Origin of the sequence: Candidatus Poriferisodalis sp. (genome assembly GCF_965205175.1) — a bacterium.
Classification (GTDB): domain Bacteria; phylum Actinomycetota; class Acidimicrobiia; order Acidimicrobiales; family Poriferisodalaceae; genus Poriferisodalis.
Genome location: NZ_OZ242038.1, coordinates 1,263,290 through 1,724,662, shown reverse-complemented (window position 1 = coordinate 1,724,662; position 461,373 = coordinate 1,263,290). Strand labels below are relative to the sequence as shown.

The 461,373-nt window shown below is 67.0% G+C and carries 391 protein-coding genes, 8 tRNA genes, 2 pseudogenes and 1 CRISPR repeat array (2 of these 402 only partly in view); of the genes and pseudogenes, 161 read left to right on the top strand and 240 right to left on the bottom strand.

Annotated elements, in window-relative coordinates:
* Positions 1 to 784 carry the 3' portion of a glutamine synthetase family protein gene (locus ACOGI4_RS07590; RefSeq protein WP_419841076.1) on the top strand. The gene continues 500 nt to the left of window position 1, outside the view, so only the last 784 of its 1,284 coding nucleotides appear in the window; its start codon lies beyond the left edge, outside the window; its stop codon occupies positions 782 to 784.
* Between the two features lie 23 nt (positions 785 to 807).
* Here the strand turns inward: ACOGI4_RS07590 and ACOGI4_RS07585 are convergent, their stop codons facing one another.
* Entirely contained in the window at positions 808 to 2,187 is a 1,380-nt protein-coding gene (locus tag ACOGI4_RS07585; RefSeq protein WP_419841075.1) for a glutamine synthetase family protein, read from the bottom strand.
* A 179-nt stretch (positions 2,188 to 2,366) separates the two neighbouring features.
* Here ACOGI4_RS07585 and ACOGI4_RS07580 point away from each other — a divergent pair, with 179 nt between their 5' ends.
* The 3 genes from ACOGI4_RS07580 to ACOGI4_RS07570 are packed head-to-tail and all read left to right on the top strand — an operon-like array spanning position 2,367 to position 5,750.
* Complete coding sequence (locus tag ACOGI4_RS07580) at positions 2,367 to 3,758, top strand: cytochrome P450 (protein WP_419841074.1); 1,392 nt, start codon at positions 2,367 to 2,369, stop codon at positions 3,756 to 3,758.
* Positions 3,759 to 3,762: 4 nt separating this feature from the next.
* A complete protein-coding gene (locus tag ACOGI4_RS07575) occupies positions 3,763 to 5,055 on the top strand; it encodes a cytochrome P450 (RefSeq protein WP_419841073.1) in 1,293 nt (430 codons plus the stop codon).
* Positions 5,052 to 5,750 (top strand): type 1 glutamine amidotransferase, encoded by a 699-nt coding sequence (locus tag ACOGI4_RS07570; protein ID WP_419841072.1) that lies wholly within the window; start codon positions 5,052 to 5,054, stop codon positions 5,748 to 5,750. Before ACOGI4_RS07575 ends, ACOGI4_RS07570 begins: the two co-directional genes overlap by 4 nt.
* On the opposite strand, the gene ACOGI4_RS07565 is transcribed toward ACOGI4_RS07570, so the two are convergent.
* The gene (locus tag ACOGI4_RS07565) at positions 5,747 to 7,333 is read right to left on the bottom strand and encodes a hypothetical protein (protein ID WP_419841071.1); all 1,587 of its coding nucleotides are present in this window, start codon (positions 7,331 to 7,333) and stop codon (positions 5,747 to 5,749) included. The genes ACOGI4_RS07570 and ACOGI4_RS07565 overlap by 4 nt on opposite strands.
* Entirely contained in the window at positions 7,276 to 9,195 is a 1,920-nt protein-coding gene (locus ACOGI4_RS07560; RefSeq protein ID WP_419841070.1) for an HNH endonuclease, read from the bottom strand. The genes ACOGI4_RS07565 and ACOGI4_RS07560 overlap by 58 nt, the downstream gene beginning before the upstream one ends.
* Positions 9,196 to 9,581: 386 nt before the next feature.
* Between ACOGI4_RS07560 and ACOGI4_RS07555 the strand changes: the two genes are divergently transcribed.
* The 3 genes from ACOGI4_RS07555 (at position 9,582) to ACOGI4_RS07545 (ending at position 17,602) form a co-directional block, all read left to right on the top strand.
* Positions 9,582 to 13,484: an Eco57I restriction-modification methylase domain-containing protein gene (locus ACOGI4_RS07555; protein WP_419841069.1), complete on the top strand. Its 3,903-nt coding sequence runs from the start codon at positions 9,582 to 9,584 to the stop codon at positions 13,482 to 13,484.
* Positions 13,485 to 13,887: 403 nt separating this feature from the next.
* A complete protein-coding gene (locus tag ACOGI4_RS07550; RefSeq protein WP_419841068.1) occupies positions 13,888 to 14,229 on the top strand; it encodes a hypothetical protein in 342 nt (113 codons plus the stop codon).
* On the top strand, positions 14,216 to 17,602 hold the full coding sequence (locus tag ACOGI4_RS07545; RefSeq protein WP_419841067.1) for a helicase-related protein: 3,387 nt from the start codon (positions 14,216 to 14,218) through the stop codon (positions 17,600 to 17,602). Before ACOGI4_RS07550 ends, ACOGI4_RS07545 begins: the two co-directional genes overlap by 14 nt.
* Before the next feature lie 190 nt (positions 17,603 to 17,792).
* On the opposite strand, the gene ACOGI4_RS07540 is transcribed toward ACOGI4_RS07545, so the two are convergent.
* Both ACOGI4_RS07540 and fabZ read right to left on the bottom strand, forming a co-directional pair.
* Positions 17,793 to 19,094, bottom strand: coding sequence for a Fic family protein (locus ACOGI4_RS07540; protein ID WP_419841066.1), 1,302 nt, complete (start codon positions 19,092 to 19,094; stop codon positions 17,793 to 17,795).
* A gap of 367 nt (positions 19,095 to 19,461) precedes the next feature.
* Entirely contained in the window at positions 19,462 to 19,917 is a 456-nt protein-coding gene (gene fabZ / locus ACOGI4_RS07535; protein WP_419841065.1) for a 3-hydroxyacyl-ACP dehydratase FabZ, read from the bottom strand.
* A 531-nt stretch (positions 19,918 to 20,448) separates the two neighbouring features.
* Between fabZ and ACOGI4_RS07530 the strand changes: the two genes are divergently transcribed.
* Entirely contained in the window at positions 20,449 to 22,035 is a 1,587-nt protein-coding gene (locus ACOGI4_RS07530; RefSeq protein ID WP_419841064.1) for an HNH endonuclease, read from the top strand.
* A gap of 230 nt (positions 22,036 to 22,265) precedes the next feature.
* On the top strand, positions 22,266 to 22,619 hold the full coding sequence (locus ACOGI4_RS07525) for a hypothetical protein (RefSeq protein WP_419841063.1): 354 nt from the start codon (positions 22,266 to 22,268) through the stop codon (positions 22,617 to 22,619).
* A 134-nt stretch (positions 22,620 to 22,753) separates the two neighbouring features.
* On the opposite strand, the gene ACOGI4_RS07520 is transcribed toward ACOGI4_RS07525, so the two are convergent.
* Genes ACOGI4_RS07520 through trpA form a run of 3 tightly spaced genes read right to left on the bottom strand, consistent with a single transcriptional unit; the run spans position 22,754 to position 24,312 of the window.
* Positions 22,754 to 23,134, bottom strand: a complete 381-nt coding sequence (locus ACOGI4_RS07520; RefSeq protein WP_419841062.1) for a c-type cytochrome — start codon at positions 23,132 to 23,134, stop codon at positions 22,754 to 22,756.
* The gene (locus ACOGI4_RS07515; protein WP_419841061.1) at positions 23,131 to 23,481 is read right to left on the bottom strand and encodes a hypothetical protein; all 351 of its coding nucleotides are present in this window, start codon (positions 23,479 to 23,481) and stop codon (positions 23,131 to 23,133) included. The genes ACOGI4_RS07520 and ACOGI4_RS07515 overlap by 4 nt, the downstream gene beginning before the upstream one ends.
* Positions 23,482 to 23,538: 57 nt before the next feature.
* A complete protein-coding gene (gene trpA, locus ACOGI4_RS07510; protein ID WP_419841060.1) occupies positions 23,539 to 24,312 on the bottom strand; it encodes a tryptophan synthase subunit alpha in 774 nt (257 codons plus the stop codon).
* A 169-nt stretch (positions 24,313 to 24,481) separates the two neighbouring features.
* Between trpA and ACOGI4_RS07505 the strand changes: the two are divergent.
* A pseudogene (locus tag ACOGI4_RS07505) lies at positions 24,482 to 25,510 on the top strand (DEAD/DEAH box helicase); the annotation flags it as partial.
* Between the two features lie 147 nt (positions 25,511 to 25,657).
* Complete coding sequence (locus ACOGI4_RS07500; RefSeq protein WP_419843145.1) at positions 25,658 to 26,566, top strand: hypothetical protein; 909 nt, start codon at positions 25,658 to 25,660, stop codon at positions 26,564 to 26,566.
* 186 nt (positions 26,567 to 26,752) lie between these two features.
* On the opposite strand, the gene trpB is transcribed toward ACOGI4_RS07500, so the two are convergent.
* The 13 genes from trpB to hisD form a co-directional block, all read right to left on the bottom strand.
* Positions 26,753 to 27,928 (bottom strand): tryptophan synthase subunit beta, encoded by a 1,176-nt coding sequence (gene trpB, locus ACOGI4_RS07495; protein ID WP_419843107.1) that lies wholly within the window; start codon positions 27,926 to 27,928, stop codon positions 26,753 to 26,755.
* Between the two features lie 184 nt (positions 27,929 to 28,112).
* Positions 28,113 to 28,802: a phosphoribosylanthranilate isomerase gene (locus ACOGI4_RS07490; RefSeq protein WP_419841059.1), complete on the bottom strand. Its 690-nt coding sequence runs from the start codon at positions 28,800 to 28,802 to the stop codon at positions 28,113 to 28,115.
* 22 nt (positions 28,803 to 28,824) lie between these two features.
* The gene (locus tag ACOGI4_RS07485; RefSeq protein WP_419841058.1) at positions 28,825 to 29,139 is read right to left on the bottom strand and encodes a putative quinol monooxygenase; all 315 of its coding nucleotides are present in this window, start codon (positions 29,137 to 29,139) and stop codon (positions 28,825 to 28,827) included.
* Between the two features lie 208 nt (positions 29,140 to 29,347).
* Positions 29,348 to 30,538 (bottom strand): YgfZ/GcvT domain-containing protein, encoded by a 1,191-nt coding sequence (locus ACOGI4_RS07480; protein WP_419841057.1) that lies wholly within the window; start codon positions 30,536 to 30,538, stop codon positions 29,348 to 29,350.
* Entirely contained in the window at positions 30,535 to 32,721 is a 2,187-nt protein-coding gene (locus ACOGI4_RS07475) for an anthranilate synthase component I (protein ID WP_419841056.1), read from the bottom strand. Before ACOGI4_RS07475 ends, ACOGI4_RS07480 begins: the two co-directional genes overlap by 4 nt.
* Positions 32,722 to 32,856: 135 nt before the next feature.
* Positions 32,857 to 33,153, bottom strand: a complete 297-nt coding sequence (locus ACOGI4_RS07470) for a GroES family chaperonin (RefSeq protein ID WP_419843106.1) — start codon at positions 33,151 to 33,153, stop codon at positions 32,857 to 32,859.
* A gap of 291 nt (positions 33,154 to 33,444) precedes the next feature.
* The gene (locus ACOGI4_RS07465) at positions 33,445 to 35,064 is read right to left on the bottom strand and encodes an AMP-binding protein (RefSeq protein ID WP_419841055.1); all 1,620 of its coding nucleotides are present in this window, start codon (positions 35,062 to 35,064) and stop codon (positions 33,445 to 33,447) included.
* A 111-nt stretch (positions 35,065 to 35,175) separates the two neighbouring features.
* Entirely contained in the window at positions 35,176 to 36,063 is an 888-nt protein-coding gene (gene hisF / locus ACOGI4_RS07460; protein ID WP_419841054.1) for an imidazole glycerol phosphate synthase subunit HisF, read from the bottom strand.
* Between the two features lie 66 nt (positions 36,064 to 36,129).
* The gene (locus ACOGI4_RS07455) at positions 36,130 to 36,906 is read right to left on the bottom strand and encodes a HisA/HisF-related TIM barrel protein (RefSeq protein ID WP_419841053.1); all 777 of its coding nucleotides are present in this window, start codon (positions 36,904 to 36,906) and stop codon (positions 36,130 to 36,132) included.
* Positions 36,903 to 37,541, bottom strand: a complete 639-nt coding sequence (gene hisH / locus ACOGI4_RS07450) for an imidazole glycerol phosphate synthase subunit HisH (RefSeq protein WP_419841052.1) — start codon at positions 37,539 to 37,541, stop codon at positions 36,903 to 36,905. Before hisH ends, ACOGI4_RS07455 begins: the two co-directional genes overlap by 4 nt.
* 46 nt (positions 37,542 to 37,587) lie before the next feature.
* Positions 37,588 to 38,232 carry an imidazoleglycerol-phosphate dehydratase HisB gene (gene hisB / locus ACOGI4_RS07445; protein WP_419841051.1) on the bottom strand — a complete coding sequence of 215 codons (645 nt, stop codon included), beginning with the start codon at positions 38,230 to 38,232 and terminating at the stop codon, positions 37,588 to 37,590.
* A gap of 128 nt (positions 38,233 to 38,360) precedes the next feature.
* The gene (gene hisC / locus ACOGI4_RS07440) at positions 38,361 to 39,509 is read right to left on the bottom strand and encodes a histidinol-phosphate transaminase (protein WP_419841050.1); all 1,149 of its coding nucleotides are present in this window, start codon (positions 39,507 to 39,509) and stop codon (positions 38,361 to 38,363) included.
* Positions 39,506 to 40,819 carry a histidinol dehydrogenase gene (hisD, locus tag ACOGI4_RS07435; RefSeq protein ID WP_419841049.1) on the bottom strand — a complete coding sequence of 438 codons (1,314 nt, stop codon included), beginning with the start codon at positions 40,817 to 40,819 and terminating at the stop codon, positions 39,506 to 39,508. The genes hisC and hisD overlap by 4 nt, the downstream gene beginning before the upstream one ends.
* Before the next feature lie 101 nt (positions 40,820 to 40,920).
* On the opposite strand from hisD, the gene ACOGI4_RS07430 reads away from it, so the two are divergent.
* Complete coding sequence (locus ACOGI4_RS07430; protein WP_419841048.1) at positions 40,921 to 41,109, top strand: hypothetical protein; 189 nt, start codon at positions 40,921 to 40,923, stop codon at positions 41,107 to 41,109.
* Between the two features lie 12 nt (positions 41,110 to 41,121).
* Here the strand turns inward: ACOGI4_RS07430 and nth are convergent, their stop codons facing one another.
* The 3 genes from nth to mshD are packed head-to-tail and all read right to left on the bottom strand — an operon-like array spanning position 41,122 to position 43,698.
* Positions 41,122 to 41,763 (bottom strand): endonuclease III, encoded by a 642-nt coding sequence (gene nth, locus ACOGI4_RS07425; protein ID WP_419841047.1) that lies wholly within the window; start codon positions 41,761 to 41,763, stop codon positions 41,122 to 41,124.
* Between the two features lie 9 nt (positions 41,764 to 41,772).
* Complete coding sequence (gene rlmN, locus ACOGI4_RS07420; protein WP_419841046.1) at positions 41,773 to 42,921, bottom strand: 23S rRNA (adenine(2503)-C(2))-methyltransferase RlmN; 1,149 nt, start codon at positions 42,919 to 42,921, stop codon at positions 41,773 to 41,775.
* Positions 42,922 to 42,939: 18 nt separating this feature from the next.
* A complete protein-coding gene (gene mshD / locus ACOGI4_RS07415; protein WP_419841045.1) occupies positions 42,940 to 43,698 on the bottom strand; it encodes a mycothiol synthase in 759 nt (252 codons plus the stop codon).
* An 85-nt stretch (positions 43,699 to 43,783) separates the two neighbouring features.
* Between mshD and ACOGI4_RS07410 the strand changes: the two genes are divergently transcribed.
* Both ACOGI4_RS07410 and ACOGI4_RS07405 read left to right on the top strand, forming a co-directional pair.
* On the top strand, positions 43,784 to 44,227 hold the full coding sequence (locus ACOGI4_RS07410; protein WP_419841044.1) for a hypothetical protein: 444 nt from the start codon (positions 43,784 to 43,786) through the stop codon (positions 44,225 to 44,227).
* Positions 44,224 to 44,937 (top strand): ubiquinone/menaquinone biosynthesis methyltransferase, encoded by a 714-nt coding sequence (locus ACOGI4_RS07405; RefSeq protein WP_419841043.1) that lies wholly within the window; start codon positions 44,224 to 44,226, stop codon positions 44,935 to 44,937. Before ACOGI4_RS07410 ends, ACOGI4_RS07405 begins: the two co-directional genes overlap by 4 nt.
* A gap of 4 nt (positions 44,938 to 44,941) precedes the next feature.
* Here the strand turns inward: ACOGI4_RS07405 and ACOGI4_RS07400 are convergent, their stop codons facing one another.
* The 3 genes from ACOGI4_RS07400 to ACOGI4_RS07390 form a co-directional block, all read right to left on the bottom strand.
* Complete coding sequence (locus ACOGI4_RS07400) at positions 44,942 to 45,820, bottom strand: 1,4-dihydroxy-2-naphthoate polyprenyltransferase (RefSeq protein WP_419841042.1); 879 nt, start codon at positions 45,818 to 45,820, stop codon at positions 44,942 to 44,944.
* A gap of 95 nt (positions 45,821 to 45,915) precedes the next feature.
* Entirely contained in the window at positions 45,916 to 46,221 is a 306-nt protein-coding gene (locus ACOGI4_RS07395) for a carboxymuconolactone decarboxylase family protein (protein ID WP_419841041.1), read from the bottom strand.
* A gap of 24 nt (positions 46,222 to 46,245) precedes the next feature.
* Entirely contained in the window at positions 46,246 to 46,512 is a 267-nt protein-coding gene (locus ACOGI4_RS07390) for a hypothetical protein (protein ID WP_419841040.1), read from the bottom strand.
* Between the two features lie 237 nt (positions 46,513 to 46,749).
* Here ACOGI4_RS07390 and ACOGI4_RS07385 point away from each other — a divergent pair, with 237 nt between their 5' ends.
* From ACOGI4_RS07385 to ACOGI4_RS07360, 6 genes are all read left to right on the top strand, one after another.
* The gene (locus tag ACOGI4_RS07385) at positions 46,750 to 47,841 is read left to right on the top strand and encodes a Zn-dependent alcohol dehydrogenase (RefSeq protein WP_419841039.1); all 1,092 of its coding nucleotides are present in this window, start codon (positions 46,750 to 46,752) and stop codon (positions 47,839 to 47,841) included.
* Between the two features lie 32 nt (positions 47,842 to 47,873).
* Positions 47,874 to 49,052: a DUF418 domain-containing protein gene (locus ACOGI4_RS07380; RefSeq protein WP_419841038.1), complete on the top strand. Its 1,179-nt coding sequence runs from the start codon at positions 47,874 to 47,876 to the stop codon at positions 49,050 to 49,052.
* Positions 49,053 to 49,108: 56 nt separating this feature from the next.
* A complete protein-coding gene (locus ACOGI4_RS07375; RefSeq protein WP_419841037.1) occupies positions 49,109 to 52,351 on the top strand; it encodes an AAA domain-containing protein in 3,243 nt (1,080 codons plus the stop codon).
* Between the two features lie 341 nt (positions 52,352 to 52,692).
* Positions 52,693 to 54,444 carry an HNH endonuclease gene (locus ACOGI4_RS07370; protein ID WP_419841036.1) on the top strand — a complete coding sequence of 584 codons (1,752 nt, stop codon included), beginning with the start codon at positions 52,693 to 52,695 and terminating at the stop codon, positions 54,442 to 54,444.
* A 115-nt stretch (positions 54,445 to 54,559) separates the two neighbouring features.
* Complete coding sequence (locus tag ACOGI4_RS07365) at positions 54,560 to 56,173, top strand: Swt1 family HEPN domain-containing protein (protein WP_419841035.1); 1,614 nt, start codon at positions 54,560 to 54,562, stop codon at positions 56,171 to 56,173.
* A 248-nt stretch (positions 56,174 to 56,421) separates the two neighbouring features.
* Complete coding sequence (locus ACOGI4_RS07360; RefSeq protein ID WP_419841034.1) at positions 56,422 to 56,823, top strand: hypothetical protein; 402 nt, start codon at positions 56,422 to 56,424, stop codon at positions 56,821 to 56,823.
* A gap of 48 nt (positions 56,824 to 56,871) precedes the next feature.
* Here ACOGI4_RS07360 and ACOGI4_RS07355 read toward each other — a convergent pair whose 3' ends face one another.
* Both ACOGI4_RS07355 and ACOGI4_RS07350 read right to left on the bottom strand, forming a co-directional pair.
* Positions 56,872 to 57,264: a hypothetical protein gene (locus ACOGI4_RS07355; RefSeq protein WP_419841033.1), complete on the bottom strand. Its 393-nt coding sequence runs from the start codon at positions 57,262 to 57,264 to the stop codon at positions 56,872 to 56,874.
* A 242-nt stretch (positions 57,265 to 57,506) separates the two neighbouring features.
* Positions 57,507 to 58,418, bottom strand: coding sequence for an MBL fold metallo-hydrolase (locus tag ACOGI4_RS07350; protein ID WP_419841032.1), 912 nt, complete (start codon positions 58,416 to 58,418; stop codon positions 57,507 to 57,509).
* Between the two features lie 324 nt (positions 58,419 to 58,742).
* Here ACOGI4_RS07350 and modA point away from each other — a divergent pair, with 324 nt between their 5' ends.
* From modA to ACOGI4_RS07330, 4 genes are all read left to right on the top strand, one after another.
* Positions 58,743 to 59,540 carry a molybdate ABC transporter substrate-binding protein gene (gene modA / locus ACOGI4_RS07345; RefSeq protein ID WP_419841031.1) on the top strand — a complete coding sequence of 266 codons (798 nt, stop codon included), beginning with the start codon at positions 58,743 to 58,745 and terminating at the stop codon, positions 59,538 to 59,540.
* A gap of 84 nt (positions 59,541 to 59,624) precedes the next feature.
* The gene (gene modB / locus ACOGI4_RS07340; protein ID WP_419841030.1) at positions 59,625 to 60,470 is read left to right on the top strand and encodes a molybdate ABC transporter permease subunit; all 846 of its coding nucleotides are present in this window, start codon (positions 59,625 to 59,627) and stop codon (positions 60,468 to 60,470) included.
* Positions 60,467 to 61,705 carry a sulfate/molybdate ABC transporter ATP-binding protein gene (locus tag ACOGI4_RS07335; protein ID WP_419841029.1) on the top strand — a complete coding sequence of 413 codons (1,239 nt, stop codon included), beginning with the start codon at positions 60,467 to 60,469 and terminating at the stop codon, positions 61,703 to 61,705. Before modB ends, ACOGI4_RS07335 begins: the two co-directional genes overlap by 4 nt.
* Before the next feature lie 162 nt (positions 61,706 to 61,867).
* Entirely contained in the window at positions 61,868 to 62,593 is a 726-nt protein-coding gene (locus ACOGI4_RS07330; RefSeq protein WP_419841028.1) for a hypothetical protein, read from the top strand.
* A 105-nt stretch (positions 62,594 to 62,698) separates the two neighbouring features.
* Here the strand turns inward: ACOGI4_RS07330 and ACOGI4_RS07325 are convergent, their stop codons facing one another.
* Entirely contained in the window at positions 62,699 to 65,026 is a 2,328-nt protein-coding gene (locus ACOGI4_RS07325) for a N,N-dimethylformamidase beta subunit family domain-containing protein (protein WP_419841027.1), read from the bottom strand.
* 45 nt (positions 65,027 to 65,071) lie between these two features.
* Positions 65,072 to 65,479, bottom strand: coding sequence for a rhodanese-like domain-containing protein (locus ACOGI4_RS07320; protein WP_419841026.1), 408 nt, complete (start codon positions 65,477 to 65,479; stop codon positions 65,072 to 65,074).
* A gap of 153 nt (positions 65,480 to 65,632) precedes the next feature.
* Here ACOGI4_RS07320 and ACOGI4_RS07315 point away from each other — a divergent pair, with 153 nt between their 5' ends.
* The gene (locus ACOGI4_RS07315; RefSeq protein WP_419841025.1) at positions 65,633 to 68,098 is read left to right on the top strand and encodes a hydantoinase/oxoprolinase N-terminal domain-containing protein; all 2,466 of its coding nucleotides are present in this window, start codon (positions 65,633 to 65,635) and stop codon (positions 68,096 to 68,098) included.
* Here ACOGI4_RS07315 and ACOGI4_RS07310 read toward each other — a convergent pair.
* Entirely contained in the window at positions 68,088 to 69,674 is a 1,587-nt protein-coding gene (locus ACOGI4_RS07310) for an amidase (RefSeq protein WP_419841024.1), read from the bottom strand. The genes ACOGI4_RS07315 and ACOGI4_RS07310 overlap by 11 nt on opposite strands.
* 98 nt (positions 69,675 to 69,772) lie before the next feature.
* Between ACOGI4_RS07310 and ACOGI4_RS07305 the strand changes: the two genes are divergently transcribed.
* From ACOGI4_RS07305 to ACOGI4_RS07285, 5 genes are read left to right on the top strand one after another with little or no spacing between them, the layout of a single operon-like run.
* A complete protein-coding gene (locus tag ACOGI4_RS07305; protein ID WP_419841023.1) occupies positions 69,773 to 71,377 on the top strand; it encodes an NAD(P)-binding domain-containing protein in 1,605 nt (534 codons plus the stop codon).
* 23 nt (positions 71,378 to 71,400) lie between these two features.
* Complete coding sequence (locus tag ACOGI4_RS07300; RefSeq protein ID WP_419841022.1) at positions 71,401 to 72,552, top strand: acyl-CoA dehydrogenase family protein; 1,152 nt, start codon at positions 71,401 to 71,403, stop codon at positions 72,550 to 72,552.
* On the top strand, positions 72,549 to 73,667 hold the full coding sequence (locus tag ACOGI4_RS07295) for an acyl-CoA dehydrogenase family protein (RefSeq protein WP_419841021.1): 1,119 nt from the start codon (positions 72,549 to 72,551) through the stop codon (positions 73,665 to 73,667). Before ACOGI4_RS07300 ends, ACOGI4_RS07295 begins: the two co-directional genes overlap by 4 nt.
* Position 73,668: 1 nt before the next feature.
* The gene (locus tag ACOGI4_RS07290; RefSeq protein ID WP_419841020.1) at positions 73,669 to 74,514 is read left to right on the top strand and encodes an enoyl-CoA hydratase/isomerase family protein; all 846 of its coding nucleotides are present in this window, start codon (positions 73,669 to 73,671) and stop codon (positions 74,512 to 74,514) included.
* Positions 74,514 to 75,335, top strand: coding sequence for an acyl-CoA thioesterase (locus tag ACOGI4_RS07285; RefSeq protein WP_419841019.1), 822 nt, complete (start codon positions 74,514 to 74,516; stop codon positions 75,333 to 75,335). The genes ACOGI4_RS07290 and ACOGI4_RS07285 overlap by 1 nt, the downstream gene beginning before the upstream one ends.
* A gap of 48 nt (positions 75,336 to 75,383) precedes the next feature.
* Here the strand turns inward: ACOGI4_RS07285 and ACOGI4_RS07280 are convergent, their stop codons facing one another.
* A complete protein-coding gene (locus tag ACOGI4_RS07280; RefSeq protein WP_419841018.1) occupies positions 75,384 to 75,857 on the bottom strand; it encodes an ArsI/CadI family heavy metal resistance metalloenzyme in 474 nt (157 codons plus the stop codon).
* Between the two features lie 116 nt (positions 75,858 to 75,973).
* Between ACOGI4_RS07280 and ACOGI4_RS07275 the strand changes: the two genes are divergently transcribed.
* The 3 genes from ACOGI4_RS07275 (at position 75,974) to ACOGI4_RS07265 (ending at position 79,242) form a co-directional block, all read left to right on the top strand.
* Positions 75,974 to 76,750 (top strand): 2-keto-4-pentenoate hydratase, encoded by a 777-nt coding sequence (locus ACOGI4_RS07275; protein WP_419841017.1) that lies wholly within the window; start codon positions 75,974 to 75,976, stop codon positions 76,748 to 76,750.
* Entirely contained in the window at positions 76,747 to 77,784 is a 1,038-nt protein-coding gene (locus ACOGI4_RS07270) for a D-2-hydroxyacid dehydrogenase (RefSeq protein WP_419841016.1), read from the top strand. The genes ACOGI4_RS07275 and ACOGI4_RS07270 overlap by 4 nt, the downstream gene beginning before the upstream one ends.
* Before the next feature lie 123 nt (positions 77,785 to 77,907).
* Positions 77,908 to 79,242, top strand: a complete 1,335-nt coding sequence (locus ACOGI4_RS07265; protein ID WP_419841015.1) for a bifunctional o-acetylhomoserine/o-acetylserine sulfhydrylase — start codon at positions 77,908 to 77,910, stop codon at positions 79,240 to 79,242.
* Between the two features lie 48 nt (positions 79,243 to 79,290).
* Here ACOGI4_RS07265 and ACOGI4_RS07260 read toward each other — a convergent pair whose 3' ends face one another.
* Genes ACOGI4_RS07260 through ACOGI4_RS07250 form a run of 3 tightly spaced genes read right to left on the bottom strand, consistent with a single transcriptional unit; the run spans position 79,291 to position 82,948 of the window.
* Complete coding sequence (locus tag ACOGI4_RS07260) at positions 79,291 to 80,496, bottom strand: CaiB/BaiF CoA transferase family protein (RefSeq protein WP_419841014.1); 1,206 nt, start codon at positions 80,494 to 80,496, stop codon at positions 79,291 to 79,293.
* Positions 80,493 to 81,545, bottom strand: coding sequence for a glycosyltransferase family 2 protein (locus ACOGI4_RS07255; protein ID WP_419841013.1), 1,053 nt, complete (start codon positions 81,543 to 81,545; stop codon positions 80,493 to 80,495). Before ACOGI4_RS07255 ends, ACOGI4_RS07260 begins: the two co-directional genes overlap by 4 nt.
* Positions 81,542 to 82,948, bottom strand: coding sequence for a sugar transferase (locus ACOGI4_RS07250; protein WP_419841012.1), 1,407 nt, complete (start codon positions 82,946 to 82,948; stop codon positions 81,542 to 81,544). The genes ACOGI4_RS07255 and ACOGI4_RS07250 overlap by 4 nt, the downstream gene beginning before the upstream one ends.
* A 106-nt stretch (positions 82,949 to 83,054) precedes the next feature.
* On the opposite strand from ACOGI4_RS07250, the gene ACOGI4_RS07245 reads away from it, so the two are divergent.
* Positions 83,055 to 84,677, top strand: coding sequence for a hypothetical protein (locus ACOGI4_RS07245; RefSeq protein WP_419841011.1), 1,623 nt, complete (start codon positions 83,055 to 83,057; stop codon positions 84,675 to 84,677).
* A 56-nt stretch (positions 84,678 to 84,733) separates the two neighbouring features.
* Here the strand turns inward: ACOGI4_RS07245 and galE are convergent, their stop codons facing one another.
* Entirely contained in the window at positions 84,734 to 85,759 is a 1,026-nt protein-coding gene (gene galE / locus ACOGI4_RS07240; protein ID WP_419841010.1) for a UDP-glucose 4-epimerase GalE, read from the bottom strand.
* Positions 85,760 to 85,872: 113 nt separating this feature from the next.
* Between galE and ACOGI4_RS07235 the strand changes: the two genes are divergently transcribed.
* Complete coding sequence (locus tag ACOGI4_RS07235; protein ID WP_419841009.1) at positions 85,873 to 87,012, top strand: DUF3048 domain-containing protein; 1,140 nt, start codon at positions 85,873 to 85,875, stop codon at positions 87,010 to 87,012.
* Positions 87,013 to 87,066: 54 nt separating this feature from the next.
* Here ACOGI4_RS07235 and rsfS read toward each other — a convergent pair whose 3' ends face one another.
* Both rsfS and ACOGI4_RS07225 read right to left on the bottom strand, forming a co-directional pair.
* Positions 87,067 to 87,477, bottom strand: a complete 411-nt coding sequence (rsfS, locus tag ACOGI4_RS07230; RefSeq protein ID WP_419841008.1) for a ribosome silencing factor — start codon at positions 87,475 to 87,477, stop codon at positions 87,067 to 87,069.
* Positions 87,474 to 88,073, bottom strand: coding sequence for a nicotinate-nicotinamide nucleotide adenylyltransferase (locus tag ACOGI4_RS07225; protein WP_419841007.1), 600 nt, complete (start codon positions 88,071 to 88,073; stop codon positions 87,474 to 87,476). The genes rsfS and ACOGI4_RS07225 overlap by 4 nt, the downstream gene beginning before the upstream one ends.
* Positions 88,074 to 88,487: 414 nt before the next feature.
* Here ACOGI4_RS07225 and ACOGI4_RS07220 point away from each other — a divergent pair, with 414 nt between their 5' ends.
* Together ACOGI4_RS07220 and ACOGI4_RS07215 are read left to right on the top strand one after the other, a co-directional pair.
* Positions 88,488 to 89,354, top strand: a complete 867-nt coding sequence (locus ACOGI4_RS07220) for a sigma-70 family RNA polymerase sigma factor (protein ID WP_419841006.1) — start codon at positions 88,488 to 88,490, stop codon at positions 89,352 to 89,354.
* The gene (locus ACOGI4_RS07215) at positions 89,332 to 90,777 is read left to right on the top strand and encodes a class II 3-deoxy-7-phosphoheptulonate synthase (protein ID WP_419841005.1); all 1,446 of its coding nucleotides are present in this window, start codon (positions 89,332 to 89,334) and stop codon (positions 90,775 to 90,777) included. Before ACOGI4_RS07220 ends, ACOGI4_RS07215 begins: the two co-directional genes overlap by 23 nt.
* On the opposite strand, the gene ACOGI4_RS07210 is transcribed toward ACOGI4_RS07215, so the two are convergent.
* From ACOGI4_RS07210 to clpX, 18 genes are all read right to left on the bottom strand, one after another.
* Positions 90,774 to 92,210, bottom strand: a complete 1,437-nt coding sequence (locus ACOGI4_RS07210; RefSeq protein ID WP_419841004.1) for a vWA domain-containing protein — start codon at positions 92,208 to 92,210, stop codon at positions 90,774 to 90,776. The genes ACOGI4_RS07215 and ACOGI4_RS07210 overlap by 4 nt on opposite strands.
* A gap of 69 nt (positions 92,211 to 92,279) precedes the next feature.
* Positions 92,280 to 93,161 (bottom strand): AAA family ATPase, encoded by an 882-nt coding sequence (locus ACOGI4_RS07205; protein ID WP_419841003.1) that lies wholly within the window; start codon positions 93,159 to 93,161, stop codon positions 92,280 to 92,282.
* Between the two features lie 136 nt (positions 93,162 to 93,297).
* Positions 93,298 to 94,530 (bottom strand): glutamate-5-semialdehyde dehydrogenase, encoded by a 1,233-nt coding sequence (locus ACOGI4_RS07200; protein WP_419843105.1) that lies wholly within the window; start codon positions 94,528 to 94,530, stop codon positions 93,298 to 93,300.
* 135 nt (positions 94,531 to 94,665) lie between these two features.
* Entirely contained in the window at positions 94,666 to 95,778 is a 1,113-nt protein-coding gene (gene proB / locus ACOGI4_RS07195) for a glutamate 5-kinase (protein WP_419841002.1), read from the bottom strand.
* On the bottom strand, positions 95,771 to 97,057 hold the full coding sequence (gene obgE, locus ACOGI4_RS07190; RefSeq protein WP_419841001.1) for a GTPase ObgE: 1,287 nt from the start codon (positions 97,055 to 97,057) through the stop codon (positions 95,771 to 95,773). Before obgE ends, proB begins: the two co-directional genes overlap by 8 nt.
* A gap of 108 nt (positions 97,058 to 97,165) precedes the next feature.
* Positions 97,166 to 97,417, bottom strand: a complete 252-nt coding sequence (gene rpmA / locus ACOGI4_RS07185; protein WP_419841000.1) for a 50S ribosomal protein L27 — start codon at positions 97,415 to 97,417, stop codon at positions 97,166 to 97,168.
* Between the two features lie 43 nt (positions 97,418 to 97,460).
* Positions 97,461 to 97,772, bottom strand: a complete 312-nt coding sequence (gene rplU, locus ACOGI4_RS07180) for a 50S ribosomal protein L21 (protein WP_419840999.1) — start codon at positions 97,770 to 97,772, stop codon at positions 97,461 to 97,463.
* Positions 97,773 to 97,865: 93 nt separating this feature from the next.
* Complete coding sequence (locus tag ACOGI4_RS07175) at positions 97,866 to 99,674, bottom strand: Rne/Rng family ribonuclease (RefSeq protein ID WP_419840998.1); 1,809 nt, start codon at positions 99,672 to 99,674, stop codon at positions 97,866 to 97,868.
* Positions 99,667 to 100,443, bottom strand: coding sequence for a TIGR03936 family radical SAM-associated protein (locus tag ACOGI4_RS07170; RefSeq protein WP_419840997.1), 777 nt, complete (start codon positions 100,441 to 100,443; stop codon positions 99,667 to 99,669). The genes ACOGI4_RS07175 and ACOGI4_RS07170 overlap by 8 nt, the downstream gene beginning before the upstream one ends.
* Before the next feature lie 67 nt (positions 100,444 to 100,510).
* Positions 100,511 to 102,529, bottom strand: a complete 2,019-nt coding sequence (locus tag ACOGI4_RS07165) for a TIGR03960 family B12-binding radical SAM protein (protein WP_419840996.1) — start codon at positions 102,527 to 102,529, stop codon at positions 100,511 to 100,513.
* A gap of 226 nt (positions 102,530 to 102,755) precedes the next feature.
* The gene (gene rodA / locus ACOGI4_RS07160) at positions 102,756 to 103,925 is read right to left on the bottom strand and encodes a rod shape-determining protein RodA (RefSeq protein ID WP_419840995.1); all 1,170 of its coding nucleotides are present in this window, start codon (positions 103,923 to 103,925) and stop codon (positions 102,756 to 102,758) included.
* The gene (gene mrdA, locus ACOGI4_RS07155; protein WP_419840994.1) at positions 103,922 to 106,072 is read right to left on the bottom strand and encodes a penicillin-binding protein 2; all 2,151 of its coding nucleotides are present in this window, start codon (positions 106,070 to 106,072) and stop codon (positions 103,922 to 103,924) included. Before mrdA ends, rodA begins: the two co-directional genes overlap by 4 nt.
* Entirely contained in the window at positions 106,065 to 106,601 is a 537-nt protein-coding gene (locus ACOGI4_RS07150) for a hypothetical protein (RefSeq protein ID WP_419840993.1), read from the bottom strand. Before ACOGI4_RS07150 ends, mrdA begins: the two co-directional genes overlap by 8 nt.
* Before the next feature lie 61 nt (positions 106,602 to 106,662).
* On the bottom strand, positions 106,663 to 107,586 hold the full coding sequence (mreC, locus tag ACOGI4_RS07145) for a rod shape-determining protein MreC (RefSeq protein ID WP_419840992.1): 924 nt from the start codon (positions 107,584 to 107,586) through the stop codon (positions 106,663 to 106,665).
* Between the two features lie 11 nt (positions 107,587 to 107,597).
* Positions 107,598 to 108,656 carry a rod shape-determining protein gene (locus tag ACOGI4_RS07140; RefSeq protein ID WP_419840991.1) on the bottom strand — a complete coding sequence of 353 codons (1,059 nt, stop codon included), beginning with the start codon at positions 108,654 to 108,656 and terminating at the stop codon, positions 107,598 to 107,600.
* Positions 108,656 to 109,090: a nucleoside-diphosphate kinase gene (ndk, locus tag ACOGI4_RS07135; protein ID WP_419840990.1), complete on the bottom strand. Its 435-nt coding sequence runs from the start codon at positions 109,088 to 109,090 to the stop codon at positions 108,656 to 108,658. The genes ACOGI4_RS07140 and ndk overlap by 1 nt, the downstream gene beginning before the upstream one ends.
* Before the next feature lie 66 nt (positions 109,091 to 109,156).
* Entirely contained in the window at positions 109,157 to 110,623 is a 1,467-nt protein-coding gene (locus ACOGI4_RS07130; RefSeq protein WP_419840989.1) for a bifunctional folylpolyglutamate synthase/dihydrofolate synthase, read from the bottom strand.
* 25 nt (positions 110,624 to 110,648) lie between these two features.
* Entirely contained in the window at positions 110,649 to 111,914 is a 1,266-nt protein-coding gene (gene clpX / locus ACOGI4_RS07125) for an ATP-dependent Clp protease ATP-binding subunit ClpX (protein ID WP_419840988.1), read from the bottom strand.
* 279 nt (positions 111,915 to 112,193) lie between these two features.
* Between clpX and tig the strand changes: the two genes are divergently transcribed.
* Entirely contained in the window at positions 112,194 to 113,729 is a 1,536-nt protein-coding gene (gene tig / locus ACOGI4_RS07120; RefSeq protein WP_419840987.1) for a trigger factor, read from the top strand.
* 95 nt (positions 113,730 to 113,824) lie between these two features.
* On the top strand, positions 113,825 to 114,448 hold the full coding sequence (locus ACOGI4_RS07115) for an ATP-dependent Clp protease proteolytic subunit (RefSeq protein WP_419843104.1): 624 nt from the start codon (positions 113,825 to 113,827) through the stop codon (positions 114,446 to 114,448).
* 50 nt (positions 114,449 to 114,498) lie between these two features.
* On the opposite strand, the gene ACOGI4_RS07110 is transcribed toward ACOGI4_RS07115, so the two are convergent.
* The 4 genes from ACOGI4_RS07110 to ACOGI4_RS07095 form a co-directional block, all read right to left on the bottom strand.
* Positions 114,499 to 114,570, bottom strand: a tRNA-Gly gene (locus ACOGI4_RS07110).
* Between the two features lie 58 nt (positions 114,571 to 114,628).
* Positions 114,629 to 115,765 carry a glycine cleavage T C-terminal barrel domain-containing protein gene (locus ACOGI4_RS07105; protein ID WP_419840986.1) on the bottom strand — a complete coding sequence of 379 codons (1,137 nt, stop codon included), beginning with the start codon at positions 115,763 to 115,765 and terminating at the stop codon, positions 114,629 to 114,631.
* 11 nt (positions 115,766 to 115,776) lie between these two features.
* Positions 115,777 to 116,721 (bottom strand): SDR family NAD(P)-dependent oxidoreductase, encoded by a 945-nt coding sequence (locus ACOGI4_RS07100; RefSeq protein WP_419843103.1) that lies wholly within the window; start codon positions 116,719 to 116,721, stop codon positions 115,777 to 115,779.
* A 22-nt stretch (positions 116,722 to 116,743) separates the two neighbouring features.
* Positions 116,744 to 117,256 (bottom strand): VOC family protein, encoded by a 513-nt coding sequence (locus ACOGI4_RS07095; protein WP_419840985.1) that lies wholly within the window; start codon positions 117,254 to 117,256, stop codon positions 116,744 to 116,746.
* A gap of 39 nt (positions 117,257 to 117,295) precedes the next feature.
* Here ACOGI4_RS07095 and ACOGI4_RS07090 point away from each other — a divergent pair, with 39 nt between their 5' ends.
* Complete coding sequence (locus ACOGI4_RS07090) at positions 117,296 to 118,798, top strand: CoA-acylating methylmalonate-semialdehyde dehydrogenase (protein ID WP_419840984.1); 1,503 nt, start codon at positions 117,296 to 117,298, stop codon at positions 118,796 to 118,798.
* Positions 118,799 to 118,824: 26 nt separating this feature from the next.
* Here ACOGI4_RS07090 and ACOGI4_RS07085 read toward each other — a convergent pair whose 3' ends face one another.
* The 4 genes from ACOGI4_RS07085 to ACOGI4_RS07070 all read right to left on the bottom strand — a co-directional run bounded on the left by ACOGI4_RS07085 (position 118,825) and on the right by ACOGI4_RS07070 (position 121,399).
* Positions 118,825 to 120,075 (bottom strand): ATP-binding protein, encoded by a 1,251-nt coding sequence (locus tag ACOGI4_RS07085; RefSeq protein ID WP_419840983.1) that lies wholly within the window; start codon positions 120,073 to 120,075, stop codon positions 118,825 to 118,827.
* Positions 120,076 to 120,433: 358 nt separating this feature from the next.
* Positions 120,434 to 120,507, bottom strand: a tRNA-Pro gene (locus tag ACOGI4_RS07080).
* Between the two features lie 255 nt (positions 120,508 to 120,762).
* Positions 120,763 to 120,954: a ferredoxin gene (locus ACOGI4_RS07075; RefSeq protein WP_419840982.1), complete on the bottom strand. Its 192-nt coding sequence runs from the start codon at positions 120,952 to 120,954 to the stop codon at positions 120,763 to 120,765.
* A gap of 154 nt (positions 120,955 to 121,108) precedes the next feature.
* Positions 121,109 to 121,399: a hypothetical protein gene (locus ACOGI4_RS07070; RefSeq protein WP_419840981.1), complete on the bottom strand. Its 291-nt coding sequence runs from the start codon at positions 121,397 to 121,399 to the stop codon at positions 121,109 to 121,111.
* Between the two features lie 87 nt (positions 121,400 to 121,486).
* Here ACOGI4_RS07070 and ACOGI4_RS07065 point away from each other — a divergent pair, with 87 nt between their 5' ends.
* Both ACOGI4_RS07065 and ACOGI4_RS07060 read left to right on the top strand, forming a co-directional pair.
* A complete protein-coding gene (locus tag ACOGI4_RS07065) occupies positions 121,487 to 122,770 on the top strand; it encodes an acyl-CoA dehydrogenase family protein (RefSeq protein WP_419840980.1) in 1,284 nt (427 codons plus the stop codon).
* 34 nt (positions 122,771 to 122,804) lie between these two features.
* Positions 122,805 to 123,815: a hypothetical protein gene (locus tag ACOGI4_RS07060; RefSeq protein WP_419840979.1), complete on the top strand. Its 1,011-nt coding sequence runs from the start codon at positions 122,805 to 122,807 to the stop codon at positions 123,813 to 123,815.
* Between the two features lie 154 nt (positions 123,816 to 123,969).
* Here ACOGI4_RS07060 and ACOGI4_RS07055 read toward each other — a convergent pair whose 3' ends face one another.
* The 5 genes from ACOGI4_RS07055 to ACOGI4_RS07035 form a co-directional block, all read right to left on the bottom strand.
* Complete coding sequence (locus tag ACOGI4_RS07055; RefSeq protein WP_419840978.1) at positions 123,970 to 124,617, bottom strand: hypothetical protein; 648 nt, start codon at positions 124,615 to 124,617, stop codon at positions 123,970 to 123,972.
* A gap of 167 nt (positions 124,618 to 124,784) precedes the next feature.
* Positions 124,785 to 125,921 (bottom strand): carboxylate-amine ligase, encoded by a 1,137-nt coding sequence (locus ACOGI4_RS07050; protein ID WP_419843102.1) that lies wholly within the window; start codon positions 125,919 to 125,921, stop codon positions 124,785 to 124,787.
* 40 nt (positions 125,922 to 125,961) lie between these two features.
* Positions 125,962 to 126,741: a ribonuclease HII gene (locus ACOGI4_RS07045; protein ID WP_419840977.1), complete on the bottom strand. Its 780-nt coding sequence runs from the start codon at positions 126,739 to 126,741 to the stop codon at positions 125,962 to 125,964.
* Positions 126,742 to 126,782: 41 nt separating this feature from the next.
* Positions 126,783 to 129,278 carry a hypothetical protein gene (locus ACOGI4_RS07040; RefSeq protein ID WP_419840976.1) on the bottom strand — a complete coding sequence of 832 codons (2,496 nt, stop codon included), beginning with the start codon at positions 129,276 to 129,278 and terminating at the stop codon, positions 126,783 to 126,785.
* Positions 129,279 to 129,839: 561 nt separating this feature from the next.
* Positions 129,840 to 131,312 carry a fibronectin type III domain-containing protein gene (locus ACOGI4_RS07035; RefSeq protein WP_419840975.1) on the bottom strand — a complete coding sequence of 491 codons (1,473 nt, stop codon included), beginning with the start codon at positions 131,310 to 131,312 and terminating at the stop codon, positions 129,840 to 129,842.
* Between the two features lie 548 nt (positions 131,313 to 131,860).
* On the opposite strand from ACOGI4_RS07035, the gene cofC reads away from it, so the two are divergent.
* Both cofC and ACOGI4_RS07025 read left to right on the top strand, forming a co-directional pair.
* Positions 131,861 to 132,484: a 2-phospho-L-lactate guanylyltransferase gene (gene cofC / locus ACOGI4_RS07030; RefSeq protein WP_419840974.1), complete on the top strand. Its 624-nt coding sequence runs from the start codon at positions 131,861 to 131,863 to the stop codon at positions 132,482 to 132,484.
* Complete coding sequence (locus ACOGI4_RS07025) at positions 132,432 to 133,262, top strand: PIG-L deacetylase family protein (protein ID WP_419840973.1); 831 nt, start codon at positions 132,432 to 132,434, stop codon at positions 133,260 to 133,262. Before cofC ends, ACOGI4_RS07025 begins: the two co-directional genes overlap by 53 nt.
* Positions 133,263 to 133,371: 109 nt before the next feature.
* Here the strand turns inward: ACOGI4_RS07025 and ACOGI4_RS07020 are convergent, their stop codons facing one another.
* Positions 133,372 to 134,103 (bottom strand): alanyl-tRNA editing protein, encoded by a 732-nt coding sequence (locus tag ACOGI4_RS07020; protein ID WP_419840972.1) that lies wholly within the window; start codon positions 134,101 to 134,103, stop codon positions 133,372 to 133,374.
* Between the two features lie 127 nt (positions 134,104 to 134,230).
* Between ACOGI4_RS07020 and ACOGI4_RS07015 the strand changes: the two genes are divergently transcribed.
* Positions 134,231 to 135,016 carry an endonuclease/exonuclease/phosphatase family protein gene (locus tag ACOGI4_RS07015; protein ID WP_419840971.1) on the top strand — a complete coding sequence of 262 codons (786 nt, stop codon included), beginning with the start codon at positions 134,231 to 134,233 and terminating at the stop codon, positions 135,014 to 135,016.
* On the opposite strand, the gene ACOGI4_RS07010 is transcribed toward ACOGI4_RS07015, so the two are convergent.
* The 6 genes from ACOGI4_RS07010 to ACOGI4_RS06985 form a co-directional block, all read right to left on the bottom strand.
* Positions 134,986 to 136,107, bottom strand: a complete 1,122-nt coding sequence (locus ACOGI4_RS07010) for a helix-turn-helix transcriptional regulator (RefSeq protein ID WP_419840970.1) — start codon at positions 136,105 to 136,107, stop codon at positions 134,986 to 134,988. The two genes, ACOGI4_RS07015 and ACOGI4_RS07010, sit on opposite strands and share 31 nt — an antisense overlap.
* Entirely contained in the window at positions 136,104 to 137,132 is a 1,029-nt protein-coding gene (locus ACOGI4_RS07005; protein ID WP_419840969.1) for a helix-turn-helix transcriptional regulator, read from the bottom strand. The genes ACOGI4_RS07010 and ACOGI4_RS07005 overlap by 4 nt, the downstream gene beginning before the upstream one ends.
* Before the next feature lie 78 nt (positions 137,133 to 137,210).
* Positions 137,211 to 138,869 (bottom strand): AMP-binding protein, encoded by a 1,659-nt coding sequence (locus ACOGI4_RS07000; protein WP_419840968.1) that lies wholly within the window; start codon positions 138,867 to 138,869, stop codon positions 137,211 to 137,213.
* Complete coding sequence (locus ACOGI4_RS06995; RefSeq protein WP_419840967.1) at positions 138,869 to 140,194, bottom strand: DUF4032 domain-containing protein; 1,326 nt, start codon at positions 140,192 to 140,194, stop codon at positions 138,869 to 138,871. The genes ACOGI4_RS07000 and ACOGI4_RS06995 overlap by 1 nt, the downstream gene beginning before the upstream one ends.
* Positions 140,195 to 140,220: 26 nt before the next feature.
* Positions 140,221 to 140,293: transfer RNA gene (locus ACOGI4_RS06990), tRNA-Glu, on the bottom strand.
* Positions 140,294 to 140,417: 124 nt separating this feature from the next.
* Entirely contained in the window at positions 140,418 to 142,013 is a 1,596-nt protein-coding gene (locus ACOGI4_RS06985) for a DUF3179 domain-containing (seleno)protein (RefSeq protein ID WP_419840966.1), read from the bottom strand.
* A gap of 67 nt (positions 142,014 to 142,080) precedes the next feature.
* Between ACOGI4_RS06985 and ACOGI4_RS06980 the strand changes: the two genes are divergently transcribed.
* The 3 genes from ACOGI4_RS06980 (at position 142,081) to ACOGI4_RS06970 (ending at position 147,131) form a co-directional block, all read left to right on the top strand.
* Positions 142,081 to 142,821 (top strand): dienelactone hydrolase family protein, encoded by a 741-nt coding sequence (locus tag ACOGI4_RS06980; protein ID WP_419840965.1) that lies wholly within the window; start codon positions 142,081 to 142,083, stop codon positions 142,819 to 142,821.
* Between the two features lie 115 nt (positions 142,822 to 142,936).
* Positions 142,937 to 143,671, top strand: coding sequence for an SCO6745 family protein (locus tag ACOGI4_RS06975; protein WP_419840964.1), 735 nt, complete (start codon positions 142,937 to 142,939; stop codon positions 143,669 to 143,671).
* 25 nt (positions 143,672 to 143,696) lie between these two features.
* Positions 143,697 to 147,131, top strand: a complete 3,435-nt coding sequence (locus ACOGI4_RS06970; protein WP_419840963.1) for a carboxyl transferase domain-containing protein — start codon at positions 143,697 to 143,699, stop codon at positions 147,129 to 147,131.
* Positions 147,132 to 147,153: 22 nt separating this feature from the next.
* On the opposite strand, the gene ACOGI4_RS06965 is transcribed toward ACOGI4_RS06970, so the two are convergent.
* Positions 147,154 to 149,685: a CaiB/BaiF CoA transferase family protein gene (locus ACOGI4_RS06965; protein WP_419840962.1), complete on the bottom strand. Its 2,532-nt coding sequence runs from the start codon at positions 149,683 to 149,685 to the stop codon at positions 147,154 to 147,156.
* A gap of 101 nt (positions 149,686 to 149,786) precedes the next feature.
* Between ACOGI4_RS06965 and ACOGI4_RS06960 the strand changes: the two genes are divergently transcribed.
* Positions 149,787 to 151,844, top strand: a complete 2,058-nt coding sequence (locus tag ACOGI4_RS06960) for a polysaccharide deacetylase family protein (RefSeq protein WP_419840961.1) — start codon at positions 149,787 to 149,789, stop codon at positions 151,842 to 151,844.
* 94 nt (positions 151,845 to 151,938) lie between these two features.
* Here ACOGI4_RS06960 and ACOGI4_RS06955 read toward each other — a convergent pair whose 3' ends face one another.
* On the bottom strand, positions 151,939 to 153,303 hold the full coding sequence (locus ACOGI4_RS06955) for an LLM class flavin-dependent oxidoreductase (RefSeq protein ID WP_419840960.1): 1,365 nt from the start codon (positions 153,301 to 153,303) through the stop codon (positions 151,939 to 151,941).
* Between the two features lie 70 nt (positions 153,304 to 153,373).
* Between ACOGI4_RS06955 and ACOGI4_RS06950 the strand changes: the two genes are divergently transcribed.
* The gene (locus ACOGI4_RS06950) at positions 153,374 to 154,159 is read left to right on the top strand and encodes an NUDIX hydrolase (RefSeq protein ID WP_419840959.1); all 786 of its coding nucleotides are present in this window, start codon (positions 153,374 to 153,376) and stop codon (positions 154,157 to 154,159) included.
* A 40-nt stretch (positions 154,160 to 154,199) separates the two neighbouring features.
* Here ACOGI4_RS06950 and ACOGI4_RS06945 read toward each other — a convergent pair whose 3' ends face one another.
* From ACOGI4_RS06945 to ACOGI4_RS06935, 3 genes are all read right to left on the bottom strand, one after another.
* Positions 154,200 to 154,691 carry a hypothetical protein gene (locus ACOGI4_RS06945; protein WP_419840958.1) on the bottom strand — a complete coding sequence of 164 codons (492 nt, stop codon included), beginning with the start codon at positions 154,689 to 154,691 and terminating at the stop codon, positions 154,200 to 154,202.
* Positions 154,692 to 154,855: 164 nt separating this feature from the next.
* Entirely contained in the window at positions 154,856 to 156,193 is a 1,338-nt protein-coding gene (locus ACOGI4_RS06940; protein ID WP_419840957.1) for an NAD(P)/FAD-dependent oxidoreductase, read from the bottom strand.
* A 68-nt stretch (positions 156,194 to 156,261) separates the two neighbouring features.
* The gene (locus tag ACOGI4_RS06935) at positions 156,262 to 157,560 is read right to left on the bottom strand and encodes an aminopeptidase P N-terminal domain-containing protein (protein WP_419840956.1); all 1,299 of its coding nucleotides are present in this window, start codon (positions 157,558 to 157,560) and stop codon (positions 156,262 to 156,264) included.
* 40 nt (positions 157,561 to 157,600) lie between these two features.
* On the opposite strand from ACOGI4_RS06935, the gene ACOGI4_RS06930 reads away from it, so the two are divergent.
* From ACOGI4_RS06930 to ACOGI4_RS06905, 6 genes are all read left to right on the top strand, one after another.
* Positions 157,601 to 159,133, top strand: coding sequence for an amidase (locus ACOGI4_RS06930; RefSeq protein ID WP_419840955.1), 1,533 nt, complete (start codon positions 157,601 to 157,603; stop codon positions 159,131 to 159,133).
* Positions 159,134 to 159,163: 30 nt separating this feature from the next.
* Positions 159,164 to 160,720 carry an amidase gene (locus tag ACOGI4_RS06925; protein WP_419840954.1) on the top strand — a complete coding sequence of 519 codons (1,557 nt, stop codon included), beginning with the start codon at positions 159,164 to 159,166 and terminating at the stop codon, positions 160,718 to 160,720.
* A complete protein-coding gene (locus tag ACOGI4_RS06920) occupies positions 160,717 to 161,226 on the top strand; it encodes a hypothetical protein (RefSeq protein ID WP_419840953.1) in 510 nt (169 codons plus the stop codon). Before ACOGI4_RS06925 ends, ACOGI4_RS06920 begins: the two co-directional genes overlap by 4 nt.
* Before the next feature lie 269 nt (positions 161,227 to 161,495).
* The gene (locus ACOGI4_RS06915; protein ID WP_419840952.1) at positions 161,496 to 162,788 is read left to right on the top strand and encodes a D-alanyl-D-alanine carboxypeptidase family protein; all 1,293 of its coding nucleotides are present in this window, start codon (positions 161,496 to 161,498) and stop codon (positions 162,786 to 162,788) included.
* Positions 162,789 to 162,931: 143 nt separating this feature from the next.
* Positions 162,932 to 163,774: an LLM class F420-dependent oxidoreductase gene (locus tag ACOGI4_RS06910; RefSeq protein WP_419840951.1), complete on the top strand. Its 843-nt coding sequence runs from the start codon at positions 162,932 to 162,934 to the stop codon at positions 163,772 to 163,774.
* A 37-nt stretch (positions 163,775 to 163,811) separates the two neighbouring features.
* The gene (locus tag ACOGI4_RS06905; RefSeq protein ID WP_419840950.1) at positions 163,812 to 164,468 is read left to right on the top strand and encodes an NUDIX hydrolase; all 657 of its coding nucleotides are present in this window, start codon (positions 163,812 to 163,814) and stop codon (positions 164,466 to 164,468) included.
* A 22-nt stretch (positions 164,469 to 164,490) separates the two neighbouring features.
* On the opposite strand, the gene ACOGI4_RS06900 is transcribed toward ACOGI4_RS06905, so the two are convergent.
* From ACOGI4_RS06900 to ACOGI4_RS06875, 6 genes are all read right to left on the bottom strand, one after another.
* Complete coding sequence (locus ACOGI4_RS06900) at positions 164,491 to 167,301, bottom strand: ATP-dependent helicase (RefSeq protein WP_419840949.1); 2,811 nt, start codon at positions 167,299 to 167,301, stop codon at positions 164,491 to 164,493.
* Between the two features lie 110 nt (positions 167,302 to 167,411).
* On the bottom strand, positions 167,412 to 168,122 hold the full coding sequence (folE, locus tag ACOGI4_RS06895) for a GTP cyclohydrolase I FolE (RefSeq protein WP_419840948.1): 711 nt from the start codon (positions 168,120 to 168,122) through the stop codon (positions 167,412 to 167,414).
* 95 nt (positions 168,123 to 168,217) lie between these two features.
* Positions 168,218 to 168,291: transfer RNA gene (locus ACOGI4_RS06890), tRNA-Arg, on the bottom strand.
* Positions 168,292 to 168,391: 100 nt separating this feature from the next.
* Positions 168,392 to 169,333, bottom strand: a complete 942-nt coding sequence (locus ACOGI4_RS06885) for an NUDIX hydrolase (protein ID WP_419840947.1) — start codon at positions 169,331 to 169,333, stop codon at positions 168,392 to 168,394.
* Between the two features lie 7 nt (positions 169,334 to 169,340).
* Positions 169,341 to 169,793 carry a hypothetical protein gene (locus ACOGI4_RS06880; RefSeq protein ID WP_419840946.1) on the bottom strand — a complete coding sequence of 151 codons (453 nt, stop codon included), beginning with the start codon at positions 169,791 to 169,793 and terminating at the stop codon, positions 169,341 to 169,343.
* Between the two features lie 69 nt (positions 169,794 to 169,862).
* Positions 169,863 to 170,381 (bottom strand): glycine/sarcosine/betaine reductase selenoprotein B family protein, encoded by a 519-nt coding sequence (locus ACOGI4_RS06875; RefSeq protein WP_419840945.1) that lies wholly within the window; start codon positions 170,379 to 170,381, stop codon positions 169,863 to 169,865.
* Positions 170,382 to 170,443: 62 nt separating this feature from the next.
* Between ACOGI4_RS06875 and ACOGI4_RS06870 the strand changes: the two genes are divergently transcribed.
* From ACOGI4_RS06870 to ACOGI4_RS06845, 6 genes are all read left to right on the top strand, one after another.
* Positions 170,444 to 170,519 (top strand) — tRNA-His (locus ACOGI4_RS06870).
* Between the two features lie 44 nt (positions 170,520 to 170,563).
* A tRNA-Lys gene (locus tag ACOGI4_RS06865) sits at positions 170,564 to 170,637 on the top strand.
* An 87-nt stretch (positions 170,638 to 170,724) separates the two neighbouring features.
* Positions 170,725 to 171,318, top strand: coding sequence for a beta-class carbonic anhydrase (locus ACOGI4_RS06860; protein ID WP_419840944.1), 594 nt, complete (start codon positions 170,725 to 170,727; stop codon positions 171,316 to 171,318).
* Between the two features lie 606 nt (positions 171,319 to 171,924).
* Entirely contained in the window at positions 171,925 to 174,981 is a 3,057-nt protein-coding gene (locus ACOGI4_RS06855) for a phospholipase A2 (protein WP_419840943.1), read from the top strand.
* Positions 174,982 to 175,293: 312 nt separating this feature from the next.
* Positions 175,294 to 175,590: a hypothetical protein gene (locus ACOGI4_RS06850; RefSeq protein WP_419840942.1), complete on the top strand. Its 297-nt coding sequence runs from the start codon at positions 175,294 to 175,296 to the stop codon at positions 175,588 to 175,590.
* Positions 175,591 to 175,593: 3 nt separating this feature from the next.
* Positions 175,594 to 175,809 (top strand): hypothetical protein, encoded by a 216-nt coding sequence (locus ACOGI4_RS06845; protein ID WP_419840941.1) that lies wholly within the window; start codon positions 175,594 to 175,596, stop codon positions 175,807 to 175,809.
* On the opposite strand, the gene ACOGI4_RS06840 is transcribed toward ACOGI4_RS06845, so the two are convergent.
* Positions 175,795 to 176,595 carry an RDD family protein gene (locus ACOGI4_RS06840; RefSeq protein ID WP_419840940.1) on the bottom strand — a complete coding sequence of 267 codons (801 nt, stop codon included), beginning with the start codon at positions 176,593 to 176,595 and terminating at the stop codon, positions 175,795 to 175,797. The genes ACOGI4_RS06845 and ACOGI4_RS06840 overlap by 15 nt on opposite strands.
* 303 nt (positions 176,596 to 176,898) lie before the next feature.
* Here ACOGI4_RS06840 and ACOGI4_RS06835 point away from each other — a divergent pair, with 303 nt between their 5' ends.
* Positions 176,899 to 178,548: a hypothetical protein gene (locus tag ACOGI4_RS06835; protein WP_419840939.1), complete on the top strand. Its 1,650-nt coding sequence runs from the start codon at positions 176,899 to 176,901 to the stop codon at positions 178,546 to 178,548.
* A 536-nt stretch (positions 178,549 to 179,084) separates the two neighbouring features.
* Positions 179,085 to 179,522, top strand: a complete 438-nt coding sequence (locus tag ACOGI4_RS06830) for a hypothetical protein (RefSeq protein ID WP_419840938.1) — start codon at positions 179,085 to 179,087, stop codon at positions 179,520 to 179,522.
* Positions 179,523 to 179,527: 5 nt separating this feature from the next.
* Here the strand turns inward: ACOGI4_RS06830 and ACOGI4_RS06825 are convergent, their stop codons facing one another.
* The 4 genes from ACOGI4_RS06825 to ACOGI4_RS06810 form a co-directional block, all read right to left on the bottom strand.
* Entirely contained in the window at positions 179,528 to 180,040 is a 513-nt protein-coding gene (locus tag ACOGI4_RS06825; RefSeq protein WP_419840937.1) for a hypothetical protein, read from the bottom strand.
* 152 nt (positions 180,041 to 180,192) lie between these two features.
* A complete protein-coding gene (locus tag ACOGI4_RS06820; RefSeq protein ID WP_419840936.1) occupies positions 180,193 to 180,678 on the bottom strand; it encodes a prepilin peptidase in 486 nt (161 codons plus the stop codon).
* On the bottom strand, positions 180,675 to 181,565 hold the full coding sequence (locus ACOGI4_RS06815; RefSeq protein ID WP_419840935.1) for a Calx-beta domain-containing protein: 891 nt from the start codon (positions 181,563 to 181,565) through the stop codon (positions 180,675 to 180,677). The genes ACOGI4_RS06820 and ACOGI4_RS06815 overlap by 4 nt, the downstream gene beginning before the upstream one ends.
* Before the next feature lie 116 nt (positions 181,566 to 181,681).
* Complete coding sequence (locus ACOGI4_RS06810; RefSeq protein ID WP_419840934.1) at positions 181,682 to 182,359, bottom strand: hypothetical protein; 678 nt, start codon at positions 182,357 to 182,359, stop codon at positions 181,682 to 181,684.
* Between the two features lie 264 nt (positions 182,360 to 182,623).
* On the opposite strand from ACOGI4_RS06810, the gene ACOGI4_RS06805 reads away from it, so the two are divergent.
* Entirely contained in the window at positions 182,624 to 183,175 is a 552-nt protein-coding gene (locus ACOGI4_RS06805) for a hypothetical protein (RefSeq protein WP_419840933.1), read from the top strand.
* Between the two features lie 55 nt (positions 183,176 to 183,230).
* Here the strand turns inward: ACOGI4_RS06805 and ACOGI4_RS06800 are convergent, their stop codons facing one another.
* The 6 genes from ACOGI4_RS06800 to ACOGI4_RS06775 all read right to left on the bottom strand — a co-directional run bounded on the left by ACOGI4_RS06800 (position 183,231) and on the right by ACOGI4_RS06775 (position 188,787).
* Complete coding sequence (locus ACOGI4_RS06800) at positions 183,231 to 183,767, bottom strand: hypothetical protein (protein WP_419840932.1); 537 nt, start codon at positions 183,765 to 183,767, stop codon at positions 183,231 to 183,233.
* Positions 183,768 to 183,780: 13 nt separating this feature from the next.
* Entirely contained in the window at positions 183,781 to 184,596 is an 816-nt protein-coding gene (locus tag ACOGI4_RS06795; RefSeq protein WP_419840931.1) for a hypothetical protein, read from the bottom strand.
* Positions 184,593 to 185,318 (bottom strand): type II secretion system F family protein, encoded by a 726-nt coding sequence (locus tag ACOGI4_RS06790; RefSeq protein WP_419840930.1) that lies wholly within the window; start codon positions 185,316 to 185,318, stop codon positions 184,593 to 184,595. Before ACOGI4_RS06790 ends, ACOGI4_RS06795 begins: the two co-directional genes overlap by 4 nt.
* A gap of 189 nt (positions 185,319 to 185,507) precedes the next feature.
* Positions 185,508 to 186,785 (bottom strand): CpaF family protein, encoded by a 1,278-nt coding sequence (locus tag ACOGI4_RS06785; RefSeq protein ID WP_419840929.1) that lies wholly within the window; start codon positions 186,783 to 186,785, stop codon positions 185,508 to 185,510.
* Positions 186,782 to 187,642: a hypothetical protein gene (locus tag ACOGI4_RS06780; RefSeq protein WP_419840928.1), complete on the bottom strand. Its 861-nt coding sequence runs from the start codon at positions 187,640 to 187,642 to the stop codon at positions 186,782 to 186,784. The genes ACOGI4_RS06785 and ACOGI4_RS06780 overlap by 4 nt, the downstream gene beginning before the upstream one ends.
* A gap of 8 nt (positions 187,643 to 187,650) precedes the next feature.
* Positions 187,651 to 188,787, bottom strand: coding sequence for a hypothetical protein (locus tag ACOGI4_RS06775; protein WP_419840927.1), 1,137 nt, complete (start codon positions 188,785 to 188,787; stop codon positions 187,651 to 187,653).
* 276 nt (positions 188,788 to 189,063) lie between these two features.
* On the opposite strand from ACOGI4_RS06775, the gene ACOGI4_RS06770 reads away from it, so the two are divergent.
* On the top strand, positions 189,064 to 189,825 hold the full coding sequence (locus ACOGI4_RS06770; protein ID WP_419840926.1) for an RDD family protein: 762 nt from the start codon (positions 189,064 to 189,066) through the stop codon (positions 189,823 to 189,825).
* A 130-nt stretch (positions 189,826 to 189,955) separates the two neighbouring features.
* Here the strand turns inward: ACOGI4_RS06770 and ACOGI4_RS06765 are convergent, their stop codons facing one another.
* From ACOGI4_RS06765 to ACOGI4_RS06730, 8 genes are all read right to left on the bottom strand, one after another.
* On the bottom strand, positions 189,956 to 190,741 hold the full coding sequence (locus tag ACOGI4_RS06765) for a HipA domain-containing protein (RefSeq protein ID WP_419840925.1): 786 nt from the start codon (positions 190,739 to 190,741) through the stop codon (positions 189,956 to 189,958).
* Entirely contained in the window at positions 190,725 to 190,982 is a 258-nt protein-coding gene (locus ACOGI4_RS06760; RefSeq protein ID WP_419843101.1) for a HipA N-terminal domain-containing protein, read from the bottom strand. The genes ACOGI4_RS06765 and ACOGI4_RS06760 overlap by 17 nt, the downstream gene beginning before the upstream one ends.
* Before the next feature lie 57 nt (positions 190,983 to 191,039).
* Positions 191,040 to 191,315, bottom strand: coding sequence for a helix-turn-helix domain-containing protein (locus ACOGI4_RS06755; protein WP_419840924.1), 276 nt, complete (start codon positions 191,313 to 191,315; stop codon positions 191,040 to 191,042).
* Positions 191,316 to 191,823: 508 nt separating this feature from the next.
* A complete protein-coding gene (locus tag ACOGI4_RS06750) occupies positions 191,824 to 193,353 on the bottom strand; it encodes a hypothetical protein (RefSeq protein ID WP_419840923.1) in 1,530 nt (509 codons plus the stop codon).
* Between the two features lie 121 nt (positions 193,354 to 193,474).
* Entirely contained in the window at positions 193,475 to 196,807 is a 3,333-nt protein-coding gene (locus ACOGI4_RS06745) for a hypothetical protein (RefSeq protein ID WP_419840922.1), read from the bottom strand.
* Positions 196,808 to 197,172: 365 nt separating this feature from the next.
* Positions 197,173 to 197,565, bottom strand: coding sequence for a type II toxin-antitoxin system VapC family toxin (locus ACOGI4_RS06740; RefSeq protein WP_419840921.1), 393 nt, complete (start codon positions 197,563 to 197,565; stop codon positions 197,173 to 197,175).
* The gene (locus ACOGI4_RS06735) at positions 197,556 to 197,810 is read right to left on the bottom strand and encodes a type II toxin-antitoxin system Phd/YefM family antitoxin (RefSeq protein WP_419840920.1); all 255 of its coding nucleotides are present in this window, start codon (positions 197,808 to 197,810) and stop codon (positions 197,556 to 197,558) included. Before ACOGI4_RS06735 ends, ACOGI4_RS06740 begins: the two co-directional genes overlap by 10 nt.
* Before the next feature lie 57 nt (positions 197,811 to 197,867).
* Complete coding sequence (locus ACOGI4_RS06730) at positions 197,868 to 198,434, bottom strand: carboxymuconolactone decarboxylase family protein (RefSeq protein WP_419840919.1); 567 nt, start codon at positions 198,432 to 198,434, stop codon at positions 197,868 to 197,870.
* 119 nt (positions 198,435 to 198,553) lie between these two features.
* Here ACOGI4_RS06730 and ACOGI4_RS06725 point away from each other — a divergent pair, with 119 nt between their 5' ends.
* The 7 genes from ACOGI4_RS06725 (at position 198,554) to ACOGI4_RS06695 (ending at position 204,136) form a co-directional block, all read left to right on the top strand.
* Positions 198,554 to 199,123 carry a peroxidase-related enzyme gene (locus ACOGI4_RS06725; protein WP_419840918.1) on the top strand — a complete coding sequence of 190 codons (570 nt, stop codon included), beginning with the start codon at positions 198,554 to 198,556 and terminating at the stop codon, positions 199,121 to 199,123.
* Between the two features lie 35 nt (positions 199,124 to 199,158).
* The gene (locus ACOGI4_RS06720; RefSeq protein WP_419840917.1) at positions 199,159 to 200,274 is read left to right on the top strand and encodes a 3-oxoacyl-ACP synthase III family protein; all 1,116 of its coding nucleotides are present in this window, start codon (positions 199,159 to 199,161) and stop codon (positions 200,272 to 200,274) included.
* Positions 200,271 to 201,056, top strand: coding sequence for a DUF1295 domain-containing protein (locus ACOGI4_RS06715; protein WP_419840916.1), 786 nt, complete (start codon positions 200,271 to 200,273; stop codon positions 201,054 to 201,056). Before ACOGI4_RS06720 ends, ACOGI4_RS06715 begins: the two co-directional genes overlap by 4 nt.
* The gene (locus ACOGI4_RS06710) at positions 201,053 to 202,570 is read left to right on the top strand and encodes a cryptochrome/photolyase family protein (RefSeq protein WP_419840915.1); all 1,518 of its coding nucleotides are present in this window, start codon (positions 201,053 to 201,055) and stop codon (positions 202,568 to 202,570) included. The genes ACOGI4_RS06715 and ACOGI4_RS06710 overlap by 4 nt, the downstream gene beginning before the upstream one ends.
* Before the next feature lie 120 nt (positions 202,571 to 202,690).
* Positions 202,691 to 203,122 (top strand): very short patch repair endonuclease, encoded by a 432-nt coding sequence (locus tag ACOGI4_RS06705; protein WP_419840914.1) that lies wholly within the window; start codon positions 202,691 to 202,693, stop codon positions 203,120 to 203,122.
* 158 nt (positions 203,123 to 203,280) lie between these two features.
* The gene (locus tag ACOGI4_RS06700) at positions 203,281 to 203,478 is read left to right on the top strand and encodes a hypothetical protein (RefSeq protein WP_419840913.1); all 198 of its coding nucleotides are present in this window, start codon (positions 203,281 to 203,283) and stop codon (positions 203,476 to 203,478) included.
* Between the two features lie 7 nt (positions 203,479 to 203,485).
* A complete protein-coding gene (locus ACOGI4_RS06695) occupies positions 203,486 to 204,136 on the top strand; it encodes a hypothetical protein (RefSeq protein ID WP_419840912.1) in 651 nt (216 codons plus the stop codon).
* A 299-nt stretch (positions 204,137 to 204,435) separates the two neighbouring features.
* Here ACOGI4_RS06695 and ACOGI4_RS06690 read toward each other — a convergent pair whose 3' ends face one another.
* From ACOGI4_RS06690 to ACOGI4_RS06680, 3 genes are all read right to left on the bottom strand, one after another.
* Positions 204,436 to 205,203, bottom strand: a complete 768-nt coding sequence (locus ACOGI4_RS06690; RefSeq protein WP_419840911.1) for an HNH endonuclease — start codon at positions 205,201 to 205,203, stop codon at positions 204,436 to 204,438.
* A 391-nt stretch (positions 205,204 to 205,594) separates the two neighbouring features.
* Entirely contained in the window at positions 205,595 to 206,707 is a 1,113-nt protein-coding gene (gene ald / locus ACOGI4_RS06685; protein WP_419840910.1) for an alanine dehydrogenase, read from the bottom strand.
* 111 nt (positions 206,708 to 206,818) lie between these two features.
* Positions 206,819 to 207,814, bottom strand: coding sequence for an NADPH:quinone oxidoreductase family protein (locus ACOGI4_RS06680; protein WP_419840909.1), 996 nt, complete (start codon positions 207,812 to 207,814; stop codon positions 206,819 to 206,821).
* A gap of 221 nt (positions 207,815 to 208,035) precedes the next feature.
* Between ACOGI4_RS06680 and ACOGI4_RS06675 the strand changes: the two genes are divergently transcribed.
* Positions 208,036 to 209,112 (top strand): isopenicillin N synthase family dioxygenase, encoded by a 1,077-nt coding sequence (locus ACOGI4_RS06675; protein ID WP_419840908.1) that lies wholly within the window; start codon positions 208,036 to 208,038, stop codon positions 209,110 to 209,112.
* Positions 209,113 to 209,174: 62 nt separating this feature from the next.
* Here the strand turns inward: ACOGI4_RS06675 and ACOGI4_RS06670 are convergent, their stop codons facing one another.
* Both ACOGI4_RS06670 and ACOGI4_RS06665 read right to left on the bottom strand, forming a co-directional pair.
* Entirely contained in the window at positions 209,175 to 211,634 is a 2,460-nt protein-coding gene (locus ACOGI4_RS06670; protein ID WP_419840907.1) for a CaiB/BaiF CoA transferase family protein, read from the bottom strand.
* Positions 211,635 to 211,774: 140 nt separating this feature from the next.
* On the bottom strand, positions 211,775 to 212,557 hold the full coding sequence (locus ACOGI4_RS06665; RefSeq protein ID WP_419840906.1) for a hypothetical protein: 783 nt from the start codon (positions 212,555 to 212,557) through the stop codon (positions 211,775 to 211,777).
* A 67-nt stretch (positions 212,558 to 212,624) separates the two neighbouring features.
* Between ACOGI4_RS06665 and ACOGI4_RS06660 the strand changes: the two genes are divergently transcribed.
* Positions 212,625 to 214,079 carry an amidase gene (locus ACOGI4_RS06660; RefSeq protein WP_419840905.1) on the top strand — a complete coding sequence of 485 codons (1,455 nt, stop codon included), beginning with the start codon at positions 212,625 to 212,627 and terminating at the stop codon, positions 214,077 to 214,079.
* A gap of 49 nt (positions 214,080 to 214,128) precedes the next feature.
* Positions 214,129 to 215,292, top strand: a complete 1,164-nt coding sequence (locus ACOGI4_RS06655; protein ID WP_419840904.1) for a CaiB/BaiF CoA transferase family protein — start codon at positions 214,129 to 214,131, stop codon at positions 215,290 to 215,292.
* A 70-nt stretch (positions 215,293 to 215,362) separates the two neighbouring features.
* On the opposite strand, the gene ACOGI4_RS06650 is transcribed toward ACOGI4_RS06655, so the two are convergent.
* The 3 genes from ACOGI4_RS06650 to ACOGI4_RS06640 all read right to left on the bottom strand — a co-directional run bounded on the left by ACOGI4_RS06650 (position 215,363) and on the right by ACOGI4_RS06640 (position 219,221).
* Positions 215,363 to 216,292, bottom strand: coding sequence for an acyl-CoA thioesterase (locus ACOGI4_RS06650; protein WP_419840903.1), 930 nt, complete (start codon positions 216,290 to 216,292; stop codon positions 215,363 to 215,365).
* Positions 216,293 to 216,354: 62 nt separating this feature from the next.
* Positions 216,355 to 217,854, bottom strand: a complete 1,500-nt coding sequence (locus ACOGI4_RS06645; protein ID WP_419840902.1) for an amidase — start codon at positions 217,852 to 217,854, stop codon at positions 216,355 to 216,357.
* A 32-nt stretch (positions 217,855 to 217,886) separates the two neighbouring features.
* Positions 217,887 to 219,221, bottom strand: coding sequence for an aspartate aminotransferase family protein (locus tag ACOGI4_RS06640; protein WP_419840901.1), 1,335 nt, complete (start codon positions 219,219 to 219,221; stop codon positions 217,887 to 217,889).
* Between the two features lie 180 nt (positions 219,222 to 219,401).
* Here ACOGI4_RS06640 and ACOGI4_RS06635 point away from each other — a divergent pair, with 180 nt between their 5' ends.
* The 5 genes from ACOGI4_RS06635 (at position 219,402) to ACOGI4_RS06615 (ending at position 228,883) form a co-directional block, all read left to right on the top strand.
* Positions 219,402 to 223,691: a hydantoinase B/oxoprolinase family protein gene (locus ACOGI4_RS06635; RefSeq protein ID WP_419840900.1), complete on the top strand. Its 4,290-nt coding sequence runs from the start codon at positions 219,402 to 219,404 to the stop codon at positions 223,689 to 223,691.
* A gap of 190 nt (positions 223,692 to 223,881) precedes the next feature.
* Positions 223,882 to 226,194, top strand: a complete 2,313-nt coding sequence (locus ACOGI4_RS06630) for a xanthine dehydrogenase family protein molybdopterin-binding subunit (RefSeq protein WP_419840899.1) — start codon at positions 223,882 to 223,884, stop codon at positions 226,192 to 226,194.
* A gap of 188 nt (positions 226,195 to 226,382) precedes the next feature.
* On the top strand, positions 226,383 to 227,612 hold the full coding sequence (locus ACOGI4_RS06625) for an acetyl-CoA C-acetyltransferase (protein WP_419840898.1): 1,230 nt from the start codon (positions 226,383 to 226,385) through the stop codon (positions 227,610 to 227,612).
* Between the two features lie 105 nt (positions 227,613 to 227,717).
* Positions 227,718 to 228,431: a ribulose-phosphate 3-epimerase gene (gene rpe / locus ACOGI4_RS06620; protein WP_419843100.1), complete on the top strand. Its 714-nt coding sequence runs from the start codon at positions 227,718 to 227,720 to the stop codon at positions 228,429 to 228,431.
* Positions 228,428 to 228,883 carry a hypothetical protein gene (locus ACOGI4_RS06615; RefSeq protein ID WP_419840897.1) on the top strand — a complete coding sequence of 152 codons (456 nt, stop codon included), beginning with the start codon at positions 228,428 to 228,430 and terminating at the stop codon, positions 228,881 to 228,883. Before rpe ends, ACOGI4_RS06615 begins: the two co-directional genes overlap by 4 nt.
* Before the next feature lie 118 nt (positions 228,884 to 229,001).
* Here the strand turns inward: ACOGI4_RS06615 and ACOGI4_RS06610 are convergent, their stop codons facing one another.
* The 6 genes from ACOGI4_RS06610 to ACOGI4_RS06585 all read right to left on the bottom strand — a co-directional run bounded on the left by ACOGI4_RS06610 (position 229,002) and on the right by ACOGI4_RS06585 (position 233,347).
* A complete protein-coding gene (locus ACOGI4_RS06610; protein WP_419840896.1) occupies positions 229,002 to 229,634 on the bottom strand; it encodes an ATP-dependent Clp protease proteolytic subunit in 633 nt (210 codons plus the stop codon).
* A 31-nt stretch (positions 229,635 to 229,665) separates the two neighbouring features.
* Complete coding sequence (gene rdgB, locus ACOGI4_RS06605; protein WP_419840895.1) at positions 229,666 to 230,328, bottom strand: RdgB/HAM1 family non-canonical purine NTP pyrophosphatase; 663 nt, start codon at positions 230,326 to 230,328, stop codon at positions 229,666 to 229,668.
* A gap of 55 nt (positions 230,329 to 230,383) precedes the next feature.
* Positions 230,384 to 231,115, bottom strand: coding sequence for a ribonuclease PH (rph, locus tag ACOGI4_RS06600; RefSeq protein ID WP_419840894.1), 732 nt, complete (start codon positions 231,113 to 231,115; stop codon positions 230,384 to 230,386).
* Between the two features lie 88 nt (positions 231,116 to 231,203).
* Positions 231,204 to 231,953 (bottom strand): MBL fold metallo-hydrolase, encoded by a 750-nt coding sequence (locus ACOGI4_RS06595; protein WP_419840893.1) that lies wholly within the window; start codon positions 231,951 to 231,953, stop codon positions 231,204 to 231,206.
* A gap of 127 nt (positions 231,954 to 232,080) precedes the next feature.
* Positions 232,081 to 233,028, bottom strand: a complete 948-nt coding sequence (locus ACOGI4_RS06590; RefSeq protein ID WP_419840892.1) for a PLP-dependent cysteine synthase family protein — start codon at positions 233,026 to 233,028, stop codon at positions 232,081 to 232,083.
* Positions 233,029 to 233,071: 43 nt separating this feature from the next.
* A complete protein-coding gene (locus ACOGI4_RS06585; protein ID WP_419840891.1) occupies positions 233,072 to 233,347 on the bottom strand; it encodes a ubiquitin-like small modifier protein 1 in 276 nt (91 codons plus the stop codon).
* Between the two features lie 237 nt (positions 233,348 to 233,584).
* On the opposite strand from ACOGI4_RS06585, the gene smpB reads away from it, so the two are divergent.
* Positions 233,585 to 234,049 (top strand): SsrA-binding protein SmpB, encoded by a 465-nt coding sequence (gene smpB / locus ACOGI4_RS06580; protein ID WP_419840890.1) that lies wholly within the window; start codon positions 233,585 to 233,587, stop codon positions 234,047 to 234,049.
* 17 nt (positions 234,050 to 234,066) lie between these two features.
* On the opposite strand, the gene ACOGI4_RS06575 is transcribed toward smpB, so the two are convergent.
* The 6 genes from ACOGI4_RS06575 to ACOGI4_RS06550 form a co-directional block, all read right to left on the bottom strand.
* Positions 234,067 to 234,894 carry an alpha/beta fold hydrolase gene (locus ACOGI4_RS06575; RefSeq protein WP_419840889.1) on the bottom strand — a complete coding sequence of 276 codons (828 nt, stop codon included), beginning with the start codon at positions 234,892 to 234,894 and terminating at the stop codon, positions 234,067 to 234,069.
* The gene (locus ACOGI4_RS06570) at positions 234,891 to 236,186 is read right to left on the bottom strand and encodes an LLM class flavin-dependent oxidoreductase (protein WP_419840888.1); all 1,296 of its coding nucleotides are present in this window, start codon (positions 236,184 to 236,186) and stop codon (positions 234,891 to 234,893) included. The genes ACOGI4_RS06575 and ACOGI4_RS06570 overlap by 4 nt, the downstream gene beginning before the upstream one ends.
* 40 nt (positions 236,187 to 236,226) lie before the next feature.
* Positions 236,227 to 237,807 (bottom strand): 4-hydroxyphenylacetate 3-hydroxylase N-terminal domain-containing protein, encoded by a 1,581-nt coding sequence (locus ACOGI4_RS06565; RefSeq protein ID WP_419840887.1) that lies wholly within the window; start codon positions 237,805 to 237,807, stop codon positions 236,227 to 236,229.
* Positions 237,808 to 237,894: 87 nt separating this feature from the next.
* Positions 237,895 to 238,863 (bottom strand): quinone oxidoreductase family protein, encoded by a 969-nt coding sequence (locus ACOGI4_RS06560; protein ID WP_419840886.1) that lies wholly within the window; start codon positions 238,861 to 238,863, stop codon positions 237,895 to 237,897.
* 85 nt (positions 238,864 to 238,948) lie between these two features.
* The gene (locus ACOGI4_RS06555) at positions 238,949 to 239,521 is read right to left on the bottom strand and encodes a VOC family protein (RefSeq protein WP_419840885.1); all 573 of its coding nucleotides are present in this window, start codon (positions 239,519 to 239,521) and stop codon (positions 238,949 to 238,951) included.
* A 226-nt stretch (positions 239,522 to 239,747) separates the two neighbouring features.
* Positions 239,748 to 240,698, bottom strand: coding sequence for an LLM class flavin-dependent oxidoreductase (locus tag ACOGI4_RS06550; protein WP_419840884.1), 951 nt, complete (start codon positions 240,696 to 240,698; stop codon positions 239,748 to 239,750).
* A 133-nt stretch (positions 240,699 to 240,831) separates the two neighbouring features.
* On the opposite strand from ACOGI4_RS06550, the gene ACOGI4_RS06545 reads away from it, so the two are divergent.
* Positions 240,832 to 241,323: a GlcG/HbpS family heme-binding protein gene (locus tag ACOGI4_RS06545; RefSeq protein ID WP_419840883.1), complete on the top strand. Its 492-nt coding sequence runs from the start codon at positions 240,832 to 240,834 to the stop codon at positions 241,321 to 241,323.
* 75 nt (positions 241,324 to 241,398) lie between these two features.
* On the opposite strand, the gene ACOGI4_RS06540 is transcribed toward ACOGI4_RS06545, so the two are convergent.
* A complete protein-coding gene (locus ACOGI4_RS06540) occupies positions 241,399 to 242,124 on the bottom strand; it encodes a hypothetical protein (protein WP_419840882.1) in 726 nt (241 codons plus the stop codon).
* A 328-nt stretch (positions 242,125 to 242,452) separates the two neighbouring features.
* On the opposite strand from ACOGI4_RS06540, the gene ACOGI4_RS06535 reads away from it, so the two are divergent.
* The 7 genes from ACOGI4_RS06535 (at position 242,453) to ACOGI4_RS06505 (ending at position 249,235) form a co-directional block, all read left to right on the top strand.
* Complete coding sequence (locus ACOGI4_RS06535; protein ID WP_419840881.1) at positions 242,453 to 243,886, top strand: ABC transporter substrate-binding protein; 1,434 nt, start codon at positions 242,453 to 242,455, stop codon at positions 243,884 to 243,886.
* 45 nt (positions 243,887 to 243,931) lie between these two features.
* Positions 243,932 to 244,858, top strand: a complete 927-nt coding sequence (locus ACOGI4_RS06530; RefSeq protein ID WP_419840880.1) for a branched-chain amino acid ABC transporter permease — start codon at positions 243,932 to 243,934, stop codon at positions 244,856 to 244,858.
* Positions 244,855 to 245,838 (top strand): branched-chain amino acid ABC transporter permease, encoded by a 984-nt coding sequence (locus tag ACOGI4_RS06525; RefSeq protein WP_419840879.1) that lies wholly within the window; start codon positions 244,855 to 244,857, stop codon positions 245,836 to 245,838. The genes ACOGI4_RS06530 and ACOGI4_RS06525 overlap by 4 nt, the downstream gene beginning before the upstream one ends.
* Entirely contained in the window at positions 245,835 to 246,551 is a 717-nt protein-coding gene (locus ACOGI4_RS06520; protein WP_419840878.1) for an ABC transporter ATP-binding protein, read from the top strand. The genes ACOGI4_RS06525 and ACOGI4_RS06520 overlap by 4 nt, the downstream gene beginning before the upstream one ends.
* 2 nt (positions 246,552 to 246,553) lie before the next feature.
* On the top strand, positions 246,554 to 247,339 hold the full coding sequence (locus tag ACOGI4_RS06515; protein ID WP_419843099.1) for an ABC transporter ATP-binding protein: 786 nt from the start codon (positions 246,554 to 246,556) through the stop codon (positions 247,337 to 247,339).
* Positions 247,340 to 247,346: 7 nt separating this feature from the next.
* Positions 247,347 to 248,237, top strand: a complete 891-nt coding sequence (locus ACOGI4_RS06510; protein WP_419840877.1) for a DMT family transporter — start codon at positions 247,347 to 247,349, stop codon at positions 248,235 to 248,237.
* An 86-nt stretch (positions 248,238 to 248,323) separates the two neighbouring features.
* Positions 248,324 to 249,235 carry a polysaccharide deacetylase family protein gene (locus ACOGI4_RS06505; protein WP_419840876.1) on the top strand — a complete coding sequence of 304 codons (912 nt, stop codon included), beginning with the start codon at positions 248,324 to 248,326 and terminating at the stop codon, positions 249,233 to 249,235.
* A 117-nt stretch (positions 249,236 to 249,352) separates the two neighbouring features.
* Here ACOGI4_RS06505 and ACOGI4_RS06500 read toward each other — a convergent pair whose 3' ends face one another.
* From ACOGI4_RS06500 to ACOGI4_RS06450, 11 genes are all read right to left on the bottom strand, one after another.
* Entirely contained in the window at positions 249,353 to 251,095 is a 1,743-nt protein-coding gene (locus tag ACOGI4_RS06500; RefSeq protein ID WP_419840875.1) for an ABC transporter substrate-binding protein, read from the bottom strand.
* A 558-nt stretch (positions 251,096 to 251,653) separates the two neighbouring features.
* Entirely contained in the window at positions 251,654 to 253,474 is a 1,821-nt protein-coding gene (locus ACOGI4_RS06495) for a branched-chain amino acid ABC transporter permease (protein ID WP_419840874.1), read from the bottom strand.
* A 27-nt stretch (positions 253,475 to 253,501) separates the two neighbouring features.
* Entirely contained in the window at positions 253,502 to 254,560 is a 1,059-nt protein-coding gene (locus ACOGI4_RS06490) for a branched-chain amino acid ABC transporter permease (RefSeq protein ID WP_419840873.1), read from the bottom strand.
* Between the two features lie 28 nt (positions 254,561 to 254,588).
* The gene (locus ACOGI4_RS06485) at positions 254,589 to 255,302 is read right to left on the bottom strand and encodes an ABC transporter ATP-binding protein (protein ID WP_419840872.1); all 714 of its coding nucleotides are present in this window, start codon (positions 255,300 to 255,302) and stop codon (positions 254,589 to 254,591) included.
* Positions 255,299 to 256,060, bottom strand: a complete 762-nt coding sequence (locus ACOGI4_RS06480; RefSeq protein WP_419840871.1) for an ABC transporter ATP-binding protein — start codon at positions 256,058 to 256,060, stop codon at positions 255,299 to 255,301. The genes ACOGI4_RS06485 and ACOGI4_RS06480 overlap by 4 nt, the downstream gene beginning before the upstream one ends.
* 161 nt (positions 256,061 to 256,221) lie before the next feature.
* Positions 256,222 to 256,296, bottom strand: a tRNA-Gln gene (locus tag ACOGI4_RS06475).
* A 13-nt stretch (positions 256,297 to 256,309) separates the two neighbouring features.
* Positions 256,310 to 257,650 (bottom strand): glutamate--tRNA ligase, encoded by a 1,341-nt coding sequence (locus ACOGI4_RS06470; RefSeq protein ID WP_419840870.1) that lies wholly within the window; start codon positions 257,648 to 257,650, stop codon positions 256,310 to 256,312.
* A 67-nt stretch (positions 257,651 to 257,717) separates the two neighbouring features.
* On the bottom strand, positions 257,718 to 258,374 hold the full coding sequence (locus ACOGI4_RS06465) for a hypothetical protein (protein WP_419840869.1): 657 nt from the start codon (positions 258,372 to 258,374) through the stop codon (positions 257,718 to 257,720).
* Positions 258,371 to 258,907 carry a hypothetical protein gene (locus ACOGI4_RS06460; protein WP_419840868.1) on the bottom strand — a complete coding sequence of 179 codons (537 nt, stop codon included), beginning with the start codon at positions 258,905 to 258,907 and terminating at the stop codon, positions 258,371 to 258,373. Before ACOGI4_RS06460 ends, ACOGI4_RS06465 begins: the two co-directional genes overlap by 4 nt.
* A 6-nt stretch (positions 258,908 to 258,913) precedes the next feature.
* On the bottom strand, positions 258,914 to 260,572 hold the full coding sequence (cimA, locus tag ACOGI4_RS06455) for a citramalate synthase (RefSeq protein WP_419840867.1): 1,659 nt from the start codon (positions 260,570 to 260,572) through the stop codon (positions 258,914 to 258,916).
* Entirely contained in the window at positions 260,569 to 261,582 is a 1,014-nt protein-coding gene (locus ACOGI4_RS06450; RefSeq protein ID WP_419840866.1) for a 3-isopropylmalate dehydrogenase, read from the bottom strand. Before ACOGI4_RS06450 ends, cimA begins: the two co-directional genes overlap by 4 nt.
* Positions 261,583 to 261,668: 86 nt before the next feature.
* Here ACOGI4_RS06450 and ACOGI4_RS06445 point away from each other — a divergent pair, with 86 nt between their 5' ends.
* From ACOGI4_RS06445 to leuD, 3 genes are all read left to right on the top strand, one after another.
* Positions 261,669 to 262,181: a GreA/GreB family elongation factor gene (locus ACOGI4_RS06445; protein WP_419840865.1), complete on the top strand. Its 513-nt coding sequence runs from the start codon at positions 261,669 to 261,671 to the stop codon at positions 262,179 to 262,181.
* Between the two features lie 118 nt (positions 262,182 to 262,299).
* Complete coding sequence (gene leuC / locus ACOGI4_RS06440; protein ID WP_419840864.1) at positions 262,300 to 263,745, top strand: 3-isopropylmalate dehydratase large subunit; 1,446 nt, start codon at positions 262,300 to 262,302, stop codon at positions 263,743 to 263,745.
* Positions 263,746 to 263,766: 21 nt separating this feature from the next.
* Positions 263,767 to 264,366: a 3-isopropylmalate dehydratase small subunit gene (gene leuD, locus ACOGI4_RS06435; protein ID WP_419840863.1), complete on the top strand. Its 600-nt coding sequence runs from the start codon at positions 263,767 to 263,769 to the stop codon at positions 264,364 to 264,366.
* Here the strand turns inward: leuD and ACOGI4_RS06430 are convergent.
* Complete coding sequence (locus ACOGI4_RS06430; protein ID WP_419840862.1) at positions 264,318 to 265,154, bottom strand: glutamine amidotransferase-related protein; 837 nt, start codon at positions 265,152 to 265,154, stop codon at positions 264,318 to 264,320. The genes leuD and ACOGI4_RS06430 overlap by 49 nt on opposite strands.
* A gap of 7 nt (positions 265,155 to 265,161) precedes the next feature.
* Entirely contained in the window at positions 265,162 to 266,274 is a 1,113-nt protein-coding gene (locus ACOGI4_RS06425; RefSeq protein WP_419840861.1) for an LLM class flavin-dependent oxidoreductase, read from the bottom strand.
* A 221-nt stretch (positions 266,275 to 266,495) separates the two neighbouring features.
* Here ACOGI4_RS06425 and ACOGI4_RS06420 point away from each other — a divergent pair, with 221 nt between their 5' ends.
* The 6 genes and pseudogenes from ACOGI4_RS06420 to ACOGI4_RS06395 all read left to right on the top strand — a co-directional run bounded on the left by ACOGI4_RS06420 (position 266,496) and on the right by ACOGI4_RS06395 (position 275,056).
* Positions 266,496 to 268,292 (top strand): ABC transporter substrate-binding protein, encoded by a 1,797-nt coding sequence (locus ACOGI4_RS06420; RefSeq protein WP_419840860.1) that lies wholly within the window; start codon positions 266,496 to 266,498, stop codon positions 268,290 to 268,292.
* A gap of 83 nt (positions 268,293 to 268,375) precedes the next feature.
* The gene (locus ACOGI4_RS06415) at positions 268,376 to 269,359 is read left to right on the top strand and encodes an ABC transporter permease (RefSeq protein ID WP_419840859.1); all 984 of its coding nucleotides are present in this window, start codon (positions 268,376 to 268,378) and stop codon (positions 269,357 to 269,359) included.
* Complete coding sequence (locus ACOGI4_RS06410; RefSeq protein ID WP_419840858.1) at positions 269,352 to 270,302, top strand: ABC transporter permease; 951 nt, start codon at positions 269,352 to 269,354, stop codon at positions 270,300 to 270,302. Before ACOGI4_RS06415 ends, ACOGI4_RS06410 begins: the two co-directional genes overlap by 8 nt.
* Positions 270,303 to 270,305: 3 nt before the next feature.
* A pseudogene (locus ACOGI4_RS06405) lies at positions 270,306 to 272,233 on the top strand (dipeptide ABC transporter ATP-binding protein).
* Between the two features lie 5 nt (positions 272,234 to 272,238).
* Positions 272,239 to 273,954: an amidohydrolase gene (locus ACOGI4_RS06400; protein WP_419840857.1), complete on the top strand. Its 1,716-nt coding sequence runs from the start codon at positions 272,239 to 272,241 to the stop codon at positions 273,952 to 273,954.
* Between the two features lie 67 nt (positions 273,955 to 274,021).
* The gene (locus tag ACOGI4_RS06395; protein ID WP_419840856.1) at positions 274,022 to 275,056 is read left to right on the top strand and encodes a CobW family GTP-binding protein; all 1,035 of its coding nucleotides are present in this window, start codon (positions 274,022 to 274,024) and stop codon (positions 275,054 to 275,056) included.
* A gap of 32 nt (positions 275,057 to 275,088) precedes the next feature.
* Here ACOGI4_RS06395 and ACOGI4_RS06390 read toward each other — a convergent pair whose 3' ends face one another.
* Positions 275,089 to 276,030: a hydroxyacid dehydrogenase gene (locus tag ACOGI4_RS06390; RefSeq protein WP_419840855.1), complete on the bottom strand. Its 942-nt coding sequence runs from the start codon at positions 276,028 to 276,030 to the stop codon at positions 275,089 to 275,091.
* A 1-nt stretch (position 276,031) separates the two neighbouring features.
* Positions 276,032 to 277,300: a pyridoxal phosphate-dependent aminotransferase gene (locus ACOGI4_RS06385; RefSeq protein WP_419840854.1), complete on the bottom strand. Its 1,269-nt coding sequence runs from the start codon at positions 277,298 to 277,300 to the stop codon at positions 276,032 to 276,034.
* A gap of 141 nt (positions 277,301 to 277,441) precedes the next feature.
* On the opposite strand from ACOGI4_RS06385, the gene serC reads away from it, so the two are divergent.
* Positions 277,442 to 278,590 carry a phosphoserine transaminase gene (gene serC, locus ACOGI4_RS06380; protein ID WP_419840853.1) on the top strand — a complete coding sequence of 383 codons (1,149 nt, stop codon included), beginning with the start codon at positions 277,442 to 277,444 and terminating at the stop codon, positions 278,588 to 278,590.
* Between the two features lie 32 nt (positions 278,591 to 278,622).
* On the opposite strand, the gene ACOGI4_RS06375 is transcribed toward serC, so the two are convergent.
* From ACOGI4_RS06375 to ACOGI4_RS06355, 5 genes are all read right to left on the bottom strand, one after another.
* The gene (locus tag ACOGI4_RS06375) at positions 278,623 to 279,225 is read right to left on the bottom strand and encodes an RDD family protein (RefSeq protein WP_419840852.1); all 603 of its coding nucleotides are present in this window, start codon (positions 279,223 to 279,225) and stop codon (positions 278,623 to 278,625) included.
* A 62-nt stretch (positions 279,226 to 279,287) separates the two neighbouring features.
* Positions 279,288 to 279,815 (bottom strand): RDD family protein, encoded by a 528-nt coding sequence (locus ACOGI4_RS06370; RefSeq protein WP_419840851.1) that lies wholly within the window; start codon positions 279,813 to 279,815, stop codon positions 279,288 to 279,290.
* Positions 279,816 to 279,868: 53 nt separating this feature from the next.
* Positions 279,869 to 280,906, bottom strand: a complete 1,038-nt coding sequence (gene ilvC, locus ACOGI4_RS06365; RefSeq protein ID WP_419840850.1) for a ketol-acid reductoisomerase — start codon at positions 280,904 to 280,906, stop codon at positions 279,869 to 279,871.
* 67 nt (positions 280,907 to 280,973) lie between these two features.
* Positions 280,974 to 281,543, bottom strand: a complete 570-nt coding sequence (gene ilvN / locus ACOGI4_RS06360) for an acetolactate synthase small subunit (protein ID WP_419840849.1) — start codon at positions 281,541 to 281,543, stop codon at positions 280,974 to 280,976.
* Complete coding sequence (locus tag ACOGI4_RS06355; RefSeq protein ID WP_419840848.1) at positions 281,540 to 283,294, bottom strand: acetolactate synthase large subunit; 1,755 nt, start codon at positions 283,292 to 283,294, stop codon at positions 281,540 to 281,542. The genes ilvN and ACOGI4_RS06355 overlap by 4 nt, the downstream gene beginning before the upstream one ends.
* Before the next feature lie 495 nt (positions 283,295 to 283,789).
* Between ACOGI4_RS06355 and ACOGI4_RS06350 the strand changes: the two genes are divergently transcribed.
* Both ACOGI4_RS06350 and ACOGI4_RS06345 read left to right on the top strand, forming a co-directional pair.
* On the top strand, positions 283,790 to 285,241 hold the full coding sequence (locus tag ACOGI4_RS06350) for a PQQ-dependent sugar dehydrogenase (protein WP_419840847.1): 1,452 nt from the start codon (positions 283,790 to 283,792) through the stop codon (positions 285,239 to 285,241).
* 34 nt (positions 285,242 to 285,275) lie between these two features.
* The gene (locus ACOGI4_RS06345) at positions 285,276 to 286,586 is read left to right on the top strand and encodes an MATE family efflux transporter (protein WP_419840846.1); all 1,311 of its coding nucleotides are present in this window, start codon (positions 285,276 to 285,278) and stop codon (positions 286,584 to 286,586) included.
* 84 nt (positions 286,587 to 286,670) lie between these two features.
* Here ACOGI4_RS06345 and gatB read toward each other — a convergent pair whose 3' ends face one another.
* The 6 genes from gatB to ACOGI4_RS06315 form a co-directional block, all read right to left on the bottom strand.
* A complete protein-coding gene (gene gatB / locus ACOGI4_RS06340; RefSeq protein WP_419840845.1) occupies positions 286,671 to 288,128 on the bottom strand; it encodes an Asp-tRNA(Asn)/Glu-tRNA(Gln) amidotransferase subunit GatB in 1,458 nt (485 codons plus the stop codon).
* Positions 288,118 to 289,647 carry an amidase family protein gene (locus ACOGI4_RS06335; protein WP_419840844.1) on the bottom strand — a complete coding sequence of 510 codons (1,530 nt, stop codon included), beginning with the start codon at positions 289,645 to 289,647 and terminating at the stop codon, positions 288,118 to 288,120. Before ACOGI4_RS06335 ends, gatB begins: the two co-directional genes overlap by 11 nt.
* An 18-nt stretch (positions 289,648 to 289,665) precedes the next feature.
* Positions 289,666 to 289,977: an Asp-tRNA(Asn)/Glu-tRNA(Gln) amidotransferase subunit GatC gene (gatC, locus tag ACOGI4_RS06330; RefSeq protein WP_419840843.1), complete on the bottom strand. Its 312-nt coding sequence runs from the start codon at positions 289,975 to 289,977 to the stop codon at positions 289,666 to 289,668.
* A 26-nt stretch (positions 289,978 to 290,003) separates the two neighbouring features.
* The gene (locus ACOGI4_RS06325) at positions 290,004 to 290,912 is read right to left on the bottom strand and encodes a hypothetical protein (protein WP_419840842.1); all 909 of its coding nucleotides are present in this window, start codon (positions 290,910 to 290,912) and stop codon (positions 290,004 to 290,006) included.
* A gap of 192 nt (positions 290,913 to 291,104) precedes the next feature.
* Positions 291,105 to 291,449, bottom strand: a complete 345-nt coding sequence (locus ACOGI4_RS06320) for a type II toxin-antitoxin system PemK/MazF family toxin (RefSeq protein ID WP_419840841.1) — start codon at positions 291,447 to 291,449, stop codon at positions 291,105 to 291,107.
* Positions 291,433 to 291,627, bottom strand: coding sequence for a hypothetical protein (locus ACOGI4_RS06315; protein ID WP_419840840.1), 195 nt, complete (start codon positions 291,625 to 291,627; stop codon positions 291,433 to 291,435). Before ACOGI4_RS06315 ends, ACOGI4_RS06320 begins: the two co-directional genes overlap by 17 nt.
* Positions 291,628 to 291,865: 238 nt before the next feature.
* Between ACOGI4_RS06315 and ACOGI4_RS06310 the strand changes: the two genes are divergently transcribed.
* The 3 genes from ACOGI4_RS06310 to ligA all read left to right on the top strand — a co-directional run bounded on the left by ACOGI4_RS06310 (position 291,866) and on the right by ligA (position 300,241).
* Positions 291,866 to 294,733, top strand: a complete 2,868-nt coding sequence (locus ACOGI4_RS06310) for a hypothetical protein (RefSeq protein WP_419840839.1) — start codon at positions 291,866 to 291,868, stop codon at positions 294,731 to 294,733.
* A 280-nt stretch (positions 294,734 to 295,013) separates the two neighbouring features.
* The gene (locus ACOGI4_RS06305; RefSeq protein ID WP_419840838.1) at positions 295,014 to 297,848 is read left to right on the top strand and encodes an RCC1 domain-containing protein; all 2,835 of its coding nucleotides are present in this window, start codon (positions 295,014 to 295,016) and stop codon (positions 297,846 to 297,848) included.
* Between the two features lie 53 nt (positions 297,849 to 297,901).
* Positions 297,902 to 300,241 (top strand): NAD-dependent DNA ligase LigA, encoded by a 2,340-nt coding sequence (ligA, locus tag ACOGI4_RS06300; RefSeq protein ID WP_419840837.1) that lies wholly within the window; start codon positions 297,902 to 297,904, stop codon positions 300,239 to 300,241.
* Between the two features lie 135 nt (positions 300,242 to 300,376).
* Here ligA and ACOGI4_RS06295 read toward each other — a convergent pair whose 3' ends face one another.
* The 5 genes from ACOGI4_RS06295 to ACOGI4_RS06275 form a co-directional block, all read right to left on the bottom strand.
* Positions 300,377 to 301,354, bottom strand: a complete 978-nt coding sequence (locus ACOGI4_RS06295) for a DUF4928 family protein (RefSeq protein ID WP_419840836.1) — start codon at positions 301,352 to 301,354, stop codon at positions 300,377 to 300,379.
* Positions 301,351 to 302,520, bottom strand: a complete 1,170-nt coding sequence (locus ACOGI4_RS06290) for a DNA cytosine methyltransferase (protein ID WP_419840835.1) — start codon at positions 302,518 to 302,520, stop codon at positions 301,351 to 301,353. Before ACOGI4_RS06290 ends, ACOGI4_RS06295 begins: the two co-directional genes overlap by 4 nt.
* Before the next feature lie 167 nt (positions 302,521 to 302,687).
* On the bottom strand, positions 302,688 to 303,146 hold the full coding sequence (locus ACOGI4_RS06285; protein ID WP_419840834.1) for a hypothetical protein: 459 nt from the start codon (positions 303,144 to 303,146) through the stop codon (positions 302,688 to 302,690).
* A 118-nt stretch (positions 303,147 to 303,264) separates the two neighbouring features.
* A complete protein-coding gene (gene mnmA / locus ACOGI4_RS06280) occupies positions 303,265 to 304,362 on the bottom strand; it encodes a tRNA 2-thiouridine(34) synthase MnmA (RefSeq protein ID WP_419840833.1) in 1,098 nt (365 codons plus the stop codon).
* A gap of 130 nt (positions 304,363 to 304,492) precedes the next feature.
* Positions 304,493 to 305,689, bottom strand: a complete 1,197-nt coding sequence (locus ACOGI4_RS06275; protein WP_419840832.1) for a cysteine desulfurase family protein — start codon at positions 305,687 to 305,689, stop codon at positions 304,493 to 304,495.
* Between the two features lie 220 nt (positions 305,690 to 305,909).
* Here ACOGI4_RS06275 and ACOGI4_RS06270 point away from each other — a divergent pair, with 220 nt between their 5' ends.
* Entirely contained in the window at positions 305,910 to 307,034 is a 1,125-nt protein-coding gene (locus ACOGI4_RS06270; protein ID WP_419840831.1) for an SRPBCC family protein, read from the top strand.
* Positions 307,035 to 307,088: 54 nt separating this feature from the next.
* Here ACOGI4_RS06270 and meaB read toward each other — a convergent pair whose 3' ends face one another.
* The gene (gene meaB, locus ACOGI4_RS06265) at positions 307,089 to 308,054 is read right to left on the bottom strand and encodes a methylmalonyl Co-A mutase-associated GTPase MeaB (RefSeq protein WP_419840830.1); all 966 of its coding nucleotides are present in this window, start codon (positions 308,052 to 308,054) and stop codon (positions 307,089 to 307,091) included.
* Between the two features lie 42 nt (positions 308,055 to 308,096).
* Positions 308,097 to 309,383, bottom strand: a complete 1,287-nt coding sequence (murA, locus tag ACOGI4_RS06260; protein WP_419840829.1) for a UDP-N-acetylglucosamine 1-carboxyvinyltransferase — start codon at positions 309,381 to 309,383, stop codon at positions 308,097 to 308,099.
* Between the two features lie 89 nt (positions 309,384 to 309,472).
* Here murA and ACOGI4_RS06255 point away from each other — a divergent pair, with 89 nt between their 5' ends.
* Together ACOGI4_RS06255 and ACOGI4_RS06250 are read left to right on the top strand one after the other, a co-directional pair.
* The gene (locus ACOGI4_RS06255) at positions 309,473 to 311,059 is read left to right on the top strand and encodes a hypothetical protein (RefSeq protein ID WP_419840828.1); all 1,587 of its coding nucleotides are present in this window, start codon (positions 309,473 to 309,475) and stop codon (positions 311,057 to 311,059) included.
* Entirely contained in the window at positions 311,052 to 311,681 is a 630-nt protein-coding gene (locus tag ACOGI4_RS06250; protein ID WP_419840827.1) for an alpha/beta family hydrolase, read from the top strand. The genes ACOGI4_RS06255 and ACOGI4_RS06250 overlap by 8 nt, the downstream gene beginning before the upstream one ends.
* A gap of 45 nt (positions 311,682 to 311,726) precedes the next feature.
* Here ACOGI4_RS06250 and lhgO read toward each other — a convergent pair whose 3' ends face one another.
* Positions 311,727 to 312,938 carry an L-2-hydroxyglutarate oxidase gene (lhgO, locus tag ACOGI4_RS06245; RefSeq protein ID WP_419840826.1) on the bottom strand — a complete coding sequence of 404 codons (1,212 nt, stop codon included), beginning with the start codon at positions 312,936 to 312,938 and terminating at the stop codon, positions 311,727 to 311,729.
* A gap of 107 nt (positions 312,939 to 313,045) precedes the next feature.
* Between lhgO and glpX the strand changes: the two genes are divergently transcribed.
* Together glpX and ACOGI4_RS06235 are read left to right on the top strand one after the other, a co-directional pair.
* Complete coding sequence (gene glpX / locus ACOGI4_RS06240) at positions 313,046 to 314,086, top strand: class II fructose-bisphosphatase (protein ID WP_419840825.1); 1,041 nt, start codon at positions 313,046 to 313,048, stop codon at positions 314,084 to 314,086.
* 75 nt (positions 314,087 to 314,161) lie between these two features.
* Complete coding sequence (locus ACOGI4_RS06235) at positions 314,162 to 314,572, top strand: phosphoribosyl-AMP cyclohydrolase (RefSeq protein ID WP_419840824.1); 411 nt, start codon at positions 314,162 to 314,164, stop codon at positions 314,570 to 314,572.
* Positions 314,573 to 314,659: 87 nt separating this feature from the next.
* Here ACOGI4_RS06235 and atpC read toward each other — a convergent pair whose 3' ends face one another.
* The 22 genes from atpC to argS all read right to left on the bottom strand — a co-directional run bounded on the left by atpC (position 314,660) and on the right by argS (position 336,994).
* The gene (atpC, locus tag ACOGI4_RS06230) at positions 314,660 to 315,043 is read right to left on the bottom strand and encodes an ATP synthase F1 subunit epsilon (protein ID WP_419840823.1); all 384 of its coding nucleotides are present in this window, start codon (positions 315,041 to 315,043) and stop codon (positions 314,660 to 314,662) included.
* A gap of 59 nt (positions 315,044 to 315,102) precedes the next feature.
* The gene (gene atpD / locus ACOGI4_RS06225) at positions 315,103 to 316,584 is read right to left on the bottom strand and encodes a F0F1 ATP synthase subunit beta (RefSeq protein ID WP_419840822.1); all 1,482 of its coding nucleotides are present in this window, start codon (positions 316,582 to 316,584) and stop codon (positions 315,103 to 315,105) included.
* Positions 316,585 to 316,623: 39 nt separating this feature from the next.
* Complete coding sequence (locus ACOGI4_RS06220; protein ID WP_419840821.1) at positions 316,624 to 317,598, bottom strand: F0F1 ATP synthase subunit gamma; 975 nt, start codon at positions 317,596 to 317,598, stop codon at positions 316,624 to 316,626.
* A 6-nt stretch (positions 317,599 to 317,604) separates the two neighbouring features.
* Entirely contained in the window at positions 317,605 to 319,173 is a 1,569-nt protein-coding gene (gene atpA, locus ACOGI4_RS06215) for a F0F1 ATP synthase subunit alpha (RefSeq protein ID WP_419840820.1), read from the bottom strand.
* Complete coding sequence (gene atpH, locus ACOGI4_RS06210; protein ID WP_419840819.1) at positions 319,170 to 319,697, bottom strand: ATP synthase F1 subunit delta; 528 nt, start codon at positions 319,695 to 319,697, stop codon at positions 319,170 to 319,172. The genes atpA and atpH overlap by 4 nt, the downstream gene beginning before the upstream one ends.
* 94 nt (positions 319,698 to 319,791) lie before the next feature.
* Positions 319,792 to 320,334: a F0F1 ATP synthase subunit B gene (gene atpF, locus ACOGI4_RS06205; RefSeq protein ID WP_419840818.1), complete on the bottom strand. Its 543-nt coding sequence runs from the start codon at positions 320,332 to 320,334 to the stop codon at positions 319,792 to 319,794.
* A 9-nt stretch (positions 320,335 to 320,343) separates the two neighbouring features.
* Positions 320,344 to 320,595 (bottom strand): ATP synthase F0 subunit C, encoded by a 252-nt coding sequence (atpE, locus tag ACOGI4_RS06200; RefSeq protein WP_419838197.1) that lies wholly within the window; start codon positions 320,593 to 320,595, stop codon positions 320,344 to 320,346.
* Positions 320,596 to 320,681: 86 nt separating this feature from the next.
* Positions 320,682 to 321,473, bottom strand: a complete 792-nt coding sequence (gene atpB, locus ACOGI4_RS06195; RefSeq protein WP_419840817.1) for a F0F1 ATP synthase subunit A — start codon at positions 321,471 to 321,473, stop codon at positions 320,682 to 320,684.
* Positions 321,470 to 321,958 (bottom strand): ATP synthase subunit I, encoded by a 489-nt coding sequence (locus ACOGI4_RS06190; RefSeq protein WP_419840816.1) that lies wholly within the window; start codon positions 321,956 to 321,958, stop codon positions 321,470 to 321,472. Before ACOGI4_RS06190 ends, atpB begins: the two co-directional genes overlap by 4 nt.
* Positions 321,959 to 321,968: 10 nt before the next feature.
* Positions 321,969 to 322,325: an AtpZ/AtpI family protein gene (locus ACOGI4_RS06185; protein WP_419840815.1), complete on the bottom strand. Its 357-nt coding sequence runs from the start codon at positions 322,323 to 322,325 to the stop codon at positions 321,969 to 321,971.
* Positions 322,326 to 322,343: 18 nt separating this feature from the next.
* Complete coding sequence (gene rpiB, locus ACOGI4_RS06180; protein WP_419843050.1) at positions 322,344 to 324,077, bottom strand: ribose 5-phosphate isomerase B; 1,734 nt, start codon at positions 324,075 to 324,077, stop codon at positions 322,344 to 322,346.
* Between the two features lie 53 nt (positions 324,078 to 324,130).
* Positions 324,131 to 325,741: a peptide chain release factor N(5)-glutamine methyltransferase gene (prmC, locus tag ACOGI4_RS06175; RefSeq protein WP_419843049.1), complete on the bottom strand. Its 1,611-nt coding sequence runs from the start codon at positions 325,739 to 325,741 to the stop codon at positions 324,131 to 324,133.
* 31 nt (positions 325,742 to 325,772) lie between these two features.
* Complete coding sequence (gene prfA, locus ACOGI4_RS06170; RefSeq protein WP_419843048.1) at positions 325,773 to 326,867, bottom strand: peptide chain release factor 1; 1,095 nt, start codon at positions 326,865 to 326,867, stop codon at positions 325,773 to 325,775.
* A gap of 9 nt (positions 326,868 to 326,876) precedes the next feature.
* Entirely contained in the window at positions 326,877 to 327,935 is a 1,059-nt protein-coding gene (locus ACOGI4_RS06165) for a hypothetical protein (RefSeq protein WP_419843047.1), read from the bottom strand.
* A gap of 183 nt (positions 327,936 to 328,118) precedes the next feature.
* On the bottom strand, positions 328,119 to 328,475 hold the full coding sequence (cutA, locus tag ACOGI4_RS06160) for a divalent-cation tolerance protein CutA (protein WP_419843046.1): 357 nt from the start codon (positions 328,473 to 328,475) through the stop codon (positions 328,119 to 328,121).
* A complete protein-coding gene (locus tag ACOGI4_RS06155; RefSeq protein WP_419843045.1) occupies positions 328,472 to 328,930 on the bottom strand; it encodes a hypothetical protein in 459 nt (152 codons plus the stop codon). The genes cutA and ACOGI4_RS06155 overlap by 4 nt, the downstream gene beginning before the upstream one ends.
* 61 nt (positions 328,931 to 328,991) lie before the next feature.
* Positions 328,992 to 329,249 carry a type B 50S ribosomal protein L31 gene (locus ACOGI4_RS06150; RefSeq protein ID WP_419843044.1) on the bottom strand — a complete coding sequence of 86 codons (258 nt, stop codon included), beginning with the start codon at positions 329,247 to 329,249 and terminating at the stop codon, positions 328,992 to 328,994.
* Positions 329,250 to 329,408: 159 nt separating this feature from the next.
* A complete protein-coding gene (locus ACOGI4_RS06145; protein ID WP_419843043.1) occupies positions 329,409 to 330,899 on the bottom strand; it encodes a hypothetical protein in 1,491 nt (496 codons plus the stop codon).
* A gap of 180 nt (positions 330,900 to 331,079) precedes the next feature.
* On the bottom strand, positions 331,080 to 332,483 hold the full coding sequence (thrC, locus tag ACOGI4_RS06140) for a threonine synthase (protein WP_419843042.1): 1,404 nt from the start codon (positions 332,481 to 332,483) through the stop codon (positions 331,080 to 331,082).
* A gap of 24 nt (positions 332,484 to 332,507) precedes the next feature.
* A complete protein-coding gene (locus ACOGI4_RS06135) occupies positions 332,508 to 333,863 on the bottom strand; it encodes a homoserine dehydrogenase (protein WP_419843041.1) in 1,356 nt (451 codons plus the stop codon).
* A gap of 62 nt (positions 333,864 to 333,925) precedes the next feature.
* Positions 333,926 to 335,323 carry a diaminopimelate decarboxylase gene (gene lysA, locus ACOGI4_RS06130; protein WP_419843040.1) on the bottom strand — a complete coding sequence of 466 codons (1,398 nt, stop codon included), beginning with the start codon at positions 335,321 to 335,323 and terminating at the stop codon, positions 333,926 to 333,928.
* Positions 335,324 to 335,344: 21 nt separating this feature from the next.
* Positions 335,345 to 336,994, bottom strand: a complete 1,650-nt coding sequence (gene argS / locus ACOGI4_RS06125) for an arginine--tRNA ligase (RefSeq protein WP_419843039.1) — start codon at positions 336,992 to 336,994, stop codon at positions 335,345 to 335,347.
* Between the two features lie 80 nt (positions 336,995 to 337,074).
* On the opposite strand from argS, the gene ACOGI4_RS06120 reads away from it, so the two are divergent.
* Positions 337,075 to 337,146, top strand: a tRNA-Arg gene (locus tag ACOGI4_RS06120).
* 67 nt (positions 337,147 to 337,213) lie between these two features.
* Here ACOGI4_RS06120 and ACOGI4_RS06115 read toward each other — a convergent pair.
* A complete protein-coding gene (locus ACOGI4_RS06115) occupies positions 337,214 to 337,630 on the bottom strand; it encodes a TIGR03668 family PPOX class F420-dependent oxidoreductase (RefSeq protein ID WP_419843038.1) in 417 nt (138 codons plus the stop codon).
* Between the two features lie 119 nt (positions 337,631 to 337,749).
* Between ACOGI4_RS06115 and ACOGI4_RS06110 the strand changes: the two genes are divergently transcribed.
* Together ACOGI4_RS06110 and ACOGI4_RS06105 are read left to right on the top strand one after the other, a co-directional pair.
* Positions 337,750 to 338,109 (top strand): hypothetical protein, encoded by a 360-nt coding sequence (locus tag ACOGI4_RS06110; protein ID WP_419843037.1) that lies wholly within the window; start codon positions 337,750 to 337,752, stop codon positions 338,107 to 338,109.
* A gap of 590 nt (positions 338,110 to 338,699) precedes the next feature.
* Positions 338,700 to 339,884 (top strand): Coenzyme F420 hydrogenase/dehydrogenase, beta subunit C-terminal domain, encoded by a 1,185-nt coding sequence (locus tag ACOGI4_RS06105; protein ID WP_419843036.1) that lies wholly within the window; start codon positions 338,700 to 338,702, stop codon positions 339,882 to 339,884.
* Between the two features lie 84 nt (positions 339,885 to 339,968).
* On the opposite strand, the gene ACOGI4_RS06100 is transcribed toward ACOGI4_RS06105, so the two are convergent.
* Positions 339,969 to 341,252: an ABC transporter substrate-binding protein gene (locus tag ACOGI4_RS06100; RefSeq protein WP_419843035.1), complete on the bottom strand. Its 1,284-nt coding sequence runs from the start codon at positions 341,250 to 341,252 to the stop codon at positions 339,969 to 339,971.
* Between the two features lie 229 nt (positions 341,253 to 341,481).
* On the opposite strand from ACOGI4_RS06100, the gene ACOGI4_RS06095 reads away from it, so the two are divergent.
* Both ACOGI4_RS06095 and ACOGI4_RS06090 read left to right on the top strand, forming a co-directional pair.
* Positions 341,482 to 341,712: a DUF3107 domain-containing protein gene (locus tag ACOGI4_RS06095; RefSeq protein ID WP_419843034.1), complete on the top strand. Its 231-nt coding sequence runs from the start codon at positions 341,482 to 341,484 to the stop codon at positions 341,710 to 341,712.
* Between the two features lie 7 nt (positions 341,713 to 341,719).
* Positions 341,720 to 343,363, top strand: coding sequence for a sensor histidine kinase (locus ACOGI4_RS06090; protein ID WP_419843033.1), 1,644 nt, complete (start codon positions 341,720 to 341,722; stop codon positions 343,361 to 343,363).
* Between the two features lie 105 nt (positions 343,364 to 343,468).
* Here the strand turns inward: ACOGI4_RS06090 and ACOGI4_RS06085 are convergent, their stop codons facing one another.
* A complete protein-coding gene (locus tag ACOGI4_RS06085) occupies positions 343,469 to 344,407 on the bottom strand; it encodes a diacylglycerol/lipid kinase family protein (RefSeq protein ID WP_419843032.1) in 939 nt (312 codons plus the stop codon).
* Positions 344,408 to 344,549: 142 nt separating this feature from the next.
* Here ACOGI4_RS06085 and ACOGI4_RS06080 point away from each other — a divergent pair, with 142 nt between their 5' ends.
* Positions 344,550 to 345,329, top strand: a complete 780-nt coding sequence (locus ACOGI4_RS06080; protein WP_419843031.1) for an electron transfer flavoprotein subunit beta/FixA family protein — start codon at positions 344,550 to 344,552, stop codon at positions 345,327 to 345,329.
* Between the two features lie 21 nt (positions 345,330 to 345,350).
* On the top strand, positions 345,351 to 346,313 hold the full coding sequence (locus tag ACOGI4_RS06075; RefSeq protein WP_419843030.1) for an electron transfer flavoprotein subunit alpha/FixB family protein: 963 nt from the start codon (positions 345,351 to 345,353) through the stop codon (positions 346,311 to 346,313).
* Between the two features lie 27 nt (positions 346,314 to 346,340).
* Here the strand turns inward: ACOGI4_RS06075 and ACOGI4_RS06070 are convergent, their stop codons facing one another.
* From ACOGI4_RS06070 to ACOGI4_RS06060, 3 genes are read right to left on the bottom strand one after another with little or no spacing between them, the layout of a single operon-like run.
* Positions 346,341 to 347,090: an SCO1664 family protein gene (locus tag ACOGI4_RS06070; RefSeq protein WP_419843029.1), complete on the bottom strand. Its 750-nt coding sequence runs from the start codon at positions 347,088 to 347,090 to the stop codon at positions 346,341 to 346,343.
* A 2-nt stretch (positions 347,091 to 347,092) separates the two neighbouring features.
* Positions 347,093 to 347,617, bottom strand: a complete 525-nt coding sequence (locus tag ACOGI4_RS06065; protein WP_419843028.1) for a DUF3090 family protein — start codon at positions 347,615 to 347,617, stop codon at positions 347,093 to 347,095.
* Positions 347,614 to 348,252, bottom strand: coding sequence for an MSMEG_4193 family putative phosphomutase (locus ACOGI4_RS06060; protein WP_419843027.1), 639 nt, complete (start codon positions 348,250 to 348,252; stop codon positions 347,614 to 347,616). Before ACOGI4_RS06060 ends, ACOGI4_RS06065 begins: the two co-directional genes overlap by 4 nt.
* 34 nt (positions 348,253 to 348,286) lie before the next feature.
* Here ACOGI4_RS06060 and ACOGI4_RS06055 point away from each other — a divergent pair, with 34 nt between their 5' ends.
* Positions 348,287 to 349,006 (top strand): uracil-DNA glycosylase, encoded by a 720-nt coding sequence (locus ACOGI4_RS06055; RefSeq protein WP_419843026.1) that lies wholly within the window; start codon positions 348,287 to 348,289, stop codon positions 349,004 to 349,006.
* Positions 348,972 to 349,595: a hypothetical protein gene (locus ACOGI4_RS06050; protein ID WP_419843148.1), complete on the top strand. Its 624-nt coding sequence runs from the start codon at positions 348,972 to 348,974 to the stop codon at positions 349,593 to 349,595. The genes ACOGI4_RS06055 and ACOGI4_RS06050 overlap by 35 nt, the downstream gene beginning before the upstream one ends.
* Here the strand turns inward: ACOGI4_RS06050 and ACOGI4_RS06045 are convergent.
* The 12 genes from ACOGI4_RS06045 to ccmA form a co-directional block, all read right to left on the bottom strand.
* Positions 349,592 to 349,918 (bottom strand): TM2 domain-containing protein, encoded by a 327-nt coding sequence (locus tag ACOGI4_RS06045; RefSeq protein ID WP_419843025.1) that lies wholly within the window; start codon positions 349,916 to 349,918, stop codon positions 349,592 to 349,594. The genes ACOGI4_RS06050 and ACOGI4_RS06045 overlap by 4 nt on opposite strands.
* Positions 349,919 to 349,957: 39 nt before the next feature.
* Entirely contained in the window at positions 349,958 to 351,577 is a 1,620-nt protein-coding gene (locus ACOGI4_RS06040) for a protein adenylyltransferase SelO (protein WP_419843024.1), read from the bottom strand.
* A complete protein-coding gene (locus ACOGI4_RS06035; protein WP_419843023.1) occupies positions 351,574 to 352,758 on the bottom strand; it encodes an Mrp/NBP35 family ATP-binding protein in 1,185 nt (394 codons plus the stop codon). The genes ACOGI4_RS06040 and ACOGI4_RS06035 overlap by 4 nt, the downstream gene beginning before the upstream one ends.
* 564 nt (positions 352,759 to 353,322) lie before the next feature.
* A complete protein-coding gene (locus ACOGI4_RS06030; RefSeq protein WP_419843022.1) occupies positions 353,323 to 355,563 on the bottom strand; it encodes a fibronectin type III domain-containing protein in 2,241 nt (746 codons plus the stop codon).
* Positions 355,564 to 355,826: 263 nt separating this feature from the next.
* Positions 355,827 to 357,086, bottom strand: a complete 1,260-nt coding sequence (locus ACOGI4_RS06025) for a cytochrome c-type biogenesis protein CcmH (RefSeq protein WP_419843021.1) — start codon at positions 357,084 to 357,086, stop codon at positions 355,827 to 355,829.
* A gap of 7 nt (positions 357,087 to 357,093) precedes the next feature.
* Positions 357,094 to 357,768: a TlpA family protein disulfide reductase gene (locus ACOGI4_RS06020; protein WP_419843020.1), complete on the bottom strand. Its 675-nt coding sequence runs from the start codon at positions 357,766 to 357,768 to the stop codon at positions 357,094 to 357,096.
* A 13-nt stretch (positions 357,769 to 357,781) separates the two neighbouring features.
* A complete protein-coding gene (locus tag ACOGI4_RS06015) occupies positions 357,782 to 359,839 on the bottom strand; it encodes a heme lyase CcmF/NrfE family subunit (protein ID WP_419843019.1) in 2,058 nt (685 codons plus the stop codon).
* Positions 359,836 to 360,399 carry a cytochrome c maturation protein CcmE gene (locus ACOGI4_RS06010; RefSeq protein ID WP_419843018.1) on the bottom strand — a complete coding sequence of 188 codons (564 nt, stop codon included), beginning with the start codon at positions 360,397 to 360,399 and terminating at the stop codon, positions 359,836 to 359,838. The genes ACOGI4_RS06015 and ACOGI4_RS06010 overlap by 4 nt, the downstream gene beginning before the upstream one ends.
* Positions 360,392 to 360,613, bottom strand: a complete 222-nt coding sequence (locus ACOGI4_RS06005) for a hypothetical protein (protein ID WP_419843017.1) — start codon at positions 360,611 to 360,613, stop codon at positions 360,392 to 360,394. Before ACOGI4_RS06005 ends, ACOGI4_RS06010 begins: the two co-directional genes overlap by 8 nt.
* Positions 360,610 to 361,377, bottom strand: a complete 768-nt coding sequence (ccsA, locus tag ACOGI4_RS06000) for a cytochrome c biogenesis protein CcsA (RefSeq protein WP_419843016.1) — start codon at positions 361,375 to 361,377, stop codon at positions 360,610 to 360,612. Before ccsA ends, ACOGI4_RS06005 begins: the two co-directional genes overlap by 4 nt.
* Positions 361,378 to 361,397: 20 nt before the next feature.
* Positions 361,398 to 362,066: a heme exporter protein CcmB gene (locus ACOGI4_RS05995; RefSeq protein ID WP_419843015.1), complete on the bottom strand. Its 669-nt coding sequence runs from the start codon at positions 362,064 to 362,066 to the stop codon at positions 361,398 to 361,400.
* On the bottom strand, positions 362,056 to 362,748 hold the full coding sequence (gene ccmA, locus ACOGI4_RS05990) for a heme ABC exporter ATP-binding protein CcmA (protein WP_419843014.1): 693 nt from the start codon (positions 362,746 to 362,748) through the stop codon (positions 362,056 to 362,058). The genes ACOGI4_RS05995 and ccmA overlap by 11 nt, the downstream gene beginning before the upstream one ends.
* A 71-nt stretch (positions 362,749 to 362,819) precedes the next feature.
* On the opposite strand from ccmA, the gene ACOGI4_RS05985 reads away from it, so the two are divergent.
* Genes ACOGI4_RS05985 through ACOGI4_RS05975 form a run of 3 tightly spaced genes read left to right on the top strand, consistent with a single transcriptional unit; the run spans position 362,820 to position 365,389 of the window.
* The gene (locus tag ACOGI4_RS05985) at positions 362,820 to 363,806 is read left to right on the top strand and encodes a DUF5317 family protein (RefSeq protein ID WP_419843013.1); all 987 of its coding nucleotides are present in this window, start codon (positions 362,820 to 362,822) and stop codon (positions 363,804 to 363,806) included.
* 21 nt (positions 363,807 to 363,827) lie between these two features.
* A complete protein-coding gene (locus tag ACOGI4_RS05980) occupies positions 363,828 to 364,166 on the top strand; it encodes a hypothetical protein (protein ID WP_419843012.1) in 339 nt (112 codons plus the stop codon).
* Positions 364,163 to 365,389, top strand: coding sequence for a CaiB/BaiF CoA transferase family protein (locus ACOGI4_RS05975; protein WP_419843011.1), 1,227 nt, complete (start codon positions 364,163 to 364,165; stop codon positions 365,387 to 365,389). Before ACOGI4_RS05980 ends, ACOGI4_RS05975 begins: the two co-directional genes overlap by 4 nt.
* Here the strand turns inward: ACOGI4_RS05975 and ACOGI4_RS05970 are convergent.
* Together ACOGI4_RS05970 and ACOGI4_RS05965 are read right to left on the bottom strand one after the other, a co-directional pair.
* Positions 365,329 to 366,240, bottom strand: a complete 912-nt coding sequence (locus ACOGI4_RS05970; protein ID WP_419843010.1) for a polyphosphate polymerase domain-containing protein — start codon at positions 366,238 to 366,240, stop codon at positions 365,329 to 365,331. The two genes, ACOGI4_RS05975 and ACOGI4_RS05970, sit on opposite strands and share 61 nt — an antisense overlap.
* Positions 366,237 to 366,857, bottom strand: a complete 621-nt coding sequence (locus ACOGI4_RS05965) for a DUF4956 domain-containing protein (protein WP_419843009.1) — start codon at positions 366,855 to 366,857, stop codon at positions 366,237 to 366,239. The genes ACOGI4_RS05970 and ACOGI4_RS05965 overlap by 4 nt, the downstream gene beginning before the upstream one ends.
* 207 nt (positions 366,858 to 367,064) lie before the next feature.
* Between ACOGI4_RS05965 and ACOGI4_RS05960 the strand changes: the two genes are divergently transcribed.
* On the top strand, positions 367,065 to 368,801 hold the full coding sequence (locus ACOGI4_RS05960; protein ID WP_419843008.1) for a CotH kinase family protein: 1,737 nt from the start codon (positions 367,065 to 367,067) through the stop codon (positions 368,799 to 368,801).
* Positions 368,802 to 368,844: 43 nt separating this feature from the next.
* On the top strand, positions 368,845 to 371,517 hold the full coding sequence (valS, locus tag ACOGI4_RS05955) for a valine--tRNA ligase (protein ID WP_419843007.1): 2,673 nt from the start codon (positions 368,845 to 368,847) through the stop codon (positions 371,515 to 371,517).
* Between the two features lie 38 nt (positions 371,518 to 371,555).
* Here the strand turns inward: valS and ACOGI4_RS05950 are convergent, their stop codons facing one another.
* The 3 genes from ACOGI4_RS05950 to ACOGI4_RS05940 form a co-directional block, all read right to left on the bottom strand.
* On the bottom strand, positions 371,556 to 372,746 hold the full coding sequence (locus ACOGI4_RS05950) for a mechanosensitive ion channel family protein (protein ID WP_419843006.1): 1,191 nt from the start codon (positions 372,744 to 372,746) through the stop codon (positions 371,556 to 371,558).
* Between the two features lie 91 nt (positions 372,747 to 372,837).
* Positions 372,838 to 374,235 carry a sensor histidine kinase gene (locus ACOGI4_RS05945; RefSeq protein ID WP_419843005.1) on the bottom strand — a complete coding sequence of 466 codons (1,398 nt, stop codon included), beginning with the start codon at positions 374,233 to 374,235 and terminating at the stop codon, positions 372,838 to 372,840.
* On the bottom strand, positions 374,232 to 374,924 hold the full coding sequence (locus ACOGI4_RS05940; RefSeq protein ID WP_419843004.1) for a response regulator transcription factor: 693 nt from the start codon (positions 374,922 to 374,924) through the stop codon (positions 374,232 to 374,234). Before ACOGI4_RS05940 ends, ACOGI4_RS05945 begins: the two co-directional genes overlap by 4 nt.
* 192 nt (positions 374,925 to 375,116) lie before the next feature.
* Between ACOGI4_RS05940 and ACOGI4_RS05935 the strand changes: the two genes are divergently transcribed.
* From ACOGI4_RS05935 to ACOGI4_RS05925, 3 genes are read left to right on the top strand one after another with little or no spacing between them, the layout of a single operon-like run.
* Entirely contained in the window at positions 375,117 to 375,386 is a 270-nt protein-coding gene (locus tag ACOGI4_RS05935) for a hypothetical protein (protein WP_419843003.1), read from the top strand.
* Between the two features lie 30 nt (positions 375,387 to 375,416).
* Positions 375,417 to 376,274 carry an enoyl-CoA hydratase/isomerase family protein gene (locus ACOGI4_RS05930; RefSeq protein ID WP_419843002.1) on the top strand — a complete coding sequence of 286 codons (858 nt, stop codon included), beginning with the start codon at positions 375,417 to 375,419 and terminating at the stop codon, positions 376,272 to 376,274.
* Positions 376,275 to 376,301: 27 nt separating this feature from the next.
* Positions 376,302 to 377,087: an enoyl-CoA hydratase gene (locus ACOGI4_RS05925; RefSeq protein ID WP_419843001.1), complete on the top strand. Its 786-nt coding sequence runs from the start codon at positions 376,302 to 376,304 to the stop codon at positions 377,085 to 377,087.
* A gap of 16 nt (positions 377,088 to 377,103) precedes the next feature.
* Here the strand turns inward: ACOGI4_RS05925 and rsgA are convergent, their stop codons facing one another.
* A complete protein-coding gene (gene rsgA, locus ACOGI4_RS05920) occupies positions 377,104 to 378,180 on the bottom strand; it encodes a ribosome small subunit-dependent GTPase A (RefSeq protein WP_419843000.1) in 1,077 nt (358 codons plus the stop codon).
* A 40-nt stretch (positions 378,181 to 378,220) separates the two neighbouring features.
* A complete protein-coding gene (locus ACOGI4_RS05915; RefSeq protein WP_419842999.1) occupies positions 378,221 to 380,014 on the bottom strand; it encodes an ABC transporter substrate-binding protein in 1,794 nt (597 codons plus the stop codon).
* 224 nt (positions 380,015 to 380,238) lie between these two features.
* Here ACOGI4_RS05915 and rmuC point away from each other — a divergent pair, with 224 nt between their 5' ends.
* Positions 380,239 to 381,627, top strand: coding sequence for a DNA recombination protein RmuC (gene rmuC, locus ACOGI4_RS05910; RefSeq protein ID WP_419842998.1), 1,389 nt, complete (start codon positions 380,239 to 380,241; stop codon positions 381,625 to 381,627).
* 38 nt (positions 381,628 to 381,665) lie between these two features.
* Here the strand turns inward: rmuC and ACOGI4_RS05905 are convergent, their stop codons facing one another.
* The 10 genes from ACOGI4_RS05905 to ACOGI4_RS05860 form a co-directional block, all read right to left on the bottom strand.
* On the bottom strand, positions 381,666 to 383,984 hold the full coding sequence (locus tag ACOGI4_RS05905; RefSeq protein WP_419842997.1) for a xanthine dehydrogenase family protein molybdopterin-binding subunit: 2,319 nt from the start codon (positions 383,982 to 383,984) through the stop codon (positions 381,666 to 381,668).
* 65 nt (positions 383,985 to 384,049) lie between these two features.
* A complete protein-coding gene (locus tag ACOGI4_RS05900; RefSeq protein WP_419842996.1) occupies positions 384,050 to 384,463 on the bottom strand; it encodes a hypothetical protein in 414 nt (137 codons plus the stop codon).
* Positions 384,464 to 384,477: 14 nt separating this feature from the next.
* Complete coding sequence (locus ACOGI4_RS05895) at positions 384,478 to 385,944, bottom strand: hypothetical protein (RefSeq protein WP_419842995.1); 1,467 nt, start codon at positions 385,942 to 385,944, stop codon at positions 384,478 to 384,480.
* The gene (locus ACOGI4_RS05890; RefSeq protein WP_419842994.1) at positions 385,941 to 386,282 is read right to left on the bottom strand and encodes a hypothetical protein; all 342 of its coding nucleotides are present in this window, start codon (positions 386,280 to 386,282) and stop codon (positions 385,941 to 385,943) included. Before ACOGI4_RS05890 ends, ACOGI4_RS05895 begins: the two co-directional genes overlap by 4 nt.
* Before the next feature lie 335 nt (positions 386,283 to 386,617).
* Entirely contained in the window at positions 386,618 to 387,454 is an 837-nt protein-coding gene (gene paaC, locus ACOGI4_RS05885) for a 1,2-phenylacetyl-CoA epoxidase subunit PaaC (protein ID WP_419842993.1), read from the bottom strand.
* A 10-nt stretch (positions 387,455 to 387,464) separates the two neighbouring features.
* A complete protein-coding gene (locus ACOGI4_RS05880; RefSeq protein WP_419842992.1) occupies positions 387,465 to 387,737 on the bottom strand; it encodes a 1,2-phenylacetyl-CoA epoxidase subunit B in 273 nt (90 codons plus the stop codon).
* Positions 387,734 to 388,345, bottom strand: a complete 612-nt coding sequence (locus ACOGI4_RS05875) for a metal-sulfur cluster assembly factor (RefSeq protein WP_419842991.1) — start codon at positions 388,343 to 388,345, stop codon at positions 387,734 to 387,736. The genes ACOGI4_RS05880 and ACOGI4_RS05875 overlap by 4 nt, the downstream gene beginning before the upstream one ends.
* Positions 388,342 to 389,262 (bottom strand): 1,2-phenylacetyl-CoA epoxidase subunit PaaA, encoded by a 921-nt coding sequence (gene paaA / locus ACOGI4_RS05870; RefSeq protein ID WP_419842990.1) that lies wholly within the window; start codon positions 389,260 to 389,262, stop codon positions 388,342 to 388,344. The genes ACOGI4_RS05875 and paaA overlap by 4 nt, the downstream gene beginning before the upstream one ends.
* Before the next feature lie 75 nt (positions 389,263 to 389,337).
* Entirely contained in the window at positions 389,338 to 390,159 is an 822-nt protein-coding gene (locus tag ACOGI4_RS05865; RefSeq protein ID WP_419842989.1) for an S-methyl-5'-thioinosine phosphorylase, read from the bottom strand.
* Positions 390,156 to 391,511 carry an amidohydrolase family protein gene (locus ACOGI4_RS05860; RefSeq protein ID WP_419842988.1) on the bottom strand — a complete coding sequence of 452 codons (1,356 nt, stop codon included), beginning with the start codon at positions 391,509 to 391,511 and terminating at the stop codon, positions 390,156 to 390,158. Before ACOGI4_RS05860 ends, ACOGI4_RS05865 begins: the two co-directional genes overlap by 4 nt.
* A gap of 60 nt (positions 391,512 to 391,571) precedes the next feature.
* On the opposite strand from ACOGI4_RS05860, the gene ACOGI4_RS05855 reads away from it, so the two are divergent.
* The 3 genes from ACOGI4_RS05855 to ACOGI4_RS05845 are packed head-to-tail and all read left to right on the top strand — an operon-like array spanning position 391,572 to position 394,290.
* Positions 391,572 to 392,516, top strand: a complete 945-nt coding sequence (locus tag ACOGI4_RS05855) for a branched-chain amino acid ABC transporter permease (protein WP_419842987.1) — start codon at positions 391,572 to 391,574, stop codon at positions 392,514 to 392,516.
* Complete coding sequence (locus tag ACOGI4_RS05850; RefSeq protein WP_419842986.1) at positions 392,513 to 393,706, top strand: branched-chain amino acid ABC transporter permease; 1,194 nt, start codon at positions 392,513 to 392,515, stop codon at positions 393,704 to 393,706. The genes ACOGI4_RS05855 and ACOGI4_RS05850 overlap by 4 nt, the downstream gene beginning before the upstream one ends.
* Positions 393,703 to 394,290 (top strand): class I SAM-dependent methyltransferase, encoded by a 588-nt coding sequence (locus ACOGI4_RS05845; RefSeq protein ID WP_419842985.1) that lies wholly within the window; start codon positions 393,703 to 393,705, stop codon positions 394,288 to 394,290. The genes ACOGI4_RS05850 and ACOGI4_RS05845 overlap by 4 nt, the downstream gene beginning before the upstream one ends.
* A 78-nt stretch (positions 394,291 to 394,368) precedes the next feature.
* Here ACOGI4_RS05845 and ACOGI4_RS05840 read toward each other — a convergent pair whose 3' ends face one another.
* Positions 394,369 to 395,205, bottom strand: coding sequence for an SDR family oxidoreductase (locus ACOGI4_RS05840; RefSeq protein WP_419842984.1), 837 nt, complete (start codon positions 395,203 to 395,205; stop codon positions 394,369 to 394,371).
* 164 nt (positions 395,206 to 395,369) lie between these two features.
* On the opposite strand from ACOGI4_RS05840, the gene ACOGI4_RS05835 reads away from it, so the two are divergent.
* Positions 395,370 to 396,581, top strand: coding sequence for a CaiB/BaiF CoA transferase family protein (locus ACOGI4_RS05835; RefSeq protein ID WP_419842983.1), 1,212 nt, complete (start codon positions 395,370 to 395,372; stop codon positions 396,579 to 396,581).
* 31 nt (positions 396,582 to 396,612) lie between these two features.
* Here the strand turns inward: ACOGI4_RS05835 and ACOGI4_RS05830 are convergent, their stop codons facing one another.
* The 3 genes from ACOGI4_RS05830 to ACOGI4_RS05820 all read right to left on the bottom strand — a co-directional run bounded on the left by ACOGI4_RS05830 (position 396,613) and on the right by ACOGI4_RS05820 (position 403,251).
* Positions 396,613 to 400,014: an SNF2-related protein gene (locus tag ACOGI4_RS05830; protein WP_419842982.1), complete on the bottom strand. Its 3,402-nt coding sequence runs from the start codon at positions 400,012 to 400,014 to the stop codon at positions 396,613 to 396,615.
* 5 nt (positions 400,015 to 400,019) lie between these two features.
* Positions 400,020 to 401,771, bottom strand: coding sequence for an Eco57I restriction-modification methylase domain-containing protein (locus ACOGI4_RS05825; protein ID WP_419842981.1), 1,752 nt, complete (start codon positions 401,769 to 401,771; stop codon positions 400,020 to 400,022).
* A gap of 103 nt (positions 401,772 to 401,874) precedes the next feature.
* Positions 401,875 to 403,251 (bottom strand): hypothetical protein, encoded by a 1,377-nt coding sequence (locus ACOGI4_RS05820; RefSeq protein WP_419842980.1) that lies wholly within the window; start codon positions 403,249 to 403,251, stop codon positions 401,875 to 401,877.
* Between the two features lie 225 nt (positions 403,252 to 403,476).
* Between ACOGI4_RS05820 and ACOGI4_RS05815 the strand changes: the two genes are divergently transcribed.
* The 11 genes from ACOGI4_RS05815 (at position 403,477) to ACOGI4_RS05765 (ending at position 421,608) form a co-directional block, all read left to right on the top strand.
* Entirely contained in the window at positions 403,477 to 403,752 is a 276-nt protein-coding gene (locus ACOGI4_RS05815) for a hypothetical protein (RefSeq protein WP_419842979.1), read from the top strand.
* Complete coding sequence (locus ACOGI4_RS05810; protein ID WP_419842978.1) at positions 403,743 to 405,029, top strand: HNH endonuclease signature motif containing protein; 1,287 nt, start codon at positions 403,743 to 403,745, stop codon at positions 405,027 to 405,029. The genes ACOGI4_RS05815 and ACOGI4_RS05810 overlap by 10 nt, the downstream gene beginning before the upstream one ends.
* A gap of 243 nt (positions 405,030 to 405,272) precedes the next feature.
* Positions 405,273 to 405,863, top strand: coding sequence for a GIY-YIG nuclease family protein (locus ACOGI4_RS05805; protein WP_419842977.1), 591 nt, complete (start codon positions 405,273 to 405,275; stop codon positions 405,861 to 405,863).
* Positions 405,864 to 406,222: 359 nt separating this feature from the next.
* A complete protein-coding gene (locus ACOGI4_RS05800; protein WP_419842976.1) occupies positions 406,223 to 407,824 on the top strand; it encodes an RCC1 domain-containing protein in 1,602 nt (533 codons plus the stop codon).
* A 133-nt stretch (positions 407,825 to 407,957) separates the two neighbouring features.
* Positions 407,958 to 408,785 carry a response regulator gene (locus ACOGI4_RS05795; protein ID WP_419842975.1) on the top strand — a complete coding sequence of 276 codons (828 nt, stop codon included), beginning with the start codon at positions 407,958 to 407,960 and terminating at the stop codon, positions 408,783 to 408,785.
* A 38-nt stretch (positions 408,786 to 408,823) separates the two neighbouring features.
* Complete coding sequence (locus ACOGI4_RS05790; RefSeq protein ID WP_419842974.1) at positions 408,824 to 409,675, top strand: TRAP transporter small permease subunit; 852 nt, start codon at positions 408,824 to 408,826, stop codon at positions 409,673 to 409,675.
* A 7-nt stretch (positions 409,676 to 409,682) separates the two neighbouring features.
* A complete protein-coding gene (locus ACOGI4_RS05785) occupies positions 409,683 to 411,251 on the top strand; it encodes a TRAP transporter large permease (protein ID WP_419842973.1) in 1,569 nt (522 codons plus the stop codon).
* Between the two features lie 225 nt (positions 411,252 to 411,476).
* Positions 411,477 to 412,730 (top strand): TRAP transporter substrate-binding protein, encoded by a 1,254-nt coding sequence (locus tag ACOGI4_RS05780; protein ID WP_419842972.1) that lies wholly within the window; start codon positions 411,477 to 411,479, stop codon positions 412,728 to 412,730.
* A 54-nt stretch (positions 412,731 to 412,784) separates the two neighbouring features.
* On the top strand, positions 412,785 to 413,714 hold the full coding sequence (locus ACOGI4_RS05775) for a TIGR03621 family F420-dependent LLM class oxidoreductase (RefSeq protein WP_419842971.1): 930 nt from the start codon (positions 412,785 to 412,787) through the stop codon (positions 413,712 to 413,714).
* 71 nt (positions 413,715 to 413,785) lie between these two features.
* A complete protein-coding gene (locus ACOGI4_RS05770) occupies positions 413,786 to 417,676 on the top strand; it encodes a PD-(D/E)XK nuclease family protein (RefSeq protein WP_419842970.1) in 3,891 nt (1,296 codons plus the stop codon).
* Entirely contained in the window at positions 417,676 to 421,608 is a 3,933-nt protein-coding gene (locus ACOGI4_RS05765; protein ID WP_419843098.1) for a UvrD-helicase domain-containing protein, read from the top strand. Before ACOGI4_RS05770 ends, ACOGI4_RS05765 begins: the two co-directional genes overlap by 1 nt.
* Here ACOGI4_RS05765 and ACOGI4_RS05760 read toward each other — a convergent pair.
* The 4 genes from ACOGI4_RS05760 to ACOGI4_RS05745 form a co-directional block, all read right to left on the bottom strand.
* The gene (locus tag ACOGI4_RS05760) at positions 421,586 to 423,154 is read right to left on the bottom strand and encodes a hypothetical protein (RefSeq protein WP_419842969.1); all 1,569 of its coding nucleotides are present in this window, start codon (positions 423,152 to 423,154) and stop codon (positions 421,586 to 421,588) included. The genes ACOGI4_RS05765 and ACOGI4_RS05760 overlap by 23 nt on opposite strands.
* Positions 423,151 to 423,945 carry a sigma-70 family RNA polymerase sigma factor gene (locus ACOGI4_RS05755; protein ID WP_419842968.1) on the bottom strand — a complete coding sequence of 265 codons (795 nt, stop codon included), beginning with the start codon at positions 423,943 to 423,945 and terminating at the stop codon, positions 423,151 to 423,153. The genes ACOGI4_RS05760 and ACOGI4_RS05755 overlap by 4 nt, the downstream gene beginning before the upstream one ends.
* Positions 423,946 to 424,049: 104 nt before the next feature.
* Positions 424,050 to 425,138 carry an LLM class flavin-dependent oxidoreductase gene (locus tag ACOGI4_RS05750; protein ID WP_419842967.1) on the bottom strand — a complete coding sequence of 363 codons (1,089 nt, stop codon included), beginning with the start codon at positions 425,136 to 425,138 and terminating at the stop codon, positions 424,050 to 424,052.
* The gene (locus tag ACOGI4_RS05745; RefSeq protein ID WP_419842966.1) at positions 425,135 to 426,541 is read right to left on the bottom strand and encodes an MFS transporter; all 1,407 of its coding nucleotides are present in this window, start codon (positions 426,539 to 426,541) and stop codon (positions 425,135 to 425,137) included. The genes ACOGI4_RS05750 and ACOGI4_RS05745 overlap by 4 nt, the downstream gene beginning before the upstream one ends.
* Positions 426,542 to 426,688: 147 nt before the next feature.
* Here ACOGI4_RS05745 and hydA point away from each other — a divergent pair, with 147 nt between their 5' ends.
* The 6 genes from hydA (at position 426,689) to ACOGI4_RS05715 (ending at position 431,952) form a co-directional block, all read left to right on the top strand.
* The gene (gene hydA, locus ACOGI4_RS05740; RefSeq protein ID WP_419843097.1) at positions 426,689 to 428,098 is read left to right on the top strand and encodes a dihydropyrimidinase; all 1,410 of its coding nucleotides are present in this window, start codon (positions 426,689 to 426,691) and stop codon (positions 428,096 to 428,098) included.
* A gap of 100 nt (positions 428,099 to 428,198) precedes the next feature.
* Positions 428,199 to 429,197 (top strand): TIGR03842 family LLM class F420-dependent oxidoreductase, encoded by a 999-nt coding sequence (locus tag ACOGI4_RS05735; RefSeq protein ID WP_419842965.1) that lies wholly within the window; start codon positions 428,199 to 428,201, stop codon positions 429,195 to 429,197.
* Positions 429,198 to 429,323: 126 nt separating this feature from the next.
* Entirely contained in the window at positions 429,324 to 430,484 is a 1,161-nt protein-coding gene (locus ACOGI4_RS05730; protein ID WP_419843096.1) for an ATP-binding protein, read from the top strand.
* 129 nt (positions 430,485 to 430,613) lie between these two features.
* Complete coding sequence (locus tag ACOGI4_RS05725) at positions 430,614 to 430,859, top strand: hypothetical protein (RefSeq protein ID WP_419842964.1); 246 nt, start codon at positions 430,614 to 430,616, stop codon at positions 430,857 to 430,859.
* A 157-nt stretch (positions 430,860 to 431,016) separates the two neighbouring features.
* Complete coding sequence (locus ACOGI4_RS05720) at positions 431,017 to 431,400, top strand: hypothetical protein (protein WP_419842963.1); 384 nt, start codon at positions 431,017 to 431,019, stop codon at positions 431,398 to 431,400.
* Positions 431,401 to 431,688: 288 nt separating this feature from the next.
* Positions 431,689 to 431,952 carry a helix-turn-helix domain-containing protein gene (locus ACOGI4_RS05715; protein ID WP_419842962.1) on the top strand — a complete coding sequence of 88 codons (264 nt, stop codon included), beginning with the start codon at positions 431,689 to 431,691 and terminating at the stop codon, positions 431,950 to 431,952.
* Between the two features lie 223 nt (positions 431,953 to 432,175).
* Here ACOGI4_RS05715 and ACOGI4_RS05710 read toward each other — a convergent pair whose 3' ends face one another.
* Together ACOGI4_RS05710 and ACOGI4_RS05705 are read right to left on the bottom strand one after the other, a co-directional pair.
* Entirely contained in the window at positions 432,176 to 432,619 is a 444-nt protein-coding gene (locus tag ACOGI4_RS05710) for a PIN domain-containing protein (RefSeq protein WP_419842961.1), read from the bottom strand.
* A gap of 5 nt (positions 432,620 to 432,624) precedes the next feature.
* Positions 432,625 to 432,867: a FitA-like ribbon-helix-helix domain-containing protein gene (locus ACOGI4_RS05705; protein WP_419842960.1), complete on the bottom strand. Its 243-nt coding sequence runs from the start codon at positions 432,865 to 432,867 to the stop codon at positions 432,625 to 432,627.
* A 19-nt stretch (positions 432,868 to 432,886) separates the two neighbouring features.
* Here ACOGI4_RS05705 and ACOGI4_RS05700 point away from each other — a divergent pair, with 19 nt between their 5' ends.
* On the top strand, positions 432,887 to 433,579 hold the full coding sequence (locus ACOGI4_RS05700; RefSeq protein WP_419842959.1) for an ATP-binding protein: 693 nt from the start codon (positions 432,887 to 432,889) through the stop codon (positions 433,577 to 433,579).
* Positions 433,580 to 433,749: 170 nt separating this feature from the next.
* Here ACOGI4_RS05700 and ACOGI4_RS05695 read toward each other — a convergent pair whose 3' ends face one another.
* Positions 433,750 to 434,091 (bottom strand): hypothetical protein, encoded by a 342-nt coding sequence (locus tag ACOGI4_RS05695; RefSeq protein ID WP_419842958.1) that lies wholly within the window; start codon positions 434,089 to 434,091, stop codon positions 433,750 to 433,752.
* A gap of 96 nt (positions 434,092 to 434,187) precedes the next feature.
* Here ACOGI4_RS05695 and ACOGI4_RS05690 point away from each other — a divergent pair, with 96 nt between their 5' ends.
* The 4 genes from ACOGI4_RS05690 to ACOGI4_RS05675 all read left to right on the top strand — a co-directional run bounded on the left by ACOGI4_RS05690 (position 434,188) and on the right by ACOGI4_RS05675 (position 438,303).
* Positions 434,188 to 434,313 (top strand): hypothetical protein, encoded by a 126-nt coding sequence (locus tag ACOGI4_RS05690; protein ID WP_419842957.1) that lies wholly within the window; start codon positions 434,188 to 434,190, stop codon positions 434,311 to 434,313.
* A 5-nt stretch (positions 434,314 to 434,318) separates the two neighbouring features.
* Positions 434,319 to 435,254: a crotonase/enoyl-CoA hydratase family protein gene (locus ACOGI4_RS05685; protein WP_419842956.1), complete on the top strand. Its 936-nt coding sequence runs from the start codon at positions 434,319 to 434,321 to the stop codon at positions 435,252 to 435,254.
* A 123-nt stretch (positions 435,255 to 435,377) separates the two neighbouring features.
* Complete coding sequence (locus ACOGI4_RS05680; RefSeq protein WP_419842955.1) at positions 435,378 to 436,508, top strand: Fic family protein; 1,131 nt, start codon at positions 435,378 to 435,380, stop codon at positions 436,506 to 436,508.
* Positions 436,509 to 436,731: 223 nt separating this feature from the next.
* The gene (locus tag ACOGI4_RS05675) at positions 436,732 to 438,303 is read left to right on the top strand and encodes a DUF222 domain-containing protein (protein ID WP_419842954.1); all 1,572 of its coding nucleotides are present in this window, start codon (positions 436,732 to 436,734) and stop codon (positions 438,301 to 438,303) included.
* A 1,127-nt stretch (positions 438,304 to 439,430) separates the two neighbouring features.
* Positions 439,431 to 439,863: a CRISPR direct-repeat array (repeat unit 37 nt; unit sequence CCTTGCGCGGCCGCGCGGCGGGACTGGCACTCAACCT).
* 230 nt (positions 439,864 to 440,093) lie between these two features.
* On the opposite strand, the gene ACOGI4_RS05670 is transcribed toward ACOGI4_RS05675, so the two are convergent.
* From ACOGI4_RS05670 to ACOGI4_RS05660, 3 genes are all read right to left on the bottom strand, one after another.
* On the bottom strand, positions 440,094 to 440,864 hold the full coding sequence (locus tag ACOGI4_RS05670) for an SDR family oxidoreductase (protein WP_419842953.1): 771 nt from the start codon (positions 440,862 to 440,864) through the stop codon (positions 440,094 to 440,096).
* Positions 440,865 to 440,968: 104 nt separating this feature from the next.
* The gene (locus ACOGI4_RS05665) at positions 440,969 to 442,219 is read right to left on the bottom strand and encodes an acyl-CoA dehydrogenase family protein (RefSeq protein WP_419842952.1); all 1,251 of its coding nucleotides are present in this window, start codon (positions 442,217 to 442,219) and stop codon (positions 440,969 to 440,971) included.
* An 84-nt stretch (positions 442,220 to 442,303) separates the two neighbouring features.
* Entirely contained in the window at positions 442,304 to 442,714 is a 411-nt protein-coding gene (locus ACOGI4_RS05660; RefSeq protein WP_419842951.1) for an acyl-CoA thioesterase, read from the bottom strand.
* A gap of 122 nt (positions 442,715 to 442,836) precedes the next feature.
* Between ACOGI4_RS05660 and ACOGI4_RS05655 the strand changes: the two genes are divergently transcribed.
* Positions 442,837 to 444,552, top strand: a complete 1,716-nt coding sequence (locus ACOGI4_RS05655; RefSeq protein WP_419842950.1) for a Ppx/GppA phosphatase family protein — start codon at positions 442,837 to 442,839, stop codon at positions 444,550 to 444,552.
* A gap of 94 nt (positions 444,553 to 444,646) precedes the next feature.
* Here the strand turns inward: ACOGI4_RS05655 and ACOGI4_RS05650 are convergent, their stop codons facing one another.
* The 4 genes from ACOGI4_RS05650 to ACOGI4_RS05635 all read right to left on the bottom strand — a co-directional run bounded on the left by ACOGI4_RS05650 (position 444,647) and on the right by ACOGI4_RS05635 (position 451,201).
* Positions 444,647 to 446,827, bottom strand: coding sequence for a LysM peptidoglycan-binding domain-containing protein (locus tag ACOGI4_RS05650; RefSeq protein WP_419842949.1), 2,181 nt, complete (start codon positions 446,825 to 446,827; stop codon positions 444,647 to 444,649).
* 119 nt (positions 446,828 to 446,946) lie between these two features.
* Positions 446,947 to 447,504 (bottom strand): YbaK/EbsC family protein, encoded by a 558-nt coding sequence (locus ACOGI4_RS05645; protein ID WP_419842948.1) that lies wholly within the window; start codon positions 447,502 to 447,504, stop codon positions 446,947 to 446,949.
* Positions 447,505 to 447,513: 9 nt separating this feature from the next.
* Positions 447,514 to 448,545 (bottom strand): LLM class F420-dependent oxidoreductase, encoded by a 1,032-nt coding sequence (locus ACOGI4_RS05640; RefSeq protein WP_419842947.1) that lies wholly within the window; start codon positions 448,543 to 448,545, stop codon positions 447,514 to 447,516.
* Positions 448,546 to 448,711: 166 nt separating this feature from the next.
* Positions 448,712 to 451,201: a hypothetical protein gene (locus ACOGI4_RS05635; protein ID WP_419842946.1), complete on the bottom strand. Its 2,490-nt coding sequence runs from the start codon at positions 451,199 to 451,201 to the stop codon at positions 448,712 to 448,714.
* Between the two features lie 137 nt (positions 451,202 to 451,338).
* On the opposite strand from ACOGI4_RS05635, the gene ACOGI4_RS05630 reads away from it, so the two are divergent.
* The 4 genes from ACOGI4_RS05630 to surE all read left to right on the top strand — a co-directional run bounded on the left by ACOGI4_RS05630 (position 451,339) and on the right by surE (position 456,946).
* A complete protein-coding gene (locus ACOGI4_RS05630) occupies positions 451,339 to 452,940 on the top strand; it encodes an FAD-binding oxidoreductase (protein ID WP_419842945.1) in 1,602 nt (533 codons plus the stop codon).
* 41 nt (positions 452,941 to 452,981) lie between these two features.
* On the top strand, positions 452,982 to 453,899 hold the full coding sequence (locus ACOGI4_RS05625; RefSeq protein WP_419842944.1) for an LLM class F420-dependent oxidoreductase: 918 nt from the start codon (positions 452,982 to 452,984) through the stop codon (positions 453,897 to 453,899).
* Positions 453,900 to 453,954: 55 nt separating this feature from the next.
* Entirely contained in the window at positions 453,955 to 455,976 is a 2,022-nt protein-coding gene (locus ACOGI4_RS05620) for an ABC-F family ATP-binding cassette domain-containing protein (RefSeq protein WP_419842943.1), read from the top strand.
* A 154-nt stretch (positions 455,977 to 456,130) separates the two neighbouring features.
* Positions 456,131 to 456,946 (top strand): 5'/3'-nucleotidase SurE, encoded by an 816-nt coding sequence (gene surE, locus ACOGI4_RS05615; RefSeq protein WP_419842942.1) that lies wholly within the window; start codon positions 456,131 to 456,133, stop codon positions 456,944 to 456,946.
* A 47-nt stretch (positions 456,947 to 456,993) separates the two neighbouring features.
* Here surE and ACOGI4_RS05610 read toward each other — a convergent pair whose 3' ends face one another.
* Entirely contained in the window at positions 456,994 to 458,283 is a 1,290-nt protein-coding gene (locus tag ACOGI4_RS05610) for an MFS transporter (protein ID WP_419842941.1), read from the bottom strand.
* 190 nt (positions 458,284 to 458,473) lie between these two features.
* On the opposite strand from ACOGI4_RS05610, the gene ACOGI4_RS05605 reads away from it, so the two are divergent.
* Positions 458,474 to 459,292 carry an SDR family oxidoreductase gene (locus ACOGI4_RS05605; RefSeq protein WP_419842940.1) on the top strand — a complete coding sequence of 273 codons (819 nt, stop codon included), beginning with the start codon at positions 458,474 to 458,476 and terminating at the stop codon, positions 459,290 to 459,292.
* A 51-nt stretch (positions 459,293 to 459,343) separates the two neighbouring features.
* Here ACOGI4_RS05605 and ACOGI4_RS05600 read toward each other — a convergent pair whose 3' ends face one another.
* The gene (locus ACOGI4_RS05600) at positions 459,344 to 460,339 is read right to left on the bottom strand and encodes a sterol desaturase family protein (protein WP_419842939.1); all 996 of its coding nucleotides are present in this window, start codon (positions 460,337 to 460,339) and stop codon (positions 459,344 to 459,346) included.
* An 88-nt stretch (positions 460,340 to 460,427) separates the two neighbouring features.
* On the opposite strand from ACOGI4_RS05600, the gene ACOGI4_RS05595 reads away from it, so the two are divergent.
* Positions 460,428 to 461,015 carry a 5-formyltetrahydrofolate cyclo-ligase gene (locus ACOGI4_RS05595; protein ID WP_419842938.1) on the top strand — a complete coding sequence of 196 codons (588 nt, stop codon included), beginning with the start codon at positions 460,428 to 460,430 and terminating at the stop codon, positions 461,013 to 461,015.
* A gap of 53 nt (positions 461,016 to 461,068) precedes the next feature.
* Here ACOGI4_RS05595 and ACOGI4_RS05590 read toward each other — a convergent pair whose 3' ends face one another.
* On the bottom strand, positions 461,069 to 461,373 hold the 3' portion of the coding sequence (locus ACOGI4_RS05590) for a carboxymuconolactone decarboxylase family protein (RefSeq protein WP_419842937.1). It continues 262 nt past the right edge of the window; 305 of the gene's 567 nt are visible here — the last part of the coding sequence; its start codon lies beyond the right edge, outside the window; the stop codon is at positions 461,069 to 461,071.

Genomic DNA, 461,373 nt, shown 5'->3' with positions numbered 1-461,373 from the left:
CAACGCCGAGTTCGACTCGGGCCAGTTCGAGCTGACGCTGCGCTATGGCGAAGCGCTGTGCGCCGCCGACGACGCCTTCTTGTTCCGCGTGCTGGCCCGCGAGTGCGCCATGCGCCACGACCGCCGGCTGACGTTCTTGGGCAAGCCGTATGCGCAACTGGAGGGCAACGGCGTCCACGTCAACTTCTCGCTGGTGAACTCCGACGGCGACAACGTGCTCCACGACCCCCTCGCAGCCGACGGCCTTTCGGCGCTGGCGAAGTCGTGCCTCGCCGGACTATGCGCGCACCACCAAGCGCTGACGCCGCTGTGCGCTCCGACGGTGAACGCCTACCGGCGCTTACAGCCGTTCACGTTCAGCGGCCGGCGGGCGAACTGGGGCTACGACCACCGCGTGGTGGGCACGCGGGTGCCCCCTGAGCGGGGCAGCCGCACCCGCATCGAGTCGCGGCTGGCCGACGGCGCCTGCAACGTGCATACCGCGGTCGCGGCCGTGCTCCAAGCCGCTCGCCTCGGCGTGGTGGGCGGGCTCGACTGCCCCGAACCCGAGACCAACGACGGCATGGAGGCCTGGAACACCGAGGTGACCTCGGCACCCGACCTGGCAGCGGCGCTGGATCATCTGCGCGCCGACGAAGACCTCGCGGCGGCGGTCAGCAGCGATCTGGTCGAGAATTTCCTGGCCATCAAGGATGCCGAGTGGGAGCGCTACGTGGCGGCGGTGGGCGAGCCCTCCGACGAGATCAGCGAGTGGGAGATCTCCGAGTACCTGCCGTACCACTGAGCCAGCGCGCTTACGGCGCTCCGTCAGGCGAATTCGAGGTAGCGGTCGCGCTCCCACTCGGCGATGTCGTCACCGAGCGGATCGCAGCCCGCTTCGGTGAACGTGTTCAGCTCGGCCTTGGCCATCAGCACGTAGTTGGTCGAGAACTCCTGCCCCAGCGCGTCGGCCAGCGCGCTGCTCTCGTAGGCGGCGATGCCGGCGGCGGCGTCCGCGGGCAAGCGCGGCGCGTCGGCGGGGTCGTCGTACTTGTCGCCGACGCTCATCGGACCCGGATCGGCGCTGCGCTCCAGCCCGTCGGCGCCGGCGGCCAGCAGGCCCGCGATCATCAGGTAGGGGTTGGCGTCGGCCCCCGGCGCCCGATACTCGACCCGGTTGGCGCCGCCCGCCCCCACCGTGCAGCGACACATCACCGACCTGTTGTCGAGCCCCCAGTGCGCGTGGGTGGGCGCGAAGGTGTACGGCCGCACCCGCTTGTAGCCGTTGGGCGTCGGGCTGCCCAGCAGCGACAGCGCGCCGGCGTGGCGAAGCAGGCCGCCGAGCCACTGCGACATGACCTCATTGGGCAGGTCCTGCGAGGGGCCGAACGCATTTCCGGCGCCGGCGGGCCCGACCGCGCTCAGGCTGGTGTGTACGTGCATGCCGCTGCCTGACGGATCCGTCCACGGCTTGGGCATGAACGTCGCCCGCAGCCCCGCTGACGCGGCGACCTCCTTCACGATGCTCTTGTAGAGCGCCGTGTTGTCGGCCGCTGTCATGGCATCGGCGTGGGCGACATTGATCTCGATCTGGCCTGGGCCGTACTCAGGGTTCGAGGACTCGACGGGGATGCCCGCGTCGACCATCGCCGTGCGCATCTCCCACAGGACGCACTCGAGATCGCCGCGGTCAGTGAGCGAGGAGTACTGGATGTGGCGCTGCACATGCGACCAGTCGTGCTCGCACAGGTAGAACTCCATCTCGGTGGCGACCACAGGGCTGTAGCCGAGCGCTTCGCACCGGTCGATCTGGCGCTGCAGCACTGTTCGCGGTGCGATCGGATGCGGCTGGTGGGACGGGTCGAGGCTGTCCGCGAACACCAGCGCGTAGCCCGGGCGGTGGCTGAAGGTCCGCAGCGTTTCGAGATCCGGCACCAGGTGCGTGTCCAGGAAGCCCTTGGCCATGTTGATGTACGGGCTGTCGACGAGGTCGTTGTGCAGGTCGAAGATGTAGATGGCGTCCGCGATGTGGCAGCCGCCGGTCGCGACCGAGCGCAGAAAGTGGTCCACCGGAAAGCGCTTGCCTCGCAGGTGCCCGTAGGTGTCGGCGATGGCCACCTCCACCGTGTGTACCTCTGCCCGCCGCAGCTTGCGCTCGAAAGCGTCGCTCTCGACATCGCTGCGCTTGAACTCGGGGCGAATCGTCATGGGTACCTTCCTGGGTCGCGTGTTGGCCGTTGACCTGACCGTGATTCCAGCTTGAACACCGTGCAACGGGTCGGGCAGCGGGGCCCAGACCTACCGTGCAGGCGTGCCGGCACGAGCCGATTATTCGATGCGCGGGCAGTCGGGCGCAACTGCCGGGCGCACAGACTTACTATGCAGGTGTGCCGTCGCGAGCCTCCCCCGCCCATCGGGCCATCGCAGCTGGCAGGCCGGCCTCCAGTGATGTGACCGCGAACGGGCCAAGGCCGGGCGAGGAGCGGCGGAGCGCCCGCAACATCGACGCAGACATCGACATCGCCGACGCCCGTCGCTATGGCAGCGGCATTCCGTGGGAGGACTTCCGCACACTGCGGCAGCGGCCGGGCCTGCATTGGAATCGCTACGAAGACCACGGCTTCTGGGCAGTCACCCGCCACTCGGACGTGTGCGAGGTGTCGCGCCACCCCGAGCGCTTCTCGTCTGCCATCGGGCACGTCAACCTGTGGGACCTCGAAGCCGACGCGCTCGAGGCGCGCCGTTCCATCCTGGAGCACGATCCGCCGGAGCACACTCGGCTGCGCCGGGTGGTGTCCAAGGCGTTCACGCCACGCGAGATGCGCCGGTACGCGCAGCGCACACGCCACATCGCCGACGAGCTGCTCGACGAGGTCGTTCGCCGTGGGGGCGGCGACTGGGTCGAGTTGGTGGCGGCGCCGCTGCCCATTCGGGTCATCATCGCCATCTTGGGCGTGCCGGAGGCCGACGCCGACTACATGGTGGAGCTGTCCAACCACTTGGTGGAGGGCACCACCGATGCCCAGTCGCTGCCGCCCGACGCCTACGGCAACACGACGCCGCTGCGTCTGCTCCCCTTCGGCAGTCCGGCTGCGTGGGGGCTGTACGAGTACGGGGCGAAGCTCGGCGACGAGCGTGCGGACCGTCCCGCTGACGACGTGGTCAGCCGGCTGGTGCATGCCGAAGTCGGCGGCGACCGCCTGAGCGCCACTGAGTTCCGCAACTTCTTCCAGGTGCTGGTGTTCGGCGGCAACGAGACGACGCGCACCGCCATCACGCACGGGACGATGGCGTTCGCGCAGCATCCCCACCAGTGGGAACGGCTGGCGGCCGACCGGCGTTTGGTGCCCAGCGCCGTCGAAGAGGTGATCCGCTGGGCCTCGCCGATCCTGCACATGCGCCGCACTGCCGCGACCGACACGGAGCTGGCAGGCACCCAGATCGCGGCCGGCGACAAGGTGGTCATGTGGTATCCGTCCGCCAACCGGGACGAAGCGGTGTTCGACCGGCCGGACGAATTCGACATCGGCCGCGCCGACAACGCGCAGATCGCCTTCGGCGGAGGCGGACCGCATTTCTGCCTCGGCGCCTACCTGGCACGGATGGAACTGAGCGCACTGCTCGAAGCCATGCTGGACCGAGGCATCCGGCCCGCAAGCGTCCGCGACCCGGTGCGGATTCCGTCGAACTTCGTCCACGGCGTCGCGTCCGTCGAAGTGTCCGTGGAAGTGTCAGCGCACCGCTCCGACGACCGCTCGGCAACGGCTGTGGGAGCCTGAAGCGGTGAATACCTGGGCCGAGCCCTACCTGGACGATCTGGGACCCGACGACGCCGACATCTCCGACCACGACGTCTGGGCGAACGGCGTGCCGCACGCCACGTTCGCCCGCCTGCGACGCGACGAGCCGGTGGCGTGGATCGACGAGACCGACGGGCGCGGCTACTGGGCGGTCACCAAGTACGACGACGCGTTCCGGATCAGCCGCGACACCCAGACGTTCACGTCGTCGCGGGGCATCCGCCTGGAGGACATGGCGCCAGACGAGCTCGAAGCCCGCAAGACGATGATGGAGATGGATCCGCCTGAGCACACGCGCTACCGGCGCTTGGTCAGCCGGGGGTTCACGCCGCGGGTGGTGAACACCTACGAGACCGCGATCCGCGGGCTGGCCTGCGAGGTGCTGGACCGCGCCCTGCCAATGGCCCGCTTCGACTTCGTGACCGAGGTGGCCCAGGAGCTGCCGATGCGGATGCTGGGCCGCATGCTGGGCACCAGCGACGCCGACGGCCACCAGCTCGTGGAGTGGGGCGATGCGCTGCTGGGCAACACCGACCCCGACTTCACCGACTACCCAGTCGGCCTAGTGGATACCGACGAGTTCCGCTTGATGCCGTTTCGGAGCCCTGCCACCGCCGAGATCTTCGAGTACGCGGCTCGCCAAGCGGCACAGCGGCGCGAGTGCCCCACCCACGACGTGATCAGTCAGCTGCTGGCGCCGACCACCGACGGCACGCCGCTCACCGATCGGGAGTTCAAGAACTTCTTCACGCTGCTGATCGCGGCCGGCAACGACACCACCCGCTACACCATGACGCACGGGCTCTGGGTGCTGATGGCGCATCCGCATCTGTTCGACACGTGGAGGACGGCGGTGTTAGCCGGCGACGAGGCGCTGACAGACGCTGCGGTGGAAGAGGTGCTGAGGGCCAGCTCGGTCACCACGCACTTCCGCCGCACGGCCACGCGCGACACCGAGATCCGCAACGTCCGCGTGCGAGCCGGCGACAAGGTGGTGCTCTACTACATCAGCGCCGACCACGACGAGGACCGTTTCGCCCGCCCGTTCCGGTTTGACTTGGCACGCGCCGACAACGAGCACATGGCCTTCGGCCGCAACGGCCCTCACCTGTGCTTGGGCGCCTGGCTGGCGCGCATGGAGATCAAGGTGGTCTTCGAGGAGCTGCTGCGGCGCGTGGTGCGCATCGAGCCCGACGGTCCGATCGAGCGGCTTCGCTCCAACTTCATCTCCGGCATCAAGCATCTGCCGGTGCGTGTCGTCGAGCTGGCCGCATGAGGGCGCTGGTCGTCACGCACGAGGAGACGTCGCGTCCGGGCTTGGTCGGAGAGCGCTTGGTTGAGCGGGGCGTCGAGCTGTGCGTCCACGTGATGGTGCCCGACCACACCCGGCCTGCCGACTTTCAGCCGCTGCCCGACGCGGAATGCGACCTGCTGGTGGTGACCGGTTCGTACTGGTCGGTGTACGAGGAGGCCATCAAGCCGTGGATCGACGCCGAGCTGGACCTCATCCGTCAAGCGCACGGGCGCGGCACCCCGGTGCTGGGCATCTGCTTCGGCGGTCAAGCGCTGGCTGCCGCGCTCGGCGGCTCGGTGGACCGATCGCCGGAGACCGAGATCGGCTGGTACCGCATCTCGCCGCCGCCGGGCGCAGCGCTGCCGATTTCCGACGGGCCGTGGATGGAATGGCATCACGATCGCTTCCACATGCCCGAAGGCGCCGAGCTGCTCGCCAGCACTGCGATCTGCCCGCAACTGTTCCGCATGGGCCGCAGCGTGGGCACGCAGTTTCATCCCGAGATCAACGTGGCACTGGCCACCGAGTGGCTCGATGCCGCCAGCGACGACTACCTCGACTCGGTCGGCGTCGTGCGCGAGGACATCCTCGCCGACATGGCGCGCAACGAGGCCGCCAACCGGCGCAACTGCTTCGATTTCGTGGACTGGTTCCTCGACGACGTCGCGGTCGCCTAAGGGCTGCCGCCGGCGAGGCGCGCTGGATCGCAGTAGGGAACGCCGTGGCGGTCGGCCGTGAGTCTGTCGAGTTCGGACCAGACGCCGGGGCCGCCGACCCACTGTTGCGGGCTCGGCAGTATCGCGCTGTAGTCCTCGATGAGCCGGCAGCGCCGTTCGTTGCCCGCCTCGGTCGGATCGAAGTGAACGACTGCGGTGGCTATCTCGCTGGTGACGGCTTGCAATGGAGTGACCCGGTCGGCCTGCGCAAGCCGAGCGTTGGCGAGCAGTGTGAGCGTCATGGTGCCGCCCAGCACCACGGCTGCTGTGACTGCCGCGGCTCGGACGGTCCGCCGCTTGCGACACAACCCGAAGGCGCACGCCAGCACGGCCGCGGCCATGAACGACCAGCCCACTTGCACCATGACCGTCTCTCGCCACGCCTCGCCGATACGCGGGCGCACCTCTTGCGTGCGCCCGGAGAGTCCGGCCATAAGCGCTGGCAGGAACGCCGCGACCGCACCGAGCGACGCCAAGCCGACTGCCGTGCGCTGCCAGTGGGCCGCCGACGCGTCGGTCGCTCGCCGAGCAGCGGCCACAGTGACGAACGCCGTCGCAATGAGCAGTACCGCGAGCAGCATGTTCGTCGCCAAGTCCGTCAGCCCGAAGCTGACTCCGGCGCCATCCGCGAGTCTCGCCGCATGACGCCATCCGGCCGGCGGTGCCCCGGTCAGCAATCGGTCGACGGTTCGCCCGAGTGCATCGGTTGTCAAGCTGGCCTGCGACGCTGCGTAGCACGTGGCCGTGGCGCATCGCCGCGCAATCTCTATGCGAACGGGTACGAACACCGCCAGGAATCCGGCGCTGAGCGACAGCCAGCGCCAGGTACACGCCAAGCGCAGCAGTCGAGAACCAAGGCCACCAACGCCCGCACGCACCAGCACGAACGCAGCGGCGAACGGCGGGGCCACGTACGCCAAGTCGTGCGTGCCGGCCAAGGCCGCGCCGAGCAGGATCATCGCTGCCGGTTCATGCCAGGCAAAGCGTCGCTGCGTCATGTCGCGGTCGCGTGCGACCCACAACGCCGTCGTTAACGTCAACACGACCGAACCCAGCAGGACGAGGTGGTAGCTGGTGATGGGGCTGTAGTGGTCGCCGGCGACGAGCACTGTGGCCAGCACCATCGGGTACAGCACCGCCAATGGGTGGCGGCCGGTGCGCTCCACGCCCGACGACCGCAGCATGGCTGCGAGCAGCCCATATGCACTGAACGCCAACAGGACGAGCAAGGCCATCCGCACCAAGCCGTTCACCGCATGCGGAGGCAGTCCGGTTGCCTCGGCAACGTCGAAGACGGCTGCTCGCTCGATGTTCTCGACGGCGCGGCCGAGCGGGCGGAAGTTGCCGTCGTCCAGGAACGTGTCGATCTTGTCCAACGAACGGCCTATGGCCCGCAGCAGATTACTGCCGACCTCGTGCGCGACCAAGTAGAGGCGGCGCCGATCGTCGCCCAGCAGCGACTGGCCGACCAGCGGAATCGCGACGATCAGCGACGGTGCCGCAACGGCAAGCTTCCGCCGGCGACAGGCTTCAGGACCTGCCATCGCAGCCCGAGCCTAGACGCGCCCGACGCGCCGAACTTGATCCGGTCCTTGGCCTTCCGAGCCGGCCGAAACTGCCGAGCCCTCCGAGCCTGCGACAGCCTGGCTGGCAGCACAGCCGCAACCATGCTGCGGCTAGCTGTGTTCAGGTGCTGTGTGCTGGGACTGCTGCAGTCGGCGGGCTGTGCTCTGGCCGACCGGAGTCGTCGGACTCGGGTGCGCTGGCTGGGGGTGGGCCATTCGGCGGCGCCCCCGAGAAGTCGGCTTGCTCGTGATCCGCTGGTGTGTGCTGGGACTGCCGCAGTCGGCGGGCTGTGCTCTGGCCGACCGGATTCGTCGGACTTCGGTGCGCTGGCTGGGGGTGGGCCATTCGGCGGCGCCCCCGAGAAGTCGGCTTGCTCGTGATCGGGTGGTGGGTGCGTTGACGGCCGGTTGTTGGGTGGTGGGTCGGTTTGTGGTGGTTGGAGTTGAGGTTTGCCGTTGGGTCCGATGGTGATGGTTCGATGGTGCTGGTGGAGGTGTCGGTGGCAGGGTTCGCACAGCAGGGCGAGGTTGTCGATTTCTGTGAGTCCGCCGTGTTCGTGGTGGCAGATGTGGTGGGCTTGAGTGTGCTCGCAGGTGAGCTGGCAGCCGATGCAGCCTTGATCGCGTGCGGCGAGCACTAGGCGCTGAGCGTCGCTGGCGTTGCGGCTGCGTCCCAGAGCAAGCTGTTTCCAGTCGGCGCTGAAGACCGCCGGCAGCACTTTCGCGTCCACAGCATGCTCGGCGAGCAGGCGTGCTGACAGCGGCGTGCCGTCGTCCAGACGCGGGCGGGCGAGCTTGCTGTCGACGAGGTCGTAGTCGGCGATGACCATCAACGTGGTGTTGGTTCGCCGTGTCGGCGACTCGCCCGCGATCAGGTTCGCGACGGCATCCGCAGTCAGCTGCGCACGCGTCAGAGCCGCGTCGTTGCCTCCGAGGCAGTCGCCGTCACCAGCCGTGCCTGCGTCGACGCGGTTGGTGTGCTGGCGGTTTCGTGCTGTGCGCACGGCGGCTTGGAGCGCGACCGACACGTGACGGCCGGTGATTGCGTCGAACTTTGCCCGTAGCACCCACATGCCGTCGTCGCCGCGATGCATCGACCCGCGGCGCTGCTCGCGCTGCAAAGCCATCTCCACATCCACTGGCGACAGCCCCTTGGCGGCAGCCTCGGCCGCAAGATCGTCCCACACTTGCTGACTCTGGTAGGCGAACGGATGTCGCGCCACCACATCCGACGGGTACGCCCGGCACAGCTCCAAGAAATCTGACTCGCTGCGACGATGAGGCTTTGGCGCCTCACGAGCGATCACACGGGCATGAGACACCGTCACGTCGCCGGTCTGCAACGCCTTGATCGTGTCTGTCAGGCCTTCGGCAGCGAGCGTCTCGCCCAACCGGGCCTCGCTGCGCGCCTGCGAACAGTTCAGCCGGGCTTGGTCTCGCAGCACATACGCCGCACTCTGCGCGCCATTGCGCGTCGCGAACTCACTCACCACCGCCAAGTAGCGGCCTTCCACCCGAGCACGCTCGGCTGCCAGCTGTACCATCAGCGCCTTCAGCGCACCGTCTGCGAGCGAAGACAGGTCTGCGCCCTCAGCACCGCGTGCGCCGACATCACAGCAGATGCGAGGCGGCGAACCGGCTGCGCCGCCGCTGGGAGCGGTCGCATCAGCAGTCCGACCGAACGGCCCGCCGCTCCATGTCGTCGACTCGCTCGGCCACGCCGGCTCAGCCACGGGCCACACCGGCGTCGTGCGGAATGCGCTGTGGCCGTCGGCGAACCCGTCTTCATCAATGGCCACGTCGGCGCCAGGAGCAGGCTCGCGGAGCAGTTCGCTGAACATGAGACCAGTATACATACGTTCATTTGCAAACACAAACATCTACGCAAACATCCAGTAGAGGAATGGCGAGGCAGTGGCACCGGACGTTCAACGACAACCGCAGACACGCCGCGTCCGACGAGATCTGGGCGCCGCGTCCGGCTAGATCTGCGCGGCGCGTCCGGCTAGATCTGCGCGGCGCGGCTGGCAGCGCCGAATCATCGCGCCGACCCCCCCCCCCCCCCCCTACCATCGCAGGCTCTCGATCCGGCAGCTGCTCGCCACAGCGTCTACGCCCCCCCCCCCCCGACGCGCTGACCCCCGCTACCATCGCAGGCGCCTTCGGTCTGGCTTGCAACTGGGCTGTGGGACTCAGCAGAGGGAGCACACCATGACGGCGCGGGCGCGTGGATGAGTTCCTGATCGATCGGGTGCCGCGGACATGGCAGACGCGGGCCAAGTTGCCGCAGTCGCTGGTGCCGGCGGACATGTTCGTGCAAGAAGTCCCCAACGGGCTGGAGGTGGTGCTCGCTCGTGCCCAGCGATTGCCGTCGAACGCGGACCTGCGGGCGGCGTGGTCCGCTCGCAAGGATGGGCGGCACCCCCCAGTGCTGCTCGTGGCGTCGTATCCGACGGCCGACGGGACTCGGGTGGCGCTGTGCGGTCCGACGGGCGACAAGCCAGTGGTGTACACCGACGTCGAGGTCTCTCAAGCGGAACGCCTTGCCGATGCTGCGCTGAGCGAGCCGAGCCACCACGCAGCGACTCGCCTGCTGATGGCCGCGCTGCCGGAGATGCACTCGCCGTTTCCCGGTCTGCGCAACACCGGCCTGCTGGCAAGCCAAGAACTCAAGTCCGGAGTGCCACTACGCCGAGATTGGGCAACAGCGTGCAAGCAGGCCGCGCCGCTGCTGGCATGTCGGGGTCGAGCGCTCGTCGAGGCACTCGGCTTCGAGGTCGAGACGCTGTCCATCAACGCTTCGGTGCTGACGGTTGCCGGCCGGCGTGAGGCCGTCGCCGTGTTCTGCGACGACAACGAGCCGTTCGAGGCACCTTCGGGCCGATTCGACAACACCTCGCCGGTGTCGCGAGCGCTGGCGCTGGCGGACCGCGAGCACCTGGACTGGGTGGTGCTCACTCGCGCATCGGAGATACGTCTGTACTCGGCACGCCCCGAAGTCGGCGTCGGACGCAAGGGTCGGGCCGAGACGTTCGTGGAACTGAACCTCGCGCTGACTCAGACCGACCAAGCGGGCTATCTCCAGCTGCTGTTCTCGGCGAAGGCGCTGGGCCCCGGCGGGTCGCTGCACGACGTCCTCAGTGACTCCGAGCGTTACGCAGCAGACCTCGCTGCTCGGCTGCGAGAGCGCATCTACCACCAGACCGTCCCCGCGCTGGCCCGGGCAGTGGCCGCCCGACTCACGAGCGGGCGCGGCGACAACACCGTCAGCGAGACAGACTTCGACCATGCGTACGAGCAAGTCATGGTCATCTTGTTCCGCCTGCTGTTCGTGGCCTACGCCGAAGATCGGGACCTGCTGCCCTTCCGAACGAATGACACCTACGCCAGCCATTCGCAGACACGCATCGCGCAGCGCCTCGCCAAACGATCACGCCGACGCACCAGCGTGGCGGTCGCCGGCGGCGCTGCCGGCATCGGCACTGTCAGAGGCGACTCAGGCATCGACAGCACGAGCACTGGCTGGTGGGACGAGGTCAAGCTGTTGTGGCGCGCCGTCAACCGCGGCAACCCCGACTGGAGCGTTCCCGCCTACAACGGTGGGCTGTTCTCCGACGATCAGTACATCAGCCCGGCGGGCGCAGCAATCGAACGGCTCGAGCTGACCAACGCCGAGTTCGAGCCAGCGCTCGCTGCAGCACTCGTCGACGAAGGCCCAGACGGCGTCATCGGCCCGATCGACTTCCGGTCGCTGTCGGTGCGCGAGTTCGGCACCATCTACGAAGGCTTGCTCGAATCGAAACTGTCGGTGGCGCCCGACGACTTGGTCGTGAAGCGCATCAAGGGCGCAGACCAGTACCTGCCTGCAACTGCCGCTGACCCCGACGAGGCCGTGGCGGTGCGCGCCGGGGAGGTGTACTTCCACAACCGTTCCGGCGTGCGCAAATCCACCGGCTCGTACTTCACGAAGCCGTTCGCTGTGGAGCATCTGCTGGATCACGCACTCGAACCGGCGCTGGACGCTCACCTCGACCGACTGGACCACCTGCGCGAAGCCGGCGACGATGCCGCTGTTGCCGAGACCTTCTTCGACTTCCGATGTGCCGATATCGCCATGGGTTCCGGGCACTTCCTGGTCGCGGCGCTCGACCGCATCGAATCGAAGCTGGCGGGCTGGCTCTCGCTGCATCCGGTGCCGGCGATCACCGCCGAGCTCGACAGGCTGAGCCGAACGGCGCTCGCTGCACTGAGCGAACCCGACCACAACCGCGGCGAACAAGCCGTCGCAGCGCGCGGCAGCAGCGACCCCGGCGCCAGCGTCGAGGCCAGCTCGCTGCTGCGGCGCCAGATCGCGCGGCACTGCATCTACGGCGTCGACAAGAACAAGGTCGCGGTGGAACTCACTCGGTGTGCCATCTGGATTCACACCTTCGTGGCCGGCTTGCCGTTGTCGTTCTTGGACCACAACTTGATCCACGGCGACAGCCTCACCGGCGTCGGCAGTCTCGACGATGCCGTTGCCGCATTGGAACCCAGCACCGACGCGCAAACGCCGAGCTTGTTCCGGGACCAGCTGACGGCGCTGCTCGGGTCTGCCGAGGACGCTCTGCGCCGACTGGCCCAGACGTCCGATGCCACCAAGCGAGAGATCAAGGATGCGCGAGACGCCCACGCCGACGCCCACCGCGCCGTGAGCGGTGCGAGGGCGGTGTTCGACGTGGTCACTGCGCACCGGGCCGGCACCGGCTCACTGCCAGAGAATCTCAATCCTGCAGTGTTCTCGCGGTTGGCCGAGAGCGCCGAGGTTCGAGAGCACATTGAGCGCCTACGGCCAGTGCATCTTCCCGCAGCGTTCCCCGAAGTCTTCCTGCGAGACAATCCCGGCTTCGACTGCCTCCTCGGCAACCCACCGTGGGAGAAAGTGGTCGTAGACCGCGAAGTCTGGTGGGGCATGCACTTGCCCGGAGTGCGGTCGCTGCCGGTAGCGCGCCGCCGTGCCCGCATTGACGCGCTCGAATCCCAACGGCCGGACTTGGCCGAGGAGTTCGAGCGAGAGCATCAACGTGCCGAGGCGCTCAAGCACATTCTCCGCTCCACCTTCTCCAGATTGGGTTCGGGCCAGACAGACCTCTACAAGGCGTTCGCGTGGGCGAACCTCGCGCTGTGCCGCTTGGGGGGGACCCTCGGCATTGTGCTGCCGCGATCTGCAGTCGCTGACGCCGGCATGGCGAATTGGCGGCGCGAAGTCGTCGGCGTAAACGGGGCATCAATTTTACAGGACAGGACAGGACAGGACAGGACAGGACAGGACAGGACAGGACAGGACAGGACAGGACAGGACAGGACAGGACAGGACAGGACAGGACAGGACAGGACAGGACAGGACAGGACAGCCGCCACTATCTCGACGGTCATCAATCACAAGGGCTGGGTGTTCGACGGAGTCCATCACTCCTACACGGTGGTGCTCGCAGTCGTCAGGCGAACCTCAGCGCGGCCAGCTGCCTCAACACCAAGCAGTGGGCGTTCGACGGTCTCGACGCCAGGTACACGGTCGCGCTGCTCGCCGTCCACAGGCCTGCACCGCAGTCCGAACCTTGGGGGTGGCTTTGACGACACATCCGGCATTGAAGGCGACGAACCGTTCGTAGCCATCTACCCGGGTCCGGCGCGATCGCTTGATCACTTCAGGGAACTCGTCGACGGCAAACCAGAACTCGTTCCGGTTGCCGAGCTAGAGCGCTGGTCTAACTCGGCCGCGTTCCCGCAAATCCCCAGTCGAGCGGCGTTTCGCGTGTGGCGGCGCATGAAGCGTCATCCGCGCTTCGACGGCGGCTCGCCGCCCGGCGTTTCTGCTGAGACCGCCCCCCCCCCCCCGCGCGATGGCGGTTCCGCCCGATTCAGGGCGACTACAACGCCACCACAGACCGGCACCGATTCATCAACGACGACGGACGCCGAGCTTCCGTCCGGTCGCAGAATTCCACGCAACGCACGACCGTCACCGATTCGTGAACGACGATGGAGCTTCCGCCCAGTACGCGAGTTCGATGCGACCAATGACCGGCACCTGTTCCTCCGAGATGACGGCGCAGCGGCAGCATGTTCCGAGATTGCCGGTGATGAGTGACATCTGGCCCGTCTACAAGGGGTCGTCATTCAATCTCTGGACGCCGGACACGGGTACCTACTACGACAGCGCTGACTCTGACGAGATGATCGAATATCTGCAGGAATGACGACTCGAACAGCGCTCGAAGCGCAAGTCAGCGTTCGCCGAGCAGAATCACTCTATCACGAATGAACTACAGACGCTGTCATGTCTGCATCCCCGTATCGCATTTCGCAACGTCACCCGGGCATCCGATACCCGTTCACTCATCGTCTCACTCATTCCCGGGAAATGTGTCATCACCAATCACGCGCCTTATTTGCTCAGAATCGCCGGCACACCTTCGGACGAAGCACTCGTGCTCGGCTTGCTGTCTTCCATGCCGTGTGATTGGCAAGTTCGACGCACTGTCGAATTGAACATGACGTTCGAGCAGCTGAATCTGCTCACGATTCCGGACCCGGGGGCGGGCGATCCTGTTCGAGACCGCGTGGCAGAGATTTCGGGGCGTCTTGCTGCGGTGGACGAGCGCTTTGCGGACTGGGCTGCTGAGGTCGGCGTGCCGGTGGGCTCGGCGAACGACGAGACGACCAAGCACGACCTCATCTGCGAGCTCGACGCCTGCGTGGCGCTGCTCTACGGCCTCGACGAAGACGACTTGGAGGTCATCTACACCACCTTCGACGAGAAGCGTCCGGACCGCTACCTCGACCGCCTCGCTGCGGTCCGAACACACTTTCGGCGGTGGCGTGACCACGCCTGAGAAACCGGAGATTGCGCTCAACCGGGGCGGCCAGACGGTCGCCGGGGCGCTCAACGCGTTCATCACCCACGCCGCTACCGACTTCGTCAGCGGCGCCGCAGTAGACATCGCGACGGCGTACTTCAACCTGGGCGGCTACTCCCTGCTGGCCGACGCGCTGGACCATGCCTCGGGCGTGCGGCTGCTGCTCGGCGCGGAGCCGCAGCCGCCGGAGCAGCGGCGCCGAGCGCTGCGCACCGAACCTCGCCAGGCTGATCGGGCCCGTCGAGCACGCATGCGCAGCGCGCTCGACGGCCAAGAGCAGCACCTGCGCTTCGACCGCGACAACCTCGGCTTCACGCTGGAGGCCGAGGCCACTGCACGCCGACTGGTCGCTTGGCTGGACGACCCCAGGGTGCAGGTGCGGCGCCTTGAGGGCCGGTTTCTGCACGGCAAGGCGTTTCTGGTCGGGCACCGTTCGCACGGCGTGGTTGCCGGATCGTCCAACTTCACCCACGCAGGGCTCGCCACCAACCTGGAGCTGAACCTCGGGAACTATGCGCCGACCGTGGTGGGCCAAGTGCAGGACTGGTTCGACGAGCTGTGGGCCGAGGCCGCCGACTACGACCTCGCCGCGCTGTTCCGCGCCGGCTTCGAGGAGCATTCGCCCTACCTCGTGTACCTGCGGATGCTGTGGGAGCGCTACGGCGCCGAGGTGTACGACGAAGCAGCGGCGGAAGACGCCACGGCCATCCATCTCACCGGGTTCCAGAACGACGGCCTGTGGCGGGCCCGACGCGTCCTCCAAGAACGGCATGGCGTGCTGATCGCGGATGAGGTCGGGCTCGGCAAGACGTTCCTCGCCGGCGCGCTGATTGAAGACGCGACCATGGGCCGTCGCCAACGGGTGCTGGTGGTCGCTCCGGCCACCTTGCGAGACGGGCCGTGGCGAGCGTTCATGCACGAGCACAACCTGCCCATGGAGCTGGTGTCGTTCGAGGACCTCACCGGCGACTCTCGACTCAACCCCGACCATGCCGCTGGCACGAAGCTCGCTGCGCGGGACATCAACGACTACGCCATGGTGGTGGTCGACGAGGCGCACAACCTGCGCAACCCGTCCACCCAGCGGGCGCAGGCACTGCGGCGGCTGCTGGCAGGCTCGCCGCCCAAGCAGCTGGTGATGCTGACGGCCACGCCGGTCAACAACAGCCTGTGGGACTTGTACCACCTGCTGGGCTACTTCCTGCGGAACGACGGTGCGTTCGCCGATGCCGGCATCCGATCCCTGCGGGACCACTTCGCTCACGCCGTGGCGATGAACCCCGACGACCTCACGCCTGAGCATCTCTTCGACGTGCTCGACGCGGTGGCGGTGCGCCGCACTCGCTCGTTCGTGAAGCGCTTCTATCCCAATGACACCATCCGCACGGGCGGCGCCGACACACCCATCGTGTTCCCGACGCCGCGGGTCCACAAGGTGGTCTACGACCTCGACGCCGTGCTGCGGGACTTCTTCGACCGCTTCGCTGCGGCGCTCGACACAGACAGCAGTTCTGCGCAGGCGGGTGTGCTGACCCTGGCCCGCTACACACCCTCGCGGTATCGGCTCGACGGCGACGTCGATGCGTACGAGACCCAGCTGGCCGGCTTGCTGCGCTCCATGCTGCTCAAGCGGTTCGAATCCTCGCCGCATGCGTTCGCCGAGAGCTGCCACCGCATGGCAGCGAGCCACGATGCGTTCTTGGGCCTGCTGGAGCGCGGGCGGGTCGGCACCGGCGAGGCGCTGGCGGACTGGATGGCCACCGACAGCGACGACATGGACAACAAGGACCATGACTCGTTCTCGGATCACCTCTTGGCGACGAGCCATGACGCTGCGGGCTACGACGTCGACCGCCTGCGAGCCGATGCAGCCCGCGATAGCGACCTCCTGCGAGGTTTCGAGGCTGAGGCCCGCACGGTCCGCCAGGCCGACGATCCGAACCTGGCGGCACTGGTGGATGAGCTGGCCGACATCGCAGCCGAAGCCGAAGCCGAGGGCATCGGTGCCGATGACACGCGGGACCGCCGCAAGGTGCTCATCTTCAGCTACTACGCCGACACGGTGGACTGGATCGTCGAACATCTCGAGAACGCCGTGCAGTCCGACGAGCGCCTGGCCGTCTACCGGGGACGGATCGAGTCGATCACCGGCAGCGGCGGTTCGGACGACAAGCGCTCGGTGCTGTGGGGCTTCGCTCCCCGCACGACCGACGCGCCCCACGGCGAAGACGCTGATCGGTACGACATCGTGGTGGCCACCGACGTGCTGGCCGAAGGGGTGAATCTCCAGCAGGCCCGTCACATCGTCAACTACGACCTGCCGTGGAATCCGATGCGGCTGGTGCAACGCCATGGGCGCATCGACCGCATCGGCTCGCCGCACCGCGAGGTGCATCTACGCTGCGTCTTCCCCGACAGCCGTCTCGACGACCTGCTCGGGCTGGAGGAACGCCTGCACCGCAGGATCGCCCAAGCAGCCGCCACCGTCGGCGTGGGCGACGTCCTGCCTGACCAAGGCGCCAGTTCGGACGTGAACTTCACCGAGTCTCGTGAAGAGATCGAACTACTGCGCAACGAGGATCCTGGCTTGTTCGAGCGGGGCGGCACCGAGCGAGGGACACTGTCTGGTGAGGAGTTCCGCCAAGAGCTGCGCCAGGCGATGGAGGACGGTGGCTTAGCCGGCCAGATCGAGTCGCTGCCGTGGAAGTCCGGCTCGGGGATGTCGGCGGCTGTCGGCGGCCGGCGCGGCTACGTGTTCTGCGCCCGCATCGGCGATCATCCTGCGCCACTGTTCCGCTTCGTGCCGCGGGGCGCGCTGGTTGCACGAGACGAGCCTGTTTCGGGGGACGGGCCTGGGGCTCAGGCTGCTGAAGCGCAGAAGGTGGTGGACGAGACGCTGGCGTGCCTGCACCTCGCCCGCCCGCCGAGCGGCTTCGAGACGCCGCGACGCCTCAGCGACGACGATGCACGGCGTGCCTTCGAGGCTTGGGAGGTCGCCCGTGCCGACATCGTCGAGAAGTGGAACTACCTGGCCGACGGTGCGAACCTGCAGCCGCGCGTGGCGCCCCGCTTGGCGCGTGTTGCCGCTGTGGTGCGCGAGCACCCGCCGCCCGGCATGACACAGGACGACGTGGACAAGGCCGTCGACACCATCTGCGCGCCCTACCCCGAGCGCACCATTCGCACGCTCGCGGCAGCTCTCGCCAGCTCCGATGACCCTGCCCGCCAAGCCGAACTCGTGTTGAGGGTGATTCGAGACCTCGGCTTGGCGCCGTTCGTGCCGCCCGACCCGCTCCCCGAGATCACCGGCGACGACGTCTACTGCGTCACGTGGCTCGCCTTGGTGTGATCGCGCGACGAGCCTGGCCGCGAACCGGGCCGCGTCAACTGGATTTCATGGCAAGAGCGTGGACAGCCGGGCTTGACTTCTTCGCCCTTGTTTCTTCACCGCCAGCGCGTCTTCATTGCCACCGGTGTGTCAACGGCCTTGTCGTGTCGACCTCGGCAGCCGCGTTGCGCACGGAGCCTGCGCGCAACGGCTACCGATCCGCATACGGGTCCGCGGCGTTCAGCGGGGGGCGGTTGCTGCGAATCTGCTGCCAGATGTCTGTGAGCTCGGCTGACGGTCGGTAGCGACGACCCCGCTTCTCGCCGGCTGGCATAAGCAGGCCCGCCTTGGTCATGGCCTGTAGATCGCGGGATGCCATGCCGGTGCTGATCGGCTCACCGTCGGCTGTTTCGGTTCGCACGAGATACAGCGCTCTTCGCACCATCCACCCGCGGGCGGCATCGCACAAGGTGCCGACTGCTCGCTCGGGCACGCTGCGCTGCTGGGCGAGCTGACTGCACGCGTCCCACAGGCTCTCGAAGTCTCGAATGCGCTGAAGCACGGTGCGGGCTTGGCGAAAGTGCGCCGTCAAGCAGAACTGAATCCATGAGCGCGCACTGTGCTGCGGTGACCAGCGGCCGCCGGTAACAGCGTTCAGGGCTGCGTAGTACTGCAGCGTGTTGCGTCCGAGGTATTCCTCGATGCTGAGGAACTCCGACGCCAGCGGGTCGCCGTTTCGGCTTGCTGCGGCGGCGAGGACGAGGGTTTGCACGCAGCGCGCCATCCGGCCGTTGCCGTCGCTGAACGGGTGGATCAGCACCAAGTTGAGGTGCGCCATCGCCGCGGCGACCATCGCGGGCACTTCGGCGTCGTTGGCGAGGCGGCTGCACTGCTCGAAGAAGTCGTCGAGCAGCGGTTCGAGGACGTGGCGATCGGGAGCGTCGTAGACGGACTCGCCGTCGGCATCGGCAACCCAGATCGCACCCGGTCGCAGCTGGCCAGGGTTGCGGGCGATGTCGTGCTTGATCATCATGAAGTGCAGCGACCTCAGGGTGGACAGGTCGAGCGGTGGTTGGAATGGCCTGGGTGCCGCTGGGTGCTGCGGCTCAAGTGGCGGGTCGGGCGCGGGGCGGATCCGAGGCTGGTTTGGCCCATGCTCGCCCGGGGCTCGGGCGACTGCGCCATGAGCGCGGTCGGGTGGCGACACCCCGGCAGCCAGTTGCAGCGCGTACGTCATCGCATCGCGGTAGCCGGAGATTGCGCGGATCGTGTCGCCCGGCAGGTCGGCCGACAGCTCACCTTGGTCGATGACCGCAGCAGCATCCTCGACGCTGGCGTGGTAGCCCTCGATGGAGTTCGAGCCCTGCACGGCGCGCGCGAACTGCGTTCGTCTGAGGGTGCCGTACCAGCGCCGTCGCATGCGCAAGTACGGCCGAAGCTGCTCGCGCAGCTGCTCTATCTCGCCGATGACCGCCGTGTCGGCGGCGGTGGTCGGTGGCGCTTCGTAGATCACACCATTCAAGCTATCAATCTTATCGTCATATTACGACAATTATTAATTGTCGTAATATGACGAGATAATCCCACCTAATGCGCGAACCCACGCTGCCTGCGGCGCGTCGACCCAGCCGCCTCGTAGACGTAGGCCGACACCAGCTCACAGCCAGCCTGCGAGTGCCGTTCTCGCGGTCAGCTCAGCAGGTGAAGGGCCGACCCCAGCTCCCAACCGGTCCGCTGGCATCGCTCGCGTGCTGTGCGCCGCAGGCGAATCAGCCGTTGGCGTGACCAGCGAAGGTTCGCTCGCCGTGTGGACAGCCGCCAAAGCCCAAGCAACGCTGAAGCGGGTGCGTCGCCCGGGTCACTACCAATAGCGAACAGGCTCAGGCTCGGGCCTCAGTGTCGGTCTCGGTGTCAGCGTCAGCGTCGGCGATGAGGAACATCATCGAGGCCTCACAGGCCACCTGGCCATCAACCGTGGCTGTACCGGCGGCTCGGCCTGCTCTGGTCGAGAGGCGGTCGATGGTGGACTCCAGGCGCAGCGTGTCGCCCGGGATGACTTGGCGGCGAAAGCGCGCCTTGTCGATGCCGCCGAACAGCGCCAGCTTGCCTTCGAGCGACGACGCCGAGGCCGCAGCGAGACCGGCCGTCTGCGCCAGCGCTTCGACCATCAACACGCCCGGCAGCGTCGGCCTGCCGGGGAAGTGGCCAGCGAAGAAATCCTCCTCGCCGCTCAGATGCCACAGCGCAACGCAGCGCTCGCCGGGGTCCAGCTCCGCGATCTCGTCGACCAGCAGAAACGGCGCCCGATGCGGCAACAACTCAGACGGCCGCGGCAACACAACTCCGCTCGGCCCTACGTCCACGGCACCCGTTCCTCGCAGACCGCCAGCAGCGTGGCGCGATCATGCAACACATCAACCGGCACAGGCGGCAGGCCTCCCTCCATGGCAGCCTCCGCTGCCGGCGGCCGTCACTGTAGGCACCGCCTGTAACGCGTGCGCGGACTGCGCCGCCCAGATGAGCTGTGCTGCTGCGGTCCGTGTGAGGCCGTGACGCGTGCGCGGACTGCGCCGCCACCAGCGCAGCTGCGTTCGAGGTGTTGGCCGCGCAGACCGAGCAACTTGGGCGAGACCGGGCTGCTGCGCGGACCAGCCGACGGCGACACGCCTGCGATCGTGTCACACCCCTTCCCTACCTTCGGGCTCATGGAGATCGACGACGTCCGCAGCGACGACCGCGCTGCCGGCATGCGAAGCGGGGGCCACGCTGCGCAACCGAATGAGCCGAGCCGCGCCGAACCTCTGGGCAGGCCAACCGAGGGCCATGCTCCGACGAACGTGTCACACCCCCTGCCTACGGTTGCTTCCATGGCTATCGGTGACGACGTCGGGGCCCGTGGCGGCAACAGGCACCCTGGCGGCGACCGCGCGGCAGGAGTTGTGGCATCCGATACGGCTGATGTGCTGCCGGATGCGTGGCTGGGTGTCGAGGTGTCTGGACTGTGTGATGCGGGGCTGCAGGCGCGGCTGGCGCAGGTCGGACGCGCCCGGTCGCAGCTTGCCGCGGTCGAGGCTGCTGCGCTGCGCGAGATCATCCGCCGCGACGGCGAGGCCGCTGCTGCGCACACTGCGGTGAACGTGCTGTCGGTGTCGGGCCGCGCAGCTCGCAGCGACGTCAAGACCGCAGTCGCGCTCGGCGGGCTGGCCACGACCCGTGACGCGCTGGTGTCGGGCGCAGTTCCGGCCGGGCACGCACGACTGATCGCTGACGCTGCGGGTGAGGTTCCGGTTAACGAGCAGTTCCTGGTGGAGCGTGCGAGGGTGCAGGGTCATGACGAGTTCCGTCGCACCGTGGCCCGCCATGTCGCTGTTCGCAGCGGCGACGACGGCGCGTCGCTGCTGGAGCGGCAGCGCAGTCAGCGTTGCGCGCGGGTGTTCACCAACCGCGAGACCGGCATGACGGTGGTCAACGGCCAGTTCGACCCGATTGTCGGCGCCCGCATCGCCGCAGCCGTCGACGCCGCGACCGGGCGCCTGTTCCGCAATGAGGATCCCCATGCGCGACGCACACCGGCGCAGCGCACCGCTGACGCTGTCGCCAAGCTGATCTGCGAACCGGACACGGCGCGGCCTGCGGGCACATCGCTGGTGCTCATCGCGGACTACGACACCCTCAACCAGCACATCGCGAATGCGCGTCTTGCGAACGGCACGCCCGTCCCGATCAGCGAGATCGCCAAGATCGCCGTCAACGCAGGGATCTTGCCCGCTATCTTCAGCACAGCCACCGGCGAGCTGCGCATGGGCAGACGCCGACGGGCCGCGACCGAACTGCAGCGCAGCGCCTTGGCAGTACGCGACCACGGCTGCGTCGGCTGCGGAGCAGCACCCGAGCTGTGCCGCGCGCATCACATCGTCGAATGGCAACACGGTGGCAACACCGACCTCGACAACCTCGTGTCAGTGTGCCACTACTGCCATCACAACAAGATTCATCACGATGGCTTCACCGTCGAACGCAGCCCCGACACCGGCCGCTACCGACTCCAGCCACCCGACAAGACGCGACCGGCAGCCACAGCACTACCGACCAACCGGGCATCACCAACATCACCCGACACCCAGCAGCCCGCAGCCGACCCGCAGCCGGCCCAGCGACTATCAACGAAACAGCCGCGAACCGACCCGCAGCCGGCCCAGCCATCCGAGCCGCCCGCAGCCGATGCCAGCCGCCGCCGGCGCCGACCAGCACCAACACCGACGACAGACCGAGAGCCCACAGCATCGCTGCCCCCAGCGACAAGCAAAGCAGCCCAACCACAGCGAAACAGCGCGCCGACTGGCGGGGCATCCCCAGCTGCGCGTCCGCCGCGCCAACCACCCGAACAACCCGAATGCCCCGCAGCAGATGCCAGCGCTGCCGCGGACACTGCGAACAGAGCGCCGCCCGAATGAACCGAAACGGCTGATGGACCAGCAAGGAAATGGACGAATTAGCTGAGTTGATGGTTGATTGGTTCGACGGCGAATGTTGGACACTTTGGCGTGCTCTAAACCTCACGTACGAGCACGCATGGTCGTGAGAGTCCAGCGAGCGATCAAGCTCAATGTTGAGCTAGATATGTCGGCCCGCACGCAGCGAAGCACGCTGCGAAGCATAGAAGACAGAAAGGGGCGCTGACATTATGGAAGGGAATGAGAGTGAGGATGAGCCGCTTGAAGCTCGGATCATTCGTGAGGATTTTGCAAGCGCATTAGATGCAATTCTGCTCTGCAAAGAGAACGAAGTTCTGTCTGAGGAGTGCATCACGAATGTCATCTACCAATCATTGTCGCCACTTATGGATACTCGGCACGGCATTGACACCATCTTTGATTTCTTTGCGGCAGTCACGGTACTCCTGATGAAGGGCAGTTTCACCGATCCTCTACTCAGAGAAGAGTATCAGTCGTCGATGATGACTATGATTGGCAACTACTGTGTGCAGTTTCATGGACCGCTGATGCCCCCAATTCACCAAACCGAAGAAGAAGTCTGACAGAAAAGGCTGGTGATAGCCCACATGTTGTCCGGCTTCCGTTGCCCTCAACTCGCTATGGCAACCGTAGTCGTGGGTCTATCGTACGGCACGAGATGCACGAGAGCGGAGCTGCGGCGGTCGGAACCCGAGGGTCAGTCACTACCGAAGGTGCTGCGCTGGTAGGCCACGACGCTGGCGATCTCGGCATCGGTGAGCAGGCCGCCGAACGGTGGCATCGTTCCTCGCCCGCTCCACACCACCGACAGATGATCGCTGACGCTCAACCGCTCGCTGACACCTTCGAGCGCTGCCCCCACACCACCGCTGCCGTCGCTGCCGTGACAGACCGAGCAGCTGTCGGCGAAAACCTCGCTGCCGAGTCCCACATCGGCTTGCGCATAGGCATCCTGCAAGCGCGCTAGATCGGCTTCAGACGCATCGCCGGCACCACAGCCTGCGACGCCGAATGCTGCGCCGAGCACCAGCGCAAGCGCAGCCCGAGCACGGCGCTTCACATCGGAGCATTGGCTCACGCGGTCACCCGCTCGGTACCGACGCCGGTGTAGCGGCTCGGCGGCTCGTGCCAGCGACGCGACACCCAGCCGGCATCGCGGTAGTGGGCGTGGAAGTGATCGGGTATCTGGCGCATGACCCGATCCACGGTTCCGCCTGCGGGTCCGAATCGCTGCTCGCCCGCCTCGACCAGCCGAGCCAGCATCGCAGCCGCCTCGTCGTGCGACGGCTGCGTGCCGTGCCGCTTCCAGACCACCATGGGCGTGGCGCAGATTTCGCAGTCGGCAACCCAGCACAGCTCGTCCTCGAAGTACCAGTGGGTGAAGCGCGCCGCCTCGCACAGCTCACAGTCCGGATCGAACCGCATCCGAGCAGTATCCGAGCGCGTCTGAGCTGCATGGCCAGGATCGACTGAACTCACCGGTCAGCCGCGATCCAGCGCCGTCCGGTACGCGGCCACGAGCTCGCCCACCGCTTCAGGCCCAGCGGACATCAAGGTCCGGACGACAGCGGAGCCGATGACCACGCCATCGGCTACTGCACACGCTTCCACAGCGTGCGACGGCGAACCGATGCCCACGCCCGTCAGCACCGGTCGGTCGGTGAGCGCCACGCAGCGCGCAGCCAGCTCCGTTGCCGTGCTGGCGAGCGACGAGCGCTCTCCGGTCACGCCGAGCAGCCCAATCGCATACACGAAGCCGCGCGACGCCTCACACAAAGACGCCAGCCGATGCTCTGGCGTGGTGGGAGCAGCCAACAGCACTGCCTCGACGCCTGCGGCAGCCGCCACCTCGAGCCACGGACCCGCCTCCACGAACGGCAGATCAGGCAGGATCGCACCCGAGACGCCGGCGTCCGCCAGTGCCGCAGCGAACCGCTCGTGGCCTTGGCGGTGACAGAGGTTGTAGTAGGTCATCACGGCGTGAGGCACGCCCGAATCGAGGCCTCGTGCTTGCTCCAGCACAGACGCCGGCGTCGCACCCTGCTCCAAAGCGGCAGTCGAAGCCCGCTGGATGACCGGCCCGTCCATCACGGGATCCGAGAACGGAATACCGATCTCGATGGCGTCCGCGCCAGCCGCCGCGGCCGCTTCCACGGCACGCTCCCAGCCCGCGTAGCCGCCGGTGACGTAGGGCACCAGCAGCTTCGCCCCAGCGCCACGCCGCTCGCGCAGCCGAGCTTCGAGCGCGCCGTTCACGGCTGCCCGCCACGTCGTGCCAGGTCGCCCTCAGCGGTCGTGCAGACATCCGCGCAGGTGTGCATGCCGGGCACGTTCATCATTCGGTCGCGTTCCTCGACGGCACGGCCCGAGGGTTCAGCAACGCGCAGTTGCGGCGCCCAATCACATCGTGCAAGCTACTTGCACGATGCGCGCACGGTACGAGCCATCAACACGATTCCAGCTACGCCCCTACCAAGCGCAGTTGCTCGCCGACGTGGAAGCCGCTTTCAACGCAGGCGCTCGACGAGTGATGATGCAACTGCCCACCGGTGCAGGCAAGACCGTCGTAGCCGGCGAGCTATTGGCCAACGCACAGCGAAACGACCCGTATGCGGCGCACATCTGGCTCACCCATCGTGACATCCTACGCCAGCAGACATCAGCATCACTACAGCGTAATGGCCTCAGAACCTTCGACGCATCGTTGCTCCCGACAGCCACCCGCCGATGCCAATCCGGCACAGTCACGATCTGCTCAACCGCTGCGAAGACACTGCCACCGATATCGCGAGGCACGCGGGCCGGTGTGATGATCGTCGACGAGGCACACCATTCTGTAGCCAAAACATGGAAGTCCAAGATTGAAGCGTGGCCTAGCCGAGTGCTCGGCATTACGGCGACGCCGTGGCGGATGAGTGATACAGAAGGATTCGATCACCTCTATCAAGCGTTGGTACAAGGGCCTGAAATCGCCGATCTGCAATGCGGTCACGAACCGGCCTTGGCGCGCGCAGAGGTGGTGTACCCGGCTGGAATCAGTTTTGACCGTAACCGGCTACAGGTTAGCCAACTCGGCGATTACACGGTATCTTCGGTCGCAGCGGAGCAGCGACGACTCTTGCGCCTGCATTCGGCCGCAGACTGGCACCGTGTCGCAGCCACGAGTGCTGGGCGAGATCCGAACCATACACGGACACTCTGGTACTGTGCTTCTGTAGCTGCCGCAGAGGATTTAGCGTCACGCCTGATGACAGCAGGCGAGCCAGCAACGGCTGTCACAGCGGACACACCAATACGGGAACGGCAGAAGGCCATCGGCATGCTGCAACACGGAAAGTTAAGGCATGTCGTATCGTGTGAGGTGTTCACGGAAGGTCTGGACGTTCCCAATGTGGATGTCGCCGTGATCTTGAGGCCGACAACGAGTCTCGTATTGCATCTGCAGATGATTGGAAGAACACTGAGGCCTCCCGGTCCAGTTCTGATACTAGACGCAGCTAGGAATACCAAGACGCACGGGTTGCCGTGTCAACCGCGTGCTTGGTCACTCCTTCCTCGTCGCAGACAAGAAAGACTAACGTCTACCGAAAAGGCTTGGCACGTGAACTGCATCAGCCTTTGTAGTGCACGGTTTCCAGTTGGCTGCAATCGCTGTCCAAAATGTAACCATTGGCAACGGAAGCAATGCAGGTCTTGTGGCAGGACACGCCGTCTGAATAAGTTTGCAAAATCGGATTCAATATTACGTAGACTTAGCGGGGATCATCGCAAGCGCCGCGAAGATGAATGCTTCGACTGCAAAATCGATGGGAAAAAGACATTTGTCGCGGTAACCTCAACGAATGCACGACAGCATGATCAACAATCTAGCGGTTCTTCGGTCCTGTCACCACAGAAGAAGCTGCGAAATCAACTGGCGGACTGGTTGAATAATGGTGAACGGGTAACGTATGTGAATGAAGACCACCAAGTTGCGCGATGGCACTTGTCAAAATCGGGAACTCCGACAGTACACATACGCACCGAGCAAGGCTGGGGAACGCTCGTGGTCACCAAGAAAGGGAATCAACTCCTGAAGGTACAGGGGACTCATGAGTGGCAAGACCTCGGCCCGCTGACACACAACGAGATGCGGACTACGCCAAAGCAAGCAGCGGCTTCGGCAGTTACCAGTTTTCGCATGCCAACATCAAGACCAACATCAAGGGAGCCGCAGGCCCGACGGACTCTTGATCCTGTTGTTCCTTCCGCTGGCGACAAATCTCGGTGGGAACTACGGGATCAACTGATCGAGCGCATCACAGGCGGTGAGCGGGTTATCGCCTACAGCGCTGGCGAGAAGATTGGCGTGTGGAAACTCTCACAGAAAGGCAACCCGCGGGTAAGCATCAACACAGCGAACGGCCCGGAGTATCTCGTCGTGACCCAGAACGGTGAGATCGTTCACAAACCGCCGCATTCCGATAAGTGGCTTCGACTTGGACCGCTGACCGAGCAGCACATGCGGTGAGCGGTCGCCGTCAGGCAAGGAAACTACCGTGGTGACCAAGCAGGGCAGACTCATTCGTCAGCGCCGAAGGTCGGGTGAATGGGTAACCGTAGGAACGCTGGCAGATTCCAACATTCGGTTTGAGAGCCTCAGAACCACGAACGCCGATAGCTCATCGGTCGGCTGAGCCGTTCGCGGCATACGCGCTCAGGCAACTGGGGCGGCGCCGGCATCGGCACCGAGCAGGCTCATCATCTGGTCGACGTCCTTGTCGCCGCGGCCGGAGAGATTCATCAGCACAATCTGACCCTGCAGGCTCGGTGCCTCGCGCACGATCCAAGCCAGCGCATGCGCACACTCCAACGCGGGGATGATGCCCTCGGCCCGACTCATCAGCGTGAACGCCGCAACCACCTCGTCGTCGGTCACGCTCGGGTACTCCGCACGGCCGATAGCTGCGAGGTAGGCGTGCTCCGGCCCCACGCCGGGATAGTCCAGCCCGGCAGAGATGGACTCGGCCTCAAGCACCTGGCCGACTTCGTCCTGCATCAGGTAGCTGACCATGCCGTGTACCACACCGTGCACACCCCGCCCGACCGCGGCGCCTCCCGCAGGCTCCACGCCCACCAGCCGAGCCTCGCCGTCGGCGAAGCCCGAGAAGATCCCAGCAGCGTTGCTGCCTCCGCCGACGCACGCCACCACCACATCCGGCGCACCGCCGGTCAGGTCCTTGCACTGCGCGGCAGCCTCGTCACCGAGGATGTGGTGGAACGTGCGCACCATCCACGGGTACGGATGCGGCCCCATCACCGAGCCCAAGCAGTAATGCGTGTCGCCAACCGTCGCCACCCAGTCGCGCAGCGCCTCGTTGACGGCGTCCTTCAGCGTGCGGCTGCCGGAAGTGACCGATTCCACCTCCGCACCGAGCAGCTGCATGCGAAACACGTTCAGCGCCTGCCGGTCCACGTCCACCGCGCCCATGTACACCTTGCAGTCCATCCCCAGCAGCGCTGCAGCGGTGGCCGTCGCCACACCGTGCTGGCCGGCACCCGTCTCGGCCACCAGCCGCCGCTTGCCCATGCGCTGGGCGAGCAGCGCCTGGCCGATGACGTTGTTGATCTTGTGCGAGCCGGTGTGGTTGAGGTCCTCACGCTTGACCAGCAGGCGCACACCGAGCCGGCGCGACAGGTTGCGGCACTCGGTCAGCGGCGAGGGTCGGCCCCCGTAGTCGCGTAGCGTGGTCTCGAACTCGGCAACGAATGCCGGGTCGGCCCACGCCTCCCGAAACGCTGCCTCCAGCTCCTCGCACGCCGCCACCAGCGTCTCAGGCACGAATCGGCCGCCGAAGTCACCGAAACGGCCATCGGGCGTCGGCTCGCCCATGACCGACCGAGGACGCTGCGAGTCGTCATGGCCAGAGTTCTCGCGGTCAGCGTTCTCGCGGCCAAAGTTCACGCGGTCAAAATTGTCGTTCAACGATGCTGCTGCCATCTCGCCCTTTGCTCGGTAGTCCTGCACAGTCGCTTGCTCAGTCGTCCTGCGCAATCGTCCTGCTCAATCGGCCAGCTCAGTCGTCGCGCCAGTCGTAGGGTGCCCCGGGCGCAGGTGCCGTCACCGTCGCTCCCCCGGACTGGCCCGTGCCCTCATACAGCGCCCCAGCCTCTTTCGCCGCCGCAATGAACTCGCGCAGCGCGAGCACGTCCTTGTGCCCAGGCTGAGACTCCACGCCCGTTGCCACATCGACACCCCACGGCCGCACCAACTCGATGGCCTGTGCCACGTTCGAAGCCCGCAGCCCACCCGCGAGCAGCAACCTCATGCCGCGATCCCTGCCGTCCAGCTGTCGCCAGTCGAAGACTCGACCGCCGCCAGGCGACGGGCCGTCCAGCAAGAGCACCGAGGCGCCGTAGTCGCGCACTCGCTCGACATGGGGATCGCCGGCCACGAATGCCTTGATGAGCCCAGGCACCCGCTCCGCGACCCAGCGGCAGTCCGCAGCCGGCTCGTTGCCGTGCAGCTGGGCGAGGCGCAACCCGGCACCGTCCATGATCTGCACCACCCGCTCAGGCAGTTCGTTGCGGAAGACACCCACCGTGACGATCCCGCCAGGCAGCCGTCGAACGATGTCGCGTGCCAGCCTCGGCGAGATCTGCCGCGGCGACCCGGACACGAAGTTGAAGCCCACAGCGTCAGCGCCCATGCCGACCGCGACAAGTGCGTCCTCTTCGTTCGTGACGCCACAGACCTTGACGAACATAGCTCTAGGTGAGGCGGTGCCCTCAGAAATCGAGGCCCTTTGCCACAGCGGGCTCCAGGAAGAACAGCTCGGGGCGAGTCGCCGTGAACTCACGGGTCGCCTTGCCGAACTCCTTCATCTGCTCGGAACCGCCGTGCGCCTCCAACGCTGCCTGGTCGCTGTATAGCTCGTAGAACCACACTACGTCGGCGTCGTTGCTGTCCTTGTGGGCGGCGTACACCTCGGTGCCCGGCTCGCCGGCCACATTGCGCATCCCGATGTCTGCGATCACGTCGAGCAGCTGATCGCGCATGCCTTCCTTGGCGGTCAGCTTGGCCAAGAGCGCTGTCTTTGCCATGTTGGTCTCCCTTGCGGTTCTGTGAACTCGTCAGTAACGGACTGGTCTCGAGCAGGCTGGTCTCGAACAGACTGATCTCGAACAGACTGATCTCGAACAGACTGATCTCGAACAGACTGGTGTCGGACTGGCCTTGAGTGGTGAGCGTAACTCCGGCGAGCAGCGCGACGGCCTCAACCCGCAAGGCACCGCACGCCCCCGGGCTCGCTCACCACAGATCGAACAGCGAGACCGCCGAACCGGATTCGGTCCACACTTCGCTGGCTGCGTCTCGCTGCACCTTGGCGAAACCGACGAATTCGTCGGCCAGCGTTCGAGCGCTCAACACCGTGCCGATGCTGGTGGCGCCGCCAGTGCTCCCGTCACTGCTGCCGCCGGTGCTGCCGTCACTGCTGCCGCCGGTGCTGCCGTCACGGCCAACCAGCCGGTCGCCGGGCGAGACGGCGCGTGAGGTCCGAAGTCGGCGAATGGTGCGGCGCCCGCCGGCGCGCGAATCGATGCGTTCCACCAGCTCCTGACCTCGGTAGCAGCCCTTCGTGAAAGATGCGGCGCGTTCTACGAGACCGGTCTCGTTCGGGATGTCGCCCGGCTGAATCTCGATACCCATGGCCGGCAGTCCGAAGGCCATGCGCAGCGCGTCGAACTCGTCCGCCGAGAGGCGCTCGGCCTCGGCCGGCACGCCGACAGCACCACTGTCAGAGCCACTGCCGGGGCGCACCAACACGTCATGGCCGCCTGCACCAGGCCAGTGCGCCGCGCGCACCAGGACTGCTCCAGCGTCGTTGTCTGAACCGTGTCCGGCGTGGTCACCCGCGCCACGACCCGCGCCGTGACCCAAACGGTCTGCCGCATCGTCGCCGGCAGCGTCTCCTGCCCCGTCACCGGCCTCGTCCCCACGCGCATCAGCCTCGGCGCTGAGCACTGTGCTTGTCGTCCCGCTTGTCATTGCGCTTGTCATCCCGCTTGTCATCCCGCTTGTCAGTACGCCAGCCGCCGCGCTGGGCATTGATGTGGCGCTCGAACCAAGGATCGAACCGGGCACCGAGGCCGCGCTCGGCATCGCTCCTCGCACGGCGTGCATCGTGCGCTGCTGCGGAGCGATCGCCACCTTCATCCTCAGCTTGAAACGCTCCAGCGAACTCGATATGGCCTCGCCGTAGCCGACATCGGTGTCGGCAAAGAATGTGTCGGCAGCGACACGGGTGATGGCAAAGGCGGCCTCGATGCGCCCACGAGGCGTCAGCAGGAACGACAGCGCGCTCTCGCCCTGCGCCAACGCGGCCACATCAGCGGAGACCTGTCCTTGCAGGTACGCCTCGGCGTCTGGCCCGCTGATCACGACGACGTCACGCGGACATGTCGCAGTGACCACCCGATCCAACGCAGTCACATCGCTCATCTGCTGCTCCTCGCTCTCCAGCCAGGCACCAGTCGCTCGACAGCGTTGTGCACCAGCGTCAATCCGACGCCGTCGTCGAGCGACATGATCGACTCCGGGTGGAACTGCACCGCAGCGACCGGCAGCACACGATGCTCGACGGCCATGACGATGTCGTCGTCGAGGCTGACTGCGGTCACTTCCAGCGAATCCGGCACCGCCGAGCGGCGGGCGTACAGCGAGTGGTAACGGCCTGCGCGGAACTCTCTGGGCAGTCCGTCCAGCAAACGCCCGCCCAGCACACGGATGGCTGACGGCTTGCCGTGCATCGGCGTTGCCAGCTGTCCCAGAGCGCCACCGAAGTGCTCCACGATGCCCTGCAGCCCCAAACAGACGCCGAACAGCGGCAGCCCAGCGGCCAGCGTGGCTTCCACGACGGCATCGATGCCGAAGTCTGCCGGTCGGCCCGGACCCGGAGAGAGCACGACGAGGTCGAACTCGCCGGCGTCGATCTCCTGGGCGGAGAAGCCGGCGCGGCGCGTCACCACCGTGGCGGCGGTCTGGCGCAGGTAGTTGGCCAGCGTGTGGACGAACGAGTCCAAGTGATCCACCAACAACACCCGCCGACGGCTGGATCGGACGGAGACCGCACCGGTGTCCGGCGCCGAGCGCGGTCGGCGGATGGCGTCGAGGAATGCAGATGCCTTCAGCTCCGTCTCGGCTTCTTCCTGCTCGGGGTCCGAATCCCACAGCAAGGTTGCGCCCACGCGGACCTCGGCATGCCCGTCGACGACACGGATGGTGCGCAGGGTGAGTCCGGTGTTCAGACTGCCGTCGAAGCCGACCTTGCCGACAGCGCCGCCGTACCACGCACGCGCCGTCCGCTCGTGCTGCTCCAGGAACATCATGGCCGCGGTCTTGGGCGCACCGGTCACCGTCACCGCCCAGGTATGGGACAAGAACGCATCGAGCGCGTCGAACCCCGGTCGCAGGCGGCCCTCGACATGGTCGACCGTGTGAATGAGCCGCGAGTACATCTCGATCTGGCGACGGCCGATCACCCTCACCGTGCCCGGAACGCAGATGCGGCTCTTGTCGTTGCGGTCCACGTCGGTACACATGGTCAGCTCGGACTCGTCCTTGGACGAATTGAGCAAGGCCAGGATCTGCGAGGCATCGTCGATGGGGTCCTGACCCCGAGCGATCGTGCCCGAGATCGGACACGTCTCGACCCGATCGCCCTCCACCCGCACGTACATCTCCGGCGACGCGCCGACCAGCCACTCCCCCGCGCCGAGATTGATGAGGAAGCCGTAGGGAGATGGATTCTGCTGCTTGAGGCGTCTGAACAGTTCCGAGGGCGGTTCAGCGCACGGCTCGCTGAACGTCTGGCTGGTCACCGCCTCGAACAGGTCTCCCCTGGCGAAGTACTCGTGCGCGGCCCGCACCCCCGCCGCATAGCCGCCGGGCTCATGGTCCCGACGTACTTCCCGTTCGAGGTCGGGTTCGAATGGCACGCGATCTCCGCCGCCGGACAAGCCGGCAGTGCTGCGCCCGTCCACTGCGAATTCGTAGCGGTGACGCTGTGCGATGCCGCTCTGATGATCCACGATCAGCAGGTCATCGGGGAGATAGAGCACCACATCGCGCTGATGAGCGGGGCGCGGCAGCGTCAGCCGGATCGGCTCGAACTGGAATGCGAGGTCGTACCCAAACGCCCCGTAGAGGCCCAGGTGCGGATCGTCGCAGGCGAACAGGTCGACGAGCGCCCGGACCACGGTGAACGTAGACGGCTGGCGGCTCCGCTCCTCCTCGGCGAAGCGTTGAGCGGGGCGCTCGATGGTGCAGGCCACCGAGCCGGCACCGTCGCCGGCCTCGTGGCGAAGGTCCGCGATACCTGCTTCGGCGCCCAGCGCGTCAAGCGCGTCATGCACCGGTTCAAGCAGGACGGCACCGCGCTCGTTCAGCGCCTGCACCCGCACCGCTTGGGCCCGGCTGGTGATGACCAACGGCGGGTCGGTGAAGCCCATGTCCCAGCGGGTGTAGCGGCCGGGATACTCATAGCTCGACGACAGCAACACGCCGCGCGCTGCGTCGAGCCGGTCGACGAGCGCGTCGATCTCGGCAGCGCCGTCCACCATGACGGCGGCGTGCGAGATGGTGACGCCCCCGTCGGATCGATGCTGCGGTGAGGTGACGGCCACGGTCGTCGTATCAGGGGGTCGTATCAGGGGTCTGGGTCAGGACTGCTGTGTCAACGGTCGGGCATCACTGGCAGGGCAGTTGCGGGCAACCCAAGCACCATCGGCACCGTCTCGGCCAACGCGGTCACCGGCGCATCACAGGTACAGGCCGGTGCTGCCGGGCTCGATGCGCGGCGCTGCGATGGCGTGTACGTCCCGTTCCCGCAGGATCAAGAAGTCATCGCCGTGAACCTCGACTTCGTGTCGGTCCTCGGGGCTGAACAGCACCCGATCGCCCTCTTGGGCGCTTCGGACGTTGGGGCCTGCACCGACGACGTGTCCCCACACAAGGCGCTTGCTCTGCTGCGCAGTGGCTGGGATCAGGATTCCGCCGCTCGAGCGCCGTTCCGAGCCGTCAGTCGGAAGCCGCACGAGCAGCCGGTCGTGCAACATCTTGATGGGCCGTCGCTCGCCGTCAGTGTCCGGCGGCGCGGCCGGCTTCGGCTCGACTGAGCTTGGCTCGGCTGGCCTTGGCTCGGATGACCTCGCCTGCGCCGGATCGTCGTAGCTGCGCACAGGCCGGCTTGCGGCAGGAGCCGCGGCATCTTCGGTCGCGGTAGCCGCAGCGTTGGCTGCGGCACGCACCGCGTGCCCGCGGTTCGTCTCAGGAGCGCTCACTGCCCGCACGGTACCGCTCGACACCACGGTTGGCGCGCCGATGCCGGTGACTGGCCCAATGCGCCTTCACACGATGCGAGACGGGCGGTCGCCCCAGTACTCGTCCCGCAGGATCCGCTTGTACAGCTTGCCGGTGGGAAGCCGAGGCAGCTCGTCGCGAAAGTCGATCGTGCGCGGCACCTTGTATCCGGCCAGATGCTCGCGGCAGTACCCCAACAGCTCGGTCGTCAGGGCATCGCCCGCTGCTACCCCCGCCACTGGCTGCACGACTGCCTTCACCTCTTCGCCGAAGTCCTCGTTGGGAACCCCGAACACGGCTGCGTCGGCCACCTTGGGATGCAGCACCAGGCAGTCCTCGATCTCTTGGGGATAGATGTTCACCCCGCCCGAGATGATCATGAATGCCTTGCGGTCCGTGAGGAAGAGGTAGCCACCGTCGTCGACCCGCCCGACATCGCCCAGCGTCGACCACAGCCCATGTGCTGCGTGGCGGGAATCGGCGGTCTTCGCCGGATCGTTGTGGTACTCGAAGGCGGGAACCTCGCGCTCGAAGTAGATCGTGCCCGCTTCTCCGACGGGCAGTTCGCGGCCCTCGTCATCGCAGATGTGGATGACGCCGATGAGCGGTTTGCCCACGGTGCCAGGCCGCTCGAGCCACTCTTGGGAGTTGACGTAGCAGAAGCCGTTGAGCTCGGTCCCGGCGTAGTACTCATGCAGGATCGGGCCCCACCACGAGATCATCTGGTGCTTCACCTCCACCGGGCACGGCGCCGCCGCATGCACGGCGACCTGATGGCTGGAGAGGTCGTGCCTGGTGCGCTCGGACTCGGGCAGTTTCAGCATTCGGCTGAACATCGTCGGCACCCATTGGCTGTGCGTAATGCGGTAGCGCTCGATGTACGACAGCGCCTCGGCGGCATCGAAGCGGTCCATGACCACCGCCGTGCCGCCGACCGACTGCGTCCCGGTCGAGAACGACAGCGGCGCAGAGTGATACAGCGGCGCCGGCGAGAGATAGCGGGTGCCTTCGCTGAAGCCGAAGACTCCTCCGAGCAGTCCGGAACCGATGAGATCCGGATCGGTGATGGAGGTGCCGTCCAACGGCCGCTTGATGCCCTTGGGCCGACCGGTGGTGCCGGAGCTGTAGAGCATGGCCGAGCCGCGAGGCTGCTCCGCCAGCGGCTCGGCGGGGTGGGCGGCGATCGCGTCCTCGAACGAATCGAACCCGTCGAAGGTCCCGCCGGTCCCGACCGAGGCACCGTCAGCGGATGTCCCGGCGCCAGCCAGCCCAGAGGACACCCCGTCGAGCATCAGCCGGATGCCGCAGTCGCCGATGAGCGGCAGCATCTCCGCAGCGACATCCGCTACTGCCGGCGACGCGAGCAGCACCTGTGCGCCGCAGTCGTTCACGATGTATGCCGCTTCCTCGGCCGTTAGGTAGCGGTTGACCGTGGTGAAGTAGAGCCCGCTGCGCATCGCTGCCCAGTAGGCGTCGAAGTAGCCGATGTTGTTGTCGGCGAAGATGGCCACGTGGTCGCCCGGTCGCAGGCCTGCCGCCCACATCAGCTGAGCGAACTGACAGCTGCGCTGCTCCAGTTCGCCGAACGTGCGAACGCTTCCGTCGCGGGCCATGATCACCGCGGGCCGATCAGGATCGCTCGTCGAGTACGCGCCGGGATAGGTCATGGGCCTGAAGCTACGGCGTGCATCCGCTTCGACGCGACTCGACCCGTTCTGGTGTCGCCTGACTCGCCCGACGCACTCCTCGGACCGCTGCCACCGTCGAGTGGCTGCCGTTCACACTGCGGGGGGCCGAACAGCGACGCCGGCTGCCATCAGCGCCCGTTTGGCGTCGGCAATCGTGTGTTCTCCGAAGTGGAAGATCGAGGCCGCCAGCACGGCGTCGGCACCGGCCACGACTGCTCCCTCAACCAAGTGCTCGAGCGTGCCCACTCCCCCGCTGGCGACCACCGGGATGTTGACCGCTTCGGTCACTGCCCGCGTGAGCTCCAAGTCGAAACCCGCTCTGGTGCCGTCCGCGTCCATGGAGGTCAGCAGAATCTCACCCGCACCCAGTTCGGCAACGTGACGCACCCAGTCGAGCGCATCGACGCCCGTGTCCTCTCGACCGCCCTTGACGTACACGCTCCAAGACCCGGGGCCGTCTGGATCACGCTCTCCGCCGCCGGACGACGCGCCCGCATGGTCGTCGCCGCCGCTCGACTCAGCGCAATTCGACCGTACACATGTCGACACACGTGTCGACACACCGGTCGATACACATGTCGACTTGGCATCGACCGCGACCACCGCGCACTGGCTGCCGAATTCCTGCGCGATCTCGCGGATGAGCTGGGGCCGCACCACTGCCGCAGAGTTCACTGCGATCTTGTCGGCGCCTGCGCGCAGCAGCGCCCGGGCGTCGCCGACGGAGCGGATGCCACCGCCGATGGTGAACGGAATGAAGACCTCTTCAGCCGCGTGACGAGCGAGCTCGACGATGGTGTCGCGGTCGTGCGCCGAAGCGGTGATGTCCAAGAACACGATCTCATCCGCGCCTTGACGGTCGTAGGCGGCGGCCAGCTCGACGGGGTCGCCGGCGTCGCGCAGGCCCACGAAGTTGACGCCTTTGACGACCCGTCCGGCGTCCACGTCCAAACACGGGATCACGCGCACGGTTTTCATGGGGTTGGCTTCATCGCACTGTGCTCATGGTGTTGGGCTCATGGTGTTGGGCTCATGGCGCTGGCGTCATGACTCGGCGCTGCCGCGCGCTACGACGACGGCCGCGGCGGGCGAGATCACGCCGTCATGGAGCGCCTTGCCCACGATGGCGCCAGCGAGCGAAGAACCGCGCTGCGAACGCAGGTCGCGCAGGTCGGCAATGTCTGCCAAGCACCCCACGCCGCCGCTGGCGATCACCGACATCGCCGGCGGGCGCTGGGGCGCGTCGAGCACACTGCGCAATCCGGCCAGATCGCTCCCGCCGCCCATCCCGTCGTGAGCGATCTGCGTCACGATCACGGCCTGCGCGCCGCTGCCGGCCAGCCGAGCCAGGGCATCGCCCAAGCTCACGCCGCTGCGGTGCTCCCAGCCGCGGGTGGCCACCTCGGTGCCGCGCACGTCGAGGCCGATCGCCACCTGATGCCCCGCCGAGGTGAGGTCGCCGACGAGATCCGGGCACTCGATAGCGGCGGTGCCCACCACGACGCGGGTGACACCTGCATCGAACAACGCCTTGGCGCTCTCGCTCGAACGCACTCCGCCCCCGCACTGCACCCGGACACCGGTGTCGCTGACAGCAGCCACCACCGACCGGATCACGCTCTGGTTGGCACGGTCGGCAATCCCCGTCCGCGCCGCATCCAGGTCGACCATGTGGATCCAGCGAGCGCCGGCCTCCGCGAAGTCATGCGCCACAGCCACCGGGTTGGCGTCGTAGCGCACCTCGCGACCGAAGTCGCCCTGCAGCAGACGCACGCATCGGCCCCCGCGCACATCGATTGCCGGAAACAGTTCGAAGCTCACCTGCGACACCGATCGGCCATCACCGCGGCGAGGAAATTCTGGGCGAGCCGCTTGCCTGCGTCACCGGACTTCTCCGGGTGAAACTGCGTGGCCCACAGCCGGCCCCGCTCGGTGACCGCGACCATCGGGGTCGGATAGTCGCAGGTCGCTGCCACCAGGCACTCATCGGTCTCGGGCGCATAGCTGTGGACGAAGTACATCCAGGCGCCGTCGGTCAGCCCCGCCAGCAGCGGACAGTCCGGCTGTCGGACATCGAGGCGGTTCCATTGCATCTGAGGTCGCACCACGCCATCAGGCAGGCGTCGCACCGTCCCTGGCATCACGCCCAGACCCGCCACGCCCGGCGCCTCCTCCGAAGCCTCGAACAGCATCTGCATGCCGACGCAAATGCCCAGGAACGGCCGCCCGCTGTCGATGGCCTCCAGCGTCGGCTGCTCCAAGCGTGTGGCGCACAGCTGCGCCATGCACGTCCCGAAATGACCCACGCCGGGCAGCACGACGCCGTCTGCTTCGCTGATGAGGCTCGGATCGGCAGTCAGGCGGGCATCCGCGCCCGCCCGTTCGAGCGCCTTTTGGGCAGATCGAAGATTGCCGATGCCGTAGTCGAGCACGGCAATCACCGCACGGTCAGTCACCGACCTGCAAGCTGGCGGTCAGGCGCCCCATCACCGGACGCCCTCGTCACAAGACACCCTTGGTGGATGGCAGCACATCGTCAGTGATGCGAACGGCATCGTGGAAGGCGCGTGCGGCACCCTTGAAGCTGGCTTCGATGATGTGATGGGTGTTGCGTCCGCGCAGCATCACGAAGTGCAGTGTGATGCCGGCCGACATCGCCAAGCCACGCCAGAATTCCTCGCACAGCTGAGGGTCGAACGGCGGATCGCCCAGGATCTTCTCGCCGGGCGGCTCGATGTCGTAGTGCAGGTACGGCCGACCCGACAGATCGAGCACCACCTCCACCGCCGCCTCGTCCAGCGGCACCACACACGAGGCGAACCGGCGCACGCCGGCCTTGTCGCCCCAAGCCTGGCGCATCGCTTCGCCCAGCGCGATGCCGGTGTCCTCCACGGCGTGGTGGGCATCGACCTCGAGGTCGCCGGCAGTGCGGAGCACGAGGTCGAAACGGGCGTGCTTGGAGAGCTGCGCGAGCATGTGGTCGAAGAACGGCAACCCGGTCGAAATGTCGTTGCGGCCGGTCCCGTCGAGATGCAGCGTCACGTCGATCTGCGTCTCAGCCGTGTTGCGCTGCACCTTCCCGACGCGCCACGCTCCAACGCTGGGGACGGCTTGCGGCGCTGTGTCGGCGCGGGCGGCATCAGTCATGGGGACCTCGCATCGCGAGTCTGGCGGGTCGGAACTGGTCGAATCAGACGGCGGGGATCCCGCAGGTCAATTCAAGCACGGACAACTCAAGCACGGACAACTCAAGCACGGACAACGCGGCGCGGATGTCACGAAATCGATGCGGACGGCGCGTCCATCACGCTGTCTGGCAGCGCATCCGGCAGCGCATCCGGCAGCGCATCCGACAAGGCATCCAAAAAGCGGTCGTTGTCCTGCGGCGTTCCTATCGTCACCCGCAGGCAGTCGGCCAGCCGCGGCCAGCTAGAACAGTTCCGGACCAGCACCGAGCGCTCCACCAGCGCCTGCCAGACCTCGTCGCCGGTCCGCCCGCACGGCGTCGTGCGGAACAGCACGAAGTTGGCCTGCGAGGGCCAGACGTCGAGGCCGCGCCCGCTCAGCGACTGCTCGATCCGCAGCCGTTCGGAGACAATTGCTGCGACGCGCTGTTCCATCTGGGCCGCGAACCGCAGCGCCACCCGGCCGGCGACCTGCTTGACGGCATCGAGGTGGTACGGCAGCACCACTTTGTCGAACTCTGCGACCATGCCGGCCGGCACCACGGCATAACCCAGACGCGCCCCGGCCATCGCCCACGTCTTGGAGAAGGTCCTGGTGATGACGAGATTCGCTGGGCCGCCGGCATCGTCGCACATGTCGATGGCACTCCAGTCGGCGAACTGTCCGTAGGCCTCGTCCACCACGACCAGACTTGGAGCGATCTCCAAGGCTCGCTCCAGCACCTCTGCCCGCTCCGGCGTCCCGGTGGGGTTGTTGGGCGAGCACAGGAACACGATCGACGGCCGGTACCGCTCGACCACCCGCTCCAGCTCGCCGAGGCTGACGCTGCCGTCGGCACTGCGCTCGCCCTCGGCGACCGCGCACTGGGTGCTGCGCGCAATCTGGCCGTACATCGCGTAGGTCGGCTCGAAGGTGGCGACGACACGGCCCGCGCCCGCGTAGGCCAAACACAAGGTCTGCAGGACTTCGTTGGAGCCGTTGGCAACGAAGATCCGCTCGGGGGCAGTGCCGTGCAGCGCCGCGATGTCCTGCCGCAACGCGTGGGCGCTGCGGTCGGGATAGCGATGCCACGCGACGCCCGCCAGCTCGGCCGCGACGGCCTCAGCGAACTCCGGCGGCGGCCCCACCGGCGCCTCGTTGGTGTTGAGCCGCACCTCCACGTCGAGCTGCGGGGAGTGGTAGCCCTCGAGCGCGCGCAGGTCGTCGCGCACCGCAGGTTTCGTTGCCTTGGGCTTCATGGCCGCACGCCCGAGGTGGACCACTCCTTGCGACGCGAGACCGAGGCCGCATGCGCCCACAGGCCCTCCGCCTGGGCCAGCTCGGCGACGGCTGGCGCAAGCAGATCAAAGCCGGATTCGCTGACGTCGATGACATGCATGCGCTTCGTGAAGTCGTCGGTGGTCAGAGCGCCGGCGAAGCGCGCCGTTCCCGCAGTGGGAAGCACGTGGGAGGGCCCTGCGACGTAATCGCCGAGAGAAGCCGGCGCCCATGGCCCCAGGAATACCGCGCCTGCGTGGCGGATTCGGCCCGCCAGCGCCTCGGCGCCGTCGCACATCAGCTGCAGGTGCTCGGGCGCGACCGCGTTGGCGACATCCGCTGCGACGGCGGGGTCGTCCACGAGACACACGAATCCGTCGGCCTCCAAGGTCGCGAGCGTCTCAGCCCGACGCGGCGAGAGGTCCACGATCTGCGAGATGGCCGAGCAGACGGCGTCGGCAACCTCGGCATCCCACGTGACCAGCCACGCCCGCCCGCCCGGGCCGTGCTCCGCTTGGAGCACCACATCGGTCGCGGCCGCCGCCGGGGGGCAGGTGCCGTCGGCGATCACGACGATCTCTGAGGGTCCGGCGAAGGCCGAGGCGACCCCCACGTCGGCGGCGACCAGCTGCTTGGCCGTTGCGACCCAGGCGTTCCCGGGCCCTGCCACCACGTCGACGCAACGTATCGTTTCGGTGCCGTACGCGAGCGCTGCGATGGCCTGCACCCCGCCCACCCGGTGTACTTCGGTGACGCCGCAGAGGTGTGCAGCGGCCAAGACCGGCGCAGCCAGGCCGCCGTATGCGTCCGGCGGAGAGCACAGCGCGATGTCGTCCACGCCGGCAGCGCGTGCAACCAGCGCCGTCATCAGCACCGTCGACGGGTAGGCGGCCAGCCCTCCGGGCACGTAGATGCCGGCCCGGTCCACCGGCTGGCTGACCGAGCGGATCGTGACGCCGTCGCGCGCATACGTGCTGCCTACGCCGGCTTCTCCCCGGTGAAACTCCAGAATGCGACGATGGGCCGTCTCCATGGCAGCACGCAGACCCGGCGCCAGGCCGTGCCAAGCCGCGGCCAACTCACGCTCCGGTACCCGTGCCTCGTAGATGTGGTCAAGGGGGACACCGTCGAATCGGGTTGTCAACTCCCGGACGGCCCTGTCGCCGCCCTGGCGGACCTGGTCGATGATCTGACGCACGGCGTCGCGGGGCACCGAAACAGCCTCGTTCGGCGGCGGCAGCAGATGCTCCAGGCCGATGCGTTTGCCGCGCAGGTCCAGCCGCTTCAGCACAGCGCCGAGGGTACTTGTGCCTGCGCGAGCACCCGCTTAGCGCCATGGCTTCACCGCTGCGGCACGACCGCTTCGCCCCGCGTCGGCCTAGCGTGCGACGCGTGATCACCGCCGCCGAGCTGTCGTCCATCGAGACTGCCGTGGGCGAGCTCGGGGCTCGCGTCGCGCGGGCCGGCGACGAACTGATGGGCACACGACACGAAGACGTCGGCGTGGAGCTCTACGAGGTCGAACGGTCGCTGCGGATGGCCCGCCGCCGATTGACCCAAGCCGCAGCTTCGCTGAGCTGAGCGGCGAGGCCCTCAGACAGCGAACGCGCTGGGACAGAAGTCGTTCAACACGCAGTCGTCGCAGGCAGGCCTGCGGGACGAGCAGACGCGCCTGCCGTGCAGGATCAGCCGCAGGCTGAAGTCGCCCCGCTCGTACTGGGGAATCATCGGGTTCAGCGCCAGCTCCACCTTCACCGGGTCCTCCTCGTCAGTGAGGCCCAGACGCCTCGCCAAGCGCCCGACGTGGGTGTCCACCGGCAGTCCGGGCAGTCCGAATGCCACCGAGCGGATGACGTTGGCGGTCTTGCGGCCCACGCCGGGCAGCTTCACCAGGTCCGCCAGCCCGGTCGGCACGTCGCCGTCATGGTCGGCCAGCAGTTGGCGCGCCATGCCTTGCAGGTTGCGCGCCTTGCTGCGGAAGAAGCCGGTGGGATGCACCAGCTCTTCGAGCTCGGACCGGTCGGCGCCGGCCAGCGCCTCAGCGTCGGGATACCTTGCGAACACTGCCGGAACGGTGGCGTTGACGCGGGCATCGGTGCACTGTGCCGACAGGATCGTTGCCACCAGCAGCTCGAACGGATTGCGGTGCTCCAGCTCGCAGACTGCTTCGTACTCGCCTTTGAGCAGACCGTGCGTTCGTTTGGCGCGTCCGGCGGGCGTGCGGGGTTTGGCCACGGCGGGTGCCTAACCGGCGGTCGGCGCGATGCCGCGCGCGCGTGCGCCACGACCAGCCTTGCCAGCACGATCAGCCCTACCAGTACGAGCAGTTCGGCGCATCGCGACCCGCTGGCCCGCGCGCAGCTGCCCGCAGGCGGCATCGATCGACATGCCGCGATTCTGCCGCACGGTGGCATGCACGCCACGGGCAGACAGCTCAGCAGCGAAGTCCGCTATGCGCTCGGGAGGCGATGGCCGGTGGCCGTATCCGGGTGTGGAGTTGAGCGGAATGAGGTTGACGTGTGCAGCCAGCGGATGCGCGTACGCGGCGAGCTCTGCCGCATCGTGTTCGCTGTCGTTGACGTCGTCGATCATCGCCCACTCCAAGCTGATCCGCCGGCGCTTGGCGCGGCGGTACTCCGCCAGCGCACGCGCCAAGTCGCGCAGCGGGTAGGTGCGGTTGAGGGGTGCCAGTCGGTTGCGCAAGCGGTCGTTGGCGGCATGCAAGGAGACAGCCAAGTTCACCGGCAGCGGGGCCGCTGCGAGGCGCACGATGCCCGGAATCACGCCGACGGTGGAGACCGTGAGGTGTCTGGCGCCGATGCCGATGTCGTCGTGCAGACGCTCGACCGCTGCCCACACCGGGTCGTAGTTGGCGAGCGGCTCGCCCATGCCCATGAACACCACGTTGACGGCGCCGCTGACGGCTGCGCCGTTCCGTTCGGCGGCCTGCTGCAGCGTGCCGAGCACTTGTTCGACGATCTCGCCCACGCTCAGGTTCCGGTCGAAGCCCACCTGGCCGGTGGCGCAGAAGCTGCAGGCCATCGCACAGCCCGCCTGGCTGCTGATGCACAGCGTGGTCCGATTACGGTAGCCCATGAGCACGGACTCCACGAGGTGCCCGTCACGCAGCGACCACAGGTGCTTGGTGGTCGCGCCGTGGTCGGCCGATTGCGTATGCACGAGCGTGAGCGCGGGCGGCAGCAGCTCGGCGATGGCACCGCGCAAGCTCTTGGGGACGTTGGTGATCTCGGCCAGCGGGCGGCGCTGGCGGTACAGGCCGTCCCACACTTGGTCCAGCCGGTACGCAGGCTCGCCGTCGAGCAGCTCTCCCAGTGAAGCCCGGCTCAGGTCGCTGAGCGACGGGTCCGCGGCATCAGCAGTCGAGTCGGTCACGGCGTCCGTCGCGGCTGCTCAGCGCCCGAGCGGACCGCGGCCGGTGAACAGCCGACGCACGACAGCCACTTCGAGCCCGAGACTACGGTACAGCGTGACAGCGGGGGTGTTGTCGGCGTCCACGTAGAGCATTGCCCGCGTGAGGCCCGCAGCGGCCAGATGCTCGTAGCCCGCCAGCGTCAGAGCCCTGCCCAAGCCGCGGCCATGGTACTGAGGGTCCACGGCGATCACGTACACCTCCCCGACGGGCGGGTCCTCGTCGGGATGCACTTTGGTCCAGCAGTAGGCGGCGATGGCGCCGTCGACGTCGTACACCCGGAAGCCGTCGGCGTCGAACCACGGCTCTGCCCGGCGGGCGGCGAGCTGAGCCGGCGTCCATCCGCCCTGCTCGCGGTGCGTGGCAAAGGCGCGGTTGTTGACGGCCAGCCACGCGTGGTCGTCTTGGCCTGCCACGAACGAACGCGTCTCGATGCCGCTGGGCTGATCCATCGGCAGCGCTCGCTCCATGCGATAGAGATCACGCTCGAAGGTCAGGCCCAGCTCGGCCAGCCCGCGTCCGAGCCCGGTCTCACTCGGCGAGCGATCGCCGCCAGGCGGCTCGCCGTGGTCGGGATGATCGATCCACACCGACACGGGTCCCGAGACGCCGGCGAGCTGCAGACGCAACGCACCGATCAGGGTGCCTGCAGGCCAGTGAGCGGCATTGGCCTCCACGACGGCGCCGTGCTGGTCGGCGCCGATCGAGATCACGGGATCGGCACTTGAGACAGCACTCACCGAGGGCAGGCTAACTTCAGGCCGCCACAGCGCTGCAGCAGGGTGCAAGCACGGCTCACGGTGCGGCAGGTGCCACACTTTGGCGGTGAACCAGAAGCGGTGGATCAACCGCAGCCAGCCCCAGACGCTCTTCAGCGCAGTGCTGCTCAGCTACTTCTCCGCAGGGCTGCTGCTGCTCGGCAACCGCATCGATGTGCAGCTAGGGAGAGACGTCTTCGAGCGCATCGTCTCGCTGTTCGCCGATGAGCGCACGGCATTCGATCTGAGCGGCCGCCTAGTGGTGCCCGCCGTCACCGTGTTGCTGTGCGGCGCATACATCGCAGGAGGCGCCGGGACTGCCAGAGAGCGACGCTGGGGCCACTGGCTGTGCTCCGCTGCGGCGATCTATGCGGCCGTGGCGACGCTGTGGTGGGGCGCCCGCACCAGCTACGAGCTGGGGGTGCTCATGCGCCTGATGTTCGACGCGCTGCTGCTGGTGCTGCTGTATCACCCGATGAGCCGCGACTACCGCCGCGTCTGGTTCCGGTGAAGCCGAGACTGCGCCACCGGTCGAGTTCTGCGCTGCCGAACCCGCAGGACAAGGCACGGGCCGTCGAGGAGATGTTCGACGCCATCTCGACCCGCTACGACCTGCTGAACCGCGTGTTGACATTCCGCCTCGACGTCCGCTGGCGTCGCCGCGCCGTCGCCGCGCTGGGACTGCAGCCGGGCGAGTCGGTGATCGACGTGGCCTGCGGCACCGGTGACCTGTGCAACGAACTCCAAGCGGCCGGTCTGCGGCCCCTGGGAGCGGATTTCTCCGCCGGCATGCTTGCCGCTGCCACCACCTGTGCCCCCCTCGTGCGCTCCGACGCGCTCTGTTTGGGGGTGAGCGATGCGTCGCTCGACGGAGCTATCTGCGGCTTCGCGCTGCGGAACTTCGCCGACCTCAAGGCGTTCTGGGCGGAGCTGGCCCGCGTGCTGCGGCCCGGCGCCCGAGTGGCGCTGCTGGAGGTTGCCGAGCCGCCCAATCGGTTGCTGCGCGCGGGCCACAAGGCGTACTTCGGCAAAGTGGTGCCGGCTGTGGGCAGCCTGCTCTCCAGCCGGTCCGCCTACAGGTACCTGCCTGCGTCGGTGGCGTACCTGCCCGAGGCGCCGACGCTGCTGGCCCAGCTGGACGATGCCGGATTCCGTGATGTGGACCGCACGTTGCTGAGCGGCGGCGTCGCACAGCTCATCACGGCGACACGCGACGGCTGAGGCTTCAGGTTCCCAGCGCCAGGCCCAGCGTCAACAGCGCGCCCACGGCGATCTGCAGACGACCTGTGGCGACCAGCACTCGTATTAAGTCCGACCCCGCAGCGCCGCGCAGCACCGCTCGCACTGGCGCGATTGCTGCCACGACAGCAACGAGCGCCAACAGCGCCCATGGTCGCAGCAACGACAGATACAGCGGCGAGACGACCATGACGAACACCACCACCAAGTACAGCGCCCGCGTGGGCCCGTCTCCCATGCGCACGGCCAACGTCCGCTTGCCGGCCTGCGCATCGGTTGGCAGATCCCGCAGATTGTTCGAGACGAGCAGCGCCACCGAGCCCAAGCCCACCGGCACCGATGCCGCGATCCCCAGCGTGCTCAAGCGGCCGTCTTGGACGAAGGCCGAGCCTGCAGTGGCCACCAGCCCGAAGAACACGAACACGAACAGCTCCCCGAAGCCTCGATAGCCATAGGGCCGTCGGCCGCCGGTGTAACACCAGGCTGCGAGCATCGATGCCGCCCCGACCGCTACCAGCCACCAGGAGACTGCGGCTGCCACCACGAGGCCGAACACCGCAGCAACACCGAACGCCGCGAATGCCGCTGAGCGCACGGCGGCCGGCGTCGCAGCGCCCGAAGCCACCAGTCGCTGCGGACCCACTCGGGTGCCGTCTGTGCCGCGCACGCCGTCGCTGTAGTCGTTGGCGTAGTTGACGGCAATCTGGAGGCTCAGCGACACGATCAGCGCACAGGCGGCGCGCCACCACACGACTGCGCCTTCGACTGCAGCATCCGACGCAGCCGTTCCGACAAATGGCGGCACGAGCGATGCCGGCCACGTGCGCGGTCGAGCGCCTGCCAGCCAAGTGCGCGCATCAGCCATCGGCTGGGCCTGCATCGACTGGGCCTGCATCGGGCGCGACAACCCACGGCTGTGTCACGGGCAACGGCAAACTGGCGAATCAGCCGGCAGCGGCATCAGCCGGCAGCGGCGGCCCAGGGAGCTGCCTCGCCGGTGGCGAAGTGATCAGGCCGGATGCCGAATGCCTCGATCATCCGATGCCAGCCGCTGGCCGTGGCGAGCAGCGCGCCGAGGCGCAGGATCTGCTGGGCGCTGAAGTGCTCGGTGAGGCGCTCGTAGAGCGAGGGGGGGATCACGCCCTTGTGCTCATCCCCGGAGAGCCGATCGCACAGTGCGAGAGCCGCCTTCCACGACTCCGGCAATTCTGACGCCTCGTAGTCGGCCAACTGGGCGATGACGTCGTCGGTCAGTCCGGTGCGCACCAACGATGCGCTGCGAACGAGGCTTCAGTGGAAGCACTCGTTGCGGTTGGCCATCCGAATGCGGCACAGCTCGATCATGTGCCGGTCGAGAGCGCCCGGATCCTGGTGGGGCTGACCGCCGTAGACCGCTGCGACCCAGCCCAAGAACAGATCCATGGTGGTCTCGTCCGCAGCCAGCGTTCGGAACAGGTTGTCGTCGGCGTAGGCCTTCTCGTACCACGTGTCCAGGCGACGTTGCTGCTTGGCGTCCAGCTCGGCCACCTTCGGCAGGTAGCCGTGATCGTTGGCCATGACTCCCCCTTTCGCGGCTGCGCAGTGCCAAGCGCGTGGTGGCGAACGAGACGCTATCGCAGGCTGCAGTCGGGCTGTGAGCGACGCAGCGGGCCTGCGCAGGCAGGTCGTGAGTCTCGCGTCTATTCTCGGCGGGTGTATCCGGCGATGTGCGATGGCCGTCGCGCATGGCGACGCGGCAATGCCACCACACGGCATTGTCACGTTGTATGGCCGCGAGAAGCGAGGGGGCATGACATGAAGGCTGCTGTGCTGAGCGAACAGCCCGGCGACTTGGCGATCGAAGACTTGCGCATTGATGCGCCAGGGCCGAACGAGGTGCTCATGGCGACCAAGGGCGCCGGCTTGTGCCACAGCGACCTGCACTTCATGGAAGGGTTGTTCCAGGCGCAGCTGCCGATGGTGATGGGACACGAGTCGGCGGGTGTCGTCGAGGCAGTCGGTTCTGAGGTGCGCTACGTCAAGCCCGGCGACCACGTGGTGGCGTGCCTGTCGATCTTCTGCGGCCAGTGCCACCGCTGCTTGTCGGGCAACCCGCATCGCTGCACCAACACCCGGGCCACGTCTCGTCCCAAGGACGCAGCCGCTCGGCTGAGCCGTGATGACGGCACGGCAGTCAATCAGATGGCGCGGCTCGGCGGATTCTCGGAGGAGATGCTCGTGCATCAGAACGCGGTGGTGAAGATCCGCCCGGACATGCCGCTCGACCGGGCCTGCCTGATCGGCTGCGGGGTTACCACCGGATTCGGAGCGGCGATCAACACCGCCGGCGTGCGGGTGGGCAGCGTGGTCTGCGTGATCGGCTGCGGCGGGATCGGGCTGTCGGCTGTGCAAGGTGCGCGGGTTGCGGGCGCCGGCCGCATCATCGCCGTGGACATGACCGACGACAAGCTCGAGACGGCACGACAACTGGGCGCAACCGACACCGTCAATGCCAGCGAGGTGGACGATGTGGTCACCGCTGTCAAGGACATGACCGGAGGCGGAGTGGAGTACAGCTTCGAGGCCATCGGCTTGGCGCAGACCGTGCAGCAGGCCTTCGGAATGCTCGACATCGGCGGCACAGCAACCGTGATCGGCATGGTCCCCTCGAAGACGAAAGTCGAGCTGCGAGGCATCGATTTCTTGTCGGAGAAGAAGCTGCAAGGCTCGATGATGGGCTCGAACCGATTCCGCAGCGACATCCCGATGATGGTGGAGATGTATCTCGACGGTCGGCTCATGCTCGACGAGATGATCTCAGGGCGCATCAGCCTCGAGCAGGTCAACGAGGGCTACTCCTGGATGAAGGCCGGCACCTCCAACCGCACGGTGATCACGTTCGACTGAAGCTGCGGCCTGCAGGCGACATCGGCAAAGCGATGTCGGCAATCGAACGCGTGACGCGGCGGGTCCGCCGCGGTTGGCTGGCTTCACCGCCGGCCTCACCGTTGGCCACATCTGCGGGCGAGCGAAACACGGCATTGGACGCGGTACGCGGCGTGGCGGTGCTCGGCATGTTGACCATGAACGCCGTGGCGTTCGGTCTGCCGGCAGCTGCGTACAACAACCTCAACGCAGCTGGCTCGCGCGCACCCGTGGACTGGATCATCGGCGCCGCTGGGGAGGTGTTCGCGGACCAGAAGTTCATGGGTCTGTTCTCGATACTGTTCGGCGCCGGTGTGGTGTTGTTCGCTGAGCGCGCCGCTGCGAAAGGGCGCCGCTGTGTGCTGCTGAGTCTGTGGCGCAATGCGCTGCTGGCAGCCATGGGCATCGCTCATGCGGCGGTGTGGGAGGGCAACGTGCTCCTGCTCTACGGACTGTGCTCGCCGGTGGTGCTCGCGCTGCGGCGGCTGCCTCCGAAACTGCTCTTGGCGCTCGGCGGTGCCTGCTTCGCTGCGGTGGCGGTGACGTCTTGGGCTGTTCAGTCGTCGCTGGACAGCTCGTCCAGCCTCCTCATTGAGTTCTGGCACCACGGGGCGATTTCCGGAATCACTGAGGTTTGGTTCTCGGTCGACGTCTTCGGACGAGCGCTCGGTGCGATGCTCATCGGCGCAGCGCTGTATCGAACCGGTGTCATCGGCGGCAGCCGAGCACCAGGCTTCTACCGTCGGCTGGCAGCATGGGGCCTCGGCATCGGGCTGCCGCTGTCTGCTGCCGGGCTCGCACTGGTGGCCGGCTCGGGCTTCGACGTCGATTGGGCCATCGCCGGCACTATCCCGAACACGTTGGCCACCGTGCCAGTGTGCCTCGGCTACATCGGTCTGGTGACCCTGTGGAACCGGGCTGCCGGCAGCGCCTTGCGGCGGCGCATCCGCGCGACCGGTCGCATGGCACTCACCAACTATCTGGCGCAAACAGCCTTCGGCATAGCGGTGCTCGAAAGCTTGTCAGGCAACTCCGAGCCGGGTCGCTCCGCCATCGCGCTCTTCGTCGTCGCAGTCTGGGCAGTGCAGCTGTGGTGGTCCAAAGCGTGGCTGGATCGATTCGCGTTCGGCCCAGTCGAATGGCTCTGGCGCTGCGCCACCTACCGCCGCTGGCAGCCGATCCGTCACCGCTAGCCTCACGAACCGCAAGAAAAACGTTCCGAAAACAGCACTCCGTCAAGGCAGCACTCATGCAACTCACTCCGGGCGAAATCATAGCTCTCCGCGGCACGATCCGAAAGCGGCGCACCATCAAGCCGAAATCAGGTACCGCGCCGCTCGCCAAGGCGGTCCTCGTACTCGAGAACGACGACGAGGTCCCATTGCTCTGGTGGGATGCAGCAAAGGCACCAGCCAACGGCATGGCGATAGAATTACAGGGTACCGTGAAGAACTTCGACGGAACCCTCGAAGTTCATGTCTCTTCGACCAAAATCCAAACGCACCGTGATAATCCAACAGCGCGCATCATCGAGTTCTACCGGGAATGCGTAGAAGCAGAGGCGATCGGCCAAGTTCAATTTCGCCTTCACGGTGACGGCCACCTCGAACTCGGCACCGGCACGAGCACTCTCTTTGGCGCCTGCCGGCTTCCGAGCACCGAGAAGATAGACCGATGGTGCCAACAGCACAGAATGACAGTCAGAGAATCCATCACCGCTGGATGGCCCTTGGTTGTCGCACAAAGCGCTCGTGGCTCAGGGCACACACCTCTTGTGTCTCCGCTGTTGACGAGCGAGGCGCGCATAGAACGACGAGACGACGCATGGTGGCTCATTCCTCAGAGTAGATACATTGAGTTCAACCCGTACGCGCTTGACCTTTTTGGTTTCGACCGCGACGATCGGGAGACGCTGACCCAGCTCATCCTGACATCCGCCACCGTCGATGCCGCGAAGACAGCCAAGGAGCAGGCAGAATCGATCCTTGAAGTGTTGACCGACAATGGAATCGTCGGCCTTGATCATCTTGACTCTGACAACCTCGTTCCGCCCAGCAACTCCCAGACGGTCTGCAACTCAGGTATCGTCTATGCCGGATCCGGCTCGACACAAATCAACCGCAAACTCCTGGAAGATCTGGAAGAACTCGCCAACCAGCCGGACATCGTGGAATCAGGCCCTGCAGCGGTGTTTTTCGGTCTGATGGAGGCACCAACCGCTCCGCTCCCGACACCCTATCCGACCATCACACCTTCTACTCTCGCTCAGGATCAAGCAGTCGCTTCGGCGATGGAGAACGTCTTCACGGTGGTTACTGGGCCGCCCGGCACCGGAAAATCACAGGTCCTCGTGAACGCCGTAGCGGCTGCTGTGGCGCAGGGCGAGACGGTTCTGTTCGCGTCCAAGAACAACAAGGCAGTCGATGTAGTCTTCGAACGGCTGAAGACCATCAGTCCGAATCCCTGCCTCGTCCGTGCCGGACCTACGAGCCTGAGGAGCACAATCTCAGGCGACATCAAGAAGATTCTCTCAACGCCGCCGCAGCGCTCAAGTCTTGCGTCAGCTCGCAGAGACTGGGACAACATCCGGGCTCGAGTTCAATCCATCCACGGTGTCGTCCACGAGCGCGCCCGACTAGAAGATGAAACCGAACGCCTCGAATCAGAATTCTCGTCCCTCATGGACCGGCTGCCGGATGGGGTGCAAGCCGATACGCTGGTGCTCGAGGTGGAACCCGGCGAACTTGAGGCAGCGCTGGCTTGCGTGGAGACTGCACTTGATGCGTTCACTGTTCGGCTCGGGTTGTTCAAGCGCTGGCCCAAGCACCAAGCTCGCCTGCAGCAGGCGCAGAAGTCTCTCTCGGCGCTTGGTCGGCTCGTCGGCCTTCCACTGACCGTCATCGAGCAACCGTTGACGTCCGTGCTGGACAAGCCAAGGAGATCACTGAAGCCACGAGCCGGCTTCAAGAGTCTACAGGCGAAGATAGATGCCATCGAGCCCGTTTGGAATAATCGGCGTGTACTTGACGCAGCCACCACAAAGCTCTCTAGTCTTCCCACGAAGCATGAACTCGACGACCAGCTTCACGCAGTACATGAGGCAAGGATAGATGCAGGTCGCAAGCTGCTCGAGGCGCGCTGGGAACAGGTGCGCAGAGGCGATACGGCAGCTCGAACGTCGGCGGACAAGCTCGCCGATCAGCTGCAGAATTTGGCAAACGGCAGCTACGACGTGGCTACAATGCTCTCGCTCGTCCCCAAAGCGCTGCCCGCGCTGCCTGTCTGGGGTGTCACGAACATGTCAGCCCGCACCAATTTGCCTCTCAAAGGGAGCATGTTTGATCTGGTAGTCATAGACGAGGCATCTCAATGCGACATTGCTTCGGCAGTCCCGCTGCTCGCGCGCGGTCGCCGCGCCCTGATTATTGGCGACCAAAAGCAGCTCATTCATATCTCCTCTCTGAGTCCAGCCAAGGAACATGCTGTCGGAGAGCGCTGTGGTTTGTCGAAGGATCAGCGAGAAGATTACAGCTACCGCAACCGAAGCTGCTTCGGACTAGCAGCATCGCGAGTTCGTCCATCGCCCATCTTCTTGGACCTGCATTTTCGGTCCCACCCGGGAATTATCGGATTTTCCAACCAGCACTTCTATGATGGCAGACTCGAGTTCTGCTACGAGACCGTGCGGCCGCAGGATTGGCCTTCTGTGAACTGGCTCAGAACGAGTGGCGACATCAGGCGGGACCCTCGCAATCGGAGTTATGTCAACAGACAAGAAGCCGATGCCCTCGTGGCAGCGCTTGCAGGCAATGTCCAAGCGTATCGTGGCCTCGGCCTCTCTGTGGGAGTGGTCACACCCTACCGCGCGCAGGCCGATCTCATCACCGAGAAGCTCGTCCAGGCCCTTGGCAGAACCCTCGCTGAAGAGCTGACGGTTGCCACTGCGCACAAATTCCAAGGTGACGAGCGGGACGTCATCTATTTCTCTCCGGTGGTCGGCCCATCGATGAGCCAACGGCAGTCGGGCTTTGCGGCGGGCCTCAATCTACTGAACGTGGCAGTGACGCGGGCACGTTCCAAACTCGTCATCTGCGACAATCTGGAAGCTTGCTTGCAACATGATAATCTGCTTGCTGAACTGGCGCGCTATGTGGTCCGTCTCGAGGCCGGAGGTTTCGACAGCCCGCTTGAGCTTCAACTGCACGAAGCACTGCTGGAGCAAGGTGTTGCTGCGGAGACCGGAGTGACGGTGGCGGGCTACCGATTGGATCTTGCTGTTCGGCAGGACGGCCTCCGTATCGACATCGAATGCGACGGCGCAGCCTTTCACCAGGACGGCGCGAGGGATCGGTTGCGTGATGAGGCTATCGAAACAGAAGGATGGCAGGTCCTCCGCTTCAGCGGGCGCCGCCTCAGCACCGACCTCGACGGTTGTGTCGACAGCATCATGGCCGCTGTCAATTCAGACGAGATCGCTGACAGCCGAAACTGACAATCCGCCGCCAAGTGTGTTGCGTCAATGGGCGGTTGACAGGTCATTGATCGGCTGAGGCTCGCTAGCGCGGTGTTGGTCTTGGATATCACGGCGACATGACGTGAGCTGGCTCACGCTCATGCCCCGTTGAGGCATGCGCGGTGGTGCCGGCATTGACGTTTTAGCACATTTTGGCCCATCACAACCTGACCCATCACGACCTGAACCGTCTCGCTGGAACGCGTTCGGCCCGTCGCGCTGCTCATCCACCGCTGCAACTCGTGAGGACTCCTAGAATGTCCGCTAGAATGTCCGCGCAAATGGTTGCTATTGAGACGGAGATGCTGTATACTCATTTCATGTTATTCGGCGACGTGGTGCGCGAGCTGGCCGCCAGCCCGGTCGATGCCGATGATGTGGGCAGCTCGGGCGACGGTGGTGGCGCCGGTTCGGTGTGGGCGACAGCTGGGTCGGCGTGGCCTAGTGAGGCGGCGGTGTGGTCCGGCGGACGGTTCGGCCGGTCTGGGAATGCTGTAGACGATGACGGCTCGGCTGGCACGTTCGCTTCGGTGACGGGTGTTGGCGCGGCTGGCTTGCTCGACGCGTCGGCTGGTCGTGACGTCGTCGAGTCAACGGTGACGGGCGGGCAGGAGGTATTGGATTCCGGCGGTGGTGTGCCGGTTTGGGGCTCGGACGATGATGAGGCTGCTGGCGGGGCGCTGGATGTCGGTCGCGGTGTGTCGCTGGAGTCCGGTGACAGGACGTCGTCGGGCGATGCGTTTGACGCGGCGGGTTTGGGGTCGTTGCGCGATGGCGAGCTGAGGGAGTTGATGGTGGAGTTGGCTGCTGAACGTGCTCGGGTGGAGGGCCGTTATATGGCGGTGGTGGGCGAGTTCGCTTCACGGAAGGGCGCGCAGTGTGCGGCGTATGTGCTTCGGGACCGGACGCGTGCGAATTGCTCGCAGGCACGCAGCGAAGCCCGACTGGGCGAAGCGCTGGTCAACCAAGGTATGACCGAGACGTTGGGGGCGTTGTGCGCCGGTGAGGTTTCGGTGGCTCATGCGCGGGTCATCGCCCGGGAGGCACCCAAGGCGCATCGGCGCAGCGAGGCCGAGTTCTTGGAGCTGTGCCGCACGTACCCGTCTGATGTGGTGGCGCGGCATCCGTTCGCGTACCAGAGCCAGCAGGTATGGGACGACTTGGCAGTCGAAGCCGCGGCGAAGGGTCTGTCGCCGGTGGACGCGGAGATCGCGTTGCAGCGGCATCAGCGCTGCGGGTCGATACGACGCGGCGACGACGGTATGTGGCTGCTGCGAGCCAAGCTTGACGCAATCACCGGGCGTCACGTGTCAACCGCGATCCAGGCAGCCGTGCGCACTGCACGCAACCGCACCAGTGACAACAGCGCGAGCGGCGGAGGTGACGGCGACTGCCTCGGCGAAGGTGCGGATCTGTCGCGTGGCCAGCTCACTGCGGACGCCATTGCGGACCTCATCGCCGGCAAGCAGCCGGCACGGCGAGCCGGCACCAGCTTGATGATCATCGCCGACTACGACCTCGTCAACGACAAGCTCACACATCCGCGTCTAGACGACGGCACTCCGCTGTCAGCACGTCTGCTCGCCGAACACGCCGTTGACGCCAAAGTGCTGCCAGCAGTGTTCAGCGCCGACTGGAAGCAACTCGCCTTGGGACAGAGCCGCAACGCGAACGACGCCCAACGGCTCGTGCTCGCCGCACGCGACCAAGGCTGCATCGGGTGCCACACCACCAGCGAGCACACGCAAGCCCACCACATCCGCCACTACGAGCACGGTGGACCCACCGACATCGACAACCTCACACTCCTGTGCGAGCCCTGCCACCACAACCTCCACGACCGCGGCGGCACCATCCACACCCCAGCCAACGGCAAACCCCAACTACAACCGCACCCGTACCAGCCACCACCGGCTCACTCAACCCGCCCGCCACCACGAGCACTCGGGCAAACCCCGGCTCCCCAGACGCAGCCAAACGACACTCTCCCTGCCGGCGTGCCCCAGACCAAGGGCTCTGGCCTGGTCGAGCACACCCCACCGACGGCTGCAGACTGCGCCCGCAGCCCCTGAGCGCTCCTCGTCGCCGCCCTGGCACGGAGCTGTCGGCGCATGGTGCTGCAAGCCGCAAGCAAAATGCGGCAGTAACCTCCAAGACGCAAGGGCACCTCTGGGGGGTAAGCGCGCCATGGACCTATCGAATGCCGAACGCATCTCACAAGCGCTGGACACCCTCGGTGCCGGATTGCGGCCTTCGTGTGAGAAGAAATGGCACCAGACCTACGGCGATGACTGGCTAACGCACGTGAGCAGCAAGCTTAGGACTTCTGCGAGCGCTCACGACATTTCGGGCACTACGTTCCTGCTGGGGGGCATGAAAGCCACTTGGGATGAGACATCTGCGCGAGCGCTTTCACCAGACGCACGGTCTCTGGTGTGCAAGGTGCACAGCACTCACACAGCATCGGCAAACAAGGAAGATTTCAGCGATGAGGACGCTATCCTAGCGTTGCATGGCATGGAACGCCTGTTGGATGAGTTTGACAGCCATGACGAGCAGCAGATCATCTACGGACTGCGCGACGATCTTATGCCGCGAACCATTTTCGGACGCATCTCTCTAGCACTGGATTTCCTAAGCCGAGGTCTGGAACCTGCGTGTGAGCAAAGGTGGCGTGACTTTTACGGAGAAGACTGGCTGACGCTCTTGGACAACAAGCTCAAGCGTTCTTGGAAAACTGGCAAAACGTCCGACCCCGCATTCCTGCTAAACGGCATGAAGGCAACTTGGAATGAGACATTTGCACCAGAGTTCTCACCAGACGTGCGGTCACTGGTGTTCGAGGTGCACAGGACCCGCAATGCATGGGCACACAAAGAGGATATCAGTCCTGATGACTCTATCCGCGCCTTGGATTCGATGGAACGTCTACTGGATGAGTTCAACTGCGGCGACGAGCAGCAGATCATCCGTGAACTGCGCTACGATCTCATGCGACAGATCATCGGTGCCAGCACGGTCGGTGAATCAACCATCGGCGCTCCTGTCCGCCAACCCCAACGTACTGAAGATCATGACTCAGAACATCAGACCACAGCAAATGCTGACTCACCGTCAGTTGGCGTTGAAACTGAGCCAAAAGCACGTCAGGGTGTTAGTAGTACAGCTGACGCGCCAAGGCATAGGTCAGCCGCAGAAACGGCAATAGCCAGTGTAGTTATGGCAAATGGACAGCATCAGCTGTACATAATGAAGCCCGTCAATCCCGCAGATCTCGGCGCTCTTATGCCAGACATAAAAGCTGCCCGACTCGAGGGTCTCCTGCACAAGACCGACACAGCCGCGAGGACGATGGCTGAGCAACCGAAACAGTTTAACTCTAGCTCTCATAATACGGCTTCTAGCTCTCATAATACGGCTTCGACGTCAGTCAGTGGCACTCGAGTCAACAACAGCCAGAGTTCCTTAGCATCTTTCAGACGGCTGTCGGAATTTGCTGTTTCAAAAGTGGGGCCAAGTCTTTCTCGAATTGTTGTCAATCCCTACAGATTCAACAACATTGACTATGACGATTTTGGCGAGTCGCTGGATCAAGCCTACGATATGTGGGGCGGAGTAACCAAAGAACCGCATTCGGAGCTAATGTCTGATGAGTATGTCTTGGCAAGATTTGAGGCGAAGACAACTTCGCGGAGATGGGATCAGATAGTCGTTCCTCTCTACGCAATGCCTGACGGGCGAGTAGTTGTACGCCAAGCTAACCTTGAAGAACTGAACGAACTCATCAGAGCAAGCGCCTAGGTGTGGCAGGTTCGAGAGATGGCTGACGCTCGGCTGACTAGGGCTAAGCCGACCCAGTCTGCGAGATGTGTTCATCGTCTGCCCCGGCGGCCGGGCGACGCCAGCGTCGCCGCGTCCATCATCGATTACAGACTTGTGCGCGGTACCGCAAAATGCTATGCTACAATATTGGATGCCAACATCGCTGCTTGCGAGATACCTGCATGCTGCTCTAGCAATCGTCCACGAACTGAGCGCGAGGATGCCCAATGAGCGACATTACCGAGAGCGACAGCGTCAACGGCAAGGCGGCGTTCCTTCAGCACGTCGGATTGCACGCCGAGGCCCGGCTCTGGATTGGTCCGCAACTGGACCTCGTCCAAGCCAGTCCAAAGGCTCTTGCGGACCCTGCTTGGCAGGCATACCCCGGCGACAAATGGGGTGCCGTAACCTCAGAGAGCGTTCCGGTAGGCACCCATGTTCTCGCGATGATTCGCACCAGCTCTGGAAAGACGTGGGATCAGATCATGGTATCAGTTGACGAAACCTGGACGGGCTCAACGCTGCGCAAGTTGACCGCCGATGAACTGAGAGCCATCTTTCCTGACGAACTCCGGCAGCTTGTGCAACGGCTATCCAAGTACATTCAGCGCTTCCAGCGATTTGCCTGATACGATTGCTCGCGAGGAGCAATGCAGCAGCGATTGCAGACTCGTAAGTCACAGGTATGTCGGACCTAGAGCTGCTTCAGCGGAATCGTCGACACTCGGTTCTACTCGAAGCTGATGGCCAGCTTTCCGATGACTGACAAAGTCATTCGGATCAAGTCCAGCTCCATCTAGTGCTTCTTCCCAACCGCTAAATCCGAATTGCTCAACCATCGCTTGCGCAATTTTCTTCCATTGAGGATTACGGCTGGACTTCGTCGCGCGTAACCTGATGCCACAGTCCTCAAAAGCATGGCCATCACAGGCCTGTATCAGCATCTGACGAAGCAAGTCATATTGGCGTGCCGCTGCGTCCTTGGCTGCTTTGGCGATACGTAAGGCCTCAAGAAGCTCTTCGGCACCGACGAACCTCTGCTGTAGCGTGACCAAATCGTATGGCTTCATGGCGGGTAACGTTCCTCCTCTTGCTCAGTCAACGAGGTTGCCGCAGGTTCAGTGCTACAATATGCTGCTTGACGCTATTCGACGGTGAACTTACGCTGGTCAGCTCCCGCGGCAAGCGTGTTCACCGTTCGCTAAGCGGCGCGCCCCAAGAGCGTCGCCGTTGCCGTGATTCGAAATGGGCGAGGCGGCAAACCGCCAGCGTCTACCGATGCCGGCTGCGGTTGCTTCATGGCAGGATCTCTTCATGGCAGAATCTTGGTGGACTCCAGGTAGCCGGGTTCTAGCAACTCGGCGTTGGGGGTCACGCGGGCTAGCTCGGCGGCGATGCTGGTGGTGTCGGTGGCGACGGAGAACCCGGGCAGCCAGTTGTCGTGATGTCCGAGGATGATCTTGCGCGGCTGCAGCATGTCGGCTTGGCGGCCGATGAACTGCGCTAGCGATCCTTGAATGGGCTCGCCGTCGATGTTGCCGCGGCCTGCGGCGGCGAGGATGGCTACGTCAGGACGCAAGTCCCCCATGACGCCCGACCAGTGCCCGGACGTATCCTGGAACAGCACGGAGCCCTCAGGCGCCTCGATCAAGTACAACAACGCTCCCCCGTCGCCCCGATCGCTGTGACCAGCAGCCGATACGGCAATGTGCGCACTGGTGGCGGGATCGACCTCGCTGGTCAAGTAACTCATCAGCTCGGCGAGACGCTGCTGCTGTTCCTGCCAGGTGACGCCCAAGTCGCCTAGGCAGACCTCGTCGGGCTGGTCCATCTGCGTGTGAGACCACACGCAGGAGTGCTGGCTCGGGTACACCGACACTCGCACGCCCCCGCCGCGCCCGCCACGGCTCAAGTCCACCGTCTCGCCCCCAGCCACACAGATCATGCGCTCTGCCGGCACACCAGCCTCAGCCATGAGGCGCACCGACTCATACGACGCGATCAACGTGGCGTCGGTGTTGGCGAGGATCCGCTCCGCACCGTAGAGGTGATCGAAGTGCGAATGGCCGACCAGCACCCAATCGGCCTCGTTCACATCGTCGGCGGACAAGCCCGGACCAGCGGCGTTCGACGCCCGGTCGATGTAGGCGTCCAGAAACACCGTCAAGCCGGCTGTGCGCAGACGGAAGGTCGCGCATCCGTACCAATCCAACGTCGTTGCCATGAACTGAACCCTATGTCTTGGCTCGACGGCCGCTCAGCCGTCGCACGAGCTGTCCGGCTCGCACGACCGATTGCATCAATACCTCGACCTGATGGCCACACGATGGCCGAACGACCAAAGCACTGTGCCGCTCCGAGAGATCGCACCGTGGCATGGCCTTCGCGAGACGTTTCGCCGGCATTGGCGAGTGTCCCCTGCCGCACGCTGGGGTAGCTGCGGCACACTGGCTCACCAATGGATGGCAGGGCCGCAGCTACCCAGCGTGCCCGTGTCTGGCGCCGTCGACGGTGCCGGAGACGCAGCGAGCCGCCGTCCGTTGGCGCGTTGGCGCTCACAGTCGTGTTGCTGTCGGCTGTCGGGGCCTCGGCCGTCGGGGTGTTGGCCGCCGGATGCGCACAGGTTCGCGCCAACAGCCAGACCAACCCCGCCAGCGGCGGTGCGCTCAGCGGCGAGTTGCATGTGCTGGTTGCCGCCTCGTTGCTGCCGGTGGCCGAAGTGCTCGCCGACGGATTCGAGACGGCGCACCCCGGCCTCAAGGTGCAGGTCGTTGCGGCCGGCAGCGCGGCGCTGCGCGAGCACGTGCTCGCCGGTGCTCCCGCCGACGTGTTCATCCCTGCCGACCCGATGCATCTCGAGACCGTTCAAGACCATGTCGGCTTGGCACACGGGCCAGTGATCGTGGCTCGCAATTCGCTGGTGCTCGCCGTGCCGGCCCGCAACGACGCCGGCGTCGCAGCGCTCGCCGACTTGGCACGGCGGGAACTGCTGATCGGACTGTGCGCGGCCGAGGTGCCCTGCGGCGCGCTGGCCCGACGGGGCCTGACGCAAGCCGGAATCCAGCCGGCACCCGATACTGAGGAACCAAACGTTCGAGCGCTGGTCACCAAGCTCGCAGCAGGCGAACTCGACGCAGCAGTCGTGTACGCGAGCGACGCACGGCCCGCCGACAATCGAGCCATCGTGAGCTTGGGATGGACCGCGGGGACGGCGCCCGAAGCGACTTACGCTGCCGGCGTGCCATCAGACGCTCCGCACCTCGCCGGCGCCGAAGCGTTCGTCGCGTACCTGCAGTCCGAGGCGGCACATCGGGCGTTCGCCGACTTCGGCTTCGCAGCGCCGTGATGCGCAGACCACGATGCTCAGCCGGCTGACGCACGACGCCCAGACTCGCCGCTGCATGTCTCGCAGGCCCAGGGCTCGCCGCCCGTGAACGCCGACGCTGCGGAATCTGGCATCCACCGGCGCGGCGGGCACGAGGCGCGCCGCACGCCTCGCGTGCTGCCGCCGTGGCCGGTAGCCGTGCTTGCCGCCGGCGGCGGAGTGCTGTTCGCCCTGCCCGTGGTGGGGCTTGCGGCACGGACGCCGTGGACCGGCCTGTGGTCGCATCTGTCAAGCAGGTTCGTGATCGATGCGGCAACGCTCTCGGTGGTGTCGTCGGTGGCAGCAGCAGTCGTCGCGGCCGCAGTCGGCGTACCGCTGGCATGGGTGCTCGCCCGCGCGCCATTTCGCGGACGCACAACACTGCGGGCCCTCGTCACACTGCCCATGGTGCTGCCGCCGGTGGTCGGCGGCGCAGCGCTGCTGTTCGCGCTCGGCAGGCGGGGCGTGGTCGGCGGACCGCTGCACGACGCCACCGGCCTGCTGCTGCCGTACTCGATCTGGGGCGTCATCTTGGCAAACGCCTTCGTGGCCACACCGATGGTGATCCTGACCGTCGAAGGTGCACTCCGGAACCTCGATCCGCGCTACGAGCACGCCGCCGCCACGCTGGGGGCGTCACGGCTGCGCGTGCTGTGGCGGGTCACGCTGCCGATGATCGGCCCCGCTGTAGCCGTCGCCGTGTTGCTGGCATGGGCTCGAGCCCTCGGTGAGTTCGGTGCGACAGTGACGTTCGCCGGCAACCTCGGAGGCCGCACCCAGACGCTGCCGCTCGCCGTGTTCGTGGCACTCGAATCTGATCGTGACGCAGCGGTCGCCATCAGCCTGGTGCTGGTGGCGCTGTCGCTGGGACTGCTCATCGCCCTGCGCGACCGCTGGTGGCCGAGCCGATGAGCGACGCCGGCACTGGCACAGCTCCGGGCGCGCTGGATGCACAGATTCGGCTGCGCCGCGGTGAGTTCGACCTAGACGTACACGTGCAGGTCGAAGCGGGCGAGACCGCGGCGCTGCTCGGTCCGAACGGGGCCGGCAAGTCGACCATTGTGGCTGCCGTGGCGGGGCTGCTGCCGCTCGACGACGGCATCGTTCGCCTAGGCGAACGCGTCCTCGACGACCCGTCGGCGGGAAATTTCGTACCGCCCGAACAACGCGGCATCGGCGTGGTGTTCCAAGAACTCGTTCTGTTCGAACATCTCAGCGCGCTCGACAACGTGGCATTCGGCTTGACGGCGCGCGGCGTGCGCCGAGCCGATGCTCGCGCTCGGGCCCAGCCCTGGCTCGACGCCATGGACCTTGGCGATCTCGGACGGCGCCGTCCTCGCGCCCTGTCGGGCGGGCAACGTCAACGGGTGGCGTTGGCACGTGCTCTGGCCTGCGAACCGCTGCTGCTGCTGGCTGACGAGCCGCTCGGCTCGCTGGATGTGTCAGCACGCAACCGTTTGCGGCGCAACTTGGCTGCGCATCTCACCGGCAATCGCAACGCCGCCGGCACCGGCCCGTCGTCGATGCCACTGCCTGCGACCGCCGATGTGCCGCTCAATATTCCGCGTCTGCTGATCACGCACGATCCCGCCGATGCGTTCGTTCTGGCAGACCGGGTACACATCGTCGAGCACGGTCGCCTCACCCAGTCAGGCACACCGACTCAGCTGCGGCGTGCGCCGGCAACGCCATACGCCGCCGAACTGTCCGGCATCAACCTCATGCGCGGCACCGCGAACAGCGGCGAGATCACGGTGAAGCCTGGCGATGCCTACAGTGACGGCGACCGCTCGGCGGCGACCGGCCCGCTCGCTCGCGGCAGCCGTCGCGGCGAAGGCCGCAGCCAGATGGTGCTGCACGCTGCCGATACGAGCGTGCGCGGACCCGTCCTGATCACGATTCACCCTCGGGCGATTGCGCTGCACCGCGAACGGCCCAGCGGCAGCCCGCGCAACGTCTGGCGCACCACGACCGAAGCCGTCGAGCCGCTCGGCGACATCACTCGGGTGCTGCTCGGACCGCCGTTGCCGCTCACCGCCGACATCACGCCCGGCGCTGCGCACGAGCTGCTGATTCGCCCCGGCACCAGCCTGTGGGCGTCCGTCAAGGCCACAGAACTCGAGCTCGCCCCCGACGTCGGTCGCTGAGCGGCCACGATGCCGGTTCGGAAGTGTCAAGTCCCTGTGACGCAGTGTGACGCAGTGCCCAGTCTCAGCGAACCAGTCTCAGCGAACCAGTCTCAGTGAAGCCGACACTCGTGGCCGGTACGCTCCCGCAACGATGAACGCACCGATCAGCGGAACCGGGCCATGAGCGAATATCGGCGCGGCACCCGAGTAGTGGCGACAGAGGACCTGCCCGGAATCCCCGAGGGCACGCCGGGCAAGTGCGGTCGAGGTCTCGGATTCGCGATCAAGCGCTACCGCGTGCGGTTCGACAACGGTGTCGAGGCCATCTCGGTGGCTCACAGCAAGCTCGTGCCCGAAGCCGAGTGGCCGCAATTCCTAGCCAAACGGGCGCGTGCAGAAGTCGAGGCAGCCCAAGAGCGAGCCCGCGTGGCCGAAGCCCGAGCGGCAGCGGCGGAATCCCGCGGGCTGCCGGCTGCGAGCCCAGCCGATACTGCCGAAGCAACCGCTGCAATGTCCCCTGCGGCGGCTGAGGCAGATGCCGCGCCGCCCACCAATGAGAACGCCGGCCCCAAGGGCACCGGCGACTCGAGTGCCAGCAGCGATAGCGCCGACGACCCACGGCTGGCGGCGCTGCTGAACCGCTCCAAGACTGCACGAGCGGCGACGGGGGTGCCAGCACCGACAGCCGCGCCGGCACCGGCTGTCTCGGCCCCTGCGGTCGACGACGCCACTAGCACGGATGCCGTCGGCGGCACTGACGAGCCGCCGGCTCGCACGGCACCGCCTGCCGGCCCCGAGCGGGCCGATATTCCGGAGTTCGTGCCTGGCCCAGAGGTGGATCCCGGCTACGCCCCAGCGGCCAACCGCGTCAGTGAGCTCCTAGAGCAGGTGCGCAGCCGGAGCTGAACGTTCGAGCCGGGCCTCGCTCGTGCCGGCACTCCCACGCACGCACGCTCACGCACTCAACTCACCGTCTCAACTGACGCTCCGCTGACTCACGGTGACTCAGGCTCACGGTGATTCCGGCGGCATCGGGAACGGCGCAGGGTCCGCAAAGCGTCGCACCACATTGGCCGTGATGCGTGCGACGTCGTTGTCGAATCCGTCGCGTGCCAATGCGCCGAACCACGAGATCGACCCGACCGAGAACACCGCTCCGCCGTTGGGCGTCTCATAGAACACGATGTCCGCTCGCACCATCGGATCGGGCGTGGGAACGTACACAGAGGCTTCGAATTCCTCTTTGGTGCGGAGCATGTCGGGTCCGAACGTCGTGGCCGAGGCCAGCACCACGGCGTGGCTCGGCGAGCCGAGCTGTGCGTCGTAGCGGTCGACTTCCTGGCCGGCGGCGCCACCCCCCAGCCCCGAGGTGCCGATGCGCTCCCCCGGCACCCCGTCCAGAATCCACGCGGCACGCGAAGCGTCGGTACCCGGATCACGGACGAACCACGTGGCTTGCTCGAACCCTTGCGCAGCGAAGCCGACGCCGCAGATCTCATTCGGCGCCCGACCTTGGCGGCGCCACAGTCCGCCGTACTCGCCGCCCCAGGCGTGGTAGCTCTCCCCCGGCCCGGTCTGCCAGTTCCGCACTCCGTCCTCTGCTCTGCGCAGCTCGACGGCGCCCGGCCACTCGTCGCTGAAGGCCACTCGCCAGTAGAAGCCGTTGCCGCCGAGATACATCAGACGACCGCCGGCGCGCTGCCAGTCGGCCAGCGCGTCCAGCATGGCCGTGGACCAGTACTCGGGATGGCTGCCGGTCACCAGCACTCGGTACGGGGCGATGGCTTCGAGGCCCTCTGCATGCAGATCTTCGTCGGTGACGATGTCGTGGCCGACCTCGAGATGCTCCAAGAAGGCATTGATGTCGGTGTCAGGTGTGAAGTTCCAGCCGTCGGCCCCCGGACGCAGGTTGAGCACCGGTCGGCGGCGAGAGCTGAACATCACCCCGCTGCCGTCGGGGTGCTTCTCGTAGTGGCTGCGGCCCAGCTCGGGATGATCCCGGATGTAGGCATGCTCGGGCCGCAGGCGAGTCTTGGTCGGAATGAAGTCAGCGCCTTCGAACAGCATCCGATGATTGGCATAGGCCAAGTAGGTGGCCGTCGGCATCAGCAGCGCCACATCGGCTGTGGGCGCGCTGGCAGCGGGGCGGACGAAGATGGGCACACGGTCCTGGCCGAACTCGCTGCGCACTCGGAAGGCGTAGATGCCGCTGGTCAGATCGTGCGGCAGGGTCGTCTCGACAGTGGTGTGCCAGCCCGCGTCGTACAGGTCGTCGTGATGGAAGTGTACGGCGTCGTAGTGCGAGAGGTTGTCGCTCCAGCGGTGTGCGGTGCCGTCCCAGGCGGGGCCGGTGATCGCCCGTGTCGGCAGTTGATGCAACACGACCGGCCCGCACTGGACCCTGCAGCCGGCAACCTCGGCGGGCACGGAACGTCCCGCCGGGTCGGCGGAGAAATCCCAGGAGACGCCGGCCTCGCCGCAACGCAGCATCGGCCGTGCCAGCCGGCCGTCGCATCGTTCGCCTCCGGGTCCGCCGGCCAGCCACAGCGACACGGGCGCCAGCACACCGCCGCCCGCCTGCGGCTCGAAGCCGGCAGTAGTGCCCACGCCGTGCCACCGCACACCTTCGTGCGTGTCGCCGCCCGGCTCGGCACCCAGTGACTGCGCCGCCAGGTCGCTCAGCCGGTCTCCCTCGGTCGCGTCGCGTCCAGGCGAGTCCGAGCGCGCAGTGGCGATGCCAGCGCACAACACGCCGGCCGCGAGGTCCAGTTCTGCGTCGAACAGGTACCAGCGATTGCGGGTCAGCGGCCGAGCGTCGATGACCGCCTCCAGCCCGCCGTCGACTGCGGCGCTCGACACGACAGCGCGCCCGTCGCGCAGCTCCAGGCGAAGCGCCTCCACCAGCAACCAGGCCTCGGCCTGCGTCTCAGCGGGCGTTGCAGAGGCGGGCGCAGCTGGGACTGGCGCTGCGGTGACAGGCGTTGCGGCGACTCGGGCGCACAGGGTCGCTATCCGCGCTGGGCGGTCCAGCAAGGTCGGCATCACCCACAACCGCAGGCCGAGGCGCCCAACGCTCGGCAGGCCGTCGAGTGCAGCGACGCCGTAGGAGCCGGGAGTGAGCGGCTGCTCGTCGAGGATCAACTGCCCGCTGCCGGCCTCAGGAACCGGTCGTTCGTCGAAGCCGGGGCCGTAGCGGGTCGGGTCGCCGCAGACGATCTGCGTGATGTCCACCTCGGCCGGTCCTCGCTGATGCGACGACGCCATGAGCCGGACCGACTCGCCGGCACGCACGGTCCACGGCTCGCAGTAGCCGGTGATCTGCTTGGGCGAGCCTGTCATGGCGCTACGCCGCAGCGGCGGAGCAGGAGCGATCGCACGCGTCGCTCAGCGCTGCGATCTGAACGTCTCGTAGTCGGTCACCGGCATGCCGTCTGCGTGCCAGCCGCCGAAACCGGTCACGACATGGCTGACCTTGGGCACGCCCATGTCCTGCATGGTGTCGGCAGACAAGGCTGAGCGGGCGCCGCCGGCGCAGCACAGGATGAACTCGCGGTCCTCAGCAAAGACCGCTTTGGCGTAGGGCGAGTCGGGCGAGACCCAGAACTCGAGCATGCCCCGGGGCGTGTGCATCGCACCAGGGATGGCGCCGTCTCGCTGGAGTTCGCGCACGTCTCGGATGTCCACGATCAGGGCGCCTTCCTCGGTGACGCGGCGGTGTGCCTCCGCCGGTGAGATGTTGTCGATGCGGGTCTTGGCCTCTGCGACCATCTCGTTGACTGATTTGACACCCATGGCTTCCTCCTCGCGCTCTCGATGAGCTGATGTCACTGGGTTGATGTCACTGGCTGCAGTCTCACCGATGCGAGCGCCGCCGTCCAGCCGCCCGAGCCGGCCCGACGCAGGGACCGCAGCTGTGACGCGAGGACGGCTGGCACACTGGAAGCGGTGACCACGCCGCGCCGGACGCCGTCGAGCCCCTGGTGCCTCGGCATCGACACCGGCGGCACCTTCACCGACGCAGTCGTGTACTGCTCCGACACGCGTCGGGTCCTTGCGTCGGCGAAGATCCCGACTCGGCACGAGGATCTTCGCGGCTGCGTCGTGGAGGCGATGCGCGACGTCTTGACGCGATGCGGCGAATCGGGCGATGCGACTGGGCGGCGCCCTGGCGTGGACCGCTCTGCCATGGACATAGGGGCGGCAGACCTTGCGGCCAACATTGGGGTCGTGGCCGTCTCCACGACGCTGGCCACCAATGCGGTCGTCGAAGGCACCGGGCGGCCTGCGGGGCTGGTGGCCATCGGCTTGGCGCCCGAAGCGCTGGCCCGCGTCGGTCTGTATGCGGACATGGCTGCATTCATGGATGGGCCGATCCTCAGCCCGTCCGAAGGTGCCCCCGCCGCCGACGCCAGCCCCCGAGGCTCAGCAGGCACAGGCAGCCGGCTTGCCGCAGCACCGGTGGTGCTCATCGACGGCGGACACAACGCCCACGGCGAGGAACTCGCACCGCTCGACCTCGACGAGCTCGTCGGCTGGCTCAGCCGCATCGACGGCTCGGTCGAGGCGTACGGCGTCGCAGCGCAGTTCAGCGTTCGCAACCCAGCCCACGAACGTCAGGCCCGGGACGCAATCCGCGAACGCTGCGGCAAGCCGGTGACGTGCAGCCACGAACTGACCCCGAAGCTCGACGGCCCTCGCCGCGCCGTCACGACGCTGCTCAACGCGCAGCTCATCCCGGTGACTGCTCGCTTCGCCGAAGCCATTCGTGCAGCGATGGACGCGCTGGAACTGGACGCTCCGCTGATGGTGGTGCGCGCAGACGGCACCTTGGCCGCAGCCGAGTTCGCGATCCGACGTCCGATCGAGATCGTGCATTCAGGGCCTGCGGCCAGCGTCATCGGCGCCCGTCACCTTGCGGCATCTGCACCAGCAAGCCGCGAAGCGCTTGACGAGGCCGGGCTGGTGGTGGACATCGGCGGCACCACCACCGACATCGCGGCAATCCGTGGCGGTGCCGTGGTGAGCACCCGCAGCCGCGACAGCGCCGAGACAGCGACGGTAGGCGGTCACGCCACGATGGTCGCAGCGATGCCGACGGTGACCGTAGGTCTGGGCGGCGACAGCGAGATCTGGATTCCGCCTCATGGACGCCGGGGGGAGCTGGCCGTGGGGCCTCGACGGGTGATGCCGTTGTGCGTCGCGGCCGTGCGGCATCCGCGGGTGGTGATGCCGATGCTGATGCGCCAGCTCGGCGTCGATCGACCGCTCGCCGAATGCGGGCAAGTGCTGCTGCGCGCGGGCGCCGCCGTCCCCGACACGGTGCATGCAGATCGCACCGGCCGCGGTGACATCGACGCCGAGGTCCTCCGCCTGCTCGACGAAGCCGGCGGCGCGCTTGCGCTTGACGAACTCCAGCGGTCTGCTCGCGGGCGCAGCGCACTGGAGCGACTCGAACGCGGCGGTCTCGTGCGGCGCGCAGCGCTGACGCCGACCGACGCCTGCGTCGTGCTCGGACTGATCGACGCAGCCGCCACGCGCGATGGCGACGCTGCAACGGCCGGCGCCGAGCTGTTCAGCCGCCGATGCGACCGCTACGGCGTGCGCATCGGCAGCGGGGCCGGCGACCTGTGCCGTCGTATCGTGCAGCAGTTGGTGCGCAGCGTCACCGAAGCGCTGCTCGCCGTAGCGCTCGGTGCCGACGGCGTCGCGCGGAGCGAGATCGACCAGCAGTTCGTGCAGGCAGCTCTGGACCGTCGCCGTCGCGCTTGGGGCCGAACCGCTGCCGGCGGCGTCGACGGCGCTGACGCCAGCCTTCGCGACGAGCCGCTGTGGGGCTTGCTCGGCGCCGACGACCCGCGCAGCGCCGCAATCGCAGACCAGGGCACGCGACGCAGCGCCGGCCGGCTCGTCAGCCAGGAGGTCCCGCGGCTGGCCGAGCCGCCTCGGCTGTCACGTATCGACATCGGCGCTCAGGTTCCTGTGATCGCCATCGGGGCCCCGGCGAGCACCTACGCCCCGCTCGCTGCGGCGCTGCTCGGCACCGAGGCCGTCGTCCCAGCACATGCCGAGGTCGCCAACGCCGTCGGCGCAGCTGTCGCCCAGGTGCGGATCACCAAGCGGATCACCGTGACTGCCCCGCGTCGCGGCAGTTACCGGGCCCACTTGGGAGACGACCCTCCGCTGTGGCACAGTCTCAACGCCGCACGCGCCTGGGCCACCGCGCAAGCAACTGACGCGGCGCTGTCCGATGCGGTCGCGGCCGGTGCCACGGATCCTGTCGTCACCGTCGACTGGGCGACGCGTACCGCCCCGAGCAACGGACGCGAACTCTTCGTGGAGGCCACGCTGCGGGTCACCGCCGCAGGCCCGCCCGCGTCACGCGCACACAGCGTGGAACGAACTAGCGGCTAACCGGCGGCACCGGCGCAGATGACGGAGCCGCGGCATGCACCAGGCGCCCCTCGCTGCGGCACGCCGTGCGCATGCTCGAGAGCCAAGCAGTGTCGGGAACTGGCCGCGCCGTCACCGGGTCGTCGGCGAAGGCGGCTTCGAGCGCTGCAGCAATGCCCAAGAGCCGTCGGTCGCTGTAGCTCGGGCCCACGAGTTGCAGGCCGAACGGCGTGCCTTGCGCGTCCCGACCGCACGGCAGCGCCGTCGTGGGCAGACCCACCACGGTGAGCGCAGCCGACAGCCCGAGCCACGCCATGTAGTTGCTCACTGCCCGGCCGTCGATCTCGGCGGGGTACAGCTGGTGCCAGTCGAAGGGCGGCACGCTGACGCCAGGACATATCAGCACGTCGAAGGTGTCGAACAACGCGTCGGCCGCTCGGTACAGGTCGATCTGGCGTCGTCGAGCCTTGGCGACGTCGAGCACGGTGGTGCTCAACGCCTCGTCGTAGGTGGCCCGGATGTTCGGATTGAAGCCGCCGTCAGCACCGCTCGCCGGAATGTGGACGTCGTCGTCGAACTGGTGGTCGACCTGCTGGTCGAACTGATGGATGCTGCGGTGGTAGTTGACCGCGAACACGTCGGACCGGAGCTGCCAGTCCACCTCCAGCGCGTCGCTGAGGTCGACGTCGGCCTGCTCCACCGAACCTGCCATCCCAGCCAGCCGTTCGACCCGGTCCCCGAAGACCTCTCGCACCGCATCGGACACCAGCAGTCCGCCCAAGTCGGCGCTGACACCCACCCGCAGCGCCGCCACGTCGACCTCAGGCACCGAGGCGAAGGCGGCAGCATCCAAGGGGAACGCCATCGGATCACGGCGGGACGAGCGATCACGTCCAGCTACCACCGACAGCAGCAACGCTGCGTCGCCGACCGTGCGGGCCATGGGTCCCTGCACGCTGTAGTTCGTTCTGGCGATCGTGCGCTCGTCATGCGCCACGGTGCCGGGCGTGGAGCGGTGGGCGACCACCCCGCAGTACGACGCAGGGATGCGCAGGCTGCCGCCGTGGTCCGACCCTGTGGCGAGCGGCGCCATCCCGCACGCCAGCGCCACTGCCGAACCTCCGGAGCTGCCGCCGCAGGTCAGCGACGGGTCGAACGGGTTGCCGGTGGCGCCGAAGAGCCGGTTGACGGTGTTGGCGCCGATGCTCAGCTCGGGAGTGTTGGTCTTGCCGATGACGACGGCACCGGCACCGCGCACGCGGGCCACGATGCCGTCGTCGGCATCGGGCACATGGCGGGCGAACGGCACCGCGCCGTAGGTCGTCATCAGACCGGCGGTTGCCTGGATGTCCTTGATCGCCACCGGCAGGCCGGCCAGCGGGCCGAGCGGCTCGCCCCGTACACGGACGCTGTCGATCCGACGGGCCGTCGCCCGCGCCGCGTCGTCATCGCGGCCGATCAGCGCGTTCACTGCCGGATCGACCGCCGCGACCCGCTCCAAGCAGGACTCCAGCAACTCCGTCGCGGACAGCTCCCCGGCACCCATCAGCTCCAGCGCACGTGTCGCCGACAGGTCGCACGGCTGAGTCTGAGTCATCACCACAGCGTTGCACATCGCCAGCCGACGTCGGCTGTTACCTGGCGCGATCACTTCGCCCGGGCCCATTCGGCAGCCCTTCGCTAGCCTGTGCGCCCGTGAGCAGCGAGGACGTGGCCGGTGTCCACGATGTCGTAGTGGTCGGCGCGGGATTCGCCGGCATGTTCATGCTCCACCGGCTGCGCGAGCTGGGCTTCGACGCTGTCGTGGTCGAGCGGGCGGGCGGGGTGGGCGGCACGTGGTACTGGAACCGGTACCCCGGCGCCCGCTGCGACGTCGAGTCGATGCAGTACTCCTACTCGTTCGATCCCCAACTCGAGCAGGAATGGGAATGGTCCGAGCGCTATTCGGGCCAGCCCGAGATCCTGCGCTACGCCAACCATGTCGCCGACCGCTACGACCTGCGCCGCGACATCCGCTTCGACACCACCGTGGAGCAAGCCGACTGGGACGACGAGGCACGCCAGTGGCTGCTGCTGACTGACCGCGGCGTCTATCGGGCGCGCTTCGTGGTGATGGCCACCGGTTGCTTGTCCACCACCAACGAGCCGGTGTTCGAAGGCGCGCAGACCTTCGCCGGCGCCACGTACCACACAGGCAGCTGGCCGCACGAGGGCGTGGACTTCGGCGGCCAGTCGGTGGCGGTGATCGGCACCGGGTCCTCGGCCATTCAGGCCATCCCGGTCATTGCGGAGGAGTGCGCGGCGCTGACGGTGTTCCAGCGCACGCCGAACTACTCGGTCCCGGCTCGCAACCAGCCGCTCGACCCGGCCGAGCAGGCCGACTGGAAGGCCAGCTACCGCGAGCGGCGGGCCGAGATGCTCGACCAGCGGGCAGCCATGTTGCAACGGCTGCCCGACAGCGAGGATCTTGCCAAGGAAGCGACCGAAGACGAGTTCGCCCGGCGTATGGAAGAGCGATGGGCGGTGGGCGGCTTCACGTTCTACCGCGGCTACGGCGACATCGTGTTCGACGCCGAGTCGAACGAACGCATCGCAGCGTTCGTGCGCGGCAAGATCGCCGACATCGTGGACGATCCCGAGGTCGCTGCCCTGCTCACGCCGCACAACACCATCGCCTGCAAGCGGCCGTGCCTCGACACCCGCTACTACGAGACGTTCAACCAGCCGCATGTGCGCTTGGTGGACGTGTCGCAGACGCCCATCGAGCGCATCTGTGCCGCCGGCGTGGTGGTCGACGGTCAGGAGTACCCAGCCGATGCCATCGTGTATGCGACTGGCTTCGACGCGATGACCGGCACGCTGCTGCGCATGAACATCACCGGACGCAGCGGCAGGCGGCTGGCTGACCACTGGGATGCAGGACCGCGTACGTACTTGGGACTGGGCATCGCCGGTTTTCCGAACCTGTTCACCGTCTCGGGTCCCGGCAGCCCGTCAGTGCTCACCAACATGATTCCGTCCATCGAGCAGCACGTCGAGTGGATTGGGCGCTGTCTCGTCGAGCTGCGCGAGCGCGGCGCCGCCACCATCGAGGCGGAACCCGATGCCGAGGCATCTTGGGTGGACCACGTCAATGCCGTCGCAGACCTCACGCTGTACCCGACCTGCAACTCGTGGTACCTGGGAGCGAACATTCCCGGCAAGACGCGGGTGTTCATGCCGCTGCCCGGCTTCCCGCCCTACGTGGAGGTGTGCGAGGACGTGGCGGCCGACAACTACCGCGGCTTCGCCGTCGCCTGACCCCGATTCTGCAGAGGCCGCTGATGAGATTCACACCCACCGAGCTGACCGGACCTGAACTGGAACTGCAAGCAGAGGTGCGCGAGTTCTTGGCCGCGGAGCTGCCGCCCGGCAGTCACGTCCCGTGCTTGGGCATGGCCGCGGATCACGACCGCGAATTCTCCGCCAAGATGGCCGCACGGGGTTGGGTGGGCATGGCGCTGCCGTCGCGCTGGGGCGGCGCGGATCGCACCGCGGTGCAGCGCTTCATCGTGGTCGAGGAGATGCTGCGCTGGGGGGCCCCGGTCGGACACCACTGGGTGGCAGACCGCCAGACCGGCGCGGTCATCTGGAAGTTCGGCACCGACGAGCAGCGCGAGCGGTTCCTGCCGGCGATCTGCCGGGGCGAGCTGGGCTTCTCCATCGGCATGAGCGAACCCGACAGCGGCTCGGATTTGGCATCGGTGTCGACGCGGGCTGAGCGGGCCGAAGACGGCTGGGTGGTCAACGGCACCAAGATCTGGACGTCGATGGCCCACGTGAACGACTGGTTCATCTGCTTGCTGCGCACGGCGCCCATGGAGGACGGCAACAAGCACGCCGGACTGTCGCAGTTCCTGATCGATCTGCGATCGCCGGGCCTCGACATCAGCCCGATCCCGTTTCTGGACGGCAGCCATCACTTCAACGAGGTGACGTTCCACGACGTGTTCGTGCCGGATGGCAATGTGGTGGGCCAGCCGGGCATGGGCTGGCACCAGAACACCACCGAGATGGCCTACGAGCGCGGCGGACCCGACCGCTGGCTGTCGCCGTTCTCGACCGTGGAGCAGCTGCTGCGCGAAGCGGCTGGCACGCCGCTCGGCGACGCAGCATCTGATCTGCTCGGCGAGCTGGCCGCCCGCTGGTGGGGCATCCGGAACCTGTCGCTTTCGGTGGCACGGCTGATCGACGAGGGCGAGGCGCCGTCGGTGGAATCCGCGTTGGTGAAGGAGATGGGCACCCGCTTCGAGCAGGAAGTCGTCGAGCAGTTGGTGCAGCTCGTCGACGAGGAGTACTCGCCGGAATCCGCATCGCTGTTCGAACGTCTGCTGGCGCAGTGCGTGGTGACGTTCCCAGGCAACACGATCCGGGGCGGCACCATCGAGATCCTGCGCTCGGTGGCCTCCAAGGGACTCCAAGGACTGCCCGCATGAAGGTACCTGCGCCGGCGCCGGTCGTGGTGGACGAGCTGGTCACCGAGACCGCTGATCGGCTGTTCGGCGAATGGTGTACGCACGAAGCGGCGCAGGCCGCCGAGGAAGCCGGCTGCGCACCCGACCTCTGGGAGGCGTTCTGCGCCACCGGATTCGACCTCATCGCGATCCCTGAGCGCGCCGGCGGATCGGGCGGCACGCTCGCAGAAGCCATGGAGGTGCTGCGCTTGGTCGGCTACCACGCGGCACCGATTCCGGCTGCCGAGCACGGCATGCTGGGCGGCTGGCTGCTGGCACAAGCGGGACTCGAGCGCCCGGACGGCTTGGTCACCGTCTTGCCGCCGCGGACGGCCGACGGCGGCTGGTCTGGCTGCGGGAGCTGCTCGGTGGAGATCGCCGACGACGGCATCGCGAGGCTGACCGGCGAGGCCCGCAGAGTGCCATGGGCGCGCATCTCCGAGGTCATCGCGTGCGTCTGCGAACACGACGGGCACACGTGGGTGGTCTGCGTACCCGCAGATCAGTGCGCGATCGCGCCGCTGCCCAACATGGCGGGCGAGCCCCGCGACACGGTCCGCTTCGATGGCGCCACAGGTCACGCGGCACCCGCGCCCGACGGAGTCGACGCCGCCGCGCTGGCGCAGCGCGGCGCGCTGTCGCGAGCAGCGCTGATGGCGGGCGCCATCGAGAAGATGTGCCAGCTGACGGTCAGCTACACGAATGAGCGAGTCCAGTTCGGCCGACCGGTGGCACGCTTCCAAGCCGTGCAGCAGCACCTCGTGTGGGCAGCGCAGGATGCCGCGCTGGTGCGCATGGCAGCCGAGGCAGCGGCACGTGAGGCAACCCGAGGGGACGCACGATTCGAGATTGCCGCCGCCAAGCTGGTAGCCAATCAGGCGGCGGCGCGGGCCACGAAGGCTTGCCACCAGGCTCACGGCGCGATGGGCATGACCCAGGAGTATCCGCTGCACCACTTCAGCCGTCGGTTGTGGAGCTGGCGCAAGGAGTACGGCTCGGACGCACACTGGGCGGGCGTGCTCGGACAGATGGCCACCGGCGTCGGCGCAGACGGCCTGTATCCGCTCATCACCGCAGGAACCGCAGGCCTGGGCTGACATGAACCGTTTGCCGGAAGCCGAGCCGACATTCGAGGCTGCCTTCGACGATTTCGGTCGGTACGGAGATGTCTCGGTCCAGCTCAGCGGGGACCATGTCGCGGTCGTGGAGATCGGTCGACCGCCTCACAACTTCTTCGACTTGGAGCTGATCGACAGCTTGGCGGCCGCATTCGGCGACCTTGACGCCGAGGACCGGTGCCGGGCCAGTGTCTTGTGCTCGGAGGGCAAGAACTTCTGCGCCGGGGCGCAGTTCGGCAGCGACGGCGAGCGTGGCGGCACCGTCGCTGCTGCGGACGGTAGCGGCGGTCGGCGTCATCTCTACGACGCAGCGTTCGAGCTGTTCTCCCAGCGCAAGCCGGTGGTGGCCGCGATTCAGGGAGCGGCAGTGGGAGGCGGGCTGGGCGTGGCCTGCTTCCCCGACTTCCGCATCGCTGCACCCGAAGCCCGGTTCAGCGCCAATTTCGCTCGGCTGGGCTTTCATCACGGCTTCGGTCTGACGGTGACACTGCCTCGCCTGGTGGGACATCAGCGGGCACTGGACCTGCTCTACAGCGGCCGACGCGTCAAGGGCGACGAGGCTGTCGAGATCGGTCTGGCCGACGAGCTGGTCCCGCTGGCGGAGCTGCGCCGAGCCGCGTACGGCTTCGCCCATCAGATCGCCGTGTCTGCGCCACTGGCCGTCGAGTCCATCCGCCACACCATGCGCGGCCACTTGGCCGACGCCGTCAAGGCGGCCACCGATCACGAGAAGGCCGAGCAGGACCGCCTGCGCTCCACCGACGACTGGCGCGAGGGCGTCAGCGCCGTCAACGAGCGCCGCACGCCCAACTTCACGCGCAGCTGATGAACACCGCCGCGCCGACGACCTACGGCGAGATGATGTTCCTCGAACAGCACGGGCCCGATACCTACGTGGGCGTCAGCCCCGAGTACCTGTGGGGCCGGATCTACGGCGGACAAGTCATCGCGCAGGGCCTGTGGGCGGCGTTCGGAACCGTCGACGAGGAATTCGCGCTGCACTCGGTACACGCCTACTTCATACGTGGCGGAACACTGGACGAGCCGGTTCGCTACGAGGTGGACCGGCTCCGCAACGGCCGCTCATTTTGCACCCGTGCGGTCGTGGCCCGCCAGAGCGGGGGCGCGATCTTGAACCTGTCGTGCTCGTTCCACGTGGCCGAGCAGGACGCCGAAGTCCAGACGGCACGCATGCCGCTCGCGCCGAGCCCGGACGACTGCCGTGACAGCGACGACGAGCGCTGGCCCTGGATCATGGAACGGCGCCGATTGCACAGCTATCCGGGGTCAGGCCAGTCGATGGGCTGGGTTCGCATCACCGACCCGATCGACGACGACGCGCGCCTGCACATCTGCGGGCTGGCATTCACCTCCGACGCCATTCAGTTCGACGCGGCGCGTTCGCTGCACCCCTTGCAGGTGCCCCCGGGGCAGTACCAAGCGTCGTTCATGGGCGCTTCGCTGGATCACGCGATGTGGTTCCACCGCCCGCTGCGGGCCGACGAGTGGCACCTGTACCAGTTCGACTGCCACGGCCTCACCAGTGCACGGGGCATGACGGTGGGCAATTTGTTCGCGACCGACGGCCGCCACATCGCGACGATCGCTCAAGAGGTGCTGCTGCGCGAACGCAAGCCCAAGGGCTGACAGCCACAACGTCGGGCACGTTCAGCCTCGTGTCCGCTGCGCTGACGGCTACGCGCAGCAGCGGTCTGCTGAGCGGCTCGATGATCCTTGGCCTGAAGGCCCTTGGCTCACACGTTCCAGGCCGTCGCCTCGGCGCGAGAGCACCACGTTGGCCATGACCTCGGCATCGCCCTGCTTGACGTACCACTCCCACTCGATGCCATGGGGATCAGTGGCCCACGTCTCCACTTTCTCGGCGTAGCAGCACATGGTCTCATCGATGGTGGAGGTGGTGAGACCGGCCTCGGCCATGCGGGCATGAGCGTGCTCCACCTCGCTCGCAGATTCGGTCTCGACGCCGAGATGGTTGATGGTGCCGCCTGCGCCGGCCGATTCGAACAGCACCAGCTTGAGCGGCGGCTCGTCGAGGGCGAAGTTCGCATACCCCGCTCGCCGCTTGGCCGGTTCGGCACCGAACAACCGCGAGTAGAAGTCGACCGCTTCGTCGATGTCGTCCACGTTGAGCGCCAGCTGCAACCTCACGACCCCACATTAGGGAGCGTGCGGCACACCGCGCGAGACGATGCCGGACACGCTCACTCACCAGCCGCGGCGACCTGTTACGTTCTCCAGCCTCTCAAGCTCTAAGGTGCCCCGCTGTGACCGCGCCGCTGATCAACGCCGCACAGCTCGCCGCAGCAGAGGCGCTAGCTGCCTACCTCGCCGGCGGGGGCGATGCACCGACCGAGATCTTTGCCAAGCTGAGCTTCGAGGACGGCCTCGCCATTCAGTGCGAGATGCAGCGGCGAGCCGTCGCTGCCGGGGCCATCCACGTGGGCTGGAAGGTCGGTCTCACCTCGGATCGAGCCCGCATCGCGGTCGGCGTCGACGAGCGGCCCTTCGGGCACCTCAACCGTGTGCTGGCATCGCCCGCAGTCATCCCGTCGAGCGAGATCCGTCACGCCAGCATCGAGCCCGAACTGTGCTTCGTCATCGGCGATCGCATCGCAGGCCACGACGTCGACCCGGCTGCGGTGCCCGCACGAATCGCCAAGGTGTGCGCGGGGTTCGAGATCAACGAGGCGCGGGTGACCGTCGGGGGCTGCATCGCCCTGCTCGTCGCCGACAACCTCACGAACTGGGCAGCGGTGCAAGGCTCGGGGGCACTGGTTCCGCCCGCGACCGAGCTCGACCGTTGCATCGTGACGGTGACCTGCGACGGCGAGGAGCGACTGGCCTGCACGGCAGGCGACGAGGTGGACAATCCCTACCTGTCCATTGCCTGTCTGGCGGCAACGCTGCACCGCTATGGCTTGGCGCTCGAACCTGGTCAACGCGTGATCACCGGCGCGTACGCCCGCTTCCGAGTCGAGGCGGGTCAGCGCTGGCAGGCTCGCTATGCGGGCATCGGCGACGTCGAGGCGGTCATCGCGTGAGCGCCGGCCTCTGTGGCCCGACGCTGCTCCCGACACAGCTAGAGCGGCCTGAGGCGCCGCTCAACGTGCTCGTGACCAAGACGCTCACGCTGCCCGACGTCACTTCGGCCGATGCGACCGCGATACGCGAGGCCGCCGGGCCGGGCGCCGTGGTGAACATCGTGGACCGGCCGCGAGACGGCGTGGCGGTGGCCGCGGACGCTCAGGTGATTCTGGGCATCGTGCCCGAATGGCTGTTCGACGCGGCGCCCCGTCTGCGCTGGGTCCACGCGACGGCATCGGGCGTGGACATGTTCATGTACCCGAAGTTCGTGGAGAGCGACGTCGTGCTCACCGGCGAGAAGGGTCTGGTGGGCAGCCACTTGGCAGACCACGCCTTCGGGCTGCTGCTGGCGCTGGTGCGGCGCATCGCCACCGCCGTCAAGCTCGGCCCCGAGGCGTGGGATCACGATGTCCGCGAGCACATGCGCAGGCGCGAGCTGGAACTCGAAGGACTGACGATGGGCATCCTGGGCTTCGGCGGCACGGGCCGCCATCTCGCCCGCCGCGCAGTGGCGTTCGGCATGCGGGTGCAGGCCATGGACCTATTCCCGGTGCCGCCGAGCGACGGCGTCGAATCGGTCGGCGGGCCCGACTCGCTGCGCGACATCGTGGCCACGAGCGATGTTCTGGCCCTAGGGCTGCCCCTCACCGACGCGACCAGGAACATGTTCGATGACGACATGTTCGCGACGATGCCCGACGGCGCCATCTTGTTGAACGTCACCCGCGGCGAGATCATCGACGGGCCATCGCTGGAGCGCGCCCTGGCTGCCGGCCGGATCGGCGGCGCCGCCCTCGATGTAGCGCCAGTGGAGCCGCTCGATGCCCGCAGCCCGCTGTGGGGCTTCGAACACTGCGTCATGACGCCCCACACCGCCGGCGCGAGCCAGCATCGGGCGCAGCGCAACCTGGAACGGTTCTGCCGCAACCTGCTCGCGCTGCGGCACGGTCGCCCGCTCGAGGGCGTCGTGGACAAGCTGTCGGGGTTCTAGACCGGGGAACATCGCAAAAGCTGACCTGTTGCGTCAGGTTTCGCCTGTACAGTGTTGCGCACTCGGCAAATCCGCCGAGTCAGGCATTGCCCGCCTTATGGGGCGTAAGAAATGGAGCTCGACATGAGCACAACACCCACAGACCCACTCGCAGAGCTGGGATTCGAAACACGAATGGTCCATGCGGGCCAAGCGCCGGACAGCGCCACCAACGCCCGCGCCGTGCCGATCTACCAGACCACGTCGTTCACTTTCGACAGCTCCGAGCATGCGCAGAACCTGTTCGGTCTGGCCGAGATCGGCAACATCTACACCCGCATCATGAACCCGACCCAGCACGTGCTCGAAGAGCGCATCAGCGCGCTCGAGGGCGGCGTGCGCACCGCAGTGGGACTTCCCGGCGCGCTGGCGCTGGCTTCGGGGCAGGCGGCGGAGACGTTGGCAGTGCTCAACTTGGCGGAGGCGGGCGATCACCTCGTCGCGAGCCCGTCCCTGTACGGGGGCACCTACAACCTGTTCCACTACACGCTGCCCAAGATGGGCATCGAGGTCACCTTCGTCCAGGATCCCGACGACATCGACTCGTGGCGAGACGCCGTGCAGGAGAATACGAAGGCCTTCTACGGCGAGTCCATCGGCAACCCCAAGAACGACATCTTGGACTTCGAGGCGGTCGCGGACGCCGCGCACCGTGCAGGTGTTCCGCTGATCGTGGACAACACGGTCCCCTCGCCGTACCTGTGTCGACCGCTGGCGCACGGGGCAGACATCGTGGTTCACTCCGCGACGAAGTTCATCGGCGGTCACGGCACGTCGATCGGCGGACTGATCGTCGACGGCGGCTCGTTCGACTTCGGCGCGTCAGGACGGCATCCGATGTTCACCGAGCCCGATCCCAGCTACCACGGGCTGGCCTACTGGCCTGCGCTGGGCGCCGGATCGTTCATCCTCAAGGCCAGGCTGCAGCTCTTGCGCGACATCGGTGCCGCAGTGTCGCCGATGAACGCGTTCTTGTTCCTGCAGGGCATCGAGACGCTGTCGCTGCGCATGGAGCGGCACGTGGCCAACGCTGTGGCGGTCGCTGAGTACCTCGAGGGCCATCCGCAGGTCGAATGGGTGCTCTACGCGGGTCTGGCGTCGAGTCCCTACCACGGCCTCGCGCGCAAGTACCTGCCCAACGGCGCAGGCTCGGTGCTCGCCTTCGGCATCGACGGCGGCCTCAAGGCCGGCCAGAAGTTCGTGGAGAGCCTGCGGCTGCACAGCCACGTCGCCAACATCGGCGACGTCCGCAGCCTGGCGATCCATCCGGCTAGCACGACGCACAGCCAGCTGAATCCGCAGGAGCAGTCCGACACGGGAGTCGAGCCGAATCTGGTGCGGCTGTCGGTCGGCATCGAGACCGTCGACGACATCATCGCGGATCTCGACAGCGGCTTCGAAGCCGCTGCTGCCCTCTGAGCTCAGCAGCTCGCTCGGGCCGGCACAGCTCGGGCCGGCACAGCACAGCTAGCTGACGGCACCCGCTTCGCGTAGGGCGGCAATCTCGTCGGGATCCAAGCCGAACTGGCGCAGGATCTCCTCGGTGTGCTCGCCCTGCGCGGGGCTGGGACGGCGGATGGCACCCGACACCCCGTCGATCTGCGTGGCATTGCGCACAACGCGGATATCGCCCAATGTCGGGTGATGCACCGGCGCGGCCATGCCGAGATGGCGGACCTGCGGATCCGCGAACGCTTCGGCGACGCTGTTGACGCGTCCGCACGGAACGCCGGCAGCATTGAGTCGTTCGACCCATTCGTCGCAGCTCGCCCCGCCGAGCCGCTCGCCGATGATGTCGTTCAGCTCGCTGCGGTTGGCCGAGCGCAGCTTCGCCGAGCAGAACCGTTCGTCGTCCGGCAGGTCCGGGCGGCCGATCTCGGAGCAGAATGCGCGCCACAGTCGTCCGCCGGGTGCCGCGATGTTGAGGTGCCCGTCGGCTGCCTGGTAGGTCCCCATGGGGATCATGGTGGGATGGTCGTTGCCGGCCTGGGGCGGATCCTCTCCCGCCACGGTCCAGCGCGCTGCCTGAAAGTCGAGCATGCCGATCATCGACTCCAGCAGCGAGGTGTGTACCCAGCGGCCTTCGCCGGTGCGCTGCCGCTCCACGAGCGCGACCAGCACGCCGATAGCGAGCTGCAATCCGGCGGTGACGTCGCTGATCGCCACCCCGGCACGCACCGGGCCGTGTCCGGGCACGCCCGTCACCGCCATCATGCCGCCGAGGCCCTGGGCGATCTGGTCCACACCTCCGCGCGTGGCATACGGGCCGTCCTGGCCGAAGCCCGAGATCGACCCCATCACGAGCCCAGGGTTCAGCCCATGGAGCGTGTTCCAGTCGAAACCCAGCCGATGCTTGACAGACGGCCGCAGATTCTCGATCAGCACGTCGGCGTGACGCACGAGCCGGTGAAGCAGCGCTCGGCCCGACGGATGTTTCAGATCGATGACCACCGAGCGCTTGTTGCGATGGATGTTGAGGTAGTCCGGCGACGCGGTGCGCCCCTCCTCGAATCCGTTCACGGGCGCATCCACGCGGATCACCTCAGCGCCCCAGTCCGCCAGCTGGCGCACGGCGGTGGGCCCTGCACGCGCGATGGTCAGATCGAGCACGGTGATGTCCGCGAGCGGCAGATCGTCGGCATGTGGCAATTGCTGCGACGACGGGAGGTTCACCGGCCCGCGCCCCGATGACGCCGAGACGCGCGCCCGGTGCGCTTGCGATGCCACCTGGGCCTGCCGCACAGCATGCCTGCACCCCACGCCAGGTGCATGACGGCGAAGGCCGCCGTCGCCCTCACGCGATCGGACCATGCCGGCAGCTTCGAGCGCAGCCGGGAGGCGGCCAGTGTGCATGCACCGAGGTAGACAACCGGCACGATGCCCCCACGGCGCCTGCCACGCGCCAGTTCGACAGCCGACAGCGCCAAGCCGATGGCGAGTGCGGGCGCGACAAGCTGACGCGGCCGCGTCGAGCGCGGGTGACGGCTGATCACCACGCGCTTTGCTGCGCCGTAGTCGAAGTACTGACGCGCCAGCCCCGCCCAGCTGGAACGAGGCTGGTAGTCGACGACCAAGCTCGGGTCGAGCCACACCAAGAGACCCTGCTCGCGCAGACGCCAGTTGAGCTCGTAGTCCTGATTTCGCTCCAGCGACTCGTCGAAGCCGCCCACGCACGCAAGCGCCGCTGCGTCGAACACGCCGAGGTAGACGGTGTCCACCGGCCCCTCAGTGCGCCCTCGCCTGAAGGCGGCGGGGCCTCCGCCGAAGGGCGACGCCAACGCCGCCGCGATGATCCGGCTCACCTTGCAACCACCGACCGGCCGCTGCACGCCGCCGACGTTGGCAGCGCCGGTGCGCTCCATGGCGGCCACCGCCCGCTCGACGTAGTCGGGCGGGAGTCTCGCTTGGGCGTCCACTCGCACGATGACCTCGCCGGTGGCAGCGCCGATCGCCAGGTTGAGACCCGACGACGTCGTGCCGGCGGGGTTCTCGACGACCTGCAACGGCCACGCACATCTGGCGTTGCGAGCGCACAGCGCAGTGTCATCAGAGCTGGGCGCGACCGCCACTAGCACGTCGAGCTTGCCTGTGTAGATCTGCGCGTTCACGGCCTCCAAGCACTCGCCGAGCTGGGCCGCACAGTCGCGCGCCGGAATCACCACGCTGACAGGCGGCCGGCGAGCGGCGACATGCAGCGCGACGCCCGTTGCCGGCGCGTTCACCGGGCGTTGCGTCGGGCCATGACGACGAGGCTCTTCGCCAGAATTTCCCAGTCCAGCACCGGCGACCAGTTGACGACGTACTGCAAGTCGTGGCCGAGCTTGTAACCGGGGTCGGTCTGGTAGTGGGCCTGCGTCTGTGCGAGGCCGGTGATGCCGGGCGGCACATCGTGCCTACGGGCGTAGCCGGCAATCTCGCCTTCGAGCCGTGCAACAATCTGCGGTCGCTCAGGCCGGGGGCCCACCAGCGACATGGTGCCGGTCAGCACGTTCCACAGCTGCGGCAGCTCGTCCAGGCGCGTGCGGCGCAGCCAGCTCATGCCGTTCGTCACCCGCGGATCGTTTGAGGCAGCCAGCACCGGACCGTCGGCCTCCGCGTCGCGCTCCATCGTGCGGAACTTCACGAGCACGAACGGCACTCCTGCTCGCCCCACACGCTCTTGTCGGTAAAGCACCCCGCGGCCGCCCACGACTCTGACATAGAGGGCTACGGCTGCAGCCAGTGGCAGCGCGATCGGCGCCAACAGCGCCAGGTATGCGAGGTCCAAGAGCCGCTTGAAGCGCAGGCGGGACGCCGGCAGCGCATGCTCTCGCAGCGCCACGAACGGCATCCCCCCGATCTGACGAGTGCGCTGGAGCCCCAGCAGCGTGTCCGCCGGCGCAATCAAGCGAAAGACGCCGACGTCTCGTCGTTCGAGTTCGCCGAGAGGCTCGGGATAGACGATCCCCAGCGCTTGGTCTGACACCAGCAGCAGCTCGGTTGCCCCGAGGCGATCGACTTCGGCCACGATCAACGCGGGATCGGTGACGCTGCCCGCGATCACCGCGTCGGTCTCGGCGTCGGCGAGGTGCTGCACAGCCGAAGCGATGTCGCCGGGCGAGCCGACCAGCAGCATGCGAGGTTTGCCGGCCCGCAGCAGGCGTACGCGCCGCGCGCCCCAGCGGTTGAACGAGATCAGCACAGCGCCCGCCACTGCGAGCACGACCAGATTTCCCCGGGGCATCAGGTACCGGCCCGTCAGCAGCGTGACCGTGGCGTCGCAGCCCACCGCCACCAACGTCAGCAGCAAGGCGCGCGGCAGCCATGGCCGATGCCCGATCCGCTGCTCGAATTCGTACAGCCCGCCGAAGTAATAGACGGTCATGTGCAACAAGGTCGCGATCGCGAAGCCGACGAAGTAGTGCGAGCGGGGGTACGTCGGCCAGTCAAACCCGAAGCGCGCCACCGTGATGGCCGCCATCGCCACGAACAGCGTCGCGGCATCGACCAAGTACAAGCAGCGGAATCCTCGCCGCTTGGCAGACGCCGCCGGCACGTTCACGCGGAGTTCATGGTTGCATGCTGTCGCGAGCGCTTCGCTGTCCGCGTCGACGTCCGGGCGTCCAAGACGCTCTTGGACCAACATCTGGCCGATACTACGCTGCGCCTCTTCGGACGATGAGTGCGGCCATCTGCATCGCAGCCACCACAGCAGCCGCTGGCATCAGGCGACCGGAAACGACGGGTCCTTCATGCTCAACAGCGCTCAGCTCAACAGCGCTCGCTTGGATCGCCTTCGCTCAGGTTGGACGGTCGTGTTCCTCATCTGCATCGGCGTGTTGCTGCTGTGGACACCCGATCTGAACTTGCCGCTGGGCAACAGCGACGACGGTCGCATCTTCGGTCGGGCCGGCATCCAAGCGCGCAACTTCTGGGAGCTCGGACCCGTCGAATCCCGCCTCGGCGCCAGAACTGATCCGTTCATCCGCGCCGAGTTCAACATCCCGCCGCGGACGATGCCGCCCCCGGAGGCGGTGACCTACGCGCATCATCCGCCGCTGAAGCAGTTCCTCACCATTGGCGCAGTAGGCGTGCTGGGCGACAGTCCGTCAGCGGTTCGCGTCGCGGACTTCCTGCTCGGCGCCGCTACCGCTGCGTTCCTCGCCGCGGTGTTGCGCGCCGTCGGGCTGGCGTGGGGTCCGACGCTGCTGGCCGTGCTGGCAATGGTGACCACGGGCTTCTTCTACGTGTACGGACGCATGGGCATCAGCACATCCATGCTGCTTGCACTCACTGCGGCGGTGGCGAAGCTGCGCCAAGTCGAACGGCCGTCGCGCTGGGCGCTGGCGGGTGCGGGTGCGCTCGCTGCTCTCACGGCCATGCACTCCTGGATTGCCGTTGCGTCGCTGGGCCTGCTGCTGCCGTGGCTGTTCGTCGGCACCCTGCGGCGGCGTCTGGACCTCGCTGACGGGCGCCGGGCGCACCAAGCGGGCGTCGCTGCGTGGCTGCGCCGGGGGTGGTCACCGGCGCTGACCGCTGTCGGCGCGGGCGCACTGCTGGGAGGTCTGCTGACCGCCGGCTGGCTGCTGAACGCGACCGACATCTCCGAGTTGAGCGAGCGGGTGGCCTTCCGAACTGGCAACGACGTCGCGACCGCAGCCGAGCAGGCTCAGTTCACCTTCGGCGAGTTTCTCCGGCGCCAGTGGAGCTTCGCCGGCCATGAGCTGCTGACATCGTGGTGGCTGCGGTTGTTGTTCGTTCCCGCGCTGATCGCGGGACTCGCGGATCGTCGCACGCGCGGACCGATGGTGGTGACGCTCGCCGTGGCCGCTTCTCTCACCTTCGCGCTGCAACAAGGCGCCTGGATCCATCGGCTGTGGAATGTGCCGTGGGTGGTGCCGACCTCCATCGGCATCGCTGCCCTTGCCGATGCCGTCCGTCGGCTGCTGAGGGGCCGGGCGGCGGCGCTGCGAACGCCGCTCGGAACGGCCGCGGCGGCCGTCACGCTGGTGACGTTGGCCTTCGTGGTGACGGGAGGAACCAGGGACTTCTACCTCGGGCGTCCAGCCGACGCCGGCGCCGTGCTGGAACAGGCCCGTGACGCGTCGCCGGCCGCCGACGCTGCGCTGGCCGACGCCGAGATCGTGTGGTTCACCTCAGGCATCTATACGCCGCGCTGGATCTCCTACTACTTGGACCTGCCGGCGCTGCTGCTCGACGAGTCCAGCCTCAGCCACGTCGCCGCAACCGACGTGATCCTGGTGCGCAACGACCGTGTGCCCGACCTTGACTTCTTGCCCGCGACGTCGATGGCTGCGCCACTGGCAGCCGGCGACGAGTACACGCTGATCTCAGCCGCGGCGCTGGCGCGGTGACCCGAGGCCGCTGACCGGGATGCCGGGCCTGCCGATGCGCCGCCCGGCTCAGCGGCTCACGCGCGGTCGTCGGCTCGGCCGTTCACGCAGCGCCGCACATAGCGCCACTGATCGGCCAGCATCTGGGGCAAATCTCGCTTCGCGCGCCATCCCAGCTCGTGAGCGGCACGGGTGCAGTCCGCCCACGATACGGCGATGTCGCCTTCCCGACGAGGCGCAAACTCGTACGGGATCGGCCGGCCAGTGACGGCCTCGGCAGCGGCGACCAGCTCGAGGACCGTGGTGCCCAGGCCGCTGCCGAGATTGAACACCCTGCTGGCGCCGCCGAGACCGGCGTCGAGTGCCGCCAAGTGTCCCTCTGCGAGGTCCATGACATGGACGAAGTCGCGCACAGCAGTGCCGTCGCGCGTGTCGTAGTCGTTGCCGCAGACTTCCAGGTGCCCGATCTCGCCCAGCGCCACCCCCATGACGGCACCCAGAAGATTCGGGGGCTGCCGGCCGTTCTTCGTCGTCGGCTCCCCGATGAGCCCCGAAGCGTGCGCACCGACGGGATTGAAGTAGCGCAAGATCGCCACCTGCATACCGGTCGCCGCTGCGACGTCGGTCAGCATCTGCTCGCACATCAGCTTGGACATCCCGTAGGGACTCTGCGGATCGGCACCTTTTTCCTCGGTGACCGGCATCTGCAACGAGGTGCCGTACACGACCGCAGACGAGCTGAACACGAATCTGCTCACGGCTCGATCTGCTGCAGTTTCGGCCAGCGTCAGCGTGGTGTCGAGATTGTTGCGGAAGTAGCGCAGTGGCTCGACAAAGGACTCGGGCACGCTCTTGAGCGCAGCGAAGTGGATGACCGCGTCGATGTCGTAGGTCCGAAACAGGCTCTCCACCATGATGGGATCGGCCGCATCGCCCTCGACCACCACCAAGCCGGCTGAGGTCAACGACCGCAGCGCGTCGATCACGTTGGGGTCGGCGTTCGAAAAGTCGTCCAGTACCAGCGCGCCACGGCCTACGGCATGCAGCGCCGCCACGGTGTGGCTGCCGATGTATCCAGCACCGCCGGCGACGAGAACCGTCATCGCCGCAGTGTGCCATCAGCAGTCTGCCATCACGGGTCGGCAGACAGCCGGTATCGTGACGCACCGGCCGATGGGCCACGGTGAGGAACCAGCGCATGTCAAGGAGCAGTTCATTGAAGCGCGTCTGCATGTGGCCGGCCGAGGCCGGCCGTCGTCTGGGACTTGCACTGCTCGGACCCCTCGTACTGTCGGCGTGCGCCTCCGCGACGGTGCCGGCGGCGACTGGCGGGCAAGCGGAGAGCAGCGCTCCCACAGACGCCGCGGCGGCGCCCGCCACGGCGGCACCGCCCGACAACGAGCCACCGACTGCGGTCACCGCGCCGGTCACTTCGGCCGCGGTCACCACCTCTGCTGCCACTGCAGCACCGCTGTTCACCGCTGCGTTCACCGGCCTGCCGACGCCGACCGAGATCACACGGCCCGCCGCGGTGGTCAAGATCGACAACCATCCGCGCGCACTGCCGCAGTGGGGCATCAACCAGGCGGACGTGGTCTATGAGGAACTCGTCGAAGCCCGCCTCACGCGATTCGCAGCGATCTTCCATTCCACCGACGCAGACGTGGTAGGCCCGGTTCGTTCGGCTCGCACCGGCGACTTCGCCCTGCTGTCGAATCTCAACCGGCCCATCTTTGTGACCTCCGGTGCCAACGCGTACACCGCACGCGCGCTGCGCAGCGTCGAGGCGGTCAAGATCATCGACGGCGCCCGGATCGCCAAGGACGTCTTCGAACGCTCGTCACGCAAGAGCGCTCCACACAACCTCATCACCGGCACCGCTCGCATCTATGCCGCCGGCGGCGACCAGGGAGGGACTCCCCCGACGTACTTCCGGTTCCGCAACGGGGACGCTTCGAGCCAGCCGGGCACACCGGTCAGCGGCGTGGACATCGACTTCGGGCAGATCAAGGCGTCCTACCGATGGGATGCCGCTGTCGGCGGCTGGGCTCGCACGCAGAACGGGAAGGACCACACCGACTTTGACGGCGTGCGCGTCGCGCCGGAGAACGTCATCGTGCAGTTCGTGCGGTATCGCCAGAGTCCAGCCAATGCCGCAACGCCCGAGCCGGTGCTGACCGGCAGCGGCGAAGCATGGATGCTCACCGACGGCACGTTCGTGCGAGGCACTTGGGAGCGTGCGTCGGAACTCGACGTGACGGTGTTTCGCTCAGACAATGCGCTCATCGTGCCGCTGACGCCTGGACGCACGTGGATTGCGCTCGCCAAGGCCGGCAGCGCACAGGTGGTGGCCTGAGCCGGACCAGTCCAGAAACAGGCCGGCCAACCGCGGTGTCAGTCGAACGCTGTGTCAGTCGAAAACATGGCGAGGCACGTCGGACCACAGCCGTTCGAGGTCGTAGTACTCACGGCTCGGCTCATGAAACACGTGCGCCACGAACTCGCCGAAATCCAGCAGCACCCACTGCGCCTCGTGGAGACCCTCTGTGCGGATCGGTGCGCCGCCGCCGGCCGCTTTCACTTTCGCTTCCATCAGCTCAGCGATGCGTCGTACCCGCCGCACATTGGGCGCGCTCGCAATGACGAACCAGTCGGTGATGGCGAGCACGTCGCCCACGTCGAGCGCCACGATGCGTTCTGCGGACATCTCGGCTGCACCGTCGGCTGCTGCTTGCACCAGCGGCGGAACACCGCTGCCGGTGCCGTTCGGGTCCGGCAGCCGGGCGCGCACACCCGGGGACGTCCGCTGGACCGATGTCACACTGACGGAGAATAGAGCCCGTGCTCGACGATGTAGCCCATCACCGGCGCCGTCACGTACTTGGCCGCTGCGCCAGCGTTCGCGCATCCTCCGCGCCCCGCCAGCGATTCGCGCACCCGCGAGGCGGACGCCTCGACCGGCGCCATGTACACCGTCTCGGTGCGCCAGCCTTCGATGCGGATGGGGTGCTCGCCTGGCGGCTGCACGACGGCGAGCGTCACGCAACCGGCCAGCTCGCCGGTGCGATGCCAGCTCGACACCCCAGCGGCCGCGTCAGGGCCGACCACCAGCACCGTCTCGGTATCGGGCCGTTCAAGCTCGGCGACGGTGTCGATGGTGTAGGTCGGACCGCCGCGCCGAATCTCCAAGTCGCTCACCACGATGCCGTCGAGTCCGCCGAAGGCCAGTCGTGCCATCGCCAGCCGATGGCTCGCAGGTGTCACCGATCGTTGTGCGGACTTCTGCCATGGATCGTTCGCCACGACAACGTGGAACGCCTCGGCCGCGAGATGTGCTTGCGCGCAGCGGACCACTGCGAGGTGACCGATGTGGGGCGGATCGAACGTGCCCCCGAAGATGACTTGCCGCGGCGGCACTGCGGCAGTGTACGGTGATGGTGTACACTGCCGCATTGTTTAGGCAGAGACAGCTGAGCGGACCGGGCTGGCCAGAACGGGGCTGGGCGGGATGGGCATCGCACCGGGCTGACACAGCCACGTTCGTCGAGTCGCGGCGGTAGTGTCTCGCCCAGAGGTTGCGCTGCACGCTATACTGAGCCTTGTCGGCTGGTCGCGCGAGCCGATGCTGCATGGGGTCGATGGCTCGAACATGCAATCGCGTGCGCGGCCACGGCAACTACTGACGTCGCACCGCGGTGTCGCGCCAATGTTCGGGCTGCCGAGTCCGGCGCTGGCTGAACATACCCGGTTCCCCCAGCCGGGCTGCGTGCTCTGGCAGCACGCAACGACTACGAGTATCCGGCTGTCCCCTGCCGGTTGGAGTGAAACATCATGGATTCCGTTGGCCAATACCTGAACGAGATCGGCGCGGTGGCCCTGCTCACCGCCGAGGACGAGCGGATGCTGTCCAAGGAGATCGAGGCAGGACGAGATGCACAAGCGCGTCTCGACAGTGACGATGAACTGACCACGGCCGAGCGGCGCAAGCTGCGCAAGGCCGTGCAGACTGCTGCGGGCGCCCGAGACCGTTTCATCAGGGCGAACCTTCGCCTCGTGGTCTCCATCGCGCGCCGTTACCCGCTGCCGCCGACGCTGGAACTGCTCGACCTGATCCAGGAGGGCAACCTCGGGCTGGAGCACGCGGTGGAGAAGTTCGACTGGCGACGTGGCTTCAAGTTCTCCACCTACGCCACGTTCTGGATCCGTCAGTCCATAGGGCGCGCCTTGGACCAGAAGGGCAGTCTCATCCGCCTGCCGTCGGATCGCTCGGCCTCGTTGCGGGCGGCGCTGCGGCACAACGGAGGCGACAGCGACGCGCTCGACGACGAGAATGCCTGGCTCCAGCGCATCAGCACGCCCACCTCGCTCGACAAGAATGTGGGCGATGACGGCGACAGCGCGCTCATCGACCTGATCGGCGACGATGCGCCCGGGCCTGACTTCTACGCCATCGAGTCGGCCCGCAAGGACATGGTGCATTCCATGCTCGGGTGCTTGGACGAGAGGGCCCAATACGCGGTCAAGCGTCGCAACGGACTCATCGACGGCGAGCAGCGCAGCTATCGCGAGATTGGCGAAGAGCTTGGCGTGACGGCCGAGGCGGCACGCCGATTGGTCAAACGAGCGGTCGACGAGCTGCAGGGCCTCGTGGGCGACGGCTTCTTCGTAGACATCGATGCCGACGCAGACGCTGTCTGACGAGGCCTCCTCGCCGTCTGATCCGTCCCGCTCCGCCCCACCCGTCGAGCACACCACAGCCAAGCAGGCTGCTGGCTGGCATCCCGGCTCGTGGGCAGACCGCCCGGCGGGCCAGCAACCCGACTGGCCCGACCGCGCGGCGCTGGCGGCATCGCTGGCCGAGCTGCGCCGTCGTCCGCCGCTGGTGTTCGCCGGTGAGGCGAGGCGGCTGACGGAGCATCTCGGGCGCGTCTGCGCCGGCAAGGCCTTCGTGCTGCAGGCGGGCGACTGCGCTGAATCGTTCGAGCTCTCGACGGCCGATCAGATCCGCGACCGGCTCAAGGTGATCTTGCAGATGGCCGTGGTGATGCAGTACTCCGCCGGGCTGCCCATCGTCAAGGTGGGGCGGATCGCCGGACAGTTCGCGAAGCCGCGCAGCTCCGCCACCGAGACCCGCAACGGTCAGACGCTGCCGGTCTTTCGCGGCCACATCGTGAACGACATCGCATTCGAGCCTGCGGCCCGCGCGCCCGATCCGTCTCGCCTGCTGCAGGCCTACGGCACAGCCGCAGCAACGCTCAACTTGCTGCGCGCGTTCACGCGAGGCGGCTACGCCGACCTGCGTCAGGTACACGACTGGAACCAAGCCTTCGTGGCGTCCAGCCCTGCCGGCCGACGCTATGAGCTGCTGGCCGGCGGCATTGATGCGGCGCTGCGGTTCATGACGGCCTGCGGGCTCGACACCGACGCCAGCATCATGCGCCAAGTCGAGCTGTACACCAGCCACGAAGCACTGCTGCTGGGTTACGAAGAAGCGCTGACCCGCACGGACAGCATCACCGGCGACTGGTACGACTGCTCAGCGCACATGCTGTGGGTCGGCGAGCGCACTCGTGAGCTCGACGGTGCCCACGTGGAGTTCCTGCGAGGCGTACACAATCCGATCGGGGCGAAGCTGGGTCCCACCGCCACTGCTGGCGAAGCGCTGGCACTGTGCGAAGCCCTGAACCCGAACCGAGTCCCGGGCCGGCTGACGCTGATCAGCCGCGTCGGCGCAGGCAAGGTCGCCGAGTGCTACGGACCGATCCTGCGAGCAGTCACCGACGCCGGTCACCCCGTGGTGTGGCAGTGCGACCCCATGCACGGCAATACCTACAGCACCGAGGAAGGACTCAAGACCCGCCACTTCGATGCCATCTTGGCCGAGATACGCGAGTACTTCGCCGCGCACGCTGCAGCGGGAACGTGGCCAGGGGGCATTCACCTCGAAATCACCGGCGATGCGGTCACCGAGTGCGTCGGAGGCGGCGACGAACTTGCTCAGGAGCGGCTCAGCGACCGATACGAGACCATGTGCGATCCTCGGCTGAACGCGCGGCAATCGCTGGACTTGGCCTTCCTGGCGTCCGAACTGCTCGCTTCGGCGCGCACTGGCAGCAGCTAGGCCAGCTTTTCGACGAATCCTTCGAGCTGGCGCAGGTTGCGGCATTCGAACACGCCATCGGTGTAGGTCGCGTACTCCGTGATGACGGAGTCGCCAGTGTCCCAGTAGGAGCGCGGCTCCGGGTTCAGCCAGTACACCGAGCGGGCGCGCTTCTGGCATTCTTTCAGCACCCACGCGTTGGTCGAGTGATAGTTGTTGCGGGCGTCGCCCAGGAACATCATGGTGGACTTGGCGTTGACGTCCTTGCCGAAGTTCTCCCAGAACACGCCGAATGCGTGACCGTAGTCGGAATGGCCGTCCACCCAGACCACGTCGGCTTCGGTGTTCACCCGATGAACCGCATTGGTGATGTCCTCTTCGTTCTGGAACATGTGGGTGACTTCGTCGATGCCGTCGATGAAGACGAACGAGCGTACCTTGGAGAATTGGTTCTGCAATGCGTACACCAGATGCAGCGTGAAGCGGGCGAAGGCCGCGACGGAGCCAGAAATGTCGGCTACCACGATGAGTTCGGGCTTGTTCGGTCGGGGGTGGCGAAAGCGCGGCTCGGCCGGCACGCCGCCGTAGCTGAGCGAGCGCCGCACCGTCGCCCGAAAGTCGAGCGGCCCGCGTCGGCGGTGCTTGCGCTTGCGCGCTAGACGAGCCGCCAGCTTGCGGGTGAGCGGCTGAATTGCCTTGCGGATGTTGGACATCTCCTCACGGCTGGCGTGCATGAAGTCCACATCCTCAGGCAACGGCTTGCGAAGGGTCTTGGCCATCGCCTCGACGCCCCGGTCGGCCACCAGGCGGCGCCGTATCTCCGCTTCGATCTCCCGCTTCAGCTGTTCGATGCGGTGCTCGAACTCTTCCCGTTCGAGCCGTTCGGCCAACGGCGTCATCTCGCCTTCGTAGCGCTGCGCCGATTCCTCGATCAGCCGGTCCAGCATCGCGTCCAAGTCGAGATTGCGCAGCGTCCGGTACAGGTAGTACGTGCCGCCCACAGGCCGGCCGGGCTCCATGCCGGCAAACTGAGTCACCGCTGCACGTGCCATGGCTGCCATCATCGCTTCGTCAGCGTGCAGCAGGGCCCGAAAGAGCATCTCGGCGATCTCCTCGGGGGACATGTCCTGACCGCCCCCGCGGCCGCCCATGCCCTGCATCTGCTGCGACAGCCATTGGTCGAGATTCTCGGGATCGAGCCCATCGCTGCCATCGGACTCGCCGACGTCGTATTCGGGTCCGCGCAAGGAGAAGTAGACCTCGAAGACCGTCTCGAACGCGCCCCAGTGCTGCTCGTTCTTCACCAGCGTCGCCGCCAGCGCGTACTTGAAGGCGTCACGGTCCTCGATGGGTATGTGCTTCACTGCTTCCATCGCGTCGAGGTTCTCCGTCAACGAGACCGGCAGTCCGGCGTTGCGCAGCTCTCCGACGAAGCCGCTGAGCAGATCCAACATGTGCGATCCCCGTTCGCGTGCGGTGGCCTGGAATCGACGTCCGGTCCGAGACTCGAAACGAGTCTCGACTCAGGCCTCGACCGTCAGTTCTTTGGCGGCCTTCTCGATGTCGGACTGGTACTTGAGCAGAATGTGCAGCGTCGCCTTGGCCTGCTCGACGTCGATGTTCTGGATGCCCAGCAGCACCAGCGTTCGAGCCCAGTCCAGCGTCTCTGACACCGACGGGGCCTTCTTGAGCTCCAGCTGGCGGACCGAGCGCACCACCCGCGCGATCTGCTCGGCGAGGTTCTCGCTGATGCCGGCCACTTTGGTGAGCACGATCTGCTTCTCGCGCTCAAGATCGGGGTAGTCGATGTGCAAAAACAGGCAGCGCCGCTTGAGCGCTTCGGAGAGCTCGCGGGTGTTGTTGGATGTCAGAAAGACCAGCGGGATCTGGCTGGCGGTGATCGTGCCGAGCTCGGGGATCGACACCTGATAGTCCGACAGGATCTCGAGCAGCAGCGCCTCGGTCTCGATCTCCACCCGGTCCACTTCGTCGATCAGCAGCACGACCTTGTCCGTAGCGCTGATCGCCTCGAGCAGCGGTCGGGTGAGCAGAAATTCGTCTCGGAAGATGTCGTCTTGCAGTTCCACCCAGTCCTCGTGCTCCGCATCGACGCCTCGGTCTGCCTGGATGCGCAGCAGCTGCTTCTTGTAGTTCCACTCATACAGTGCCTTGGCCTCGTCGAGTCCCTCGTAGCACTGCAGGCGAATGAGACGCGCTCCGCTCATGGCCGCGACCGACTTGGCAAGCTCGGTCTTGCCCGTGCCGGCCGGCCCTTCGACCAGCACCGGCTTGCCGAGCCGCTCAGCGAGGAACACCACGCTGGCGATGCCGTCGTCGGCCAGGTACTCGACATCGGCGAGGCCGCCGCGAACGCCCGAGAGATCTCCGAACATGGTGTCGCTCATCGTGTGTCGCCCATCGTGGTGTCTCCAATGTCGGTATGGGGCCGGCGCGGGCATCAAGCGCCCGGCGTCGGTGTGCCAGTCGGTCAGTCGCCGGTCAGTCCGACAGTGTGGCAGGCGTACACGCGCTTCGGCGTGTTCAGCCTCGCGTGTGACCCGCTCCGGTCACCACGAACTTGGTGGTCGTGAGCTGTTCGAGACCCATGGGTCCCCTGGCATGGAGCTTTTGCGTGCTGATGCCGATCTCCGCGCCGAAGCCGAACTCCGCGCCGTCCACGAAGCGCGTCGAGGCATTGACGAGCACCGCAGCAGCGTCCACCCGGCGAGTGAACTCCCGCGCCGCGGCGAGGTCGCCGGTGACGATGGCCTCACTGTGGCCGGTGCCGTGCCAATTGACGTGGTCGATGGCCGCGTCGAGGCTCTCGGCCACTGCCACGCTCATCTTGAGCGCCAGAAACTCGGTCGAGAAGTCTCCAACGCCGGCCGGGCCGATCTGCGGCGAGATCGCGCGCGAGGCCTCGTCGCCCACCAGCTCGACACCGTCGAGCCGGTCGACGATTCTCGGCAGGAACGATGCGGCCACGTCGCGGTGTACCACGAGCGATTCAGCGGCATTGCACACCGATGGCCGACTGAGCTTCGCGTTCGCGACGATGTCGGCCGCCATGTCCAAGTCCGCCGCCGCATCGACGTAGACATGACAATTGCCGTCGCCGTCGAGGACGTAGGGCACGGTTGCATTCGCGAGCACTGAGGCGATGAGTGCAGGGCCGCCCCGAGGGATGAGACAGTCGATGTACTCACGCAGCCGCATGAACTCCGCAGCGGCACCGTGGCTGGTATCGGTGACGAGCACCAGTGCGTCGGCCGGCAGTCCGACAGCCACGAGACCCGCCCGCAGCGCTTCGGCAATGGCCAGATTGGAGTTCAGCGCAGCGCTCGAACCCCGAAGGAAGGCTGTGTTGGCCGACTTCAAGCAGAGTCCGAATGCGTCGGAGGTGACGTTGGGTCGACTCTCGTAGATGATGGCCACCACCCCCAGCGGCACCCGGATCCGCTCGACTGCCAACCCGTTGGGTCGCACCCACCCGTCGACGACCTGACCGACCGGGTCGGCAAGTGCGGCAACCGTGCGCAGGCCTGCCGCCATCGCGCTCACGCGTCCGGCGTCGAGCCGCAGCCGATCTATGAGCGTCGCCGAGGTGCCGGCGGCTTCGGCACCGGCGACGTCCTCGCAGTTCGCCGCGAGCACACGGTCCGTTGCCGCTTCCAGCAGATTTGCCGCCGACGCCAGCGCATCGTCGCGAACAGCACCGGGTGCTTGCGCCAGCACCGTCGCTGCCGCCTTGGCACGCTCGCCCAGCGCCGCCATCGCGCCATCGCCGGCGGCGTGGCGGTGGTTCGACCCCGAGTCGGTCACCTGCGCCGTGTCGAGCACCAGCGCAGACTACTGCCGGCAGGCTCAGCGCAGCAGGCTCACGGCAGCCTTCCGGCGAGGCCGCTCGGCTCAGCAGCCGAGCCGGCCGTGGCCGAGGACGACCAGATCGTCACGGTGGACGACGAGGGAGTTCATACCCGCAGGCAACTGCTCGCTGCGCAAGCCTGCGGTGACGCTCAGCCCGTCGGCGTTGACGGCAGCGAGGCCCTTGGCGAATGTCTCCCCGCGCAGGTCGACGATGTCCACGGCATCGCCGACGGCGAAGGTACCGTCGTGGGCCACAACGCCCGCCGCCAGCAAGGACTTGCCGCCGCTCGACACTGCCCGGCGCGCGCCGTCGTCCACCGTGACCGATCCTGCCACCGCCACGGCGAAGCCGATCCACAGCTTGCGAGCGGGGACATGGACGGCCCGTGCCGGCACGGAGGTGCCGACGCCCGGTCGGCCGGCGGCGGCATCGGCGACCACGTCGGGGCGACGGGCCGAGGCGATCACCGTGCGCACGCCGCTCCACGACGCCATTCGAGCCGCCGCCAGCTTGGAGGCCATGCCGCCGCTGCCGACCGCACTCGCCGAGCCGGCCGCAGCCTGCAGCGACGGGCTCACCTCCAGGATCTCCGAGATCAGCGAGGCATCGGGATCGATGTTCGGATCTGCGGTCAGGATGCCGGGCATGTCCGTCAGCAAAATCAGCGCATCGGCGCGGACCAGGTTGGCGACGAGCGCGGCGATCCGGTCATTGTCGCCGTAGCGGATCGCATCGTCGGCAACGGCGTCGTTCTCGTTGACAATCGGCACCACGCCGAGGTCGAGCAGGTGGCGGAAGGTGGCTCGGGCGTGGAGGTACTGGTCGCGGTCGCGAAAGTCGTGCGGGGCGAGCAGCACTTGACCGACGACCATGCCCTCGGTTTCGAACAGCTCCCGGTACGAGGCCATGAGATCGATCTGGCCGACGGCCGACAACGCCTGCAGTCGCTCAGGTTCGGCCGGTCGCTCGACGTTCATCCGCTGCACGCCGGCGGTGATGGCACCCGAGGTCACCACGATCACCTCGTGACCGGCAGCGCGCACGGCCGCGACGTCGCGGGCCAGCTTCGCCACGGCGGCGAGGTCGACGCGCCCGTCGGGCGCAGTGATGGACGAGGTCCCGATCTTGGCGATGAGCAGCTGTGTCTCAGGCATCGGGCTCGTAGGTGAACTCGAAGTCTCCGATGCGAACCACATCGCCGGCGCCGGCGCCGGCCCGAGCCAATGCCTGCGACGCGCCCAGGCCCTCCAAGCGCCGCTGCGCCCAGGCGAGCGCGGCGGGATCGGACAGATCCGACAATGCCACCGCGCGACGAGCTTGGCGGCCCTCGATCTCGAAGACGCCGGCCGCCAGCCGCAGCACCGTGATGCCGACGGGCGCCGGGCGGTGCACCGCGTAGTGGACAGGCGCTTCGTCGGCTGCCCGCGCGTCGACCACCAGCTCGCGCAGCCGACCGAGCACCGGCGCCACGCCCTCTCCGGTGACAGCGCTGAGTCGGGGTCCGTCCCAGTCGAGGTGCGCAACATCGGCCTTGGTGCCCACGACGAAGCGCCGACGCTTCGCCAGCGCGGGATCGTGACGCTCAAGCTCCGCGAGCAGCACATCGACCTGTTCATGAGGATCACGATCGGTCGCCTCGGCCAAGTCCACCATGATCAACAGCACCCGGACGCGCTCTACGTGGCGCAGGAACTGATGCCCGAGTCCCCGACCCTGCGCGGCGCCGTCAATGAGGCCGGGCACATCGGCGATCACCATCTCGAAGCTGTCCGGACCCAAGCTGTCTGGGCCGAAGCTGTCTGGGCCGACGCCGGCACCGTCGTCGAGTCGAACCACGCCCAGGCTGGGCTGAAGTGTCGTGAACGGGTACGAAGCCACCTTTGGCCGGGCCGCCGACACTGCGCGGATGAAGGTGCTCTTGCCTGCGTTCGGGAAGCCCACCAGTGCCACATCGGCCATCAGCTTCAGTTCGAGACCGAGCCAGCGCTCCTCCCCCGGCTCGGCCTGCTCTGCGAAGTGCGGTGCGCGCAGCCGGTTGGAGGCAAAGCGAGTGTTTCCCTTCCCGCCGCGGCCGCCCTGCGCTGCCAGCCAGCGATCCCCGGCGTTCACCAGGTCGGCCAGCAACGCGCCGTCTCGATCCCGCACCGTCGTGCCCTCGGGCACATGGACGGCTTGGTCGGCGCCGCGGCGGCCATGTCGCCGTCGCCCCTGACCGTGGCCTCCGTTCGCAGCGCGTCGAAACGGAAAGTCCCGAAACGCCAGCAGTGACGCCACGTTGCGGTCCGCGACCAGCCACACATCGCCGCCGCGTCCGCCGTCGCCGCCGTCGGGGCCGCCGCGGGGCACGTGCGACTCGCGTCGGAACGAGACGCAGCCTGCTCCGCCGTCGCCGCCTCTCGCGTGCAGCTGACACTCATCGACGAACTCGCCCATCAGCGTTCGCGGGCATCGGCTGCGCCGCGGTCGGCTGCGGCCCGAGGGCGTCTCGCTGTTGCCCCGAAGCGCAGCGTTCCCAGAACGCAGGGCCGCGGCGCCCGAAAGCTACCGCGATACGACGTCAACGAGCCGGCGGCCGCGGCGATAGCCGTAGCGCACGATGCCCGGCGCCGTCGCGAACAGCGTGTCGTCTTTGGCTCGGCCCACATTGCGGCCCGGATGGAACTTGGTGCCTCGCTGACGCACGATGATTCCGCCGGCATCGATGGTCTGCCCCGAATAGACCTTGACACCGAGGCGCTTGGCCACCGAGTCGCGCCCGTTGCGGGTCGAGCCACCGCCCTTGGTCTTCGACATAGTGCTGTCCTTTGCTCTGGACGAGATGCCCGAGGCAGTTGCCCTAGGCCGTTGCGATGCCGGTGATCTCGACGGTGCTGTACCGCTGCCGGTGACCCCATCTGCGCCGGTTGGTGGTGGCGTTCTTGTAGGTGAAGCCGTCGATCTTGGGACCCTTGGTCTCGCCGATCACTCTGCCGGTGACCGAGGCGCCAGCGAGTTCGGAGGGCGTCGCCAAGACCGAACCGTCGTCCACCACGAGCACGGGCGTGAAGGTGACTTCCTCGCCAGGCGGCAGCGCGAGCAGCTCGACCGCGAGCCGCTGCCCGGTCTCGACGCGGCACTGCTTGCCGCCGGTGGCGATGACTGCGTACATCGGCAAGAGAGGATACCGATGCAGCCGCCGTATCGATACACCAGCACCGCAGCCCGAGGCCCACCATCAGACAGGCAGCCCCAGACCGACAGCTCAGGCGAACAGCGATTCCCGCAGCCGGATGCCGCGCCCCTCGCACGTCTCGCACGGATCCGACATCGACTCCAACAGCCCCTCGCCGGTGCGCTTGCGGGTCATCTGCACGATGCCCATGTCGGAGATCGGCTCGGTTGCGGTGCGGGTCTTGTCTCGAGCCAAGGCCTCGTTGAGCGTCGACATGAGCTGCTCTCGCTGATGCCGGTCGTCCATGTCCACGAAGTCCACGATGATGATCCCGCCGATGTCTCGCAACCGCAGCTGCTTCGCAATCTCCGTGGCGGCTTCCAGGTTGTTCTGGAACAGCGTCTCGTTCAGGCTGGACTTGCCGACGTTGCGCCCCGTGTTCACGTCGATCACCGTCAGCGCCTCAGTGTGCTCGATGATCAGCGACCCGCCCGACGGCAGCCAGACCTTGCGGTCGGTGGCCTTGCGCACTTGCTCCGACACGTGTACCCGCTCGAACAGCGGCAGGCGTTCGGCGACGGGGTCGTAGTACCTGATGCGGTCCAGAAGCGGCGCCGCCACCGCCTCTAGGTAGCCCTTGACCTGCGAGAACAGCTCAGCATCGTCGATCACCACCTCACGGAAATCGGCCGTGAACTGCTCACGGATGATGCGCACCGCCAACTCGGGCTCGCGGAACAGCAGCGCCGGCGCATCGGAGCGCTCTGCCAACGCGGAGACCTGCTTCCACTGCTGCGTCAGCCGCTCGATGTCCCGACGGATCTCCGCCGCAGTGACGTTCTCCGCGGCGGTGCGCAGGATCACGCCGAAGCCCTCGGGTGTCTCCTTGGTCAGCAGGCTGCGCAGGCGACGTCGCTCGCGGTTGGGCAGGCGACGGGAGATGCCCATCACGCTGCTGTTGGGAACGAGCACCACGAATCGGCCCGGCAGCGAGACCTCGGAGGTCAAGCGAGCGCCCTTGTGGCCGATGGGGTTCTTGATGATCTGGCACATGATCGACTGGCCGTTCTTGATCAGCTCGCTGATCGGCGGTCCCGACACCGAACGTCCTCGGCGCCCGCCGGCACGCCTTCGCTCAGCACCGCCCTGGTCGTCGTCCTGATCAGATGCAACCGTCAGGTCGCCGCGATAGAGCACTGCCTGCTTGGGCGTGCCGATGTCGACGAACGCCGCTTCCATGCCTGGAAGCACTCGCCGCACTCGGCCCAAGTAGACGTTGCCGTAGATCTCGGAGACGTCGTCGGACGGGCGGCTCACGTAGTACTCGATCAATGATCGGCCCTCGAGCACGGCGATGTGCGCTGCACCCGCCGCGACATGCACGCACATGCGGTAGCGGCCCAGCGGTTTGCCGTTGCGGTACTTGCCACGCCGCTCTGTGAGCTGCTCCTCATTCAGCTCGAGCGGCTGCTGGTCGGCCAAGATGGCCTCCACCGGCGCGTTGGCGTCGGCGGCATGCTCGGTGCTCTGTGCTGCGTTGGCAGCGTCGCCGGACCGGCCTCGTCCGCCGCGTCCCCGGCCGCCTCGTCGGCGACGGCGCCTGCCCGTGCTGCCCTCGCCCGAAGAAGCCTGCGGAGCTGCCTGCCCGGTCGCCTCTTCCCCAGCCGGCGGAGACGGCTGCGGAGTCGGTGCTGGACGGCTGTCGCCGATCTGAGGCTTGCGGGACGGTGGCGGCACCGAGGGTACCGGCGGCGCGGGCGGCTTCGTCGGCTCGGCGTTCGTCGCGTCGGTCGCGGGGGCAACGAGTCGCCGTTTGCGAACCGCAGGCTCTGGCTCGGTCGCCGTGGTGTCTGTTGTGCTGGTGGTGTCTGCTGTGTCGTTCAGTGTCGATTCATGCACTGATGAGTTCCTTGTGTCGGTTGGCGCACCTCGCGGGCACGGCCGGTTCGGCTCGGCCCGCGGCGCCAGTGGTCCATTGGTGTGTTCTTCGGGCAATGCCCATCTCATGTGTCGGCGCGAGCGCCGGCACCAACTCGCTCGGGCGCACCACCCGAGGAGCGGCTGACAGCTCGGCGCTCAGCACTGCTCCCCGATCCGAGCGTCCGACCAGCCGCAGCGTCCCGACGCCGGCTCGGACATTCGAACTCACGGTCTCGCCCTTGTGCACCCGTTCTGTCACGACGGTATCGGCAGCGAGGAAATCTGCCACCGCCTGCTGCGCCGGCTGCGCACCGAGTCCCACAATCTCGAACTGCCAGCCGCACCACTGAATCGCCGCCTGCAGCGACTGCCCGCCGTCGCTCAGCATCACCGCTGACGCGTCCATGCCGACGGGCAGTGCCTCGCTGAGCGCATCAGCGATGGTGCAGTAGCTCGGAGCGGTCTCGGGCAACTCCTGCTCGCAGGGCGAATATGTGCTGCGCCGGCCCACGATGACCGATCCTTCGCAGCCTCCTGGGGCCAGCGGCAGCTCCACGAACTCGGCGTCCGACTCGTAACCGGTCGGCAGCGCCAAGCCGAAGCTCAGCTTCATGCGAGGCGAGAATCCCTTGCTGTAGGCCACCGGCAGACCGATTCGGCGCACGGCACGCTCCATCACGCGGGCCACATCGCGGTGGCCGATGAACCGGATCTTGCCGACCTTGGAAAAGCGGACGCGCAGCCTCAACGACGTCTCCCACCCGCAAGGGTGGGATCGGCACTGCTGCTCGACGCCGGCAACACGGCCCAGCGCGTCATGCGCTGCTCCCCGTTGCTGCGGCTGCGCCCGCCAAGCTGCGCGGACGCGGCTCGACCGGCAACGCGCGTGGACGCAGCTCGACCGGCACCAGATGGCCGGTCGCGAGGTCCTGTCCCGTCCCCTGACTGCCGCCGTTGGGGGCAACAGGTGACGCAACAACGTGCTCGATCCCATATTCGGTACAGGCCCCGCAGTCGTAGCACGGGGTCCAGCGGCAGTCGGGCAAGCCGTGCCCGGCAAGGGCGTCCTGCCAGTCCTGCCAGAGGAAGTCGCGGTGCAGCCCGGCGCCGATGTGGTCCCACGGCAGCACTTCATGCTCGCTTCGATGCCGATACACCTGCTCGTCGAGGCTGAGCCCGCACGCTGCCATGGCCTCCTCCCACAGGGCCAAGTCGAAGCGCTCGCTCCATTCTTGGAAGGTGCCGCCTTTACGCCACACGTACTCGATGACGCGTCCGACGCGGCGGTCTCCCCGGCTGACAATGCCCTCCGCGGTGGTCGCGGCCGGGTCATGCCACTTCAACTGCACCCGCCGGTTGCGGCCCAGCGCCGAGCGCACCAGCTGCACCTTGCGCGCCAGCTCTTCGGGCGGATTCTGCCCGAACCACTGGAACGGCGTGTGCGGCTTGGGCACGAACCCGCCCAGCGACACCGTCACCGATGCACGCTTGGTGTACTCCTGCCCGATGCGAGTGCAGGCGTCGGCCAAGTGGGCGATGGCTTCGGTGTCTGGGTGCATCTCCGAAGGGAGCCCCGTCAGGAAGTACAGCTTCATGCGGTGCCAGCCCTTGCTGTACGCCGAGCGAACGGCACCGTACAGGTCTTCCTCAGTGATGAGCTTGTTGATGATCCGCCGCAGCCGCCACGACCCCGCCTCCGGCGCAAAGGTGAGACCGGTGCGGCGTGCACGCGAGACATGGTCTGCCATGTCCACGGTGAAGGCGTCGACACGCATGCTGGGCAGCGAGACGCTGATCCGATTGCCCTCAGCGTCGGCGGCCACACTGTCGCCGACAACGGTGTCGCGCACGAGATCGGCAATGCCGCTGTAATCGGCCGTGGACAGCGACATCAGGCTGACCTCGTCGTAACCGCTGCGCTCGAGGCCGGCGGCTACCATCTCGCGGACTTGGGCCGCCGGGCGTTCACGGACCGGTCGAGTGATCATCCCCGCTTGGCAGAAACGGCAGCCCCGAGTGCAGCCCCTGAACATCTCCACCGACAGCCGGTCATGGACCACTTCGGTGACTGGTACCAGCTGCCGACGCGGATAGGGCCACTCGCCGAGGTCGGCGACGGTGCGCTTGGAGACGAGCGCCGGAACATCGGGGTGCTTGGGCGTGACGGCGGCGAGCGCCGACCCGTCGTACACCGCTTCGTACAGAGCCGGCACGTAGACGCCTTCGATGCCTGCGAGGTCGCGCAGCACCGTGGCACGAGTGCCCGCCTGCTTGCCGCTGCGCTTCCAGGCACCGACGGCCTCGGTGATCTCCCCGACCGCCTCCTCGCCGTCGCCGATCACGAAGAAGTCCACGAAGTCCGCCAAGGGCTCCGGGTTGTACGCGCAATGACCGCCCGCACCGATGAGCGGATCCGCATCGCTGCGTTGCTGCGAGCGAACCGCCAGCCCAGCCAGATCGATGCAGTTGAGGACGTTGGTGTACACCAGCTCAGCCGACAGGTTGAAGGCGATGATGTCGAAGTCGCCGGCGGCCCGATGCGTGTCCACGGAGAACAGCGGCACGCCTGCGGCTCGCATCTCGGCTTCGAGGTCGATCCACGGCGCGTAGGTGCGCTCCGCGCTTGCGTCCGGACGCTCGTTCAGCAGCTCGTAGAGAATCTGCAGACCTTGGTTCGGGAGGCCGATCTCGTAGGTGTCGGGGTAGGCCAGCAGCCATGATGTGAGATGCGGGCCGACCGTGGGTCGTTGCATCCCGTCCTCGCAGCCGATGTACCGAGCCGGCTTGGAGACTCGTGGCAGCAAGGACTCAAGCCGTGGCCACAGCGTCGTCATCGCGGCACTCATGCTAACGGCCCGACTCGGGCGCGAAGCAGTCTGCGACGAACGAAGCTGCCGGCTGCGTCGTGTCGTGTCCGGGCGGAGCGTGGGCAGGGGCCTCCGTGCTCAAACAGTTGCGACGCATCTGCTGAACGCTGGGGGTGGGCAGCGTCGCAAGACTGCGCGCGTAGGCCCCTGCCCACGCTCCGCCCTCGCCGCGGAGATCACGCGCTGTGGGCAGCTAGTGCGAGTAACGGCGAGCGCCGACGCTGATGACGATGCCCACTGCAGCGAACGCGGTGATGGTTCCCGAGCCGCCATGACTCATGAACGGCAAGGGAATGCCGGTGATCGGCATGATACCCATGGTCATGCCGATGTTCTGAAACACCTGGAACAGCAGCATGGACAAGATGCCGACGGTGAGCAACCGTCCGAACGGGTCGCCGGCCACGCGGCCGATCCGCCACGTGCGCATGAGCATGTAGGCATAGAGCGCCAGCAGCAGCGTGCCGCCGACGAGGCCGAATTCCTCGGCCAGCGCAGTGAAGATGAAGTCGTTGTGCTGCTCGGGAACCAAGTCCAGGCTGGTCTGGGAGCCCTGCTTCCAGCCTTGGCCCCAGATGCCGCCCGCGCCGATCGCGATCTGGCTCTGACGCAGGTTGTAGGAGGCCTCCAATGGCTCGAAGTCCTGATCCAAGAATGCCGTCAAGCGACTTCGTTGCGTCTCGCTGAGCAGGCGGGGGCCTTGCAAGGCGTCGATGCTGAACACGAGCACGAGCGCCAAGACGCCTACCACCATGATGACGACGATGTGTCGCAGCTGCGCGCCGGCAACCAGCAGCATGCCCATGGCCACGGCCACGAAGACCAGCATCGTGCCGAGGTCCGGCTGCAGGTAGATCAGCGCCATCGGCACGACCAGCAACACGCCGGCGTTGAGCAGCGTGTCGAAGCGCAGGTAGCCCTCGTGGCTCGCGACGAACGCAGCCAGCGAGACGATCACGGCCAGCTTTGCGAACTCAGAGGGCTGCACTTGGAACCCGACAACCGGCAGCACGAACCAGGACCGCGCACTGCGAATCTCCGGCGCCCACACCAGCAGTGCTCCCAACGCTGCCAGCGCCGCCAGGTAGACAGGAGTCGCGTTGTGGCGGAGCACTCGGTAGTCCACGACGGCGGCGACGACCATCACCACGATGCCGACAGCCACGAAGAGCGCCTGACGGCGAGCCACGGCCCACGGATCGCCGCCGTCAAAGGTGAGACTGCGCCATGTCGAGGAGTAGTTCATCGCCACGCCGACCAGCGCCACCACCACCGTCGCCAGCGCTAAGGAGTAGTCGGCGAACCACGCCGGCGAGCGCAGCTCGCGTCGCGCGGACGCATGGCGAAACAGCTGTTCAATCACGGCGCCCCTGACACCGGGTCGTCTATCTGGTCCACATCGGGAATGCCATCGCCGTCTGCGTCCGACGGCGTGTTGGCGCGGGGCAGCTGCGTGCCCCACGGGCAGCCCTCTGGCACGTAGCCCAAGAATGCCGGATCGCCCCGCAGCGCCTCTGGCACTTCGGGGCACTCGGGCTGCGGCGGCGCGAACGCGATCGTGGGCGCCGGCCAGCGCTGCTCGTATGCCCGCACAGCTTCGAGAATCCGCCGGGCCACCGGCGCAGCGGCTTCGCCTCCGTAGCCGGCTTCTTCCATCACCACGGCGACGACGTAGCGGGGATCGTGGCTCGGCGCCCACGCGACGAACACCGCCGTGTCCTCCTTCTTGCGTCCCAGCACTGCGTTCAGGCCCTGCGCCTGAGCGGTGCCGGTCTTGCCTGTCACCGGATAGCCCGCGTGATCGTAGCCCTCGAACGCTTTGGCGGCTGTGCCGCGCAAACGGGAGTTCGTGACGTTGCTCAGGCCCTCTCGCACGACGGCGCTGCCGGCGGGGAAATCCACGATGTCGAGCACGCGCGGCTCGAAGGCAAGCACGGTGTCCCCGAACGAATCGTCGCGCCGCGAGACCACCGACTCGACGATGTTCGGCGAGAACAGCGTCCCGCCGTTGGCGATGGCGGCGTAGGCATTCGCGAGCTGTATGGGAGTCACTGCGACGAATCCCTGACCGATGCCGGTGTTGATGTTGTCGCCCGGGAACCATCGCGCCGGTTCGTCATACGGGTTGTAGGCCTCGGGGCTCGCTGCGAACAAGGCTGCCTTCACGTTCTCGTCGGGCACCCGGCCGGACTTCTCGAACGGCAACTGCACTCCCGTCGGCGAGCCGAAACCGAGCGCGCGGGCCATGTCCTGGATCGCCCACTGCTCCGGTCCGTCGATCCAGTACAGGTCATCGGACACCTTGTAGAAGTAGGCGTCGCTGGAGCGAGTCAGCGCCCCGGACAGATCCAGCGTTCCGAGCGGTGCGCGATCCGCGTTGAAGAACGTGCAGCGCCCGGTGCAGCCTCGTGACTCCGGGATCTGGTAGTAGCCGACGTCGTAGAAGGCCGCCCTCGGCGAAATGAGCCCGGCTTCGAGACCGGCGAGCGCCGTGACGGGCTTGAATACCGAGCCGGGCGAATAGGTGCCTTGCACCGCCAGGTTGTTGAGCGCCCCCGGGGTGTACGGATTCTCGAACACCGACCGATACTCCGCAAGCGACAGGCCTTGGACCATCCAGGTCGGGTCATAGGTCGGGTGGGACGCCATCGCCAGGACGTCACCGTTGCGCACGTCCATCACCACCGCAGCCCCGTTGAGCGCCGGGTAGAAGAAGCCGGAGTCGTCGCTCACGGACTTCCTGGCGGCGATGAGGCCCTGCCGCAGGTACGACTCGGTCGCTGCCTGCAACTCGACATCGATGGACAGCACGATGTCGTGGCCCGGCTCGGGCGGCACCTCGGTCAGGATTCGCTGCACACGCTCGCGCCGGTCCACCTCCAGCCTGGTCCGTCCGGGCTCACCGTGCAGCTCCGCCTCGAACAGTCCCTCGATGCCCGCCCGGCCGACCCGCTCATTAGGCAGGTAGCCATCCCCGATCAGCTCGCGGTGCTGACGTTCGGACATCGCGCCGACGTAGCCGACGATGTGCGCAGCGACTTCGTTGCGCGGGTACACGCGCACCCACTCCCACTTGGCCTCCACTCCCCCGATCGAGCGTTCCGCCACACGGAGCAGGCCGTTTTCGTCGAGCCCCGTGGCCACGACCTTCGGTGCGAGCCGATGAGACTGCTGGTCCGCTAGTCCCTCGCGCAGCTGCTCGACGGGCACATCGAGCAGGTCCGCCAGCGCCGACAGCGCCGCTTCGGTGTGATCCTCGCGATATCTGGACACGTCGTAGGTCACCACGCCGATGCGGGCGTTGTCGGCAAGCACCACCCCGTGTCGGTCGAGGATGCGGCCGCGAGTAGGGGGCGTGATGACCAGCCGGATCTGATTCGACTCCGCAGCAACAGCGAACTGCTCGGTCTCCAGCGCCTGCAAGTACCACAGCCGGGTGAACAGCGCCCCGAACACGCCGACCATCACGATGCCGATGAAGGCCATCCGGCGGCGGACCCGTTCATCCACCGCCGGGCCTCGCCACAGCATCCACGGCGATGTTCCGACGGACGGTCAGGGCCCAGCGAGCCGCTCGCTCCAGGAGCGGATAGGCCGCCAGCGACACGACGCTCGTCACGATCGCGATGCGGACCAGCGGCGCCTCAGTCACATAGGAGAGGTCCATCAACCAGCCGACGCCGGCAAACAGCAGTATGCCGCCCGCTGCAAGCAGCGAAGCGGCTGCGCTGCGCGCCAGTCTGCCGGCCGAGGGCATCTGCTCGGCCACCGCACCCGACAGATAACCCACCAAGGTCAGCACCAGCAAGGACATGCCGAACGGCGTATGCACGATGAGATCACAGGCCAATCCGCAGCCCCATCCGAACGACGCACCGGTGCCACGGCCGCCGACGATTCCCCCGGTGACGGCCAACAGCATCAGCGGATCGACGATCACTCCCGCCGGGGTGAGGTGTACCAGCAAGCCCACGTGAACCACCACGGCCGACGCAAGCACCAGCATCGAACGCGCCAGCGGTCCGGCGCCGGTCATCATCGGCCTGTGCCCCTGGTCGAGATCTCTCCGGTATCGACCTGACTCGTCCGGAACTGTGCGGTCACGATCCGCTGTCCGGTGCATCGACCTGCGGGTCGACCGGCGATTCTGCAGGCGGGTCGAGGCGATCCACGACCACGGGCTCAGGCACCTCGGGCACGTAGAGCAGCACCCGCACCCAGCGCAGCCGCTCGAGGTCTGCCGCAGGACGGACGGTGGCCCGCTGTGCGCCGCGTGCCGCATCCGGTACCACGTCGGTGACGGTGCCCACCAGCAGCCCGGCGGGAAACTCGCTGCCCGGGAATCCGCTGGTGACGACGGTTTCTCCCGGGATGACGACGGACTCCAGCTCGATGTAGCTCACCTCCAGGTCGCGGCCGGGTCCCCGTCCCGAGACCAAGCCGTCGTCCCCGGAGCGGACGATGCGCACACCTGCATCGAAATTCGGATCGCTCAGCAGCTCGACGCGTGAGCGGGTGGCGGAAGTGCCCACCACCCGTCCCACCAGTCCGGCACCGCTCTCCACCGGCATGTTCACACGAATGCCGTCACGGTGACCGCGGGCGAGTTCGATCGTGCGCTCGAAGTTGGACACCGAAGCACTGATGACTCTGGCCGTGATCCGTGGAATCGCGGCAGTCTCGTCGCTGGCGTCCAACAACGCGAGCAACGCTTGGCGGTCGCGTTCCAGTTCGCCGACACGCAGCACCGAGGCCCGCACCTCAGCCAGATCGCTTCGCAGCTGCGCGTTCTCGGCTTCCAGCTCATCGAAGCTGACCACCCCTCGCCAAGCGTTGCGGAACGGCCCGACCACCCAGTCGCCGAATGTCCGCACGGGGCCCAGCAGGTCCAGCGCAGCACCTCGAGCGGTGTCAAGCACGCCGCCGGACCCACGGGCGTCGAGCGTCAACAACGCGATGGCCGTCACGACGAGCAGTGCCAACCGGACCCAAGTGCGTCTGCGAATGTCGGCGCGGCGGGCCACGACCGGAGGCGTCAGCGCCCCTCGGTGGAGGAATACAGCACCCCGTGCAGCACGTCGAACTCTTCCAGCGTCTGACCTGAACCGCGCACCACAGCGAGCAACGGTTCCTCCGCGACATGGACGACAACGCCGGTCTCCGAGCGCAGTCGCTCCGGCAGTCCGCGCAGCATGGCACCTCCGCCCGCGAGCGTGATGCCGTAGTCCATGACGTCTGCGGCCAACTCCGGCGCCGTGTCGTCCAGCGTCGCCTTGACCGAATCCACGATGGCGCTGACGGGACCTGCGATCGCTTCGCGTATTTCCGAGCTGTCGACGCTGACCGATTCGGGCAGACCGGTGACCATGTCGCGCCCGCGGACTTCGGCGTAGATCTCTTGTTCCAGCGGCCACGCTGACCCGAGCGCGAGCTTGATCTCCTCTGCCGTGCGCTCCCCCACGACGAGACCGCGCTCCTTCTTGATGTGAGCGACGATCGAGGCATCGACCACGTTGCCGCCGACGCGGGCCGAGCGAGCAGTCACGATGCCGCCAAGGGAGATGACCGCAACCTCGGTCGTTCCGCCGCCGATGTCCACCACCATGCTGCCCTGGGCCGACTGCACCGGCAGCCCGGCACCGATGGCCGCCGCCATCGGCTCCTCGATGATGTACGCCCGACGAGCGCCTGCGTACTCGGCGGCTTCTTGCACGGCACGTTGCTCAACGCCGGTAATCCCAGACGGCACGCAGATCACCATGCGCGGCTTGGGCCAGCGCGTCTGACAGACCTCGTTGATGAAGTGCCGGAGCATCTTCTCGCAGATGTCGAAGTCGGCAATCACGCCGTCCTTGAGGGGGCTGATCGCAGTGATGTTGCTCGGCGTGCGGCCGATCATCCGCTTGGCTTCGAGGCCGACTGCCAACGAATTGCCGGTGACGGAGTCCACCGCAACCACCGACGGCTCGTTGAGCACGATGCCCCTGCCGCGAACGAACACGATGGTGTTCGCCGTGCCGAGATCGACGGCGATGTCCCTGCCGCCGAACGCCGGCCCGCGCCGACGGTTCCGAGCCGACCCGTTGGAGGACATCACTCGTCGGCCGCCGTCACTTGCGGGAAGAACAGTGCGATCTCACGACAGGCCGAAGCCTCGCTGTCTGAGCCGTGTACGAGATTCTCCGTGAGCGACAGCCCGAAGTCGCCTCGGATGGTGCCCGGCTGCGCGTCAGCAGGATTCGTGGCGCCCATGAGGGTTCGCACGACGGCATACACGTCAGCGGCTGCGTCGAGGGGACCCTCCAGGATCATGACCACCGAGGGCGAACGCGTGATGAAGTCCAGCAACGCTGCAACAAAGGGCTTGCCTGCATGCTCGGCGTAGTGGGCGGCGGCCGTGTCGCGTCCGATGATGCGATGCTCGAGGGCCGCGATCGTCAGCCCTTTGCGTTCGAACCGGGTCAGGATCTCGCCGACGAGGCCGCGTTCCACTGCATCGGGCTTGCAGATCACCAGCGTCTGCCGCATCCGGTACTCCCTCGGTCTGGCTCGGCTCGCCCGCGCCACCTGCCCTCGCCATCGCGCCACCGCAGGCTAATCGGCACCTGCCCCAAGTGCTGCGCGGGCCTCCCCAGCGAGGTAGAGCGAGCCGGTCACTACCACGACCCCCCGCGGAGCTGCCCGATCCTGCGCCGTGGCCACGGCCTCGGCAACACCTGCAGCAGTGACGACGTCCGGCAGCGGCCGCCGACCGTCCGACTCGCTCACCTGCCTAGCAGCCTGCGCAACCACCGACGGCGACAGCGCGCGGGGCCAGTTCGCGGCGGTGGCGACCACCGCGTCGAACGATTCGAGTCCGAGCGCCTCGCAGAACGCGGCTGGATCGTGCGGAGCGTTCATGCCGATAACCAGCACGCTCGCCGCATCGACGCCAAGGGCGCCATCGGCACGGCGCCGCTCAGATCCCTCGGACTCAGCAGCTGCCAGTCCAGTGCCGGCTGGCCCACGAGCGGGCGGAGCAGCCTCGGGGAGCAGTGTTTCCGCCAACGTCGCTCGCAGCGCGGCGGCCCCGGCGCGATTGTGCGCTCCGTCGATGACGACCGTCGGCTGGCGCGCCGTGATCTCAAAGCGCGCCGGCAGCGAGAGCGAGTCGAGCGCAGCCGCGATCACCTCGTCGTTGAGTCTCCGGGCGAGGAATGCCTCGACCGAGCTGATGGCCGCGGCCACGTTGAGCGCCTGATGCGCGCCATGCAGGGGCACGAAGTGGTCGGCGTGCTCCCCGAACGGGGTCAGCACGGTCAACAGCTGGCCGCCGACAGCGGGTCGGCGCTGCGCGACATCCCAGGCGACACCGCGCTGCCACACGTCCGCCTCGGCCGCGGCCGCCGCGGCGCTCACGATGTCGAACAGCTCCGGGTCGGTCTCGCCGCACACCACGGTTGCCCCGGCGGAGATGATCCCCGCTTTCTCGTGGGCCACATCCGCCAACGTGGGCCCGATGATCTCCAGATGGTCGGAACTGACGTTGGTGATGACCGCTACCGCCGCGTCCACCACGTTCGTGGCGTCCCAGCGCCCGCCCATGCCGACTTCCATCACGTTGACATGCGCCGCGGAGGCAAACCAGTTGTAGGCAGCAGCGGCCATCACTTCGAAGTAGTTGGGCCGCTCGCCGCAGCGCTCGGTGACCAACGGCTCGATGACGGCGATCTCGCTGATGGCCTGCGCAAACGACTCGTCGTCGAGCGGCTCATTGGCCACCGTGATCCGGTCGTTCACCCGGTCGATGTGCGGCGAGGTGTAGCCGCCGGCCACGAGCCCGCACGCGCCCAGCAGTGCTCCGGTCAGCTGCGCCGTGCTGCCTTTGCCATTTGTGCCGGTGATGTGGATGGCCGGGACGCTGTCCTGCGGGTCGCCGAGCACTCCCATGAGCGTCCACATGCGGTCCAGCGTGGGCGGCTTCGCGTCGGGGCTGCCCAAGAGGCGCTCAAGGTCGATGTGATCGCTCAGCCAGTCGAGTGCGGACTGGTAGTCGCGCAGCGGTCCATCGGCCGCCGCCATCGGGCTTGGGGTCAAGGCGTGGTGCTCACGACGCGCGGCGGGTCACGGTGGCGCGGGGCACCAACGTCGGATTCACCTTGTCCAACACCACGTGCCGGTCGACGATGCAGCGAGCGACGTCGTCGCGGCTCGGCAACTCGTACATCAGACCCAGCAGCACCTCTTCGAGGATGGCGCGAAGGCCGCGTGCGCCCGTGTTGCGCAGCATCGCCTGATCCACAATCGCGTCGAGTGCGTCGGCGGTGAACTCGAGCTCCACGTCGTCGTACTCGAACATCCGGCGGTACTGACGCACCAACGCGTTCTTCGGCTCGGTGAGGATGCGTCGCAGCGCGTCACGGCCGAGCGAGTCCACCACGCCCACGACCGGGAGCCGACCGATGAACTCTGGTATCAGACCGAAGTGCCGCAGATCCTCGGGAAGCACGTTCGGCAGCACGTCGAGCGCCGAAGCGTCTGCGGCGTTGCGCAGCGTCGCGCCAAAGCCGACGCCGCGCTCGCCGACGCGATCGGCGATCATCCGCTCGAGTCCGTCGAATGCGCCCCCGCAGATGAACAGCACATTGCTGGTGTCGATTTGCAGAAACTCCTGATGCGGGTGCTTGCGGCCGCCTTGCGGGGGTACCGACGCCACCGTGCCCTCGAGGATCTTCAGCAGCGCCTGCTGGACGCCCTCACCCGAGACGTCCCGGGTGATCGAGGCGTTCTCGGCCTTGCGCGCGATCTTGTCGATCTCGTCGATGTAGACGATCCCCGTCTCGGCCCGCTTGACGTCGAAGTCCGCGGCCTGCAACAGCTTCAGCAGAATGTTCTCCACGTCCTCGCCGACGTAGCCGGCCTCGGTCAGCGCTGTCGCGTCGGCGATGGCGAACGGCACGTTGAGCATGCGAGCCAGCGTCTGGGCCATCATCGTCTTGCCGCAGCCAGTAGGGCCGATCAGCAAGATGTTCGACTTGGCGATCTCGACGTCCTCGACGACGCCCGGTCCGGAGCGTTCGAGGGCCATGCGCTTGTAGTGGTTGTAGACCGCCACCGACAGAATGGTCTTGGCGCGGTCCTGGTCGACGATGTAGTCGTCGAGAAACGCGAAGATCTCCCGTGGCTTGGGCACCGCCTCGAAGGACGTCTCCGGCGACCTCTCGACCTCGTCGTCGATGATCTCGTTGCACAGGTCGATGCACTCGTCGCAGATGTAGACGCCCGGGCCGGCGATGAGCTTGCGCACCTGCTTCTGCGACTTGCCGCAGAACGAGCACTTGAGCAGTTCGCCGCCTTCGCCGAACTTGGCCACGCCGCATCTGCCTCCTGTTGAGCCTTCGCTGAGCGCCTGTCGCAGCGAGCCGCTGGAGGCTCGCACCACATTCGCACAACAGCTGCTCGATTGCGTCCCGCTCGAGTCCTTCGGGAACCGAGCCGTTCGGGAACCAAGGCCCAAGGATGGCACAGCATGCACCGATCGGCGTGATCCTTCGCACAGCGCCGCGAGTTGGCGCTGACTGCCCGGGCAGTTGGGATGCGGGCAGTTGGGATACGGGGTGCCGTGCGGACGCGCCGGTAGGATCTGCGCTTCGTGAAGACGACGCTGACGCCGCTGGATCCAGCGGATTTCATCGGGCCCGCGCCGGTTTCCGAGCCTGCGGCGCCGCCCGCAGACGGCACGGCGGCTGCCTCTGACGCCCTCGACGGGCCGTCCGACGACCGAGAAAGCGACCGCGTCGAGAACGGCGCAGCCGACCGAACAGCCGCGCAGGAGCGGTTCGTCGGACCGCGCGTCAAGCTGGCCGTGGAGGTGGACGCCGAGACCTTCGATGCCGACGTCGACGTCGCCTTCCGCAAGCTCGCGCGCGAGGTGCGCATCCCCGGGTTCAGGCCCGGCCGCGCACCGCGTCGCGTGATGGAATCGCACTTCGGGCCGGAGTACGGCCGGGCCCAAGCGCTCGAGGACGCTGTACCCCGCTACTACGCCGAGGCGGTGCGGGACCACGGTCTCGACGTGATCAACCAGCCCGAGCTGGATCTCACGCTCGACGGCAGCGAAGGCCCTGTGGCGTTCGACGCCATTGTCGAAGTCCGGCCGCTGGTGAGCATCTCGGGCTACGAGCACCTGCGAATCGAGCTTCCCAGTCCCGTCCCGACCGAGGACGAGATCGATGCTCGAATCGACCAGACGCGCCGCCAGTTCGCCGACATCACCGAAGTCGACCGTCCCGCCGCTCCGGGTGATCGCGTCACCATCGACATCGAAGGCGCCGTGGAGGGCACACCGCTTCCCGGGCTCTCGGCTCAGGCGTACCTCTACGAGCTCGGCAGCGGCGGCATCGTGCCCGAGGTCGACGAGCAGCTGACTGGCTGCGAGGCCGGTGCCGAGCTGTCCTTCAGCGCACCGCATCCGGCGCAGCCAGACAAGGAGATCGACTTCGAGGTGGCTGTCAGCACCGTGTCGGAGTTGGTGCTGCCAGAGCTCACCGACGACTGGGCAGACGAGCACACCGAACACGACAGCGTGGCCGAACTGCGCGAGGCGACCGCACGCGAGCTGAGCGTCGGCCACATCATGCGCGCCAACATGGCACTGCGCGACGAAGCGCAGCGGCAGCTGGCCGAGCTCGTGGAAGGACCGGTGCCAGATGCCATGGTCAGCGGCGCAATCGCTGAGCGCATGTCCGAGCTGAGCAACGGGCTGCAGCAGCGCAATATGACCGTCGAGCAGTGGCTGGAGGCAACCGGTCAGGCACCAGCGTCGTTCATCTCTGAGCTGCGGGACGAAGCCGAACGTGGTGTCCGATTGGACCTCGCCCTGCGTGCCGTCGCGGCCGCCGAAGACGTGCAAGCCGACGACGAGGACATCAGCGCCGAGCTGGACCGCATGGCAGCAGCCGACGGCCGCAGCGCCGAACACCTGCGCGAGGCCTTGGCAGCAGCCGACGGCTTGGCGCACTTGACATCGGCGATTCGCAAGACCAAGGCGCTCCGCTGGGCCATTGCCGCCGCGACGCTCGTCGGACCCGATGGCGATGCTCTCGAGCGCTCGGCGCTCGAACTTCCTGCAACCCAAGACGCGCAATCCGACGACGCTCGATCCGACGACATAGGGGACACACCGTGAACGTCGACTTCACTGCCATCTCGCACAACGCTCTCCGCAGCGGGGCTCAGCGCGCCGCGCCGCGCCGTGCCGACAGCTACTCGGCCCGCAACTCCTTGGCCCGCAGCTACCTGGTGCCGACGGTCGTTGAGCAGACCAACCGAGGCGAGCGCGCGTACGACCTCTACTCCCGGCTGCTCAAGGAGAACATCATCTTCTTGGGCACACCGATCGATGACGTCGTAGCCAACTTGGTGTGCGCGCAGCTGATCCACCTCGAATCGGAGAACCCCGACAAGGACATCAACATCTACATCAACTCGCCCGGCGGTGACATCAGCTCGCTGTTCGCCATCTACGACACCAGCCAGTACATCCGCAACGACATCACCACCATCTGTCTGGGGCAAGCGGCGTCGGCGGCAGCCGTGCTGCTCGCTGCGGGCACGCCCGGCAAGCGGATGGCGCTGCCCAATGCGCGAGTGCTGCTGCATCAGCCCTACGGACGAGCCATGGGTCAAGCGACCGACATCGAGCTGGCGGCCCGCGAAATCGACCGGATGCGTGAGCGGCTCGAGCGCATCATCGCGCAGCACACCGGCCAAGACCTGGAGCGCATCCATGCTGACACGGACCGCGACTTCATCATGGATGCCGAAGCCGCCAAGGACTACGGCATCATCGACGAAGTGATCGCCAACCGCCAAGCGCTTGAGGACGGACCGATTCGGGCGGCCTAGCCGAAGGGTGGCCCAAACAAAGGTTGGCCTAGGCGCAGGGTGGCCACGCGAGCGGACGACGGGAATCGAACCCGCATCATCAGCTTGGAAGGCTGAGGTTCTGGCCATTGAACTACGTCCGCGGCGAACGCCGAGCGTAATGGCGCACCAGCCCAGGCCCAGCGGCCCGGTCCGGACTGCTCAGGTCGAACGGCTCAGGTCGAACGGCAGCGAGGTGGTGGTTGCTGTGCGATCGGCGTCGTCGAGGTTCACGCGCAGCTCGATGCCGGGCTCGAACCACGGCGGTGACAGCAGCGCGAGGCCGAGGTTTGCGCCGAAGCGCGGTGATCGGGTCAGCGCCCGCAAGGTGCCGACCGGAGATCCGTCACGGCTTCGCACCGTCTGGGGCGATCTCAGCGGTGCCGGCGGTTCGCCGTCGACCACTAGCCCCACGAGGCGGCGCTGAGTACCCGAAGCTCGCCTCGCCAGCAAGGCCTCTTTGCCGATGAAGTCGTGACCCGGCACGTCGCCGTCGCAGTCTCCCAAGCTGACGAACCGCCCGATGCCCGCTTCGTCGGGGTCGGTCTCAGGATCGGTGTCACCGCCGAAGGAGAGCAGGAAGCTCTCGATGCGTTCCGGCTGCGTCGGCGCCCCGACCCGCAGACCGAACGGCTCGCCTGCCTCCCAGAGCAGGTCCCACAGCTGCTCGCCCTTCGTGCCGTCGGTCAAGAACAGCTCGAAGCCGCCTTGGCCGCTCCAGCCCGAGCGGCACACCACCAGGGGGATGCCGTCGTGAACGTGCCGCACAAACCTGAAGAAACCGATGCCTCGCACCCAGTCGCCCAGCGCTGCGGCGACCACGTCCTCGCCAAGTGGGCCTTGGATCGCCAGCGGCCAGACGTCGGGTTCGGTCACCTCTACGTCGAAGGCGCCTTCACCTGCGACGGCACGGGTCCACAGCAGCACATCGCTGTCGGCAATCGAGAGCCAGAACGTCGCCTCCTCAAGGCGCAGCGCCATCGGGTCGTTGATCAAGCGACCGTCGTGATCGCACATCGGCGCGTAGCGGGCCACCCCCACCGGCAGATCGCGCAGGTCACGAGCACACAGGTAGGTGATCAAGCGGTGCGCATCGGGACCTGCGATCTGCACCTGCCGCTCGCAGCCGACATCCCAGATCGCTGCCGCTTCGGTGAGGGCGCGGTACTCCGCTGCGGGATCGTCGGTGCCGATCGGCAGGACCGTGTGGTTGTACACCATTGCCTTGGTCATGCCCGCAGCCACCGCGCGTTCGGTGAACGGGGTGGTCTTGGTCCGCGGTCCGACGACGAGCTCCACCGGACGGCTGGCTAGCGCCCGAAAGCCGCCAGGTGCCCGGCCTGATGGATCGACTCGAAGAACTCCGGCCTGTAGGCCGCCTCGGGGTCGGCTCGCACCCGCTCGTCGATCAGGCAGGCGTCGTCGCCGACCAGAATGCGCCAGCTGCCCGCCAGCACCTCGGCGATGATGATCTCCGCTGCCTGCGCAGCCGACGTCGGCGCGTCGTCACGGAACCGTGTGTTGCGGTCTCGAATCAGCGCCTCGATCTCCTCATCGCTGAAGCTGTCGAGGTCAACGCCTCTCGCCTGCATGTTCTTGCGGATGAGCGGAATGTCGGTCCCGTGGGTAGACAAGCTGTTCAGCGCGATGGAGGTCCCGATGTGCCCGGGCATCACCACGTGCGCACTGACATGCGGTGCATGCAACGCCAAGTCCTGCATCAGCGCTTCGGTGAAGCCCTTGACGGCGAACTTCGCCGCGCAGTACGCGGTATGGGGAAAACCCGGGCCGACGGTCGCCCAGAAGCCGTTGATGCTGCTGGTGTTGACCATCGCACCGCCGTCGGAGCGCACGAGCATGTCCATGAAGGCCCGGGCGCAGTTGAGCACGCCGTTCCAGCACACCTCGAAGGTCGTGTCCCAAGCCTCGCGCTGATCGTCGACAACGAAGCTGCCGCCCCCGCCGATACCGGCATTGTTGAACAGCAGATTGATGTGATCAGTGTCGTGCTGTGCGGCAACCTGCGCCGCGAACGCTGACACGGCGGCCGCGTCGGCTACGTCGCAAGGGTGCGCAGTGACACGTGGGCCGCCGGTGCCGGTGCTAGCCGACGCAACCGTGTGTGCCAGTTCATCGGTGTTGAGATCGCACGCTGCAACATGGCAGCCGGCAGCGGCCAGCCGGCGCACCAGCTCACGTCCCATGCCGGTGCCGCCGCCGGTGACCACCGCGATGCGTCCCGCGAGTTCGTTCACTGCCATCGCGCTGCTCCCCCGCTCACGCCTGCGGTGGCCCTTCGGCAAACGCCTCGGCTGCTGCAGCGTCCATCTCCTCCGGCGAGACGTCTCGCACGTGCGTCGAGATGGACCACTTGTGCCCGAACGGGTCGCGGATGCTGCCGAACCGATCGCCCCAGAACGTGTCGTCCACCGGCATGAGCACTTGCGCGCCGAGCTCCACGGCTGCTGCGATGGTCGCGTCACAGTCTTCGACGTAGCGATGCAGCGTGACGGTCGAACCTCCGACAGCGGCCGGAGCAGAGTTCTCCCCCGACCACTCCGGGAAGTCGTCGGCCAAGAACAGCAAGCCGTCGCCGAACATCAGCTCCGCGTGCATCAGCTTGTCGCCCCCCGGCACTGCTTGGCGATACATCTCCTGAGCACCGAACGCTGCGGTGTACCACTCGATGGCGTCGGCTGCGCCGCCAGGCGAGCCGTCGGTGCGCTCGCCGATGGTCAGATACGGCACGACGTACGGCCGGTCACCCGGAATTGCTTGTACCTCAGACATCACGTGGACCCTAGCTGTAAGTTGGACCGGCAGGGAGGCATGGCCATGAGACAGATCGATCACTGGATCGGAGGCGAACAGCGGCGAGGATCCCCGCAGTCGATGTTCGAGGTGACCGACCCGGTCACCGGCGCCGTCATCGCCGAAGTCCCGATGGCCTCGCCGGGCGACGTGGACGCTGCGATCGGTACCGCTCGCTCGGCTTGGCCGCAGTGGCGTGAGGCCTCCCTGTCAACCCGCGCCGCGGTGATGTTCGCGTTCCGGGAGCTGCTCGAGCAGCACCGGCTGGAACTGGCCGAGACGATCAGCGCCGAGCACGGCAAGGTGCGTGCAGACGCGCTCGGCGAGCTGCGACGAGGCGTCGAAGTGGTGGAGTTCGCCTGCGGTGTCGGCCAGCTGCTCAAGGGCGAGCGCACCGACGACATCAGCTCGCAGCACGACGCGTACACGGTGCGCCAGCCGGTGGGTGTGGTGGCGGGCATAACGCCGTTCAACTTCCCGGCGATGGTGCCTATGTGGATGTTCCCGGTGGCGATCGCGTGCGGCAACAGCTTCGTGCTGAAGCCGTCGGAGAAGGACCCGTCGGTGTCGGTGCGCATCGGCCAGCTGTTCGCCGAAGCGGGGCTGCCGGACGGCGTGTTCAACGTGCTGCACGGCGACGCCGATGCCGTGAACGCCTTGTGCGAGCATCCCGGCATCGACGCCGTGAGCTTCGTGGGCTCGACGCCGATTGCTCGCCACGTGCATCGCACGGCGTCGTTGGCAGGCAAGCGCGTGCAGGCACTCGGCGGTGCCAAGAACCACATGATCGTGCTGCCCGACGCCGACATCGGCCAAGCAGCGGACGCGGCGGTGTCGGCCGGGTACGGATCGGCCGGCGAGCGCTGCATGGCGATCTCGGTCGTGGTGGCGGTGGGCGCCATCGGCGACGAGCTGTGCGAGGCGATCTGCCGGCGGATCGATGCGCTGCGCATCGGACCTGGACTCGGCACCGAACCGGTCGACATGGGCCCGCTGGTGACCGCCGAGCACCGCGACCGGGTGCTCAGCTACATCGACCTTGGCGAATCCGAGGGTGCCGCGCTGCGCAGGGACGGCCGCGGGTTCACCGTGGACGCTCACCCCGGCGGCTTCTGGGTCGGGCCGACGTTGCTCGACGACGTCACCGCCGACATGAAGGTCTACGAGGACGAGATCTTCGGCCCAGTGCTGTGCCTCGTGCGCGTGGACTCGTTCGACGAGGCAATGGAACTCGTCGAGAACAACCAGTTCGGCAATGGCGTGGCCCTGTTCACACGTGACGGCGGCGCTGCCCGGCGGTTCCGGCGGGAGGCACCCGTCGGGATGGTCGGCGTGAACGTGGCCATTCCGGTGCCGATGGCCTACCACTCCTTCGGAGGCTGGAAGGACTCGCTGTTCGGCGACCACCACATGCACGGCCCCGAGGGCGTCCGCTTCTGCACCCGGCTCAAGGCCGTCACCGAGCACTGGCCCGACCCCGCGGACCGCGGCGTCGACTTGGGCTTCCCCACCGCCCGCTGAACGCTCCTGCACCTGCCCGCATCACGTCACGGGCCGAGCGCGGTAATCGGCACGACGGCGATGCCGTCGGGGCGACGGTAGCCCGAGCCCACGGCGGTGAGCACCACCAAGTCTGCCGGCGTGCCGACAGACTGCTCCGAGACCTTCGCCGCCAACGCCAGCAGCGACTGAGCCGCTTGTTCGATGGCATCCTCCCCGCCGAGCTTGACCTCGGCCGCGAGCCATTCGCCGCTCGGCCGTTCGACGATGGCATCGACTTCGAGGCTGTCGCTGTCGCGGTAATGCGAGAGCCAGCCGCGGCTGCGTTGCGCGTAGACGCGTAGATCGCGCATGACGAGCGCCTCAAAGAGCAATCCGAAGGTCGGGAGATCTGCTCGCAGCCGCTGGGGTGTCGCGCCCAGCGCAGCGACTGCCAACGACGGATCGGCGAGGTGACGCTTGGGTGCCTGGCGCAGTCGCGCTCTCGAACAGAGCTGTGCCGACCACGCCGGAATGTCCTCCACCACGAAGACTCGTTCCAGCGCATCCAAGTACGCCCCGACCGTACGAGGGTCGAGCGGCGCTCCGGCACCCGCATCCTTGGCGAGCGTCAGCGCAGACGCCTCCGTCGAAACGTTGCGAGCCAGCGACCGCAGCAGCCGCGCCAAGCCGGCAGGGCTGCGCCGCGTGCCGAGTTGGGGAACATCGGCGCGGCATATCTCCCGGAGATACCCATCGGCGAAATCCAACGCCGCATCGAGATCGAAGTCGATGCTGGCGGGCCAGCCGCCTCGGCATGTGGCCTCAATGACCTCGCCGAGCTGTGGCGGCTGCGACTCGATGTAGCCGGTTGCTGCATCGAACAGATCGTCCAGGCTGATCTCGCCCGACGACAACCCCGTCTCGTACGACGACATCGTGCGCATCCGAACTCGCCGCACCCGACCTGCACCCGTGTGACGCGTCACGTCGTCTGCAGGACTCGCCGAACCAGTGAGGATGAAGCGCCCCGGACCATCGCCTTCGTCGGCTGCGGCCCTCATCTGGTTCCAAATCCCGGGTGCAAGCTGCCATTCGTCCAACAGCCGGGGCTCTGCGCCGCTGAGCACGCCGGCAGGGTCGATCTGCGCGCCGAGGCGCGCACCGGCATCACTGCCGAAGAGCACTTCGCTGCGTGCGTGCTCGCGGCCGGTCCGGGTCTTGCCGCAGCCCCGCGGCCCTTCGAGCACCACGGCCGGCATCGAACGCAGGGCCATGGCGATCTCAGCGTCGACCACGCGGGGCAGATACTCGTTCACCCTCGTCTACCTTCCCGCAGCACTCCCACCGCGCGGCCGAGTCAGGCGCGCTCCGCGTTCAATGCAACAAGTGCAGGAGCATCAATGTAGCAAAAGCAGCAATGGTGATGTATCAGATACAGGGCATCGAATGAACCGGATGCATCAGTCCTGATGCGCAGCTCCGGTGCTCCGCGCTGCCGCGGAGGTCTCAGACCGCGTGACGCTGCCGCCTCCCGCTGCCTCACCCCGCGGTTATCGCGGCCCGGGCGCGGTGACCTGGTACGACGGCGATGCCGTCGCGGGTCTCGAACGCCGGCCAAAAGTCTCCAAGTCCGTGAGCAGACCGTGAGGCGTGGCGCGGCAGGGGCGCCGGCGGTCGGGAAGGCGGGATTTGAACCCACGACCCCCTGCTCCCAAAGCAGGTGCGCTACCAAGCTGCGCCACTTCCCGGTTTTGATTTGGCCGATTGTGATGTGGCCGATTCTGATGTGGCCGATTCTGATGTCGTCTGGCCCGGCCCGACCTGGTCTGCTTGGGCCTGGCCGATGAGGTCTGACTGATGGGGTCTGGTCAATTGGGCCTGGCCGATTGGGTCTGGCTGGCAGCCGTCGCCTCAGACTCCTGCCGACGCGCGATCGTACCGATCGCAGCCCTTCAGGTCACCGATGCGCGTTCGCGCGCCTGCCGGCACCGCGAGCCGGCGGCTCAGTCGTCGACCGCGATGACCTGCGTGGGGCAGCTCGCCGCCGCTGTTCGCACAGCGCCGTGGTGCTCGGCGCCCGGACGGTCGTCAAGCAGATTCACGAGACCGTCGTCGCCCACCTCGAAGACGCCCGGCGCGATCATCTCGCACGAGCCGCTGCCGATGCACTTGTCGACGTCGATGGTGATCTTCACTTCGCCTCCCGTTCGCCCGACGGCCACATGGCCAGACCCGGACCCAGTGTCTATCTGAACCCAGCGCTGCTTTCGCGCCTCGTTCAGACCCGTCCAACTCGAACCCGGACGGAGACGCTCGTGCGCCCGAGTCCCACCGCAGCCGCGCCTGTCGCTACCGGTAGTGAGCAAACAGCTCTTCGATGAGCTCAGCGATGCCGTCGGAGGTGTGCCCCCGAGAGATGTCGATCGTGGCCACGTTGCCGTACACGTGTACGTGATCCACGCCGCCGCGCCGGAACAGGCGCCATGCCAGCAGGTCGGCCGGGTCCTCAGCGCTGGCGGCATCCTCTGCGCAGTTGTAGTACCGGTGGCCTGCGCCCGTCAGCGGGCGATTGGTCTCGAACTGCACCGTGCCCGCGCGGACGGTCGACGGTCGCTCTGCTACTCGAACGGGCTGCCCCATGTCCGATGAGCGTAGCCGGCTGAGCGGGTAGCTTGGAATCGGTCGCATCCGAAGACGAACCGCTCCCGCAACACACAGGAGACCGACATGGCCGCTGCCGACACTGCCGAGATCACCGAGCAGCAGTTCGCTGCTGAGGCGCTGGAGTTCTTGGAGGCCCATGCAACACGCAAGGCCGAGCGGCGCGAGTTCGTGTGGGGCGAGGGACCCGACAACGCGGCGCTGTTCGAGGAGATCGACCGCGAACGCGAACAACAGGAACTGGACGCGGCCAAGCAGTGGCGGGCCGAGAAGTACGACGCCGGCTACGGCTGGATCAGCGGTCCGACCGAGCTGGGCGGCAGCGGCTTGCCCCGCAAGTTCGAACGTGTCTGGGGTCAGCTCGAGAGCCAGTTCGACACGCCCGACGGCGGCTTCTTCGGCATCGGCTTGGGCATGGTGGCACCCACCATCCTGGCGCACGCCCGTCCGGAGGTGTCCGCAGAGGTGCTGCCCCAGATGTACCGGGCCGACATCGTGGGCTGCCAGCTGTTCTCCGAGCCAGGTGCCGGCTCGGACCTCGCCAGCCTGCAGATGCGAGCTGAGCGCGATGGCGAGGAGTGGATCCTCAACGGCCAGAAGGTGTGGACGTCGGGCGCGCACTACTCCGACATCGGCGAGGTGATCGCGCGTTCGGACTTCGATCTGCCCAAGCACCAAGGGCTGACGGGGTTCCTCGTGGACATGAAGGCCCCTGGCGTGGACGTGCGGCCGCTGCGGCAGATGACCGGCGGGGCCAACTTCAACGAGGTGTACTTCAACGATGTACGCGTGCCGGACTCGCACCGCCTGGGCGACGTGAACCAAGGCTGGGGCGTGGCGCTCACGACACTGATGAACGAGCGTGCCGCGATCGGCAGCGGCACCGGAGGCGGCACCGGCGGGGGCAGCTTCACCAAGCTGTCGGCCATGGCCGCTCACTACGGGGTTGCCGGCGACGCCTTGACTCGCCAGAAGCTCGCCGAGATCTACACCCACGGCAAAGTCCTGGCATGGTCCAACCAGCGCACGATGGACGCGCTGCGCTCCGGCAAGACCCCGGGTCCGGAGATGTCGCTGTCCAAGATGGGCCTGATACGCCAGATGAACGCCACCAGCGAGTTTGTTGCCGACACGATCGGCCCCAGACTGGTGGCGGACTCCGGCGAATGGGGGACATTCTCGTGGGCGGGCTACGTGCTGGGCTTCCCGGCCATGCGAATCGCAGGCGGCTCCGACGAGGTCATGCGCAACATCGTCGGCGAACGCGTGCTGGGGCTGCCCAAGGAGCCGGGCATCGACACCACCAGCCCGTTCCGCGAGCTGAAGGTCGGTACCCAGCGGGCCGCCTGACGCGGCCGAGGGCGGCACCGGCGCAAGCTTCGGCATGACCAACAGATTCCTGGCCGGTGTCGCGTTCTCGGCTCTGGTGATGTCGGTGTTGGCGCTCTTCGTGGCGTTGAGCGCAACCGATGACGACGCGAATCCGTCGGCCGTGACCGACGTCGCGACCACGAGCACCTCCGGAGTCGCTGCGAATGCCGGTGAGGCACGAGCAGCACCAGTGACCGGCGGCGGACCGGACCCGACGGCCGCGGCGTCGCAGCCGCGGGTCACAGCCGACGCTGCGCCCGTGTCCGCACCGATGCCGACGGCAGCTGCGCCGACCACGACCGCTGAGGCATTGCCGGGCGCGCCTGGCGCATTCGGTCCGTCAGCCGGCTCGCGACTCGGCGTGGTCGGCGTCCGCTACGACGACTGGCTCAATATGCGCGACGTGCCCAATGGCGAGGTCGTCGCGACACTGGCAATCCGCTTGGCACTCGGCGGCGCTGATCTGGGCATGAGCAGCATCGTCGTCGGCGACGCAGCCAACGAGCGAACGCTGGCAGAGCTCAGCATCGACGGAGTCATCGCGACAGGCCGCACACGCAATCTGGCCACGAGCACGTGGCACGAGATCCAAGCTGGCCCAGTCACCGGCTGGGCCAGCTCCAACTACTTGGCACCGCTGTCGCCCGAAACCCGCAACAGCATCACCGCACAGGTTGTCGCCGATCTCGACGGTTCGACGACCGCCGCGACACTGACCGAGCTGGTGGACCGGGTCGTCGCAACCATCGCCTCAAGCGAGCCGCGGTCGCGGGTCCGCGTCGTCTCGGCACCGGGTGCATTCGAGGGCGTCGCAGAAGTGGCTGTCGACGTTGTCGGGCAGCCCGACGATTCGGTGCGGGGCTACCGCTTGCTGATCGATGCCCAGACAGCCGGCGACTGGATGGACGCATCGCTCAACGGCGACATCGCCACCGACGCCGGCCCCTACACGCTGCAAAGCGTGCTGGCGACGCCGTTGTGCTACAGCCACCGCGGCCTCAGCGAGAACAACACCTGCAACTGAGCGCCACACCGCGCAGATGCAACTACTTGAAATCGAAGAAAAAGTCAGAATTGTGTTGTATCGCAAACTGCGATTCGAATCGCCCGAATGCCGTGCGCCCTATGGTCAACACTAGGTTGACAATAGGCTCGTGCCCGGCTCATCTGTTTGAAGATCAGGCGGGCTGAGGCTCAGCGGCGGGCTGCAAGTCAAGATGATCTTCAACGCGAACGAGACGCATCTCTACACCGCCGACTCGTACTGTCAGATCGGCTATTTCCCGAGTGAGATGGTCAATTCTCTCAGTCTGACGATCGATTCGTGCAGTCTGACGGCCAATATCCTGCTTGAGTGCACCCACATCCTGCTTGACTGCGGCGACATCCCGCTTGACTGCGGCGACATCCTGCTTGAGCACAGCGACATCCCGCTCAAGCACACCCACATCCTGCTTGAGCACACCCACATCCTGCTTGAGCACACCCACATCCTGCTTGAGCACACCCACATCCTGCTTGAGCACACCCACATCCTGCTTGAGCACACCCACATCCTGCATGACTGCAGCGATGTTCTCTTTCACTACGGCCATGTCACCCCTGACCTCATGTATCTGGCCGTGAAGATCCTTCTTGACCTCGCGTATCTCGCTGCGAAGGTCTCTCTTGACATCCGCAATTTCGATTCTGAGTTCCGCACGCAGCCCGTCAATCTTGTCGTTCAGCGCGTCGAATCGAGCGGCCGTACCGCGCCCCTGCCACAGCATGCCAAGCAGCGCCACCACAACTGCTACCGCCATGGTCATCAAGGCTGTATCCTGCACAAAACTCAATGTATCGCGGTGTCGCGTGCGGTGTCAACGAGATATTCGGCTCGCGCCGCTCGGGTGCTACCTGCTAGCAGACGAGCGCACCGGTGTGGCCGCGCTGTGCTGACCGGCGCCGCGCATCGCGCGGACAGCGAACCGGGCGCAGCGTCGTCGGGGCTGGGTCAGGCATCGGGTGGGGCGAGGGTGTGCTCGATGAGGTGCTGCACCACCTCCACGAGTGCCTCGTCGTGGCTTGCTCCTTGGTCCAGCGCTGCTTGGTACACCGTGCGCTGATGGCTCGCTGAGGTGCCGCGCTCTGCGATGGTGCGCAGGTGGCGGATCTCAGGCACACAGCCGAGCGCCTCGGCATCAGGGCTCACCAGCTCGACCAGCTCGTCCACCAAGTGCTCGCAGGACACCAGCGTGCCCTTGCCCAAGTCGATCAGCGAACCGCCGACGCCGTATCGCTCGGCACGCCACAGGTTCTCGCCGATCAGGAAGTTCGCGTAATCGCGCCAACGCTGGTTTGCTCGCCGCAGCCGCCACAGCATCCGCAACAAGCAGACGTATGCCGCCGCGATGGCCACCGTGTCCTCCATCCGAGTCGGCAGGTCGGTGACCCGCATCTCCAGCGTCGGGTAGCGCTCCGAGGGCCGGATGTCCCACCACACCTTGGAAGTGTCGTCAATGATGCCGGCGTTCACCAGCACGTCGACATGGCGCCGGAACTCCGCCCAGGAATCGAACTTCGGCGGCAGGCCGGTGCGCGGCAGCGTCTTGTACACCGCGGACCGGTAGCTGGCGAGTCCTGTGTCGCGGCCCATCCAGTACGGAGACGAGGCCGACAGCGCCAGCAGGTGAGGCAAGAAGTAGGTCACTTGGTTCATCAGGTCGATCCGCAGCTCAGGATCTTCAATGCCCACATGGACATGGAGCCCTGAAATGATGAACTGGCGTGTGACGTCTTGGAGGTCCTCAGCGATGGCCCGATAGCGGTCCTTGTCGGTGACCTCGAGTCCGTCGGGTCTGGCGAACGGATGGGAGGACGCCGCGATCGGCGCAAGCCCATGCTCTGCGGCTGCTTCGGTGACCGCGAGCCTCAGCAAGCCGATGTCGCCTCGCAGGTGCTTCATGTCACGGCAGATGCCGGTGCCGATCTCGATCTGCGCGCTGAAGAACTCTGGACTCACGAGACCATGACGCAGTTCCGCGACCCGCTCGATGAGCCCAGGCGGCTGCGCGAACACCAGCGCGCCGCTGTCACGTTCGACGAGGAGGTACTCCTCCTCGATGCCTATGGTCCAACTCGGTTCGTCGATCACGCTCGGTGATTGTGCCACAGCGGCCACTCGAAGCGCGTCAGAACAGCGTCGTGCCCGTTGGCGCACTGGCCTGCGCGTAGGTTGCCAGCGCCGCTTCGGAGTCGCCGTGTGCTGGGCTCGGGACTGGCTCGGCATCGGGCAGCGATTCGGCAAACGCCCAGCTGAGCCGGTGAATCGCACACGGTCCGTGGGTGGCCAGCGCTGCGCGGTGGACCGGTGCCGGGTAGCCCTTGTTGGACTCGAATCGGTAGGGAGGGAAATCGGCCGCCAGCACGGCCATGATGCGGTCCCGCACCACCTTGGCCATGATCGAAGCTGCCGCTATGGACAGGCAGCGTCGGTCTCCCTGCACGAGGGCCTTGCTGGGGCGCCAGTTCACGAAGTTGACGTTGCCGTCGAGCAGCACCCGATCCGGCGCCACCGGCAACAGGTCCAAGGCCCGCCGGGTGGCGAGGCGAAGCGCTTCGGTCATGCCGACCTGGTCACATTCCGCAGGGGTGGCGTGGCCCACCGACCAGGCTCGGGCCCACCGGTCGATGCGGCCGAAGAGCTGCTTGCGCACATGGGGGCGCAGTTGTTTGGAATCGCGGATGCCGTTCACGCGGCCGTGCGGCGCGACAACAGCCGCGCCGACCGTCAGCGGCCCGGCCCAAGCACCGCGTCCTACCTCGTCCACACCGACGACCGTCGTCTCGCCCGCTTCCCAGCAGCTCCGCTCAAATGAGAGGCTCGGCCGCGATGTCATCGGGCCGAAGCTAGCGCCCACCCCGAATGCGCTCTTGCAATTTGACTCGATGACGACCTCGGTGTTCGACATGGCCGCCGCGGTCTGCCGGCACGGTGCCGGCCTCGACAGCGCTAGGCGGGCAGTGGCGCCAGCAAGGTCTCGCCCTGCCAGCCGGTCGCGGTGAACGATCGGTCCAGTCCCGGCGCCGTGACTGCAAGCGCAACTGCGCCTGAGTCATCTCCGTCGGGGTCGTCTCGACGATGAGGCACCACCTCCCACAGCAGCGCTGGCCGCTCGCCGTGCCAGCGCACGGCCCACGACACTGAGCCGATGCGTGTCGGAACGTCATGCACCTCGACTGGCTGACCCAGCCATGCCGCCGGCCAATGCGCGGCCAGCCGCAGTTCGGCCGGGTTGTTCGTGGAATCGCTGTCGGCCACGCCGCGATCTGGCACATCGACCAGCAATCGCAACAGCGTCCGCACGAACAGTCCGCCCACGGTGAGGTCGTGGCCCGTCCCGTTGGTGCCTGTCCGCAGGCTTGGGTGCAGAAACGTAGGCCAGTTCAACGTCGGCGACGCCACCGAGACCATGGCCTCGAGTCGCCCGAAGGCACGAGCCGGTGCCGGTCGAACCTCCGCGAACGCCAGGAGCGCTGTGGCCACCATGTCGTTGCCGCGTGACACCTCAATGTCCGGCACGAAGTCGTCCGGCGTGCCTACAGCCGGCTCGGACCTCACGAAGGGCAACGGCGGCGCCCAGGGCACTGCTGCGCAGATCCACAGTCCGGTGTCGTGGCGTTCCCAATCCCATGGCTGAGTCGGACCCGAGATCCACGGTTGAGGCGGGCGTTCCCATGGCAGCTGGCCCCATCTGTCGCGGTACGCCGTCGAAGATCCCGGGGCAGCTCCGACATCGGTGCGCAGCAACTCCGGCAGCGACATCGCCGCGCGACCAAGCGCATGCGCCGCACGATCTGCGCCGAGCCGCAACAGCAGCCGGTAGCCGGCACGCAGGCCCTCGCGGATAGTCCACGGTTCTTCCCGCTCGGCTGCGCTTCGCTCAACGAGCCAACGTGCGGCCGACGCCACGAACTCCCCGAGGGCGTGCGCGAAGGCAGGATCGGGCTGCAGCGTCAGCAAATGTTCAACGAGCACGAGCGACGTGCCGGTCACCGAGACGCCCATAGCAGTGGTTTCGCCCCGAGGACTCTGCGCCTGAGCCTGACGCAACAGGAGGTCCCGAACCTGATCGGCCATGCCCGACTCCACAAGTGCGGACAGCTGCACGAGGTCGTCGCCGGGCTGCATGAGGTCCACATCCAACGCCGACGCGAGCATCGGTCCCGCGACGCCTGCGCCGTCGTCGAAGGGAGCGGTCGAGAGCAGCTGTGCGGCGCGGGCGCTGAGCGCTGCGGCAGCAAGCCGACCGCTGGGCAGCTCCAGCCTGCAGCCGGCGTTGACGCGCTTTCGCCAGCCGCTGGCCACACGGTCCAAGCCCGGAACGGCTGCCAGCACAGCACCGCCCAGCGCAGGGCTGGCGGAGTCATCCCAGTCGAACGCGGTGCCGCGCTCGACGACAGCGACGCGCAACGTCGCTCCAGACACCAAGGGAAATACCGCGGCAGCATTGGCCAAGTGCTGCGAACACTCGACCGAAACGGCCGCAGGCGCGGATGGCGACGCTTGCAGCGGATCGACGGACAGGTCTCCTGCCGCGGCGCCGGTGGGGCCCGAGCAGGTCCGCGCCGCGTGGGGGTGGGTCATTGCCGCACTGTCGGCAGCCGCGAGCATCGCAGCACAGTCGGCGCCTGCGTTGGCCATCACGATGTCGCCCGGCGCACGATCAAAGATGACCGTGACACGGCCAAGTGCATGACGAAAGCCGTCATCGAGCGTCATCACTTGGCCAGCTGCGGAGATCTGGTCAATCCCCCACACCGCCGACCATTCCCAGAAGTCGCCATGGACATGTTGCCAAGCACCGAAATTGAACGGCCGCGCAGCCAGCGCAACGGCCATGGGGGCTGCCGTGCGATTAGCGATCTCGATGATGAACACTTCCGGAACGGCGTTCGCTCGCGCGTCGGGTGCCACACGGTTCGGCTGCCGGGCCGTGCGACGGGGGGCGGACGGCGCGAGGCTGTGTCGCCGGCCCCACCATTTTGGCCCCGATTGCTGCACCGGCCGCTGTCTGACGTGGCGCACAGCGTCATCAAGCTGCACGGCAGTGCCTCGGGCCGCCGCAACCCGGTGCGTGACATCGCCGCCGCCGACCCGCACGACGGTCTCCACCACTGGCATCCCCTCGACCAAGCGCTGGCGGACCGTCGGCTCGCGCGAGGGGTAGATCCACTCCTCGCCCACCCGCAGCCACCAATCCAGTGACCACCTTCTCCACACCGTCAAACCCCGTGGGTCAACAGCAGCTCTGTCGAGCGTCTCAGGCCGTCCGACCGTCGTCCATGAGCGCCCGAGCGTGTTGGCAAGGATGGTGTCGCTGACCTGGTGCTCACCGCGCCAGTACTGCACCTCGCTCGGTGCAGGTGCGTAGGCCGCCGAAGCCGGGTCCAACTGGCGCTCAGCCCACCACGGCCGCACCCATTCGTCGAGTGGTTCGCTCAGCACCGTTTCGTCCTTGCCGAATTGGTCAGGGTATCTGTGTATCTGTCGAAGTCTGAGATGGGTCGAACTGCGCGTGGCCGTGACAATGTTGCGTCCGGGCGGAGTGTGGGCAGGGGCCTCCGTGCTCAAACAGCTGCGACGTCATTGCTGAACGCTGGAGGTTGCTGGCGTCGCTGTGGCTGGTGGCTGTGTTGTGTCCGGGCGGATTGCGGGCAGGAGCTGCTGGGTCGAACTGCGCATGGCCGTGTCAGCGTCAAGCCCGGGCGGAGCGTGGGCAGGGGCCTCCGTGCTCAAACAGCTGCGACGCATCTGTTGAACGCGCGGGGTGCGTGGCGTCGCAGAACTGCGCGCGGAGGCCCCTGCCCACACCCCGCCCTCGTTGTGGAGATCACTCACCGCACGCAACGGGCGATGCCCAGTACCCGCGGCCTGCCTGCCCGCGCTCCGCCCTGGTTGGCGAGATCATTCGCCGGCCGCTCGTCGGAGGCTCGCAGCGGTGGTGGCGGCGACCTGTCGAGCTTTGGGCTGCGGCTGCCGCGCGGCCGGCGCAGCCGACCACTGCGCCTACGGGGCTTTGGTCCACCAGAAGACGCGGCGTATCGCAGACCAGCGTTTGCAGGTCTCCGAATAGGCCACGACGCTTGCCCGCAGCCGATAGCCGGCACCCGCTGCGTGGCCGGTGAGACTCACGGTGCGAGCCAGCGTCGGGCCAGCGGACTCGAAGGTGCCCGCCCCGACGCGTTCACCGGTGGTCACATTGCGCACCTCATAGGCATAACGAACGGTCTTCACCCAATGCGGCACACCCGCACGGGTGTACGCGCAACGCACATCACGCTGCACATCCGGCGCGGCAGCGGGCTTGGCCCAGGTGACCGTCACCCGACCCGGCTTGCCGGTGTCCACTTTCAGTTCCTGCACCGGCATCGGGCTCATCAACGGACGCCTCGGCGGAACCGGCGGCCTGCCCGCCGCGGTCACAGCGAACGCGCGCGTCGCCGGCGGCGAGAAGCTCCAACACACAGCGCTGTACGCCAGCACCTCCGCTGTGTAGCTCACCCCGGGGGTGAGGCCGGTCACCAGCCAGCTCGTCACGCCTGAGAGCACCAGCGACTCCGCCACCACACGCCCCCCACCCGACCCGCCGCCACGAGACTGTTCGCGGACACGCACCAAGAACCCCGACGCCCCACAGGCACCGCCGCCCGGCACCGACCACGACACCAGCAGCACACCGCCGCCGGACTCGACGCGCACACCCGACGGCTGCCACGGCCTGCCCGACACCGCCACACCACCCGATCCAGAACCTCCCGAACCGCCGGAGCCGCCGCCTCCGCCTGAACCCCCACCGCCGCCCGAGCCTCCACCCGACGCAGGCCGCGGCGCCGCCGTCGTCGTGCTGGTCGTCGCAGCAGTCGTCGTAGTCGTAGTGGTCGTCGTGGTCGGCGATGTCGTAGTGGTTGTCGTAGTCGTAGTCGGCGGCGCCGTTGTCGTAGTGGTCGTCGTGGTCGGCGATGTCGTAGTGGTTGTCGTAGTCGATGTGGTTGTCGTAGTGGGTGCGTTGGTGCCGTCGTCGTCGATGATCTCTAGCATCGCCCCGCCCCTCACCACAAAACCACCGTCGTGCGGGTACAAGTACACCACCTCGTACTTGTTCTCCTGCGTGACGTCGCCCCGCACACGAAACACCAAAGAACCCTCCGTCTGGCCTTCAGGCACCGTGATCGTCCGCCCGTTCGGCCAACACACATCCGCGTCTGCCGCAGACGGCGCCGAACACGACGTCGCAGCGTAATTCGTGTTCTCCTTCGATGCCGTCGGCGCACCCGTGTTGCCCGCATGCACCGACACCGTCAACACCCGGTCCCCCGCCGGCGCCGCAGACGGCAGCGTCACCGACAACGTCACATCCGTGGTACCCGCATTGCCTTCAGCCACCGACGCAGGCGCCAACGACACCGCAATCAGATTGCTCGACGTCCTCGCCGTGCCGTAATACAACGACGACTGCGTACCGGGCCCATTCGCGTTCACCGCCCGCACCTTCACAATAACCCGCCCCGACGCTGGCACCGTGAACGACGTCGTGGACGCACTTGAACCAGCCACGTCCAGCCACGCTGTCGAATCCCGCACCGCCGCAAACGCATTGCTTCCGGAGTCGGGGCCGATCACGTACTGAAACTTCGTGATCGACGGATCCCCCTGATTCGGCACAAAGACTTGCAGACCACCCGAAGACGGCACCAACCACATATGCGTCAAGGTCGCAGGCACCGAACCCTGGGCGGACACACCCGACGGCATGACAACCACCACCGACACCGACACCACTACCCCAAGCAGCCCCCAAACCCAACCACGCCGACCACCCCGAGCCGCGAGACACGCAGCACGCCGCCGCTCAACTACCCAATGACCCCCCCCCCCCGCAGACGGCTCATCAGATTCGCGACACGAGCACAACCCGACATCAAGCACAGCTCCCAGCCAGCAGCAATCTCGGCCGAGACTACCCCTGTCACATCACCTCGGCTCATCAACGAGGCTTCTGACACTCACGAAGCGTACACTCGCCGCGGGTGACTGGATCGAACCTCACCGCTGTCACGCCTACGGTGCTCATTCCCGTGAAGGGCTTCAGCTACGCCAAAGGTCGGCTTGCAGACCGCCTCAGCGAACAGGCTCGCTCCGAGCTGGCCCGATCGATGGCAACCCGGGTAGTGCAGGCGGCCGGCTCGCTGCCGCTGCGGATCGTGTGCAACGACCGCGAAGTAGAAGCCTGGGCCCGCGCGCTCGGCGCAAAGGTGCTCCAGATTGCTGCCGACGGACTGAATCCGGCAGTCTCGGCTGCAGTGGCAGCGCTCGAAGCCGCTGCAGGCCCCGCCGACAGTCCCGGCCACGTGCTCATCGCGCACGCCGACTTGCCGCTTGCAGACACCTTGACCGGACTTGCCGAATCGGGCACCGTCACCATCGTCCCTGATCGGCACCTCGACGGCACCAACGTCTTGTCGCTGCCGCTCGGCACCGGCTTCCAGTTTCGCTACGGGCCGGGTTCGTTCACCGCCCACTGCGAAGAGGCCATGCGCTGCGGCTTGGACCTGCGCGTGCGCCGCATTGCCGCCCTCGCCGTTGACGTCGACACGCCAGATGACTTGGATGCTGCAGGCCTCTCCCTGCCCGTCGCTGCGGATGCTTCCTGAGGCCGAGTCGGTGCCACCGGACTCCGCGAGCACGCTCACACCCGCATACATGCGCACCGTGGACCTGCCCGCGCCGGCCTCGGCACTGGTCATCGCGGCCCACCCCGACGATGCGGAGTTCAACTGCGGAGCGACGCTGGCCAAGTGGGCCGCCACGGGTGCCGTCATCCACTACTTGATCTGCACCGACGGTGCCAAGGGCGCGTGGGACCCTGACTGCGATCAAGCCGAGTTGGTGCGAACACGCCAGATCGAGCAACGTGCCGCCGCTGGTGCCCTCGGCGCAAGGGGCGAAGTGTGCTTCGGCAATCACGTCGACGGGGAACTCGACAGTGACCTGAGGACTCGCGCCGAAGTCACACAAGTCATCCGACGGCTGCGGCCTGCTGTGGTGCTGGGCCACGATCCGTGGAAGCGGTATCGGCTCCATCCCGATCATCGGCACGCGGGACTCCTCGCCGTCGAAGGCGTGGTTGCCGCACGCGATCCGTTCTTCTTTCCGGAACAGGGCCTCGCGCCGCACCGCCCCGACGAGCTGCTGCTGTTCGAAGCGGACGAGCCCGACCACGCGGAAGATGTCGACGGCTGGACCGGCACCAAGACCGCTGCTCTGCTGTGTCACCGCAGCCAGTACGTCACCACGCACGGCATCTCCGACCCCAGCGATGCCGCCGGAGAGCAGCGTTTCGCCGACTGGGTGGAGGCGGTAGCCGCGGCAAGCGGCCAGCAGGCCGGACTGCTTTGCGCGGAGCTGTTCAAGCGCATCGACGGGGTGTGAGCGCCCCAGCTGGGCGGTCGCCGCTCGCAGGCCCAATCTGGCTGACTCGCACAGCCCGAGCAACGCCTCGCTGCGTTCCGAACGACAACGAGCACCGCGACGTGGCAGGTCAAGCGTCGTGAAGCACCATCCGCACCCGCTTGTTGCCTGTGCCCTTCGACTCGGTCTTGGTGATCTCGAAGCGCCCAACGGCGCCGGTCGATGCGACATGAGTGCCGCCGTCGGCCTGACGGTCGAGACCGACGATGTCGACCACTCGAATGCTGGTGACCGATTCCGGGATCAAGTTCACCTTGGTGCGGATCAGCTCAGGATCAGCCAGCGCGGCAGACCGGTCCAAGAAGCTCACTTCGATCGGCCGGTCAGCGGCGATCTCGGCGTTCACCAGCTCGGTGACGCGCGCCGCGAAATCGTCGGGCAACGGACCGAACTCGAAGTCCATCCGAGCCGACAGCGGTGCCATGTTTCCGCCGGTCACCGGCACGCCCCACTCGTTCCAGATCACGCCGCACAAGATGTGCAGCGCCGTATGGGTGCGCATGAGCTGCAGTCGCCGGTCCCAGTCGATGGTTCCGGTCACAGCCGTGCCCGGCTGCGGCGGCTCGGAGTCCACCCGATGCCAGATGAGGCTGCCTTCCTTGCGGACATCGCTCACCAGCCAACGGTTGCCGCTGGAGTCGGCGAGCTCGCCGACATCGTGGGGCTGCCCGCCGCCAGTGGCGTAGAAGACGGTGCTCTCGAGCGCCACAGCGTCAGCTCGCGCCGCGATCACCGTCGCATCGGCGCGGCGTCGGTAGGCGTCGCGCAGATAGATCTGATCGGTCGTGTAGTCCATCGACATGGCCGAAGACCATAGGTGCCCGCCACCTGTGGTGAGCTGCGCGTGTGCCGGCACAGCCAGAACCTTCACTGCCGCAACATGTTCGGCGGGACCGTTCGAGCCAACGTGAGGCCGTTACGGTGACGCCGTGCGCGTCGTGACGTGGAACCTGTGGTGGCGCTTCGGAGACAACTGGCAGGCACGACATGACGCCATCGTCGCCACGCTGAGCGAACTCGACGCCGACGTGGTGTGCTGCCAAGAGGTCTGGGCCGAGCGTGACGGCCCGGACCAAGCACAGCTGCTCGGCGAGACGCTCGGCATGAACGTCGCTCATCATCCCACCTTCGGACGGCGCGGTCTCTCGTTCTCCAACGCCATTCTCGCCCGCTGGCCGATCTCCGAATCGCGTTCGCACTCCCTCGCCGTGGGCGACCAGGCAGCACACCGAACGGCAGTGACTGCACGAATCGACGGTCCGAGCGGCCGCAGGACTGTCATCTGCACCCATCTCGAACACCGCTTCCATCTCAGCGAGGTACGCCAGCGCCAAGTCGCGATGCTCTGTGAGCTGGCGGCACCGCATCTCGATCCTGAGGGATACCCGCTGGTCATGGCCGGCGACTTCAACGCAGTCCCGGGTTCGGATGAGATCAGGCTGCTCACGGGCGAGCGGCCCCCGCCTGCACAAGGCCTGGTATGGAGCGACGCATGGGCCCAGGCAGGCGCAGGGCACGGCCACACCTGGGACGGTCAGAACCCCTACCTGTCAGAAGCCATGTGGCCGAACCGCCGCATCGACTACATCTTCGTGTCGGCCCCGCGCCCGGCGCCTCGCGGCAACATCGCATCAATTCGGCTCGTCGGCACCCAAGCGGTCGGCGGGGTGGTGCCGTCGGACCACTACGGCCTCGTGGCCGACCTCGTCGACTGAGCCGAAGCAATCGGGCCGAGCGCTGCGTTGCGAGCGTGAGATCGCGAGCTTGAGGCATTGGGGCGCTGAGGCTCGTAGAGCGCCAAGATCGCCGCGGCCGGCCGTCGCCCCTCCTCGGCAAACTCCCGCGGCAGTTCCGCCGCATTGACCACCTGTGTCTCAGCACCAAGGCGCAGCAGCATCTGCCCCAGCACTCGCGGGCTGCGAATGGCGTAGGTGACGATGCAACGCTCGCCGTCGTCCTGCACGTCGTGCGCCGGGTAGGACTCCACGCGCCACAGATCGCCACGCGGGACCGACAGCACCACGTCGGTGGTCTCGTCGGACTCCGCCGGCGGTGCTGCCGCTGCAGCGCGTGCCGCGAGTTGGCGGTCGTGGCGCTCTCCGGTGTCGCTGCACTCCTCGATGCGATCCACGCGGAACAATCGGATGTCTCGACGCAGATGGCACCAGCCCTGCAGGTACCAGTGGCCGTCCTGCAACGAAACGTCCAGCGGATCGACTCTGCGTTCGCTGATCGTGTCCGAATGCGGCGTGTAGTAGTGGATGCTGACGGTGCTTCTGGCACCCAGCGCGTTCTGCAGCACCGACAGGCAGCTCGGCGGCGCCAAGTCCACCGACACGTTCACGCGCTCTCCATACGCGGCGCGCAGCTTGTCGAGCGCAGTTGCCAGCGCTCCGGAGCGGTCGGCGCCGCGCAGGGCCAGCGCAGACTGGCCCGCTGTGAGGATGCCGAAGGCCTGGGGCACGGACAGGTTCAGCGGACGGTCCAGCATCGCCCCCGGCTCGACATGCACCCACGCAGTGCTGGTCTCGCGTGCGCTGGACTCGGCAAGGCTGCGTCGGTGAGGACTGGGCTGATCGGCACTGGGTCCGTCGTCGGTGCCGAACACCGCGATGCCCAGATTCTCATATGCCCCTGCGCCTACCACCTCGTAGCACATGGCGCCGAACAGCAAGTCGTACACGGCATCTGGCTGCAGTCCGAATCGCTCCGCGATGTCTCCCACGGTGGCACCGCCGCGCTCGGTGACCCACGGAATGATCGCCAGCAAGCGCTCAATCTTGACGGCGGTGCTGAGCTGGCTCACAGCTGTGACTCTGCGGCTGTGCAAGGCGCGGCCGCGGCATCAAAAACCCCGGCGTGCGCGGCAGGTGCGGTCAGCGCTCTCAGCCACGACGTGATGTCGTCGACCAGCTCGGGCGGAGACTCCACGACGGCGTGGCAGCCCATGTCGAGCAGCCACAGGCGAAATGCTGCGCGGTTGCGCACACGCGCCGTCACCGTCACCGAGCCGTCGTCGTGAGTTTCGACGACGCGCGCTCGCGCTGCGATGGGCTGACGCGCCATCGTCACGTCGATCCGCACCCGAGCCTCGAAATCGTCGCCGGCGTGGATCTCCATCGGCTCGGCGGGCAGCAAGGCTGCGATGTCGACATCTGGACGCACGAAGGCGCCCGGCGGGCCGACGCGCGCATCGCTCTCCATGCGATCCACCCGAAAAGTCTTCGGCACACCGCCTTCGGACGCGGCCAGATACCAGCAACCCGCCCGGCACAGCAGACCCAGCGGCTGAGTTGCCCGCATACGACCTCCGTACGCGAACCGAACCATGGCTCGCTCTCCGGAAGCAGCGGCCAGCTTCGGCAGCAGTGTCCGAGAGGTGTGATGCGCCGCCGCTGTCGTCAGCGCTACGGCCGCCGGGCGCTCATCGCTGGTCGCAGTATCGACGGTCGTGAGCTTGGCAACCGCTTCGAGGTCCCAAGTCTCGCCGATGTCGACACGAGCGGCCGCGAAGCGCAGTGCATGCTGTTCGTCTGGCGTCAGTCCGAGATCGGGGAGAAAGTAGTCCTCACGGCGGATCGTGTACGAGGTCGCGCCGTCGTGTTCCGTCGACTCGGTGATCCGTATGCCGAGATTGCGGATCAGCGACTTGTCACGTTCGAAGGAGGCACGCGCGCTCTGCAGTCGGCGCTCGTCAGTGGTGTCTTCGGACGCGTACAGGCCGGTCTCGCGCCAGATCTCCCCACGCGTCTTGGGCACTCCGCGCGACAGCAGGTACATGACGAGTTCCATGACGCGCTCGGTTGCGTCCGGGCGTGAGCGGCTCGCCACGCTCGCGAGTGTAGAACTGCCCCGTAGAGCGGTGCCAGTGCAGGTCTTCGCAGCGACAGGGCGGCAAACCTCAGACGCTCACAGCGACTCGGCGGGCGGGCTCAGCTCGTGGCGCTGCACCTTGCCGAGCGCGTTGCGGGGCAGCGCCGCAACGCGGTAGGTGCGCCGTGGACGCTTGTAGTAGGCAAGGCGCTCGCCGACGTAGTCCTTCAGCTCGTCATCGTCGAAGTCCCGCTCGGCCACGACGTAGATCACCACAGACTCGCCCCACTCAGGGTCGGGCTCGCCGGCCACCGCGCACTCCGCGACGTCAGGGTGAGCAGCGACGACTTCTTCGACCTCTCGCGGGTACACGTTGAAGCCGCCGCAGATGATGAGCTCCTTCGCACGGCCCACGATGCGCAGATAGCCGTCATCGACTCGGCCGAGATCGCCGGTGCGGAACCAGCCGTCGCGAAAGGCAGCCGCGTTCTCGGCGGGACGCTCCCAGTAGCCCGAGAACACGCTGGGTCCTCTCACCAAAATCTCCGCCGCGTCCGCGCCGACCGCGCTGCGGTCTGCCATGGCCCGGTCCAGCCGCACCTCCACCCCGGGCAACGGAAAGCCGACCGTGCCCGCTCGGCGCGCTTGGTCGTACGGGTTCGACACCAGCATCACCGTCTCGGTCATGCCGTAGCGCTCGATCACGCACTGACCGCAGGCCTCCCGCAGGGCGTGATGCAGCTCCGCAGACATGGGTGCCGAGCCCGACACGCAGAGTCGCAACGCCGTCAGCTCTGCGGCGCGGGGCGAGGCCACCAGCCGGGAGTACATCGTGGGGACGCCGAAGAACATCGTGGCACGACGACCGAGCGTCTCGTCGGCATCAGCGATGGCGTCGAAGACTGCATCGGGCTCGAACGTCGGCTGCAGTACGGCACTTGCGCCGACGGTGAGCGTGCCGTGCAGCCCCACGCCGAGGCCGTGCATGTGAAACAGCGGCAGCGCCAGTACCAGCACGTCGTCGGACGTCCAGCGCCACGCCAGCTCCAGCGCTCGAACCGATGCCAGCAGGTTCGCATGGCTCAGCACCGCGCCCTTGGGCCGACCGGTCGTGCCCGAGGTGTAGCCGATCAGGGCAGCGTCCTGGGGTTGGCGCTGGGCGGCCAGCGCTCGCAGATCGACGCGTCCTGCGCCGCACCGCCCGGCGCCGTGCCGCCCAGTGCCGCCGAGGAGTTCTGCGGCATCCAAGTCGCCTACCAGCACGTCCGGATCGATGTCGGCGATCCACTGCCGCCACTCGCCTAGCGAGTCGGCATCAGGCTGGTCGACGCCCGCGGCCAGCGCGGCAGCGGGACGGCAGTCCGCTACGACGGCGCGCACTTCGTCGGCTCGATAGGCGCCGTTCAGCGGCACCACCACAGCGCCCATCGCGAGCAGGGCTGCATGGGCAGCGACCAGACGCGAAGAACTCGGTCCGCTCAGCAGGACACGGTCGCCTGCGACGATGCCGGCCGTCGCCAAGCGTTCCACGACGCCGCGGGCGCGTCCGGCAAGCTGCGCACCGGTCACCCAGCCGCCCCGAGAGTCCCACACCACCTCGCGCTGCGGATCAGCGAGCCAACGGCCGAGCCAGACAGCAGGCAGCGTGCCGCCTGCGGACAGATCGGCACCGTCGCCAGTCAGACCCTCCGGGAGGTGCCGGCGCCAGTCCCACAGGCTGTGCGACGGCTGCTCGCCTGGCATCGCCGCAGCCACTAGCGCAGCTTCGGCGTGCTCGACGATGGGCCGTGCGCGCCGTGAGCGGCGCCAGCGGGCAGCAGTCGCTCATCGGGCAGGGTTTCGAGCACGTCAGCGACGAAGGTGACCAGCGCCTCCTCGTTGTCCACCTGACGGCCCGCTGCCTTCGAGCGCTCGTAGCGGTGCTGGATGAACTCGTAGATCATCTGGGCATCGTCGAGTCGGTCTCGGTAGCGCTCCGGAATCGCCTCGATGACTGGTTCGTAGCGTTCCGCCAGCCAACGGTAGGCCTTGACCGCCTCGGGCAACGGCCGTCCTGACTCACGCTCGAGCACCAGTCCGTACGCGTCGAGTGCATTCAGCAGCGTTCGAGCTTGGTTCTCCTGCACTTCGAGGCCCGTGAGCCGCCGCAGCCGCAAGTGCGCGTGTCCTTCTTCCACGACGACCGGCCGGATGCGCAGGCGGGTTCCGTCGGCGGATCGCACGATCTCCAGTTCCTCCACGTCGAAGCCCAGCTCGTTGAGACGCTCGATGCGTGCGTTGATGCGCCAGCGCTCGTCGGCCGACACGATCTCTTCGTGCGTCAGCTCGGCCCACAGCCGCCGATACCGATCGACGAGCTCGCGCCCGATCTCCAGCGGGTCGATCTGGTCGTCGAGCCAGCCGGCGCTCTGGGCATCGAGGAGGCCCGCTGCGATGTTCTCCGCTCCGAGCTCCACGTCGTGACTGCGCATCGCGTCGCTGAGCTGCGGGTGATGCTCCGTCGTCTCGGCATCGACGAGGTAGGCCATCAGCGCGCCTGCGTCGCGACGGAACAGCAAGTTCGCGAGCGACATGTCGCCCCAGTAGACCCCTTCGAGGTGCAGACGCGACAGCAGCACCACCGCAGCGTCCAGCAGGCGGTCGCACAGCCGGGGCGCCGAGACGGTGCGGAACACGTGCTGGTAGGGCAGCGAGAAATCCAGATAGCGAGTGATCAGCACGGAGTCCAGCTCAGTTCCGCCGCCGTCGTGCCGGCCGGTGACCACGCCGATCGGTCGCACTGCCGGCAGCCGCTCTTCTTCGAGGTGACGCAACAGCCGGTGCTCGTGCTGTGCGAGCCGTGGCCGGGTTTCCTTCAGCGCGTACACGCGTTCGCCGTAGCGGACCATGCGCACGATGTGTCGGCTGCGGCCGCGGCGAAGCTCTACCAAGCGCTCGGTGTGGTCGCCCCACTCGGCGAGCGGGCGGCCCCATGGCAGGTCCAAGAAGTCGGGGTGCCCTTGGCGCGTGACGACCGACAAGCCGGCCACACTCGATGCGGCTTCTGCGGGCGCCGCCGGTGCGGTCTGGGCGAGTGTCACAGTGCGGGTGATCCGTTGGGCCGGAGCACCCCCAACGGGATTCGAACCCGTGCCGCCACCTTGAGAGGGTGGTGTCCTTGGCCGCTAGACGATGGGGGCTCTGGCTGTGCAGCGGGCAGTCAGCATACCGACGGTCCCGTTGTCGGGTAAAGGCCAGCGGACGTGTTCGGGACCTAGCGCGCTCGCGAGCGGCCAGACGCAGCTCACGCCCAGCGCAGGACGGTCATTCGCTGTGGCGGGGCGGCCACGTCTCGGTGTCGGGATGCAGTCCGTACCAGGCAAACCAGAACGACTGCGACGACACGATGCGCGGCAGCCTGACGTCGATGCCGCGGCGTCCGCCGAGCCCCCGCAGGTGCAGTGCGTCATGGCGCACTCCGTCTGGGGCTGTCTGCACCTGGACGCCATGGCGCCACACGACGGCTGATTCCCCGTTGCTGCTCGCGGCGCTGTACACCCTGGCGCCGCCGGGATGGGGGACGATGACGAGAGGCTCAGTCCCCAGCACGTAGACGAACGGTTCCGTCTGCTCGAGCGCAGCCAGCTCCAGCGCCAACGCGACGCCGCTGCGTTCGACAGTGACCACTTCGGCCTTGAGCTCGAACACGTCGGGCGTCTGGTGAGTGGGGAACCACAGGTCCTCGCTGTCGTAGTACACGCTGTAGGCCGCACCCGGCGTGTAGTCGTAGCTGATCGGCGGACGCTCCGGCAAGCCCGGAAAGAACGTGGGCGGCGGCGTGTCGAGCGTGTACGTGTCCGGGTGGTCGTCTAGCCAGTCCCGCCAGCGCACGGTGGCCACCGGGTACTGCTCCAGCCGTGTGCCCGCCAGCGGTCCGGCGAACGCGGTGCCCGAGAGATGGTTCCACAGACTCTCGGTCTCATTGTCGATCATGATCTTGTTCGAGTCCATCAGCAGACCGGACGTCTGAAACGTGAGCACCTCGCCGTTCGGCAGCCGCCGGTCGAACATCAGCGCTGTGCGGCACAGGGTGCAATAGCCGAGCGCCACCGGAACGCCGCCCGCAAGGTCGTTCGCCAGCTCGTGGCGTGCCAAGAACCGAACAGGGTACGCCACAGCCTCGCCGCCGATGACGACGCCCAGCACCAGCTCGTCGTCGGTCATGAAGTCGGCGTCGGCAGGAGTCAGCCGCTCAGGCTCGTTCAGCTCGGGGATGCCGCCGCGGCGCACACCGCCCCACTGGATGGCCCCGAGCGTGACCCGGTCCGTGACTTGGGCCAAGAGATTCTCGTACTGGGCGTCGACGTGTCCGTACAGCTGTTGCTTCCAGCGTTCGTAGCCCTCGCCCGGGTCGATGCCGTGCGTGCGATGCCACGAGCCGTAGCCGACGTAATCGGTGCTGAAATCGCCTGAGCTCTCGACGCCGGTGAGCGTCTGGAGCGCTCCCATCGCTGCTGCGTTGACGTCGCCGGTGCCGCCGAGACGCATGATGTCGAGCAGCCACGGCACCCAGCGCCGCTCCCCGGTGAGTCCCATCTCGCCTGCAATGCTCCCGGCGAACGTCGTGTTCGGCTGACGCAGAAACTCCTCGATCTTCTCCAGCAGCGTCAGCTCCAGGAACGGACGGCCGTCGTCGGTACCCGGAAAGAATGGCTGAGTGGTCGGCGCGGGCTGTGTTGTCGGCAACGCGGCGCCCGCCGACGGCGTCGACGGCTGCAACGGCCTGGCTGCAGCATCGTCGGCCAAGGCCGCTGCTGATGCCTGCTGCGCTGCGGTCGTGCTTGCCGCTTGGGGCACCGTCGACGAGCACGCCGCAGTCAGCAGGATCGCGGTTGCCAGCCAGCCGATCCGTCGCCGCATGCCGCCGAAACCTTAGGGTGCCTCAGGGCCTAGGGTGCGTCGGGAGCGCGTGTCGGAGGAGACGGCAATGTTGGAGCACCATGTCGCGATCGACACTGGCGAGGGTCAGATGAGCACGTTCGTCGTGCATCCCGAAATCAGCGAGCGGCGACCGGGGCCGTTCCCTGCGGTGCTGTTCTTGATGGACGCGCCCGGCAAGCGCGAGGAGCTGCACGACATGGCGCGGCGCATCGCGACGGTCGGCTACTACGTCGTGCTGCCGAACCTGTACTACCGCGACGTGCCCGGCTTCATCGTGCAACGGGACGACCCGGCGAGCAAGCAGTTCATGTTCGAGCTGATGACGCACCTGTCCAACGCCATGGTGTCACGCGACGCGGCGGCGCTGCTGGGCCACGCTGCGGCCGATCCGGCCGCTGACATCCAACGGGTGGGCACCGTCGGCTACTGCATGACCGGCCCCATGGCGATCTGGCTGGCTGCTGACTACCCGGACTCGATCACCGCGGCTGCCTCCATCCACGGCGTGCGGCTGGCGGTGGATGCCCACGATTCGCCGCACCTGCGAGCACCCGACATCCGCGGCGAGGTGCTGGTGATGTCCGCCGAGCACGACGACTACGTCGACCGAGCGCACTACGACCGGCTGTGCAAGGCCTTCGCGGATGCGGGCACCGATGCGCAGACGTACTGGATGGACGGCACACATCACGGCTTCGTGTTCCCGCAGCGTCCGGTGTACGACCAACCGGCGGCGGAGCGCCACTGGGAGCTGCTGCTCGACATGTTCGCCCGTCGGCTGCACTGAGCGTCCAGCCGCGTTTGAGCGAGCGGTGGAGTCTCCAGCGGCTCGCGGGCGCACAGTGGACGCACAGTGGATCGGCAAGCGCGAACGCTGCGGTGCAGTGCCACACTGTCGCGTCATGGAGACACTCGAACTCGTCCGCACCGTTTCGCCGCCCATCGCCACGCTGGGTTCGAAGTTCTACTTCGACCCGGCGACGCTCGCGAGAGGCAAGGAAGCCGGCCTCGACGGATTCCGGCTGTACATGCTGGGACGCGGCGGCGTGCTCGGCGACGTGGAACCGGCCGTCGTCCACAGCGCCTTCGGCTACTTCAAGCCAGAGCTGATCGCGAAGATGTGGAATTCGGCCCGGGAGACGATGGCACCGCGCGAAGCCGGTCGCCTCTACATGGAGTGCGCAGGCGCCTTCGGTTCGTCCAAGCTCGGCGGCGTCGAGGGCCTCGACGAGTTCGCTGCCGCGGCCGACAAGGTCATCGACGCAGCGCTCGTTGACAGCGCCGCGCAGGCGCTGTTCGCAGGCATCGCATCGGAGCCTCGCAGCGACGAACCGGCGGCGCGCGCGTACCAGAGCGTCGTCGTCCTGCGTGAGCTGCGCGGCAGCTTGCATCTCGTGGCACTCGTCGCCTCAGGACTATCGACCGAGATGGCCCACCGAGTGCGCAGGCCGACCGAGCTGGAGCTGTTCGGCTGGACGAGCGAGGTGGAAGTCACCGACGCGCACCGCACGAAGTGGGAAGCTGCCGAGATGCTCACCGACGAGCTGACGGCGGCGGTCTACGACGTGCTCGACGATGCCGAGGCGCAGGCGTTTGCGCACGGCGTCGCAACCATCGAGGCCGCTCTCGCCGACTGACCTCGGCATCTGACGGGTCGGTCCGTTGAATCTCACGAAGCTGCTGATTGCGAATCGGGGCGAGATTGCCGTGCGCGTGGCACGGACCGCCCGAGAGCTCGGCATTGCCACCGTCGCGGTCGCCGGCGAGGACGACACCGACTCGCTTCACGGCCGAATCGCCGACGAGTGCGCGGTGCTCGAAGGCCGAGGCGTGACCCCGTACTTGGACGTTGAGCAGATCGTCGGCGCAGTCGAGCGAGCAGGCTGCGATGCCATCCACCCGGGCTACGGATTTCTGGCGGAGAATCCGGCGCTTGCGCTGGCCTGCGAAGAAGCCGGCATCGCTTTCGTCGGGCCGAGCGGCCGCCACCTGCAGCTCTTCGGCGACAAGCTCGCGGCGCGCGCTCTTGCAAGCCGGCACGGAGTTCCGCTGCTCTCCGCCACCTCCGAACCGACCTCGTTGGAGGCTGCGCGGTCGTTCTTGCACGAGCACGGGCCGATGATGATCAAAGCACTCGCCGGAGGCGGCGGGCGCGGCATGCGTGTCGTGCGAACCGAAGCCGAACTCGATACTGCGTACGAGCGCTGCGCGAGCGAGGCTGCGGCGGCGTTCGGCAACGGCGACCTCTATGTGGAACGGCTGATCGAGCACGCACGTCACATCGAGGTGCAGATCGTCGGCGACGGCGAGTCCGTCGCTCAGCTGGGCGAGCGGGAATGCACGCTGCAACGCCAGAACCAGAAGATCGTCGAAGTCGCGCCGTCGCCGACGCTTGCACCCGAGACCCGCCGGGCGGTGTGCGACGCCGCTGCGGAGATGGCCGCCGCTGTCGGCTATCGCAGCCTGGGCACGTGGGAGTTCCTGCTCGACGCGCAGGACCCGTCCACGTTCGTCTTCTGCGAGGTCAACGCCCGCATCCAAGTCGAGCACACGGTCACCGAGGAAGTCACCGGTGTCGATCTGGTGGCGGCGCAGCTGCGGATCGCCGGTGGCGCCCGCCTCGCCGATCTGAGTTTGACCCAGCCCGAGGTGCCCTCACCACGCGGCTACGCCATTCAGTGCCGCGTGAACACCGAGACGATGCGGCCCGACGGCACAGCCCACCCCAGCGGCGGAGTGCTGCACGCCTTCGAAACCCCCAGCGGTCCGCGGATCCGCATCGATACCTACGGCTACGCGGGCTACCGCACCAACCCCAGCTTCGATTCGCTGCTCGCCAAGGTGATCGCTCATCATCCCGGCCGCGACTATGCCGATGCAGTCCGTCGCGCACGCAGCGCCGTGACCGAGTTCCGCATCGAGGGCGTGGCCACGAACCTGGGCTTCCTCGCAGCACTGCTCGACCGGCCCGAAGTCGCCCGCAATGAGCTCACCACGAGCTTCACGGCCGATCACGCCGAATCACTGTGCGAAGTCGCTGCGCAGGCGACATCGCTGTGGGGGCCGCAGCCGAACCCCGCTTCGACTCAGGAGGCCGGACGCGCAGGCGCCGTGGTCGACGACGACCCGCTGGCAGTGCTGCGCCACGGCGACCTCGACGGCGCCCACGCCGCCCGGGCAGCGTCCGACGCGATGCGCGCACACGCGACGGCCACAGGCGCGTTGCGACATCGCGCGCCGATGTCGGTGAGCGCGGCTGGCGGACCTGACGGCTGCATCGCCGTCGCGGCACCGCTGCAAGGCACGATCGTCTCGCTTGCCGTCGCACCAGGCGATCCGGTTGCCGCGGGCCGCCAGGTCGCCGTGATGGAGGCGATGAAGATGGAGCACGTCGTGACCTCTGCGGTCACCGGAGTCGTGCGCATGCTGGGCGTGACCCCGGGCGACACCGTCTACGAGGGCCACGCGCTGGCGTTCGTCGAGGAAGCCGACGTCGCCGTAGATCTCGACGAGACCACCGCCGCAGTCGATCTCGACCACATCCGGCCAGATCTCGCGGAAGTGCATGAGCGCCGTGGTTTCGGCCTCGACGAGCACAGGCCCCAAGCAGTTGCCAAGCGGCACGGGCGAGGGCACCGGACCGCCCGCGAGAACATCGCGGACCTCGTCGATCCTGGCACGTTCGTGGAATACAGCCCGCTCATGGTGGCTGCTCAGCGCCGGCGCCGGTCGATGGAGGACCTCATCGCCAACACCCAAGGCGACGGCATGGTGGCGGGCGTGGCGGGCGTCAACGGCGATCTCTTCGGCGCCGAGCGCTCACAAGCCGTGGTCATGTCCTACGACTACATGGTGCTCGCCGGCACGCAAGGGGGGAACAACCACCGCAAGAAGGACCGAATGTTCGAGATCGCCGCGCACCATCGCCTGCCGGTGGTGCTGTTGGCCGAGGGCGGCGGTGGGCGGCCTGGCGACACCGACGGCATCGGCGGCTCGGGGCTGGACTGCTGGGCGTTCACCCTGTTTGCCCAGCTCAGCGGACTGGTGCCCCTCGTCGGCGTCACCAACGGACGCTGCTTTGCCGGAAACGCAGTGCTGCTGGGCTGTTGCGATGTGATCATCGCCACGGCGGGCTCGAACATCGGCGTCGGCGGCCCCGCCATGATCGAGGGCGGCGGCTTGGGCGTGTTCCGACCCGAGGAAGTCGGTCCGGTGGACGTGCAATGGCCCAACGGCGTCATCGACGTGCTGGTGGCCGACGAGGCCGAGGCGGTGACGGCCGCCAAGCGGTACCTGTCGTACTTCCAGGGGGCGCTCGACGAGTGGGAATGCCACGATCAGCGTGAACTGCGCCACCTCGTACCCGAGAATCGCCTGCGCGCCTACGACGTGCGCGCCGTCATCGAAGCGCTCTGCGACATCGGCTCGGTGATGGAGCTGCGCCGCGGCTGGGGGCCTGGGTGTGTGACGGCGCTGGCGCGCATCGAGGGACGTCCGATCGGCGTGGTGGCCAACAACAACCACCATCTCGGCGGCGCAGTCGACGCGGACACCGGCGACAAGGCGTCACGCTTCATCCAGCTGTGCGACGCGCACGACCTGCCGCTGCTGTTCCTGTGCGACACGCCCGGGATCATGGTGGGCCCCCAAGCCGAGTACGAGGCCACGGTGCGCCACGCTGCTCGCATGTTCGTGACGGCGGCCAACGTGGACGTGCCGTTCATGACCATCGTGCTGCGCAAGGGCTACGGACTGGGCGCGCAGGCCATGGCCGGCGGCAGCTTCAAGGCGCCGACGTTCACCGTGGCCTGGCCGACCGGCGAGTTCGGCGGCATGGGCTTGGAGGGCTTCGTGAAGCTCGGCTACCGGCGCGAACTCGAAGCGATCGAGGATCCTGACGAACGCCGACGAGACTACGAACAGCGGGTGGCGCGGCTGTACGAGCAGGGCAAGGCAGTGAACACCGCCACGTTCTTCGAGATCGACGACGTGATCGATCCCGCCGAGAGCCGCGACTGGATCCGCATGGCATTGCTCGCGGCGCCCAAGCCTCAGCGGCGTACCGGCAAGAAGCGCCCCATGGTGGACACCTGGTAGCCCAGGGACACGCTCGGGTGCGTTACTCCAGCAGCTCGGCCACGGCCAGCTCGGCGATGCGATCGCTGTCGTAGGCGAGCGTCTCGGAGAGCACGTCGAAGGTGTGCTCGCCGAGCGTCGGACCGCCGTAGCGGACACGGGCCGGCGTGCGCGACAGCACGAACCGAGTGTTCTCGACGGTGGTGGTGCCCTGCTTGCCATGGCCGACCTCGACGAGGTGCCGACGGTGGACGACCTGCGGATCGGCGGTGAACTCCGGCGAGTTCTGCACGATGTGCGCAGCGACGCCAGCAGACTGAAGTTCGGCCATCAGCTCGTTGCCGTCTCTGGGCCGAGTCCATGCCGAGATCAGCTCGTCCAGCTCGTCATGGCGTTCATGACGCTCGGCGTTGCTCAGCGATGCCAGATCAGCGCGTCCCATTGCGCTTGCGAGCGCGGCCCACTGGCTGTCGTCGACACAGGAGATCGCGATCCAGTGGTCGTCATCGCCGTGGTCGGCCGCTGCCGCAGTCCGATACGCGCCTTGGGGAGCGAACTCCAGATCGCGATTGCCGGCAGCCTCCCAGATGCGCCCGTTGACGGTGCGTTCGAGCAGCGCCGGCGCCATCAGGTGCAACGCCGCTTCGGCTTGGGACAGGTCCACATATTGGCCTGTGCCGGTGCGCCGCTTGTGCTCCAGCGCTCCCATGACTGCGGCGACCAGCCACCGAGGCGACGTGTAGTCGGTGTAGGCGGCAAACGGCCCAGCCGGTGCGCGGTCGGGCCAGCCGACCGGGTAGAAGAAGCCGGAGATCGCCGCAGCCATGGTGCCGAATCCCGCCAGCATGGCCAGCGGCCCCGTCTGGCCCATCAGACAGCTCGACGCCATCACCACATCTGGCCGTCGCGCTTTGACGTCGTCCCAGCCCATGCCCCAGCCGGCCATGGCCTTGGGCGAGAACGACTCCAGGATCACGTCCGCCCAGTCGATGAGGTCCCAGATGACCTCGAGCGCCTCGGGCTTGGACATGTCCAGCGCCAAGCCGCGCTTGCCGGCGTTCAAGTTGCTGAACAGACCCGAGCCGTCCGGATCGCCGACGTCGTCGTGGAACGGCTGGATGGATCGCACAGCGTCGAGCTTGTTTGCGGATTCGACCCGGATGACCTCGGCGCCGTAGTCAGCCAGCACCCGCGAGGCGGCCGGGCCGGCCATCGCCCACATGAAGTCGAGCACGCGGAGACCTTCGAGCGGCGGTGAGGTGTGGGCCCTCGGCGCCAGACCCGCGGGGACCGCAGGCGCACGTCGGGACGCTGCAAGCTCGGCCAGCACTTCGGCGGTGTACTCGCCGAGCTTCGGCGCACGTCCGAGTGCCCCAAGCGGTGTCTCTGTGAACTTCGCGAACGCGCCCGGGTAGCGCACCGCCTGCGGATCGAACGAAGCGTCCCCGGCATCGACCACGACCTCGCTGTGGTCGACGTCTTGCCAGTACTCCCGGAACGCCAGCTGGTGCGAATCGACGACCTCTGCGGTGGTCCACACCGGCGTGATGAGCACGCGTCGCGTCATGGCGGCGTCGAGCAGCTCCGCCTTGGACTTGGTGGCGAAGAACTCGGTCAGCACGCCCTTGATCCGCTCGTACTCCGAGACCGGCTCACGGCCGTCGAGCAGCATCATGGCGTACTCGGTCCAGTTCTTGTCCCTCGTGGACTCGTCGCAGAAGCCTTCCTCGAAGACCCAGTCCATGAGGTTCTGGGTGAAGGCCCGAAAGCCGGGTCCGAACAGGAACGTCACCGAAGCGTGTCCGTCCGCGCACGGCCACATGAGCTGAATGTCGATGCCCTGCAAGCTGGCGCCGCCGGCGATGCGCTGAGTCACCGTGGCATTCAGCGAGGTGTTGAGCGTCGACGACATGGAGGCTTGGCTCATCGACTGCTGGGCGGACATGTCGATGTGCTGGCCGAGTCCCGAGCGAGTCTGTCGATCCCACAGCGCAATGAGCGCAGCGCCCGCAGCCTCCGACGCGGCGTTGTGCATGGCTTGGGGCAGCGTGCCGCCGGCGCGCAGCGGCGCCCGATCCTTGTCGCCGGTCACCGCCATGTTCACCGCCGAGGCCTGCAGCGCCAGGTCCGACACCTTCCACTCTGCCTTGGGGCCGTCGCTGCCGAACGGGGTGATGGAGACATGGATGAGCGCAGGGTTCAGCTGGGCCAGATCGGCTCGGCCGAGACCCAGCGCCTCGGCTTCGCCGGGTGCGAACGACTCGAACACGACATCGGCGCCTGCGACGAGCGACTTGGCGTGCTCGATGCCCTCGACGGTGCGGAGGTCCAGCACCACGCTGCGCTTGCCGCGGTTGTACGGCCAATGCTGCAACGAGCGCTCCGGGTCCGCGATGTCGCCGGCGAAGGGCCGCAGCCGACGTGCAGGCGAACCCTGCGGCGGCTCCACGGCGATCACGTCGGCGCCCATCTGGGCCCAGATGGCACCGGCGAGGTGGCCGCGCTCGTCGGTCAGGTCGATCACGCGGTAGTCCCCCAGCATGGCGTTGGCATTCGTCCCCGAATCTGCAATCATGAGGTCATTTCATCATGCGCGCCGAGGCCGGCGCGCCAAGCCCGGTGCGCCGACGACATGCGAGCTTGGAGCTTGGCGTCGGGCCGCCCTAGCGTCGGCTCATGCATGAGCGGACCATTGCCGACGGCACTGACGGCTCGGTGGAACCGGCGCTCGGCCTGATCGCGCCGCTGCTGGACACCTTGCCTCCGCACCGCGTGCGGTACCTGCCCATCGTGGACCGGCCACAGATCCGGTGGCCGAACGACGCGCGTGTTGCGCTGTGGATCGCTCCGAACGTCGAGCACTACGAGTACCTGCCGCCGCGTGACCCGCAGCGCAACACCTGGACACGGTCGCCCCATCCAGATGTTCAGGGCTACGGCCACCGCGACTACGGCAACCGGGTGGGCTTCTGGCGCATGGCCGAGGTGCTGGACCGCTTCGGCGTGGCGGCCACTGCCTCGACCAATCTCGCCGTGTTCGACCACTACCCCGAGGTCGGCGCTGCCATGGTGGAACGCGGCTGGGAGATCATGTCCCACGGCATCTACAACACCCGCTACCTCTCCTCGATGGACGAGACCGCCGAGCGAGCGTTCTACATCGAGTGCATCCAGAGGCTGCGCAGCCACGCTGGGCTCGCGCTGCGAGGGATGCTCAGCCCAGCGGTCTCCAACACCTCGGCGACCCCTGACCTCATGGCCGAAGCCGGACTGATCTACCACGCCGACTGGTTTCACGACGACCAGCCGGTGCCGCTGGCGACCCGCGGCGGGCAGCGGCTGGTGTCGATTCCCTACTCGATGGAACTGAACGACGTGCCGGTGTTCGCCCAGCACTTCGGCGCCGCCGAATTCGTGGCCATAGCACGTGCCCAACTCGACGTGCTGCGCCGAGAAGCCGACGACGGCGCCGGGGGCCGGGTGATGTGCGTTGCGCTGCACCCCTACCTCATGGGCATGCCGCACCGGATCGACGCGCTCGCAGCCATGCTGGAGCACCTGATGAGCCACGACGACGTGTGGCAGGCCACTGCCGGTCAGATCGCTCAGCACTTCCTCGACCATCACTACGACGAGTTCGCCGCCCACCAGCCCGAGCCGGCAACGCTGCCGGATGCCACGCCGACTCGCGGCGGGAACCGGCCGCAGGCCGTCGTGCGCCAACCGGGTGTGCAACAGTCGAGACCCACAGGCACCGTGCCGCCTGCCGCCTACGAGTTCGGCCCGGCCCAGCACCAAGCCGGCATGGACCACCCCTACTACGACTGGTCACCGCTGCCGGGGCGGCGCCGCTTCGAGTGGCCCGGCGGCTGCCCGCTGGCCGTCGGCGCAGTGATCGTCCTCGACCATGTCGAGTGGGCGCCGCCGGAGGGCGCCTACTCCTTGCGCGGTCGAAGCGGTGGACTGACGCGCCTGCCCGCGCTCGACTACCCGCAGCTCACGATCCGCGAGTACGGCCACCGAGTCGGCGTCTTTCGCTTGCTCGAGGTGCTGGAACGGCATCGCGTCGCCGTCACCGTCGCAGTGGATGCGCTGACTGCCGAGCACTACCGCTGGCTGATCGCGCATCTGGTCGAGCGTGGCTGCGAGCTGGCAGGGCGAGGCGTAGCAGCCACCCAGGTCATCACGTCCAAGAACTCTCAGGCCCAAGAGCGGGAGGCCATTGCACGCTGCATCGACGCCATCGAGTTTGCCTGCGGCACGCCGCCGACGGCGTGGTTCTCTGCCGAAGGGGTGGAGTCGTTCCGCACTCCGGCACTGCTCGCCGAAGCCGGCATCGACACGCTGCTGGATTGGCCAAACGACGAGCAGCCGTTGCTGATGACGCCCGACGGCGTGCTGGCCGGGGTGCGCCGACCAGACGGGACCGCACAGATGGTGTCGCTGCCGCTGTTCCTCGAATCCGACGACGAATTTGCGCTCTGGCACCGGCGGGTGTCACTCGACGGCTGGCACGAGATCATCACCGGTGCAGCTGCTCGCATGCATCGCGAGGGCGCCGAGCAGGCTGCCGGAGGCCGGCTGCTGATGCTGACGCTGCGTCCGTGGCTGGCGGGCCAGCCGTTCCGGGCCCACGTGTTCGACGATGCGCTCGCGCGCGTGACCGCTCTGGGCAGCGTCCATACGGCCACAGCGTCGCAGCTCGCCCGACACGCCCGCACCCTGGTCGCCTGAGCAGCGCCGCGTACGCGCCGGCCCACCGCTGCACCGCCACGCCGGCCGCGGCCATGCCGGTCAAGACAGCCCGCCACGACGGCCAGTCACGACCTCAGCCGCTGCCCTCCAAGCGCCATGCGCCGGGTTCGGGCATGCGCAGGCCCAGATGTTGGCGCAGCGTGGCGCCCCGGTACTCCGTTCGGAACAGGCCACGGCGCTGCAGCTCTGGCAGAACGATCTCGACGAAGTCCTCGAAGGCTCCTGGCATGTGCGTGCCGGCAATCACGAATCCGTCCACCGCACGCGCGGTGAACCACTCCTCGAAGTAGTCGGCAAGCTCGACCGGACCGCCGACGACCGGGTGAGCCAGACGACCTCGCCCGGAGACCTGTATGAAATCGCGCACGGTGGGATTGGCTCGTCCGCTGACCTGCAGCACCTGGTTGCGAATGCCCTGAATGCCCGTCATGGCCTCAAGGTCGTCGTCAGACAGAGGCACGTCGAGGTCGCGGCCTGCGAAGTCGAAGTTCAGCCCCTCCGACAGCAACGACAGTTCGTCGACGAGTGTCGGCAGTTCGTCGTAGGCGGCGCGGCGGTCTTCGGCTTCGGCCATCGTGCGTCCGACGACCGGAAATGTCAGGTTGGCGATCTTGACCTGGTCCGGGTCGCGGCCGAGATCGCCGGCCTGCGACTTCACCGCTGCGTAGTGAGCGACCGCTGCATCGAGCCGCACCTGGCTCACGAACAGCAGCTCGCCCCAGCGGGCGGCGAACGCGGTGCCGGGACCGCTCTGCCCCGCCTGGATGATCACGGGGTGTCCTTGGGGCGTGCGCGGCACCGTGAACGGCCCCCGAGACGAGAACCAAGCTCCCCGATGGTCCAGCCGACGCACCCGGGCGCCGTGGGCGTACAGCCCGCTCGCTCGGTCGGCCGCAATCGCATCGGCGTCCCACGTGTCCCAGTGGCCGTGTACGACCCGCATGAACTCGTCTGCTCGTTCGTAGCGCTCGTCGTGGGCGAGAGCTCGGTCCAGACCCATGTTGCGCGCCTCGTTGTCATTCACCGAGGTGACCACATTCCACGCTGCTCGGCCCGCTGTCAGGTGGTCCAGCGTCGCGAACACGCGCGCCACATGGAACGGCTCGAAGTAGGTGGTCGAATAGGTGGCGCCCAAGCCGAGACGCTTGGTGGCCGTGCCCATCGCCGTCAGCACGGTGACCGGGTCGAGCTTCACGCAGCGGATGCCCGCCTCGACGGTGTGCCGGTGGTCGCCGCCGAACATGTCGGGCATCGCCAGCCGGTCGTCGAAGAAGCCGAGGTCGAAGCAACCCTGTTCGAGCACTCGGCCGATGTGGCGGTAGTAGTCGAAGCTGGTGACGTCGTGACGTGCGTCGGGGTGCCTCCAAGCCGCAGGGATCGTCGTGCAATTCTGCGCCTGGAGAAAGCCCACGAGCACGATGTGACGCTGCGCATCCACGCCCAGCGAGCGTAGGCAAGGGGCAGGTGCCGGCGCGCAGCCGCGTGCATCGCGGTGCAGCTTCCCCGCAATGACAGACTCGACCGGCATGCCGAAGGTGTCCTCTGGCCGCGAGATCGCGCACGACAGCACGCTGCGGACTCGGCTGGCAGACAACTTGGCCCGCCACACGGTGCGGCACCACGCTGACGAGGGTCGCAAGCGAGCCGCTGTCGCGGTGATCGTGCTCGACAGCGAAGCGGACCTGCACGGATCGGACCCTGGGGGCCAGGGGCTGAACGCGCAGCAGCGTCGCGAGCTGCTTGCGCAGATCCCCGACAGCGCCGGCGACCCGTCGCTCACGGGCAGCATCGACGGAACTGCCGGGGGCGCGGCGGTGCTGCTCACGCGCCGTGCCGGTCACCTGCGCGGCCATCGTGGTCAGTGGGCGCTGCCGGGCGGACGGGCCGACGACTACGAGACCGCGCTCGAGGCAGCCATCCGTGAGTGTGCCGAGGAGGTCGGCCTAGAGATGACCCCCGATGATGTGCTCGGCCGGCTCGACGACTACCCGACCCGGTCGGGCTACGTGATCAGCCCGATCGTCTTCTGGCTCGGCGACGAACAGGCGCCCGTCGCCAACCCGGCTGAAGTGGCCTCGATACACCGCGTCTCGCTGCGCGAGCTGACCCGGCCCGACTCGCCGCGACTCGTGAGCATTCCCGAGAGCGATCGCCCAGTCGTGCAGGTCCCAGTAGGGGGCGACTTGATTCACGCCCCGACCGGCGCCGTGCTCTACCAGTTCCGGGCCGTCGCCTACGAAGGCCGCGCTACTCGCGTCGACGAACTGGAGCAGCCCACGTTCGCGTGGTCGTGACCGCGCACATCAGCGGCACATCACCGAGCACCGCTGTGGATCAGGCAGACGCCTTCTTGGACGCATGCAGCGTCAGTCCGCTGACCAGCAAGGTGCCGATGAACAGGCCTTGAGTCATCACGTGGCCGCGTTCGCCGAACAGGATCGCGCCCGCAGTGAGCAGTGCGAAGAACAACACGCTGAGGCCGATGCAGGCGGTGCCGACCTCGAATCGGTGCGGCTTGCGAGTCGCGAACCCGATGAGCGAGACCAAGAAAAGCAGACCCAGCACCACCTCGATGACGCCGACGATGATCGCCAGCGGCCAAGCCAGCCCCGTGCTCAGCCCGAGCGCCGGCAACATCGCGCCTTCCAGCGCGTTCTTGAAGTTCACGCCGTAGAACGTGTCTGCGTTGAGGAACTTGTCGAAGCCGTTGAGCAGCCAGAACAAGAACCAGTACAGGCTCACGACGGCGCCGATGCTGGCCTTGTCGTGGATGCGCACCAGCAGGCCGGCGAGACCGGTCGGCTGGGCAGAAGCGTCACTGTTCATCGAAACAACCCCCGAGGTGATGATGTGATGGATGTCGTGGGCACCGCGGACGTGAGCCGGCACTCCCCCGTGACCGGAAGCGGCACCGCTTTGCCGAAGCGCCCGGACAGACTCTACTTCACTTCCCGACGCTGTTTCACTCCTCCGACTCAGCCATGCCCGACTCAGCCGTGTACCGACATCGACGAGCTGTGCCGTGGCCGCGTGCGCGAGAAGGTGCCCAAGTCGATCTCGAAGCCGGTGTGCTTGCCGGCCACCACCACGGGTTCGTCGTCGTGGTCGTGACCTGTCTCCACGGCGCCGATGAGCTCCGCCATGCAGTGACCCGCCACCGCGGCGTTCTTGAACTGGTTGCCGCTGGTGCCGATGGCCACGTAGTACCCGTCGAGCGAGGTGCGGTCGTAGATCGGGATCCAGTCGTCGGCCACGTCGTAGATGCCGACGATGCCCCTCGGCTGGTGCGGCAGCCCGAGCGCGGGCATGCGTCGGGCGAACCGCAGGACGTGGGTTTCCCACCGCTCTCGGCTGAGATCCTGTGAACAGCCGTCGATCTCAGCCGCGCTGAGCCATTCCAAGTCCGCCAAGTCCAACTCGAGCGAACCCAGCAACATGTTGTTGCCCACCTCGGGACGAACGTAGCAGCCGGTGTCGTCGTCGGCGATCGTCGCTCCTTCCTGCTCGAAGTCCACACCCGGCGGCGCAGGCACGTGGTACACCTCTTTGCGGAGCGGACGAGTGCTGATCGACATGTCGCCCAGCACGCCGGCCAGCGCATTGACGGCACTGCTGTGCGGACCAGCCGCATTGACCACGACCGGTGCCCGCACTGCAGTGCCGTCGCACAACGCGACCCCTTCGGTGCGACCGCCCTGTGCGGCAATGCCTGTCACTGTCGCACCGAAGCGAAACTCAGCACCTGCCGATTCTGCGGCGAGCCGAAGATTGTGAGCGGCGAGCTGCGGATCGCTGACGTACCCGGCTTCGGGCGTCCACAGCGCCCCTGCGAGCTGTGCAGTCGGCTCGGCCCAGAATTCCGGGTCGGCGGAGCGTCGGGGCGGACCGAACCTCGACAAGTCGAAGTGCCTGAGCCGGGCGACGGCGTCGTCGTGATCCCATATCTCATAGGGCACGCCGAGCGCCTCGAAGTGGGGCACAGGCAGCAGGTGGCGACCATCGCCGCTGAGCAGCGTCATCATCCCGCACTGCGTCAACGCGGCATGGCCGGCCTCGTCGACCTCGCCGACGTAGTCGGCCCAGCGCAGCCAGTACTGCAAGCCCTCGTAGGACATCGCCACCCCGGCTCGGGTGGAGTACGTGAATCGCACAATGGCCGAGGAGGCGCTCGTCGAGCCCAAACCGGCGCCTTGGTTGCGATCCACGCCCACGACCCGCCAACCGCGCAGCGCCAGCTCATAGGTGATCGCAGCGCCGATGACGCCGGCCCCGATGACGACAGCGTCGCAGTCGACGGTGTGCTTAGCTGGGCTGATTGATGGGCTCACCGGCTGACGCCTCGTCGGCGGCGGCGCAGAGGCTTCGGCTTCGCCGGCACGGACGAACAGCTCCCGCCTCAGCCGATGCGAATCGGCTTGGCGATTGCGGCGGTCAGGACGTCCGGCTCGCCGTCGGTCACCAGAATGTCGTCTTCGATCCTGATGCCGCCCAAACCCCGCAGCTCGTCGACGCGTTCCCACACCACGCAGTCCGCGAACTGCTCGCGCTTGGCAGGATCGCCGAGGAGCGCGTCGATGAAGTAGATGCCCGGCTCCACCGTGGTGACCATGCCGTCTTGGAGGACGCGGTCCGGACCCAGCCTCGACAGCACCGGATCGTCGCCGGCCGCCGGACCGTAGGGGACGCTCGTGAGGTCGTGGACGGACAGTCCCAGCAGATGTCCGAGCCCGTGAGGGAAGAACAGTGCCACCGCCCCTTCGCTGACCAGCTCAGCCGGAGTGCCGCGCAACAGCCCCAGCTCCACCAGTCCGGCACCCAAGGCAGTCGCTGCGGCAGCGTGTACCTCACGCCACACAGCGCCAGGACGGCACATGTCGATGGCCCGCTGCTGGACGCTGAGCACCAGCCTCCACAGAAACTCTTGGTGGTCGTCGGGCTCGGCGCCCACGACCATGGTGCGGGTGACATCGCTGGCGTAGCCCCCGAACTGCGCGCCGGCGTCGATCAGCAGCAGGTCGCCGGCGGTGATCGCGCGGCTTGCGGGTCGCAGCGGATCGTCGCCGGCATACACGTAGTGCAGGTACGCCCCGTGAGGGCCGGATGCCACGATGCTGTCGTAGGCCACGCGGGGCGCACCGGCGGCGAAGAACTCCGCCTCCATGCCAATCTGGATCTGTCGCTCGGACATGCCCACCGCGGCATGGGCGTACACCCACTCGAAGCCGGCCGCGCTGGCCGCAGCGGCCCGGCGAAGGTCGTCGATCTCGGCGCGGTCCTTGGTCATGCGCTCGAGCGCGATCGCAGCGCTCAGCGCCAGCGCCGCGCCCTCCGGCTGACCGCAGGCGCCGAGCTCGATGACCGCGCGGCCGTCCCGCTCGCTCAGCCAGTCCTCCAACTCCTCCAATGGCCGCCCGACGGGCGTGGGAGGCTGCTCCCACACCAGACGCTCGGGGCTGAATCGCGGTCCGAAGAACTCCCACTGGGCTGCGCCGGCGTCGTAGGCAAGCGTCGTGCCCGGCGAGCCCACGCCGGTCAGGTACACCGCGTCGGGATGGGGCATGAATCCGAAGTGCTGGTCGGTGCCCGGCCACGGAGCGGGCTCACCAGCACGCACGATGACGACCTCGTCGTCGAGTTCCCAGCGGCGAGCCACGCGCGCCCGACGCAGGGCCAAGACCTCGTCGTCGGGCTTCACGGCGCGCACCCTAACGGTGGGACAAGCTACGTTGCTGCCCGTGGACGACACCTCGAATCCAGACGACATCCACTCCGGTGCGCCCCACAGCGAGGCACCGCTGACTGGACCGACAGACAGCATCTGCGACGGGGTGGCCACCGCTGAGCTGTTTGCTTCAGGCCAAGCGTCGGCGGCCGAGCTGCTCGACGAGGCCATCGCCCGGGCGGACCGGCTGAACCCGCAGATCAACGCCGTCATCGTGCGGCTCGACGAGCAAGGCCGCGAGACCGCCGAGCGGCTCGACGCGCTGCGTGACCGCAACCGTGCGGACAGCACCGACGCCACGCTGCCGCCGCTGGCCGGTGTGCCTTTCCTCACCAAGGACCTCACCTGCGCCACCGAGGGTCACCCCTACCACGCGGGCAATGCAGCCTTGGCCCGGGCCGGTCACGTCTCGCAGGTCACGACCCATCTCGCCTCCATGTTCTCCGAACTGGGGCTGGTGAACTTCGGCCGGACGAACACCCCGGAGTTCGGCCTGACCATCACCACCGAGCCGCTGGCCTACGGCCCGACCGCCAATCCTTGGAGCACTGGTCACTCGACCGGCGGATCCAGCGGCGGATCCGCTGCCGCAGTGGCCGCCGGCATCGTGCCCGTCGCCCACGCCAACGATGGCGGCGGCTCGATCCGCGTGCCGGCTGCGAACTGTGGGCTCTTCGGGCTGAAGCCGAACCGAGGCCGAGTGTCGCTGGGTCCCGACGCCGGCGACGGCTGGGCCGGCTTCAGCGTCGACGGCGTCGTCAGCCGCAGCGTGCGCGACAGCGCCAGAGTGCTCGACGGCATCAGCCGACCGTGGCCCGGCGACCCGTACTTCGCGCCGCCGCCCTCAGCCACGTTCGAGTCCGCAGCGGCACGCGAGCCGGCACCGCTGCGAATCGGCTTGTGCGTGCATTCGGACTGGGGACCGACGGATCCCGAGTGCGCACGAGCGGTCCACAGCGCTGGGCAGCTGCTGGAGCGTCTCGGGCATCGGGTCGATGTCTCGGCACCCCCGGAGATGTTTCACGATGCGTTCTTCGAGCACTTCCGCACGATCGTGGCTGTGTGCAACGTGGTGGCCGTGACCGGATACGAGGCGGCGCTGGGCCGCCCGATGAGCCGGGCTGACACCGAAGGCGACACGTGGGCGCTGCTGGAGATGGGTCGCTCAGTGAGCGGCTGCGCGTACGTGTCAGCGCTTGAGTGGTGCCACGCGTGGACCCGGAGGCTGGCCGAATGGTGGGCCGACCATGACGTGCTCGTGTCGCCGGTGCTGACCGAGCCGCCGCCTCGCCTCGGCGAGCTTCGCAACCCGCAGACGGGCCGCGGTCGCCTCAACGACTTGCTGCACTACACACCGCAATGGAATGTGGCCGGTCAGCCGGCGATGTCGGTGCCGCTCCACTGGAGCGCGAACGGGCTGCCGGTGGGGGTGCAGTTCGTCGGCCCCCATGCCGGCGAGGAGATGCTGCTGTCGCTGGCGGGCCAGCTGGAGCGAGCGACACCGTGGACTGCGAGGACTCCCACCCTGTGGGCCGGCAACGGCTGACGCCGAGTCAGGATCGCAGGCTGCTCAAGCGTGTCCGCAGACCGACGTGACTGCGACGCAACGGCGTTGGCGCACGCGTTCGCGAGCGGAGAAACGAACCCCCTCGAAACGATGCAGGCAGCGCTCGAGCGGCTGGATCGGCTGAATCCGGCGTTGAACGCGGTGATCCATCCGCGTCCCGAACGAGCGCTGGCGGAGGCGGCCGAAGCTGCGGAGCGCTGGCAGAGGCGGCGGCACTCAGCGGCGCGACAGGCGGCCGCAGTCGGGCCGGACGTGGCGTTCGACGGTGTGCCGATGGCGATCAAGGATCTCGGCTGCGAGCAAGCCGGGGAACCTCACCACGCCGGTACACGATTCTTGGCGGAGATGCAGTGGCGAGGCTCGCTCGACAGTCATCTCTACGGTCTGCTGCGGGACACCGGGCTGATCTCGGTGGGCCGCACGAACACCCCCGAGTTCGGCACCACCATCACCACCGAACCAGCGGTGTACGGCCCGACGGCGAACCCGTGGGACCTCGTCCGCTCGCCTGGGGGTTCGAGCGGCGGTTCAGCAGCCGCCGTCGCGGCGGGCATCGTGCCAGTCGCCCACGGCAACGACGGCGGCGGCTCGATCCGCGTGCCGGCTGCTGCCTGCGGCCTCGTCGGGCTCAAGCCGAGCCGGGGACGGGTGTCTACTGCGCCTCGTCTGGGCGAGCACCGCGGCGGCTTCGCGGTGGACGGGATGCTGACCCGCACCGTGCGCGACGCGGCTCGATGCCTCGACGTCATCGCTGGCCCTGCGGCAGGCGACCCATACGTCGCTCCCCCGCCGATGCCCGGTGCTTCGTTCACCGACGCTCTGGCTGCCCCGCCGCCTCCCCTGCGCATCGCCGTCTCGACGGGCAGCCCCAGCGCGGCAAGCGCACCGGCGCGGCGTGCCGTCGAGCGCACAGCGAGCCTGCTGGCCGAGCTGGGACATCGCATCGAGCCTGATGCGGCACCCGACGGCTGGCACAGCGCGGACCTCATCGACCACACGATCGTGGTGCGCACGGTCGCCATGGCAGCTGAGCTGGCCGGCTGGTCACGGCAACTGGGGCGGCCAATCACCGCCGACGACGTCGAGCCCGCCAACTGGTGGTCCGCCGAGCTGGGACGCTCGCTGCCCGCGTCCGCGTACGTGCAGTCGCTCAGCGCGCTGGCGCGCTGGCGCCGGCGCGTGATGTCGTTCTGGAGCATGGGCTCGGGCTGGAGCGTTGGCAGGGCAACCGACGCCGCCGGCAGCGCTGGACCGCAGCGCCACGACGCCTTCGATCTGCTGGTCACGCCTGTGCTCGCCGACGTCACTCCGCCGCTCGGCTACCTGTCGGACCCGCTCGAAGGCGCACGGCGTGTCGCCGAGCTGGCGGCGTTCGTCAATCAGGCCAACGTGAGCGGGCAGCCGGCCATCTCGCTGCCCACCGCACTCGATGCCAACGGACTGCCGCTGGGAGTGCAGATGCATGCCGGCTACGGCGCGGAGTCGCTGCTGCTGGCGGTCGCCCAGCAACTCAACGATGCAGGCGGGCTGATGCCGCTCGGCGGGCTGCCCGCCGGACTGCCATGACACCGTCGCAGCGGGCACTGGAACGGGCGGTGGACCTGCTCGGCGACCACGCGCATGTGCGCAACGCCGTAGCGGTCACCGATGCAGCGTCGGCCAGCGCGCACCGGCGCATCATGTTCGCCCGGGTCGCGGCGTTCGCGCTCGGCGCCGGCATGGCGATCGCCTGGGGCCCCGGCTGGCTGCTGATCGTGGCCGCTGCGGTCGCCCACCAGCTGCTGTTCAGCGTGCAGCGGCTGCTGGCCGCGACCGATCAGGGTCTGCTGCTCGCTGACATCGGCTTTCGACGGGCCGTCATCGTCGCTCGCTGGCTCGGCGGCACCGATGCAACGATGGTGCTTCACACGAACAGCCCGCGGGTGGACGTCGCCCTCGAGCCGCCGGTGGACGACCGTGGCGTCGGCGAGCCATGGACGGGCCAAGTGAACGGCAACGACCTCGACGCCTTCGAAGCCACCATCCGAGCAGCGGGCGGTGAGCCGCTGCGCCGAACCGAACGCGACCGGTGACGAGCAGCGCGTGAATCGGGCGCTCGTCCGGCCCGTCTGGGGCTGCCCCGAGAACGCGACACCTGCCGGCGGCGGCTCATCGGTACCTTGGTCGGAAGGTCCCTGCCGCCGAACGCGGTGGTCATCGGCGGCCGCAGGCACACCCCGGCGCCATGCCGGCCGAAGCGAGGACGCGTTCGGTGCGAGTTACACAGCGGCGTTTGCCGCGCGACTCAGCAGCCCGCCGAGCGGTGCGGTGCGGCGCGGCGGCGATGACGTTCGCCCTTGCGATGAGCGTCTTGCCACTCAGCAGCACGGGCGCCCAGTCCGACGCAGAGCTGCGCGAGCAACAGAAGGAACTGGAGCAGGAGCGAGCGGAGCTGGAGGCTCAACGTGCTGAGGAACAACGCGTCCGTGACGAGGCTCAAGCGGAGCTGCTAGCGAAAATCGCGGAGGTGGATCTGCAACAGGCAGATGTCGACGAAGTGCTGAGCGCTCTGGACATCTCGATGTTGCTGGCAAACGAGCAGCACGAAGACTACGCAAAGGCCCAACTGGCGGTGGATCTCGCCACCGAAGCGGAGGACGCAGCGCTTTACCGCTTGAATTCACTGGTGGCCCGGCGGGCTGAACTGCAGCAGCGAGGGGTGGACCTCGTCGTGCAGACCTACATCGGCCACGATGCGCTCGTGGAGGGTTCCTACGGTTTGGCGCGCACCGGCGACATCTACGACGCTGCGCGTATCCGGGTACTGATCGGCGCGGCACTCGGCGACGTGCATGCAACCGCAGACGAAGTACGCGCCCTCAGCGTTGACATGGAGCTGGCAGCACGCGAACTCCAGTACGCCACAGAGCAAACGGAACGGCTCGCCGCCGAGTCCGGCAATGCCCTCCAAGAACGCTTAGACGTCGCGAAGCAGGACCAGCAAGTAGTCGATGAACTCGAAAGCAGGCTTGACCGACTGCTCATCGAGCAGGGAATCATGGAGGAGAACAACGATGCTGCTGCAGATCAAGTCGCCCAGACGACGAAGCGCATCGAAGCGTCGCTCGCCAAGCATGCCGAACTGCAGGCAGAACTCAAGCGCCGCGAGGACGCTCGCCTGCGGGCTGCGCGCGCTGAAGCCGAACGCCGCCGCCGTGAACGTGAGGGCACTGCTGGACAACCCACCGGTACCAATTTCAATCGCAGCGAGCTGACCTGGGTGGGCGGCATCCAAGTCCACGAATCGATCGCAAGCCAGGTGGAGGACCTGCTCGAACACGCAGCGCGTGACGGCATCAGGCTCACCGGAGGCGGCTACCGCAGCGCAGCGTCCCAGATTGCGCTGCGTCGTGCGCACTGCGGCACCAGCGAATGGGCCATCTGGCAAAAACCCTCCTGGCAGTGCCGGCCGCCCACGGCACGGCCCGGTCGCTCCATGCACGAGCGGGGCCTGGCCATCGATTTCCGGCACAACGGGCGCTCGATCACCAGCCGCAACTCGGTGGCATTCAGGTGGCTGGCCGCCAATGCGCGCACCTACGGGTTGAAGAACCTTCCCAGCGAGCCGTGGCACTGGTCCACCGACGGCAGTTGACCCAACGGCAACAGACACGGCGGCAGGGCACCGGAGCGCGGTGACGATTACGCTCGGCGTGGCCGCTACCAGACGTCCGGCTGCGGGCGCCATCGCCGTGGCTCTCGCGCAGCGCTGCCACCTACCCGTCTTGGAGGTCCACCGTGAAGATCGGCGTGATGATGTTCCCTACCGACAAGGCCATCGGGCCCGTCGAGCTGGCCAAGGCCGCTGAGGAGCGAGGCTTCGAGTCGCTGTGGTTTCCCGAGCACAGCCACATCCCCACCAGCCGCGAGACGCCGTGGGGCGGGAACGAGGGCGCACCACCGCTGCCCGAGGAGTACTGGCGCACCCACGACCAGTTCGTGTCGCTCGGCGCCGCCGCTGCCGTGACGAAGAACATCATGCTCGGCACCGGCATCACGCTGGTTGCGCAGCGCGATCCCATCTGGCTGGCCAAGGAGGCCGCAACGGTGGATCGCATCTCGGGCGGCCGCTTCATCCTGGGCATCGGCTACGGCTGGAACAAAGAAGAGCTGCGGCACCACGGCGTGAAGTACACCGACCGGCGCGCCATCACCCGCGAGACCATGCTGGCCGTACGCGAACTGTGGACCAATGACGAGGCCGAGTTCCACGGCGACTGGGTGAACTTCGACTCGTCGTGGGCGTGGCCGAAGCCAGTGCAGCCAGGCGGGCCTAAGGTCATCTTGGGCGGTGCCGCCGGCCCGAAGACCATCGCGGACATCGTCGAGTTCTGCGACGGCTGGATGCCAATCTCGGGCCGCTACGACTTCTCGGCACCCATCGGCCAGATACGCGAGGCTGCCGTCTCGGCCGGACGCGATCCCGCCGAGATCGAGTTCGGCCAGTTCGGCACTCCCGCCAAGCCGGAGATCCTCGAGAACCTCGCGGAGCTGGGCTGCTCTCGTGTGGTGCTCGGACTGCCGCCGGCACCCGCCGACGTAGTGCTGCCCATTCTCGACAAGTACGCGGCGCTGCTCTAGACGAAGCTCGACGGTATTCGTCGGCGCCGTTAGCGCCGTGACCGACAGCGCTCCCGGGGTCGAGCGGCTTGACGTCGTCGACGAACTCGGTCGGCACGTGCGCACAGCACCACGCCAGGAGGTGCATGAGCGCGGCGAATGGCATCGCGTCTTCCACTGCCTCATCGCGACGCTGCGCGGCGGCAAACCGATGATCGTGCTGCAAGGCCGGTCGAACGCCAAAGCAGCCTTCGGCGGGCTGCTCGACATCAGCGCAGCGGGGCACCTCGCCGCCGGCGAATCGCCGCTTGACGGCACTCGGGAACTGAACGAGGAGCTGGGCATCGCGCCCGACCCCGCAGACCTCGTGCCGCTCGGGGTCCGCAGGTTCGTGGACGACAGCGGCGAAGGCACGCTGAACTGCGAGCTGATCAGCGTGTACCTGCTGCGAGACGACCGACCCCTCGCGGAGTACGTCGTGGCTCGGGGCGAAGTGGACGCTGTCTATGAGGTGCCGATTGCGCCGTTCCTCGCCCTGCTGGGCGGCGGGCCGTCGATCGCCGTGCGCGGCGTCCGCATGGCTGGGCATCCCGATGCGCTCGAGGTCAACCTCCAGCTGACGCTCGACCGCATCGTGCCCGGCACGCAGTATTGGGCAGTGCTCGGGGTGATGGCCCAGCGGTTCCTCGCCGGCAAGCGTCCGCTGGCAATCTGACACGGCTTGCTGCAGGCGTGGTTCAGGCGTGCTCCGCGATCACGGCCAGCACCTCGGCACCGTAGGCGCTGAGCTTGGCTGGCCCGATGCCGGGCACCGCCAGCAGCTCTGCTTCGGTGCGAGGTCGCTGCGTCGCCAGCGCGATCAGCACTGCATCTGCAAAGACGACGAATGCCGGCACGGCGTCGGCTCGGCTTCGCTCCAGACGCCAAGAGCGCAACGCCTCGAACAACGCCGCATCGTGCGAATCTTCGGGCGGATGCTGCTTGGCTCGTCGCGTCGCCGCCGGCGCTTCGGTGAAGCAGCATTCGGCGGAGCACGGCTGGCGGAGTTCTGCGAGGAACGGCGAGGGGTTCTCCCCGCATACGAGCGTCACCGTTGCTGAGCAGCGCGTGAGCGCCACGTGGAACACGCGTCGCTCCTCCTCGATGCCAGCGGCCGTGCTGCTGAGGGCCAAGCGGTGCGGCATCAGGCCCTCGGAGGCGTCGTAGACCACGACGTGGCGCCATTCGAGTCCCTTGACCTTGTGAACGGTGGCCAAGCGCACACCGTGTTCGCTCGTGTCCCCGCCGGTGCCCGCCAGCTGGCGTCCCAGCCAGGCGGGGAAGCTCGTCGGGTCGGGGTGCATGTCGGCCACCGAGATGAGCGCTCGCAGGTCGTCGCCGTGCGCTGAGCGGTCCACCGACCGCCGCGAGGCGTCCAGCCGGGACTCCAGGCTGTGTCCCAGCCCGAGGTCGTTGCGGACGGCTTCGAGGATGGCCCGAGTCGGCAGCTGCTCGTCGGCAGTGCGCTGCCGCAGCATGTCGAGATCGTTCGCGAACGCCTCGATCTTGGCCGACGTCCGTTCATCGCTGACGCGGCCCGCCAGCCCTCGCAACGCGCCGACGCTGCGCTGCTCCCCTATCCACTCGATCACCCGCGGCGAGATGCCTCGCGGCGGACGGCGTGCCGCGTCGGACACAGCAGCACCCGGGAGCCTGCCCTCGGGTGCCACGGCCAGCCGGAGCCAAGCCAGCGCGCCCGCGACGCCGGTGCGCTCGATGAACCAGCGGCCCAGCGGAGCGTCAGCCGCCACGCCCATGTCTGCCAACACGATCTGCGGCACCAACAGGGTGCTGTTGACGCGTGCCAGCACGGCGATGTCCGACGGGCGCGCACCGTCGTCGAGGAGCTTCGTGACCGCTTGCCGAAACGCGGCAGCCGGCGCCGGCGCCGTCATCACCGTGATCGCTGCGGAGTCGGGGTCGTCGCCGGTCCTGCGGGGGCAGTCGCGTTCCGCGGCAGCAGCCGCGGACGCCGTCGCGGCCGCGGACGCCGGCGAGTCGTCCCCTCCCCCGCTGTCGGGCGCGACGATCTGCTTGTCGAGCCTGCGGCGATTGTGCGACAGCAGATTGCGTACGGCGCCGATCACAGGCGTCGGGCAGCGGTAGTTGACGTGGAGGTCGTGGCGATCTGCACCGGGGAAGAACGCGCGGTAGTCGATGAGCCACTGCGGCGATGCGCCTGCGTAGCCGTAGATCGTCTGGTCGTCGTCACCGACGGCGAACACGTCGGCTCGCGGTCCGGCCAGCAGCCGGATCATCAGCAGGTGCGCGGGTGTCAAGTCCTGGAATTCGTCGACGAGCAGCACGCCGCAGGTCCGGCGAGCCGCGGCACGCGCCGGCGGATCGGTCAGCAGGATCTCGATTGCCCGGATGACCTGCTGGTCGAAGTCGACCAATCCGTCGGCCGACAGGCTTTCCACGAAGCGGGGCGCGAGCTCGGCGAAATCGGGGACGTCGGGCTGGAAGTCGCGTTCGACCTCCGCTGGCGACCGCAGGCCCAGCCGCGACGCGCTGAGCGCCTCGAGCCACGGAGCGAACGGGTCGGTCATGGCGCGTCGGCGCCGCTTGATGAGGCCCGCGAGCCGATCGCGCACGCCTGTCTCGTCGATCACTTCGACGCGGCCGTGTCGAGGCGGCCGGGCAAACGGACCGCTGCCGTTGCAGATCGCCAGCGCCAAGCTGTTCAGCGTGCGAACCTCCAGGCCCGGCAGGTCCGCTGTGCGTTCTTGCATCTCGCGCCGAGCACGGACGTTGAAGGCCACCAGGCACACTGCGCTCGGAGCGACCCCGACATCGCGCACCAAGTAGCGGGCGCGCTCGGTGAGCACGCGGGTCTTGCCTGAGCCTGCAGGAGCAACGATGCAGGCCCCTCCCCCGAGGTGGCCGACTGCGGCGCGCTGATCCGGCGCCAGCTCGGCCTGCGGAACCGCACGCCGTGCTGCAGTCAAGCTGCCGACAGCCAAGTTCGGCGCCGGGAGCACCGGAATGGTCAGATCGCGGGCGCGAACGCCGCCTGCGGCAGTTTCGGGCGTGCCGACACTCGGCGCGTCGATCTCGAAGAGGTCCAGCGGGCCGCCGTCGCACCACAGCGGCTGGGCGCCGATCATCACGTCGCCTGCAGTGTCCTCTGGGCAGGGCGTCGCGCCGAGCTGGTGCGCCAGCGTGACAGGAGCAAAGCGCACCCGGCGAGCATCCCGCGCGTCCACGGCGTTCGCGCTGAGCAGATGCGCGAGCACCTCGGAGCGCAGTGTCAGCCCCGGCGTGAGCTCCCACCACGGGCGTTGCAGCACTGGTGCGGCATCTGGCAGGTCGCCGTCGAGCTCGATGACGAGTCGGGTGCGCGATCGCCAAGCGTCGCGTAGCCGGCGGCCTGTCTCGGCGCTGAACTCGCTCGGACGCACGATGACGCGCTCGCAGTCCCGCCACGCTGCGGGCACTGGGTCACCGGGGCGCACCAGCACGCTGCGCCCCAGCTCAGGCGGGCCAGCGAACGCCGCCGCCGTAGTCATGTCGAGTCCGAAGCGCTGGGCCGCTGCCTCGTGCTCTGCAAGCCGGCAGCTCGAACACCGTGGCGTGGGGTGGCGCCGAGCGTGGTCGCGGTCATGGGGCGACCGATGCGTCAGCGGCCGATGCCGATGAGCTGCATTGCCTCCGCTCGGGTCGCGGTGTCGCGGAACTGGCCGCGCACTGCCGAGGTGATGGTCAACGACCCGGGCTTTTGCACGCCCCGCATGGACATGCACTGGTGCTCTGCCTCGACCACCACCAAGGCGCCTCGGGGCTCGAGCACCGCCATCAGCTTGTCGGCGACTTGCGTGGTGAGGCGTTCTTGCACCTGCGGGCGACGGGCATAGGCCTCCACCAAACGCGCCAGCTTCGACAGTCCGGTGATCATGCCGCGGTCCCCGGGAATGTAGGCCACGTGCGCCAAGCCGACGAACGGCAAGAGGTGGTGCTCGCACATCGAATAGAACGGAATGTCGCGCACCATGACCATCTCGTCGTGCGCAGCCTCGAACTGCACCTGGAGATGATGCTCGGGATCCTCCCGCAGGCCGGCGAACACCTCGGCGTACATGCGGGCGACGCGCCTAGGCGTTTTGTGCAGGCCGTCGCGATCCGGATCCTCGCCGATAGCCGCCAGGATCTCGCGCACCGCCCGCTCGATCCGCTCGGTGTCCACCGGCTGGTCGGTTACTGCGCCGTTTGTCTCAGCACTCGACGCCTCCCCGCCGACGACTCCCGATGGGGGGCCCGATGCGGGGTCCGGGTCGGATATCGAGTCGGCAGAGGACGCTTCGGCAGCGGTGCTGGCTGAGCCGTTGGGCATCCGGCGAAGCTATCTTCGCTGACGGCAGGTGCCATCGCGCTTTCGCCGTTGGGGCTGCCTCCGCGCTGCGTCCACGTGCGCTGGGTCACGGTATGCGCCCCCGGCAGGACTCGAACCTGCAACCCGCGGGATAGAAGCCCGCTGCGCTGTCCAGTTGCGCCACGAGGGCAGTGGCTGCGACGACCGGCGCCATCTTGCCACGTAACCGTCCTGTCGCTACCCATGTTGCAGCCATATTGCCGCCGCCGCTCGCACGGTTGCCAGGCCGGCTAGCGCGACGGCCATCGCAGCATGCCGGTCTCGACTCGACCGTCTGCGTCGAGATAGTCCGGGTCGCCGGGGAACGCGATGCGGTGCGGCCCCTCGTCGTCGAAGCGGATCCGCACGCGCTCGTCATCGTCAGCGGTTCCGCTGCGGGCCGCCGCAACCGCATCGGCCGCCGTGTCGAAGCGGGCGAGGCGGTGCAGCATGCCGATGGTCGGCGTCATCATCACCATGCCACCCTCCTCGTTGCTCTTGATCGCATCGCCAGGGCGGACCCAGCGATGCTCGACCGCTTCGTCGTGGTCGGGCAGCGGCACCTGGCCGTCGGGCATCGCGGTCAAGAAGAAGCGCGTGTCGTAGCGGCGTGGCGATCCCAGCGGCGTCACCCAGCGCCCGACGTAGGAGACATTGTCGCCGTCGAGCAGCAAGCCTTCGCTGCGCACCGTCTCGATGAAGTCGCGCTCGCCGGCGTTGACTTCGTCCCGATAGCGCGAGAACCGCTGCGCCACGTCGGGCGGCGAAAGGTCGATGATGCCCGGCGGCAGGTCCCTCGGACCGGCTGCGTTGGCGGCGTGGCGGTGGTGGTGGGCGAGCAGGATGCCCGCTTCCTCGAACGTCTCGCGCAGCGCGGCGACCCAGAAGGCGATGCCGCCCCGCGCGATGCCGAGCCGAGCCGAGGCCTCGCCGTCGGTCAGGCCCGACACGGTCTCGTCCGCGATCCGGCTCGCGTCCTCGGTGTCCACTGCCCCGCCGGGGTACACCCACATGTCGCCCACGAAGACCGACCGGGCGTTGCGCTTCAGCATCAGCACATGAGGGTCGTCGTCGCCGGCGAGGATCAGCACCGTGGCCGCGTCGCGCACCGGCACCGCGGCTGGGTCGTAGTCGCCTCCCGTGCCCGGCGAGGTGGCGCCCACCGAGGCGCGACGCTCTGGCTGCTCGCTCACCGGCGCATCAGTAGTCGATGCCTGCGCACACCAGGCAGTCCTGGCCGTCGTGGCCGGCGCGGGACGCGGCCGCGTCCTCGTCTGTCTGGTACTGCGGGGTCAGGTGGCGTTCGATACGGTCGTCCTCGTAGACCGGTGCTGCGTGCTGCTTGCCGTTGTCGGCCATGGCAGCGGTCTCGCTGGCGCGGGCTGCGGGGACCGCGCACTCCGCCAGCGTCTCGGCGCCGGCAACGGGCGCGAACACGCTGTCCTTCCACCGGTCGTCGTCGGACCAGCGGTAGCGAAGGTGCGTCATCGATCCCGGTACGCGCAGGTTCTCGAATGCCGCAAGCGCGTCGCGCAGTATCTGCAGGTTGAGCCCAGGCTCGTGCGGGCGGCCGGCGGTACGACCCAGCGGATAGTCCAAGTAGGCACTGCGCGGCGGCCAAGCCGCCCGCGTGATGTCGCGTGCGCTCGACATCGACAGGGTCGAGATGCCCTCCGCCTCGATGGCCCTCGCGATCAGACCCCCGGTCTGGTGACAGACCGGTCAGACAGGCACCAGCAGCACCGCGTCCAGCTCGTCGGCCAAGCAGCGCTTCGCCAGTTCCGGAATCAGCTCCTCGCGGACGCGTCGGGTGCTGTAGATGCCGCCCATCAGCGTGTAGGCGTTGGGGCCTAGCTCGCCGATTTCGCCGCTGTCCCGCAAGGCTCGCAGCGCATCGATGGGGAACACGCAATTGATGTCGGCGCGGGCGTCGGTGAGGTCGTAGGCGAAGTGGGTGGCCCGCAGCTGGGCGGTGTCCACATCGGTCGGGATCGCGCGGTAAGTGGTGTCGTCGCGGTAGTGGAAGGCCGTCTGGCCGGCGGCGTAGACGCCTCCGGTGGCGATGAGGCCTAAGCGGCACTGCGACATCGGCTTGGCCAGCGGTGCCCACGGCGGCGGGATCTCGCTGTGAACCCAGCGGTACTCGCCGTAGCCGAGGCCGACGTACTGGGCGGTGATTCTCGGGATGTAGTCGACCGGCGGCTTGCGGGCCGCTACGGCAGTCGTCGCTGTTGCGCTCACGCACCCACCGTACGCGGTCGGTAGCGACGCTGCGTGGTCCGTGGCATCCTTGGTGGCCCCGCGCGGGTCGTAGCTCAGTCGGTTAGAGCGCCAGTTTGTGGCACTGGAGGCCGGGGGTTCGATTCCCCTCGATCCGCCTGCACCTGTGCTCGCAGGCAGTCGTTAGCCTTGCGGGCCACCATGCGCCTCTAGCTCAATATGGCAGAGCAACGGACTCTTAATCCGCAGGTTCTGGGTTCGAGTCCCAGGGGGCGTACTGCTGTGGCGCACATGACGCTGAGCGCCACACGGGTGCCGATGCCGGCTCGTTCTCGCAACGGCATGAGCGATGCGAGGACTTCGGATGGGCAACCTTCAGATGGACAACAAAGACGCAGCCAACCTGCGGGACGGCGCCGGCGCCGAAGCGTTGCCGCCTTGCGCCGACGAGCTGGTCGAGCGCAACCGGCGCTGTGCCGCCGACGTTCGAACGCCGGGCATGGCGGCTGCGCCGAGCCGGCGAGTCGCCGTCGTGACCTGCATGGATGCCCGCATCGACCCGATCGCAGCGCTCGGGCTCAGCATCGGCGAGGCACATGTCATCCGCAACGCCGGCGGCGTGGTCACCGACGACGTGATCCGTTCGCTGTGCATCTCCCAGCAGCTGCTCGGCACACGGGAGGTGCTGGTGATCCATCACACCGGCTGCGGCATGTGCGGCTTGGACGCAACCGCCTTCAGCGACGAACTGCATCAGCGCCTCGGCGCACGCCCCCCTTGGCCCATCGGCTCGTTCACCGATGCAGCCCAAGATGTGCGGTCATCGCTGGCGGCGCTCTGCGCGTCGCCCTTCATCGAGCACGACACCGCCATCCGCGGTTTCGTCTATGACGTCGAAACGGGCCTGCTCCACGAGGTCGCACCGGCCGCCCGGCAGGAGTCGACGGTGCAGCGGTGACTCATCTCGCGACTGCCGGGGCTGCTCGGATGCAGCGGGCAGGCACGATGGACTAGTCGCCGTCGGCATGTTCCTGTCGATATGCGTACGCCGCACAGCACCGACCTCGGCGTAGCCGCAGGCATCGGCCGCGCGGTCAGCGTGGCGGGCTGAGCCACGGGCAGGAAGGCGATCTCATAGCCGAGGACTCGCAAGACAGCGGTCAATGTTCCGATCAGGGTGGCTTGCGTTTGACGGGGGTTGTGGTGTGGGGCTAGCTTGCGCAGCTGTTTGGTCGTGGGGGTGCGGCTGCGGTTTGGGTTTGTGGGGGGTGGTGTTGTTGCGTGTGGGGTTGGGGTTGTTGGTGGTGTTGGGGTTTGTGGGGGTGTTGGTGGGGGTGCCGTCGGCTGCGGGGAGCAGCGAGTCGGGGTCTGGGTGGGTGGCGGCGTCGGCGGTGTGCGATGCGGGTTGGGTGCTGGGTGATGACGGCAGGTGTTCTCGGGTGGTGAGCGAGGCTGCGGGGCGTGCGTGTCCTGCGTCGGTTGGGGGTAGGTCGGTGGTGTTGTCGGGGACGGGGTGTGTGTCGGCGTCGCCGCATTCGGTGCTGCCGAGCTGGTGACTCGTCGGGTGACCGCGACGCGGGTGGTGACTGAGCGGGTGCGTTACACGGAGCAGTATCGGGTGAGGGTGGCGCCGTTCACGAGGCGGGTGCGGGTGGCGCCGTTCACCCGGACCTACATGGGGATGGAGACCTACACGTACACGGTGCGGGTGCGGGTTGCGCCGTTCACGGAGCGGGTGCGGGAGTCGCATCGGGTGCTCGAGCAGGTGCGGTATGTGTCGCGGGAGCGGGTGGCGCCGTTCACCAAGCGGGTGCGAGTGGCGCCGTTGACTAGGACGGTGCGCCGTGCTTATCGGGTGACGCAGCCGTATTGCGCGGTCTATGACGTGGAGTTCGGGGTGGGCTGTTTGAGCTGGAAAACGCGTACGGTGACGAAGTATCGTACGAGCACGGTGGCGGTGTACAACTATGTGACGCGGGCGGTGTTCAACTATCGGGATGTGGTGCGGTACCGGCCTGAGTGGGTGACGCGGTACCGGTATGTGACCCGGCAGGTGTACAACTATCGCAGCGAGCAGCGCACCGGCGTGCGCGAGACGCTGCACACCGAGCCGGTGTACAACTACAAGAACGTGGACGTGTTCAACTACGAGACCCGTGAGCGTGAGGTGTGCTGCAGGCTGCAGCGACGCACCGTCACCGAGACCACCACGGTCCGGGAGAGAGAGTCGGCGGTGCCGGACGCGTCGTGCATGTTGTCGGGCTACGCGTTGAGCAGCGGCGGCCGCTGCGTGCAGCCGGCGGGTGCGCGCCTCGCGGACGCCGGCTACGCGTGCAGGGCGGGCTGGACGCGGGCTGCGGGGGACTCTCGTTCGTGTGAGCGGACGCTGTACAGGGCGCCGCGGTGGGTGTGCCCTGCTGCGCCCAGCCACACCTTGGACACGTCGGGGACGGTGCCGGTGTGCCGTTTGGCGGCCGGGGTGTGCCCGCCGGCGCGGCTGGGAGCGTTGGCGTCAGGCAGCCGCACGCTGACGGGCACACTGAACAGGCAGTGCCGCTCGGAGCGGGTCGGCAGTGCTCAGTCGCCGCACTGGGCGCGAAGCTGGACGTTCACCCTCACCGCCCAAGCCACCCTCACCGCTGCGGTGTCGTCGACGCGAGGAGCGACGCTGCATCTGGTCGACACCGTCTCCGGCGCTGCGAAGAGCGTCGGCGGACGGCTGGCTGCGGGCAGCTACCTGATCGAGGTCGCCGCTGCGAGGCCGCGCACCGCTAGCAGGTTCACGCTGACGCTCACGATCGCCGGAACGCCCGCAGTGGTCATCTCCGGGCTCGCCGACGCCACCGCAGTCCCCAGGCTGGGCGCCACCACAGCCGCCGTGTCCACAGCGTTCGCTGTGGACCCCGCCGACGCAGCATGCACCGCCGCACCCACAGGCCCCACCGTGGTTCCCGTAAACGCACGGCAGAGCGCCTCGGCACTCTCGAAAGCCGCGCCGGCAGGCACCACGGTCGCTCCCGCAACCGGACGCAGCCGCACCGTCACCCACACCGTTCCCGAAGGCACCACCGTGACAGTCACCGTCACCTGCGCCAAAGCAGCCCACACCGCCACCGCGCGAGCCAAGCTCACCGCCACCAACGCTCCGGTGCAGATCAGCGGCCTCGACAACGCCGTCGCCGCATCCTGGGGCGCCCCAAGCGTCGCCGTCACCGACACCTTCGAGGTCACCCCCCACAACGCCACATGTGCTGCCAAGCCCGCAGCCGCCACTGTCGCCCCCACGTCAGGACGCGTCCGCACCGTCACCCTGCGAGTCGCAGCAGGCACAACCGCCACGGTCACCGTCACCTGCGCCAACGGCACCCAAACCCACACAGCGACAGCGCAGTTCACAGCGACCCCGTTCGGCCGATGCGACGCCACCCTGGGCAGCTTCGGAGCCGGCACCGCCACCGTGCACGGCAGCCTCAGCCCCGAAGGCAACTGCAGAACCCAGCACGGCCGCGGCGTCCGCTACGCACGCCGCCACACCCTCACCCTCGCCCACCCCGGCTGGGTCACCATCACCGCCACATCCACCCAGTTCGACACCTACCTGCGCATCCTGCGAGGCGCCACCCGCACAGGACGCGCCATCGCACAGCACAGCAGCAAAATCGACAGCAAGCTCCTGCCCGCCGGCGCCTACACCATCGAAGTCACCACCCGACAACGCCACAGCCGCACAAACCCCGACCGCACCACCGGCGCGTACACCCTCACCGTCACCGTCGACCACACCCCACGCACCAACCAGCCCGCCGCGCTCAACACCGCCGCCGGCACCAACACCACGACCGCCTGGGCCTACCAGCCCGCAACCGCCGAACTCGCCGTCACCGCATCCAGCGGCGTCACCGCCAACCTCACCGCCCGCAACGGCAAAGCCACACTCAACACCGCGCCCACACGCACCGGCGCCCACACCGTCACCGTCGCCTACGCCAACGGACCCCACAAACACACCCAGAAGACCGCCATCACCGCCCGATGCCCCGCAAACCACGTACCAACCCCCGAACGCACCTGCCTCTCGCCCCGCCAGCAGCACGCACAAGTACAACGCCTCGGCGCCACCAGCGGCCCCAACCAGATGACCCTCGCCCAATTCGTCGACACCCGTACACATCACCACGCCGACTACCCCCACCTCAGCTGGTCATCCGACGCTTGCAGCTGGTCGCCGGATAACATTCACGTGGATATATCCGGACGCGTGTATCCGGTAAAGATACCGTTGATTACGCGCACCATGTCACTCAAACATGCTTGCTGGCGGCACGATTTCAACTGGCAGAATCTCACTCTTATGGAACATACGCATCCGACAGTCAATAGCTGGACCAAGAAGGCAAAGCGACAAGCTGACGCGAGACTCCGGTCCGACATCCTGCAGCTATGTGGCGAGACATTCAGCGGAGTGTGGGCTCGGGCACAGGTCGCAGCTTGCGTTCACGTAGCCGATGTCTATTTCCTGGCGGTAAAGGCTGTGAGATGGAACTGCGGTAGCGGTAATCCGCTCAATCCCGCCTGCGTGGAGCCAACAACCGAGCCTAAGCCGCCAGAATCTGCGGAATGACGCGAACATAAGATCGGACGGATGGTATCTGTGGCGCCGCGGAGAAGAAACCGGCTGAACTGAGGAGCGCATATGCCCACTATTGTGGCGCACTGACGCAGGAGACTAGGAATGAGAACTAAGTGCGTCCGCAAGCAACAGATACAATCAAGCGCTGGGTGGGCAGCTGTGTTTCTGCTATTCGCTGTCGCTTGCTCAGATGATAGTTCACCTGTACGTAACGTCGGAATATCTGGTAACGATGACAGCGATGTAGCGATTTCGTTTGAGGAACAGCGGTATGGGACTCGCGGAACAGCGTCCCGCGTTGGCATGGATCCGGACGTGTTCACGCCGGCGCTGCGGTCTCAGTTGACACCGGCATTCGAACTCAGTTATCCGGCAGAGACTGAAGTTCCCGATGCGAGCGATCATCTTGCCAACAAGACGGACGTTCTGGATGTAGAGGAATTCGTATCTTCGTTCAAGCCGGTCATGAGGCATTGGCTTAAGCCCGTCGCGCCCGACCGGGCAGCGGAGAACTTGGAAGACATAGTTTCGAGTACCGCGCCAGAGCCTGACGAGGAATATGCCGTCGCATTCGAATCATTTCTGGTTAACCAGGTTTAAAGTATGAGTGCTGCCAGTGCCGAATACGGCATGGCGCTCATGTGGTCCCTACTGGCTACACCGCTCGCCTTCAAGGATGCACTGGCCATGAAGTTCGGACCGGATTGGCATGTGTGGCGGTTCGATGAAGTGTACGACGAATACTACGCAGACTTGGCGAGAGTGTGGCTCGACGTCAATTCGGCGAGCAGACCGAGAAACTTGTCAATCATGCGCTGAGCGTTTCGTAGCCGTATCGACCGACTGTGGCTGGGCCTGTTCGGGCAAAAGCACTGTCGGTGCTCTTGCCGGTCTTGGAAACCGGGACGACAACGGCATTTTTTCAGGATTCTGTCCGCAGCAACAGTTTGACCTTGTCGCCAGCTTGATGTCAATTACTAGCGACCGCGCTACCGTGTCGTGGACGCCTCGACCGAACAACGATAACAAAAAAAGTGCCACAAATGTGGCATACAGAAGCCCAAAAAATGCTATGCTAAAGGGTATCCATATCTCCCGCTCCCACGGGTCGGTTCGCACTTGCGAAGTGACGAATGCTGCCAAGAAGACTAGAAGATGCAGATTGCGGGCGAGTGCAGAAAGCGCGCTGAGCGGGCGGCCGTCTTTGCTCGACACCACACGCAGATCGCGGCACCATTTGCCAAGCGTGCAGCCGCGCAGCTGAAGGAGCACTATTTCGTAGACAAATGCAGTGACATACCATGTTATCTGGAGGGTCATGAATCTTCCCCATTTGCCTCCTATCGGTCCCGTGTACTGCTTTATTCCATGATGGCCGGTTTGCCAGCTTCCTGGCATGTGATACCACAGCTGGTCAGCAAGATTCCACGGCGGTCGCGCCCACATCACCCATACTGCAAAATACGCGGCCCAATATGCCACCGCCGTCACGATGCAGAGATCGATCGCACGCGCAGCGACGCGGCGCCTTCTAGGCGCTAGAGCTACCAACGAACCGTTGCGCAGCTGGGCGACACCGTCTGCGCGCAGTTCAAGCCCGCCCATCACGTACGGATCCTATCGTGCAGTGGATGCTGCGACCCGCTGGAACGCGAGCCAGAGCGCTGCGAGATGTCGCTCATTACGCACTCCTAGGCAGGAACCTGCCGGACCGATTGGCAGCTCCTCTGCGCCGCCGAACGGGCTTGTTGCCGAATGAACCCGCGCGCTACGGAGACCGGGTGTGGTATCAGCGGCTGCACGCTGGCGCTCGACAGAGCGACCGCTCCAGCACGCACTCGGAGCGCAGTGACCTCGTCCGACAGCGTCGCGGGCGACGACTCGCCGACCTGTAGCGCCACGGACTCGATGCCGACAGCGCCCAGACTGCACCGGAGTGCGCTGCGAGCGTTGGCCGGCGGAGCGCTGCTGGCTACTGCTGTGGCGGTCGCGCTGCTAGTTTGGCTGTGGACGCGAGGTGACGGCGAACCGACAGACGCTGCAGTGTCGGGTGTTGCCGCGGTGACATCCGACGACTTGCGAGCGGGTTCGGGCGGGGCGGGCGGCGGTTCTGGTTCAGAGGATGATTTGTGGGATGTTGCGTTGCCGGACGCGGCTGCGGTGTGGGAGCGTATCGCGGCGGACTACTCGCTGGATCCTGATCGGCGGTACAGCGACGAGGAACTGGGGCTGTACGCGATCGTCGACAAGATGATGTTCTACCGTTCATACTTCGCACGAGCCCGCACAGCCGAGGCGTATCACCACATGCAAGACGAGCGCTACGATCGTGCGTTCATCGCACCGTCGGGGCATGAGCGTGACCGTTTGAACTTCGAGCTTGATGCCGAGTCGCAGCTGCTGTTGGCGAGTCGGGACGCTGCCTTCGATTTGAGTGATGAGGGTCCGTTGTGGCAGGCGTACGTGGAGTGGATGCTGCTGTGCCTGTCGGATGCGGGGTTCCCCGCCGAGGCGGTGAATCCTGAGACCGGCGAGGAGATTCCGATCTACGAAGCCGAGGACGAACAGCTCGCAGGCCATGTGTCGTCGACGGGGTTCACCCGCGACCAGTCCTATGACCTGCGCTACGACTGCGCCCAGCGTGCGGTGACCTATCCGACGCTGGACCCGCAGACGCGTGACGGTCTGCTGGACCGTCTGCGAAGGCATTATCTGGAGTCGCTGCATTGCGTTCTCGACAACTGCTATCTGGCCGAGGTGCCCCTAGTCGAGCCCGCCGGGTGGACCACGCCGGTGCTGGAGAACTCCACGGGACGAGGATGCGACAAGGACCAGCCCGACCCCGCCACAGTCGACCTGGACACGCTCACCTACGACGATCTCCACGGGCCGGTGCCGGGCACAGCGCAGCGTCTGAGCGTCTACGCCCACTTCGAGGACGTAGGGGTGCTGGAGTTCGTGGAAGACTATATTGCCGGCTTCCCCAACCAGGCTTGGCGTGTCGCGTTGGACGAGTTGGCCATGGTCCAGATCGGGAACTACGTCGCGTTCGAAGCCAGTCTCGACGTCGACAGCCCTACCCACCAGGACCAGCAGCGGCTCCGCTTCGAGCGGGCGGTGATCGGCGTTGCAGGCACTGTCGTAGAAGAAGTCGCTTCGAAGCACGGCGACTACCAGATCCTGCTGGACGCATTCCATGACGCAGTGGACGACTGCGCACGCGACGCGCTGGGCGCGGACGCCGGCGAGTTCTCGGACCACATCCGCGACCTCGTCGTGCCAGGCAATTTCGCTGCTGCCATGAACCGGGTCGCGGAGGGCGGCTACCCGTCAGGGCTTGGCTACTATCATTATCTTGAGCTTCGCCACGAATGCCTGCGCGGCGCTGTCACCTACCCGTCGCTTTTCCCCGAGCAACGCGACGAGCTGCTCGCCGAACAGCGAGCACGCTTCGCCCGCGAACTCCTCGAACGGCTCGACAACGACAGACCCAACCTCGAAGTGCCGCCCGAGTACCAGAACCAGCTCAACCAACTACGCCGCCGCAGTGCATCATGACCGCCGCAACACGGGGCAGGGCAGCACCCGCACCACGCGTCGACCACCTTACGCGGCCACGCGCCTCGATGGCTGCAGTGCGTCGACAGTCACAAGCGAATCGGCCACGACATCATGCAGGTAACGTCGGAAAGGGGTCGACAAAAATGACGGAACAGACACGATGCCAATGAGCCGCAGAGGGCTGAAAATCAAGAAGATGTACATGTCTCCATTATGTGGATTCCTGGTTACCTTGGCGATAGCTAAGAGAGCTAGTAACAGCACTGGGGCTGACGATACCGACATCGACGAAACGTACTGCCAAGCGATGTTTCGCGGACGCCAACTTGACTGCGCTGCCAGCCAATAGACGAACTTCGTCACTGTCCACCAGTTCCATGCCTCGGGCAGTTTGTCGAGGATACATGCAAGCGACAGCCTAACTGCACCTTGCCGCACGAAGGCGGACGGCCAGCGGATGGGCTACAATGTCGTACGATAGGGTACTAGGTATGGCTTCGCCGAGGCGAGCGCGTTTGCAGAACCAGTCTGGCATGACGACACTCGAGTGGCTGCTGTTGACCAGCGCTGTCGCAGGGCTTGTCGCTATTGCAGTTGTGGTGGTCCAAGGGAGCATCAGGGACATCGGCATCGAGGTCAACCGGCACCGGGCGCTCTTTCGCACAGCCGAGATCGCTGCTGACGAGCTGAGCCGCGAGTGGCAAGCCCGCTCGCCGAGAAACCAATTCGAGGTGGATCAGGTCAATCGCCAGTATGTGCAGCGCTGCTCCCGTTTGTCGATCACTCATGCCGACAGCCAGGCGCGCTCCTACTGGCTCACGGGTGTGCTGGCACCCGAGGGCGGCTGGAAAAACCCGCCTCCGGCATGCTACCTGCGCGACGTCAGAGGCGAGCGGGAGCGCTTCGGCACCTACGAACCTGGCGGGTTCAGCGGTCCCAAGCCTGCTGCGACGAGCAGCAGCCAGCCGTGAAGCGATCAGGCGTCGGTGGTGCGGTCGCAGCTCGCCTGCGGTTTGTTGGCGGCCGGCGCTTCTTTGGTCGCCGCATTGAGTTCGCCAATTGATGTCGGATCCGTGTCTCGCTTGCCTGACGGACGCACAAAGCGGGGTGTGACACTGAGGTTCGTGTCGCTGTAGAGGATCTCCAGCCGCTCGCAGCGTGCGGTGAAGTAGAGTTCCCATTTCTGCCAAGTGTTGAAGCGCGCATCGCTGGGCTGCGCCGTCATGGATTCACGGACGACGGTGTCTGCCGCCACGTTCGCTGCCGTCTCGCGAGCGCTCGCGCCGCCGAGCTGTTCCGCAGTGTCGTCGACCACGTTCTGCACCAGCACCACGGCAAGGGCGGCGAGGCCGGCCACCGCCGCCACGATGAGCAACCACTCCAAGGTGGTGAGGCCGCGTTCGTCGGGGTGAGCGCGGCGCTCATGTCGTCGTGAATTCGGGCAGTTGCAGCGCGCGCAAAGCACGGCCGCGGTGGTGTCGGTAGCCATCTGGGCAATCCTGTGGTCGGGTGGGCCCGCAATGCTCTGGCTGGAGCAGCGTCGACCCGAATCGTGCAGCACTCCGAACAGTGTGCCCCATGAGATGCGCCCTGCGCATCAGTCGAATCGCTCCGCCGCTCCACCGCCGACGCCGTAGCGCCTTAGCCCAGCGGGCCCGCCGTCCATGCGAGCCATGCGATGATCAATGCGGTGCCGGCAGCAAGACCAGGGGCCCAGCGCACTCGGCCTTCTCGCCCATCGCGTTGAGAGGAGCGAACCGCGGCTGGCACTGCCACGACCGATCCGGCGAGCAGCGCCCACCAAGGCCACCCGGGTCCCCACCAAGCGAGGAGAAGACTGTTCACGACGATGAGGCGCACGTCGCCGTAGCCGATCTTGTCCGGCTGAGTGCGGTAGACGATCTCAAGGAGCAATGCCACCGCGCCGGCGCCTCCCAGAGTCCACGCCCATCTCAGCAGACCGGCACGCGACATCGCAGCGGCCAACAGCAGTGCTGCGATGGCCGAGCCGGCCGTCCAGCAGGCACGTCGGGAGATGGTGGCGCTGCGCAGGTCTGTGAAGCTGGCATGCAGGCCCAGCAGCGCCCAAGTGCCGATTGCTGCCCACACTGAGGCTTCGGCGATCAAGGCTCGCGATCTGCCGCGCAGTCCGCATCGTCGACGATCGTTGCCTCCGACGAAAACTGGAGCCGGTCGTCGTCGTTCACGGTCGGGACCGGGCCCGAGCCGCTCATGCTCACCATGAGCGCAAATGTCTCATCGCCTTCGCACACATCGTCGTCGAAGGTCGTCAAGCGAATCTCCGCCTCTGTCTCGCCCGCGTGGATGACAGCCAACCCGGGCGCGTCGGCAGGAATCGGAGCGTAGTCCGCATCGGCCGGCACTGCATCGTCGGGCACTGCATCGTCCGGCGCAGTGATCTCGTCCGCCGAGGTAGCGGTGCCGTCAGCGGTGAAGTACTCGAGGGCGATGTCCTCGTCCACGGGCTTACTCAACACCGCTGTGAAGACCATGTCTTCGCCCTCGTTAGCCCACGCCGGCGCGATAGTGAGGCGCGGCCCGTCAGCGAAGATCGTCACTTCCGAAGCTCGCCCTTCCAGCGTGATGGTCGGAAACAATCCGCGCAACGGCGCCACAGCGCCATCGGTCTCGCAACGAAGCTGTACCTCCAGCAGTCGCGCTCCACGCGCATGTCCGTCAGGATTCGAGGATGCCCAGAAATCGACACCGGTCTCGGTGACGAGCCGCCCGTCACTGTCCAGGGGCATCGGCCCGTTGATGCACAGATAGTCCAGCCCAGGCCGCGACGCGAGCACAGTCTCTGCCATGCGCTCACGCCGGTCGCTCGCGGACTCGTCGCCCATGTCGGAGAACCCAGTCGTCCCGTCGCAGCACAGCGACGCCGCCACCGCTGCCTCCTCCGCAGCGAGATCAACAATAAGACTGGCCCGAGCACTGCGGCCGGCCCACAGCACGAACAGCACCAGCAGCGCGAGCAGCGGAGTGACAGCCAAGAGCTCCAATGACGAAGTTGCGCCTGACTCATTGCCCGCCCTTCGCACCCGGGCCGGTGGCGCCGACTCGGTGGAATGCGCATCCGGGCGGCGAGCGGACGGTGCACGCGGCTGCATCATCTGGAGAATGCAGTCCGCAATGGGACGTCCTCGGAGAGGTCCCGACCGACGGAGGGATCGTCGCCCGCTGCAGGCGCGAGACGGCTCGGCACAAGGTCCAACCATTGCCCGCACGACGGGTAGGGCAAACGGATGTCGGTGCTGCCACCGCCGTAAGCGATGCGGCCGATCGCCTGCGAGCCCATGGGCGCGCCTTCGGGCATCGCTTGTTGGGCCGCCCAGCTACGGCCTGTCCAGCGAGCCACGAAGCCCACATGCGAAGCGTCTGCGATCACCGTGCCCCCACCCGCGGCGCACGGCCACGACAATTCGCCAGCAGCAGCGGCTGTCGTCGACAGTGCCGCGCTGTAGTAGCCGCGCATGGTGGCCAAGTCGAAGCCGTGATCCTCGAGATCGCTGAGCACGGCGTCGGTCACTGCTCGGCAGACGCGTTCCAGCTCGACGGCAAGTCCCGGACTGTCCCCCACATCGGGCTCGTCAGCCGAGTCGCAAGCGGGAAAATAGGCGTCGAGGCGTCCGTACTCGCGACCTTGCGCATCGCGCCACGCTGCCGCAAGCGCCGCGAGGTCCGAAGCAGCATCCTCTAGCGCGGACTCTGCCGAGAGTCGCTCAGGTACTGCCATCGCCACGACCGCAGCGAATACCGAGACCGGCACCATCAATATCACGATCAAGCTGACGGCACCTCCAGCTTGGCCGGCACTGCACGCGTCGCGCCGAGTTCTCGCAGGGAACCGCTGCGCCGTGCGCGCCACTATGGTTCGCAGGAATGCGCGCAACCTTGCCAGTTGGCGGCAGGTCATCGCGAGCCGTTTCGTCGAAATGGCGGGGTTCGGCATGATGAGATGACGAGCAGTCGCAGCTTGAGGACGGTGCGCCGGACTTCACGGTTGCAGCGGCCGTCGCGCTGGTGCGCCGTTGCCGATGCGCGGAGCGACATGCGCGGGGAAGTGCTTCCGTTCGTGATCTTGTGGCCGGCGCTCGTCGTGCTCATGGTGTTGCTGGTCGTGCAGGCGTTTCTCGTCACTGGGGCACGCGCCCAAGCCGAGGCTGCAGCGTCGGCTGGTCTGCGGGCTGCGTGGCATACCGTCGGAGTGTCCGGGCTGGCGCACGCCGACGACGGCAGCGAGTACACCGGTGCAGACCCGCAGCCGCTCACCCGAAAGATGGCAGCGGCCGCTGAGGACGCCGTCGCGCGCGTAGCAGCGGACGGTGACGGCTGGCGCTGGTGGACGCCGGGTGCGACAGAGGTCCGAAGCGACTGGTGCCACAGCGGCGCTTCGGCGCATCTGCGCCCCGTGCCGGGTGAGCACGGTTGGCTGCGCGTGGAAGTGTCCGGCGATGTGTTCGGCCCGTTCAGCGCGCTGTGGCCAGGCCGGCTCGACCGGATACACGCCGCCGCCGCAGGGCCAGCGGTGCTTGTTCCCCAGGCGGCGGACTCCGATGCAGGCCAAGCGCCAGCGGTGCCCGTAGAATTGCCGGCCTGCTGAGTGGACCCCGTGAGCAATGCCGCCAGCGAGACGGCTGCAGGCCGCTGCATCCTGCTCATCTGCTCGTGAGCTGACACACCCACAGCAGGCGCTGCGGCTCGGGTGTCGCGGTCGTCGCTGTGCCATCTGGCAGCGTGGCCTCTGACTCGGCATCCGGTTCATCGTTGAGGCCTGCGGGCGGCGTAGACGTCGTCGTCACTGCTGCAGTTGTCGGCGTCGGCTCATGCACATCGACCGGCACTTGCACCCACGCGGATTTGGCCACCGCATCCGCATACAGGCGGGCCAGCTCCTCGCAGCGCACGCGCAGCCCGGGGAATGACTGCGCGTCAGGTTGCGCGCCGCTGCGGTCGAGCATCGAGGCTGCCTCGCTGGAGATTTCGGCCGCGGCAATACCGGCCTCCAACCATCGCACGTCGGAGTCCACGCGGGTCTCTCGGGAATCTTCGAGGATCTGCTGGATGGCCACCCCCAAGACTGCCGCGAAACCGGCGACTGCCGCCGTGACGAGCAGCCATTCCAGCGATGCCAAGCCGCTGCTGGCCGGCTGGAGTCTGCGCAGCCGGCGTTTGACCAGTGAGTCTTCCAGCATCACGGCGCACGGTTCACGGTGTGCCCGCAATGATGCCCCCGGTCAAGGACACGAACGGCGGATACACCAAGATCGCAGCGAGCGCCAGAGCAACTCCTGTGGCAGGCAGCACGATGATCTGGTTGCGCCGCTCGGCAGCTTCTCGCTCGCGTTGCAGATTGTCGCGCCACAACGACTCGGCCGCCACCAAGACCGCATCGGAAATGCGGGTGCCGCGTTCTGCCGCTAGCCCGAACGCGGCCACCGCAGGCGCGTGATTGTGCAGTCCATAGCGCTCGACCAAGTCCACAAGGCCTTCCCAAGCAGGGCGCCGCTCGTTCTGAGCTGCGAGCAAGTGGCGGTGCAGCAGCCGCCAGCCGGAGCGAGTTCCGGCCTCGGATGCGCTGAGCATCGCAGTCGCCGGGTCGGCGCCTGCGCTCACCTGCTGGGCGACGAGCACGATCCACAGCCGGATGATGTCATCGAGTTCGGACCGGGCTTTGCGAGCGGTGTCTCGGGTGCCTTGGCGCGGCAGCTGCCAGCCGGCGTAAGCCAGAATCGCCGAAATCGCGAGAGTTGCAAGCAGATCATCGATCCACAACGCCGCGATGGCTGCCCCGAACACCACGCCGACCACCAGTCCGACCATCCGCTGGATCGCGTACTGCTGCCCGGTGATCCCGGCCAGGCGCAGGTCCGCAGCATCGGCCTCGCCCGTCCGCGCCAACAACACCGAAAAATGGCTCACGGCTCTCGGCTCGGCTCGGCGCAGCCGCTTCCCTGCAACGGCGACCGCTAGCAATGCGATGCCTGTGCAGAACAGCAGTCCGGCAGCAATGGCCGTGCTCACAGCGGTTCCTTGCCGCGCCGGCGGCGTGGCGGCGGCGAGAGAACCGACGGCTGTGCCCGCACCACCGAGTGGTACACCAAGAACACTGTGGAGCCGAGCAGCACCAATGCAATCAGCGTCAGCACCAGCTGGCCGGTCGGCGTCCTATAGGGCTCAAAATATGCTGGATTGTTGCGGTACATCAGCAGCACGACGCCTCCCGCAAGGCTCAACAGTGCGATGGTCTGCGTCCACAGCTGCACTACCGCCTCGGTGCGAGCGCGATGGAGGCTGACGACGTCGCCGATTCGGTTGCACAGCTCCAGCAGCGGCGGGGTCAGCGGGCCGCCCGACTGTGCCGCGATGCGCAGTCCGGCGGCGACCTCTGGTTCCCAGACGACGCCAGCGGCCGCGAGCTCGTCGAGCGCTTCGTCGATGCCGTGCAGCTCGGCCGTTGAGGCAACGCGCTTGACGGTGAAGGCGAGCTGTGCAGGCGCATGCGCGGTGCTGCTCTTGAGCGAGTCCGTCAAACCGGCGCCGGACCGGGTGAGCTCGGCGAGCTGGCGGGTCCACAGCTGCCATGCGAGGGCCTCACGCGTCTGCTGCCGACGTCGTCTCGGCGCAGCCACGAATGGCGGCAGCAACGCTCCCAATCCGCACAGCAGCACCGCCAAGCCCCACAGTCGCGTGGCCAGGAAACCGATCACGGCGCCCGCTCCTGCTGCGATGATCTGAACGAGCATCTGTGCATCCGCTGCGGGCGGCCGCCGCCGCGCCTGCTCCTTTCGCTCGGGCCGCGTACGCGCACGTTCGTGCCGGATGCTTCCTCGCGCTGCTGTGCGCCATGCCGACGCGCGCACTGCAGATGCCACAACCAGCGCTACGCCGACAGCGAACAGCGATCCGAACGCGACCGGCACGAGCATCAGCGGTCAGGTGCTAGCCGGCCAGTCGGCAACATCGAGGCCGCCCTCGGCCAGCCGCTCCAGCATGTCCGGGTTGCGCGGCCGATTCAGCAGCGTCAACGGCTGACTGCGCTGGCGTCGTCCGAATAGGTCGTGGACCTCGAACCGGTCGTCTTGGGAACCCACGACCTCGGAGATAGTGCGAACACCACGAAAACCGGTGCGCGGATCGCTGTGCATGTGTATTACGAGATGAATGACTTCGGCTGCTTCTTGAATGAGGGCGGACTGCGCGCCGGCGAGGCCTGAAGCCAAGCAGTATCGCACCAGACGGCTCAGCGCCTGCCGGGGCGACGAAGCGTGAATCGTGGCCATCGAACCGTCAGAGCCAGTGCCGCACGCCGACAAGAACGTGGCGGCCTCCGGGCCTCGCAGCTCGCCCACGATGACGCGGTCCGCCCCGGAGCGCAGGGACCGCTTGGCCAGCTCTTCCATGGTGATCTCGCCCTCGCCGTCGCTGTTGGCCTCACGCGTCTCGGCTGCGAACGTGTGCGGATGAGTCTCGTCCAGGAACAGCTCGAAGGTCTGTTCGAGCGTGCAGACAATCTCGTGCGTGCCGACCTCGGCGAGCAGCGCTCGTAGCAGGGTGGTCTTGCCCGAGCCGAGTGCGCCGCACACGAGCACGTTCGCCGGTGCCGGAGGCCGCACTGCGGCGCGCAGCAGTTCACCGGCTTGGCTGGTCAGCGAGCCGCTGGCAATGAGGTCCTCCATACGGATCAGACGATGACGGTGGCAGCGCACCGTCAAGTACGGCGTGCCGCACACCGCCATCGCGGCGAAGACACGCTCGCCGGTTCGCAGCCGCAAGTCCAGCAGCGGCGCCGAGTGATCGAATCTGCGACCCGTTTGGCCGTGCGTGGTTGCGAGATGTGAGACGTAACGAATCATCTCGTGTTCGTTTGCGAACAACGGCTCATCGATGTGCTCTTGACGGCCGCCGGTCAAACCCAGCACGGCGCGATGAGGACCGAAGACGTAGATGTTCTCCACATCTGGGCGCCGCAGATAGCTCTCGATCGGTCCGGCGCCCAGCAGTGCGTCGAGCTGCGCAGAGATCCAGTCCAAGTCTATGTCGGCAAGCGTCCGTCCCTGAGCGTCCAGTGCATCGGCCTCATGCCTGCGGGTGACTTGACGTGCGATCTGGTGGCATCGCTCCGCAACGATGCGCGGTTCGTCGGTGGCAGTCAGTCGGTAGTCCTGCACGCGAGGCAGCACTGCCTCCCAGATCTCTTCGCGCAGGCTCACTTCTCGTCCCGATCGCCGTTCGAGGCGAGCAGCGCGACGCGGGCGGCCATTTCGTCAACGAGCCGCGCAGGCTTGCGGCGCCGTCTTCGCAGCCCCTTGCGAAGCAGCAGTCGCTCACGGACGCCTTCGAGCCGGCCCACGACGCGCATGTCCAGTGCATCGCACGTGTCGTCGCTGCCGTCGACGGCCGAACCGTCGCTCACGAGGCACACGACATGGCGTTCCGTCCCGTTGTCCGGTGAAACTGCTCGCACCCGCATCGCCTCGGCTGACTGGCCTGCGCCCGCCGGGGCAATGAGCACGACTGCGCCCGCTGCTTGCATGAATGCTCCAGGAGCTTCCTCTCCGCGTATCGCAGCAGGCGACATGTCCACGATCATGCAGCGGTCCGAGCTTGCAGCGGAGAGGTCGTCCGCGTTCTGCGCCAGCCACTTGGCTGCAAGCTGTGCGCCGGTGGTGCTGGTGGGTCCGAGCAGCAGCCAGAGACTGCCGGTGCCCGGCACGTCAAGGTTCCAGCAGTGTTGGCGCAAGAGTTCCGCCGTGACTGGCTGGCGTGCAGCCATGAGCGACGGGAGACCGCGCTGCGCGGGCGACAGGACGGACTTGTTCGCCTCGCCCAACCGCCGTGCGAGCTTGGGCCCCGATGCATCTGCATCGACCAAGAGGACGTTGCGCCCATGCGCCGCCCAGCGACGAGCGATGGCGAATGCGACGGCACCGCTGTCGTGAGTTGCACCCTCGGCTGCTCCCACGGCGATCAAGCAATTTGTCATCGCGTCCGCCGCGTACATCTCTGCGATCTCGCGCCGATTCAGCCGGGCTGCCTTCGGTGCCGTGCGGCGGCGGCGCAGGCGCATGAGCCGACCTAACCCGCCCAATTCTGCGCAATGGCCTGTTCCCACTGCGACAGCCACTGCACATTGAGCCGATCAGTCACGTCCGGGACATAGGTGCCCTGCGCTACGCGCAGCACCATCGGCGAAGCGCCGAGGTTCTCGGGAAGGGCGTGCCACCACGCCCACTCCTCCGGCTCGGCCCAGATGCCGAGCACGCCCGGCTCGTAATGCTCGAGAGTCACTGCTCGCAGGACCGCGCGAGGCCGGCCGAGACTTGCCGCTGAGGGGGCAACACCCGGGTCCACCAGCAGCACTCGATCGCCTTCGGCGACGCCCGACGGCGCCAAGCTCTCGTCGATCGGCACCAGCACCTCGAGTTCTCCAGGTGCCGCTTCGTCCAGCCATCCTTCCCCGAATGGATGCAACGCCGCTGCCGCTCCTTCATGTGCTGTGGCCCACAAACTGTCCAGACGGCCGGCCAACTCGGCCGCATCGCCGCCGAGCGGTACCGGCAGCAGCATCGGCGTTGCTCCGAGCCTGGCTGAGAGCGATCTCCACCAGACCCACTCCTCGGGCGGCGCGAACATCCGCACGCTTGAGCCGTCGAAGTTGCGAAGCTGCAGTGCGCGCATGACCGAGCGCGGCCTGCCAGGCCCGTCGCCGGACGGCGCCGCGCCCGGGTCGATCAGCAGAACGAGGTCGCCGTCGGACATGGATGACGGCACCAAGCTGGTGTCCAGCGGCACCACCACTTCCAGTTCGTCGCCGATCGGCTCAGTTGCAGAAGCGACGAGCATGTGCGGCGCCACGAGTCCACCGGACGGGATGTCGTCGGTCAGGGCGAAACCCGCGAGCGCATCCTCAATGCCAGGCGTCCACGCGATATGGGGGATGGCTCCCAGCTGTGCCTGCGATCGCGTGAGATCGGTAGAGGCCAGCACGTGACCTTGCGACAGTGGCCGGGCGGCGACCACCACGCGAATGCGCTCGTCGAATGCGTCAGCGATGTAGTAGAAGCCGGCAACGCTTCCCCCCGAGATCGCGACGCCGAGCATGGCGAGCAGCACTCTGCGCATCCGAGGCGACAGCCTGCGCCGGGTGCGTTTCGGCTCGGCAACCCGCGCCGCCGTCGCCGCCGCAGACGCCGGTGCTTCGATGGCATCCATGTGTTGGGGTTCCCTCTGATTCGCGGGCATGTAGCAGCGCTCGGGCTGAGCCGGCGCAACAGATCGAATGTTGTTCAGCGCTACGAGACGCTAGCAAGCGCCGCCGGATCCCGGGAGCGTGCCTAGCGGCGCAGGCGGCAGCGACTACGGCTACGGCATCCCGTCACCGTAATGCGCCAATGCGCACGGCATCGGCGGAGGTCAGTTCGGCCTACGCGACGGTGATCGCAGTCGTGATCGCGCTCCAGCTCTGTTGTGTGGCAGCATGTCTGGGTGATGGGCGGGCTGGAGTTGTTCCAGGGCGGTGTGGCTCGTTTGCCGAATGGCGTCGTGGTGGCACTTGCGCCTAGACGGCGTCGCATTGTTGCGCGCGCGATAGATTTCTTCGTGGTCGCTGTTGTAGCCTATTGGGTTGCGTATCTTGCGGTATGGGTGATGTGGGCGAGGCCGCCGTGGGCACTCATTGACCCAGATTGGTACCACTTACCGGAGAGCTACCGCACCGGCGATGATGGAATAGTTCATTACACCGGGAAGATAGGAGGCCCATACGGAAGACTGGTGACGTTGCAGGTGTCATGGTACATCACGGCATTCTTCTACGACGTAGTGTTTGTTTGGCTGGGCGGCAGCACGCTGGGCAAATGGTGCCGCGGCCTGCGTGTAGTGTCCAGCAGCGAAGGCCGCTCGCTCGGCGTGATGTCGTCGCTTGCGCGCAGTCTGCATTGGCCGATTCTCCTGACTGTGTTCGTCATTGCAGAATCAAGATCCGACGCATGGGCACGAGAAATGTATATCTCGTTCAGCATCGCCTTCTTTGGGCTGCTGTATGCCGCATTCACAGCGCTCCTGCTGTTGTCGATGTTTGACCGGGGTCTGCACGACATGGCCGCCCGGTCATTGGTCACATTGAAGCGGCGACCGCAGCCGGCATCAAGCTCAGACGGTGTACCGAACAGTCAAGAGACCGACGATCTCGCGCTACGCCCGCGGTATCCGCGTCCGGCAGCAGCGCCTGCGGTGCTTCCATCTGAATGAAGCTGCCGACAGCTTGTCGAGGTGGCGACGGCACGACTTCCAAAGTTGACGGTCTGGCTGCAAGATTGTGTAGGATTGTCGACGTGTAATGCGGGTGTACCGCCTCGAACGATGTCGTGTCTGGCATGATTCAGCGTCCTGGGCCATCCACCTTGCGACTGCAGGGGCTGTTCGGATGCAATGGGCAGGCGCGGCGGACCAGCCGTCGTCTGCATGTTCCTGTTGACGTGCGTGCCCCGCACAGCACAGACCTCGGCGTGGCCGCAGGAGTCGGCTGAGGGGCGCGCGCCGCAGGTACGGTCCCAGTGCGGAATTGACTGCGGACTTCGCTGCAGCGTTGACGGATGTGGCGATGCAGTTCAGCGACGCGCGGCGACGCACGATCCTCATCGCCGTGGCTGTCGATGGCATCGCTGATGGCTGAAGGCACGCATTGGAGGATCTCGACAGCGCATGCTGCTGTCTCGGCAGGATCAAGCTGGATTGAGACAGACGTGCTCTCCCATGCTGACACGCGATCTGCTTTGCGCAGCGTATAGTCGCGTCCGATGCGCATGGCGGTGCGCAGCTTTCGATCAGAAATATCCTGCGCATATGGCAGATAGGAGATCACGTCGTAGAGTGGTGTCATCTCGGCACGGCCGCCGCAGAGAAGCGCCATGCTGCAATTCTTTGCGTGCGCGTCGGGGGCGGCGATTGCCCAGTTGTAGATGAGCGCGTCGCGGAAGTGTCGGAGGTCTCGCTGAGGGTCGCTCGACTCGTCTCTCATGAGCCGCCCGATCCGTTCGGGCGATGGGCCGCCACGGTCCTGATATTTTTCGGCGGGGCGAATGCCGAGCGCTTGGCACAGGTCTTCTTGATGAATGCGGGCCACACCGCCCAAGCACCCCTCGGCACGGTCAAAGTCGGGCGGCACCGGCGCAGTCGAGTCCAATCTGCGTTGCCAGCAGATCGACGGGCTGTGAGCCTTTGGCACCGCTGTGCTCTGCCCATGCCACGCGCACGTCGGGATTGTCGGGCAGGATTCCGTCGAGCCACGCATCGATGCGGTGCAGGCCTTGTCCGAGAGGGACGCTCAGAGACAGCGGAACCGTCTGGTCGTGCAGGCAGGCCGCGCTGTAAGTGAAGGTCGTTCGTCCGGCACTGTCAGCAGCAATCGCGCCGATGAGCCGGCCATGCAGCTAGACATCAAGACTGCTCGCGGCCCGGTCTGGTCAGTCGGGCATGGCGGGCCGAGCTACGGGCAGAAAGGCGATCTCATAGCCGAGGACTCGCAAAATGGCGGTCAGTGTTCCGACACGGGGGTCGCGTCGGCCGTTCTCGATTGCAGAGACGGTCTCGCAAGGCACGCCGGTTCTCTCTGCCACTTCGACCATCAGCAGACCCGACGACATGCGGGCGTCGCGGACAGCGTGGGCGATGCGTGACGAGGATCGCAAGTTGCGGTACGGGATGGCCTTCGGCTGCACATCTGCCGTGTTTTCGATCATGGCATCAGACTAGCAGATGTGAGCATTAGCTCACGTCAGTGCTATCGTGACGTAATCCTCACATTCAGATTCTTGAGCGGCAGTCAGCACGCATCTCGGCCGTCGCGCCGGCTGATGCTGCTCCGCGGCCCGCCGTCACGTCAGAACCTGAAAGCGGTCGCCTGCTGCCGGACCCGTCCACGAGCAACGATTCAAGCCGTGACGGACCAAGACCCGCTACACCAGCTGCAGCCGGCCCGCAAGCGTCAACAGCGCATCAGCGTGCCGCATCGAGCTTCCTGTCGTCGTGACATCCAGAACAGGCACAACACTCGCACAGAAGGCTCAACTCAACAGCGCCCTCTCGACACAACACAACTGGCGCAACCAGCACAGAGCCAGCACGTACAGTAGCAAGATGACATAGGGCCTAGAGTTGATCGACCGCGCTCGTCCGGGAGGCGAATCGCAGCAGACTGTGCGATGGTTGATGGGTGCCGCGCATCTGGCCTCGCCGGTGTTGCGGCGGTCAGGTGCTGTGTTGGCGTAGTTGGTTGAGTTGGTGTTTGTATTCGGGCGGTGTTTCGAGGTTGGGCCTGTCGTGGTGGAGGCGTTCGAGGAGTTCGCGGGCGAGACGTGCTCGCTGGTCGGCGAGCAGCTCGTCGCGCTGTTGAGCGTCGAGCGTCGGGTAGGCGACGGCATGACGCAGGCATTTGTGGCGGAGCTCGAGATAATGATAGTAGCCAAGCCCGGATGGGTAGCCGTCCTCAGCGACCCGGCTGAGAGCACCGACCGGGTCATCGGACTCGAGCACTGCGCGTATGTGGTCTGAGAACTCGCCGGCGTCCGCGCCCAAATGGTCGCGTGCGCAGTCGTCCACTGCGTCGTGGAAGGCGTCCAGCAGGATCTGGTGGTCGCCGTGCATCGAAGCGACTTCTTCTAGCACGGCAACTGCGGTGTCGAGCACGGCTTGCTCGAAGCGGAGCCGCTGCTGGTCCTGGTGGGTTGGGCTGTCGACGTCGAGACTGGCATGGTATGCGACGCTGTTGCCCATCCACGCCAGCCCCAACTCGTCCACCGCGAGACGCCAAGCCTGGTTGGGGAAGCCGGCAACATAGCCTTGCACGAACTCCAGCACACCTACGTCCTCGAAGTGGGTGTAGACGCTCAGACGCTGCGCCACGCCCGGCACCGGGCCGTAAAGGTCGTCCCAGGTGAGCGTGTCGAGGTCGACTGTGGCAGGGTCGGGCTGGTCCTTGTCGCATCCCCGCCCCGTGGAGTTCTCCAGCACCGGCGTGGTCCACCCGACGGGCTCGACGAGGGGCACCTCGGCCAGATAGCAATTGTCGAGAACGTAATGCAGCTGCTCCAAGTAATGGCGTCGCAGACGGTCCAGCAAGCGGTCACGCGTGTCCGGGTCCAGCGTCGGGTACGTCACCGCGCGGCGGGCGCAGTCGTAGCGCAGGTCGTAGAACTCGTCACGCGTGAACCCCCTCGACGACACATGGCCTGCGAGCTGCTCGTCTTCTGCAACGTAGATCGGAATCTCGTCGCCGGTCTCAGGATTCACGACCGCATCCGGGAACTCCGCATCGGCTAAGCACAGCAGCATCCATTCAATATACGCCTGCCACAACGGACCCTCATCACTCAACTCGAAAATCTCGCGCCTTCCCGAAGTCAGCAACTGCGACTCGGCACTTAACTCGAACTGCAGACGATCACGCTCATGCCCCGGCGGTGCGAAGAACACACGGTCGTAGCGCTCTTCTTCAATTCGATGGTACTCATCGGCTGTGCGGGCTCGTGCGAAATAGGACCGATAGAACATCATCTTGTCGACGATCGCGTACAGCCCCAGTTCTTCGTCGCTGAACCTGCGATCAGGATCCAGCGAGTAGTCGGCCGCGATACGCTCCCACACCGCAGCCGCGTCCGGCAACGCAACATCCCACAAACCATCCTCCAAGCCGGAACCGCCGCCCGTACTGCCCGAACCCGTCCCCGAGGCGTCCGAGACATCAGACGCCACACCCGACCCCCGTGCGTCAGAAACCACCGTATCGCCATCGTCACTCCCGAGCAGCCACGCCAACATCACAACGGCTACAACGGCAACCAGCACAAACCCGCCGGTGAGCAGCAGGCGTGAACGCAGCCGCCGTGCGTGATGCCTGCTGTCAGTCACAGGCCGCGTCCGCCGTGAGGTTGCTCCACGTTACTTCCAAGATTGTCTGCCCGAGGCCGATCAAGAGACCGAGCTTGATCGCTCCTCGGAACACTCTGCCTGTCGGAAATCTGTTCTTGGCCCATGCGCCGACTTTTTTGGCAGCAGCGCTCGCGCCTTTGTCCGCGGCATAGTCGACGATGCCCTCACATACGACTTGGAGGATGGCGTCATCAAGCGTTTTGGACCCAGTTCTCCGCGGCAGCTCTTGGGTGCCCATCAAAATCGTCTCTTTGTTCTCAATTGCCTGCGCAATGGCCACGAGATCATTGCGTACGTCAGCCGGAATTCGTCGGTTGTTCTCTTGCTCGTATTCGCGGATTGCTGTGTCGAGGTCGAACCCGCTGTTCCACGTAAACACTGTGAGGTTGTAAAGTCTGAGGCATTCCTGGAGCGCACTCGCCGGATTAGTTGCGAAATTGGTGTTTCGTACGCCTTCGCAGATGACAGGGTTACCACGTGTGTCGACATCATAGGGACTCCACGGCAGCTGCTCGACGTTGTCGATGATGCCGCTGCGATTCTTCTTGGTGCAGGAGTCGATGTTCCGCGGTCTGTGACCAACGCCCGGGTTCCACATGTTGGTGGGCCCGTCCTTGCAGGCTGGCGGGGTGTGCGATCGGCAGTCGAGGTGGCCGCCGTCCTTGAGGTGATAGTGAGGCTGCCGTGCGCGATGGCCGTGCACATGCTGGCGGCCAACTTGCCGTACGGCCGTTGGTGGGCAGTTTCCGTCGAACGCGGTGATGGCGGTCTTCTGGGTGTGTTTGTGGGGTCCGTTGGCGTAGGCGACGGTGACGGTGTGGGCGCCGGTGCGTGTGGGCGCGGTGTTGAGTGTGGCTTTGCCGTTGCGGGCGGTGAGGTTGGCGGTGACGCCGCTGGATGCGGTGACGGCGAGTTCGGCGGTTGCGGGCTGGTAGGCCCAGGCGGTCGTGGTGTTGGTGCCGGCGGCGGTGTTGAGCGCGGCGGGCTGGTTGGTGCGTGGGGTGTGGTCGACGGTGACGGTGAGGGTGTACGCGCCGGTGGTGCGGTCGGGGTTTGTGCGGCTGTGGCGTTGTCGGGTGGTGACTTCGATGGTGTAGGCGCCGGCGGGCAGGAGCTTGCTGTCGATTTTGCTGCTGTGCTGTGCGATGGCGCGTCCTGTGCGGGTGGCGCCTCGCAGGATGCGCAGGTAGGTGTCGAACTGGGTGGATGTGGCGGTGATGGTGACCCAGCCGGGGTGGGCGAGGGTGAGGGTGTGGCGGCGTGCGTAGCGGACGCCGCGGCCGTGCTGGGTTCTGCAGTTGCCTTCGGGGCTGAGGCTGCCGTGCACGGTGGCGGTGCCGGCTCCGAAGCTGCCCAGGGTGGCGTCGCATCGGCCGAACGGGGTCGCTGTGAACTGCGCTGTCGCTGTGTGGGTTTGGGTGCCGTTGGCGCAGGTGACGGTGACCGTGGCGGTTGTGCCTGCTGCGACTCGCAGGGTGACGGTGCGGACGCGTCCTGACGTGGGGGCGACAGTGGCGGCTGCGGGCTTGGCAGCACATGTGGCGTTGTGGGGGGTGACCTCGAAGGTGTCGGTGACGGCGACGCTTGGGGCGCCCCAGGATGCGGCGACGGCGTTGTCGAGGCCGCTGATCTGCACCGGAGCGTTGGTGGCGGTGAGCTTGGCTCGCGCGGTGGCGGTGTGGGCTGCTTTGGCGCAGGTGACGGTGACTGTCACGGTGGTGCCTTCGGGAACGGTGTGGGTGACGGTGCGGCTGCGTCCGGTTGCGGGAGCGACCGTGGTGCCTGCCGGCGCGGCTTTCGAGAGTGCCGAGGCGCTCTGCCGTGCGTTTACGGGAACCACGGTGGGGCCTGTGGGTGCGGCGGTGCATGCTGCGTCGGCGGGGTCCACAGCGAACGCTGTGGACACGGCGGCTGTGGTGGCGCCCAGCCTGGGGACTGCGGTGGCGTCGGCGAGCCCGGAGATGACCACTGCGGGCGTTCCGGCGATCGTGAGCGTCAGCGTGAACCTGCTAGCGGTGCGCGGCCTCGCAGCGGCGACCTCGATCAGGTAGCTGCCCGCAGCCAGCCGTCCGCCGACGCTCTTCGCAGCGCCGGAGACGGTGTCGACCAGATGCAGCGTCGCTCCTCGCGTCGACGACACCGCAGCGGTGAGGGTGGCTTGGGCGGTGAGGGTGAACGTCCAGCTTCGCGCCCAGTGCGGCGACTGAGCACTGCCGACCCGCTCCGAGCGGCACTGCCTGTTCAGTGTGCCCGTCAGCGTGCGGCTGCCTGACGCCAACGCTCCCAGCCGCGCCGGCGGGCACACCCCGGCCGCCAAACGGCACACCGGCACCGTCCCCGACGTGTCCAAGGTGTGGCTGGGCGCAGCAGGGCACACCCACCGCGGCGCCCTGTACAGCGTCCGCTCACACGAACGAGAGTCCCCCGCAGCCCGCGTCCAGCCCGCCCTGCACGCGTAGCCGGCGTCCGCGAGGCGCGCACCCGCCGGCTGCACGCAGCGGCCGCCGCTGCTCAACGCGTAGCCCGACAACATGCACGACGCGTCCGGCACCGCCGACTCTCTCTCCCGGACCGTGGTGGTCTCGGTGACGGTGCGTCGCTGCAGCCTGCAGCACACCTCACGCTCACGGGTCTCGTAGTTGAACACGTCCACGTTCTTGTAGTTGTACACCGGCTCGGTGTGCAGCGTCTCGCGCACGCCGGTGCGCTGCTCGCTGCGATAGTTGTACACCTGCCGGGTCACATACCGGTACCGCGTCACCCACTCAGGCCGGTACCGCACCACATCCCGATAGTTGAACACCGCCCGCGTCACATAGTTGTACACCGCCACCGTGCTCGTACGATACTTCGTCACCGTACGCGTTTTCCAGCTCAAACAGCCCACCCCGAACTCCACGTCATAGACCGCGCAATACGGCTGCGTCACCCGATAAGCACGGCGCACCGTCCTAGTCAACGGCGCCACTCGCACCCGCTTGGTGAACGGCGCCACCCGCTCCCGCGACACATACCGCACCTGCTCGAGCACCCGATGCGACTCCCGCACCCGCTCCGTGAACGGCGCAACCCGCACCCGCACCGTGTACGTGTAGGTCTCCATCCCCATGTAGGTCCGGGTGAACGGCGCCACCCGCACCCGCCTCGTGAACGGCGCCACCCTCACCCGATACTGCTCCGTGTAACGCACCCGCTCAGTCACCACCCGCGTCACCGTCACCTCACGAGCCACCGTCCGCTCGCACGACGGCGGCGACCCCACCAGCACGAACCGCGCACCCACAACACCCCTGTTCGCGGACACACAGCCAAAGCTCGGCAGCACCGAATGCGGCGACGCCGACACACACCCCGTCCCCGACAACACCACCGACCTACCCCCAACCGACGCAGGACACGCACGCCCCGCAGCCTCGCTCACCACCCGAGAACACCTGCCGTCATCACCCAGCACCCAACCCGCATCGCACACCGCCGACGCCGCCACCCACCCAGACCCCGACTCGCTGCTCCCCGCAGCCGACGGCACCCCCACCAACACCCCCACAAACCCCAACACCACCAACAACCCCAACCCCACACGCAACAACACCACCCCCCCACAAACCCAAACCGCAGCCGCCCTACGGCACCAGCATCACCACAGGCCAACAGGGCGAAGGCCCATCCTCATGCACGGATCACTTGCAATCCGTCAATCGAGGGGAAGTCAGCGTCCTGGGTGACGACCGGCACCTCGAGAGCCATGGCGGTAGCGGCAATCCACGAATCATTGACAGGCATACGCAGCCCTTCCTCACGCAAGAGCACGCGTAGCATGGCCCAACGCACCGCCACACTGTTGTCGATGGGTATCGGCTGGAGCGCCAGAGCCGCTGCGAGAGTGGAGAGGCGTCGATCGCGAACCCGCGTGTCTGTTGCCGCAAGCACTCCAGCTCGCAGCTCGCCGACTGTGATGATCGAGACGGCCAACTCTTCGGGGAAATGTTCGGTGCGGATCGGCCGTCCTGCCTCTCCTGCGACGAATACGGACGTGTCCGCTAAGCCCCGACTCAGCGCCACGGCAGCTCGTCAGTCGTCTCGTCGGTGAGCGAGGCCAGAGTAGCCGACAACGCAGCGTCGGCCTGATGTGTCAGCACATCACGGATGAATGTGCCTCGAGCCATCCACCGAGGCCGGTCACCTATTGGACCCAGTTCGGCCACGGGACGGCCGTTCACGGTGACCGTGATGCGCTCCCCGCAGGCCACGCGGTCAAGCAGTACCCGTGTGTTGTTGCGCAATTCTCGGGAGGCCACTTCGCTCACAGCACGACTGTAGCAGAAGTGCGACACCCCGAGGAGGGTGCCGGATGATGCGCCGCCCTATGGCGCCGGCGTCGCCGTGGGCCATCCGGGCACGCCCGCGTCGCGTTCCACGCCGAGACTGTTCAGCAGTCCGCTCACCATCCGGTAGCAGCCAGCCGCTGCGATCAGATGCACCATCTCTGCCTCGTGGAAGTGACGAACAGCCTCGACCCAGGACGCCTCACTGACGCAGTCGTCGCTGTACAGGTCGTCCACTACCTGCAACAGTGCCGCCTCCGCCTGCGTCCAGCGCCCCTGCGAGATCGGACGGGTGACGAGATAGATCTCCTCCTCGGTCATCACTTCGGCACGTGCGATGAGCGTGTGCTGGCCGAATTCGTAGATGGACTGGCAGTTGCAGCCCATGCGGAGCACGGCGATCTCCACATTGCGGCGCGACAGGTCGCCCTTGAACAGGATGGCTTGGGCGAACTCGCCGAACGCTCGCGAGACCGGCCGGCTGTGTGCGAGGGTCGCGATGATGTTGACGGCGTTGGCGAACGAAGCCTCCATGACTTCGCGAGCGCGCTCGGCGACCTTGGGAATGGGTTGGAGGCGCGGCGCGGCGGGGCGTGGCAGTTGCATGGGCGAACAGTCCTCTCGTGTCGACTGGCCGACTGCAGAAGAACTGCGCAGCACGACGCTGCCGAACGCTCACGGCACCACTGCCTCACTGCACATCTGCCGACACTTAGGCTCTGGCCATGACCGAACCTGCCGTCTCGACCTTTCCGGTGCCCGACCTCGCCGACACCCCAGACGACCTGCGCGAACGCATCGAGCTCATCCAGTCCAAGACCGGGTTCGTGCCCAACGTCTTCCTCGCACTGGCGCACCGGCCCGACGAGCTGCGTGCCTTCATGGCCTACCACGACGCCCTCATGGAAGGCCCCGGCGGGCTCACCAAAGCCGAACGCGAGATGATCGTGGTGGCCACCAGCGGGGCCAACAACTGCCTCTACTGCGTTGTTGCGCACGGCGCGATCCTGCGCATCCGAGCCAAGGACCGGCTGCTGGCCGATCAGCTCGCGGTCGACCCTTCCAAGGCCGACATCACCGACCGGCAGCGGGCGATGATCGGCTTCGCACTGAAGATGTGCCGCGAGCCGTGGACGGTGGCGTCGGCCGACCACGACGAGCTGCGGGCTCACGGCTTCAGCGACGACGATATCTGGGACATCGGGGCCATCACTGCACTGTTCGCCATGTCGAACCGCATGGCCCACCTCACGTCCATGCGCCCCAACGACGAGTTCTTCACCATGGGCCGGTGACCCGGGCCAAGCTGAGCGCCTAGCCTCGCCACGACATGGCGGCGGCAATCACGGGCACTGGCATCGCACAGCCGCCCCATGTGGTGGACAACAACCGGCTCGCCCGCATCATGGACACCACCGATGAGTGGATCCGCTCCCGCACCGGCGTCGCAAGCCGCCGCTTCACCGAACCGGGCACCGGCGCATCCGACTTGGGTGCCGAGGCGGCCCGTGCCGCGCTCGCCGACGCGGGCCTGGCTGCCGCGGATGTGGACGCGGTGATCTGCGCCACCATGACGCCCGACCGCCAGGCCCCGGGCATCGCCGGTGCGGTGCAGCACCAGACCGGCGTTCGCAACGTGGCCACCTTCGACCTGCGACAGCAGTGCGCCGGGTTCCTGTTCGGCTTGGACCTGGCCGACATGCTCATCGCCACCGAGCGGGCGGACGCCGTGCTGGTGACCGGCGCCGAAGTCCACGCTGGCTACCTGCCGTGGGGCGACGCTTGGGAGATCGTCCTCGGCCGGACCGACCGACCAGTCACCGAAGACGAGCGCGAACTCGCGAATCGGCATCGAGCCTGGAGCGTGCTGTTCGGCGACGGAGCGGGCGCTGCGGTCCTCCAGCGCTGCGCGCCCGCCGCCACGACTCACAGTGAAGCACGACGTGAGGCAACAGTGGGCTTTCTTGCGTCGGTGCTGCACAGCGACGGCGCTCACGCCGATCTGATCGAAGTGCCCGGACTGGGGTCGCTGCAGCGCCCGTACGCGGACGCGGCCCAGATCGATAACGGCTTGCACCATCCGGTGATGAACGGCGGCGGCCTGTACCGGCTGGCTGTCGAGACCATGCCCGATGCCGTGACGCAGGCACTGGCTCGCGCCGGCCACACGCTCGACGACCTCGACGTGGTGGTCGCCCATCAAGCCAACGAGCGCATCTTGGACGGAGTGCGGCGGCGCCTCGGCGTAGACAAGTCGGTGGTGCCGTCCAACATCGACCGCTGGGGCAACACCACCGCGGCGACGCTGCCGATCCTCTTCCACGAGCTTCGCTGCGACGGCCGCATCGGGCCTGGCTCGCTCGTGGCGTTCACCAGCTTCGGTGCCGGCGCCCACTGGGGGGCGATGCTGTATCGCGAACCGTACCGCGGCGCTGTCGGGCCATGAGCGCACTGGGACTCGCAGCTGCTGTTGTGGCTGTGCTGATGCTCGGCTGCTGGCTGTTGAGCCTGCGCTGGGGCGATGCGTCGATTGTGGATCCGCTGTGGCCGTTGCTGTTTGTGGCGATCGGGTGGGCCAACTGGATTGCCTCTGGCAGCGGCAGCGGCCGGAAGCTGCTGCTGATCGGGATGGTGACGGCCTGGGGGCTGCGGCTCGGCGTCTACTTGGCGATTCGCAAGCGAGGCGAGCCGGAAGACCACCGCTACGTCGCCATGCGCCGCAAGTGGCGGCCATTCGCGTGGTGGAGCCTGGTGATCGTGTTCGGCTTGCAGGGCCTGCTTGCCACGGTGGTCTCGCTGCCGCTGCAGGCCGTGCTGGGTGCAGACGGCACAGCGGCACTCGGCTGGCTGGACTGGGTCGGTGCGACGGTATGGGCGGTCGGACTGACGTTCGAGGCTGTCGCGGACCGTCAGCTGAGGCGCTTTCGGGCCGATCCCGCCAACCGCGGCAAGGTGCTCGACAGCGGGTTGTGGCGCTATAGCCGGCACCCCAACTACTTCGGCGACTCCTTGGTGTGGTGGGGCATCTACCTGGTTGCTGCGTCCGCAGGCGCTTACTGGACGGCTGTCGGGCCGATCCTCATGGCAGTGCTGCTGTTGCGGGTGTCCGGCGTAGCGCTGCTCGAACGCTCGATCGGCACCCGGCGGCCTGCCTACGCTGCCTACGTGGCGCACACGAGCGCCTTCGTGCCCTTGCCTCCGCGCCGCAACCCGCCACGCACACGATGAGCGACCTCGCGTTGGCATGGTTCCGGCGCGACCTGCGCTTGACCGACAATCCGGCGTGGGCTGCGGCCACGAGCGGGCGAACCGCAGTGCCCGTCGTGGTGTTGGAGCCACAACTGTGTGCGGCTGCGGGGCCACATCGGCTGCGTGCTTACCTCGGTGCGTTGGCAGGGTTGGACCGGGCCCTGCAACGGCTGGGTGCGTCGCTGCGGGCAACCGTTGGCGACCCGGCGCAGGAGTTGCCGCGCATGGCCGCAGAGTTGGGCACCACCACCGTATGCGTCAATACCGACGTCACGCCGTACTCGAAGCGGCGGGACCGGCTTGCAGCAGCGGCGCTCGGGTGTCCGCTCGAGGTGTACTGGGGAACTGTGGTGCAGCCGCCGGGCAGCGTGCTCACCCGCAGCGGCGCGCTGTCTCGCGTGTTCACGCCGTTCTGGCGCCGCTGGCAAGCCACGCCACTGCCGCCTCGGGCCGATGCCGACAACAAGATGCTGTGCTCCGTCAAGGTTGCGATGACGCTGTCCGACGCGCTGGCCGAGCTCGCACGACGCGGCGTCAAACTGCCGACGCCACAGCCAGACAGTCACCGGACCGGCGGCGAGTCCGACTCCAGGACCGAGATGTGGTCCGCTGACTGCGCCGAGGCACAGCTCGAACGGTGGCTCACAGCAGTCGACCGTTACGACGAGAGCCGCGATCTCTTCGGTGCCGGCAGCGCATCGCAGCCACGGCTGTTCTCGACGCATGCGCCGGCCGGCAGGCCCTGCGACCTCTGCAGCATCGGCGGTACGTCGCAGCTGAGTGTCGCGCTGCGCTTCGGCCTGCTGTCGCCCCGTGCGGTCGTGGCTGCGGTCGGCACCGGTACCCCGGGCCGGGCAGCGTTCGTGCGTCAGCTGGCCTGGCGAGACTGGTACGCGCACCTCACCTGGGAACACCCGCACATCGCCACAAGAGCGTTGAAGCCCCCCTACGACCGCGTCGCCTGGCGCACCGGCGACCAAGCCGCACGCGACTTCGACGCGTGGTGCGCGGGCCGAACCGGCTACCCCATCGTGGACGCAGCGATGCGGCAGCTGGCGGCCACCGGTTGGATCCACAATCGGCTGCGCATGGTCGCCGCATCCTTCTTGGTGAAGGACCTGCTGGTGGATTGGCGGCGTGGCGAGCGCTGGTTCCGCCGCCTGCTGACCGATGGAGAACTAGCCCAGAACGCGGGCAACTGGCAATGGGTGGCAGGCACCGGCCCCGACGCAGCCCCCTACTTCAGAGTCTTCAACCCCGTCGCGCAGAGCCGCCGCTTCGATCCCGACGGAACGCACCTGCGGCAGTGGCTTCCCGAGCTTGCTCGGCTGCCGACCGAGGCCATCCACGCGCCCTGGGAGGTATCACCCGAACTGCTCGCCGCAGCGGGGGTGACGCTCGGCAGCGACTACCCCGCGCCCATCGTCGATCACGGCGAGGCACGGTTGCAAACGCTGGCCGCCTACCAGGCCACACTCGCCGAGAGCGGGTGATTCGTCAAACGCATCATCGGCCCGGCAGCGGCGATGATTGCGCAGGCCCCGCTCACTCGGTCCAGCACCGTCGGTTCACCGTTCGGGAGCGTGACTGCAGCGACTGGTAGAACCGGTGCGATGGAGCCACGGGTGCTGCCGGGTCCCGCCTCGGAGCGCATGTCCAAGCAGCGTTCCCGCGACACCGGGCCGGAGCGGCGGATCCGCTCGGCGTTGCACCGACGCGGACTGCGCTACTTCGTGCATCGCCGGCCGCTGCCCAAGGTGCGCCGCGAGGCCGACATCGTGTTCACCAGGCTGCGGGTTGCCGTGTTCGTAGACGGCTGCTTCTGGCACGGCTGCCCAGAGCACGGGACTCAGCCTCGTCGCAACGCCGAGTACTGGGAGACGAAGATCGCCCGCAACCGGGCCCGCGACGCCGACACCGACGCTCGCCTGATCGAGGCCGGCTGGACGCCGGTGCGCATCTGGGAACACACCGAGCCCAACGACGCCGCAGACCAGATCGAGCAGCTCGTCCGCGAACGAGCCCGCCGCCTGGCCGATCCATAACCGCAGAAGCCGCAGCGCAAGGCTCGGCAACTGCCGCCGCCGGCCAGCGCCAAACTATGCCCGGCCATGCGCCATGAACCCAGCCGCTGCCGTCGACCACGAACGCCCGCCAGAAAATCCCACTGGACTCTCGACGGGCGCGAAGTACGTTGCGCGACATGAGCGGACTGTGCATCGCGGGCTTCGCGGTCGGAGCAGCGGGACTCATCGGCGGTTGTCTGTGGGGGTGGGGTGCCTCGCGCACCGCGACACGCGTCGCCGTCAAGATCGTCGCCGCTGCGAACAAGGACCGCTGTGCGCTCGCTTCGCTCGACCGTCGGGTGTACGACCTCGAACACCACCGTTGCAAGGAATGAGAGGCAGATGAACACAGAAACGACGGTCCAGAAGAAGCCACGCTTGTTCCGCCGGCTTGGGTTCCAAGCGATACTGTGGGTAGCGGCCTACGTGGCCGTCCTCGCTGCGATCATCGTTTTGGCGATCGTTATGCCTCCGAGAGCGTCGGAACAAGAAAATTCGCTCATCGTGCATGCGTTGATCCCCAGCGGATGCGGCGAGGTTCACTCCGACGCGCAGGCAACGCTTGATGCGGTCACTGTGCTGTACAGCCGTGAAGTGACTGGCTGGTGGTCCAAGACCTCTCTGGACAAGAGCAGTGCCGGGTTGAAGCCAGTACCGGGATGCGTCGACATGGAAGCTGCTGATGGCACGCACGCCGCCTTGCATGCGTTGACCACCACGGAATACACTTGGGAGTTCGACGAACCACTGCATCTGCTGGTCGGCAACCGTGTAGACACCGACCCGACATTCGCAAGCCCCTCTGACCGTCGGCTTCGCATCGACCAAGACGACGTGTTGCTCGGCGTACTCGACCTCACCGGCAACACCCCAAAGTTCACCAGTGCTATGTCGCTCGATCAATACCGCTGCGACCGCGCCACCCTGTGGGACTGTGAAGGCAGCGACCGCGAACAACAACTGGACGCGCTCACTTTCGCCCCCGTCGATTGACGGCACAGCGCTGTCGGGCAACGGATAGGTCTAGGCCACTGGCACTCGTTCGCGATTCCCGCGGCACATGTCCCAAGCAGGCTCGCAACCACAGAGCGAGCGGCGCGCCGTCAAGCGCAACACGTCGCGTGGCGACACTCGCCGCCGTAACGGCACAAAGTGATTCGCCGTAACATGCGCGACCGCCAACGGCATCGCGATTGCGCCGTACCAGCATCAAGCGCGCAGGTTCCAGTGAGCTCGGCGGCACGGCGCCATGATGCATGAGATGGTGCCAATGCACATGCCAAATCGGCCGTTCAGGGCAATGTATCTTGGTACACATGCTGCTGGTGCCAGCTAAGATAGGATCCCCGCGGAGATGCAGTCCCAGGTGGCACGAGCAGTGTGTCGGCTAGTGAATCGCCAAAATTGTGTTCAACCCCGACATCAATTAAGATGCTCTGGCGAAGCTTGCGAGATCGATGCACGCGTAGCCCACCGTTAACGGTAATCAGCCCTTTGTCGAATGCGGCATCGTGAATTGGGCAGGCTGCGATGCCATTATGGGGGTCCCTACGCTCACGGTTTGTCGAGTCCGCCCAGGGCTTGATGTGAGATGCGACCAGAAGTGGGTTGCCAGACAGCGACCTCGGTGCCATGCCACAAAAGCCGCAAGTATAGTCAAAGTTACGCAGTACATCGACACGAAATGCACGTTGTCCAATCCGCGCACGGTGCTGGACTATTTGGGTTGTTTCTGCGGCCGATAGTACCTGACCTAAGCGTAGCTTTTGCGCGCGGAGTTTCACTGCATCTTCCTCAATAATCTCCTGATAGCGGGCCTCATCGACATGCTTGAGTGAGCGGAGATCATCTAGTTCCTCTAGATCAAGTTGAGACCATTGTTCATATTGCAGAAAATCAGGCAATTGTTGATCATTCACACCCATCTGACGAGCAGCGCGTAAGGCCACGAGATACAGTCGGTAATACTGGTCCTTATTCGCGCTCAGAGCCACAAACAGCTGCACTTCCGGCTTCGCGCCATTGACTCGGGAACCATCGAGATTCATCATCTTGCTCATTATGGAGCTCGCGGGCCGCACGAAGAGGCGAGCTAGGTCATGAACTAGCTGAGGAGCTGTGTGCACAGTGGCTCCTCCGTAACGGTGTGGGTCCACGACCGGATCATCGGCGAGGAACAAGCCATAGCACAAGAGCGTCTCAACCGGTGCGAAACGCACCTGTCGAGGGCGAGGCCGCCGGCGCAAGATGCTGCCCCATTGATGTCGCGCTTGGGCGTCGCTGAGGTTCAGATAATCGCTCAACAGTGCCACGGCGATACACTACCAGTCTCGTCTGAACTGGCGTGACAGTGTCGCCGTCGGCGAGCGACGGCCAACAGTTGCTTGCCGTGAGACTGCCGACTGCACAGATCCAAGCGTTCGGAATGCTCGGCGTGACGAGCCAGAGCAGTCAGGCGCTGAGGGCGGTGAGGGGGTTGGTGTAGGGGCGGTCTAGGGCGGCGGCTACGTGCGGTTCGGTGATGTGGCCCTTGAAGACGTTGAGGCCTGCTCGCAGATGCGGGTCGGAGCACAGTACCTCTAAGCCGCCGGTGGCAATCGCCAGCACCCTGGGCAGCGTGGCATCGCTGAGGGCCCGGGTCGAGGTGACGGGTACCGCGCCGGGCATGTTCGCTACGCAGTAGTGCACGACATCGTCCACCACATAGGTCGGTTCCGCGTGGGTGGTCGGCTGAGAGGTCTCGAAACAGCCGCCCTGATCGATCGCCACATCGACCACCACCGAGCCCGGGCGCATCTGAGCGACCATGTCGGCGGTCACCAGCTTGGGGGCTCGGGCGCCGGTCACCAGCACGGCGCCGATCACCAAGTCGGCCTGCAGCACCTCAGCTTCGATGGACGAGCGAGTGGAGGTCACCGTGACCACTGACGCGCCGAAGCGCTGCTCGAGGTGGTCGAGCGCCACCGGGTCGATGTCCAGGACGCGCACATCGGCGCCCATGCCGATGGCGACCTCCGCCGCGTTCTCGCCAACCACTCCCCCGCCGATGATCACCACGCGAGCCGGCGGCACACCGGGCACACCACCGATCAGCACGCCGCTGCCGCCGTGCGCCGCCTCCAAGGCCCACGCGCCGGCCTGCACCGCCAGTCGGCCGGCAACCCGCGACATCGGCGCCAGCAGCGGCAGACCGCCGCGCGCATCGGTGACGGTCTCGTACGCGATGCATGCTGCCCCGCTAGCCACCAGATCAGCCGTCTGATCGGGATCCGGTGCCAGATGCAGGTAGGCGAACAGCGTCTGGCCCTCCCCGAGGCGTTTGCGCTCCGACACCTGGGGCTCCTTGACCTTGACCACCAGCTCCGCCTGATCCCACACCTCCTCGCGGCCGCCGATACGAGCACCGGCAGCCTCGTAGTCGCCGTCAGACGCACGGATGCCGGCACCCGCACCGGTCTCCACCACTACTCGTTGATCGTGGCGCACCAGCTCGCGCACGGCGTGCGGCGTCAGACCGACGCGTCGCTCGCCGGCCTTGACCTCGCGAGGCACTCCGATCAACATTGGCCGCCTCCTCAGCAGTTACCCGCTGGTGCGATTTCTCTCGTGCGGTTTCTCCGGGCGCACCGGCGGACAGGACTCCCGTCGCAGGGGTCGCTCAATGCCCGCGAGAGCCTACGAATACGGCAGGTCCGGGCGGAGCAGGACGCGTCCGGTGGTGCGACGTTCGTGCAGGTCCCGCAGGCCGTCGAGCAAACCCTCCAGCGGCAGCTGCCGGCTGATGAGCGGCTCCAGCGTGCCGTTGGCCACCTGAGGCCAGATCTCGGCGTAGCACTCCTCGAGCACCTCGTCTTTGCGGCCGCGGTAGCCGCCCATGTGTACCCCCACCACCGAGTAGTTCTTGACCAGCACGTGGTTGGCGGGCGCGCTGGGGATGGTGCCGCTGGCGAACCCGACCACCAGCAGTCGGCCCTCCCAAGCAACGAGCCGCCTGGCCACGTCGAAGTACTCGCCGCCGACCGGGTCGTAGACGATGTCGCAGCCCCGCCCGCCTGTGGCATCCATCACGTTCTGGTACAGGTCGTCGCTGTCGTAGTCGATGACGACGTCGGCGCCGAGTCCGCGGCAGGTCTCTGTCTTGGCCGGCCCGCCGGCCGCCGCCAGCACCGTGCAGCCGGCCGCTTTGGCCATCTGCACCGCCGCTGAGCCGACACCGCCGGCGGCTGCCAGCACCAGCACCGTCTCGCCGGCGCGCATCTGCCCTCGCCGATACAACGAGAACCAGGCAGTGCCGTAGATCACATTGGCCGCGCACGCCGCAGGCAGCGAGACGTCGTCTGGCACCCGGCGTGCGGTGGCGCACTTGATGAGCGCCTCGCTCGCGTAGCCGCCCCAGCCGCCGGCGCTGTTGCCGATCACTCGGACGCCGATGTCCAAGCCGCACTCGGGGCCTAGCGCGGTCACCGTGCCGCACGCACCCATGCCGGGCGTGAACGGCGGATCCCACCGCTCCTGGTAGGTGCCCTGGCAGTGCAAGATGTCAGCAAAATTGAGGTCGGCGGCCTCCACGGCGATGCGCGCCTGGCCGGGGCCGGGCTCGGGCGAGTCGTACTCGCCCAGCTCCAGCACATCCCACGGATACCCCAGCTCGTTCAGCCGCCACGCTCTCATCGGTCTCCCCTGAATCGGCCGCGTTTGCAGGCCCGGAGCATGCCGGCCCAACGTCTGTTGCAGGTCCGGACCTGGCCAGCCCGGACCTGTCCGCTCACCCGAACTGGCACTTCGCAGGCTTCCAGCACGGCAGCACCGTAGCAATGACCGGTGACACCATTCGGCAGCAGGCTTCACCACGGTGGCTTGCGTACGCTCATGGCAGGCTGAGGGGGGATCACGTGGCCCACAACACACAGCACCGCATTGCCGGAGCGCGACTGCCTCAGATTCAGTCGGCCGGCACGGCACCGGCCGGCACAGCACCCGCTGGCACGGCACCGGCCGCGGCATCGCGACTGGGCACCGGCGTGATTCCCGTACTGGACGTGGCCCCGCTCACCGAGCCTGTGCCTGACCCCGTCGCTGAATCCGCCCTCGCGGATGCACTGCGCGACGCCCTCACCGAGGTGGGCTTCTTCTTCATCGTCAACCACGGAGTCGCCGTTGAGACCATCGAGCTGATGTTCGACGAGGCTCGACGCTTGCACGCACTGCCGCAGCCGGTGAAGGAATCGATACCGATGGGCAAGACCGTCGGCGGCTACTTGGGCATGGGCGGCGGCACCTCCTACGCCTCCGACATCGCCGGGCCTGTGCGCAAGCCGAACCAGAACGAGGCGTTCTTCTGCCATCGTCACGGCTACCACACCGAAAACCAATACCCACCGCTGATGCACTTCGCCGAACGCTGCGAGTCCTACATCGACCAGCTCATCGAGCTCGGCGCGCGCATGCTGCCGGTCCTGGCCCTCTCGCTGAACCTGCAACGGGACGCTTTCGATGCCCACTTCGACCGGCCCAGCGTGTCGTTGCGCATGTCGCACTATCCGCCGATGGACTACGACGACCACGAGTGGGGCCTGGCGCCGCACACCGACAGCTCGGTCTTCACCTTCCTGCCCGCCAACGATGTGCCAGGGCTGGAGATCCGGCCGGCTGGACATGACTGGATTGCGCCGCCGCAGCTGAGCGGCGCCTACCTCGTCAACAGCGGCGACATGCTCAAGCGGTGGACCAACGACATGTACCGGTCGACGGCGCACCGGGTTCGCAACCTGTCGGCGGGGGACCGTTACGCGGTGCCGTTCTTCTATGGCGCTCGGGACGACGCAGTCGTCGAACCGGTGCCTACCACAGTGAGCGAAGAGCGTCCGTCACGGCACGATCCCATCACCTACGGCGACTACCAACGCTGGTTTCTCAACAGGAACTACGAACTGGTGACCGGCGAGAAGGTGGGCTCGTTCGGGAGCTAGCTGCACCTGATCCGACCGGCCTGATCCGACCGGCACTGCGGGGTCGGACTACTGGGAGGGAGTTACTCCAGCACGCCTGCTACGGCCAACTCGGTGGTCTGATCTTGGTCGTAACCGAGCAGCTCTTCGAGCACCTCGAAGGTGTGTTCCCCGTAGGTCGGGCCGCCGTGGCTGATGCCGTCTGTGCTGCGCGACATCGAGAAGCGGGTGCCCTCGACCCACATCGTGCCGTTCGTGCCATGGGTCACGTTGCGGAAGTGCTTCCGGTGCTGCAGCTGCGGATCGGCAGCCATGTCCTGCGAATCGGCCACCGCATGCGCCGGAACGCCGGCGGTCTGCAGCACCTCGTGGGCCTCGACGCCGCTGCGCCCGCAGGTCCACGCTGTGATGAGACCGACGATCTCCTCGGCACGGTCTCGCCGTTCGTCGACACCGAGCCCGGCGAGCGATTCGGCGCCGATCACGCCGCACAGCGCACGCCACTGATCGTCGTTCTCGCAGGCCACCGCGACCCAGCGGTCCTCGCCTGCGGCAGCGAACACGCCGTGCGGCGACATCGCGGGATGGTCGTTGCCGAGCTTGTCGGGCAGCCGCGCGTTGACGCCGTAGTCGAGCACTGCCGGCGCCAGGAAGGTCATCGACGCTTCGGCTTGCGACAGGTCGATGTACTGGCCCTCGCCGGTGCGGTCGCGGTGGTCCAGCGCGGCCAGCAGCGCCGCGCTGAGGAACTTGGGCGACACGTAGTCCGTGTAGGCACCGAACACGCCGGCCGGGTCGCGGTCCGGCCAGCCGGTCATCTCATAGAAGCCCGACATCGACGCGCCCATCGTGCCGAAACCTGCCAGCGACGACAACGGGCCGCTCTGGCCGAACAAGCAGCTCGACGCCATGATGATGTCCGGCTTGACCTCACGCAGCTCCTCATAGGACAAACCGAGGTCGCGCAGCGCGTGCGGGGAGAACGACTCGCACACGACATCTGCCCAGCGCACCAGGTCCAAGATCAGCTCGCGGCTCTCTGGCTTGGAGATATCGATGGTGATGCCGAGTTTGCCAGCGTTCATGTTCTGGTAAAGCCCGCCGTTGTCCGCACCGGCTTCGTCGTTGAGGAACGGCTGGATGGTGCGAGCGGCTTCGACCTTGTGCGACGACTCCACACGCACCACCGTGGCACCCCAGTCGGCGAGCACCCGCGTCGATCCAGGGCCGGCCATCACCCACATGAAGTCCAGGATCTTCACGTCTGCGAGCGGCAGCTCCGAATCCCGATGGCCAGCCGATGCCGCATTCACCAACGCCGCCGAGACTCCGGCCTGCGCGACCTGCGGGCGTGCCGCTGCTTCGGCCAGCACCTGCTCGGTGTGCTCGCCGACCGACGGCGGGGGCGCCGAGACATCCAGCGGAGTCGCGCTGAACCGAGCCAACGGACCCGGATAGCGCACTGCGTCGATACCCGAAGTTGGGATGTCGCGCCAGAAGCCGCGCTCGGCGTACTGAGGGGAATCCGCCACGTCTGCGACCGTGGTGATCGGCACGATCAGCAGCCGCTGCTCCAACGCCACTTCCAGCAGCTCGGCCTTGGTCCGCGTGGCAGTGAAGTCTGCCGCCACCTGCTGGATGCGGTCGTACTCGGTCGGCGGAATCCGACCGGTGATCACACCCTCCACGAAGTTGATCCAGTCGATCTCCAGATCGCTGTCGGCGCAGCCACCCTCGGCATGCATCCACTCGAACAGGCGCGCCCCGAACGGGCCGATCGACTCCCCGAACAGGATGGTCACCGAGACGTAGCCGTCGGCAGCCGGTGAGCGCAGTCGGACGCGGAACGGGCCCAAGCGGGCACCGCCGCTCATGCGGCGAACCTCGGGCGAGTTGTACAGGTGGCACAGCGTGGCCGATTGCGTGGCCTGGGTCACCGCCTGCTGCGCGCTCACGTCGATGTGCTGGCCCTCGCCGCTGCGCTTGCGTTCGCGCAACGCGATCAACGACGCGACCGCCGCTTCGGCGGAAGCGTGCAGGAAGCACTGATCCAGCGGGATGCGCAGCGGGGGACGATCCTCGTCGCCGACGATGTTGGACAACATGCCCGCCGCGGAGACGATCAAGTCGGTGGCGGCCCAATCCGCCTTGGGCCCGCTCTGTCCGAACGGCGTGATCGACGTGTACACGAGGCTCGGGTTGATGCGGGCCAGGTCGTGGGGACCGAGTCCGCGAGCGGCCATCGCACCGGGGGCATCGGATTCGATGACCACGTCGGCGCGAGCGGCGAGGTCTCGCAAGCGTGACTGGTCGCGAGGGTCGTCGAGATCAAGCACCACGCTGCGCTTGCCGCGGTTGTAGGACCAGAACGCCAAGGACGCTTCGGGGTCGCCCTCGCGTCCGGTCACGAACGGGCCGACGCGGCGAGCAGCTGAGCCGCCGGGCGGCTCCACCAAGATCACATCGGCACCCAAGTCGCCGAGCAGTGCTCCTGCCAGCTGACCACGGTGGTCTGACAGGTCGAGGACGCGACACTTCAGCACAAGGACTCCCCCCGTCGGGTCGAATGCGTGCCAACGGTAGTGCGCGCATCGTTCGCCCGATTGAGCCTCAATTGAGCATCGACGGCAAGCCACCGCACACCAGCGCCTGCGTCAATCCCGCACAGGCCGAGTGCGCCGCGTCAGCGAACGAGCACTGCTTGGCCTTCGGCGACCAGCAGCGACACCGTGGTCGGAACCACAACAGGTCCCACGACACCCGACAGACCGGTGTTGGACGTCCACCGGATCATCCACACCGACTGCACGACGGCGCGGTAGCGGCCGGCGGCCGATGCGGTCGAGGCCCGCTGGTAGCGGTGGCTGCACGGCGAGCGCGAGCCAGCGAACAACCACGGCATCCCCGGGCCAGGGCACGTCACCGGCAGCGAGCCGTCGCCGGGGATCAGCTGCAATGCCGCAGGCGTGGCGACGAGCGTCACGACGACGGCACCAGCAGCAACCACCCGCACGACGGGACGCCAGCTCGTCGGGCTCACCCAGAACCAGGTGTCGATGCCAACGAGCGTGCGCTCGCGCTGGGCCGGCGGAGCGAACAAGGGCACCGGGCGCGACAACGACAGCGACGACAGACCGAGGTTGGCGGCCTTGCCGACACGTTCAGCCTGGTGTGCAGGGTCGGTGCTGCTCACGTCGATCCGAAGATCGCCCAGCACCGGATCGCGTGACGGCTGGGCACTCGCGTAGCTCGGCGGAACAAGAGCTGCGGCAGGCGAGCCCGACTGCCAGAACGCCGGGCTTGCAGCGTCAGCCCGAAGCGCGCTGACACCCGTTGCCGCAAGCGCCATGAGCAATGCTGCCGCCAGCGATACGCCTTTCGGGGCTCGTCGCACCAACGCACCATCGCACCGGATCAGCACTCCGGCAAGCGGTTTTGTTGCCGACGCGCCGGACCGCTTGGACATCAGCCGCAGGCCGCGAACTAGGTTGCCTGCCGGACGCAATCGCACCGCCCTTGCTGAGGAGGAGCCCGTGACCGCAGCTGATTTCGCCTATGCCACCACGATCGAGACCGCAGCAGCCGTGGCCGCAGGCGAGGTCTCCTCGCGGGAGCTGCTGGAGGCGGCCCTCGAGCGTGTGGACCGCCTCGATGGGCCCGTCAACGCCGTGGTAGCGCTCGACGCCGACCGGGCACTGGGGGCGGCCGATGCGGCGGACGCTGCGGTGGCTGCAGGCGAGCAACTGGGCCCGGTGCACGGCGTGCCGGTCACCATCAAGGACTCGTTCCAGACCGAGGGCCTGCTCACGACCTCAGGGTCGCCGGCACTGGCTGAGTTCGTGCCCGAGCGCGATGCCGACCCGGTGGCGCGCTACAAGGCAGCTGGAGCTGTGGTGTTCGCCAAGACCAATCTGCCGCTGTTCGCAGGAGATGCGCAGTCCTACAACGAAGTCTACGGCACCACGGCAAACCCGCATAACGTGGAGCACACGCCGGGCGGCTCCTCGGGCGGCTCGGGGGCAGCGCTGGCTGCCGGCTACACGCCGCTCGAACTCGGCTCCGACATCGGTGGCTCCATCCGCATCCCGTCGCACTGGTCCGGAGTCTGCGGGCACAAGCCCAGCTACGGCATCGTCTCCGCGCTGGGACAGATCCCTGGCATGCCCGGAACGCTCAGCCAAGCCGACATCGCCGTTGCGGGGCCGATGGCACGCGACGTCGACGATCTGGAGCTGGCACTGGACGTGCTCGCCGGACCCGACGGGTGGAACTCCAAGGCCTACTCGCTGGACCTGCCGCCGCCCCGCCACCGTGACATCTCTGAGTATCGGATCGCGGTGTGGCTGGATGAGGAGCTGTGCCCCATCGACAGCCGCTATCGGGAACTGCTGCTGTCGGCCGCCGGCGCGCTCGAGGGTGCCGGTGCCCTGGTGGACACCGATGCTCGGCCCGCGTTCACGTTCAACAAAGCCATCGACACCTTCTTGCACCTGCTCTCGGCGGCCGAGGCAGCTACGTGGACCCTCGCTCAGCTCGACGAGATTGCCGCCTCGAACGACGAGCCCCAAGGCGATCTCGGCATCTGGTACGCAGCGATGCGCCACCGGGAATGGCTGAGCTGGCACGAGCGTCGGCTGCAGCAGCGCAAGCACTGGGAGGAGTTCTTCGCGGACTGGGACGCCGTGCTGCTGCCGGTGACGCCGACCGCGGCGATCCGCCACGACCACAGCCGCCCGGCCACTGCTCGCCGCATCACCGTGAACGGCGAGAGCCGGCCGTACTTCGACATCATCAAATGGATGGGCTTGACCGGTGTGTCGTGGCTGCCTGCCACCGTGGTGCCGATCGGCACGGTGCCCGCTCCGGGCGGCGACTTGCCGGTCGGGGTGCAGATCGCCGGACCCTATCTGGAGGACCGCACGACGCTGGCTGTGGCCCGCCATCTGCAGTCCGCGCTCGGCGGATTCCAGCGCCCCACCGGCTTCTAGCGCCGACGGCACCGACCAGACAACACTGTCAGACCGCAACGAGTCGACGATGGGAACCGGACCGCTCAACGGCATCACCGTGGTAGACGTGTCCAGCGCCGTGGCAGGCGCGTGGGTCTCATCGCACCTCGCCGAGATGGGCGCAGAGGTGCTGCTGATCGAGAAGGTGGGCACCCCCGACGTCATGCGTCTGACCGGCGCTATCGCCGGCGACCAGTCGGGCTGCTGGGTGCAGATGCACCGGAACAAACGCGGCATGGACCTGGACATCCGCGACGAACGCGGCCGCCGGATCCTGCTGCGACTCGTCGCAGACGCCGACGTGTTCATCCAGAACTTCCGGCCCGGCGTGGCCGAGCGTCTGCACATCGGCTACGAGGACCTGAGCGCCGCCAACCCCGAGCTGGTGTACCTGTCCGTGTCGGGCTTCGGCCCCGACGGGCCGTACTCGCGCCAGCCCGTGTACGACCCGATCATCCAGTCGCTCAGCGGAATGACCGAAGCGCAAGGCGGCGACTTCGTCAAGTCGGTTCCGGCGGACAAGACCACGGCCATGACCGGCGCCAACGCTGTGCTGGCGGCGCTGCTGGCCCGGTCGAACGGCGCGGGCGGCCAGCACGTCGAGGTGAACCTGCTGGATGCGACGCTGTCATGGATGTGGCTCGACTACTTCTGGAACGAGTCGCTGCCCGACGCTCCTGCAACGCCGACCTACAGCGAGTGGTACAGCCCGTGGAAGACCGCAGACGGCTGGGTGGGCGCCATCTGGCCCTCCGACGAGCAGTACGCCCGCGTGTGCCGCAGGCTGGGTGTTCCGCACCTGGCATCGGACCCGCGCTTCGCCACCCGCGAAGCCCGCCTGCAGCACTGGCAGGCGCATCAGCAAGAGTTCGCTCAGCTGCTCGGCGAGCTGACCACCGCCGATGCGCTGCGCGCGCTGACCGAAGCCGACGTTCCGTGCGCGAAGGTATTGGACCGCCGAGAGGTGTTCGAAGACCCGCAGGTGCTGCACAACGAGACGGTGCTCACCCACCGTGACCCAGTGCTGGGACAGGTGCGCACGACCCGCTTTCCGGCGCGGTTCGCCAAGACTCCCACACGTCTGGAGCGCCCAGCTCCACACAAGGGCCAGCACACCGACGAAGTGCTCGCCGAGCTGGGCTATTCCGCCGCTGCTGTGGCGCAGCTGCGCAGCGCCCGCATCGTCGCCTGAGCGTCTCCGCCGCCCCGGCCCGCCGACCAAGCCTCACGCAGCCCGAATGAGTAACGGGAAGCAGCAGTGCCTACAGACGAGCCAGCGCCTCCTGCACGGCTGTGGCCACGAGACGGCCGTGCTGCCAGAAACGGGCCTGCGCGGTGCCGCGGTTGCCGCCCGCGGTCAGCGGGCGTTGCTCGCAGTAGATCCACTCGTCGGCACGTGCCGGCGCGTGGAACCACATGGCGTGATCCAAGCTGACCACGTGGATGCCCTCGTCCAGCCAGGTCACGCCGTACGGCACGATCACGTTGTCGGCGAGGCAGTCATCGCTCATGTAGGCGATCACCGCTTCGTGAACGGCCGGGTCGTCCGGCAGCCGACGAGGCACCCGGAACCAGTAGTCGATGCCGCCCCGTGGCGAGGGCCCCGTCGGCGCCCAAGGGGCGTGGGCCAGCCGGTACTCCACCGGCCGGGTCATGTACGACCACTGCTCGCCGAAGATCGGTCCCACCTGCGCGATGCACTCCTGGTAGGTCGGCAGCGACTCCGGCGGCGCCACTCCCTCGGGCATCGGGCAGTCGATGCTGACACGTCCTGTCTCGGGGACATGGAACGTCGCCATCAGCTCGAAGATCAGCCGGTCGAACTGATGCGCCTGGGTGCGCCTAGTGCAAAACGCTCGACCGTCTCTGACCCGCTCGACCGTGTAGTCCACGTCTGCCATGCCGTCCCCGCCGCGCAGGAACACCGCATGCACGGAGTTCAGCAGCCGCTCTTGGCCAGCCCTGCGATCGGTCGTGCGTTGGGCCGCCACCACCGCTTGCGCCAGCACGTGCCCGCCGTACAGGCCGAACTCGTCGAAGCCGGAGCCTTTGCCGCGGAAGGTGTCTGCGTCGTCGTCGGTGCGCTGCAGGTCCAACAGGTCGAGCAGGTCCTCCAGCGCCGCCCGAGTTGCATCAGCAGGGCTCGCATCAGCGGGAGTGGGCTCGGCGCTCCCAGCCGCAGTGTCGCTCACGGCGCCGTCTCTACCAGGCGCACTGGCTCAGATGGCCGATCCAGCGAATCCGACACCGGCGATCACTCGTAACCGGGCGGAGCGACGAAGCCGCCCAGGGTGCGTTCAACGAGGGACGCGTAGCGGATCGAGCGGCGATCGCCGAGGTGAGGCGCCACGATCTGCATGCCGACCGGCAGGTTCAGCCCGTCGTCGGTGAGCCCTGCCGGCGCCACCGTGGCAGGGAGATACACGCTGCAGCTCCAGCCTGCCCAGAACAGCTGATCCACGCCCAGCTCTTGGCGGCCGTCGATGTCGATGGTGCGAGTCGGGCGGGTGCCGGAGTGATCGTGGACGAACGCCGCCGACGCGGCGATCGGGCACAGCAGCAGGTCGTAGTCGTCGAAGAACTGCGCCCATGCCTGCCGGTAGCCCTCGCGCCGGTTGTGGTGCATGAACCACTCACGATGCGACATGGTCATCGCGTAGTCGACCAGCGACTGGTAGTCCCCTTTGCCGTCGTCGTAACGGTGCGCGCGAGACTGTGCATCGTTCCACGTGACGTCGTCGGCCAGGGCGCCCGTGGCTGCACGCAGCAGCATCAGGTAGTTCTGATGGAACTCGTGCTGGTTGATGTCGGGCACGGCTTCGCTCACGTCGGCGCCTGCGGCGGCCAGCGCATCCACCGCGCGCTGCAGTACGTCGATCATCGCTGAGGAGTTGGCGATGACCGGCGTGTCGAGCATCACGCCGACTCGGAACGCGCCGAGCGTGTCGCGGTGCTCGGGCGCCAGCGCCAATCGGTAGCCGCGTGCATCCCAGCCGGAAGGCCCCGCGAGCACCTCCAGTGCCACGTCGAGGTCGGCGGCGCTGCGAGCCAGCGGACCGCAGACCGCGATGTCGCTGTCAACCGATGCGCCGGGCACGGCGTGGCCGTCAGCCGGCACCAAGCCGTAGGTCGGCTTGTGGCCGAACACTCCGCAGTAGTGCGCGGGATTGCGAATCGAGGCGCCGATGTCCGAACCGAGCTCCAACGAGGCCATGCCGGTGGCCAGCGCTGCTGCAGACCCTCCAGATGAACCGCCGGGAACACGAGCCAGGTCCCAAGGGTTGTTGGTGCAGCCGTAGATCTCGTTGAAGCTCTGCCAGTCGCTCAGCATGAACGGCACGTTGGTCTTGCCCCAGATGACCGCACCGGCCTGGTGCAGGCGCGCCACCGTGACCGCGTCGGTGGCAGCAACATTGTCGGCCCAGGCCGGATTGCCCCACGTCGACGGTGTGCCGGCCCAGTCGAAGGCCTCCTTGATCGTCATCGGCACGCCATGCAGAGGACCCCAGCACTCCCCTGCAGCGAGCGCGGCATCGGCCTGTGCCGCTCGACGGCGAGCCGCATCGACGCGGCTCACCACGACCGCATTCACCGCCGGGTTGAAGCGCTCGTAGCGATCCAGCGCGCCTTCGAGCGCCTCGGCTGCGGTCACCCGTCCCCGGCGGATCAGCGAGGCCAGCTCAACCGCCGGCCGAAGGTTCGTGTCCGTCGAAGCTCTTGGAGCTGTCGGATGTGATTGATGCGAGCCTGCCATTGCCCCGACAATAGAGCCAGTGCCGCGGTGCGCTACGAGTTCGCCAGCGACGCCTCTGCGGCCCCGAGAAGATGTTCGACATCGCTGTCTGCGGTAGCGAGATTCAGGCAGCCCAAGCTCTCGGCGACGAAGTAGACGCCGTGAGACTGCATGCGCAATCCGAACTCGCTGATCTGAGCCGCTTCGTCGCTGGAGAGGTGCGCGTCGCGGTAGTTGCGGATCGTGCGGTTGTGCGGATGCACGCGGAACAGACTTCCCGCGCCCGTGACTTGCCAATCCAAGCCCGCACGGGCAATGACCGTCCGCAGACCGCATCGCACGCGCTCGCCGACGGCATCCAGACGGGCGAATGCGTTGCCGTCGAGCTGCGCCATAGCGGCATGTCCAGCCGCCATGGTGATGGGGTTCGCTGCGAACGTGCCGCCTGACGGCACTTTGGCCTGGCCTCCCCCACTGCGAACGAAGACCTCCATAGGCCCTCGGCGACCGGCCACAGCACCCACGGGGAAGCCCCCGCCGATGATCTTGGCGAGCGCAGTGATGTCCGGATCGACGCACAGTTGCGTCTGCGCGCCTCCGTAGCCCAGGCGGAACGAGATGACCTCGTCGAGCACGAGCAGAGCGCCCACAGCGCGCGTCGCGTCGCGGATCGCTCGAACATATTCGGACTCGATGACCGGCATGCCCACCCGGTTCGGCATGACATCGAGCAGGACGGCTGCCAAACGGTCGCCGGAGCGATGAATCGCATCCCTCGCTCCCTCGATGTCGTTGAACGAAATAACAGTGACCTCGTCGGCGACTGACGCCGGCGTGCCCGCGGAGTACGGCACGGTGGCCGGTGCCACCGCTTGTCCCCAGTTCGTCGGATTCGGCGACAAGCTGGCCTCGGCGTGGTCGTAGGTGCCGTGATACGCGCCTTCCGCCTTGATGATGTTGGGCCGCCCGGTGTAGGCGCGCGCCGCCTTGAGCGCAGCCATGACCGCCTCGGTGCCGGAATTGCAGAAGCGGATGAGCTCAAAGCTCTCGACCCGCTCGCACAGCAGTTCTGCCAGCTCGATCTCCGCGTCAGTGGGCAGCGAGAAGGCAGTGCCGCGAGCAAGTCGTGCCTGCACCGCGCCGGCGATCACCGGATCGGCGTGGCCGATGATGATGGACGCGAAGTTGTTGTTGCAGTCCAAGTACCGGTTGCCGTCGACATCGGTCACCCAGGCACCTTCGCCGTGGTCGACATAGATGGGGTGCTTGCCTTTGCGCAGCAACGTGGTGCGGGACGTGCCGTCGGTGATCGTCCGGCGCGCACGCGCGTACAGCGCTTTGGAGTGATGCGTAGGCCATGACTCGGGTCCGCCCGCGGGCACGGTCACCGGCACCGAGGCTGCTCAAGCACTCGGCAAGTCTGTCACTGTTCACGCTCGCAGACCAGTTCCAGCGGACCAGCGCATGCGGACCAGTCCGGCGTGTATGGCAGCGAGCAACGGCCGCGTCATCTCCGCGCCATCACGAAACCCTGAATGCAAGACAGCCCCGAATGCAAGACTGGGCGCATGACATCGCCGACATCTGCCGCCGGGGACCAGCCTTCGAACTCCGGCGCCCAGTGCACCGGACCACCCACGGGACCGGCCGCCACCGCTCACGGCGGCAGTGCCGGCGAGACCGTTGCGGCACGACAACCGCGTGGGCCTTGGCGCATCGGCGTGGACGTCGGCGGCACCTTCACCGACTTGGTGCTCGCCGATGCGCACGGCGCGACCTGGGTGGCGAAAGTCCCCTCGGTGCCCGGCGATCCCAGCCGGGGCGTGCATGCAGCGCTCGCCCGCGTAGCCGTCGAGCTAGGCAAGCCGCTGGGCGAGGTGCTTGCAGGCTGCTCGTTGCTGGTACACGGCTCCACCGTCGCCACCAACACGATGCTGGAAGGCACCGGTGCCAAGGTCGGCTTGATCGCCACGGAGGGATTCCGCGACACGCTGGAGATCCGCCGCGGCCTGCGCGACGACCAGTGGAACCACCGGGCGCCGTATGCCCCGGTGCTCGTGCCGCGCCATCTGAGAGCGACACTGAGCGGCCGCATCGATGCAGACGGCAGCGAGCACGCCCCGCTCGCGTTGGACCGACTGGACGCGGTGCTCGATCACTTCGACAGCCACGGCGTCGAAGCCGTCGCCATCGCCTTCATCAACTCGTTCGCGAACGACGCGCACGAACGCGCCGCTGCCGAAGCCGTGGCCGACCGCTGGAGCAGCGGCTGGGTGACCACCTCGACGTCGGTCTCGGCGCTGATGGGCGAGTACGAGCGAACCTCCACTGCGGTGGTCAATGCGACGCTCTCGCCGAAGATCGTGACGTACCTGCACAGACTGAACGATGAGCTGGCAGCGGCCGGGCTGTCTCACTCCATGCTGCTCGTCCAGTCCAACGGCGGTGCCGCCTCGGTCGAGCAGGTCTCGCAGCGGCCGGTGCATCTGCTGCTCAGCGGCCCTGCTGCCGCTGTCGGGGCGCTGAATCTGTATCGGACGGCCATCGATGCCGCGATACACGCCGACGAGCACACCTCAGCAGTCGCCGGAAACCTCATCTCGATGGAGATCGGCGGGACCTCCTGCGATGTGCTGCTGATGTCCGGCGGCGAGGTGGACACACGCGACGACATCATGGTGGCCGGCTACCACGTGTCCACTCCGGCGATCGACATCCACACCATCGGCGCCGGCGGCGGCACCATCGCGGGAGTCGACGAAGCGGGTCTGCTCTACGTGGGGCCGCGAGGCGCCGGGGCCACTCCTGGCCCGGCGTGCTACGGCCACGGCGGCACGCTGCCCACCGTCACCGATGCACAGTTGGTGCTCGGCCGGCTGCGGCCCGGCAAGTCAGCCAGCGGCACCTTGGACCTCGACCTCGCTGCTGCCCGCGAAGCGGTGCGCGCCCACATCGCCGAGCCGCTGGGCCTGTCGGTCGACGAGGCTGCCGCCGGCATCGTGGAAGTCGTCGAGCAGCAGCTGCTGGGGGCCACCGAGCACATCTCCATCGAGCGGGGCCACTCGCCGCGGCGTTTCACGATGGTCGCCGCAGGCGGAGCAGGCCCGATGCACGGCGCCTCGGTGGCCGCGGGGCTGGGCTGCGAGCGGGTGTACGTGCCCCGCGACGCAGGCGCGCTCTGCGCCATCGGCATGCTGCACGCCGACATTCGCCAAGACTTCACCCACGTGCTGATCGGCTCGCTCGACGAATTGAGCGTCGCCGAGATCGAAGCCGGATTCGACGTGTTGCGTGTACGGGCCCGGCGAGAGATGGACGCCGAGGGCATCGCCGCAGACGCGCTTCAGCTCGACTGCGAGCTGGAGCTGCATCACCCCGGTCAGCTGTGGACCATCCGCGTGCCGGCACACGGCGACGGCGCTGCCGCGGTCGATGCAGCAGCTGCGCGAGCGGCTTTCGAAGCCGAATACGAACGTCTGTACGGCCATGTGCAGCAAGACGGAACCATCATGGTGGCTTCGCTTCGTTTGGTGGCCCGCGCAAGCACGGGCGGAATCCTCGCCGCTGCTGCGGCGCCGGCACTCGGGCACCCCGAACCCGTGGAGACGCGCCCGGTGTGGCACGGCCCATTCGGCTGGCGGCCCACGCCGGTGTTCGACGGCGCCACGCTGCGCAGCGGTCACTCGGTCATCGGACCGGCCCTGGTCGAAGAGGTGACCACCACGATCGTGGCCCGACCGGGCGACCGGCTCTGGGTCGACAAGCACGGCAATCTGTTCATCGACTTGGCGCCCTCCGGCACAATCGAGACCAGCCACACCGAGACCAGCCACACCGAGACCAGCACTACCGAGACCAGCACTACCGAGACCACCCCGACAGAGAAGAGCACTGCCGAAGGCGAGACGGCCGAGCGCGGCAGCCTCCCAGCGCGCTCAGCCGACACTGGGCCAGCTAGCACTGAGCGAGCCGGTACTGGGCCGAACAATGTCTCCGCCACGCCTCACGGCACGGCACCCTTGGACCCGATCGTGCTCGCAGTCATGGGCAACCGGCTCGATCAGATCACCAAGCACATGGGCTGGGTGATGACGCGCACGGCGCGCAGCACGATCTTCAGCCAGAGCCACGACTTCTCCTGCTACGTGACAACGCCCGACGGAACCCTCGTCGCAAACGCCGACGGCATCCCCATACATACCGGCGGCGGCGGTTTCGCGGTCCGTGCGCTGCTGCAGCGCTACGGGGGCCGGATCAATCCGGAGGACGTGTTCTTGTTGTCAGATCCCTACGTGGCCGGCGGCAACCACCTGCCGGACTGGGTCATCGCGCGCCCCGTGTTCGCCTTGGGCACGGGCACGCTGGGCACCGGCACAGTCCGCAACGCCGAGCGCACCCGTCGCCAAGACGGCACTGCACCCGAAAGCTGCGGCGGCGAGCACACGCTCGTTGGCTTCTGCTGCAACCGCGCGCACCAGTCGGACATCGGCGGCGGCCTCGCGGGCACCTACAACCCCGAGGCGACCGAGATCTGGCAGGAGGGCATTCGGCTTCCGGTCATGAAGCTGACAGAAGCCGGGGCTGTGCGCGACGACCTGTGGGAGCTGCTGCTGATCAACTCTCGGACGCCGGACCTGCTCGACGGCGACCTGCGGGCAATGATCGGCTCCACGCGCATCGGCGCGCAACGCGTGCTCGGCCTCGTCGCGGAACTCGGCGTGGAGGAGTACCTGTCCTACCTCGACGGCGTGCTGGCCCACGGCGAGTCGCGCATGCGCTCCGCCATCGCCGCGCTGCCCGACGGCACGTACCACGGCGAGGACCGAACCGACAATGACTGCTTCGGCCCGGCCGACATCGCCGTGCGGGTCCGCTTGAGCGTCGAGGGCGACGAGATGACGCTGGACTTCACGGGCACCGATCCGCAGATCGACGGCTTCAAGAACAGCTCGCTGGCAAACACGTACTCATCGGTCTACCTAGCCGTGTCGTCGTTCTTCGACACCTCGATTCCCCGCAACGAGGGCACCTACCGTCCGCTGACCATCATCGCGCCCCCCGGCAGCATCGTGAACGCGCTGCCTCCGGCGCCGATGACGATGAACACGGTCTACGTCGCCCACGAGATCGTGATCGCCGTGTGGCAGGCGCTGGCGCAGACCGACCCGCAACGGGCCTGCGCCGCATGGTCCAAGACCATGCACGGCCACGTGGCCGGCCGCCGGGACGACGGCACCACTTGGGTGATGTACCAGTGGCACGCCATGGGAACACCCGGCGCGACGGCCGAACGAGACGGCTTCGCGCAGATGGGCCACCTCATCTCCCTCGGAGGCCTCGACATGCCGAACCTGGAGTTTCACGAACAGATGTACCCTGTCCGGTATGTCCGCCATGAGCAACGCTGTGACAACGCCGGTCCGGGCCAGCGACGCGGCGGCACCGGCGTTCGCTACGAGGCCGACATTCTCGAACCCGCCATCTGGTCGTTCCGGGCAGAGGGCCTCGACACGCCGACCGGGCACGGCGTGCGCGGCGGCGGTACCGGCAGGGTCGGGCTGGAGTGGATCGTGCCAGTTGATGCCGACGCCGACGGGCCGAAGTTCGTCCCGCCCAAGTACGGCGTGAAACGGCTCGGCCCCGCGCGCATGATCGCCGAGACTCCGGGCGGCGGCGGCTGGGGCGATGCGTTCGCGAGGACTCCCGATGCTGTGCTGCGAGACGTCATGGACGAACTGGTCAGCATCGAGGGCGCTCGACGCGACTACGGCGTGGTGATCGCACGCGACGGGGAGTCGGTCGACGCTGAAGCAACCGCCAGACTTCGGGCGGCGAGTCGAGCCGGCACCAGAGCCTGAGCACGGCAGCCGACAGGGCCGACGCGACCGCAGGGAGCGCGGCGCTGTCCGTGTTGCGCGCCGCGTCGGACGGGCATTGGGCTACTGTCGGGGCTGGCGCCGAGCCGTCAGCGGCCAGGCCCGTCAATCTGCACACCAAACGGCATCGTGCACAGCGCTGCGCGAAATGCCGACAACGAAGGGGCAAGCGATGGCTGCATCGGGTTCGATACTGGGCAATCCTGTTCAGCGCAAGGAAGATCCTGGGCTGCTGACCGGCACGAATCGCTACGTCGACGATCTTGACGTCGACGCTGCGCGGATTGCGTTCGTGCGCTCATCAGAAGCGCATGCCGAGATCACTTCGATCGACACCGCTGAGGCAGCGTCCATGCCTGGCGTCTTGGCGGTCTACACGTCGCAGAACCTTGCCATGGATCCGTTCCAAGGCTTCCCCATGATGCCGCCGGACTTCAATCGGCCGCCGCTGGCGGCGGGCCGGGTTCGATTTGTCGGCGACATGGTGGCAGCGGTGGTGGCGCAGACGCAAGCACAAGCGAATGACGCTGCCGAGGCCGTCCACGTCGAGTACAGCCCGCTGCCTGTCGTCTCCGACTTCGAGAAGGCCGCAGATCCGGACTCGCCGGTCGTGTGGGACGGGCAAGCCTCCAACGTCTGCTTCCCGTTCGCCATTCCGGGTCCGGACGAAGCGACCGGCGAGCGGCCCGACGTCGATGCGCTCGCCGGCGCCGACCATGTCGTCAGCGAGCGCATCGTCACTCAGCGCCTCGCCGGCGCGCCTATGGAACCCAACGGATGCGTGGCCGTGCCCGGCGACGACGGCACTATGACGATGCACCTGTCGGTGCAGAACGCGCACTCTCAGCACGAAGCGCTCGCTCCTGCGCTCGGCTTGGCCCCCGATCAGCTGCGAGTCACCGCACCGTGGGTGGGCGGCGGATTCGGGCCCAAGGCTGCGGTGTACCCCGAGTACATCGTCGCCGGCAAGGCGGCCCAGGCGCTGGGTCGGGCGACCCGGTGGGTCGAGAGCCGATCGGAGAACATGGTCTCGATGGTGCAGGGCCGTGCCATGGTGATGAACGTCGAGCTGGGCGTGCGCAACGACGGAAGCATCGTGGGCATGAAGGCGAACGTGATTGCCGATGCCGGTGCCTACCCGATTATCGGCGCGATCCTGCCGATGCTGACGGGCATGCTCAGCCAGGCGGTGTACGACATTCCGCGCATCGACTTCACGTCGCAGACGGTCATCACCAACACCACTCCCATCGGTGCGTACCGCGGCGCCGGGCGCCCGGAGGCGACCCAGATGGTGGAGCGCATCCTGGACAAAGCGGCTGCCGCGATCGGCATGGACCCTGCCGAGATCCGGCGGAAAAACTACTTGGCGCCCGATGCCTTCCCGGCCACGCTGCAGACGGGCGTCACCTACGACTCCGGAGAGTACGAGCGGGCCTTGGACGCCGTGCTCGAAGCCTCCGGATACGCCGACCTGCGAGCCGAGCAACAGGCCCGGCGCTCTGCGGGCGACTCGAAGCTGCTGGGCATCGGCGTGTCGTCCTACGTGGAGATCACCGCGCCGGTGGGGCTGCACGTGGAGTACGGCAGCACCGAAGTACACGAGGACGGCACTGCCACGATCCGCGTCGGCACCTCCAGTCACGGCCAGGGCCACGACACCGCGTTCAGCCAGATTGTGGAGGGTGTGCTCGGCATCCCCATGGACCAGGTCACCCATGTCGATGCCGACACCGCAGCGGTGCCCTCGGGTGCGGGCACGCTCGGTTCGCGCTCGCTGCAGACAGCGGGCTCGGCCGTGTACGTGTCCAGCCAGGCTGTGCTGGAGAAAGGCAAGCAGCTTGCCGCCCACCTGCTGGAGGCATCGGCCGACGACATCGTGGTGGCCGAGGGCGGCTTGGCGGTCGCGGGCGTGCCCGCCAGCTCGGTGAGCTGGGCGGACCTCGCGAAGCTGGCCAACGACGACAGCGCCCGCCCGTCAGGCCTCGAAGCGGGCCTGATGGCCGAGGAGAACTTCGACGGCACCGATTCCACCTTCCCGTTCGGCTCCCATGTGGCGGTGGTCGAAGTCGACCGCGACACCGGAGAAGTGGAGCTGCTCCGACACGTGGCCGTGGACGATTGCGGGACCATCATGAACCCGCTGATCGTGAACGGGCAGCAGCACGGCGGCATCGCCCAAGGCGTCGCGCAGGCCCTGTACGAGCACGTCGAGTATGACGGCGACGGCCAGCCCCGCAACCCGAGTCTGGGCGACTACCTCGTGCCGTCGGCCGCTGAGCTGCCGAGCTTCGAGGTTTCCAACACCGAGACGGCGAGCCCGCGCAACCCGCTGGGCGCCAAGGGCATCGGCGAGTCGGGCACGATCGGATCCACGCCTGCGGTACACAACGCGGTGTGCGACGCGGTTGTTCACCTGGGCATCGACCACATCGACATGCCGTGCAGCCCGCAGAACGTCTGGCGCGCACTCCAGCGAGTCTGAACTCAGCGTCGCACCCGATTCACGGCGCTTGCCCACCGCGGCGACGCGAGACGGTGCCGGGTGTATCGCCTCGACGGGCAGTGCGCGCCGTGATGGCGTAGTCTCCGTTCGTCGCACACGACGTATTCGCACACATACTGCGGCCGGCCCCACGCACGGGTCCGGTGCGCTCTCAGAGGGGACACCAGATGCCGACAGACGCAGCAACCGACCCGGTCATCGTCGCAACCGCCCGCAGCCCGATCGGACGCGCGTTCAAGGGTTCGCTGACGCAGATGCGACCCGACGACATGACGGCGCAGATCGTGACGAAACTGCTCGACAAGGTGCCACAGGTGCCTCACGACGAGATCGAGGATCTGATGCTCGGCTGCGGCTCGCCCGGCGGCGAGGCCGGCTTCAACATCGCACGCGCCTCGGCCATCCTGGCGGGACTCGAAGAAGTGCCGGGCACCACCGTGAACCGCTACTGCTCGTCGTCGTTGCAGACCATCCGGATGGCGGCACATGCCATCCGTGCAGGCGAGGGCGATGCGTTCATCGCGGCCGGCGTGGAGTGCGTCAGTCGCTACGACAAGGGCAACTCCGACAGCCTGCCCGGCACGACCAACCCCAAGTTCAGCGCGCCCGGCGAGCGAACCAAGGTACGTGCCGAAGGCGGTCGCGGCGACTGGACGCCCCCGGCCGGCCTGCCCGACCTGTACATCGCGATGGGCCAGACGGCGGAGAACGTGGCCGAGCACAAGGGTGTGAGCCGCCAAGCGATGGACGAATACGGCGTCATGAGCCAGAACAAGGCAGAGGCGGCCATCGCTCGCGGCTTCTTCGAGCTGGACATCACCCCGCTGGAGCTTCCCGACGGCAGCGTCATCAGCGCAGACGACGGCCCGCGAGCAGGCGTCACCTACGATGCTGTCGCACAGCTGAAGCCCGCATTTCGTCCCGACGGCCGAGTGACGGCCGGCAACGCCTGCCCGTTGAACGACGGTGCCGCAGCAGTCATGGTGATGAGCTGCAAGCGAGCGCAAGAGCTGGGCATCACGCCGCTGGCGCGCATCGTCTCTTCCGCTGTGTCGGCGCTGAACCCCGAGATCATGGGCCTCGGCCCGATCGAGGCGTGCAAGAAGGCGCTGGCGCGGGCGGGCATGGAGATGAGCGACATCGACATGGTCGAGATCAACGAGGCCTTCGCCGCCCAGGTCATCCCGTCTGCTGAGGAGCTGGGCATCGACATGGTCGACCAGCTGAACCTGAACGGCGGGGCCATTGCGCTGGGCCACCCGTTCGGCATGACCGGTGCTCGCATCATGACCACGCTGCTGAACGGCCTCGCCGACCGCGACAAGACCTTCGGGCTCGAGTCCATGTGCGTCGGCGGCGGCCAAGGCATGGCGATGGTGGTGGAGCGGCTCAGCTAGCAGCTTCGCCGCAACGCTACTCTCGCCGGATGCCGCGTCACCCTGTGGTGCGCTGCTGGCTGACGCGTCGCTGCTCGATCCGTCGGTAACACTGGCTTGGTGAACGTGCCATCGCCCACGGTGCCGCAGTCCATTCAGATTGTCCCTTCCATCCTTCCGGCGGACTTCGCGCGCTTGGGCGACGAGTGCGCTGCGCTGGCCGAGGCGGGCGTGGACCGCATCCAGTGGGATGTCATGGACGGCGTCTTCGTGCCCAACCTGACCTTTGGTCCCGACGTCATCGCTGCATGTCGGCCGTACGCCGGCGTGATGTTCGAGGCGCATCTCATGGTCGTGAACCCGGACCCGATGCTGAGCGCGTACGTCGATGCCGGATGCGAGATGCTGATCGTTCACGCCGAGTCGGTCACCCACCTGCATCGGACGCTGAGCAGGGTTGCCGAGCTGGGTGCGCAGCCGGCTGTGGCCATCAATCCTGCGACGCCGGTCGAGTCCGTCGCACACGTGCTCGACCTCGTCGACATGGTGCTCGTCATGACGGTCAACCCGGGATTCGGCGGCCAGAGGTACCTCGCGACCATGGAACCCAAGATCGCCGAGCTGCGCAGACTGGTCAGCCAGAGCGACTCAACGGGTGCCTCCGGTGCGGGCATCGACATCGAAGTGGACGGCGGCATTTCGGCGGAGACCGTCGGCCCGGCCGTCGCGGCGGGCGCCAACGTCCTGGTATCGGGCAGTGCGCTGTACCGCTACGCCGAGGGACTTGCGCACGGAGTGGCGGACCTGCGCAGCAGTGCGGAGGCTGCACGCAGACCGTGACGGCCCCGGCAGCCCGCCGACGCCGGCTGCTGATCGTCGCATCGACCGCAGCCGTCGCCGTCGTGATGTACTTCACGCTGTGGCCAGACTCCGGGGGACCCTCGGTCGAGGAGTTCTGCGGCGAGTTCGCTCACTTGCTGGTCGTCGATCAGCTCAGCTTGGCCGTCAGCCCGAATGACGACGCCGCTGCACGCGACGCACTGGACCGCACAGCGCGCCAGTTTCGCGACGCCGCAGACGCATCCCCGACCGAGATTCGTCCCGATGTGCGGTTGCTGGCCGAGCTCACTGCTGCACTCTCCGAGGCAGTGGCCGCAACTGCCTCACGGGAGACGTTCGATCGTGCCGCAGCCCTGCTGGCGGCGCAGGACCCGTTCCTCGAGACCCAAGACGCCGCCGCTCAGCGGGTGGTGGACTACGTCACTCGCAACTGTGTGTCAGCGCCCGGCTGATGCCGGCGCACCAGCATCCACGACCCTGCTCGCGCCAGACCGTGCTTACCAAAGTCTGTGCTTCCCAAAGGCTGTGTCCGCCAAAGACCGGGCTCGCCAACGGCTGGGCTGCGTTCGTTCAGATCATCTCGCCGCGCTTGACGATCACGTGATCGCACAAGCCGTAGGCCTTGGCCTCTTCTGCGGTGAACCAACGGTCCCGTTCCGAATCGAGCAGGATCTGCTCGACGTCCTGTCCGCTGTGCAGTGCAGTGCGCTCGGCCATCAGCCGCTTGATGTAGGCCATCTGCTCGGCTTGGATGGCGATGTCGGAGGCTTGCCCCTGCACGCCGCCCGATGGCTGATGCATCATCACCCGTGCGTGGGGCAGGCAATAGCGCTTGCCCGGCGCTCCCGCGGTCAGCAAGAACTGGCCCATCGAGGCGCCCAGACCCAAGCAGACGGTGGCCACATCGCATGCCACGAACTGCATCGTGTCGTAGATGGCCATGCCAGCGGTGACAGATCCCCCCGGGCTGTTGATGTACAGCGAGATCTCGCGGCCCCGATCCTGACCTTCGAGGTACAGCATCTGCGCGCACACGACATTGGCGAGCTGGTCGTCCACCTCGTCGCCCAAGAACACGATGCGGTCGTCCAGCAGTCGATTCGAGATCTGGGTCCAGCCCGAGACGCCGCTCGCATCGAAGGATCTGCCCGCAGCCGGGCCCGGCTGCGGGCCTAGCTGCGGGTTGGACGACAGCTCGCTCATGTGCCGCAGGCTACCGAGGTGGTCTTCGTGCTCAGCCGCAGTGCTGAGTTAGCTGCGCCGCAAGCCGACGCAGCGCACGAGCACGGTGGCTGATGCGGTTCTTCTGCTCGCGTGACAGCTGCGCGAAGGTGAGCGGTGCCGCCTCGTCGGGCACGAAGACCGGGTCGTATCCGAACCCGCCGTGTCCGCGCGGCGCCAATGCGATGGTTCCCTCGACGACGCCATGTGCGACCAGCTCGCTGCGTTCGTCCAACGCCGCAGCGACCACGGTCCGAAAGCGCGCTGTGCGTCGCGGCGGCGGCACCTGAACCAGTGCGGCCATGAGCTTCGCCACATTGGCAGCCGAATCGGCTTCGGGCCCCGCATAACGGGCGCTGTACACGCCAGGCGCACCGTCCAGCGTGTCTACTTCGAGTCCGGTGTCGTCGGCCAGAGTCGGCTCGCCGGCGACTGCGTACACGGCCCTCGCCTTGATCAGCGCATTGTCGACGAGCGTTGCGCCGTCCTCGACGACCTCCCCGAGTTCTGGCGGTCGCGGCAGGATCTGGACCTCGGGCATCGCCTCGCGCAGCACTGCCGCGATCTCGACGGCCTTGTGCGGATTGGCCGAAGCCATCACGAGCCGCGTGATGCACCCCATATCGCGATGAGGCAGGCCCTGGGCTCGGTCGCCTGAGTGATCCAAGGCCTGCATACTCCAACTATTGGGCGCCTTGCGGCCAAGTGGACGGCCGGGTGGACGAGTCGCGTCACGTCGGCGGCGGCGTAGCCAGCGCCGCCCGCTGAAGTCGGACAATCTCGCTGATGCCAGATCGCGCGAGGCTCAACAGTGCGTGGAGCTGCGCATCGTCGAACGGATCGCCCTCGGCGGTGCCTTGCACCTCCACGAAGCGTCCGGCGCCTGTCATGACGACGTTCATGTCCACCGCTGCTTGCGAGTCCTCCTCGTACGGCAGGTCCAGACGGGCTTCGTCGTCCACGATCCCCACCGAGATGGCGGCGCACTCGTCGAGGAGCGGATGACGGCCGATGGCGCCGCCGGCGACCAGACGGCTGCACGCGTCGTGCAGCGCGATGTATCCGCCGCAGATCGATGCCGTGCGCGTTCCGCCGTCGGCCTGCAGCACATCGCAGTCCACGGTGACCTCCCGCTCGCCGAGCACCGCCATGTCGCACACCGCGCGCAATGACCGACCGATCAAGCGCTCGATCTCCAAGGTGCGGCCCTTCTGCTTGCCGCGCTTGGCCTCGCGCCCGACGCGTTCGCCGCTTGCGCCGGGCAGCATCGAGTACTCCGCGGTCACCCATCCAAAGCCGCGGCCACGCATCCACCGGGGCACCGCGTCGTCCACCGAGACGGTACACAACACCCTGGTCCGCCCGAACGAGACGAGCACCGAACCCGGCGTCTGGTCGGTGAAATCACGCTCGAAGGTGACCGGCCGCAGCTCATCGGGCATCCGGCCGTCTGGGCGGCTCACCGACGGGCCGCCAACATCACCGCGAGCACCCTCAGTGCGCTCGACGGGGCCTGAGTATCCCGATCAGCCGGCGCGCCCGTCACAGAGTTCACGCCCAGAACGTCGCGCCGGTGCGTGCGACGGCAACATCGTGCATGAACACCTCGCCCGCCTCAGTGAGATGGTCCTGCGGATCCGAGCCAGGCGGCACGTGGGTCACTACGAGCTGCCGGGCGCCGACGTCGTTGGCGTCTGCGGCCAGCCATGCAGCACTGACGTGGGGCACGTCGGGACGGTCAGTGGCGTGCAGCAGCGTCCCCTCGCCCACCACGAGGTCCGGTGATGACCGTCCGACGTCGCGGCTGAGGGCGGAGAGCGCCCAGCCGCGGCCGGTGTCAGAGGTGTAGACGATGGACTTGCCGCCGCACTCGAAGCGCATCGCCAGCGTCTCCACTGGGTGGTCGGTGCGGGAGAACAACACGTCGATGTCGCCGATGCGCGCATGGGAAGAGTCCTTCACCAACTCCCAGCAGAAGAGATCCGAGCTGTCGCCGTATGCGTCGGTCACTAGGCGCACACCCTCGGTGGCGAGCACCCGCAGCTGCTCGATGCCGATGTACCACTTCGCGGCGTTGTAGATCACGGGCAGCTCAGCGCAGTGATCTGGGTGGTGATGACTCACCAGCAGCGCGTCCACCTCCACCAGCGGCACATGGCATTGCAGATTGGCGAAGGTGCCGGGACCGCAGTCCACCCACAAGGTGGTCGTTGTGCTGCGCACGAGGTAGCCGCTGCACGACTCGCCGGCGGCGGCATAGCTGCCCGAACAGCCCAACACCGTGACGGAGAGCTGACTCACGACGGCCGATACTACGCACGCAGGCGACGCATCTCACCCAGGGCGTGTCACTGCCCGCGGCACTTCCGCCGACAGCGCACCGGCATCGCGCGCCCACAGCCTGACGCGGCCTCACGCGAACCTGCAGCTAGAAGTAGATGACGTTCTCCGCATGCGCGACGGCGTCTTCGAGGTCGGCAGTCCAAGCCCCGACCGACAGGTACTTCCAGCCGTGGTCGCAGACGACGAACACGATGGCGCCTTCGTCGATGCGGTCGGCAGCCTTGCGGGCCCCGGCCAGCGCCGCACCGCCGGAGATGCCGGAGAACACGCCCTGGGCGGTCAGCATCCGAGTCGCTTCGATCGACTCGCGCGGACGGACGATCATCTTGCGGTCGAGCAGTTCGACGCCTCCCCAAGCTTCGAAGATGGGGGGAACGTAGCCGTCGTCCAAGCTGCGCAGGCCTTCGACCTGCTCACCAGCTGGAGGCTCGACGGCCCACACCTGCACACCGGGCGCATGCTCTTTCAAGTACCGGCCGACGCCCAGCAGCGTCCCGCTGGTGCCCAGTCCGGCAACGAAGTGTGTGACGTCGGGCACGTCGGCCAAGATCTCCGGTCCGGTGGTGCAGTAATGCATCTGCGGATTGGCCTCGTTGCCGTACTGGTAGAGCATCGTCCAGTCGGGGTTCGCTCGGGCCAGCTCTGTTGCGAGCCGAACCGCGCCGTTGGAACCCTGCTCGGGCGGACTGGCGATGATCTCGGCCCCGTAGATCTCCAGCATCTGGCGCCGCTCAGCGGTGACATTGCCCGGCAGCACGATCTTGATGCGGTAGCCGCGGCGCAGCCCGAGCATGGCCAAGGCGATGCCGGTATTGCCGGACGACGGCTCGAGAATCACCGAACCCGGCCTGAGTCGGCCCTCGGCCTCGGCGCGGTCGAGCATCGCCAGCGCTACTCGATCCTTCACCGAGCCCGTCGGGTTCTGGCCCTCCAGCTTGGCGTACATCCTGACCGCAGGGTTCGGACTGAGGGCGGTCACATCGAGCGTGGGCGTTGCGCCGATCAGCTCGTCGATGCAGCGATAGACGGCCACGCGCCAGTGCGCTCAGCTGTGGCGACCGTCGGGGAGCACCGCGTCAGCCACCCGCTACTGCCGGCAGAATGGACACCTCGTCGCCGTCAGTCAGCACGGTCTCCATCTGGGAGAGGTAGCGCACGTCCTCGTCGTTGACGTAGACGTTGACGAAGCGGTGGAGGCTGCCGTCCTCGGCCAGCAGGTTGGGAGCGATGCCGGGGTACTCGCCGACCAGCCACGTCACGGCCTCGGCCACCGTGCCGGCTTGGGCGACTACCTGCGACTGGCCATTGGCGTGCGGGCGCAGGACGGTGGGCAAGCGGACGGTGACGGTCATCGTGTGCTCCAAGTTCGGAGGTGCTGGTCGGGGTCAGTCGAGCCGGCTCGGGTGGTGCTGAGCGGCCTGCACAGGATCTCGCTCGGCTAGCTGCACCGCGTCAGTTTCCCGACTCGGTCAATTCCCGACTCGTTGGATCAAGATTCTAGGGTCGGCATCGCTGGTCACCACCGCGTCCGCGACTGTGCCTGCGTCAGCAGCCCAAGTCGCGTGCAGATCAGCCGTACCCTCGCGCCGATGGCGAGAGACCGCAATGTCGTGGCATCGAACCGTCGGGCGCGACGCAACTACGAAGTGCTGGACACCTTCGAATGCGGCATGGTGCTGCGCGGCTCGGAGGTGAAGTCGCTGCGAGCGGGCGGCGCGCAGATGCGAGACGCGTATGCGCGAGTGCGCGACAACGAAATGTGGCTGATGGGCCTGCACATCGCCCCGTGGATTCACGCGTCGCCGAATCTGGGCCACGACGTCGGGCGTCCGCGCAAGCTGCTCATGCATCGTGCCGAGATCAATCGGCTGAGGGCCCGGACAGAGCAGGACCGGCTGCAGCTCATTCCACTCGACATCTACTTCTGTGACGGTCGAGCGAAGCTGGAGCTGGCGCTCGCCCGTGGCCGCCGTCTGTACGACAAGCGACAGGCGATCCGCAAACGCGAATCGGACCGTGACGCGCGCCGAGCGCTGCGCGATCGCTCCGCGTAACGGCGCCGAAGGCCGGCTCAGGCGAAGGCCGCGGCTGCAATCTGAGCGACTGCGTCCGGCCGGTCGAAGTCCGCCAAATGGCCGGCGTCGTCGAGCACATGTGTGTCTGCGACGTTCGGCAGCGCTTCGGCCCAGCGCTCTAGGTAGGACGACGGAATGATCCGGTCCTTGGCACCGTGAACCAGTGTGACCCGATTGGCGACCCGATGCAGCCTGTCCGCCAGTCCCCACTCCGGCAGCGGCCAGATGAGCTGTGCTGCTGCGGTCCGTGTGAGGTAACGGTGGACACCGTGCTCCACCACCATGTCCGCCGGCAGGTCTGCGGGGTCGTCGAAGAACGCCGCCGTAGCGCCAGGATCTTCGGTCAGCATTGCCCGTTGCACGCTCAGCGTCGTGCCGAACGGGTCCGCCACCGGATCGCTGTCTTCCCAGAGGCCAAACGGCGCCACGAGCACCATGTCACCGAACGCTGCGGGCCGCACTGCCGCCAGTTCGAGCGCCAGCATTGCACCCACGCTGGATGCCACCAGCGGCGCTCCCGCGAGTCCTGCCACGTCGGCGACCTCGCTGGTCGCGACGATCCAGTCGTGCAGCGTTCGCAGCCCGTCCGGCTCGCTCGAGCCCGTGAACCCCGGCAGGCTCGGCGCAACGACGCGGCGGCCGGTCGCGGCCAGGGCCTGCAGCACTGCGTGCGCACCGGGGTTGCCGAGCATCCCGTGCAGGTAGCCGACCTTGGGACCCTCGCCGAGCTCGACGATGCCTATGTGCCCGTGCCGAAATGGCAGCGTGGCCGGTGCGAAGCTGCTCGCAGGCGGCGAGCCGGCCGCTGCTGAGCCGTCGCTCACCGAGCACTGCCGGCAAGCGGCACGAGCTGGTGTTCGGGCTTCGGCCACCAGTGGTCTTCGTACTCGTCCTCGAACAGCGTCGCGACTTCGGGCATCACCTTGGTGGCGTACATCTCGGTGTTCATCTTCGCCAGCCCCGGATCCATATTGCCGAAGTGGGAGAACACCATCAGGTGGCCGACGTTCATCGTGGTAGCCAGCTCATGCACTTGTTCGGCGACTTGAGTGGGGTTGCCCAAGATGATGTAGCCCTTGTCCACCATCGCCTCGAAGGTGAGCTTCTTCGAGCCATACGACGGCTGAGCGCCTCCGGATCGGGCAGTCCCGGCTGCGTTGGCCTCCCGCCGGGCAGTGGCCTCGCGCGCGGCACGCTCGACCATGCCTTCGACTCCGGCCCGCACGGTGTTGGGCGTCTTGTAGCCAGGCGGATCGGCATAGCCGGCATACACGTGCAAACAGGTGTTGAAGAAGTACTCGGCCGGCTCGCGGTACAGATCCCACGCCTCGGCCTCGGTGTCTGCCACCGCAATGAACTGGGCGAAGCCGCCCTGAAACGGGTTGGCCTCCTTGCCGAGTTCTTGGACCTTCTTCCAGAAGCCCTGCATGGTGCGCAATCCTGCCTTGTAGCCGAAGTAGCTCAGGTAGCAGTACACCAAGTCCTCCGCAGCGCACCAGTCCCACGTGTCCACCGACCCGCCGCCCGGAATCCAGACGGGCGGGTGGGGTTGCTGCACCGGCCGAGGCCAGACATTGACGTAGCGAAGCTTGTTGTAGTTGCCGTTGAAGCTGAACACTTCGTCCGATGTCCATGCGCGGCGGATGAGATCCACCCCCTCGTGGTACCGCTCGCGCAGCGTTGCCGGGTTCTGCCCGTAGGCGTAGATGGTGTCCATCGGCGAGCCCACCGGGAAGCCCGCGATCATGCGCCCGCCGGTGATGCCGTCCAGCATCGCGATCTCCTCGGCTACCCGCAGCGGCGGGTTGTACAGCGCTACCGAGTCGCCCAGCACCACAATGTTGGTGTCCGGACAGTTGCGTGACAACGCTGCCGCGATGATGTTGGGGCTCGGCATCAGTCCGTAGCCGTTGGCATGGTGCTCGTTGATGCCGACGGCGTCGAATCCGCATGCGGCCGCGAATTCGAGCTGGTCGAGATAGGTGTTGTAGGTGCGATGGCCCACGACGGGGTCGTAGAGCTGGGGATCGATGTCGACCCAGACCGATCGGTGCCGCTCGGGGAAGTCCGGCGGCAGCTCCGGGTAGGGCATCAGATGGAAGAAGATGGACTTCACGACAGGCTCCTTGCCGGATTGCTCAGCCCTGCTGGATGGCTCAGCCCCAGTCGCGGCCCACCAGCGAGACGTCGTCGGGGTTGAAGAACCCCGGGATCGTCCAGCCGTCGAGGTCGTACTCGGCCATGCACTGCTCCGCGAAGCCCTCGAGCGCCTGGGTCATGGAACCCATGCCGGGAATCTCTGTGTCGGCAACATGCAGGTTCTCATAACGGATCTGCTCGTTGTTGCCTGCGTAGTTTCGCTCGTACAGCTCGTGGCGGCCGCCGAACTCGCTGCCCATGGCATCCCACAGCAGCTTCATGATCTTGACCCGCTCGAGCGCCGGAATGCCGTTGGAGCCTCGCACGTACCGCTCGAGGTACGGGCGAATCTCGTCGGACTTGAAGTCGTTCGCGTTCGAGTTGACGTAGATCAGCCCGGAACCGACCACGGATTCCACGATGTCCTTGATGCGCGGGTAAAGCACCGGGGTGAAGGTGCGATAGGCCATGCCATACAGCAGCGACGGCTGCACAGCGCCGTTCTCCCACGGGTCGGGACTCTTGGCCATCGCGTCGCTCAGGCCCCACATCAGGTTACGGATGGCGATCACCTCGCCCAAGTTGGCCTGCACGCCGCGGAAGTCGCGCGTGCCGGTCGCCCGCAGCGCCTTGGACAACAACCCGGCGATGAAGTCCAGCTTCACGCACAGCCGGGCGAGTCCGTGGAAGGTGAATCGGGGGATGAAGCCCGAAGCTGGGAAGAAGTTGTTGGCGTTCTCGAGGTCGCCGTAGAGAAACACGTTCTCCCACGGGATCAGCACCTCGTCGAACACCAGGATGGAGTCGTTCTCGTCGAGCCGGCTCGACAGCGGATAGTCGAACACGCTGCCGGTAGCGGCGGCCTGCAGCTCGTAGGAGTTGCGGCAGATGAGCTTGACGCCTTCGACATCCATCGGGGTCGTGCAGACGATGGCGAAGGACGGGTCTTGCAGCGGAACGGGTCCGAAGTGGGCGATGAAGTTGTAGTGCGTCAGCGCCGAACCGGTGGCAACCACCTTCGCGCCCGACACGATCAGCCCGTTGTCGGTCTCGCGCTCCACATGCATGCAGACGTCGCCGGCCTGGTCGGCACCGAGATGCCGGTCGACCGGCGGATGGACGATGGCGTGGTTCCAGTACGACACTTCCTCCTGGCTGCGGCGATACCAGTACTGGGCGTTGTCGCGGTAGTCGCCGTAGAACTCGGGGAAGGCGCCGAGCGTTCCCAGGAACGATGCCTTGTAGTCGGGGCTGCGGCCCATCCATCCATAGGTCAAGCGCTGCCAGCCGGCAATGGCGTCACGTGCGCCGACGAGGTCCTCGGCGCTGCGGGGCACCCGGAAGAACTTGTGTGTCTTGCCGCCGGACCCGGTGTCGGTGTCGCACATCAGCACGTCCTGCTGGGCCGGATCGTGCAGTGCGTCGTACAGCCGAGCGATGGACCGCACGCTGTTGCGAAATGCGGGATGCGTCGTGACGTCGAGCACCTTCTCGCCCTGGAAGTAGACGGTGCGCCCGTCGCGCAGGCTCTCGATGTACTCCTCGCCGGTCATCGGCGACCAGGTTTCGACGGCTTGGCTCGTGGATGTATCACTCATGGGTACTGCCCCCGTTCCCCTCGACGCTCAATCCGCTCGGTCTTCGAGCGCCTCAGACACTAACGCAGAACGGCGTCCCGGACCCGCTCAGGGGATGAGCAGGACCTTGCCGGTCGTGGAGCGGCCTTGCAGCGCCTCGTGCGCGCTGCGCGCATCGGCCAGCGGGAATCGCGCGCCAATACGCACGTCGAGGTCGCCGGCGGCGAGCCATGCGAACAGATCCTCGGCGCGACGTTCGAACTCGTCACGCGTCGCCGTGTGGTCAGCCAGCGTCGGACGCGTCAGGAACAGCGACCCGCCCGTGGACAGTCGCAGCGGCGCCAGCGGCGGCACTGGGCCCGACGCATTGCCGAAGGTGGCCATCATGCCGCGTGGCCGAAGCACTTCCAGGCCGCGATCGAAGGTGTCGGCACCGACACCGTCGTAGATCACATCAAGCGGGCGAGCGCCTGCGATCCGCTCGACCGCGTCGCCGAAGTCCTCCTCGCGGTAGTTGATGACGTGATCCGCTCCGGCGGCGGCGGCCAGCTCGCCCTTTTCCGCCGTGCCGACGGTGGTGAACACTTCCGCACCGCGCATCTTGGCGATCTGGATGAGCAGGAGCCCTACTCCGCCGGCGCCGGCGTGGATGAGGCAGCGATGCCCCGGCTCGAGCGGAAACGTAGAGCATGCCAAGAAGTGCGCCGTCAAGCCCTGCAGCATCACTGCGGCGCCCAGATCGGAGCTGACGCCGTCCGGCAAGCGAACAGCGTTGCGCGCTGCTACTACGACACGCTCGGCGTATGACCCGAGGTTCGAGGTCCACGCAACCTCGTCGCCGACGGCGAACCCGTCCACCTCGGCACCTACCTCGACGACCACGCCGGCACCCTCCACGCCCACGACAAACGGCAGCGGCACGGGGTACAGACCGCTGCGATGGTAGGTGTCGATGTAATTGACGCCTGCTGCGGCGAGCTCCACGACCAGCGTTCCCACGCCGGCGACCGGGTCATCGACCTCGGTCCATGCGAGCGCTTCGGTCCCGCCGGGCTCGGCTACTTGGATGGCGTGCATGGATGTCCCTTCGCGCTCGCGCAAAGTCGGCGCGCCGCCGGTCGCTGGGTGCCCAGCGCTCCCGTTCGGGGCTCGCAGGCGGAACTCAGCGTCGGTCGAAGTTCGTCTCGTAGTCGGTGGTGTCGACCAGCAGATCCTCTTCGGGCAGCACGTTCGCGTAGTTCAGCGCGCCGTTGATGTCGTGATCCCAGACTTCGGCAGGCAGCTCGTAGAGCACCTCGACGCCGTACCCGTTGGGATCGTTGATGTACACGCTGTGCGTCATGCCATGGTCGACGCGCAGGTTCATCTTGACGCCGCTGTCCTTGAGGAACTGCACCTGCTCGAGCCACGACTCGCGGTCCGGGTAGGTGATGGCGATGTGGTTCACGGCGCAGGCGCCCGAGAACATGTCCCACTGCTCGGGTGGCGCCGGCAGCTGGGGCATCTCCACGAGTGCGACATCGTGGTGGTTCACGTCGTCGATGACGCCGCTGTAGAACTGCATCTTGTAGGGAGGAACCTCATAGCGCTCAGCGTCCAGCGCGCCTACTTGCTTGAAGCCCAGCAGGTCGCTCCAGAAATGATGCGATTCCTCCATGTTGCGAACGTTGAGCACGAGGTGGTTGACGCCCCGGGGCGTCACCGCCGTCGTGCGCTTGGCGATGGTGTCGGTCATGGGTTACCTCTGTGGCTTGCGTTGCCGACGACGGTGTCGGCACGGTCTGCAGCTAGTGCAGGTTGCTACTGGAACGGGTTGGAGCTGGTGCCGAGCCGATCCTGCTCCTCGGTACCTGCCCCCGGAGGTACTTGGTGGCACCTGCCACGGTCCTGCCGCCGAGCATAGTCGAAGCGCCTGCAGTACTGCAGGGCTCGACGTCGCCCGCTGAGCGGCCGCTTGTGGCTCAGAGTGCTGCGAGCCTCGGCATGATCTCGGCTGCCATCCACTCCGGCACCGTGTCGTCCTCATGGCAGAAGTGCTCGAACACCACCTCGTCGAGGCCTAGGTCGCGCAGTTGGCCGCAGTGGTCCACGAGTTGTTCGACAGATCCCTGCCAAGGGCCGTGCCCCGCGGCGATCGCGTCGTCGAGACTGATGCCCGAGCCCTCCGGTGCCATCATGTCCAAGAAGCGCTGCAGCACGAGGCGCTCGTGGTGGTCGTCGGGACCGATGGCTGCGAAGATGAGCATCGACTTGCGGATGGCGGCCGGATCGCGGCCGACGTCCTCGCAGTGGCCAGCCAGCGCCTCGTTCGCCGCGCGGTAGGCCGCCACGTCGAGCGGGGTGGTGTTCCATTCGTGCGCGTGCTGGGCCACAATACGCAGTGTCCGGCGCGGGCCGCTGCCCCCGATGAGGATCGGCGGCCTGCCGGGGGGCGGGTGCGGCTTGGAGTCCGTCCCGCTGATGCGGTAGTAACTGCCGTCGAAGCGGCCCGATGCGGAGTACCACAGCTCCTTCATCAGCGCTAGCGCCTCTTCGAGCCGGTCGTAGCGTTCGGTGCCGGCCGGAAAGTCGATGCCGTAGACGGCGTGCTCGTCGGGGTACCAGCCGGCACCGAGTCCCAGCACGAATCGGCCGGGCGCCAGCGACTCCAGCTGCTGCGCCATCCGACCTACGTTCACCGGCTCGCGGAAGGTGATCGGCGTGACCAACGGGCCGAAGCGGAGGCGCTCGGTCTCGGCTGCCGCCATCACGAACGACAGGTAGACGTCGATGGCGTCCTTCTGCTTGCCGTTGAAGTAGTGGTCGGAGCGATACAGCGAGTCGAACTCGAGCCGTTCGACGAGCCGGCAGATGTGTCGCCAGCGCTCCCAGCTCAGCGGTGTGGCTTCCCCGATGATGATGCCGACGTCCATGGCGCAATCCCAGCAGTCTGCAGCAACTGCAGAGTAACCCGAGTTCACTCCACGGTGTTCACTTCACGATGTTCACTTCTCCGGGCGCCGCGGACGACGAACCGCGAACACAACAAGGGGGGCCCACGACGCCATGGCTGCTGGCACGGAAACTGCTGAAACTGACGCTGCTGACCGGGGGACGGCTGAGGCCGGAGACATCGCTGCGAGCCGCGTACTGACGCTCGCGGGTGCTCGCAAAGCCCTCGATGCCGCATTGGACAAGGCCGAGGCCATGGGCAGGCGCTTTTGCATCGCAGTGACAGATGCCTCGGGCGAGGCCATCGCCACCGCTCGCATGGACGGTGCCCCTCGCCTGTCCGCCGGCATCGCACTCAACAAGGCCTTCACGGTGGCCGGCTTCGCAGGCATGCCGACCGGCGACTGGTGGGACCTCATCAAGGACGAGCCCGCGTTGGTTCACGGCATCACCCACACGCCACGCCTGATCGTGTTCGGCGGCGGCATCGGCATCTTCGTCGACGGTGCCTTGGTGGGTGCTGTCGGCGTCTCGGGAGGCTCAGCCGAGGAAGACGCCCAAGTCGCTCAAGCAGGCGCAGCCGCTCTCGCCGCCTCATCGCGTTAGCCGGCCCGCTGGTTAGCCGGCCGACTGGGTCTCCCGCCTAGCCGCGTCGTCGCCTGACCGGTCTACGGCGAGGCATCAGCGCTGTCGCTGGGCCAGCCACGCCTCGAACTCCGGGCGTCGGTCCTTGGCGATGGGGAATGTGCCCATTGAGCTTTCCCCCGCAGCAACCCGCTCGATGGCCCACTCTTCCTCGATTTCCTGGGTGTACGCATCGTCCGCGACTTCGGCGGCCAGCAGCGCCGGGATGACCACCGCCCCCTCGCCGTCGCCCACGATGATGTCCCCCGGCAGCACCGTCACGCCCGCGCAGGCAATCGGCACTTGATGCTCCAGCGGCGTGTGCAGCCTGCCGAGGGTCGCCGCATGAGACGACAGGTGGTAGACGGGCAAGCCGACATCGGCCACCGCCGGTGTGTCGCGCAGCGCGCCGTCGGTGACGAAGCCCGACGCACCGAGGTGCTTGATGCGCATCGTGAAGATGTCGCCGATCGTGCCAGCGTGCGGCTCGCCTCGGGCTTCCACGATCAGCACTTCTTCGGGTTCGATGGACTCCACGGCCTGTCGTTGCGCGTTGGGTCCTTGAAGTCGGCGCTCGAAGTCCTCGCGCTTGGGCACGAAACGCAGCGTGTGCGCGTAGCCGAGCATGCGTTGGCCGTCGTTCAGCGGCCGCAGCCCACCCAGGAAGCTGTTCTGCATGCCACGCCGCTGCATCTGGCCGGCGAGTGTCGCTGTGGACACCGCGTTCAGCTTCATTCGCATGTCGTCGGTGAGCAGTGCTGGACGATGTTGCGCTGCGGCCATCGGACTCCCCTTGCCGTCACGGTCTGAAGGCACTCGATCTGAAGGCACTCGATTCGCGAAGCCCCGCTCGGAGTGCCCGCCATCCGGTCGTGTTGATGCGGCGCGAGACGTTGCTGAATCTGCGCCGGCTGCAATGTAGTAGGCACACCGTCCGGGCGCACACGGCCGAGCCCGCCGAGCGGGTTCGCAGCGCAGTACCGGTCGCGCGGGCGGGGTTATCATCTGCACCGACCAAGTCGTGGCATTCGCCCGACAGGGGCGCGGCTCGTCACAGTCGTGAGCAACGTGCAGCACTCGACCGCGAGTGCAGCGCTCAGGGAGGGGAACCATGAACCGCAGACCAACGCACCGAAGGCTGGCAGCCGTCGCCTTCGTCGTCGTGCTCGCGGCTGCTGCTTGCGGCGGCGACAGCGAGAGCAGCATCGAGGAGACGCAGGCGCCGGCCGCGACCACCCAAGCGGCTGCCCAAACGACCGAAGGCGCCGCCGGCGACACCATGAGCGACCACACGCCCATGGATCAAGCCGGCGACTTCTGCGGCTTGGGCACTGGCGAGCCGGCGACGGGCGAGCCGATCGTGATCGGCAACGTCACCACCTCGATCCCCGGCATCGACTTCTCGAGCGGCCCACTGATGATGCAGGCCTACTTCGAGTGCGTGAACGCCAACGGCGGCATTCACGGCCGGCCGCTGGAGATGGTGTGGGAAAATGACAACGGCATCCCTGACGATGCGGCGGCTGCGGCCCGCAAGCTGATCGAGACAGATCAGCTCGTGGCCATCGGCGGCGGCTTCTCGATCCTGGACTGCGCGGTGAACGCCGCCTATTACGAGGAGCAGGGCTACAACGTGGTGCTGGCCGGCGTTCCCGCGGAGTGCTTCAGCTCGCCGAACATCGCGGCGACCAACATGGGTCCGGCCTACTCGCTGCTGGGTGCCGCGCAGGCGGTGATTGCCAAGGGCCCCGTCAACAAGGTCGTGACCTCCACGGGCGTCTCGCCCGCCGCCGAGTACGGCAACTCGCTCGCAGGAATCTTCATCGAGCAGTCCGGACTCGAATGGGAAGACGTCCAGTACGAGCTGCCGATTGCGGACGCCACGACGGTCGCGCTCGACCTCGTGAACCGGGCCGGCGACGGCGGCGGCGTCCTGCTCAACTACACACCGCCCGAAGGTCTCAAGATTCTCAAGGCCGCCGAGGAGCAGGGTCTGATCGACCGGGTGATCTGGGGCTCGTCAACGCCGCTGAACGACAGTTCGGTGGCGGTCGCGCTCGGCGAGGCATGGAAGGGCAAAGTCAACGTCAACGCCGAGTTCAGCCTGCTCGACGACCCCCGGCCCGACATCGAGCTGTACCGGCAGGTGACTGCGGACTACAACCCGGACCCGACGCTGGGCAGCTTCCAGCAGATGGGCTTCGTCGCCGGGCGCATCATCGTGCATGCGCTGCTAGGCATGGACCCAGCCGATCTCGACGACCCCGTCGCAGTGAACGCCGCCATCGGCGCGGTGAAGAACTTCCAGTCCGATCACCTGTGCAAGCCGTGGTACTTCGGCGGGCTGCCGCTCGGCAACGTGCCGAACAACTGGGACTACAACGTGGTGCCCGATGGTGTGGACCGGATGGTCGACGACAGCGGCTGTTTCGAGATCGCCGCCATCGAGCCCATCCTGGTTGCCGTGCGCGAGGCCGAGGCGGCAGGCGGCCTCACGTCCGAGGAACCGAACAACTGGACGGGCGGACTGCGCAAGATCAACTGATCGCAACAGCTCGCCACCCGATTCGGGACGTCACGATCGCTGCGGATGCCTGACAGTTCCATCCTGCTGCCATTCCTGATTCAGGGTTTGGCATTCGGAGCAATGTACGCGGTGACAGGCACGAGCATCGTCGTCCTCTATCGCACTACCGGCGTGGTCAACTTGGCGTTCGGCGCCATCGGCTCGATGGGCGTCCACCTCGTGTGGTCGCTGATGGGCGGCTCGATCATCTTGCCGGAACCGCGTGTCTCAGGGTTCGGCATTGTGCTGTATCCGACACTCGTGGCCGTTTGCGGGCTCATGTTCCTGTTCTACGGACGCGTGTTCGCGCCCTTGCTGGACAAGCGCGACCCATTGGCAAAATCGCTCGGGACCGTGGCGTTGGCGCTGTTCTTGATGGGGATCATGAAGGAGCGCTGGGATACGTCGAAACCGCGCTCGCTGCACTTTCCCAAGTCCACCTTCAGCGTGGGCGGCACGGTCGTGTCCACCAATCAGATTCTGGCGCTGGCGTTCGCGCTCGTCGTGGTGATCGGCGTCGGCATGTATCTGAGACATACCGACACCGGCACCGCCATGCGGGCGATTGCCAACAATCGGGAGACCTCCGCACTGCTGGGCGTTCCGGTGCGCAGAGTCGAGGCGGTCGCCTGGTTCGGGGCCGGCCTGCTGTGCGGCTGCGTGTTCTTGCTGCTTCCGTCGCTGTTCAAGAGCATGGACCAAGCCACGCTCACCTGGTTCGTGATTCCGGCGCTCGCCGGTGCCATCGTGGGTCAGCTCCGGTCGCTGTGGATCACCTTCGGCGCCAGCCTGCTCATCGGCGTCGTCGAATCGCTGCTGACGCCGTTCAGCGGAAACCTGAAGTTCATGTCGGAGCTTCGGCGGCTGACACCGGTGGTGTTCGCAGTGGTGGCCATCTTGTGGATCGCGCGGCGTCGCACCGTGGTGCTCGCCGGCCGGGAGATGTCGTGACCACCGGCCGAGCGGCACTGCAGCGTTTCCTCCAGCCAGTGGCCGCAGGTGCGCTGTTGCTGTTCGCGCTGTTCGCCATGCCGTCGATCTTCGACGCCACGTGGATCTTCAACTTCACGCAGATGGCGATCTACTCCATGGTGGCCGCCAGCGTCGGCATGCTCTACGGACGGGTTGGCCTGGTGTCGCTGGGCCAAGTCGCGCCCTACGGCATCGGCGCATGGGTGACCATCCGGCTGGCCTTCGCCACCGATCTCCCCTACCCGCTGCTGCTGGTCATCGGCGGTGGCGCGGCCGCAGTCATCGGGGTGCTCATCGGCCTGCCCGCTCTGCGCGTCAGCGGGCTCTACCTCGCGTTGGTAACGCTCATGCTGGCGGTCGGGGTCGAGGTAGTCCTGTTCCGGCTGAAGTTTCCCAACGGCGGACCGGGCTTCAACGGCCTGGCGTTGACGATGAGCGATCGGGCGCCGGTGCCGCGGCCCGGGTTCGCGCAAGGAGACACCGCGTATTTCCGATTCGTGGTGATCGTGGCGTTCGTCGTCTTCATGCTTGCGGTGGCGTTTCTGGCTTCCAAGCCCGGACGTGCTTGGGCATCCATTCACCAGAGCGAACCCTCAGCGCTGGCGTCAGGAATCAGCATTACGCGCTACAAGCTGATGGCGTTCGGCCTAGCTGCGTTCATGGCCGGTGTGGCGGGCGGGCTGTTCGGCGCTCACGTGCAGTGGTCCATCGGCGTCGATCAGTTCAACCGGCAAGCGGCGTTGTTCCTGGTCGCCGTGGTCCTCATGGGTGGCATCAACTCGCTGTGGGGCGCACTGCTGGCGGCATTCTTCGCCAAGATTCTGCTTGATTTCCTGACGCAGAACGTCATCGGCCATCAGTTCTGGAATGACTTTGCGCTGACGATCTTCGGCATCGGCCTCATGATCAACCTCATCTCGACCACGAGAGCCATGGATCGCAAGGGACTGCTCGAATGATCGAGATCGCCGAGCTGAGCGTGCAGTTCGGCGGCGTTCGCTCGCTCGACGAGGTGACGCTGACGTTTCCGGGCGGAAACTGCGGTCTGATCGGCCCGAACGGCGCCGGCAAGACCACGCTGTTCAACGTGCTGTCGGGCTTCGTCACGCCGGTGGCCGGACGGGTCGCCGTCAACGGCGAAGACCTGCTGGAAATGGCCGACTACCGCCGGGCTCGCTGGGGGGTGCGGCGCACGTTCCAGACAGCGCAGACCATCGAGAGCCTGACGGTCTACGAGAACGTGCGAACGGTGCACGAGCACGCCGCGCGCGACTCGCGACCCGAACAGCAAGACGCAGTCGACGACGTGCTGGCCTTCGTCGGGCTGAGCGGACTTCGCGACCAAGTGGTCCGCTCGCTGTCGCAACGAGATCGCCGCTTCATCGAGGTAGCGCGCGCCATCGTGGGCGCGCCACGTGTGGTGCTGCTCGACGAACCGGCCGCCGGACTGCCCGACCGCGAGACCGATCAACTGGCGCAGATCATTCGCTCGGTGCCCGAGCGCACGGGAGCGACGGTGATCTTGGTGGACCATGACATGTCTTTGGTCCAGGCGTGCTGCGACTGGACTGCCGTGCTGGACTTCGGGCGTGTGGTTGCAGCCGGACCGACGGCCGAAGTACTCCGCGACGACCGAGTGCTCGCCGCCTACGTCGGCGAAGACGCCACGTGACGATGTCTGACCGCCGGCCACCCGAGGGAGCGATCGTCGAAGGCTCAGCGAGGCTCGACCTGGCGCTCGTTGACCTGACGGTGGACCGCGGCGGCCGGCCCGTCGTACACGAAGCCTGCCTCGACGTGCCGTCCGGCGAGATCACCGCGCTGCTCGGACCAAACGGTGCCGGGAAGTCCAGCATCGCAGCCGCTATCGCCGGACTCGCGCGTGTGCGAACGGGCAGCGTCGCACTCACCAGCGCGCAGGGCAGCGCGCCCAACACCGGGCCCATTACCGGCTGGCGACCTGAGCGCGTGCGTCACGCGGGCGTTTCGGTGGTGCCGGAAGGTCGTCGATTGCTGAGCGACCTCACCGTGAGCGACAACCTGCGGGTTGCCGCCTATTCGTTGGACGGCACCTCGGCCGCCGAGGGGATCGACTACGCGTTGTCGCTCTTCCCGGAGCTGGATCGTCGCCGCGACAGCCTCGGACGCCTGCTGTCGGGAGGCGAACAACAGATGGTGGTGCTCGCCCAAGCACTGGTGTCGCGTCCGAAGGTGCTCGTGGTGGACGAACTGTCCTTGGGACTGGCACCAATCGTGGTGAAGCGCCTGACACCGGTGCTGGCCGAAGTAGCCCACAGCGGGGTCGCCGTGTTGCTGATCGAACAGTTCGCGCACGTCGCTTTGGAACTGGCCGCCAGGGCGTACGTGCTCGAGAGCGGGCGCATTCGCTACCACGGCAGTGCACAGGAGCTGATCAGCCGTCCCGACGTGCTGCACTCGGCGTACCTGCTGCAGGACTGAGACTCCGATGGAACAAGGCCGGCCCGCAGCCGCCGAGGGAGCGCTCGGCATACCGGCCGCGGCACTGGCCATGGTCGGCTGGGCTGCGTCGGGGGTGATCGCCAAGGGTCTGTCCGAGCTGGGCCCGCTGGCAGTCGTGTTCTGGAGAATGTGGCTCTACACCGCGATCGTGGTGCTGTTCTTGTGGTTGAACGGCACGCCGCTGCGCTGGCGGGCGATCAAGGTCTCGTTCTGGGGCGGCTTCTCGCTGGCGTTGGACATCATGCTGTTCTTCACCTCGCTGCGGCTGACCACCGTGGCGAATGCGACCGTCGTGGCCTCGCTGCAACCCCTGCTGATGCTGTTCCTGGCACCGAGAATCTTCGGCGAACAACCCAAAGGCAAGCACTGGGGGATGGCGTTGGTGGCCATCGGCGGCATTGCGGTGGTGGTGTTCGGTTCGTCGGGCATTCCGGAGTGGAGCATGCTGGGCGACCTGTTGGCCGTGCTGACGCTGTTTGCCTGGACGGGCTACTTCGTCTTCTCCAAGCTCAGCACCCGCACCATCAGCTCAGCTGAGTACACCGGCGGCAGCGCCCTGGTGTGCTCGTTGACGGCGACGCCGTTCGCGGTCGCCTCCGGCCAAGTATTCGATTGGCCTTCCCTCGGGGCTTGGGCGTGGCTGGCCATCTTGTCGATCGGGCCAGGATTCGCCAGTCACATGCTGATGAACTGGTCACTGGCCCGGATTCCCGCGTGGCTGGGATCGACCATGACCTTGGCAATACCCGTCACCAGCACGCTGATGGCATGGGTGTTTCTGGGCGACCAAGTGTCTCCGTGGCAGTTCCTGGGCATGACCGTGGTGATGTTCGCCCTCACGATCGTGCTGATCGATCAGTCACGCGCCAAGCTGTAGCTGAGGCTGCAGCCGACTGACCGGCTCAGTCATGGCCGGCCACAGATCGAGGCGGCGCGACGGGTTCCAGTCCGAGAGGCGGCGACATGTCCACCAGCAACCGGGCCACCGGCAACATGACCGCAGACAGACTGCGTGCGGAGGCGATACCGGACAATCCGGCGGGCTATGTCTGCTTGACCTTCGATTTCGACGGTCCGTCGCTGTGGGTAGCCCGGCGTCAGACCACACCGGCGCCGATCTCGCGCGGCGAATTCGGTGCGGTTGCTGTGCCGCGCATCTTGAAGCTGCTGGCGCGCCACGACATCGCCTGCACCTTCTTCGTTCCCGGCCACAGCATCGACACCTACCCCGACGTCGCCCGCATGATCGTGGACGCCGGATGCGAAGTCGGACTGCACGGTTATGCGCACGAGTACGGCCCGCGGCTCAGCGAAGAGCAAGAGCGCTCCATCCTCGAGCGCACCCATGCTCAGGTCGAGTCGCTCACCGGCGCACCGCCAAAGGGCTACCGGGCGCCCTCAGGCGACATCAATCCTTGGACCGCCGGGTTGTTGACCGACTTCGGCCTCAGCTACGACTCCTCGCTCATGGGTCACGACTACGCGCCGTACTGGCTGCGCAGCGGCGACCGCTTCCCGACCGACGGCCCGATGGAGTTCGGGGCGCCGGTGGACCTCGTCGAACTGCCGTTCAGCTGGCATCTCGACGACTACGTGCATCTCGAGTTCGTCACGTTCAAGAACATGATCCTGCCGGGACTCCAGAACCCGGCAGCGATGTTCGATTCGTTCTTGTCTGATGTGCGATGGATGACCGAACACGTGCGCCACGGCGTGTGCACCGTCACCTTCCACCCGCAGGCCATCGGCCGCGGCGGACGCCTGTACGAGATGGAGCGCTGGATCGAGCAGGTGACCGCGCTCGGCGTGAGCTACACCCGCATGTGCGATGTGGCCGAAGCATGGCGCGCCGGCCGCGAACTCGGCACGGATTAGCGGAGTCCGAGCGGTCGCGACCTCATGCACCGCCGCTGGGACGCGAAGGGGCCGGCGGGTGGATTGCCCGCCGGCCCCCTTGCGTGCTGACGCGAGGTCAGCAAGGATCAGTCAAGGTCAGCGGCAGCCGGCCTTGCCCTCTTCGTCCTTGCCCCAAGCGCAGTTCGAGGAACTGCCGTTGACGTCCACGACGTCGCCGATGATGTTCCACGACTGGGCCGTGGCATCGAACTGGCTGAAGTCCGAACCCTCGACGAAGTACGCGTCCTGCGCGCCGTTGAGCTCGGTCTCGATGCCGTCGAGCATCAACGGGTGGTAGATGCTCAGCGACCGCACGGCCAACATGAAGTTCGTCCGGTTCAGACCGCCCGGCAGCTCCGCAGCGATCCGCAGTGCCTCCACATAGGTGTAGCCGTACCAGTAGCCGGTGCCGTTCAGCGAGTTCTTCGGGTCGAGATCGCCGGCAGCCAGATTCTCGTTCAGCCACTTGACGAACGGCTCGTCCTCATAGGTCGGGTCGGTGGTGTCCTTCGCACCGCCGCCAACGATCCACCAGCCGTCAGCCGCGTCGCCCGCCGGCGCCATGTAGTTCGCGACCGCCTTGCACACCGACGGCGTGAACAACGCGCCGCCGCGCTCGGCGATGTCCTCGATCAGACCGTTCGCGCCGGCCTCGGTGATCGCCTGCACACACGGCGCGCCCGCCGTCATCGAGATGAACACATCCGGATTGTCGGCACGGATCGTCGTCATCGGATTCGTGATCGTCGGCGCAGCCGGGTCGTGGCGAATCGGGTGGAACTCGCTCACCACATCAGGATTGGCGTCGGCCCACTGCGCGAACCCGGCTTCGTAGGACAGACCGAAGTCGTTGTCCATCACCAAGCCAGAGACCTTCACCGGCAGCTGATCAGCCAGATTCTGTCTGATCCAAGCACCCCACAGCAGCGCCTCAGTCGAGTACGACAGCTGCATGCCAGTCGTCCACGGATGATTCACCGGATCGCCCCACGCCGGGTGACCGGTCATCACGAACGGCTGCGGAATGCACTCGGCGTTGATCTTGTCGTACACGCTGAACGTGTTCGGCGAGCCCAGCGTCAAGATAGCGAACACGTTCTCCGACTCGATCAGCTCGTCCACGAACTCAATCGTCTGCGCAGCTACGTAGGCGTCGTCCTTGACCAGCAGCTCCAGCTCTCGAGGCTCACCGTTGACCATGATCGGCTCATTGGCATTCACCCATTCGAGGTAGTTGTCCCAGCCGTTCGCGATCGCGCCGTACGCCGCGAGCGTGCCCGACTGCGCGGTGGTATGCCCAATGCGGACCTGGCTGCCAGTGATGCCGCCAGTGTTGGACCAGTCAGCCGGGCAGTCGTTCAGGTCGATCTCGAACCCGGCCGGGCCACGCAGCATGTTGTTCTCGTCGATGCCGTAGTCGCCGCTGTTGATGCCCTCGGTCAGCATCTTGACGGTCGCGGCACGGCGAGCAGCGTTCTCAGCGAAGATGCCTTCGAGGGTCGACCGGTCGAACTCCTCGTCGGGCATCTCGTCGTCCGGCATCTCCTCGTCGGGCATCTCCTCGTCAGGCATCTCCTCGTCAGGTTCTTCCTCGCCGGCAACGGCCCGCTCAATGACGTCATCGTCCGCCGCGCCGCCAAGTGCCGATGTTCCCCCGTCGCCTTCTTCGTCAGGCATGTCGTCATCGTCCATGCCGCCGTCGGAAGGCGCTGCTGTCTCCTGCGTCTGCGTCTGTCCCTCGCCGCCGTCAGCCTCGTCGCTGTCGCTGCCGCATGCAGCAGCGATGAGCGAGAAGGCGAACAACAGCGCTAGCAATCGCCACAAGCGACCTGTAGTCATGCTGTTTCTCCCTGTCTGTTGCCGGAAGTCGGTTTCCGGATGGTGAACGCACCCGCCGACGGATCCTCACACAAGCGCGAATCTCCACGGATGCGCACTGGACGCTACTCCAATCGCGGGCGGCCCTGCAGCGCCGGCCTGTGTCAGTTCCGCGACGATCCGCCGAGCGCCACGGCGCCACGTCCCCGAACACGTCGCTGATCCGCCCGCGGTCCGAGGAGGCACCGTGGGCGGACCAGCGCGAGCGCGACGAGCGCGACGCCGAAGACCAAGCGCTCGTCTTCGAACAGGCGGCATCAGCTCCGCAGACGCCGGCCGACCGCTCACGCCGTTGGCATAAGCCGGGAAGCGCTTCGCCAACGGCTGGAACACCACGGCCAGCCCGAGGGTCACCAGCGCAATCAGCGCGGCCCACGCGCCGATGGCGGTGAACCGCAGCCTGGCACCGCCCACAGCAAGGAAATCCTCCGCTGCATCCGAGAACATCGAAGGGAAGAACCACGGGTCACGTACAGCGACGGCCCGAGCTTCCCGGACCGAGCCGCCGCGACGCTATGGTCAGGCAGCAGTGCCGGCGCGCTCTGCTTCCTGCGTCGGAGCGGTGTCGCGCAGGCCACCAGCCAACACGAAGTACCGCAGGCCAATGAACACCGTCGCCAACGCGGTGACAATGCTCAGTACCATCGCCAGCACGCTCTGTGTCGGCCATCCGATCAGCCAGAACCCCACGGGCGTCTCCGCGGCGGTCGCAGCCTCCCGAGCTACGTCGCACAGCTCGCTCACCTGCATGCCTTCGAACTCGCCGGTGGGGTTAGTGGCGCAGAACTCACCCGGAGTACCCAGAAAATCTTGGTAGCTCGCAGCATTGTTCACCATCGCGACCGCAGGCCGCGTGCGCCCGTTGGCGGTGACGACCGCCTCCCGTGCCAGGTGACCGATGTGATGTGCTCGCAAGGCAAGATTGAGCGCAAACGTCTGGATGTAGGCAAAGCTGAGAATGCCGAGCACGCCTGCCAGTTTCGCCCGCGAGCTGACAGCCTCAGTGTTCTCGCCACGTCGTCCCGCCCGAGCTGCACGGATCTCGTTCATCGCTACGAAGGCCACGATAGGCGCCAATATCACCATTGCGAAGCGCAACATGAAGGCCAGCACTCCAACGAGAAGGACATCCACATTCATCAATACCCAACCGACCACAAGCAGCACCGGTCCGATGACCGCAAGTCGCAAGGCAGTGGTCGACCGAGTAGACGCCGGTCCGGGATCCAACTGTTCAATCGGGGCGACCGGGTCTCCGGAGGGATTGAGTGGCACGACTTGGATGATTCTCTTCTGCACTGAGCTGATCATCGAGGCGATTCCGCCCGGAGCGAAGAACGTGAACAGAATGAGAATCATGCCGAAGATGGCGGCTGAAAGCGGACCATCGCCGTCCAACTCATAGAAGCCCAATGGGATAGAGATACGCTTCGTCAGATCTCGCACCCACACGACGAACAATCCGCCAAGTATCGAGCCCTGCAGTGTGCCCACGCCGCCGATCACCAAACCGATGATCAAGTCGATTGCAAGCACGAACGTAAAATCCTGGCCGGCCACGAAACCCTTGTCGAAACACCACATCAAGCCAGCAAGGGAACCCAACGACGCACTCAGTGCGAAGTTGACCGTCTTGTACAGTGGCAGGTTCACTCCGTATACTGCGGCACCCGCTTCGCTGTCACGGATAGCGAGAACAGCTCTACCGGGCCGGCTGCGGATGATATTGCGTACCAGCGCGACAGCGAGGACGGTGATCAGCAGCAGGATCCAGTATCGGTACGCACTCGCTCCACGGGGGCCGTCAACACCGGGCAGCCATTCGAAGAAGCCCGAGATACCGCCTTCCTGACGATCCACGACTTCCGTGTTCCGGCCGTTGGGTCCGCCGGTGCGCCGCGAAATGCCGAGCTCTTCGATATTGACGAGTGTCGGGAACACGGCGGCTTGGGCGATGGTAACCAACGCCAAGTACAGCCCCTTTACCCGCAGTGCCGGTAGTCCTACAATTACACCGATAGCGAAACCGACGACCAACACCAAGGGTATGACCATCCAGTAGTCCCACAGCTCGTCTTCCACCATCGTCGCAGTGAAGAAGGCACCGATTCCCATGAATGCTGAATGCCCGAGAGCCAGCATACCGTTGAAGCCCACGACCAGATTGACAGCGAGCACGGCAACGACGTAGACCAGCGCGCGATTCATCTTGCCGATCTCGAACGGCTGCAGCACGAGCGGCACCAAGATGGCTAAGGCAACGGCATAACCCCAGCTCAGCATCTGCCATTGGCGATGTTGGGTACTGCCTTTGGAAACGACGAGCAGTGGTGAACTCATGGAAGTGTTTTCCTCTGGGTCGCTGAGCTAAACGCGCTCAATACGTCGGGTACCAAAGAGCCCTGCGGGCCGGAACAGCAGCACAATCAGAATGAGCAGGAACGCCATGGCGAGCTCCAAGATCTCAAAGTAAGCTTGGCCCAGCACGCGTACACCCAACCAGTACACCAGCACGGACTTGATGAGGCCCACCGCCAGCCCGCCAATCACCGCGCCGCCGAGGCTGTCCAGACCTCCGAGAGCCGCGCCTGCCAGAGCATAGATGAGGACGAACGCCATCATGTTGGGATTCACACCGCTGAAGGAAGGCGCAACCAGCGCAGCGCCTAAGGTACCGAACATGGATGCCAGTGCCCAACCGAAGCCGAGTGTGCGCCCGGTGTTGACGCCGACCAAGCGGGCAGATTCTGCGTTGGACGAGACCGCTCTGAACGCCAACCCCGCTTTTGACTTGCCGAGGATGATCGCCAGTGCAACCAAGGCCAATCCGAGCGTCGCCCAGATGCCGATGGTCTGATACGGCAGTTTCGCCTGCCACACTCCCCAGTCCGTGCGGCCGACCATCGCGCAGGTCTCCGCACCGGCAGTTCCCGCCGCAACTTCCACGAGATCGCCTGCGCTGTTCTCGATGCACGAGAGAGTGCCATCGCTGCTGGCCTTCAGCTCACTCCCGAACGGCACCCAGCTCGGGAAGGTGCCGAATGGATCATTGACGGCGCGGAGCTGGTAGTCCCAGATGTCGCCTGCCATCGCGTTCAAGATCAAGAAGAGACCGAGCGTGATGAGCACGACCGGCAAGTGATCGTCCGGATCAAAGGGCCGCACGAGTGCGCGTTCAACTCCGGCACCGATAACAGCGCTGATCAACATCGCAATGAGGATGGACAGCCAGAGCCAGAGCCCCTGCTCGATGTTCAGCACGTACGCGAAGAAGGCACCGATCATCGCCAACTCACCGGTCGCGAAGTTGATCAGCGTTGTTGCCTTGAAGATCAGCACCAAGGCCAATGCCACGGCAGCGAACACCGCACCGTCGCGCAGGCCGTTGATGATGAACTGTGGTAGTTCTGACCAGACCGAATCCACGGCTAATTCTCCTACCTGTTGCTTCGCGTTACGCGCCCAAGTAGGCTTCCTGCACCGCAGGATCGCCCTTGAGATTGTCGGCTGTGTCGTGCAAAGCGATCTCTCCACTCTCGATCACGTAGCCGTAGTCGGCCATATCCAGTGCCAAGTTGGCGTTCTGCTCCACGAGCAGCATCGTCAACCCGGTTTCCTTGTTGAGCTCCCGGAATCGCCCGAACAGATCTTCGATGATCAGTGGCGCCAGCCCCAACGACGGCTCGTCGAGCAGCAGCAGCTGCGGCCGGCACATCAGCGCACGAGCGACGGCGAGCATCTGCTGCTCGCCGCCGGACAGGGAGCCGGCGAGCTGGTCACGCCGCTCCGCGAGACGCGGAAAGATCTCAAACCAGCGGTCGACGTCGGCGCCGACCTCTTTGTCCTTGCGGGTGTAGGCGCCGATCTTGAGATTGTCCATGACCGACAGCTCGGGGAAGGTCCCGCGTCCCTGCGGAACGTGAGCGACGCCGCGCCGAACGATGTCCGCTGTCTTGGCTCTGGAGATGTCGTCACCTTGCATCAGGATGGTGCCCGAGGTCGTACACATGTTGCACAGTGCTCGCAGCGTGGTGGTCTTGCCGGCACCGTTGGCACCGAGGATCACCACGACGTTGCCCTCGGGCACCTCGAAGTCAAGGCCGCGCAGCACCTCTACGGCGCCGTAGCGAGCGTGGAGATTCTCCACCTTCAGCATCATGTCCGTCATGACGAGCTCCCCAGGTACGCCTCGATGACCTCTTGGTCGTTGCGCACGACATCGGGGTGACCGTCGGCAATCTTGCGTCCGAAGTTGAGCACCACGAGGTGCTCACTGATGTTGAGCACCATGCGCATGTGATGCTCCACGAGCAGGACCGACAAGTTGTGGCGGTCGCGGAGGTCCTTCACATCCTGAGCCAGCGAGTCGACCTCCTGGTGCGTGAGGCCCGAGGCCGGCTCGTCCAGCATGATGAGGCGGGGATTGGAGATCAGCGCCCGGGCCAGCTCGATGCGCTTCAGCGTGCCGAACGGCAAGCCGGCCGCTGGGTGGTACGCGTGCTGCTCCAGACCGAGTTCCTCCAACGCCTCCCAAGCGCGTCGGCGCAGTTCCTTCTCCTCGCCGCGGGTGCCGAGGCGCAGCGCCGCGGTGAAGAAGTTGGCCTTGGTGTTGGTGTGGTCGCCCACCATCACGTTCTCGATCACGGTCATGCCGCGCCACAGGGCCAGATTCTGGAACGTGCGGTAGATGCCGAGGCGGCTGATCTTGTGAGCCGGCATCGCCAGCAGGTCATGGCCGTCGAAGGTGACCGAGCCGGTCGTCGGATCGTAAATGCGGCTGACCACGTTGAACAGGGTGGTCTTGCCGGCGCCGTTCGGCCCGATGAGTCCGAGAATCTGCCCCTCGTCCAGGGAGAACGACAAATCGTCGAGTGCCCGGATGCCGCCGAACTGCACGGAGATGTCTGAGACTTCAAGCAACGCCACGCGCTGAACCCCCTCCGGTCTGCGCCGATCTGCCTACCGGCCGCAGGCAAGTTATCAGGTCGGCCCGCACGCGTGCGTCTCTGCGTAGCGACTTCCACGAGCCGGCCGGCGGGTGACTCTAGAGCACAACGCCGCAGCGGGCGCGCACTGCCGCGGCAGCTTGGTTCGGGGAGGAGGACTCGAACCCCCAATGACTGGACCAGAACCAGTTGTGTTTCCGATTACACCATCCCCGAAGGCCCGCACAGGCTAGCGCTGCGCCTCGTCTGGGCAGCGCCGGCGATGCCCCAGCTCAGCCAGCGCGGCGTCGATGCGGGCAAGCGTGACGGCGCGGCCGAGCAGCACGAGCGACTCGAACAGCGGGGGGCCGACAGCGCGGCCCGTGGTCGCGACGCGGACCGGCGCCTGCGCCTTGCCCAGCCGCAATCCGAGTTGCTCGGCAATCGTGCGCAGCTCGCCGTGCAGTTCTGCGGCTTGCCATTCGGCCGTTGCGAAGGCGCGGCGAGCGCGCTGGAGGATGTCGCGCGCCGGCGGTTCCATCGCGACGGCCCAGTCGTCGGGATCCACTTCAGGTTCGCTGAACAGAAAGGCGATGCGCGCGGGGGCGTCTGCGAGCAGCCGCGTGCGCTCACGGATGAGCGGCGCGACGTCGCGCAGCGCTGATGCATCGAGCTCGGCGCCCCAGGGCTGTTCGCGCACCCACGGCTCGATTGCAGCAGCGAAGCGGTCGAGGTCTAGCGCGCGCAGGTACTCGCCGTTGATGGCCGTGAGCTTGTCCATGTCGAACATGGCGGGAGCAGCGTTGACATCGGCGAGATCGAACAGCTCGACGATCTCCTCCAGCGGCCGCACCTCGGTGCCACCGGGCGGGCCCCACCCCAACAACGCGAGGTAGTTCACCATTGCGGCAGCCAGCACGCCCTGGTTGCGGTAGCTAGTGAGCGACACGTCGTCACGTCGCTTGGACAGTTTCTTGCGCTGCTTGTTGACGATGAGCGGCAGGTGCGCAATTGTCGGCACCTCGCTCCCTCCCAGCGCGCATCGCAGCAGCAGCACCTTCGGCGTGGTGTTCAGCAGGTCCTCGCCTCGAACCAGGTGAGTGATGCCGAGGTCGAGGTCGTCCACGGCGTTCGCCACGAAGAAGGTGGCACTGCCGTCGCTGCGGCGCACCACGAAGTCCCCGATCGACTCGTTAGGGAACTCGACGCGGCCGCGCACGACATCGTCGAAGGCCGTGACGCCGTCGTCGGGCACGGCGAACCGCACAGCACCGTCATCTCGGTACGCGCGTCCCTCGTCGAGCCAGCGCTCGACCGCGGCGTCGTAGAGGGCGGCTCGGCTGCTCTGGAAGATCGGTTCGCCGTCGAAGTCCAGCCCGAGCCACTCGAGCATGTCGAAGATCTGATCGATGTGGGCTGCGGTCGCCAGCTCGGCGTTGGTGTCCTCGATGCGCAGCAGCATCTGCCCGCCGCAGTGACGGGCGTACAGCCAGTTGAACAGTGCGGTACGTGCCGTGCCCAGATGCGGCAACCCGGTCGGCGCCGGCGCGAATCGCAGCCGCGGCCCAGAAGCTAGCGGCGGGGCGTTCATCAGCCTCGCGACGCCAATGCCGCCCGCCGGCGCTGGCACCGCGTGCGACGGGCGCCTCGGGTGCCGCTCAGCACTGGCCCGTGCCGCAGGCCGGGTCACCCGCATGGACCCAGCGGCCCACAGGCCTGCCCGCCATCGCGAGCAGTCGTTGCAGCGGCGGAGTCGACAGCTCGACGGGGAGCGCGTCGAGTCCCGGCCAGATGGCAACCCGAGGCGCCGCGGCCAAGATGCGGTCGACGAGCAGCTCGTCAAGTCCGGTGCCGGCGCTGATGGCCTGCTGCAGGTCGTATCCCAGAATCGTCACTTCGACCACTCTGGTCCACAGCAGATCGCGCACCTGCGGGCTGAAGCCGGCACCCGCATCGAGGCCCGCTGCCACGGCCAACACCGTGCGGATGCTCTCGATGACGGGCTGGGTCGGATCCGGTTGAGCATCCGCCTGCAAGCCAGCGCCGAACCCCAACCCGGTCGCCGCTGTCGGCGTCGAGATGCATACCGGCTCGGGCGCCGGCTGCCCGCTCATCACTGCTGCTGCTGCGAGATTGCCGTCAACTGCTGCGCCGAGGAGATCCGCCACGCTGTACTCGCCGAGCGGCGGCGCCAACGGCATGCCCAAGTGCTCCCAAGCAGGAAGGCGCATCCTGGCGGCGAAGTCGGTGCAAGCCCGGCGGTGCAGGCGCAGGAGTTCGCGGTCTGGTCCGGGCGGGGCGGCGATCGCCTTCATAGGCGATGCAGAGGATCCCGCGTGAGCGACAGCGCATCTGACTCGTAGCGCTGTCGCAGCGCCGGCGGCGCCAACGACAGCACTTCTGTGGGCACGCATGCAACCAGTTCCCGGACCTGCTTGTAGTGATGCGCCTCCGCTGCGCCCTCGAAGAGCGGCGTGCGACGCGCGACCAGTTCGGCCGGCGGATGCTCGTCGAGAAAGCCGAACGCGAGATACCCCGCTTCCAGATCCCAGACCACCGGCGCTCGCCCGAAGAGCGACGCACGCTTGAGCGCCACGGCCACACAGCCGGCATCGACATCGTGACGTTCCTCGTGCTCGGCCAGATGCACCCGATCGTCGAACAGCGGGACCAGCCCGTAGGCGTAGCCTTGGTCCGGTCCTTGGTGCCCTCGCAGCGCGCCGAGCGGCTGACCCCCGATCAGCTCGGCAGGCCGGCCGGGCGTCCAGCGCTGCGGCGTCACGTCCGGTGAGCCGTAGGCGCGAACCTCGCCAAGCGGTGCGAGCCGGACATGGCGCGGCGCAGCCATCGCAGATCAGCCTACGAAGCGGCTCGTCGGGACATCGGGGTCGCCTCGACCAGTGCCATGGCGGTGGCGCGCGAGCGCATAGACGATGGAGTCGCACAGCGCCAGCCAAGAGGCCTCGATGATGTTCTCCGACACGCCGATGGTCGTCCAGGCGGCCTCGCCGTCGGTGGAGTCGATCAGCACCCGCGTGACCGCCTCGGTGCCCCGGTCGGCGTCAAGCACCCGCACCTTGTAGTCGGTCAGACGCACCGCGTCGAGCTCTGGGTACGAGTCTCGCACGGCCTGCCGAAAGGCGTTGTCGAGCGCGTTCACCGGGCCGTCTCCCTCGCCGACGGTCACCCGCCGCTCGCCGCCGACAACGATGCGCAACGTCGCCTCGGTGTCGAACTCGGCCTGCCGACCGCGCTCGACGAGCACCTTGAATGACTCGACGCTGAAGAACTCGAAGGTCTCGCCTGCCGATCGGCGCAGCAGCATCTCCAGCGAGGCGTCGGCTGCCTCGAAGTGATAGCCGGCGTGCTCGAGCCGCTTCAGCTCGTCGACGACCTCGCCGATCACCGCCTTGTCGATCTCGATTCCCAGCTCAGCCGCCTTCAGTTCCACCGAGGCGCGGCCCGACAGGTCGCCGAGCAAGAAGCGCGTGGTGTTGCCCACAGCCGCAGGGTCGACGTGCTCGTAGCTGTCTGGGCGGCGCGCGATCGCGCTGGTGTGCAGGCCCGCCTTATGCGCGAATGCGGAGGCACCCACGTAGGGCTGCTGGTTCTGCGGCGGCATGTTCATGAGCTCAGCCACGTGATGCGCTACCGAGGTGAACCGCGACAGGCACTCACGCGGAACCGTCTCGATGCCCATCTTGAGCGTCAGATTCGGAACGAGCACGGTGTTGTCGCAGTTGCCGGTGCGCTCTCCGTAGCCGTTGACGGTTCCCTGCACATGGGTCGCTCCGGCGATCACGCCCGCTACGGCGTTGGCGACAGCGCAGCCGGTGTCGTTCTGGGTGTGCATGCCGACTTGCACTCCCTCGAAGTGCGCAACCACGTCACGCACGATGGCCTCGACTTCGTGAGGCAGTGAGCCGCCGTTCGTGTCGCACAGCACCAAGCAGTCAGCACCGTTGACGGCGGCGGCCTCGAGCACCGACAGCGCGAACTCCGGATTGCGCTTGTAACCGTCGAAGAAGTGCTCTGCATCGAAGAAGACCCGCAGCCCTTCGCCGACGAGGAACCGGACCGATTCGCCGACCATCGCGATGCCCTCGCGCAGGGGTTGGCGAAGCGCTTCGGTGACGTGGTAGTCCCATGCCTTGCCCACGATGCACACGGTGGAGGTGCCGGCCGCGACGAGGGCCGCCAACGTCTGGTCGTCGTCCACTCGGCCGCGTGGCCGCCGCGTCGAGCCGAAAGCCACCAACGTGGCGTGCTGGAGCTGCAACTCGGTCGCCGCCCGCGAGAAGAACGCCTCGTCCTTGGGATTCGAGCCGGGCCAGCCGCCTTCGATCCAGTGGACGCCCAGCGCGTCGAGCTGGCGGGCCACCTTGAGCTTGTCGTCGGAGGACACCGAGATGCCCTCGAACTGAACACCGTCGCGCAACGTCGTGTCGAAGATCTCGACGCGCTTCGGCCACGCTGGATCGCGCGCGCCCTCACGCACGAGCGCCGCCGTCATTGCCGCGTCATATGGGGCTGCGTCACACGGGCCAAGATCGCCGCTGCGATCTCGTCGGTGCCTGCTTGGGGCACTGCGTCGTCGGCGATGACGGCGTCGCACGCTGCGCGCATGCGTTGGGCGCACTCGGCATCGCCGAGGAAGTCCAGCATGAGCGAAGCCGACAACACTGCCGCCGTAGGGTTTGCAAGGCCCTTGCCGGCAATGTCCGGCGCAGAACCGTGCACCGGCTCAAACAGCGACGGGCCGGTGCGATCGGGGTTGAGGTTGGCCGAGGCGGCGAGGCCGATGCCGCCGGCGACTGCACCGCCGAGGTCTGTGAGGATGTCGCCGAACAGGTTGTCGGTGACGATCACCTCGAAGCGGTGCGGGTCCTCCACGAAGTGAATGCAGGCGGCATCGACATGCTGGTACGCCGTTGTCACCTCTGGGTACTCGACGGCTACCTCGTCGAACGTGCGCTGCCACAGGTCGCCCGCGAACGTCAACACGTTGGTCTTGTGTACCAGCGTCAGGTGACGGCGTGTTCGAGCCTGGGCCAGCTCGAAGGCGTAGCGGATCGCTCGCTCGGCACCCATGCGCGTGTTGACCGAGCCCTGTGTCGCGATCTCCTGCGGTGTGCCCTTGCGCAGGAATCCTCCCTCGCCCGCGTAGGCGCCTTCAGTGTTCTCGCGAATCACCGTGAAGCTGTGACCGTCCGCCAGCTGGAACGGCCGCAGATTCACGTAGAGGTCCAGCTCGAAGCGTGCCTTCAGCAGCAGCCCTCGCTCGATGATCCCCGGCGGCACGTCGGGCGTGCCGACGGCACCGAGCAGGATGGCGTCGAATGTACGCAGCTCGGTGAGCGTCTGGTCGTCGAGCACCGTGCCGTCGCGCAGGTAGCGCTGTCCGCCCAAGTCGAACTCGGTCGGCGACACGTCGGCGCCGGCAGCGGCGATCGCCTCCAGCGCTACCGAAGTGACTTCAGGCCCGATGCCGTCGCCGCCGATGACTGCAATGCGATGGGTCACGGTGAGTCCATTCCGTTGTCCCTTGTCCAGATCGAGGCTGTGCCAACTCGAGAGTGTGCCCGGCGCGGCCTCGGTAACCTCGCCGGGTGCCCGAGATCCATCACATCTCCTCGGAAACTCACGCTCGGCTGCAAGCCGAGTTCGCCGATCTGACGGGGCGAGGCCGCATCGACATCGCAGCCCAGATCGAGACCGCCCGACTGCTCGGCGACCTCTCCGAGAACGGCGACTACCACGCCGCGAAGGAAGAACAGGGGAAGATGGAAGGTCGCATCATGCGGCTGAAATCGATCCTGGAGAACTGCGAGATCGTCGAGGAGTTCGACGACAGCACCGTATTGCCGGGCCACGTGGTGTCGGTCCGCTTCGAGGGCGAGGACGCGGCCGAGCAGTTCTTGTTCGGTTCCATCGAGGAACGCCAAGCTGGAGTCGAGGTCGTGTCGCCTGGCTCGCCGATGGGCACGGCGCTCGAAGGCGCTCAGGTCGGCCAGACAGTGACCTACGAGGCGAACGGCAACCAGCTCAGCATCGAAGTGGTCGCCATCACCAGCTTGGCCGACGCGGCCCGCAAGGCCGCCGCGCTGGACGTACCGCGTTAGCTTGGGGCCGAGGCGAAACCCCTATTGGCCAAGTGATGGCCAAGTGATATTGGCCGGATGGATGGGATTGGCAAGAGAGATGCAGGTTCAGGGGTGAGAACGCGACGATGGTGAGAGCGTGACGAACACCGCTGCCACGAACGACTCGCGCCGTGGCGGGACCGCGACGCGCACGCTCAGCCAGAAGGTCTGGGACCGTCACGTCGTACGCACCGGCGGCGGGCAGCCTGACCTGCTCTATGTCGACCTGCACCTCATTCACGAAGTCACCTCGCCGCAGGCCTTCGACGGCCTGCGCCTGTCGGGACGCACGGTCAGGCGTCCCGATCTGACTGTGGCGACCGAAGACCACAACGTTCCCACTGCTGAAGTGCATCTGCCCATCGCGGACCCGGTTTCGGCCAAGCAGGTGCAGGTGCTCCGGGCCAACTGCGCCCAGTTCGGCATCGCGCTGCATCGGATGGGCGATCCCGGCCAAGGAATCGTACACGTCATCGGCCCCGAGCAAGGCCTCACCTTGCCCGGCATGACCGTGGTCTGCGGCGACAGCCACACGTCCACCCACGGGGCGTTCGGCGCATTGGCCTTCGGCATCGGCACGTCCGAGGTCGAGCACGTGCTCGCCAGCCAGACGCTGCCTCAGGCTCGGCCTGCCACCATGGAGATCTGCGTCAACGGCACAGCACCGGCAGGGGTGACGGCCAAGGACATCGTGCTCGCGATCATCGGCCGGATCGGCACCGGCGGCGGCATCGGCCACATCATCGAATACCGCGGCTCGGCGATCCGTGCGCTGTCGATGGAGGGCCGCATGACCGTATGCAACATGTCCATCGAGGCGGGCGCCAAAGCCGGCATGGTGGCACCCGACGAGACCACCTTCGCCTACCTCGCGGGCCGCCGTGGGGCGCCTTCAGGGCCGGCGTGGGATGCAGCAGTGGCTGACTGGACGACGCTCGCCACCGACGACGGCGCTGTCTTCGACCGCTCGGTCACGCTCGAGGCAGCATCGTTGCGCCCGCACGTGACGTGGGGCACCAATCCGGCTCACGTCATACCGATCGACGGCGCGGTGCCCGCAGCCGCCGACTTCGACGATCCCGCCGCCGCGGCAACGGCACAGCGAGCGCTCGACTACATGGGCCTGACCGCGGGCACCCGGCTCGCAGACGTCGCCGTCGACACCGTGTTCATCGGCAGCTGCACCAACTCCCGCATCGAGGACCTGCGCGCTGCTGCAGCAGTGGCCAAAGGCCGCCGAGTTGCCCACGGCGTGCGCACGCTGGTGGTGCCCGGGTCGGCCGCGGTCAAGACGCAGGCTGAGGCGGAGGGCCTCGATGCCGTGTTCGCCGAGGCGGGGTTCGACTGGCGTGAGCCGGGCTGCTCGATGTGTCTGGCCATGAACCCCGACAAGCTCTCGCCCAAAGAACGTTGCGCATCCACGTCGAACCGCAATTTCGAGGGCCGCCAAGGGCGCGGCGGCCGCACGCACCTGTGCTCGCCCGAAGTGGCGGCGGCCACAGCCATCGCCGGCCGCTTCGCCACGCCGGACGATCTCGGCTGAACGACAAGCAGGAAGACCGCAATGGAACCTGTGCGAGTACACGAGGGACGTGCCGTGCCGCTGGACCGCTCCGATGTGGACACCGACCAGATCATCCCCAGCGACTGGCTCAAGCGCGTCGAGCGCACCGGCTTCGGCAAGGGACTGTTCAGCGAATGGCGCGACCAGCGCGACTTCGTGCTGAACGACGAGCGGTTCGCCGGCGCCACCGTGCTAGTGGCCGGGCCCAACTTCGGCACCGGGTCGTCACGCGAGCACGCGGTGTGGGCGCTCATGGACTACGGCTTCGTGGCCGTGGTCTCCCCTCGATTCGGGGACATCTTCCGCAACAACGCCACCAAGAACGGCCTCGTGCCGGTGCAGGTGTCCGCGCAGGCTGCTGCGCGGCTGCGTGACGCAGTGGCCGCCGACCCCGGCCTCGTGGTGACGATCGACGTTGAGCGCCGACTGCTCAGCGCGCCGGCAGCAGGGATCGAAGAACCGTTCCCGCTGGACGACGCGACCCAAGAGCGCTTCCTTGAGGGCCTCGACGACATCGGCATCACGCTGCGCAGCGCGGCGGCGATTGACAGCTACGAGGCCGCCCGCCCGGCTTGGATGCCGACGACGTCGCTGCGGTAGCCGGCGGTCGCGTGCGGCCGCGTGTCGCCGTTCGGCCGCGTGGCGAAGAACCGCAGCATCCAGCGCGCGACGAGTTCCTGGCTGCAGGGTGCCTCCAAGCTGGCCTGCGCCTGCGCGACTGCCTCGGCGCCCAGCAGTTCGATGCGGCTCTCATACAGCGGACCGACGAACTCGGGCTGGAACTCCGGGTGGCCCTGTATGCCGACGAGATGCTCTCCGACGGCCAGCATCGCCATAGGACATCGGTCGCTGCCGGCCAGCACCGCACCGCCGGGCGGCAAGGTCAGCACTTGGTCCTGGTGGCTGTGCATCAGGCGGATCTGCGCCGCCGGAGGATCCATCCAGCGGCGTTGCTCGCGGATGCTCCACACATGCGCACCGACCGTCCAGCCGTGCGCCGCCCGCGCCACGACGCCTCCCAGCGCGTGGGCGATCATCTGGTGACCGAAGCAGACGCCGAACATCTTGCGTCGCTCGGCATGGAGGCGGCGCACGAAGTCTGCGAAGTCGCGGATCCACGGCACGTCGTCGTAGACCGAAGCCCGCGTGCCGGTGGTCATCCAGCCGTCGTAGGCATCCAGGTCGCCGGGCCATTGGCCGTCGGGCAAGCTGAAGGTGTCCAGCTGCACGCTCGGATCGACATGGCGGATCAGCCGGGCGAACATGTCGGCATAGGTTCCGCAGATCGATCTCAGTTCCGGCACCGGGTCGTCGCAGCGCAGCAAGCCCAAGCGCAGCGATCGAGCGGCGTCGGTCACGCCGGCACCGTCTTGCACGATGGGCTGCATCGCCGGCTCAGCGAAACGACGACACCAACGCGTCGTCCGAGCCAATGCTCAACGGAGCGAGCAGTCCGCGGTCGCGCAGGATCGGCATCACGCCCTCACCGAACCAGTACGCCTCTTCGAGATGCGGGTAGCCCGAGAGGATGAAGTCCTCGAAGCCCAGCGCGTGGTACTCGGCGATGCGGTCCGCGACTTGCGCGTGACTGCCGACCAGCGCGGTGCCGGCGCCGCCGCGCACCAGCCCGATGCCGGCCCACACGTTGGGATGGATTTCTAGCCGGCTGCCGGCCTGTGCGTGCAGCTGAGCCATGCGGCGCTGTCCTTCGGACATGGTCGCAGCGAAGTCCGCCTGGGCCGACGCAATGGCCTCGGGGCTCATGTGGGCCAGCATGTCGTCGGCCACAGCCCACGCATCCGAAGCGTCGGGCCGTGTGATGACGTGGAAGCGAATCCCATAGCGCAGCACCCGGCCGGCTTGCGCGGCGCGCGCTCGCATGCGGTCGAGCCGCTCGCTCACCATGTCGGGCGGTTCGCCCCAAGCCAGGTACACGTCGACGTGCTGGGCTGCGATCTCCTCAGCCGCCGGGGATGCCCCGCCGAAGTAGATCGCCGGGAGCGGATCGGGTGCTTGGCGGGTAGTAGCGGCAGCGACGTTGTAGAAGTCGCCCTCGAAATCGAACGGCTCGCCGGACCATGCTCCTCGCACTATGCGCAGAAACTCTCCTGTACGGGCATAGCGGGTGTCCTTGTCCAGCCAGTCGCCGAAGCGGTTCAGCTCACGCGGCTCGGCACCGGTGACGATGTTGATGAGCAGCCGCCCTCCGGACAGCCGCTGATAGGTCGAGGCCATCTGAGCCGCCAGCGTGGGCGACAGGAACCCCGGACGGAACGCAACGAGGAACTTGATGCGCCGAGTGAGCGATGCCAATGCGATGGTGGAGAGCCACGCGTCCTCGCACATCGTCCCGCAGGGCGTGAGCATCCCTTCGTAGCCGAGCTGGTCGCATGCGGTGGCGACCTGCGCGAGGTAGTCCAGCGATGGGGCCCGCCAGTGCGCTCCCGGCTCATCGGGCAGGACATCGCGTGAGTCGCCCCCGGTCGGCAAGAACCAGTGAATGTTCATGAGTTGTGGACTTTCATGACTGGACGCTCGTCGGTCGGCCGCCTGGTCGCGTCACCGTGTGGCACACGACACGGCACGCTGGCTCTAGCATGCAGCGCCGTGGTCGGCAACGACATCAGCAGTCACGGTAGCGGAGGGTCCCATCGGGCCTTGTCGACCGTGTCCGCCAGAGCGCCCGTCGGGCTGCACCGACGTCTGCGCCCAAGGAGGGAGAGCACCCAATGAGGACTACCACGATGTACGCCAAGCGTCGCAATCGAGGCACGCTGCTGATTGCGCTGCTGGCGGCAATCAGCTTGTTGGCAGCGTCATGCGGCGGCAACGACTCAGACGACACGCAGCCGGCAGATGCGGACGCGGCGACCACATCCGCACCAGCCGACACCGGCGACACCGATGCAGGCGAAACTGGCGGCGGCGACGACGGTCCAGCCGACACCAGCCCCGATGTCACGACAGCAGACGGCGGCACGGTGGACGGCGACGGCGACGATCCGAGCGGCGGCATGGGCACCGATGCCTGCAACGGCGGCCAGAACGTGGGCGGCACGCTGATCATCGGCAGCACCCAAGTGCCGCGGCACCTCAACGGCACCGTGCAGTCCGGCTATGCGACCGCCGTGCCCGGCACCCAGCTGAATGCCAGCCCCCTGCTCTACGACGACCAGTACAACCCGATGCCGTACCTGGCCGAGCGCTGGGAGATCTCCGACGACGGCTTGGCCGTGACCCTGCATCTGGTCGAAGACGCCGTCTTCCACGACGGCATGCCGATCACTTCGGCCGACGTGGAGTTCTCGATTCTGACTGCACAGGCGAACCACCCGTTCCAGCCGATGTTCGCTCCGGTGACCGGCGTCGACACCCCGGACGAGCACACGGCAGTCATCAACCTCAGCCGGCCTCACCCAGCGATCCTGCTCGCGATGTCACCCGGCCTGCTGCCGGTCATCCCCAAGCACATCTTCGACGACGGCCAGGACATGAAGACCCACCCTCGCAACACCGAGGATTTCGTGGGCTCAGGCCCGTTCCGGCTGGCCGAGTACGAGCCCGGCACCATCATCCGCATGGAACGATTCGACGACTTCTTCATCGAAGGCGTGCCGTGCTTGGACGAGATCGTCATGGAAATCACGCCAGACCCCACAGCGATCGTGCTGGGACTCGAGAACGGCACCACCCACCTGTCGTCCACGCTGGGGCCGTCGGCCAATATCCGGCGCCTGATGGACAACCCGGATGTCGAAGTTCGCTCGGAGGGCCACGAGGCCATCGGTCAGATCCAATGGCTGGAGATGAACGTCAACGACCCGGCGCTGTCGGACGTTCGAGTCCGCCAAGCCATCGCCTACGCCGTCGACCGAAATTTCCTGTCTGAGGTCCTCGATCAAGGCCTGACGTTCCCGGCGCCGACCGGCATCGTGACCGCCAGTCCGTTCCACAACACCAACGTGAATCACTACGACCACGACACCGAGCGGGCCAAGGCATTGCTGGCTGAGGCCGGCTACGAGCCCGGCGAGCTGGAGCTGAGCATCGACTACATCCCGCCGACGCAGGTGGTCTACGCGGAGTACGTCGTGCAGGCGCTGGAGGAGGTCGGCATCACGACCGAACTCAGCGTTTCGCCGGACTTCCCGACATGGGCACAGCGAGTGTCTGCGGGCGAGTTTCAGATGACCATCAACAACGTCTGGAACTGGGGTGATCCGGTGATCGGCGTGCATCGCACCTACCTGTGCGACAACCGGGTGGGCGTGATCTGGACGAACAACACCGGCTACTGCAACGAAGACGTGGATGAGCTGCTCACCGCCGCCGGCCAAGAGCTGAATGCGGACGAACGCACCAGGCTGTACGCCGAGTTCCAGAAGATCGTGGCTGATGAGGTGCCGATTCACTTCCTCACGACGCCGCCGTTCTGGCAGGCATACAACCCGGTGGTGATGAACCCGCCGACCAACAACATCTGGGGGCAGATGTCGCCGATGCACGAGGTCTGGCTCGACCAGTAGCGACCGCGAGCCCCAGCCCCGGCCTCGCTGGCTCACACCGCCGGCACATCGCGGCCAGAACACCGGCCACTGATCGGCATCTGATGCTCAGATCCATTGTCGCCAGGATCGCCCAAGCCCTTGGGTTGATCTTGGCGGTGATGTGTCTCAACTTCTTGCTGATCCACCTCACACCGGGCGATCCGGCCACCGTCATCGTCGGAGAGAGCGGTGCCGGCGATCCGGAGCTGCTCACCGAGATCCGTGCGCAATACGGGCTGGACCGGCCGGTTGTCGTGCAGCTGCTGTCCTACGTGGGGCGCGTGGCGACCGGCGACCTCGGCGACTCGTACTTCTTCAACCAGCCGGTGACCTCGCTCATCATCGAGCGCATGTGGCCAACCGTGCTGCTCGTCGGAACGGCGCTGGCGTTCGCCGTGCTGGCCGGCACCTTGGTCGGCGTCGCCACTGCGCGACGCCCGGAGAGTCCGATCAGTCACGCTGCGACCGTGCTGGCGCTGGTCGGCTTCTCGATGCCGGTGTTCTGGACCGGCATCATGCTGGTGATCCTGTTCGCCTCCGTGTGGAAGCTGCTGCCCGTGCAGGGGTGGCACGACGTGAGCTACTCCGCTGGGCTGCTCGGCAACGTGCTCGACGTGGCTGAGCATCTGGTGCTGCCCGCGCTCACCCTCGGTCTCATCTACTTGGCGCAGTACAGCCGCCTGTCGCGCGCCTCGATGCTGGAAGTGCTGGAGTCGGACTACGTGCGCACAGCGCGGGCAAAGGGACTGAGCGAGCGCCGCGTCGTCTACAAGCATGCGCTGCGCAACGCAGTGATCCCGGTAGTGACGGTGGTAGGCCTGCAGTTCGGCGCACTGCTGTCGGGGGCGCTGCTGGTGGAGACCGTCTTCAACTGGCCGGGGCTCGGACGCCTCGCGTTCGACTCGATCCTGAGGCGCGACACGTCGGTGCTGCTGGGCGTGCTGCTCGCGTCGTCGGTGATGGTCATCGTCGCCAACTTGCTCACCGACTTGCTCTACACCGTGATCGACCCGCGCATTCGCCTGCGGGAGCGCGCCGATGTCTGACCCAGCCGCTCTGGGTGAAGTGACTGCCGCGACCCGGCCAGGCGCCACAGGCGCGCAGCGCAGCGGCCATGACGGGTCGACAAGCGGCGCGAGCGAAGCGCATCGGCCCGGACGAGAGACGCTCCGGCTCTTCGTGCGCAACCGGGCCGCAGTCGCCGGTGTGGTGATGCTCATCGGCATCGTCGTGATGACGGTGGCCGGGCCGCGCATCTACGGCCACGATCCGAAGGACATCGTGGCGAGACCGCTGACCCCCCCCGCGCAGCTCGCGGAAGCACGCCTCGGCACCGACTACCTGGGCCGCGATGTGCTGGCCGGAGTCATCGGGGGCGGATCCACGAGCCTGACGGTGGCCGCCATGGCAGCCGCCATGGTGCTCGTGATCGGCATCAGCATCGGCGCACTCTCCGGCTACTACGGCGGCTGGCTGGACAGCGCCCTCATGCGCTTCACCGAGTTCTTCCAGGTGCTGCCGGCACTGCTGTTCGCCATGGTGCTGGTAGCTTTGTTCGAACCGTCGATGTGGACGATCTCGTTCGCTATCGGCGTGGTGGCCTGGCCGGGAATCGCGCGCATCACCCGCGCGGAGTTCCTGCGGCTGAAGAACCTCGAGTTCGTGCGGGCCTCGCGTGCGGTAGGCGCTACCGATTGGCGCATCATCAGACGGGTGGTGTTCCCCAACGCCCTGCCACCGCTGATCGTGTCGGCCACCCTCATCATGGGCACCGCGATCCTGTTCGAGGCCGGTCTGGCATTCCTCGGCCTCGGCGATCCCAACAACACCAGCTGGGGCTTGATGATCGGCCTGAACCGAGGGAACTTCTTGACTGCGTGGTGGTCGGTGACTTTTCCCGGACTGGCGATTTTCTTCACGGTGCTGAGCTTCAGCCTCATCGGCGACGGGCTGCAAGATGCCTACAACCCCAAGCTGCGGGGACGCTGAGCGGTGACTGCACACAACGCCGCGCCACGACTGGAGGTTCGGGGCCTGACCGTGGCATTCGACGACTTCGTCGCCGTGAACGACATCTCCTTCAGCCTCCGAGACGGCGGCACGCTGGCTGTAGTGGGCGAGTCCGGCTCGGGCAAGTCGGTGACGGCGCTGTCGGTCATGCGTCTCATCGAAATCGGCACCCGCGCCCGGATCTGCAGCGGACAGGCGCTGTTCCGGCACGACGACGGCAGCGTCGACGACCTGCTGGCGCTGAGCGAGGCGCAGATGCGTGCCGTCCGAGGCGACCGCATCTCCATGATCTTCCAAGAGCCGCTGACCAGCCTCAACCCCGTCTACACGGTGGGCAGCCAGATCGGCGAGGCGCTGCGACTGCATCGCGGCATGAGGCGCAGCGATGCTCGCAAGCGAACCTTGGAGATGCTGGACCGCGTGCGCATTCCCGATGCGACGCGCAGGATCGACCAGTACCCCCACGAGATGTCGGGCGGGATGCGCCAACGGGTGATGATTGCGATGGCGCTGGCGTGCGACCCGGCGATCCTGATCGCGGACGAGCCCACGACCGCACTCGACGTGACGATCCAAGCGCAGATCCTCGCGCTGATCGCGGAGATGCAGCGCGAGACCGGCGCAGCGGTGCTCATCATCACCCACGACATGGGCGTCGTGGCAGAGATCGCGGACGAAGTCGTGGTGATGCAGCAGTCGCGACTCGTGGAGCGCGGCAGCGTCACCGACATCTTCGACCGGCCGAGCGAGCCGTACACCCAGTCGCTGCTGGCAGCAGTGCCGCGTCTGGGGTCGATGGCCGGCCACGAGGCACCGCAGCGATTCGAGCTGATCGATTCTGGCTCGCCGGCAGCCGAGCGGCCGTTCGAACACGCGTCGGTCGGCAACGACAGCGCCGACCAGGCCGGAGTCAAGCGGGGCCAGCAGCCGTGACGCTCCGCCAAGCCGCTGCGCCCATCGTGGAAGTGGAGGCGCTGACCAAACACTTTCCGGCCAGTCATGGCGCCCGCGTTCACGCAGTGGAACACGTCAGCCTGCACATCGACAGAGGCGAGACGCTCGCGGTGGTGGGCGAGAGCGGCTGCGGCAAATCGACGCTCGCCTACTTGATCATCCGCCTGCTCAACCCCACGAGCGGCACGATCCGGCTCGACGGCGCCGACATCACGAGCCTCGGGCCCCGAGCACTGCGGCCCCATCGCCGCAAGGCGCAGATCGTGTTTCAGGACCCCTTCGCCAGCTTGGACCCGCGCCGCACCGTCGGCAAGGCGATTGCGGAACCGCTCGAGATCCATCGTGCTGTGCCCAAGCGTGAGATCGCAGATGTGGTTGCTGACCTGCTGTGCCGAGTGGGCATGTCGCCCGACGATATGGTGCAGTATCCGCACCAGTTCTCGGGCGGCCAGCGCCAGCGCATCTGCATCGCCCGGGCACTCGCACTTCGTCCCGAACTGGTGATCGCCGACGAAGCAGTCTCGGCACTCGACGTCTCGATCCAGGCGCAGGTGATCAACCTGCTGATGGACCTGCAGGAAGAACTGGGGCTGTCGTACTTGTTCATCAGCCATGACTTGGCCGTCGTCGAACGGATCGCGCATCGGGTCGGCGTGATGTACTTGGGGCAGATCGTGGAGCTGGGCTCGCGTCGCGCCGTCTTCGAGAACCCCCAGCACCCCTACACCCGGCGGCTGCTCGATGCGGTGCCGATCGCTGATCCCGCCCAGCGCCGCACCGACCGGCCAGTGCTCACCGACGAGGTGCCCAGCCCGGTCTTCGAAGCCGGCACCGCCCCCGAGCCCGTGCATTTGGTGGAGGTAGAGCCGGGGCACCTCGTGGCGCAAGCCACGAGCGACAAGCACAGCGTGGCGCAAGCCACGAACGACCAACACAGCGAGGCGCAGGAGGCATGACCCAGATGACCAGCCGTCGAACCGATGACTCCGCCGGCCAGGCCGCAGCTCGCGAGCCCTACGTGATCTACCCGGCGCGCCGGGTCATCACCGTCAACCCTGCGTTCCCGTTCGGCGAGGCCGTCGCGGTCGCGGGCGATCGCATCCTGGGGGTCGGCAGCCGCGACGAGCTGGCATCATGGGGCGCTCATCGAGTCGACGAGCGATTCGCCGGGCACGTGCTGATGCCCGGCTTCGTCGAAGCCCACTGCCACGTCATGTCCGGCGGCTTGTGGAACTCCACCTACGTCGGCTACTTCGATCGGCGCGACCCGCAAGGGCGCCTCTGGCCGGGCTGCAGATCGATCGACGACGTGCTCAAGCGGCTGGGCGACGCCGCAGCAGCACTCCACGACGAATCGGCGACGCTGCTGGCGTGGGGGCTGGACCCCATCTACTTCCCCGGCGAGCGGCTCGTGGCGCGTCACCTCGACACGGTGACCGGTGCTCGGCCGACGCTCGTGCTGCACGCCAGCGGGCACTTGGCCACGATCAACTCCGCATTGATGGAGCGCTGCGGGATCGACGAGACGGCCACCAGCCCGGGGGTTGCCCGAGGCGGCGACGGACTGCCGAATGGCGAGCTGCACGAACCGTCCGGCATGATGCTGGCCGGCGATGCCTTCATCGACATGATGAGCGCCAACCGCACCGAGCGCGCTCGCTGGCGTTTCGCCAACGAGGCTCGTAACGCCGGGCACACGCTGGTGACCGACCTTGGCACCACGCAGCTCCTCGATCCAGACCAGCTCGGCAACTGGAAGCAGGTCACCAGTGATCCGGCCTATCCGGCGCGGGTGATGGTTGCGCTGTCGAACCTGTTCGGCGCCCCTGCCGATCTCGACGCGATGGCTGAACTGGGCGTCCGCCTGCAGCACGAGCAGACGTCGAAGCTGCGGTTCGGCATCGTCAAGCTGATCCTGGACGGCTCCATCCAAGGGTTCACCGCACGGATCAGCTGGCCGCACTACTACAAGGCGCCGCCGGGGCACATCGGCAACGGTCTGTGGCTGACGGCGCCCGACCAGATGGCCGACTTGGTGACGGCCTACCACCGGGCCGGTCTGACCGTGCACTGCCACTGCAACGGCGACGAGGCGACCGAGGTGTTCGTGGACGCGGTCGAGCAGGCGCTGGAGCGTCACCCCCGCTGGGATCATCGTCACACCGTGCAGCACTGCCAGCTCACCACGCCGGACCAGTACCGCCGCATGGCGGCGCTGGGCATGTGCGCCAACATCTTCTCGAACCACATCTACTACTGGGGCGACCAGCACCGGGACGTGACCGTGGGGCCTGAGCGAGCGGCACGCATGGATGCCTGCGCTACTGCGCTGGCCAGTGGCGTGAGCTTCTCGATCCACTCGGATTCGCCGATCACACCGTTGGGGCACCTGCACACCGCATGGTGCGCGGTCAACCGGGTGACGGCGTCGGGCCAGGTGCTCGGACCCGACGAACGCATCGGCGTCGGAGACGCGCTGCGCGCCATCACCATCGAGGCGGCACGGCAGCTCAAGCTGGACGCAGACATCGGCAGCATCGAGGCCGGGAAGCTGGCCGACTTCGCCGTGCTGGAAGACGACCCGCTGAATGTGGACCCGATGGAACTGCGCGACATCGGGGTGTGGGGCACCGTGCTGGGAGGCGTGCCGCAGCCGGCAGGGGTCGGCGAGGCCTAGCGTCGGTGCGGTTCGCGGTGTCGAACGTGCATGGCGCGCTATTGGCTTGGGTCGCGGTGCCGGCGCGATGAGCGAGCAACGAATCGGGGTCACCGTCGTCGGCGGATACTTGGGTGCCGGCAAGACGACGCTGGTGAACCATGTGTTGCGGTCCAGCAGCGAGCGGGTTGCGGTGATCGTCAACGACTTCGGCGAGATCTCCATCGACGAGGACCTCATCGCAGCAGCCGACGGCGACAAGCTGACGCTCGCCAACGGCTGCATTTGCTGCAGTCTGGCTGACGGGTTCGCGGCGGCGTTGCACACCGTGCGTTCCGCCGCGGCACCGCCGCAGCGTCTGCTCATCGAGGCCAGCGGGGTGGCCGACCCGGCGCAGATCGCTGCCTACGGCCACACGCCTGGCCTGCGACTGGATGCTGTGGTGGTGGTGGCCGACGCCGAGCAGGTGCGGCGCCAAGCCGATGACCGATGGGTGGCCGACATCGTTCGCCGCCAGCTCGCGGCCGCGGACTTGCTGGTGGTGAACAAGGTGGATCTGCTGGAGAGTGTCGCCGACGTCGATGCGCTGTGCGGCTGGCTGCAGGGTCTTGCCACAGGGACTGCGGTGGTGCGTGCGAGCCGTGCGGCAGTGCCCACGGAGCTGCTGTTCGGACCCGACGCGAAGCAGGCAGGCGCCGACCACACAGTTTCCGACCAGGCAGGCACCGACCACGCAGATGCAGACGTCGCGCGGCACCTGCCGCGAGGACAGCGCGCCGTTGGGGCCGCTGGAGCGGTGGCCGACGACATCTTCGAGTCTCAGACCGCGGTGCTCGACGCACCTGTGCCGCTGTCGAGGATCGAGGCGATGCTGGCCGAACTGCCTGCGGGAGTCGTGCGGCTCAAGGGACTCGTGCAGATCGAACGGCCCGCCGATGCCGGCTCGGACCCGGTCAGCAGCGCAGCGGAGTACTTGATCGAAGCGGTCGGCGCCCGGACGTCGATCGTGCCGCTGCCATCGGGCTCTGCGGCCAAGCCGCCACGCTGGGCGGTCAGCCTCATTGCTCTCAAAGGCACCGTCGCACCCGACTGGATCGACGACCGTTTGCGGCCGAGCAGTTGAGCTGCCGGATCTCGGCCAGCCTGCGCGAAAGGTCAGGCGTTGACGGCGTAGGGAACCGGAGCACCCGCCAAGGCCAGATTGACCTGCTCGGCCACTTGGGTCCCGGCACGATGCTGGGCCTCGACGGTGCTGGCGCCGAGATGCGGCGTGACCACCACGTCGGCCCGTCCGAACAGGGGCGACTCGGCAGCCGGCTCGGTTGCGAACACGTCGAGCGCTATCCCGCCCAATCGGCCCGCATCGAGCGCGTCCGCTGCCGCTTGCTCATCCACGATGCCGCCGCGAGCGGTGTTCACGATGAGCGCGTGCGGACGGCACTTGGCCAAGTTCTCCGCGCCCAGCAAGTCAGCAGTCTCGGGCGTGCGAGGCATGTGCAGCGTGATGATGTCCGAACGCTGCAGCAGCTCGGGCAAATCCACCATGACCACGCCTGCGGCGCGCCCGGATTCGGTGCTCACGTACGGATCATAGGAGATGAGCGTCACGTCGAACGGAGCGATGCGTTGTGCCACGAGACGTCCGACACGTCCCAAGCCCACGATGCCAACCGTCTTGCGGCACAGCTCCATGCCACCCCAGCGGCTGCGCTCCCAGCGCCCCTGCGTGAGGGCGGCGTGAGCTTGGGGGATGTGGCGGGCCAGTGCGAGCATGAGCGCCACGGTCATCTCCGCCGCCGAGATCACGTTGGCTGACGGCGCATTGCACACCAGCACACCACGCTCGGTCGCCGCAGCCACATCCACGTTGTCGAGGCCCACGCCGGCACGTCCGACGACGATGAGCGAATCGCCCGCCGCGAGCAGTTCGGCGTCGACCTGGGTGGCTGAGCGGACGATGAGCGCGTGTGCGCCACGCAGCGCATCGCGCAGCGCGTCGGGGCTGAGCCCGGTGCGCACGTCCACATCGTGACCAGCGGAGCGCAGCACCTCCAGACCCGCATCGGCCAGCGACTCGGTGACCAGGACGCGTGCCATCTCAGGCGACCAGATCAGCGATGCGGCTGATGCCCTCGGTGAGGTCCTCGAGGGCGAGGGCGAACGAGAAACGGGCGTAACCGGCGGCACCGAACGCCTCGCCGGGCACGAAGGCCACCTTGGCGTGCTCGAGCACGGCAGCCGCCAGCTCCAGCGTCGTCGTGACCTCGGCACCGCCGTAACGACGTCCCAACAGCCCTTCCATGTTGGGGAAGGCGTAGAACGCTCCCTCGGGCACAGGACACTCCACGCCGTCAATGGCGTTGAGCAGCTCGGTGATGCGCTGACGTCGCTCGTCGAAGGCAGCCCGCATCATCGCGACCGCTTCGAGATCGCCCGACACCGCCGCCAGGGCCGCTGCTTGGGCCACGTTGCAGACATTCGAGGTGGCGTGACTCTGCAGATTGGTAGCCGCAGCGATCACGTCTGCAGGGCCGGCCATCCAGCCGATCCGCCAGCCCGTCATGGCGTAGGTCTTGGCCACGCCGTTCAGCACCACACAGCGGTCGGCGATCTCGGGCACCAGCACCGGGAGCGAGTGATGCACAGCGCCGCCGTAGGTCAGATGTTCGTAGATCTCGTCGGTGATCACCCACAGCCCGTGCTCCACCGCCCACTGGCCGATCGCTGCAATTTCGTCGCGCGGGTAGACCGCTCCGGTCGGATTCGACGGCGACACGAACAACAGCGCCTTGGTGCGCTCGGTGCGCGCCGCCTCAAGCTGTTCGATGCTGACCCGAAATCCCTGCTCGATGCCGGCGAACACCTCGACCGGCGCGCCGCCGAAGACGCGGATCGCTTCGGGGTAGGTGGTCCAGTACGGGGCGGGCAGCAGCACCTCGTCGCCGGGATCGACCAGCGCCGCCATGGTGTTGTAGACCGCCTGCTTGCCTCCGTTGGTGACCAGGAATGCGCTGGCATCCCAGTCGAGACCGCTGTCCCTGCGGGTCTTGGCCGCCAGCGCCGCCTTCAGCGCGGGCAGCCCGCCGGCGGGCGAGTAGCGGTGGTTGGCCGGGTCGCCGCACGCGGCAACGGCTGCCTCCACAATGTGATCGGGCGTCGGGAAGTCTGGCTCGCCCGCGCCGAAGCCGATCACGTTCTCCCCCGCCGCGCGCAGCGCCTTGGCCTTGGCGTCCACCGCCAGTGTGGCCGACGGTGCGATGCCGGCCAACGCGGCCGAGACGCGGCTGGTGCTTGCTTCGGAAGCAGACGAGGGCGCGGACTGCGACGGTGCGAGTTCTCCCGAACCGGGGGCAGTCGATTCAGGCACCGATGATTCGAGCGTCGGTGAATGAGGCACTGTGCGGCTCCCGTCGGTCGACTGTCGTTGCGGCGACGCGAACTCGTGCGCTGCCGCAGTCGCCTCGTAGTCTCGCCGCCGCACACGCGAACCGGACAAGGGTGGCAGCCCATGGCGAGCACTTCTTCCTCGATTTCGATTCCGGCCGACCTGCTGCCTGCCGACGGGCGATTCGGCTCGGGCCCGTCCAAGGTGCGCCCGGAGGCCGTCGAGGCACTCCGGTCCCGGGCGCTCGACTATCTGGGAACCTCGCATCGGCGCGACGGCGTCCGCTCCGTGGTCGGTCGGCTGCGATCGGCCATGACCGAGCTGTTCGGCCTCGGCGACGACTGGGAGGTGGTGCTGGGCAACGGCGGCAGCACCGGCTTCTGGGATGCTGCGGCCTTCTCGCTCGTCGAGCGCCGCGCCCAGCACTTGGCCTTCGGCGAGTTCTCCGAGAAGTTCGCCGCCGTTACCTCTGCGGCACCGCACCTCGACGACCCCATGGTCATCACGGCACCGTACGGCAGCCACCCGACGCCCGTGGCTGCGGACCCCGCCGACATCGACACCTACGCACTGACGCACAACGAGACCTCGACCGGCGTGTCGATGCCGTTGACGCAGCCGCAGCTTGACGCATGTCGACGCGGCGACCCTGCAGCGCTCGTGCTGGTCGATGCCACCTCGGCGGCAGGCGCGATGACCTGGGCGCCCGCCGACGTCGATTGCTACTACTTCGCCCCGCAAAAGGCATTCGCTTCCGACGGCGGACTGTTCGTCGCGCTGTGCTCGCCTGCCGCCGTTGAACAGATCGAGCGGATCGATTCCACTGGCCGCTACAGGCCCGCCACCTTGGACCTCGCCATCGCCTTGCGGAACTCTCGCCAAGACCAGACCTACAACACCCCGGCGCTCGCCACCATCCTGCTGACCGTCAACACTGCCGAATGGATGCTCGCCGGCGGCGGACTCGCTTGGGCTGCGTCGCGCGCTGCGACCTCCAGCGAGACCGTCTACCGCTGGGCGGCGGCGCGTGAGTTCGCGTCGCCGTTCGTGTCTGATCCTCAGATGCGCTCCCCCGTCGTCTGCACGATCGACTTCTTGGGCGTCAGCGCCGACGACATCGCAGCAGCGCTGCGCGCCAACGGCATCATCGACACCGAGGGGTACCGCAAGCTGGGACGCAACCAGCTGCGCATCGCCGCATTCCCCGCAATCGACCCGGCAGACGTGGAGGCGCTCACCGCCTGCATCGACTACGTCGTGGAGCGCCTGTAGCTGCATCGCGCGCCCACAGCCACCACCGAGCATTACTGCTTGTTGACGACGAGCGTACCCGCAGCTTGATCATGCCATCCTCGGTACTCACGATCCCAAGCAACACTCAAATAGATGAGCACGGTGACCAGCGGTAAGTAGGTGAGGCTGACCGCGAATGGCGTCAAGAAAGAGGCGACGAAGAGCGGGATGGGCAGCAGCGGGCTGGTGAGTGCTGCTCGCAGAAGAGATTTCGTGAGGCGAGGCACACTGCCTTGAGGGACACTGATGACTTTGATGCGCAGCATGCGTTTACCGACAGTCTGACCCCGCCAAGCAGTTGCAGCGGTTTCGTAACCGATGGAGAGCACCGTCGCCACCAACAACACTGCGAGAAATACCAGAATTACAAGGCCAATCGGTGCTGTTGGAGAGGGCGGAATGAACACTGCAAGCACAAACGGCAGAGAACTCCATGCGCCCCAACAGAGAACACCGAGAATGACGCTGTCCACCATTCGTGCGGCAAGCCGACGCAGCGGCTTTGCCAACTCGACCGTTTCGCCGGTGGCAAGCTCTGCTCGGCTCTTCGGGAGACTGGCCGCGCTGTTGGCGTGCGGATCGGGCGACGGCCGGGGCCGGCTATTCGGGCGCACCGATCGGTCTCATGGATACTCGGTGTGACTCTGCGAAATCGACGTGAGCAGAGCGCCGAAGCTCACTGCGTAATGACGAGCGTGCCTGCGGCCCGGTCGTGCCAGCCTTGGTATACGCGGTCGAACATCAGGCTCGCATACACCGCCAACGCCACGAACGGCCCGATGAAAGGGATGAGCGCCGGGATCAAGCCGGGAATCGCCCAGCGGCCCAACGACTTGCCCCAGCCGGGCACGCCGCCATTCGCAGCGTTGATGACCTTGATGCCGGTCATCCGCTTGCCGAGCGTCTGGCCCCAGAGCGCCGTCAACGTTACTTCGTAGCCAATGCCGGCGATCAGGGCCACCAGCAACAAGCCCACGAAGCCGATGCCGACCGCTGCTTCGCCCTCGGCGCCGCTTGCCACCAAGCCTCCGAAGAACAATATGAGCACCACTGTGAGCCCGACGGCGATCAGTAGGCCGTCGAGCAGGCGTGCGCCGAGGCGGCGCAGGGGCCGCGCAAGCTTCACGTGCTCGCCGGTGGCCAGCTCGGCCCAGCCAGTGCGACGTTGTCCGCCCGAAGCATCGGGTGCGCTGGATTCACTCATAGGACACCTCCGCGGTCATCCTTGGCGGCAATCAAGGTCGGCGGGTGAACTCCTCAGGCGACTGCGCCGCCCGAGGCAGCGGTGACGTCCTGGCGGCCTGCGGTGATCCACGGCATCATCGCCCGCAGGCGCTCGCCGACCTGCTCAATGGGGTGCTGCTTGCCCTCGGCCACCATCCGGCGGTAGTTGGGCAGGCCGCTGCGGTTCTCCTCGATCCACTCTCGGGCGAAGCTGCCGTCTTGGATCTCGGCCAGGATGCGCTTCATCTCGGCTCGTGTCTCGTCGGTGACGATGCGCCGGCCGCGGGTCATGTCCCCGTACTCGGCTGTGGTCGAGATCGAATAGCGCATGCCCGAGATGCCGGCCTCGTAGATGAAGTCGACGATCAGCTTGACTTCGTGCAGCGTCTCGAAATAGGCAGACTCGGGTTGGTAGCCAGCGTCCACCAGCGTTTCGTAGCCGGCGCGGATCAGCTCGGTGAGGCCGCCGCAGAGCACCACCTGCTCACCGAACAGGTCCGTCTCGGTCTCTTCTGCGAACGTGGTGGTGAGCACGCCGCCGCGCGTGCCGCCGATCCCCTTGGCGTACGCCAGCGCGTCGGCGAGCGCGTGGCCGGTGGCGTCGTGGTGAATCGCGACCAGCGCCGGCACGCCGCCGCCCTCCACGTAGGTGCGGCGGACGTTGTGGCCCGGACCCTTGGGGGCGATCATCCACACGTCGACCTCAGCTGGCGGGCTGATCTGGCCGAAGTGAATGTTGAATCCGTGCGAGAAAGCAATGGCGTTGCCGGGTTGCAGGTTCGGCGCAATCGAAACTTGGTAGGCGGCGGCTTGGTCGGTGTCGGGCAGGGCCATCATCACGATGTCGGCCTCAGCCGCAGCACCTGCGACATCGGCCACCCGCAAGCCTTCAGCCTCGGCCTTGGGGCGCGAGGACGAACCCTGCCGCAGCCCCACCACCACGTCCACACCGCTGTCGCGCAGGTTCAGCGCATGAGCGTGGCCCTGTGAGCCGTAGCCCAGCACGGCCACCGTGCGGCCGGCCAGCTGGCCCAGATCGGCATCTTGGTCGTAGTAGATGGTGGCAGGCATGGTCGCTCCTTGAGCATGAGGTGCTTCGGCGGTGTTGATTGGTGGAGTCTGCCGGACTCGGCAAGCCTCAGCCCGGCATGGCGACGGCGGGCTCGTCGGCACCGAGCGCTCGCAGCGCGATCCGTCCGGTGCGCTGGAGCACATGCAGGCCGAACGGGCGCAGCTGACGCTCGCAGCGGTCGAGCCGATCCGGGTGCGCACTGACGCTGACGATTGCCTCACAGTCGTTGTGGTCAAGCACCTCGCCGCCGTACTCAGAAATCACCTCGACCACCGCAGCCAGGTCGACAGCGCCGACACGGGCCAGCATCAGCTCGCGCTCCACCGAGTCGGCCGGGTGCAGTTCGCTGATCTGGATCACGTTGACCAGCTTGTCGAGCTGCTTCGCGATCTGGGCGACATCGGTGTTGTGTACGTCCACGACGATGGTGATGCGACTGTAAGCGGGGTCGTCGGTGGGTGCGACGGCCAGCGAGAAGATGTTGAAGCCCCGGCGGCTGAACAGTCCTGCGATGCGCGCCAGCACGCCGAACTTGTTCTCCACGATGGCCGCCAGGATGTGCAGGGCCGGCCCGAGTGGGGCGCCGCGGTCCGTGGTTGCGGTGCCCATTGCGGCAGCGCCGAGCCGACCGCTCACGACGGCGCCGAGCCCTTCAAAGCGGCATCGGCATCGCCTTCGGGACCCAGGATGATGTCGTCGTTGGAGCCTCCGGCGGGCACCATCGGGTACACCTTCTCCTCGGTGTCGACCCGGAAGTCGATCACCACCGGGCGGTCGTCGATCGAGTTCGCCTTGGCGATCGCCGGCGCGACTTCTTCGGCTGAGGCAACCCGGATGCCGACGCAGCCCATGGCCTCGGCCCAGCCCACGTAGTCGGGATGGTCAGCGCTGAGGTACACCTCGCTGTAGCGCTGCGCGTAGAAGAGCTCCTGCCACTGGCGCACCATGCCGAGGTAGGCGTTGTTCAAGATGGCCACCTTGACCGGGATGTTCTCGGCGCTGGCGGAGATCAGCTCCTGGGCGGTCATCTGGAAGCAGCCGTCGCCGTCGATGGCCCACACCATCCGGTCCGGCCGGCCCACCTTGGCGCCGATGGCCGCCGGCACTGCGAAGCCCATCGTGCCCAAGCCGCCCGAGTTGACCCACGTGTAGGGATGATCGAACTTCCAGTACTGGCTGGCCCACATCTGGTGCTGTCCCACACCGGCCACCACGATCGTGTCGTGCGGCGTGTGATCGCGCAGCTGCTCCACGACGTACTGCGGCTTGAGCGGATAACCGTCCGACGGCTGGTCGTATCGAAGCGGGTATCGCTCCTGCCAACCGGAGATGGTGGACTTCCAAGCTGATCGGTCGGCCATGGCCTCAGCGGCATCGCCGCCGTCGGCCGGCCGCAACGCCGCGATCAGCGCCTCGACGGCCACCCGAGCGTCGCCGGCGATCGCCACATCGGGCACACGCACCTTGCCGTGCTCGGCGGGGTCGATGTCGACGTGGATGACTTTGGCCTCGGGGGCGAACTGCGCCGGGTTGCCGGTGACCCGGTCGTCGAAGCGAGCCCCGAGGTTGATGAGCAGGTCCGCCTGCTGCATCGCTGTGACGGCCGAGTAGTTGCCGTGCATTCCGGGCATGCCCAAGCAGAGCCGGTGGCGATCCGGGAACACGCCGCGTGCCATGAGCGTGGTGACCACATGGATGTCGCACAGCTCTGCGAGCTCCCGCAGCGCCTGCGCGGCGCGGGCCTTGAGCAGGCCTCCGCCTGCGTAGATGACCGGGCGCTGGGCCATGCGGATCAGCCTGGCCGCCTCCGCGACGGCCGCCGGATCCACCTCGCTGCGGGGACGGTAGCCGGGCAGGTTCACACTGTCGGGCCAGTACCAGGTCATCGACTCGTTGCTGACGTCCTTGGGCAGGTCGATCAGCACCGGGCCGGGGCGGCCGGTGGTGGCGATGTGGAACGCCTCGGCCACGATGCGCGGGATGTCTGCGGCGTCGGTGACCAGATAGTTGTGCTTGGTGACCGCCATGGTGATGCCCGTGGTGTCGCATTCCTGAAAGGCATCCGAGCCGATGGCGGACATGGCCACCTGGCCGGTCACCACGACCAGCGGGACCGAGTCCATGTACGCGTCGCACAGCGGCGTGACGATGTTCGTGGCCGCCGGCCCGCTGGTGACCATCGCCACACCGGGCTTGCCGGTGACGTGCGCGTAGCCCTGCGCCATGTGACCGGCGCCTTGCTCGTGGCGGACCAGGACATGGCGGATCGGCGAGTCCAGCACCGGGTCGTACACCGGCAGGATGGCACCGCCGGGCAGGCCGAACATGACCTCTACGCCGCTCATCTCCAAGCTGCGCATCAGTGCTTGAGCGCCCGTGAGCTCCATGAGGTTCCTTCCTGTCGCGATGGTGCCGGCTGTCATGTTGGCAGGGCCGCGGCCGGCGAATGGCGGCGCCGAAGCTCCCGAGCATGTCGGCCGGACAGATGGTGGTGGCCTCGCGTGTGCTGGACTCTTCTTTCGGAAACCGTTTCGGGAGACTGCACTCCCGAAACGAAAATGCCTCCCGATCGGGAGGCGAGGCGGGCGCGTCGAGACGTGTCCGCCTAGGTTCGTACGCCTACCGACTCGGTCTGGCCGCGTCCGAGCTGGTTGCACTCGACGGAGGGACCACGCCGGTCTGCTGAGCAACGCACCGCGCCATTCTGCCGTGCGTCGCCGAAGGCCGCAACCTGTGCCGCGTCCGTACGGCCGCCGCTTGGGGATCGACGGCCTGTTGCAGCTCGCGCCAGATCTGAGCCAAACAGGCATCGTCGCTGACCTCGATGGTCTGACAGCGGCGGTCCAGACGGTTGCAAGACGGAGTCTGCGTACATTGGCCGGGTGCGAGGCAGACGGCTGGTCAGCGGCGCCGTCTGCGCCGCAGCGATAGTCGCCAGCTGTTCGCAGGGCGGAACCGTCGATGGCACCGATCCGGCGCCAGGCAGTCCTCTCCTCGGTGACAGCAGCGGCAGCCATGCCGAAGCACATGCGGCTGCCGGTGTCCCGCTCACCCAGACGCCCGAGTACCTCGCCTCCAATACCCCTTGTCCCGCGGAGCTGCCTGAACTCGGCGCTGTCCCGTTGAGCCAGGCAGCCCCAGGGCGCTCGGTGCAGCTCACGCCCTTTGTCGAGCTGGCCGACGCGACCGTCATGGTCTTCGACAACGCAGGCGCTGACGGCGGCGGATACGTGGGGGATCGCAGCGGTCGCATCTGGCGCTTTGAGCCCAACCCGGCGGACCGGACGTCGACGGGCCGAGCGGGCAGCGGTCTCGGCGCCGCTATCGGGGCAGCGCCGATAGCGGACTTCTCGTCAGACACCGCTGCCGAGCACGACCAAGGCTTAGTGGGAATGACGCTGGGCCCGACCGGCCGGCTCTGGATCAACCGCACCAACAGTCGCGGAACCAGTGTGCTGACGGTTCTCACCCCGAACGCTGACCACACGCGTCGGCAGGGCGGCCATGTCGACATGCTGGAGGTGAAGCAGACCAATGCACAGCACAACGGCGGCGACCTGTTGTTCGACCAGAACAGGCTGCTCTACGTGTCGTTCGGCGACGGCGGCGGACAGGGCGATCCACGTCATCACGGCCAGAATCGGGCCACACCGCTGGGCGCAGTGCTGCGCTTCGCGGTCGCCGGCGACGACGGCACCGACCTTGGCCAGACCGACCCCGACGAATGGCGGCTGGTCCCTGCGCCAGGCAATCCGGACCTCGGACCCGACAGCGACCCCAATATCTGGGCCTACGGCGTTCGCAACCCGTACCGCATGTCCATCGACCAGGCCACCGGCACCTTGTGGATCGCGGATGTCGGCCAGCAGTGCATGGAAGAAATCACCGTGCTCGGCCTCGACGAGAACGGCGCCAACTTGGGCTGGAATGCTTATGAGGGCAGCCGGCGCTTCTTCGGCGACGCGCTCAGCACGCACCGACCGCCGGATCTGGAGTACCGGCATGGACGGGGCCTGTGCGCCGTGATCGGGGGTCACGTGTACCGCGGCGAGGAGCTGCCGTGGCTGGCAGGCCGCTACGTGTTCGCCGACCTGTGCGGGGGAGACATCTACGCGGCTTCGGTGCAGGCGGGCGCGCAGCCGGACGACGTGTGGCATCTGGGCATCCGCACCAATCGCCCCGTCGGTTTCGCCGTCGACCCGGCCGGCGAGCTGTACGTCATCGACATGGAAACCGGCGCATGGCGCATCACCGACGGCAGCTCCGCTGACCGAGCCGGTGCCGGCGACGGCACGGCCAGTGACGGCTCAGCAGAGAACCAGCCGGACGAGTGATCGCAAGCCATCTGCGCGCAGCGGCTCGGTAGCCGTGTTTCGGCGCACAGCCTACGACCGGGAAATCCTGACGCTGGCCGTGCCGGCGTTCGGAGCGCTGATCGCCGAGCCGCTCTACGTGGTCACCGACACGGCCATCGTGGGCAGGCTCGGCACCCCTCAGCTCGCCGGCCTCGCCATCGCCTCGGCCATCCTGCTCAGCGCTCACGCCGCACTGATCTTCCTGGCCTACGGCACCACCGGTCTGGTGGGCCGGCTCATCGGTGCAGGCTCGCCGCGACAGGCCGTGGAACAGGGCGTGGCCGGAGTGTGGATGGCAGTCGGTCTCGGCGTGGTCATCAGCCTGGGCATGTGGATGGGTTCGGCTCGCCTAGTGAGCCTGTTCGACCCCACGGCGCAGGTGGCCGAGTTCGCACTCACCTACCTGCGGATCAGCCTGATCGGCTTCACTGCGCTGCTGGCGGCCATGGCAGCTACTGGCTACCTGCGAGGCGCCCAGGACACCGTCACGCCGCTGGTCGTTGCCGTCGGCTCGGCAGTGGCCAACCTGCTCATCGAACTCGTGCTGGTCTTCGAACTCGACATGGGCATCGCCGGCTCAGCGTGGTCCACGGTGATCGCCCAGTGGGGAGCAGCCATCGTGTTCGTGGTTGTCGTTCGACGCCACGGCCGCGCCGCCGGGGCGACGCTTCGACTGGTCGCCGCGGCGGCACGGCGATACGCGCGCGTCGGCCTGCAGATGTTCGTGCGAACCGCTTCGCTGCGCGGTTCGCTGGTGCTCGCCGCGATGTTGGCAGCGCGCATCGGCACGACCGAGCTGGCTGCGCACCAGATCACTGCAGAGATCTGGTCGCTGGCATCGCTCGCGCTGGATGCGGTCGCCATCGCGGGGCAAGCAATCGTTGCCAAGGAGCTCGGCGCCAACCGTCCTGATGTCGCACGCGCAGCCAGTGTCCGGATGATCGGCATGACCATCCAGCTCAGCTTGGTGTTTGCCGTCGCGCTCTTGTTGGCCAGGACTCACATCGCGGGAATCTTCAGCACTGATCCCGCCGTGGTCTCGCTCGGCGGGTTCTTGCTGCTGTTCGTCGCTGTCTCGCAGCCGATCAATGCGGTTGCTTTCGCCTTCGACGGCATCTTCATCGGTGCCGGCGACTTGGCTTTTCTGGCCTGGGCCATGGTGGGCGCCGCTGCGGGATTTGCCGTGCTCGGCACCGCCGTACGTCTGGCGGACTTGGGCATCGGCTGGCTGTGGCTTGCCCTGATCGCGTTCATGTGCTTTCGCGTCGCACCGCAGTGGCTGCGCTTTGGTGGCCAAGCCTGGCTCCGAACCGGCATCGGGTGATCCGGCGAGCCGATGGCTAACCGTCGGCGGATCCGCCCAGCATCGCACTGGCACCCGCACAACGACAGGTGCTGACGCCGTCTTTCAGGCGTCGCGGCGCTGCGCCAGCAGCCGGGTGACCGCTCGGCCGTCGGCTTGGCCGCGGGTGGCCTTCATGACGGCGCCGACGAACACGCTGGCTACCTTGGCTTCGCCGGCGCAGAACTTGGACCATGCATCGGGATGATGCAAGATGGCCTGGTCGACCAGCGCTTCCAGCCGGCCGGCAGCCATGGCTTCGAAGCCCAGTTCGGCGGCGATGGCGGCCGGGTCAGCCGAGCCGCCGCTTGCGGCTCGTTCGCACATGGCGCCCAGCACCGTCTTGGCCTGCGTTGCGGTGAGCCGGCTTGCGGTCTCCATCCGGACCAGCGATGCCAGCTGGTCTGGCCGCAGCAGCTCGGCACCGTCGAGCGCGAGATTCTGCACGGCATGGGTGACGGTGCGGTTCGCATCCGCGCCCGCCTGGACCGCTGCGAGCACCACCGGCGCCAAGCCACGGCTCACGATGACCTGTGCATCGCCCAGGTCGGCCCCGAGCGCGCAGAGTCGTTCGCGCTGGGCCGCGGGCAGCTCAGGCAGCCCGGCTCGCACCCGTTCGATCCAGTCGGAATCGGGCACCAGCGGCACCAGGTCAGGCTCGGGGAAGTAGCGGTAGTCGTCCGCTTCCTCCTTGGATCGCAGCAGATGGGTTCGGCCGTCGGCAGACCAATGGCGGGTCTGCTGCACGGGCGCCTCGCCGGACCGATACAGCGCGACGTGGCGACGGGCCTCGTAGTCGATCGCACCGCGAAGCGAACGCAGCGAGTTCAGGTTCTTCACCTCGCAGCGTGTGCGCAGCTCTCCCGAGCCCGCCGGCCGGACGCTGATGTTCGCGTCGACGCGCATCGAGCCCTCTTCGAGCCGTGCATCGGATGCGCCCAGCGCCAGCAGGATGGCACGCAGCTCGCTCACATACGCACTGGCCTCGTCGGCCGAGGTGATGTCGGGCCGCGACACGATCTCCAGAAGCGGTGTGCCCGCCCGGTTGTAGTCCACGAGCGCACCGACAGCCCCATGGATCCGGCCCTCAGCGCCGCCGAGATGAGTGGTCTTGCCGGCGTCCTCCTCCAGGTGCGCCCGCTCGATGCCCACACGGCCCCCGCCGGGCACGTCCAGCCAGCCGTCACAGCAGATCGGCTGGTCGTACTGGCTGATCTGGTAGTCCTTGGGCATGTCGGGATAGAAGTAGTTCTTGCGGTGGAACACCGACGGCCGGATGTCGCAGTTCAGTGCGAGCCCGACCGCCATGGCCAACTCGACGGCTCGACGATTCAGCACCGGCAGCGAGCCGGGCAGGCCCAGACACACCGGCGTGACGTTGGAGTTGGGCTCGTCGCCGAAGCGGCTCGGCGCAGCGGAGAACAGCTTGGTGTCGGTTGCCAGCTCGACATGGACTTCGAGCCCGACGACGACGTCCCAGCTCGCCGGTTCGGGCGGGTCTGAGTTTCGCCGCTCAGCCGGCATCACACAGGGCCGGACGAGACAGCGGTGGCGCGGCGCGTTCCAAGGCTGCGGCGACCGTGAGCATCGTCTCCTCCGCCAGCGCGGGCGCCATGACCTGCACGCCCACGGGCATGCCCGCGGCACCTACGCCGAACGGCACCGACATCGCCGGGTCGCCGGACAGATTGGACGGGATCGTGCAGGTGTCGCAGCGGTACATCATCATCGGATCAGAGCGTTCGCCGAAGCGAAACGCCACGCACGGCGAACTCGGCGACAGCAGCACGTCGTAGTCCGCGTAGGCCGCGTCGAAATCTCGTCGGGTCAGCATGCGTACCCGCTGCGCCTTGCCGTAGTAGGCGTCGTAGTAGCCAGCGCTGAGAGCGAACGTGCCCAGCATCACTCGTGCCTTGACCTCGTCCCCGAACCCGGCGCGGCGCGTCAGGCGGTTCATCTCCTCGACGTCTGCACCGTCGACGCGCAAACCGTAGCGAGTGCCGTCGTAGCGGGCCAGATTGCTCGAGGCTTCCGCCGGAGCGATCAGATAGTACGCAGTGAGGCCGTAGGTGACTGCAGGCACCGAGACCCAGCCCACCGACGCGCCGCCTTCAGCCAGGGCATCGGCCGCTTCGAGCACGCGTGCGGTCACCTCGGGCTCGATGCCTGACCGGGCCTCGCTCGCGCCCGGCGCCGAGGGCGGTCGCGCGCGGACAGAGTCGAAGGTCGCCGGGCTGCCGTGGCCGCCACCGGTCAGCTCGCGGACGATGCCGACGCGCAGCCCGTCGAGACCGCGCGTCAACGACGCCTTGAAGTCGGGCACTGCGGCGGGGACAGAGGTGCTGTCGGCGGGATCGTGTCCGCTGATCACCTCAAGCGCCAGCGCCGCGTCCGCAACATCGGCTGCGAACGGGCCGACCTGGTCGAACGAGCTGGCGAACGCGACGAGTCCGTAACGGCTGACCCGACCATAGGTGGGCTTGATGCCGACGACGCCGCACAGCGACGCCGGCTGCCGGATCGACCCACCCGTGTCGGACCCGAGCGCCAAGGGCGCGAAGCCCGCGCAGACCGCTGCTGCGGAGCCGCCGCTGGATCCGCCGGGCACGCGGTGCAGATCGTACGGATTGCGCGTGGGGCCGAACGCTGAGTTCTCGGTGGAACTGCCCATGGCGAACTCGTCCAGATTGGTCTTGCCGATCATCACTGCGCCCGCGGCGGTGATGGCGGTCACCACCGTTGCGTCGTAGGGAGGCAGCCACCCATCGAGCATGCGGGAGGAGCAGGTGGTCGCCACGCCGCGCGTACACAGGTTGTCCTTGAACGCCACGGGGACGCCGGCCAGCGGACCCGGATCGCGGCCATCTGCTACCGCGGCGTCCACCGCCGCAGCTGCTGCGCGCGCCCCATCAGCCGTGACGGTGTTGAACGCGTGGATGTCGTCGTCGTGAGCCTCAATGCGACGAAGGCAGTCCTCCACCACATCAGCCGCCCGGCGAGCACCGCTGCGCACCTCATGCGCGAGCTGCCGAGCCGAGATCACAGCACCGAGATCATGTGCTCACGCCTGCTCGCCGAGCACCGGAGGAACCTGGAATTGCCCGTCGCGTGCGGCAGGCGCTTGGGCCAGCACCTCGTGCCGGTCCACCGAGGCAGCCGCGACGTCGTCACGCAGCACGTTGCTCAGCGGGTAGGGATGCGCGAGCGGCGGGACGTCGGCGAGATCGAGCTCTTCCAGCTCGCAAGCGTGCTCCAGGACGCGTCCAAGGTGGCCGGCGTAGTGCTCGATCTCGTCTTGGGTGAGCTCAATTCGGGCGAGACGGGCCACATGGGCCACGTGATCCGTGCTGATCGCAGGCGTGCCGTCGCTCATGGCGAGCCGCAGGGTACCGGCGCGTCTCAACAGGGAATCCGCCGGCGCGCAGCTTCGGCCAACACCTCACCGGGACGCGTCGGGCTGAACAGCACCCGCGACACCGTCCGCGCCTGGGCTGTGCCGCTCGCGCGTGGCACCAGCTCGACGGGGCCCCCGACCACCGCGAGCAGCACGGGTCCGCGGGCACCGCCGGTGAGGTCCGCGAGGTCTTCAGCGTGGAGGTCGATGCCCGTCGGGGCGAGACCCAGCAAGGCCACCTCGGCTCGGCGCAGCAGGAACGGCTCGCGCGTCGCCAGATGATCGTGCAGGACCAGGCCGTTGGGCACGAACACCACCCAGCGACATGCCAACTGATGCAGCGACCGGAAGCCCCATGCAGCAGCCAGAAGCCCGACGACCGTCGCGGAGGCTGCCCACATCCACAGCCGGTTGGCCCACAGCACCGCAGGCGCCGCGACGCCGACAACCACCGCTGCCCACACCAGCGGAATCGGTCCGATGACCAGTACGAACGGAGCTCTCAGCAGCATCCGCCGTTCGTTGCCGTAGCTGAGGCCATCGACCATGGCGTTGCCCGTCTCGGGGAGCAACGCCGTCGCAGCTGCCAAGGTGCCGCCCGCGGCGGCCGCCGCAGCGCTCCAAACGGCCATGTCTGCGTCCCACGCGGCCGCAGCGACGACGGCACCGATCGTCAAGGCAAGCGATGCGGGAGCAGCGATGCGGACTGCGGTCAGTGCCCAAGGCCGGCGCACCAGCGTTGCCGTCAAGACCAGTCCCCAAACCACCCACAGCTGTGTGCCCACGATGCGTGCTGAGGTGGGTGTGCATGCGCCGAGCGCATCGGCCGCCGCAGCCCCCGTGGTCCACGGCATGACCAGCCACAGCAGGCGCAGCAACCACAGACTCGGGTGCGCTCGAAGCGTGGCTCGCACAGGCGAAGTCTGGCCGGATGCCCATGCGCATGGCGCGGCCCGGCCGACGCACCAGCTGCTTGCCGCCGTCGGAGGCCGTGTGCGGCATCAGCAGCAGCGACCGCAGACTCGAGCACTGGCAGTACAGGGCCCCGCGTCGTTGCATCATGGGAGTCGCCTGATCGAGCAACGCTGCACGCTCAGCTCGGCGTGTCAAGAAGGCGTGTCAAGCAGCAGGCCGAGCACTTCGCGGATCTGTGCCAAAGCTGCTGCGCCCACGTTTCCGCGGCGTGTCCCGATGCGAGCAGCAGCGACGGCTCGGATGTGCTGACACTGGGCTGCCGAGCGCCCGTCGAGGCCGTTCAAGGGGTCAGCCTCGAGGCCGATCTCCGATCCGTGGCCGCGTACGCGAGACGTGAGCGGGACCACATGCACGACCGAGGAGCCTGCCTCGATCACACGTTGCGCCGTGACCACTACAGCGGGTCGGCCGAAGCCCGCCTCAGTTCCCGCAGGAATGCCGAGGTCGACGTCGACGACATCACCCGAGTTCAGCATCGAGCCAAGCTGCCTCGGCACCAGTGAGATCGCTGCACAGGTCGGCGCCCATGCGGTCCTGACGGAGTCTGCGCACCGCCATCGCAACAGTGTCGGTAACGGTGATCTCCATGTCAGCGGCGAGCTTCTTGAGTTGGCGGTGGGTGTCAGCGTCGATTCGGACGGTCGTGCTGCGCATACGATAATGGTAACAGATTTGTAGACTGATCTCGGCGTTGCCGGCAGGCAGTCGATGCCGCCCCACGCAACTACGCCCCACGCAACCGCAGGTTCGGATGTGCGCGAAGCGTCGCTCATACCAGCGGAATCGGGCCGGCTGCCGTTGCGCATGGCGCGGCCCAGAAGGTGTGTCGGCTGCCGACGCGCGGGTGTTATGTTGCGGCCTCTCTCGACGGCAAGGGCAAGGAGTGGTTCCGATGGCGTTGTTTCGGTTGGGGTCTGGTGTGATGCTGCGACTGCTGCGACGGGGCCGCTTGGCGCCGGCGTTGGCGGTGGTGCTGGCATCCGGCGTGATGCACGGCGTGGTATCGCCTGCTGTGGCCGCTGAGGGCGAGTCTTCGGTGTCGGTGGACGCGCCGGTGGTGCTGAGGGTGGCGCCCGACGACGGTGCGGCCGTGCTGTCGTGGACGCGCGGCAAGGCGGGGCGCAAGGCATCAGACTGCGCGACGTCGACATATTGGGTGTACCTGTACGACGGTGCGGGCAAGGCGGTCACGGTCAAGAGCGTGACCTTCCCCGGCGATCGCCTGACATTGGACGAACTTGCGGTAGGCGGCGTGTACCAAGTGGAGGTGTATCCGTACTCGGGTGAGTGCGGGAGCTGGTCGTCGAAACGCGCCAAGGCCAAGTTCACTGCCGCGAAACCTGCCCGCGCGCAGAGAGCCGCAGAGCCAGACGTGCAGTTGCAGGGCCAAGACGGCTTCAACCCGCTCGCCACCACCACAACGACCACGGCGCCGCCCACCACCACAACGACAACTACCACGACGACCACGGCACCGCCCACCAGCACGACGACAACCACCACGACTACTTCGACGAGCGTGGTGCCGGCGAAGTCAGCTGTGTCGGTGGACGCGCCGGTGGCGCTCAGTGTCGTACCGGTGGACAAGGGCGCGTCGCTGACTTGGACGCGCGGCGCGGCACCCAAAGGCGCTTCGGAGTGTACGACGTCGGCGTACTACGTCTACGTGTACGACGATGCCAACAAGCCGGTGTCGGCCACAAGCGTCGCATATCCCGGTGCCGGCACAGAAGTCGTCGACCTAGTGCTGGGTGCCACGTACACGGTGACCGTGTACCCGTACTCGAGCGACTGCACTAGGTGGTCGTCGAACAGCGCCACCGCCACGTTCACCGCGTCCAAGCAGACGGACCTCACCAAGCGGCCCGCCGGCGACAGCGAAGACGATAACGACAGCGGCGACGAAGGCGACGGCGAGGACAAGGATGACGACCAGGACAAGGACGACGGCGGCAAGCCCAGCGACAACAAGGACACCGACGAAGACGACGACAACAAGCCCGCCACCACGACGACCACATCATCGACGACCAGCACCTCCACGACTTCTACTTCGACAACCACAACAACGACAACAACACCGACGATTGCCCTGACGAAGGCGTTTCGAGACGTCAGCACGAGCCACAACCATGCATGCGCGCTGCGCATGACCGGTGCCGTCGCCTGCTGGGGCAGGAACAACTACGGCCAAGCCGAAAGTCCCGCGGGCATCTTCACGTCGATCACGACCGGCGGCGAAGACTCTCCGCTTCGCAGACCTCGCGATGCCGGCCACTCGTGCGGCATTCGCCACGATGGCACCATCGTCTGCTGGGGCGCCAACGAAGCCGGGCAGACCGCCTCGCCTTCCGGGACGTACAGGGCGGTATCGGCGGGCGGCTACCACACGTGCGCAATCAAGACCGACGACACCGTGGCCTGCTGGGGCGGCAACGACTACGGCCAGAGTCGCTCACCGTCCGGCGCGCGTGTCAAAGCACTGTCAGCCGGCGGCTACCACACGTGCGCAATCAAGGCAGACGACACGTTGGCGTGCTGGGGCGGCAACACGGTAGGCGCTGCATTCTTGGCCGCTCCGTCTGGGACGTTCAAGGCGGTGTCTGCAGGCTCTCACCACACCTGCGCGATCCGCACAGACGACACGCTCACCTGCTGGGGAACGAACAGGAGCCCCTTGGGCAACTCCACTACGGGCATCACGGTTGCAACGCCGTCGGGAACGTTCAGGGCAGTGTCGGCAGGCTACTACGACACCTGTGCTGTTCGGATGGATGACACCATGGCTTGCTGGACACAGCAAGGCAACCTCTTTGTGACAGCGCCGACGATGGCTTTCACAACGGTTGCTACCGCGCACTACTACCAATGCGCAATCGCGACCGACAACAGTCTCATCTGCGGCGGTGACTGGAGACTCGGCAGCACAGACCTTCCACTCAGCTCGTTCAGAGAGATCACTGCAGGTTTGGGCTACGGCTGCGGCATCCGGATGAACTACAAGATTGCCTGTTGGGGCAGTGACTACTACGGCAAAGCCAGCCCACCATCAGGCAAGTTCGCGGTGATCGATGCAGGCGACTACCATGCGTGTGCCATCCGCCGCGACAATGAGCAGTTGTCTTGCTGGGGACGAAACCACCACGGTCAGACCGATGTTCCTTCAGGCCAATTCGTCGACGTGGCAGCAGGCAGCGAATTCACCTGCGCGATCCGCAAAGACAACCAGACAATCGCGTGCTGGGGCAGCAACGAGTATGGCCAGTCTACACCTCCGACCGGCACGTTCACATCTCTCGATGCTGGACGCCGCCATGCGTGTGGCATTCGAACCGACGCCTCGGTCATCTGCTGGTCATGGTGGCCGAAGGGCTGGCCAGTTCAGCCTGAACCGCAAGAGAATTATAGTTTCTCAGAGCTCGCACTTGGCGGCCTGCATTCGTGCGGTCTGCGAACGGACAACACGATCCACTGCTGGTTCAACAGCCTGTCGCCGCAAGGCAGCTACACGGACATCGCCGTAGGCACGTGGCACACCTGCGGGACTCGAAACGATGGCACCGTTCATTGCTGGGAGCGAAACAGCACTCGCACGTTTGATCCGATCATCGGGCGCTACACGGACCTTGCCGGAGGCAGCGGCGGTCTCACCTGCGGCATCCGCACCGACGACAACAAGCTGCGATGCGGCGGGTTCCGATCGCGGCCCAAGGGTCTCCTCGAAGCGACGATCAGGACATTCGCGAATACAACATCGTGAACTCAGGCCGGGGATGCGTGCTGGGTCTCGTGAGCGGGCCCAAGGCAGGCGTCTTGGTGTCGGTGGTCAGCCATCTGGGTGGGGTGCGGCTACGGTCGTGCCAATGCTACGGGGCGAGCTGGAGCTGAGGCCGATGGCGGTATGCAGATCGATGGGCACGGTTGGGATGCGAAGGAAAGAGTCGAGTATGTCCGAATCAAGCATGTTCGGTTTGGCGCTAGGTGCTGCGAAACGGCGTCTACAGCGTGGATCGCGGCGCCGTTGGGCGTCGGGGTTAGCGGTGGCGTTGGCCGCGGGCCTGCTGCATGCCGTGGGGGCGCCGGCGGCTGTGGGTGCCGACGACGAGCGCCAAGTATCGGTGGACGCGCCGATAGTGCTGAGCGTCGCGACGCGTGACGGCGGCGTGTCGCTGTGGTGGTCGCGGGGCGCTGCGCCCAAGAAGGCGTCGGAGTGTGAGACGTCGCGCTACTGGGTGTACGTGTACGACAGCGCGGGCGGAACGGTCGCGCAAGAGGGTGTGGCGTTCCCGGGCGGCTCGTTGGAGCTGGATCTTACTGCGGGCGCGAAGTACAAGGTGCAGGTGTACGCGTATTCCGACGACTGCACGCAGTGGGGTGCCGAAGCGAAGGCCAAGTTCAGGGCGTTGGCCGTGAAGGGCGCGCCGCAAGCCCAAGCTCAAGACGAGGACCAAGGCGAGGTCAACCCGCTGTCCACCACGACGACAGCGGCACCCACGACCACGACCACCACAAGCACGACGACAACGACGACAACCACGACTACACCGACGACAACCACCACGACGACTACCACGGCTAAGCCGTCGGTGAAGGCGGGTGTGTCGGTGGACGCGCCGGTGGTGCTCAACGTCGTGCCGGTGGACAAGGGAGCCTCGCTGAGCTGGACGCGGGGCACGGCGCCCAAGAAGGCCTCCAAGTGCGCGACTTCGCTCTATTGGGTGTACGTGTACGACGACGCGGACAAGCCGGTCTTGGTCAAGGGCGTCAACTATCCGGGCGACAGCTTGGAGATCGTCGATCTGGCGCTGGGAGGCACCTACAAGGTAGACGTGTACCCGTACTCGAGCGCCTGCGGTACCTGGTCCTCGACCAAGGCGTCGGCAACGTTCACCGCGTCCAAGCCGGCCGGCCCAGTCGAACCGCCCGAAGGCGACGGCGACAGCGGTGACGACACAGACGACGAGAACGGCCACAACAACCCCGACGACAAAGACGACGACAAGTCCGACAACGACAAAGACAGCGACCGCAAAGACGACGCAGACGACGACGGCGACAAACCCGTCACCACGACCACGACGTCTTCGACCACCACTAGCACAAGCACGACGACCACGAGTACAACCACTACTAGTACAACCACCACATCCACATCCACGACCACGACGATTGTCCCGCAGACCGGCAACTACCGGGACATCAGCACCAGCTACGCGCATGCCTGCGCACTGCGCACCGACAGCACCGTGAAGTGCTGGGGCATCAATCGCCACGGAGAGGCAGACGCACCGTCCGGCACCTTCAAGGCCATCACCACCGGGGGCGAAGTCAGCTGGTGGCCACACCGGCATAAGAGCATCGCGTACTTTGCTGCACATTCGTGTGGGATCCGCACCGATGACACTATCGAATGCTGGGGTGCCAACAATGCTTGGCAATCCACCGAACCGCACGGCAAGTTCAAGGCGGTATCTGCTGGCAGTTACCATACCTGCGCAATCAGTATGGAAGACCGCCTGATTTGCTGGGGCGGCAACGACTACAACCAAGCACCCGGACTGCACTTCGACACGTACAAGGCAGTATCGGCTGGTGCATCGCATACCTGCGCGATCAAGAGTGACGATACTCTGAAATGCTGGGGCGGCAGCACCGACGAAGATGTCGTGGCAGAAGCCCCTACAGGAAAGTTCAAGGCCGTGTCCGCAGGCACATACCACACGTGCGCTGTCCGAATGGACAATACCATGGCCTGCTGGAGCACCCATACCGGCTTCTTTGGACGGCCACCCGGAACCAATGTGTCGACACCCTCCGGAACCTTCACAGCTGTGGCGGCAGGCCACTATGGCACCTGTGCAGTCCGGACAGACGGTAGCGTCGGCTGCTTCAAGAACGACGGCAGCCTCACATCGTGGGCTTCCGAACCTTCAGATTCGAGTTCCTTTACGACGGTCGCAACAGCGTACGAATATATGTGTGCCGTCAAGAATGATGCCAGCCTGCACTGCTGGGGTCATTCACACGTGTACAACGGCAAGATGACCGTGCCGTCATACGGATTCAGGGAAATCACCTCTGGATTCGATCACTTCTGCGGCATCCGACGCAACCACAAGATTGCTTGTTGGAATGACTTCGACGATACTGTAGACGGCGGCTCCTCGATGCTCAACGCGCCGGCCGGCAAGTTCACGGCCATCGCCGCTGGCGATCTGCATACCTGTGCCATTCGTCGTGGCGAGGGCACGCTCGCCTGCTGGGGCGCGAACGACAAAGGACAATCGAATGCGCCCTCGGGCCGTTTCACTGACATTGCAGCAGGCAGGAACTTCACGTGCGCGATCCGCCAAGGCAGCGGTACAGTCGCATGCTGGGGCAACAATCCAGGAGGGACGTTGTTGGTACCGACAGGCAAATTCAAGGCGGTGAGCGCTGGCTACTACCATGCTTGCGCCATCCGCCTTGACGGCTCCGTCAAGTGCTGGGCGTGGGAAGAACAATGGCCTACCCTATGGTTGCCAGAATCACCGGGGAAAAAGCAAAACTATGGCTTTGAGAAACTGGCACTCGGCTACCAGAGTTCCTGTGGCATACGTTCCGATGACACCATCCATTGCTGGTCACGCTACTCTGAGGTTGCAGGCAAATTCACGGACATAGCGAAGGCCCACTGGCACGTGTGCTCGCTCCGCACCGACGGCACCGTCTACTGCTGGGGCAACGGCTATTGGTCAGAGCTGGACCCACCCAGCACCAGCTTCAAGGCTCTTGCAACAACACGACACAACACTTGTGGCATTCGCAGCACAGATAAGAAGGTGGAATGCTGGCAATACACGTCTCCGCCCCATGACATCGTTCACGGGCCCTGACCGTCCGCGCTGACTTTCTGCACAAACCATCTGCTCGGACGTCAGTCGTTGACATGTCGGACGGCGATCTCGACCGCATGGGGTATCTTGCGGAACTGATCAGCCGCTGGGATGTCGAGTACCACCGTGACGACGCACCGTCGGTACCAGACGGGGAATACGACGCCCGCAAACGCGAACTCATCGAGCTCGAGAAGCGCTATCCGGAGGCTGCCGATCCGAACTCACCCAGCCGGCGTGTCGGTGCCGAGTTGTCTGCGCTGTTCAGCGAGGTGGCCCACGCGCGGCCGATGAGGTCGCTGGACAACGCGATGGATCTCGACGAACTGCGGTCGTGGCATGGCCGAGTGGTTCGCGGTATTGCCGCCGCGCGTACTGCACGATCCGACGAAGCGGTTATCGATGAAGCGGTTGCCGACGGTGACGCAGGCGGCGAGACTGCGCAGCACGGTCAGGCCTCCGGCAGCGATGCGGCGGAATCTGATGCGGAGGCACTGGCACCGGAGCTGATCTGCGAGCTGAAGCTGGACGGACTGGCCGTCTCGCTGCGCTACGAGCAAGGGCGTCTCGTCCAAGCAGCGACGCGAGGCAATGGGCGAGTCGGTGAGGATGTCACCGCAAACGTCGCAACCTTGGCGGACATACCGAGAGAACTGAATGCGGTGTCTCCGGTGCCTGCGGTGATCGAAGTTCGGGGCGAGATATTCTTGCCGCTGGAACGATTTCGTGAGCTGAACGACGCGCAGGGCCGCGCACGTGAAGCCCTCACGCAAGCCGCGCAACGCGCAAGACAGCAGCTTGCGGACGCCACCGAGGACATGGCAGCGAACGAGCGACGCAAGCTGGAATCGCTAGCGAAGCTCACCGCGGCCGATGTGCAACGCCGGCATCCCGACTACGCAAACGCTCGGAACACGGCGGCAGGCAGCCTGCGTCAAAAGGACCCCTCGATCGTCGCGACACGCGGCCTGTCGTTCTGGTGTTACGACATGGGCGAGCTGGTCGGCGGCCCGGATCTGGCAAGCGCCGGCGAGACCTTCGCGTACTTGGCCGAGCTGGGCTTGCCGGTGAATCCCGAGGCGCGCACGTTCGCCACGTTCGCGCAGGTCGAGGAGTACTGCGCCCGTTGGGAACGAGACCGCCACAAGCCGTCCTACGACATCGACGGCGTGGTGGTGAAGGTTGCCGACTTGGCGCTGCGCAGCGCACTGGGCTCTACCAGCCGAGCGCCGCGCTGGGCGGTGGCCTACAAGTTCCCGCCCGAAGAACGCACGACCAAGCTGCGCGACATCATGGTCTCGATCGGCCGCACGGGCCGCGCCACGCCGTTCGCGCGGATGGAACCTGTGTTCGTCGGCGGGTCGACCGTTTCGCTGGCCACGCTGCACAACGAGGACCAAGTCGCCGTCAAAGACGTCCGACCCGGCGACACTGTCGTCGTCCGCAAAGCCGGCGACGTGATCCCCGAGGTCGTGGGGCCAGTGCTCGCCGAGCGGCCTGAGGGACTGTCGCCGTGGAGCTTCCCCACCGCGTGCCCCGTCTGCGGGCAGCCCTTGGTGCGCAGCGTCGGCGACGCCAACACCTACTGCGTAAACCGGTCGTGCAGGGCACGGGTCACTCAGAGCATCGGGCACTTCGTGAGCCGCGGCGCGCTCGACATCGAAGGCCTCGGCGAGCGGACGGTGATGCTGCTGTGCGAGCGCGGGCTGGTGACGGACGCAGCTGACTTGTTCGCCTTGACGGTAGACGACCTGCTCGCGCTGGAGCGATTCGCGGACAAGTCCGCTTCGAGCTTGGTGGCCGGCATCGACAAGGCACGCCAATCGCCCTTGGCGCGACTGCTCATCGGACTGGGCATCGAGCACTTGGGGCCGGCGGCGTCGGAACTATTGGCGCGGCGCTTCGGCACACTGGACGCTGTCGTGGAGGCATCGGCTGAGGAGCTTGCGGACATCGACGGCATCGGGCCGATCATCGCCGCCAGCGTCACGGCCTACTTTGCCGACGACGACAACCGCGCCTTGGTGGAGAAGCTGAGGCAAGCCGGCATGCGCTTCGATGTCGTCGACGATGCCGACGACGGCACAGACTCGCCGCCAGTGCTGGCCGGCCGTTCAGTAGTAGTGAGCGGCAATCTCGACGGCTGGTTCATCGGCCGTGACGACGCCAAGCGTGCCATCGTCCGACTCGGAGGCAAGGCCACCTCCTCGTTGAACAAGAGCACCTACGCGCTGGTCGCAGGCGAGCGAGCGGGCCAAGCCAAGCTGGATCGAGCCGCAGAACTGAACATTCCCGTCCTCGACGAGCAAGACCTGCGCACCCTGCTCACCACCGGCACAGTGACGTACGGTGACCAAGCTACTGCAAGCGCAGATGAGCCAACCATAGCGTAAGCACTCGACTGCATACACCAGCCACGAGCCAATGACATCAAGTCATTTTGGCCAGGAACATACAAGCCACCAACCCGTGTCAACAGCGCTCTGCCTCTTTCGCGGCATCAGACGGTGCTATCGCAACACACGTTCTCACATGAGATTCTCGGGTATCTCCACTTGCAACGACGGATCCGGTTCCGCCGAGGCAACTCGGAGATTATAGACTTCGAGCAAGAGTCGCAGTCGCTCATTCCTCGGATTACGATCGTAGCGCGCAGGGATATCTACGGCATCAGCGGCGAAGTCAGTGAGGTCCTTTATCGAAATCAGGTCGGCAATATTGAAATTCGCCGCCAATCCCTCGGCCGCAGCGATTCTGTTTCGCTGAGTCAGCAGCACAGGGAGCAGATCAAGCGCCAAATTTCGTTCACATTTGTGCATGAGAGCTTCACTTGGTGCGGTAGTTATGTGCAACGCCGCACCGTAGATTACGAAGTCACCTGCGCGACCCGTGTGTGTATCTGCGGTCGTGAATGAGTAGTTGTCGATTTCCATATTGGGATACCACAAGCACAGAGCGGCACCAACGACGTGCTGGGCAACCGCACCTATCACATTGCCGCCGCGAAATTTGGCGACGTCAAGCAGCTGGCGAATAGCAACGCCGGTTGGCTCATGATGTCGATATTCTATTCGCAGCCGCTGACGAGCAAAGAAGTCGGCCTGGATGCGCTCCACTATCGCTGCGTGCAAGTTGTTGATGACCTCACGACGTAATTCCATGCTGGCAACCGCGAAATCCTGTGCAGCGACCGAAGAATTGATGGCGGCTTGGAAGCTCCGCGCGAGTTCCTGGCTCCCTCTGCTTGTCCGTCCACCTTCGCTCGCAAGCTGACGCACTTCACCGTAGCGTGCAAGAATCTTGCTCACTCTTGAGCCACCGAGCAGACGAATCTGTGAGCCAGTGAACCACTTCGCTTCGTCAAGTGGGAAGTGATCCAACATGTGCTCACACATGATGAGGCAGACCGTCATGACATTTCGGTTTATGCCCGCCTCGGTCCGCTGCGCCTCATACCACTCGTCGATGGCAGTGTCGAGCGCTATGGTGAGCTCGTTGGCATTCATGCTGCTCGAGGAACAGCACCGGGTAACCGGAGCGCTGGTACTAAGAAATTCTCGGCAAGCCACGTGATGACCGGCACGGTGACCGCGTCGCCGAAGCCGAACAACGCTTGGGCTTCGGTCACCACCGCGACATCAAAACTGTCCGGCACTCCTTGGAGCCGGCCGTATTCGCGTGCAGTCATCCATCGCACGCGGTGACCGTCTTGATCAACTTCGATGAGTGCCTGGCGTGAAGAGCCACCCCGCGCGGTCCGCAGGCAGCCGGCAATCTCGTCCGCGCGCACTTCCCAGACGGCCTGCCCCTTGCGCGTGCGACGGTAGGCGGTACGCCAAGCGATGACGTTCTGATCGGCGAGAACGCCGATGCGAGTCGCATGCCGATCCGGGAGCGTGCGTTCGAAGTGTCCAAGTCGCTTCGCATCCCACCAGCGATGGTCGTCGGGCATGAGATGCTCGACGACATCCGCAAGTCGTGGTTCGACTGGCGCAGGGCCTCCGGTCATCCACCGCATCAAATGGAGATCCTGATTGCGGTCAAGAAATTGCTGGAGCGGAGACGGACGCAGCACATCGCGTTCACGTGCCTTGGTAGTCACCGCCTGCCCGTCTACCGCCAAAAAGTTGGCCACGGTCTTCGGTGATGCTGTCTCCAGTACAGGGTCAAGCAGTCCGAGCACGAAGAGTCTACTGCGAGACTGCGGGACGAACCAGCGCGAATCGACCACGGCAAGATCGCAGACGTAGCCGAGTCCATTGAGTGCTGTCAGCGCTTCGCACAGATCGCTACCACCGCGCGAGGAAACGAATGACGGTACATTCTCGATGAGGACTGCACGCGGTCGGCGTTCACCCATCTCCGTGAGCACGCGCACGAAGTCGAAGAACAGGCCTGACTGTGCGCCAGCGAGTCCTCGCCGATGACCGGCAAGTGACAGATCGATACAAGGGAAGCTCGCCGTTGCTACCTCCACATCGGGCACCTCGGCACCGCGAATCTCACGGAGATCACCAACACGAAGATCGTCAGGACCGAAATTGGCTGCGTACACCGCGGCCTTGACGGGCGAGATGTCGTTCGCCCAGACGACGCGCAGGCCCGCTGCCTCGATGCCAGCTCGCATCAGGCCGATGCCAGCAAAGAACTCAGCGGCCAATATCTGCGACATCGACCCTGACAGTAGCGGCGAGGCTCAGTGGGCTCGCGGATTGCGGATCAGACGCTCAAGCCAGCTCGCGCAAACGCCAACGCTCCGAACGCTCAGCTCCGTGATTGGGCGATGGACGATTCGGAAGCACTCGCCGTCGATTCGCAGACCCCGGCCGTATCTGCTGCTCAGAAGGTGGTGAAGCACCATTCGTAGGTGAAGTCGGCGGCTTCGACGTCGATGGTCGGGGTTGCGGTGAGACGGGCGCACGAGCGCCCGCTGCGCAGCTTGGTGATCGCCTTGCCGTCTCCTGCGGAGAACAGGTACTCGCCCAGCTGGACGGTGCCGGCGTTGAGCTGGACCGCGGGGATCGTCGTGCCGTTGATGCTCAAGGTCATCCGCCAGCCGGCTTCGAGCCGGGCGCCTACCGGGCTCTGGTGCGGCACATTGGCGCCGGGCACAGGAGTCACCGACTGCAGTCCGGCGGGCAGAGCGCTGGCGGGCTCACCGCCGCGGGTCAGCCACACCGCCAGCACCACACCTACAGCGGCGACGAGCACGAACAACGTGACGGCAGTAGAGACGCCCTCGCGCAACGCCCACGGCAACGGCCGGTCTCCGCCGGGGCGGGCGGCCGCCGGGCTCACGCGAGAAACTCCGCTACAACACTGCGTGCGCCACCGAGAACACCGTTACCTGGGCTTGTCGAAGACGGAACGGGCGCTGCGGGCAGCTCCGACCGGGGCAACAGCCGCGACGCGGGCGTCATGTGAGATGCCCGGCGGACGTCGCGCCGCCGAGCACTTCGTCGCCTTGGTAGAAGACCACCGCTTGCCCGCCAGCAACGCGCCGCTGCGGTTCGGACCAGTGCAGCTGGCCCTGCGCGTCGAGGGATGCCGGCACGACCGGACCGTGCGCGCTGGTCTGGGCCAGCACCTCGCCCTCGACCAGTGCGCCGACCCAGCGGTGGTCCACCAGCCGAATGCCACGAGACGACAGCTCGCCACGACCGCCCACCGTGACCCGGCGGGCCTCCACGTCCACCTCGACGGCGTAACGCCGCTGGGGCGCGCCGCCGAGGTCCAAGCCCTTGCGCTGGCCGACGGTGACCAGCTCCACTGCTGGCACCGTGCCCACATGCCGACCCGAGCAGTCCACCAGCTCGGCGGGGTGCAGATCGATGCGCTCGGCCAAGAAGCGCTCCCTGCCCGCCGCCTCGGTGATGAAGCACACATCCTGGCTGTCCGGCTTGTCGGCCGTTCGAAGACCCAGCTCTGCGGCGAGCGCGCGGGCGTCGGCTTTGCGCATGTCGCCCAGCGGAAACTGCAGCAAGGCCAAATCGGCCTCGCTCAGCATGTACAGCACATAGGACTGATCCTTGGCAGCATCGGCGCCGCGCCGCAGCCGCAGCCTGCCGCTGCGCCTGCTGATGCGGACGTGATGGCCAGTGACCAGTTGCTCGAAGCCCAGTCGGCGAGCCCGCTGCAGCAAGACGTCGAACTTCACGTGCCGATTGCAGGCAATGCAAGGATTCGGCGTGAGACCTCGGCGGTGCGCATCTGCGTAGGGCGCCACCACGTCGCGTTCGAACTCGGCCGCGTAGTTGAACACGAAGTGGTCGATGCCCAGTTGCTGGCACACCCGGCGTGCGTCGTCCACGTCCGACACCGCGCAGCAGCCTTGGTCCTGCGGCCCGCCCCACAGCTTCAAGGTGACGCCGACCACTTCGCGGCCTTCGCGCACGCACAGCGCCGCTGCCACCGAGCTGTCCACACCGCCCGACATCGCCACCAGCACACGACGCCGCGCGCTCGGCCGATCCAACCCGCTGCAGGCAGCACGCCTCGGTTCGGCTGTCGTCATCGATGCTGCCCCGCACTGCGCAGCACTGGCGCCTCGGAGCACTCAAGCGGACAGCGCACAAGGGGCCGAACACCGGGCGCAGAGCCGGCCCCAGCTGCTGCCTGGCACCGCTCGGCGGACTGCTGGAAGGTCATCGAAGCTGCTCCACGCAGGGCGGAATGAACTCAAGGGCATGCTCGACCTCCCACGGTTCGGTACACCAGCCCAGCGACAGTCGCAGCGACCCGGCTGCGACCCGGCGGTCGATGCCCATGGCGGCCAGCACGTGGCTGGGTTCCATGGCACCGGACGCGCACGAGGCGGCCGCGGAGGCCATCACGTCGCAGCGGTCCAGCAGCACCAGCAGCGCCTCGGTCTCGATGCCCTCAATGAGCAGCTGGCAGATCCCCGCAGCCCGCTGCGAGCGCGCGACCGTCGCTCGGCAGCCGTCGATGGCCGCAGCCAAGCCGTCGGCCAGACGGTCCGCCATCGAGCCGAGCCGTTCGATGTCGGCGTCTCGCGTCTTGGCCAGCTCGGCCAGTGCTGCGCCGAGGGCGACGATGCCAGCCGTGTTGTGGGTGCCGCTGCGACGGTCGGCCTCTTGGCCGCCGCCGAGCTGCTGCGCCGACAGCGCCACGCCGGGCCGCAGCGCCAGCACGCCGACCCCCTTGGGGCCGCCGAACTTGTGGGCGCTGAGCGACAGCAGATCGGCCGCACGCGCCGACTCGGCAAGGTCGACCCAGTTGACGGCCTGCACGGCGTCGGTGTGCATCAGCGCGCCCGGAGCGTGCCGGCGGACCACCTCTGCCACAGCGTCCAGGTCCGCGATAAGCCCGGACTCGTTGTTGACCAACATCGCCGACACGAGGCCCGCCGGCGGGCCCGCTTCGGGTTCCAGCTGCGCCGCGAGATGATCGAGATCCACGGTGCCGTCGGCCTCAACGCGCACCACTCGCCCACCGACTGCCTCAACCGGGTGCAGCACGGCGTGGTGTTCGGTGGCGGGGCACAGCGCCGTGGTGCCGGTGGCTGCGGCGACACCGCGCACCGCCAGGTTGTCGGCTTCGGTCCCGCCGCTGGTGAACACGACGCCGTGCGGGTCGAAGCCCAGCGCGTCAGCAACGATCTCTCGTGCGTCATCGATGGCCTCCCGCGCCCGGCGGGCCATGCGGTGCGCCCCGGAGGGATTGGCGAACTGCGTCTCCAAGAACGGCACCATGGCCTCGACGGCACCGGGCCGCATCGGCGTGGAGGCGGCGCAGTCCAAGTACGCGGGGCGGCTCGCCTGCGATTGCGGCGGTGCCTGCCGGGTTCTTTGCCCTGATTCTCGCAGCGGCGCGCCGGTCACGAGGCGAGGCTACGCGCAGCCGACACTGCCGTCGAAGCACACGGGCGGGCGCGAAACGGCCGCGGTGACAACCGTGCCGAGCCGTGCAACACTGGACGGTCGGCTGCATCGCTCGGCGCAATCGTCGCACCAGTGGCAAGACTGGTCGACCGCCGAAGCACACGAGCCCCCTCCCACCCACTGACGACTGTCTGACAGCACTCCCGGACGAGCAAGCGACATGAGCATCGAGGTCTCCATCGACATCCCCGCTCCGCCGCAGGAGGTCTGGGACTACGCAGCGGACTTGGCCCTCAACGTGGAGTGGATGGCCGATGCTGCGTCGATCCAGTTCGTCACGGCCCAACGAGAGGGAGTGGGCACCCAGTTCGACTGCGTGACCAAGCTCGGCCCGCTGCGCACGACTGATCGCATAGAAGTCACCGAATGGAACCCGCCGCACGCACTCGGCGTCGAGCACCGCGGGGCGGTGGGCGGCACCGGATGCTTCACTCTCACGCCGAGCAACGGCGGCACGCGCTTCACCTGGACAGAAGAGCTGACCTTGCCGTGGTACTTCGGTTCACGGCTGGGTCTGCGACCCGCTTCGGCGGTGCTTGAGCGCGTCTGGCGCAAGAACCTGCGCTCCTTGCGGGCCCGGATTCTCGAGCGCCAACAAGGGCCGTCAGGCCACGAACCGGGCCTGCTCCTCGGGATGGGCCGCGATTCGGAAGTGCGCGCCTATGGACCGCATGTCGTGCGCATCAGCCTGCGGGGCCGGGATCTGAGCCAAGAGGCCGATGCGATGCGTCATGTCCGGACCCACGGATTTCCTGCGCCGAGGGTCATCGAACAGCCCGACGATCACTCGGTGGTGATGGAACGGCTCTCGGGACCCACGATGCTCGAGGACCTCGCAGCCAAGCCATGGCTCATGGTGCGCCATGCCAAGCGCTTGGCGAAGCTCCACCGAGCACTCGGCGACATCCCGGCACCCGCCGACTGGGTCAAGGTGTCTGCGGGGAACTCCGTAGTGCATCTCGACATGCAGCCCGACAATGTGAAGCTGACGCCCGACGGGCCTTTGGTCATCGACTGGTCGAATGCCGCTGCAGGCAACCCTGCGTTCGACGCTGCATCCACCTACGTGCGGCTGCGCACCGGGGCACCGGACAATCACGCCGCAGCGCGCGCCGTGATCAACACGTTCCGCAATCGCTTCGCGGGCATGTTCCTCAAGGAATTCGGTGCGGACCAGATCAGGGAGCACCTGCGAGCCGCCGCCGACCTGCGGCTCTTGGACCGCAACCTGCGCGCCAACGAGCGCGAGGCGGTGTTCGCGCTGGCTCGCGGCGAACTGGATTGAACCGACTGCGCCAACTGCACTGTCCCGCGGCTGCGAGCCGTTGCGTGCTGCGCGTCAACACGTCTCGGCCAGCAGCATCTCGGCCGCGGCATAGGGGTCGAGCTCCCGACGGGCCAGCCGCTCACGCAGCTGCTGCGCGAGCGGGCTGCCGGAGAGCGTCGCGACCCGCTGGGAGATGCTCGCACGCACGATGTCGTCCAGTTCAGCCTCGACGCGGGCAGCGCGCTGTGCCGCCAGCTCCCCGGTCGCAGTGGCGTGCGTACGATGTGCACATACAGCAGCCCACAGTTCGGCTGCTCCTTCGCCGGTGGTGCCGACCGAGGTGAGAATCGGCGGGTCCCAGTCGCCCGGCGCGGACAGGTCCAGCATCTGGCGGATGTCCCGACAGGTCTCCGGTGTGCCAGGCCGATCTGCCTTGTTCACCACGAAGATGTCGGCGATCTCCATGAGACCGGCCTTGTTCGCCTGCACCGAGTCTCCCCATCCCGGGTTCACCACCACGACGGTGGTGTCGGCCGCGCCGGCAATCTCTGTCTCCACTTGGCCGACGCCCACCGTCTCGACGACGACCCACGGCCAGCCCAGCGCATCGAGCACCCGCACCGCGAGCGGTGTAGCCAGCGTCAGGCCGCCGAGGTGCCCTCGAGTGGCCATGGAGCGGATGTACACGCCTTCGTCGAAGGTGTGATCGGTCATGCGCACCCGGTCGCCGAGGATCGCGCCGCCGCTGAACGGCGACGACGGGTCCACCGCCAGGACCGCTACCCGCTCAGCGCGCTCGCGTGCCACGCTGACGAGCGCCGAATTGAGCGTGGACTTGCCCGCTCCCGGTGCGCCGGTGATGCCCACCGTGTGCGCATGCCCGGAGGCAGCAAAGGTCAGCATTCCCAGCCGGCGTGCGTCGGCGCCGCCTCGCTCCACCATCGACATGACGCGCGCCAACGCACGACGCTGGCCGCCACGGGCGGCTTCCAGCAGGGCTGCCGCATCGGCGGAGGGCGCACGCTCGGGAAGTGTCATCGGCGGGCCGACAGTACCCACGGTCCACCGGTCCGGCACGTTTCAGCGGCGCGAGATGACCGCACCCACACCGGCGAGCTTGCCGGCCAAGTCCTCGTAGCCACGTTCGATGTGATGTGCCCCGGCCACTTCGGTCTCGCCTTCGGCACCGAGGCCGGCCACCACCAGCGCTGCGCCGGCTCTGATGTCGTGTGCGCGAACCGGCGCGCCCGACAGGTGCGCGGTGCCGCGAACCACCGCATGGTGACCTTCGATGCGAATGTCGGCACCCATCCGGCGCAGTTCATCGATGTAGCGAAAGCGGCCGGTGAAGATGTTCTCGGTCACGATTCCCACGCCCGACGCCGTCGTGAGCAGCGACACCAGGAAGGGCTTGTAGTCGGTCGCCAGACCCGGGTAGGGCAGCGTGGACACATTGGCCGACGTCAACCGTCGAGCGACCGTCGCCCGCAGTCCTGCATCTTCGACCGAGATGCGCATGCCCATCTCGGTGAGCTTGCGAATGAGCATCGTCATGTGCCCGGCCGCCGCGTGACGCAGGTACACCGACCCGCCGCATACGCCGACCGCGGCGAGCAGCGTCGCTGCCTCGATGCGGTCCGAAATCACCCAGTAGCCGTTGTCGTTGCTTGCGGGTGTCAGCTGCTCGACGCCATCGACCGCCAGTCGATCGCCGACCCAGCCGATCCGCGCCCCCATGAGATTGAGAAAGCTGACGAGATCGCCCACTTCTGGCTCGCGAGCAGGATTCACGATGAGCGTGCGTCCCCGGGCTTGCACAGCCGCCATCAGCACGTTCTCGGTCGCGCCGACCGACGGGTAGTCGAGCACGACCTCGGCACCGGTCAGCGTTCGTGCCGTGCCCCAGATGTCGCCGTGCGCGGTGCTGAAGGTCGCGCCCAAGCACTCGAGCGCTCGCAGATGCATGTCGATCGGTCGCGGTCCGAAGTCATCGCCGCCCGGCAGCGCCACCCGCGCCGCTCCGAAGCGTCCCAGCAGCGGACCGAGCACCGCAATCGAGGCACGCATGCGCTCGACGACGTGGTATGGCGCCTCGGTGTTCAGCTCGGCAGGCACATCGACGACGAGACGGTGATCGGCTCGCGTCACCGTCACGCCCATGGCTTCGAGCAGCTCGCACATGAGCGAGACGTCGGAGATGTCCGGCACGTTGGCCAGCACATGACGCCCTTGCGCCAGCAGGCAAGCCGCCATCAGCTTGAGCACGCTGTTCTTGGCACCGCTGATGCAGACCTCGCCGTCGAGATCGCGGCTGCGCTGCGTCACGAAAGTGCCGCGTTCGTCCACGGCGTTCAGGACCACCGACATAGCGTTACCACCGCCACGGCCCTCACGCCTGCCGTGCTGCGGCTATGGGGTGACACCGCGCCGCCGACAAGTGTGCTAGGCCCGCCGCTGTGAGCCGCCTCGTGCGCAGCTTCGTGGCCGGGGCCGACGAGGTGGACGACCTGCTGCGCCCCCGCGACGACATCGTGCTGGAGCGGCCCGCAGGCACGACCGGCGCCGGACATCGCTTCGAGCTCGCGCACGGTCCGTTCACCAGCTACTCGCGGCTGGTCGAGGTGTCACTTGCGTCGCCACCTCAGTCCGCAGGGCAGCGCCACCCGCAAGACGGCACCGCAGCCCGCCATCGGGTCACCGAGACGGTGGAATGGCGGCTGGCGGTGCCGTGGTTCGGCCCCGCGCTCAACCCGGCAATCCGGCGTGCGATGCGCAAGGGGCGCACCGGCGACGGCACCCAGCCCGTCTGGGCGCCCCCGCAGCGCTTCACCCCACGCGCGGCGACCGTCATGGCCGCCCTTGCGGCGGCGGCGATGCTGAGCGGCTACTTGGCCAATGCGCCCTCGGAGCTGCACACCTATGCCGCAGACGAATTCGGCGCCGACCAAGCGGCCCAAGGGGTACTGGGGGCTGTGGTGCGCATCGGCACGCTGCTCGCCGTCGGTGTGTCGGTGCTGGCTGACCGGCACGGCCGCCGGCGCATCGCCGCCGGCACGATGGGCGTCGGCGTCGCTGCTGCCGCGCTCGCTGCGTTGGCACCGGACATGGTGTGGCTGGGAGTGTTCCTGCTGATCGGACGCACGGCGAACACGGCACTGAGCGCGACGATCGTGGTGATGGCACTGGAGGAGATCCCCGCCGGTGCGAGGGCGTGGTGCCTGTCGGTGCTCGCCATGTCGGCCGCACTCGGCGCAGGCGGGGTGGTCTGGCTGGCACCGATATCAGACCTCGCTCCATGGGCGTGGCGAATCGTGTTCGCCTTGCCGCTGGCAGCGCTGGCGGCCGCACGACCGTTGCTGCGGCGACTGCCGGAGAGCCGACGGTTCGATCAGCGCGGACGCGAGGCGCGGATGCGTCAGTACTGGCGGCCGATAGCGCTGCTCGGTGCCATCTACTTGGCGTTCGGCTTGTTCCTGGGCCCGATCGACTGGTTCCGCAACGAATACCTGCGAGACGAGCACGGCTTCAGTGCTGCCTTGGTCTCGCTGTTCGTGCTGAGCACGGCAACACCGGCCGGCATCGCGCTCTATGCGGCGGGAAGGCTCGCCGAGTCGCGTGGCCGTCGCATCGTCCTGACTGTCGCCGCGGTGCTGGGACTCGGCGCGCTGGTGGCCATGTTCAACCTGTCCGGCCCTGCCCTGTGGGTCGCAGGCCTGGCCGGGGCGATGCTGTCGGCTGGACTGCTGCCGGCGCTGGGCGTGTACCGCGGCGAGCTGTTCCCGACTGCTGTACGAGCACGTGCCGCGACGCTCACCGGCGCGCTGGGCGTCGGCGGCGCCGCGGTCGGCATCGTCGTCGCAGGCCGGCTGCGAACCATGTGGGGCAGTTTCGGCGAGGTGATCGCGCTGGCGTGGGCGGGGCCGCTGCTGGCGACGGCGATCGCCGTGCTGTGGCTGACCGAGCGCGGCGGACAAGAACTCGACCAGCTGCATCCCGCCGACGCAGCAGCCTCGCACGCAACGCCCTGGTCTTCGCATGCCTGACCGACATCGGGCCAAGCCACGAACTGCCCGCACGGAGGCCGGGACGCGCAGCGTCGAAGCGCTGCTGCTGACGCCCGGTGCCGGAGGCAGCGCCGAGCATCGCACGCTGGTCGACATCGAGGCGGTGCTGCGAGAACGCATGCCCGTGCGCCGGCACGAATTCGCCTACGGGCGGTCCGGGCGGCGGGCGCCGCCACGAGCGTCCAACGTCGCCGAGGAACTGAGCAGCGATCTGCCGCAGATCGCTGCCGAACTCGGCGTGCCGCAGGATCGTCTGGCCATTGGGGGACGTTCATTCGGCGGGCGCGTCTGCTCGATGGCGGTAGCCGGTGGCGCGGTGAGCGCAGGGCTCGTCCTGCTCAGCTACCCGCTGCACCCGCCGGGCCGGCCGGAGCGGCTTCGCAGCGACCACTTCGGTCGGATCGGCGTGCCGTGCCTGTTCGTCTCGGGCACGAACGATCCCTTCGCCACGCCCGACGAACTGCGCAGGCACACGCAGGCGATCGCCGGGCCGGTCACGCTCGGCTTCGTCGACGGTGCCGGGCATGATCCCAGCACGGTTGCCGCGCGCCGAACGGTGGTCGACCAGGTCGGGCTCTGGCTCGACCAGCCGGCCGGCTGAGCATCCCGGCAGCCGAGTCCAGCAGCTTCAGGGAGGCGCCCTGGCTCAGCGTCCGATGCGGCCGACAACCATCTTGGCAATCTCCAGACTCGAGGTGGCTGCGGGACTCGGTGCGTTCAGCACGTGGGTGCTGCGTTCGGCATCCACCACGGCGAAGTCGTCCTCGAGTTCTCCGGTGTGGTCCATCGCTTGAGCGCGCACGCCCGCCTCTGCGCGAACCAGGTCCTCGGCCGTGATGGCGGGCACGAGCCGCTGCAACGCCGTGGTGAACGCGGCCTTGCTCAGCGAGCGCCACACCTCCCCAGCGGCAGTGCGCCAGTGACGCCGCGCCAGCCGCCACAGACCGCGGTTGGCGAGGTGCTCGCGCAGCTGTGCCCGGCTGATGTCGTGCCATCGGTAACCCTCGCGGGCAAGGGCCAGCACCGCATTCGGGCCGGCGTGGATGGCGCCGTCGATCATCCGGGTCAGATGCACGCCCAAGAACGGGAAACGAGGGTCGGGCACCGGGTAGATGAGGTTCCGCACGAGATGAGACCGTTGCCGCACCAGCTCGTAGTACTCGCCGCGGAACGGGACAATCCGATAGCCGCCCGCAGCCCCGGCGAGGTCCGCAACCTGATCGCATCGCAGACCAGCGCAGTTCACCAGCCACCGGGCTTCCACATCGCCGCGAGACGTGGTGATGCGAATGCCGCCGGCTGCGCGGGCGAGGCCGACGACCGCAGTGCCGGTGCGCAGTTCTCCGCCGGCTGCGCGGATGTCGTCGATGAGCGCTCGGCACACTGCGCTGTAGTCGACGATGCCGGCGCCCGGCACCAGCAGCGCCTCCACGCCCGCACAGGCGGGCTCGAGCTCAGCGAGGCGAGAGGCGTCGATCCGTTCCGCGACGACGCCGTTGCGCGCCGCGCGCCGCGCGAGCGCTGCCAGCCGATCTCGCTCCGACGGCGCCACGGCGACGATGACCTTGCCGCACACCTCGTGCGCGATGCCGCGCTCGCGACAGAACTGCACCATCGAGCTGCGGCCGGCAACTGCCAGCGCGGCCTTTGCCGAACCGGGCCTGTAGTACACCCCCGAGTGCAAGACGCCGGAGTTGCGTCCAGTCTGATGCAGCGCCGGCTGCGCTTCGGCCTCCAGGACAAGCACCCGACGGCCCGGATGATCGGCCAAGTAGCGGTGCGCGGTGGCCAGACCGATGATGCCGGCACCCACCACGGCGAGGTCAACGCTGGCCGACAAATTCTCAGCGCTGGTCATCGAGGCGAAGCTAACCAACCGGCGTCGTCGCGGTCGAGCTCGCCCGACGGCGTCACGAGCGCTGCGGTCGTGGGCCTCCGGCGACGGCAGCACTATGGTCAGCCGCAATGAACCACCATCGCAAGTCCCGCGGCGGGCGGAGCCGCGTCAACGGCACCGATCTCAGCCGACAAGCACCCGACCGCAACTTGGCGCTGGAGCTGGTGCGCACGACTGAAGCCGCGGCCATGGCGGCCTCACGCTGGATGGGCCGGGGCGACAAAGACGGCGCGGACGGCGCCGCGGTGGACGCGATGCGCGTCGTGCTGTCCACCGTGCCGATGGACGGCATCGTGGTCATCGGCGAGGGCGAGAAGGACGACGCGCCGATGCTGTTCAACGGCGAGATGATCGGCGACGGCAGCGGGGCGCTGACCGACGTTGCGGTGGACCCCATCGACGGCACCACCTTGACCTCGCTCGGGCGGGGCAATGCCATCTCGGTCATCGCAGTCTCCCCGCGCGGGACCATGCTCGATCCCGGGCCGTGCGTCTACATGGAGAAAATCGCCGTCGGTCCCGATGCCAAAGGCGCAGTCGACCTGCGACGCACTCCCACCGAGAACCTTCGCGCCATAGCCGAGGCCACCGGTCAGGGTCTGCGGGACCTCACCGCCGTGGTGCTCGACCGCGACCGCCACAGCGAGCTGATACGGGAGATCCGCGAGAGCGGCGCCCGCATCCGGCTCATTCCCGACGGCGACGTGGCCGGCGCCATCTGTGCTGCGGCAAGCGACACCACCGACGTGCTCTTCGGCATCGGCGGAACGCCCGAGGGAATCATCTCGGCGGCGGCGCTCAAGTGCATGGGCGGCGAGCTGCAAGGCCGGCTGTGGCCTCGCAACGATCACGAACGTCAAGCGGCCATCGATGCCGGCTACGACCTCGGCCGGGTGCTGCACATCGACGATCTCGTGCAATCCGACGATGTCTTCTTCGCCGCCACCGGCATCACCGACGGCGAGTTGCTGAACGGCGTGAAATTCGCTGCACACCGTGCCACCACCGAATCGCTGGTGATGCGCTCTCGCAGCGGCACGGTACGTCACATCCAGGCCACTCACGACATCGACAAGCTCAGTGCCTACGCCGCCGTCGACTTCACCTGAGCCATGCCCGGCCAGAGCAGCCACGGCCAGAGCAGCCACGGCACCGGGGCTGCCGTGCCGAGGACCGAGTTGAGCATGAGCGAACTCGAGGAGGGCACGGTCGCCTGCATCGACTTCGACAAAGTCGCACAGATCGGCCGCGACGAGCATCAGGTCGTGCCCGTCGTGCTGCAGGACGCGGACAGCGGCGAAGTGCTTTTCGTCGGCTACGCCAACGAGGAGGCATTGCAGCTCACGTTCGAACGCAACAGCGCCGTGCTCTACTCCACGTCGCGCAACGAGATCTGGCACAAAGGCGCGACCTCTGGCGACACGCTCACGCTGGTGGAGGTGCGGGTGAACTGCGAGCAGAACTCGCTGCTCTACCGGGTGCGGCGCGACGGCGGCGGCGCGTGCCACACGCGCGATGCCACCGGCTCATCGCGCCCGAGCTGCTACTACCGTGCTGCGGAGAACCTACGACAGCTGCGCCACCGGGACCGCTGAGTCCGAGTCTGCCGAACCGGCCGCTGCGATCTTTGCCAGCCACTGTGCGCTGATCAGGCCCAGTCCACCATCAAGCCCAGCCCCGGATCAGGCAGCTTCGGCCACCGCGAGACGCGTTTGCGCCCACGCCAACGCGGTCTTGGCATCGTCGTCGTCGCCATCAGCTGCCAGCGCTGCTTGGGCCGCTTCGAGGTCTGCCTGCGCAACGGCGACGTCGATCTCGTCGGCCGCATAGGCAACATCGCTCAGGATGGTCACGACATTGCTGCTGACTTCGACGAAGCCGCGGTTGAGCGCCAGCGTCACGACGCCGTCGGAGGCCCACAGCTGGGTCTGGCCCACGTCAAGCGCTCCGATGAACGCCGCGTGCTGGTCGAGAAAGGCGATGTCGCCGTCGACGGTGCGAGTCACCACTTGGCTGCACTCGCCGCTGAACAGCACCGCTTCGGGCGAGACCAGCTCAACTCGCATCGCGCTCAGCCTGCATCGGGCCGTCGTGCATCGGCTCGGTCTCGCTGTGGGTCCATCGCTTAGGCCCCTGCTTGGGCCAGATCGCGAGCCTTGGCCATGGCCGACTCGGCATTGCCGACATTGAGGAACGCCTGCTCGGGCAGGTCGTCGAGATCCCCGTTGCACAGCATCTCGAACGATTCGATGGTCTCGGCGACGGGGACGAAGATGCCCGGCAGACCAGTGAAGACCTCTGCCACGAAGAACGGCTGACTCAAGAAGCGCTGGATCTTGCGCGCCCGGTCGACGGTCACGCGATCCTCCTCGGACAGCTCGTCGAGGCCGAGGATGGCGATGATGTCCTGCAGTTCCTTGTAGCGCTGCAGAATCTCTTGGGTGCGCCGTGCCACTTGGTAGTGGCGGTCTCCCACCACCTCAGGACTCAAGATGGTGGAAGTGGAAGCGAGCGGATCGACTGCCGGGTAGATCCCCAGCGAGGCAATCTGACGGCTCAGCTCGGTGGTCGCATCGAGGTGCGTGAACGTGGTGAACGGCGCTGGGTCGGTGTAGTCGTCCGCAGGCACGTACACCGCCTGCAACGACGTGATCGAGTGCCCCGACGTCGAGGTGATGCGTTCTTGCAGTTCGCCCATCTCGTCAGCCAGATTTGGTTGGTAGCCGACTGCGGAGGGCATGCGTCCGAGCAGGGTGGACACCTCCGAGCCTGCCTGCACGAACCGGAAGATGTTGTCCACGAACAGCAGCACTTCCTGGCCCTGCACGTCGCGGAAGTACTCCGCCATCGTCAACGCAGACAGGGCCACGCGCAGCCGCACGCCCGGCGGCTCGTCCATCTGGCCGAACACGAGCGCCGTCTTGGACAGCACACCCGACTCTTCCATCTCGAGATACAGATCGGTGCCCTCGCGGGTGCGCTCCCCCACCCCGGCGAAGACCGACACGCCGCCATGCTGCGATGCGACGCGGTTGATCATCTCGGTGATGAGCACCGTCTTTCCCACGCCGGCCCCGCCGAACAGGCCGATCTTGCCGCCCTCCACGTAGGGTTCCAGCAAGTCGATCACCTTGATGCCCGACTCGAACATCGTCGCCTTGGGCTCCAAGGTGTCGAATGCCGGCGCCGGTCGGTGAATCTCCCAGCGGCCGGCGATGTTCTCGGTGTCTTCGGTGATCTCGGCGCCGTCGAGCGGCTGGCCCAGCACGTTGAAGATGTGGCCGAGCACGCCGTCGCCGACCGGCACGGTGATGCCCTGGCCGGTATTGACGACCGTCATGCCGCGGGTCAGCCCGTCAGTGGCCCTCATCGACACGATGCGGACACGGTTGTCGCCGATCTGCTGCGCAACCTCGCCGGTGATGGTGACCGGCTGGCCTTCGAGTTCGACGTGCATCTCGACGGCAGTGTTGATCTCTGGGATCGCACCGGGCGGGAACTCGGCATCCACGACCGGTCCGGCTATGGCCACAACCCGGCCGTCGGCGTGCGCTGACGCCGATGCGTTGGTGCTCGCCTCGGCTGTGCTGGCCTCGGTCAGGGTCATAACGGTCACTCCTCGCGGCAGATGAGAGGCTGGGCGGGCTTACCCGCGTGCACGGAACAGGTCCGCGGTGCGGGCTTCGATGGTGTCTGAGAGCAGGTCGACCTCGTCGCCGGAGGTCTGCGCGAGGGCTTCGGCGCCGCCGACAATCTCCATGATCTCGGTGGTGATGGCGTCTTGGCGAGCGCGGTTCATGATGCGGGTCAGGTTGATCTTGAGGTCCTCGGCGTTGTCCGTGGCTGCCTTCATGGCACGCTGTCGGGCCGCGTGCTCCGATGCCGAGGCCTCGAGCAGCGCCGAGTAGAGCCGGGCCTCGGCATAGCGCGGCAGCAGTCGTTCGAGAATGGCGGCCGGCTCAGGCTCGAACTCGTATCCGCCCGCGGGACCGTCCCCAGGCGAACCAGCGCCTGCCTCGTCTGGGCTGACACCGTCCACCTCCAGCGGCATGAACGGCACGATCGCCACGGACTGGTTGCCCATGGAGTGGAACTGTGTGTAGGCCAGCATCACACGCTGACAGCCGTTCTCGAACAGCGCGGTCGCCGCTGCGGCGATCTGCTGAGCGTCGGCGTAGCTGGGCTGATCGCTGAAGCCCTCGAAGCCGGAGGCGATGCGATAGCCGCGGAATCCGAAGTAGCCCAATGCCTTGCGTCCCGCCAGCACCAGCTCGTAGTCGCGGCCTCCCGCGGTGTCGGCTGCAATGGCGCGTTCGGTGGCTCGAAGGACATTGTTGTTGTAGCCGCCGCAGAGTCCCCGGTCCGCGGCAAGCGCCACGTAGGCGACCTTGGCGACCTCGACAGGCTCACGCAGGAGCGGGTGGTCTGCTTCGCCGCCGGCCGAGGCCAAGTTGGCGATCACCGCAGTCACCTTGTCGCTGTAGGGACGCGCGGCACGCACCCGTGCCTGTGCTCGCACGATGCGCGAGGCAGCGATCAGCTCCATGGCGCGCGTGATCTTCTTGGTGGCGTCGATCGACCTGATGCGACGCCGAAGGATGCGCTCCTGACCGCTTGCCACCGGCGCTCAGCCCTCCGTCGAGCTCTCGCCGGCGGACTCGAGCTGGCTGCCGTCGTTGGCCGTGCCGGAGGCGACGAACTGGGCGGTGAATGCCTCGACGGCTGCCTGCAACGCGGCTGCTTCGACCTCGCCGGAGGTGCGGATGTCCGACATCAGCGCGCTGTGCCGAGTGCTCATGTAGGCCAGCAGCTCAGCCTCATAGCGACCGACGTCGGTGACTTCGATGCCGTCGACGTAGCCGTTCGTGCCTGCGTAGATGACCACCACCTGCTCTTCCACCGGCATCGGCGAGTTGAGTCCCTGCTTGAGCAGCTCCACGAGTCGGTAGCCCCGGCCGAGCTGAGCAGCAGACACCGCATCGAGCTCCGAGCCGAAGGTGGCGAAGGCCTCGAGGTCGCGGAACTGGGCGAGGTCGATCTTGAGGGTGCCGGCCACGCTCTTCATGGCTTTGGTCTGGGCGGCGGACCCCACTCGCGACACCGAGATGCCCACGTCCACTGCGGGCCGCACGCCGGACTTGAACAGGTCGTCCTGGAGGTAGATCTGACCGTCGGTAATGGAGATCACATTGGTCGGGATGTACGCCGACACGTCGCCCGCCTTGGTCTCGATGATCGGCAGAGCCGTCAACGAGCCCGCGCCGTTGGCGTCGGACAGCTTGGCGGCACGCTCGAGCAGCCTGCTGTGCAGGTAGAAGACGTCGCCTGGGTACGCCTCGCGGCCCGGCGGGCGGCGCAGCAGCAGCGACAGCTGCCGGTACGCCTCAGCCTGCTTGGACAAGTCGTCATAGACGATGAGCGCGTGATCGCCGGTCTCCATCCAGTGCTGGCCCATGGCGCAGCCCGCATAGGGCGCCAAGTACTTGAACGGCGCCGGGTCCGACGCGGGCGCCGACACCACCACGGTGTACTCCATGGCGCCACGCTCGCGCAGCGTGTTCACGACCTGAGCAACCGTCGAGCCCTTCTGGCCGATGGCCACGTAGATGCACTTCACGCCGAGACCAGCCTGATTCAAGATGGTGTCGACAGCCACGGAGGTCTTGCCGGTCTTTCGGTCGCCGATGATGAGCTCGCGTTGGCCCCGACCGACCGGCGTCATCGAGTCGATGGCCTTGATGCCCGTCTGCAGCGGCTCGTGAACGGGCTTGCGGCCCATCACGCCAGGCGCCTGAATTTCCATGCGTCGCTCGCTGGCGCCAGTGATCTCGCCTTGGCCGTCGATCGGCTGGCCCAGCGCGTTGACGACGCGGCCGAGCACTGCATCCCCGACCGGGACCGACAGGATGCGGCCGGTGGCTCGCACCGCCTGGCCTTCCTCGATGTGCTCGACGCTGCCAAGCACCACCGCGCCAATCGAATTCTCGTCGAGGTTCAGGGCCAAGCCGACGTCGCCGCTGGCGAATTCGAGAATTTCGTTCACCGAGCAGCCTGGCAGGCCCGACACGCGGGCGATGCCGTCACCGACCTCCAGAATGCGGCCGACGGTGCCGGCCTCGATCGCCGGGTCGAAGCCCTCCAGGTTCCGGCGAATTGCCGAGGTGATGTCGTCAATATTGAGGCTCAAGTCGGTCACGACAAGCGCTCCTTCATCTGGTCGAGCCGAGTGCGAACCGAGCCGTCGAAGACCGTGTCGCCGATCTGGGCGCTGAGCCCTCCGATGATCTCGGGGTCCACTACGACATGGACGGTTACGTTGCGTCCGCTGGCCTGGCTGAGCGCTTCGGACACTCGGGCGATCTGCTCATCGGTGAGCGCTACGGCAGATCGGACTTCAGCCAGTGCGCCTCCCCGACTCGCCGCCGCCAACTCCAAGGCCTCGGCTGCCACAGCGTCGATGTCGCCCCCGCGACCGGCACCGACCAGAAGTGCCACCACGTTGAGGGTCACCGGTGACGCCTGCGCTGCCAGCAGATCCTCGACGATGCCGATGCGGCGCGATGCCGGGACCGAGCGGTCAGCGAGCACGCGGCGCAGGTCTTCGTTCGCGGCGGCAGCCCGGCCGACAGCGGACAGCTCGTCGGTCACGCGATCGAGCTGATCCTCGGCCTGCGCGATGGCCACGACTGCGCCTGCGTACCCCTCGGTTCGCTCGCTCATCGGTCAATCCTGGTCATCAGTTCAACTCCTGTCCCGGTCCAAGGCCGACCGTCCCCGCTGGATGGGCGCGGCCCAAAGGAGAGCGCGGTGAGGCTCAGTTGCCCACCCGTGCGATGTAGTCCTCGATCAGCCGGGCATGCGCCGCTTCGTCGATGCTGGCGCGAACCACCTGCTCGGCGGCGCCCACGGCGATCGACGTGATGTCGGCGCGCACCTCAGCCATCGCTCGCGCACGAGCCGCCTCGATGTCGGCATCGGCCTGGGCCCGTCGCTCGGCGATCTCTGGTTCGATGGCCGCAAGACGCTCCTGGCGAACTGCCTCGGCAGCTCCCTTGGCTTCCTCGATGATGCGCGCTGCTTCTGCATGTGCCTCGGCCAAGCGCGAGTCGTACGCAGCGCGCAGCTCCTCGGCTTCGGCTTTGGCGCTCGCGGCGGCATCCAAGTCGCTTTGGATGCGTTCCGTGCGAGCCTCCATGGCCCGACGAATCGGCGGCAGCGCCAGCTTCCACATCACGATGAGGAGAATGACGAATGCCGCCGTTCCCCAGATCACCTCGTTCCACTCGGGAACGATCGGATTGGAGCTGGCCTCGCCCTCGGTCGCGGCGAGCAGCCCTCCTGCTGTCGCGGAGTTCACTGCCGCCTCCTACGCGAAGTTGAGCAGGATGAACACCACGAAACCGATGAGCGCCAAGGCCTCGGTGAACGCGATGCCCAAGAACATGGTCGTGCGCACCATGCCTGCTGATTCGGGCTGGCGTGCCATCGCGGTGATGGCGTTGCCGACGACCAGGCCGATGCCGACGCCCGGACCGATAGCCGCGAGGCCATAGCCGAGGCCGGCGCCGAGCGCCTTGAGGCCGTCGAGTGCGGTGTCCGCTTGTGCAAGCAAGTCCATTACTCGTGTTCTCCTGTGTTGTGCTGGATCTTGGGTCAAGTGCCGCAGCGCCGAGGCGCTCGGTGGGAAGGTGCTGGGGTCTTAGCTCAGTGCTCCGGATGGAGCGCGCCGCCGATGTAGACGGCGGTGAGGATCGTGAAGATGAACGCCTGCAAGAACGCCACGAGAATCTCGAAGGCGGTCAGGCCGATGAGCACCACGAACGGCGCCCACACGATGGCGAACAGGGGGCTCGTGTCCCACAGCGCCGCTGTGAGCACGCCGAAGGTGACCAACAGCAGGTGTCCGGCCAGCATGTTGGCGAAGAGCCGCACCGCGAGGGAGAACGGCCGCACGAAGAACGTCGAGACGAACTCGATCAGCGCCACCAGCGGCAGCAGCGCCTTGGGCACCCCGGGCGGGATCACTACGTTCTTGAAGTAGCCGAAGACCCCGTGGTGCTTGATGCCGACAGCGTTGAACACCACCCAGACCAGCACGGCCAGCACGGCAGGCATCGCCATGCGGGCGTTCGCCGGGAAGTGAATGAACGGGAAGACCTCGGTGATGTTGGAGAAGAGGATGAACAAGAACAGCGACATCAAGAACGGCAGGTAGCGAAGGCCGTCAGGCCCGATGGTCTGCATGATGACGTTGTCGCGGATGAACTCCGTCGACGTCTCCGCCACCGTCTGGATGCCGCGCGGCGCGGCCATGACCTCGGCGCGCTCGTAGCGGCGCTTGGCCATCACGAACATCACCACCGGAGCGACGAGGGCGAAGATGTAGATGATGCCGACCTTGTTCAGCGCGAATGGCGAGTCGTCCAACCCGGGCAGGATGTTCGGCCACTCCAAGAGGTGCCCGATGTCCGGGAAGTACAGCGCTAGCAGGTTCACTGGTGCTCCTTGCCGGGACGTTGAAGATCGAGGCCTGGGGCTGCGAGCCGCAGGGAAACATAGCGGATCTCCCAGACAAGCAGACCGATGTGGCCCACGCCGATGGTGATCGTGAGCGGCACGGGCTCGAACGAGCCCAGCTGGGCAGCGCCGAGCACGATGCCGGCGAGCAGTGCGAGCCGCACGACGAACCCCCCCAGCGCGGCCCCCATGAGCGCATACGGCGATGTGCGGGCACCCCATGCCAGCAGCGCCGCCGCTGCAACCAGATTCCCGACGACCAGCCCATAGCCGAGCGCTGCCGACAATGCGCCGCCGAGGCCCCAGAGGAATCCGCTGACGACCACCCAAGCGGGAAACACCCACAGACTGCGGCGCGCCATGTCGTGGGCGATGTCGCGCTCGAGGGCGGCACCGGGGCGTGTCTGCAGGCCCGGCGTGCCATTGCGCGCCTCGCCCGCTTCGCGAAAGGTCGACGCAGTCATGACAGACCGGTCATGGCTGACCAAGCGTCGCGGCAGTGTCGGATTCCAGCGATACGCCTGTGGGCAGCGATGCCGAGTCGTCAGCGCCTGCCCCGCGGTCGATGCTGCGGCGTTCGGTGGGCCGCCCGGCGGCGATCTCCTGTTCATGGACGTGCATGCGTTCTGCGTAGCGATACCACTCCACCAGCAGCTTTCCGATGAACGCGACCATGCCGAAACTCAGCGCGAGCCACGGCCCCGTGCCCCACCAGCGGTCCAGTCCGAATCCGGCCGCTGCGAAGAGTGCCGGGGTCATCACGATCTCGATGGCTTTCGCCAAGCCGTCTTCGCTGCCGGTGCCGGTGCGGTTGCGGGGAGCGCGCGCCACGTGGACAGGCTAGGAGCGTCAGCGGTCGTAGGGCGGGAATGCAGCGCAGAGCTCGGCGACTTCCGCGCGTACCTGGGCAATGACGCCAACGTCGTCGGGCGCCTTCAGCACGCGTGCGGTGAACTCAGCTATCTGGGCCATCTCGGAGGGCGTCATGCCTTGAGTGGTCACCGACGGTGTGCCCATCCGCAGGCCGCTGGTCACGAACGGCGAGCGCGGGTCATCGGGTATCGCATTGCGATTGAGCGTGATGCCGGCCGCGTCGAGCGCCTCTTGGGCCGCCTTGCCGGTGAGATCGGGATCGAAGGTGCGCAGGTCGATGAGCAGCAGGTGATTGTCCGTGCCGCCGGTCACCAGCCGGAAGCCATGACTGCCCAGTGCATCGGCGAGCGCTGCCGCATTGGTCACGATGCGGGACTGGTAGGCGGCGAAGTCGGGCCGTGCCGCTTCGGCGAATCCGACGGCCTTGGCCGCCACCGCGTGATCGAGCGGTCCGCCTTGGCTGCCCGGGAACACCGCCGAATCGATGCGCTTGGCATATTCCTGCGTACACAGGATCGTTCCGCCGCGGGGTCCGCGCATGGTCTTGTGCGTCGTGAAGGTGACGACGTCGGCGAACGGCACCGGGTTCGGATGCACGCCGGCCACGATCAGGCCCGCGATGTGCGCTGCATCGAACATGAATGCAGCGCCGACCTCGTCGCACACCTCGCGAAACGGCTTGGGGTCGATGCGGCGCGGGTAGGCCGTGGCACCCGCCACGATCAGCTTGGGCCGGTGTTCACGAGCCAACTCGGCCATGGCCTCGTAGTCGATTCGTTCGTCGCTGCGAGTCAGTCCGTAGCTGACGAAGTCGTAGAGCTTGCCGCTGGCATTCACCGGCGACCCGTGCGTGAGATGGCCGCCGTGATCCAAGCTCATGCCCATCACGGTGTCGCCGATGTCCAGCAGCGCCAAGTACGCCGCAGCATTGGCCTGCGACCCTGAATGGGGCTGCACGTTGGCGTGCTCAGCACCGAAGAGCTCCTTGATGCGGTCGATGGCGAGCTGCTCGGCTGCGTCGGCGTGGACATTGCCGCCGTAGTAGCGGCGACGCGGGTAGCCCTCGCTGTACTTGTTGGTGAACACGCTGCCGGTGACTGCCATCACTGCGGGCGAGGCGAAGTTCTCCGAGGCGATGAGCTGCAGCGTGGTCATCTGGCGCTCCAGCTCGGCGTCGAGCAGGGTGTCCATCTCGGGGTCGCCGCGCTGCGCCCAGCGGGCCGCACGCGGCGGTGTACCGGCGCGCCCTATGCCATCGATCTTGCGCAGTCGAGGCTCGTGGCGGCCGCCCTCGAATGAGGCTTCCAAGAAAGCGCCCAGCGCGGCAATGGCGAGCTTCGGGTCGATCAGCCGCGCGCCGAAGCAGACGACGTTGGCGTCGTTGTGCTGCCGGGCCAGCCGGGCCGAGGTCTCGTCGTGGACGGTCGCGGCGCGGATGCCGGGCACCTTGCCGGCAGCTATGGCGATGCCGATGCCGCTGCCGCACACGGCCACGCCCAGCTCGGCAGTACGCGCTGCGACCGCCTCGCCCACCGCCGCGCCGTAGTCGGGGTAGTCCACCGGCGCCGGGCCGTTCGTGCCGAGATCGACGACGTCACAGCCGGCAGTGCGCAGGTGCTGTGCCAGCCGATCCTTGAGCTCCCAGCCGGCGTGATCCGCGCCCAGCGCGACGACCATGGTCTGAGCAGCGGACGGGTCGCCGTGTGTCACCCTGTGAGTCTCGCAGCGGTCGCCGCCGTTGCGACATGGACGGCGGTCGCCGCTCATCTGCCCGCCGCTCCATGCCGGCCGGATGTGGGCGGCACAGGTCCCTGCGAGTCGGATCCGGGCGCGCACGGCCGTGGCAGACCTTGAACTTCGAGCAGCTCGGCCCTCACCGCTCCGGCGCGCAGCACGACCAGCGAGTCTGCAGTCACGTCCACCACCGTGGAAGCGGTGCCTCCGGGCGCTCGTCCTGCTATGATTCTCCCGGGCACGTCCGCTTCGCTCGGGCCTTCGAACAGCAACGCCGCCGCTTCAGCCGCATCAGCCGGAGTGGGCAGACCGTGCCGGTTGGCGCTGGTGCCGGTGACCGGACCGACCTCGTCGATCAGCCAGCGCAGCCAGCCGAGGTCCGGCACGCGAACCCCCAGCGTCTCGCGGCCGTGCAGCGGGTCGGGGCCGCCTCGGCGTTCGGCGACCAGCGTCAGGCCGCCGGGCCAATGTCGCCGCGCCAGCGTTCGGGCAGCTTCGTTCAGCTCGACGAGTTCTTCTGCTTGGGCCAGTCCGGAAACCAGGATCGGCATGGGTTCACTGCGAGGGCGCCGCTTGATGTCGCACACACGGGCGACGGCTTCGGCATCGCCGTAGCGGGCCATGATGCCGCAGAGCGTGTCGGTGGGCGCAACGACGCAGTCGCCCGCCGACAGACGTTCAGCGGCGAGACGCAGCTGAGCCTCGTCGGGTTCGGCGCGCGGGCGCGAGGCGACCAGCGCTCGGTCCAAGCCCGCCAAGTCCTGCTCGATGCGGATGTGGTCGTAACCGCGCGACGACGCCAAGGCCGCGACCGCGGCCGACTGGGTCGCGGCCAGTTCCAGCACCAGCAGGCCGCCGGGCGCCAGCCAGCCACGTGCGTCTCGGACAATGGTGCGCAGCGCGCTGAGTCCGTCGGGCCCTGCGTACAGCGCCGAGTGCGGCTCCCAGTCGCGGACTTCGGGCGCCACTACGTCGCCGTCTGCCACGTAGGGCGGATTGGAGATCACCAGGTCCAGACGGCCTCGCAGAGACTCTGCGGCACCGGTCTCGGGGTGTCGAAGGTCTGCTGTCGCGAGCGCCTCGAACCAGTCTCCGTGATGCAGCGTGATGCGGGCGGCCGCACTCGCCACACCGGCCAGGTTGGATGCCGCCAACGCCAGCGCGTCGTGCGAACTGTCGGTGGCGAACACCCGGGCGGCTGGCACTTCGTGTGCGATCGACAGGGCGATCGCTCCGCAGCCGGTGCCCAGATCGGCCACGTTCGGCACGGCGTTGGGTCGACGGCTGCCAGCCGCAGCGAGCCAGTCGATGGCGATGCCCGCGACCGTTTCGGTCTCCGGTCGCGGGATGAGCGCCCGCTGGTCCACTGCCAGCTCCAGGCGGCGGAAGCCCCAGCTGCCCAGCACGTACTGCAGCGGCTCGCCTGCTGCTCTGCGGGCGGCCATGGCATCCGCGTGAGCGACCATGCGCTTCGTCAACGGCATTGCAGCACCCGACACGACGCCGGCAGCGCTGCAGCCGCCGGCTTGCGCGGCGATGCGACGTGCGCTCACCTCCGGCTCGGGCACGCCCGCTGTTGCGAACTGCTCGCTCAGCCCGCGGTACAGCTCGCCCAGCGTCAGCACCTCGGCGCAGGTCATCGCACGTGCCGAAGCGTTGCCCGCGGTGCGGTCACCCGACGCCGGCGGCAGCTGCTGCGAGCTGCGCGGCGCGCTCGGCGCTCGCGAGGGCGTCGATGATCTCGTCCATGTCGCCGGCAAGCACCCGGTCCAACTTGTGGAGCGTCAGCCCGATCCGGTGATCGGTCACGCGATTCTCCTTGAAGTTGTAGGTGCGAATCTTCTCCGACCGGCCGCCGCCGCGAACCTGATCCCGCTTGTGGGCCGCGAGCTCCGCGGCGTGAGCCGCCTGCTGGCGCACGAGCAGCCTGGAACGCAACACCCGCATGGCCTTCGCCCGGTTCTGCAGCTGGCTCTTCTCGTCCTGCATCGACACCACGACCCCGCTGGGCTTGTGGGTTATGCGCACCGCCGAGTCGGTGGTGTTCACGGACTGGCCGCCGGGACCTGACGATCGAAACGTGTCCACGATGAGATCGTTGGGATCAATCTCGACGTCGACCTCCTCGGCTTCGGGCAGCACGCTCACGGTTGCCGACGAGGTGTGGACACGTCCGCTGGACTCGGTCACCGGCACACGCTGCACCCGGTGCGGCCCGCCCTCGTGCTTCAGTCGCCGCCACACGTTGGGGCCCCGCACAGCGAAGGTCACGTTCGTGAAACCCCCCATGTCGCTGTGCTGGCTGCCCAGCAGTTCCATGGACCAGCCAGCTTGCGCCCCCACATAGGCGCGATACATGCCGAAGAGGTCCCCTGCCCAGATGTTGGCTTCTTCGCCACCTTCGGCGCCCTGGATCTCGACGATGACGTCGCGCTCGTCGTTGGGGTCCGGCGGCAGCAACAACAGGCTCAGCCGCTCGTCGAATGCCGCGGCCTGAGTGGTCGCGGCCTCGAGCATCGCTGCCGCCTCGTCGGCATCCGCGCCGACGCTGGCATCCAGCAGGTCCTTGGCGGCCTGGGAGTCAGCGCGTGCCTGCCGGGCCTTGCGAGCCACGTCAATGATCTCGGCGATACGCGCCAGCCGTCGGCCGAGTTCGGCGAAACGTGAACTGCCGGCGGCCGCAGCGCCCTCGCCCAGCTGACGCTCGAGTTCTGCTCGCTCCGCCTCGAGCGCATCGAGTCGCACCGATTCGACAGCACCCAGCACGCGCTCAGGCTAGGAGACGGCCCTCCAATCGTCGTCGATCTCAGCGAGCTGCGCAGGCCGGCTCAGCCGCGCAGCCATGGATCTGATGACGCTGTGCGCGTCGCGCTTGGGAAGCGCGACGGTCAATGCGGCGTCGGGATCGAGGTACTGGCGGGCATCGGCTGCGAACGGCACGACGTCGAGGTCGATGCCGACGCACGCCACCACCACGAGTCGGCGGCCGCGGGGGGTCACGCCGTAGGCCACCGCCGGCGCTCGGTCCTTCGGTCCGCTGCGCGCGACCGGCGGCGGTGCAGCCCGCAAGCGGCTCGCACCGGCGAGACCGGGACTGCGCACGAGCAGCGAGCGAAGCCAGCGAGCTGCCGCCAAGCGATTGAGCGGGTGCGGCGGCGCGCCTGGAGAACGATGCGCCCGCACCGCCTCCGCGACCCGCCGAAGGGCGCCGGGCGTGGGTTCGTCTGCGTGCAGCACCGAGAATGCCTCACGATCGTGGGTGCCGACTCCTACCTCAACGCGCCAGCCGGGGCAACGACGGGCTGCATCGTCGCCGTCGTCCCATTCGCCGTTCTCGCCGCAGGGTGGCGGCGTCTCGACGATGCGGGCAACTTCGAGGCCCTCGATCTCGCCGGTGATCACGCCGTGCTCAGCGACCACCTCCACCCCCGCGTCGGCCAGCAGCGCGACCAGTTCGGGCACGCGGGGCGGGGCCGGCCCGACGAGCCGCAACGCCGGTTCCGCCGGTGTGGCACCCGCCCCTTCGACCGCCCAGACGGAGGGCGGCGGCACGAAACACGCGGCCCTCCGAGCGAGCACGTCGCTGTGATGCTCAGCGAAGACATGCACGTCGTCGCAGCCGGCACGAACGGCCAGCGCCAAGGCGCCCCCGAGCGCCCGCTCGGCGTGTTCTTGCGCAAGGCTCACCACTGCGGGTCGACGGCCCACGGTGACCGCCAGCGCGCCGTCGACCGTGCCCGTGACCTCGGTGACCTCCAGGCCGAGCACGTTGCGGGCCAATGCGCGCAGCTTCGCCGCATGCAGCACCCGAATGCGCTCAGGATCCAGCGTCACGTCAACCAAGAAGAGCTGGACATGCCGACAACTGCACTGGCCGTGCCGACAAGTGGGCAGCGTGACGACGTGTCGAGACGAACCCGTGCAGACACCACATCGACAGTGCATCCACGGGCGCGATGCCTGCCTGCGGCGAGGCGCGTTGCCACTAGCAGCGCTCCATTCCTTGCGGCGCGGACTTCAGACAAGCTCAGGAACGGTGGAGTCTCGGTCTGTCCCGCGCATCTGCTGCGTCGAGTCGCCTAGCCAGCTCTCAACTCCCGGACCGACGCGCGCCACCGGTACGACCGCAATGGAGGGTGTGTCATAGCTGTGGGTGGCGCCGATCACTTCCATGACTCGATCGACGCGGGCTTCGACAGTCTTGAACAGCACGATGTGCTCCTGACGGTTGACCAGCTCGCCGTCCCACCAGAAGACACTGGTAATCGGCCAGGTCTGGCCTGCAGCAGCGAGGCGTTGCCGCACCACCTCGCGGACGACAGCTGCTGCTTCGTTTGCTGACGGACAGCTCACCGTGACAATCACAGGTTTCATGGCTCATTGTCCCTGCGGGCGCTCATCGGATGCTCGGCCGGCAGCTCGTCGGTGTTGCCGTGCGCCTTCATCAGCCTGTCCACATCGCCCTGAGGGACTTCTTCGGCGTGGAGCATCTGCATGGCCAGCTGCTCCTGCCAATCCGATGCTAGGCGACCCGTCGCCCGCCACTTGCGCACGGTCGCCACATCAAGTCTCCGTTCCAGCCTGCATGCCTCGTGGATCAGGCCCCGAAGCGCATCCGAGAGCTTGCCTGCTGCTTGCAGAGCTCCCGGGCCCGGAGTCGAATCTCTCTCGATATCGGACATCAACCCACGGATCCGCGAGATGTCCGCCCACACTCGCCTGCGCTGATCGTCTTCGAGTCGACGGCGGTGACGGCGTTCGAGAACGTACGGCACCAAACCAAGTGCAGCAGCCAACAGCGGAACCCAGATATCTGCCACACCGCTCATCAGCGGGTTGTCCCGCTCATGTCTGTGCCGCCACAGCCGCTTGCGTCTGCGCTGTTCGAGTTCAGCGCCTTCGCTTCCGCTGGCCGTAGCGCCGCTCGAAGCGCTCCACGCGGCCCGCCGTGTCGACGATCTTCATCTGCCCGGTGTAGAACGGGTGACTGGCGCTGGACAGCTCCACGTTGGCCAGCGGGTAGGTGTTGCCGTCCGACCACTCGATGGTGTCGCTGGTCTCGATCGTGGACTTCGTGAGGAAGGCGAAGTCCGCACCGGCATCTCGGAAGACCACCGGCCGATAGTTCGGATGGATGTCGCTCTTCATCGTGATCCCTAGCTAGCAGCCCGGATTGGGGCCGGCGTCGATGGCAGTGATACGTGATGTCGAATGGCGCGAGACGCCCACGACACCGCAGCGCAGTCTAGGGTGCCGAGACTCGCAGTGTGCCCGGTCGGGAGCAGCCTGCACCAGATCGAGTGACGATCAGCGGTGATCGCCGAGGCTGAAGCTGCGACCGCGGTCGAGACGAAGCTCGCCCGAGGCCACCGCCAGTTCGCCGATCCCGGGCGCGTCGTCGTCGAGCGCGATCTCGAGGTTCGCTGCCTCGCGCAGCCGCGCCGCGACGAGATCGTCGACCTCGCTCCCGGTGGAGGTGCGCACCGTCGCCACCATCGTGATCGAGCCGGCCTCCTCCAGATTGCGGCCGGCGCCGAAGAACCGCAGCGTCGAGATGACGGCTGCCGCGACTGCATCTGCGGACTGGTGACGTCCGCTGCCAGAGGCATAGGCACGTGCGAGACGTGTCAAGCCGTCGAAGAGGATGACCACGTCGGCACCGTCCTCGGCCATGCGCTTCGTGCGTTCCAGCGTCAGCTCCGCCACGGCGAGGTGCTCGTCAGGAGACCGATCGAAGGTCGATGCGACCACCTCGCCCGAGGTCTCAAGCCTGCGGCGCATCTCCGTCACGTCTTCGGGCCGCTCAGCGATCAGCAGCACCAGCAGGTGTACATCGGGATGCCGGTCGCCGATCGCTGCGGCCATGGTGGCGATCAGCGGGGACAGCGAGCGTGTGCCGCCTGCGGTCAGCAGACCGCGAGAGCCCAAGCCGACCGGCGCGATTGCGTCGATCACCGCGAGCTGATGGACACCCGGCTCGGACGCCAGCGACAGCGCTTCGGACGGCAGCACTGGCGTGAGGAGATCGAAGTGCGGTCGATCCGGCTGCTCGGGCGGCGGCTCGCCATTGAGCGTGTCCAAGCGCAGCAGTGCGGGATTCCGCTCGCTGCGAGCCGCCGGCCGGCTGATGCCGGTGATCCGGTCGCCGCGGCGCAGATCGTGCTGGCGCACCTGCCGAGCGGCTACGTAGACGTCGTCCGCTGACGGCAGCGGGCCGTCGGTGCGCAGGAAGCCGTAACCCTCCTCACGCAGATCCAAGAAGCCGTCGCAGTGTACGGTCTCCCCGAGGGCCGGGGCGTCGTCTCGACCGCGACCGCGCCGACGACTTCGACGGTTGCCTTCCTCGGCTACCTGCGCTTCGGCCTGCTGTTCATCGCCGAACTGTGCCTCAGGGCGGGTCGTCGGCGAGTCTGGTCGGTTGCGCGGCTCCCGTTGCGGCGTCGCGTCATCTGCATCCTCTGCTCTCGAAGTCTCCGCGCCGGTGGCGACGGCCGGCTGCTGCGCCGCGTCGTCGGTGTGCATCGGCGCGGGTGTCCGAGTGCGCTTCGTCACCGTCGGCCCATCGGCTTCACGGCCCATCGGCAAGGTGGCTTGCAGGTCCGTCTCGCCGGTCGCTCCGGCGGTCGGCGCACCGTGAGCGCCATCGGACGCGTCGGTGCCGTCGGGCGCAAGGATGGCGCTGACGATGGTGCCCTTGCGAGCGCGTGCGGGAACTTCCACGCCCAGCGCCGCTGCGATCTGCAGCAGTTCGTCGCGCTCCTTGGATTCCAGCAATGCACGATCCGGCGTGTCCGACATAGCTACCTCTGCAACTTCGGCCTGCTGTTGAGGCGCCGCCTGGGACGCGAAGCGAGTCGGCGCTTCCAGGGGCGAGCCTCGGCGCCCGACCCGGCGATCTGGTCACGTGGCGCTCGAACGAGCCTTGCACGAGTGAACGGTGGATCGGGTGCCGACGCTACCGCCGCACTGCCGAGACCGCTACGCCATGACAGCCGCGGCAGAGACGAAATCGCGGAGCGCGGCGAGGTCGTTCGGCAGCGGTGTAGCCCGCTCTTCACGCTCGGCCAGTGCAGCCAGAGCCGGTGGGAACTCGGGCCTGCGACCGGTGGCTGCGTGTACCGCTTCGCCGAATTTGGCGGGATGCGCGGTGGACATCACCGCCATCGGGGCGGTTCCGCCTCGGACGCCAGCGTCTCTGCGCGCGACAGTGAGCGCCACCGCGGTGTGGGGATCGATGAGGCGAGCTTGCGACGCGTCGACGGCTGCAATCGTTGCCGCCACCTGCGTCTCGCCGGCCGAGCCGGCATCGAAGCCTGCTTGCAGCCCTGCCCACACATCAGATGACAGCGTCAGCGAGTCTTCCGTGCGAAAGCGCGCCATGTCGGCGGCCAGCGCATGACCTCGGCGACCGCCGAGGTCGAACAGCAGACGCTCGAAGTTGCTGGGCACGCCGATGTCCATGGCCGGACTCGTCGAGGGCCGCGTGGCGCGGACGGACATCTCCCCCGTACGGCATGCACGAACCAAGATGTCATTGTGGTTGGTGGCGATAATCAACCGGTCGATGGGCAGTCCCATGCGACGAGCCACGTCGCCGGCCAGGGCGTTGCCGAAATTGCCGGTCGGCACACAGAACGAGACAGTCCGGCTCGGAGCGCCCAGCGCGACGGCGGTGGTCACGTAGTAGACGGCCTGAGCAGCGACGCGTGCCCAGTTGATGCTGTTCACTGCGCCCAGCCGCAGCCGCTCGCGGTACGGCCGGTCGGCGAACAGCGCCTTCACCAGGTCCTGGCAGTCGTCGAAGGTGCCCTCGATGGCCACGTTGTGAATGTTCGCACTGGTCACCGTGGTCATCTGGCGTCGCTGCATCTCGGTGACCCGTCCGGCTGGGTGCAGCATCACTACCGAGATGCCTGCCCGATCCCGGCAGGCGTCGATGGCCGCAGAGCCGGTGTCGCCCGACGTAGCGCCCACAACGGTCATGGTGTCGCCGCGCCGAGCCAGCTCGTGCGCGAACAGCCGTCCGAGCAGCTGCAGGGCGATGTCCTTGAACGACAGCGTCGGACCCCAGAACAGCTCGACCAAGTACTCGCCGGCCGCCAGCGCGCTGACCGGTACGACATCGTCGTGGCTGAAGGCGGAGTACGCGTCGCTCACGAGCGGCGCCAGCTCGTCGAGGCTCAACGACGGCGCCACGAACGGGGCGAGCACTCGGGTCGCCACCTCGTGGTAGTCGAGAGCGGCAAAGTCCCTCAGGTCGCTAGTGCTGAGCACCGGAAGCTCGCTCGGCACGTACAGCCCGCCGTCGGCGGCCACGCCCTCGAGCAGCACGTCGCCGAATTCCAGCTCCGGGGCGTCGCCACGGGTGCTGAGGTAGCGCATGATCGCTGCGATACGCCGCTGCGGCTATTCGCCGATCACGCGGATCGCATTGCCGACACGCCGGACGACGCTCAGTTCGCGCACGTCCCGCAAGGTCGCGGCCACGTCGGCTTCGCGAGCCCGATGCGTGATGAACTCCAGATGGGCGACATCGTCGGTCGCACCGCCGCGGGTGGTCTGCTCGACGGAGCGGATCGACACACCATGTTGGCCGAACGCTCCTGAGACGGCGGCGAGCACACCGGGGGCATCAGCGACGTCGAACTGCAGGTGGTACGCGGTGAACGTCTCGTCGATGGGACGCAGGCGCGCGGCGCAGAGCGGGCCGAAGCTGTCGCAGACGCCGCGCCGGAGATTCTGCGCGACCCGAATGAGGTCTCCCAACATGGCGCCTGCCGTCGGGAAGCCGCCCGCGCCCCGCCCGTAGAGCATCACATCCCCGACAGCCTCGCCTTCGAGGAACACGGCATTGAAGGCATCCCGTACCGATGCCAGCGGGTGGTCGAGCGGCACCATGGCAGGATGCACCCGCACGGCAATCTCGCCGTTCTGGCGTTCGGCCACGGCGAGCAGCTTGATGACGTGGCCCATCCGCGCCGCTGCTACGATGTCGCGTCGTCCGATGCGGCTGATGCCTTCTTGGTGGACGTCGCCGGCCACCACCTTGGCGCCGAATGCGGTCATGGCCAAGATCGCCGCCTTGGCGCCGGCATCCGACCCCTCCACATCTGCGGTCGGGTCCGCCTCGGCGTAACCCAGTCGCTGCGCCTCGCCCAGGACTTCGGCGTAGTCGGCACCGTGTTCGGTCATGCGCGTGAGGATGAAGTTCGTCGTGCCGTTCACGATGCCCATCACGCGGGTGATCCGCTCGCCGATCAGCGAGTGGCGCAGCACGCCGATGAGGGGGATGCCGCCCGCGACGGCCGCCTCGAAGGCGAGGTCCACGCCATGGTCCTCAGCCAACGCGAACAGCTCCTCGCCGACGTTGGCAATGAGCTCTTTGTTGGCGGTCACTACCGGCTTGCCGGCGCCGAGCGCCGCGGTCGTCAGATGACGGGCCGGCTCGATGCCCCCCATCGCCTCCACGACGATGTCCACGTCGTCGGCTGTCACCAGCGATTCGCTGTCGCGGGTCAGCACGCTCGGCGGCAGCTCCACTGACCGTTCTGCGCTGAGGTTGCGCACGGCGACGCGAGCAATCTCCAATTCCAGCCCGGTGCGGCCTCCAAGGTGCGCTGCGTCACGCTGCAAGAGCGCGACGAGCGCTGCGCCCACATGTCCGCAGCCCAAGATGCCGACGCGCAGCGGGCGCTGTTCGCCGATTGACCGGCCTGTGTCAGAGCTCGCCGGTGAGGCAGTGTTCTCGACGGCGCCGGGCACGGCCGAAACGGTACCGGCGGTGCTGCCGCACCCGAAGGCGCAGTGCTTCAGCGCACGTCGCCTCAGCGCACGTCGAGCGCCAGCAAGTCGTCGATGGTCTCGCGGCGGATGACGAGTCGTGCGTCGCCGCCGGCCACGAACACCACCGCCGGGCGGCCGATGCGGTTGTAGGGCGCACCCATCGAGTAGCCGTAGGCCCCCGTCACCGGCGTGGCCACCAGGTCGCCTGCCGCGAGGCCTGCCGGCACCGGCGCCGACCGCACGATCACGTCGCCCGATTCGCAGTGCTTGCCCACCAGCCGCACACGCTGCGGGCGGGGCTCGTCGGCACGGGCCGGCATGAACGCCGTGTAGTCGCTGCCGTAGAGCATCGGTCGCGGGTTGTCGCCGTAGCCGCCGTCGACCGCCACATAGGTGCGCACGCCCGGCACCTCCTTGACCGCACCCACCGTGTAGATGGTGACCGCTGCGGTCGCGGCGATGGCTCGTCCCGGCTCGGCAACGAGCCGCGCGTCCAGTCCGTGCTCTTCGGCCAGGACAGCCCAGCGGCTCGTCAACGCCTGCCCCCATTCGGCGATGGTGGGCGCCTGCTCCGACTCGACGTAGGCAACGCCGAGGCCACCACCCACCGACAGTTCCCGCAGAGGGCCCGCCGCCGGCCCGGCACCGCCGGACCCAGTGCCGCCGAACCCGGTGCCGCCGAACATCGCCCCCGCGAACGCTGCGACGGCATCGAGCGCCCGGGTCAGGCTGGCCACGCGGAACACCTGGCTGCCGACATGGCAGTGGATGCCGACGAGTTCGACCGACGACATGGCCGCCGCACGCTTGACCGCCAGGCCGGCAGCGCCCTCCGCTGCCGCTCCTTGCCCAACGCCGAAGCCGAACTTGGAGTCCGCCTGCCCGGTCGAGATGTACTCGTGCGTCTCGGCTCGCACATCGGGCGTGACGCGCAGCAGCACTCGCGGTACCGAGCCGTCGGCGCGGTGCAACTCCTCGAGACGGTCCAGTTCCGCGAAAGAATCGACCACTATTCGGCCTACGCCTGCAGCACGGGCCATCGCAAGCTCGCCGACCGACTTGTTGTTGCCGTGCATCACGACGCGCCGGGCCACATCGCCGCCCGACGCCCCAGCGTCCTCGAACGCCCGCAGGACCGTCGCCAGCTCTCCACCGCTGGCGACGTCGATGTCGATGCCTTCGCTGATCGCCAGGCGGGCCATGGCCGCGCACAGGAACGCCTTCGCGGCGTAGGCGGCACACCCGTCGAATGCGGCGACGGCAGCTCGACAGCGAGCGCGCAGGTGGGACTCGTCGTAGACGAACAGCGGCGTGCCGAACTCGGCGGCAAGCTCCACCAGGCTGCAGCCGCCGATGCGCAGGTGGCCGCGATCGGTCAGCTCCGCGGTGTCGGGCAGCAGCCGGAAGGGAATCGGGCCGCTGGGGTCGTCAGCGGTCATTGCCGGTGCGCTGTGTCCCGCTCACATCTGCGACGGCGCGTCCACGCCCAGCAGATCCAGTCCGATAGCCAATCCGATGCGCGTGCCCTCGGTCAGAGCGAGTCGGGCACTTCGCATGTCGGGCGGGACATCGCTGCGCAGAATCGGGCAGTCGTGGTAGAAGCCGTGAAAGGCAGCTGCGAGGTCGCGCACCCAGGCGGTCACCTTGTGCGGCGCGCGTTCGCGCAGCGCAAGCTGCACCACCGAGGGCAGCTGCTCCAGCGAACGCAGCAGTGCCAGCTCCCTATCCGCCGACAGCGGCGAGAGATCGAGGCCCGGCGGCGGCACAGCAGCAATGCCGTCCGCCTCGGCCCGGCGAACGACCGACGCGATGCGGGCGTGCGCGTACTGCACGTAGAACACAGGGTTCTCCGATGCCTGCGCCGACAGCACGTCGACGTCTATGGTCTGGCGAGAGTCGATCGATTGCAACAAGAACGCGAAGCGCGCCACATCGGGTCCGACTGCCTCGATCAGCTCACGGACCTCGACCATCGTGCCGGTGCGCTTGGACAGCTCGATCACCTCGCCGTCGCGCATCAGCGTCACGTTCTGGCCGACGATGGCCTCGTAAGACCCGGCCGGGTGCCCCAGCATCTCCATGGCCGCCGCCATGCGCGGTACGTAGCCGTGGTGGTCGGCGCCCAGCACGTCGATGACGTGGTCGCCGCGGCTGAACTTGTCGTGGTGATAGGCGATGTCGGGTACGAAGTAGGTTGGCTCGCCGTCGCTGCGTCGCAGCACGCGGTCCTTGGAGTCGCCGACGGCGCTGGTCGCCAGCCACTGCGCGCCGTCTCGTTCGTAGACCCGCCCTGCACGGCGAAGCCGCTCCACGACCGCCTCCATGGCACCTGCTTGCACCAGCGCTGTCTCGCTCTGCCAACGGTCGAAGCTGACGTTCATGGCTGCCAGCGACTCGCTGACGTCGCGCAGCGCCCGCTCACGTCCCCACGAGGCCGCGAATGCGGTGTCGACGCTCGCCTGATCTTCCCGCAGCCGGTCTTCGCGCAGTTCGGCTGCCAGTTCGTTCGCCCACTCGATGACGTAGTCGCCGTGGTAACCGCCGTCGGGCACCGGTTCGCCGGCGAGCCGAGCGGCCAGCGAGCGGCCGAACAGCTCCATCTGGTTGCCTCGGTCGTTGACGTAGTACTCGGTGTGGGTGGCATAGCCGCAGCGGCGGAAGAGCCGGGCCAGACTGTCTCCGAACGCACCCCAGCGCCCTCCGCCTGCATGCAGCGGTCCAGTCGGGTTGGCCGACACGAACTCCAGGTTCACCACCTTCCCGCTGCCGCAATCGAAGCGCGCGTAGCGCTCGGTGCCCTTGCGCAGCACCTCCTCGAGCACTTCGTGAAGCCACGACGGCGCCAGGTGCAGGTTCACGAACCCGGGGCCGGCCACTTCGCAGCGCTCCAGATGCGGCAAGCCGGCGCTCTCGAGTTCGGCGGCGAGCCGCTGTCCCAGCTCGCGAGGCGCCATGCCGGCGGTCTTGGCGTGGGTGAGCGCCACGTTGGACGACCAGTCGCCGTGATCGGCGCGAGCAGGACGCTCGAGTCCGATGCGCGAGAGGTCCGCTTCGATGCCGAGGTGGGCAAGGGCAGCCGCGACTGTCTCAGCCAGCACTGCTTCGGTCACCACGGCTCGATCACCGAGGCGAAGCTATCCTTGGCTGCCGGACGTTCGTTGCGGACGCACTGGCGCCGTGTGGACGCTCAGCCCTCGTAGCTCAGGGGAGAGAGCAGTGGCCTCCGGAGCCATGTGCGCAGGTTCGAATCCTGCCGAGGGCGCTCGCCTCTAGCGATGGCGGCGGCGGTCCGCCACGCCGACATTCGCTGACCGCGGGCGCGTCGCGGCTCACCCTGCGGCGGTCCACCCGGTCAGCTCGGTGCGCTGAATCACGATCGCAGCGCCGCTCGGCGGCTGCGCGGCGTACTGGGGATAGCGCCGGCACAGCATGTCGATCGCTGCTTGGTGCTGTTCGCCCTCGGTGTGTACGGCAGCGCGGCCCCGCAGACGCACCCACCACAGGCGCTCCCAGTGGGTGTCGTCGTAGTGCTCGACCAGCATGGTGACCTCAGGGAAGCGTCGAACGTTGTCGAGCCGCTTGAGGTCGGTGGTGGTCTTGGGCTTGTGGTCCACCGCTGTCACCACGATCTCGTCATCGAACGCATAGGTACACGGCACGAGATCGACGCGGCCGTCGGAACGTATGGTCGCCAGCGTCGCCACCCGACCCTCGCACAGCAGTCCCAGCAGCTCAGCCTCAGTCACGGCGTGCCACCCTAGAGCCTGCTCACAGCCTTGCACAGCGAGCCGCGCGCCCTTTGCCCGCCGTCGCGCCGACGGCGAGAGCAACACCAAGATTGACAGCATTGGCATGCTGTCTGCTCATGCCGCTCGGTGTGCTCACTGCAACGGCATCGTCAGCATCAGCCCACCATGAGCAATCATGTACTTGGTATCCGGAATACGTTCAAGTACAGGTTGGTACCCGCATCGTGCCGGTCATGCGAGTCTTCCCGGTTCCTTCCTTGCTGCCTGTCTGGTACGAAGACAAGGAAGTGATTCCAGTCTACGAAACGCGAAAGACGATGGTCAAGTCCTGCACGACAATCAACCATCCACCTGTGTACTCGCAGCAAGATCGCTTTCGCGATTGCGTGAGTGCTGTTGTTGCACCCGGAGGCATGAGTCAAATGTTCTGGAACGATATCGGCGTTATCGCCTGCTTGCTAACGAGCGATGACTAGAAGAGCACAAGGAACCCTAGCGCGGCGGCTGCCAGCACTACAGCAGTAAGCACTGCTTGTAGCACGAAGGTTCGGCGGCAACGCGGAGGTGCGAGCCGCTCAGCTTCAGACTCATCGATTCGCTTCCACCAGACTGAACTGGTTCCGCTGGTATCCATCCAAAATCTGCCCGGCCCTGGATTGAAGCCCGGCGGCGGCGTGGGATCACGGTAGTCGCAAGGCTCGTCGTGACGGCGTCGCGATGACATGCCCAGCACCCTAGCCTTTGTCACTGTAGGATGCACGGTGGAGCACCCGGCACCGTCTGGGTGTTCCACCATGCCCCACAGGTGCGTCCGACTGCCCATGTTGAGTTAATCGCTCTAGCTGTGCTGTATTGAGAGGTCGTTGACAGGTCGCTGCTTAGTTGAGCCTCTTGTGCGAGCGTTGTGTCTGCAAGGACAGCCACGAGCGCAGGAGGCTCAATGTCCCATGCGCCAGTGGCACTTTCCGGGCGCCTGCGGTTGGTGCAACGGGTCGAGGTAGCCGGGCATCGCGCACCGTCAGCCGCCGTACCATCGCGCGAGGTGGGGCTGCCGTAGTATTGGGTCATGGCCATGACCGAGCACACGACCGCGGCGCCGCCTGCGAACAGCGGCGCTGGGGCGCGCTGGACGTTTCAGTGGAAGGAGCTGTACGACGAGGTCATCACGACCGGCCTGTGTACTGGATGCGCAGGATGCGTGATCTCCTGCCCGCACGACGTGATCGGCTACGAGCACCTCCAAGGCGGCTTCACCCCGTTTCACCTCGAGGAGGAGCTAGGGCTCGGGGACTGCGGCCACGGTCAGAAGGGCTGCACCAGCTGCACCCGTGCCTGCCCGCGCTTTCGCACGTGGGAGGACGAGGCCGACGAGTTCATGTTCGGACGCCATCGCACCGCCGACGAGCCCTCCGGCGTCTACAAGGACATCATCTTGACCCGGGCGTCCGACGACTACGTCCACGAGATCGGCCAGGACGGCGGGTTGGTCTCAGCCATCCTCATCTGGGCGCTCGACCATGGTTACATCGACGCTGCGCTGACCTCCTACGTGGGCGAAGGCGACGGCAACCAGTGGACAGCCTCGCCAGGGGTGGCCTTCAACCGCGACGACGTGCTGCGTGGCGCGGGCAGCCGCTACACGTACTCGGCCAACACGCTCGCCTACGACGAAGCCATCGCCGCGGGCGCTAGCAAGATCGCGCTCGTGGGCATGAGCTGCCAGAGCTCGATCCTGCCGGTCGCCAAGTCGCGCAAGGTCGGCAAGGTCGGCAACCGCTTCGTGCTGAACATCGGCCTGTTGTGCTCCAAGTCGTTCGACGAGGCCATCTTCGAGGAGCTGTTCGAGCAGAAGTACGGACTCGATCGGCATCGGATCCGCAAGACGAACATCAAGGGAGTGTTCCAGATCTGGACCCACGACGGCGGCTACTACGAGATCAACCTCAAGGAATGCCACGCCTGGACGCGCGAGGGCTGCAACCACTGCCCGGACTTCGCCGCCGAGCACGCCGACATCTCCACCGGCGGCATCGGCAAGTACAACGACTGGACGCTCACCATCGTCCGCACCGACATCGGCCGTGAGATCATCATGAAGATGCTTGCCGACGGCTCGTTGATCGGGCGTCCCGGCGACGAGGACCCGGGCGCGATTGCACTCATGCACAAGCTCAGCGAGAAATCCCGCGTCCGCTGGCCGGGCTTCGCATGGGAGAAGCCGGCGCTGCTGCCCGAACCGACCAAGAAATAGCACCCGCAGAGCCGATCGGGGCCACGAGATCATCGCGGGCGCGGGCCACAAGCGTCTGTGCCGCTTGAGTTCGGGCCCGCTGCGCTAGTTCGGGTAGGGCACCATCTCGACGTCCTCGATGGCGCCGTCGGCCGCAATGCGCCAGATGCCCACCGTTCCGCGCCGCAGGTCGCCGTTGCCGTCCCAGCCGAGGGGACCCGACGCACCGTCGTAGTCGATCTCGCCACCGCCGGCGAGTACGGCCAGGGCACGGGCAATGCCGGCAGGCCCAGCGATGACGGTCTCGCCCGGCGCGTCCGTCACGGCGCGCAGCTGGTCTCGGATGGCAGCGCCGTGGGTGCTGTCGGCGGCCTGCGCGGCGAGAGCGATGGCGATCACCGCGTCGTAGGACTCGCGCAGGTAGATGAGGTCAGCCACTTCGCCGTTCGCTGCCGCAGCCGTCTCCTGCCAAGCAATTGCTGAAGCAGTGCCGCGCTGGTGACCGCTGGCCACGCCGTAGGTACCCGCGAGCTGTTCGATTCCGACCTCGGTGACGAAGTCCGGATCCTTCACCCCGCCGCCGAAGACAAAACGTTCAAAGAGCCCGGCATCGAGGGCTTCGCCCATGATGACCCTGCCCTCCGGCGGAAAGGTGAGCAGAACCAGCGCGTCGGGTTCGTCTTGCATGCTCTCTTCGAGCGCGACGAGGTAGCTGGACTCCCCGGCATCCACGGCCACAGCGGTGGCGTCGCCGTCCCAAGCATCGAGAAACGCTTCGGAGAGCCCTCGCCCCCAAGCGTCGTCACGGTAGATGACCCCGACGCTGGAGTAGCCGAGATCGCTGGTCAGCCGTGCCAGGACGGGTCCCTGCGCGATGTCTGACAGCACGGTGCGAAAGAAGAAGTCTCCGTCAGCCGCGGCGGTCAGCAGCGGCGACGTAGCAGACGAGCTGACGACCGGAATGCCCAAGGGCGCAGCCACCTCCGCGATGACCGTCAGCGCGTCGGCGCTGAAGCCGGGGCCGAACAGCGCATGTACGCCTTCGTCCTCCACCAGACGACGAGCCTCCTCCACTGCTCCTGCAGGGGAGAAGGTGTCCCCCACCACCAACTCGACAGGCCGCCCGAACACGCCGCCTCCCTCGTTGACATGCTCGGCGGCGAGATACACGATCTGCTGTTGGGCTATGTCCACGGTGGAGGGTTCGTCGCCGAGGCTCAGCAACAGCCCGATCCTGAGCGGAGCCGCCTCCTCACTGCTGCCGCACGCCGCTAGGACACCCGCCAACGTCACCACCAGCGCCGCTCCCAGCCTCAGCGCTCGCGGTCTTCGCGCACGCAGTGCCGGGGCACCCAGCCGAATACGCGCCCGACCACGCGGCACCCTCACCGACTCACTGTAGGCCATCCGCCAAGCGGCCAGCTGATGAGAAGTCCCAGCGCTCACGACCGTCGAGAGCTACGTGTGATGCCGCGTGAGGTTTGTACCGACCCACCTACCAACAACCAACCAGCGAAACCCTCCACAGCCGGCAACGGCTCACAGCCCGCGGACCCTAAGCCCACCCGCAGCCCGGCCCCCACAACACAGCTAGCGGCACCGAAGGTAGCCTGCGCTCATGGACATCCGGATCGGCATCACGCATGGCGGTCGCGAGCTCACCGTCGAGGTGGACGACTCGGCAGCCGAGGATGCCGCTGCCTCGCTCGAGACCGCACTCAGCGGCGATGCCAGCGTGCTCTGGCTGACCGATCGCAGCGGTCGCCGCGTCGGTGTGCCGATCGACAAGCTCGCCTACCTCGAGCTGGGTCCCGCGGGCGACCGGCGCATCGGCTTCGCTGCAGACTGAGCGACCCATGCCGGCAATTGCTGACCGGCCGCAGTCCGACGCCGACCTGCAGCGTGATGCCGTCGACAGCCCGCGCCGGCACCTGCGCCAGCTCATGGCGTGGTGGTCGCTGCTCGCGGACCTGTCGTTCTCCGACCTGCTGCTGTTCGTGCCCGGTCGGGTGAGATCGCTCGTCGATCTGCCCGCCGACGTCTCGCCCGGCAACATGTCCAACGAGGCTGCCGCGTCCCCCCTCGCTCGCTCGCCTCGCCTTCCGCCGCCGCTTGCTCCAGACAGCCCGCTCACCGTGATCGGCCAGATCCGGCCCACCACCGGACGCACCCTGTACCGCGACGACCACGTCGGGCTGTGCGTGACCGCCGGCGAGCGCCCTTCGGTGTCGGAAGCCTTCACGAGCGGCCGGATCGTCACCGGCGAGGGCCTGCGCGTCCCGGGCGACCGGCGCGCCCGCATCACTGCCGTGCCGGTCAGCTTCGATGGCGCAACCATCGCGGTGATGAGCAGCGAGGTGACGCCGCGATTCACCGACATCCGCGATCCAGGCGAACTCGAGCGCACCTACATCGCGACGTTCGGCCGCCTCGCCCGCATGGTCGCCGCAGGCCAGTTCCCCTACCGAGGCGCCGACGACACCGACGAGGGAGCGCCGCGAGTCGGCGACGGGCTGATGCTGACCGACGACACCACGCGCATCGGCTTCGCGTCGCCGAATGCCGTCAGTGCGCTGCACCGCATCGGGGTGGGAGGCAACGTACACGGTCGCCGCGTGCGAGACTTAGACCTCGGGCCTGACGTGGTGGGGCACGCCATCAGCGGCGGCCTTCCGGTAGTCGGCGAGGTCGAGCACCAGTCCGTCACAGTGCAGCTGCAGGCGTTGCCGCTGACCGACACGCCGGTGCGCAGCGCCTTGGTCATGCTGCGTGACGTGACCGAGCTGCGCCGCCGCGACCGGCTGCTCATCTCCAAGGAAGCCACCATCCGCGAGATCCACCATCGGGTCACCAACAACCTGCAGACGGTCTCGTCGCTGCTGCGCATCCAAGCCCGCCGATTGGCGTCGAAGGAGGCCTACCGAGCGCTCGACGAGGCGGGGCGGCGCATCCGCGCCATCGCGCTGGTGCATCAGACGCTGTCGGCCGAGACGACCGACGACGTCGACTTCTGCAGCGTCGCCGAGACGCTCACCGAGACCATGCGCCAGAGCATCACCTTTCCGGGGCGCCCGATCGAGTTCACCGTCTCCTGCGATGTGGGCATGCTTCGCTCGCAGACGGCGACATCGCTGGCGGTGGTGCTCAACGAACTCCTCCAGAACGCCGTGGACCACGCGTTCCCGCAACTGTGGGAGATCGAGGATCATGCCCATGCGCTGCCGCCGGAACGTGATGCACCCGGGTTCGAGGAGTGCCCCATCGGTCGGGTGGAAGTGGAGATCTCGCGGCCGTCGGCGGACCTGCTGTCGATGACAGTGCGCGACGACGGTGTGGGCATCCCGGACAGCTACGACGCGCAGCGCTCCGGCGGGCTCGGCACCTCGATCGTCCGGGCGCTGTGCGGGGCCGATCTCGGCGGCACGTTCGAGGTCCGGCGCCGCACGCCCCCGCCGGGCTCGGAGGCGGTCATGCAGATTCCCCTCCGCACAGCCACCTGACCGCTGCACCGGCTGACGGATCTGAGTCTCTTGAGTCAGCTCACCCGACCTTGGCCGGCCTCAACGGCGCGCTGAACCCTGCGACGGCTCGTCCCGCCGGCTGGGTCACCGAGGCAGAACCGGCACGGCCAGTTGCAGCACGTCGGGAACCCACTCGAGCCTGCACACGTCCGCCGCGCCGAGGTGGTCGCCGTCGAGCTGACGGCCGAAGGGGCGACAGCCCACCACAGTGACATCGTGTACGTCGTCGATGCGCTGTACCACGCTCGGGTCCACGGCGGCCAGGCTGCCGTGTGCACGCAGTACCGCAGAGAGCACCCCGAGCGCGTCGGTGAACCGCAGCGAACGCAATCCGACGACGGACAGCCCGGTGTGCAGCTGCGCCGCGGGAGCTACACGGACCGGGCGGCTGCCGAGATAGGTGTACGGGTCGGTGTTGGCCACGATGACCGCGAAGCAGCCCTCTATGGCCGCGGGCGCCGGTGAGTCGACCTGCGCACGCAGCATTCCCGTTCGTCGGTCGCGACGGCGCGCCAGCACCTCGACAGCGGCCAGCAGGAACAGCGGGTGGCCGAGATACCGCTTGAGCGTCGGATGCCGTTCGACCCGCTCGACGACGTCGGCGTCGAGTCCCATGCCGCAGTGAAACAAGAAGTAGCGGCCCAAGGTGCGTCCGAGGCCCGCCGAGGTGACACTGCCGAACTCGAGTGCGTCGAGCACCGCTCGGACTGCGAGCAGTGGGTCGTCAGGCGTGCCGATCGTGCGCGCGAAGACGTTAGTCGAGCCGCCGGGCAATGCAGCAAGAATGCAATCGGTGCCCGCGACGCCGTTGGCCGCCTCGTTGAGCGTGCCGTCGCCGCCCAGCACCACCACTGCACCGATGCCCGACACGGCCGCCCCGCGCGCCAGACGAGCGGCGTGATCTCGCCGGTTGGTGAAGGCCACCTCGGTGTCGTGTCGCTGTGAGAGTGCCGTGTGAATCAGCACCCGTGTCCGCGCCGTCGTCGACGAGGCAGAGTCGTTGACGAGCAGCAGGACGCGCATTGCCCAAGTCTCGCCCCGCGGCAAGCCTGCGAGCGCATGACCGTCGCGAACTCGGCTGCATTCGGAACAGCACGTCGGTTCGGCCTGGCGGCGTGGCACCACGGTGTGGCAACCAGAGCGCGAGTCGGCAGACTCTCGCTCCATGAAGGTCGTTGTGTGCGTCAAGCAGATTCCGGATCCGGCCATTCCCGGCCAGCTGGTGCCCGAGACATGGACGCTGAACCGGGACGACAAGCTGATTCTCGACGAGTCGGACTCCTACGGCGTCGAGATGGCGCTGCAGCTCGCCGAGGCCGGCGACGGCGGACACGTGTCGCTGGTGTCGATGGCGCCTCGTTCGGAGACCAGCGGACTGAGGACGGCTCTGGCCATGGGCGCCGACGACGCCGTGCTCATCAGTGACGATGCGCTCGCCGGCAGCGACGCTCTCGGCACGGCCAAGGTGCTCGGCGCTGCTATCGCCGAATTGGAAGCCGACCTCGTGCTGGCCGGCGTCGAGTCCAGCGACGGGTACACCGGCACCGTCCCTGAGATGATCGCCGGGGTGATGGGGCTGCCGTCGATCACGTTCGCGAAGCAGATCCAGATCGCCGACGGCGTTGCCAGTGTGCAGCGCCAGACCGAGGACGGCTTCGACCAAGTGGAATGCGCTCTTCCGGCCGTCGTGTCCGTGACGGCGGGCGTAGTGGAGCCGCGCTATCCGTCCTTCAAGGGGATCATGGCGGCCAAGAAGAAACCGGTGGAAGCCAAGGACCTTGCGGCGCTCGGCATCGACGCGGCTTCGGTCGGCGCCGCGGGCGCTCGTCAAGAAACCGTCGAGGTGACCGACGCTCCCGAACGAGAAGCCGGCGAGATCATCACCGACGAGGGCGACGCGCACGCCAACGTCGTCGAGTTCTTGGCCGAGCTCAAGATCATCTGAACCTGACGGGAACCGATCGCCATGACATTCGCACAGATACTGCTCTTCGCTGAAGGCGATGCGGACGGCCCGTCGGGCTTGACGCTGGAGCTGGCCACCAAGGCCCGCTCACTGGCCGATCGCGTCACCGCCTTTGCGCCCGCACACGGCGAGGCGATGGCCGACGAGCTGGGTGCTCACGGCGTGTCGACCGTGTACGCGCTCGACGGACGGGGCGACGGGCTGATCGGCGTCCACGCCGCTGCGGCACTCGCCCGGCTGCTGGAGACCGCATCGCCCGATGCGGTGTTCTTCGGCCAGACCACCGACGGACGCGATGCGGCTGCCCGGCTGGCGGTCTCGGCGGACCGCCCGGTGTCCACCAACAATGTCGGTGCAGAGATCCGCGATGGGGTGCTCGTCACCGTGGAGCCGGTCTTCGGCGGGACACAGAACGTGTTCACCGCCTACCGAGCGCCCGCGCCTGCGCTGGCAATGTTCCGACCGAAGAGCTTCGAGGCCGAACCCTGCGGCGGCGGTGCCGCCGGTGTGGAGAGCGTCGCCGCAGTCGATCCCGGCGAAGCGGGACGAGCACGGGTGACCGGTCGCCATGCCGAGGAGCGCTCCGGACCGCAGCTCGACGACGCTGCCGTGGTCGTCTCGGGCGGTCGAGGGCTGGGCCAGCCAGAGGCGTACTCGATGGTCGAGGAACTCGCAGACCTGCTGGGAGCAGCATCGGGTGCCTCGCGCGCGATCGTGGACGCCGGCTGGGTGCCCTATGCGAAGCAGGTCGGCCAGACCGGCAAGGTGGTGAAGCCGAACGTCTACATCGCCTGCGGCATCTCCGGCGCCACCCAGCACTTGGTGGGCATGAAGGGCGCCAAGAACATCGTTGCGATCAACAAGGACCCGGAGGCGCCGATCTTCGGAGTGGCCGACCTCGGCATCGTGGGCGACGTGCACAAGGTGATGCCGGCGCTGATCGAGGCGCTCAAGTCCCGCTAGACCAGCGCTGTTCCCAACGGCCGCCGGCTAGACCAGCGGCCAGGGCCAGCGGCGGCCGCCGTCGTCTTCGGGGAATCTGCCGAACTCCGCGAGCCATTCGGCACGTTCTGCGAGCGCCCGAAGCTCGTCTGGCCGCAGCCACTGCGCAAGTTCTTCCGGCGGACCCGCGGCCAAGCCGACCGCTGCGCGCAGCTCGTCGTCGAGCGGCTCGCCCCCGAAGTCCCAGATGACCGTCCGCAGCTTGAAGTCGCTCGCGAAGCACAGGCCTTGATCGATGCCGTAGATCGGTCCCCAGCGTGACGCCAAGCAGTGACCGGACTTGCGGTCGGTGTTGTTGGCGACTAGATCGAAGGCGCAGATGCGCCGCAGATCGCCATGGTGACGACGATCGGCAACCAGCGTGAAGTAGTGCTCGGCGACATCAGCGTCGATGAACAACTGCACTGAACCCACCCCCAGCGGACCGTCCCGCTCGACAGTCGGCGGGATGATGCGCCAACCCAACGCCTGCGACAGCTCGAACGCCGCGACTTCCCGCCGGTACAGACCGGAGGGAAAGTCCCACAGCGGCCGCTCCCCTCTGGCGGGCTTGTAGATCGCAGCAGTGGAAGCGGTGGGATGATCGATGCGCACCAAGAACGTGGCGTTGCTGCTGTAGGGCATGCGCCCGAGGATCGTGATGTCCCCTTGGCTCAGCACGCTCAAGGCGAGGTGCGTCGGCGGGTCCGCGATGACCGGCAGCGTGAGTGCCTCGCCCTCGTCGCTGCGGGGCAGCACCGTCAGCTGCGGCGCGGACGGTGACCGTTGCGCATGCCGAAGTTCCGCCCTTCCTCCACGAGCAGCGCCGCTTGCTGAGCGAAGCCGAGCGCCATCGCGTAGTCGAGATGGAATCGTGCGCGGCCGCCCGAACGCTCGAGGTCCTCATCGGCCATCTCGTGTTCTGCGCTTGGGCCAGACTCGGGTTCGGCGTCGTCGTCTTCGATCTCGTCGTCTTCGATCTCGTGGGCGATGACCACGATGACCTTTCCTTCGGGGTCGAGTCCCGATGCGAGGCGGCCGACGGTCCACGCCGCGCTGACCGGTTCGACCAGCGTGCCGACATCGGCGGAAGGACCGTCGTAATTCTCGCCTTGGAGCAGCTCTCGGAGCAGGTTGGCCAGTGCCCAGACCTGTGCTTTCTCCAGCTTGAGCGAGATGACGTGTCCTGCCTCGGTCGCCTGCAGGAAGAAGATCCGCCGTCCGGGCGGCCCCACCGTGCCGGCTACGAACGTGTCGGGATCGCGCAAGTCGAAGTCGTCAGTCATGCCACTGCCCATGCTGTGAGGTCAGCCGTGCTGTTGGCGGCCAGCACGGTAGGGCCGTCAGCGCCATAGAGGATCGCCGTCACCGAGCACGGCGACACCACGAGCCGCTGGAACAGGTCGAGGTGAGTCCCCATGGCATCTGCCACCAGCGCCTTGATGGGGTCGGCGTGGCTGACCGCGACCACGGTGGCGCCGCGATGGCGTGCCGCCAGCTCGGTCGCAGCCGCGCAGATGCGCACCTGCATCTGGCGGAACGTCTCACCGCCGGGGAAGCAGAAACCGCTGGGGTATCGCTGCACCTGGGACCACGCCGCCAGCTTGCTCAGCTCTGCGAGCCGGCGTCCGGTCCAAGTGCCCATGTCCGCCTCGTTCAGCCCCTCATGGGTGCGCACGCGACGCCCGAGGGCTTTGGCAATCGGCCCCGCCGTCTGCTGCGCGCGCTCCAATGGGCTGGCGTACACCGCAGCCACCTGGCGCCCTCCGGCGGCAATGCGCTCCGCTGCGCGCGCAGCCTGCTGCTGCCCGGCCTCGCACAGGTGAACTCCGGGTCGACGTCCGTACAGCTCGACGCCGGTAGTCGGTGTCAGGCCGTGACGGACGAACAGCATCAGGGTGGGTCGAGGTCGGCTCGGCACCGGCACGAAGCTACTTGGCTGGCACACTCTCAGCGTGAGCGTTGAGGCCCTGCGACGGCTGGGTGAAGAGATCGCCGCATGCAGACGCTGCGACCGGCTGGTGGCGTGGCGCGAGAGGACCGCCGCGGACAAGCGGGCCGCTTTCGCCGAGCAGGACTACTGGGGCCGCGGCGTGCCTGGCTTCGGCGATCCGTTCGCTGCAGTCGTGCTCGTCGGGCTGGCACCGGCGGCACACGGCGCGAACCGCACTGGCCGGATGTTCACCGGCGACCGTTCCGGTGATTTCCTGTTCGCGGCGCTGCACCGCTGCGGCTTCGCCAACCAGCCCACGTCTGCAGGTGTCGACGACGGGCTGATGCTGAGCGACGCGTACATCACCGCTGCGGTCCGCTGCGCGCCGCCGGTCAACAAGCCGTCGCCAGGCGAACGCGACGCCTGTCGGCCGTATCTCGAACGCGAGCTGGCGCTGCTCGCCAACGCACGCGTCGCTGTCGCGCTTGGCGGCTTCGCCTACGCCGTGCTGTGTGCCATCGGCGGCGTGCGGCCCCGGCCGCGCTTCGGTCACGGCACCGTCGCCGAAGTACCCGCCAGCAGCGACTCGGGCGAGGACACCAGACCGCTGGCCGGCATCTCTCGCATCGTCTGCTCGTTCCATCCGAGCCAGCAGAACACCTTCACCGGCCGCCTCAGCGCCGAAGGGGTCGATACGGTGCTGCGCGATGCGCGTCGGCTGGCGAACCTCTCGCCCGCCTGAGCAGATGCACCGGGCCGCGCGTGCCGTGGCTGTGATGTTGGCGACTGCGGCCATGCTGGCCTGCTCGGCAACCATCACAGACGTGACCCCGGCGAACGACCGCCAAGGCGTGGCGCCTTCCGACGCGGGTCTCAGCAACCCCGCAACACTCGTGCCGCCGACCACATCCGGTGCGGACGCTCCGCCGCTGATGGCAATCGAACCGCTCGTGGCGTTCATGGACGCATGCGTGGCCGGTGCTGATCTCGTGGGGCCCTGCCACTGCGCTGCGCGCCGCATGGAAGGCGGCCTCGCTGTTGCCGACCTCGAAGTGCTCGAGGACCGCATGTCGGGCGCCTTGGAGTTCCCGCCGGAGCTGGCGACTGCGTTGGTGGACTGTCGCGAGGCTGCACCGCCGCCCGCGTGGCCCGATGCCCGTCAGCAGCAGTACTTGAACGCGTGTTCTGCCGGCTCAGACCGGCTGAAGAGTTTGTGCGCCTGTTCGCTGGCCCGTGCTCAGCAGGTCGTGCCGGCTCATCGACTCGGCGACTACCTAGCGAGCAACGAGGTGCAACCCGCCATTGCCGAATTCATCAACCAGTGCATCTAGTTGTCTGACGGGCGCAGCTGAACGACACGAGCATGTACATGAATCGCCACATCTGTATTCGCCCTGCGAGTTGCTCCCACGATGAGAAACCAATCGACGATTGCCCAAAGTCCCGCACCGCCGAACGTCAGCAACTTGGCGGCTCCTAGACCGATGTGACCGATATAGAAGCGGTCAATACCCAGCATGCCCAGCAGCAAACTTGCCAGCAGCGCTACCCATGGTTTCTTGCGCCTAGCTGCGTACTGAGCATCGAACTGCAGCCGTTCTTCGCTCGAAAGATTCGACTTCAGGCTGATGACCTGTGCTTCGTCGATGTCCATGGTTTTCTCTTCGTCCGGATTGCGTCACGTTCGTGGGCATCAGGAGCTGCAGGAGAGCTGACTGCAGCCGACTGCGGTGCGAGCCCAGTCGGGACGCAGCGCGGCGTAAGCCTCGCGGCCGGGCTGTTCGTCATAGGGCCGGCGCATTACCTCGAGCAGCTCACCGATGGCTTCGGGCCGACCCTCAGTAGCGCTGTCGATTGCCATCTGCGCCAGGTAGTTGCGCAAGACGTAGCGCGGATTCACCCGATTCATCGCCTCGGCCCGCGCTGCGTCCGCGATGCCGAGCGCGCGCAGCCTCGCGGCGTAGCGTTCGACGAATTCGCTCATCGTCGCACGATGTTCGTCGCTGACCTCCGACGGCCGATACCACGCCTCAGCGAGCGGTGCGATGCGCTCTTCGGGCGCGATCGCTTCGGCAGTTGACACCTCGGCGAGGCGCCTCCAGAACACGGTCATGTCGGTCTCCACTAGCTGCAACACCTCCAGCACACCGGTGGCCAGCTTCCGATCACCGTCGGTGTCGAGCGCAGGCAAGCCGAGCTTCGCGGCCATCATCGCCGACCACAACTGCTCGTAGCACTGCACGTAGCCGTCCAGCGCCGTCTGCAGACCCTCGGGCGCGCCGACCAGCGGGTACAGCGCATTGGCGAGCTGCATGAGGTTCCATTGCGCAACAGCCGGCTGGGTGCCGAAGCGGTAACGGCGGTGCGCAGCGTCGGTGGTGTTCGGGGTCCAGTCCGGGTCGTAGTCGTCCAGCCAGCCGTAGGGGCCGTAGTCGATAGTGAGGCCCAGGATCGACATGTTGTCGGTGTTCATCACCCCGTGAACGAAGCCCACCCGCATCCACTCGCACACCATGTGGGCCGTCGAGCGCACGACCTCCGCGAAGAACTGCACGTACCGATCGGGCACCGGAAGCTCGCCCAAACGAGCGAAGTCGGCTTCGATGACGAAGTCAGCCAGCCTGCGCAGCGTGCCGAGGTCGTCACGCGCAGCGAAGATCTGGAAGTTGCCGAACCGCACGAACGATGGCGCTACCCGGCACACCACAGCCCCGGGCTCGGGTGCTGGGTTCCCGTCGTAGAGCATGTCGCGCATGACCATGGCGCCGGTCCCCACGAGGCTCAGCGCCCTCGTCGTGGGTACGCCGAGGTGCATCATGGCTTCGCTGCACAGGAACTCCCGCACCGAACTGCGCAGCACAGCAAGCCCGTCGGCAGTGCGCGAGTACGGCGTCGGCCCGGCCCCCTTCAGCTGCAGGGTCTGGTGCAGGCCGTTGCGGTCCACGACTTCGCCGAGGGCGATGGCCCGGCCGTCGCCCAGCTGTCCCGCCCACGAGCCGAATTGGTGGCCGCCATAGCAGTGGGCGTGGGGATCCATGCCCGCAAGCAGCGTGCTGCCCGAAAACACCGCAGCGAACTGCGGGCCGTGTACTAGCTCGGCGTCGAGGCCGAGCTGTTCGGCCATCTCGGTGCTGTACGCGAGCAGACGAGGCGCGGGGGCCGGCGTCGGCACCACCCGCGAGTAGCAGGCGGCCGTCACCTGGCGGCGTTCGTTGGTGGCCTTCGGGTCGGCCGGCAGTGCTGCGGTGAAGCGATTGTCGAAGCGCAGTTCGACCAGCGAGGTGATCGGCGGTTCAGTGCCCGCGGCGCTCACAGCAGCTTGAGCCCTTCGTTGTAGCGACGAGTCGGCAGATGCTGCTCACAGAGCAGGCGCGCCATCTCGGCGAAGACGCCGGCAGCCTCGCTGTCGGGTGCTACTGCGGTGATCGGCATCCCCTCGTCGCCTCCCTCACGCAACTGCGGCACGAGCGGCACTTGGCCGAGCAGCGGCACCCCCAGTTCGTCGGCCAGCGCTTGGCCGCCTCCGGCGCCGAACAGCTCGTAGCGCTTGCCGTCGTCGCCGGTGAACCAGCTCATGTTCTCGATCACCGCCCGCACCTGCAGGTTGACGCGCCCAGCCATGTGCGCGGCGCGCTGCGCGACCTTCTGGGCGGCGAGCTGCGGCGTGGTCACCACCAACAGCTCGGAGCGGGGCAGGAACTGCGCGAGCGACAGCGAAATGTCACCGGTGCCCGGCGGCAGGTCGATGAGCAGGTGGTCTGGCTCGTCCCAGAAGACGTCGGTCAGGAACTGCTCCAGCGCCTTGTGCAGCATCGGGCCGCGCCAGATCACCGGCTGATCCTCGCGGGCAAAGAACCCCATAGACATGCAGCGCACGCCGTGCGCCTGCGTGGGCACCACCATCTGGTCGATCACGGTCGGCGGGCGGCTCACGCCGAGCATCCGCGGTATCGAGAAACCCCACACGTCGGCGTCGATGACTGCGGTGCGGGTGCCGCGTTGAGCCAGCGCGATCGCGAGATTGACCGTCACACTGGACTTGCCGACACCGCCCTTGCCGCTGGCAACCAGCAGCACACGGGTCTTGTTGCCTGGCTGCGCGAACGGCACCGCCCGGCCCTCGGCATGGCCGTGGCCTGCGTGGGTGCCCGCAGTAGCCGCCGGATCGCCGATGAGCTGAGCCCGCAGCGCCGACTGCTCGGCCTCGTCCATGACCGTGAACTCCACGACCACGTCGTCGATGCCCTCAATGGAGCACCCTGCCTCGCTGACGGCGTGCGACACATGACCCGCTGCGGGCCAGTCAGTCGACGGCAGGGCAACGAGCACCTGCGCAGCGCGCCCCGCCACTGCGGCGGCCCGCAGCATGCCCATCTCGCCGATGGGCCGGCGCAGCTCGGGATCGGTCACCTCCGCCACCACGGCGGCGAGCTGCTGATCGGTGATGGCGGCCGGCCCGCCGTTGGCGGCTGACCTTCGACGCTTGCCCTTCACCCGCTGCCCTTCACTCGCTGCGGTTCGCTGGATTGGCACGCTACTGGCGCGGGTGGCGTCGTAGCTGCCGGCCGTGTCTTGTCCGGGCGGGGTGCGGGCAGGGGCCTCCGTGCCCCAACAGCTGCGCCGCCGATGCCTCCAGCAACGTCATGTCCGGGCGGGGTGCGGGCAGGGGCCTCCGTGCTCAAACAGCTGCGACGCCATTGCTGAACGCGCGGGGTGCGTGACGGCACGTCTGACAGTTGTGTCTCGTCCGGGCGGAGCGTGGGCAGGGGCCTCAGTGCTCAAACAGCTGCGACGCACCTGTTGAACGCGCGGGGTGGGTGGCGTCGCAGAACTGCGCGCGGAGGCCCCTGCCCACACCCCGCCCTCGCCGGTGAGTTCACTCGCCGCAAACAATGGGCGATGCCCAGTACCCGCGGCTTGCGTGCTCGCGTTCCGCCTTGGTTGGTGCGATCATTCGCCGCTCGCTCGTTGGAGGCTCGCGGTGGTGGCGGCGACCTGTCGAGTTTTGGGCTGCGGCTGCCGCGCGGCATGCTCGGGCGGCGCGGCTGACGACTGCGGCTAAGGAGCTTTGGTCCACCAGAAGACACGGCGTATCGCGGACCAGCGCTTGCAAGTCTCCGAATAGGCGACAACGCTGACCCGCAGCCGATAACCGGCGCCTGCCGCATGGCCGGTGAGACTCACGGTGCGAGTGAGAGCGGGGCCGGCGGACTCGAAGGCGCCCGCCCCCACGCGTTCGCCGGTGGTCACATTGCGCACCTCATAGGCGTAACGGACGGTCTTCACCCAATGCGGCACACCCGCACGGGTGTACGCGCAACGCACATCACGCTGCACATCGGGCATGGCCGCGGGTTTCGTCCAGGTGACCGTCACCCGACCCGGCTTGCCGGTGTCCACTTTCAGTTCTCGCACCGGCATCGGGCTCATCAACGGACGCCCCGGCGGAACCGGCGGCCTGCCCGCCGCGGTCACAGTAAACGCGCGCGTCACCGGCAGCGAAAAACTCCAGCACACAGCACTGTACGCCAGCACCTCCGCGGTGTAGCTCACCCCGGGGTCAAGGCCGGTCACCAGCCAGCTCGTGGTGCCCGACAGCACCAGCGACTCCGCCACCACACGCCCCACACCCGACCCGCCATCACTCGACCGTTCTCGGACCCGCACCAGAAACCCCGACGCCTCACAAGCACCGCCCCCCGGCACCGACCACGACACCAACAGCACACCGCCGCCCGACACGACCCGCACCCCCGACGGCTGCCACGGCCTCCCAGACACCACCACACCACCAGAACCACCCGAACCGCCAGAGCCGCCCCCACCGCCGGAGCCTCCTCCCGACGAAGACCGCGGCGCCGCCGTCGTCGTCGTGCTGGTCGTCGCAGCAGTCGTCGAAGTCGTCGTGGTCGTCGCAGCAGTCGTCGTGGTCGGCGATGTCGTAGTGGTCGTCGTAGTCGTAGTCGTCGGCGCCGTCGTCGTAGTGGTTGTCGTAGTCGTGGTGGTGGTTGTCGTAGTCGTAGTCGGCGGTGCCGTCGTCGTCGTAGTGGTCGTCGTCGTCGTCGGCGGTGCCGTAGTCGTGGTGGTCGTGGTGGTCGTGGTAGTGGAAGTTGTCGTTGTGGTGGCGCCGACGGTATGCGACGCCCAGTCCGACACCGGCCCCCAGCCGGACGGATTACGAGCCCGAATCTGCAACCGCCACCTGCCATCAGTAATCCCCGACACCGGACCGAACGCCAACGACGTCGTCGAACTGCCCGAACTCGGCACATTCCTCCACGTGGACTTCGACCCACCCGGATACTCCCACCGATACGCCCACCGATTGATCGTCACGTCATTCGGATTCGTCCACGACGCATCAAACGTATTCGTGCTGCCACGCCGACTGAACGACAACCCCGACGGCTTCGCAGGCACCCCCGCCGCAGTCGTCGTGCTGGTCGTAGTCGGCGCCGTCGTAGTAGTCGTCGTAGTGGTCGTGGTCGTCGTAGTCGTAGTGGTGGTCGTCGATGTTGTCGTGGTCGTCGTAGTCGTAGTGGTGGTCGTCGTAGTTGTCGTGGTGGTGGGTGCGTTGGCGCCGTCGTCGTCAAGCACCTCCAACACCGCCGACCCTCCCACTCGCGCGAAAATGCTGCCGTAATTCGGATACAGATACAGCACCTCGCGCTTGTTCTCCTGAGTGGTGTCCCCCAGCACACTGAACACCAATGAACCCGTGCTCTGCCCCGACGCAATCGTGATCGTGTACCCGTTCGGCCAACATACGTCAGCGTGCGCTGGACTCGGCGCCGAACACGACGTCGCCGGCGTGACATTCCCGTTCCCCGTCAACGTGCTGGCCAACGCCGAGTTCTGCGACAGGCGATTTACAGTCACCACCCGGCCCTCCGTCGGCGCCGGAGACGGCAACGTCACCGACAACGTCACATCGGTGCGACCCGCATTGCCCTCACGCACCTGCGCAGGCGCCAACGACACCCCGATCACATTGCTCGACATGCCCGGCGTGCCGGACTCCAAACCTGTCTGCGGGCCCGGTCCGTTCGCGTTCACCGCCCGAATCTTCACATAACTCCCTGCTGACGCCGGCAGCAAGAACGACGTCGTCGACGCGCCCGAACCAGACATGTCCACCCACGCCGTCGAATCCCGCGCCGCCGCCGACGCGCCGCTCCCCGAAGAAGGAGCCACCACGTACTGATACTTCGTGATCGACGCATCGTCCGGATTCACCCAATACGCCCGCAACCCGCCCACAGCCGGAGCAATCACAAAATTCTCCGGCTTCGCCGGCACCGAACCCTGACCCCCAACAACCGACGGCACCAACACCACCACCCACCCCGCAACAACAACCGACAGCAGTCCCCACAACGCACCACCGCCCCCAACAGCAGCACGCCGCCGCTCAACTACGCACCGACCCCCCCCCGCGGCAGCCGCTCACCAAACGCCGGAGACGACCAACACCTAGCATCGAACTAGCCGCCGACGGATCGCTGTCGCATGGTGCCTTCAACACGACGGGTAGACTACTCACCCAGCAAGGTGCAACACAGCTAGCCGCCGACATCGGACAGCGACTGCTGGACTTGTTCGGCCCGCATTTCGGCAATGGCGCTGTTGAGCGCTGCGGCCATAGCGGGCGGGGGGCCGCGCTCGAGCGCGGCTTGGTAGTAGCCGATCGCTCCCGGCAGGTCGCCCTCGATGAAGCGGGCCGCGTAGCCGCGGAACACGAATGGATCGAACTCGCCGGGGTTCAACGCGACCGCAGCGTCCAGCGACGCAAGGCCCGCAGCGATCAGCTCCCGGTCCGGGATGCGCACCAGCAGCCAGCCCCGCAGCGCCAGCGCCTCGGCATCGCGAGGATCGGCTGTCAGCACACGGTCAAGGTCCTCCAGCGCTGACTGCAGTTCGCAGCCTGCGCCGAGTGCGTCGTCGGCCTCGACGGCGCTGTTGTCGCTGTCGAGGTCTTGCGAACCGTCCGCGCCCTGCGCGCCGCCTGATCCTTGCGCTGCCAGGGACTCGCACTGGCGCAGGTGCAGCCGAGCCGACAGCACGCGTGCGCCTCGCAGGTCACGGTCGAGCCGGAAGACTTCTTCCAACGTGGCACGGGCTTCGTCCAGCTGGTTGGCGGCAAACTGCCGCTGCGCGTCCACCAGCAGCGAACGAGCCGAACGGTCGATGTCGCCGGAGACGGTCTCACCGGACAGGCGCAGCCCCGCAGATCGAGCTACCGCCACGCCTGCCAGCGCGCCGATCACCACCAGCGAGCTGACCGTGACGACCGAGGCCAGACGCGTCCGGCGCTTGCGCGCAGAGCGGCGCTGCGGCTCGGTCGCGTCACCTGCGCCTGACTCGGTCGCGCCGCCGGCCTCTTGAACCCGCCAGCGGCGGACGGCGACCCATAGCCCTGCTGCCGCGGCTGCGAACGCGGCAATCGGCAGCGCCCACACCAACGTGCCCACCCCTTCCCCCGACGGCAAGGCGTTGACGTCGTCGCCGTACGCAGCGGCGAGATCTGCCCGGATCTCGGCATCGCTGCGGTCTGCGTCCACCCACAGGTCGATCTGTCGGCGCATGGCGGCCGCCGCGGGAGCATTCGACTCCAGCACGCTCTGGCCGTCGCAGACTGGGCACAGCGTCGCCTCCTTGAGGCGGTAGGCCCGCTCCGCCTCGGTGGCCGGCGTGCGCGACGCCGTGGCCGCTGCAACCGCCGCCGCCACGGTCACCGCCGCGATGACGAGCCAGCCGACACGTCGCGCCGTTCGACGGGTCTTCGCCGACGCCTCGCCGTCGGCCGAATCGGCGCTGCTCATGGCGGGCTCATCGGCCGGACTGCGGCGCGGCGTCCGCGTCGGCAGCGCTCACCAATGCAGCAATGACCGCATCAGGATCGTCCGCGCTGATCTGACCCTGCCAGCGTGCCGCCACGATGCCGCCGGGCGTGATCAGGAACGACTCGGGCGGTCGCAGCACGCCGAACTCGACCGCCCAGCGGGAATCGGGATCGGCCATGACCGGCCACTCGCCACCCAAGCGCTCGTAGAAGGCCACCGCATCTTCGGTGCGGTCGCCGAAGGGCACGGCGACCACGACGCCGTCGTCGCGACGGCGAGCCGCCCACGTCTCCAACGCCGGATGCTCGCGCTCGCAGGGCACACACCACGAGGCAAAGAAGTTGACCAGCACCCACCTCGGCCTCGACGACAGTGGTCCCACCGCGTCGATGTCGAAGCTCGTCAGGCCATCGCGGCCGATGCGCACGCCCGGCAACGTGGACGCGTCCTGTCTGTCATCGAGGGCCGGAGGCCAGATGAGCTCGCCGCGCAGCGGCGGCACCAGCTCGCCGAGGAGCGGACTGGCCACGCTGATGCCCCCGCCGTCGGCGTCCCGCGTCGCCAGCAAGGCAATCAAGCCGGCCGCGACCAGGCCGAACAGCACCGAGGCGAGCAACACCCAGGAGTGGCGTGGCTCGTCGTGCAGGTCGCCGTCGTTCACCTCGCGGCCCAGCTCATCGGGTGCCCAACACCCTCGAGCTGTCCTCGGCGCTGACCTCGGCACGGTCGGCAGGGTTGCCGGAGGGGCTGATGTCGGCGCTGATGTCAGGGCTGTCCTTGGTCGCGGCGGCGCGCTGCTGTTCGTGGCCGCCGTGTTTCCCTAGACGCCGCGTACCGATGCGATGCGGCACCAGCGCTACGGCGATGCCGAGCACCAGCACCGCGCCGCCCAGCCACATCCATGCAACCAGCGGCTTGATGAGCACACGCAGCGCCACCTCGTCGCTGCCTTCGTCGGGAATGGTCGCCAGCGACAAGTACACGTCGTCGATCAGGCTCGTGGCCACCGAAGGGGTCGAGATCGGCTGGCCGAACTCGGCAAATCGCGTCACTGCCGGCTCAAAGACACCGCGGCCACCGATGTCCACGCGCGCGCGCACGACCCGGTTGCCGTTCTCGACGGCGTCGGTCAGGCCCAGGTAGGTGACCTCGCGGCCGGCCACCACGCCGGATTCGCCCGGCGAAAGCGTGAACTCGCCGGTCGAGCCGTATGCGCTCGACGCGACGAAACCGAACGCGATCACGCCGATGCCGATGTGGGCGATCATGCCGCCGCCGGTGCGGCCCACCAGTCCGCGCCAGCCGTTGCGCCGCACGCCCAGCCACAACAGCCGCACGGCGCTGCCGATGACGAAACCGCCCATGCCCAACGCCAGCACCTGCCACAGGCCGTGCGCGCCCGCCCACAGCGACATCACCATGGTCAACGCCCCAGCCGCCGCTGGCCACAGCAGCCGCTTCGAGCGCAGTTCCGCCGGGGTGCCGCGCCAGTTCAGCGCCGGCGACAACGCCATGAGCGCCAGCAGCGCGATCCCGACCGGTGCCAGCATTCGGTCGAAGTAGGGACGGCCGACGGCGAGACGCTCCGCGGAGACTGCCTCGGCCAGCAGCGGAAACACCGTGCCGAGCATCACGACGAAGGCGGCGACGGCGAACAGCAGATTGTTCCCCAGGAACGATCCCTCGCGGGACCAGATCGAGCCCAAGCTCGCCGGACTGCGCAGCGCCTCGCCGCGCCACGCCACCAGCAACACGCCGCTGAGCACAATCAGCGCGAAGAACGCCAGCAGAATCGGCCCCAGCGACGACTCGCTGAACTCGTGTACCGATTCGAGCACGCCCGACCTCGTGAGGAACGTGCCGAAGATCGTCAACGCGAACGTGATGATGAGCAGCGACAGGCTCCACACCCGCAGCATCTGGCGGCGCTGCTGGGTAATGAGCGAATGCACGAACGCTGTGGCAGTCAGCCACGGCAGCAGCGAAGCGTTCTCGACCGGGTCCCACGCCCAGTAGCCGCCCCAGCCCAGCACCTCATAGGACCACCAGGCGCCCAGCAGGATGCCCGCACCCAAACAGCCCCAGGCGACGAGCGTCCACCGGCGCATGTCGGCCAGCCAGCCGCCGTCGACGCGACCCGTCAGCAGCGCTGCCACGGCAAACCCGAACGGCACCGTGAAGCCCACATAGCCGAGGTACAGCATGACGGGGTGAATGGCCATCAGCGGATGGTTGCGCAGCAGCGGATTCAGGCCGCCGCCGTCCGCGGGCCGATCGGACAGCGTGGCGAACGGATTGGCCGGGCCCGCCAGCAGCGCAAAGAAGAAGACGCACACGCCCAGCATCACCGCCAGCGCCCAGGCAACCGTCGGCTCTGCAGTGCGAGCACGGAACCGCCACGCTGCGGCGCCGACATAGCCGCACAGCACCAGCGCCCACAACAAGATGGAGCCTTCGAGCGCGCCCCACAGCGTCGCGATCTTGTACACGAACGGCGTGGCGACGGTGGAGTTGCGCGCCACATACGCCAGCGAGAAGTCGTCGCGCAGCAGGGCGAACTCCATGGCGCCCACGGCCAGCGCAGCGCCGGCGGCCATGGCCGCGACCCACGCCAGCACCCCACGACAGCGTTCGGGCCGGCCCAGCACCCTCGCAGCGATCAGCGTCATTGCGCCACCGAGCGAGCTGACGAGGCCCACCGCCACGCCGAGCGTGCCCAGCAGGGAGATCACAGCCGAGGAACCTCGAAGGGGCAGTCGTCGAGGAAGCTCTCGGGCGGCGCGGCCGGATCGTCGAGGCGATCTGCGTTGGCTGCCTCGTACTCGTTGGTGTGCTTCACGAGCATGTTGTCGCTGGCAAAGAAGTGGGTGTCAGCACCGGACACGGTCACTACGTCGCCTGCCACCCAGCGGCCTTCGAGCACCACCGGAATCCACGGCGACTCGAACAGGTCCGGGGGATCCACCGTGTGACGCACCGATACCGAGGCGCAGTTGTGGATCACCTCGAAGACGGTCACGCCGCCGTCGACGGCCACCGAAGCCGGCACGACACGTCCTTGCAGGCGAAAGCGGCGGTCGCCGAGTTCGCTGCGCGCCGCGATGGCCTCGTCGGCATTGCGAAAGAACAGCGTGGCATTGCGCAGTCCGGCAACGGTTGCTGCGCCGCCCGCGATGAGCAGCACCAGCACCACCGTGACGATCACGGCCTTGCGCTGGCGCCCCAGCTGCCGGCGTGCAGCAGCACGATCACCCGGTGCGCCGAGCGGGCGCCGGGGACTGAGGTCAGTCATGCAGCTCAGCCGCGGAGTCGCTCATCGAGACCGCCGTCGCACTGGCGTCATTGTCGGGAGGTGCTGAGACGGGTCGCGCAGCGGGCGGCGTCTCCGAGCCGATGCCCAGCTGTCGGCCCAGCTTGCGGCTGCGGTGAAAGACCCACACGACATAGGCCGAGGTTGCCGCCGCCGACAACGCATAGCCCGCGATCACATTGGCCGCGTGCGTCACCGGCCGGCCGCTTGCTCGCTTCGACGCTGGGAGAGCAGCTCAGTCAACGATGCCTCCTCAGCCAGCTCCTCGATGCGCAGCACCCGGTAGCGGTGAATGCCGGTCCACACCGCGACGACGGTGAAGGTGGCGAACGAGTACAGCAGCGTCCAGAGCATCTCGCCGGAGATGTTGAGGTCGCCGCCGGGCCGCAGGCTCAAACTGCCCTCTTGATGCAGCGTGCGCCACCAGTCCACCGAGTAGTGGACGATCGGCAGGTTGACCACGGCAATGAGCGCCATCACGCCGCATCTGCGCGCCCGAGCACGTGACTCCGTCGGGAGCCGACGCAAGGCCAAGTACCCGAGGTAGGTCACGAACAGCAGCACGGTCGTAGTGAGCCTCGCGTCCCACTGCCAGTAGGTGCCCCAGGTCACCTTCCCCCACAGCGAGCCGGTCGCAAGCGTGAGGGCGGTGAACAGCACACCCAGCTCGGCTGCGGCGCCGGCGGTGCGGTCCCATCGGCGCGCCGCGCGGTCGACCAGCTCGCCCTCGGCGCCGCCTTGGCCGCTGCGAGTTTGCCACAGCACCAATGCGCTGGCGAAGGCCGTCAGCACGAAGCTGCCGTAGGCCACCCAGATCGAAGGCACGTGGACGTACAGGAGGCGCACGGCATCGCCCTGGACGACATCGGCCGGCGACGTCCACAGCGCCAGCAGCGCCATCACTCCGGTCGCAGCAATCGCGACCACGCCCAGCACCCGTGTCGCCACCGTCGCGGTCATCGTGCGCCCGGCTTCATGACTCAGGCATCCTCCAGCAGCACGCCAGCCGCTGACCAGCCCACTGCGATGTAGGTCATCAGGACCACCGCCAGCAGCGCTGTCCAACTCCAGCCTTGATCGGCACTGGCGCCGAGCGCCACATCGAACGCCCGGGTTCCGGCCAGCAGCACCGGTGCCGCCACCGGTATCAGCAGCAGCGGCAGCAGGGTATCTGCGGTCCGCAGACCCGCCGTCATTGCCCCGTAGAGCGTTCCGCACACGGCGAGCGCAGCCACGCCGCAGAACCCGGCAGCCACCACCAAGAGCCACTCGCGAACCGTCACCGAGTAGAGCACCAGCAGGCCCGCCGCGGCGAAGACGCCGACGACGACGAGCTGCAAGGCCAATGCTGCCGCCTTCCCCAGCAACACGGCCGCGGGCGCGAGTCCTGTCAGACGCAGGGCGTCGAGATGTCCGTCGTCAGCCTCGACGTCGAAACTGCGTTTGGCGCCGAGCACGGTCCCGAAGAGCACTGCCACCCAGAACAGACCGCCTGCCCCGGCACGCAGCAGCGCAGGGTTCGCGTCGAGACCAAAGGCAAAGACCACCAAGACCAGCAACACGATCGGGACGATCTGCACCAGCGTGATGCGCGCTCGCCGCTCGATGGTCACGTCCTTGCGGCAGACGAGCCAGATCTCACGCCACATCGGCCGCACCGTACGTCGGCGTCGGTGGCATGGTCGGCGGCACTGCTGCGGCGACGCAGCCGCCTGCGAGAGCCACCTGGCGGACAGCCGCAAGGCGAGCGCTTGCCGTCTCGTGCGTGGCGAACATGACCGTGGCACCGGCTTCGACAGCTTCCAACAGCAGCTCGTCGAGCGCATCCCGACTTGAGGCGTCGAGCCCGGCATGAGGCTCATCGAGCAGCCACAGTCGCGGGCGCGCAATGGTCAGGCACGCCAGCGCCACCCGCCGCTGCTGTCCGTGCGACAACCGCCCTATGACGACGCTGCCGAGACGGCCGCCGAGTGCGAAGCGGTCGATCGCGGCCGAGACCTCCAGCGCAGTCGCACGATGCACTGCTGCGCAGTAGCGCAGCTGATCGTCGACTCGCAGATCACCGTAGAGCGGCAGTCGATGGCCTAGCAGCCCCACATGCGCGCGCACGGCGCGGCGTTCGGCTCGCAAGTCGAAACCGAGCACCTCGGCCCGCTTGGCTTGCAGCGGCACGAGTCCCGCGCACGTCCGCAGCAGCGTGGTCTTGCCCGCTCCGTTGGGTCCCCTCAGACACACCATCTCGCCGGCTTCCACGCTGAGGTCCACGCCCGCCAGTGCGGGAAAACGACTCAGCAGGGCAACGACACTCTTGAAGGCAACGGCAGCGCCCACGCATCGTCAATGCTAGGGACCGCTCATGCATCCCCGATGGTCCGCGTGCCTTGCGGTATCCTCGGAACGCGGTGTCGCTCATCGCTTTGGTCGCCTCTGTCGGAACCGGTCTCGGATTGGCCCTGGCTGTGGTGTCCGGTGTCACTCCGCGAGAAATCGTCAGGCGGCTGCGCGTGCTGCGAGTCCAGTACTGGGGTGTCTTGGCCCTCGGTGCAGTGCTGTCGCTGGCCGTCGCGCTGGACGCCAACATGCTCGCCGGCAGGTTCGCGCTCGGCGTCTCGTTCTCCTTGCTGCTGGCAGGATGCCTGCTCAACCAGCACATCACTGGAACTCGCGTGGTCGCCTTCGGCCTTGCCGCGAACCTCGGCGTCCTGCTCGTGAACGGCTACGTGCCCATGAGCCAGGCCGCAGTCGTGGCTGCGGGCATCATCGACTTCGAGGGCATCGACCGCGTGCTGCTCGGAGCAGCACGCCGATGGTCTGACGACGCAACGATCGCCGCATGGCTCGGCGGCGCGATTCCGCTGGCGCCGCTGCGAGATGTCGTCTCGTTGGGCGACGTGGTGACGGCCGCCGGACTGGCCAACGTCGGCTTTCGGCTGATGTCGCCGGCCGCGCGGGATCGGCAGCGACGCGAAGCCGCCGCGCGGCGGCACAGCGCTGACCACGACGATGCTTCAGTCGTTCTGAGACCGGCCGCGCAGGTCACCACGCTGGAACATCCGCCGCTTGCGTCATTCGCTGCGCCGACATCGCCGGACGCCGCGGCGAGGCTGTCGCTGAGCGATTCCGGTGTGCCAACCGTCACCGCGCCGTTGGCGGCCATCGGAGCGTCCGCACAGCACCAAGCGCCGGCGCCAGAGCACAACGAGCCTGCCCACACACCAGCGCGCACGGCGCCGGCGCCCGATCCGGCTCGCAGACGGCCTGCGTGGACGTCGCGGGTCGAGCCGGCGCCGTGGCCGGCACCAGCGCCGTGGCCCCAAGAGTCGTGGCTGCACGAGACGCAGCCGCACAGCAGACAGCCGCACGAGACGGACACCTTCGACAGCGTCTGACGCACGGCAATACTGGGGGGCGTGGCCGATGCTGGCAGCTCCGCTCATCCGAAGCCTCCCGAACGTCGTGTTCGACGTCCTGGCGAGCTGCGCACGGCCGACAGTGTGGGCGGTGAGCCATTCGACGACGTGCTGGTTCGACGAGCCCGGCTGAAGCGCATCACCAGCATCGGTCAGCGGACCGGATACGGCCTGTACGGGGCGTCGCTGGTCTGCGGCGCCGTCGGCATCCGCTGGGGCTACACGCCGCTGCTGAGCACGCTGATCGCGGTAGCACTGGTGGTCGGCTCGATGCTGCTGGCGCCCAGCATCGTCATGAGCCACGGCATCAAGGCTGCCGAGCGAGAGGAGCGTCGGTGACCCGGGCGGCGGCCGACAGCAGCACCGCGCCGGGTGCGCTCGACGGCATACGCATCGTCGACCTCACCACCGTGCTCATGGGGCCGCTGGCGTGTCGGATGCTCGGAGATCACGGCGCGGACGTCATCCGTGTGGAGTCGCTCGACGGCGACTCAACGCGCAACGGTCGGCCGGCCCGCTCCGCCGGCATGTCCGGCTTCAGCCTCAACCTTCAGCGCAACAAGCGCTCGCTGGCGCTGAATCTGAAATCCGAGTCCGGGCGCGAGGCCATGAGACGGCTGCTCGCTCGCTCCGACGTGCTGGTCACGAACATGCGAGCCGCAGCGCTCGAACGCCTCGGCCTCGACGCCGACTCGCTGCGAGCGCAGTTCCCACAGCTGATCTGTGCCAGGGCGAACGGCTACCGCAGCGACGGCCCGTACCGCGACAAGGCGGCATACGACGACGCGATCCAGGCCGCTTCGGGCCTGTCGGACCTGATCGGCCGCATCGACGGCGCTCCGGGCTTCGTCCCGGCCGTCATCGCCGACAAGGTCACCGGGCTGCACGTCGTGCAAGCCGTGCTCGCGGCCCTGTTTCACCGGGAGCGAACCGGCGAGGCGCAGTCGATCGAGATTCCGATGTTCGAGACCATGGTGGCGTTCAATCTGGTGGAGCACTACCGAGGCGCGGTGTTCGAGCCGCCCGAAGGACCGTTCGGCTACGAGCGTCTGCTCACGCCGCACCGGCGTCCGTATCCCACCGCAGACGGCTGGGTGTGCCTGTTGCCGTACAGCGACGCACAGCATCGCGCGTTCTTCGCCTACGCCGAGCGGCCGGAACTGGCTGACGATCCACGCTTCGCGGACCACAACTCGCGCATCGCCCATGTCGACGAGCTGTACGCGATGTTCGGCGAGCTCGCGGCTCGGCGCACCACCCAGGAGTGGGTCGACTACTGCGACGCACATTCGATACCGGCGGCTCGCGTGATGAATCTGGCAGAGCTCGACACAGACCCGCAGCTCGCCGCCGTCGGCCTCGTGAGCATCGCAGATCACCCCAGCGAAGGGCCCTACCGCCATGTGGCAGATCCGGTGCTCTACGCGGCGACGCCGACTCGGCTGCGGCGCCACGCCCCGCTGCTCGGCGAGCACGCGGTCGAGATTCTGAGCGAGCTGGGCTACGACGCAGACTCGATCGACGCGCTGCGCAGCGACGGCGTCATCGTGACGCCCGGCTGAGCATCTGCCGAAGCTGGTGGCACGTGCGCCGTGTCGCCTCGCTGCGGGTGCCAGTTCAGATGTCGGCGCAGCACCCGGTTCCATTTGTTGGCGGGGAGCGTTGGGGTCAGCGCAGCGAGGCCGGTGCAGTACTTGCTGAACGCCACCGGTCGGATGCCGGAACGCCACAGGATGCGGTCGACGGCGCACGGAACGCCGGACGTCTTCGTCTCGATGACTGCGGTGGGTCCGAATCTGAGCTGTCGTCCGGCGCCGTGCCACGACAACCCGACACTGCGCCAGCACAGCTCGGTGTCGACGGTGACGCGGGCCGTTTCGCCTGCCGTGATGCACAGCGTGGCACGCAGGTAGCTGGTGGTCAGCACGGGGCGAAGTTCGCCTGCGAGCGCCCGAGTGCGCTCGATGGACTCGACGAACGCACGGCCCTCGGCAGTCAAGCCGTCTGCTTCGCACGGATCACACGCCGCGCGATGCTTCACCTTCCGCCCGCGGCGGTCCGGCATCTTGATCTCCAGCATGGAGGTGTGGGTGTCGAGGTACTGGCGTGCCCTGAGCTTGAAGCGTGACGGCCGTCGATGTGCAGCGCTGTAGTAGGAGTCGAGCCTGGCCGAGTCGAAGTAGGTGGAACGGTAGGCAAACTGGTTGCGGCCGCCGATGGTGAGCACGCGGCACGCAGAGCCGAGCCCAGCCTGGATGTGGCGGAGGATGCCAGGCACGTCAGCTTCGGGTACCAAGTACTTGCGATCGGTGCGGTTCTGGAGATCGGCCGTCGCCGTCAGCTCGGAGCGTCCGATCGGCGCGAACGCCGTCAGCTGCTCGATGAGCGACGGTTCGACGGTTCCCAGCTTCACGGCGTACCGCCCGCAACGCGGCCGGCGCGACCGTTCGCCCGTGCATCGCTCACCCGCGCGTCGCCGAACGAGGTGCCGCGGATCTCGAAGCGGACGTCGACGTCGGTAGTGTCGTTGACGAGGTCCACCCGCCGCACGGCGATCCGATGCACCTTGGCACCCAGAAGATCCTCAAGGTGTGCCCACAGCTCGCCTTCGTCGGTAATCGCACGGTCGAGGGTCACGCGCTGAGAACGGTACGTCTTCAGCAGTCGGCCGTGATCGCCGACGAAGAGCGCAGCGAGCAGCGCCGCCATCAACACCGGCGCGAGCCACAGCGGCGAGGTGGGGACCCCGCCGAGCACGCCGAGCGCGAGCGCAACGAAGTAGTACGCGATCTCGTGCTGGTCGAGTTCCACTGATCGCAGCCGGATGATGGACAGCACGCCGAAGAGGCCCAGCCCGAGGCCAGCGGTGATGTTCGTGGAGGTGAACGCCTCGGCGACGGCGAGCACGCCGAAGTTGACGCCCAAGTACGCCACGATGAGATCGCGCCGGCGATGACGAGGCAGGTACAGGCCGAACGTCAGAATCGACACGGCAATGATGTTGAACACGATCGGGAGCAAGGCTGTCATGGTGATCTCCTAGCGCCTGAGAAGGGAGTAGGGGCATGGCCGAGTGGCGGGCCTACGGCGTTCGTGACCTGAGGTATACGCCGCGCAGATGTGAGTTCGCTGAGAACGGGCTGAGAATCGTCTGCATGTTGCTCACAGCGAATTCTCAGACAGATCAAAGCCAACTGCGAAACACGTCTGGTGAGATGCAGTCACGAGGAGGTAGCCATGCCCCGACGAACCGCTATCGCCAAGGGAATCTGCGCAGCCGGCGTTGCGCTCCTGCTGCTCGTCGCCTGCCAGAGCGATCGCACGATGTCCGACGCCGAGGATACGACCCCGACTCCGACGTCTGCGGGCGCGGGGCCGACCACGACCACGGCAGTCGGGGACTCGAGGCCGCCCAACAGCGGTCAGCGCGCAGCCACCACCACGGCTGTCGCTCCCGCCCCGACCGCAGCGCCGTTCGATGCCTCGGTGGTCCACGATATACAGCTGAGCTTCGATCAGGCTGACTACGACGAGATGATCGAGTCGTACTCCAAGACGGGCGACAAGGAGTGGATCGAGGCAACGGTGACCATCGACGGCATCACCTACGAACGCGTCGGCATCCGCTTGAAGGGCAACTCGTCGCTGTTCGGTCTGCGCGACGGAGAACTGTACATGATCTACAACGACGTGGGTTACGACGACGCCAGCCCAGACGACAAGTTCGTCGTCCACGACCCCTGCACGTACGAACTCCTCAAACTGGAGTCGAAAATGGAGTACGAAATGGCCAAGCTGGAGTCGGAGATCGTCCCATACAATGGAAGAAGCGAACCCGCGCAAGAGGATGATGTAGGTGACGCATCGGTGGCTCCGGGGGGCTTCGCCAATTCAGGACTCTACTTCGACGATCCCACCGCAGACGAACCCGAGCAATTGCCGTGGCTGATCCGCTTGGACCGCTTCGTTGACGATCAGAACCACTCGGGATACGTCGATTTCGTCATCCGCTCGAATCTGATGAGGACCTCGCTGAACGAGGCGGTAGCGCAGGAACTGCTGCAACGAGCGGGCCTGGCCGCGCAGGCAGCGGCTCATGTTCGATTCACCGTCAACGGCACCGGTCCGCAGCTTCGTTTGATGGTCGAGCACCCCTCCGACGACGCTTGGCAGGAGCGCAACTTCACGGCGGCCGGCGCGCTCTACAAGGCTGAGAGCGGCGGCGACTGGTCGTATCGCGGACGAGATGCTGACTCGTACGTCGGCGCTTTCGACCAAGAGGGCGGCAAGAAGGTGGCCGATCTTGGACCGCTGATGGATTTCCTCAAGTTCCTCAACGAAGCCGACGATGCTACCTTCGCTGCGGAGCTGCCGGAGCGCCTCGACATCGATGCCTTCGTCACGTACTTGGCCATGATGGAACTCATCGGCAATTGGGATGACATCGACGGTCCGGGCAACAACAGCTACCTGTGGTGGGATGCCGACGCGGAGCAGTTCACGGTCGTGCCGTGGGACATGAACCTCACTTTCGAGGGCAGCACTATCACGGACGGTGTCGGGTTCAACGACAACTATGCCACAGACTCCGATGACTACCTGTGGATGTACACACCACCTGGCGGCGTCGGCTATTCGTTCTTCGCGGCACCGCGGGAGGGATTCGACCTGCCTGAGGAATGCAAGCGCACATATTGCCCCGAACTGAGCGAAGACTCAGACGATGATTGGTGCGTGATGCCGATCATTGGCCAGCCGCTGACCGAGCGCTTTCATGCCAACGACACATTCGACAACCGCTACAAGACGAAACTCGCCGAAATGACCGAACAGTTCATCGACTCGAAGGTAGTGGCAGAGATCCTCGCAGCGCGCGTGGCATTGCTGAAGGAACACGCGACCGACATGGTAGACGCCGAGATCATCGAGCAAGAAGCCGGCTCGATCACGGCATTCACGAGCAGTCTGGGTTGATACCGCTGACGTGTGGCGGCCGCCGACGGTAGCTTTGCCATACATGACCCAAGTGCCCGACCGGCCCACCGTCGACGGCCTCGAAGCGAAGTGGTCGCAGCGCTGGGAAGCAGACGGCGTGTACCGCTTCGACCGCAGCGCGGTGCGCGAGCAGGTGTTCAGCATCGACACCCCTCCGCCGACGGTGAGCGGTTCGCTGCACATGGGGCACGTCTTCAGCTACACCCACACCGACAACATCGCCCGCTTCCGGCGCATGGCGGGCCACGAGGTCTTCTACCCGATGGGCTGGGACGACAACGGCCTGCCCACCGAACGGCGGGTGCAGAACTACTTCGGGGTGCGCTGCGACCCGTCGCTGCCCTACGTGGACGACTTCGAGCCGCCCGCCGACGGCGGCGATCCCACGGCAGTCGAAGCCCGCGGCGAGCTGACGATCTCGCGGCGCAACTTCGTCGAGCTGTGCCACCTGCTGACCGCGCAGGACGAGCAGGCGTTCGAAGCGCTGTGGCGACAGCTCGGGCTGAGCGTGGACTGGTCGCTGACCTACGCGACCATCGACGAGCGCTGCCAGCGAGTGGCGCAACGCTCGTTCCTCGGCAACCTCGAACGCGGCGAGGCGTACCAGATCGAGGCGCCCTCGCTGTGGGACGTCACCTTCGGCACGGCAGTGGCCCAAGCCGAGCTCGAGGATCGCGAGCGGCCCGGCGCCTACCACCGCATCGCCTTCGGGCGCACCGGCACGTCCGGCCCGACCAGTGACACAGCCAGCGACACAGCGAACGGCCCGGTGAACGACGCCGTGAACGGCCCAGCGCACGACACGGTGGAGATCGAGACCACCCGGCCGGAGCTGCTGGCCGCCTGCGTGGCATTGGTGGCCCACCCCGACGACGAGCGCTACCGGCCGTTGTTCGGCACCACGGTGACCACCCCGTTGTTCGGCGTGGAAGTGCCGGTGGTGGGTCACCGGCTGGCCGAGCCCGACAAAGGCACCGGCATCGCCATGATCTGCACCTTCGGCGACACGACCGACGTGACGTGGTGGCGCGAGCTGGACCTGCCCGTGCGGACGATCGTGGACCGACGAGGGCGCATCGCCGCCGAACCGCCGCCGGGCATCCACAGTGCCGCTGGGCACGCGGCCTACGAACGGTTGGCGGGCCGAACCGTCGGCGGCGCCAGGCAGGCCACCGTGGAGCTGCTACGCGCCTCGGGCGATCTCGTCGGCGAGCCCCGACCCATCACCCATGCGGTGAAGTTCTTCGAGAAGGGCGACCGGCCGCTGGAAATCGTCTCCAGCCGTCAGTGGTACATCCGCAACGGCGGACGCGACGCAGACCTGCGCGACGCCCTCATCGCCCGTGGCTCGGAGATGACCTGGCATCCGCCGTACATGCAGGCCCGCTACGCGAATTGGGTCGAAGGCTTGAGCGGCGACTGGCTGATCAGCCGCCAACGCTACTTCGGGGTGCCGATCCCGCTGTGGTACCGGCTCGATCGTGCCGGCGCGCCGATCTGGGACCGACCGCTCGTGCCCGATGACACGTCCTTGCCGGTCGACCCGGCCAGCGACGTGCCCGACGGCTACGAGGAGTCGCAGCGGGGTCAGCCCGACGGCTTCGTCGGCGACCACGACGTGATGGACACGTGGGCCACCTCCTCGCTGACGCCGCAGATCGCCTGCGGCTGGAGCGAGGACGAAGACCTGTGGCGGCGCACGTTCCCGATGGACCTTCGCCCGCAGGGACACGACATCATCCGGACGTGGCTTTTCTCCACGGCGGTGCGCAGCCACCTCGGCCACGACAGCGCCCCGTGGCGGCACTGCGCGCTCTCGGGCTGGATCCTGGATCCGGACCGCAAGAAGATGTCCAAGTCCAAGGGCAACGTGGTCACGCCGGTGGACCTGCTCCACACCTACGGTGCCGACGCGGTGCGCTACTGGGCCGCCAACGGCCGCCCGGGCACCGACACCGCGTTCGACGAGGGCCAGATGAAGGTGGGGCGCCGCTTGGCGATCAAGCTGGCCAACGCCGGCAAGTTCGTGCTGACGATGACCGGCGGCGCATTGCCGGCTGAAGCGAACCGCACCGCCCCGGCGGTCGGCAATGCGCTGGATGCGGCGATGCTGGCAGAGCTGGCGAACCTGGTGCGTTCCGCCACCGATGCCTTCGAAGGATTCGACTACGCCCGCGCGCTCGAGCGGACCGAACAGTTCTTCTGGCGCTTCACCGACGACTACGTCGAGCTGGTGAAGGGCCGCTCGTACGGCGCGCAGGGCGAAGCAGCCGCTGCCGACGCACACCTCGCATTGACAGTTGCGCTGGACACGCTGCTGCGGCTGTTCGCGCCCTTCTTGCCATTCGTCACCGAGGAGGTCTGGTCGTGGTGGCGGAACGGCTCGATCCACCGCTGCGCATGGCCCGACCCAGACGAGATCGCGGCGCCGGCACAACATGGCGCCGCGGACGCGTTCGAGCTCACCGCTTCGGTGCTGGGCGAGGTGCGGCGCGCCAAGACCGAAGCCCGCCGCAGCCTGCGGGTGCCGGCAGCACGAGTGACCGTGTCGGCCTCGCCGTCGGACATCGAACTCCTGGAGACCACGCGCCGCGATCTCATCGACGCCGGACGCATCGAAGAACTGTCGCTGGCGGTTGACGATGCAGCGACCCGGCCCGTCGTCAACGCAGTGCTGGCACCACAGGCCCCGTAGCGGGCCAGCAGAGCAGCAGCCTCGGGCCGGCTCGAGCTTCAGCCGTCGCCGTCGTCGCTGTCGCTGACTGGCTCCATCTCCGGACCGGACCGCTTCGGCGCAGCAGCCGCAGGCGCAGCAGGGGTCGTGGCCGCGGTCAACGGGTCGCCGGCCTGCTGCGGGCCGCCGCCTTCGTGGCGAACCCACACTGTCCGTTGCGGGAACGGAATCTCGATGCCGGCGTCGTCGAACGCATCCTTGATGCGCTTGCGCATCAGCCGAGCGGTGGCCCACTGCTCGGACGCTTCGGTCCGCAGCATGACTCGAATCGTGACTGAATCTGCTGCGAACGCCTGCACGCCCACCACGTTCGGCTCCTCGAGCACGGTGGTGTCCTCTCCCTGCTCGTGCCAGACCTCGTCGGCGACGCGCTTGATGATGGCCATGGCCTCGTCGAGGTCGGTGTCGTAGCTGACGTCGATGTCCAGCGGGACTCGCGCCCACAGCTGCGAGTAGTTGCCGACCCGAGAGATGACGCCGTTGGGCACGTACCACACCGTGCCGCCGATGTCGCGCAGCCGGGTCGTGCGCAAGCCGACCGCCTCCACGGTGCCTGAGGCTTCGCCGAGGTCGATCCAGTCGCCGACGCCGTACTGATCCTCCACCAGCATGAACACGCCGGTGAGCAGGTCGCGCACGAGCGACTGGGCACCGAAGCCAATGGCCACTCCCAGAATGCCTGCGCCGGCAATCAGCGGGCCGAGGTTCACGTCGAACTCGCCCAGCAGCATCATGAGCGCGACGCCCCAGATGATCGCGGTGGCGATGCTCTTGAACAGCGTGCCGAGCGTCGTCGCACGTTGCTTGGCCCGCTCCGTGCGATCGCTCAGCTGCTTCAGCTTCGCCTTGAGCCGTTCAGGATCCCAGGCGCGGCCCTCGGCTTGGGTCCGCTCAGCCTCGTCCTGCTCTGCGTGCTGCTTGTCCGATGCGATGCGTGCGACCATGTGGTCGATGGCACGCCGCACAACCCGACGAGCGATGATCGCCAGCAGCACGATGACCAGCACCGTGAGGGGCTTGTCCACGATCCACACCGAGGCCGACGCAAAGCCCTCGCTGCCGGTCCAGTCCAGGATGCGCTCGCAGACCCAGCTGGGCTCGGTGCCACAGACCTCCGCGCTGCGGCTGGCCTCCAAGAGGGCATCCACCGCATCGGTGGCCGATTCGGCCTGTGCCAGCAACTCGCTCATCACGCCGAGCCTACGACACGAGCGTTAGTGCAGTCGGCTCACACGCTTCATCGAGTTCGCGCGCTTCTCTGAAGACATAAGTTCGCTGAGGTCACACAGTGTCGCCGGCCTGCTCAGCGCCGGCCCGCCCAGCGGGGAGCCAGATGGTGAAGGTGCAACCAGCGCCGGGAGCGGTGCGCAGGTCAATGGTGCCGCCGTGAGCGTCCACGATCGAACGTGCAATCGCGAGGCCCAGCCCTGAACCGCCCGTGGCACGCGAACGAGACTGGTCGCCCCGAAAGAAGCGGTCGAAGATGCGGTTCGCCCGAGCCGAGTCGAGTCCGGGACCGTCGTCGGCCACGACGAGGGTCGGCCCGGTCGGGGTGGCCCGCGCCGCAAGACGCAGCTCGCAGCTCACCTCGGTGTGGGTCAAGGCGTTGTCCACGAGCGCCGCGACCACCTGTTGCAGTCTGAACTCGTCGCCCGTGGCCGTCACCTCCGGGTCCGGAGTGGAGAGCAGAATCGACCGCTCCGGCTGGACAGCGCGCGCATCGTTGGCCGCGTCGCTGACCAGACGGTTCAGATCGACGCGGTCTTTGCGCAGAGGTCGCTGCTGGTCGAGGTCGGCGAGCAGGAGCAGATCCTCCACCAAGTCCTTCATGCGTTTGGCGTCCCGCCCGATTCGGCGCATCATGTCGTCGAGGTGCTCAGGGCTGCTGAAGCGGCCGTGAGCGTAGAGATCCAAGTAGCCACGAATGGACGTCAGCGGGGTACGCAGTTCGTGGGAAGCGTCGGCGACGAACTGGCGGCGTCGGAGCTCGATGGCATCGCGGTCGTCGAGCATCACGTTGAAGGCGTTGGCCAGCTTGCCGGCTTCGGTACGACTGTCGGTCTGCTGGACTCGCAGACTGCGATCCCCCCCAGAGATCGTCTCAGCTACGTGCGTGACCGTGCGCAGCGGCCTGATGCCCAACCGTTCCACCCACCACACGGCTGCCGACATGACTGCCACGACGAGGCCGCCGACAACGAGGAGTACCAGCTCAAGCCTGCGGACTGCGTTCTCCACCTCGTCGAGCGGAAGTGCCGCGACCAGGAACGCTCCTCGCTCGCCCGTCGGTGCGGCTCGAACACGGAACCGAACGCGTTCCTCCACGCCATCGACGTTCATAGCCGAGCTTCCAGGCTCTATCAGTTCAGCCATCACCGACGGGATATCGGGTGTATCGTTGTTCAGCTGACCTTGCAGAAAAGGCAGGAGCTGCCCGTCGGCAATGAGTCCGACGAAGAGCGTCGATATCGGGGCAAAAGGGTCGGCCGGTATTGCCTCGATCTGGATGCCTTCCCCCGGGATCATCTCAGCGTTGGTATACGGCAGTGCTCCGTCGAGTTGCTGGTCCACCTGCTCGATGAGATACGAACGCTGGCTTCGTACCACGATGATGCCGCCAATGGCGATCAGCGCCAGCAAGCCGAACATCGCCGCGTACAGCCGCTGCCGGAGGTTCATGCTTCCACGCGCAGGGTGAATCCGATGCCGCGGATCGTCTGGATCAGCTGTGGCTCGACGTCGTCGATCTTGCGCCGCAGATAGCTGATGTAGGTGTCGACAACCGCAGAGTTGCCTCCGAAGTCGTACGACCAGACATGGTCCAATATCTGGTAGCGCGAGAGCACTCGACCGCTGTTGACCAGCAGATAGTGAAGCAGCTTGTATTCGGTCGGCGACAGATTCACCGGTTGGCCTGCTCGTGTGACCCTGTGCGTGTCGTCGTCCATGACCAGGTCGGCGCAGCGCAGCTGCCGTCCGGCGCTGCTCACCTGATCGTCTTCGAGACGGAGGCGCACCCGAGCCACGAGTTCGGCAACCGCGAACGGTTTGACCACGTAGTCAGCACCACCGGTCGTGAGTCCGCGGACACGGTCCTCGGTGGCGTCTCGCGCGGTCAAGAAGACGACCGGCACATGGCACCCGCGGTCGCGAATGCGTTGCAGCACGGTGAAGCCGTCGACATCAGGAAGCATGACGTCCAACACGATGACCTGCGGCCGATGGCTCTCGACTCGTTCAACGGCCTCAGTGCCCGACTCTGCTACCTCCACGTCGAATCCGTCCATCTCAAGTGCCGTACGAACGATGAAGCGGATATTCTCCTCGTCGTCGACGACGAGAACTCGCGGCCCCGAAGCATTGTCCATCAACGGCGACGCTAGCTGCTGCCCGCGAGGTTGTTTGCGCGTCAAACCCCATAGCACATCACAGAGAACCCACAGGTTCTCACAGAAAACTCACAGAATACGCGACTTGACCGCGCTCATCGTGCTGCTAGAACTGAGCCCGTGAGAGATTCGCCAGAAGAGCACCGGCGCGGATACTGGAGCGGTTGAGCGGTGCGCAGCAGCTACGCACAGGCACTCATCCCGGAAGGGTCGGAGTTCATCTGGGCGGGCTTGCTGGTAGCCATCTTGTGGTTCGCAGCAGTAACCGCTCTGCTCGTGTGGTTGGCGGCAATGGTGGCCAAGTGGTTCGGCTGGTCGCTGCCGGGCGCGGCCGGCCGAGCACTGCGAGCTCTGGGCACGCGGAAGGTGCTGACGCTGATCGGCGGTGCCGCATGTGTGCTCATTGCAGGCGCAGCCGTCACGGTGCCGGTCGCCTGGTAGTCGGGATCGGTCTGGTCTAGCCTCGCCCCAATGTCAGACGACGGGGCGCCAGACGACGAGACTGCTGCAATCAGCAACGACCGAGCCCAGGCTGCTGGGAACGCCGACGGCGCGGCAAGCGAAGCGGTGCTCTACGAGCTTTCGGGCGGCGTGGCCACCATCACGCTGAACCGCCCGGACTACCGCAACGCACTCAGCGTCGAGATCGTCAACGGCGTCGGCGACTGCCTCGAGGTGGCACTCGCCGACGCCGAGGCGCGGGTCATCCTGTTGACTCACGTCGGCAACACGTTCTGCGCAGGCGCAGACTTGCGGGCTGCTCGGCCCGGAGTGTCCCAGCCCGAGCAGCGCCACGACTTCGTGGCCATCCTCGAACGGATCATGACCTGCGACAAGCCCGTAGTGGGCCGGCTCGCCGGCCACGCCACGGCGGGCGGCGTCGGGCTGGCGGCGGCACTGGACATCTCGATTGCCGCCGACGATGCCATCATCGGCTTCACCGAGGTCCGCATCGGTGTGGCACCGGCGGTGATCTCGGTGGTGTGCCTGCCCAAACTGCGCCGTGCCGACGCCAGCGAGCTGTTCCTCGAAGGCGAACGCGTCCCTGCCCCGCGAGCGGCTGCTGCTGGATTGATCAATCGCTCCGTGCCACGAGACGAACTCGACGACGAAGTAGCGGAGACGCTTCGGCGGCTGCTGCGGGGAGGACCCGAGGCGTTGGCCAACACGAAGCAGCTCATCACCAAGGTGCCGCAGATGGCGCGCGCCGAAGCATGGGTGTGGACTGCCGAGCTGAGCCAGCGGCTTTTCGGCAGCGCCGAGGCCACAGAAGGCATTGCTGCTTTCCGCGAGCGCCGCGATGCCGGCTGGGTGCCGCCAGGGCAGTAGCTGAAGGGCGCGGTAGCGTCGGCAGCCGTGAGCGGGCAAGTGCATCTCGAGCGCGACGGCCGTGTGGGCCGCATCGTCTTGGATCACCCCGAGCGGCACAACGCCATCAGCACGCAGATGTGGAGCGGCATCACCGCTGCCGCCCACGAACTGGAAGACGACCACGACATCCGCGTCGTGGTCATCCGAGGTGCCGGCGAGCGCGCGTTCGCAGCGGGTGCCGACATCAGCCAGTTCGGCGAGCAGCGATCCGATGCCAGCCGCAACCGCGACTACGACGACACGACATCGAGAGCCCACGCAGCGCTGCTGGGCTTGTCCAAGCCGCTGATTGCCGCCATCGGCGGCTACTGCATCGGAGGCGGGCTGGCAGTAGCCCTGACAGCCGACTTGCGCGTCGCTGCCGACGACGCCCAGTTCACCATCCCTGCCGCCCGGCTCGGCCTCGGCTACGGCACCAGTGGCATCGGGACGCTGATGCGGCTGGTCGGGCCTTCGGCTGCCAAGCGCATCTTCTTCCTGGCGGATCGCTTCGGCGCCCACGAAGCACTGCAGATGGGTCTCGTGAACCGGGTCGTGCCCAAGGCGCAGCTGCATGACGCCGTGGCCGAGTGGACCGATCTCATCGTCGGCAACGCCCCCCTGACCATCGCTGCAGCCAAAGCGGCGATGACGCAGTGGCAGCTGCCCGAAGCCCAGCGCGACTTCACCGAAGCCGAAGCCAGGATTCGGGCCTGCTTCGACAGCGAGGACTACGCCGAAGGGGTGGACGCGTTCATGAACAAGCGCCCGCCGCAATTCACAGGACGATGAGTCGGAAGACGCTGATTCACCAGACGACGGCGCTGTTGCCGGCGGTCATGTCCGCGACGAGCTCGAAGTAGGTATCGAGCCGTTCGCCAGCCAGCTCACCGGCGTCCACCGCAGCACGGACAGCGCAGTCCGGTTCCACCGCGTGCGCGCAGTCGGCGAAGCGGCATCGCTGCGCCAGCGCCGTGATCTCGCCGAACGACGCTGCCAAGCCGTCGAGCACGCCGCCGGCCGCCGGCAAGCCCATGTCGCCACTCCAGGGGATGAGGTCCTGCAGGCCCGGCGAGTCCACGACCGTCCCGCCGTCGGCGCCGCCCACCGGCACCAGCTGGCGGCGCACCGTGGTGTGGCGGCCGCGTCCGTCGGGGCTGAGGGCGGCCACGGGCATCACCTCGGCTTCTGCCAGACGGTTGACCAGCGAGGACTTGCCGACGCCCGAGGGACCGCTGAATGCGACCGTCGCACCTTGGCCGGTGAGCGCGCGAAGCCCGTCGAGGCCGCGACCGTCGAGCGCACTGGTCGCCAGGATCGGCACCGCCGTGGTCGTGGCGCCGATGCGGCGGCGAAGCGCATCGACGGTCGCCTCGCCGTGGGCGCGCGACACGGTGTCGATCTTGTTCACGACGATCACCGGTCGGCTGCCCCCGCCGAACGCCGCTGTGAGGTACCACTCGATTCGGTGGCCGATGTCGGCCCTCGGCGGCATCGGCGCATCGTCGGCGGACCGTGCGGTCACCACTACGGCAAGCACGTCTGCGTTGGCAGCCACGAGCTGCGCACGGGGCCGCGACCCGCGAGAACGACGGCACAGCAGCGACGAGCGATCCAGCACGCCGGCGATGGCGACTCGCCGGTCGTGGCGTGCTTCGGTCGTGCGAACCACCCAGTCCCCGACGGTCGGAAAGTCGAACGGCGACCGAGTCGCGTCGCGTACCGCGGCATCGACGGCCCCGGTGGTCGCTCCCTCCTCGTCGACAAGCTCGTAAGCGCCGCGATGCTCAGCCGCGACCCGGCTCACGCGGTGACCCGACGCCACGGCCGACGTCGAGCCGAGACGACGGCGCCAGCCGAGCTGCGCCAGCGACACGTTCGCCACCTGTCAGGCTGCTTGCTGGTCGGGCAGCCGGGCGGGGCCGTCACTCACGGCGCAGCCACACCTCGTCGTATCGGCCGACGCCGAGACGTTGTCCCTCGACGGCGGTGCCGTCGGGCAAGGTGATCCGCCCGAGTCCGGCCACCTCCGCCGTGGCGGCGACGACGCTCGACGCATACCCCACCAACACGTAGGGCGCCTCGGCCGCGAGTTGGGCCGTGAACTCCGCAGCTGCGCGGCGGCGGTCTTGGGCATCGGCGGTAGACCGGACATAGTCCGCGAGCGAAACCAAGGACTCGCTAGTGACGTTGGACACGTTCAGCGGCGTGGTGCGCACCGGTCCTACCGCTGCGGACATCAGCACTGCGGGATCGGATTCGCCGCCGACTCGCCAGCAGGTCGCCTCGAAGTCTCCGACGAAGGAGGGACTCTGGATCACCGAGCCCATCACGCGGCTGATGAGTCCCGTGCGAGCAACCGTCTCGACAGCCACATCGACGAGTCCGGTGCGCTCCCACTGACGCTCGAGTTCGGCGGTCATGCGCGTCAGCGCCGGGTCGTCGGTACACAGGACTTCGATGCGCACCGGCTCGCCGGCGTCCCGACCGTCGGAGCGTTCAGGATCCTGCGTGTACCCGGCCAGCAGCTCGCGGGCGCGCTCGACATCATGGGTCGGCCAGGCTGCCGCCGCGTCAGCGGAGTACCAGATGCTTGCAGGCGACCACCACTGCGTCGCAGCCAGCGAGTCGACGTCGGGACTGAGCGCCGAAACGAGCGCTGCCTGGTCGGCGGCGCTCACCAGGGCGTTTCGCACTCGTCCGTCGTCCAGCGGGGCGCGCAGCAAATTGAACAACACGGCGCCGGCGTTGTCGTCGAATCGCCGGACGGCGCTGAGCGGACGGCCGCGGCTGTCGGTCGCCGTGGTCACTGCCGTGGTCAACTCGGCCGATCGCGACATCAACACGTCCCCGCGCCCGTCGAGCAGCGCTTCGAGGCGTCCCCGCTCATCGGCTATCTCGGTGAAGACGATGTCGTCGGCCAGCGGAAGCGCCGAACCGTCCGAGGCCGTGCGCCAGTAGCCGGCATTGGCTGCGAGCACTGCCGGCTCGCCCGCTGACCAACCCACGAACACAAACGGCCCGGTGCCCACAGGTGCCGCAGCGAACCCCTCGGCGTTGGCCTCGGCGGCAGCTACCGAGAAGACCCGTCCCACCGGTCCCGCGAGCGCTGCGGGCAACCCGGCGTTGGGCTCGCTCAGCTCGAAGACCAGCGTGAACTCGTCGGCAGCCACGATCGACCTGATGCGGGCGTCGCGCAGATGGCTGCCGCTGGCGCGGCCCGAGCGCAGGTACTCGTCGATGCCCGTCTTGACCGTCACGGCATCGAAGGGCTCGCCGTCGCTGAAGCTGATGCCGGGCCGCAGCCTGACCGTCCATCGCTGCAAGGAGACGTCGGCGGTCACCGATTCCGCCAGCCACGGAGCGACCGATCCGTCGGGGAGCACGACGGTGAGCGTCTCGAGCACATGGTCCAGCACGTTGCGGCACGACCAAGCGCAGGTGTGATCCCACGGTGTCCAGCCGGTGATGGGCGTGGGGTCCGCGGCCAGCAGCACGCGCAGCGTGCCGCCGCGGCGCGGAGCGGTGCCCGATGGTGTGGGCACCGTGGTCGGCTGACGAACCGGCGCTGCATCGTTCGTCGTCGCGGTGACCTCGTTCGTGCGCGGTGTGTCGGCACCGCCGGCTTCGGAGCTGTGAGATGCGGTGCTCGGGACCGACGCTCCCGTGGTCTGCGGCGGCGCCGCGGCATTCCTGCTGCACGCCCCCGCCAGCAGCACCAGCGCAGCGACGGCGGCGACAGCAGCTCGCGGCGCGCTCAGGAGCCCCTGCCTCTGTGGTCTCCACGCCTCGCGACCACATCGTCGCCGTCGAAGCAACTGGTGCCGAATGTCGCCAACCGCATGTCACACCTGCCCGCTACACAGTGGGACGCATCTGCAAACGCCGCACCACGGCGGCACGCGGCTGTGCGCATCGATCTTCAAGACAGGGAGTGAGCCTAATGTCCACCGGATTGTCAGTCGTGCTTGGAGTGCTGGCGGGTCTCGCCGTCGGCGCAGGGGTCTGTTGGGCGCTGATGCGCAACAGAGCGACGAACTTGACCAGCGAGCGCGACGCTGCCCGCAACGATTCAGCGTCGCAGTACGCGGCTGCGTCTGAATTGCGAGACCGCCTAGCCGGCATTGAGGCCGACCGGGAGGTCAATACCAGAGAACTCACCGCTCAGCGCGAGGCCGCTTCGGAACTGCGGGCGCGGCTCGCCGCCGTCACCGCTGACCGAGACGCTCGTGTGGAAGAGATGGCGAAGAAGCAGGCGGAACTCGAGACCAGATTCAAGGAAATCGCTGCTGAAGTCAGCGAGGCCACCCGCGGCAGATTCATGAAGGAGTTCCGCGACCTCGCCGCCGAGCAGACCAAGACGGCCGGAAAGACGGTCTCCGAACTCGTCGAGCCCATGCGCGAGCGCCTCCAAGAGCTGCACCAGCACGTCGACAAGGCCGACAGGGCACGCCTGGAAGACTCGGTCAAGGTTTCCAAGAGCGTGGATCAGCTGGTGACCGAGACCAGCGGTCTGCGCCAGATCTTGCGCGACTCCAAGATGCGCGGCGCTTGGGGCGAACAGCACTTGCGCAACGTCATCGAGGCTGCCGGCATGAGTCGCCACATCGACTACGTCGAGCAGGCGACGGTAGGCGAACTCGGCGGTGAGGGTCGGGGACGGCCCGATGTGGTGGTCAAGGTGCCGGGCGGCGCGAGCGTCGTCATCGACGCCAAGACGCCCTTCGACGCATACACGCGGGCCGTGCAGACCGACGACCGCGACGAGCAGCGGCGGGCGTTCGCCGAACACGCTGCGGCGCTGAGCGCGCGGGCCAGGGAACTGGGCGAGCGGGACTACGGCCGGTGGGTGTCTGACGCCCCCGACTTCGTGCTCATGTACGTGCCGACCGACCCGATGCTCGACGCCGCGATGGATGTGGACGGCGACGTGTGGCAGAACGCCTGGCACCGGCACCGGGTGCTGATCGCGACGCCCGGCTTGCTGATTGCCTTCTTGCGCACGGTCGCACTGGCATGGCGTCGACAGGACATGGACCGCAACGCCGAAGAAATCGCGAAGCTGGGCAACGATCTGTACTCCCGGCTCGCCACCTACATCGACCACGTGGACAAGATGGGTCGCGGCTTGCGAAGCGCCGTCGATGCGTACAACGGCAGCGTCGGCTCGTTCGAGCGCATGGTCCTGCCCCAAGCGCGTCGCTTCCGCGACTTGGGTTCGGTGACGGCGGGCAACGAGCTCGGCGAGCCGAGCCGAGTCACGTTCGACGTGCGCTCGGTCAATGCTGCAGAGCTGGAGCGCGGCGATGACGTCCATGGCCGCGAGGACTGAGGCACTCGCGCCGCCGGCGTTGGCGGCTGGGCCCTGAGCTATCCGCCGGCCCGCGCTGCGGTGGCTTCGTTGATTGCTCGCCACACGCGCTGGGGCGTGAGCGGCATGTCGATGTGACGAATTCCTAAGTGTGCGACGGCATCCACCACGGCGTTCTGGACCGCGGGTGTGGCGCCGACAGTCCCGGACTCGCCGATGCCCTTGGCGCCGAGCGGGTTGATGTGGGTGGGCGTCTCGAGCACGACACGTTCGAAGAAGGGCACTTCTGCTGCGGAGATGATCGGGTAGTCCGCGAAATTCCCGGTGAGCGGATTGCCGTCGGCGTCGTACACGAACTCCTCGTACAGCGCTTGGGCTGCGCCTTGGGCCAGACCGCCGTGAACCTGTCCGGCGGCCAGCAACGGATTGAGGATCGTGCCGGCGTCGTCGCACGCCACGAGCCGCAGCAGCTCCACGTCTCCGGTGTGGCGGTCGACTTCCACGACGGCCACATGAGTGCCGAACGGGAACGTGGGCGCGTCGGAGTCGAAGACCTCCTCGGCGTGCAGCAGACGCGGCGCCGGCGCGCCGTTCGTCGCAACGAGATGCTCCGCTAGCGCCGACCAGCCCACCGAGACTGCCGGCGTTCCCGCGACATGGAACGCCGCGGTCCCGGTATCGAGCACGACGTCTGCGGGGTCGGCTTCGAGCATCGTCGCGGCGACCTGTCGAGCCTGATCCACCAGCGTGCCGGCAGCTTGCCAGATAGCCGAGCCGGCCAGCTGCACCGAGCGCGAACCGCCGGTGACTTCGCCACGGGGCACCTCGTCGGTGTCGCCGTGGACGATGTCGATGTGCTCCATCGGCACACCCGTGCGGTCGGCGATGAGCATCGCCCATGCGGTGTGATGTCCTTGACCGTACGGCGACGAGCCGGTGCGAGCCACGATGCGACCGCCCGCGAGCAGCTCTACTGCGCCGTACTCGGCGCGCCCGATGCCTGCGGTGCGCTCGACGTAGGTCGCGAGGCCGATGCCGAGCAGCTGGTCATGGCCGTCGGCGCGGCGGCGTGCTTGCTCGGCGCGCAACGCTTCGTAGTCGGCCGCTCGCAGGGCCGCATCCAAGCTCGCTTCGTATCTGCCGGTGTCGTAGGGCATGCCCGTGCGAGTGGTGAACGGGAAGGCGTCGGGCTGCAGAAAGTTCTTCCGGCGCACCTCGGCGGGATCCATGCCGATCTCGGCAGCGAACACGTCCACGGCGCGCTCGATGGCTGCTGCTGCTTCCGGGCGGCCGGCACCGCGGTAGGGACCGGTCGGCGTGGTGTTGGTGAGCACCGAGACCGAACTGAAGCCGAGCGTGGCGATGTCGTAGCAGCCCGTCAGCATCGCCCTCCCGTTGTTGGGCAATGCAGCGCCCATGTTCCCGTACGCGCCGGACTGCTGCACGACGTGTACCCCGAATGCGGTGATGCGGCCGTCGCGGGTGCCGCCGATGCGGCAATACTGGATCTGCCCGCGGCCATGGACCAAGCCCACCATGTCATCGGTGCGCGACGGCACCCACATGACCGGCCTGCCGATCCGTGCTGCCAGCCAGCCGAGCAGTGCTTCTTCAGGATGCGGGCGAGCCTTCGCCCCGAAGCTCCCGCCAACGTCACGCGAGACCACGCGTAGCTGAGATCGGTCCAAGCCCAGGATCTTGGCCAGACCGGCGCGCACCGGGTGCGGTCCCTGACCAGCGTTGACATGGTGCAAGCGGCCGTCGTCAGCCCAGCGGCTCGCGGCGACGCGCGGCTCCAGCGGGCACGGCGCGATGCGATGGTTGACCGTGCGCACCTGCGCTACGGCTTCGCACGAGTCGAAGTCGGCCTGCTCGCCGTCAAGCGACATGCGGATCACGACGTTGGGCTCTGCCATGCCGTCGAACAGGGCGGCGCTGTGCAGCGCTGCTTCCGGATCCACGAGCGCGGGCAGCGGCTCGTAATCGACGACGACCGACTCGGCTGCATCCATGGCCGCCGCCGGGCTGTCTGCCAGCACGACGGCGACGGGTTCGCCCACGTAGCGCACGCGGTCCGATGCCAGCAGCGGGCGCACGATGGCCGAGTCGAACGCTGGACTCGGCGGCGGGTACGGCCCCAGAGCGGGGTCGGCATCGATGTCGGATGCGGTGACGACGTCGATGACGCCGGGCACCTCACGTGCGGCGGCCACGTCGAGACCTGCGATATCGGCGTGGGCGACGGTCGAGGTCACGTAGCACGCGTGTGCCAAGGGTGCCCAGCTCGCATCGGCGGTGAGGTTCGCCACGAACTGCCCGCGGCCGCGCAGCAGCGCCTCGTCCTCGCGCCGCAGGACCGATGTTCCACGCAGTGCCACGAATCGACTCCCACTGCTCCGCGTCGGCCCCGACTCCCGGCGACCGCTTCGCCCCGATGTCTGCTTCAAGCCTCGCGCCAGTCCCGAGGCTCAGCGATTATGGCAGCCGAAGCGTCGTCGCGGCCACGAAGCTGCTCCACCGGACGCACCTCAGCGGCAAGTATGAGCAGGCAATCATGCCTTGCCAGCGCGCGCCGCAACCGCATAATGTTGTTCAATACTCGCCGTTTCGCCTCAAACGGACTACCTGCCTCCACCGCGATCAGCGCCATGCCCAAGCTATTGGCGGTCAATTGAACATCGTACTGAGCAAGCGAGTCGCGATCAAGAAAGAGCACGCCATCGAATTGTTCGTCAGCTGCAGTCTGCACCAATTCTACATCCGTAACCATATCGCCGGTCCACCGGACTAGCGAGACGGCACCACGAGCCTCAACCTCCAAGCCACGGGGCAGACGAGCATCATAGAGAATTCTCACGGCAACCTGGCCACTTACTTCAGTGCCAAGAGTTGGCGTCCAACGCCCACGACATCATCATAATCGACACCTTGGAGTTCCGGATAGGCTTGCAATACGCCTTCCGTACTACTGGCCAAATGGATACTAGCAAGATCCTTGGCCGCAATGCGATATCCGGTCAGGTGCGGTGTGCCGTGCAGACAATTGGGGTGAAGCGTGCTGTTGGCAGTCGCATTGATGAGATCGGGAACCCTGCCGTCGCCGACCACAAATGGTCGAAACGTATCATCAACATCTTGTATTGAGATGTCCTCAAAGACACGCTGGCCGCTTGACAGGTCCTCGAAACCTGTGCCGCTATCGACCAGTATTTTACCATCGGCGGTTACACCGAGCCTTACAGCATCCTTAGCACCGGTGAAGTCCACAATCGTCCCGATGATCTTCGGAGACACTGACTTTGGCGACTGTGAGTTGAAGTACTGCCAAACGCGCACCGCGACAACGTCGCGAAAATTCCAGCGTGGTCCATCAACGTCGAGTGATTTCAGCAGATTTCGCTTCCGTTGACGATACAACCAGTCAGATTTTGCGCCGGCGAGAAACGCAGCCTCTCGCGTCGTGTATATTCCCGCTGTGAAGACTTCTGGCTTCCATAACGATTCGCCGATGCCGAAGTCAACATCAATCGATCGTATTGGCTCCCGAAACACACCTACCAAGGCGTTCTGAAGCCGCTGAATTAGACGCATTTGGTCCCGCGGTCGATCTGGCAGGTCGCCGCCGTCAGGCACGATGATCTGAGATTCGGGGAACTCCGGAAACTTCTCGCGTACGCGCCGTCGAGTCTCTTCGCTGCACACAAGTCCTGTTTCCGAGCCAAACCATGTAGGGATTTGGGTTCTAGATTCTAATCGCCTGACCGTTGCACCAGCCTCAATCAATGCAACCGACATGCGAAAAACAAGATCGGCCCTGAGTCCTGAATCGACGACAACGACCGGAGGCAGTGCAAAGCCCGTTTTCTCGACGCGACTGCCCGGCCACGACAGATACTGCAAGCGCTGTTCGTCACTAGTCACCGGCACGGCCGAAGGGTCAACTCGAATCTGAATTGCCCGTTGCTGTTCGGACATAGTGAGGCTAAAGTCTACAATGCGCTGTCGAACTGATGAATCAACCGCCGGGTTCGCGGCAAGATCTGCCGCGTGGAATAACAATTGCCTATCGTGTGTTTCAACCGCTAGCTCGACGACGTTGTGAGCGAGCTCGAAAAGGTCGAACACGACGGCGAGTTCAGAAGCGAAGCGGAGTCGTTCTAGATCACTACGGAGCAACGGCAGGATACCAGCGATGGCGTTCGGTAAGGACTCCGCCTCCTGCGAAGTCAGATTTCCGGCCAGTCTAGACATCAGCAGGGTCGCAGAATGTCGTCGTGAATCGATTCCTGAAAGCGTGTTTAGCACAGCGCCGTAAAGTTCTACCGGTGGCAGTCTCACGGACGCCACTCAATCCAGCCGAGCGCCAGCAATGGAATGTCGTTGTCTACGCGCTCATCGGGAACACCACCGGGAGTCCACTGCAGATTTCTTCCCGGCAACGCATCGAACCCACGCGGTTCACGTATCATGACTCCAGCAGCGCACAATAGCGCCTTCGGAAAGATGAACATGATGAATGGTGGCCGACTCCCACCGAGTTGCAACTGGCGCCTCAATGCGGAACCAGCTGTCTCTGCTACATTTGCGGCTGGAACCATCCAGGAGTGTTCCGCAGGCAATAGGATCGGATCACCAGACAGGTCGTTGAAGGCCGCAGTTGCTGGCTCTTCCTGCACTGTCAAATGGTACTTATATGCTTCGGCGCCTCGTGCAAATGTCGCCTTTCGGTCAGGGTGAAGATGATGTCTCCAGAAGGTCTCGACTGAGACGCAGCGAGCGTAGTCAACTTCAGGTGCAACAAGAGGAAGGTCTGGTAGCTCAGACCTTCGTAGTTGTTCAAGTCGCAGGAGCGCGAGATGCGGCTGCGTCGTCGTTAGCCGCATGAGAGCGCCAGCTTCTCGGCGAACACGGCGAGGCAGCCCCGCGTCATCGGCGAAGATGCGAACCAGCGTGCGAGCTTGAGTCTCAACATCTGGGGCATCCTGCATGGCGTCAGCGTGGGATGGCGAAGCTACCAGCGGGCGGATGGGTCGAGGGCTAGCACCTCCACCATCTCGGCGTGCAGGCTCGCGAAGTGGGGCGACCGCACGCCGGCTCGGCCGCCGGCTGTCGTGTCGGAACCAGTCAAGGCGGAACCGGGTGACATCGGGCCAGTCGCATCGGAACCGGCTGCTGGGCGCCCGGCACGCGTCGGCCACGACGGCCGGCAGCCGGTCGGAGCGAGGGCTTCGTCGACCGTTGCCTGCCAGTGGGCTCGCTGGTCGCCCGGCGAGCGTGCCATGACTCCCGCAGCAACGAGGCGCTGCGCCGAACAGCCGGGCGGGAGGTCGAACAGCTCGCAGGCCATCGGCGCAAGCTCTTCGAACAGCGGCAGCAGCCGTGACCGACCCGCATCCGTCCTCAGCAGCCGAGACACCAGCCCTGACGCATGGCGCACATGCGACCGCTCCTCGGCCAGCGCCCGGCGCGCTACCGCACCCAGAGCCTCCCACGACGAATCCGCCAAGGCCGACCAGCGCACGGTCTCGGCGGTGTCGTACAGACAGTGCCGCACCAGCGTCTCGCCCCAGTCGCGACACGGCAGCTCTGCGATGTGCGCGCTGCGATACTCCTGCGGCTGACGCCCGTAGGCCAGCCGCTCGACGTCGTCGCCGAGCAGTCCGTACAGCGCACGGGCATGGCCGAGCTCGTCTTGGCTGATCGAGGTCAGCGCCAAGTCTTCCTCGAGGAACGGGCCCACCGCAATCCACCACGCCAAGTTCTGACCGATGCACAGTTCGTCGTCGGCGAACGCCAGCACGAACTCACGCCGCCCGTCGTCCGCGCCGGAGTGGGGCGTGGTGGTCATGTAGCGGGGTTCACGAGGCCGATGAAGCGTCGGCCCGGCGCAGATCCTTCAGCAACGCACCGTCGTTGTGACGGTGCGCACGGTCCGCCATCTCGAGCTCGACAGGGTCGCCAACCAGCAGGTCGTCCCGGGCCACCACCCACATCTGATCCCCCTCGGAACGGCGCGCGTAGCAGTCCCGGGCGAAGCTGAGCGCCAGATCGTCGTCGGGGGCTTCGAGGGCGCCAACATGGATGAACGGGTCCTTGCCGGCGCGCTTGAGGAACACCTCATAGGTCTTCATCTGCGCGACACGCTCGCCGGTCCAGCACTCCGGCCGACCACCTCGACCGGGTTGCGGCAGCTCGGACACCAGTACACGCTGCGGCACGGCGTCGGACCGAAGTCCGAGCGATGCTCCAGCCCGGCGCTGTTGCAGACAGGGCACACAGCATCCGGCTGGGCATTGTCCGGCTGAGCATCGTCTGGCTGGGCATCGTCTGGCTGGGCATCGTCCGGTTGGGCGCCATCTGACCGGACGCTTTGCGGCCGGGCACGGCGGACAGCAACTGAGTACTCCCGAGCCATGAACTCCACTGCAGCTGGGGCGATGCGATCCGGAGTCCACACCGGGTCGGCGACGAATACCACTTCCACCGACACCTCGCTGGCGCCGCACGCCGAACGAGCCGCATCGGTCACGTCGCGGGCGATCACGTCCAAGGCCGGACAGCCCAACATGGTGGGCACCAGCTCGACGCGCACCGAGCGTCCATCGTCGCCGGCGCAGACCCGTTCGAGGATCCCCAGATCTGCAATGGTGATCTCGGGATACTCGGGATCGCACACCGACGACACCGCACCGACGACCGCCGCCTCTACGGCGGGAGCGTTACGCGGCCGACCCTTCATGCCGGCACGGCGGCAGCCTCGTCCAGCGCTGAACGCACCCATGCCGCGCCGTGTCGTGCCGTGCGTGCATCGCGCAAGCGCCGGGCACTGTCAGGGCCACGACCCGAGATCGCCGCCTTCAGCGCATCCCAGTCGATCTCGCCGCTCGTCCAGCGACCAGTCTCCGGGTCCTGGCGCAGGTCCGGGTCGGGAATGGTGAACCCGGCCGCCAGCAGCTGCGGCACCATCTTGTTCACGAAACGATCCCGCAGCACCTCGTTGCGCTCGGACTTGATGTGCCAGCGCAGCAGCACGTCGTCGGGCGCCGAATCCGGACCGAACAGCTGCACAGAGGGCCACCACCACCGGTCGAGGCTGGTCTGCATCATCTCGTGCTGTTGCGGCGTGCCCTTGGCCATCTTGAGCAGCAGCTCTTCGCCGTTGCGCATGTGGAAGCCCTCCTCGGCGATGATCCGCCGCAGGATGCGCTTGTAGGGCCCATAGCTGCAGTTCTTGAACACAGCCTGCTGGCTGGCCAGCGCCGCCGCATCGACCAAGTAGGCGATAGCGATCTGATCGCCCCACGAATGCGCCCGGTAGTGGAACACGTTGTGAAACGTGGTGCGTCCCGCCAGCAGGTCGTCGGTCATCTCGTCGCGGGTCTTCACGCCCATGTCCGCCGCCACCATGTACAGCAGGTGCGCGTGCCCGATCTCGTCTTGGGTCTTGGCCAGCGCAGTGAGCTTGTTCGCCAGCCCTGGCGCCTTGGCGATCCAGTCCCGCTCAGTCAGCCCGCCCATGTACTCGCTGTTGGCATGCAGCTCAATGAACCGGAACACGGCCTGGCGATACGGGTCCGGCATGGCGTCGTGAGGCTCCACCAAGCCGCCGGCATCCAAGAAGGCCTCGAAATGCTCCATCGAGTCCCAGCTGCGCATGCCCGCATGCTACGACAGCGCCTTGCAGGCCGAAGACCCTGGCCGATGCCGTGCGGACCATGCCGACGATGCCGCTCAGAGGTCTGCAATCGCTCGGCCGACCAGCGCGAACAATGGTGCTTTCGTGGCCTCCAGCGCCTCTGAGACCGCGTCGTGCGAAACTTCGCCGTCGAACATTCCGGCAGCCATGTTCGCTACCACGGCAATGCCGGCGTACGCAAGAGCCGCTTCGCGGGCCAGCGCGACTTCGGGACAGCCGGTCATCCCGACGACGCTGCCGCCCAGCTGCGCGTACATGCGAATCTCTGCGGGCGTCTCGAATCGCGGCCCGTCCGTGCAGACGTAGGTGGCTTGCGGTGCAATGTCGATGCCCTCGGCCCGCGCAGCGGCGGCCAGCACCGCCCGCACCGACGTGTCGTAGGGATTGGTCATGTCGGTGTGTACCACTTGGCCCGGCTGATCGAAGAATGTCCCTGCGCGGCCGCTCGTGAAGTCCAAGAAATCGTCGAGCAGCAGGAACGACCCGGTCCCCCGCTCGGGCACCATCGAGCCCACCACGCTGACCGCCACGATTGCGCTTGCGCCCAGCTCCCGGAAGGCGGCGATGTTGGCGCGATAGTTGATGGCCGACGGCGGAATCGAGTGGTCGCCGCCGTGCCTGGGCACGAACACGATCCGTCGCCCGTGCCAACGGCCGGTCATGGCGTGGGCTTGGCCCCAGTCCGTGCCCACGGCGAGGCGCTCAGCATCGACGAGGCCGGGAAGCTCGTAGAAGCCCGTCCCCGCGATGATCCCGACCGGTGGCCGCTCGGCTGCCGAAGCCGACTGGGCTGCCGAGGCCGACTGCACCGACTCGGCTGCCGAAGCCGATCGGCTGTGCTCGCTGGTATCGCTCATGTTCCCGACTCCTTGGCCAGTCGCTGTGCCCGACGCTGCACTTCGTAGCGAGCCCGTGACTCGTCGACGCTCAGGCACACCCTGCCGGCGACGACTCGCTCGCCCCCGACCCAGACGTCGCTGACGTGACGGCTGCCCCCGCACCACGCCAGATGCGCAATGAGCTCGGCAGGCGCGGTCACCGGCACGAACGCCACGTCGTCGATGTCCAGGCGGATCATGTCCGCCCAGCGTCCAGGCGCCAGCACGCCCGTGTGCAGGCCCAAGGCCTCAGCACCCTTGCGGGTCGCCATGGAGATCACCTGCTGCGCGCCCAGCAGCGTCGGGTCGAGCGAGGCGACCCTGGCCAGCAGCGCAGCAACCTTGACCTCCTCCCACAGGTCCAAGCTGTCGTTGGAGGCGGGTCCGTCGGTAGCGAGCGACACGGTGATGCCCCGCTCGATCATCTCCGGCACCCTTGCCACCCCCGAGCCGAGCTTCATGTTGCTGATCGGACAGTGGGCCACGGCAACGCCGGCTGCCGCGCAGAGGTCCATGTCGTCGTCGTCGAGCCAGACGCCGTGCGCTGCGAGCACGCGCCCCTCGAACACGCCGGCATCGGCCAGCAGGCGGGGCACGCTGGCGCCGCTGTGGGCCGCGGACAGCGCATCGCCCTCGGTCCGGGTCTCCGCGAGGTGAATGTGCAACAGCGCATCCCGCTCGCGTGCGGCCGCGGCGATCTCCGCGCACGCGTCGATGCCTAGGTCGTAAGCGGAGTGCGGCGCGAACCCGACGGTCGTGAGGCCTGACGGGTCGTGCTCGGCGTCGTACACCGCAGCAACGTCGTCCACACGACGCGAGACGCTGCCCGATGCGTCGGCATCCAGCGTCGCGATGACGCCCGGGCACATGACCAGCCGAATGCCCGCAGCCCGCGCGGCATCCATCACCGCGTGCTCGAACGCGTACATCTCGCAGCTGGTCGTGATTCCCGAGCGCAGCATCTCGACGGTGCCCAGCGTCATCCCCCACCACGCGTCGTCGGAGCGCAAGAGGCCCTCGCGGGGCCACATCACCTCGGTGAGCCAGTCCATCAGCGGCAGGCCGTCGCCCGCGCCGCGCACCAGCGTCATCGGCGTATGGGCATGCGTGTTGACCAGGCCGGGCATCAGCAAGCCGCCGAGGTCGACCACCGGCGCGTCGGTGGACGGTGCGTCGGCGGCCGGGCCGACCCAGGCGATGCGCCCGTGGGTGCTCACGTCCACCGCGCCGCGTTGGATCACGGAGAAGTCGTCGTCGCAGGTCAGCACGACCTCGGCGAGGTAGCGAATGTCGGTCGCGGCGGCAGATGCAAGTTCGGCAGCGTCACGCACCGCTCCATCTTCGCATCAGCAGGGCCTGCGACGACGCGGCGCGTGACACAATCTGCCCCCGTGACCCTGTTCTTGCAGCGGGTCTTCGACTCGATTGCCAACGGCTCGGCCTACGCAGCGTTGGCGCTGGCGATCTCGGTGGTGTTCGCATCCACCGGGGTGCTGAACCTCGCGCAAGGACAGCTGGCGATGCTGTCTGCGTACATCGCGGTGGTGTTCGCTGCCGGCGCGGACCCCGGCGTGGCCTTCTCGGGCTGGCTGACGCCGTTCGCGACGCCGTGGCCGATCTGGGCGGCAGTCGCCGGAGCGGTCGTGGTGTCGGCTGCGGCGGGCGCTTTGGCTGAGTACGCAGTCATCCGGCCCATGCGAGGTGATCCAGTACCGACCGTCGGAGCGACGCTGGGCCTGTACCTGCTCGTCGGCGTGTTCGTGGTCAAGCACTTCGGCGGCCGCATGCGGGTGTTGGGCTCGCCGTTCCCGCAGGACCGCACCGACCACTTCGACATCGGCGGTGCTCGGCTGTGGTTCGACACCGTCGGGCTGACGCTCACGCTGCTGGCAGCCATCGGCCTGCTCGCGTTGGTGCAGCGTTCGACCAAGATCGGCGTGGCGTTCCGGGCGGTCACCTCTCAGCGCGACAGCGCTGCACTGGTGGGGATCAGGGTCGAGCGGGTGGTGATGGGCGGCTGGGCCGCCGCGGCCGCCTTGGGCGGCTTGGCCGGCGGCCTCATCGCCGGCGAGCTGCATGTGCGGCCCGACATGATGGAACGCTTGCTGGTCTTCGGCCTCGCGGCCGCCACCCTCGGCGGTTTGCGCAGCCCAGCATTGGCTGTCGCCGGCGGCTACCTGTTCGCGCTCAGCGAGACGATGATGGCGGGCTACGTCGGCTTCATCGACTACCAGGTCACGCTGGTGTGGGCGCTCGGCGTGCTGATCGCGGTGCTGTCGGTGCGACCGGCGGGCCTCGTGCGGCGCAAGGCAGCCAGTGCCGGTCTCGGGCCGTGACCGACGCCGAACCCATGTCGCGGTCCGGGCCCGAGCCAAGCGTGTTCCGACCGGTGCTGCCAGATCCCGGCGCCCTGCTGCCGCCCGATCGCAGTGAGCAGCAGCCCGACGAGCAGCAGTCCGACGAGCAGCAGCCCGAACCCAGCGAACAGCAGCCTGCCGCGCCGCGGCGAGGTTCGAATGCTGCGTGGAGTTCGTGGACGTCGCGAACCTCTTGGACCTCGTTGGCGACGATGGCCTCCGTCGTCGTGACCGCGACATTGGCTGTCGTCGTGCCGTTGCGAGCCACGTCGACGTTCGTTACCCAGTTCACGCGACTGGCAGCGTTCTGCCTCGTCTTCGCGGGGCTCTGGCTGCTGACGCATCGCATGGGACTGCTCTCGGTCGGCCACGGAGCACTGACAGGCGTAGGGGCCTACGCAGCGCTGCACGCCGTCAACGACTACAGCGTGCCGCTGCTGGCGATGCCGCTGGCCGGGATTGCGGCGGGCTGCGCTGTGGGTCTGCTGCTCGGCATTCCGGCGCTGCGGCTGCCCAAGGCGTTCCTGGCACTGCTGACGTTGTCTGCAGCGGTCGCATTCCCGATCGTGCTGCGTCAGCTGGACGGCCCGCTGCCGGTGCTGCTCGACGGGGAGTTCATCGCGCCGGCTTGGACCGGCATCGCAGCCAACGACGAGCACATCTGGGAGTTCTGGGTCGTGGCGGCCTGGGTCGCCGTGGCATTCTGGCTGCTGCGTGGCGTGCTGGGCGGCCCGATCGGACGGGCGCTGGTGGCCACCCGCGACGAGCCGACCGCAGCGGCAGCGTTCGGAGTGCCGGTGTACCGGCTGCGCTTGGCCGGGGTGAGCCTCAGCGGCGGTCTGGCCGGCCTTGCGGGGGCGCTCATGCTGGTGCCGGTGAACTTCAACGACCAGTCGCTGTATCCCGAGGAGCTGTCGATCAAGCTGTTCGCACTCACCGTCGCCTTCGGCAGCACCGCCATCGGCGGCGGTCGGCTCATCATGACGCTGCCGGCGGCGACCGTGCTAGTGCTGCTGCCCGTCTGGCTCGCCGATCGGCCTGGCTGGGTCACCCAGGGCGGCTGGATCGGTCTCGTGAAGTCCGAGTTCTTCTTGTATGCAGTGCTGTTGCTGGCCGCTGCCTACGCGCGCAGCCGTCGGGTGCAGGCAGCCCGGAGCTTCAGCGCATGACTGCTGCGCAACGGTGGGACGCACGGTGGGAGGCGCAGTATGCGGATCGGCACGAGCCAGGGCCGCCCAGCGAGTTCGTCACCGGCTGGGCCGAACTGCTGGCGGGCTGCCCTACTGCGCTGGACCTTGCAGGCGGCGCCGGCGGCACAGCGCTCTGGCTGGCGGCACAAGGCATCGAGACCACCCTCGTCGACGTCTCCCAGCGGGCCTTGGACATCGCTCGCAACGCCGCAAGCGAACGCGGCCTGCAACTGCGCACCGTGCAAGCCGATCTGGAGGCCGAGCCGCCGCCGACGGCTGCTGAACTCGGCAGCGCCACCCGATGGCACGCAGTTGTGTGCAGCAATTTCCTGCATCGGCCGCTGCTCGGCGCGCTGTCCGGACTGCTCGTGCCCGACGGCCTCGCACTGGTGCAGATCGCCACAGTGGACAACCTGCTGTACAACGCTCGCCCTGGGCGTGCTTACCTGGTGGAGCGCGGCGAGCTGCCCGAACTGTGCGTCGGACTGCGCACTGTCAGCTTCGAGGAACGCTGGTTCGGCCACCGCCACGAAGCACGGCTGGTCGCTCGCCGGACCGCATGACGCTTCAGCAGGTGAGTCGCCAGCAGGTGAGTCTTCGGCAGGTCAGCCCCCAGCAGCCTGTCAGCCCTCGCCGGCGGTTCAGCTGAGCAGCCAGTCAGCCGGTGTTGCGGGTGTGCCGGCGTACAGGCGGCTCTGGAACCGTCGCATGCCCGACAGCCACCGGTCGATGTCGGAGGCTTTGCGCTCGCGGTAGGTCTGCACCTGCGGATGTGGCAGCACCAAGAAGCGCTCGGCCGCCATCGCCTCGATGACGGTGTCTGCCAGCTGTTCTGGCTGCAGAACGCCGTCGGCCGCGGCCACGCCGGTGGTGCCGCGCTCTTGGCCGGGGTCGCCGGTGCGGTCTGGGCTGTTGGCCAGGATGTTGGTCTCTACCGCCTGCGGGCACAGCATCGACACCACGATGCCTTGGTCGCCGTAGGTGATCGACAAGAATTCGCCCAGCGCGACGGCTGCGGCTTTGGTGACCGTGTACTGCAACGAGCCGATCTGCGTCAGCAAGGCCGCCGCCGAGGCAGTGTTCAGCAGGTAGCCGCCGCCGCGCTCGACCATGACGGGCACTGCCGCGCGGGCCGCATACACGTGCGAGAGCACATGTACCTCCCACATGCGCTGGATCTCCTCGTTGGACACCTCCAGCCCGCCTTCGGTCACGTAGCCGGCGTTGGACACGAACACGTCGAGCGCGCCATGGGCCGCCACCGTGTCGGCCACGACCTGCTTGACGGCCTGCTCGTCGGTGACGTCGAGTCCGACCGCGGCGCCGCCGACCCGATCCGCCACCGCCTGCGCTCCGGCTTCGTCGCGGTCGACGACCACCAGCGCTTTGGCGCCTTCGGCCGCAAAACGCTCGACGAGCGCCTCGCCGATCCCGCTCGCTCCGCCGGTGACAACGGCCACTTTCCCTGCAAGTTCCATGGCCGCGCAGCGTAGTAGCGCACACGTGAGACATCCCGAGACACATGGAGTCTTGACGCAGGCGTGCCGCAGCGCCGCTCGCCGCGCGGTTTCAGGTTGGCGCAGTCATGCTCACGCAGCCGACAGACTCGCTCAGACAGACTCACACGACGGCAGGAGGGTCCATGACAGCACCGCTGGACGATGTGAAGGTGATCGAGGTGGACAGCTGGATGGCCACACCGTCAGCAGGGGCGATCCTGGCCGATCTCGGCGCGGACGTCGTCAAGGTGGAACCGCTCGACGGCGACCCCGCCCGCGGCTTCAGCCGCCCGGCCAAGCTGCCGCCCGAGATCAAGGACTACGACTTCCAGTTCGACGTGGACAACCGAGGCAAGCGCTCGATTGCCGTGGACTTGGCGTCGCCGCAAGGCCAGGCCGTGGTTCACCGGCTGGTGGCGGACGCAGACGTGTTCATGTGCAACCTGCTCGTCCACCGCCAGCAACGCTTCGGGCTGGACCCGGCCACGGTGACGGCGGCCAACCCGCGCATCGTGCATGCCACGCTGACCGGCTACGGCACCACCGGGCCGCAGGCGTGGCGCCCCGGCTACGACGTGACGGCGTTCTTCGGCCGCTCGGGCATCTACGACGCGATGCGGGAAGGACCCGACGGCGCAGTGCCGATGGCACGTCCGGCCCAGGGCGACCACACCACCGGCCTGGCGCTGGTGGGCGCCGTGCTCGCTGCACTTCGCCTGGCCGAGCGAACCGGCAGCGCACAGGTGGTCGAGACGTCGCTGTATGAGACGGCGGTGTGGACACAGGCGGCCGACTACGCCATCACCGCGATGGATCGGGCGCCGCTGCGCCAGCGGGCGCGGGAGAACATGATCATTCCGACGGCGAATCGCTACCGCTGCGGGGACGGCAAGTGGGTGGTGCTCAACATGCCCCAGGAGAGCGCGTGGCCGCTGCTGTGCCGTGTCATCGAGCGGCTCGACTGGCTCGAAGACGAGCGCTTTGCGGACATCCGCGGCAGGTTCGCCAACATGCCCGAGATCGTCGCCGGCATCGACGAGGCTCTGGCCCATCGCACCCGCGACGAGTGGGGCGAGATCTTTGACGCCGAGGGCATCATCTGGGGGCCAGTGCTGGGCCTGCACGAGGTGGTCGAGGATTCGCAGGCCGAGGCGCTGGGGATGTTCCCCGCGCTCGACAGCCCCGACATCGGCGCCTATCGCAGCGTCGGCATTCCGATGAGGTTCGCGACCGCCGATGTCGGGCCGCGAGGCCCGTCGCCGAAGCTGGGCCAGCACAGCCGTGACGTGCTGGCTGCCGCCGGCATGTCCGAAGCCGAGATCGACGCTCTCTTCGCCGCTGGCACCATCGGCTGACGCTTGAGGCCCCTTGCGGGTCGACGCCCAGCTACTGGTCGCTGTCGACGCGGAGGCCCATGCTGCAGACGATCGCGGGCTCCGGGTCGGCGCCGTGCGGGATGGCGGGAACACACAGCCGCTCGCTGTCGTGCAGGTCCACGAGGAGCGCTGCGAGATCCTCGTCGTTGCGCTCCCGCAAGGCACGGGCGAGCAGCTGGGTGGCTGACTCGGTCAGCGGGCGCGCATTGAGCGTGTCCAGCGCAGACTCCACGCCGGCTTGAGTCGCCCAGATCGTGCCCGCGAAGCTGTTCGCCCCGCCGTTGTGGAAGCGTTTCCACACCTTGCCGCGCACGCCTTGCAGTGCGCCGCTGGCGTGGCCGGTCGGCGTGCGCAGCGTGCTCGCTACCGCATGGGCAACCAGCTCGTGGTGGCCGTCGAGCCGGGGCGCCGACGGCGTGTGGGGCGCCGCCTCGGCCAGTCGCAGTGCTTCCTGAGGGGTGATGCGCCGCCCGGTCCCGTCTGCATCCACGAACGCGAACGCGTCGGCGCCGGTGTGCGTCTGCGTGTGGACGACAACTCCGGACCCGGCGTCTTGCGGTCTGCCGCCGATGTTGGGCAGCGCGTCTTGCGGCCCGTCGCCACCGCCGGTGCCGTCGGCTGCAGTCCGCCGCTTGGTCGCGTAGACCACGTTCGGCAGCGCCGCGACCCGCGCTGCGGTGACGTCGTCGGCTTCGAGCGCGTGACGCCAGATCTCGTACGCCATCGAGACCGGGTCCACATCGTCTGGGCCGTCCTCGTCGCCGCTGCCGGCGTGCGACGATTCGTCGAACACGCCGGCAATCGCCTGAAGCTCAGAGGGGTCTCCGAAGAACGCCTCGTCCGAGCCGAGGAGTTGCGCGTTCTCGCCCAGACGGCGCAGCACGCGGCTGCGCAGCTCGATCTCGGCCTCCACCGACGCGTCCGGCATCAGCGACACCACATGCACCTGCTCGGATCGCTGGCCGATGCGGTCCACACGACCGGCGCGCTGCACCAGCTTCACGATCGCCCACGGCAGGTCGTAGTTCACCACCACGTGAGCGTCTTGGAGGTTCTGCCCCTCTGACAACACGTCTGTCGATACCAGCACACGCAGTTCGTCGGCAATCGCGTCCTTCTCGCCGTGCATCTCATTCGACATCGGCGAAAATCGCTGTGCTACCGCCATGGGGCTCTCGGTATCGCCCGTGACGAGGCCGACATCGCTGATGCCCCTGTGCTCCAGCTCGTTGGCCACATACCGGGCAGTGTCGGCAGCTTCGGTGAAGACGAGCACCTTGGCGGCGGGATGCTGTTTGGTCAACACGTCCATCAGCGCGGCGATCTTGCCGTCACGTTCGGCCTGCCAGTCTCCGAAGCGATCCAGCAAGCCACCGATGGCGTCAGCGTCCGCACGCAGGTCGTCGGCGAGGTCGGCGCCGAACATGTGCGACGGCGCCCAGCGAATCGTGCCCGGGCGCTTGATGCTCAGCCGCTCGTAGGCGTCTGCGGCCGAGTCGGAGGCCGCCTCGAAGAGCACCGCTCCGTCGCCTCCGTCAGCCTCGTCGGCGTCCTCGGGGTCTTGATCCGTTTCGGCCGCCCAGAGCGAGTTGTCCACCGAACCGATGGGCACCTCCAAGCCGTTCTCCAGCGCGTGGAGCGTCAGCAGATTGCGCAGCCGGTGACGTCGCAGCGTCGCCACGAAAGCCGGACCCGACGACGAGAGCCGCTTGAACATCGTGATCCGCGTGAAGCCCGACAGGTTGCCCCGGTACGAGTTCTGCAAGTCCTCCACGAGCTTGCGTTCGGCATCGTCGGCCGGCGCGAAGGTCTCATCGATGTAGTAGCCGAGCTGGTAGCGCGGCAGCCGCAGGTCGCGGATGGTGTCGAGCGTGTCGTCCGATGTCATCTCATACGAAGGATCGTCTTCAGTGAGCATCCAGTCCACCGGTGCGGGTTTCCGCTCGGGGAAGTAGAACGGCTCACCCGAGCCGAATGTCAGGTAGCGGCGGCCGTGCTCGTCGGTACGTGCGTAGTGGTCTTCCACGAAGCGGCGCGTACGGCGCACCATGTACTGCGACATGAGCCCCTGCCAGTCCTCCAAACACTCTGACTGCTTGAAGGCGGCGAGCGAGGAGGTCTTGCCGTCGCACTGGTAGGTGAAGTCAACCTCGCCGACGTCTTCGATAGCACGCTCGGGTCGCACGCCTAAGTCGGCGTCAGGTCGAAGGAACAGGGCCAGCTGAGCGGCGAGATCGCCGAGCTGCTTGTTGTAGGGCGTGGCGCTCAGCAGCAACACTCGAGAATCGTTGTCGCTAATGTAGTCTTTGACGGCTCGGTAGTCACGGCGCTTGTCGCTTCTCAGGTTGTGTGCTTCGTCCACGATCACCAACCGATGTCTTCGTATCTCGGGCAAGACCTTGTGTACCATCGACAGCGACTCGACCTTGCCACGCACCTCGTAACGGTGCAGATACGACTCCCACATATCGGTCAGGTTCTTGGGGCAGATGACCAACGTCTCGAAGCCCTGCTCTTCTTGCAGGAGCCGTGCAACGGCCGTTGCAGCGATGGTCTTGCCGAGGCCCACCACGTCGGCAATCATGGCACCGCCTTTCTGCATCACGATCCGCGCCGCGATCTTGACCGCTGCTGCCTGGAATTCCAGCAGTTGGTTGCGCATCGATGCCGGCAGGCCGTACTCGACCAACCCTTCGCGTGCTTCTCGTGAGAGGTGGTACGCCATCTTCAGGTAGACCAAGTACGGATCGAGCGGCTGCTCTGAGACCCACGATTCCTTCAGCACTTCGATGAGTTCTGGCACCGCGTCGACGCTGAAGGGATCATTCCAGCGATCCTCAAACCATCTTGCGAGCTTCTGCGTGGCGTCGCCTTCGACGACGTCCACATTCAGCTCACCCTGTTCGCGCAAGCCCGCCGTCGTCAGGTTCGACGAGCCGACGTAGGCAACACGCGGAGCCGCGGTGTCCTCGCGGTGGCAGAGATACAGCTTGGCGTGCAGCCGATGGGCCAAGTGCAGCTTCACGTGAACGGTGCCGGACTCGATCTGGTGCAGCAGCTTGCGCAAGGCCCGTTCGTCCTCGGCCGTCGGGGCGCCCACCTGCAGCTGCAGCCGGTAGTCCTCATTCGCATCCTGCTCCATCCGCGCCGCGGTGGCGTTGTCCACGGGCGGTATCGGGCTGCGGCGAGCCAGACGACGCATCTCTTCCACGGGGGACTCGTGCATTCCCACGAGCAGTCGAGCCTTCGGTTGGCCGTCGCGTTCGGGCAACGCATCGACCGCTGCCGCCAACAGCCCCCAGCCGCGCAGGTTGAAGTAGCCGATGGCTGCGTCCAGCTGGTACGAGGACGCGAGCGAGTCAAGCAGCTCGTCCTCTGCGCGGACCTCGATGTTGTCGACAATTTTCGGCATTGCCCCTACTCCTTGCTGCCGAAGATGGAACGGTCCCGAACATTGCCGGCAACCTCGTACGCGTCCTCGACACCCCAGAGTTGGGCGAGAATCAGATCAGCCTCGTCGGTGATGTGCTGGCAAGCGCGCGTGTCGTAGCGGCCAACCCAAATCCTTCTGTAGAGCGTCCAACGAAGATGCTGCAGCAGCTCTTCATTGTATTGCGTTGCCATACCGAGTAGACTCTCGAGTTTAACGTCACACGGGGCACGGTCGCCCACTGTCGATCTACCGCAAATGCGTTTCACGTCACACGGGAACGCCAAGAGCGTGCCCCGTGTGACGTGAAACTCGTCCGAGAATATCCGCCACCAAAGATAGCCCCAACGACCAGCAAGCGCGAGCATTGCAACATCTCGTTCGTCCTGATGAGCAAAATGGCAGCTACCTGGACTTTGCGTGGCCGGTGCCGCGCCCATCGGAGGCGGGTCTATTGAGATCCCGAGCTGATACAGCGCAACCTTCTTGTAAACGAATGAAGGATCTGGACAACTTGTCGCCGAACTTGCAAGCGGCAGATTATATTCTAACATCTTGGCGAACGCACTGACGAGGACTGGTGAGTCCACAAAAGGCCACATTGCATTACTACCTAATCGGAGCAAGTGCTTATGTGGCCGCGTGTATTCTATACAATCGAAGAGTGAAGGCCGAAAATCTGAAGTCCAACGCCTGCATTGCGAGGAATAGAGCGCTCGACTCGAATCACCTGCGCCAACTACGATCGAATTGCGAACGGCCGCGGAACCGCTGAACAGTTCGCTAGGCGCTCGGGCGTATGACGACACCCAGACAGTCGACAACTGTGATGTCAGGTGTTCTCGTAGCCCGAGAAATCGCTTGCTGAAACATAATGAGTGCATGACGATCATCGAGATTCGTCCGCTCCGGCGAAGCAGTTTGGAGGCGCGTTCAACACACGGCGCATACAGATCAGGACAACTCTCCGTGGAGTAGCCGGTCAGTTCCCGTGCATAGCGCGGCACTCTGGACTTGCTCATGTAGGGCGGGTTCCCGATGATCACATCGAAGCCGCCACGCTGCCAGATGTTAGGAAAGCTCGTGAACCAATGAAAGGGCTTATGCTGTAGCTTCCAGTCCTCGAAGCTGAGCGCTGGCGTAGCGGCCCGGAGTGCGTACAGCAGCTCATCGGCACGTTGTTGTGCCGCATCAAGTTCTGCCCTCAGACGTTGCTTGTGGCTAGTGTGATCGAGCGTGCCGGTGTCTTGTGATTGGGCCTGTGCAAACTGCCGCCAAGCAATCGTAGCACGGTTCGTCAGTGTCGCAAGCTCCTCGAATATGCCGCCGAAGTCAAGCTGTCCCGAGTTCAGACGAGTCTCCGCGTCGGCCTTGTCTGCGATGCCGATGAGCAGGTTGCCCACGCGGATGTTGAAGTCGAGATCGGGCAACGGTTCGAGGCTGGCTCGATCCTCAATCTTCGCCGCGAGCTTCAGGAAGAGCCGCAGCTTGGCGATCTCGACCGCCTCGTCCATGATGTCCAGCCCGTACAGATTGTTCAGGCACAGCGTCTTGAGGACCCAGTAGTTCCTGCTGTGATGCTGCTGGGCTTGCGCGAGGCAATGTGCCGATTCGCTCCCCTCGTGCTTCCGGTGCAGCTCCTCGGCACGTTCGAGGACCGCCAAGTACAGCGGCTCAAGCACTTCGAGCGCTGCGAACAAGAATGCACCCGAGCCCACGGTCGGGTCGCAGACCGTCAACGAGCGAAGCACCTCGAAGGCGGCATCGCATTCGTCGGGTGTCGAGAGCAGACTGAGGTAGTCTGCCAGCAGCCCCCGAAGGTCTAGGTTCTCGGTGACGGCATCATTGATGTCCCAGACGCGACCCGGGTCCGAGAGCAGCGCGCGTAGCTGCGCGCAGCGCCCGCGTCGGTGGACGACATCGCACCACCGCTCGCCGGGCAGCGCCAGCCCCTCTGGAGGCGTGTCTTCGCTGCGACCCCCCCCCCCCCCCCCGCGTCATTTCGTTATCCACACCGTGCAGGATGCTGTCGTGGATGTAGGCATCGCCAGACGTGGCCAGCAGGATCGACGGGTCGTCCAATCCCACCTCGGCGAATCGGTCGGCCAGCGCCGGCAATATCGTGACTGATGCCATGTAGCCGGTCACATCAGGTTTGGTGTAGTACGCACCGTTCTTCTTCTGGCCCGCTTCAGTGTAGTTGATGTACTGCTCGAAGATATACCCGAGAATGTCGGGGTTGATCTCGTTGTCTTTGCCGTCGTCGGCACCTGTCGGCCGCTCATCCAAATGCCAGCGCCAGCTGTCGAAGAAATCGAACAGCCGCTCGAACACGTCGTCACGGATGTCGATCTGGTGCATCTTCTCCAGACGATGACGCTCGAAGATGCTGCCGTTGACATACGGCACCTCTCCGATGAGATCCGCTGCTGTGCCACCGGCGTAGTCTGTGCCGGCACTGCCGAGACCGTCGCGAAACAGCGGCAGCAGAAATTCGCGGTAGTACGCGTAGAACTGGTCCGCGCCGAAGCGTGCCCGAACCTGCTTGAGCTTGGTTCGCAGATAGTGCTGATCCCCATCCAGGAACTGCTTCTGCTGGATGAAGTAGATGAACATGAGGCGGTTCAGCAGCACCGACACGTACCAGCGACGGTTGTCGTCGTCCGGTATGCCCTCGACGCTGTCGACGAAATCGCTGTGATGCTTCCGAAACTCGCCGTAGAACGATTTGGTGATCTTGTCCGCATTGAACGACCGTCGGATGCGCGCCAGCACGGACGTGGCGGTGAGCGTGCGTTCCTCGTCGAGTCGGAAGCTGGCTTGGCTCAGCCGCTGCAGCAGCGCTTGTGTCGGTGCCCCGGCGCGGTGCCGGTAGTCCACCAGCCGGTGCCCGACGCCGCTGGGCCGCTGCTCCGGCCAGAGCCACAGGTGCTCGTCAGGCGAGGCGAACACGACGAGCTGGTCACGGCTGAGCTTCTTGAGGCGCTGCACCACGCGGCGCTGTTCCTGACGCTCCGGCACCCCCGCCGGACACTGCGCCAACCACGCAGTCACGCCCCGCTTGTCGGCCACGGCCCTCGGGCGCAGCGCGCTGTCTTCCACCGGCACCGGCTCGTTCGACCCGGGATGATCCCAGCCCATGCGGCGAAACAGCTCCTCGAAGTGCTCCTGCCGCACGACTTCCCGCCGCAACAGCTCGGCCAGTTGCTGCTCCCTCATCGCTGCGCTCTCATTGACTGGCGCCTCCCTCGCTGCCCTGCCTCTGCCGCAGCGAACTTACGCGGCGCTGGCCGCTCGCTGCTCACTTCCGCCGACTGTGCCAAGCGGGTGTGACAGGCCCCGTGGCAGGGCTGCCGCAGCGTGTCGCCCGGCTTGGGCACAGATCGTTCGGCCAACGGCGAAGCTCAAATCTTCGTGTCACACCCCCTGCGTACCTTGGACACCATGGAACGCACCGACCCGGCGACCCCGACCCCGACGAACGCACTGCCAAGCAGCGACGGTCTCGGCGCGCTGAACGCAGCAGACGGTCACGGCGTGCCCGCGGGCCCCGCTGGGATCCGGCGAGCCCCAGATGCAGGCGAGGGTGGCTGCGGCGCGCTTGCGGGCGCGACGCGCGCAAGCCAACGTCGTGAAGTCCGTGACGCTGCGGACGCCGCGACGGTCGACAGCGTGCGCCTCGACAGCGTGCGCGCAGCAGGGACGACAGCGTGCGTGTAGCGGGGGACGCCGACGGTGTGCATGTCGCTCCGGCCGACGTCTCCTTGCTGGGTGACCACGAACTGCGGTCACGCTTGGTCGAGCTCGGGCGTGCCAAGTCTCGGCTCACGGCGATGGAGGCAGATGCTCTACGCGAGATCGCTCGCCGCAGCGGAACGGCCCAAGCGGAGCACGCTGCGGTGAACGACCTGTCGGTGCCCGGACGCGCCGCGCGAAGCAACGTGAAGGCCGCCGTGGCGCTGGGCGGACTGGACGAGACCCGCCGCGCGTTGGCATCGGGGTCCCTTCCAGCAGGGCACGCCGAGCTGATCGCACGGGCAGCGAGCGAGGCCGCTGTCGACGACGAGTTCCTGGCCGAACGCGCACAGCGCGAGGGATATGACGAGTTCCGTCGCACGCTCGCATCTCATGTCGCAGATCGTTCGGGCGACGACGGCGCTTCGCTGCTCGAACGCCAGCGGCGTCAGCGCTGCGCTCGGGTGTTCACCAGTCGTGTCAACGGCATGACCGTCGTCAACGGCCAGTTCGACCCGATCACCGGCGCCCGGATCCGAGCAGCCGTCGACGCCGCCCAACGGCAGATCTTTCGCGAAGAGAACCCTGGCTCTCGGTCTTCGACTACGCAGCGCACCGCGGATGCGATCGCCAAGCTGCTCACCGAACCAGATGCGCAACGGACCGTCGGCACTTCGCTAGTGCTCGTGGCCGACTTCGACGCAGTCAACCAACGACTCGCGAATTCGCGCCTCGCCGACGGCACCCCGGTACCAATCGGTGAGATCGCGAAAGTTGCGGTGGACGCGGGTGTGTTGCCCGCCGTCTTTGACTCCGCCACCGGAGACCTGCGAATGGGCCGACGCCAGCGGGCGGCGACGGCCTTGCAGCGGTGGGCGCTGGCGGTGCGCGACCGAGGCTGCATCGGCTGCGGCGCCCCACCGGAGCGCTGCCGCGCTCATCACATCGTCGAATGGCAGCACGGCGGCGCCACCGACCTCGACAACCTCGTGTCGGTATGCCACCACTGCCACCACCACAAGATTCACCGGGACGGCTTCACCGTCGAACGCGACCTCGCCACCGGTCGCTACAAGCTTCAGCCACCCGCATCCAAGACCTCCAGCGCCCCGCCCGCCGACTCACGCCACTACCAGCCCCAACAAACCGGCTCCGCAGGCACAGCACCTGCCAGACATACGGCGCCTGCCGGACGCGCAGATGCGCCCGCAGGCGACGCCGGGGTCGGCCGCAACACTGCCGAGCGAGCGCCGCCCCAATGAACGCCCCGGTGCCCGCCCGGATGGTCAAGCCAAGGCCGAGCCCCGGCCGAGCACGCATTCGTCCAAGCATTCGTCTCTGGGCTCGACTCGCGAGCCGACCTTCAGCAGACCACTACCGGCCACGGGCGTCCGGCCGCTGGCTCTTGCGATGCTGTCTCTCCACGGCGTGCTGCCGCTCCGCCGCGTCCGCAGTGTCGACCCCAAGCGTCGCCTCACCGCAAGGAGCACGCATAACGTCAGGCAATGGCCGAGCAGGGATACTCGTTGGCGGACCGCGGTGAGCGCACGCGGGTGAATGTCGGCGGGCGCTCGCTGCGGCCGTGCGGCACCTGGGCAGCATTCCAGCGCCACCAATCGCGGGACGAAGCGCTCTGCGAGGCGTGCGCTGAAGCAGCACGGCGCTGGCCGCTGTACAAGAGAGCACGCGACCGCTACCGCCGCGCTCGCAAGGCAGGCACCGACCCACGCGAGCTGGAGCGCTTGGCCGAGGAGATGCTGCGGCTGGAGATCGAGTACCGGTCGCTTGAACGAGTCAGCGACACGCCGCAGCCGCCCGGCAGACGGTGGACCGTCTATCGCTTCGACTTCGAGAACGGCCAGCAGTACGTCGGCATCACGCAGCGATCGGCGTGGGCTCGCGAAGCCGAGCACATCTCCGGCGACAAACGCCTGAGGGGTGGCTCAGCCAGCATCAGCGCACTCGTAGCGCGAGGAGTCCGATATGAACACGTCATCGTTGCCACGGACCTGACCGAGGGCGAGGCGTACGAACTCGAAAGCAGACTCATCGCCGAACTCGACCGTCCGCTGAATGTGAAGGGCGTGATCCGCTAGCGGCCTCAACCGGCAGCCACAGAACTGGCAGCCACGACAGCAGCACGGCTCGCGCCTGCGCCGCTTCCAGGCGGAGCCTGAGCAAGGCCTCCGCCGCCCACCATCCCAACGCCCGACACCCACGCCCCACATCGATGCCCCCAACATCCATGCCCACGCCGCCGACATCAGCACCAGCAGTCGACGCTTGAACACACGCAAGCAACACGACAGACAACACCCGCACTTGCGTCAGTTGCACATGCACACCTGCGGGATTGGCTAGAGTTCAACGATTGTTCAGGTACTGCAAGTCCTGCTGGCGGCCGTCGGCCGAAACGAGGGGTGTGTTCGAAATGAATCGTACAAGAGTTCGGCCTGTGTTGATCCGCCGGGTCGCAGCCGCCACAGCGGCAGCGGCGCTGGCGGCTGTGGTGGGCTTCGTGCCATCAGCATCCGCCGCGGAATCGGCGGATGCCTACATCACCGGCGGCGAGACTTGGTTCGAGTCCGACTGCAAGGGCAATGCGCCGGTGGTGGTCGGCTCCGACGCAACGGCGCAGTCCGATCTCTACAGCGCTGTGACGCTGGCGGCGGGCATCGACAGCGACTGTGTAGTGCTGGCGGGGGCGCGCGACAGCGACATGGCCGCCGAACAGCGAAAGCGGCTCGACGCGTCCGAGACGGGCGGCTACGTAGTCGGCGGCGTCGAAGCAGTCCCGGCCGCAAAGATCAGCGGACGCAACCTGGTGCGCCTTGCCGGCAAAGACCGCTGGCACACGGCACTGCTGGTGGGCGCCGCTATTGCGGGCCGTGACGTCACCGGCGCAGCGGCAGCACCGCCGGCGCCGGACGCAGCGGGGTCGAAGGCAGCCGCAGCGGGAGCGGCCGGTGCGTACATCGCGGGCGGCGAGGGCTGGTTCGGATCAGACTGCGACGGCGATACGCCGATCGTGGTCGGTTCCGATGCAGATGCACAGTCAGATCTGTACAGCGCTGTCACCTTGGCCGGCCTCATCCGCAGCGACTGCGTGATCCTCGCGGGTGCGCGCGGTGGCGAGATGGCTGCCGAACAACGAAAGCGGCTCGACGCTGCCGCCGCGGGCGGCTACGTGGTCGGCGGCGTCGACGCAGTCCCGGCCGCAAAGACCGCCGGGCGTGACGTGATCCGTTTCGACGGCAAAGACCGGTGGGCAACTGCGCAGTTGATTGCAGCGCACGCCAGCGGCTACACGGCCATCGCCGCGGGTGCCAACCACACCTGCGCCATACGGACCGACCGCGGCGTGACGTGCTGGGGCGACAACCAGCACCAGCAGAACGACGCGCCGGACGGCACCTACGCCTCCATCGCAGCGGGCGACGGCCATACGTGCGCCATCAGGACCAACGGCACCATTGCCTGCTGGGGCAACGGGACCACACTGCGAGGCCTCAGCGGCACCTACACCGCCATCGCAGCCGGCGCCAACCACACCTGCGCCATAGCAACCAACGGCACCATCAGCTGCTGGGGCAACCACACCGAGCTGGAAGACGTCAGCGGTACCTTCACCGCCATCGCAGCCGGCGCCAACCACACCTGCGCCATAGCAACCAACGGCACCATCAGCTGCTGGGGCAACAACCAGCACAAACAAGCCAACGCACCCAGCGGCACCTTCACCGCCATCGCAGCCGGCGCCAACCACACCTGCGCCATAGCAACCAACGGCACCATCAGCTGCTGGGGCAACAACCAGCACAAACAAGCCAACGCACCCAGCGGCACCTTCACCGCCATCGCAGCCGGCGCCAACCACACCTGCGCCATAGCAACCAACGGCACCATCAGCTGCTGGGGCAACCACACCGAGCTGGAAGACGTCAGCGGTACCTTCACGGCCATCGCAGCCGGCGCCAACCACACCTGCGCCATCAAGTCCGACCGCGGCGTGACGTGCTGGGGCGACAACGCACACGGACAGACCAACGCGCCCTGACCTCGAAGCGCCGGTCGCCGGCATCACGGCGCTTGGCATCACCGCAATCCGCCTCGCGGCGGTGCCCCGCCCCGTCGAGGCATCGCCGCAGGGCAAGACAGCAAGAGGCACGCCGGTGCGACATGTGTTGATCGTGGCCAATCAGACGCTCATCGGCAGCCACCTGCACGAGCGGGTCGAGCACATCTTGGCGGCGGATCCCGAGACCCGATTCCACATCGTGGTGCCCGCCGCGGGTGCCAACGGCCCTGACCCCGCACGAGCGCTCGCCGGCGCACGCCGCCGTCTCAGCCAAGGATTCGAGGCACTTGACGACATCGGTGCCCGCGTCACCGGCGAGATCGGCCCCGCGCACCCGATCGTGGCGGTCAACTTGGCGATCGACCGGCTGCGTCCGGACCTCATTATCTTGAGCACGCTTCCGGCCGGCGCCAGCAGGTGGCTGCATCTCGACTTGCCGCACAGGCTTCAGCGGCGGTTCGGCGTGCCCGTCGAGCACATCTCCGCAGAGACGCAGACCGTCGAACGTCGAGGCACCTTCGAGCCGCCGGTGCTCCACGCTCCCGATGACACGGTTCACGTGCTGCTCGCCGAGGAGAATCAGCACGACATCGACGTGATCGCATTAGCGCTGGCCGAGGCGGGCACGCGCAACCAGCTTCGCGTGGCCCACGACGGTGCAAGTGCGCTGTCGTTCATGCGCTCGGTGGGGCCGTCGGAGGTCGACCTCGTCCTGTTCGACCTCAAGCTGCCGGTGGTCAGCGGGTTCGACCTGCTCGCCGAAGTCCGCAGCGACGACGAGTTCGACGAGGTGATGATGGTAGCGCTGACAACCGACGAGACTGCCGACGACCGCTCCCGCGCCTACGACCTCGGTGCCGACGCGTTCGTGACGAAGCCGCCTGACTACAGCCAGATGGCCCACGTCATCGACGACCTGCTGGCCGAAGTGGCCGGGTAGCCGGGTCGTCGGCGGGCAGCACGGGGAGAGGGAGCCACGTGAGCGACACCGCGGCCACCGCCCCCCGGGTGCCGGATAGCGAGATCCCTCAAACGACGATCAAGGTGGCAATGGAGACGTCCTGGTGGGCGCGGCTTCACCCCATCGGATGGCTGGCGGGATCGGTGATCGTGATCGCCGTCGTCGTCAGACTGCTGGCCACCACCGAGTACTGGATCGGCAATCTGGCCTGGTGGAACTGGCTGGTGCTCGCGGGCGCGCTCGCGATGGGCTTCTGGCACGACGGGCTCGACCGGGTGCGCAGGAGCCTCGAGTCCATCGCTACCGTCAGCAGGACCATTGCGTGGATCCTGGCTTGGGTCGTCTTCTTGCTGCAGCTGTTCAACGTCATCACCCGCTACAGCAACGACCTGGTGGAAGCCGACATCCTCTTCGGCGAGACGGCCAGCTTGGCTTGGCAGTCGTTCGGGTTGATGTTCCTGCTCGCCGTCAACTTCGGCGTGCGCGACGGTGTGAATCCGCGCATCGACTTCTGGTGGGCGAACTTCAGCGACAAGCGCAAGGCCTGGCTGGACTTCGTCATCCATGCTGGGTTGCTGCTGCCGTTCATCGTCATGGCCGTCCGCATCCTCAAGAGCTACGCCGCCACCTCGCTGGGTCGAAGGCACAACGGCGAATGGCCGAGCGGCTGGCGCGTCTGGGAGAGCTGGGAGCAAGCCGTCGATGCCGGCGGCTTGCCCGTGGGCCCGATCAAGGTGATGATCCTGGTGGCGTTCGTGCTGTTCGGCCTGCAGATCATCGCCGAGCTGATCAAGACAGGATTCGTGATAATCGGCGACAACAAGCGGGGCAACATCGTGGAACTCGACTCACCCCTGCGCGTCGAGTAGCCGCGCTGTGAGTCATCTGCTGGCGATCTTCGGCATGGACACGGGCGTCTTCTTGGCCCTGACGATGTTCATCGTGTTCATGGCCATGATCCTCACCGGCTACAACGTGGCCTTCTCCTTCGCGGCGACGGCCTTGGCATTCGCGTTCATCGGCGATCTCACCGGCTCGTTCAACGCAGCCACGCTCAACACCTTGCCCGCACGCTGGTTCGGCGCCATCAGCGACCCAGTGCTGCTGGCGGTGCCGCTGTTCGTGCTGATGGGCGCCATCCTGGAGCGGTCCGGCATGGCAGAGCGGCTGCTCAATGCCGTCGGCATGCTCATGGGCGCTCTGCGCGGTGGCGTCGCTGCGGCAGTAGTGCTGGTAGGCACGCTGCTGGCGGCCGCCACCGGCGTGGTGGCCGCAACCGTCATCGTGATGGGGCTGCTCTCGCTGCCGGCGATGGTGCGCCTCGGCTACGACAACAAGCTGTCCACCGGCGCCATCGTGGCGTCGGGCACCCTCGCCCAGCTCTTGCCGCCGAGCATCGTGCTGATTCTGCTGGCGCAGCAGATGGGAGTGGGCATCTTGGGCCTGTTCGCCGGAGCGCTGCTGCCCGGTCTGCTGCTGAGCGGACTCTACGTGGCCTATGTGCTGATCGTGTCGTGGTGGAAGCCGGCGCTGGGTCCGGCCATGCCGGTCGCCGAGCGCAAGCTGGACGGCAACCCCTCGATGCAGACCAAAGCGCTGATCGCAACGCTGCTGGGATTCATGGTCGGCTGCGTCATGCTGCTGGCAAGCCTGCGGACTGCGGTCGTCGCCGCGGTGCTGGTGTTCGCCGCGAGCTTGGCGATCATGTCGGTCACCAAGATGCTGGCCTGCGAAGTGCTCATCGCCATCGTGCCGATCGTGGTGCTGATCCTGGGCGTGCTGGTGTCGATCTTCCAAGGCATCGCCACACCCTCGGAATCGGGCGCTGTGGGGGTGTTCGGGGCGCTGGCGCTCACCGGCTTGAACTGGCTGTTCGACCGCCTGCTGTTGCGCGAAGGCGCGGCGCACATCACGCCGCAGTGGCGGCTCAACCGGTCAGCAGTGGTGCAGGCGGGGAAGTCGACTGCCAGCGTGGTGGTGCTGGTGATGACGCTGCTGTTCAGCTCCACCTTCTTCAGCGCGATGTTCTTTCAGCTCGGCGGCTCCGATCAGACCTCGGCTTGGCTGACCGCGATCGGCGGCGGCAAGTGGGGCTTCGTCATCATCGCCATGGTGGCCGTGTTCCTGCTGGGCATCAACTTGGAGTTCCTGGAGATCACCTTCATCGTGGTGCCGATCTTCGTGCCGGCGATGGAGGTACTCGGCTTCACTCCCGACGAGAAGGTCTGGTTCGCAGTGCTCATGGCCGTCAACTTGAACATGGCCTTCATCTCGCCGCCGGTGGGCTTCTCGCTCTTCTACCTCCAAAGCGTGGCGCCGCCCACGGTGCGCACCGCGGACATCCACAAGGGCGCACTCCCGTTCATGGCACTGCAGTCCGTCGCGCTCGTCGTTCTCGGAGCGTTCCCCGGCATCACCTACACCTCGCTGAGTCTGTTCAGTTGAGCCGGTGCAGCTGAGCCTGTGCAACTGACTGCTGTCAGCAAGCTTGTTCAGCACAGTGCCGGTCGAGCTGCCGGTCAGGGTCTAGCCGCCGGTCAGGCAAGCGGTGCTGTGGCCTCGGCTCGCACGGGGTTGCCGATGTGCAATGGCCAAAGTGCGACAGCCGATGTGGTAGCGTGCCGGAGTCAAGCATGCGCAGTAGGCGCTTCGGAGGAGAGGTAACCGCAGATGACCATAGACAACGGCGCTGGTTCGGCGACCGAGGTTGACGCCAACCCGGACGGGGACGCCTCGGGCAACGGCATCAACCGAAGGTCGTTTCTCAAGGCAGGTCTCGGCGTTGCCGGTTTCGCCGCTGCGACGACGTTGCTGAATGCGTGCAGCTCCGACGCGGACGACAACGGCGCTGCCGCGACCACGTCCTCGGAAGGTCCCGCCGGCACCGACGCTCCCACCACCTCAGTGGCCTTGACCCAAGGCGGACCCGAGATCGAGTGGGAGATGGCGACCAGCTGGCCTGCGGCATTGGTGACGCTGTTCGGCTCGGCTCAGCACTTTGCGGAGCAGGTGAGCCTGCTCACCGGCGGCAAGTTCAAGATCAACCCCCGTCCGGCCGGCGAGATCGTGGGAGGGCTCGAAGTGCTGCCCACCGTTCGCGATCTCGGCGTGCAGTCGGGCCATACGGCGTCCTACTACTACGTGGGCCTCAGCCCGGTGCAGCAGTTCGGCACCGCGGTCCCCTTCGGTCTGACACAGCGTCAGCAGAACGCTTGGCTCTACCAAGGCGGCGGCTTGGAGACGCTCAACGAGTTCTATGCCGAAGAGCACGGCATCATCGCCTTCCCAGCCGGGGGCACCGGTTGCCAGATGGGCGGCTGGTTCACCAAGGAACTCAACTCCGTCAATGACCTGCAGGGCCTGAAGATGCGCATCCCAGGTCTGGCGGGCCGCGTGCTGGAGAAGCTCGGCGGCGAGCAGGTCACCTTGCCTGGCGGGGAGATTCTCCCGGCGATCCAGCAAGGAGCAATCGACGGGGCCGAGTTCGTCGGCCCGACCGACGACCTCATCTTGGGCTTGGACCAGTTCGACGGCCCCCTGTACTACTACCACCCTGGCTGGTGGGAGCCCGGAACGGCCGTGGAAGTCCAGTTCCCGCTGTCGCTGTGGAACGACCTGCCTTCGGAGTACCAAGCGGCGATCGAGATCGCCGCTGCTGCGACGAACATCAACACCATCGCAGACTACGACGTACGCAACCAGGCCGACCTGCAGCGCATCAAGCAGTTCGCCAGCATCCGGCAGTTCCCGGACGACATGATGGCCGCGTTCAAGGAAGAGACCGAGAACGTCCTCGACGAGGTGGCCGCAGGTGACCCTCTGTTCGCCGCCATCTTGGGTCCGTGGCGTGAGTTCCGTGACGGCATCTCAGAGTGGCACGGCTTGGCCGAGCGGTCGTACCTGACTCAACAGACACAGATGTAGCGGTCACAGCAGCGCGACAACGACGACACCGCCACGCTCGTCGGCTGCGCTGCTGTGCATCCGTTCAGATTCGGCGTCCAGTACGGCAAGCCGGAGAGTCCGCAAGCCTTGCGCGAGACGGCGCGCAAGGTCGAGGACTTGGGCTACTCGTCGCTGTTCTGCCACGATCACTTCTGGGACAGCTGGTCTGCCATCGTGCATCCGGCAATTGCCGCCGAGAACACCACCACGCTGCGGGTCGGCACGTTGGTGTATGCAGCCGACTACCGGCATCCGGCCGTGCTGGCGAAGGACTTCGCCACCCTCGACCTGATAGCTGAGGGACGCACCGAGTTCGGCATCGGTGCCGGCTGGCTGACCGAAGACTACCAGCAGGCCGGCATCCCGCTCGACCGGCCTGGGGTGCGCATCGACCGCATGATCGAAGCCTTGGAGGTCATCCAGGGCCTGTGGAGCGGCGAGCCGTTCCAGTACCACGGCGAGCACTACCGGATCGCCGGCATGGTTGGGCGCCCGCTGCCCTGCAGGCCAGGCGGGCCGCCGGTCATCATCGGCGGCGGCGGCCGGCGGGTGCTGACCGAGGCGGCCCGTCGTGCCGACATCATCAGCCTGAACCCGAATCTTCGGTCGGGCACCGTGGGCGCGGACGCTGCACGCAGCTCTGTGGCAGCGGAGTTCGCGCTGCGGCGGCAGTGGATCGCCGACGCCGCGGGCGACCGACTCGCCGACATCGAGATCCAGCTCAATACGTTCATGGCGCTCGTCACCGAGGATCCCGACAGCGTCTTCGCCCAGTTCGCTCCGGGCTTCGGCCTGACCGTGGAGGAGGCTCGGGAGGTGCCGTTGGTGCTGGCCGGCACGGTCGAGGGCATCTGCGAGCAGCTGCACCACCACCGCGAGACCTACGGCGCGAGCTACATCGTCATCCACGACCCTGAAGTCGAGGCGATGGCGCCGGTGGTCTCTCGGCTCGCCGGCACCTGAGCAGCGCGGCCGCAGCTTCCTACTCGGTGCCCCAGAGGACTCTGTCACACCGCTGACGTAGCTTCACCAGCGTGCCTGGACACTCCACAGGATTCACCGTTCGGCTCGTCGAATACGGGCAGCCGGCCTGCGACGAGCTTGCTGCTTGCGTGAACGCTGCCAAGGCGGACGACCCGTTCGCGCCGGTGACCGTGCTGGTACACAGCAACCACGAGGGCGTTGCGCTGCGCCGCGAGCTCACTCGGCTGCGAGCCGCGCTGCCTGCGCCTGCGAGGCCGCATCAGTCAGGGCTTTCGGAGTCACATCAAGAGGTACCTCAGACAACACGGCAGGGGACGCACTCGGCAGTTCGTCGCGGGCTCGTCGCCATCGAGTTCTGGACACTGCAGCGTCTGGCCGACGAGTTGGGGTCCGCGCAGCTGCGTGCGCAGGGGCGTCGGCCGATCAATGACCTCATCGTGGCTGCGGCAATTCGCCAAGAGCTCAAGGCAGCGCCGGGCATGTTCGTCGATGTCGCAGAGCACTCGGCCACTGAGGCATCGCTGCTGCGGGCGCTCGGCGAGGTGCGTTCGCTTCGCGCCGACCAGCGCCGTCAGCTCCAGCAGTCTGCTTCCGCCCGGGTGCGTGAGGTTGCCGGTTTCGTCCAAAGGGTCTCGCAGCGGTGGGAGGCGCAGCAGTACTACGACCTCGACGCACTGTTCGACCAGGTCGCCGAGCATGTGCGATCACTTGACGAAGCCGACACAGAGCAGCTGCGGCAACGCCTCGGACTCACGGTGCTGCACCTGCCTCGCGCCCTGCCGCCGAACCAAATGCGCTTGGCACAGGCGGTCGCCGGCGCTGTGGACATCGTGGTGCACTTGGGCGTCACCGGCAATGCAGAGGCAGATCGGCCGGCGCGCCGGCTCTACAACATGCTCGGCGCGGTTACCGCTCGCACCACCAGCCGCGCAGCGACGAGCGGGGACGCAGTGTGCGAAACGCCCGCAGAGCCGTTCGACGCCGGCGGCACCGGCGGTATCCACGAGGCAACCGCCGATCGCATCATCAGCGTCACCGATCCTGACGAGGAGGTGCGCACGGTCGTGCGTGCGGTGCTCGAGGATTTGAGCGACGGCACAGCAGCCGACGACATCGCCGTGTTGATGGCTGCAGACACCCCGTATGCGCGTGCCGTGGCCGAGCAACTCGACGCAGCGGGGGTTGCATGGAACGGCGATGCTGCGCAGTCGCTCGCCGAAAGCGTCGTCGGGCGCTTCGTCACCAACCTGATGCGGCTGGCCGTCGAACAACGACTGAGACGTGTCGACGTCATGACGATGCTGGCCGAGGCACCCTTGCGCAGGCCGTACCGGACTGCACACAGCACTGAGCAAAGCAGCACTGAGCAAACCGCGACGCAGGGCGCGGAGCACGCCGGCGAGCACGACACCTCGCGCGGCAACACGCAGAGCACACCGGGCCGTGGGCCGATTCCGGCGGCTGCGTGGGAGCGACTGGCGCGCGCCGCCAATGTCGTCGAGGATGCCGACTGGGTCGCCGCCGACAGCGCGAGCGCTCGGGCGGGCGACCCGAACACGCGATTCGGCCGCTTCATGCACATGCTGGATGCGCAGATCGCCGTCGCGGAGTCCGACCCGGAAGCCAGCGAAGCTCGGCTCGTCCGCTTGCGCGCCGACCGTGAGCGCTGTGCGGACTTGGCCGAGTTCGTCTTCGATTTGTCACAGCGCATCAGCGTGGCCGCATCGTTGCGCAGGTGGCGAGAACTCTCCGACTGGCTGCGCGAACAGATCGCCCGCTTCCTCGGCGGCACCACCGACGACGACTGGGTCCCGGTGTGGAACGTCGAGGGCGAAACTTCCCGTCGCGGCGCGAGCGACTGCGGCGTCGGCCTCCACTCCGCTGACGCGGGCCGGATCGCGGACACGCACGCGCTCTGGGAGGCCGAACGTGCCGCTGCCCAGCGAATCGACAGCATCGCTGAACGGCTTCGCACGCTCGACGCTGTTGAGCCCGTCGCCGATGCTTCGCTGCTCCTTGGCACGCTGCAGTCGCAGCTGGCCGCGCCGCACGGGCTGAGCGGGCGCGTCGGCACGGGAATCTTCGTAGGCAGAGTCGGAAGCCATGCTGCGGTCCCCCGGCGTCGGCTGTACCTGCTGGGCATGGCCGAGGGCACCTACCCCCTGCGGCAGTTGCCTGACAGCCTCATCGGCGATGCCGACCGGCATGCAGGCGCGCTGACCCGCCGCTCCGAGCGGACCGATGCGCAGCATCGTGACCTGCTGGCCGCGCTGGCGTGCTGCATCGGCCGGAGCACCGTCACCATTGCACGCGGCGACCTGCGACGCAACGCGGAGAACGTGCCCACTCGCTGGCTGTTGCCGACAGCCCAGCGGCTGGCCGCGGCGGCACCGTGCCCCAGCGACGACTTCTCCGGCGGCTATCTCGATGCCGACAATCTGACTGCGGCGGCGGCATCGGGATCCATCGACGGCTTGAGCGTCAGCCACTCGTACATGAGCGGGCTGGTGCAGGCTCGATTCCCGGCAACCCCAGCCGAGTACGACAGCCGGGAACTGCTGGCAGCAGCCGCGAACGGCGACCTCCACCGCCATCGGCTGTTCGCTGAGGCTGACACGCGCTCGAGCACTGGTGACAAGGCGTTCGCCCGTGGAGTTGCACTGTGGCGAGGGCGCCAGAGCCGTCGGTTCACTCGCTTCGACGGCAATCTGCGCGGCGTCTTCGACGAACAAGGCAAACAGGACGAACATGCGGGCTTCGACCGCGTACTGTCTGCGAGCCGCCTGGAGGCGTGGGCCACGTGTCCGCGAAAATTCCTGTTCTCGTACCTCCTCGGCATCGACGAAGTGGTCGAGCCGGAGTCGATCATTCGTCTCAGCCCCATCGACCGGGGCCGGCTCATCCACGAGTCGCTCGACGAACTGCTGCGCGAGCTGATCGACGCGGCTGTGACGCCCGAAGATCTGCCAGGACTCCGTCGCCGCTACAGCGAGTTCGACCGCGAACGTCTCATGGAGATCGGCGAGGCGAAGGCGGCAGAACTCGAAGCGATCGGCGCTACCGGTTTGGAGCTGCTGTGGAGCTTCGACCGCGAGACGCTGCTCGCCGACCTCATCGAAGTGCTCGATCGCGACGAGCACCGCAGCGACTCCGCGAATGCTGTCCATGCCGCAGCTCGCGGCAGCGTCATCGCATCCGAACACCGATTCGGACTCGGCCCCGCCGGCGCGGATCGGCCGCCAGGACCCAGCGCAGCACCCGAGGTGCGCTATGCGCTGGAGTCGGGACGCGTGCTGCGCTTCCGCGGCGCTATCGACCGGGTCGAACGCCTGGCCGGCACCAGCGCAGACTGCCGATCGGGCCGTCAGGCGGAAAAGGCCGGAACTCTGGTGGTGATCGACTACAAGTCCGGTTCCGAACGGCCCTACACGGACATTCGTATGCCCACCAAGCGTTCGACACGCCGAGACGACCCGACGCTGCGCGGCACCAGGCTGCAGCTCGGCGTGTACGCGTTGGCAGCCGCGCACCATTTCGCACCCGGCACTGCCGTGACCGAAGCGGTGCATCAGGCCGCCTATTGGTTCGTCTCCGGACGTGCCGACTGGGCGTGGGTGACCCGCCAGATGGACCAGCTCTACTTCGAGCGATTCAACGCCGTGCTGACGGCCATCGTCGATGGCATCGACGACGGCGTGTTCGTCGGTTACGTGCGCCAGGGCGACGACCGCGCCGGCTTCACGCCGTGCCCCTACTGCGATCCCGACGGCACCGGCACTGCGGAGGTCGCACGCCAATGGCAGCGCAAGCGGGACGACCGCGCGCTGGCCGGCTTCGCTCGCTTAGCGGAAGACTTGGACGTTGGTGACCCGCAGGGCGCGAGCCTCGGCGCTGCAGCGCATCGGCACGGCGACATGGCCAGCCACGGAGACGGCAGGTGATGCCGTCCGACCGACGCAGCCCGGCCGTGCTGCCCGACCCTGCTGCGCTGACCAGCAACGCTGCGCCGGCCGGCAATGCTGTGCTGCCAGACCAAGCCGAGCGTGACCTGATCGCCGCCGATGCCAACAGTTTGCTGTTCGTCGAAGCGGGCGCGGGCACCGGCAAGACGACCGCCCTCGTGGATCGGATCGTGTCCATGGTGACCGGCGCGGGCAGCTTCGAGCCGGTGCCGATGTCGGCCATCGCTGCGATCACGTTCACCGACAAAGCCGCCGCGGAACTTCGCAACCGCGTGCGCGCTGAGCTGAACAAAGCGCTGGGCACCGCGTCGCGCGACCAGCACGGACTGGTGCGCGCCGCATTGAGCGAACTGGACGGCGCGGCGGTGGGCACCCTGCACAGCTTCGCGCGCCGCATTCTGGCGGAGCACCCTGTCGAAGCGGGCCTTCCCCCGTCATTCGAGACGCTCGACGAGATCGCCTCCGAAGTGGCCTTCGACGAGCGGTGGGACCTGTTCTTCTGCGATCTGATGTCCGACGAATCGATGCGCTGGCCGGTGGGCATGCTCGACGCTGTCGGCATCGGGCCGGGGCATGTGCGCGATCTGGCCCGAGTGCTCAACGCCAACTCCGATCGGCTGGGCTGGCCCCCGCATGCGGCACGAGATACACCGCTCGAGGTTTCGCGCATCGAGAAGCTCGCGAGGCAACTCGCCGAACGCCGCAGCGAGTGCTTCAAGCCCGCCGGCTGCAAGCTGCACGCTTCGTTCGGTCCGATCAGCGCCTTGGTCCGGCACCTCGGAAACGCCCGCAATGACCGCGAGCGTCTGCGTGTGCTGACCCGGGCGAACATCCCCAAGGTGGCCAACAAGGGCAAGAAGGACGACTGGCCCGACGTCGCGGCCGTCCGCGACGGGTTCGCAGCGCTGGCCGAGGCAATCGACACCAGCGCGGGTGCGGCAGTGGCGGAAGCCCTGGCGCAGGTGGTCGAGCGACTGCGTGGCTTCACCGTCAACAGCGCCGAGCATCGACGGCGCATGGGCAGCCTGGAGTTTCACGACCTGCTCACCCAGGCGCGATGGCTGCTGCGCGACAGTCCGGCGGCGGGTGACGTTCGCGCTGCGTTGGCCGCCCAGTACCAGCGGCTGATGCTCGACGAGTTCCAGGACACCGACCCGATTCAGATCGAGCTGGCGCAGCTCATCGCCTTTCCCGACGGCATCAGCACGAACAGAACAAACACCGGGTCGGCCCGTCCGGAACGACTCTTCTTCGTCGGCGATCCGAAGCAGTCCATCTACCGCTTCCGCCGAGCCGACATCGCGCAGTATCAGGCGGCTCAGTCCACGTTCGGCGAACAGCTGGGGTCGGTGATCGCCTTGAGAACCAACTTCCGGACGCTGCCGGGCATCGTGGCCTGGGTCAACGAGGTCTTCGGCCGCCTCATCACCGAAGTTGCCGGTCTGCAACCCCCGTATCGCGCGTTGAGCGCCGGGCGCCGCCTGCCGGCAGCAGACCTAACTGCAGCAGATCTAGCTGCTGAGCCTCGGGTCGGCATCGTGGGACTGCTCCCCCACCCGCGCAAGATGCCGATCAGCGAGGTGCGCGAGGCGGAGAGTGCCGATGTGGCCCGCGTGATCCAGACGATCTTGAGCCAACCTTGGACGGTCATCGACCCCAGAACCAATCAGGCGCGGCCCGCGCGGGCGAACGACATCGCCGTGCTCATACCCAAACGGACGGGCCTGTCGCAGCTCGAAGACGCGCTGACCGACGCGGACATCTCGTTCCGTCTCGAAGCCGCCTCATTCGTGTGGCGCACCCAGATGGTGCGCGACCTGATGATGTGCCTGCGAGCGGTGTCGGACCCCACCGATGCCCTCGCCACAGCCAGCGCGTTGCGCACACCCGTCTATGGATGCGGCGACGACGACTTGTACCTGCACCGGCGGCACCACCACGGCTCATGGAACTGCACCGATCCGCGACTCAACGACGCGCAGCCCACGCCCGTGGTCGAAGCGCTTCGGCATCTGCTGTCGCTGCACCAGCGCAGCGCCGTGCTGGGGCCTGCTGCACTCCTCGATGCGCTGGTGCGGGAGCGTCGCCTCTACGAGCAGGTGGCCACCCGGGCCCGACCGCGTGATGGCTGGCGACAGATTCGCTACCTCATCGACCAAGCACGGGCCTGGTCGGACAGCCAGCACGGCGGCCTGCGCGGCTTCTTGGCGTGGGCCAGAGGGCAAGCCTCGGAGAACTCCCGCATCACCGAGTCGATCCTGCCCGAATCCGACGATGAGGCAGTACGCGTCATGACGATCCATGCCGCCAAGGGCCTCGAGTTCCCGATGGTCATCGTCGCAGGACTGCAGGACAAACCGCGCAAGCGAGCCGGCGTGCAGGCGATCTTCGCAAGCGAGGGCTCGCCGCCGGACATGTCGCCAGAGCTACGGCCGCCAGAGATGACGTCCCCAAAGACGCAGCCGCCGGAGATACGCCTGAGCGGCACGGTGAACTCGCTCGGCTTCGACAACCGCAACGACGAGGAACTCGAGGCGCTGCACTACGAGCGCTTGCGGCTGCTCTACGTGGCCTGCACGCGGGCACGCGACCACCTGATCGTGTCCGTACACCGCAAGGAGCCGCCGAAGAGCACTCGCGAATCGCACAACATGGAAAGCGGCGAGCTGCTGTTCGCCGCACTGGAAGCCGACGACGGCTCGGTCCCAGGCGATCTGCGGCAGGGCCGCACCTGGCAAGCGTTCGAGCATCTGGCCGGCAACCATCGTGCCGGCACCCAAGCCGACAGCCATGCAGGCATCACCGAGACCGGCACAAACGTCGGCGGCACCACAGACAGCCGTGCCCATGGCCGCGCAGGCAGCACCGAAGCCGATGCCGGCGCCCCAAGCGCCGATGACACTCCCGTGACCGGCGTTCTGACGCGGACTCCTGGATCGAGATTCGAGAACCGCGAGGAATGGCTGCGGTGCCATGCTGCGGCGGGCGGGGCGAGCAGAACCGTGTCGCATCTCAGCGCGTCTGGGCTCGCCAGGCATCACGCGACGACCGCCGCTGCAGATGCTGCTGGCGGCGCCGCTGCGAACACCGAGGCAGGCAACAGCGTCGGCCACGCAGACCACAGCCCAGACCGGGCGGGCCCCAGACATCTTGCGGCACCGGCTGGAGGAAGACCTAGCCCCGATCGCCCGGGCCTCGGCGGCGGGCTCGACGCAGCCGGCCTGTCCAAGGACGACGCCAGTGCCGGTGTGCATGCCGGTGCCCGCACCGCTGTCGGCGATGCGGGCGACACGTGCGGCTTCAGCGCCGACGGCGTGCCACCGGTGCGCCGAGGTCGCTACGGCACGGCGTTGGGGAGCGCGGTGCATGCAGTGCTGCAGAGCATCGACATCGCAGGCAGCTCGTCGCACCACACCGAGATGCTGCGGACGCTGGTGGACGTATGCGCACGCGACCACGGCGTGCCCAAGCAGGCAAGCGAGATCACCCGCCGGGTACGGGCTGCGCTCGGCAGCGAAACGTTGGCAGAAGCCGCACGCGGGCGCTACTGGCAGGAGGTCTTCGTCTCGGCGGCACTGCCGGACGGATTGGTGCTCGAAGGATTCATCGACCTGCTCTACGAGACGCCACAAGGCGGCTTGGTGGTGGTCGATTTCAAGACAGACGCGCTGGATGACCACCTCAGCGTCGAGCACAAGACCCGCTACTACCGGCTGCAGGGCGCAACGTACGCTTGGTGCGCACAACAGGCCACCGGTGCCGCAGTGGAACGGATCGTGTTCCAGTTCCTGTCTCCCGGAGGGCTGCGCGAAGGCGTGATCGAAGGCGACGATCTCGCGACTGCGCTGGACGAGGTGCCTACGAGCGCTCGCAGCGCTCGCAGCGCTGCTACTCGGCTCGTTCGAGGATGAACAGCTCCTCCGCGGGCTTGCCGATCACGACGGCGATGTGCTCGCCCGCCCTGCCGATCATCCCGTATACATGATCGAGTTCCTCATCGGAGACCGGACAGACCTCCCACGTCTGAATTCCACGTTGCAGCAGCACCATGCCGTCGCTCACATGGACCAACGTGACGGCACCCATGATCGTGACGTGATCCAGAACCAACGATGCGGTGTCCGACGCGGCACCATCGCCTGCGGCGCCTTCGGCTTCTGCGTCCTCGTCTGCTGCGTCCTCGTCTGCGATGTCGGGATCACTGACACTGGGATCCTCCGAACGGCTCGAGGCGAGCCGCGACGCGTCGAGTGGGAGCAGCGCCGTCGCGTGGATCATCCACTCAAGGCCGGCGCGCGCTGCAACGGCCGCACGCACATCGGCGTGGGCGACGGCCGGCCAACGCTCAGCGAAGCCCCCGTCCAACGGCGCTACCAGCCGGCTGGCTCGATGGATCTCGCGGACACGAGCCAAATCGCCGAGCAGTTGTGCCTGCTCGGCGCTCAGCGCGGTTTGGCCGGACTCTGCAGGTGACGGGCACTGGTCGTCCAGCCACAGACGCTCGATGCGCTCGATCACGATAGCGAAGTCCGCGACGCGGACGCGTGCGTCGAGCAATTCCCTGCCCACCGCCGACGGCGTGTCGTCATCGACGCGCAGGTAGCTCCAGCCCTCGCCCGTGTGGACTGCGATCACCTGTTCACGCTCGCATTCCAGCGATCGCGTCACTCCGAGAATCGCTCTGCGTCCGGGACGAGACACGTCCACGGCGACCACGTGCATGCGCCTTGCGTCGTCGGGAAGGCCGACGGGCTGCCAGTCGTCACCGTCGTGGGCGTACCAGCTAGCGCCGGCTCGGGCGACTGCGCTCGTTCCGCTGAACGAATAGCGCACATCCGGTCCCGCGACCCCTGCCAGCGGCCTCACCACCGCGGCAAACTCGACTGGCACCGATCCGCCGCTGGAACTCAGCTGCCCAGTCAGAGTTTCTGGTCCGTCACCGCCCGCCGCATCGCCGGATGCCCCCGCGTCGCCTGCAATCCGGCCTTCGGGCTCAGCGACGTCAGACTCATCAGACTCCGCGGCCCCGCCCGCGGGCGACGCGGCGTCGTACGTCGGCGATTCGTCAACAGCGCTGTCGCTCGTCGTCTGCTCAGCGTCGGGCGCAGGCTGGTCGCCGGTGACAGCGTCGGCACTGCGCACAGCGCCTCGTTCATCGCTGCGCTGGATGGAGTCTGCCGCCGCAGCTGTGACCACCTCTGCCTCAGCGACCGCGCCGATCTCGTCGTCGCCGTCCATCGCAGCGGTGAACTCTCCGAACTGGGCACCGCGCAACGACGCGAATCCGATTGCTGCCACCGCCGCCAGCGCGAGCGCACCCATACCGCCGCGCACGGCGATGCGGCGGCGCTGCAGCCGCGCCGCCCGTGCTTGGACATCGGCCAGCGAACCCGAGCCCACGCCCATCGATGATCCGGCACTGCGCAGTCCGTGCCGGAGCCGATCCTCAACGGTCACCGCATGTCCTGTTCTCTTGGTGCTGCATCTCGCGTTGCTGCATCAGCCGTTGACGCCGCATCTGGGCCTGCCTCGTCGGGTGCGGCGGGTGGCGCTACGGGAATGCGCCACTGCGCTTCGTCTAGTGCCGCATCCGGTGCTGCTGCAGCGGGTGCGGCTTCCTCAGGCGCTGTCTCGAGCGCACGGCGCAGCTGTGTCAGGCCCCGACTGAGGCGGCTCTTGACAGTGCCCGAGGAGATGCCCAGCGCCTCAGCGGTCGCAGCTACCGACCAGTCGAGGTAGAAGCGAGCCACGATCACCGCTCGGTGCGCATCGCTGAGAGACGCCAAGGCCCGCTCCAGATCCACATCTGGTGCTCGGTCCTCGGCGGCGTGCGGTTGTGCCATGAGCGCTCGCCGCTCACGTTCCCGGCGGACCCGTCTCAGCCACGACCTCGCCCAGTTCAATCCGACTCGGAAGATCCAGCCCTGCGGATTCGCATACGTGCTGACCTGCCGCCATCGCTGGCACGCTCGCGCGAATGCCTCGTCCGCAGCGTCGGCACCGAGAGCTGCGTCACGCAGCGCAAGCCCCAACGCACGCGCCAACTCGTTGCGGTGAGCCCCATAGAAGTCCTCGAACCGGATTGCCACTGCGTCGACCGCGACAACATCGTTCTCCGGTATCCCGTCAACGGCGTTCACGGCCCATCCTGAGCGAAGCGGTCCTGAGACCGCGACACCAGCCGCGCGCACCATCGCCGCGCCGTCGCGCCACTCTCGGTGTATCGATGCGACGTACATGCCGGTCATGCCAGGTCCCCACGAAGACTGCCTTCCCTTCAGACTCCCGCCGGACGGCTTCGGTTCCATGAAGATCGCCGCGCTTCGGCAAAGGTCTACGGCCTCCGCTGTGCTCACGCGTCCGATTCGGCCAGCGGGTCTGCTTCCCGCAGACGTCTCGCCACTTCGCCGGCAGCGAGTATCGCCTCGTCGGGGTCCGCTGCGCACGGGGTCATGTTCACGTGCCGGCAGCCGGCCTCGAGGTACGGCATGAAGAAGTCCACGACATCGTCTACGGTGCCGCACGGCGTGTACTTCTCGAACGCTGCGAACGGCACTCGGTAGAAGCGTTCGAGTTCGGGTCCGACGCAGGCCGATGCGCTTTGTCGGCTCTCGCCGATGCCCACCCACAGCTGCAGGCCATGGTCGGCAGCGGCAAAGGCACGAGCCGGCCCGGCCCGCTCAGCGTGCGCACGCCGGGCTGGTGCAGCCGCAGCTGGTGCGCGCTCGGTTTGAGCAGTCTCGGCGAAGAGGCTGAGCGCTGCTCGATAGCGCTCGGCTGAGCACCACGTCCCCAGCCATCCGTCGGCGAAGCGGCCCGCGCGACGAACAGCGGCGTCAGATCGCCCGCCGACGTAGACCCCGATGGGCGGATCGGGCGTCGGCGTGATGCGGGCGTCGCTCAGCGAGAAGAACTCACCGCGGTGATCTACGGCTTCACCGGCCAGCAGTCGCAGGACAATCCCGAGCGACTCGTCGGCACGGCGGCCACGGGTACGCGGATCGACGCCGCACAGCTCGACTTCGTGGCGGTCGTCGCCGCCGATGCCGACACCGAAGCTGATGCGCCCGGGCGCCATCTCGGCCAGGTTGGCCAGCTGCCGCGCGACGGGCACCGGGTGCCGCAGCGGCAGCAGGTACACGCCGAGGTACACGCCCAGATCCGGATGGAGGTTGGCCAGCGCCGCGGCGGTGACCATGCCGTCGTTGCCGTGACCGGTGCGGAAGCTGACGTGGTCCGCGAAGAACACGTGGTCGAAGCCGGCCTCGGCGACCAGCTCGATGCGGCGCCTGCGCTCCGCCCAGGGCCGCGACCAGAGATTGATGTCGGGCGTGACGCCGACGCGCATCGGCGGCGCCGTGAGCGGTCTAGCAGTCGGCGCCGCGTTCGGCTCAGAGGTCGCCTCGGTGGCCGGCGCCGGGACCGGCGCCGTTGCGCTCACGCTGTGCGGCTCGGGGTGCTGGTAGTCATGTCGCCAGTCTCGCTGCCGACAGGCTCGATACCCGCCATTGCAGCGGCAGCAGTTCCCGTGCCCGCAGTTCCGGCATCAGCGGTTCCCGTGCCGGCAGTTGCGGCGGCGGCAGGCTCGGCACCGCTGCTGTGGCGCTGTGGCGGCACTGGGGGCCGAGCGAGCACGAAGAAGGTCATCCCTACCGCCGTCATGGCCGACAGCACGACGAACGCCAGTGTGTAGCTGCCGGTCACGTCTGCCATCCAACCCGCCCACAGCGGCCCGAGCACGGTGCCGATCAGCACGATGGAGGAGCTGATGCCCATGATCGTGGCGAACGAGGAGGCGCCGAAGTAGTCCGCCCGCAGCGCCTGCATGAGCGGGCCGCGTGCGCCCCAGGCCAGACCGTGCAGCACGACGAACAGCGCAACGACCCAGAAGCGGCCGGACCACGCCAGCAACAAGAGCGCCACAGCGTGACCGCACATGGCCACCGAGGCGATGAGCCGCTTGTTGACCCTGTCGCCGAGATAGCCGCCGAGCGCCATGCCGGCGACCTGCACCAGCGGGAGCGCAGCGGCCACAAAGCTGGCCTGCTGCAGCGAGTAGCCCCGCTCGGAGGTCAAGAAGAGCTGCAGGTGCGCCATCACGACGCCCACCACGAACAACGCGCTCATGTGTCCCAGCGAGATCATCCAAAAAGCGCGGGTGCGCATGGCCTCGGTCGCGGTGAAGTGGGTGTCGCTGAGCCCTTCGGCTCGCACGGTCTTGCCCTTGGCGACGACGCTGGCGCCTCCGTCGACCTGCTGGCCGAAGTCGGCTGGACGGCCTTCGAGGTACTTCGCGAGCCACCACGCTACGGCTGCACCCCCGACGCCGGTCACAGCGGCGGTGGCGCGCCAGCCGAATCGTGTGAAGCACAGCACGACGAGCGGCAGGCACAGGCCGCCGACGCCGAGACCCATGCCGCCGACCGACAGCGCTCGGGCGCGCAGCGCCTCGAACCAGCGCACGATCGAGACCGTCACCGTGACGAAGCCGCAGAAGCTGGTGCCCACGGCGATGCACAGGAACGCCAGATAGAAGTGCCACAGCGTCTGCAGCATGCTGAAGCCCACGAAGCCGGTAGCCATGAACATCGCGCCGACCCGAGCGATGACGCGGGGGCCGAAGCGGTCGAGCAGCCAGCCTTGCACGGGGCCGAGCAACGCCGTCTCGGCGCGGTTCATGGCGAACGCACCAGACAGTGCGGTCTTGCTCCAGCCGTACTCCTTCTCCAGCTCGACCAAGTACGAGCCCATCGCATGCATGACCAGCGCGGACTGCAGGCCCTGCATCACTGCCCCGGCGCCCACCACCTTCCAGCCGCGGAAGGCGGTGCTGCGTTTCGGCATCGGTACATCCTGCCCGATCCGGCCTCCTGCGTGTCGGCCCACCGGTCAGCACTAGTCTCTGGGATGCTGGTGGCCTGCGGGATGCTGCTGGTACCCGGCTCGGGCGCTGTCGGCGCCTGCTGCCCGCAACGTCGGGGAGACTCGATCATGGCCACGCTCATCAAGGGAGGCACGGTGGTCGGCCCGACCGGAGCGGATCCGGCCGAGGTGCTGATCGACGGCGAGCAGATTGTGGCCGTTCTGCAGCCGAGCAGCGACATCGCGATCACCGTCGAGCAGGGCGCCGAAGTCGTGGATGCAACCGGGCGCCTGGTGGTGCCCGGCGGCGTGGACGTGCACACCCACATGGAGCTGCCCTTCGGCGGCACGTTCGCCTCCGACACCTTCGAGACAGGTACGCGGGCGGCCGCTTGGGGCGGCACCACCACCATCGTCGATTTCGCCGTGCAGCGGCGCGGCGAGAACGTTCGGCGCTGCCTGGACGAGTGGATGGCCAAGGCCGAAGGCAACTGCGCCGTCGACTACGGCTTCCACATGATCATCGGCGGTGTCGACGACGACTCGCTCGCCGAGATGGATCTGCTGGTGGACGAGGGCATCACGAGCTTCAAGCTGTTCATGGCCTATCCGGGAGTCTTCTTCGCCGACGACGGCCAGATCCTCAGAGCGATGCAGCGCGCCGCCGGCAACGGCGGGCTGATCATGATGCACGCCGAGAACGGCTTGGCCATCGACGTGCTGGCGGCCCAAGCATTCGACCGAGGCGAGCGCGCCCCGGTCAACCACGGCTACGTGCGCCGCACCGAACTCGAGTCCGAGGCCACCCACCGGGCGATCCAGCTGGCCAAGGTGGGTGCGGCGCCGCTGTACATCGTGCATCTCTCGGCTTCGGAAGCACTGGAGCAGGTGGCGCTGGCACGCGACACCGGCATGAACGTGTTCGCAGAGACCTGCCCGCAGTACTTGCACCTGAGTCTGGAGGAGCATCTCGATCGGCCGGGCTTCGAGGGTGCTGCCTACGTGTGCTCGACGCCGCTCCGCTCCCGCGCCGAGGGCCACCAGGACGCGTTGTGGCGGGGACTGCGCACCAACGATCTGGCGGTGGTGTCCACTGACCACTGCCCGTTCTGCATGAAGGAGCAAAAGGAGCTGGGGCTGGGCGACTTCCGGGCGATCCCCAACGGCATCGGCGGCGTCGAGCACCGCATGGACTTGATCTTCCAAGGCGTGGTCTGCGGCGAGATCGATCTTTCCCGATGGGTGGAGCTCTGCGCTACCACGCCGGCACGGATGATGGGCCTGTATCCGCGCAAGGGGATCATCGCCGCCGGCTCAGACGCCGACATCGTGATCTATCACCCCGAGCGGCGGTGGGTCATCAGCGCGGACAACCACCACATGAACATCGATCACTCCGCCTACGAGGGGGTCGAGGTGACCGGATGTGTCGAGACCGTGTTCTTGCGCGGGCGCCGAATCGTCGACAACGGCAAGTATCTGGGCGGCGCCGGCGATGGCCGCTACTTGACGCGAGGACTGTGCCAGTACCTGCGGTAGAGCTGGGCCAGTACCTGCGGTAGAGCTGGGCCAGCACCAGCGGTACAGCTGGCTTCGGCGGCAACGGTGCCGTTTCGGAGAACTGCGGAGGATCATGGCCATGGAGTTCGGTGTAGTGCTGCAGACCGATCCGCCTGCGTGGCGGGTGGTGGATCTGGCCCGTCGGGCCGAGTCGCTCGGGTTCAGCTACGGGTGGACCTTCGACAGCCACCTGCTGTGGCAGGAGCCGTACGTGATCTACAGCCAGATGCTGTCAGCCACGAACCGCATGATCGTCGGCCCGATGGTCACCAATCCGGGCACCAGAGACTGGACGGTGACTGCGTCGCTGTTCGCCACGCTCAATGACATGTTCGGCAACCGGACGGTGTGCGGCATCGGCCGGGGCGACTCGGCCATGCGGGTGCTGGGCCGTCACCCGGCCAGCCTCGTCACGCTGGCGGAGTCGATGAAGGTCATCAAGGGCTTGGCCGAGGGCCGCCAAGTGGACCACAACGGCACCCGCCAGCAGTTGCCGTGGTGTTCGGACGGCCGGCTCGACATCTGGATGGCTGCCTACGGCCCGCGGGCGTTGCAGCTGTGCGGCCGGCAGGCCGACGGCTTCATCTTGCAGCTTGCCGACCCGCAGATCGCCGAGTGGACGGTGGCAGCGGTTCGCCGGGCCGCGGCAGACGCGGGGCGCGATCCCGACGATCTGCGCATCTGTGTGGCCGCTCCTGCCTACGTGGGTGACGACCTCGCCCATCAGCGCGACCAGTGCCGGTGGTTCGGGGGAATGGTCGGCAATCACGTGGCAGACCTCGTGGAGCGCTACGGCGACAGTGACAACGTGCCCCGGGCGCTGACGGACTACATCGCGGGTCGCAGTGGCTACGACTACGCCGAACACGGCAGGGCCGGCAATGTCCATGCCGATTTCGTACCGGACCAAGTAATCGACCGCTTCTGCATCCTCGGCAATCCCGCCAGCCACATCGCTCGGCTCGAGGAGCTGCGGGACCTCGGGGTGCATCAGTTCGCCGTCTATCTCATGCACGACGCCCAGGACGAGACGCTGCGCGCTTACGGCGATCAGATCATCCCGGCGCTGACGAGCTAGCCCGGGCGGGCTGGCCCTGCCGGTACCGTGGATGCGGACCCTGCGGCTTGGTGCCTTGAAATTCTGTTGCTTGACAGCTGATTTTCAAGGATCCGGTCTTTCAAGGATACAGTGTGTCTGGTGAGGTTGGTTCCCCGTCCGACAGACGCTGCCGCTCTACGCGCTGCCGTTGCACATGCTCCGGTGACGCTGCTCACCGGACCGCGCCAAGCGGGCAAGTCTACCTTGGCGCGCCGCATCATCGACCCGTCGCCAGCGGCATTCTTCGATCTGGAGGACTACCGCGACCGGGCTCGCCTCGCCGAACCGATGCTGGCGCTGCGCGAGCCCAGCGAGACTGTCGTGATCGACGAAGTGCAGCGAATGCCGGAACTCTTCGAATCGCTGCGAGTCTTGGTGGACCATGACCGGCGACCGGGCCGGTTCGTCGTGCTGGGCAGCGCCGCACCGGAGCTGACAGGGCTGGGCGCCGAGTCGCTCGCCGGGCGTGTGAGCTTCGTCGAGCTCACCGGTTTCCGTCTGGGTGACGTCGGCGGGGGTTCACTGAACGAACTCTGGCTGCGGGGAGGTCTGCCTCCGTCGTACCTCGCCAGTGACGCTGCCGCGTCGAATCGATGGCGCGACGACTACATCACGACCTTTCTCGAACGCGACTTGGGCAACCTAGGCTACCGCATCCCGGCCGCGGCCATGCGACGGTTCTGGACGATGGTCGCTCACTACCACGGCCAGACATGGAATGGCGCGGCGGTGGCACGGTCGATAGATGTGCCAGTGGCTGCCGTGCGCCGCTATCTGGACGCGCTCACGGACGCTCTCGTTATTCGTCGTCTGCAGCCCTGGTTCGCCAACATCTCCAAACGACAGGTGAAGTCACCCAGGTACTACTTGCGCGATTCCGGCCTGCTGCACCGGCTGCTAGGTATCCCTGACATGATGGGACTCGAACGTCACCCCAGCCTGGGTGCGAGCTGGGAAGGCTTCGTACTCGAACAGATCCTGATGCGCTGCGGCGACGGCGTGACCACTGCACCTGCGTTCTGGTCGACCCACGGGGGCGCCGAGCTTGATCTGCGCTTGGAGATCAACGGTCAAGTGCTGGGATTCGAGATCAAGCGAACGGAGCGTCCTGCTGTGACGCGGGCGATGCGCTCAGCCCTTGCCGACCTCGAACTCAGCCATCTGTACGTCGTGCATGCGGGAACGCACCGGTTCCCGCTGGGCGAACGCATCACTGCGATCGGCGCCGTCGAGTTGTTGACGGACGAACGCCCCTTGGAGGTGTGACTGCCTGCCTGCCCGCCTGACAGCCGACCGCGCCAAGCGCAACCAGCGGCCCGCATTGCCCGGCGCGACGCGGGTGCTGCGAGGCAGGTCATGGCGGGCTGTCGCTCAAGCGCGGCAGGGCAGGTCCGCATGAGGTTCGGCCGGTCCGGCGCTGTGCCGAAGCGGGCCGGCGAGTGCCGCCTCGCACCGGTCACGACGACGCTGGAAGCGCGAGAGCACTGCGGACGGCACGACGGGGCACGCGTCGTGCGGGGCATCCAGCAGGTCACGACGACGCTCGAAGCGCGAGAGCACTGCGGAGGAGATGCCTTGGGGTGCGCATCGGTGGGTGACGAATGCGGCGATGCTCAGTGCGACATCGGTGTGCGCACCTAGGCCATCCTCAGACAGGCACCACTCGGGACGGTCCGCTGCGTGCGTGGCAAAGAGGGCGGATTGCCGCTGTCTGTTACATGGAAAACATATGGAAATGGCTGAAGTACCAGCATCTAGGCTGACTGCTCCCTCGACCGAATGCCCACAGGAGCACGCCATGTCACAACATCTCCGTACCCGCGTCTACGCTTGGCTGCGTGAGCAAACCGACGAGCCAACCGCCGAATACCTCATGGCCTGTCTGATGCCCGCGCCCCTGCCGGACCTGGTCACCAAGGAACACCTCTCCGCCGAACTGTCGCGCTTCGCCACCAAGGACGACCTCGCCAACGGACTCGAAGCGCTGCGCGCCGAACAGGCCGCCCAGCGAGCCGAGGATCGCGCCGAACACGCACGGCAACGAGCCGAAGACCGCGCCGAACACGCACGGCAGCGAGCCGAAGACCTCCGCGCCGCCCGCCAGCGTCACTACTGGCTGACCGGCACCATCATCACCGTGACACTGCCGAGTGTGCTCAGCACCTTCGGCATCGTCAGCTAGACCGAGCCTGAACTGGCCCCGGCCGCCACGTCGGCCAGCCCCTGCCGTCTTGCGTAGGGAGCGAATCAGCTTCCGACCTGACGTTCGTGGCCGCGACCGACAGGCCGATCAACCGAGCGGCGAAGTCTGACGCGGCGGGTACGCACTCGCGGTCGCGTCAGCAAATCGCGCTCGATGGGTGCAATGCTGACGTGCATAGGTCCTAAACTCTAGTATACTATCGAAATGGCTGCTGCAGATCCGCTATCCCGACATGCTTCGCAGGCGGCGCAGATGTTGGGACGGCGCGTGGCCCTCGGCAGGCGCGAACGCCGCTGGACGCTCGCCGAACTTGCGCAACGAGCCGGTGTCAGCGAAACCACCCTCCGCAAGGTCGAACGCGGCGACCTCAGCGTCGCTCTGGGCACGGCGCTCCAAGCCGCAGCGCTCGTCGGCGTGCGGCTCTTCGACCACAGCGACGACACCATTGCCCGCGAGGCCGAAGTCATCGACGCTCGGCTCGCGCTGCTCCCTTCGCGGGTGCGCCGACATGCCGTCAACGACCATTTCTGAGCGCCATCCACATCCGCACACCGTGTTCGTGTGGGTCCCTGGATGCATCGCCGCCACGGCACCCGACGCATGGGGTCGTCGGGTCATTGAGCACCTCTACCGGCAAGATCGTCGCCCGTTGAACGAACTCGGCTATCGGCCCGGGGGGAGATACTGAGAATTCGCTGTAAGATCAGCACCTAGGTTCGCTGCCAAGAACCGCCGAGAGCAGCGTCGCATCTCGTCACCGTCCGGCGGCGCGACGCTCGGGCACCGCCCAAGGGTCGATGAGTTCGAGATCCAAGCCAGCGAAGTCGGCGACGTTTCGTGTCGCGAGCGCCATGTTGTGCGTCACGGCGATCGCTGCGATCTGAATGTCCAGCTGCTGCACCGAGCGGCCGGCGGCACGCTGGCGAGCGGCAAGAGCGGCGTATGCGGCCGCAGCCCGGCTACCGAGCACAAGGATCCGGTCCGCAAAGTGCCTGCGCAAGATGTCGTCGATCGCTGCTTCAATGGCATCGCGACGTGCTCCTGCGGGCATGATCGCGACGCCGAAGCGCAGTTCTGCTTCATTGACTGCTGTGAGAAACAGGGAGGTCGGTGCCTGACTTGCGACCCAAGCGGCCACGACCGGATCAGGTTCGGCACGAATCAGCTCCGAGATGACATGGGCGTCCAAGACGAACACGCCGCTCAGCCGAGCCGTGGAGGCTCGCGTGCCGGCTCACGCGCCGGCATGCTCAACTCGATACCGCCAAGCGGTGCGACGACCTGCTGGATCTGGGCGACGAGATCCGCGGACACTGAATCGGATTCCACGGCGGCACGCAATATCCGCCGGGCTTCCTCCTCCATCGAACATCCATGTACCGCCGCCCGGACACGCAAACCGGCCTTGACGTGTTCATCGAGCCTTCGGATGGTGATGCTTGCCACAGCTCCGCCTACTAGGTGATTGCATTGCAATCATAGCGAGCAACGGCGCACGGCACGAACCCGTTCCTATGCCTCGCTCGACGACGAGGCCGCCATGGACCGATTGCTGGCGTGGATCGCTGCACGCACCGCGACCACGCTGAACGTGGCGGACGCGGCACGCCGTCTCGGCGTCTCCAGACCCACTCTGACCCGTTACATGAAATGGCTGCGCGCTGTCTTCGTCGTTGAAGCACATCCCGCATGGTCACACAACACGTTGGGCCGGGCGGTGCGGTGCCCGAAGATCCACCTCACCGACTCCGGACTGACCGCTGCCCTGCTGGGCGCTTCGGCAGCATCCCTGACGCAGCCAATGTCCACCTCAGCGGGCCCAGTGCTGGAGACATTCGTGGTCGGCGAGATCGCCCGCCAAGCCTCGGCACATCCCATGTCGCCGACGCTGCGGCACTACCGAGATCGCGACGGCCGTGAAGTCGACCTCGTGCTGGAATGGCGCGACGGTTCGGCAGTGGCCGTCGAGATCAAGGCCTCGCAGTCGCCGTCGCCCAGCGCCACGGCTCATCTGGCATGGCTGCGCGACCGCCTAGACGCTGCGTCGCCGGGCGCATTCCGGGCCGGCGTGTTGCTGCACACCGGCCAAGCGCACCTCAAGATCGGCGACCGGCTGTTCCTGGCACCCATCGACTCGCTGTGGTCCTCGCCACGCTGACACGGCCAGCGCACCGTGTTTGTGCGGCGCTGGTTGACCCGGCGCCTGCGACGGACGAGTCGAAGCCGGATTGCCGCTGTTGATTGTATGGAAAATACATGGAAATAGCTGATGTGCCAGAACTTAGGCTGAATGCTCCCTCGACCGACTGCTCACAGGAGCACGCCATGTCACAACACCTCCGTACCCGCATCTACAATTGGCTGCGTGAACAGACCGACGAGCAGACAGCCGAGTTCATGATGGCTCACTTGGCGCCCGCGCCCTTGCCGGACCTGGTCACCAAAGAACACCTCTCCGCTGAACTGTCGCGCTTCGCCACCAAAGGCGACCTCACCAGCGGTCTCGAAACGCTGCGCGCCGAACAGGCCGCCCAACGGATCGAGGACCGCGACGAACACGCACGACAGCGAACCGAAGACCGCGCCGAACACGCACGGCAACGAGCCGAGGATCGCGCCGAACACGCACGGCAGCGAGCCGAAGACCTCCGCGCCGCCCGCCAGCGTCACTACTGGCTGACCGGCACCATTATCACCGTGACACTGCCGATCTGGCTCAGCGCTTTCGGTGTCATCGGCTAGGGCAGCCAAGGGCCGATCGCGTACGTGACGGCCGACGTGCTCTGCCTGCCCGACGAGATCCCGGTCACCGAGGAGCGTCTGCGGGTTGTCGAGTTGCTGTGCAGCGAGCAGCGGACTGCCGCACAGCTCAGCGGCGCGGCGCCAAGCTGACGGGCATGGCTTCCGCCTCGCAGGACCCGACTGCAGCGCCAGTAGTGCTCTACGACGAGGTCGACACGGTCGCGTTCATCACGTTGAACAGGCCAGAGCGCATGAACACGCTGACCGAGCGAGTCATCGCCGGCGTGGCCGACGGCATCGACCGCGCCACGGCTTCGCAGGACATCCGCTCGGTGGTGATCCGCGGCAACGGACCCACGCTCACGGCGGGTTACGACCTCAACCCCGCCGACGACCGCGAAGCCGGTGCTGCCGGTGCTCCCAGTGCCGACGAGGTGCATGATGCCTGGGGCAGTCCCTACGGCGCTCCGGGCCCGACACCCCGGGCAGGTGCCTGGGACCCAGTGCGGGACTGGCAGTTCATGGGCCACAACGTCAAGCGCTTCATGAAGATCTGGGAATGCCCCAAGCCCGTGCTCGGGCAGATCCACGGCTGGGCCATCGGCGGCGCCACCGACATGATCCTGTGCTGCGACCTGCTGTTCATGGCCTCCGACGCGCATATCGGCTACGCACCGTCGCGCATCTACGGCACCCCCACCACGATGATGTGGGTGTACCGACTGGGCCTCGAGCACGCCAAGCAGTACCTGCTGACCGGCGACGCCATCGATGCCGCCACAGCCCACCGCATCGGGTTGGTCGCCTACGTGTACCCGCCCGACGAGCTGGCAGACCGGGTCGCGGCATTCGCCCGCAGGCTCGCGCACATCCCGGCGAACCAGCTGGCGCTCAACAAGCTGCTGATCAATCAGGCCTACGAGAACATGGGCCTGCGGACCAGCCAGCTGCTGGGCACCTTCTTCGACGGCGTGACCCGCCATACCGAGGAGGCGTACCGCTGGGTCGAGGGCTTCCAGACCAAGGGCTTCCGGCAGGTCATCTCCGAGCGCGACGCGCCGCACGGCGACTACGGCGAACGGCCCCGCTGACACCAGCCTGCCGCACCCGGGTTTCGGTGCCACAGAGCTGGCGGCCAGTCGATAACCAGTTACCAGTTGCACACATGTCAGATAGTATCTGCTGTCATCACAGACACTATACGAGTTACAGATATGTTGTTCGAGACGCCACAGCTGGACGCAGCAGAGCGCTCAGTCGAAGCCGACATCAACGAGTTGCGCGAACAGCTGCAGTACCGGCTGCGGCGACCGCAACGTTGGCACGGTCTGCTGCGGCGCATGGCCCGCGGTCGGGCCAGCCGGGGATCCAACAGCATCGAGGGCTACCACGCGTCGCTCGACGATGCCCTCGCAGTCGCCGACGGCGTCGATCCCCTTGATGCAACCGACGACACTCGGCGGGCACTCGTCGGCTATCGCGATGCCATGACCTACGTCGGACAACTGGCAGACGACCCACGCCCTAGCTACAGCGCGGATCTCCTGCGCAGCCTGCACTTCATCATGATGAGTGCCGATATGGATGCGCGGCCAGGCCAGTGGCGGATCGGCGACATCTTCGTGCGAGACGAGGCTCGTGAGGTCACGGTGTACCGAGGCCCCGACGTCGACGACGTGCCTCGGCTGGTCGACGAACTGGTCCGGAGCTTGAACGAACCCGTCGCCAGCGAGTCCGGACTGGTCCGGGCTGCGATGGCACATCTCAACCTCGTCATGATCCACCCCTTCCGCGACGGCAACGGGCGAATGGCTCGCTGCTTGCAATCACTGGTGCTGGCACGCGAGGGCGTCGGGGATCGAATCTTCGGCTCGCTCGAGGAGTATCTGGGCGCGAACACGCAGGCGTACTACGACGTGCTCGGCGTGATGGGAGGCGGCTCGTGGCATCCCGAGCGCGACGCCCGGCCGTGGATACGGTTCGTGCTCACGGCGCATCTGCGGCAAGGACGCATCGAGTTGCGGCGCCTGCGAGAGACGATGCAGCTCTGGGAGGAGTTGGAGCGCACAGCGGAGCAGCTCTCCTTGCCGGAGCGCACGCTCAGCGCGCTGGCAGTGGCGGCCCAAGGGCTGCGGGTGCGCAATGCGACCTATCGAGCGATGACGGAGAACCTGACCGACGAAGGCGCCAGTCGCGATCTGCGGCGCCTCACCGATGCCGGCCTGCTCGTGCCAGTAGGCGAGAAGCGCGGGCGCTTCTACCGAGCCGCTCCGCAGCTGACCGCCTTGCGTCAGGCCATGGTTGCCGAACGCGATCCCAGGGAGCTTGCCGACCCGTTCCAGTGACGGCCCGGTCTGCGCCGAGCCGGCGAACGTGTCACACCCCGCCCCTACGGTCGCCCTCATGTCAACTGGACGCGGGGCGACGGGTGGACGCGGGGCGACGGGAAGCGCTTGCAACAACGACGGCGTCGTCAACACGCACAGCTTTGGCGACGGCGCTTCAGCGCACAACCCGGTCTGCCCCGAACCGGCGAACGTGTCACACCCCGTCCCTACGGTCTCCTCCATGGTGATCGGTGAACGCAGCGGGCAACACGGCTTCAGCGGCCGCACTGCGGCGGCGGTGTCGGGTGCGCCCGATGTGTTGCCGGATGCGTGGCTCGGTATCGAGGCGTCTGGGCTCAGCGACGCCGGGCTGCGGTCGCGGTTGACCCAAGTCAGCCGCGCCCGCTCGCAGCTGGCTGCGGTCGAGGCTGCCGCGCTCAGCGAAGTCGCCCGGCGACAAGGCGAAACCGCCGCCACGCACACTGCAGCCAACGTGCTGGCAGTGTCAGGCCGAACGGCACGCAATGACGTAGCGGCCGCGCTCGCGCTTATCGACTTGCACGCGACGCGCGACGGTCTGGCGTCGGGCTCGATCCCGGCTGGGCACGCACGCATGATCGCCCGCGCCGCCGCGGACGCGCCGGTCGACGACAGGTTCCTGGCCGCACGCGCCAAGTCCGAGGGGCATGACGAGTTCCGTCGCATCGTCGCCCGTCATGTCGCGGACTGCAGCAGTGACGACGGGGCATCGTTGCTCGAGCGGCAGCGCAGCCAGCGAAGCGCGCGGGCGTTCACCAGTCGTGAGACCGGCATGACCGTGCTCAACGGCCAGTTCGACCCGATCGTCGGCGCCCGTATCACCACAGCCATCGACGCGGCTGCAGGGCAGCTGTTCCGCCGGCAAGACCCGAACTCGCGAACAACGCCGGCTCAGCGCACCGCCGACGCAATCGCCCAGCTCATCTGCGAGCCCGACACGGCGCGGCCTGCGGGCACCTCGCTGGTGCTCGTCGCCGACTACGACGCCGTTAACCAGCAACTCGCCAACGGCCGGCTCGCGAACGGCACGCCGGTGCCGATCAGCGAGATCGCGAAGATCGCCGTCAACGCGGGCGTGCTGCCTGTGATCTTCGACAAAGCAACCGGCGAGCTGCGCATGGGCAGACGCCGCCGCTCAGCCACCGAGCTGCAGCGCAGCGCGCTTGCGGTACGCGACCAGGGCTGCGTCGGCTGTGGAGCGGCGCCTGAACTGTGCCGCGCGCATCACATCGTCGAATGGCAGCACGGCGGCGTGACTGACCTCGACAACCTCGTGTCGGTCTGTCACCACTGCCACCACCACAAGATCCACCACGACGGCTTCACTGTCGAACGCGACCCCGACACCGGCCGCTACCGCCTCCGACCACCCGACAAACCACGACCAAACAACGCATCGCCGACGACGCGACCATCAGCAACACAAGCACCAGCCAAACAGCAGCCGAACAAGCAACCCGCGGCCAAGCCGCGGCCAGCGAGACAGTCGACCGCGAAAGAAGCACTAGGCACACGGCCACCAGCCGAGCGGCCATTGGTCGGGCAGCTATCAGACGGGCAGCGATCAACCGAGCAACTATCAGCCAAACAGTTGCCAGCAGTCAAACCGATAACAGCAGCCAAACGGCCGGCGCACGAGCCGACCGAACGAGCCGCAGCAGAAACTCTGGGCATTATCGGCGCCAGCTGCGACGAGGCACGCGAGCCGACCGAACGACCCGCAGCAGACACCGACGCCAATGTCAGTACTACAACCCGAGCACCGCCCACATGAACCGAGGCGACACGCCCCGGACCATTACCCACACGATCCGGCGGCCGAGGCGCGGCTCATTGTGGTTCAACGGCGGGCATTCATCCATCCGACCATTGCCCGCACGATCCGAGGCGGAGGCACGAGCACTGCGAAGCCGTGCGCAAGCCCGAACTCCGCCCACGGCACCACCTACATGAATGCCGGAGCAGCGGTCCCCGAACCAAAGCCCCCGAGCCATGCTGAAGCCCACCCCGAGCCACGCCAACGTGAACGCCGGTCAAACGAACGCGGTCACCTCCGACTCGGCCCAACATGACTGGCACCAGCCAAGACCTAGCTCTATGCCAAGCGACACGGCTGTCCGGGCTGGCACCCAACATGACTGGCACCAGCCAATACTCCGCGCCATCCTTACGCGGCCGCCTGGCGGAACTCGCACTCAACCGACATATCGAGTCAGGTGCACTGCGGGTCGCGCTACGCAGCCGCGCAGCGGCTGCCCGCTAAACTCGCTGACCTGCCCGAAACAGCAATATGGCACACAGCGCAGCCTTCAGTGGAAGCGTTCCTTGACAATCAGACACAACCAGCAGCAGAACAAGAAGAAGGCAGTCAACAATGAGCGGAATTTATGTCACCATAATTTTGCGGATGGAAGCACACCCCGACAATCCTCGACTGCAACTAGCGTACACCCGTTACGGTGCCGCCACAGTTGATCGTGAAGAAGGCTTCGTAGCAAAATTTAGGGCAGTGTGGATTCCGTCAACAGACATAGTGCCAGCAGATGCGCGAAGCTTGTTAGGCGAAGCACAGAACTATCCTGGCCCGAAACTGCTGCACACTCCCCAATCTGATCTGCCGCTAGACGTCGACGCTTCCGCTTTGTTCAACCCTTTTAGATGGGGAAGGCCAGATAATGAATAATGCAATCACCGTAGTCGGATATCCTGACGATTACAAAACGAGCAGCACTAAATCGGGGATACTAGTATGCAACGTGTGGCTGCTTGTGAAGCAAGGCTTCAAAGACAGATACACGACAGGCCGGATTGAGTGCGTAGCGTGGAGTGATCTTGCTCAACAACTGGCGGATGTGTGCCAGTCGATGCGTGACCGGCAGATGAAGGAAGGGCTGCTGATTTCCTTGCGCGGCCGCGCAGCGGAACTGGCACTCAACCTCGCACAAGCTTCACGACTACTGCGTATTGCCTTGCGCGGCCGCGCGGCGGGACTGGCACTCAACCTCGCTACATGCGCGCAAGCCGGCGCGGTCTCCTTGCGCGGCCGCGCGGCGGGACTGGCACTCAACCTACGATAGCGTCAAAGAACTCGTTCTCAAACCTTGCGCGGCCGCGCGGCGGGACTGGCACTCAACCTGCGTTGCCACCATGCGCGTGGGCACAGTACCTTGCGCGGCCGCGCGGCGGGACTAGCACTCAACCGCTATAGGGCCTAACATCGGGCTCACATATCCTTACGCGGCCGCGCGGCGGGACTGGCACTCAACCCATCGACGACGCACGCTGGCGCATCGAGCACCTTACGCGGCCGCGCGGCGGGACTGGCACTCAACCGGACTGGCACCAGCCGAAACCAACACCGGCACTGCACCGAGCACTCAGCACAGCCCGATGCAACCAGAACTGCAGCCACCACTGCAATCGCCCGCCGAGGCAGTGGCGGTGCCGTGCTAGCCGCACCTCACCGCACCGCGAGCACCGCACGTACTGCACCGAGCAGCGCACCCGCATCACGCGTCCACAACCTCATGCGAACCTCACGCGAAGTTACGTCTAGCTTGCCATCTAGCCGGTCTCTAGGGGCAGTTCCCCAGCGATCTTCACGCATTCGCCGCCGTCGATGTCCATCACGTGGCCGGTCATCCACGTCGCTGCAGCAGAGAGGAACAGCGCGGCTTCACCGATGTCGGACGGCTCGCCGAGCCGCTTCATCGGCAGCTGGTCGGCGATCATCTGTCCACGCGGCCCGTCCCACAGCACCCGCGCGAAGTCCGTGCGGATGAGACCGGGCGCAATGCAGTTCACGCGCACCTTCGGCCCCAGCTCGGCAGCGAGCTGGCGCGTCATGTGCATCAGCGCGTCCTTGAACATGCAGTAGACGCCCAGCGCCTCCGAGGTGTGGTGGCCGCCCACCGATGCGATGTTGATGACCGAGCCGCCGTGCTCGGCCATCCACATACGCCACGCCGTCTGCGTCCACTGCAGCGGCGCTCGCAGGTTCACCTCGTAGGTCTTGTCGAGCCGCGGCATGTCGCAATCCACCATGGGCCCGGCCCACGGATTGGTGGCAGCATTGTTCACCAAGATGTCCAGCGAGCCGTAGCGCTCGATGGTGGCACCCAGCACACGCTCGGCCTGGTCGAGCTGGCCGATGTGCGCGGCGATGTAGTCGCACTCGCCGCCGATGTCGGCTACCGCAGCCTCGCACTTGTCCGCCTTGCGGCTCGTGATCATCACGTTCGCACCGGCGTCGGCGAAGGCCTTGGCGATGCCCTTGCCGATTCCTGCAGAGCCGCCGGTCACGAGCGCCGTGCGGCCGTCGAGTCGCAGTTCCATGAACAGTCCCCCTGCTTGCTTGCGTGCTGCGTGCGTGCTTGCCTGCCGCGCCGAACTCGGCTTGCCAAACCCCAGCTTGCCGCGCCGAGCTCTGCTTGCTGCGCCTAGCTCTTGCCGATCTGATTCCACGGACCGCCGTCGGCACGCGGCTCGCGCGGCAAGCCGAGCACCCGGTCGCCGACGATGTTGCGCTGCACCTCCGAGGTGCCCGCGTAGATCGTCCCCGGCCGAGCGCCCATAAACGTCTGCACCCACGCCAGCGAGGAGAACTCAACCCCGACAGCGTCGGTATTGATGCCGTTCACCGATGGGTGACCGCTGGGAGCAGTCGCTTCCATGCCCAACAGTCCCATCGAGAACTCGGTGATCCACTGGTGGTATTCGCTCCACAGCAGCTTGTGCAGCGACGACTCCGGCCCAGGCGCCTTGCCTGCCAGCACGTTGGTGACGTTGCGCTGGCCCATCCACTTCATGATCTCGACCTTCGCGTGCGCGTGCGCGAGGTCTTGGCGCACCAGTGGGTCGCAGTTGGCACCCCGCTCTAGGGCCACTGCGGTAATGCGGTCCAGCTCGTCCCGGAAGCGCAGCGCATCGGTCGTGGCGCCATGGCCGCGCTCGAAGCCCAGCAGCACGTTCGCTACCCGCCAGCCGTCGTTCACGTCGCCGACCACGTGCTCCTTCGCCGTCTTGGCGTCGGTGAAGAAGACCTCGTTGAAGTCGTGCCGGTTGTTGATGTTGATGATGGGGCGCATCTCCACGCCGGGCTGGTCCACCGGAACCAGCAGGAACGAGATGCCTCGATGCTTGGCCTCGCCTGGGTTGGTACGGCACAGCACGAAGATCCAGTTGGCGGTATGGCCGCTGGAGGTCCAGATCTTCTGGCCGTTGATCACCCATTCGTCGCCGTCGAGCACCGCGCGCGTGCCCAAGTTGGCGAGGTCCGAGCCGCTGTCGGGCTCGCTGTAGCCCTGGCACCAGCGATGCTCGCCGGAGATGATCTTGGGCAGGAAGTGGCGCTTTTGCTCCTCGGTGCCGCACTCGATGATGGCGTTGCCGACCATGGTGATGCCGAACCCGTCGTTGGCGCCGCCGACGGGGACGCCGGCCTTGGCGAACTCCTCGGCCAGCACGACGCGCTCGACCTCGCTGAGCCCGGCACCGCCGTAGGCGACCGGCCACGACACCGCGAGCAGCTGGTTCTCCGCCAGCAGCGCCCGCCACTCCTCGGCGAACTGCGTGCGGGCCTCTTCGTCGAGCGAGCCCATGCCGGCCCAGTTGGCCGGCAGGTGCTCGGCCAAGAAGGCCTGGATCTTCTCGCGGTAGTCCTCGGCTTCTTCGGAGTAGGTGGGATCCATCGGCGCGCTCCCCTGGTGCGATGCGGCTCAGCTCTCCGCTGAGTCTGCCACGCGATCGGCCGGATGTCTCCCGCAACTGGCCGCTTAGTCGGGAGCGAGCGCGTCGAACTTGTCCATCAGACCCAGCGGCGGTCGCCGTGGCTTGCCGTCGTTGCTGCAGATCGCTGCGGTCAGCCGGCCCTCGACCAGCAACGCGTCGTCGCTGACGCGCAGGATGCGCTGCGCCCAGCGGGTGCTGGCGCGCCGACGCTCGATGAGTTCCGTCTCGACTCGCAGCGTGTCGCGGGCCGTCGCAGGCTCACGGAAGCGGACTTCGAGCTGGGTCACCACGATCTGCACATCCTGGTCCGACAGATCCGGCAGGGCGAGGTCGGCGGATTCCAGCGCCAAGCAACGAGCCGCCTCGAAGTACGACACGTAGACGGCGTGGTTGACGTGGTTGTACGGGTCCAGCTCGCCGAAGCGCGGCACCAGCTCGGTCGCGTGAGTGGCCATCGACGCCACGCTACGTCGGCGCTCACCGCTTGCGGGCCGCACACTCCAGGCCGCAGACGGCGGCACGGGCCCATCAGCCCATCAGCAGGGCTGACGCAGCGGCGCCCCTAGCGTTGCGGCACGTGAATGTCGTCGCGGCCATCGACGTGGGCACCAACTCGTTCCACCTCGTCGTCGCAAGCGTCGATGACGAAGGCCGCTTCGAGGTGCTGACACGAGAGCGCGAACCGGTGCGGCTCGGCTCGGGCGGCGAGGACATGAAAGTGCTCAGGCCGGAGGCCATCGATCGCGGCATGACGACACTCAGCCGGATGCGGCGCATCGCGGAGCACGCCGGTGCTGACTCGCTGACCGCAGTGGCGACCAGCGCTGTGCGCGAGGCAGGCAACCGTGACGAGTTCACCCGCCGGGCCCGCACCGAAGCGGGTGTTGAGGTTGAGGTGGTCTCCGGCGTCGAAGAGGCTCGGCTCATCCATCTCGGCGTGCTCGCAGCGGTCCCACTGCTGGACAAGCGCCACCTCGTCATCGACATCGGCGGCGGCTCCACCGAGTTCATCCTCGGCGACGGCAGGTCGCCGCTGCTGCTGCGCAGCCTGAAGCTGGGCTCGATCCGGCTGACCGACCGTTTCTTCCCCGCAGGTCGCACACGCAAGCGGTCTGTGCGCGAATGCCGCAGCTACATCAGATCGTTCCTCGGGCAGCTCCCCTGTGAGATCGCCGCCCACGGATTCGAGACTGCGGTCGGCGCTTCGGGGACCATCACCGCGCTGGCGCGCATGTGCGCCCTGCGCCGCGGCGACCGCGACAGCCGCACCGGGCGACTGTCGTTCACCGACTCCGAGCTCCGATCACTCGCTCAGGCGCTGGCCGCCGCCAAGACCCCGCAGGAACGTCTGGCCATCGACGGACTGGAAGAGCGACGAGCCGACATCATCGTGGGCGGCGCGTTGCTGCTCGCGGAGATCTTCACGCAGCTGAGCATCAGCCGCATGGAGGTTTCCGACTATGCACTGCGCGAGGGCATTCTCTTCGAGCAGGTGCGTCGCTCAGCGGCACCCGGCCGGGACCCGTTCCATCGCCTCGAGGACCTGCGGCGCTCGGGCGTCATGCATGTGGCGAACAGCTACCACGAGGACGTGCGCCACGCCGAGCACATCACGGACCTGGCGCTGGAGCTGTTCGACAGCCTCGACCGGCTGCATGATCTCGACAATGCAGACCGCGAGCTGTTCGAAGCGGCTTCGCTGCTGCACAACGTCGGCGTGTTCGTCTCCCACAGCGCCCACCACCGCCACAGCTACTACCTCATCCGCAACAGCGAGCACTTGACCGGGTTCACCGAGCGAGAAATCGAGATCATCGCGCAGGTGGCGCGCTACCACCGCAAGAGCGCTCCCAAGCTGAAGCATGCCGAGTTTGCCTCGCTCAGCAAGATCGATCAGCACAAGGTGCGCTGGATGGCGGCCATGCTTCGTGTGGCCATCGGGCTGGATCGCTCGAATCGTCAGGTGGTGACCCGCGTGCGCGTGGCGGACACCGCGTCGAACGGCGCGCCGGCGCACGATGCTGAACTCCGCCTCGTCGTTCGCGTCTCGCCCGATGTCGACACCTCCGTGGAGCTGTTCACCGCACAGACGCGCAGCGGCCTGCTCGCAGCGATGGCCAGACGCACCGTCGTGATCGAAGCTGAAGCCGCCGAATCCGGCAAGCCGATCCACCCGACGAACGGGCTGCACAGCGACGCCAATGGACTACGACCGAACGCCGAACGTGCCGGGCCGTGGGCATCGACCGAGCCGCACATTGATGCGGCCGAGGCATCGTTGCGCGTTCGCTGAATCTCGGCGAGAACTCGACCGCCCCGGCCGCGAGCACCAGCGCCTGAAGTGGCACCGCGCTCGCGACCGGGGCCGGTCGCGGGAGATATTCGGATTATGCAGCCGGGATGCGAAGCACCCAGCCGATCAGCAGCAGGTTGGGATCCGTGAGCGCTTGGCCGTCGGCCTGCTTGACACCCATGTTGGCATCGAAGATCTTCCGCCAGAGGTTGCCGTCGCCCAGCTCCATCGCGGCGATCTTCCACAGGTAGTCGCCCGGCTTCACGGTGTAGTGGGTCTCCTTGGCCATGTCGTCCATGGACTTGTCACCGTCCATGTCCTTTGACGTGTCGTCCTCCATGGCTTTGTCCTTGGACTTGTCATCCATGGATGTGTCGTTATCCGTGGATGTGTCCTTGGACATGTCGCCGTCCATCTGCTCGTCGGTCTGCTCGTGCTTCTGGTCGAGGTACTCGCCTGGCTCGTCACGGTTGAGCAGCGCCATGCCGACTTGGTTGACCTGATCCAACGCCTTTGAGCCCAGAATCTTCTCCGGCGGGAAGTCCGAACCCGGATAGTGACGGCAGTACGGGCTCATTGGGTCCGCCGTGTTGCCGTCACCCGCAGCGATGCGCATGTGCTTGCAGTCCAAGGACTCCCACCACGCACCCACGCTGTCGAAGCCTCCCTTGCCGTAGATCGCCTTGGCAGCCGCATTCACCAGACCACGCGTCCGCTCATCGAGATCGGCGTACATCATCTTCGCGGCCTTCGCCTGCGCATCCGACGCACCGGTCCCATACAGCGCCGCAACCATCTCCTCAGGCGTCAACACGTTCCACCAACGCATCGCATAAGCGACCTCAGCCGCTGGATAGGTGCCTGCGTCGTCGCGACCCAGCAGCGCCATGCCGACCTGGTTCACCTGTGCCAGCGCTGCCGGGCTCAGGATCTTCTCCGGCGGGAAGTCCGAACCCGGATAGTGACGACAGAACGCACTCATCGGATCCGCCATGTTGCCGTCACCCGCAGCAATACGCATGTGCTTGCAGTCCAACGACTCCCACCACGCACCTACACTCGCAAAACCGCCGTCGCCGTAGATCGCCTTCGCAGCCGCATTCACCAGACCACGCGTCCGGGCATCGAGGTCCGCGTACATCATCTTGGCAGCCATCGCCTGCGCATCCGACGCACTGGTCCCATACAGCGCCGCAACCATCTCCTCAGCAGTCAGCGCATTCCACCAACGCATCGCGTACGCAATCCGCGCGGGGTACTCGCCCGGATCGTCTCGACCCAGTAGCGCCATCCCGACCTGGTTCACCTGCTCCAACGCTTCAGCACTCAGAATCTTCTCAGCAGGGAAGTCCGAACCCGGATAGTGACGACAGAACTTGCTCATCGGATCCGCCATGTTGCCGTCACCCGCAGCAATACGCATGTGCTTGCAGTCCAACGACTCCCACCACGCACCCACGCTCATAAAGCCGCCCTTGCCGTAGATCGCCTTCGCAGCCCGGTTCACCATCCCACGCGTGATCGCGTCGAGATCGGCGTACATCTTCTTCGCAGCCATCGCCTGCGCATCCGACGCACCGGTCCCATACAGCGCCGCAACCATCTCCTCAGCAGTCAGCACGTTCCACCAACGCATCGCATAAGCGACGTGTGGCGGGTAGACGCCCGGGTCGTCGCGGCCCAGCAGCGCCATCCCGACTTGGTCCACCTGCTTCAGCGCTTCCGCGCCCAAGAGCTTCTCGGCAGGGTAATCCGAGCCCGGATAGTGACGGCAGAACTTGCTCATCGGATCCGCCGTGTTCCCGTCACCCGCAGCAATGCGCATGTGCTTGCAGTCCAACGACTCCCACCACGCACCCACGCTCATAAAGCCGCCCTTGCCGTAGATCGCCTTCGCAGCCGCATTGACCAAGCCGCGCGTGGTGTCGTCGAGATCGGCGTACATCTTCTTCGCAGCCATCGCCTGCGCATCCGACGCACCGGTCCCATACAGCGCCGCAACCATCTCCTCAGCAGTCAGCGCATTCCACCAACGCATCGCGTAGGCGGGCATGTCGGCGTCCATGCCGTTGTCGCCATCGGTATCCGCAGCAGCAGCCTGTGGAAGGGCGGCGAGCAGCAACGCCGCTGCCGCAGCCACGATGGCGAGTCGTCGGGCGGCCTTGGCCCGCAGGCTCGGCCGGTGCCGGTCGGCGCTGCGCTCCGATGCAGATCGTCGCTCGCGAGCCGAGAGGGCAGCAGCGCCCCAGCTCGAATCGGACAGTAGTGCGCTCATTGTCGCCTCTTTCCCGTTGATCGGCAGCTACGCCATGTGTGGCTGAGTTCAGCAAGCGAGCCGCTTTGGAACTCTAGCGCTCCTGACATCGGCGATTTTGCCGCTCCGACGAGGAGATGTCAAGCGGCGAAGTCGGCAACCGTGGCGCCGCTGGCGCGCACCAGCTCATCGGGCGTCAGCTCGAACACCGTGTCGGGCGTTCCCGCCGCCGCCCATACGGTGTCGTAGTTCAGCAGCGTTCGGTCCGCCACCGCGCGCAGTGGCCGAACGTGACCGAACGGAGGCGTGCCGCCGATTGCGTAGCCGGTGGCGTCCCGCACGTCGTCGGCGTCAGCGCGGACGATCGGCCCGCCCAACAGCTCGCCCAGCTCTTTGGTGTCCACACGGTTGGCCCCCGACGTCAGCGCCAGCACCGGCCGGCCGTCACAAAGGAACACGAGCGACTTCACGATCTGTCCGAGCGCGCAGCCCACGGCCGCAGCGGCCTGCTCGGCAGTGCGGGTGCCGGCGGGGAAACGCAGCACGTCCGGTGTCAGGCCCACTGCTTGCGCCCCGAGCACAAATCGCTCCTGGGCGCTGGAGCGGGGCGAGCCGGGGCGTCGATTGCCGCCTGCTTGGCCGCCGCCCGCCTGATCGCTGCTTGACTCGCCTGTTGACCGACGGGTGCTGGTTGCCACGCGCCGCGACTACTCCGCCCACGCCTTGATCTGAGAGATCACTTCGAGCGGCTGCTCGGTCTCCGGCGGGATCGAGATGTCCAAGTAGGACACGCCGACGGAGCGGTACACTTCGATCCGCTCCTGCACCCGCTCGGGATCGCCGGTCAGGCTGGCCCGGTCGACGTAATCGTCGGGCACAGCGGCGAAGGCTTCGTCTCGCTTTCCGCTCAAGAACAGGTCTTGTATCTTCTCGGCCTCGTCCACGTAGCCGTAGCGCTTGAACAGGTCGTTGTAGAAGTTCTTGTTGCGAGCGCCCATGCCGCCCACGTAGAAGCCCACGTTGTCGCGCACGCCCTTGCGGACCGCATCGACCATGGGGCCCGAACCCGTTGCCACGGTGCCGCCTGCCACGATCTGCAGGTCGGCAAGCTCGTCGCTCCTGCGGGCGCGGCCCGCTGCCAGCGAGTCGCCCCACACGTCGTTGAACTTCTCGGGCAGGAAGTGAATGGGCTGCCAGACGTCAGCCAGCTCAGCAGTCAGCTCGACATTGCGCGGGCCGATCGATGCGACGGCAATCGGGATGTCCCGACGAAACGGCTTGGCCATCAGCTTGAGCGGCTTGCCCAGGCCCGTTCCGCCGTCATAGGGCAGGCTCACGGCGCGGCCCTCGTGGACGACGCGGTCGCCCGACCAGATTTTGCGGCAGATCTCGATCACGTCACGCGTACGGCCGAGCGGTTTGCTGAAGGGCACGCCGTGCCAGCCCTCGATGACCTGCGGCCCCGACGTTCCCAGCCCGAGGATGAACCGGCCTTCAGACAGTGTGTCAATGGTCATCGCTGTCTGGGCCAAGATGGCCGGGCTGCGCGAGTACACCGGCAATATGCCGGTCATCAGCTGGACACGCTCGGTCTTGGCGGCCACGAACGCCAGCGTCGACACGAGGTCGAAGCCGTAGATCTCGCCGCCCCAGATCATGTCGACGCCTGCTGCTTCGAGGTCAGCGACGTGCCGGCTCAGACGTTCGGGCTGCAAGCTGGCACCCGCTCCGATGGCCATGGATATTTTCATGGTGACTCTCTGACGTGTTCGCCGCTACTGATCAGCTACTGGCCACAGGCCGCGAGTCCGACGCAATTCCGCGCCAACGGTGCCTTGGCTGTAGGCCCTTTGAAGGCATTTGGCTTCGGCGCACACGAGCGCGACCAAGCTCCCTCAGCACCACTCAGTGGACATCCCAGCATTCGACTCGGTCGTCCTCGCTGCGGATGCCGCACATGTAGCCATAACCGCCTGCCAGCTGCTCAAACCCTACGGTGGTCGGATTCCTCATCGGTTGCCGCCACGAACTACTGGCCCAGCAATACACAGAGCCGTCGACGCGGATTGCACACGCGTGATGACTGCCCGAGGCAATGTGCGAGAACTTGCCTGCCGGGGAGCCGAGGTTCCGCCAGCAATGGATGGTGCCGTCCTGACGAATTCCGCAGGAATGGTATCCGAGCGACACTTCGCTGAACTTGTGCTGTCTTCCGGGTGAAACGGATGCACCTGGTTTCCACTCAGACCAGCACGTCACCGAGCCGTCAGTCCGGGTTCCGCATGCGTGATAGCTTCCCAAATCGACGGATGAGAAGGTTCCCGACGGCGGCGACAACTGACCAGAAGAATTGTCCCCCCAACAGACGATCGCTTTGTCAGAATTGCGAATCGCGCACGCAAAGTCCGCGCCCGCTGACACATCTCTGTATCTTCCAGCGGGAGGATCGGTGATGCCGGCGCCCCAGCAGCGAAGTGTTTTGTTGCGGCGTATACCACAAGTGAAGTATGCACCGGCGTCTATGGCGGTGAACCTTCCGGACGGCGGATTCAACCGCTCCTCGTCCGCCGCACCATCACCCCAACAGATGACTCTGCCATTGAAGCGAAGTCCGCACAGATGGGAACGGCCCGAGGTGATCTCGCGGAACTTGTTCGTAGGTACGTCCGGCTTGCCGCTGTGCCGAATTCCCCAGCACTGCAAGCCATTGTCGCTCCTGACTGCACAATGATAGCCGATGTGCGATGAGATTGACTTATAGGTGCTGGTCTTCGATGAGTACCGGTCTATGGGTGCGCCGCTTGACTGCCAGCATCCGATGGTATTGTCCAGTCGAATCGCGCACACACCAAGGTAACCTACCGATGCACGCTTGAATGTGCCTGCGGGTGCAGTCACCGATATATTTGCAGCAGGCCGCTGAAACGGTGCACTGTTGACCCAGCAGGTCATCGTGTCGTCCGTGCGTATGGCGCAGGTACTGTGCGGACCCGAGGTGACGCTCTTGAAGGTGCCCGCCGGCACCGGTGTCCACAGCGGCAGTCGGTGGTCGCCGCCCCAGCACAGCAGTGTGTCGTCGGTCTTGATGGCGCAGGTGTGGTGACCGCCGGCTGAAACTGCCTTGAATCGCAGCTCAGGATACGGCGAGTTGGCTTGCCGATAGTAGTTGTGGCCCCAACACACCAGCGAGTCATTGGCTCTGATGCCGCACGTGTGCGTGCCACCGGCCGATACCGCTTTGAATGCTCCCGAGGGCGGGTTGGACTGCCAGTATCGGTTTGATCCCCAGCACTGGATATTGCTGTCGCTGGTGCGAATGGCGCACGAATGCCCAGCGTGCCGATGACGGTACGAATAATGTCCGACAAACGTCCATTCTGCGCCGCCCGTCGTGATGGCCTTGAACGTTCCTGACGGCGGGTTGCTTTCTCCCCACGCGTTGTCTCCCCAGCACTGGACGGTGCCGTTGACACGCAACGCGCAGGCGTGGGCGTAGCTCGCGCTGTAGTCGACGTACTGCCTTGACTGCGGAATCGTCGTGGTGGTGGTCGAAGTTGTGGTCGTCGAGGTGGTGGTCGAGGTAGTGGTCGTCGAAGTCGAAGTCGTGGTGGGCGGCGTCGTTGTGGTAGTGGTAGTCGTGGACGTCGTCGTTGTCGTCGTCGTAGTGGTGGTGGTGGTCGTAGTGGTGGTCGTGGGCGGGACCGTCGTTGTGGTGGTGGTCGTGGCGAGCGGATTGCCGCCGTCTTGGCCGTCGCCGTCGTCTTTGTCGCCGCCGTCCTTGTCGCTGTCGTCCTCGCCGTCGTCGTTCTTTTCGCCGCCGTCCTTGTCGCCGCCGTCCTTGTCGTCCCCGTCCTTGTCGCCGTCGTCGTCTGAATTGTCGTCTTCGGGCGGTTCAGCGGGATCGGCCGGGTCGGGCTTGGCAGCCACCGGCTTCTTGGCGCCTACCGCCCTGAACTTGGCCTTCGCTTCAGCGCCCCACCGCTTGCAGGCATCGGAGTACGCGTAGACCTGCACCCGGTACTTCGCGCCCGAAACCAAGCTGTCCAGCTCCAACGAGCTGCCCGGGAACACCACGCCCTCCTGTGCGACCGTGTCACCCGCGCTGTCGTACACGTACATCCAGTAATTCGATGTCGCGCAATCCGATGCCTTCTTGCCTGCCTTGCCGCGTGCCCACGACAGCGACGCCGCACCGTCGCTGGCCGTCACCTCCAGCGTCACCGGCGCGTCCACCGACACCGCAGGCTCTCCCTCCGCTGCCGAGGCACCGGGCGACGCCACAGCATGCAGCACACCGACCGCCAGCACCGCCGCCGCCAGAGCCGACATCCTGCGCCGCCGCGCCCGCCGGCCAGCCGAACCCAACACACCGGACCTGCGCCCAAACTCGTCCATAGCTGCCTCACCAACCCTTCTTCGCTGCCGCCGAAGCCAGCGGCGGGAAGTTATCGCCCGCCGGCCAGCTCAACTACCACCCCGACCCTACTCGCACCCCACCTAGCCTCAAGACCACCCGCACGGAGGCGCATCTGATGGCAGACCGCAAGTCGTTCTGGGCATGGTGCCTGGAATCCGAAGAACCCACCAACGCCGAACGCATCGCGCTGGCTGCCAAGCTGTCGGCACAGTACGGCACCGACATCACGGCCAAGCCTGTGCCGTCGCTAGACGACGCCGACTTGCGCCGGCCGCGTATCGCGATCCCCGACTCCGTAGCCGCATGGTGCTCGGTGAGCACCTACGACCGGGCTCGCTACGCCTACGGCGCCCACTTCACCGAGCGCGTCCGCGCGTTCAATCTCGACGTTCCGAACCCGCCCGACGTCGTGGCGCACCCTCGCGATGAAGCCGAGGTCGAGGCCACCCTCGAGTGGTGCGACACGAACAGCTACGTCACCGTGCCCTACGGCGGCGGCTCCTCGGTGGTCTGGGGCCTCACGCCGCCCGAGGACCGCGGCCCAACCGTGGTGATCTCGCTAGACCGGCTGGACCAAGTGCTCGAGATCGACGACGTGTCGCGGGCTGCGCGCATCCAGGCGGGCGTGTTCGGCCCGCACCTCGAGAACCAGCTGCGGCCCAGCGGCCACACGCTGCGTCACTTCCCGCAGTCATTCCGCTTCTCCACGCTCGGCGGCTGGATCGCGACCCGCTCGGGCGGCCACTACGCCACCAACCACACCCACATCGACGAGTTCGTGGAGTCGATCCGGATGATCACGCCGTCGGGTTGGTGGGAGTCGCGCCGGCTGCCCGGATCCGGCGCAGGGCCCAGCCCAGACCGCATGGTGATCGGATCGGAGGGCATCTACGGCGTCATCACCGAAGCATGGATGCGCATCCAGAAGCGTCCGACGTTCCGAGCCACGGCCGGCATCACGTTCCCGTCGTGGGAAACGGGCTGCGAAGCCGTGCGACACCTCGCTCAGGCCAAGCTGTGGCCGGCCAACCTGCGGATCCTGGATCCGGCTGAAGCCGAGCGGGCAGCGGGCATGGACGGCCAGCACGCATTGGTCATCGTATCGTTCGAATCGGCCGAGCTGACACAGCGTCACAACATCGCCCAAGCCGTCGACATCGCCCGCGAGTGCGGCGGTCACGTGCCCGACGACGAGATCCAGGTCGACGACGGGACTGGCGCCCCCACCGGACGGGGCGGCGCTGTCGGAGCTTGGCGCAGTGCGTTCATCGGCGTCGGCAACGGCGTGGAGACGTCGCTCGGCCTCGTCAACGACACGTTCGAGACCGCGATCACCTGGGACCGGTGGCCGGAGTTCGACGCGACGGTGCGCGAACAGGTGGGCGCGGTGCTGGCCGACGTGTTCGGTGAGCACCATTCGCTGTCGTGCAGGTTCACACACGTCTACACCGACGGCCCGGCGCCGTACTACACGTGGTCCGGCATGGGCACCCAAGGCGGCGAGATCGAGCAGTGGCAAGCCGTCAAGGACGCCGCCAACGAAGCGCTGGTGTCCGCGGGCGGCACCGCCACCCACCACCACGCTGTCGGCCGGATGCACCGCCCCGCCGCCTACGACCGTCAGCGTCCGGAGCTGTTTGCCGAAGCCGTGCGGGCCGTCAAGCAGCGTCTCGACCCCAACGGCATCCTCAACCCGGGTGTGCTCATCGACCCCTGAGCGCCGACCTCACGTCTGCGGCCCGCCTAGTGTCTCGGGCCATGGAATGGGGAATCACTCTGCCGCACTTGGGGCGCGTCGGCACTCGCGACGGGCTCATGACGTTCGCTTCGGAAGTCGACCGGCTCGGCTTCGCCTCGGGCTGGGCGTCCGATCACGTCTGCTGGCCGGCCGAGCTGGCGTCGAAGTATCCGTACTCCGATGACGGCTCGTTCCCGGCGCCGCCCAAGACGGGCTGGCTCGACCCGATCGGCACGCTGCAGTTCGTTGCGGCGGTCACCGAGCGGCTGCGGCTCGGCTTCAGCGTGCTGATCCTGCCGTATCGTCCACCGGTCGAGACGGCGAAGCGTCTCGCCACCATCGACGTGCTGTCGAACGGCCGGCTCATCTTGGGCGTGGGCGTGGGATGGATGCGCGAAGAGGCAGAGGTGCTGGGCATGCCGTGGGATCGTCGCGGCGCACGCTCCGACGAGCAGCTCGAAGTGTTCCGAACCCTGTTCAGCGAGCACGACCCCAGCTTCGACGGGGACTTCTACTCGTTCCCCGCAGTCGGATTCGAGCCCAAGCCGGTGCAGGACCCGGTGCCGGTGTGGGTGGGCGGCAACTCGGCCGCTGCCTACCGGCGTGTGGCACGGCACGGGCACGGCTTCCACGCGGCGTTCGAGACGATCGGCGACGTGGTGTCAGGCTGGCGACAAGTGGGCGCTGCGTGCGACGCCATGGGCCGGGACCGCAGCGAGATCACGCTGTCGCTGCGCTACTACCTCGACCCGGCATCGGCCATGAAGCCCGAGGTGTCGATCGCCGGCAGCGCCGAGCAGATGATCGACGGCGTCGGGCATGTCGCGGACGCGGGCGTGACGCATCTCGTGCTCGACCCGGTCGTGCGCGGAGGCATCGAGGGCCGCCTCGACGCACTGCGGGCGTTCATGGCCGACGTAGCCCCTCACTTCGCATAGACACTTCGCGCGTCGGCACTTCGCGTGCGCCGCCGCTCAACGGCAGACTCTGGCGGTGCTGTGGGCTTCCTCGCTCGCCAAGTCGCATCCGCCACGGCGGCTGTTCGCCGATGTCAGCGTGCAGCTGTCTCCGGGTCGGCGCGTGGCGCTCGTCGGAGGCAACGGCGTCGGCAAGACAACATTGCTGGAGATCCTGGCCGGCGTCAGTGAGGCGGACGAGGGCGAGGTCCATCGCCGCAACGGGCTGACCGTCGGCTACCTGCCCCAAGAGCTCGACGAGATCACCGAGGGCACCGTGCTCGAGGCGACACTGGCCGGCGCAGGGAACATCACCGCCATGACGGCTGAGCTTCGAGCGCTGGAGGCGCGGCTGGCCGAGGTCGAGGCTGCGGACTACCACAGCGTGCTCGCCCGCTACGGCGAGCTGGAAGCCCGCTTTCGTCAGATCGGCGGCTACGGCTTCGAAGCGGAGGCGCATCGGGTGCTCGCCGGCCTGGGCTTCGCCCCCGATGACGCTCAACGCCGCGTCGGGCAGCTGTCGGGCGGCTGGCGAATGCGGGTCGCTCTCGCCCAGCTGCTGCTGGCAAAGCCGGACGTCCTGCTGGCTGACGAGCCCACCAACCACCTCGACGTGGATTCCGTGGCTTGGCTGGAGGATCAGCTGGCCGCTTGGGAAGGCGGGCTGCTGTTCGTCAGCCATGACCGCGACTTCATCGACGCGGTCGCCAACCGGGTCATCGAGATGGACGGCACTGGCGCACACGAGTACGTCGGCGGATTCGCCGAGTTCGTCGCAGCCCGCCAAGAGCGAATTGCCGCCGCCGAAGCCGCTGCGGCACAGCAGGCACGCCGGCGGGCGCACACCGAACGGTTCATCGAGCGCTTCCGCTACAAGGCCACCAAGGCCCGCCAGGTGCAGAGCCGGATCAAGGCGCTGTCCAAGCTCGAGACCGAGGCACCCCCGGCCCCGCGGGTACTCGCGGCCCGATTCGGCTTCGGCGCGCCCCGACGCTCGTCGCGGGTCGTCGTGGAGCTGGTCGATGCAACCCTCGGCTACCCAGACGGCGACGAACCCGTGCTCGAAGCTGTGGACTTGGTCATCGAGCGCGGCGCGAAGATCGGCGTGGTCGGGCCGAACGGCGCCGGCAAGACGACGCTGCTGCGGGTGCTGCAGGGCGAGCTGGGAATCCTGCGTGGCGAGCTGCACCGAGGACGCAACGTGGACATGGCCACCTTCGCTCAGCACCTCGCCGAGGTCATGGACCCCCGACGTTCAGTGGCCCAGGAATTCACTGCGTCGGTCGGCGACCAGCCGGGGCGCAACGTGCGCACGATGCTTGGCGGATTCGGTTTCCCCGGCGACGCCGCGGACCGCAAGGTGGCCGACCTGTCAGGCGGCGAGCGAACGCGCCTGGCGCTGGCGATCACCATGGCCAATCCCGTCAACCTGCTGGTGCTCGACGAGCCCACCAACCACCTCGACCTGCCGAGCTGCGACATGCTGGAGGACGCGCTGTCGGTGTATCCGGGCACGGTGCTGCTCGTGACCCACGACCGCCATCTCATCCGCAGCGTGGCCGATTCGCTGATCGTGGTGCGAGACGGCACAGCCGCCCACCACCCCGGCGTGGACGAGAGCCTGCTGCGGCCGCCCGGGATGAGCACGAGACGAACTGCCGGCGGCACCACCGCCCCGGTCACCGACAGCCGACGCGACAACAGCGGAACTCACGACAGCCGACGTGACGACAACTCGGGCGCCGAAGCAAAGGCGCCGACATCACGCGCTGCGGCAGCCGAGCGTCGTCGGGCGGGGGCCGAGCAGCGCCAAGCTGCCCGCGGCGCGACCGCGGACCTGCGCCGGAAGCTCGCAGCGGCCGAACGTGCCTGGGAGAACGCCGAGCACCGTGTGGCAGAGCTGCAGGCGCTGCTCGGAGAGCCGACAACCTACGAAGACCCAGAGCACGCTCGCCAGGTTGCGAGCGACTACGACGCTGCCAAATCCGAGGCAATGCGTCATATGTCCGACTGCGAGGCGTTGCAGCGCCGCATCGACCGCCTCAACCTCAGCGCCTGAGCAGCTCGACGCACGCGCCGGCGTCACTCGGTTCGCCTCTGCGATTGAACGTTCACGTTGCCCGTTCACCGCGCGACAACCTGCCACGGTGCCGCTACCTGCCGTTCGCGGTCGCGATGTCCCATGGTCACCTGCGGGCGGTACGTTCCATTCCGTGCGAATTCTGGTGACCAACGACGACGGCATCGAATCGGAGGGGCTGCGGGTCCTTGCCGGTGCCATGACCGCTCACGGCGATGTGGTCGTCGTTGCGCCGGACTCGGAGTACTCGGGCGCCGGCGCCGCCATCGGCCCGCTGCACTTGATGGACCCGCAGGTACACCAGGTGAGCTTCGACGGCATCGCCGACGCCTGGGCGGTCTCGGGCGCACCGGCGCTGTGCGTGATGTTCGCGCGGCTGGGCGCATTCGGCCCGGTGGACGTGGTCGTGTCCGGCATCAACCCCGGCGCGAACGTCGGCCGGTCGGTGTACCACTCCGGCACCGTCGGCGCGGTGCTGACCGGTCGCAACGGTGGTATCCCGGGCTTGGCCGTGAGCCAGACCGTGGAAGGGTTCGGCGTGGAGGGCCAGGGCTGGGAAGAGGCCATCGCGAACCAACGGTGGCATGCCGCGGCGGAAGTGGCGAGCACGGTGCTCAGCGGCTTGCTGGGCGACGAGCATGACTCGCCGTGGGCTGTGAACCTCAACGTGCCCAATCTCGACGTTGCAGACATGAAGGGCTGGCGGTTCACCGACGTGGGCACGTTGCCGCCGCGTTCGATCACCTCAGCGAGCTTGGTGCCGCATCCCGACAATGCCGAGGCGTTCAAGGTGACGATGCAGTGGGGCGACGCCGTCGACATGCCGGCCGACGTCGACACCGGCGCCGTCATGGACGACTACGTATCGGTGACGTTCCTGTCGCGTCTGGTGGCTCTGCCTGCGAAGGCCGACTCGAAGCTCGCCGCTTGCCTCGACGGTCTGTTCTGATCTTCTGCTCGGTGATCAGAACGCGCTCAGCCTGAGCGTCGCGGCAATCAGGCGGTGAGGCGCCGCGTCACGCTGAAGTTCCGCATCAGCATCACCGCCGCTGCGATGCCCAGCGCCACTGCCGCCCACGCTCCCCAGCTCGCCAAGTCGGCGTAAGAGCGGTGCTCGACCGCCAGGCCCGAGCTCACGCCCGCAGCGGCTCCGAGCGCCGTCATCAGCACGTCCGCGGTGGCCTGCACGCTGATTCGGCGCTCCAGCGGAAACGACGACGTCAGCAGCGAGCTGGCTGCTACCACGCAGCAGCTCCAGCCGACGCCGACGAGGAACAGACCCGTCAACAGCCCGGTGGCGTGCGCTGCATCGGTTCTGGCGGCCGTCACCGCTCCGACGGCAAGCACTGCCGCGCCCAGAATGATGACGAGCTGACCGCCCACACGGTCCACCAGCCAGCCCACATACGGCGAGAACGCGAACATCCCGGCGATGTGCAGCGACAGCATGATGCCGATGACCAGTGCGCTCTGGTCTCCTTGCGACATGTGAATCGGCGACACCGTCATCACCCCCACCATGACGGCTTGCCCCATCATCATGCCGATGAGGGCGATCGAGCCGACCGGATGAGCCAGAATGCGTCCCGCCTCGGCCAAGCTCGGCAACTGGACGCCTGTGGCGCCCGCATCGGAAGCCACCACATGCAGCGGATCGGGACGCAGGCGGCGAAAGATGTTGGCTGCGGCCGCTACGAAGAGCCCCAGCGCCAGTGCATAGGGAACCGCGAAACCGCTCAATCCGTCGGTGCCGGCGAACATGGCCTTCAGGCCGAGCGCAACGGTGGGTCCCAGCACCGAGCCGACCGTGCTGGCCCACAGGACCAAGCTGATCGAACGGGCACGGTTCTCATCGGTGGCCAAGTCCGCGCCTGCGTACCGGGACGCCAGATTGGCCGCCTGGCCCGTGCCCACCAGCACCATGCCGGCCACGAGCAGCGAGTAGCGGCCTGCGAAGGCTGACAGCATCGCCAAGGTGGCGCCTGCTGCCCCGACGACATAGCCAACGCCGAGGCCCATGCGGCGGCCGCGTCGAGCCATGAGCGCGGCCAGCGGGATGCCGGCGAGGGTGCCGCCGATGCTGAGGCACACAGCAGCCAGCGAGGCCTTCGTCTCGCTTCCGGTCATCTGATCTGCCAGAAGGGTCGACGCCGAGAACGAGGCCGTCATCGCCAGCCCGCCCGGAATGACGCCGATCTGCAGCACGCCGATGGTGCGCCGAGCGAGTTCGTCTCGCTCGGGCGTGCCCGGAAGGTACGCCGCGGCGCCGCCGTCGCTCGCCGACACTCGCTGCACCATCTCCCTCGCCTCCCGTCGGCGTCGTGAATCGGCACCCGGGCCGCCAGCGAACGCTAACGCGAGGCACCGCCGCGTGCCCGGATGAGCGGCGTGCCCGGATGACCTGCCGCACGTCACTCGCGGCATGGCATCCGCCACAATTGGCCAGCCGCCATCCACCGACCGCAGGGGGGACGAGATGCGCGACGTCGCTGGACGTGTGGTCATGATCAGCGGGGCGAATCGCGGCATCGGCGAGGCCATCGCCGCTGCGCTGCACGCCGACGGCTGGACGCTGTCGCTGGGCGCGCGCAACGTGGAGTCGCTGGCTGCGTCGGCTGCCCGCTATCGAACCGACCTGCCCGCCGGCAGCGGTTCGCACCGAGGTGCCGAGCGGCGCGGCGCCGGCACAGGCGATGCCGGCGCGAGCGCTGCCGGTCGCAGCGGCGACGGTGCCGGGGCGCCAGTGACGCTGCACCGCTACGACGCCACCGACCTCGACGCTGCGGAGCGCTGGACCGCCGAGACGATGGCTGCGCATGGCCGGATCGACTGCCTCGTGAACAACGCCGGCGTCGCCTACACCGACGCCTTGGAGGAACTGTCCGAAGCAGTGCTGGACGAGATGTGGGAGGTCAATGCGAAGGGTCCGTTCCGCATGTTGCGCGCCACGCTCGACCAACTGCGCCGTAGCGGCGAGGGCCGCATCGTGAACGTGATCTCGATGTCGGGCAAGCGAGTGCGCGGCACCTTCGCCCCCGGCTATGCGATGAGCAAGCACGCCGCGATGGCGCTGCACCACTCGGTGCGACACTCGACCTTCGCCGACGGGATCCGGTGTACCGCCGTGTGCCCGGGCTACGTGCGCACGGACATGACGTCTGACTTCGGGGTGGATCCGGCGATCATGATCGATGCCGGCGACTTGGCCCAGTGCCTCGCCACGATCCTGCGATTGCCGAACACGGCGTCGGTGGCGGAGCTGCTCGTGAGCACCGAGCCCGAGACCATCGCCTGAGCGCTCCTCAGCGGGCCGTGGCGATTGCACGGCGCCACAGGCCGGCGACGCTCAGGTCTGACGCGCCGACCGGTCGGCGCGTCGTCGGCCGGCGTTACGGGCTGCCAGCCGACGGCGACGGTCGGTGAAGGCGGCACGGGCTTCGTCGCTGCCGTCGTGCCACGTGCCGAACCACTTGTCCATCGGCACCAGGGTCGTGCCGTAGTTGCAGTCGAAGTACCGGTGGTGCAGCGTGTGGAAACGGTCGCCCCCGGCCACGGTGCGCCCGCCCGCTACGAGGTAGCGGTCGAACCCGGAGTGCGACGGCGCCGGCGACAGCAGCAGGTAGGTGAGCGTCAGCGTGACCAGGTACGGGTTGGCGGGAATCAACAGGAACATCAGCGGTGCGGAGAGATACAGCAGATGCTCGAGCGGGTGCATCGACACGCCCGACCACGGGCCGATGTTGACGTTGCGATGATGCAGCGAGTGCGCCCAGCGGTACAGACGCGGGGTGTGCAGCAGCCGGTGGTTGGCGTAGAAGTGCACCGAGACGAGCGGGAACATCGCCAGCGTCAACGCTGCGGCGTAGGCGAGAGTGCCGAGGCTGCCGCGAACCGGCACCGTCGGCAGCAGGTCGTTGGCGTACAGCCACAGCATCGACGACTCATACAGCGCCGCCACTGCGCATGCGCTCGCCAGGGACCAGAAGACGTTGTCGCGGGTCTGGTTGCGGAACAGGAACGGACGCCGACCCACCGAGAGCCATCGCTCGTCGTACTTGTGCTGTGTGCCCTGGCTGCGTCGGACATACAGCCACCAGTGCAGGCCTCCCACGATCACGACCATGAGGACGACATTGCGCAGGTACACCAGCACGACTGCCCACGCAGCAGGGCTTGCGAAGCGGTCGAGCGGCGGTGTCAGCCAGAGCCATGCCGCAGCGCCGACCACGATCCACAGCCCGTTCTGCCACCAGAGGAAGGTGGTGGCGAGCCAGCGCGCCATCGCGAGCGGGCGAGGCGGCCGCTCGTACAGCGGCGGGAGCACGACCTCCCCGATCCCCACGATGCCCAGTGTATGCCCGCGCTGTGTGGGAGCCGGACACACGAACACACCTAGCGTCGGAGTCATGGACGGCGCCGGCGGAGAACCGATGTCGAAGACCGGTTGGCGACGCTGGGTCCGCGACCACCGACCGCCGGTCACCGCAGAGACCGCTGCCGCCGTCGTGGAGGGCCTCGAAACGTTCGTCGAGGCATTCGATGCTGCGGCTGACGCTGCCGCGGGCGCCGGTCTGATCCTCTTCTACCGCGCACAGCCGGGCGAACTGTCGCTGGACCGCCTTGCCGACGCCGTCGGCTGGCAGCGGTTTGCGGTGACTCGCACCCCGGCGCTGGGCCCGCTCACGCTGCACCCGGCGATCGGCGCGATGGAACGGCATCGCTTCGGCTTCCCGCAGCCGATTGCCGACGCGTTGGAGCTGAAGCCTCGGCACATCGTGCTGGCGCTGGTGCCCGGCCTGGCGTTCGACCGCCGCGGCACGCGGCTCGGCCGCGGCGCCGGGTACTTCGACGAGCTGTTGGCCCGGCTGCCCCGCCACTGCCCTCGCATCGGCGTGACCATGCGCTCGCAGGTGCTGGACGTGCTGCCCGTCGAGCCTCACGATGTGCCGATGACCCACCTCGCCACCGAGGACGGCGTCACCGCTGTCGCTGCCAACACCGCGGGTGGCAACGGCTGAAGCCGGCCCTCACTCGGGCGGCACTTCGAGGTCGGGCCGAGCCTCTGGCTGCCCTATGGCGCCGGGGTCGCCGTGGGCCAGCCGGGGACGCCTGCGTCGCGTTCGACGCCGAGGCTGTTCAGCAAGCCGCTCACCATTCGATAACAGCCCGCCGCCGCAACCAGATGCACCATCTCCGCCCCGCTGAACCAGCGAACAGCCTCAGCCCAGGTCGCGTCGCTGACGCAGTCGTCGCTGTACAGGTCGTCCACCACCTGCAACAACGCCGCCTCCGCCGCCGTCCAGCGCCCCTCGACAATCGGACGAGTGACCAGATAGATCTCCTCGGCGGACATCACCTCGGCCCGAGCGATGAGCG

Coding starts and splice junctions, on each gene's coding strand:
- ACOGI4_RS06420 (WP_419840860.1), top strand. CDS start 266,496: ATGAGGACTACCACGATGTACGCCAAGCGTCGCAATCGAGGCACGCTG.
- ACOGI4_RS07130 (WP_419840989.1), bottom strand. CDS start 110,623: ATGGCGGCGGCCGATGGACCGCTGCGCGACTACCAGTCCGCACTCGAC.
- ACOGI4_RS07330 (WP_419841028.1), top strand. CDS start 61,868: ATGAGCGAATATCGGCGCGGCACCCGAGTAGTGGCGACAGAGGACCTG.
- valS (WP_419843007.1), top strand. CDS start 368,845: ATGACCCAAGTGCCCGACCGGCCCACCGTCGACGGCCTCGAAGCGAAG.
- ACOGI4_RS06465 (WP_419840869.1), bottom strand. CDS start 258,374: ATGAAGGCGATCGCCGCCCCGCCCGGACCAGACCGCGAACTCCTGCGC.
- ACOGI4_RS06845 (WP_419840941.1), top strand. CDS start 175,594: ATGAGTGCTGCCAGTGCCGAATACGGCATGGCGCTCATGTGGTCCCTA.
- ACOGI4_RS06790 (WP_419840930.1), bottom strand. CDS start 185,318: ATGCTCGTTCAGATCATCGCAGCAGGAGCGGGCGCCGTGATCGGTTTC.
- ACOGI4_RS05875 (WP_419842991.1), bottom strand. CDS start 388,345: ATGAAGGGTCGGCCGCGTAACGCTCCCGCCGTAGAGGCGGCGGTCGTC.
- ACOGI4_RS06150 (WP_419843044.1), bottom strand. CDS start 329,249: ATGAAGAGCGACATCCATCCGAACTATCGGCCGGTGGTCTTCCGAGAT.
- ACOGI4_RS05665 (WP_419842952.1), bottom strand. CDS start 442,219: ATGGATCCCACCTACTCCGAAGAAGCCGAGGACTACCGCGAGAAGATC.
- murA (WP_419840829.1), bottom strand. CDS start 309,383: ATGTCGGTGGTCCTGAACGCCGTGGACGAACGCGGCACTTTCGTGACG.
- ACOGI4_RS07200 (WP_419843105.1), bottom strand. CDS start 94,530: ATGGCGGCGCTGGGCGAGCGTGCCAAGGCGGCAGCGACGGTGCTGGCG.
- hydA (WP_419843097.1), top strand. CDS start 426,689: ATGGCCACGCTCATCAAGGGAGGCACGGTGGTCGGCCCGACCGGAGCG.
- ACOGI4_RS05720 (WP_419842963.1), top strand. CDS start 431,017: ATGTCACAACATCTCCGTACCCGCGTCTACGCTTGGCTGCGTGAGCAA.
- ACOGI4_RS07205 (WP_419841003.1), bottom strand. CDS start 93,161: ATGAGCGACACCATGTTCGGAGATCTCTCGGGCGTTCGCGGCGGCCTC.
- lhgO (WP_419840826.1), bottom strand. CDS start 312,938: ATGACCAGCGCTGAGAATTTGTCGGCCAGCGTTGACCTCGCCGTGGTG.
- hisB (WP_419841051.1), bottom strand. CDS start 38,232: ATGACTGATGCCGCCCGCGCCGACACAGCGCCGCAAGCCGTCCCCAGC.
- ACOGI4_RS06860 (WP_419840944.1), top strand. CDS start 170,725: ATGGGCAACCTTCAGATGGACAACAAAGACGCAGCCAACCTGCGGGAC.
- ACOGI4_RS05630 (WP_419842945.1), top strand. CDS start 451,339: ATGGCAGACCGCAAGTCGTTCTGGGCATGGTGCCTGGAATCCGAAGAA.
- ACOGI4_RS07245 (WP_419841011.1), top strand. CDS start 83,055: ATGCTCAACAGCGCTCAGCTCAACAGCGCTCGCTTGGATCGCCTTCGC.
- ACOGI4_RS05995 (WP_419843015.1), bottom strand. CDS start 362,066: ATGTGGCGTGAGATCTGGCTCGTCTGCCGCAAGGACGTGACCATCGAG.
- ACOGI4_RS07295 (WP_419841021.1), top strand. CDS start 72,549: ATGAAGGTACCTGCGCCGGCGCCGGTCGTGGTGGACGAGCTGGTCACC.
- ACOGI4_RS05950 (WP_419843006.1), bottom strand. CDS start 372,746: ATGAGCGAGTTGCTGGCACAGGCCGAATCGGCCACCGATGCGGTGGAT.
- ACOGI4_RS06880 (WP_419840946.1), bottom strand. CDS start 169,793: ATGTCGAGCGCACGCGACATCACGCGGGCGGCTTGGCCGCCGCGCAGT.
- ACOGI4_RS05765 (WP_419843098.1), top strand. CDS start 417,676: ATGCCGTCCGACCGACGCAGCCCGGCCGTGCTGCCCGACCCTGCTGCG.
- ACOGI4_RS07265 (WP_419841015.1), top strand. CDS start 77,908: ATGAGCACAACACCCACAGACCCACTCGCAGAGCTGGGATTCGAAACA.
- ACOGI4_RS05755 (WP_419842968.1), bottom strand. CDS start 423,945: ATGACCGGCATGTACGTCGCATCGATACACCGAGAGTGGCGCGACGGC.
- ACOGI4_RS06545 (WP_419840883.1), top strand. CDS start 240,832: ATGGCTGCTGGCACGGAAACTGCTGAAACTGACGCTGCTGACCGGGGG.
- ACOGI4_RS06145 (WP_419843043.1), bottom strand. CDS start 330,899: ATGTCGGACACGCCGGATCGTGCATTGCTGGAATCCAAGGAGCGCGAC.
- ACOGI4_RS07385 (WP_419841039.1), top strand. CDS start 46,750: ATGAAGGCTGCTGTGCTGAGCGAACAGCCCGGCGACTTGGCGATCGAA.
- ACOGI4_RS06635 (WP_419840900.1), top strand. CDS start 219,402: ATGACATCGCCGACATCTGCCGCCGGGGACCAGCCTTCGAACTCCGGC.
- ACOGI4_RS06430 (WP_419840862.1), bottom strand. CDS start 265,154: ATGCAGCCCATCGTGCAAGACGGTGCCGGCGTGACCGACGCCGCTCGA.
- atpH (WP_419840819.1), bottom strand. CDS start 319,697: ATGAGCGAGCGAACCGAGGGGTACGCAGGCGCAGTCGTGGCCATCGCG.
- ACOGI4_RS07380 (WP_419841038.1), top strand. CDS start 47,874: ATGTCGGCAATCGAACGCGTGACGCGGCGGGTCCGCCGCGGTTGGCTG.
- cimA (WP_419840867.1), bottom strand. CDS start 260,572: ATGACGGCGGCGCTCGTGCGTGAGGGCGCGCGCGATCCAGCGTGGCCG.
- rmuC (WP_419842998.1), top strand. CDS start 380,239: ATGTCCACCGGATTGTCAGTCGTGCTTGGAGTGCTGGCGGGTCTCGCC.
- ACOGI4_RS07060 (WP_419840979.1), top strand. CDS start 122,805: ATGACCAACAGATTCCTGGCCGGTGTCGCGTTCTCGGCTCTGGTGATG.
- trpB (WP_419843107.1), bottom strand. CDS start 27,928: ATGGGCGAGCCGACGCCCGATGGCCGTTTCGGTGACTTCGGCGGCCGA.
- ACOGI4_RS05820 (WP_419842980.1), bottom strand. CDS start 403,251: ATGAGGGAGCAGCAACTGGCCGAGCTGTTGCGGCGGGAAGTCGTGCGG.
- ACOGI4_RS06555 (WP_419840885.1), bottom strand. CDS start 239,521: ATGACCGACACCATCGCCAAGCGCACGACGGCGGTGACGCCCCGGGGC.
- gatB (WP_419840845.1), bottom strand. CDS start 288,128: ATGCCGGCTGAGCGGCGAAACTCAGACCCGCCCGAACCGGCGAGCTGG.
- ACOGI4_RS06755 (WP_419840924.1), bottom strand. CDS start 191,315: ATGATCGAAAACACGGCAGATGTGCAGCCGAAGGCCATCCCGTACCGC.
- ACOGI4_RS06550 (WP_419840884.1), bottom strand. CDS start 240,698: ATGGACGTCGGCATCATCATCGGGGAAGCCACACCGCTGAGCTGGGAG.
- ACOGI4_RS06900 (WP_419840949.1), bottom strand. CDS start 167,301: ATGACTACGGCGGCGGCGTTCGCTGGCCCGCCTGAGCTGGGGCGCAGC.
- ACOGI4_RS07525 (WP_419841063.1), top strand. CDS start 22,266: ATGGAAGGGAATGAGAGTGAGGATGAGCCGCTTGAAGCTCGGATCATT.
- ACOGI4_RS07480 (WP_419841057.1), bottom strand. CDS start 30,538: ATGAGCGATGTGACTGCGTTGGATCGGGTGGTCACTGCGACATGTCCG.
- paaA (WP_419842990.1), bottom strand. CDS start 389,262: ATGCGCAGCTGGGACTCGATGGAGCATTTCGAGGCCTTCTTGGATGCC.
- ACOGI4_RS06105 (WP_419843036.1), top strand. CDS start 338,700: ATGGCCATGACCGAGCACACGACCGCGGCGCCGCCTGCGAACAGCGGC.
- ACOGI4_RS06725 (WP_419840918.1), top strand. CDS start 198,554: ATGACCGAACCTGCCGTCTCGACCTTTCCGGTGCCCGACCTCGCCGAC.
- ACOGI4_RS06025 (WP_419843021.1), bottom strand. CDS start 357,086: ATGAGCAGCGCCGATTCGGCCGACGGCGAGGCGTCGGCGAAGACCCGT.
- ACOGI4_RS07565 (WP_419841071.1), bottom strand. CDS start 7,333: ATGGCAGGTCCTGAAGCCTGTCGCCGGCGGAAGCTTGCCGTTGCGGCA.
- ACOGI4_RS06585 (WP_419840891.1), bottom strand. CDS start 233,347: ATGACCGTCACCGTCCGCTTGCCCACCGTCCTGCGCCCGCACGCCAAT.
- ACOGI4_RS05780 (WP_419842972.1), top strand. CDS start 411,477: ATGACCATAGACAACGGCGCTGGTTCGGCGACCGAGGTTGACGCCAAC.
- ACOGI4_RS05625 (WP_419842944.1), top strand. CDS start 452,982: ATGGAATGGGGAATCACTCTGCCGCACTTGGGGCGCGTCGGCACTCGC.
- ACOGI4_RS07470 (WP_419843106.1), bottom strand. CDS start 33,153: ATGTTGCACGACCGGCTGCTCGTGCGGCTTCCGACTGACGGCTCGGAA.
- ACOGI4_RS06965 (WP_419840962.1), bottom strand. CDS start 149,685: ATGATTGCAGATTCGGGGACGAATGCCAACGCCATGCTGGGGGACTAC.
- ACOGI4_RS05745 (WP_419842966.1), bottom strand. CDS start 426,541: ATGCCGAAACGCAGCACCGCCTTCCGCGGCTGGAAGGTGGTGGGCGCC.
- ACOGI4_RS05605 (WP_419842940.1), top strand. CDS start 458,474: ATGCGCGACGTCGCTGGACGTGTGGTCATGATCAGCGGGGCGAATCGC.
- ACOGI4_RS06065 (WP_419843028.1), bottom strand. CDS start 347,617: ATGACTGACGACTTCGACTTGCGCGATCCCGACACGTTCGTAGCCGGC.
- ACOGI4_RS05670 (WP_419842953.1), bottom strand. CDS start 440,864: ATGGAACTGCGACTCGACGGCCGCACGGCGCTCGTGACCGGCGGCTCT.
- rdgB (WP_419840895.1), bottom strand. CDS start 230,328: ATGCAGGCCTTGGATCACTCAGGCGACCGAGCCCAGGGCCTGCCTCAT.
- ACOGI4_RS06395 (WP_419840856.1), top strand. CDS start 274,022: ATGAGCGAGCAACGAATCGGGGTCACCGTCGTCGGCGGATACTTGGGT.
- ACOGI4_RS07215 (WP_419841005.1), top strand. CDS start 89,332: ATGCCGACGCAGACGCTGTCTGACGAGGCCTCCTCGCCGTCTGATCCG.
- ACOGI4_RS06045 (WP_419843025.1), bottom strand. CDS start 349,918: ATGGACATCGACGAAGCACAGGTCATCAGCCTGAAGTCGAATCTTTCG.
- ACOGI4_RS06085 (WP_419843032.1), bottom strand. CDS start 344,407: ATGCGCGTCCTGCTGCTCGTCAACGACTCTGCCTCGTCGACGACGGCG.
- ACOGI4_RS06535 (WP_419840881.1), top strand. CDS start 242,453: ATGAACCGCAGACCAACGCACCGAAGGCTGGCAGCCGTCGCCTTCGTC.
- ACOGI4_RS06945 (WP_419840958.1), bottom strand. CDS start 154,691: ATGAACAGTGACGCTTCTGCCCAGCCGACCGGTCTCGCCGGCCTGCTG.
- folE (WP_419840948.1), bottom strand. CDS start 168,122: ATGCCCAACGGCTCAGCCAGCACCGCTGCCGAAGCGTCCTCTGCCGAC.
- ACOGI4_RS06290 (WP_419840835.1), bottom strand. CDS start 302,520: ATGTCGCAGATATTGGCCGCTGAGTTCTTTGCTGGCATCGGCCTGATG.
- ACOGI4_RS07290 (WP_419841020.1), top strand. CDS start 73,669: ATGAACCGTTTGCCGGAAGCCGAGCCGACATTCGAGGCTGCCTTCGAC.
- ald (WP_419840910.1), bottom strand. CDS start 206,707: ATGTTGATCGGAGTGCCTCGCGAGGTCAAGGCCGGCGAGCGACGCGTC.
- ACOGI4_RS07375 (WP_419841037.1), top strand. CDS start 49,109: ATGCAACTCACTCCGGGCGAAATCATAGCTCTCCGCGGCACGATCCGA.
- ACOGI4_RS06510 (WP_419840877.1), top strand. CDS start 247,347: ATGGAACAAGGCCGGCCCGCAGCCGCCGAGGGAGCGCTCGGCATACCG.
- ACOGI4_RS05735 (WP_419842965.1), top strand. CDS start 428,199: ATGGAGTTCGGTGTAGTGCTGCAGACCGATCCGCCTGCGTGGCGGGTG.
- ACOGI4_RS07070 (WP_419840981.1), bottom strand. CDS start 121,399: ATGGGGCAGCCCGTTCGAGTAGCAGAGCGACCGTCGACCGTCCGCGCG.
- ACOGI4_RS06610 (WP_419840896.1), bottom strand. CDS start 229,634: ATGAGCGAGCTGTCGTCCAACCCGCAGCTAGGCCCGCAGCCGGGCCCG.
- rpmA (WP_419841000.1), bottom strand. CDS start 97,417: ATGTCGAAGACCAAGGGCGGTGGCTCGACCCGCAACGGGCGCGACTCG.
- ACOGI4_RS07490 (WP_419841059.1), bottom strand. CDS start 28,802: ATGTTCGTCAAGGTCTGTGGCGTCACGAACGAAGAGGACGCACTTGTC.
- ACOGI4_RS07065 (WP_419840980.1), top strand. CDS start 121,487: ATGGCCGCTGCCGACACTGCCGAGATCACCGAGCAGCAGTTCGCTGCT.
- ACOGI4_RS06390 (WP_419840855.1), bottom strand. CDS start 276,030: ATGGCACGCGTCCTGGTCACCGAGTCGCTGGCCGATGCGGGTCTGGAG.
- ACOGI4_RS06095 (WP_419843034.1), top strand. CDS start 341,482: ATGGACATCCGGATCGGCATCACGCATGGCGGTCGCGAGCTCACCGTC.
- ACOGI4_RS07550 (WP_419841068.1), top strand. CDS start 13,888: ATGACGTTCGAGCAGCTGAATCTGCTCACGATTCCGGACCCGGGGGCG.
- ACOGI4_RS06915 (WP_419840952.1), top strand. CDS start 161,496: ATGAGCGTCTTGCCACTCAGCAGCACGGGCGCCCAGTCCGACGCAGAG.
- ACOGI4_RS05945 (WP_419843005.1), bottom strand. CDS start 374,235: ATGAACCTCCGGCAGCGGCTGTACGCGGCGATGTTCGGCTTGCTGGCG.
- ACOGI4_RS06485 (WP_419840872.1), bottom strand. CDS start 255,302: ATGACGGACATGATGCTGAAGGTGGAGAATCTCCACGCTCGCTACGGC.
- ACOGI4_RS06425 (WP_419840861.1), bottom strand. CDS start 266,274: ATGAACATTCACTGGTTCTTGCCGACCGGGGGCGACTCACGCGATGTC.
- ACOGI4_RS06370 (WP_419840851.1), bottom strand. CDS start 279,815: ATGAGTGAATCCAGCGCACCCGATGCTTCGGGCGGACAACGTCGCACT.
- ACOGI4_RS07390 (WP_419841040.1), bottom strand. CDS start 46,512: ATGGCCAACGATCACGGCTACCTGCCGAAGGTGGCCGAGCTGGACGCC.
- ACOGI4_RS07025 (WP_419840973.1), top strand. CDS start 132,432: ATGACTTGGATGCTGCAGGCCTCTCCCTGCCCGTCGCTGCGGATGCTT.
- serC (WP_419840853.1), top strand. CDS start 277,442: ATGGCGAGCACTTCTTCCTCGATTTCGATTCCGGCCGACCTGCTGCCT.
- ACOGI4_RS06975 (WP_419840964.1), top strand. CDS start 142,937: ATGGAGACACTCGAACTCGTCCGCACCGTTTCGCCGCCCATCGCCACG.
- ACOGI4_RS07165 (WP_419840996.1), bottom strand. CDS start 102,529: ATGACGACGCTGTGGCCACGGCTTGAGTCCTTGCTGCCACGAGTCTCC.
- ACOGI4_RS06710 (WP_419840915.1), top strand. CDS start 201,053: ATGAGCGACCTCGCGTTGGCATGGTTCCGGCGCGACCTGCGCTTGACC.
- hisF (WP_419841054.1), bottom strand. CDS start 36,063: ATGAAAACCGTGCGCGTGATCCCGTGTTTGGACGTGGACGCCGGACGG.
- ACOGI4_RS05805 (WP_419842977.1), top strand. CDS start 405,273: ATGGCCGAGCAGGGATACTCGTTGGCGGACCGCGGTGAGCGCACGCGG.
- ACOGI4_RS05685 (WP_419842956.1), top strand. CDS start 434,319: ATGGCTTCCGCCTCGCAGGACCCGACTGCAGCGCCAGTAGTGCTCTAC.
- ACOGI4_RS06010 (WP_419843018.1), bottom strand. CDS start 360,399: ATGACTGACCTCAGTCCCCGGCGCCCGCTCGGCGCACCGGGTGATCGT.
- ACOGI4_RS07250 (WP_419841012.1), bottom strand. CDS start 82,948: ATGTTGGTCCAAGAGCGTCTTGGACGCCCGGACGTCGACGCGGACAGC.
- ACOGI4_RS06075 (WP_419843030.1), top strand. CDS start 345,351: ATGACATTCGCACAGATACTGCTCTTCGCTGAAGGCGATGCGGACGGC.
- ACOGI4_RS06960 (WP_419840961.1), top strand. CDS start 149,787: ATGCATGAGCGGACCATTGCCGACGGCACTGACGGCTCGGTGGAACCG.
- gatC (WP_419840843.1), bottom strand. CDS start 289,977: ATGAGCGACGGCACGCCTGCGATCAGCACGGATCACGTGGCCCATGTG.
- ACOGI4_RS05880 (WP_419842992.1), bottom strand. CDS start 387,737: ATGAAGACCTATGAGGTGTTCCTCAAGCGCGCCGGCAAGGACCCGTTC.
- paaC (WP_419842993.1), bottom strand. CDS start 387,454: ATGACCACCACGCCCCACTCCGGCGCGGACGACGGGCGGCGTGAGTTC.
- ACOGI4_RS07095 (WP_419840985.1), bottom strand. CDS start 117,256: ATGTCTGAGGTACAAGCAATTCCGGGTGACCGGCCGTACGTCGTGCCG.
- ACOGI4_RS06190 (WP_419840816.1), bottom strand. CDS start 321,958: ATGACTGCGTCGACCTTTCGCGAAGCGGGCGAGGCGCGCAATGGCACG.
- atpD (WP_419840822.1), bottom strand. CDS start 316,584: ATGACCCTGACCGAGGCCAGCACAGCCGAGGCGAGCACCAACGCATCG.
- ACOGI4_RS07140 (WP_419840991.1), bottom strand. CDS start 108,656: ATGTCCTCCAACGGGTCGGCTCGGAACCGTCGGCGCGGGCCGGCGTTC.
- ACOGI4_RS07465 (WP_419841055.1), bottom strand. CDS start 35,064: ATGACCTATCCCGGCGCGTACTCGACGAGCGATCCTGATCGGCCCGCG.
- ACOGI4_RS07350 (WP_419841032.1), bottom strand. CDS start 58,418: ATGGCAACGACGTTGGATTGGTACGGATGCGCGACCTTCCGTCTGCGC.
- ACOGI4_RS06680 (WP_419840909.1), bottom strand. CDS start 207,814: ATGAGAGCGTGGCGGCTGAACGAGCTGGGGTATCCGTGGGATGTGCTG.
- ACOGI4_RS06415 (WP_419840859.1), top strand. CDS start 268,376: ATGCTCAGATCCATTGTCGCCAGGATCGCCCAAGCCCTTGGGTTGATC.
- ACOGI4_RS06090 (WP_419843033.1), top strand. CDS start 341,720: ATGCCGGCAATTGCTGACCGGCCGCAGTCCGACGCCGACCTGCAGCGT.
- ACOGI4_RS06695 (WP_419840912.1), top strand. CDS start 203,486: ATGAACACAGAAACGACGGTCCAGAAGAAGCCACGCTTGTTCCGCCGG.
- ccsA (WP_419843016.1), bottom strand. CDS start 361,377: ATGACCGCGACGGTGGCGACACGGGTGCTGGGCGTGGTCGCGATTGCT.
- ACOGI4_RS06540 (WP_419840882.1), bottom strand. CDS start 242,124: ATGGCCGCAGCGCAACATCGTCCAGCACTGCTCACCGACGACATGCGA.
- ACOGI4_RS06775 (WP_419840927.1), bottom strand. CDS start 188,787: ATGGATGCCATCGAAGCACCGGCGTCTGCGGCGGCGACGGCGGCGCGG.
- ACOGI4_RS06770 (WP_419840926.1), top strand. CDS start 189,064: ATGGGCGGGCTGGAGTTGTTCCAGGGCGGTGTGGCTCGTTTGCCGAAT.
- proB (WP_419841002.1), bottom strand. CDS start 95,778: ATGCCTGAGACACAGCTGCTCATCGCCAAGATCGGGACCTCGTCCATC.
- ACOGI4_RS06315 (WP_419840840.1), bottom strand. CDS start 291,627: ATGCGCAGCACGACCGTCCGAATCGACGCTGACACCCACCGCCAACTC.
- ACOGI4_RS07585 (WP_419841075.1), bottom strand. CDS start 2,187: ATGACGATTCGCCCCGAGTTCAAGCGCAGCGATGTCGAGAGCGACGCT.
- ACOGI4_RS07300 (WP_419841022.1), top strand. CDS start 71,401: ATGAGATTCACACCCACCGAGCTGACCGGACCTGAACTGGAACTGCAA.
- ACOGI4_RS06560 (WP_419840886.1), bottom strand. CDS start 238,863: ATGCACGCCATCCAAGTAGCCGAGCCCGGCGGGACCGAAGCGCTCGCA.
- ACOGI4_RS06985 (WP_419840966.1), bottom strand. CDS start 142,013: ATGCGGCGACGGATCGGCTGGCTGGCAACCGCGATCCTGCTGACTGCG.
- meaB (WP_419840830.1), bottom strand. CDS start 308,054: ATGACACTTCCCGAGCGTGCGCCCTCCGCCGATGCGGCAGCCCTGCTG.
- ACOGI4_RS06270 (WP_419840831.1), top strand. CDS start 305,910: ATGAGCATCGAGGTCTCCATCGACATCCCCGCTCCGCCGCAGGAGGTC.
- atpC (WP_419840823.1), bottom strand. CDS start 315,043: ATGCGAGTTGAGCTGGTCTCGCCCGAAGCGGTGCTGTTCAGCGGCGAG.
- ACOGI4_RS07530 (WP_419841064.1), top strand. CDS start 20,449: ATGGCTATCGGTGACGACGTCGGGGCCCGTGGCGGCAACAGGCACCCT.
- obgE (WP_419841001.1), bottom strand. CDS start 97,057: ATGGGCGAGTTCGTCGATGAGTGTCAGCTGCACGCGAGAGGCGGCGAC.
- ACOGI4_RS07320 (WP_419841026.1), bottom strand. CDS start 65,479: ATGGGTGTCAAATCAGTCAACGAGATGGTCGCAGAGGCCAAGACCCGC.
- ACOGI4_RS06665 (WP_419840906.1), bottom strand. CDS start 212,557: ATGTCCAAGCGGTCCGGCGCGTCGGCAACAAAACCGCTTGCCGGAGTG.
- ACOGI4_RS06705 (WP_419840914.1), top strand. CDS start 202,691: ATGGAGCCACGGGTGCTGCCGGGTCCCGCCTCGGAGCGCATGTCCAAG.
- ACOGI4_RS06235 (WP_419840824.1), top strand. CDS start 314,162: ATGAGCGAACTCGAGGAGGGCACGGTCGCCTGCATCGACTTCGACAAA.
- ACOGI4_RS06470 (WP_419840870.1), bottom strand. CDS start 257,650: ATGAACGCCCCGCCGCTAGCTTCTGGGCCGCGGCTGCGATTCGCGCCG.
- ndk (WP_419840990.1), bottom strand. CDS start 109,090: ATGCGGCAGACGCTGGTGATCTGCAAGCCCGATGCAGTGGAACGCGGC.
- mnmA (WP_419840833.1), bottom strand. CDS start 304,362: ATGACGACAGCCGAACCGAGGCGTGCTGCCTGCAGCGGGTTGGATCGG.
- ACOGI4_RS05930 (WP_419843002.1), top strand. CDS start 375,417: ATGTCAGACGACGGGGCGCCAGACGACGAGACTGCTGCAATCAGCAAC.
- ilvC (WP_419840850.1), bottom strand. CDS start 280,906: ATGCCTGCCACCATCTACTACGACCAAGATGCCGATCTGGGCCAGCTG.
- ACOGI4_RS07285 (WP_419841019.1), top strand. CDS start 74,514: ATGAACACCGCCGCGCCGACGACCTACGGCGAGATGATGTTCCTCGAA.
- ACOGI4_RS06460 (WP_419840868.1), bottom strand. CDS start 258,907: ATGGCTGCGCCGCGCCATGTCCGGCTCGCACCGCTTGGCGAGGTTCGC.
- ACOGI4_RS05960 (WP_419843008.1), top strand. CDS start 367,065: ATGCCCCGACGAACCGCTATCGCCAAGGGAATCTGCGCAGCCGGCGTT.
- ACOGI4_RS06825 (WP_419840937.1), bottom strand. CDS start 180,040: ATGGCTACCGACACCACCGCGGCCGTGCTTTGCGCGCGCTGCAACTGC.
- ACOGI4_RS06980 (WP_419840965.1), top strand. CDS start 142,081: ATGTTGGAGCACCATGTCGCGATCGACACTGGCGAGGGTCAGATGAGC.
- ACOGI4_RS05675 (WP_419842954.1), top strand. CDS start 436,732: ATGGTGATCGGTGAACGCAGCGGGCAACACGGCTTCAGCGGCCGCACT.
- ACOGI4_RS07360 (WP_419841034.1), top strand. CDS start 56,422: ATGAGCGACATTACCGAGAGCGACAGCGTCAACGGCAAGGCGGCGTTC.
- ACOGI4_RS06565 (WP_419840887.1), bottom strand. CDS start 237,807: ATGAGTGATACATCCACGAGCCAAGCCGTCGAAACCTGGTCGCCGATG.
- ACOGI4_RS07355 (WP_419841033.1), bottom strand. CDS start 57,264: ATGAAGCCATACGATTTGGTCACGCTACAGCAGAGGTTCGTCGGTGCC.
- ACOGI4_RS06780 (WP_419840928.1), bottom strand. CDS start 187,642: ATGCGCCTGCGCCGCCGCCGCACGGCACCGAAGGCAGCCCGGCTGAAT.
- ACOGI4_RS06850 (WP_419840942.1), top strand. CDS start 175,294: ATGGATCCGGACGTGTTCACGCCGGCGCTGCGGTCTCAGTTGACACCG.
- ACOGI4_RS06950 (WP_419840959.1), top strand. CDS start 153,374: ATGACAGACTCGACCGGCATGCCGAAGGTGTCCTCTGGCCGCGAGATC.
- ACOGI4_RS06625 (WP_419840898.1), top strand. CDS start 226,383: ATGCCGACAGACGCAGCAACCGACCCGGTCATCGTCGCAACCGCCCGC.
- ACOGI4_RS06505 (WP_419840876.1), top strand. CDS start 248,324: ATGTCCACCAGCAACCGGGCCACCGGCAACATGACCGCAGACAGACTG.
- ACOGI4_RS06700 (WP_419840913.1), top strand. CDS start 203,281: ATGAGCGGACTGTGCATCGCGGGCTTCGCGGTCGGAGCAGCGGGACTC.
- ACOGI4_RS05595 (WP_419842938.1), top strand. CDS start 460,428: ATGTCGAAGACCGGTTGGCGACGCTGGGTCCGCGACCACCGACCGCCG.
- ACOGI4_RS06840 (WP_419840940.1), bottom strand. CDS start 176,595: ATGGGCGGGCTTGAACTGCGCGCAGACGGTGTCGCCCAGCTGCGCAAC.
- smpB (WP_419840890.1), top strand. CDS start 233,585: ATGGCGAGAGACCGCAATGTCGTGGCATCGAACCGTCGGGCGCGACGC.
- ACOGI4_RS07220 (WP_419841006.1), top strand. CDS start 88,488: ATGGATTCCGTTGGCCAATACCTGAACGAGATCGGCGCGGTGGCCCTG.
- ACOGI4_RS05940 (WP_419843004.1), bottom strand. CDS start 374,924: ATGGACAATGCTTCGGGGCCGCGAGTTCTCGTCGTCGACGACGAGGAG.
- ACOGI4_RS06250 (WP_419840827.1), top strand. CDS start 311,052: ATGCCTGACCGACATCGGGCCAAGCCACGAACTGCCCGCACGGAGGCC.
- ACOGI4_RS06110 (WP_419843037.1), top strand. CDS start 337,750: ATGCCGCTCGGTGTGCTCACTGCAACGGCATCGTCAGCATCAGCCCAC.
- ACOGI4_RS05635 (WP_419842946.1), bottom strand. CDS start 451,201: ATGGACGAGTTTGGGCGCAGGTCCGGTGTGTTGGGTTCGGCTGGCCGG.
- ACOGI4_RS06530 (WP_419840880.1), top strand. CDS start 243,932: ATGCCTGACAGTTCCATCCTGCTGCCATTCCTGATTCAGGGTTTGGCA.
- ACOGI4_RS07310 (WP_419841024.1), bottom strand. CDS start 69,674: ATGACTCAGACTCAGCCGTGCGACCTGTCGGCGACACGTGCGCTGGAG.
- ACOGI4_RS06720 (WP_419840917.1), top strand. CDS start 199,159: ATGGCGGCGGCAATCACGGGCACTGGCATCGCACAGCCGCCCCATGTG.
- ACOGI4_RS06050 (WP_419843148.1), top strand. CDS start 348,972: ATGCGCGTCGGCTGGCGAACCTCTCGCCCGCCTGAGCAGATGCACCGG.
- ACOGI4_RS07560 (WP_419841070.1), bottom strand. CDS start 9,195: ATGTTCAGCGAACTGCTCCGCGAGCCTGCTCCTGGCGCCGACGTGGCC.
- ACOGI4_RS06805 (WP_419840933.1), top strand. CDS start 182,624: ATGCGCGGGGAAGTGCTTCCGTTCGTGATCTTGTGGCCGGCGCTCGTC.
- ligA (WP_419840837.1), top strand. CDS start 297,902: ATGTCGGACGGCGATCTCGACCGCATGGGGTATCTTGCGGAACTGATC.
- ACOGI4_RS07365 (WP_419841035.1), top strand. CDS start 54,560: ATGGACCTATCGAATGCCGAACGCATCTCACAAGCGCTGGACACCCTC.
- ACOGI4_RS07020 (WP_419840972.1), bottom strand. CDS start 134,103: ATGTCGATGGACTACACGACCGATCAGATCTATCTGCGCGACGCCTAC.
- ACOGI4_RS05845 (WP_419842985.1), top strand. CDS start 393,703: ATGACTGCTGCGCAACGGTGGGACGCACGGTGGGAGGCGCAGTATGCG.
- rplU (WP_419840999.1), bottom strand. CDS start 97,772: ATGTACGCAGTCATCGCCACCGGCGGCAAGCAGTGCCGCGTCGAGACC.
- ACOGI4_RS07090 (WP_419840984.1), top strand. CDS start 117,296: ATGGCCATGAGACAGATCGATCACTGGATCGGAGGCGAACAGCGGCGA.
- ACOGI4_RS05725 (WP_419842964.1), top strand. CDS start 430,614: ATGAGGTTCGGCCGGTCCGGCGCTGTGCCGAAGCGGGCCGGCGAGTGC.
- ACOGI4_RS05840 (WP_419842984.1), bottom strand. CDS start 395,205: ATGGAACTTGCAGGGAAAGTGGCCGTTGTCACCGGCGGAGCGAGCGGG.
- ACOGI4_RS06400 (WP_419840857.1), top strand. CDS start 272,239: ATGACCAGCCGTCGAACCGATGACTCCGCCGGCCAGGCCGCAGCTCGC.
- ACOGI4_RS05815 (WP_419842979.1), top strand. CDS start 403,477: ATGGAACGCACCGACCCGGCGACCCCGACCCCGACGAACGCACTGCCA.
- ACOGI4_RS06520 (WP_419840878.1), top strand. CDS start 245,835: ATGATCGAGATCGCCGAGCTGAGCGTGCAGTTCGGCGGCGTTCGCTCG.
- ACOGI4_RS06830 (WP_419840938.1), top strand. CDS start 179,085: ATGACGACACTCGAGTGGCTGCTGTTGACCAGCGCTGTCGCAGGGCTT.
- ACOGI4_RS06410 (WP_419840858.1), top strand. CDS start 269,352: ATGTCTGACCCAGCCGCTCTGGGTGAAGTGACTGCCGCGACCCGGCCA.
- cutA (WP_419843046.1), bottom strand. CDS start 328,475: ATGAAACCTGTGATTGTCACGGTGAGCTGTCCGTCAGCAAACGAAGCA.
- ACOGI4_RS06835 (WP_419840939.1), top strand. CDS start 176,899: ATGCCGACAGCGCCCAGACTGCACCGGAGTGCGCTGCGAGCGTTGGCC.
- ACOGI4_RS06500 (WP_419840875.1), bottom strand. CDS start 251,095: ATGACTACAGGTCGCTTGTGGCGATTGCTAGCGCTGTTGTTCGCCTTC.
- ACOGI4_RS05830 (WP_419842982.1), bottom strand. CDS start 400,014: ATGCCGAAAATTGTCGACAACATCGAGGTCCGCGCAGAGGACGAGCTG.
- ACOGI4_RS07325 (WP_419841027.1), bottom strand. CDS start 65,026: ATGACAGGCTCGCCCAAGCAGATCACCGGCTACTGCGAGCCGTGGACC.
- ACOGI4_RS07370 (WP_419841036.1), top strand. CDS start 52,693: ATGTTATTCGGCGACGTGGTGCGCGAGCTGGCCGCCAGCCCGGTCGAT.
- ACOGI4_RS05965 (WP_419843009.1), bottom strand. CDS start 366,857: ATGACAGCCTTGCTCCCGATCGTGTTCAACATCATTGCCGTGTCGATT.
- ACOGI4_RS05640 (WP_419842947.1), bottom strand. CDS start 448,545: ATGGCCATCGGAGCGGGTGCCAGCTTGCAGCCCGAACGTCTGAGCCGG.
- leuD (WP_419840863.1), top strand. CDS start 263,767: ATGGAACCTGTGCGAGTACACGAGGGACGTGCCGTGCCGCTGGACCGC.
- ACOGI4_RS06155 (WP_419843045.1), bottom strand. CDS start 328,930: ATGAGCGGTGTGGCAGATATCTGGGTTCCGCTGTTGGCTGCTGCACTT.
- ACOGI4_RS07045 (WP_419840977.1), bottom strand. CDS start 126,741: ATGTCGAACACCGAGGTCGTCATCGAGTCAAATTGCAAGAGCGCATTC.
- ACOGI4_RS06515 (WP_419843099.1), top strand. CDS start 246,554: ATGTCTGACCGCCGGCCACCCGAGGGAGCGATCGTCGAAGGCTCAGCG.
- ACOGI4_RS06800 (WP_419840932.1), bottom strand. CDS start 183,767: ATGCTGGAAGACTCACTGGTCAAACGCCGGCTGCGCAGACTCCAGCCG.
- ACOGI4_RS06630 (WP_419840899.1), top strand. CDS start 223,882: ATGGCTGCATCGGGTTCGATACTGGGCAATCCTGTTCAGCGCAAGGAA.
- ACOGI4_RS06080 (WP_419843031.1), top strand. CDS start 344,550: ATGAAGGTCGTTGTGTGCGTCAAGCAGATTCCGGATCCGGCCATTCCC.
- ACOGI4_RS05650 (WP_419842949.1), bottom strand. CDS start 446,827: ATGAGCGCACTACTGTCCGATTCGAGCTGGGGCGCTGCTGCCCTCTCG.
- ACOGI4_RS07485 (WP_419841058.1), bottom strand. CDS start 29,139: ATGGCAAAGACAGCGCTCTTGGCCAAGCTGACCGCCAAGGAAGGCATG.
- hisC (WP_419841050.1), bottom strand. CDS start 39,509: ATGAAGCCCAAGGCAACGAAACCTGCGGTGCGCGACGACCTGCGCGCG.
- galE (WP_419841010.1), bottom strand. CDS start 85,759: ATGACGGTTCTCGTCGCCGGCGGTGCTGGATACATCGGCAGCCACACC.
- ACOGI4_RS06645 (WP_419840902.1), bottom strand. CDS start 217,854: ATGGCAGGCTCGCATCAATCACATCCGACAGCTCCAAGAGCTTCGACG.
- prmC (WP_419843049.1), bottom strand. CDS start 325,741: ATGACCTGCGCCGAGGTGCTGACGCTGGGCGAGCTGTACCGCGGGCTG.
- glpX (WP_419840825.1), top strand. CDS start 313,046: ATGAACCACCATCGCAAGTCCCGCGGCGGGCGGAGCCGCGTCAACGGC.
- ACOGI4_RS06690 (WP_419840911.1), bottom strand. CDS start 205,203: ATGAGCAAGATGATGAATCTCGATGGTTCCCGAGTCAATGGCGCGAAG.
- ACOGI4_RS06920 (WP_419840953.1), top strand. CDS start 160,717: ATGACACCGTCGCAGCGGGCACTGGAACGGGCGGTGGACCTGCTCGGC.
- lysA (WP_419843040.1), bottom strand. CDS start 335,323: ATGACCGCTGACGACCCCAGCGGCCCGATTCCCTTCCGGCTGCTGCCC.
- ACOGI4_RS07210 (WP_419841004.1), bottom strand. CDS start 92,210: ATGTTGGATCTGCTCAGCGGCTTCGTCGGAGAGCTGCGCAACGCCGGA.
- ACOGI4_RS05680 (WP_419842955.1), top strand. CDS start 435,378: ATGTTGTTCGAGACGCCACAGCTGGACGCAGCAGAGCGCTCAGTCGAA.
- ACOGI4_RS07335 (WP_419841029.1), top strand. CDS start 60,467: ATGAGCGACGCCGGCACTGGCACAGCTCCGGGCGCGCTGGATGCACAG.
- atpE (WP_419838197.1), bottom strand. CDS start 320,595: ATGGACTTGCTTGCACAAGCGGACACCGCACTCGACGGCCTCAAGGCG.
- ACOGI4_RS06310 (WP_419840839.1), top strand. CDS start 291,866: ATGGCGTTGTTTCGGTTGGGGTCTGGTGTGATGCTGCGACTGCTGCGA.
- ACOGI4_RS06715 (WP_419840916.1), top strand. CDS start 200,271: ATGAGCGCACTGGGACTCGCAGCTGCTGTTGTGGCTGTGCTGATGCTC.
- ACOGI4_RS06495 (WP_419840874.1), bottom strand. CDS start 253,474: ATGAGTTCACCACTGCTCGTCGTTTCCAAAGGCAGTACCCAACATCGC.
- ACOGI4_RS06655 (WP_419840904.1), top strand. CDS start 214,129: ATGGGAACCGGACCGCTCAACGGCATCACCGTGGTAGACGTGTCCAGC.
- ACOGI4_RS05660 (WP_419842951.1), bottom strand. CDS start 442,714: ATGGCCACTCACGCGACCGAGCTGGTGCCGCGCTTCGGCGAGCTGGAC.
- ACOGI4_RS07515 (WP_419841061.1), bottom strand. CDS start 23,481: ATGCGGTTCGATCCGGACTGTGAGCTGTGCGAGGCGGCGCGCTTCACC.
- ACOGI4_RS07400 (WP_419841042.1), bottom strand. CDS start 45,820: ATGGCTGATGCGCGCACTTGGCTGGCAGGCGCTCGACCGCGCACGTGG.
- ACOGI4_RS05835 (WP_419842983.1), top strand. CDS start 395,370: ATGACAGCACCGCTGGACGATGTGAAGGTGATCGAGGTGGACAGCTGG.
- ACOGI4_RS06320 (WP_419840841.1), bottom strand. CDS start 291,449: ATGCTGAACTCGGGTGATGTCGTCGACGTCGACCTCGGCATTCCTGCG.
- ACOGI4_RS05865 (WP_419842989.1), bottom strand. CDS start 390,159: ATGAGCGATACCAGCGAGCACAGCCGATCGGCTTCGGCAGCCGAGTCG.
- ACOGI4_RS06295 (WP_419840836.1), bottom strand. CDS start 301,354: ATGAATGCCAACGAGCTCACCATAGCGCTCGACACTGCCATCGACGAG.
- thrC (WP_419843042.1), bottom strand. CDS start 332,483: ATGCGCTACCTCAGCACCCGTGGCGACGCCCCGGAGCTGGAATTCGGC.
- ACOGI4_RS07570 (WP_419841072.1), top strand. CDS start 5,052: ATGAGGGCGCTGGTCGTCACGCACGAGGAGACGTCGCGTCCGGGCTTG.
- ACOGI4_RS06730 (WP_419840919.1), bottom strand. CDS start 198,434: ATGCAACTGCCACGCCCCGCCGCGCCGCGCCTCCAACCCATTCCCAAG.
- ACOGI4_RS06355 (WP_419840848.1), bottom strand. CDS start 283,294: ATGGAGCTCACGGGCGCTCAAGCACTGATGCGCAGCTTGGAGATGAGC.
- ACOGI4_RS07150 (WP_419840993.1), bottom strand. CDS start 106,601: ATGATGACCGGCGCCGGACCGCTGGCGCGTTCGATGCTGGTGCTTGCG.